At 58.6% G+C, this 461373-nt stretch carries 316 protein-coding genes and 2 tRNA genes (2 of these 318 running past the window's edge); 165 read left to right on the forward strand and 153 right to left on the reverse strand.

Annotation, left to right across the window (positions count from 1 at the left end; genetic code table 11):
* From M9Q49_RS08905 to M9Q49_RS08920, 4 genes are all read right to left on the reverse strand, one after another.
* Window positions 1-2849: the 5' portion of a WD40 repeat domain-containing serine/threonine protein kinase gene (locus M9Q49_RS08905; RefSeq protein WP_254508369.1), read on the reverse strand. It extends 829 nt beyond the left edge of the window; 2849 of the gene's 3678 nt are visible here — the first part of the coding sequence; its start codon is at window positions 2847-2849; its stop codon lies off the left edge, out of view.
* Window positions 2846-3496, reverse strand: coding sequence for an ECF-type sigma factor (locus tag M9Q49_RS08910; RefSeq protein WP_254508370.1), 651 nt, complete (start codon window positions 3494-3496; stop codon window positions 2846-2848). The genes M9Q49_RS08905 and M9Q49_RS08910 overlap by 4 nt, the downstream gene beginning before the upstream one ends.
* Window positions 3497-3645: 149 nt before the next feature.
* Complete coding sequence (locus M9Q49_RS08915; protein WP_254508371.1) at window positions 3646-7482, reverse strand: serine/threonine-protein kinase; 3837 nt, start codon at window positions 7480-7482, stop codon at window positions 3646-3648.
* A 26-nt stretch (window positions 7483-7508) separates the two neighbouring features.
* Complete coding sequence (locus tag M9Q49_RS08920) at window positions 7509-8093, reverse strand: RNA polymerase sigma factor (RefSeq protein WP_254508372.1); 585 nt, start codon at window positions 8091-8093, stop codon at window positions 7509-7511.
* A gap of 157 nt (window positions 8094-8250) precedes the next feature.
* Here M9Q49_RS08920 and M9Q49_RS08925 point away from each other — a divergent pair, with 157 nt between their 5' ends.
* A complete protein-coding gene (locus M9Q49_RS08925; protein ID WP_254508373.1) occupies window positions 8251-11130 on the forward strand; it encodes a beta strand repeat-containing protein in 2880 nt (959 codons plus the stop codon).
* A 406-nt stretch (window positions 11131-11536) separates the two neighbouring features.
* Here M9Q49_RS08925 and M9Q49_RS08930 read toward each other — a convergent pair whose 3' ends face one another.
* A complete protein-coding gene (locus M9Q49_RS08930; RefSeq protein ID WP_254508374.1) occupies window positions 11537-12976 on the reverse strand; it encodes a DUF1501 domain-containing protein in 1440 nt (479 codons plus the stop codon).
* A gap of 17 nt (window positions 12977-12993) precedes the next feature.
* On the reverse strand, window positions 12994-13632 hold the full coding sequence (locus M9Q49_RS08935) for a hypothetical protein (RefSeq protein ID WP_254508375.1): 639 nt from the start codon (window positions 13630-13632) through the stop codon (window positions 12994-12996).
* Between the two features lie 260 nt (window positions 13633-13892).
* Here M9Q49_RS08935 and M9Q49_RS08940 point away from each other — a divergent pair, with 260 nt between their 5' ends.
* From M9Q49_RS08940 to M9Q49_RS08970, 7 genes are all read left to right on the forward strand, one after another.
* Window positions 13893-16058, forward strand: a complete 2166-nt coding sequence (locus tag M9Q49_RS08940) for a serine/threonine-protein kinase (RefSeq protein ID WP_254508376.1) — start codon at window positions 13893-13895, stop codon at window positions 16056-16058.
* The gene (locus tag M9Q49_RS08945; RefSeq protein WP_254508377.1) at window positions 16055-16756 is read left to right on the forward strand and encodes an RNA polymerase sigma factor; all 702 of its coding nucleotides are present in this window, start codon (window positions 16055-16057) and stop codon (window positions 16754-16756) included. Before M9Q49_RS08940 ends, M9Q49_RS08945 begins: the two co-directional genes overlap by 4 nt.
* A 368-nt stretch (window positions 16757-17124) precedes the next feature.
* A complete protein-coding gene (locus M9Q49_RS08950) occupies window positions 17125-21750 on the forward strand; it encodes a Calx-beta domain-containing protein (protein ID WP_254508378.1) in 4626 nt (1541 codons plus the stop codon).
* A 354-nt stretch (window positions 21751-22104) separates the two neighbouring features.
* On the forward strand, window positions 22105-23481 hold the full coding sequence (locus M9Q49_RS08955) for a DUF1501 domain-containing protein (RefSeq protein ID WP_254508379.1): 1377 nt from the start codon (window positions 22105-22107) through the stop codon (window positions 23479-23481).
* A 141-nt stretch (window positions 23482-23622) separates the two neighbouring features.
* Window positions 23623-24252, forward strand: coding sequence for a hypothetical protein (locus tag M9Q49_RS08960; RefSeq protein WP_254508380.1), 630 nt, complete (start codon window positions 23623-23625; stop codon window positions 24250-24252).
* Between the two features lie 196 nt (window positions 24253-24448).
* Entirely contained in the window at window positions 24449-25252 is an 804-nt protein-coding gene (locus M9Q49_RS08965; RefSeq protein WP_254508381.1) for an ABC transporter ATP-binding protein, read from the forward strand.
* 70 nt (window positions 25253-25322) lie between these two features.
* The gene (locus M9Q49_RS08970; RefSeq protein ID WP_254508382.1) at window positions 25323-28472 is read left to right on the forward strand and encodes an ABC transporter permease; all 3150 of its coding nucleotides are present in this window, start codon (window positions 25323-25325) and stop codon (window positions 28470-28472) included.
* Window positions 28473-28726: 254 nt separating this feature from the next.
* On the opposite strand, the gene M9Q49_RS08975 is transcribed toward M9Q49_RS08970, so the two are convergent.
* Window positions 28727-29548: a hypothetical protein gene (locus tag M9Q49_RS08975; RefSeq protein ID WP_254508383.1), complete on the reverse strand. Its 822-nt coding sequence runs from the start codon at window positions 29546-29548 to the stop codon at window positions 28727-28729.
* 248 nt (window positions 29549-29796) lie between these two features.
* On the opposite strand from M9Q49_RS08975, the gene M9Q49_RS08980 reads away from it, so the two are divergent.
* The 3 genes from M9Q49_RS08980 to M9Q49_RS08990 all read left to right on the forward strand — a co-directional run bounded on the left by M9Q49_RS08980 (window position 29797) and on the right by M9Q49_RS08990 (window position 35640).
* Window positions 29797-31200: a WD40 domain-containing protein gene (locus M9Q49_RS08980; RefSeq protein WP_254508384.1), complete on the forward strand. Its 1404-nt coding sequence runs from the start codon at window positions 29797-29799 to the stop codon at window positions 31198-31200.
* A gap of 111 nt (window positions 31201-31311) precedes the next feature.
* Window positions 31312-34623, forward strand: a complete 3312-nt coding sequence (locus tag M9Q49_RS08985) for a DUF1549 and DUF1553 domain-containing protein (RefSeq protein ID WP_254508385.1) — start codon at window positions 31312-31314, stop codon at window positions 34621-34623.
* Window positions 34624-34782: 159 nt separating this feature from the next.
* Window positions 34783-35640, forward strand: coding sequence for a hypothetical protein (locus M9Q49_RS08990; protein WP_254508386.1), 858 nt, complete (start codon window positions 34783-34785; stop codon window positions 35638-35640).
* 15 nt (window positions 35641-35655) lie between these two features.
* Here M9Q49_RS08990 and M9Q49_RS08995 read toward each other — a convergent pair whose 3' ends face one another.
* On the reverse strand, window positions 35656-36024 hold the full coding sequence (locus tag M9Q49_RS08995) for a c-type cytochrome domain-containing protein (protein WP_254508387.1): 369 nt from the start codon (window positions 36022-36024) through the stop codon (window positions 35656-35658).
* A 76-nt stretch (window positions 36025-36100) separates the two neighbouring features.
* Between M9Q49_RS08995 and M9Q49_RS09000 the strand changes: the two genes are divergently transcribed.
* The 4 genes from M9Q49_RS09000 (at window position 36101) to M9Q49_RS09015 (ending at window position 41506) form a co-directional block, all read left to right on the forward strand.
* Window positions 36101-36499: a RidA family protein gene (locus M9Q49_RS09000; protein WP_254508388.1), complete on the forward strand. Its 399-nt coding sequence runs from the start codon at window positions 36101-36103 to the stop codon at window positions 36497-36499.
* A 71-nt stretch (window positions 36500-36570) separates the two neighbouring features.
* Window positions 36571-39330, forward strand: coding sequence for a serine/threonine-protein kinase (locus M9Q49_RS09005; protein WP_254508389.1), 2760 nt, complete (start codon window positions 36571-36573; stop codon window positions 39328-39330).
* 128 nt (window positions 39331-39458) lie between these two features.
* Window positions 39459-40781, forward strand: a complete 1323-nt coding sequence (locus M9Q49_RS09010; RefSeq protein WP_254508390.1) for a hypothetical protein — start codon at window positions 39459-39461, stop codon at window positions 40779-40781.
* Window positions 40782-40945: 164 nt separating this feature from the next.
* The gene (locus M9Q49_RS09015) at window positions 40946-41506 is read left to right on the forward strand and encodes an SMI1/KNR4 family protein (RefSeq protein WP_254508391.1); all 561 of its coding nucleotides are present in this window, start codon (window positions 40946-40948) and stop codon (window positions 41504-41506) included.
* A gap of 62 nt (window positions 41507-41568) precedes the next feature.
* Here M9Q49_RS09015 and M9Q49_RS09020 read toward each other — a convergent pair whose 3' ends face one another.
* A complete protein-coding gene (locus M9Q49_RS09020; RefSeq protein ID WP_254508392.1) occupies window positions 41569-43398 on the reverse strand; it encodes an adenylate/guanylate cyclase domain-containing protein in 1830 nt (609 codons plus the stop codon).
* 171 nt (window positions 43399-43569) lie between these two features.
* Here M9Q49_RS09020 and M9Q49_RS09025 point away from each other — a divergent pair, with 171 nt between their 5' ends.
* Window positions 43570-44943, forward strand: a complete 1374-nt coding sequence (locus tag M9Q49_RS09025) for a multiheme c-type cytochrome (RefSeq protein WP_254508393.1) — start codon at window positions 43570-43572, stop codon at window positions 44941-44943.
* Window positions 44940-46667, forward strand: coding sequence for a multiheme c-type cytochrome (locus M9Q49_RS09030; protein WP_254508394.1), 1728 nt, complete (start codon window positions 44940-44942; stop codon window positions 46665-46667). Before M9Q49_RS09025 ends, M9Q49_RS09030 begins: the two co-directional genes overlap by 4 nt.
* A 73-nt stretch (window positions 46668-46740) precedes the next feature.
* Here the strand turns inward: M9Q49_RS09030 and M9Q49_RS09035 are convergent, their stop codons facing one another.
* Together M9Q49_RS09035 and M9Q49_RS09040 are read right to left on the reverse strand one after the other, a co-directional pair.
* Window positions 46741-50925 (reverse strand): hypothetical protein, encoded by a 4185-nt coding sequence (locus M9Q49_RS09035; protein ID WP_254508395.1) that lies wholly within the window; start codon window positions 50923-50925, stop codon window positions 46741-46743.
* 11 nt (window positions 50926-50936) lie between these two features.
* On the reverse strand, window positions 50937-52667 hold the full coding sequence (locus M9Q49_RS09040) for a hypothetical protein (RefSeq protein WP_254508396.1): 1731 nt from the start codon (window positions 52665-52667) through the stop codon (window positions 50937-50939).
* A gap of 420 nt (window positions 52668-53087) precedes the next feature.
* Between M9Q49_RS09040 and M9Q49_RS09045 the strand changes: the two genes are divergently transcribed.
* Both M9Q49_RS09045 and M9Q49_RS09050 read left to right on the forward strand, forming a co-directional pair.
* Window positions 53088-55316, forward strand: a complete 2229-nt coding sequence (locus M9Q49_RS09045; RefSeq protein ID WP_254508397.1) for a heme-binding protein — start codon at window positions 53088-53090, stop codon at window positions 55314-55316.
* 14 nt (window positions 55317-55330) lie between these two features.
* Entirely contained in the window at window positions 55331-55762 is a 432-nt protein-coding gene (locus M9Q49_RS09050; protein ID WP_254508398.1) for a hypothetical protein, read from the forward strand.
* Window positions 55763-55766: 4 nt separating this feature from the next.
* On the opposite strand, the gene M9Q49_RS09055 is transcribed toward M9Q49_RS09050, so the two are convergent.
* Window positions 55767-57920 carry a DUF4139 domain-containing protein gene (locus M9Q49_RS09055; protein WP_254508399.1) on the reverse strand — a complete coding sequence of 718 codons (2154 nt, stop codon included), beginning with the start codon at window positions 57918-57920 and terminating at the stop codon, window positions 55767-55769.
* A 225-nt stretch (window positions 57921-58145) separates the two neighbouring features.
* Between M9Q49_RS09055 and M9Q49_RS09060 the strand changes: the two genes are divergently transcribed.
* Window positions 58146-58964 (forward strand): hypothetical protein, encoded by an 819-nt coding sequence (locus M9Q49_RS09060; protein WP_254508400.1) that lies wholly within the window; start codon window positions 58146-58148, stop codon window positions 58962-58964.
* 4 nt (window positions 58965-58968) lie between these two features.
* Here M9Q49_RS09060 and M9Q49_RS09065 read toward each other — a convergent pair whose 3' ends face one another.
* The 3 genes from M9Q49_RS09065 to M9Q49_RS09075 all read right to left on the reverse strand — a co-directional run bounded on the left by M9Q49_RS09065 (window position 58969) and on the right by M9Q49_RS09075 (window position 61513).
* Window positions 58969-59739, reverse strand: a complete 771-nt coding sequence (locus M9Q49_RS09065) for an HpcH/HpaI aldolase family protein (RefSeq protein WP_254508401.1) — start codon at window positions 59737-59739, stop codon at window positions 58969-58971.
* Window positions 59736-60251: a hypothetical protein gene (locus M9Q49_RS09070; RefSeq protein ID WP_254508402.1), complete on the reverse strand. Its 516-nt coding sequence runs from the start codon at window positions 60249-60251 to the stop codon at window positions 59736-59738. Before M9Q49_RS09070 ends, M9Q49_RS09065 begins: the two co-directional genes overlap by 4 nt.
* Before the next feature lie 128 nt (window positions 60252-60379).
* Window positions 60380-61513, reverse strand: a complete 1134-nt coding sequence (locus M9Q49_RS09075) for a hypothetical protein (protein ID WP_254508403.1) — start codon at window positions 61511-61513, stop codon at window positions 60380-60382.
* A gap of 448 nt (window positions 61514-61961) precedes the next feature.
* Between M9Q49_RS09075 and M9Q49_RS09080 the strand changes: the two genes are divergently transcribed.
* Window positions 61962-63281 (forward strand): S1 family peptidase, encoded by a 1320-nt coding sequence (locus tag M9Q49_RS09080; protein WP_254508404.1) that lies wholly within the window; start codon window positions 61962-61964, stop codon window positions 63279-63281.
* A 277-nt stretch (window positions 63282-63558) separates the two neighbouring features.
* Here the strand turns inward: M9Q49_RS09080 and M9Q49_RS09085 are convergent, their stop codons facing one another.
* Window positions 63559-64677, reverse strand: a complete 1119-nt coding sequence (locus M9Q49_RS09085; RefSeq protein ID WP_254508405.1) for an acyl-CoA desaturase — start codon at window positions 64675-64677, stop codon at window positions 63559-63561.
* A gap of 324 nt (window positions 64678-65001) precedes the next feature.
* Window positions 65002-65445 carry a low affinity iron permease family protein gene (locus tag M9Q49_RS09090; RefSeq protein ID WP_254508406.1) on the reverse strand — a complete coding sequence of 148 codons (444 nt, stop codon included), beginning with the start codon at window positions 65443-65445 and terminating at the stop codon, window positions 65002-65004.
* A gap of 77 nt (window positions 65446-65522) precedes the next feature.
* Between M9Q49_RS09090 and M9Q49_RS09095 the strand changes: the two genes are divergently transcribed.
* The 5 genes from M9Q49_RS09095 to M9Q49_RS09115 all read left to right on the forward strand — a co-directional run bounded on the left by M9Q49_RS09095 (window position 65523) and on the right by M9Q49_RS09115 (window position 67688).
* Window positions 65523-65813, forward strand: coding sequence for a putative quinol monooxygenase (locus M9Q49_RS09095; protein WP_254508407.1), 291 nt, complete (start codon window positions 65523-65525; stop codon window positions 65811-65813).
* 9 nt (window positions 65814-65822) lie between these two features.
* The gene (locus M9Q49_RS09100) at window positions 65823-66434 is read left to right on the forward strand and encodes a DUF6891 domain-containing protein (protein ID WP_254508408.1); all 612 of its coding nucleotides are present in this window, start codon (window positions 65823-65825) and stop codon (window positions 66432-66434) included.
* Complete coding sequence (locus M9Q49_RS09105) at window positions 66400-66729, forward strand: hypothetical protein (protein WP_254508409.1); 330 nt, start codon at window positions 66400-66402, stop codon at window positions 66727-66729. The genes M9Q49_RS09100 and M9Q49_RS09105 overlap by 35 nt, the downstream gene beginning before the upstream one ends.
* Before the next feature lie 85 nt (window positions 66730-66814).
* Window positions 66815-67291, forward strand: coding sequence for a VOC family protein (locus M9Q49_RS09110; RefSeq protein WP_254508410.1), 477 nt, complete (start codon window positions 66815-66817; stop codon window positions 67289-67291).
* A 16-nt stretch (window positions 67292-67307) separates the two neighbouring features.
* A complete protein-coding gene (locus M9Q49_RS09115; RefSeq protein ID WP_254508411.1) occupies window positions 67308-67688 on the forward strand; it encodes a hypothetical protein in 381 nt (126 codons plus the stop codon).
* A gap of 81 nt (window positions 67689-67769) precedes the next feature.
* On the opposite strand, the gene M9Q49_RS09120 is transcribed toward M9Q49_RS09115, so the two are convergent.
* The 3 genes from M9Q49_RS09120 to M9Q49_RS09130 all read right to left on the reverse strand — a co-directional run bounded on the left by M9Q49_RS09120 (window position 67770) and on the right by M9Q49_RS09130 (window position 71598).
* Window positions 67770-68948 carry a polysaccharide biosynthesis/export family protein gene (locus M9Q49_RS09120; RefSeq protein ID WP_254508412.1) on the reverse strand — a complete coding sequence of 393 codons (1179 nt, stop codon included), beginning with the start codon at window positions 68946-68948 and terminating at the stop codon, window positions 67770-67772.
* Window positions 68949-68953: 5 nt separating this feature from the next.
* Window positions 68954-70411 (reverse strand): hypothetical protein, encoded by a 1458-nt coding sequence (locus M9Q49_RS09125; RefSeq protein ID WP_254508413.1) that lies wholly within the window; start codon window positions 70409-70411, stop codon window positions 68954-68956.
* Between the two features lie 215 nt (window positions 70412-70626).
* Window positions 70627-71598, reverse strand: a complete 972-nt coding sequence (locus M9Q49_RS09130; RefSeq protein WP_254508414.1) for an MBL fold metallo-hydrolase — start codon at window positions 71596-71598, stop codon at window positions 70627-70629.
* Between the two features lie 103 nt (window positions 71599-71701).
* Between M9Q49_RS09130 and M9Q49_RS09135 the strand changes: the two genes are divergently transcribed.
* From M9Q49_RS09135 to M9Q49_RS09145, 3 genes are all read left to right on the forward strand, one after another.
* The gene (locus M9Q49_RS09135; protein WP_254508415.1) at window positions 71702-72496 is read left to right on the forward strand and encodes an undecaprenyl-diphosphate phosphatase; all 795 of its coding nucleotides are present in this window, start codon (window positions 71702-71704) and stop codon (window positions 72494-72496) included.
* A gap of 66 nt (window positions 72497-72562) precedes the next feature.
* Window positions 72563-73159, forward strand: coding sequence for a hypothetical protein (locus tag M9Q49_RS09140; RefSeq protein ID WP_254508416.1), 597 nt, complete (start codon window positions 72563-72565; stop codon window positions 73157-73159).
* A gap of 113 nt (window positions 73160-73272) precedes the next feature.
* Window positions 73273-73788, forward strand: coding sequence for a PH domain-containing protein (locus M9Q49_RS09145; protein ID WP_254508417.1), 516 nt, complete (start codon window positions 73273-73275; stop codon window positions 73786-73788).
* Window positions 73789-73862: 74 nt separating this feature from the next.
* On the opposite strand, the gene M9Q49_RS09150 is transcribed toward M9Q49_RS09145, so the two are convergent.
* The 3 genes from M9Q49_RS09150 to M9Q49_RS09160 all read right to left on the reverse strand — a co-directional run bounded on the left by M9Q49_RS09150 (window position 73863) and on the right by M9Q49_RS09160 (window position 77926).
* Window positions 73863-74339 (reverse strand): cupin domain-containing protein, encoded by a 477-nt coding sequence (locus tag M9Q49_RS09150; RefSeq protein ID WP_254508418.1) that lies wholly within the window; start codon window positions 74337-74339, stop codon window positions 73863-73865.
* Window positions 74336-75589 carry an MFS transporter gene (locus tag M9Q49_RS09155; RefSeq protein ID WP_254508419.1) on the reverse strand — a complete coding sequence of 418 codons (1254 nt, stop codon included), beginning with the start codon at window positions 75587-75589 and terminating at the stop codon, window positions 74336-74338. The genes M9Q49_RS09150 and M9Q49_RS09155 overlap by 4 nt, the downstream gene beginning before the upstream one ends.
* A 303-nt stretch (window positions 75590-75892) precedes the next feature.
* Window positions 75893-77926 carry a hypothetical protein gene (locus M9Q49_RS09160; protein ID WP_254508420.1) on the reverse strand — a complete coding sequence of 678 codons (2034 nt, stop codon included), beginning with the start codon at window positions 77924-77926 and terminating at the stop codon, window positions 75893-75895.
* Between the two features lie 240 nt (window positions 77927-78166).
* Between M9Q49_RS09160 and M9Q49_RS09165 the strand changes: the two genes are divergently transcribed.
* Both M9Q49_RS09165 and M9Q49_RS09170 read left to right on the forward strand, forming a co-directional pair.
* Window positions 78167-79408, forward strand: coding sequence for a hypothetical protein (locus M9Q49_RS09165; RefSeq protein WP_254508421.1), 1242 nt, complete (start codon window positions 78167-78169; stop codon window positions 79406-79408).
* 145 nt (window positions 79409-79553) lie between these two features.
* On the forward strand, window positions 79554-80555 hold the full coding sequence (locus M9Q49_RS09170; protein WP_254508422.1) for a hypothetical protein: 1002 nt from the start codon (window positions 79554-79556) through the stop codon (window positions 80553-80555).
* A 111-nt stretch (window positions 80556-80666) separates the two neighbouring features.
* Here M9Q49_RS09170 and gap read toward each other — a convergent pair whose 3' ends face one another.
* Window positions 80667-81716, reverse strand: a complete 1050-nt coding sequence (gene gap / locus M9Q49_RS09175) for a type I glyceraldehyde-3-phosphate dehydrogenase (protein ID WP_254508423.1) — start codon at window positions 81714-81716, stop codon at window positions 80667-80669.
* Window positions 81717-82193: 477 nt separating this feature from the next.
* On the opposite strand from gap, the gene M9Q49_RS09180 reads away from it, so the two are divergent.
* The 7 genes from M9Q49_RS09180 (at window position 82194) to M9Q49_RS09210 (ending at window position 88975) form a co-directional block, all read left to right on the forward strand.
* Window positions 82194-82961: a phosphoadenylyl-sulfate reductase gene (locus M9Q49_RS09180; protein WP_254508424.1), complete on the forward strand. Its 768-nt coding sequence runs from the start codon at window positions 82194-82196 to the stop codon at window positions 82959-82961.
* Window positions 82958-83386: an RrF2 family transcriptional regulator gene (locus M9Q49_RS09185; protein WP_254508425.1), complete on the forward strand. Its 429-nt coding sequence runs from the start codon at window positions 82958-82960 to the stop codon at window positions 83384-83386. Before M9Q49_RS09180 ends, M9Q49_RS09185 begins: the two co-directional genes overlap by 4 nt.
* Before the next feature lie 106 nt (window positions 83387-83492).
* On the forward strand, window positions 83493-84281 hold the full coding sequence (gene trpC / locus M9Q49_RS09190; protein ID WP_254508426.1) for an indole-3-glycerol phosphate synthase TrpC: 789 nt from the start codon (window positions 83493-83495) through the stop codon (window positions 84279-84281).
* A gap of 3 nt (window positions 84282-84284) precedes the next feature.
* Entirely contained in the window at window positions 84285-85130 is an 846-nt protein-coding gene (locus M9Q49_RS09195) for a hypothetical protein (protein ID WP_254508427.1), read from the forward strand.
* A 104-nt stretch (window positions 85131-85234) separates the two neighbouring features.
* Entirely contained in the window at window positions 85235-87562 is a 2328-nt protein-coding gene (locus tag M9Q49_RS09200; protein ID WP_254508428.1) for a heavy metal translocating P-type ATPase, read from the forward strand.
* Between the two features lie 100 nt (window positions 87563-87662).
* On the forward strand, window positions 87663-88463 hold the full coding sequence (locus M9Q49_RS09205; protein ID WP_254508429.1) for a hypothetical protein: 801 nt from the start codon (window positions 87663-87665) through the stop codon (window positions 88461-88463).
* Between the two features lie 11 nt (window positions 88464-88474).
* The gene (locus M9Q49_RS09210) at window positions 88475-88975 is read left to right on the forward strand and encodes a M50 family metallopeptidase (protein WP_254508430.1); all 501 of its coding nucleotides are present in this window, start codon (window positions 88475-88477) and stop codon (window positions 88973-88975) included.
* Window positions 88976-89087: 112 nt separating this feature from the next.
* Here M9Q49_RS09210 and M9Q49_RS09215 read toward each other — a convergent pair whose 3' ends face one another.
* Window positions 89088-89492, reverse strand: coding sequence for a hypothetical protein (locus tag M9Q49_RS09215; protein ID WP_254508431.1), 405 nt, complete (start codon window positions 89490-89492; stop codon window positions 89088-89090).
* 163 nt (window positions 89493-89655) lie between these two features.
* Complete coding sequence (locus M9Q49_RS09220) at window positions 89656-90018, reverse strand: cupin domain-containing protein (protein ID WP_254508432.1); 363 nt, start codon at window positions 90016-90018, stop codon at window positions 89656-89658.
* Between the two features lie 153 nt (window positions 90019-90171).
* Here M9Q49_RS09220 and M9Q49_RS09225 point away from each other — a divergent pair, with 153 nt between their 5' ends.
* From M9Q49_RS09225 to M9Q49_RS09235, 3 genes are all read left to right on the forward strand, one after another.
* Window positions 90172-91362, forward strand: a complete 1191-nt coding sequence (locus M9Q49_RS09225; protein ID WP_254508433.1) for a DUF3419 family protein — start codon at window positions 90172-90174, stop codon at window positions 91360-91362.
* 42 nt (window positions 91363-91404) lie between these two features.
* Entirely contained in the window at window positions 91405-92133 is a 729-nt protein-coding gene (locus M9Q49_RS09230; protein WP_254508434.1) for a class I SAM-dependent methyltransferase, read from the forward strand.
* Between the two features lie 69 nt (window positions 92134-92202).
* Window positions 92203-92613, forward strand: coding sequence for an SgcJ/EcaC family oxidoreductase (locus M9Q49_RS09235; protein ID WP_254508435.1), 411 nt, complete (start codon window positions 92203-92205; stop codon window positions 92611-92613).
* Here M9Q49_RS09235 and M9Q49_RS09240 read toward each other — a convergent pair.
* From M9Q49_RS09240 to M9Q49_RS09250, 3 genes are all read right to left on the reverse strand, one after another.
* Window positions 92610-93536, reverse strand: a complete 927-nt coding sequence (locus M9Q49_RS09240; RefSeq protein WP_254508436.1) for an NAD-dependent epimerase/dehydratase family protein — start codon at window positions 93534-93536, stop codon at window positions 92610-92612. The genes M9Q49_RS09235 and M9Q49_RS09240 overlap by 4 nt on opposite strands.
* A gap of 6 nt (window positions 93537-93542) precedes the next feature.
* Window positions 93543-94415: a leucine-rich repeat domain-containing protein gene (locus M9Q49_RS09245; RefSeq protein WP_254508437.1), complete on the reverse strand. Its 873-nt coding sequence runs from the start codon at window positions 94413-94415 to the stop codon at window positions 93543-93545.
* A gap of 141 nt (window positions 94416-94556) precedes the next feature.
* Window positions 94557-94877, reverse strand: coding sequence for a hypothetical protein (locus M9Q49_RS09250; RefSeq protein WP_254508438.1), 321 nt, complete (start codon window positions 94875-94877; stop codon window positions 94557-94559).
* A 173-nt stretch (window positions 94878-95050) separates the two neighbouring features.
* Between M9Q49_RS09250 and M9Q49_RS09255 the strand changes: the two genes are divergently transcribed.
* The 4 genes from M9Q49_RS09255 to M9Q49_RS09270 all read left to right on the forward strand — a co-directional run bounded on the left by M9Q49_RS09255 (window position 95051) and on the right by M9Q49_RS09270 (window position 98500).
* Entirely contained in the window at window positions 95051-95854 is an 804-nt protein-coding gene (locus M9Q49_RS09255; protein ID WP_254508439.1) for a TRADD-N-associated membrane domain-containing protein, read from the forward strand.
* A 54-nt stretch (window positions 95855-95908) separates the two neighbouring features.
* Window positions 95909-96466, forward strand: coding sequence for a DUF6939 family protein (locus M9Q49_RS09260; protein WP_254508440.1), 558 nt, complete (start codon window positions 95909-95911; stop codon window positions 96464-96466).
* The gene (locus tag M9Q49_RS09265; RefSeq protein ID WP_254508441.1) at window positions 96463-97065 is read left to right on the forward strand and encodes an HAD family hydrolase; all 603 of its coding nucleotides are present in this window, start codon (window positions 96463-96465) and stop codon (window positions 97063-97065) included. Before M9Q49_RS09260 ends, M9Q49_RS09265 begins: the two co-directional genes overlap by 4 nt.
* Before the next feature lie 130 nt (window positions 97066-97195).
* A complete protein-coding gene (locus M9Q49_RS09270) occupies window positions 97196-98500 on the forward strand; it encodes a beta-ketoacyl-[acyl-carrier-protein] synthase family protein (protein WP_254508442.1) in 1305 nt (434 codons plus the stop codon).
* A 3-nt stretch (window positions 98501-98503) separates the two neighbouring features.
* Here the strand turns inward: M9Q49_RS09270 and M9Q49_RS09275 are convergent, their stop codons facing one another.
* The gene (locus tag M9Q49_RS09275; RefSeq protein WP_254508443.1) at window positions 98504-99361 is read right to left on the reverse strand and encodes a phytoene/squalene synthase family protein; all 858 of its coding nucleotides are present in this window, start codon (window positions 99359-99361) and stop codon (window positions 98504-98506) included.
* A gap of 141 nt (window positions 99362-99502) precedes the next feature.
* Window positions 99503-100600 (reverse strand): prephenate dehydratase, encoded by a 1098-nt coding sequence (gene pheA, locus M9Q49_RS09280; protein ID WP_254508444.1) that lies wholly within the window; start codon window positions 100598-100600, stop codon window positions 99503-99505.
* A 706-nt stretch (window positions 100601-101306) separates the two neighbouring features.
* On the opposite strand from pheA, the gene dnaK reads away from it, so the two are divergent.
* Entirely contained in the window at window positions 101307-103244 is a 1938-nt protein-coding gene (gene dnaK, locus M9Q49_RS09285) for a molecular chaperone DnaK (protein ID WP_254508445.1), read from the forward strand.
* Between the two features lie 117 nt (window positions 103245-103361).
* Here the strand turns inward: dnaK and M9Q49_RS09290 are convergent, their stop codons facing one another.
* Together M9Q49_RS09290 and M9Q49_RS09295 are read right to left on the reverse strand one after the other, a co-directional pair.
* Window positions 103362-103991, reverse strand: a complete 630-nt coding sequence (locus M9Q49_RS09290) for a hypothetical protein (RefSeq protein ID WP_254508446.1) — start codon at window positions 103989-103991, stop codon at window positions 103362-103364.
* Window positions 103992-104439: 448 nt separating this feature from the next.
* On the reverse strand, window positions 104440-105126 hold the full coding sequence (locus tag M9Q49_RS09295; RefSeq protein ID WP_254508447.1) for a glycine zipper domain-containing protein: 687 nt from the start codon (window positions 105124-105126) through the stop codon (window positions 104440-104442).
* 581 nt (window positions 105127-105707) lie between these two features.
* On the opposite strand from M9Q49_RS09295, the gene M9Q49_RS09300 reads away from it, so the two are divergent.
* Window positions 105708-106781: a DUF1207 domain-containing protein gene (locus tag M9Q49_RS09300; RefSeq protein ID WP_254508448.1), complete on the forward strand. Its 1074-nt coding sequence runs from the start codon at window positions 105708-105710 to the stop codon at window positions 106779-106781.
* Here M9Q49_RS09300 and M9Q49_RS09305 read toward each other — a convergent pair.
* Window positions 106778-107899, reverse strand: a complete 1122-nt coding sequence (locus M9Q49_RS09305) for a C2 family cysteine protease (RefSeq protein WP_254508450.1) — start codon at window positions 107897-107899, stop codon at window positions 106778-106780. The two genes, M9Q49_RS09300 and M9Q49_RS09305, sit on opposite strands and share 4 nt — an antisense overlap.
* Window positions 107900-108046: 147 nt before the next feature.
* Here M9Q49_RS09305 and M9Q49_RS09310 point away from each other — a divergent pair, with 147 nt between their 5' ends.
* The gene (locus M9Q49_RS09310; protein ID WP_254508452.1) at window positions 108047-108307 is read left to right on the forward strand and encodes a hypothetical protein; all 261 of its coding nucleotides are present in this window, start codon (window positions 108047-108049) and stop codon (window positions 108305-108307) included.
* A 95-nt stretch (window positions 108308-108402) separates the two neighbouring features.
* Here the strand turns inward: M9Q49_RS09310 and M9Q49_RS09315 are convergent, their stop codons facing one another.
* The 3 genes from M9Q49_RS09315 to M9Q49_RS09325 all read right to left on the reverse strand — a co-directional run bounded on the left by M9Q49_RS09315 (window position 108403) and on the right by M9Q49_RS09325 (window position 114137).
* Window positions 108403-108786 (reverse strand): hypothetical protein, encoded by a 384-nt coding sequence (locus tag M9Q49_RS09315; RefSeq protein ID WP_254508454.1) that lies wholly within the window; start codon window positions 108784-108786, stop codon window positions 108403-108405.
* 261 nt (window positions 108787-109047) lie between these two features.
* The gene (locus tag M9Q49_RS09320; protein WP_254508455.1) at window positions 109048-112875 is read right to left on the reverse strand and encodes a hydantoinase B/oxoprolinase family protein; all 3828 of its coding nucleotides are present in this window, start codon (window positions 112873-112875) and stop codon (window positions 109048-109050) included.
* Entirely contained in the window at window positions 112872-114137 is a 1266-nt protein-coding gene (locus M9Q49_RS09325; RefSeq protein ID WP_254508456.1) for an outer membrane protein assembly factor BamB family protein, read from the reverse strand. Before M9Q49_RS09325 ends, M9Q49_RS09320 begins: the two co-directional genes overlap by 4 nt.
* 542 nt (window positions 114138-114679) lie before the next feature.
* Between M9Q49_RS09325 and M9Q49_RS09330 the strand changes: the two genes are divergently transcribed.
* Window positions 114680-114991, forward strand: coding sequence for a hypothetical protein (locus M9Q49_RS09330; RefSeq protein ID WP_254508457.1), 312 nt, complete (start codon window positions 114680-114682; stop codon window positions 114989-114991).
* Window positions 114992-114993: 2 nt separating this feature from the next.
* Here the strand turns inward: M9Q49_RS09330 and M9Q49_RS09335 are convergent, their stop codons facing one another.
* The 3 genes from M9Q49_RS09335 to M9Q49_RS09345 form a co-directional block, all read right to left on the reverse strand.
* Window positions 114994-115944: an anti-sigma factor family protein gene (locus tag M9Q49_RS09335; RefSeq protein ID WP_254508458.1), complete on the reverse strand. Its 951-nt coding sequence runs from the start codon at window positions 115942-115944 to the stop codon at window positions 114994-114996.
* Window positions 115945-116023: 79 nt separating this feature from the next.
* Window positions 116024-116593: an RNA polymerase sigma factor gene (locus M9Q49_RS09340; protein ID WP_254508459.1), complete on the reverse strand. Its 570-nt coding sequence runs from the start codon at window positions 116591-116593 to the stop codon at window positions 116024-116026.
* A 393-nt stretch (window positions 116594-116986) separates the two neighbouring features.
* Window positions 116987-118699, reverse strand: coding sequence for an SMP-30/gluconolactonase/LRE family protein (locus tag M9Q49_RS09345; protein WP_254508460.1), 1713 nt, complete (start codon window positions 118697-118699; stop codon window positions 116987-116989).
* A 226-nt stretch (window positions 118700-118925) separates the two neighbouring features.
* Here M9Q49_RS09345 and M9Q49_RS09350 point away from each other — a divergent pair, with 226 nt between their 5' ends.
* Window positions 118926-119783: an FAD:protein FMN transferase gene (locus M9Q49_RS09350; protein ID WP_254508461.1), complete on the forward strand. Its 858-nt coding sequence runs from the start codon at window positions 118926-118928 to the stop codon at window positions 119781-119783.
* 323 nt (window positions 119784-120106) lie between these two features.
* Window positions 120107-122641, forward strand: a complete 2535-nt coding sequence (locus tag M9Q49_RS09355; RefSeq protein WP_254508462.1) for a TonB-dependent receptor domain-containing protein — start codon at window positions 120107-120109, stop codon at window positions 122639-122641.
* A gap of 11 nt (window positions 122642-122652) precedes the next feature.
* Here M9Q49_RS09355 and M9Q49_RS09360 read toward each other — a convergent pair whose 3' ends face one another.
* The gene (locus M9Q49_RS09360) at window positions 122653-122979 is read right to left on the reverse strand and encodes a hypothetical protein (RefSeq protein ID WP_254508463.1); all 327 of its coding nucleotides are present in this window, start codon (window positions 122977-122979) and stop codon (window positions 122653-122655) included.
* Window positions 122980-123102: 123 nt separating this feature from the next.
* On the opposite strand from M9Q49_RS09360, the gene M9Q49_RS09365 reads away from it, so the two are divergent.
* Both M9Q49_RS09365 and M9Q49_RS09370 read left to right on the forward strand, forming a co-directional pair.
* A complete protein-coding gene (locus M9Q49_RS09365) occupies window positions 123103-124263 on the forward strand; it encodes a Gfo/Idh/MocA family protein (RefSeq protein WP_254508464.1) in 1161 nt (386 codons plus the stop codon).
* Window positions 124264-124296: 33 nt separating this feature from the next.
* Window positions 124297-125343, forward strand: a complete 1047-nt coding sequence (locus M9Q49_RS09370) for an SDR family NAD(P)-dependent oxidoreductase (protein ID WP_254508465.1) — start codon at window positions 124297-124299, stop codon at window positions 125341-125343.
* Here the strand turns inward: M9Q49_RS09370 and M9Q49_RS09375 are convergent.
* Window positions 125340-125930, reverse strand: coding sequence for a cysteine hydrolase family protein (locus tag M9Q49_RS09375; protein ID WP_254508466.1), 591 nt, complete (start codon window positions 125928-125930; stop codon window positions 125340-125342). The genes M9Q49_RS09370 and M9Q49_RS09375 overlap by 4 nt on opposite strands.
* A 114-nt stretch (window positions 125931-126044) precedes the next feature.
* Between M9Q49_RS09375 and ku the strand changes: the two genes are divergently transcribed.
* The 5 genes from ku to M9Q49_RS09400 all read left to right on the forward strand — a co-directional run bounded on the left by ku (window position 126045) and on the right by M9Q49_RS09400 (window position 135380).
* Window positions 126045-126908 (forward strand): non-homologous end joining protein Ku, encoded by an 864-nt coding sequence (ku, locus tag M9Q49_RS09380; protein ID WP_254508467.1) that lies wholly within the window; start codon window positions 126045-126047, stop codon window positions 126906-126908.
* Between the two features lie 36 nt (window positions 126909-126944).
* Window positions 126945-129524, forward strand: coding sequence for a DNA ligase D (gene ligD, locus M9Q49_RS09385; protein ID WP_254508468.1), 2580 nt, complete (start codon window positions 126945-126947; stop codon window positions 129522-129524).
* A 135-nt stretch (window positions 129525-129659) separates the two neighbouring features.
* Window positions 129660-130625 carry a DNA topoisomerase IB gene (locus M9Q49_RS09390; protein ID WP_254508469.1) on the forward strand — a complete coding sequence of 322 codons (966 nt, stop codon included), beginning with the start codon at window positions 129660-129662 and terminating at the stop codon, window positions 130623-130625.
* A gap of 337 nt (window positions 130626-130962) precedes the next feature.
* Window positions 130963-134688: a beta strand repeat-containing protein gene (locus M9Q49_RS09395; protein ID WP_254508470.1), complete on the forward strand. Its 3726-nt coding sequence runs from the start codon at window positions 130963-130965 to the stop codon at window positions 134686-134688.
* Window positions 134689-134822: 134 nt separating this feature from the next.
* Entirely contained in the window at window positions 134823-135380 is a 558-nt protein-coding gene (locus M9Q49_RS09400) for a hypothetical protein (RefSeq protein ID WP_254508471.1), read from the forward strand.
* 6 nt (window positions 135381-135386) lie between these two features.
* On the opposite strand, the gene M9Q49_RS09405 is transcribed toward M9Q49_RS09400, so the two are convergent.
* Window positions 135387-136679, reverse strand: a complete 1293-nt coding sequence (locus M9Q49_RS09405; protein ID WP_254508472.1) for a sulfatase family protein — start codon at window positions 136677-136679, stop codon at window positions 135387-135389.
* Between the two features lie 632 nt (window positions 136680-137311).
* Here M9Q49_RS09405 and M9Q49_RS09410 point away from each other — a divergent pair.
* Window positions 137312-137512 carry a hypothetical protein gene (locus tag M9Q49_RS09410; RefSeq protein ID WP_254508473.1) on the forward strand — a complete coding sequence of 67 codons (201 nt, stop codon included), beginning with the start codon at window positions 137312-137314 and terminating at the stop codon, window positions 137510-137512.
* Between the two features lie 589 nt (window positions 137513-138101).
* Here M9Q49_RS09410 and M9Q49_RS09415 read toward each other — a convergent pair.
* The 5 genes from M9Q49_RS09415 to M9Q49_RS09435 form a co-directional block, all read right to left on the reverse strand.
* Window positions 138102-172823, reverse strand: coding sequence for a tandem-95 repeat protein (locus tag M9Q49_RS09415; RefSeq protein WP_254511888.1), 34722 nt, complete (start codon window positions 172821-172823; stop codon window positions 138102-138104).
* 1075 nt (window positions 172824-173898) lie between these two features.
* Window positions 173899-175167 (reverse strand): DUF1552 domain-containing protein, encoded by a 1269-nt coding sequence (locus M9Q49_RS09420; RefSeq protein WP_254508474.1) that lies wholly within the window; start codon window positions 175165-175167, stop codon window positions 173899-173901.
* Between the two features lie 46 nt (window positions 175168-175213).
* On the reverse strand, window positions 175214-177550 hold the full coding sequence (locus M9Q49_RS09425; RefSeq protein WP_254508475.1) for a DUF1592 domain-containing protein: 2337 nt from the start codon (window positions 177548-177550) through the stop codon (window positions 175214-175216).
* 291 nt (window positions 177551-177841) lie between these two features.
* Entirely contained in the window at window positions 177842-179623 is a 1782-nt protein-coding gene (locus tag M9Q49_RS09430; protein ID WP_254508476.1) for a PQQ-binding-like beta-propeller repeat protein, read from the reverse strand.
* 138 nt (window positions 179624-179761) lie between these two features.
* Window positions 179762-180694 (reverse strand): MJ1477/TM1410 family putative glycoside hydrolase, encoded by a 933-nt coding sequence (locus M9Q49_RS09435; protein ID WP_254508477.1) that lies wholly within the window; start codon window positions 180692-180694, stop codon window positions 179762-179764.
* Between the two features lie 141 nt (window positions 180695-180835).
* Between M9Q49_RS09435 and M9Q49_RS09440 the strand changes: the two genes are divergently transcribed.
* Window positions 180836-181078 (forward strand): DUF2171 domain-containing protein, encoded by a 243-nt coding sequence (locus tag M9Q49_RS09440; RefSeq protein WP_254508478.1) that lies wholly within the window; start codon window positions 180836-180838, stop codon window positions 181076-181078.
* Window positions 181079-181138: 60 nt separating this feature from the next.
* Here the strand turns inward: M9Q49_RS09440 and M9Q49_RS09445 are convergent, their stop codons facing one another.
* The 5 genes from M9Q49_RS09445 to M9Q49_RS09465 all read right to left on the reverse strand — a co-directional run bounded on the left by M9Q49_RS09445 (window position 181139) and on the right by M9Q49_RS09465 (window position 194746).
* The gene (locus M9Q49_RS09445; protein WP_254508479.1) at window positions 181139-183253 is read right to left on the reverse strand and encodes a tetratricopeptide repeat protein; all 2115 of its coding nucleotides are present in this window, start codon (window positions 183251-183253) and stop codon (window positions 181139-181141) included.
* A 182-nt stretch (window positions 183254-183435) separates the two neighbouring features.
* On the reverse strand, window positions 183436-184596 hold the full coding sequence (locus tag M9Q49_RS09450) for a lactonase family protein (RefSeq protein ID WP_254508480.1): 1161 nt from the start codon (window positions 184594-184596) through the stop codon (window positions 183436-183438).
* A gap of 27 nt (window positions 184597-184623) precedes the next feature.
* On the reverse strand, window positions 184624-185166 hold the full coding sequence (locus M9Q49_RS09455) for a hypothetical protein (protein WP_254508481.1): 543 nt from the start codon (window positions 185164-185166) through the stop codon (window positions 184624-184626).
* A gap of 96 nt (window positions 185167-185262) precedes the next feature.
* Window positions 185263-187248, reverse strand: a complete 1986-nt coding sequence (locus tag M9Q49_RS09460) for a phospholipase D-like domain-containing protein (protein WP_254508482.1) — start codon at window positions 187246-187248, stop codon at window positions 185263-185265.
* Between the two features lie 325 nt (window positions 187249-187573).
* Window positions 187574-194746 carry a lamin tail domain-containing protein gene (locus M9Q49_RS09465; protein WP_254508483.1) on the reverse strand — a complete coding sequence of 2391 codons (7173 nt, stop codon included), beginning with the start codon at window positions 194744-194746 and terminating at the stop codon, window positions 187574-187576.
* Window positions 194747-195030: 284 nt separating this feature from the next.
* Between M9Q49_RS09465 and M9Q49_RS35720 the strand changes: the two genes are divergently transcribed.
* The 5 genes from M9Q49_RS35720 (at window position 195031) to thrS (ending at window position 204256) form a co-directional block, all read left to right on the forward strand.
* Window positions 195031-199050, forward strand: a complete 4020-nt coding sequence (locus M9Q49_RS35720; RefSeq protein WP_315861165.1) for a beta strand repeat-containing protein — start codon at window positions 195031-195033, stop codon at window positions 199048-199050.
* A 441-nt stretch (window positions 199051-199491) separates the two neighbouring features.
* On the forward strand, window positions 199492-200631 hold the full coding sequence (locus M9Q49_RS09480; protein ID WP_254508484.1) for a hypothetical protein: 1140 nt from the start codon (window positions 199492-199494) through the stop codon (window positions 200629-200631).
* Window positions 200632-200762: 131 nt separating this feature from the next.
* Window positions 200763-201098: a hypothetical protein gene (locus tag M9Q49_RS09485; protein ID WP_254508485.1), complete on the forward strand. Its 336-nt coding sequence runs from the start codon at window positions 200763-200765 to the stop codon at window positions 201096-201098.
* On the forward strand, window positions 201095-201394 hold the full coding sequence (locus tag M9Q49_RS09490; protein ID WP_254508486.1) for a hypothetical protein: 300 nt from the start codon (window positions 201095-201097) through the stop codon (window positions 201392-201394). The genes M9Q49_RS09485 and M9Q49_RS09490 overlap by 4 nt, the downstream gene beginning before the upstream one ends.
* 675 nt (window positions 201395-202069) lie before the next feature.
* A complete protein-coding gene (thrS, locus tag M9Q49_RS09495; RefSeq protein WP_254508487.1) occupies window positions 202070-204256 on the forward strand; it encodes a threonine--tRNA ligase in 2187 nt (728 codons plus the stop codon).
* Window positions 204257-204431: 175 nt separating this feature from the next.
* Here thrS and M9Q49_RS09500 read toward each other — a convergent pair whose 3' ends face one another.
* Entirely contained in the window at window positions 204432-204656 is a 225-nt protein-coding gene (locus M9Q49_RS09500; protein ID WP_254508488.1) for a hypothetical protein, read from the reverse strand.
* A 568-nt stretch (window positions 204657-205224) separates the two neighbouring features.
* On the opposite strand from M9Q49_RS09500, the gene M9Q49_RS09505 reads away from it, so the two are divergent.
* The gene (locus M9Q49_RS09505) at window positions 205225-205644 is read left to right on the forward strand and encodes a secondary thiamine-phosphate synthase enzyme YjbQ (RefSeq protein WP_254508489.1); all 420 of its coding nucleotides are present in this window, start codon (window positions 205225-205227) and stop codon (window positions 205642-205644) included.
* On the opposite strand, the gene M9Q49_RS09510 is transcribed toward M9Q49_RS09505, so the two are convergent.
* The 9 genes from M9Q49_RS09510 to M9Q49_RS09550 all read right to left on the reverse strand — a co-directional run bounded on the left by M9Q49_RS09510 (window position 205630) and on the right by M9Q49_RS09550 (window position 214002).
* The gene (locus M9Q49_RS09510; RefSeq protein ID WP_254508490.1) at window positions 205630-206679 is read right to left on the reverse strand and encodes a DNA polymerase III subunit; all 1050 of its coding nucleotides are present in this window, start codon (window positions 206677-206679) and stop codon (window positions 205630-205632) included. The genes M9Q49_RS09505 and M9Q49_RS09510 overlap by 15 nt on opposite strands.
* Window positions 206676-207296 carry a dTMP kinase gene (gene tmk / locus M9Q49_RS09515; protein WP_254508491.1) on the reverse strand — a complete coding sequence of 207 codons (621 nt, stop codon included), beginning with the start codon at window positions 207294-207296 and terminating at the stop codon, window positions 206676-206678. The genes M9Q49_RS09510 and tmk overlap by 4 nt, the downstream gene beginning before the upstream one ends.
* 27 nt (window positions 207297-207323) lie before the next feature.
* Window positions 207324-208454, reverse strand: a complete 1131-nt coding sequence (locus M9Q49_RS09520; RefSeq protein WP_254508492.1) for a sialidase family protein — start codon at window positions 208452-208454, stop codon at window positions 207324-207326.
* Window positions 208455-208468: 14 nt separating this feature from the next.
* Window positions 208469-209119: an SGNH/GDSL hydrolase family protein gene (locus tag M9Q49_RS09525; RefSeq protein ID WP_254508493.1), complete on the reverse strand. Its 651-nt coding sequence runs from the start codon at window positions 209117-209119 to the stop codon at window positions 208469-208471.
* A 12-nt stretch (window positions 209120-209131) separates the two neighbouring features.
* The gene (locus tag M9Q49_RS09530) at window positions 209132-210625 is read right to left on the reverse strand and encodes a rhamnulokinase (protein ID WP_254508494.1); all 1494 of its coding nucleotides are present in this window, start codon (window positions 210623-210625) and stop codon (window positions 209132-209134) included.
* Between the two features lie 273 nt (window positions 210626-210898).
* Window positions 210899-212053 carry an IS607 family transposase gene (locus M9Q49_RS09535; RefSeq protein WP_315861196.1) on the reverse strand — a complete coding sequence of 385 codons (1155 nt, stop codon included), beginning with the start codon at window positions 212051-212053 and terminating at the stop codon, window positions 210899-210901.
* Window positions 212054-212336: 283 nt separating this feature from the next.
* Window positions 212337-213200: a thiazole synthase gene (locus M9Q49_RS09540; protein WP_315861166.1), complete on the reverse strand. Its 864-nt coding sequence runs from the start codon at window positions 213198-213200 to the stop codon at window positions 212337-212339.
* A 14-nt stretch (window positions 213201-213214) separates the two neighbouring features.
* Window positions 213215-213424, reverse strand: coding sequence for a sulfur carrier protein ThiS (gene thiS / locus M9Q49_RS09545; protein ID WP_254508495.1), 210 nt, complete (start codon window positions 213422-213424; stop codon window positions 213215-213217).
* 8 nt (window positions 213425-213432) lie between these two features.
* Entirely contained in the window at window positions 213433-214002 is a 570-nt protein-coding gene (locus tag M9Q49_RS09550; RefSeq protein WP_254508496.1) for a hypothetical protein, read from the reverse strand.
* Window positions 214003-214256: 254 nt separating this feature from the next.
* Here M9Q49_RS09550 and M9Q49_RS09555 point away from each other — a divergent pair, with 254 nt between their 5' ends.
* The 4 genes from M9Q49_RS09555 to M9Q49_RS09570 are packed head-to-tail and all read left to right on the forward strand — an operon-like array spanning window position 214257 to window position 219665.
* Window positions 214257-215534 (forward strand): PQQ-binding-like beta-propeller repeat protein, encoded by a 1278-nt coding sequence (locus M9Q49_RS09555; protein WP_254508497.1) that lies wholly within the window; start codon window positions 214257-214259, stop codon window positions 215532-215534.
* Complete coding sequence (locus tag M9Q49_RS09560) at window positions 215531-217069, forward strand: DUF1549 domain-containing protein (RefSeq protein WP_254508498.1); 1539 nt, start codon at window positions 215531-215533, stop codon at window positions 217067-217069. The genes M9Q49_RS09555 and M9Q49_RS09560 overlap by 4 nt, the downstream gene beginning before the upstream one ends.
* A gap of 11 nt (window positions 217070-217080) precedes the next feature.
* Entirely contained in the window at window positions 217081-218355 is a 1275-nt protein-coding gene (locus M9Q49_RS09565; RefSeq protein ID WP_254508499.1) for a DUF1501 domain-containing protein, read from the forward strand.
* On the forward strand, window positions 218352-219665 hold the full coding sequence (locus tag M9Q49_RS09570; RefSeq protein ID WP_254508500.1) for an EF-hand domain-containing protein: 1314 nt from the start codon (window positions 218352-218354) through the stop codon (window positions 219663-219665). The genes M9Q49_RS09565 and M9Q49_RS09570 overlap by 4 nt, the downstream gene beginning before the upstream one ends.
* Before the next feature lies 1 nt (window position 219666).
* Here M9Q49_RS09570 and M9Q49_RS09575 read toward each other — a convergent pair whose 3' ends face one another.
* From M9Q49_RS09575 to ppk2, 4 genes are read right to left on the reverse strand one after another with little or no spacing between them, the layout of a single operon-like run.
* On the reverse strand, window positions 219667-221133 hold the full coding sequence (locus tag M9Q49_RS09575; RefSeq protein WP_254508501.1) for an alpha-amylase family glycosyl hydrolase: 1467 nt from the start codon (window positions 221131-221133) through the stop codon (window positions 219667-219669).
* A gap of 26 nt (window positions 221134-221159) precedes the next feature.
* Window positions 221160-221930, reverse strand: coding sequence for a bestrophin-like domain (locus tag M9Q49_RS09580; protein WP_254508502.1), 771 nt, complete (start codon window positions 221928-221930; stop codon window positions 221160-221162).
* Between the two features lie 45 nt (window positions 221931-221975).
* Window positions 221976-224735, reverse strand: coding sequence for an MGH1-like glycoside hydrolase domain-containing protein (locus M9Q49_RS09585; protein WP_254508503.1), 2760 nt, complete (start codon window positions 224733-224735; stop codon window positions 221976-221978).
* Window positions 224736-224788: 53 nt separating this feature from the next.
* Window positions 224789-225610: a polyphosphate kinase 2 gene (gene ppk2 / locus M9Q49_RS09590; RefSeq protein ID WP_254508504.1), complete on the reverse strand. Its 822-nt coding sequence runs from the start codon at window positions 225608-225610 to the stop codon at window positions 224789-224791.
* A gap of 189 nt (window positions 225611-225799) precedes the next feature.
* Here ppk2 and M9Q49_RS09595 point away from each other — a divergent pair, with 189 nt between their 5' ends.
* Together M9Q49_RS09595 and M9Q49_RS09600 are read left to right on the forward strand one after the other, a co-directional pair.
* Window positions 225800-226687: an SgcJ/EcaC family oxidoreductase gene (locus tag M9Q49_RS09595; RefSeq protein ID WP_254508505.1), complete on the forward strand. Its 888-nt coding sequence runs from the start codon at window positions 225800-225802 to the stop codon at window positions 226685-226687.
* Window positions 226688-226740: 53 nt separating this feature from the next.
* Window positions 226741-228048, forward strand: coding sequence for a hypothetical protein (locus M9Q49_RS09600; RefSeq protein WP_254508506.1), 1308 nt, complete (start codon window positions 226741-226743; stop codon window positions 228046-228048).
* Window positions 228049-228106: 58 nt separating this feature from the next.
* Here M9Q49_RS09600 and M9Q49_RS09605 read toward each other — a convergent pair whose 3' ends face one another.
* Complete coding sequence (locus M9Q49_RS09605; protein ID WP_254508507.1) at window positions 228107-228904, reverse strand: ThuA domain-containing protein; 798 nt, start codon at window positions 228902-228904, stop codon at window positions 228107-228109.
* 154 nt (window positions 228905-229058) lie between these two features.
* On the reverse strand, window positions 229059-229622 hold the full coding sequence (locus tag M9Q49_RS09610) for a hypothetical protein (RefSeq protein ID WP_254508508.1): 564 nt from the start codon (window positions 229620-229622) through the stop codon (window positions 229059-229061).
* 588 nt (window positions 229623-230210) lie between these two features.
* Here M9Q49_RS09610 and M9Q49_RS09615 point away from each other — a divergent pair.
* The 5 genes from M9Q49_RS09615 to M9Q49_RS09635 all read left to right on the forward strand — a co-directional run bounded on the left by M9Q49_RS09615 (window position 230211) and on the right by M9Q49_RS09635 (window position 238023).
* On the forward strand, window positions 230211-231212 hold the full coding sequence (locus M9Q49_RS09615; protein ID WP_254508509.1) for a diacylglycerol/lipid kinase family protein: 1002 nt from the start codon (window positions 230211-230213) through the stop codon (window positions 231210-231212).
* Window positions 231213-231278: 66 nt separating this feature from the next.
* Window positions 231279-232124, forward strand: a complete 846-nt coding sequence (kdsA, locus tag M9Q49_RS09620; RefSeq protein WP_254508510.1) for a 3-deoxy-8-phosphooctulonate synthase — start codon at window positions 231279-231281, stop codon at window positions 232122-232124.
* Window positions 232121-234121, forward strand: coding sequence for a CDC27 family protein (locus tag M9Q49_RS09625; RefSeq protein ID WP_254508512.1), 2001 nt, complete (start codon window positions 232121-232123; stop codon window positions 234119-234121). Before kdsA ends, M9Q49_RS09625 begins: the two co-directional genes overlap by 4 nt.
* Before the next feature lie 124 nt (window positions 234122-234245).
* Window positions 234246-236708, forward strand: a complete 2463-nt coding sequence (locus M9Q49_RS09630) for a DUF1549 and DUF1553 domain-containing protein (RefSeq protein ID WP_254508513.1) — start codon at window positions 234246-234248, stop codon at window positions 236706-236708.
* Between the two features lie 22 nt (window positions 236709-236730).
* The gene (locus M9Q49_RS09635; RefSeq protein ID WP_254508514.1) at window positions 236731-238023 is read left to right on the forward strand and encodes a DUF1501 domain-containing protein; all 1293 of its coding nucleotides are present in this window, start codon (window positions 236731-236733) and stop codon (window positions 238021-238023) included.
* 22 nt (window positions 238024-238045) lie between these two features.
* On the opposite strand, the gene M9Q49_RS09640 is transcribed toward M9Q49_RS09635, so the two are convergent.
* Window positions 238046-238471: a hypothetical protein gene (locus tag M9Q49_RS09640; protein ID WP_254508515.1), complete on the reverse strand. Its 426-nt coding sequence runs from the start codon at window positions 238469-238471 to the stop codon at window positions 238046-238048.
* 12 nt (window positions 238472-238483) lie between these two features.
* A complete protein-coding gene (locus M9Q49_RS09645) occupies window positions 238484-239515 on the reverse strand; it encodes a DUF1559 domain-containing protein (protein ID WP_254508516.1) in 1032 nt (343 codons plus the stop codon).
* Between the two features lie 142 nt (window positions 239516-239657).
* Here M9Q49_RS09645 and M9Q49_RS09650 point away from each other — a divergent pair, with 142 nt between their 5' ends.
* Window positions 239658-241808 (forward strand): ATP-dependent DNA helicase RecG, encoded by a 2151-nt coding sequence (locus M9Q49_RS09650; protein ID WP_254508517.1) that lies wholly within the window; start codon window positions 239658-239660, stop codon window positions 241806-241808.
* On the opposite strand, the gene M9Q49_RS09655 is transcribed toward M9Q49_RS09650, so the two are convergent.
* Window positions 241805-242470, reverse strand: a complete 666-nt coding sequence (locus tag M9Q49_RS09655; RefSeq protein WP_254508518.1) for a hypothetical protein — start codon at window positions 242468-242470, stop codon at window positions 241805-241807. The two genes, M9Q49_RS09650 and M9Q49_RS09655, sit on opposite strands and share 4 nt — an antisense overlap.
* A gap of 200 nt (window positions 242471-242670) precedes the next feature.
* Between M9Q49_RS09655 and M9Q49_RS09660 the strand changes: the two genes are divergently transcribed.
* Window positions 242671-242756, forward strand: a tRNA-Leu gene (locus M9Q49_RS09660).
* Between the two features lie 6 nt (window positions 242757-242762).
* Here M9Q49_RS09660 and M9Q49_RS09665 read toward each other — a convergent pair.
* Both M9Q49_RS09665 and M9Q49_RS09670 read right to left on the reverse strand, forming a co-directional pair.
* The gene (locus M9Q49_RS09665) at window positions 242763-244805 is read right to left on the reverse strand and encodes an alpha/beta hydrolase domain-containing protein (protein ID WP_254508519.1); all 2043 of its coding nucleotides are present in this window, start codon (window positions 244803-244805) and stop codon (window positions 242763-242765) included.
* Window positions 244806-244844: 39 nt separating this feature from the next.
* Complete coding sequence (locus M9Q49_RS09670; RefSeq protein WP_254508520.1) at window positions 244845-245750, reverse strand: alpha/beta hydrolase; 906 nt, start codon at window positions 245748-245750, stop codon at window positions 244845-244847.
* A 627-nt stretch (window positions 245751-246377) separates the two neighbouring features.
* On the opposite strand from M9Q49_RS09670, the gene M9Q49_RS09675 reads away from it, so the two are divergent.
* Complete coding sequence (locus M9Q49_RS09675; protein WP_254508521.1) at window positions 246378-246842, forward strand: GNAT family N-acetyltransferase; 465 nt, start codon at window positions 246378-246380, stop codon at window positions 246840-246842.
* Here the strand turns inward: M9Q49_RS09675 and M9Q49_RS09680 are convergent.
* The 4 genes from M9Q49_RS09680 to M9Q49_RS09695 form a co-directional block, all read right to left on the reverse strand.
* Complete coding sequence (locus tag M9Q49_RS09680; RefSeq protein ID WP_254508522.1) at window positions 246820-248745, reverse strand: glycosyltransferase family 39 protein; 1926 nt, start codon at window positions 248743-248745, stop codon at window positions 246820-246822. The two genes, M9Q49_RS09675 and M9Q49_RS09680, sit on opposite strands and share 23 nt — an antisense overlap.
* Complete coding sequence (locus M9Q49_RS09685) at window positions 248745-249653, reverse strand: class I SAM-dependent methyltransferase (RefSeq protein WP_254508523.1); 909 nt, start codon at window positions 249651-249653, stop codon at window positions 248745-248747. Before M9Q49_RS09685 ends, M9Q49_RS09680 begins: the two co-directional genes overlap by 1 nt.
* Window positions 249650-250708 carry a glycosyltransferase family 2 protein gene (locus M9Q49_RS09690; protein ID WP_254508524.1) on the reverse strand — a complete coding sequence of 353 codons (1059 nt, stop codon included), beginning with the start codon at window positions 250706-250708 and terminating at the stop codon, window positions 249650-249652. Before M9Q49_RS09690 ends, M9Q49_RS09685 begins: the two co-directional genes overlap by 4 nt.
* 139 nt (window positions 250709-250847) lie before the next feature.
* Complete coding sequence (locus M9Q49_RS09695; RefSeq protein WP_254508525.1) at window positions 250848-251726, reverse strand: alpha/beta hydrolase; 879 nt, start codon at window positions 251724-251726, stop codon at window positions 250848-250850.
* A 158-nt stretch (window positions 251727-251884) separates the two neighbouring features.
* Here M9Q49_RS09695 and M9Q49_RS09700 point away from each other — a divergent pair, with 158 nt between their 5' ends.
* The 3 genes from M9Q49_RS09700 to M9Q49_RS09710 all read left to right on the forward strand — a co-directional run bounded on the left by M9Q49_RS09700 (window position 251885) and on the right by M9Q49_RS09710 (window position 257293).
* Window positions 251885-255001 carry a DUF1549 domain-containing protein gene (locus M9Q49_RS09700; RefSeq protein ID WP_254508526.1) on the forward strand — a complete coding sequence of 1039 codons (3117 nt, stop codon included), beginning with the start codon at window positions 251885-251887 and terminating at the stop codon, window positions 254999-255001.
* Window positions 255002-255004: 3 nt separating this feature from the next.
* Entirely contained in the window at window positions 255005-256507 is a 1503-nt protein-coding gene (locus M9Q49_RS09705; protein WP_254508527.1) for a DUF1501 domain-containing protein, read from the forward strand.
* A gap of 69 nt (window positions 256508-256576) precedes the next feature.
* Entirely contained in the window at window positions 256577-257293 is a 717-nt protein-coding gene (locus tag M9Q49_RS09710; RefSeq protein ID WP_254508528.1) for a hypothetical protein, read from the forward strand.
* Window positions 257294-257642: 349 nt separating this feature from the next.
* Here the strand turns inward: M9Q49_RS09710 and M9Q49_RS09715 are convergent, their stop codons facing one another.
* The 4 genes from M9Q49_RS09715 to M9Q49_RS09730 all read right to left on the reverse strand — a co-directional run bounded on the left by M9Q49_RS09715 (window position 257643) and on the right by M9Q49_RS09730 (window position 263705).
* Window positions 257643-258239, reverse strand: coding sequence for a hypothetical protein (locus M9Q49_RS09715; RefSeq protein ID WP_254508529.1), 597 nt, complete (start codon window positions 258237-258239; stop codon window positions 257643-257645).
* The gene (locus M9Q49_RS09720) at window positions 258224-260491 is read right to left on the reverse strand and encodes a WD40 repeat domain-containing serine/threonine protein kinase (RefSeq protein WP_254508530.1); all 2268 of its coding nucleotides are present in this window, start codon (window positions 260489-260491) and stop codon (window positions 258224-258226) included. The genes M9Q49_RS09715 and M9Q49_RS09720 overlap by 16 nt, the downstream gene beginning before the upstream one ends.
* Before the next feature lies 1 nt (window position 260492).
* Window positions 260493-261101, reverse strand: coding sequence for an RNA polymerase sigma factor (locus M9Q49_RS09725; RefSeq protein ID WP_254508531.1), 609 nt, complete (start codon window positions 261099-261101; stop codon window positions 260493-260495).
* A 786-nt stretch (window positions 261102-261887) separates the two neighbouring features.
* The gene (locus M9Q49_RS09730; RefSeq protein WP_254508532.1) at window positions 261888-263705 is read right to left on the reverse strand and encodes a DUF4139 domain-containing protein; all 1818 of its coding nucleotides are present in this window, start codon (window positions 263703-263705) and stop codon (window positions 261888-261890) included.
* Window positions 263706-263944: 239 nt separating this feature from the next.
* On the opposite strand from M9Q49_RS09730, the gene M9Q49_RS09735 reads away from it, so the two are divergent.
* On the forward strand, window positions 263945-264958 hold the full coding sequence (locus tag M9Q49_RS09735; RefSeq protein ID WP_254508533.1) for a vWA domain-containing protein: 1014 nt from the start codon (window positions 263945-263947) through the stop codon (window positions 264956-264958).
* Window positions 264959-265159: 201 nt separating this feature from the next.
* Here the strand turns inward: M9Q49_RS09735 and M9Q49_RS09740 are convergent, their stop codons facing one another.
* The 6 genes from M9Q49_RS09740 to aroH form a co-directional block, all read right to left on the reverse strand.
* Entirely contained in the window at window positions 265160-265489 is a 330-nt protein-coding gene (locus tag M9Q49_RS09740) for a HesB/IscA family protein (RefSeq protein WP_254508534.1), read from the reverse strand.
* Between the two features lie 137 nt (window positions 265490-265626).
* Window positions 265627-265845, reverse strand: a complete 219-nt coding sequence (locus tag M9Q49_RS09745; RefSeq protein WP_254508535.1) for a hypothetical protein — start codon at window positions 265843-265845, stop codon at window positions 265627-265629.
* Between the two features lie 20 nt (window positions 265846-265865).
* The gene (locus tag M9Q49_RS09750; protein ID WP_254508536.1) at window positions 265866-266591 is read right to left on the reverse strand and encodes a carboxylesterase family protein; all 726 of its coding nucleotides are present in this window, start codon (window positions 266589-266591) and stop codon (window positions 265866-265868) included.
* Window positions 266592-266775: 184 nt separating this feature from the next.
* Window positions 266776-268227, reverse strand: a complete 1452-nt coding sequence (locus M9Q49_RS09755; RefSeq protein WP_254508537.1) for a DUF1501 domain-containing protein — start codon at window positions 268225-268227, stop codon at window positions 266776-266778.
* A gap of 169 nt (window positions 268228-268396) precedes the next feature.
* On the reverse strand, window positions 268397-271927 hold the full coding sequence (locus M9Q49_RS09760) for a PSD1 and planctomycete cytochrome C domain-containing protein (RefSeq protein WP_254508538.1): 3531 nt from the start codon (window positions 271925-271927) through the stop codon (window positions 268397-268399).
* Between the two features lie 125 nt (window positions 271928-272052).
* Window positions 272053-272484: a chorismate mutase gene (aroH, locus tag M9Q49_RS09765; protein WP_254508539.1), complete on the reverse strand. Its 432-nt coding sequence runs from the start codon at window positions 272482-272484 to the stop codon at window positions 272053-272055.
* Window positions 272485-272590: 106 nt separating this feature from the next.
* Here aroH and M9Q49_RS09770 point away from each other — a divergent pair, with 106 nt between their 5' ends.
* A complete protein-coding gene (locus tag M9Q49_RS09770; protein WP_254508540.1) occupies window positions 272591-273157 on the forward strand; it encodes a hypothetical protein in 567 nt (188 codons plus the stop codon).
* 311 nt (window positions 273158-273468) lie between these two features.
* On the opposite strand, the gene M9Q49_RS09775 is transcribed toward M9Q49_RS09770, so the two are convergent.
* On the reverse strand, window positions 273469-274461 hold the full coding sequence (locus M9Q49_RS09775; protein WP_254508541.1) for a ZIP family metal transporter: 993 nt from the start codon (window positions 274459-274461) through the stop codon (window positions 273469-273471).
* 144 nt (window positions 274462-274605) lie between these two features.
* Here M9Q49_RS09775 and M9Q49_RS09780 point away from each other — a divergent pair, with 144 nt between their 5' ends.
* From M9Q49_RS09780 to M9Q49_RS09790, 3 genes are all read left to right on the forward strand, one after another.
* Entirely contained in the window at window positions 274606-275094 is a 489-nt protein-coding gene (locus tag M9Q49_RS09780; protein ID WP_254508542.1) for a DinB family protein, read from the forward strand.
* 157 nt (window positions 275095-275251) lie between these two features.
* Window positions 275252-278827, forward strand: coding sequence for a PVC-type heme-binding CxxCH protein (locus M9Q49_RS09785; protein ID WP_254508543.1), 3576 nt, complete (start codon window positions 275252-275254; stop codon window positions 278825-278827).
* A gap of 44 nt (window positions 278828-278871) precedes the next feature.
* A complete protein-coding gene (locus M9Q49_RS09790) occupies window positions 278872-279783 on the forward strand; it encodes a hypothetical protein (RefSeq protein ID WP_254508544.1) in 912 nt (303 codons plus the stop codon).
* A 32-nt stretch (window positions 279784-279815) separates the two neighbouring features.
* On the opposite strand, the gene M9Q49_RS09795 is transcribed toward M9Q49_RS09790, so the two are convergent.
* From M9Q49_RS09795 to M9Q49_RS09805, 3 genes are all read right to left on the reverse strand, one after another.
* On the reverse strand, window positions 279816-280793 hold the full coding sequence (locus M9Q49_RS09795; RefSeq protein ID WP_254508545.1) for a hypothetical protein: 978 nt from the start codon (window positions 280791-280793) through the stop codon (window positions 279816-279818).
* Window positions 280794-280887: 94 nt separating this feature from the next.
* Window positions 280888-281214 (reverse strand): hypothetical protein, encoded by a 327-nt coding sequence (locus M9Q49_RS09800; protein WP_254508546.1) that lies wholly within the window; start codon window positions 281212-281214, stop codon window positions 280888-280890.
* Window positions 281215-281672: 458 nt separating this feature from the next.
* Window positions 281673-282866 (reverse strand): Gfo/Idh/MocA family protein, encoded by a 1194-nt coding sequence (locus tag M9Q49_RS09805; RefSeq protein WP_254508547.1) that lies wholly within the window; start codon window positions 282864-282866, stop codon window positions 281673-281675.
* A 340-nt stretch (window positions 282867-283206) separates the two neighbouring features.
* On the opposite strand from M9Q49_RS09805, the gene M9Q49_RS09810 reads away from it, so the two are divergent.
* Window positions 283207-283279: transfer RNA gene (locus M9Q49_RS09810), tRNA-Asn, on the forward strand.
* A gap of 369 nt (window positions 283280-283648) precedes the next feature.
* Here the strand turns inward: M9Q49_RS09810 and M9Q49_RS09815 are convergent.
* Window positions 283649-284593: a hypothetical protein gene (locus M9Q49_RS09815; RefSeq protein ID WP_254508548.1), complete on the reverse strand. Its 945-nt coding sequence runs from the start codon at window positions 284591-284593 to the stop codon at window positions 283649-283651.
* Between the two features lie 517 nt (window positions 284594-285110).
* Here M9Q49_RS09815 and M9Q49_RS09820 point away from each other — a divergent pair.
* A complete protein-coding gene (locus M9Q49_RS09820) occupies window positions 285111-286019 on the forward strand; it encodes a peptidoglycan-binding domain-containing protein (protein ID WP_254508549.1) in 909 nt (302 codons plus the stop codon).
* Between the two features lie 250 nt (window positions 286020-286269).
* Here M9Q49_RS09820 and M9Q49_RS09825 read toward each other — a convergent pair whose 3' ends face one another.
* Window positions 286270-286455 (reverse strand): hypothetical protein, encoded by a 186-nt coding sequence (locus M9Q49_RS09825; RefSeq protein WP_254508550.1) that lies wholly within the window; start codon window positions 286453-286455, stop codon window positions 286270-286272.
* 54 nt (window positions 286456-286509) lie between these two features.
* On the opposite strand from M9Q49_RS09825, the gene M9Q49_RS09830 reads away from it, so the two are divergent.
* Window positions 286510-286956: a hypothetical protein gene (locus M9Q49_RS09830; RefSeq protein ID WP_254508551.1), complete on the forward strand. Its 447-nt coding sequence runs from the start codon at window positions 286510-286512 to the stop codon at window positions 286954-286956.
* A 63-nt stretch (window positions 286957-287019) separates the two neighbouring features.
* Entirely contained in the window at window positions 287020-287256 is a 237-nt protein-coding gene (locus tag M9Q49_RS09835) for a hypothetical protein (protein WP_254508552.1), read from the forward strand.
* A gap of 355 nt (window positions 287257-287611) precedes the next feature.
* Here M9Q49_RS09835 and ypfJ read toward each other — a convergent pair whose 3' ends face one another.
* The 3 genes from ypfJ to M9Q49_RS09845 form a co-directional block, all read right to left on the reverse strand.
* On the reverse strand, window positions 287612-288487 hold the full coding sequence (gene ypfJ / locus M9Q49_RS09840) for a KPN_02809 family neutral zinc metallopeptidase (RefSeq protein WP_254508553.1): 876 nt from the start codon (window positions 288485-288487) through the stop codon (window positions 287612-287614).
* A gap of 237 nt (window positions 288488-288724) precedes the next feature.
* Entirely contained in the window at window positions 288725-289009 is a 285-nt protein-coding gene (locus M9Q49_RS35965) for a DUF4326 domain-containing protein (RefSeq protein WP_390843710.1), read from the reverse strand.
* A gap of 60 nt (window positions 289010-289069) precedes the next feature.
* Window positions 289070-289732: a hypothetical protein gene (locus tag M9Q49_RS09845; protein WP_254508554.1), complete on the reverse strand. Its 663-nt coding sequence runs from the start codon at window positions 289730-289732 to the stop codon at window positions 289070-289072.
* Between the two features lie 155 nt (window positions 289733-289887).
* Here M9Q49_RS09845 and M9Q49_RS09850 point away from each other — a divergent pair, with 155 nt between their 5' ends.
* Both M9Q49_RS09850 and M9Q49_RS09855 read left to right on the forward strand, forming a co-directional pair.
* Entirely contained in the window at window positions 289888-290964 is a 1077-nt protein-coding gene (locus tag M9Q49_RS09850) for a YcjF family protein (protein ID WP_254508555.1), read from the forward strand.
* Window positions 290965-291385: 421 nt separating this feature from the next.
* Window positions 291386-291925: a response regulator gene (locus M9Q49_RS09855; RefSeq protein WP_254508556.1), complete on the forward strand. Its 540-nt coding sequence runs from the start codon at window positions 291386-291388 to the stop codon at window positions 291923-291925.
* Window positions 291926-291935: 10 nt separating this feature from the next.
* On the opposite strand, the gene M9Q49_RS09860 is transcribed toward M9Q49_RS09855, so the two are convergent.
* Together M9Q49_RS09860 and M9Q49_RS09865 are read right to left on the reverse strand one after the other, a co-directional pair.
* Window positions 291936-292175, reverse strand: a complete 240-nt coding sequence (locus M9Q49_RS09860; RefSeq protein ID WP_254508557.1) for a hypothetical protein — start codon at window positions 292173-292175, stop codon at window positions 291936-291938.
* A 35-nt stretch (window positions 292176-292210) separates the two neighbouring features.
* The gene (locus tag M9Q49_RS09865) at window positions 292211-294130 is read right to left on the reverse strand and encodes a PAS domain-containing hybrid sensor histidine kinase/response regulator (RefSeq protein WP_254508559.1); all 1920 of its coding nucleotides are present in this window, start codon (window positions 294128-294130) and stop codon (window positions 292211-292213) included.
* A gap of 582 nt (window positions 294131-294712) precedes the next feature.
* Between M9Q49_RS09865 and M9Q49_RS09870 the strand changes: the two genes are divergently transcribed.
* Window positions 294713-294898: a hypothetical protein gene (locus M9Q49_RS09870; protein ID WP_254508560.1), complete on the forward strand. Its 186-nt coding sequence runs from the start codon at window positions 294713-294715 to the stop codon at window positions 294896-294898.
* A 36-nt stretch (window positions 294899-294934) separates the two neighbouring features.
* A complete protein-coding gene (locus M9Q49_RS09875; protein WP_254508561.1) occupies window positions 294935-295150 on the forward strand; it encodes a hypothetical protein in 216 nt (71 codons plus the stop codon).
* Window positions 295151-295809: 659 nt separating this feature from the next.
* On the opposite strand, the gene M9Q49_RS09880 is transcribed toward M9Q49_RS09875, so the two are convergent.
* The 5 genes from M9Q49_RS09880 to M9Q49_RS35395 are packed head-to-tail and all read right to left on the reverse strand — an operon-like array spanning window position 295810 to window position 298952.
* Window positions 295810-296337, reverse strand: coding sequence for an ankyrin repeat domain-containing protein (locus M9Q49_RS09880; RefSeq protein WP_254508563.1), 528 nt, complete (start codon window positions 296335-296337; stop codon window positions 295810-295812).
* 46 nt (window positions 296338-296383) lie between these two features.
* The gene (locus M9Q49_RS09885; RefSeq protein ID WP_254508564.1) at window positions 296384-296743 is read right to left on the reverse strand and encodes a hypothetical protein; all 360 of its coding nucleotides are present in this window, start codon (window positions 296741-296743) and stop codon (window positions 296384-296386) included.
* Window positions 296740-298242, reverse strand: a complete 1503-nt coding sequence (locus tag M9Q49_RS09890; protein ID WP_254508565.1) for a recombinase family protein — start codon at window positions 298240-298242, stop codon at window positions 296740-296742. The genes M9Q49_RS09885 and M9Q49_RS09890 overlap by 4 nt, the downstream gene beginning before the upstream one ends.
* A complete protein-coding gene (locus tag M9Q49_RS09895; RefSeq protein ID WP_315861197.1) occupies window positions 298239-298805 on the reverse strand; it encodes a DUF2924 domain-containing protein in 567 nt (188 codons plus the stop codon). The genes M9Q49_RS09890 and M9Q49_RS09895 overlap by 4 nt, the downstream gene beginning before the upstream one ends.
* An 18-nt stretch (window positions 298806-298823) precedes the next feature.
* Window positions 298824-298952, reverse strand: coding sequence for a hypothetical protein (locus M9Q49_RS35395; protein WP_261365039.1), 129 nt, complete (start codon window positions 298950-298952; stop codon window positions 298824-298826).
* Window positions 298953-299150: 198 nt separating this feature from the next.
* Between M9Q49_RS35395 and M9Q49_RS09900 the strand changes: the two genes are divergently transcribed.
* The 8 genes from M9Q49_RS09900 to M9Q49_RS09925 all read left to right on the forward strand — a co-directional run bounded on the left by M9Q49_RS09900 (window position 299151) and on the right by M9Q49_RS09925 (window position 307011).
* Window positions 299151-299747, forward strand: a complete 597-nt coding sequence (locus M9Q49_RS09900) for a hypothetical protein (protein WP_254508567.1) — start codon at window positions 299151-299153, stop codon at window positions 299745-299747.
* Between the two features lie 93 nt (window positions 299748-299840).
* Entirely contained in the window at window positions 299841-300131 is a 291-nt protein-coding gene (locus tag M9Q49_RS09905; protein WP_254508568.1) for a hypothetical protein, read from the forward strand.
* A gap of 3 nt (window positions 300132-300134) precedes the next feature.
* A complete protein-coding gene (locus tag M9Q49_RS09910; protein WP_254508569.1) occupies window positions 300135-300527 on the forward strand; it encodes a bifunctional DNA primase/polymerase in 393 nt (130 codons plus the stop codon).
* Complete coding sequence (locus tag M9Q49_RS09915; protein ID WP_254508571.1) at window positions 300493-301575, forward strand: DNA primase family protein; 1083 nt, start codon at window positions 300493-300495, stop codon at window positions 301573-301575. Before M9Q49_RS09910 ends, M9Q49_RS09915 begins: the two co-directional genes overlap by 35 nt.
* A 205-nt stretch (window positions 301576-301780) precedes the next feature.
* A complete protein-coding gene (locus tag M9Q49_RS35970) occupies window positions 301781-301969 on the forward strand; it encodes an NrdR family transcriptional regulator (protein WP_390843717.1) in 189 nt (62 codons plus the stop codon).
* A 419-nt stretch (window positions 301970-302388) separates the two neighbouring features.
* Window positions 302389-303105, forward strand: a complete 717-nt coding sequence (locus M9Q49_RS35975; protein ID WP_390844808.1) for a Druantia anti-phage system protein DruA — start codon at window positions 302389-302391, stop codon at window positions 303103-303105.
* Window positions 303102-305903 carry an ORC-CDC6 family AAA ATPase gene (locus M9Q49_RS09920; protein WP_254508572.1) on the forward strand — a complete coding sequence of 934 codons (2802 nt, stop codon included), beginning with the start codon at window positions 303102-303104 and terminating at the stop codon, window positions 305901-305903. The genes M9Q49_RS35975 and M9Q49_RS09920 overlap by 4 nt, the downstream gene beginning before the upstream one ends.
* On the forward strand, window positions 305896-307011 hold the full coding sequence (locus tag M9Q49_RS09925; RefSeq protein WP_254508573.1) for a hypothetical protein: 1116 nt from the start codon (window positions 305896-305898) through the stop codon (window positions 307009-307011). Before M9Q49_RS09920 ends, M9Q49_RS09925 begins: the two co-directional genes overlap by 8 nt.
* A gap of 781 nt (window positions 307012-307792) precedes the next feature.
* Here the strand turns inward: M9Q49_RS09925 and M9Q49_RS09930 are convergent.
* Window positions 307793-308035 (reverse strand): DUF2171 domain-containing protein, encoded by a 243-nt coding sequence (locus M9Q49_RS09930; RefSeq protein ID WP_254508574.1) that lies wholly within the window; start codon window positions 308033-308035, stop codon window positions 307793-307795.
* Window positions 308036-308264: 229 nt separating this feature from the next.
* On the opposite strand from M9Q49_RS09930, the gene M9Q49_RS09935 reads away from it, so the two are divergent.
* The 3 genes from M9Q49_RS09935 (at window position 308265) to M9Q49_RS09945 (ending at window position 311666) form a co-directional block, all read left to right on the forward strand.
* The gene (locus tag M9Q49_RS09935; RefSeq protein ID WP_254508575.1) at window positions 308265-308549 is read left to right on the forward strand and encodes an antibiotic biosynthesis monooxygenase family protein; all 285 of its coding nucleotides are present in this window, start codon (window positions 308265-308267) and stop codon (window positions 308547-308549) included.
* 169 nt (window positions 308550-308718) lie between these two features.
* On the forward strand, window positions 308719-309381 hold the full coding sequence (locus M9Q49_RS09940; protein WP_254508576.1) for a ParB N-terminal domain-containing protein: 663 nt from the start codon (window positions 308719-308721) through the stop codon (window positions 309379-309381).
* Between the two features lie 1124 nt (window positions 309382-310505).
* Window positions 310506-311666 carry a lactonase family protein gene (locus tag M9Q49_RS09945; protein ID WP_254508577.1) on the forward strand — a complete coding sequence of 387 codons (1161 nt, stop codon included), beginning with the start codon at window positions 310506-310508 and terminating at the stop codon, window positions 311664-311666.
* 97 nt (window positions 311667-311763) lie between these two features.
* Here M9Q49_RS09945 and M9Q49_RS09950 read toward each other — a convergent pair whose 3' ends face one another.
* Window positions 311764-312171, reverse strand: coding sequence for a helix-turn-helix transcriptional regulator (locus tag M9Q49_RS09950; protein ID WP_254508578.1), 408 nt, complete (start codon window positions 312169-312171; stop codon window positions 311764-311766).
* A 68-nt stretch (window positions 312172-312239) separates the two neighbouring features.
* Between M9Q49_RS09950 and M9Q49_RS09955 the strand changes: the two genes are divergently transcribed.
* Window positions 312240-312899 (forward strand): carbonic anhydrase, encoded by a 660-nt coding sequence (locus M9Q49_RS09955; protein WP_254508579.1) that lies wholly within the window; start codon window positions 312240-312242, stop codon window positions 312897-312899.
* A gap of 65 nt (window positions 312900-312964) precedes the next feature.
* Complete coding sequence (locus tag M9Q49_RS09960; RefSeq protein ID WP_254508580.1) at window positions 312965-314269, forward strand: WD40/YVTN/BNR-like repeat-containing protein; 1305 nt, start codon at window positions 312965-312967, stop codon at window positions 314267-314269.
* 65 nt (window positions 314270-314334) lie between these two features.
* On the opposite strand, the gene M9Q49_RS09965 is transcribed toward M9Q49_RS09960, so the two are convergent.
* A complete protein-coding gene (locus M9Q49_RS09965) occupies window positions 314335-314691 on the reverse strand; it encodes a 2Fe-2S iron-sulfur cluster-binding protein (RefSeq protein WP_254508581.1) in 357 nt (118 codons plus the stop codon).
* A gap of 352 nt (window positions 314692-315043) precedes the next feature.
* Between M9Q49_RS09965 and M9Q49_RS09970 the strand changes: the two genes are divergently transcribed.
* Window positions 315044-316639 (forward strand): ABC-F family ATP-binding cassette domain-containing protein, encoded by a 1596-nt coding sequence (locus M9Q49_RS09970; RefSeq protein ID WP_254508582.1) that lies wholly within the window; start codon window positions 315044-315046, stop codon window positions 316637-316639.
* Window positions 316640-316664: 25 nt separating this feature from the next.
* Here M9Q49_RS09970 and M9Q49_RS09975 read toward each other — a convergent pair whose 3' ends face one another.
* The 3 genes from M9Q49_RS09975 to M9Q49_RS09985 all read right to left on the reverse strand — a co-directional run bounded on the left by M9Q49_RS09975 (window position 316665) and on the right by M9Q49_RS09985 (window position 320094).
* Entirely contained in the window at window positions 316665-317633 is a 969-nt protein-coding gene (locus M9Q49_RS09975; RefSeq protein WP_254508583.1) for a type II secretion system F family protein, read from the reverse strand.
* 60 nt (window positions 317634-317693) lie between these two features.
* On the reverse strand, window positions 317694-318656 hold the full coding sequence (locus tag M9Q49_RS09980) for a type II secretion system F family protein (RefSeq protein ID WP_254508584.1): 963 nt from the start codon (window positions 318654-318656) through the stop codon (window positions 317694-317696).
* A 121-nt stretch (window positions 318657-318777) separates the two neighbouring features.
* Window positions 318778-320094: a CpaF family protein gene (locus tag M9Q49_RS09985; RefSeq protein ID WP_254511831.1), complete on the reverse strand. Its 1317-nt coding sequence runs from the start codon at window positions 320092-320094 to the stop codon at window positions 318778-318780.
* Window positions 320095-320251: 157 nt separating this feature from the next.
* On the opposite strand from M9Q49_RS09985, the gene mobA reads away from it, so the two are divergent.
* On the forward strand, window positions 320252-320935 hold the full coding sequence (mobA, locus tag M9Q49_RS09990) for a molybdenum cofactor guanylyltransferase (protein ID WP_254508585.1): 684 nt from the start codon (window positions 320252-320254) through the stop codon (window positions 320933-320935).
* 176 nt (window positions 320936-321111) lie between these two features.
* Here the strand turns inward: mobA and M9Q49_RS09995 are convergent, their stop codons facing one another.
* Together M9Q49_RS09995 and M9Q49_RS10000 are read right to left on the reverse strand one after the other, a co-directional pair.
* Complete coding sequence (locus M9Q49_RS09995; RefSeq protein ID WP_254508586.1) at window positions 321112-322371, reverse strand: putative sugar nucleotidyl transferase; 1260 nt, start codon at window positions 322369-322371, stop codon at window positions 321112-321114.
* Window positions 322372-322610: 239 nt separating this feature from the next.
* Window positions 322611-324050 (reverse strand): diguanylate cyclase domain-containing protein, encoded by a 1440-nt coding sequence (locus M9Q49_RS10000; RefSeq protein ID WP_254508587.1) that lies wholly within the window; start codon window positions 324048-324050, stop codon window positions 322611-322613.
* Window positions 324051-324287: 237 nt separating this feature from the next.
* On the opposite strand from M9Q49_RS10000, the gene M9Q49_RS10005 reads away from it, so the two are divergent.
* A complete protein-coding gene (locus M9Q49_RS10005; RefSeq protein ID WP_254508588.1) occupies window positions 324288-325433 on the forward strand; it encodes an EAL domain-containing protein in 1146 nt (381 codons plus the stop codon).
* A gap of 225 nt (window positions 325434-325658) precedes the next feature.
* Here M9Q49_RS10005 and M9Q49_RS10010 read toward each other — a convergent pair whose 3' ends face one another.
* Entirely contained in the window at window positions 325659-327518 is a 1860-nt protein-coding gene (locus tag M9Q49_RS10010; RefSeq protein ID WP_254508589.1) for a SulP family inorganic anion transporter, read from the reverse strand.
* 365 nt (window positions 327519-327883) lie between these two features.
* Here M9Q49_RS10010 and M9Q49_RS10015 point away from each other — a divergent pair, with 365 nt between their 5' ends.
* Genes M9Q49_RS10015 through M9Q49_RS10025 form a run of 3 tightly spaced genes read left to right on the forward strand, consistent with a single transcriptional unit; the run spans window position 327884 to window position 331013 of the window.
* Entirely contained in the window at window positions 327884-328555 is a 672-nt protein-coding gene (locus tag M9Q49_RS10015; protein WP_254508590.1) for a response regulator transcription factor, read from the forward strand.
* Between the two features lie 31 nt (window positions 328556-328586).
* Window positions 328587-330014, forward strand: coding sequence for a sensor histidine kinase (locus M9Q49_RS10020; protein ID WP_254508591.1), 1428 nt, complete (start codon window positions 328587-328589; stop codon window positions 330012-330014).
* Window positions 330015-330059: 45 nt separating this feature from the next.
* Complete coding sequence (locus M9Q49_RS10025; protein WP_254508592.1) at window positions 330060-331013, forward strand: L-lactate dehydrogenase; 954 nt, start codon at window positions 330060-330062, stop codon at window positions 331011-331013.
* Between the two features lie 13 nt (window positions 331014-331026).
* Here the strand turns inward: M9Q49_RS10025 and M9Q49_RS10030 are convergent, their stop codons facing one another.
* Entirely contained in the window at window positions 331027-332010 is a 984-nt protein-coding gene (locus M9Q49_RS10030; protein ID WP_254508594.1) for a cyanophycinase, read from the reverse strand.
* A 175-nt stretch (window positions 332011-332185) separates the two neighbouring features.
* On the opposite strand from M9Q49_RS10030, the gene M9Q49_RS10035 reads away from it, so the two are divergent.
* Window positions 332186-332566, forward strand: coding sequence for a nucleotide pyrophosphohydrolase (locus M9Q49_RS10035; RefSeq protein WP_254508596.1), 381 nt, complete (start codon window positions 332186-332188; stop codon window positions 332564-332566).
* A gap of 70 nt (window positions 332567-332636) precedes the next feature.
* Here the strand turns inward: M9Q49_RS10035 and M9Q49_RS10040 are convergent, their stop codons facing one another.
* Entirely contained in the window at window positions 332637-333224 is a 588-nt protein-coding gene (locus M9Q49_RS10040; RefSeq protein WP_254508597.1) for a phospholipid scramblase family protein, read from the reverse strand.
* Window positions 333225-333431: 207 nt separating this feature from the next.
* On the opposite strand from M9Q49_RS10040, the gene M9Q49_RS10045 reads away from it, so the two are divergent.
* On the forward strand, window positions 333432-333962 hold the full coding sequence (locus tag M9Q49_RS10045; protein WP_254508598.1) for a GlcG/HbpS family heme-binding protein: 531 nt from the start codon (window positions 333432-333434) through the stop codon (window positions 333960-333962).
* Window positions 333963-333999: 37 nt separating this feature from the next.
* On the opposite strand, the gene M9Q49_RS10050 is transcribed toward M9Q49_RS10045, so the two are convergent.
* Window positions 334000-335280, reverse strand: a complete 1281-nt coding sequence (locus tag M9Q49_RS10050) for a hypothetical protein (protein ID WP_254508599.1) — start codon at window positions 335278-335280, stop codon at window positions 334000-334002.
* 134 nt (window positions 335281-335414) lie between these two features.
* On the opposite strand from M9Q49_RS10050, the gene M9Q49_RS10055 reads away from it, so the two are divergent.
* The 9 genes from M9Q49_RS10055 (at window position 335415) to M9Q49_RS10095 (ending at window position 347926) form a co-directional block, all read left to right on the forward strand.
* A complete protein-coding gene (locus M9Q49_RS10055; protein ID WP_254508600.1) occupies window positions 335415-336845 on the forward strand; it encodes a neutral/alkaline non-lysosomal ceramidase N-terminal domain-containing protein in 1431 nt (476 codons plus the stop codon).
* Between the two features lie 13 nt (window positions 336846-336858).
* Window positions 336859-338055, forward strand: coding sequence for an aminotransferase class V-fold PLP-dependent enzyme (locus tag M9Q49_RS10060; RefSeq protein WP_254508601.1), 1197 nt, complete (start codon window positions 336859-336861; stop codon window positions 338053-338055).
* On the forward strand, window positions 338052-340394 hold the full coding sequence (locus M9Q49_RS10065) for a PSD1 and planctomycete cytochrome C domain-containing protein (RefSeq protein WP_254508602.1): 2343 nt from the start codon (window positions 338052-338054) through the stop codon (window positions 340392-340394). Before M9Q49_RS10060 ends, M9Q49_RS10065 begins: the two co-directional genes overlap by 4 nt.
* A gap of 8 nt (window positions 340395-340402) precedes the next feature.
* Entirely contained in the window at window positions 340403-341869 is a 1467-nt protein-coding gene (locus tag M9Q49_RS10070; protein WP_254508604.1) for a DUF1501 domain-containing protein, read from the forward strand.
* A gap of 164 nt (window positions 341870-342033) precedes the next feature.
* A complete protein-coding gene (locus M9Q49_RS10075) occupies window positions 342034-344934 on the forward strand; it encodes a DNA translocase FtsK (RefSeq protein ID WP_254508605.1) in 2901 nt (966 codons plus the stop codon).
* Window positions 344935-345089: 155 nt separating this feature from the next.
* Window positions 345090-345455, forward strand: a complete 366-nt coding sequence (locus M9Q49_RS10080) for a BlaI/MecI/CopY family transcriptional regulator (protein ID WP_254508606.1) — start codon at window positions 345090-345092, stop codon at window positions 345453-345455.
* Complete coding sequence (locus M9Q49_RS10085) at window positions 345452-345928, forward strand: hypothetical protein (protein WP_254508607.1); 477 nt, start codon at window positions 345452-345454, stop codon at window positions 345926-345928. Before M9Q49_RS10080 ends, M9Q49_RS10085 begins: the two co-directional genes overlap by 4 nt.
* Window positions 345849-347417 (forward strand): M56 family metallopeptidase, encoded by a 1569-nt coding sequence (locus M9Q49_RS10090; RefSeq protein WP_254508608.1) that lies wholly within the window; start codon window positions 345849-345851, stop codon window positions 347415-347417. The genes M9Q49_RS10085 and M9Q49_RS10090 overlap by 80 nt, the downstream gene beginning before the upstream one ends.
* A gap of 119 nt (window positions 347418-347536) precedes the next feature.
* On the forward strand, window positions 347537-347926 hold the full coding sequence (locus M9Q49_RS10095) for an acyl-CoA thioesterase (protein WP_254508609.1): 390 nt from the start codon (window positions 347537-347539) through the stop codon (window positions 347924-347926).
* Between the two features lie 29 nt (window positions 347927-347955).
* On the opposite strand, the gene M9Q49_RS10100 is transcribed toward M9Q49_RS10095, so the two are convergent.
* A complete protein-coding gene (locus tag M9Q49_RS10100; protein WP_254508610.1) occupies window positions 347956-349071 on the reverse strand; it encodes a GTPase in 1116 nt (371 codons plus the stop codon).
* Window positions 349072-349192: 121 nt separating this feature from the next.
* On the opposite strand from M9Q49_RS10100, the gene M9Q49_RS10105 reads away from it, so the two are divergent.
* Window positions 349193-350665 carry an FAD-binding domain-containing protein gene (locus M9Q49_RS10105; RefSeq protein ID WP_254508612.1) on the forward strand — a complete coding sequence of 491 codons (1473 nt, stop codon included), beginning with the start codon at window positions 349193-349195 and terminating at the stop codon, window positions 350663-350665.
* A 27-nt stretch (window positions 350666-350692) separates the two neighbouring features.
* Here M9Q49_RS10105 and M9Q49_RS10110 read toward each other — a convergent pair whose 3' ends face one another.
* Together M9Q49_RS10110 and M9Q49_RS10115 are read right to left on the reverse strand one after the other, a co-directional pair.
* Complete coding sequence (locus M9Q49_RS10110; RefSeq protein ID WP_254508613.1) at window positions 350693-354007, reverse strand: DEAD/DEAH box helicase; 3315 nt, start codon at window positions 354005-354007, stop codon at window positions 350693-350695.
* 211 nt (window positions 354008-354218) lie between these two features.
* Window positions 354219-354944 (reverse strand): hypothetical protein, encoded by a 726-nt coding sequence (locus M9Q49_RS10115; protein ID WP_254508614.1) that lies wholly within the window; start codon window positions 354942-354944, stop codon window positions 354219-354221.
* Between the two features lie 773 nt (window positions 354945-355717).
* On the opposite strand from M9Q49_RS10115, the gene M9Q49_RS10120 reads away from it, so the two are divergent.
* Window positions 355718-356776 carry a porin family protein gene (locus M9Q49_RS10120; RefSeq protein ID WP_254508615.1) on the forward strand — a complete coding sequence of 353 codons (1059 nt, stop codon included), beginning with the start codon at window positions 355718-355720 and terminating at the stop codon, window positions 356774-356776.
* A gap of 194 nt (window positions 356777-356970) precedes the next feature.
* On the opposite strand, the gene M9Q49_RS10125 is transcribed toward M9Q49_RS10120, so the two are convergent.
* Complete coding sequence (locus tag M9Q49_RS10125; protein WP_254508616.1) at window positions 356971-357378, reverse strand: hypothetical protein; 408 nt, start codon at window positions 357376-357378, stop codon at window positions 356971-356973.
* Window positions 357379-357697: 319 nt separating this feature from the next.
* A complete protein-coding gene (locus M9Q49_RS10130) occupies window positions 357698-358780 on the reverse strand; it encodes a hypothetical protein (RefSeq protein WP_254508617.1) in 1083 nt (360 codons plus the stop codon).
* 51 nt (window positions 358781-358831) lie between these two features.
* Here M9Q49_RS10130 and M9Q49_RS10135 point away from each other — a divergent pair, with 51 nt between their 5' ends.
* A complete protein-coding gene (locus tag M9Q49_RS10135) occupies window positions 358832-359734 on the forward strand; it encodes a hypothetical protein (RefSeq protein ID WP_254508618.1) in 903 nt (300 codons plus the stop codon).
* A gap of 12 nt (window positions 359735-359746) precedes the next feature.
* Here M9Q49_RS10135 and M9Q49_RS10140 read toward each other — a convergent pair whose 3' ends face one another.
* On the reverse strand, window positions 359747-361012 hold the full coding sequence (locus M9Q49_RS10140; RefSeq protein WP_254508619.1) for a DUF1552 domain-containing protein: 1266 nt from the start codon (window positions 361010-361012) through the stop codon (window positions 359747-359749).
* A 183-nt stretch (window positions 361013-361195) separates the two neighbouring features.
* Window positions 361196-363670, reverse strand: a complete 2475-nt coding sequence (locus tag M9Q49_RS10145; RefSeq protein WP_254508620.1) for a DUF1592 domain-containing protein — start codon at window positions 363668-363670, stop codon at window positions 361196-361198.
* A 248-nt stretch (window positions 363671-363918) separates the two neighbouring features.
* Here M9Q49_RS10145 and hemQ point away from each other — a divergent pair, with 248 nt between their 5' ends.
* Window positions 363919-364782: a hydrogen peroxide-dependent heme synthase gene (gene hemQ, locus M9Q49_RS10150; RefSeq protein ID WP_254508621.1), complete on the forward strand. Its 864-nt coding sequence runs from the start codon at window positions 363919-363921 to the stop codon at window positions 364780-364782.
* A gap of 7 nt (window positions 364783-364789) precedes the next feature.
* Entirely contained in the window at window positions 364790-365287 is a 498-nt protein-coding gene (locus tag M9Q49_RS10155; RefSeq protein ID WP_254508622.1) for a hypothetical protein, read from the forward strand.
* Here the strand turns inward: M9Q49_RS10155 and M9Q49_RS10160 are convergent.
* Window positions 365262-366539, reverse strand: a complete 1278-nt coding sequence (locus M9Q49_RS10160) for a lactonase family protein (protein WP_254508623.1) — start codon at window positions 366537-366539, stop codon at window positions 365262-365264. The genes M9Q49_RS10155 and M9Q49_RS10160 overlap by 26 nt on opposite strands.
* A gap of 244 nt (window positions 366540-366783) precedes the next feature.
* On the opposite strand from M9Q49_RS10160, the gene M9Q49_RS10165 reads away from it, so the two are divergent.
* A complete protein-coding gene (locus tag M9Q49_RS10165) occupies window positions 366784-368952 on the forward strand; it encodes a YgiQ family radical SAM protein (RefSeq protein ID WP_254508625.1) in 2169 nt (722 codons plus the stop codon).
* Window positions 368953-369258: 306 nt separating this feature from the next.
* Here the strand turns inward: M9Q49_RS10165 and mtnC are convergent, their stop codons facing one another.
* The 3 genes from mtnC to mtnB all read right to left on the reverse strand — a co-directional run bounded on the left by mtnC (window position 369259) and on the right by mtnB (window position 371545).
* Window positions 369259-369987, reverse strand: a complete 729-nt coding sequence (gene mtnC / locus M9Q49_RS10170) for an acireductone synthase (RefSeq protein WP_254508626.1) — start codon at window positions 369985-369987, stop codon at window positions 369259-369261.
* Between the two features lie 289 nt (window positions 369988-370276).
* Entirely contained in the window at window positions 370277-370855 is a 579-nt protein-coding gene (locus M9Q49_RS10175) for a 1,2-dihydroxy-3-keto-5-methylthiopentene dioxygenase (protein ID WP_254508627.1), read from the reverse strand.
* Window positions 370856-370894: 39 nt separating this feature from the next.
* Window positions 370895-371545: a methylthioribulose 1-phosphate dehydratase gene (gene mtnB, locus M9Q49_RS10180; protein ID WP_254508628.1), complete on the reverse strand. Its 651-nt coding sequence runs from the start codon at window positions 371543-371545 to the stop codon at window positions 370895-370897.
* A gap of 467 nt (window positions 371546-372012) precedes the next feature.
* Here mtnB and M9Q49_RS10185 point away from each other — a divergent pair, with 467 nt between their 5' ends.
* The 12 genes from M9Q49_RS10185 to M9Q49_RS10240 all read left to right on the forward strand — a co-directional run bounded on the left by M9Q49_RS10185 (window position 372013) and on the right by M9Q49_RS10240 (window position 380535).
* Window positions 372013-372822, forward strand: a complete 810-nt coding sequence (locus tag M9Q49_RS10185) for a DeoR/GlpR family DNA-binding transcription regulator (RefSeq protein ID WP_254508629.1) — start codon at window positions 372013-372015, stop codon at window positions 372820-372822.
* A gap of 19 nt (window positions 372823-372841) precedes the next feature.
* Window positions 372842-373555: a phosphate propanoyltransferase gene (pduL, locus tag M9Q49_RS10190; RefSeq protein ID WP_254508630.1), complete on the forward strand. Its 714-nt coding sequence runs from the start codon at window positions 372842-372844 to the stop codon at window positions 373553-373555.
* 98 nt (window positions 373556-373653) lie between these two features.
* Window positions 373654-373956: a BMC domain-containing protein gene (locus M9Q49_RS10195; protein ID WP_254508631.1), complete on the forward strand. Its 303-nt coding sequence runs from the start codon at window positions 373654-373656 to the stop codon at window positions 373954-373956.
* A gap of 77 nt (window positions 373957-374033) precedes the next feature.
* Complete coding sequence (locus tag M9Q49_RS10200) at window positions 374034-374300, forward strand: BMC domain-containing protein (protein WP_254508632.1); 267 nt, start codon at window positions 374034-374036, stop codon at window positions 374298-374300.
* 115 nt (window positions 374301-374415) lie between these two features.
* Window positions 374416-375603, forward strand: a complete 1188-nt coding sequence (locus M9Q49_RS10205; protein WP_254508633.1) for an acetate/propionate family kinase — start codon at window positions 374416-374418, stop codon at window positions 375601-375603.
* Window positions 375604-375611: 8 nt separating this feature from the next.
* Complete coding sequence (locus M9Q49_RS10210) at window positions 375612-375920, forward strand: EutN/CcmL family microcompartment protein (RefSeq protein ID WP_254508634.1); 309 nt, start codon at window positions 375612-375614, stop codon at window positions 375918-375920.
* A gap of 263 nt (window positions 375921-376183) precedes the next feature.
* A complete protein-coding gene (locus M9Q49_RS10215) occupies window positions 376184-377629 on the forward strand; it encodes an aldehyde dehydrogenase family protein (RefSeq protein ID WP_254508635.1) in 1446 nt (481 codons plus the stop codon).
* A gap of 89 nt (window positions 377630-377718) precedes the next feature.
* Window positions 377719-377979: a EutN/CcmL family microcompartment protein gene (locus M9Q49_RS10220; protein WP_254508636.1), complete on the forward strand. Its 261-nt coding sequence runs from the start codon at window positions 377719-377721 to the stop codon at window positions 377977-377979.
* A gap of 6 nt (window positions 377980-377985) precedes the next feature.
* Entirely contained in the window at window positions 377986-378282 is a 297-nt protein-coding gene (locus M9Q49_RS10225; RefSeq protein WP_254508637.1) for a hypothetical protein, read from the forward strand.
* 3 nt (window positions 378283-378285) lie between these two features.
* Window positions 378286-378582: a EutN/CcmL family microcompartment protein gene (locus tag M9Q49_RS10230; protein WP_254508638.1), complete on the forward strand. Its 297-nt coding sequence runs from the start codon at window positions 378286-378288 to the stop codon at window positions 378580-378582.
* A 12-nt stretch (window positions 378583-378594) separates the two neighbouring features.
* Window positions 378595-379476 (forward strand): class II aldolase/adducin family protein, encoded by an 882-nt coding sequence (locus M9Q49_RS10235; RefSeq protein ID WP_254508639.1) that lies wholly within the window; start codon window positions 378595-378597, stop codon window positions 379474-379476.
* Window positions 379477-379587: 111 nt separating this feature from the next.
* Window positions 379588-380535, forward strand: coding sequence for a lactate/malate dehydrogenase family protein (locus M9Q49_RS10240; protein WP_254508640.1), 948 nt, complete (start codon window positions 379588-379590; stop codon window positions 380533-380535).
* On the opposite strand, the gene M9Q49_RS10245 is transcribed toward M9Q49_RS10240, so the two are convergent.
* Window positions 380507-381175: an alpha/beta fold hydrolase gene (locus M9Q49_RS10245; RefSeq protein WP_254508641.1), complete on the reverse strand. Its 669-nt coding sequence runs from the start codon at window positions 381173-381175 to the stop codon at window positions 380507-380509. The genes M9Q49_RS10240 and M9Q49_RS10245 overlap by 29 nt on opposite strands.
* Before the next feature lie 129 nt (window positions 381176-381304).
* Here M9Q49_RS10245 and M9Q49_RS10250 point away from each other — a divergent pair, with 129 nt between their 5' ends.
* On the forward strand, window positions 381305-382948 hold the full coding sequence (locus M9Q49_RS10250) for an FAD-dependent oxidoreductase (protein ID WP_254508642.1): 1644 nt from the start codon (window positions 381305-381307) through the stop codon (window positions 382946-382948).
* A 103-nt stretch (window positions 382949-383051) separates the two neighbouring features.
* Here M9Q49_RS10250 and M9Q49_RS10255 read toward each other — a convergent pair whose 3' ends face one another.
* The 12 genes from M9Q49_RS10255 to M9Q49_RS10310 form a co-directional block, all read right to left on the reverse strand.
* Window positions 383052-384227, reverse strand: a complete 1176-nt coding sequence (locus M9Q49_RS10255; protein WP_254508643.1) for a helix-turn-helix domain-containing protein — start codon at window positions 384225-384227, stop codon at window positions 383052-383054.
* A 216-nt stretch (window positions 384228-384443) separates the two neighbouring features.
* Entirely contained in the window at window positions 384444-385643 is a 1200-nt protein-coding gene (locus M9Q49_RS10260; protein ID WP_254508644.1) for a leucine-rich repeat domain-containing protein, read from the reverse strand.
* A 66-nt stretch (window positions 385644-385709) separates the two neighbouring features.
* On the reverse strand, window positions 385710-386621 hold the full coding sequence (locus M9Q49_RS10265; protein ID WP_254508645.1) for a DUF58 domain-containing protein: 912 nt from the start codon (window positions 386619-386621) through the stop codon (window positions 385710-385712).
* Between the two features lie 15 nt (window positions 386622-386636).
* Entirely contained in the window at window positions 386637-387056 is a 420-nt protein-coding gene (locus M9Q49_RS10270) for a hypothetical protein (RefSeq protein ID WP_254508646.1), read from the reverse strand.
* A 22-nt stretch (window positions 387057-387078) separates the two neighbouring features.
* Window positions 387079-388104, reverse strand: a complete 1026-nt coding sequence (locus M9Q49_RS10275; protein WP_254508648.1) for an AAA family ATPase — start codon at window positions 388102-388104, stop codon at window positions 387079-387081.
* Window positions 388105-388212: 108 nt separating this feature from the next.
* Window positions 388213-392451, reverse strand: coding sequence for a hypothetical protein (locus M9Q49_RS10280; protein WP_254508650.1), 4239 nt, complete (start codon window positions 392449-392451; stop codon window positions 388213-388215).
* Window positions 392448-394460, reverse strand: coding sequence for a hypothetical protein (locus M9Q49_RS10285; protein ID WP_254508651.1), 2013 nt, complete (start codon window positions 394458-394460; stop codon window positions 392448-392450). Before M9Q49_RS10285 ends, M9Q49_RS10280 begins: the two co-directional genes overlap by 4 nt.
* Before the next feature lie 10 nt (window positions 394461-394470).
* A complete protein-coding gene (locus tag M9Q49_RS10290; RefSeq protein ID WP_254508652.1) occupies window positions 394471-396957 on the reverse strand; it encodes a hypothetical protein in 2487 nt (828 codons plus the stop codon).
* Window positions 396954-399584 (reverse strand): BatA domain-containing protein, encoded by a 2631-nt coding sequence (locus tag M9Q49_RS10295; RefSeq protein WP_254508654.1) that lies wholly within the window; start codon window positions 399582-399584, stop codon window positions 396954-396956. The genes M9Q49_RS10290 and M9Q49_RS10295 overlap by 4 nt, the downstream gene beginning before the upstream one ends.
* Window position 399585: 1 nt before the next feature.
* Window positions 399586-400761, reverse strand: a complete 1176-nt coding sequence (locus M9Q49_RS10300; RefSeq protein ID WP_254508656.1) for a squalene--hopene cyclase — start codon at window positions 400759-400761, stop codon at window positions 399586-399588.
* Window positions 400762-400952: 191 nt separating this feature from the next.
* Window positions 400953-405155, reverse strand: a complete 4203-nt coding sequence (locus M9Q49_RS10305; protein ID WP_254508658.1) for an outer membrane protein assembly factor BamB family protein — start codon at window positions 405153-405155, stop codon at window positions 400953-400955.
* A gap of 31 nt (window positions 405156-405186) precedes the next feature.
* Entirely contained in the window at window positions 405187-405861 is a 675-nt protein-coding gene (locus tag M9Q49_RS10310; protein ID WP_254508659.1) for an RNA polymerase sigma factor, read from the reverse strand.
* Window positions 405862-406025: 164 nt separating this feature from the next.
* Between M9Q49_RS10310 and larE the strand changes: the two genes are divergently transcribed.
* Window positions 406026-406871, forward strand: a complete 846-nt coding sequence (gene larE / locus M9Q49_RS10315) for an ATP-dependent sacrificial sulfur transferase LarE (RefSeq protein WP_254511833.1) — start codon at window positions 406026-406028, stop codon at window positions 406869-406871.
* On the opposite strand, the gene M9Q49_RS10320 is transcribed toward larE, so the two are convergent.
* Window positions 406868-407689: a sugar phosphate isomerase/epimerase family protein gene (locus tag M9Q49_RS10320; RefSeq protein ID WP_254508660.1), complete on the reverse strand. Its 822-nt coding sequence runs from the start codon at window positions 407687-407689 to the stop codon at window positions 406868-406870. The genes larE and M9Q49_RS10320 overlap by 4 nt on opposite strands.
* Before the next feature lie 73 nt (window positions 407690-407762).
* Complete coding sequence (locus tag M9Q49_RS10325; protein WP_254508661.1) at window positions 407763-415460, reverse strand: autotransporter-associated beta strand repeat-containing protein; 7698 nt, start codon at window positions 415458-415460, stop codon at window positions 407763-407765.
* A gap of 296 nt (window positions 415461-415756) precedes the next feature.
* On the opposite strand from M9Q49_RS10325, the gene M9Q49_RS10330 reads away from it, so the two are divergent.
* Window positions 415757-417100 carry a sulfatase family protein gene (locus M9Q49_RS10330; RefSeq protein WP_254508662.1) on the forward strand — a complete coding sequence of 448 codons (1344 nt, stop codon included), beginning with the start codon at window positions 415757-415759 and terminating at the stop codon, window positions 417098-417100.
* The gene (locus tag M9Q49_RS10335; protein WP_254508663.1) at window positions 417100-418437 is read left to right on the forward strand and encodes a sulfatase-like hydrolase/transferase; all 1338 of its coding nucleotides are present in this window, start codon (window positions 417100-417102) and stop codon (window positions 418435-418437) included. Before M9Q49_RS10330 ends, M9Q49_RS10335 begins: the two co-directional genes overlap by 1 nt.
* Window positions 418438-418440: 3 nt before the next feature.
* Here the strand turns inward: M9Q49_RS10335 and M9Q49_RS10340 are convergent, their stop codons facing one another.
* The 4 genes from M9Q49_RS10340 to M9Q49_RS10355 all read right to left on the reverse strand — a co-directional run bounded on the left by M9Q49_RS10340 (window position 418441) and on the right by M9Q49_RS10355 (window position 421854).
* On the reverse strand, window positions 418441-419184 hold the full coding sequence (locus M9Q49_RS10340) for a hypothetical protein (RefSeq protein WP_254508664.1): 744 nt from the start codon (window positions 419182-419184) through the stop codon (window positions 418441-418443).
* Between the two features lie 432 nt (window positions 419185-419616).
* Window positions 419617-420795 (reverse strand): AI-2E family transporter, encoded by a 1179-nt coding sequence (locus tag M9Q49_RS10345; RefSeq protein WP_254508665.1) that lies wholly within the window; start codon window positions 420793-420795, stop codon window positions 419617-419619.
* 63 nt (window positions 420796-420858) lie between these two features.
* Complete coding sequence (locus M9Q49_RS10350; RefSeq protein ID WP_254508666.1) at window positions 420859-421380, reverse strand: general stress protein; 522 nt, start codon at window positions 421378-421380, stop codon at window positions 420859-420861.
* A 63-nt stretch (window positions 421381-421443) separates the two neighbouring features.
* Window positions 421444-421854 carry a BON domain-containing protein gene (locus tag M9Q49_RS10355; RefSeq protein ID WP_254508667.1) on the reverse strand — a complete coding sequence of 137 codons (411 nt, stop codon included), beginning with the start codon at window positions 421852-421854 and terminating at the stop codon, window positions 421444-421446.
* A 327-nt stretch (window positions 421855-422181) separates the two neighbouring features.
* On the opposite strand from M9Q49_RS10355, the gene M9Q49_RS10360 reads away from it, so the two are divergent.
* From M9Q49_RS10360 to M9Q49_RS10375, 4 genes are all read left to right on the forward strand, one after another.
* On the forward strand, window positions 422182-423522 hold the full coding sequence (locus tag M9Q49_RS10360) for a Gfo/Idh/MocA family protein (protein ID WP_254508668.1): 1341 nt from the start codon (window positions 422182-422184) through the stop codon (window positions 423520-423522).
* 88 nt (window positions 423523-423610) lie between these two features.
* Window positions 423611-426985, forward strand: a complete 3375-nt coding sequence (locus M9Q49_RS10365; RefSeq protein WP_254508669.1) for an AAA family ATPase — start codon at window positions 423611-423613, stop codon at window positions 426983-426985.
* A complete protein-coding gene (locus tag M9Q49_RS10370) occupies window positions 426976-430308 on the forward strand; it encodes an AAA family ATPase (protein WP_254508670.1) in 3333 nt (1110 codons plus the stop codon). Before M9Q49_RS10365 ends, M9Q49_RS10370 begins: the two co-directional genes overlap by 10 nt.
* On the forward strand, window positions 430305-432578 hold the full coding sequence (locus M9Q49_RS10375; RefSeq protein ID WP_254508671.1) for an AAA family ATPase: 2274 nt from the start codon (window positions 430305-430307) through the stop codon (window positions 432576-432578). The genes M9Q49_RS10370 and M9Q49_RS10375 overlap by 4 nt, the downstream gene beginning before the upstream one ends.
* Before the next feature lie 110 nt (window positions 432579-432688).
* On the opposite strand, the gene M9Q49_RS10380 is transcribed toward M9Q49_RS10375, so the two are convergent.
* Window positions 432689-435400 (reverse strand): beta-propeller fold lactonase family protein, encoded by a 2712-nt coding sequence (locus tag M9Q49_RS10380; protein WP_254508672.1) that lies wholly within the window; start codon window positions 435398-435400, stop codon window positions 432689-432691.
* Window positions 435401-435661: 261 nt separating this feature from the next.
* Here M9Q49_RS10380 and M9Q49_RS10385 point away from each other — a divergent pair, with 261 nt between their 5' ends.
* The 6 genes from M9Q49_RS10385 (at window position 435662) to M9Q49_RS10410 (ending at window position 442913) form a co-directional block, all read left to right on the forward strand.
* Window positions 435662-437488 (forward strand): polymorphic toxin-type HINT domain-containing protein, encoded by a 1827-nt coding sequence (locus M9Q49_RS10385; protein ID WP_254508673.1) that lies wholly within the window; start codon window positions 435662-435664, stop codon window positions 437486-437488.
* Between the two features lie 77 nt (window positions 437489-437565).
* Window positions 437566-437946: a hypothetical protein gene (locus M9Q49_RS10390; RefSeq protein WP_254508674.1), complete on the forward strand. Its 381-nt coding sequence runs from the start codon at window positions 437566-437568 to the stop codon at window positions 437944-437946.
* Between the two features lie 468 nt (window positions 437947-438414).
* Complete coding sequence (locus tag M9Q49_RS10395; RefSeq protein WP_254508675.1) at window positions 438415-439365, forward strand: polymorphic toxin-type HINT domain-containing protein; 951 nt, start codon at window positions 438415-438417, stop codon at window positions 439363-439365.
* Window positions 439366-439536: 171 nt separating this feature from the next.
* Complete coding sequence (locus M9Q49_RS10400; RefSeq protein WP_254508676.1) at window positions 439537-441369, forward strand: polymorphic toxin-type HINT domain-containing protein; 1833 nt, start codon at window positions 439537-439539, stop codon at window positions 441367-441369.
* A gap of 131 nt (window positions 441370-441500) precedes the next feature.
* Window positions 441501-442211, forward strand: coding sequence for a CPBP family intramembrane glutamic endopeptidase (locus M9Q49_RS10405; protein WP_254508677.1), 711 nt, complete (start codon window positions 441501-441503; stop codon window positions 442209-442211).
* A gap of 192 nt (window positions 442212-442403) precedes the next feature.
* Complete coding sequence (locus M9Q49_RS10410) at window positions 442404-442913, forward strand: DUF2617 family protein (RefSeq protein ID WP_254508678.1); 510 nt, start codon at window positions 442404-442406, stop codon at window positions 442911-442913.
* A 54-nt stretch (window positions 442914-442967) separates the two neighbouring features.
* Here M9Q49_RS10410 and M9Q49_RS10415 read toward each other — a convergent pair whose 3' ends face one another.
* A complete protein-coding gene (locus M9Q49_RS10415) occupies window positions 442968-444341 on the reverse strand; it encodes an SRPBCC family protein (protein WP_254508679.1) in 1374 nt (457 codons plus the stop codon).
* Window positions 444342-444455: 114 nt separating this feature from the next.
* Here M9Q49_RS10415 and M9Q49_RS10420 point away from each other — a divergent pair, with 114 nt between their 5' ends.
* Complete coding sequence (locus tag M9Q49_RS10420) at window positions 444456-444794, forward strand: hypothetical protein (RefSeq protein ID WP_254508680.1); 339 nt, start codon at window positions 444456-444458, stop codon at window positions 444792-444794.
* Here the strand turns inward: M9Q49_RS10420 and M9Q49_RS10425 are convergent.
* From M9Q49_RS10425 to M9Q49_RS10435, 3 genes are read right to left on the reverse strand one after another with little or no spacing between them, the layout of a single operon-like run.
* Window positions 444760-445569 (reverse strand): alpha/beta fold hydrolase, encoded by an 810-nt coding sequence (locus M9Q49_RS10425; RefSeq protein WP_254508681.1) that lies wholly within the window; start codon window positions 445567-445569, stop codon window positions 444760-444762. The two genes, M9Q49_RS10420 and M9Q49_RS10425, sit on opposite strands and share 35 nt — an antisense overlap.
* 26 nt (window positions 445570-445595) lie before the next feature.
* Window positions 445596-446096 carry a DUF2752 domain-containing protein gene (locus M9Q49_RS10430; RefSeq protein WP_254508682.1) on the reverse strand — a complete coding sequence of 167 codons (501 nt, stop codon included), beginning with the start codon at window positions 446094-446096 and terminating at the stop codon, window positions 445596-445598.
* 3 nt (window positions 446097-446099) lie between these two features.
* Window positions 446100-447962, reverse strand: a complete 1863-nt coding sequence (locus M9Q49_RS10435) for a hypothetical protein (protein WP_254508683.1) — start codon at window positions 447960-447962, stop codon at window positions 446100-446102.
* Between the two features lie 145 nt (window positions 447963-448107).
* Between M9Q49_RS10435 and M9Q49_RS10440 the strand changes: the two genes are divergently transcribed.
* The 3 genes from M9Q49_RS10440 to M9Q49_RS10450 all read left to right on the forward strand — a co-directional run bounded on the left by M9Q49_RS10440 (window position 448108) and on the right by M9Q49_RS10450 (window position 453695).
* Window positions 448108-448989, forward strand: a complete 882-nt coding sequence (locus M9Q49_RS10440; protein ID WP_254508684.1) for an alpha/beta hydrolase — start codon at window positions 448108-448110, stop codon at window positions 448987-448989.
* An 86-nt stretch (window positions 448990-449075) separates the two neighbouring features.
* Complete coding sequence (locus M9Q49_RS10445; protein WP_254508685.1) at window positions 449076-452234, forward strand: DUF1553 domain-containing protein; 3159 nt, start codon at window positions 449076-449078, stop codon at window positions 452232-452234.
* A 9-nt stretch (window positions 452235-452243) separates the two neighbouring features.
* Entirely contained in the window at window positions 452244-453695 is a 1452-nt protein-coding gene (locus M9Q49_RS10450) for a DUF1501 domain-containing protein (protein WP_254508686.1), read from the forward strand.
* Window positions 453696-454103: 408 nt separating this feature from the next.
* Here the strand turns inward: M9Q49_RS10450 and M9Q49_RS10455 are convergent, their stop codons facing one another.
* Complete coding sequence (locus tag M9Q49_RS10455; protein WP_254508687.1) at window positions 454104-455585, reverse strand: DMP19 family protein; 1482 nt, start codon at window positions 455583-455585, stop codon at window positions 454104-454106.
* 181 nt (window positions 455586-455766) lie between these two features.
* Here M9Q49_RS10455 and M9Q49_RS10460 point away from each other — a divergent pair, with 181 nt between their 5' ends.
* From M9Q49_RS10460 to M9Q49_RS10470, 3 genes are all read left to right on the forward strand, one after another.
* Window positions 455767-456648, forward strand: coding sequence for an SMI1/KNR4 family protein (locus tag M9Q49_RS10460; RefSeq protein ID WP_254508688.1), 882 nt, complete (start codon window positions 455767-455769; stop codon window positions 456646-456648).
* A 206-nt stretch (window positions 456649-456854) separates the two neighbouring features.
* Window positions 456855-458771, forward strand: a complete 1917-nt coding sequence (locus tag M9Q49_RS10465) for a Piwi domain-containing protein (RefSeq protein ID WP_254508689.1) — start codon at window positions 456855-456857, stop codon at window positions 458769-458771.
* Between the two features lie 10 nt (window positions 458772-458781).
* Entirely contained in the window at window positions 458782-459867 is a 1086-nt protein-coding gene (locus M9Q49_RS10470) for an SIR2 family protein (protein WP_254508690.1), read from the forward strand.
* Between the two features lie 282 nt (window positions 459868-460149).
* Here the strand turns inward: M9Q49_RS10470 and M9Q49_RS10475 are convergent, their stop codons facing one another.
* Window positions 460150-461373 carry the 3' portion of a DUF1501 domain-containing protein gene (locus M9Q49_RS10475; RefSeq protein ID WP_254508691.1) on the reverse strand. The gene runs 156 nt beyond the window's last position, so the window shows 1224 of its 1380 coding nt (coding positions 157-1380); the start codon falls outside the window, past its right edge — the gene reads right to left on this strand; it ends in the stop codon at window positions 460150-460152.

Genomic DNA, 461373 nt, shown 5'->3' on the forward strand with positions numbered 1-461373 from the left:
GAGTAGACATGGCCTGTGTGTACCAGCGGCTCGCCAATCGGTGTGCCATCGGCAGCGTTCCATAAGCGGGCCGTGCGATCGATGCTCGCAGTCACAATGACCTTGCCGTCGGGACTGTATGCCGCGTCGAGCAGCGAATGCTTGTGCACGAGAGGCTGACCGATAATGGCGCCGGTCTTGGTGCTGCGGATCTGTCCCGTCGGATCGGCTGTGCCGCTGACGAGCGATTCGCCATCGGGGCTGATCGCGAGGCAATAGACCAGATGCTTGTGCGGAATCACCAAGCTCTGATCGGCAACATCGGGTTTCTGCCAGATTCGCAAAATCCCATCGGCACTGCCGGTGGCGAGATAACGCTGATCCTTCGTTTGCGCAACCGTATGCACCACGCTTTGATGATGAATGGGCGAGCCCAGCGGAGTCATGATCGCGGCGTCCCACAAGCGCACCTGTCCGTAAGCGCCGCCGGTCCACAATGTTCTGCCGTCGGCGCTGTAACCAACGGTTCGCACGGGACCGCGATGGACGAGCGGAAAGCCGATCGATTTGCCGGTATTGGCTTCCCAAAATTGCACGCTGCCGTTCTCGGTGCCGGTCACAAGCCACCAGCCATCGGGACGATAGGCGGCCGAGAGGACCTCGCCTTGGTGAACCATCGCCTCGCCGAAGGGCTCGCCCGTTTGCACGTTCCACATCTGAGCCCGCCGCATCGCGTTGCCAGTGACAAGCTTGCCACCATCGGGGCTGAAAGCCATGGTGTGGACCGACGCGGCTTGCTTCCACTGCCGAAGTTGCGTACCACTGGGAAGTTCCCAGAGTGTGGTCGTGCCATCGTTGCAGCCTGTCGCGAGCAACTTGTTATCGGAGCTGAGGGCCATCGAGTGCACGGCTTGCGGATGAGCGAGCAATTCGCCGATCGGCACGCGGGTGAGCGTGTCCCAAACGCGCACCGTTTTGTCGGTGCTCGCCGTCACCACGAACGTGCCGTCATGACTGAAGACGACACTCTTCACTTCCCCGCCATGCGGCAGCGGCTCACCGATGGGCTTGCCGGTTTCGACATCCCACAGCTGCGGCCGGCTGTTGCGACCGCCTGCCAGCAGCAGCTTGCCGTTGGGGCTGAAGGCGGCTGCACGAACTTCTCCCTTATGCTCGAGCACGGCGTGCAATTGCAAGGGCATGCGACGATGAATCGCGGCCAGGTTCGCGCGAATGACGTGATGGAGATCTTTGTCCGAGGCCGGCGCAATCTGCAGGCAATGACCGAGCAACAGCATCCCGCGGCCAACGTCGCCTTGGTCGATGAGCGTCAAGCCGCGCTCCATGGCCAGGCTTGTGGAGAGCGCCTCGGCCCGCTGCCGAAAACGTTCGGCATCGACGAGGGCCGATGTGGTCAGTGCTTGCTGCTGAGTGAGCTGTAACGCATTATCCTCGGCGCGAGATTTTTGAATTTCAACATTCCGCAGCGCTTCCTTGGTCAGTTTTTGTTCGGCACGCAGCTGCAATGTCACGGAATGACTCGCGGTGAAGCCAACGGCCAGCAACATTGCGACCAGTCCGAGGACGGTGGTGACGGCAGTGACCGGATTTCGGCGGCACAGACGACGGAAGCGCTCGAATTGTCCCGGCCGTCGCGCCAAGACCGGCTCGCTCATCAGAAAGCGATGTAAATCGTCGGCGAGTGCTTCGGCCGTGGCATAGCGCCGAGTGGGATCTTTTTCGAGGCACTTCAGGCAGATGGTTTCCAAGTCGCGCGGCACGGCGGGATTGATGCGCGAAGGGAAAACCGGTTCATGCGAGCGCACGAGTTCCAGGGCATCGAGCGCCGTCGCTCCCTGAAACGGCGGCCGTCCCGCCACGCCGGTATACAGCATCGCGCCGAGGGCGTAGACGTCGGCGGCCTTCCCCACGTTCTGTCGGCTGCATTTACCGCGGGCCTGTTCAGGCGACATGTAATCGGGCGTGCCGACGATTTCACCCGTCATGGTCAGGTCGGAACTCTCGAGCGGCGTGGCCAGACCGAAGTCGGTGATCTTCGGCCGGTCGGGCGAGAGAAGCACGTTCCCCGGTTTCAGGTCGCGATGGATGATGCCTTGCTCGTGGGCGTAGTGAATTGCCCGCGCGAGTTGCTCGACAATCTCAGCCGCTTCGGCCGGTGAACGCCGCGACTGCTTCCATTGCTCGGCCAGCGTAGGACCGGCGACATATTCGAGCGCGAGAAACGGCTGGCCTTGGAACTCGCCGACCTCAAAGATCTGCACAATATTGGGATGCGTGAGTTTGCCGGTGGCTTCGGCTTCGCGGCGAAATCGCTCGCGGGCAATCGCATCGGCCTGGCTCATGCGGCTGAGCATTTTCAGTGCGACGCGCCGCTGCTCAACTTCGTGCAGCGCTTCATACACCACGCCCATGCCGCCGCGGCCGATAAGGCGGATCAAGCGATATTCGCCGATCCGTTCCGGCAGCAGTTGATCGCTGCCGCTGAGATTGAAAGCTTCACGCCGGGCCGCGGTGATTTGCTCATCGATATCGGTGACGCTCGGAAACCGCATTTCGTATTCGGCGGGCCGAGGCATTTCTCCCGCTCGCCAGCGGTATTCGAGCTCGAGTGGCAATAGTTGCGAGAGCAGGACTTCGTGCAGCCGTGTATTGGCCCGGCGGAGGAACGACTCGAGCTTGGGATGCTGGCCGGCTTTCCAGGCTGCTTCGAATTCGTCGCAGATCTGCTCAATTTGCCAGACTTCGCTGGCCGTCGGCCGGAGATCAGCTTTTTTGCCGGCAGACTGCGCGGCGATATCGCCGGCGGCGCCGATCTTGCTGATGGCTGACTTGGCCAACGTTTCGCTCAAGGGGGTGGTTCCTTGTTCCAAATCGTTCGAATGGCATCGAGCTTGCGGGCGACGGTTCGTCGCGAGCAGGCCAGCAGCGCGGCGATTTCGTCGTTGCCGTAGCCTTCCATTTTCCAGACGGCTACGCGGCGCAGTTTTTCATCCCCTAGTTCGACGAGCAACCGTCGGCATTCTTCGACGATCTGCACGGCAAAATCGGGCGTCGGCTCGGGGTCGATAAAGGTTGCTAGGGCGGCTTCATCGTCGGTGCCTATTGTATCTATCCCGAAAGTTCCCTGCGAAGTGCCATTTTTTTCTTTACCGTTTTTCGCCGCGCCATTTGTCCCCGGACCACCTCGTTTTTGTCGCTGTTCGTGATGCAGCTGCTTAATCGCCTTACGAGCGGTGATCACCACCAGCAACCGCCATAAGCCATCGCGATCGTTCAGCTCCGGGAATCGCCCCTCCGCAATCGCCCGAAAGAAGCTTTGAAAGGCGACCTGAACGACATCTTCCTCGTCGGCGGCGCGGCTGCTCGACGATCGCAACTTTTGGCGCGCCAGCGTGATCAGCTGGCGATAGTACCGCTGCCATAACGGCGCCGCCGCGGCGAGATCCCCATCCTTGAGGGCCACAATCCAGTGCGTAACCGATCCGGGGTCCGACATGGTTCCTCGGCAACATCAAAGAGGTGCAAGCAGCGACATTCTACTGGAGCGGAGACCGCGAAGAATTGTTACGCGCAACTGGCATTCGTAACGTTGGAGCCAGCGAGAGACGGTTCACTCCCGACATTCGCTACCATCCGCACGAAGGTTCAGCCGAGCAGCGCTGCGGCCGCGGCGTGATCGGGCGAATTCACTGGTTCGACAAAGTGCTCGATGATGTGCGCGAGAAGCTCACGGCCATCGCCGCGCACGCCGAGCTGCTGTTGATGCTGAGCCAGACTCAAAACGGCGCGCAGTTCGAGCGATCGTGCTTCCTGGCGGCGAGCAATTTGAATGGCATGGCGGAAGTCGGCTTCGGCTTCTTTCAGTTTCGCTTCGTTCTCGCCGGCGAGTTGCTGACGGATTACTCCGCGGAGGCGATGGAGCTCGGCTTCGATCATCCGTTCGTCGCTGATCTCGACCAGCGCGAGCCCATCTTCGACCGCGCGAAGAGCACTTTCCGCTTCACCCTGCGCCAGTAAGGCTTCGGCATGCAATGCGTGGTAATAGGTCAGATAAGTCACGCTGCTGGTGGCGCGCCAGGCCGTCATGCCTTGCTTGAGTCGATCGAGGCCGACCTGCAGGTCGCCGCTCGCTGCGAGGGCCCAACCGCCGATGACGGTGCTGCCGGCAAGCCAGAAGGAAAAACCATGTTCGCCGGAGATTGCCGCGCAGGCTTCGGCGCATTCGCGTGAGCGTTGCGGGTTGCGACAGAGATGAAACACCATCGCTGCAAACTGATACGCCACGGCCTGGCTATTTGGCGAGAGGTCCTGGCTCATGGCAATCGCTTCTTCGCTTTGCCGCTGAGCCGCGTCGGGAAAGCCGAGTAGCCAGAGCGCGATCGCGCCATACGCTTTGCAAATTACACCGGGATCCTGACCGAAATGAAACGCATGCGCGCGATGGCGCTGCGGATCGTAGAGCGTGGCCACTTGCTCGACGTGCTTCAGCGAATCGGCCGGCCGGCCGCGACAGAGTGCCGTCAAACCTAACGCTTGATGAGCCTGCAAGCCGAGGTCTGGCGCGTTCAGTTGCCGAGCCAAATCAAGCAGTTCGTGCGCGAGTGTTTGCGCGCGATGCAGTTCGTTGCGCACCTTCCGCACCAGCCACAAACCCCAGAGGACGGGGAACGTCCGTTCGGGCGACGAAGCGCAGAGCATGCGCGCTCGCTCATAGGCCACTTCAGCCGAGCGCGCGCCGTAACCTTCGGTCACTTGCAATTGCAGACCGAGGAGTGTCTGCAGCGGAAGCTCGAGCGCATCGCGTTCAGGAGACGCTGCGAGCTCCCCGAGCAAATCGAGTCCGCGGCGAGCGAGCAGCGCCGCCTCGCGATGCGCAAATACCCAGGCGGCATGCTGCGCCGCGAGATGAAACTGCCGAGCCGCCCGCGCTGGTTCGCGGCCCGCTTCGTACAGGCAAGCGAGTTCGGCCGCGTAAGCGCTGGGTTCGTCGCAAAGATGCTTTTCCCAAGCTTCGGCGAGCGCTTTGTTGATGGTTCGGCGACGCGTGGGGAGCAGACTGCCGAAGAGCGACTGTTGATACAGAACATGCACGAACGAATAACGCAACGTCGGCGTACCGTCGGCGAATTCGTCTTCGTGCTGCTGCCTGACCAATCCGTGCACGCGCTCCAGTTGGTGCAGCCGTTGTTCGACGTCAGCGGGATCGAGGCGGGCCGCTTCGGCAATCACGGTCGAGTCGAATTGATGTCCCTGAGCCGCCGCCACCGAAAGCAGCCAATGATCGTTTTCGTTCAAACGCTCCAGCTTCCGCTGAATCATGCTCCGCACCGTCTCGGGCAAGTCATGCCAAATTTCGGGAAGCTCGCTGGCCAGCTGCCATCGGCCTGTGGTTTGCGCGATGACGCCGCGCTCACGCAAATATCGCAGCAAATCGGCGGCGAACAGCGGACTCCCTTCGGTGCGCGAGTGAATCAGCTCTGCGAAATGCGCAGGAAAGTCATGGTCGGGAAAGGTGAGTGAGAGCAGACTTTCGATCTGCGATCGTCCGAGAAAACTGAGCGCCAGTTCGTTGCAAACGCCTTGAGCCTGCAGGTCGAGCTTCACGCGATGAAACGGATGCGGCCCGAGGAGGAGTTCCGTCGGCCGGTAAGTGACGATGATCAGCACCGGCCGTTCGCGGCAATGTCGGCCGACGTAAGCCAGCAGATCGACGGTCGAAACGTCGGACCAATGGACATCGTCGATGAAGAGGACCACGGTGCCGATGCGCGAGATGGCCGTAAGGAGCGTGGCGATTTCGCGGAGCATCGCCTGCTGCGTATGCGCGACGGGAGGAACGGTTCCATAGCGACTGCCGGGCACGAGTTGAGCCGACCAGGTGGGCGCGACCACTTTCAGCAACCGCAGCACGGCATCGCCCGTTTCGCCGCGAATCAAGTCTGCTAGCGCGTCGACAATCGGCAAATAAGCCGAAGCCGAGGCCTGGCGTTCGGAGCAACGGCCGCGGGCGATTTGAATGGTTTTCCGCGACTCCAGCCCTTCCAAAAAGTCTTCGACGAGCGTTGTCTTGCCGATGCCCGGTTCGCCAGTGACGCAGACCATCGAACCACGCGAGGCTTCGGCGGCGGCCAATGATTGACGCAGTGAAGCCAATTCGTGCTCGCGATGAACAACGCGGCGTGACGAAAGCTCGCGAGTGGCTCGCGCACCGCGAATAATGCCAGTGAGCACGTGCTCGACTTCCGTCGCCGTCGGCCGGACGCGGGGATCCTTTTGCAACATTCCTTCGAGCAAACCTTCGAGCGCTGCGGGCACATTCGGAGTGTGCCGCGCGAGCGGCGTCGGTTGGGCGTTGGCAATCGCGTTGAGCGTTTCGAAGGACGTGCCTTGCTGAAACGGATGTTCGCCGGCGACGAGCCAATAGAGGACGATGCCGAGCGAAAAAATATCGGATGCGCCATCGAGCGCCGCGCCGCGGGCTTGCTCGGGGGACATGTACGACACGGTTCCCATGATCGCGCCGGGCCAGGTATCGTGATTGGCGGCGACGGCGTTGGGGGCGATGGTCGGCAGCTTGCGGGCCAGGCCGAAGTCGAGCACCTTCACGTAACCATCGGAGCGAACCATCATGTTTTCGGGCTTGATATCGCGATGAACGATCCCAGCCGCGTGCGCCGCGGCCAGTGCGTTCGCTGCCTGGCGAATCAGACGGCAAGCATCACTAACGGCCAACTTGTTTGCGCCGTGGGCTTTGAGGGTTTGTCCTTCGATGAACTCCAGCACGATGAACGGCACGCCCTCATGCTCGCCCAGGGCGTGAACCGTGCAAATGTGCGGATGATTGAGTCCCGAGGCGGTCTGCGCTTCACGAATGAACCGCTGCATGCGACTGGCATCGCCGGCGAGTTCGGGAGGCACGAACTTGAGCGCCACATGCCGGTCGAGACGCGATTCGAGCGCCTGATAAACGACCCCCATGCCGCCGCGGCCCAGCTTCGACAGAATTTGATAGCCGGGAACTTCGATCGGCTTGGTGTCGCGCGGCGCACCTAGCATGCCGCCGAGTGTTCGATCGGCGAGCTGTAGTCGCTCGGCGATGCGCGCGCCGAAGTCGGGAAAGCGGCGGAGATATTCGCTCTGATCGAGGTTCGATTCATTGCGCCGGCGAAACTCATATTCTGCAGCGATCAGATCGAGCACTTCATTTGGATCGAGGGCGAACTCTGGAAACCGCTCAAGATAAAACTCAACACACGTGCGCTGCCCGGCCTTCACGCGATACTCGAGATCGACGTGCAACAGTTCGCGCAGTACGAGATTGCCTTGCACTTCGCCGCCGATGAGAAAGTCGCTGATCTGCGGCGGCGGTCCATCGCGCCACGCCTTTTCAAACTCGCGGATCAGAGCTTCGCAGCCGCTCCAGGTGTCGTCGCCGAGCGGATCGGGCGCTTCATTGCGCTGCGAATTTCCTGTGGTGTTCACTGCTCGTTTTTCTTCCCACAACGCGACTAAGAATCCAGCTGCGTTTGCTGCCGCTCCAAAAACTTTCGCACCCGCTCGCGCAGCCGGCGAACCGACCGCTCGGCCCGGCCCGTTTGCTCGCTGATCTCTTGCGTCGAGAAGCCCTGCAAACTGAGCTCGATCATCGTCCGCTCGTCGGCTTCCAGTCGGTTGAATAAATCGGCCATCACTTCTGAAAGCATGGCCGCGTGCTCCGGCGTCGGTTCGCGACTGACGGCTGCCATCCAAGGCGAAAAGCCATCGGCCGGCGCTGCCGCTGCTTCGCGCCGCACATCTCGTTTCTCGGCCTGATGATAGCGAGCCCGGTCGGCACATTTGCGAACGGTGATCGTCGTCAGCAGTCCCCACAGCCCTTGCCAGCTCTCGGCGCCAAGGCCCGCATCGCCGTAGCGCAGTAGCAGACTCTTATAGGCCGATTGCACGACATCTTCGGGGTCGACCTTGTTTTCGAGCCGGCCGCCCAGGTGCTTGCGGGCCATGCGAATGAGTTGATCGCTGAACCGCTCGAGCTCCAAACGCCAGGCCAACGGCAGTGGGCCATCTTCGGCGGGCGTAGTGGGTTCAGAAGTCATAGCAGAAAGCGGTGGCCGGAAAGCAATGCGAATTTTCAAAAAATTTCGTGGCCGATTCTGCCGGCCGCCGGGATGGAAGCATTGTAGCCATCAACCTGCAGGCCTGCACGCCAACCCGCTACGCATCCGCTGTCACACCTACCATTGGGAGTCCTCCATGTCTCGCCGTACCTGGTTTGAATACTTTGGGTTTCAAGTTTTCGGTTCGCGTTTGCTTCGCGTTTTCTCCTCTTCGTCCACGGCTAGCAATCGCAAGCCAAGTGGAAAGCAACCAGCGAAGGCCCGCACGATGCGGATGGAACAACTGGGCGAGCGTTTGACCCCTGCCGTGACGGCCACATTCGGCGGCGCGACACTGACGATCTTCGGCGACAATTTGAACAACACGATTGAAGTCAGCCGCAACGCCGCCGGCAATCTGCTGGTGAATGGCGGTGCGATCAATGTGATTGGCGGCGCGCCGACGGTGGCAAACACGCTGCAGATTGTGATCTTTGGCCTGGATGGCAACGACACGCTGACGCTGAATGAAGCCAACGGCGCATTACCGATGGCGCGGATCTTTGGCGGCAATGGTAACGATGTGATTACCGGCGGTTCTGGCGCCGATCAGCTTTTCGGTCAGGCTGGCAACGACACGCTGCTGGGCAAAGGTGGCGCCGACTTCCTCTTCGGCGGCACCGAAAACGACACGCTGACCGGTGGCGATGCCGATGACCAGGTCTTCGGTGAAGCCGGCGACGACCGCATGATTTGGAATCCGGGCGACGACACCGATCTGAACGAAGGTGGCGCTGGAACGGATACCGTCGAAGTGAACGGCGGCAATGGCGCGGAAGTTTTCACCGTTACCGCAAATGGCACGCGCGTCCGTTTCGATCGCCTCGATCCCGCGCCGTTCTCGATCGACATCGGCACGAGTGAAAAACTGGTGCTGAATGCGAATGGCGGCGATGACCGCTTCTCGGCGACCGGCAATCTGGCCGCGCTCATTCAGATTACGGTCGATGGCGGCACGGGCAACGACACGTTGCTCGGCAGCAACGGCAACGACCAACTCAACGGCGGCGATGGCAATGATTTCATCGATGGTCAGCAGGGGAACGATACGATCTTTCTCGGCGCTGGCGACGACACGTTTCAGTGGGATCCGGGTGATGGGAGCGACACCGTCGAAGGGGGCGATGGCAACGACGTGATGCTCTTCAACGGCAGTGCTGCCGCCGAGATCTTCGATGTTTCGGCTAACGGCGAACGAGTTCGCTTCACGCGCAACGTCGGCAACATTGTGATGGACCTGAACGATATCGAGCGACTCGATCTGAATGCGCTCGGCGGCGTCGATTCGCTACTCGTGAATAACCTGGCCGGCACCGATTTGACGACGATCAATGCCAACCTGGCCAGCGCGATCGCTGGAACGGCGGGTGATGCTGCTGCGGATGCGATTGTGATTAACGGCACGAATGGCGACGACATTATCGATGTCTTCGGCGCGGGGTCGTCGGTGTCGGTGCTCGGTCTGCACACGCGAGTGAACATCACGAGCTCGGAAGGAGCCAACGACGCGCTGGTGATCGACGGCCTGGGCGGGAACGACGGCATCACGGCGAGTACGGTGCCGGCCGGCGTGATTAAGTTGACGCTGGATGGCGGCACGGGGAACGACACGCTGCTCGGTTCGCAAGGCAATGACACGATCTATGGCGGCGAGGGGAATGACTTCGTCTTTGGTGACAACGGCAACGACACGGCGTTTCTCGGCGCGGGGAACGATGTGTTTCAGTGGGATCCGGGTGACGGCAACGATACGATCGAAGGGCAGGACGGCAGCGACCGGATGCTCTTCTTTGGCTCGAATGCTGCCGAGAATATCAACATCGTGGCGAATGGCGGCCGAGTGCTGTTTCAGCGCGATGTGGCCAATGTGACGATGGATTTGAACGATGTGGAAGACATTGAGTATCGAGCGCTCGGCGGAGCCGACAACATTGTGGTTGGCGATTTGAGCGGCACCGATGTCACGGGAGTCGAACTTGATCTGCGTGGCCCGAACGGCGGCGGCGATGGTGCCGCTGACAGTGTAACGGTGAACGGCACGAACGGCGCTGACAATTTCCGCGCAGCCGGTGATGCTGGCGGCGTGCATGTGTTTGGATTGCACACGGCCGTCGATGTTTTCTTCAATGAAATCGGCAACGATCGCCTCACGCTGAACGGCCAAGGTGGCAACGACACGATCAATGCTCAGTCGCTAGAAGACGATGCTATTCAGTTGGCGATCAACGGCGGTCTCGGCAATGACACGATGATTGGCAGCGATGGCAGCGACACGATCAACGGCGGCGATGGTGACGACACCGCACTGATGGGCGACGGCGACGATACATTCGTTTGGAATCCGGGCGATGACAACGATGTTGTCGAAGGGCAGTATGGTTTCGACCGCATGGTCTTCAACGGCGCCAACGTCGCTGAGATGATCAACATCAGCGCGAACGGCAACCGAGTGCTCTTCACTCGCAATGTCGCCAATGTGGTGATGGATCTGAATGACGTGGAAGGAATCGATTTCAACGCCCTGGGTGGCGCTGATGTGGTGAACGTCAATGATTTGAGCGGCACCGATGTTGTCGAGGTCAACGTGAACCTTGGCGTGAACGGCGTGGGCGATGGGGCCGCCGATGCAGTCAACATCGCGGGGACGAACGGTGACGATGTCGTGCAACTGTTCGGCAATGCTGCCGGCACTGCAGTGTTCGGGCTGGCCGTGCAGGTGAACATCACCGGCGCCGAAGCGGCCAACGATCGCGTGGGAATCAACACGCTGGCCGGCGACGACGTCATCGATGCGTCTGGCCTGGCCCTCGGCAGCATCGGCCTGATTGCGGACGGCGGAGCCGATGAAGACGTCCTCATCGGCGGCGCTGGAGCCGACACGCTCCGCGGCGGCACCGGCGACGATGTGCTTATCGGTGGACCGGGCCTCGATGTCCTCGATGGCGGAGCCGGGGATAACGTGTTGATTCAGGATTAGGATTTTGGGTTGGCTTCAGCCCACAGCGAAAACGCGTTAGCTGTGGGGCTGAGGACGGCACTTCCGCGAGAGCTTTCATCGCGCCGATTTGTTCTCGCTTCGAGGGCGAATTGGTTGGCTGTGATATCGCCTTTTAGGGAGGTTATATCGGGTGCAATACGGTGTTATACGCGTGCTTAGACAAATAGCGGCTTACGCTCGATCGATTCGCGGCAAAAGCTTGCGGCGGAGTGGCTTAGAGCGAGGGTGAAGTGCGCAACACCTGAAAATGAGACTGTTATCTACTATTATACCAGTAGATGGCTTTTTATCAGTATGTCTTTGCTAGTGTTGCACTTACTGCGAATCGTATTTTCGCGAAAGTGTTATAAAGTACGGGAGCGAAGGAAATTAGCGGTGATTCAACTCAGGCCAAGACTTCTTTGACTGCGTTGCCGTGGACGTCGGTGAGGCGGAAGTTGCGGCCTTGGAATTTGAAGGTTAGTCGCGTGTGGTCGATGCCAAGGAGATGCAGCAGCGTGGCGTGCAGGTCGTGTACGTGGATGCCGCCGCTGGCGATGTTGTAGGAGAAGTCGTCAGTCTCGCCGAACGACAGGCCGGGCCGCACACCGCCGCCGGCGAGCCAGACGGTAAAGCAACGCGGATGATGGTCGCGACCGTAGTCAGCGGCCGTGAGCGGGCCTTGGCAGTAAACCGTGCGGCCGAACTCGCCGCCCCAAACGATGAGCGTGTCTTCGAGCAAGCCACGTTGCTTCAGATCGGCGATGAGGGCCGCCGTGGCCTGGTCGGTGTCCTGGCATTGGGCTTCGATCTGTTTCGGCAATGACACGTGCTGATCCCAGCCGCGGTGGAATAGTTGCACAAACCGCACGCCGCGTTCGACCATTCGCCGCGCGAGCAGGCAATGATAGGCGTAGCTCCCGGGCCGCTCAACACTCGGGCCATAGAGCTCGCGGGTTTGCTTGGTTTCGCCGGAAATATCGACGAGCTCCGGCACGGCCGATTGCATGCGGAAGGCCAGTTCGTATTGCGCGATGCGGGCCAGCGTTTCGGGATCGCCCTGCTGCGATTGGTGCAACTGATTCAGCGCGGCGAGGTCGTCGAGTTCCTGACGGCGAACTTCGCGAGTGACGCCCGGCGGATTCGAGAGGAACAAAACGGGATCGCCGCCGGCGCGGAATTTCACGCCCTGATGTCTCGATGGCAGAAAGCCGCTGCTCCAGAGTCGATCGTACAGCGGCTGATCGGTCGGGTTGCCGGAGCCTTGCGAGACGAGGACGACGAACGCGGGGAGGTCGTTGTTCTCGCTGCCAAGACCATACGACAGCCAACTGCCTATGCTGGGCCGACCGGCGAGCTGAGCGCCGGTTTGCAGGAACGTGATCGCCGGATCGTGATTGATGGCTTCGGTATGAACCGCTTTGAGAAAGCAGATTTCATTGGCCTGCCGCGCGGTGTGCGGCAGCAGATCGCTCAGCCAAGCACCGCTCTGACCGCGCTGCGCAAAGCGATACTTCGAAGCCGCGATCGGAAAGCTCGCCTGGCGGCTGGTCATGCCGGTAAGGCGCTGGCCGCGGCGGATGGAATCGGGAAGTTCCGTTCCCTGCAGTTTGGCTAACTGAGGCTTGTGATCGAAGAGATCGAGCTGCGAAGGCGCGCCCGATTGGAAGAGATAGATGACTCGCTTGGCTCGCGGCGCAAAATGCGGCAGCGAATTGGTCGCTTCCGCAGCCTGCGAGCTTTGATTCAAACTCGCGATCGCGGCAGCCCCGAGCCAGCCAGCCGTCGATTGCAACCAACGTCGCCGGGCTACCTGATAAAGCTCCGCGGCGACGTGGTCCGACATATCTGGCCTCGCGCGACTTACTCGGCTTTTTTCTCGGTCGCTTCGGCGGGCTTTTCCGCTGGCTTGTCTTCGGCCGGCTTTGCCTCAGCGGGTTTTTCTTCCGCAGGCTTTTCGGTCGGCGTTTCAGCCGGCTTTTCCATGGCGGGTTTTTCGGTTTCCGGAGCGCCCTTGGTCGGCGGTGCAGTGGTGCTGCTGCCAGTGTCATTCACGATTGCGCCGGGCAGATCTTCGGCTGGCGGCTTGCCGTTTTTGTAGTGGGTGTTGAAGCGAACCTTGTCGCCGACTTTGTAGTACAGCACCGTGATGTAATTCTGGTGCGGCATGCCATACCACCAGTAGGTCTCGATCACGTGGTCGGGCATGGTGACCGTCGACCAAGGCTGCTTTTTGATCGCTTCTTGCACGTCTTTCGGCTGCACGAGCTTGGCGTCGATTCCGTCAGAACCATCGGCCACGACACCCAGGGCATTCCGTTTGTCGAAGAGGTTTTGAATATCGTCGTAGGCAACATCCGTCGCCGGCTTGGCCACGGTGAAGTGATGGACCAGCATGGCCACCACGATGGCCAGGATGCCGAGCAGGATTCCCATGCGGACGGGATTGGTTTGCGGCGGGGCTTGAACGGGGGCCTTAGCAGGGGCGGGAGCACTCGACATGAGGAGACCTCGGGGACGGAACGCGGGAAGAGATTGCCGGGCGATTGCTGGCAGTTACTGCAGCGGCCATGAGTCTAAGTTGCACGGCGGTGATTTTCCAGCCTTAGATGATGGAAAAGAGTCGGCGGCGAGCAACGAGGAACGCGGTTGCATCGACTCTGCGGCAGTCCGCGGGATTTTTTCGTTACGTTGGCCTCCGATTTTCGCTCTAATCGTATACTACGGACACATTCATCCGTCGCTATCGGAACAGCGAGCGAATGTCCCTCTCTTCTCTTACCAACTCGTTTTCGACGAGCGCCGGCAGTGGCGCACCGTGCACGAGCGCGCAAACACCGCCACCTTCGCCCGGTGATCTGGGCAAGTATGTTGTCCGCCGTGAGATCGGCCGCGGCGGCATGGGCGTGGTCTACGAAGGCGAAGATACGCTGCTGGAGCGATCCGTAGCGATTAAATGGCTCGTGCCGCACAGCGCCGAACCACTGGCCGTTGACCGATTATTGCGCGAGGCGCGGTGGGCGGCTCGACTGCATCATCCCAATGTCGTGGCCGTGTACGACGCGGGAGAGCATCCGAGCGGGGTCTTCATCGCGCTCGAACTGGTGCGTGGGCAGAGTGCCTACGATCATTTGCACCGCCAAGGACCTTTTGCCTGGCAGGATGCAACGCGTATCGCTGCAGAAGTTTGCCAGGGGTTGGCCGCGGCGCACGCGGCGGGTTTGATTCATCGCGACATCAAGCCGGCGAATATCCTGCTGGTAGCGGCGGCTGATCCGGAAAAACATCGGGGCGCGCCGACGAGTGATTCGTTTGCGTCGCAACCGTGGGCCAAACTTTCCGACTTTGGTTTGTCCCGCTCAGTGAATTACACCGCGCCAGCCACTGTCGAAGGGCAAGTCGTCGGCACGCCGCACTACATGAGTCCCGAACAAATCCGTGGCGAACAACTCGATCAACGTACCGATCTCTATTCACTCGGCGCGACTTACTTCACACTGCTGACGGGGCGCTTTCCGTACGAGCGCGACGACGTTATTCAAACGCTCTTTGCCCACTGCAGCGCGGCGCTCCCCGATCCGCGAACCTGTGTGCCGACGTTGCCGGAAGCGTGTGCAACAATCATTGCCCGGTGCCTGGCCAAAGAGCCGCGCAATCGCTATTCATCCGCGGCCGAGTTGCTAATGGATTTGCAGTCGCTGCTCGCGGGTAGTCCGTTGAGCACCTCTGGAAGTTTGCGGATTGTGACCCCGACAGTCGAAGCTAGAAGTGGTCGGAACGCGAATTACGTCGCAGCGGGAATCGCGGCCGTCGCACTGTTGCTGCTGGGGCTGCCGTTTGTCTGGAACTGGAATCGCCATGTACCCTCCGTGCCAGTTGTGGCGGCGCGCGAAATACCGAAGCCCGAGCGACCGGCCTTGCCGCCCGAGGGTATGACCGTCGAAGCGGCTTGGAGTCCGCAGCAAAACGGCACGTTTGTGACCGACGGCGAGTTGGAGTTTCTGCGCCTCGCGCCAGATGGACGCACGCTGGCGTGGGGAATCAGCGAAGGAGAAATGAACACTGGGCGGCTGACGCTCTACGACATTCAGCGGCAAGTGGTTGTCGGCAGCTACACCGATGCTCGCCACTATGCGTCGTTCAGCTCGATCGCTTTTCCCTCGGAACGCTACCTGCTAATGGCGGTTAGCAGCCGAGTGATCGCCCTCGATCGCGATACGAACCAACCAACGACGCTAGTTGAACTAAAGGACGGCAGTGCCCGCTCAATCGATGTTTCGTCGGATGGAAAAACGCTGGCGCTCGGCGTGGTCGAATGGGCCGGCGGCGGCCGTGTGGAACTGTTTGAGTTTGTCGTCGATGAAGATGGGCCGCGGCTGCAGCGTCGTTGCCTGGCGAACAAGGAGCATCGGCATCCGGTCAAATGTGTTGCCATTTCGCCAGATGGCAAGAGTGTGGCCTCGGCCAGCGATGAGGGAAGCGTGCTGCTCGGCAGTTTGCAAACGGGCGTCACCCAATATGAATGGAAGCTGCCTGAAATCAGTGGCGATGGCGCGGAACTGGGTTACGCCTTACAGTTTTCGCCCGATGGCCAGACGGTTGCAGCCGGTGGTCATCGCGGCGTGGTGCTGTGGGATGTCGCGACCGGCGAGCAACGCGTGTTGCCTGCGCGGCATGCACGGGGCATTATGTCGCTGGCCTTTTCGCAGGACGGTAAGTTCATCGCCTCGGCTTCAACCGATGGCATTCGGATTTGGAATTTGAGCGAAGGCTGGCAAGTGGGAAAGAAGTTGGAAGGTCATGAAGGGAACGTCATCACCGGTATGGCCTTCGCCCGCGAAGATTCGCTGTTGATCACTTCGGGCTTTGATCGGAAGATTCACTTCGTCAACCTCGGCCGTTTGAAGCGGAGCGTTTACGAAGAATGAACTTGCCTGCCATCGGCACTGCGCCGGCCCTTGATCAGATCACCACACGCTGGTCGCAGATCTGCGATCCGCTCCGCTTTGTGATGCGCTACAGCCAGGCTATACGCGCCTATTTGAAAGCGATCTTTCGCGATGACGATGCCGCAGAAGAAGCCTGCCAAGAGTTTCTGGCGAAGTTCCTTGAGCGCGGTCTCGACGCGGCTGCACCGGACCGCGGTCGGTTTCGCGACTACCTAAAGATCTCCGTTCGCAACACCGCCGTCGCCATTCTCCGCCGCAAGCACGAACGGCTGATCGATCCGAGCGACCTGGAATCGCTGGCCACCGACTCGGCCGACGATGCCTGGGTGAGCGAATGGCAGCGCGTGATTCTCGATAAGGCCTGGCGACTGTTAGAGCAGCACGAACGAAGTTCGCCACAGGGTTTGCACTTCACCGTGCTCAAGCTGACTGTTGATCACGGCCAGGAAACTTCGGAGCAACTGGCCGCGCGGGCTAGTCAACTCGCGCAGCGTGAGATCAATGCGGTTGCGTTTCGTAAACAACTAAGTCGCGCGCGACAGCACTTTGCGCAGCTGATTGTCGAGGAGGTTTCGCAAACGCTCTCCAGCGATGTGCGCCGCGATCTGGGCGAGGAGCTCGCTGAGCTCGGTTTGTTGCCGTATGTGAAGGGGCAAATGAACGACGAATCCATCTAGTTGAATGCGAGCCGCTGGCTGGAGGGAGATCGATACTCCCTAACCCTTTCCGCGTGACAGATGCGACAAAATTCCGTCTGCACATGAGCAATTTGGGTCACAAATTACCCAACACCGCGTATTGTCGGGTGAACAGGCAGCGTCCCCCGGCGATGTTCTTGTCTTGCACCGCCGTGGCCGCTGCTGGCTGAGTCATTGAGGGCTCAGCGACAATCGTCCTTCTCTTCTCTCAGGCGATGCACATGGCCCAGCGAATCCGGCGCGGTGGTGGTCTTCTCGTTTCTTCTCGCAAAACCACTGAATTGAAACGCCAGCGTACTCAAAGGCGGCGAGCCCAATGGTTCGAACCACTCGAGCCGCGGCTGGCGATGGCAGCGATTCAAGACTGGTTTGAACGTGGAGCCGGTGGTGGTGGCGCACTTTTTTCGCCATCGATCAATCCGCTGAACCCCAACGAGATGTACATCGCCTCCGACATGGGGCAGGTGTTTCACACCACGAACGAAGGCGCCAACTGGGAGTCAGTGGACTTTCGCGAGATCCAAGGTTCGAACAATTCGAAGATGCAGTACACGGTCAATCCGCAGATTATGTACTCGCTCGATTACAGCACCGGTGGTGACTTCATTCGTCCGACGAAGAGCACCGACGGCGGCGCGACTTGGACGCCGATTGCTGCTGATCCGACGAACGCCGAGGCGTATACGGTCGTTGCCGATTACAACAATCCGAATCGGATCATTGTCAGTGATTACAGCACGATCTGGCTTTCGAATGACGGCGGCGCGACGTTTCAGCAGAAGTACTCGACCAATGACGGCAATGGCGCGCACATCGCCGGTGCGTTCTTCGACGGCAACAACATTTACATCGGCACGAATCAAGGCGTGCTGGTGTCTACGAACAACGGCAGCAGTTTCAGCGTGCCCAGTTGGGGCGGCAATCCCTCGGGGCAGCAGATTTTGTCGCTGTCTGGAGCGAAAGAAGGTGGCACGACGCGGTTGTGGATCGTGACGATGAGCGCCGGCGATGTGTATGCCGGCGTGCCGGGGAATGATCACTACGGCTATGCGGGCGTGTATCGCATCGACGTCGGACAATCGGCCTGGCAGTCAATTACGAGCGGCATCACCTCGGGCTCGCATCCATTCTTTGTTTCGTCGACGCTCAACGACATCGACACGGTGTACGTCGGTGGCGGCAGCGAAGCCTCGCGGCCCACGGTCTTCAAGAGCACCAACGGCGGCAGCAATTGGACGAGCGTGCTGAACACGATCAACAACGGCAACGTGCAAACTGGGTGGTCGGGCGATGGTGGCAATCGCGGCTGGTCTTACGGCGAGAATGCGATGGGTTTTACGGTCGATCAGTTTGATTCCAATCGCATCGTGATCACTGACTTCGGCTTTGCTCACCTGAGCGAAGACGGCGGCGCGACCTGGCGTGCTCTCTATGTGAATCCCGCCGATCTGAATCCGGCCAATGCAGCCATTCCGGCGAACAAAAATTACCGCAGCAGCGGCCTGGATAACACGACGGTGTGGGGGCTGACCTGGACGAGTCCCACGCACATGATCGCGGCTAACAGTGACATCCGCGGCGTGCAAAGCTACGACGGTGGCGCGTCGTGGGGATTTAACTATACGGGCCACACGGCGAACTCGCTGTACCGCAGCGTGGTGAATCCGACAACCGGCGTGGTGTACGCGGCGACTGCGTCGGTGCACGACATGTATCAAAGCACGCACCTTTCCGACTCGTCGATCAACGGCGGAACAGGGAGCGTGCTTTTTTCGACGAACGGCGGCACGACCTGGCAGACGATGCACAACTTCGGCCGAGTGGTGACATGGGTCGAAACCGATCCAACGAATCCAAATCGGTTGTATGCCTCGGTCGCGCACAGCACCGATGGCGGGATCTATGTGACGAATAATGCGAACGCTGGCGCGGCGTCGACGTGGACAAAGCTCGCCACGCCGCCGCGCACGCAAGGCCATGCCTTCAACATCGACGTGCTGAATGATGGCACGCTCGTGGTGACTTATTCTGGCCGGCGGACCGACGCTGGATTTACTGCGTCGAGCGGCGTGTTTGTCAGCACCAACGGCGGACAGACCTGGATCGATCGCAGCGCTGCCGGCATGCAGTACTGGACGAAGGACATCATCGTCGATCCCCACGATGCGTCGAAAAACACCTGGTATGCAAGCGTCTTCAGCGGTTGGGGCGGAGCGCCGAACGGCACGGGCGGTTTGTACAAAACGACGAATCGCGGCCAAACTTGGACGCGAATTAATGACCTCGATCGCGTCAACTCAATGACGATCAGCCCGACGAATCCCAACGAAGCCTATCTGACAACAGAAGTCGAAGGGTTGTGGTACACCGATAATCTGAACTCCGCGAATCCGACGTTCACGCAGGTGGCCGGCTATCACTTCATGCAGCCGACGCGGGTGATGTACAACCCGTACAACGCCAACGAAGTGTGGGTCGCCAGCTTCGGCGGCGGCATGCGAGTGGGCTACGTCACGCCGCCTACGGCTTCGCCGGGAAGTGTGTCGATTGCACAGCCGACATATACGGTGAGCGAAACGGGCGGCAGCCTGGTGGTAAGCGTTTCGCGCAGCGGCGGCACTTCCGGTGCGGTGAGTGTTTCCTACGCAACGGCGAATGGAACTGCGATCGCCGGACAGGACTACACAGCGACGACCGGCACGCTCAGCTGGGCCGATGGCGAGACGGGCGCGAAGACGTTCAGCATTCCGCTGATTAATGACACACTGTTTGAAAGCAACGAAACGTTTGCGATCAATCTGAGCAATCCAACCAATGGTTTAGCACTCGGTGCAAACGCAACCTCGACAGTGACGGTCACGAGCGACGATGCCCAGCCGTTGCCGGGCTCGGTCTCGATCGCACAGCCGACGTACACTGTGAGCGAAACTGGCGGCAATTTGGTCGTCAGCGTTACACGCAGCGGCGGCACTTCCGGTGCGGTGAGCGTTTCCTATGCAACGGCGAATGGCACTGCCATCGCGGGCCAGGATTACACGGCGACCAGCGGCACGCTCAGCTGGGCCGATGGCGAGACGGGCGCGAAGACGTTCAGCATTCCGCTGATTAATGACACGCTGTTTGAGAACAACGAGACATTCACGATTGGTTTGAGCAATCCGACCGGTGGATTGACCCTCGGTGCCAATGCGACCTCGACGGTCACAGTGACGAGCGACGATCCACAGCCGTTGCCGGGGTCGGTTGCGCTGGCTCAGGCTGCCTATACGGTGAGCGAGACGGGGGGCAGTTTGGTGGTGAGTGTCTCGCGCGGCGGCGGTAGTGCTGGCGCGGTGAGCGTGGCTTACTCGACGGCCAACGGCAGCGCGACCGCAGGGCAGGATTACACGGCAACGAGCGGCACGCTGAGTTGGGCCGATGGCGAGACCGGCGTGAAGACATTCAGCATTCCGCTGACCGACGATACGCTCGTCGAGAACAACGAAACCTTTACCATCTCGCTGAGTAGTCCGACGGGCGGACTAGCGATCGGTTCACCGGGAACTGCAACGGTGACGCTCACCAGCGACGATGTTCCACCGGCCCCGCCGGGAGTGCTGCAGTTCTCGCAAGCCGTGCAGTCGATCGGCGAAGCCGGCGGCAGTGTGGTGATCAACGTCACGCGTACGGGCGGATCGGCGGGCGCGGCGAGCGTGTCTTATTCGACCGCGAACGGCACGGCAACCGCAGGACAGGACTACACGGCGACTACCAGCGGCACATTGAATTGGGCCGACGGCGATAGCTCGACGAAGAGTTTTTCCGTTGCCATCACGAACGACACGCTCGATGAAGTACTTGAAACGATCAGTTTGTCGCTGACCAGCGCCAACGGGGCGGCGTTGGGAACTCAGGCGACGGCCCTCATTCAGATTTTGGATGACGATGACTCGCCGCCGACCAATACCGATATCGAGTTTGATAGCGCACTTTACGAAACTCGCGAAGACAACGTCTGGCGGTCGATCTACGTGCAGCGCAACGGCGACATCTCGCAGCCGGGGAGCGTGGCGTTTACGACTGTCAACGGAACTGCGATAGCGGGGAGCGACTACGTCGCCCAGAGCGGAGTGGTGCAGTTCGCAGCGGGTGAGCGGTCGAAGAAGATCGATATTCGGATCATGAACGATAACATTCTCGAGCCGACGGAAACGTTCACTGTCGCGTTGTCATCGCCAAATGGTGGAGTGCTTGGTCAGCGAGCGACGACGGCGATTCGGATTACCGACGATGAAGTGAACGCAGCCGGCACGATCCAGTTCGACCGGGCCACTTTCGAGACGCAGGAGAACTGGGGCTATGCGAACATTAATTTGACGCGGACCGGTGGCAGTGTCGGCGCTGTGAGCGTGCGGTTTGCCGTTACACCGGGAACAGCACAGGCAGGGAGCGACTATCAGGCTGTCAGTGGCACCGTGAATTTTGCCGCGGGGCAGAAATCGGCGACGGTGCGCGTCTACTTGGTCGATGACTACGTGCTGGAGTCACTCGAAACGGCGGCGCTGACGATCAGCAATCCGACTGGCGGTGCGACACTCGGCGCGCGAGCGACTGCGACGCTGAGCATTGCCGACGATGAGATCAATTCACCCGGGGCACTCGCGTTCACCTATGCCAGCATGAGCACGCAGGAGAACTGGGGCTACATGCGGGTCTACGTCGAGCGGACCGACGGCTATATCGGCGCCGTGAGCGTCGGTTATAGCACCGGCGGCGGAACGGCGGTTCCGGGCGTCAATTACACCGCGGTCACCGGCACGTTGCAGTTCGCCGATGGTCAGCGAACGGCTTACTTCGATGTGCCGCTGATCAACAACAAGGTCTACGGCGGCACCAAGACGTTCGGAGTGCAACTGTCGAATCCAGGGGGCGGAGCTCGACTCGGCACCGTGGCAAACGGGATTGTTTCGATCTTGGATGATGACAAGCCGTAGATTTGGGAGCTAGTCGTCGATCCGCTCCGCGGTCGATGTATGTAGATGGAATCGTCGCACGCTAAGGATCTCCGCTGGAGCATCCCTTTGCCGAACTGCCGAAAGTCGCGGAGCTCTTTCGGCGTTCTCGGCCAACTAACCTCCATTCATCGACCGCAGAGCGTTCGACGACTTTTCGCCACCAAGTCAATTGACGCCCCCCTTTCTGCCGATCTAAAATTGATAAGTGCAGATTGATGCAGTCGTGCAAGCCGCTGTTGTCAGTTTGCGCCGGCCTGCGGTCCCACCTCATTCCGCAGGCTTGATGTAGTTCGCTCCCCAGGATGGACCTTCCCAGCGAAAAGGCGGAATACCATGTTGCGAATCGATGCTGGTTCGACCGGCAAATATTGCGATGGCCTGTCGCGGCGGAGCTTTGTGCAACTGGGGCTCGCCGGCATGGGAAGCTTGGGGCTCGGCAGTTTGCTGCGGCTGAAAGAAGCTTCGGCAGCGACGGTTGCCAAGAAAGATACGTCGGTCATTCTGCTGTGGATCGACGGCGGTCCGGGGCACATGGATACGTACGACATGAAGCCGGAGGCGCCGCCCGAGTATCGCGGCATCTGGCGGCCGATCAAAACGAACGTGCCGGGGATGGAGGTGACTGAGCTCTTCCCGCTGCATGCCAAGGTTGCCGATAAGTTCAGCGTCATTCGCTCGATGCATCACGACAACGGCGATCACTTCACGGCGGGCCATTGGATGCTCACCGGCCGTGGCGGCACGAGCGGCGTAAATACTCCCGGCAAATTTCCGTTCTTTGGTGCGATTGCCACGAAGCAAGCGGGCCCGCGGCAGGTCGGCATGCCGGCGAACGTGGCAGTTCCGTATGCGATGAGCATCGGCTTGCGGCCTGGTTATTTTGGTGGCAACTACATCGGCCCGCAAGAGAATCCGTTCGAAACCGATGGCGATCCGAATGCCTCGAATTTTGAAGTCAAGAATCTCTCACTCGGCAAGACGATGACCGTCGATCGTTTGAGCGATCGACGCAATCTGCTCGCGAGCATGGACAACCTGCGCCGCGAAATGGATCGCACCGGCCGGCTCGATGCGATGGACAAGTTCGATCGCAATGCTTACGAAATGATCACCGGCGCGAAGGCTCGTGAAGCCTTCAATCTGAGTGCAGAGAAAACCGAGACTCGCGAACTTTACGGCCGGCATCCGTGGGGCCAAAGCACGTTGCTCGCGCGGCGATTGGTCGAAGCGGGAACGACGTTTGTCACGTGCCACTTCGGCGGCTGGGATCATCACTGGGATTTGCAGAAGGGTTACTACAACTACCTGCCGAAGATCGATCAACTGGTGTATGCCCTCTTCACCGACTTGGCCGAACGCGGTCTGTACGACAAGGTCACGGTCGTTCTTTGCGGCGAATTTGGTCGCACGCCGCGCATGAACGATGGCGGCAACGGCGGCGCTGCCGGCAGCATGGGCACTCCCGGCCGCGACCACTGGGGCAATGCCATGTCGGTCCTCATCGGTGGCGGCGGCATCAAGGGTGGCCGCCTCATTGGCAGCACCAACCGCCTCGGCGAAGTGCCGCAAGATCAACCCCTGATGCCCGGTGATCTGCATCACACGCTATTCAAGGTTCTCGGGGTCGATCCGCACGTGCACTATCCGGATCTCACCGGCCGCCCGATCATTGCTGTTGATCATGGGGCCGTGATCGAGAATTTGTTTTGATTCACTCGCGAACCTTCCTTGCAACCATTTGTCCTTCGGAAGAGTACAACGCATTTGTTGCATGGAGACATTCCCCTCGATCCACAATTACTGCAGCGGGCGATTGATATTCGGGACCGCAGTTACGGATTGCTTCTGTGGGTGAGCAAGTCGCTCGATGAAGGAAAAATTGCTCCCTCACGTGCTGCCAACCACTCCGGCGGTCCAGAAGCGGCAAGGGAGTGGCTGCAGAATTATGCCGCGGTAATTCCGGCGGACATTCGTCCCAGCCAAGCCGAGTTGCCCGAGTTTGCGGCCTTCATTAGCACGTTTCTCATTTCCTCGTTCGATATCGTTGCGAAACCTGGGAAACGCGCCGCCGACTACCTGAACACTTGGTGCAATTGTCCGTACTGCCTGCGGATGGTCAACGCGCCGTATCTACAACCCAAGAAACCGACTGCCGGTGACAAACGGAGGGCTGAAATCCTGATGGCGGACTGCTTGATCGAACTCGGCCGGGCGAATGGCATTGAGTTAGACGTCGGCGCGGCAGATCGCTTCGTCGCAGAGCGAAGGTATCGGCGGTCGTGCGCGTATCTCACTTACGGTGAGTCGCTGATTCGGCGTCTACGCGGTGAGTCGGATGGGCCGGCAGTGCTCGTGTTGTGGCGGCAGATTGCCTGGCTGCCAAGCGGCGGCATGATACGCGGCTTCAGATTGGAGCTACCAGACTTTGTCGCTGCGGAAGAGCTTCTGAAGCGTGCGCTGGCAACGAGAGAAGTTGACTGAGTAACTCATCGACGTCGATCAAATCAACTCTCATGTCGGTCCAGCTGACACGCGAGTTATCTGTGCGCTAGCAAAGCCGCTGTTTTTCAGGCATCGCCAGCATTTATTACATCGTTGTTAGCGGGCACGAAAGGTGCGTTAGTCGCGGGATTCGCGCCGTTTCTTTTCGCACGCCTTTTGCTGGATCAACGCCCGCATGTCAACTCTGCTCGAGGCCCAGACCTCGCCCGCCGGTTCTGCTTCCACGGCCAACAAAGCGCCTGTCGCCGTTCGCGGCATTGTCAAAAAGTTCCAGCAGGGGGACTCCACAGTCGAGGCTCTGCGGCAGGTTTCGTTCGCGGTCGAGCAAGGCAAGTTTGTCGCCATCATGGGCGCGAGCGGTTCCGGCAAAAGCACGCTCATGCACGTCGTCGCGGGGCTGACGACACCCAACGCCGGTACCGTTGAGATCGAAGGGGTCGATCTTTCGACGTTGTCGGATGCGGCCCTCACTCGCTTTCGCCGCCGGCGGATCGGCTTGGTGTTTCAAGCGTTCAATCTCATTCCGTCCCTTTCAGCCGAAGACAACATTACGTTGCCGCTTCTTTCCGACGGCAAGCCGAAGGACATGCAGCAACGGCTCGATACGTTGCTCGCGCGACTTGGTCTGACCAGCCGGCGGAAGCATCGGCCCGATGCTTTGAGCGGTGGCGAACAACAACGCGTGGCCATCGCGCGGGCTTTGATCACCGATCCTGCGCTCGTTCTCGCCGATGAACCGACCGGCAGCCTCGACAGCGTCAGCGGTCAGGGAATCTGTAAACTGCTGCGAGAACTGTGTCAGGAGCAGAAGCGGACGATCGTCGTCGTCACCCACGAACCAGCCGTGGCGATCTGGGCCGAAAAAGTCGTGATCATGAAGGACGGCCAGATTGTGAACGAAACCGACACGGCGCCGTTCGGCAATGCTCTCGCGCTGGCCACTCATTACCAAAGCATCGCCTCGGCTCCTGTGAAATAAGGTTGCCGCTGCCCGCTGGTTTGTTGCTCTACCCGCCCAAGCGATCCACCGCCTGCCTTGGAATCTGAACATGACCGTGAACGATATCGGCATCGTTTTTAAACTCCTCAGTGCTTACGCCCGCCAGCACATCGGCCGCACATTTCTCACGCTCCTGTCGACCGTTGCCGCCGCTGCCATCGTGGTGTGGGTGGTCAGCAGCTACGACTCGCTGGTCGAAAAGTTCGACGACTTCGCCGACAAGTACCTCGGCCGCTATTCGCTGATTGTCATTCCTGTGCCGAACGAAGATGCACCGAGCACTCCTTTCGGCGCCACGTTGACGTTGAGCGAAGACGTTGTCGCGGCCCTGCGAAAAGATCCGAGCGTCGCCGCCGTCGATGCCGTCTTTCAAACGCGGGCCAGCGTCACCAATCTCAACGCTCCACCCGAACCGCCGCCAACGCCACCCAAGGCCGAGGAAAAGAAGACGGATGAAAAGGGGAAAGCCGGCGATGCGAAGGGCGCCACGCCGCCAGGGCAAAGTCAGGCCGCGATGAACACCATGATGCGCGGCCGAGCCAATCGCACACCGATGCTCGTGGGCACCGATGCTATCGAACCGCCGTACGAAATGACGGAAGGAAAATGGCTGAATTCGAAAGACAAGGAATCGCTGCAAGCGGTCATCACGTCGTTGTCGGCCGATGCTCTGAAGTTGAAGGTCGGCGACGAGGTGGAGGTCGGCAGCACCTTTGGCCGCGGCGAGCAGATGACCCTTAAGATCGTCGGCATCGTCGAACAACGACAAGCCGCTCCGCAGGCCGGCATCATCATCGGTCTGCCGTCGCGCACGATGAACAGCCAGCCGTTGCAACGAGGTCCGGCCAGCGCGGCGCTCTACGTGCCGGTTGCTCTGGCGGAAAAAATCAGCGGTAACAAGGCCGCAGCCGCGTACGCCGGCGTGGTCCTCAAGCCGAGTGCGAACGCTGCGGCGTTTCAGCAGGCTTGGACCGATAAGTTCGCCGCCGACAAAACCAGCGCCGAGTTGCAAACGCTGGCCAATGTCGAGTCAGAACTCGATCAAAGCAGCACCTCGGAAAACGTCCGAGCTCAAGCCTGGTCGGCCACCGGCATCTCGCTGCTGGCTTCGCTCTTCATCATTTTTACGACGCTCAGCATGGGCGTCGACGAACGCATTCGTCAGTTCGCCGTGCTCCGCGCGGTGACCTGCACGAAGTCGCAAATCGCGCTGCTCATCATGCTCGAAGGGCTCGCGCTCGGTCTGGTCGGTTGGGCCGGCGGCTTGCTTGCCGGTTGGGGGTTGCTGCAGTTGACGATGGATACTCAATCGAGTGCGTTTTTGAGCTACCTCTGGTCGACCTACATCAAGTACTTGCCGCCCGATCCGCGTACTCAAATCTCCGGCGCTGCGTCGCTGGGTTGGTGGTGCGTGATTCTCTCTGGCCTGTGCGCGGTCGGCGGTTCCTTGGCCGCGTCGATTCTTCCCGCTTGGAAGGCAACCCGCGTTCGACCGCTCGATGCCCTCGCGCCGGCGAACCGTGTTCCCGCGTTCCGCTTCCCTTGGCTGGCGACGCTCTGCGGCTTCGGCTTGATCGCCATCAACCCGATCCTCGTCTTCTATGTGCCGATGCCCGATACCTCGCGCTACTTGATCTCGGCTCTGTTTGGCTGCACCGCAATGGGGATTGGATTCATCCTGCTCGCGCCGCTGGCCATCATCGCGACCGAGCGAATTCTCGGACCCGTGTTGGCACTGGTACTCGGCTTGAATCCGCAACTCCTCTCGCAGCAACTCTCGAGCAACTTCTGGCGCACGCTGGGAACTTCCGTCGCCCTCACGCTGGGGCTCGGCTTGTATGTTTCGATGCAGGTCTGGGGCTACTCGATGCTCAATCCTTACATGCCCGGCAAATGGTGGCCGGACATGGTAGCCGGTCTCACTCCCTCGGGCGTGCCCGATGCTGAGATCGCTTCGATCGGCGATGTGCCAGGGATCAAGAAGGGGCAGGTCGTTCCGATTGCCAATCAGCAGGTAAAATTTGTCGATGACATCACCAACTCCAAGAAGGGGGTCGCCACTTCGTCGCGGCAGGACAACTGCGTGATGATGGGGGTCGATGGTGAGTTGGCCTTCGGCGGCGAGAAGCCGATGTTTGATTTCCGCTATGTCGACGGCAAGCGCGAAGACGTCGTCAAGAAGTTCAAGACCGGCGGCCGGTATTGCGTGGTGCCCGACCACTTCGCGCGAGAAACCAATCTGAAGATCGGCGAAAAGTTCGCCGTGCGTCTCCCCGCCGAACCCGACAAGAGCGTCGAATACGAAATCGCTGGCGTTGTGAACATGAACGGCTGGCACTGGATGAGCAAAGGTGGCCTGCGCAACAACGGCGGTGGCCGCTCGGCGGGGCTGATGTTTGCGCCAATCGATACTGTCCGCAAGGATTTCGATATCAAGCAGGTTTCCTTCTTCTGGTTTAACCTCGATGGCACGAAGACCGAAGACGAAGTGAAAGAGTCGCTGCAAGCGATTGCTACTAAGTTCTATAAGCCAACCGGCCGCGGTGGTGGCGGTCGAGGTCGCGGCGGTTTTGGTGGCGGACGTGCTCCTGCTGCCGAAGGGGCTGAGGTTGCCGCGGCAGGCACAGAAGCCGCGGGTGCCGGAGCAGCTGGTGCCGCCGCTGCCACAACACCCAGCCCATCACCGCGCGGATTTGGCCGAGGTGGTGGCGGCGCGAACGTGCAATTCCGCACGGTCGCCAGCGTGCGAGCGGCGATGAGCGATCGCGCGGTCGGCATCTTCCGGATTCTCAGTCGCTTGCCACTGATCACCCTTTACGTCACTTCGCTCGGTGTAATCAATACCGTGCTCGCGTCAATTCGCGCTCGTAAGTGGGACATGGGCATCATGCGTTCGGTCGGCGTCACCCGATTCCAACTCTTCCGCCTGATCCTGGCAGAAGCGCTGCTCATCGGCATCGTCGCCTGCCTCCTCAGCCTCGCCTTCGGCGCGATGGCTGGTTACTGCGGCGTGGGAGTGACGCGTTACGTGAACGTCCGCGGCGGCCAGGTGACGACGCTCATCATTCCCTGGATTCCGATTCTCTACGGCTTTGCGATCACGCTGAGCCTCTGCCTGATCGCCTCGATCTGGCCTGCCATCCGCACAGCGTTCAAAGAGCCGCTTACGCTGCTGCAACAAGGCCGCACCGCGATCTAGCTCGGTGCCCGGACGAATAGACCGATTGCATGTTCGATCGGTCCTCTATGAGTGACTATCGACCACCCGAATTAGTGGCAATAAAGTGTGATATTTGGGCTGCGATATTGCGGTCGTTTCTTGACTCTAAGTCTTTCTAGTAAATGACTTGCGAAAGAAACGACTCCTCTCATCACCTGCAATATTCTGGGGGTATGAAAGGGGGGGCGGCCTCATCGCAGGCAAAAGGCCGGTGCCGAGTATCCGCCGTCAGCTCACGGCGACAAGCGCAGCTCAATCGGCCGGTGATCGCTGGTCGTTTTGTCGTCGGGGAAATCCTTGTCGCGCACGATCACCTTGCAAACCGGCTTCCAATCCTTGGCCGGTCCCGCGACAAACGCAAAATCGAGCATCGAATCGGGATAGTTGTCCTTGCCATCGCCGTCGCGGTCGTCCCAATTGGTGTCGATCAGTTCGACCGGCTTGGCCCACGACCAGATGTTGTCTCGCAAGATCTCCACGAAAGACTGGTTGCCTTTCGCGGTGCGAAAGTCGTAGTCCATGTTGAAGTCGCCGAGGGTGATGCAGGGGAGCGATTGAGCCCGTGCCCATTCGCGGAGCCCAATCGCCTGTTCGTTACGAGCCTTCTCGTTCCCGCGGGCTAGGTGATTGGCGACGACCAGAAAATCCTTCTTCGTTTCGCGTTCTCGTAAATGAGCCATCAACGGCGAACGAAGGTTCCCGCTGTTGAGAACATGGTCCTCGAATCGGTTCATCTCCGCCTTGCGGATGAGTTCAAACCGTTTGCTGTTAAAGACGATCTGCAGCCGGTCGTCTTTGCCGCTCGCTCCATCCACTGCCTCGTAGTCCTCGCCACACGCCAACTTGTACTTGCCCATCGCCGCCGGATCGACTTCCGAGAAGGCATACACGTCATAGCCACGAAGTTTGGTCAGTTGCTCGGCGATGACGACGGGATCGCTACCGCCGGATTCGAGATTCCAGGCCAGGAAGCTGATCTGCTTCGTGGCCGGCTCGGCGGCGTATCCCAGCGAAGCAAGCGAAAGAACGGCCGCCATGAGGATTTGCAAACGCATCAGGTTCCCTTTCCGTTGTTCTGAAGTGCATCAATTAGTCTACTGCTGACCGTTTGCATTTGGTCACCGTGCTGGGAAGTTTTCGGGAATGTCCGGTTGGCGAAAACAACAAGCCCGCTCCGGAAAAAGGTTTGCGGCGTTTTTTCGCGACAGATATAGTAAATGGATTGATTCCCTCACCGGTGTTTCTGCTCTGGGCAGAGCCGGCCCGCCTGCATTGTCCCTTCCCTCCCCCAGCGAGACCTGGCATGGTTCGGAATCTGTTGGTTGCGCTCGCGCTTCCTCTACTGGCGATCGGCGATGCTGCCGCCGCAGAGCCCGCGGCGAGTGGCGAGATCAGCTACTTCAAGCAAGTCCTGCCGATCTTTCGAGCCAAGAACTGTACCGGTTGCCATCAACCGGCGAAGCGCGGCGGCGACTACGTGATGACCGACTTTGCCACGCTGTTGAAGGGAGGCGAGAGCGGCACCGCAGCCGTTGTGGCCGGCAAACCAGCCGAAAGCGAGTTGATCGCGCAGATCACGCCCAAGGACGGCAAAGCCGAGATGCCGAAGGACGGCACGCCGGTAACCGATGCCGAGCTGACGCTAATCAAGAAGTGGATCGAACAAGGAGCCAAGAACGACACGCCGGCCTCGAACGCTCAGCGCTACGATGCCGAACATCCGCCGGAGTATCTCGCCCCGCCCGTACTGAAGGCCGTCAAGTTTTCTCCCTCGGGCGATGTGCTCGCAGTGGCCGGTTATCACGAAGTGCTGCTGCACAAACCCGATGGCAGTGGACTCATCGCGCGGCTCATCGGCGAGTCGGAACGGATCGAAGCCATCGCCTTTTCGCCCGATGGCACGCAGCTCGCTGCCTGCGGCGGTTCGCCGGGCCGGTTCGGCGAAGTACAAATCTGGGACATCGCCAAGCGCGAGCTGAAGCTCTCAAAGATCATCGGCTATGACACAATCTACGGAGTGAGTTGGTCGCCAAACGGCAAGGTCGTCGGCTTTGGCTGTCCCGATAACACGATGCGCGGCATCGATCCCGCGACTGGCGAGCAAGTTCTCTTCAACGGCGCTCACAACGACTGGGTGCTCGACACGGTCTTCTCGGTCAACAGCGATCACATCATCACTGTCAGCCGCGATATGTCGATGAAGCTCGTCGAAGTTGGCACGCAACGGTTCGTCGACAATCTCACCAGCATCACACCCGGAGCGCTGAAGGGTGGCTTGATCGCCATCGACAGGCATCCCACCAAGGACGAACTCGTCTGCGGCGGCGCCGATGGTGAACCGAAAATTTTCAAGATGGTGCGAACCGAGGCTCGCAAGATCGGCGATAACGCCAACCTGCTGAAAGAATTTCCGGCGCAACCCGGCCGTATCTTCGGCGTGGCGTACAACAAGGACGGTAGCCGAATTGCGGCTGGCAGCAGTAAAGATGGCCGCGGCGAAGTGCGAGTTTATGACACGACCAATTTCCAGCAAGTCTGGAAAGTCGAAGTTCCCGAAGGGGGCGTGTACACCGTCGACTTCCGCGCCGACGGCCAGTCGCTAGCGGTCGGTGGTTTCGACGGAGAAGTGCGGCTGCTGAATACTGCCGATGGCAGCCTGATTACGAAATTTCTGCCGGTGACGATCAAGCAAACGGCAGCGAAGTAGAACGACGAAAGTAGCTGAATTCGCCAGAATTCAGTTGCGAGAACATTGAGCCAACTCGAAGAAGCATTTCGGAATTCTGGCGAATTCCGCTACTGTTTGAGGTCAACGGATATGCATACCAAACAAACCTTCTGCTGGTTGTGCTGGCTCACGGCCCTTCCTATTGCTTTGATGCTGCTGATGTCGGCCGCCCGTGGCGAGGAATTGCCGGCTGGGCTGAAGGTCGTCGCCATCGAACTGCGGCCGACTTCGGCGGAGCTGAAGCACCGCTTTGATTACCGACAGATTCTCGTCACCGGCAAATTAGCAACCGGCGAGAGCGTCGATCTCACTCGTATCGCCAAAGCGACACTGCAAGGCGACATCGCCACGATCTCTGCCGACGGCCAACTGCGGCCGACGGCGAATGGCAACGGCGAATTGGTTTACACCTACGGCGAACTGACGGCGAAACTGCCGATTACGTCGAGCGGTTTTGAAACTTCGCAGCCGATCAGTTTTGTGCGCGACGTACAGCCGATCCTCTCGCGCACGGGTTGCAACCAGGGAACTTGTCACGGCGCGAAGGATGGCAAGAACGGTTTCAAGTTGTCACTCCGCGGTTATGACGCGATTTACGATCATCGCGCGCTGACCGATGATCTCGCGGCTCGGCGCTTCAATCGAGCGAATCCCGATCAGAGTCTGATGCTGCTGAAAGCCACCGGCTCGACGCCGCACGTCGGCGGTGTGCGGATGAATGTCGATGATCCCTATTACAGCTTGCTCCGGGAATGGATCACGCAGGGCGTGAAGCTCGATCTAAAGGCCGCTCGGGTCACCAAGATCGATGTCTACCCGCTGAACCCCATCGTGCCGCTGCCGGGAATGAAGCAGCAAGTGACCGTCACCGCGACGTACGCCGATGGTTCGACCCGCGATGTCACTCGCGAAGCCTTCATCGAGAGTGGCGACATTGAACGCCTCGAAGCCGACACCAAGGGAGTGCTCACCACGCTCCGCCGCGGCGAATCACCGGTCCTCATTCGTTACGAAGGAGCCTACGCGGCGACGACGATCATTTGCATGGGCGATCGCAGCGGCTTCGCTTGGCAGCAACCGGGTTCGAACAACTACATCGATGACCTCGTCTACAAAAAGCTGCAGCAGGTAAAAGTCCTGCCAAGCGAACTTTGCAGCGATGACGAGTTCATCCGCCGGCTGTATATCGATATCACCGGCCTGCCGCCAACCTCCGCGCAAGCCAAAGCATTTCTCGATGACAATCGCGATAGCCGTGCGAAACGCGACGCTCTCGTCGATCAACTCGTCGGCAGCAGCGAATACGTCGAGAACTGGACCAACAAATGGGCCGACATGCTGCAGGTGAATCGTAAGTTTCTCGGCGAAGAGGGCTCGGTCGCCCTCCGCAACTGGATCAAGAACGCGATCGCCACCAACAAGCCCTACGATCAATTCGCCCGCGAGGTCCTCACCGCCCAAGGCTCGAATCTGGAGAATCCGCCGGCTGCGTACTTCAAAGTGCTCCGCGACGCCGAGAACGCGATGGAGAACACCACGCACCTCTTCCTGGCCGTCCGCTTTAACTGCAACAAGTGCCACGACCATCCGTTCGAGCGTTGGACGCAGGATCAGTATTACAGCATGGCTGCGTACTTTGCGCAGATTGGCCGCAAGGAAGATCCGCTCTTCAACGGTCAAAAGATCGGTGGCTCGGCCGTCGAGGGGGCCGCTCCGCTAGTGGAAGTAATCTTTGATGCCAAGGGTGGCGACATCAAGCACAATCGTACCGGCGAGATCAGCCCGCCGTCGTTCCCCTACGTGCATGGCGATGTAGCACCCACGACGGCTTCTCGTCGCGCTCAACTCGCGCAGTGGATGACGTCGAAAGAGAATCAGTACTTCGCCAAGAGCTACGCAAACCGTCTGTGGGGCTATCTCTTCGGCGTCGGCATCATCGAGCCGATCGATGATATCCGCGCTGGCAATCCGCCGACTAATCCAGAATTGCTCGATGCGCTCACTACCGAGTTCGTGAAGTCCGGTTTCGATACGCAGCACATGCTCCGCACGATCTGCAAGTCGCGTACGTATCAACTGTCGGTAAAGACCAATAAGTGGAACGAAGACGACGGTATCAACTATTCGCACGCCTTGCCGCGGCGACTGACGGCGGAAACGCTCTTCGATGCGATTCACGTGGCCACCGGCTCGACGCCGCGGCTGCAAGGAGTGCCGGTCGGCTTTCGCGCGGCGCAAATTCCTGACGCCGGCATTTCCGATCCATTCCTCGATGACTTCGGCAAGCCTGTTCGCGAGAGCAGCTGCGAGTGCGAACGCTCGTCGGGCATGGTTCTGGGCCCGATTTTGAAACTTATCAACGGTCCGACGGTTTCCAACGCGCTCGCCGATCCGCGCAGTCAGCTCAACGAGTTTGTGAATAACCAGCCGGACGATGAGAAGCTGATTCGCGAAGTCTTCCTGCGGTTCCTGGCCCGCGAGCCTTCGGCGGCGGAGATCAAGTATTCGATCGAAGCCTTGAAGGCCACTTCGGGCGAAGTCGAGAAGGCTCAAAAAGCCTTGGCGGATTACGAAGCCACACTTCCCGCCAAAGTTGCCGCTTGGGAAGAAACGGCGGGCAAGCCAGCCGTTTGGACAGCGCTCGACATGGCCGAAATGAAGTCTGCCGTCGGTGGCACGTTCAAAAAGAACGAAGACAAGTCGATCAGCGTCACCGGCACGGCGGGTAAGGATACTTACACGCTCACCGCGCCCATCGACGTCGCCGGCATCACCGGCATTCGGCTCGAAGCGCTCGCCGATCCGGCGCTCCCCGCGGGCGGTCCCGGTCGGGCGATGAACGGTAATTTTGTGCTCAACGAATTCAAAGTTGCGATCGCGCCCAAAGACGATCCGACCAAAAACGAAGTAGTCACGCTGCAAAACGCCACGGCTGACTTCAGCCAGGCCTCTTGGGCCGTGGTCGGCGCCATCGATGGCAACGACGCGACCGGTTGGGCGACTTCGCCGCAGTTCGGCAAGGACAACGTCGCGATCTTTGAAACAAAAAACAATGTCGATGGCAGCGGCAAGGTGCTGACCTTCACCATGCTGCAGCAATACACCGATGGCCAGCATTTGCTGGGCAAGTTTCGTTTGAGCGTGACGACCTCACCGCGTCCAATTAGCGGCGGCAAGTTGCCCGACGCGATTGCCGCGATCGTTGCTACTCCCAAAGGCAAGCGAACGGCGGAGCAGAACAGCGCGCTCACGTCGCATGTGCTCGGTCAGGACGGCGAACTTGCTCGCTTGAAGAACGCAGTCGCGCAAGCTCAGGATGCGACCAAAAACGCCCGGCTGATCGGCGTGCAGGATCTGGCTTGGGCCCTGATCAACAGCCCAGCGTTCTTGTTCAACCGCTGAGGTCCGCGGATGGAATCGAATGCCGAGTCACAATCCATCGCGGAATCTCCGCTCACGCCGCTGGGGCAGCAGATTCTGCGCGACCATGGCAAACCCTCGGTCCTAATCGAACCGGTTAGCGACGAACCGGTGGCTAGTTACCTGCCCTCCACGACTATCTTGTGGCTGGCCCTGCCGTTCTGCGTCGTCAATTTTCTAATCGGTCCAATTGCGACACTCAAGAACTATTTTTCATATCCGCTGCGCGGCGTGTGGTTCGCATTATTCGCCAGCTGGATGGGTGTGATTGCGTCTCAGGCCACATTCTGGAATCTTTATTTCAGCCTCAGTTCGGAATCTTTGTACCGGCGAATATCCATCCTCACGCCACTGGTTATCCTGGGCGGCGGTGCCGGACTGCTGGGGTTTGCGTTCGCAGCCTGGTATGAAGAATGGCGAGTCGGCGACCTGGAGTGGTGGGAGAACGGGGCCCGATTTTATTGCCTTTTGCCGATCATCATGGTCACGGGACAGGCCCCGTTTTTTGCTTGTCGCATGTTCGGCTGGTCACTGCGCCCCGTGAACGCATCAAGTGTTCCCACTGCCGATCATTCAAACCAGCCGATGTCGATCGCCGACTTGTTGCTCGCGACCGCTGCCGTGGCCGGCGCGTTTACGGCGATTCGCATCGCGCCGACCAGCACCTTTACCAAGCCCGAAGAATTCTGGCTGATGGCTGCAGTCTTTTGCTGCCTCGCAAGCTGCTGCTCCTTGTTTGGCGGCGTGCCGTTGCTGGTGCTGCTGCACTACGTCCGCCATCCGCTCTTGAGATTCCTTTGGATCGTGGTCGTCCTGCTGGTTGGATTTGTGGTCGCTTGCCTCATCCTCGTCTACTTCAGTGGCTGGGATGAACTTTTCAATGAAGCCCTTTTTAACTCGCTGATGTTCAGTGGAATCTTGCTGTGGTTTGTCGCGGCGCTATACAGCCACTTGTACTTGTTGCGACGGTTCGGCTGGGCAGTGGCGCCACGACCGTAATCCGCGACGCGGACTTTACTTTTCGCTCTTCAGCTTCTTAATCCACTCTTCCACAATCGCGATGTCTTCATCGCTGAGCTTGCCTGATGGCGGCATTTGATAGTCGGCTTCTTCGTAGCGTAGCGCCTTCAAGATAAAGCTGTTCTCCGGTTCGCCGGGTACAACGGCTGGACCGGTGGAGCCCCCCTTGAGAATGTCGGCCAAGGTGTCGAGCTTCAAGCCGCTCTTCACTTCCTCCGCCTTCGCCGAGTGGCAATCGAAACATTTACGGGCAAGCAGCGGCCGCACTTTGCTGGTGAAGATCTTTTCAGCGTCATCGGCGCGCACGCTCGAAAACGAACAAGCAATGGCGATGGCAACGGCGATGTAAGATAGGCGTGACATACGAAAATTAGAACACCAGCCACCCTCGTTTGCTACCGCTACGATTCGCGATTTTTGCGAGATATATTGACCAGCTATGCCAACCGAATACCTCAATCCGAAAACGCTTTGCCCCACCTTCGGCTGGACGCACGTCGCCGTCTCGTCCGGCCAGCGAACGATCTACATCTCGGGTCAGGTCGCCGTTGATGAACAAGGAAAGGTCGTCGGCGTGGGCGACATGAAAGCGCAAACCGAGCAGGCCTTTCGCAATGTGCAACTCGCGCTCGAAGCCGCCGGCGCGACCTTTGCCGATGTGGTGAAGACCAGCCTGTTTGTCGTTGGTCTCAAGCCCGAGCACGTACCGCTGATTCGTGAAGTGCGGGCTCGCTATGTGTCGAAAGAGACGCCGCCCACCAGCACGCTCGTGGGTGTGAGCGCGTTGGTCGGGCCGGAATGGCTGATCGAAATCGAAGCCATTGCGGTGCTTCCCTAGCGATAGCACGCTATATCTTGCGGTATTGCCGCGGGGCCATATGTCGCTCGGTTGCGGTATGATATGGGGCTATGTCCCTTCCCACTGCTTCTACCGTTCAACTCATCGCCGAGGCGCGCGACGGCAATCGTGCCGCGCTCGAAACGTTGCGGGACAGATCGCGCGGACAGTTGCTGGCGAAGCCCGCGAATGACAATGCCAGCGAGCGGGCCGCCGCGATCTTGGCGGTGATCGAGCGGATCGAGCAGAAGTTTCACGAGTTTCGCGGCGATTCGGAGCCGGAACTGCTCGCCTGGCTGGAACGCCTGATTGCGCGCGAGCTCAAAGGCTCGATCGCTTCGGACGCGACGCTCGTTGAGCAACGAGCCCAACGGCCGCGCAAGTTGGAAGATACGACGGATCTGGCGGCGCAAACTATGGTCAAGCCGCCGTCGCGCGGCAGTTCTGACAAGACCGAATCGTCCGACGCCACGCTGGCCCGGCCTGCTGGCGATCGCCCCAATCCGCCAGCGTCGCCGACAATGTCTCCGGCCATGTCGATGCCGCCGACGGCTGGCGCCGCGCGAGCACCGGCCCGGCAATTCGGCAATTACGATCTCGTCGATACCATCGCCAAGGGGGGCATGGGCATCGTCTACAAGGCGAAACATCGCAAGCTCAACCGCATCGTCGCGCTGAAGATGATCCTCTCGGGACAGTTTGCCGATGAACTCGAGGTGCAGCGATTCTACGCCGAAGCCGAAGCAGCGGCTCGGCTGCGGCATCCCAACATTGTCGGCATTCACGACATCGGCGAGTGCGAAGGGCAGCACTATTTCTCGATGGATTACATCGAGGGCAAAAGTCTCTCCGATCTGCTCAAGGATCAGGCTCTGCAACCGCGGCATGCGGCCAAGCTCATGGAAGCGATTGCCTCGGCGATGCACTATGCGCACGTCGAGGGCGTCGTCCATCGCGATTTGAAACCGTCGAATGTGTTGCTCGATGCCAGTGGTTCGCCCCTCATCACCGACTTCGGCCTGGCCAAGCAAGTGCACAGTGGCGGTGGGCAATCGCAAATGACGATGTCTGGCACCGTCGTCGGCACTCCCAGCTATATGCCGCCCGAACAAGCGGCGGGCAAGATCGAGCTGGTGAATATCCGCAGCGATGTCTATTCGCTCGGCGCGATTTTGTATGAGTTGCTCAGTGGCCGACCGCCGTTTCGCGGCGCCGGCGTGATGGAAACGCTGCGGCAGGTTCTGGAGAACGAACCAGTCGCGCTGCGGATTCTCAGCCCGACCATTCCGCGCGACCTCGAAACCATCTGCCACAAGTGCCTGCAAAAGGAGCCCGAAAAACGGTACGCCACGGCCAAGGAACTTGCAGATGAACTCGGCCGGTTTCTGCGCGGTGAACCGATTCTCGCGCAACCGATCAGCCCCGTGGCGCGTGGTTGGCGGTGGTGCAAACGAAATCCCGCCATCGCGGCGGCGTCGGCTGCGGCGCTTTTCGGCCTGATCATCGCGCTCGGCGCGACGACCGTGGGTTACATCCAAACCTCGGCAGCGCTCGCTGAATCCGAGGAAAGTCGTCGTCAGGCGATGGACGCGGTCAACGATTTGTTCACGCAGGTCAGCGAGAACACGCTCCTTAACAAGCCGGGCTTGCAACCGTTGCGGAAGGAGTTACTCGGCCGCGCGCTGAATTATTACCAGCGGTTCCTCACGCAGCGGGCCGGTGATCCGCGGGTGCAGGACGAACTGGCGAGCACGCATTTTCGCATCGGGTTGATTACAGAAGCAGTCGAGTCAACTGAACAGGCTCTGCCGTTGTACGAGACCGCGCGCACGATGCAAGAAAAGCTCGTCGCTGCCGCGCCGAAAAACCCCGCGCGATTAGAAGCTTACAGCAATACGCTGAATGCTCTCGGAACGGCGCTGGCCGCCAAGAAGCAGCACGCCGAAGCCCAGAAGATTTTTCGCACGGCGGCGGAAGTTCGCACGACTCTCGCCGAGTTACAACCGAGCAACAGCGAGTATCAACGACTGCTCGCGAACACGTACATGAATCTGGGTGTCTCCTTTCGCGGCACGGGCGATCGCAAAACGGCCCGCGAGCAATTCGTGCATGCCCAGCAGATTCGCGAAGCCGCGTTTCAATCGGATGCCAAGAACTGGAAGCTGCAGCGCGACATAGGCAAGGGGCACTACGGCCTGGCGAGTCTCGCGCGGCAGGAACAAGACCTCGTACAAGCCAAGGCCGAGTTCGCTAGCGCGGCTGAGGCGTTTGAATTGGTCGAGCAGCGCGACCCGGTCGATCTTGAGAACCGCCGTTTGCTCTCGGTTTGTTATCGCCTGCTCGGCGATCTGGCGAGCATGGAAGATGTCGCCGCGGCCCGGCAGTGGTATGAGAAGGCGCGATCCCGATTGAAACCGCTGGCCGAACAGAATCCGGAAGTCGTCGACTATCAGGTGGAACTCGCCGGACTCGAACTGAATCGGGGTTATCTCGACAGCGACGACGGCCAGCGCGCGGCTGCGATCGCGGCTTTCAGCGAAGCCTGCGCGATCTTGGCGCCGCTCGGTAGTGCGCCTTCTGCACTGCCGCGGCATCGTCGCGATCTGGCCATGGCCTGGCGAGCGCTGGGTTCGGAGCAATCTCAGTTCGGTCAGCGCGAGATGGGACTCGCGAATTTGCGCAAGGCCCGCGATGAACTCAGCAAACTCATCAAGGACTTTCCAGCAGAAGCGGACTACGCGCAGCAACTGCAGGAAGTAAATGAAATCATCGAGATGAACGAAGCTCCGCCGCCGGCTCCCACTCCACCGACGGAATCGCCTCGCAGCTAGCACTGCATCACGACAGTTTGTCGGCAAAATCGTTTCAACCCTCAAGTCTCCCCAGGTTGAGGGCTGATAATCGTTACAACCGGTACATCTACCACTGCGCGCAGAGGTCGGTTCATCACGAGGTTGCCATGAGTGGAAAACCCATCGCGTACATTGCCTCGCTGCTCGGCTGCAGCCTCGTCGCGGCGTGGACCTTGCCCCTAGCTGCTCAGCAACCCACTCCCGCTGCTCGGCAGCTAGCGCGCGAGACAACGGCGGACCTCATCGAAGAAGAAGACGCACCAGAAGACTTCAATGTGTATCCCGCGACCGCAATGCAGCCCGCGCCCGCAGCGCCGGCAATGTCCACTCGCGGCGCTGCCGCCGCTCCGTCTCGTAGCAGCGCTCGGCCGGCGATGAATCGCCTCGCCAGCGCGCCCGATATGTTCGGCGACTTCTTCATGTCGGGGGGCAATCTGAATTTCGGCCGCGCTCAGGGTGTGCCGGGGGCCGAGACCTTTGGCTCGTTCACCGTGCCGTCAGCGGGCGGCAGTCGCCGCGTGAAGATCGCCGAGAACAACAAGGCCATGCCCAGCGACCGCCTCATCTTTTCCTACAGCCATTTTGAAAACGCCCTGCAATACACCGAAACGCCGCTGGCCAATCCCGCCGCGGGAGTAACGAGGTCGGTTCCCATCGATCGCTACACCATCGGTATCGAAAAGATGTTCCTCGACGGATTGTGGTCATGCGAAGTCCGCATGCCCTTTCAAGGGCAGTTCGATTTTCAAAGCGCCGCGGTCGTCGGCGACGGCGGGCAAGTCGGCAACCTGGCCGTCATTCTCAAACGGCTATTGGTGGAAGACGAAGACTTTGCCGTCGTGGTCGGTATGGGCATCGACGTTCCCACCGGCAGCGATTTCAAATTCGACGATCGCAGCACCACGCCTCTCAATCCGACGCGGTTCACCTTTCACAACGATTCGCTCCACCTGCTGCCGTACACCGGCTTTCTCTTCGCCGGTGATGAGCGGCCGTACTTCATCAATGCCTTTGCGCAGGTCGACGTGGCAACCAACGGCAATCGCGTCGAAGCGGGCCGCGTGAATGGCCCGTCGCGAATCCTCGGCACTTACACTGAGCAGAACCTCATGTTTCTCGACCTCGGTTCGGGCTGGTGGTTGTATCGCGACGGCGGCGGCACGCTGACGAACTTAGCCGCGCTCCTCGAGTTCCACTACACCACGTCGCTGCAAGATACCGATGCGATTGCTGCCACCGTTGGTGGTCGGCCGATCGACTACCGCAACAACTTCAACCGCTTCGACATCGTCAACCTCACGACGGGTGTTCAGGCCCGCCTGTGGGACAACACGTCGGTCCGCGTCGCCGGCGTCTTCCCACTCGGCTCGCGCGACGATCAGCGATTCTTCGACAGTGAACTGCAAGTCCAGATCAACCGGCAGTTTTAAAGTCGCCTGTCGCTCCGCAAAAGGACACGCCTTCCAGCGGCAGCAGTTGCAATAATCGGCCACATAAGATTGCGTGCTACGTCTCGCGGTTCTAGGCTACGTCGTCGTAGGGCAACATAATTTTGCCAGTTGAGCGGCAGCGAACGCACCGAATGGATGTAGCCTTGTATATCGCCGATTGGAAGAAGCGACTCACCGCGCTAGCCGATAACCCCGGTTACGTCTTTGTTGATACGCCGCCAGACTTGATCGCGCGTCACTATCTTCGACTGACAAAGTTTTCTGGCTACACGGAGTGGGAGGTCGCGGCTGTGGAGAAAAAGTTGGACGTCGAATTCCCAGAGATGTTCAGACACTATCTCCTGGAAATGGGCAAGTCTCCCGGCGATCTGTTTCGCGGCAGCGATCTGGCCGCTACAAGCGAGTTTGAAAACTTCCATGCCAAGGCGAACGCACTGCTGGCCGAAACCGATCCAGCGCTAAAGCTACCCAGAGATGCGGTCGTGTGGTTGTTTCACCATGACTGCACCTTTGTGTATCTGCACGGCGTGGGCGGCTCGGATGGACCGACAATGCAGTGGACGGAGACCGAGCGCGAACCTCGCGAGGTCGCGGTCACGTTCGCGGCGATGATTGATGCAGAATTGCGTCTCATGGAAGAAAATAACCGTGAGTGGCGTGCGAGAGGTGGCTACTACAAGACGCTGTGCCCAGATGAAGGCTGAACGATGCAATTCCCCAGGCCTCTGACACCGGCCCCACACCTTTGCTTCATTAACTCACCGACTCATTTGCCATCCAACCTAAACGCCGGATCAAACTTCTCCGGCGGGTTTTCCATCGCTTCGAAAGTTAGTTTCTGCAGCATCCTCGTCGGGCCATCGTTACTCAGTCCGGCATCGTCGATGGGCCGGATCAGATCCAGAACTGCGGCAAACTCCCCCGCTTCGTAATTGGTGAGAGCCGGTTCGTACAAAGCTCGTAGCCGTTGCCAGTTGGCGTCGGGAGTGGCTGCGCGCAGTTCGTGCAGCTCCACATTGCTGTCGAGGCCGACGGCGCGCACCTGGCATACGCGCCGTGTGTTGAATTCCTCGCCCAGCAGTCGTTGTGTCGAACCAGCAACCAGAACTGGAATGCCGAGGTACTTCGTAGCCCCTTCGATGCGACTCGATACATTCACCGTGTGACCGCGCGGGCCATATTTCAAACGCATCCGACTACCGGCGTTGCCGACTCGCGCCGGACCGGTGTTCACACCCACCCCGATCTGCAGTGGTTTGCCGAGTCGATCTTGCCACAGTGCGCTGATCAACGGCAGTTCCTGTTGCATCGCTAGCGCAGCCCGGCAAGCTTGCTTCGCATGCTCGGCCTGATCGAGCGGCGCGTTCCACATCGCGGCCAAGCCGTCGCCGTAGTAGTCGATGATAATGCCACCATGCTTCAGCACTTGCTCGGTCAGTTTGTCCATCACATCGCCGACGAGTTGAAATGTATCGCGAGCGCCGAGTTGTTCCGAGATCCGCGAGAAGCCGCGTAGGTCCGAAAACAACACCGTGATCTCGCGCTCGGTTCCTTCCAGCAACTCCGGATTTCGTTCAAGCTCAGCCGCGACCACGGGTGAAGCGAATTGCTCGAAGCGCGCTCGATTGCGAGCCGCTTCGGCTTCTTTCTCCATACGTGCCAGACCGGCGCTCACCGCGCCGGCGAGCAACTGCACCAGGCGCGCTTCCATCGGCAAGATGCCGGGGCGTTTTGCGCCGGGTTGAATGCCGCGAGAACCATACACTACGCCGACGATTTCATCGGTTGCATCGAAGACCGGTGAAGCCACCACCGCATCGACATGCGCCAAGCTCGCCGAAGGGGCCATCTCGGCCAGGCCGCGATAGAAAGTTCGGCGGTCGTTCAGCACTTGATTGAGCACGGCCTGACTGACTCGTGAGAACCGCGAGTTCTCTGCCTCGTGCATGGCCTTCGTTTCCCAACCCGATCCTTGTTGGGGCGCCCCAGCAGTGTTCCGCCGCACGATCACCATGCCCACGTCGAGCCCGACGAGATCCACCACCGCGCGGGCCGTCTCTTGATAAAACTCCGTTGAGCCGGCAGCGGCCTTTTGCACCGAGAGGAGCGTCTCGAACCAGCGCGTCAACGTTTCGGGCGATGGCGATTCGCCGATGTCGGCGAGGTCGACCGCCACCTCGGCTTTTTTCTCCACTCGAATCGGCCGCGAGATGGTCACGTACGCTTCGTTCGCGTCCGGCAACGATGGCGGCACGAGCGTGGCCGCGAGCGCATTCATCGGCTGCGGCGTTTCGGGCAATATTTCAATCTTCGAATAGCCAGCCGTCAGGCGCACGGGCAGCGCCATGACGCGAACTTCTTTGGGCTGCAGCACGCTCCCATCGGCGAACTCAACCACCTGGCCGAGATTCTCCAATCGCACCTGCCCTGGCCCGGCCACTTCGACCCGCAACTGATTGCGCGAGACATAGCTATCTTCGATCACAAATCGTGGCACGGTGCCTGATTCGGCGGGCGCGCGACCCAGCTCGAACGGCCCGGTGCTGTGGGTCCACTTGGCGTTTTGTGATTCATTGGTAATTTGAAAGCGCAGCATGCTAAGAAGTATAGCGAAGTTCCGCCCGCTCTCCCTGGGCACTTCCCGCAAGCTGCTGGGCGAGCTGCGGTGCAATCAGCACAGGCCGTGCAACCGGCAAAATCGTTTATCTACTATCAGGCCGCGGGCGCGCGGGCCGAAACTATCCGGATGGAAGGAGGTCTGTCCCGGATGGCAAACTGGCTGCGCTTCGAAATTGCTCTGCTTACGGCACTGACCGTCGCCATCAGCTCGCGCGCTGCCGCCGGCCAAGAAGCCTTTCGCCCGGTTGGTTCACTCAGTTGCAATAGCACAGCTTGCCACGGCAATGAACCACTCGACATCAAAGTGCCGCGCAAGACGGAGGAGTTTTCCCGCTGGATGTACGCCGATCCGCATCAGAATGCGGCCCGCACGCTGGCCAGTGAAAAGTATCGCGACATCCTGGTTCGTACGAGCAACCGCGACGACAACCAGGCCGATCCGAAAATCCTCGCCCGCTGCGCCAAGTGTCACGATCCGCTCAGCGGCACAGGCGACCACTCGACAGTCAGCGAATTCGGTCACGGCATTGGCTGCGAATCTTGCCACGGCAATGCCGAGAAATGGCTCGCACGCCATTACGAGCGCGACATCAGCCGGCCGGAACTCGCTGAGCTAGGAATGTTCGATACCAAAGACTTGCGAACGCGCGGCCAACAATGTGCCAGTTGCCATGTTGGTTCCGCTGATCGCGATATGGACCACGACATGATCGCGGCCGGTCATCCGCCGCTACGGTTCGAACTCTCGGCCTATCACGATCTCATTCCGAACAAACATTGGAATGACAACCGCGAACGCTTGGAGAAACGTGACTTCCAAGTGCAATTGTGGGCTGCTGGGCAAACCGCTGCTGCCACGGCACGAATGGAACTGCTTGCCGCGCGATCGACTCCCGCGAAGCCGAATTGGCCAGAGCTCGCCGAGTCGAATTGCTTCAGCTGCCACGCCACGATCCGCGGGCAGGGCCAAGGAACGATCAATCGCGTCGGTCGGCCGCAGTGGAGTCCTTGGAATCTCACGTTCGTGGCTGATAACAGCTCGTTAACGTCGCTGCGAGAGTTATTTCGCAACGATTTCGCGCCGGCGCAGATTCAAACAGCAAAACTTAGTAAAGAGGCTAAGCAACAACTGCAGGAATCACTCACCAGTCAGGAAGTCACGTCGAGAGCGGCTTTGACGATGGTCACGAAATCGCTCGACTCAAACACCGCCGATTGGGAATCTCGCTGTCAGCAATATTTGGCTCTCACCGCCGTCGAGCGTGCAGAGCGAGACGAACTGGCCAAGGCCCGCTACTACGCGGTGATCAGCGATGCGGAGTACAATCGCCGTTCAGCCGAACAGCGGGAGTTGATCGCTGGGCTCGCGCAAGTTCGCACTTGGCTCGAATTCGAACCGCAGTCGGCAAAGAAGGTGCTCCTCGACGAGCCGTTGCGGTTTCAGGAAAAGCGTGCAGAAATCGGCGCCGAGTTGCGGCAGATCACGGATCGACTCCACCAGCAAACGCAAAACCGGAAATGAACGTTCGCGGAATCATCATCGCGTTTGTGTCGGTCGCCGCGTTGTTCGGCGAGCAATACTGCCATGCGCAGAACGCAGCCGCCGATCCAGCGAAGCCGCTGCAGCCGCCGCATGATTTCTATGACACGCGGCAGTGTCTCGATTGCCACAAGTCGCGCATTGGCCGGTCGAGCTATTTGGGCGATTCCAGCGCGCTCCCTTGGGACCAAGATGACAAGCATCGCGAAGCGTTCAACCTGCTGAAGAAACAACAGCCGTTAGTTTCGCAGATTCTCGGCTTTGAAATGCAGGCCGCGTTTCAGGATCCAAACCTCAAACGGCTGAAGACCGGCAACCTGACTGCTGTGGAAGCGGCGCAAGTCGCTGCCGTGCGTCAATGTTTGAATTGTCACGCGACCTGGCCGAACGTCGACAATACGCAAGAACCGCAAGTGCCGCACGAGCAAGGCGTATCGTGCCAGGCTTGTCACGGCCCGGGTGATAGTTGGGAGCGTCCGCACGCGAGTCCTTGGTGGCGACTCGTGACGCCGGCCGCAAAAGAGAAGCTCGGCTTTGTCAACGTCCGCGATCCTGCCGTGCGGGCCCGCGTTTGTGCCTCTTGCCACGTCGGCGATTTCGCGGCTGGCAAGTTCATCAAGCACGAATGGTACGCCGCCGGCCATCCGCCGCTGTCGAGCTTCGAGTACTCCACCTACGCCGCCTGGATGCCCGCCCACTGGCAACCGCTGAGCGACAAGCCAGCGTTCGAAGGGAAGGACGGCACCGATGGCGACTTCAATCTGGGGGTCGAAAATCGGGCCCGACTGCGCGATCGCAACATCGATATCCCCGAGGCCGAAGTGCGGATGAGCTTTCGCCAGGCCAATTTTCCCAACTGGAAGCCTGGCGAGCCTGATCCTTTCACGCAACTGCCGCGACTCCGCGATGCGCTGATCTCGAACACGGTCGTGTTGCAAGTGTATGCCGATTTGCTGCGAGATTATTCGGTCGCCGCGCAAGATGAAACGCAGAAAGCGACGACCCCGTGGCCTGAGTTTGCTCTCTACGATTGCGCGGCCTGCCATCACGAACTGCGGAGTGGCGCTGGATATCCGAACCGTCCCTTCGGCAAGAACGCGGTCGGTCGGCCACCGGCGTTTGTCTGGCCCACGGCGCTCGTGAATCTCGCCGTGCAACAAGCCGCGAACTACGATCCAGCCGCCGCCGCCGCTCGCCTCGCGAAGCTACAGCAAAAGCAGACGGCATTCGAGCGATCGCTGACGTCGGCGCTCTTCGGCAAACGCACGGAGATCATCGGTGCCGCCCAGGAACTCGACGCTGAACTCGGGCAGTTGATTCGCGAGTTGCAAGCGAGTCCCTTCGATCAGCGAGCGGCCAATCAGGCGCTGTTGCAGCTGACCGATCCCACACGAGTCGAGACGCGCGATTATCACAGCGCGCGGCAAGTCGCGTGGGCTTTCTGCGAGATCAAAAAGGATGCGCTGGGAATCCGCTACAACAGCCGGCCTGATTCTCCGGAGGTTGCGAGCATTCTGCGCGACTTTGAGTTTGCGATGGGGACTTCTGCCGCAAGCCGCGATGCGCTGCTGCTGCAGTTACCGGCGCAACGACGCAGTGTGATCGAGAACCTGCCACGCTTTTCACAAGCGATGAAAGAGTTCGACCATCTCCGCTTTGCCGAACAGCTACAAAAACTGCACGCTCAACTGTCGAACGGAAAGTAGCTGAATTCGCCAGAATTCAGTGATTGCAGTTGAAAGTCGACCATGTGAATTCTGGCGAATTCAGCTACTGGACTTACCGCCGCTGCGGCCAGGGTCCCTGCATCGGAGGCGGACGGCGAACGAGTCGCAAGCGATCGTCATAATTGTAAATGTTCGAGTCGAACGGATTGTCACTCACCTGCCAAACTTCACCGGCGCGAGTTGCATGCTTCGGCGCCATTCGACGGAACATCCGCGACTGCTCTTCCCAATTGAGCGGCCGAGCGCCGACACGGCCGAAGACGGCGATCTGACTGCCCGACTCATCAACAGCCCGGTCTCGATCGAGGGCTTCGCCGATCGAATGAGCATGTCCTCCCTTCGGCAGCTTATACGTCGCCACCAACCGCGGCGTTGGTCGCGGACTGAAACCGGCGTTCCCCGGCGTGTCGGGCGAGGTGAGTTGCACGACACGCAAACCATTCTTGCCATCGGCTAGATACGCGAATTCGCTGGTGTAGGTAATGCCGAGCTTTACATCTTCGCAATCGTTGATGCAGCCGCCAGCGTCGAACACTTGATCCAGCACCGGCTGTTCCGGCCGCGTGATATCGACGATGTGCAAACCATGCGCGCCAGCGGCGACGTAAGCGTAGGTTCGCGCGACATAGACACTCTTAGCTTCTTCCATGTGCAACAGCGTTTTGTGAACCGGTTTGTGCAAGTCGGTGACGTCGAACACATGCAAGCCGTGATGCTCATCGCAAACGAAGGCATAGCGGAACTGCACCTGAACACTTACCGGATGCTCGAGCACATCGTGACCAATCACGGCAGTCACGCGCGGATTCTTCGGGTCTTCGAGTGCGACCACCACCAAGCCCGCATCGCAGCAGATGTAAGCGAAGTGCCCAGCAATCGTGATGTTCCGCGCGCCGCAGAGAATGCCGTCGGGATTGAAGGTTACGGCTCGTTCCAAAAAGTTATTGAGCGGATTGCCGTCGAGGAGCGTTCCCGCGCCAACCAGGATCAGTCCTTCGTACTTGTCGGTGACGTAGACGTAGGCATACATCGGATGAACCGCTTGCTCGTGGTTCTCGGGCGGTTGCACACGAGTCGGATCCGGCGCGAGCGTCGTCGGCGCGGCGATGGCCGTCGCATACTTCGTCGGCACGTGAAAGCGTTGGCCGAGCGGCGAGACCGGCGCGCTGGTGATTCGTTCCGAAAAAGCCTTGTCGTCGATGAAAGCGATGTCGAACGCGCGGAAACCATCCGGGCCGCAAGCGGCGTAAAGGTATTCGCCGCGTGGTTGAACCATCAAGATTTCTGGCTTGCACAACGGCCGTTTGATTTTGTCGAGAATATCGAGCCCTGGATGCTCGTGGGCGTGATGCAGATTCCAACCTTCTTCGACGTGCTTCTTGTGATGCTCGGGAAATGCAATCTGATGCAGCGTGCTGCCGATCACGGCCTGTGGTTCACTCTGCTCGGTGACGACGGCCGCTTCCAAACCATGTTCGCCCGCGGCGATCCAGCAGTAACGCCCCATGAAGTTGGTGTAGTTCGTGCCATGCATCATCAGCTGGGCCATGATCGCGTTGTTGTCGTTCTGCACGGAGACGTGGCAATCGCTGCACATCTTCGTTTCAGATGCGCCGGCGGGAATGGTGCCGGTGACGTTGGGGTGCGCTCCGCGGACAGTGTGCGGCACGTTCGTGCTGAACGCGATGCCGCTCATGCCGCTGCCAGAGATCGTTTGTTGCTGGTGATAGATCGATTCGCGGTTGTTGTTGTACGACGTGACGTGAATCGCGCACGAGGAGCGGGCAGGATTGATCTTGTTACCAGTTGCCAAGCCATCGCGGGCCAGCATGTAGACATCGTCGCGCAGCGTCTGAAAGTTGTAGGCGACCAGATTGCGCGAGACATCTCCCTCGTTGTGCAAGGCTGGCGTCTTCTTATTCGCCTTCTGCGGCAAGTGGCAGCCGAAGCAACTGGGGTTCCACGACGAGTGACACGTCATGCAGCTCATGTTGCCGCTTTGATGCGCACAGGAGTTTCCCCCGACGGACTCCTTGCCGTCCTGACCTTTGACGAAATCGATCACGCCGCCCCAGGTGAGTTTGCCATCGCCCTGTTCCCAGCGGACGGTCTTGGCCATGTGCGACTTTTGGTTGTAGTAAAAGCGATTTGGGTTCACCGTATCGAACGTCTGTTTCACCTCCCACTCGCGGCCATGCTCGACCATCGCGCGTTGAATGAGTGCGAGTTCCCGCCGACCATCAGGACGTTTCACCGGGCGAACTTCAAACCGCGGCTTGCCGTCAGGCGTTTTCATCGCCAACAGATCGCGACCTTTTTTTCGCGCGCCGGGAACTTCCGGTTCTGCTGCGGGACCGCTGGTTCGCATCCCTTCGCCGACGATGATCTTATCGATCACCGAGCGCTCAGCGCCGCCGTGGCAATCAATACAAGTGATTTCGATCGCGGCCCGCACTTCGCCGTAGAGCTTCGTGTTGCCGTGAACATCCTGCGTGAAGTGGCAATCGACGCAGTGCATGCCGCGTTCCTGGTGGATGTCCATCAAATGCACCGGCATATCGGAGCAACTCTTGCTGCCGGCGAGCGTCGCTTGACGCTGCGGATCGGGCCAGACCTCCTGCAGTTTATTGGCGACAAGTGGAGCCACGTACTGTTCCGTCGGTTGTACGACAGCAGCGCGAAGTTTCTCCGTGGTCACTTGCTGAACCGGCTTGCCCACCGGATCAAGCAGATTTCCTTGACGATCTTTCTTGAATACCGCGCGAAACACCCAGCCGTGCCCATGAAAGTCGGCGAACTGATTGTGACGAGCGACTTGGTTCAGCTCGGGAACGCGTTCGAGAAAATTCGGATCCGACCACAGGCCGCGGGCGGCGGTTTCATCGGGATTCGACATCTGCGACTGCGCGAGCTGTTCGGCAGTTGGATTCTTTTGCTCATGCGGATACATCAACTCGCCGTCGGACTCGTTGTCCCACCACATGAAGCCGATGTACGTGTTGAGCACGTTCGTCCCCGGATGAATGTGGCAGACAATGCACTGGCTCGTCGGAACAGCGGTGGTGAAGCGATGCGCGATCGGATGGCCGCGCTCGTCCTTGGGAATCGTGGGATCGACGCTGGTGACAAACTGCTGCGGCCCGATGGGATCGGGCTCCGAAGCTGCCATCGCGAGATTGCCGAAGCGGGCATATTGCGCTGAATGAACGGGAGAGCGATCGTTGGCATAGACGACGTGACAGGCACTGCAACCGCTGCTGCGATAGTCGCCGGGGTGATCATTCGTGCCGAGGAAATTGAGCGTCGGATCGAGAAGTCGAGTTTTCTGCAAGCCAATGAACACTGGATCGGTGCGGTTCTCGGTTCCCACGCCACGAGTAGAAAGACGCGTGCGCGGCCGACCTGGCTCTTCGCCAAGTTCCGGAATGCCGACTTCCGGCCGAAAGCGGCCACCTTGCTCGAACACGCGAAGAATATTGCCCGGCTGGCTGATTTCAAAACGCGGCAGCGGATCGAGGTACGGCACCATCGCTTTTTCGCGCATGTCGCGGGCGATGTTCGGCACTTCCTCTTGCTTCCAAACGTTTTGAATCCGCTGCGGCGTGCCGTGCATGCTGTAGCTTTCGCCGTAACGCGAAGCTTTGTTCGGCACGGCGCCGTTGTTGTAGAGGGCGGCTCCCCACAGCATGCAGCCGTGGGTCATCATGCTCTTCTTCACCTGCAACACTTCGCGCTCGTGGCAACTGCCGCACGCTAGGTGGGCGATGCGCAGATCACCGGGGTTCATGAAGCGCACGAACTCGGGGCTCTCGTGATTTAGCAGCGTGTACGACCGAACCGGATTGCCGGATGTGCGCCACATATCAGGAAACCGCGGTTTGACGTGCGCCCCTTGTTTCGTCTCGCAGGTCGCATCGCCGCCGTGGCAATCGATGCAGCCGAGCTTCACCGTTGGCTTGGCGTGCATGTCGTGCACGCTGTTGTGGCACTTCACGCAGCTGAAGCTCTTGCGCGCCGCATCGTCAGCCGTTTGATGCATCAGGTCTTGGCCTGCGGGCAACTGCTCAACGTACTGACCATCGGGTTGCAAAATATACTGAGCGGCTGGATGCAAAGGAGCGTGACCAACCGGGCTCAACTCCTTCAGTCCCGACGGTCGCTGCGCAACGGCAGTTGCGGCCAGCAGCAACGTGCTGAGCAAACTTGCAAAGATGATTGGGTACCGCACGCAAGCCATCGTCTATTCCCTTAGTACGTCAAAGCCAGATTGGCAAATCCGGCGACCAGCGTGTTGGCTTCGCCTTCGATCGGGGCGTACAAATCGTTGAAACCGGCGCCCGGAATCAACATTGAGATGCCGCCGACGAAGATGATGTTGTTGTTCAGCAGCGGCCGATACTCGATGCCGGTGCTCAAATCGACGCCGATTTGCGAATGAACGGTTTCTTGAAAAACGTATTGCTCGAGCACTTCGGTCTGATCGAACCAGAGGAAGTTCACGTTGGTGATCGAGCGCAGCTTCGGCGTCAGGTCTGCATCCATGCCGACGTTGTAAAGGTGCAGACCTGGATTAACGAAGTTCTGCTGCCCTTGAAATTTGCTCGACCGCAGATCGGGGACCAGGCTCATGCGGTTCGTCAGGTTCACGCCAAAGAGCTTGATCGTTTGCCGCTGCCAATAGCTGAACTGTCCGCCCGCAAAGTTCGGATTGTCAAAGATGGTTTCAAATCCGGTCGCCTGGCCATCGAAAATATTGTCGTCGCCCGAGGCAAAGAAGTACGACGTGCGAAAGCGAATCCAGTCGCGATCGTAGCTCAGTTCGACAGCGGCCATCTGCGCGTTGATATCCACCGGCCGGCCCGCGAGCGGATTCAAGTCGTCATGACCGAGCGCCCAGTAAAAGGCGTGTGAGATATTGAAACGGTTGATGTGGCCGTCGCCAGCGAAGCCCAAATAATGCGAGTTGACCCGGTGCTCGGCAAATACGCCGACCGGGTCAGGGCGAACCAAAAATCCGTTGTCGTCAAACTTCATGCTGGGGCCATCACGGTTGTAGTGATAGCTCAGCTGCATCGTGTAGCCCGGCCAGATGAAATCCTGCCGATAGTAATTCGCAATCAGCGTGTTCTGATGCCGGTCGGCAAACGTGTTCAGCAGGCTGTTGGTGTTCTTCTCGGTTTGATCGAAGTAGGCGATGTTGAACTGATCGCGATTGGAGAAACGCGTGCCGAAGATTCGAATCGCGCGGTTGGTGTCGGCAAAAATGAAGCCGCGAAAATCACTGGCGAAAAACTGTGAACCGCCGCGTGCCGAGACGAAGTCGTAATCGGTCCCAATGTCGGCGAGCTTCGATTCCAGGAACCATTCTTCGAGCGCATAGTCAGTTCGAAAACGCCCCGTGCCGCTGCGTACATCAGGCTTTACCACGCCGAGTTCGTCGGCGACGAGGTGATTCATGTTGAAAATGTTCGTGAGCTTGATGCGCCAGTCGGCTGGCTTGAAGCCGGCATCGCCGTGGTTCCACTCGGTCGAGAGAACCAGATTGTTGCTCATGAAGTACTGATCGGGATCGCCATAAAACTCCTCACTGCCGGGATGCGACGTGCTTTCGAACGGCGTCGTTGGCGTGGGTACCTGTCGCCCTTCGAGCAGCAGATTCTCTGTCGCGGTGAGAATGAAAAAGTTGTGCTGCCCGAGAATCGGATAGTCGCCCTTCAGCACATTCTGATGATAAGGATCCCACTTGCTCCCCGTGACGTACGGATACTCGTCTTGCGCGGGATGACCTTTATCGTAGCGATCCCAGTTCGGAAAGCCGCTGCGCCAGCGATCGGGAAACGGTACGAAATGGCTGTCGGTTTGCACTTCCGTCGGCGTGATGCCCGTTGGTCCGCTGTAACCCAGCGGCGGATCGACAGGCCATTGCAACAGTTCATCGGGCTCTTCGATGAAATTGCTCAGCGGAACGAAATCGGGCACACTGGGATCAAAGGGCTGTGGCCCTTGCAGCACTCGTGGCCGCACATCCTCGACCGGGGTTGGCAGCTGTGCGTTGACAGGCAAACAGGCAATCAGCGGCAACAAAGATATCGCCCAGCGCGCAGCGTGAAGGCAGCACACGCGAAACCGCGCGCGCCAGCATTCCGTCCACGAACTCACTGAGCATCGTGACAAACCGCGTTCCCACAGAAAAATTGGCGGCCCGAGCGCCGCCGTTGAAGAGAGCCATACCGCGAAGAGGGGTGTTAAACTCTGCGGCTTATAACGTTTGTAATGTGGGGCGATAATATCAATTGACTGGATTGCGATGACGATAGTGGAAATACACTCAACTTTCGAATCGCTCGCCGACTGCTATCGATAGCAAGCTGGCGATGGCAGGGAATGGGATAGCCACGAATGCGGAAGCCTCAGCCAAACGTTCGCCGACCAGTCAATCAACGGCGGTTGGCTCTGGAGCAGCTCGAGCAGCGCGAAATGAATGCCGTGCTGCCAAATTCGCCGGCGATCATTGCTCAACTGGCGCTCGATCAAAACATTCCCAACGTTACCGAGACCGAGGCACAGGTTCTGCTAGCAAGGGCGGCGGCCGCTTCAAACTCCGAGGATGCCATCATCGCTGTGGTTGACCGCGGCGGAAAAATTCTCGGCGTTCGCATGGAGCAGGACGTTCTCGATCACATCACCGACGAAGCCATTCGCGTCTTCGCCATCGATGGCGCTGTATCCAAGGCGCGCACGGCAGCTTTCTTTGCCAACGACCAGGCGCCGCTTACTTCGCGCACGATTCGCAACTTGAGCCAGTCGACCATCACGCAGCGCGAGGTCGAAGCGAATCCAAACGTCCCCGATCCGCTGGTCAACAATCCGTTCAACGATGCCGATCCCACAGCCCGCACGTATGGCCCGGGCTTCGTCGCGCCGATTGGCGACGGCGGGCATTTTCCGCAAGGCATCACGAATGCGCCGCCGGTCGATCTCTTCGGCATTGAGCACCAAAGCCGCGACAGCATCATTCATCCTGGCTTGGACGGCGTGAAGGGAAGCGCCGACGACATCGTGCTCGCCAGTCGCTTCAACGTGGATACAGCCTTCATCCCTGCCGGCAAAGAGATCGACGCGCCCGAGTCCTACGGTTATCAATCCGATCGTCTGCCGTATGCGCAATCGCGCGGCATTGCGACGTTGCCGGGGGGCATCCCTCTGTTCAAGGTGATCGGTGGCAAACCGATTCTGGTGGGTGGCATTGGCGTCTTCTTTCCTGGCGACGATGGCTATGCCACGTTCGAGCAGAATTTTGTGCAAGCTCCGACGGAGACGGCCAAGCCGCAGACCAACGAGGAACGACTCAACGCGCCGAAGGTGCTCGAAGCCGAATGGATGGCCTTTGCCGCAGCTGGCGGCGCGACGGGTTTGAAAACTCTCAAGGGACAATCGGTCAAAGTGGGCGCGATCAATGGCGTGCCGGCGCTGCCGAACTACGACATGCAAGCGATTCCGGGGCGCATCGACCTCGCGGGCATCACGCTGGAAGTGGTCGGGCCGAATCCCACTGCCAAGAACAAACTCCCCGGAGTCGAGACGATTCAGCGCGTCGGCAACATCGTAAGCGCCGGTGGCGATGGAACGAGTGGCGACGATCAAATCGTTTTGCCTGGCGGCGATCTTTATCTGAACGGCGAAACTGTTCCCTCGGGCTGGCTGGTCATGCCCCACGCCTCGCCGAGCGGATCGAGCACGCTCACGGCTGCCGACGTACAGAAGATCATCGATCAAGGCATCGCCGAAGCCAACAAGACCCGCGCCGCGATTCGCCTCGACCTGACCGGCAAAACAGCGAAGGCGGGGCAGCGGACGCAAATGGTTTTTGCCGTCGCCGACCGTGACGGCAACGTCCTCGGTCTGTATCGCATGCCCGATGCCACTGTCTTCTCGATCGACGTCGCCGTCGCCAAGGCCCGCAATACGGCTTACTACGCCGATGCGTCCGCCATTCAGCCTGCCGATCTGGTCGATGACGACATCTTGCTTGCGCGCGGTTCGATCACAGCAGCCGACCTGACAAAAAACAAAGCCAAGACCAACGGCATCGTTGGCGTAGCCGATTTGTACAAAGACAAACTGAGCAAATCGCAAGCGGTGCCGCTGACCGGCAATGCCTTTTCGAATCGAACATTCCGCTTTCTCGCCGAGCCGCGCTACCCGGCGGGCATCAACAGTCCGCCGCCGATCTTCAGTAGCTTGAACGAAGTTGAAATTGCCAGCGGCGTCAACAAAACTCGGATCAACCCCAAGACGGCCGAGAACATCGGTCAGCCGATGCTCGCGTCGCAGTTTCAGACGGTGTATGGCTACGATGCGTTCCATGCCGGCCGCAACTTGCACGACATCGATAACATCGCCAATCAAAATGGCACGGTCTTTTTCCCCGGCAGTTCGCCTCTGTATGTCGGCGCGAATCTGCAAGGCGGCTTCGGTGTGAGCGGCGACGGCGTTGATCAAGACGATGTGGTGACCTTCTACGGGCAAGTTGGTTACGCACCTCCCACCGCGCTCAAAGCCGACCAGGTCTTTTATCGCGAGGTGCGATTGCCATTCCAAAAATTCAATCGCACGCCGTTGCGCTAAGGCGAGAACCTGCCATGAGAATCGGCCTTGCTGCTATCTGCGTCCTTGGCGTGTGTGCCGAACTCCGCGCTCAAGAATTACCGCCTGAGATGAAGCCGGCAGCCAAGCCCGAGGTTCACGAACTCTCGCCCGAACAAGCGGCCGCGATCAACTTCGCTTACGGTGGCCAACTCGACTACCGCTACGCTGACCATTGCCGCGCAGGATTCTCGCAGTACCTGCGGCCTCATTCCATTCCCAGCAACTCGCGCTATTACGGCGGCTACTACCTCGGCGGCGGCGCACCCATCTTCGGCGAAGGCCCAACTCCCGACGAAGGAACTTTCGGCTGGGACTATTTCGGCCTCTTCCCCAAACGCGTCGCGCTCAACTGGACCCACGGCCGCCGCGAGCAAGGCAACGGCGGGACATATAAAACCGATGGGCCGAAGCGCGAGCATAAGTAGACGCTCACTCGACGATCAATTCAGCCTGCACTTTTTCAAGTTCACGATTGGCCGTCGTTTCTTGTTCTGCAATGCCAGTTTGGCTGGTGCGCAAGGTCTCCAGTTCCGTTTCGACGCTGCCGAGCTTTTTGAAGTAGCGTTGCATTAGCTCGTTGGCTGACTTCTTGTTCTCTTCATTGGCCAATTCGCTGGCTTTAAGTAGCGGGATCGCTTGCAGGTTGCTGCGCAGCCGGGCCTGCTCGTCGCCGAGCTTCACGATCTGTTTTTCATTTTCGAAGCGAGCTGCCGAGATTTCAGCAACTTTGGTGCGCGCGGTGAGCAAGGTTGCGAAGGCCTTGTTCAGCGCAGGGGTAGCTGCCTTGAGCTTGAGGAAGTGGTCGATCGCGGCAGGGTCGAGCTTGGTCAGCACAAACACTTCGACGGCTTCGCGCTCTTCGACGACCACCAGCTTCGCCGGCTTGCCAGGAGCTGCCGTGAGTTGAAAGCGGTTGACATCGCGCGATGTTTCGGCGGGAACCGGCGAGACTGCTTTCCAATTGTCCTCCAGCGGTCGTTCGATGAGCATCTTCTTGGCAGCTGTCGCGGAATTCTTCACCGTGTATTCCACTTTGCGCGTGATCTTCGACTTCGCATGCAGGCCGCCCTGGTTCATTTGCAACGAGGTAATCGTTTGCTCCTCTGGTTTGTCTTCGATGGCAACTTCCGTTTCCAGATCGAGCGCGTAACTGATGAGCCGCGTCGAACCGGGCGCGATGTCTTCGATCCGGGCATCGCCGGCATACTCGCCGCCGTCGAAGAGCGTGACGGGACCTTGCAACAAATGGAGTTCGGTCGAGTTGGTCAGACGCAGGCCCGCGAGCGGATGCTTTTCATTCACTTCGGGATTGTAAATGGCGAGCTTCTCACCCTTCACTGCGTTGTTGACGATCGGCAGCATTGCCGATTCATTGCGAGGAAGATTGACCGGCACTTTGATCGCGTAGCGAAACAGCTCCCCCACATCACCACCCGCAGCCGCCGATTCGACGCCTTGTTTCAGGTCCAGGTTTTCAGCGTGCACGCGTTTGCCATCGACAACGGGAATCACGCTGGTAGTAAACGGTCGTGCTTTCTTATCGTCGGCGAGGCCTCCCATTCCGCCGCCACCGAACCCACCTCCTCCGCCAAACCCGCCGCCCGCGAATCCGGCTAGAGCCTTGTCGCGCGCCGCTCGAAACTCCTGCTCTCGGCCAGCGAGATCCTGCTCATAAACTTTCGGCGCGAGCGATGCATGCGCCTCCGGCACCACAATTGGCCGAGTCATGAAAAGGGGTTGAGCGAGATCCATCACAAACGAAATCGGTCTGCCGCTGACGAGCGTCAGCTTGATGTCCTTCCAATCCTGCGTCGTGGTATTTTCGACAATGGCCCAGCCTTGCAGGAACGGCGCTTCGTTGTCGTTCAGCACCAGGCGATAGCTTGTTTTCCACACCGGCGCTTCCTGGATGTAGCCCACCGAAACACGCCGTTCTCCCTTGCCATGAAAATCGAGCTTCACGCGCCGCTGATCACTAGTGTGGGCCGCCGCGAGCAGGTCGAGCGCTTGCTGAAATTCCTTGTCGATCTTGGGACTGACGAACTGCGTGCGCGAGACAGTGTCGAGACGAATGCTGCGCAGCCCTTCGGCAGTTCGCACGTTCAGCACTTCGGCGGGAGCCAGTTTGCCGTCTCCCTGCGGCAACTGGCGAACTTCCACGCCCACGACGACCCCTGTCATTTGTGCAGGAATCTCCAACCGCACCTCCTGACCGCGCAGCTGTTGAAAAATCTCGGCCAGCGTCGGGCTGTTAGTGAGATCGATCGTGAAGGTTCGCAGCGTGCGCGTGAGCGGATCGGGCGAACCGTAATTCACCGCCGTCACAAAGCCGCCGTCGCGATCTTGCACTACCATACTCTTCAGCAAGTCATTGATGTCTTCGGTTTTGAATGCGAACTCGATCTGCTTGTTATCTTTGACCGCGCCCTCGTGCTCAAAGAAGCCCACGCTCGAGCTGAACAGCACGACGCGTTTCAGCGGCAACGGTTGTTCGTCTTCGGCGCGGAGTGGAACAGCCGCCAGCAGCAGCGCTACGGCGGTGAAGGATTGCAGGAACGGGCGCAGCGACAGAACGGAAGGCATCGGAGAACTCCCAAAGTGAATGGCTGGAGTCGAGGCTCAAGCGCAAGAGTTAGCGATCGGAAAAAACGAGCGACGAAAAGATGAGGCAGCATTGAATGCTGCCGACGCGTGTTTTCCAAACACGGATAAAGAGCCCCTGGGAGCCGAATTATAGTTGCCACCCAGGCGCGAAACTAGCTATTGTCAGAGTTGAACGTGGGGCGAATTGAGTTGGTGGAAAAACTTATGACGGTTCATCGCAGCGTAATTTTGGCGGCTTCAGCGGCGACGCTCATCGGACTCGTGCTAGTCGCTACCGCACCGGTGTTTTCACAGACTTCGCTGGCTGCCGAAGCGTCGCATGACGACGGTATCGACCGCCAAGAGGCGGCCTTAGCGCGTCGCGTGTCGCTGACTTTCACCGATGCGCCGCTGCGCGAAGTGATCGAGAAATTTGCGACGCTCACGAGTGTGAACATCCGGCTGTCGAAAAAAATCGAAGACGCCGGCGTGCAGCCCGATCAGCGGGTGACGATTTCCGGGCGTGATATTTCTGCCGACAATCTGCTATCACTGCTACTCCGCGATCTCAACCTGACGGTGATGTGGAAACATGGTGCGCTGCTCGTAACGACGCACGAAGATGCTCAATCGCCGGAGAATATGCTTACGCGTGTTTATCCCGTCGGCGACTTGATTGGCGCGAAGGGAGCAGATTTTGATCCGATGATCGACTTGATTACCTCGACGGTCGAGCCTGATACCTGGCAAGATCTTGGTGGCCCGGGGGCGATCAGTGGTTTCGAAAATTCTCGCTCGCTGGTGGTTGTGACTCGGCGTGATCTGCATCAAAAGGTGGCCGCGCTCCTCGTCACGCTGCGACGTGCCAAGGGCGTGCAAGGGATTCCGGGAGCGGAGGCGGCCATGAGCGGGCCAACGTCAACGCCCGCGAAGCTTTCCAGTTCGCTGCCGGTTCATAATCGCGAGAAAGCACCTGCCGTTCGCAGCCGACCGGCGAGTAATCCGCCGGCGCAAAATGTTCACGGCGGTGGTGGGCTGTTCTAAGTCTTTAGAACAAATCTCCAAACGCTTTCGTGGTTGCTTCCACGCCGCGGCGGAGCAGCACGGCATCGATGCCGAAGCTGAGCATGCGGCAGCCCATGTCGTAGGTTCGCTTGGCAAAGGCGGGATTTACCGCGATGGTGCCCCAGTTCTTGCCGTGCTTTTTGCAGGCGGCGGCGACTTTGGCATAGGCGTTCCAGAGTTTTTCGCTCTCCCACTGGGCGAGCACACCGAGCTCTTGCGACAGATCGCTGGGGCCGACGAAGAGCAGATCGACGCCATCGATGGCGGCGATGGCATCGCATTCCTCGAGCGCACCCAGCGTTTCAATTTGAATGGCGACAAAGGAATCACGGTTGGCATCGTGCGCGAGTTCTGGCAGCGTCTTGCCGCCGTAGTCGGCGTCGAAGCCGCTGGTGTTCAGCCCGCGAATGCCGCGCGGCGCGAACTTGACCCACTGCATGAACTCTTCAGCGTGCTTGGCCGATTCGATGCGAGCCGCCATCAAGCCGCCGGCGCCGGCTTCAAGATTGGCCGTCGCCATGGCGTAGTTGCTCATCGGCATCCGAACGAAATTGTCCATGCTGTTCGCCCGCCCGCAGGCCGACGCGAGGGCGATCTGCTCGTAGCTGACCGAAGCATGCTCCTGATCAAGCCAAAAACCATGAAAGCCGCCGACCATGCCGATGACATCGAACATCACCGGATGAATGATGCGGCCCGAACAAAAAATGCGGCAGAGCGTGCCTTCGGCGAGCAAGGTTTTGAACGACTTCATGGCGAGAGTTTTTTCGGCGCGGGGATTTTGAGCGGAGGGAAATTTCGGTCCGCTGATCGTAACAGCCAGTGATTCACGCCGAAAGAGACGACGCTGCAGACAAACACGGCAAACGCGAGAAGCCACGACAGTGCAATCGCAAACAGCAACGGAGTGCCACCACAATTCATGTAACGACTGCCAGCCGCCTGCGCGCGGAACACCGAGTCAGCCACCAAGGCGTCGCCCAGACAAGCGAAAGTGTTCACCGCGAGCACCAGCAAGGTGAGCGCGACCAGCAACCACAAAATGACTCGCTGCTCGAACACAATCAGCCCAGATACAAGCAATAAGCCGTAGGGGAAGGCGACGAAAGCGAGCAACGTGACCGGTTGGGAAATGGATCGCGGGTTGTTGTTCAGCGGATGAAACGCGACGAAGAGGACCAGGGCGACGACTGGCAGCATCCCGAGAAAACAGCTAACGCCGATGATGCGCAAGGGAAGGTTCGCGAAGAGTGATGCAGGTCGCATGCACTTAGGAGTTGCTACCGCTCTGAATTATTCCCGGGTTTTGCTTGAGTGACGCTTCGTTCTATCGGCGCATAAAAAAGCCCTGCTACAGTTCGCAGGGCTAACCAACATCGATGGAGCCACGGCAACTACTGCTTAGCCGGCGCCGGCACCAGGTTCTGCGTAATGAAGAACAGCTGCGACTGCGACAGCGACAGCCGGAGCTGCTCGAAGACGCGAGCCTGAGCCAAGCCGATGCGGGCTTCGAGTTCACCCATCTGCGAACCAGCGAGGATGAACTTCTTGTCGTTCAGCGTGCTGATCTTTTTCAAGCTGTCGAGCGCGGCGAGAAACTCCAGACGTTTCTTCACATAGTCGCTCGTGTAGGGGCGTTCGGCAGCGAGCAGCTGAATCAAGCGGTCCTGCTGGGCGGGATTCAAGGTCTCGAGATATTGCGAGGTGAGTTCAGGAAACTTTTGACTCGTCTTGCCGAGCAGCGTGCCGGCGCGATGCGGACGGCGGGCTGCGTTTTGCTCGGCGTTGCCACTGAGGAACGAGGTCATCTTGGCGGCCATGTCTTCGGCCTGCACAGCCGACGGTTCTTGCAGCGTGGCCAGCAGTTCACGCGTCTGGATCACCGCGGGCGAATCGAGTTTGAAGGCCTTCGGGTTTTCACGCAGCATCCGCAGATAGTTCTTTTGATCGGCGCTGAGCTTGGCTTCGAACTGAATGAACGCCCAAGCTTGCGAGACTGCGAGCTTGGCTTCGGCTTCGCCCATTTCTTTGCCGAGCTCGACGGTTTCTTTTTCGTGAGTGCGAGCTTCGGCGGCCGTTTCCTTGGTTTCGCGACCTCGCAGCTGACGGAGCTTGGCTACCAACTTCGCCCGCGCGGCCAGATAATTGTCGAGCGGTTCTTTTTGCGATTTGCACAATTCGAGAATCGCCGTGTATTGATCGCGGCCGAGGCCAGAGAGAACCACCAGGCCGCGCTCGTTTTCTTCCGGCGGCGGGGGTGGAGTGGTGCCGGGGGGCACATCATCGTCGTCGACTTCGGGGCGCTGACCGCCGAAAGGGCCGAACAAATCGACGACCGGATCCAAGCCAGGGCCCTCGCGGAGATCACCCACCCAGGCCACGGCCAACTCCGAGAGCAGGCCCACTTCGCGGGCCTGATCGGTCGTCAGCCCTTTGAACTTGGCTGGCAGCGAATTGGCAAATTTGTTTCCGCCGCCGCCACCGCCTGCCTTGGGGCGCTGGCCTTGGGCATTCGCCATCGAGGCCATGAGCAGAACCAGGAGAGAGAACCGAATCGCCGAAGAGAAAGTCATATTGGATCGTCCCACCAAAAACTGCGTTCGCGCACAACCCTGCGCGCACCGCGCCCCACCATTAAACGCACCAACCCCGCAAATGTACCGCTGCCGGGCGGGGAATGGCCAGATGCAATGCACAAAATCCGCGCAATCACCACCGCCCCAGTGTAGTCGCGACGTCAGGCCTGCGGAGCATGGCGGCTGCAAGGATTTTTTCTCTTCTGTGCGTTGTTTCGCGTTCGCGCGTTGTGCCAGCACCGGGGCGTAAACTGCAGCCAGCCATCGAGTAACGTCGATCCCAAAAGATGCGGGCAGAAATAGTCATTCACCGAAGCGTGGCGGACGACCAGGTGGTACTTTGAGCGGCCATGAACTGAGAACGAGCACTCGCGCGGCGCGCCTAGCGGTTTGCTGGGTATTGTTGCTGGGCATTTCGCGCGCAGCGGTCGCCCAATCCTGGCTGCCGGTCGGCAACCAAAACAACGTCGGCGCCGCTGGCAACCTGGGCGGCCTCTTGCCATCGGCCCCGCGCGAACCAGCCGGGCAAGTCGTTTCCCGCACCGCTCATCCTGCCGTGGCCCGCATCGTGGTGCAGGAAAAGACTGGCGTCTCTTACGGCAGCGGCACGCTGATCGATGTCCGCGGCGAATATGGTCTGCTGATCACCAACTGGCACGTCGTCCGCGACTCGGCCGGCGGCTCGATCTACGCCTTCTTCTCGGATGGCTTTCAAACGCCCGCCACGATCGTCAAAGCCGACAAAGATTGGGATCTGGCCGCGCTGACGATTCGCAAACCGCCGGGCGTGCAACCAATTGCCATCTCGCGAACTGCACCCAAGATTGGCGACTGGCTGTGCATCGCCGGTTACGGTTCGGGCGACTATCGCGCTGCCGCAGGTCGCTGCACGCAGTATGTGTCGCCTGCCACGAATTTGCCTTATGAAATGGTCGAGCTCGGCGCCGAGGCTCGCCAGGGTGATTCCGGCGGCCCGATTTTCAATGAACGACTGGAGCTCGCCGGAGTGCTCTTCGGCGCTGCCCGCGGAACAACGTCAGGAAGCTATTGCGGCCGAGTGCTGAACTTTTTGCAGGGCGTGATGCCGGCTGCCGCCGAAGCGCCGGTGGCCATTCCGCCTGCCGGCCAAAGTGATCTGGCCACGCAGTTGCCCGCAGCGCCGCCACCCTCCACGCAACCGCCAGCGGCCGATGCTCATTTGTTTGCCGCCGCTCCGCCGCCGACTCCGCACAACGAAGCGCCGCCACTGGCGATCGACACTGTCGTGCCGGTCACCGATCAGGCCCGCGCCGCGGCTCGCATCCTGGCCAATCAAACGAGTGTCGAAACACCGCCGCGGCAACTCATGCCGTTGCCCGCTCGCTCGGCCGCGCCACTCACGCTCGTGACCGGTGAAGAACCGCTCGACGATCGCACGGCTTTGCGTCCCACGCCGAATCGCAATATCGACTCCCGCGAACTCGCCATCGCGCCGCGGCAAGAAGGTCCCATCGCTGCCGATGCTCTCAATGTCATCCACAGCTTGCCATCGCGTGTGCCGAACGGCGCGCCACTCGAAGCCACGCCCGCCGATCAACTGATTGCCGCGGCCTGGAAACAAATCGGCGGGAGCACGCTCTTCGATCAAGGCAAAACGTTGCTCGCCGTGCTCGGCTTGCTGGGGCTGTTGATTCAGTTCTGGCGTCTCAACAGCCGGCCCGATCCGCATGATGATGATTAAGCGGCGGATGTAAGTGCAACGAAACGCAGTCCGAAGCCATGCTGCGGACGAGTCGCAAATCGTCACATCCGCGGGATCCCAACCCTCATTCGAAGCAGGGCTTCGAACTACGGGATCCTGGCAGCATCGCCGGTAAACGAAATCAGCCGCAGGGCGTGCCCAGCGGCTGAAGATTCGACGGTCAATACTTAACGCGGCTTGTCACCATTTAACGCGGCTTGTCACCGCCATGCCCACGCTTTGGTGAACGTGGCGACAAACCAGTTCGCCATAAAAACTAGGCAGCCACTTTATCCATGTGGCCATCTTTCGGCGCGGTCGACAGATCGACCTTGGTGCCCTTACGTTGATAGTCGACAACGTTCCAGGCCAAGCCCGTCCAACGCATCAGGCGAATGATGCAATAGGTGACATCAAATTCCCACCAGCGATGGCCGTGAGGAGCCATCCGCGGCCAGGCGTGGTGATTGTTGTGCCAACCTTCGCCGTAGGCGATGATCGCGACCCACCAGTTGTTCTTGCTGTCGTCGGTCGTTTCGTAGTTGCGATAGCCCCACATGTGGCTCGCCGAGTTGACGAACCAAGTGGTGTGCAGCACGGCAACCATGCGGACGAACACGCCCCACACGACGAACGAGGTGGCCATCCACCAAGGATTCTTCATATCTTCGAGCACGCCCACGCCGTAACCGGCGGCCAGGAACAAGCCACCGAGAATGAACTGCGACGGCAGAAACATGCGGCCGACCCACACCATGCCGCGATCCTTCACCAGGTCTGGCGCCCAACGCTTGTGATGGCGAACTTGAGCGTCCGAAGGGAAGGTCCAGCACAGCCACCACATGTGGCTCCACCACGAGCCATCGCGGGGCGAGTGGGGATCGTGTTCGTGATCGCTGTGAGCATGGTGCTGACGATGGTTGGCAACCCATTCGATGACGTCGCCTTCGCCGGCGAAACCGCCGACGGTGGCCAGGAAGTAACGAATCGGCTTCCAGGTTTGAAAGCTGCTGTGCGTCAGCAAACGATGGAAACCAAGTGTCACGCCCACGCAACCGGTGACCCAGTGCATGAACAACATCAAGCCGAGGCCTTCCCACGAGAAGTAGAAAGGAGCCGCGAAGCAGCCGATGTGCAAACCGACGATCCAGATGATCGAAGCGTAGTTGATGGCGGTGCGTTCTTCGTTATCGCGCTTGGTAGCGGCTTGATTGATCTTGCCAGCCTTCTGACCATCGCTGAGAAGCGATTCCAGCAGTACGGCATCTTTGTCCGTATGATGATCCGCCGTCGGATGCGACGACTGATGAGCTTTGGGCTCTTTGTGAGCCTGCTTTTTCTTGTCGTGCTTTGCGCGGCGGGCTTTGAGATCTTCCGATCGGGTGCCAAGGGACACAGGGCGAACCTTTGTAAATCGCAGTCGCCACAAATCCTCAGGCGGCCGCTAGTAGTAATCCGTTTGGGAATCTCCCGGCAACGGGAATGCTGAGAGGTTCTTCGCAGGATTGTACAAATCATCGTCCTGAGAGGAGTCTCAAGAGCGGTTCACCTTGGTAAAACCTGTGTAAGCAAAAAATGGCGGTTGCTTAACATTTCCGAAGGTGTTTGCTGCGAACGAGTTACGCCATAACGACGGATCGGCTCGCGAGCCCTAACCGGTGGAATTGCGGTTGTCTGAAACCCTTGACCGTCTCATTTTCGCCGCGTCTGCACAAACTCGTTAAGACTGACTGGCTTCTTTTTGCTCATGTCGATCATCCGCCTCCTCCACCGAGTGGGAGCAGGTCAGGTCACTTTCGTCGGCAGCCAGCTTCGCCAGGCGAGCGTAGTGGAGGTGGAGGATCTTCAATTCCTCCTCCGAAATGTCCTCGATGTTCACCATCCGATTGCTCGCTCCCTGCATGGCCGCGACTAGCTCGTTCAGCTTCAGATGGATCGCCCGCGAGTCCTTGTTCTGCGTTCGCTGAATGAGAAAGACCATCAGAAACGTGACGATCGTCGTGCCGGTGTTAATCACCAGTTGCCACGTTTCGGAATAGCCGAAAAACGGCCCGGAGATCGCCCACACAATGACCGTTCCCAGCGCGAGCACGAAGGCCGTAGTGCTGCCGGTCCAGTCGGTCGTGACGCGAGCAAATTTTTCGGTCCAGGATTCAGTTTTCATCGGAGTTGCCTATTCTGCTGCGAGTTTTCGTCTTATTCTCCGTTCAGCATTTTCTGCGCCAAGTTCGAGGAGCCGCGATGATCGGTGGTTTGAAAGTAATCAGCGTCAAGGAAGGCGAACAACATGAGTTCGAACGACTGTTCGCCGAATTGCGTGAAGTGATGCGCACCGCCGAGCCGGGTTGCCTCCTTTACTCTCTGCTACGTTCGCGGCGCGATGACCGCTGCTATATTGTTCACGAGCAATATAGCGACGCTGCGGCGCTCGCGGCCCATGAATCATCAGCGCATGGCGCGAAGTATTTTCCGCAGATCCGCGCGCTGCTGGAAAGCATTACCGTCGAGTATTTTGACAGCGTTGTGGAGTAAGGCGAGCCGATGAGCGATACCGACGATTACATCCTGCAAAAGATCAAGACCTATGTTTGGTCGGGTTTCTATTCACCGGAAGAAGTCGACTCGATGATCGACGACATCCTGGAGGAAGACGCGAATGAGGCCATGCTGCGGGCCGCCGTTGAACCGGAGTTCGCAGCCAAGGCCGCTGCGGAAGAAGATTGGCCGGAGGAGACCGATTGCGATCGGCTCGATGGCGCCTTTGAGGAACTCAACGACGGCGGCATCATCGCGCTGCATAACGCGGGGTACACGATGTCGGATGGACTTAGCGACGTCAGTGAAGAACTGCACGAGCGCGGCCGCGATCAAGTCCGCGGCTTCTGCTTTTATCATGGCCAAGATCTGGAGCGGGCCGTCGACGGCGGTGGGCTGATGCTGGCCTTTGGCGCGATCCCCGACGAGCCGGCAAAAAACAAAAAGATCGGCGAACTCCTCAAATACACTCTGGAGGAATGGGGCTTCACCGTCGAATGGAGTGGCGATGTCGGAACACGCCTCTCGCTGCCTACGCTCGATTGGAAGCGGTCCCTTGAACAATCCGAAGACGAAGATTTCGATGACGACGATGATTTCGACGAAGACGATGACTAGCGAATCGCCAGGCGAAATCAGCTACGACCTCGTGATGGAAGCAGAGATGCCATTCATCGAAGCCACCTTTCGTCTTCCTGATGGGCCGTGGCAAGTGCTGATCTTTGCTCGCAGTGAAGTAGCCGAGCCGGAAATCGTCAGTGGAAAATGGGACAGCGGCGTGCAAGGCTACTTTGTGAGATTCCCCGAGAATCAGCCGCTCAACGCTGAGATTGCTGAGGCAATTTTGACTTCCGCCACGGGCGTTGAATCGTGGCGAGTTGTCCGCGGCCCAGACTCGATGAAATTGCGCTGACTTGATCCAGCCTGTTTGACTTTCACCCGACGTCGTCCTAATTTGACCCACACTTGTCGACCCCACTTCTTCGCTGGAGCAACTCATGCCCGTTTCGCCCATTCCGCCTGGGATGCACACCATTCAGGCCTATCTCGTTTGCAAGGATGCCGCGGCTGCGATCAAGTTTTATGAAAAGGCTTTCGGCGCGCAGGAAATCTTTCGCATGCCGATGCCGAAGTCGGACGCGATCATGCATGCCGAGTTGAAGATCGGCGATAGTGTGCTGATGCTGAGCGAGGAGAATCCGCAGTGGGGCACGCAATCGCCGCTGGCTCTTGGCAACACGCCAGTCACGCTCATGTGTTATGTGCCCGATGTCGACGCGTCATACAAGCAGGCGGTCGCCGCAGGTTGCACGTCGAAGATGGAGCCCGGCAACATGTTTTGGGGCGATCGGATGGCCGCCGTCATCGATCCCTTCGGCCATAAGTGGTCGCTGGCGACGCACGTCGAGGATGTCTCGCCCGAGGAGATGGAAAAACGGGGCGTGGCGTTCTTCAGCGGCCAAAATTGCTCGTGACGATGCCAGTATGACGATGGCTGATCAATCAACACCACCGGCCGACGATGAGTTCAAGCTGCAGCCCCCCGATGGTCCCGGGCGGGAGCGGATTGAGAAGTTTTTCGACGGTTCGCCGCTCGCGGCCATGCCCGTCGATCCGCCGCCGAAGAGCGACTATCAATTCCGCCTCACCGATCTGCTGATCGTGACGGCGGGCGTGGGCTTGGGACTCGCCGGTGGCAGTTGGATGCCGCGCGATATCTTCGCGGCCATTCTGGGCGTGGTGACCCTTATCGGCCTGATGGCCGTGCACATCTACCCGCCCGAATCGCGCCTGAGCAAAGTGCTGTGGGCGACGCTGGTCATGTCGTATTTGATTTCGGTCGTGGCGGCGATCTTTCGGCCGTTGGCTTAGCACAAAAGCCACCCGTTGGCGGGCGGCGCCCGCACCAGCGTCTGGCGACAGTGCTACGGAAAGCGAATCACAGGCGACCAACTATGGGCTGTTGACGATCGTGCCACCGCCCTGGCCGAACTGGTAGTTGAAGTTCAGCGGCATCACGCCGTAGATACCGCGGGTGAAGACCATGTCGATGATTTCGTCGGCCCGTTGCAGTGACGACTTCGGCACCACGACGATGTCGGAATCACGCAGCCAGATCTCGTCCGAGGGCATCGGCCGTTCGCCGTAAAGAGCGCCACGCAGATCGAGCTTGGTGGCCAGCAGTCGCCAATCATCCGCGCGGCGGAAGACCACAATCGTGCGGAGGTTCGCACCTTGCAGCCAGCCACCACCAAGCGCGATAGCTTGCATGGCGGTCGTGGGCCCATCGAGCGAGTAGCGACCCGGGTTGCGAACTTCGCCGACGACGAACACCGCCCGCGGCGCGCGAGCCGCCAGATTCGGCGTGATCTCGAGCCCTTCGACGATCGTCGCATAGCGGGCGTTGACTTCGCGTTTGACTTCTTCGAGCGACAGGCCTTGCGCGGGAACTTGATCGATACCCGGCAGCGAGACCGTTCCTTCCGGATTCACACGCACGTTGCGGCCCATACCGCCGGAGAAAAACCGGTTGTCGACCGTGGCTTTGAGATCTTCGAGACGCGTATTGGTCTTCACCGGCGTGACGGTGATATCGGGGATCTTGTAGTACTTCTTGTAGCGTTCTTCGAGCGCGCGTTGCACGTCGATCAGCGTCAGCTTTGAGACTTTGATCTGACCCACCAGCGGCAGAATGATCATGCCATCGGTTTGAATCGTCACATCGCGATTGAGCGTGGTGTCGATCAGCGATTCGATTTTCAGCACGTCGCCGGTTTGCAGGCGATAGGGCTTGGCCGAGTCGGAACGTGTGATGCGATAGATGAACTCGACCTGATCGTCGACGCGCAGCCGATACTGCTGAACGTGCGACGTGCGCGAAGGGCCGACGTATTCGCCGTGCTGAAAGGCTTCCCAGGGGATCGGGCCCCAGTCTTTGTGCCACCGTTGTTCGCCGCAGCCATCGCCGTTCGCGCAATCGACACCATTGATGGTGCGATTGCAGGCGTTGCCAGTGCAACCGTTGTTGCACGATTGGCAAGCAGCAGCGTACGCGCCGGTTTGCGCGGAGGCGTGGTGAGCAATGCCGCACACGAGCAGTAGCGCAGCGACGAAAGCAAATTGCATTTTCATGACAGTTATCTCCGGGTGCCGGTCGCGCCGTTTTTCTGCGCGGTAACCGGAGTACTTGGCTGTTCCCAGCTTTGGCCTTTTTCGCCGGTGGCTGCGAAGCTTTTTGGATCCATCCAGTTCACGGCCGGCTTTTGGCTGTTGGCGACGAGCGCATTCTTGCCGCCGATGGCCGCGAGTTCTTGTTGCGCGAGCGTGGCCAACTGTTGTTCGCCGAGGCGCGTGTGCACGATTGCCAGGTTTTGCCAGCCTTCGGCATGCGAGCGAGTGTTCACGCTTTGCTGCAGCAGTGTCTTGGCATCTTGCAATTGACCGTAACGAGCGAGCAACACACCGAGCTCATTCGCGGCCAGATAGTGTTGCGGCGCGACGCTAAGCGCGGCGCGGAAGCAGACCATTGCCTGTGGCCCCTGCAATCGATCGGCCGATTGCGACTGCCGTGCCAGGCTGTTGTGAACCTTGCCGAGCCAGAATAGCGTGTCGGCGGCGGCGGGGAGATCGCCAGCGGAGACGGTCAGACGTTCGCCGGCGAAACCGTAGTAGCGCTGCATGGCGATGACGGGCGATGTTTCTTGCGTGGCAAGTTCCTTCAGCACCGGTGTGCGATGGCCTGCCACGATATCTTCCACGCGCATCGGCAGCGTGGCCGTGGCGTTGTGAATGGCGAAATCTTCGGCTTCGTCCATCGCGATCAAGCCTTGCTCAAAGGCCTGGCTGTAACCGATCGTGGCATCGGCGGCGTCGAGCGATTGCGTGGCGATGCGCATCGACTGCAGGAGGTCTTCGCGTGCGGCGAAGAGTGCGCCGCGGTTCGCCATCGCAACGGCTTGGTGATTGATTGCGTTGATTCGTTCGCTCACGCCGCGAAAGCCGCTGCGATCGCGCGGCGGGCCCATCGCAGGTGCGGGACGCGCGGCGAGATATTGCGGCTGCACCGGCGGTTGGAAAGGAGGAGGCGCTTCGGTCGGCGGCACGAAGCTCGGGCCGTTGAAACTGGGCGCGGCAAATGTCGCGGGCAGCGCGGCTGCTGGAGCCTGGCTTGGTTCTTTGATGCGCTGAATGCCTTCGACGGAGTAAGGACCAGCTTGTCCGGGCGCAATTGGCAGGCCGGGTTGCGGCTTGGAGATCACGCGCGGCGCATCGGGATCAACAGCGACTGGCGATGGAGCCGTTTTCGGCGCGTAAGGATTGGCGGGAGACTGGGGAGCGTTGTTTTGATGACGATCGGACTGGCGGAAATTTGCGTCGGCGCTTTCCATCCAATCGCCGGCGACGGGGCGAACCTCGCCAGGAACGGTGAGGAGGCGCGGTTGCGTCAGGGGCGGCAACGGCTTGGCGATGGCTCGCGGCATTTGCTGCTGCGAGTACGCGGGTGGTTCGCTTGGACCACCGCCGCAGCCCGTCAGCAAAAAGCCCGCCGGTGTGCAACAGGCAAGCAGTAACGCAGTTCGGCTGAGGCGAATCATGGGCACATCCGTGCGACGCGAGAATCCTTGCGGCCGCGCGAGCAAATCCATGCGCAGCCATCACGTGGGTGGAATCGTCGCGCCGTGCTGGCAGACTTGCGAGCAAACCGGCGAAGGTGGGGAGACTGCTGGCAAGGAGAACGCGCTTTCCGCACAGCCGAAACAATGCGAATCCGCGACAGGTTGTTTGTGGCGCAGAATTGCCAGCGCTGTTGTTACACCCGGCAAGGTTGAAACGGATTGCCGCGCAGCGAAGTGAGAGGCCGAGCATCGAGACCGCGGCGGCAAAGGTCATCGACAAATGCGACGGGACCATGCGTGCAGTAGATGATCCGCGGTTGCACGAGGTCGATACACTTTAACAGTTCGGTGTAATCGGCATGATCGGTCAGCGGGATGGCGAAATCGGCGCCGCTTGTTTGCCGGCCGCGTGGTGAATGCGCCCAGCCTGTAACCACGATGCTCGACGTGCGGCCGAGATTGCGGAGCCGCGGCGCTTGTTGCATGAAGGGCGGCGCGATCACGACATGGCCCGGCAGATACTGATCGTCGTAGCGTTTGAAATCGCCCAGTTTGCAGCCAAGTTGCTCATAGACTTGGCTCATCTCAAACGTAAGCGGATGTTGCTGCACGGGAATGCCGCGCTGCGTGAGCAGCTTCGTCACTTCCTGTGATTTGCCCATCACGTAGGCATGAATGAGCGGAGTGCGGCCGCTGTTCAAAATGAGTTGCACGGTGCGGATGAGTTGCTCGATCACTTCTTCGCGCGGCGGCAGTTGATAGCGCGGATCGCCGAAGGTCGATTCCATTACGAGCACATCGGCTTCGGGCGGATCGGCGGGCGCTGCCGTGACCGACGCGCCGAGTTTGAAGTCGCCCGTGTAGAGCATGCTTCCTTCGTCGGTCTCGACATGCAACATCGCGGAGCCGAGGCAATGGCCTGCAGCGTGTGTGGTCAGCCGATGGTCGCGCCACTCGAGCGATTCGCCAAGCGGCATCGGGCGGATGCGGTGATCGCCGAGGCGATGGCGATAAAGGGCGGCTGTTTCCGGCGTGCAGAAGGCCAGTTCGTGCCGCGCCATATGATCGGCGTGGGCGTGCGAAACGAAGCCACGCGGCTGGCGGCGAGTGTAATCGACGGCGAGGTCGAGCGCGGTGATTTTCAGGCCGTGCTGATAATGAAACATGCTTCGAATATACCGCCTGTGACGGTTTTTGGGCTGAGGCATTTCCTCCCGACTGCTAGCAGGCTGCTTCCCGCAGCAGCATCTCTGCGAGCTATTTTTAGGCATGACATTTCCCATTCTCATGCTGCTCGCGGTCGTGCAAGGAATTGCCGAATTCCTGCCCATTAGTTCCAGCGGGCATTTGATCGTGCTCGGCAATTGGTTGGCCGGTAAAGGCGAAGCATTGCCGGACCTCGCCGATGTGAACATCGTGCTGCATCTCGGCACGCTGGGCTCGATCGTCGTGTTTTATTGGCAGCGCTGCTGGAAGCTGCTCACCGACGATCGCCGCGTGATTTGGTTCATGTTCATCGGCACGCTGCCGGCCGTCGTCGTCGGCTTGCCGCTGAAGTTGATGTTCGAACACTTGCTCGAAAGCCCGCTCGTCGCCGGTTGTCTCTTTCCGGTGACCGGCATCATTCTCTTACTGACGCTGCGCCTACCAAAGGGCGTAGTCGATTACCGCCGCATGACCTGGCGCGACGCGCTGTTCGTCGGCTGTTGCCAGGCCGTAGCGATTCTCCCCGGCCTATCGCGCAGCGGCACGACGATCGCGGCAGGGCTTTATCGCGGCCTCGATCGTTCTTCGGCAGCGACGTTTTCCTTTTTGCTCGCCATCCCGGCCATCCTCGGCGCCGGCGTGCTGGAAGGGATCGATTTGATCAAAGACAAACACACGCTCGCCGTGCCGGTGAATGAATTGCTGATCGCCGCCGGCGTGTCGTTCGTCATCGGTCTCGGTTCGATCTGGCTGCTGAATCGTTGGCTGCAGAGTGGCCGAATTCAAATCTTCGCCTGGTACTGCATCGGGCTCGGCGTGGTGGTTGTGAGTTGGTGTTTGCTGCGAGCGTCGACGTAGGCGGAATTCGTCGCGAACGAGCAACGTGCAGTTCCGGCGGATTGTCTACTGTTTAAACTGAAGGGCATGTCGCAGCCCAATCCCTTTGCCGATGAACCGTTGCCAACTGGGCAGCGCTTGCAATCGGCGGCGGATCCGTTGGATCCCTACGCAGCGCCGGCGGGAGGCGCCGAATATGAAGTGCAGCACGCTGGACCCGGCCCGGGTGTTTGGCGGCAGGGCGATTTGGTGGTCGTTCATCAGTCGCTGAATTTGCCCGAGCGGTGTATTTGGACCAATGAGCCGACGAAACGTCGCTTCACGGTGCGGTTCACCTATTACACTTGGCTGGGGCTGCGCGGCTGGCAGCTTGATTTTGCGTACAGTTTTTCGCGGACCGCACTGTGGCGCATGATGAGAAAGGTGCTGACCGGGCTGGCGATGTTCACCGGTTCAGTCGGTGCGAATGCGGGGATCATCACGCTGGAAAGTTACAATTACTTTCAATTCGATTGGCTGGCTCCTTTGTTCGTGATTACCGCGATCGTCGGCTGCATGCTGGCCTATCGGGCGTCCCGCGAGCCGCTGTCGCTTGTGTACCACGAACAAGGCTACTTTTGCCTTCGTGGTGCGAAGGAGCCGTTTTTAGAGTCGTTGCCGAACTGGCCGGGGCTCCACCGCTAGTCGATTCCGCCTCTTTTGAGGTCACGAAGGGGGATTTGGTCCTCTGGTCGCCAGCTGACCGATTTGCTACCGTAACGGCTTCCAAAAAATGTCGCTATTTGCTTGAACCAACCATGACCACTGTCGCTGTTCCCGCTCCCCAAGCGATCGCCGGGGTTACGCCTGCTCAGACGCAAGAAACCACGGTAATGACGGTTTGGCCGTCGGTCGCCGCTTACGGCATTGGCCGCACGCTGGGTCAGCTGTACGACATCCGCATGCCGGACATTTATTTCCTCCGGCTCGGTCGGCTGCTCGCACTGGCCTTTGTCCCGGTCTCGCTGGTGCTCTTCTTTTTCCGCGTTGCTCCTTACATCGGCACGCGGTACACGCTGACCAACCGCCGCTTGATCGTTCACAAGGGTTGGAAGATGGTCGAAGACAAAGCCATCGACCTCGACCGCTTCGACAAGATCGAAGTCGAAGTCCTCCCCGGCCAAAGCTGGTACGAAGCCGGCGACCTGGTCTTCAAGCTCGGCAACGTCGAAACCTTCCGCCTCGACGGCGTCTCGCGCCCCGAAGCGTTTCGCTCGACCGTCTTCAAAGCCCATCAAGTTTACGTGGGTGTGAAGAAGGCCCAGAAGCGCTAATCGCCGACTGATTCGTCAGCAACAAAACACAGCCGCGGGCTAACGCCCAGCGGCTGATTTTTTGCGCTACATTCTTAATGCTCCGGCACTTTGATCGTGATGCCATAGTTTGGCGCCACGGCCAACAGTTTCTCGATCTCGGCCTTGGTTGGCGGCGATGGGATATCGCCCACCTTTGCGGGCACACCAACCTCGAAGAACATGTTTTCCAAGCCCGCCGGCGCGACCGAAATAATCATGCGGGCAGTTTTGTCCGAGGCGTTCTTGAACGAATGCTGGCTGCCGATCGGCATGTTGGCAAACATGCCTGCCGTGGCAACAAGCTGCTTTTCGCCAACCGTGAACGTGATCTCACCATCGAGGATGTAGAACGACTCCTCTTCACGGCTGTGAGTGTGAGGCGGCGGCCCACCGCCAGGCGGCACCGTGGCCTCGAACATGGCGTACTTGCCGTCGGTCTCGTCGCCAGTTGCCAGAAAGCGGTCGAGATCACCAACGACGGCGATGGTGCGTCCTTCGGAGGGCGTGCGGAGAATTGGTTGAGTTTTCAAGGGGTTTGCTCCTTGGTTTTGCTTTGTGCTTCGCTGCTCGCAAAGGCGCGATACAGCAACATGTCGTAAGCGATCTTGAGTCCACCGGCGACGAAGAACGGCAGGCTCATCATCGCGGGGCTGCCGATGAAGATCGTCGCCAAGAGTGGTGAGATCGAGCCTCCAATGGATCGAGCGACTGCCGTGACACCAGCCGCCGCCGAACGTTCATCAGGTTGTACCACCGCCATCGTGTATGCCTGACGCGTCGGCACGTCCATTTGAGAAATGCTGAACCGCAGCAGCAGCACACTAATAGCCCAGTAGACGTTCGGCATCAGGGGAACGAGGATCAACAGCACGTTCGACGGCAAATGAGTGTAGACCATCGTGTTCACCAGCCCTATGCGTCGCGCCAGCCAACCCGCAGCCAGTGCTGACAGGCCGGCGAACAAGTTGGCAAACAAAAAGATCGTGCCGAGCATCGCAGGATCGAGTTGGTAGCGAACGTGAAACCAGTAGGCGATCACGCTCTGAATCACGAAGCCGCCACCGAACGCATCCAGGGAAAACAGCAGCGACAATTTAAACACGGTCCACCGAGATTCATGTAACCCGAGGACCGTCTTTCGCAACGGGTCAGTTTTGGCGCTCGGTTCGATCGCTGACGATAGCAGCGCGAACCCACCCATCATCGCCGCACCGATCGCGGCGTAGGCCCAAAGGATCGGACGATAGACGGCAGCGCCTTGCAGTCCGAAATGGAGTGAGGCTTCGGCGATCAGTCCGCCTGCGAGCGCGCCGAGCGCCATCGAAAACGAGCCGACAAGGTTGTACCAGGCAAAGACATCAGTCCGCCGATCATCGGCGACAATGTGCGAGAGGGCCGCCTGCTCGACCGAAAGGAACGGCCCGATCTCATTGCCGCTGGGACTGATCACGCCAATCGTGGCCGCGATCACCAGCAGAATAAAGTTGCCCGTCGCGAGAAAGATAACACCGGCGAGGGCCATCAACAGTGCACCGACCAGCAATGTGCGACGCCGACCAATTCGATCGGCGTTCGTGGTCAACCACAGAGAAATAGCCGTATCGCCGATCAACGTCAGAGTCAGCATCAGTCCAACTTCCCACTCCTTCAAGCCGACCTCGACCAGGTACAGCATCAACACGACGGACAGCAACCCGTAGGCAAACATCCGCGAGCAGCGAGTGGCAAAGAGCAGCCAGCCATCGCCGATTAAGATGCCAGGGGAGTTTACGCTTGCCATGCCAGAGTTGTAGCAAATTACCGTAGTCACACGAAAAGCGACCGCGGAAACCAACGAAAAAAGCCCGGCAACTTTCGTCGCCGGGCTTTCTTAAATCTGCAATCTGAAATCTGCAATCAAAGCGCCACGCGGAGCGTGGCGGCTACACTACAGACCCTTCTTGGTCATCATGCTCAGCACTGCCACTCACAACATTCGGAAACTCATGATGCATTCTCCACAAGGTGCTTTCGAAAACCACGGTTGCGGGGGATGTTAGTCTTGCGAAAGGAGTGGCGTCAAGTAAATGCCCTGGGAAGTCGTTTAACCGAGACTCTCGAACTTGGCTTGCAACGCCGAAAGTTCAAGAGGAGCAATGCGCTTGTGGTGATTGTTGCTGGAGTGCATCTGTTCCACGGCCTGCAGGAGTTCTGCGCTACGATCAGGATCAAATCTTGCATAGGCAAGCGCCAGATTCGAGTAGAGAAGATTAGGCAAGGTTTGAGAAGCTGCGCGTTTTTTATGCTGCTTGCCAATGCCCAAAAGATCCTCTTCGAGAAAGGCCTGCTCATCTTTGCTGATGCCAGCACGGCGAACCTTGACCCGCGGCTCGCCGTTACGGTTGTCAATGATGCGTGCTGGCTTGAGCGAAACATAGTAACTGCAGCGCATCGCTTCTCGGTACAAGGGATGGGCCTTGCCTCGATAGATTTTACATTTTTCCAGTCGCTGCAAGTGTCCCAGCACTCGGTCGGTTCGTTGCGGAATTCCCCAAACGGCTAAATAAGCGCCAGTTTCGTCATTCCAACCTTCCATCACGCCGCGTTCAATTTGGCGGTCTGGAAATCGAACACCGATCGTGAGCGGTTCGGAGGCGAGGAACGCGCCTTGCCACGAGAGCAGCGCCTGAATCCGGTATTTTCCCGGTTCGGTGAAGACAAATCCATTCGCGCCATAAGTCAGGTTGATGTTTTCGTAGATTGCAGGCCGCGAGGCGTTCAATTCACAACTGCGACTTTCCACGTCACGCCTTACGGCAGGTTGAAATCGCACCACGTGGCCGTTGGGCTTTTCGATCAAGTACGTTGTCGTTCCTAGCGAGGGATTCAAAGCATCGGGTACTGGTTGGCTCTGCGGAGCGGATTTGAATTGCGGGCCTCTGAGTGACAATTTTGCTTCGATGTTGATTGGCTCGCCGAATTCAAAGAGCAACCGCTCGGGTCGCGTGCGCAGCTTCAATTCCAAACCAGTGACCTTAACCGGCTTGAGGTGATTGGCAATATCCTGTGAGCGCCCCGGTGGATCCGTGAAGCGATACCAGCCCATGACGACAGATTCCAGTCGGTTGTGATACAGATGATCGAGTTCTCGATCGGAAAAGCACAACGGAGCGCCTTCATAAGCCGGCCAATAGGCCTGATCTTTGCCTGGATAACGACTGGGGTAATTCATGCAAGAGCGAGAGGAGCAGTCGCTCGAGTCATCGGCTGCAAAAGGATGGACGAGATTAAAGACGTGCCCTAACTCATGTGTCGCCGTCCGGATAAAGTCGCGGCGAAAGTTGTCCAGGCCGCTGGATCGTTCGCGGGCCCGCCAAAAGACGGCTGCCCCGCGGCGCTGAACGCGATCGCGAACATCAAACATAATCCCAGTCGTGTAAGGTCCTGCAGTGGCACGTTCACCCCGAAACCAAGGTGTAGCCAACAGGTACGCTCGCCAGGCGGGTTGCTGCGCTATTTCCGCGTATCGCGAAAAGTTGTCTTCCATCGCGCCCAATAATTCTCCCTCGTCCCATTCGCTCTCCTCGCCACCAGCGACGGCGCCGATTGAGTCCTGACTCGAAGCGTGTTGCAGCGTGACCCCGGCCTTACGATAGTTTTCGGCCACGTCTTGCATGATTCCCCAAATCAAGGTTGCAGTTCCTGGGCTGGCTACTGCGTCAATCTCATAGGTGAGGGCGCGGAGTGCAGTCATCCAAAAATTCAGGTCGCCTTCGTAAGCCTGAGGCGACAAGGTATTCGTTGTCGTTAACTGAATCCGTAATTTGCTTTTCGGCGAATCTCCAGCTTGATGAACCTTAATGCTGATGCTTTGTTCGGGATTGGTTAGCAGCACTCCAGTTCCCACAAAGCCCTTGCCATCGGAGGCGGATTGTAAGGCACCCAGCGAGTAAAAGGAGCCATGAAAGGCTTCCACGTCCGGAAGCATAGGGTTGAAGTTGGCGAGGGAGATTCCTCGGAATATATCGCCGCTGATTCGCTCCGGCCGATTCGTATTGCCATTGCCAAATTCACAGCGCAACAGGAGCAAATCGGTACCAACCTTGCCGATGTAAGTCCCACGAGCTATCTGTAACACGCTTCAGCTCCCAATTCATCGCCAGCATTATCCGAAATTGCAATTGTTAAAGTGTAACGCACAAATCACTCGTTTTAAGGGGATTCATTGCACCTCAAAAGCTGCGTAGCCGATACAAACAACCAATTCAAAATATGCTAATTCGACCAATGTGCCAGGGATTGTCACATGCGTTGGCTACTAATCGTGTGCTTGCTCTTGGGAGGTGGCTGTGCGGGCTTAACGGCTCGCAAAGTACCCTTGCAACATCGCCTCGCTGGTGTGGATAAGCAAAAGGGGTTTCGCTACTACCTCTCGCGCCCCTACATCGTGGTCAGCAAACGAATTCTGGTGCACCAGGATGTTTTGCCAGGAGTCCTACTGCAGAGAGACAAGTCGAAGGACCCCATGCCAATGGCTGGGCAAGTCCCTGCGGATGACGTCACTGCCGATTTTGCGGTGCGACTAATTTTGGCGGATGGCAGTCAACGAACCGTTGACTTGGCAGGTCACGACAATCCGGCTGCGAAGGACTGGGAGCCGGCTAACCTATCTGCTGCAATGGGGATGGCCTCGATCTATGGAGCAGAAATTCCTGTCAGCTTTGCGGCGCAAGGTGATTTGGAATACTTGGAGTTTTACCGCCTGCAGGATTTCCGCGCCGACCGTCAGGCTCTAACCGTTGCGGAGACACTGCAGAAGGAAATCCTGAAGACTGACGGCAAGATTGAAGAGGATCCAGCAATTCCCTCTTTCCAAGTTGCTCATTTGCCTGACTTCGAAGAGCAAATGGCGGTGAAACATCACGCATTCCTATCGACAAATAAATTCTCCATGCTGTTCCGCGACGGCTGGCAGCTCGACTCGCTCAAAAGTAACTCCGACACTACCGAAGTCCCAATTGCGATTCTCAAGACTTTGCAAAAAGCAATCGGTGCAGCCAGTTCTTTTGAACAAGAACGCTTGAAACGAGTTGCGGAGATTCAGGGAAAAGGAGGCGAAAACAAAGATGGCGGATCCAACGGAGCGGCCGCATTGGTTCCGCAGAGGATGGCAGGAGTGGTGCGATACTACATCGAGCCCGGCATGTATCGAGTCAATAAGGAGTCGGAGCGGACACCAGGATTGGACGAAGAAAGCCCCTGCGGTCTGCTGACGTCTTTCGGCCTGCCGATCGCCACCGACACCGAGATTTGGCAAGTCGCGAGTGGTAGTCAATTGGACAAGCTAGCAGCCGACAAGCGTCAGCTCGAACAGGATGTGAAAGATTGCAAGGACGCGAGGCAGAAACTCGAAGATGAACTTAAGAAGAAGAATAAGGGTGGCAACCAAAACCAAGGTGGCAACCAAAGTCCAGCACCTGCGGAACGGACGACTCCTCCGCTGCCTACGGATGGAATGGGTGCCCAAGTCTTACCGCGGCGTCTACCAACCCAACCCAGTCACGGGCAGTTGCAGCACCTGCAATTGCGGCCACCGGACGTGCTTCGGGTTGGCGATTGAACTGTTGCGAGTCTTGTCCCTTTCCTTTGTCACATTATGTCTGACAGGTGCGAACATGTTTCGTTGCGTATTCGCCGGTTTGCTTACGCTCGTCTTGTGCGGTTGCGCAAGTATGCAAGTCAATAAGATCACACAATGTGATCGCGTGACTGGCGCCGACGAACACATCAAGGGTTTTCGCTATTACTTGGCGAGACCCTATGTCGTCGTCAAAAAGCGAATAAAGGTTTCACAGCAAGTTTCGCTGTTGGCCATTAACACGAAGGACACCTCCTGGGCGAAGGCATTCGTAGAGTCCTACGGTCGAAATCCTGCCGAGGCCTTGGCCTTGGTGCCCGCACAGTATGTGCGCCGATGTGAAACGAACAACGACGCGTTTGAGGCAGTTTCCGCTTCTGAATGGGAAGCGATGAAGAACCGGCTGCGGCCTGCCAAAAGTGATGTCCTGCCGGTATCGCATACCGAAAGCCTTGGAGCCATGAACCTGGCCAGCACTCTGCAAGCTGCTGCACCGGCCGCGGCAGTAGCGGCTCCGGTGCAGGGGCAAGTTGCAGCAAGCGCTGCGAAGCAGACCAGTGAGACTCGTCCCTCCGCCCCGCTTGCTGACGCCGAATGTCAAACGCCAGCTGGTCCGTCGGTGGCGTTGTCAGGCGACATTGAGGTGATCTTCCTGCCCGACATGGATGAACAATACGCAGTTCACAATCGTAATTTTCTCGCGAAGAGCAGTTACAACTTGCAATTTAAGGAAGGCTGGCAGTTGGCCGCGGTCAATGGTGAGTTTGATTCGACAGAGGTCGCGATTGAAGTGCTCAATACGATCGACTCCGCAATCGAAGCCGCCAAAAGTGTGGCGACCGCCCGCTTGCCGTTGCGTTATCCAACTCCACCAGCTCCGGGCGGCAACGCCGATAAGACAATTCCTCTAGCCGACTCAAAAGCAGGTCGCGAGATCGTGTTCCTCGAAGCACTCGCCGTCACCTACTTGCGTCCCGGCATCTACCGTGTGAACAAACCCTGGGAGATGGAAAATGGCAAGCCGGACTCGCCGGGGTTGCTGGCTCAAATGGGCTTGCCCACGGTAACTGATTATCGGGTGAAGCCGGCCGATTCACTACCAACGCAGCCGGAACTGGCAACCGAATAGCCGTCGGCTGATCTGAACAAAAAAGCCCGGCAACTTTCGTCGCCGGGCTTTCAGTTTTTAAGATATTCGATCTGCAATCAAAGACGCGCCACGCGGAGCGTGGCGGCTACACTACAGACCCTTCTTGATCATCATGCTCAGCAGGTCGCACACGCGGTTGCTGTAGCCCCATTCGTTGTCGTACCAGCTGACGAGCTTGAAGAAGTTGCCGTTCAGTTCGATGCCCGAACCCTTGTCGTAGATCGACGAGGCCTTGCAGTGAATGAAGTCGCTGCTGACCACTTCGTCTTCGGTGTATTCGAGAATGCCCTTGAGGTAGGTCTCGCTGGCCTTCTTGAAGGCGGCCGAGATCTCGGCGTAGCTGGTGGCCTTCACGGTCTTGAACGTGAGGTCGACGGCCGAGACGGTGGCGGTTGGCACGCGGAAGGCCATGCCGGTGAGCTTGCCCTTCACTTCGGGGCAAACCAGTGCGACCGCGCGAGCAGCGCCGGTCGTGCTGGGGATGATGTTTTGAGCGGCAGCGCGGCCACCCTTCCAGTCCTTCTTGCTCGGACCGTCGACGGTCTTTTGCGTGGCCGTGTACGAGTGAACGGTCGTCATCAGGCCTTCGGCAATGCCGAAGCCTTCCTTCAGCAACACGTGAACGAGCGGCGCGAGGCAGTTCGTCGTGCAGCTGGCGTTGCTGACGATGTTGTGAGCCTTGGCATCGTACTTGTCGCAGTTCACGCCCATCACGATCGTGATGTCTTCGCCCTTGGCGGGAGCGGTGATGATGACTTTCTTGGCGCCAGCGGTGATGTGTCCCTTGGCTTTTTCGGCTTCGGTGAAGAGGCCCGTCGATTCGATCACGACGTCCACATTCATAGCCTTCCACGGCAGTTCGGCAGGGCTCTTGGCGCTGACGACGGCGATGTCCTTGCCGTTCACCACGAGCACATCGTCTTCGGCCTTGTCAGCCGACGACTTCTTCGAGCTGAACTCACCGGCGAAGCGACCTTGGATCGAGTCGTACTTGAGGAGGTAGGCCAGGTTATCGGCAGGAACGATATCGCCCACGGCGACCACTTCCACATCCTTACCCACAATGCCTTGCTCAACCATCGCCCGGAAAACCAGGCGGCCGATACGACCGAAACCATTGATTGCGACGCGAACCGCCATGCGACTCTCCCTCTTAGAAAACGAGCCCTCTTGAACGAACTTCAAAAATCTTTTGGCTCCAAGATTCTATCGGCAGCGAAACCGGCGTCAAAGGCCCCGAAATATGGTCTGACGCGAAGACATCTGCCCTTATTCCCTCCTGGAAACTGCCCTGAAACCCTAGCGGCAGTTGAGTTGCCAGCAAAGGCATTTAAGGGGCATTTGAGAATCCTTATGGGTAGCGAAAATTTTTGGTGCCAACGACCACTAGTGAAGCTGGCCCCAACCTGACAGCTTATCAGTCACAGGTTTGCATTCGCAGGCCAGAAAATGTGCTGGCCGCCTGCAGGACCGGACGACCCGGACCGATGAACATTCACGGCCTACGAATGTTGACTTATTTGAGCAACATTCGTAGGATTTGCCTGCAACGGTAGTTCAGGACTCGAACGCCGGGACCTTTTTATGAGTCGCGCACTGCACCGATCTGCGTTATCTATGTCGCACTCAACGTCGCCGGATTTGCGCGTGGTTTCGCCGCCAGCCGAGACAGCCGAAGGAAAGTTGGTTTACACGCCCGAGTTGCAAGCCGAGCTCGCCGCGGCCAGTCAGCAACTCGAAACGGCGACGCCGCAGGATATTCTGCGCTGGGCCGTCGAGCACTATGCGCCACGGTTTACCATGGCCACGGCTTTCGGCCCCGAAGGGATGATCCTCATCCACATGTTGGCCGAAATCGCGCCGGAAACGCCGATCTTCAACCTCGACACTGGCTATCAGTTCAAAGAAACGCTCGAGCTGCGGGAAGAAGTCAAACGCCGCTACGGCATTGCGGTCGAAATGAAAAAGCCGGCGCTCACGGTCGAGCAGTTCGAACAGGCCAATGGTGGGCCCGTTTATCGGACCGATCCCGATCGCTGCTGCTTCGAGCGGAAGATCAAAGTTCTGCAAGAAGCTTCGGTGGGCATGCATGCCTGGTCGAGCGCGATTCGCCGCGATCAAAGCCCCGATCGCGCCACGGCGCCGATCGTTGGCTGGGACAAAAAGTTTGGCCTCGTGAAGATTAGCCCGCTGGCCAATTGGAATAAGAAGCTCGTCTGGAGTTTCATTTCGAAAAACAACGTGCCGTATAACCCGCTGCACGACGACGGCTATACGAGCATCGGCTGCTGGCCCTGCACGCGAGCGGTGTCGATCGGCGAAGACGAACGGGCGGGCCGCTGGAGCGGTTCGGCCAAGACCGAGTGCGGGCTGCATACTCAGTGATTGTCTCCGCCAAAACCGAATACGCGTGCATTGCCATCCTCGAATTGGCGACCCGGCACGACAGCGGAGAGCCCGTGCGCATTCGCGAAATCGCCGATGCCCATGGCATTCCCTCGCGTTTCCTGGTCCAGATTCTGCTGCAGCTGAAAAGCGCCGGCCTGGTGAACAGCACCCGCGGCGCTGCCGGCGGGTATCAACTGGCCCGCGATCCCAGCGAGATCACGCTGGGCGAAGTCATGTCGGTCGTCGATAGTCAATCAGCCGCCATCCGCTCCTACGCCGAGCATCCGACGCGCACCGCTCAGATCCTCCTCAAAAGCTGGCAAGACGTCGCCCGCCAGGAGCGCGACATGCTCAGCAAAATCTCCTTCGCCGATCTCGTCGGCGCGCTCAAGGAGCAGGGCGAAGAGATGTATTACATTTGAGTAGCCGTTGCGGTTCGGGAGGGCGAGGCTCCCGCCGAGCCGCAGACCTGCCGCGCACATCACCTTCCTTTGCCTAACTCGGCTCCGCAGGAGCGTCGCCCTCCCGATGACCAATGTTCTCGAAAAAATCGTCACTCACAAGCGCGACGAAATCGCCGCGCTCAAGTCAGCGCGCGCTGAATCCGAACTCCGAGCGCAACTAAAAGACGCCCCGCCAACGCGAGACTTCTTCGCCGCCCTCGCCGCCGATGGCCCCATCAAGTTGATTGCGGAAGTCAAAAAAGCGAGCCCCAGCAAGGGCGTAATTCGGGCTGACTTTCACCCGGTCGAAATTGCCAAGGCCTATGAGTCTGCCGGCGCGACTTGCTTGAGCGTTCTCACGGACGTGCACTTTTTTCAGGGCAGTCTCGACTATCTCACACAGATCCGGGCTGCGGTCAATCTGCCGCTGCTGCGGAAGGATTTCATCCTCGACACCTATCAACTTCTCGAAGCTCGCCTCGCCGGCGCCGATGCGGTGCTGCTGATTGCCGAGTGCCTCGACGATTGCAATCTGCGCAAGCTGCACAACGAAGCCGTCGAGCTCGGCCTCACACCACTCGTCGAGTTCTACGACGAAGAAAACCTCGACCGCGTGCTCGCCGCCGGCGCGCAGTTGATCGGCGTGAATAACCGCGATCTGCGGACGTTCGAGATCGATTTGAATCGAACCATCACGATGCGTTCGCGCGTGCCGCTCGATTGCGTATTCGTGGGCGAGAGTGGGATTTTCACCCGGACCGATGCGATCCGTTTGCAGGAAGCCGCCGTCGATGCCATGCTGGTGGGTGAGAGCCTGATGCGCGAAAAGGACATCGCCGCCGCGACGAGACAACTCCTGGGATTAGGGAACTGATCAATGGCATCGACGATGGAGAACATTTCGACGATCAACAGCTTTCTGCGCACTATCCTGGCGACGGTCGTGCTCAGCGCTGCGAGCGTCGCTGGTTGGTTCGGCTACTCGACTTACTACAAGAACGAAATCTCCGCCAAAAAAAGTGCGGAAGAGCTCGCCGCGGCCAACAAGGAACTCGAAATCTCGAAGAAGGACCTCGAAGCCAAGACCGTCGAGATCGCGCAGAAGACGGTCTTGCTCCAAGAGCAGCAGGCGCAGATTTCAAAACTAAGCAAAGACCTTGAACGGCTCGAGACGTCGCTGGCTCTGATGAAAGTCGATCATCGCCTGGCGCGATTGGCGGTCACCGACCAAGGGCTCGATCCGCAAGGCCAGCCGTTCTCGCTCGTCGAATTTGTCGAGCTCAACGACGAAGGCGCCCCAATCGATACTCCGCGCGAGTTTCGCGTCCGCGGCGATCTCGTCTACATCGACAACTTCCTCGTCAAGTTCGAAGACAAGTACGTGGAACAAGCCGACCTCGAGCGCGGCACTTCGCTGATCCTGTTCCACCGCATCTTCGGCGACAAGCAGCAACCCGCCGAAGGCTTTCCGCTCGACGAAAAAGATCAACGGCCGAAGGCGTACGCTCGCGCCGGCAAGATGTCGGACCTCGAGAAAAAGATCTGGGGCGACTTCTGGAATATCGCCAACAACGACCAACTGGCCCACGAAATGGGCATTCGTGCGGCCCACGGCGGCGCGGTCTCGATGAAAGTGCAAAAGGGCAAGAGCTATCGCGTGATCATGCGTTCGACCGGCGATCTTTCGATCGTGCCGGAAGATAAGTCGCCGATGGAACGGTAACGCGAAGTCACGAAGTATGCAGGCCCAGCGCGGCCCGTCGTTGGCTGCGCAGCGAAGTGTATAACGAAGGATTCTCGCTTGCTTCGTTTTTGGCCCTTCGCTTCATGACTGCCGAACCTCGCCGTCCTAGTCTGAATGTGCTGCAGCCCGCCACGGCGATCGATCCGGTGTGCGGCATGACGGTTGACCCTGCCCATCCGGCGGGCACGGCGACGCATGGTGGCAAAACGTATTACTTCTGCAGTCAGCACTGCGTGAAGAAGTTTCAGGCCCATGCAGCTGAATACGCCAGCGGGAAGAAGCCGACAGAGGCGATGCCAACTGCATCGGCCACGGCGAAATATACCTGCCCGATGGATCCCGAGATTGTGCAGATCGGCCCCGGCGTGTGCCCGAAGTGCGGCATGGCCCTTGAGCCGATGGAACCAACGGCAGACGCTGGGCCCGATCCGGAACTGCTCGATATGCAACGGCGATTCTGGATCGCCGGAGTGCTCGCGCTCCCTGTGTTCTTGATCGCGATGGGAGGGCTGGTCCCTTGGCCAACGCTGAGCGGGTTCCTGCATCAGCACATGGCGGCGCTCAGTTGGTTGCAGCTGCTTTTGGCAACTCCCGTGGTCCTCTGGTGCGGTTGGCCGTTTTTTCAAAGGGCCTGGCTGTCGGTGGTGCATCGCAGCCCGAATATGTTCACGCTGATTGCCATCGGCGTCGGCGCGGCGTTTTTGTTCAGCCTGGCAGCGACGATTGCACCGCAGATTTTTCCAGAAAGTATGCGCCATTGTGACGCCGTAGAACCCTATTTCGATAGTGCTGCCGTCATCATCGTGCTCGTGCTGCTCGGACAAGTGATGGAACTGCGAGCGCGAGCGCAAACCGGCGCCGCCGTGCGGGCTTTGCTGGGCCTCGCGCCAAAAACTGCGCGCGTGATTCGCGACAACGGCAACGAAATGGATGTGCAGCTGACGGAAGTGCGCGTCGGCGATCGCTTGCGAATCAGGCCGGGTGAGAAAGTGCCGCTCGATGGCGTGGTGCTGGAGGGAATGAGTTCCGTCGATGAATCGCTGGTGACCGGCGAGCCGATTCCCGTGGAAAAATTTGCGGGGCACACGCTGACCGGCGGCACGCTGAACGGCAACGGTGGGTTGATCATGCGAGCCGAGCGCGTGGGAGACGATACGCTGCTCGCCAGCATTGTGCGGATGGTGACGGCAGCCCAGCGAAGCCGAGCGCCGATTGAAAAGGTCGTCAATCGCGTGGCGATGTTCTTCGTGCCGACGGTCTTGCTGGCGGCAGCGATTACGTTTGTCGGTTGGTATGGTTTCGGAAGTGAGCCGCGACTGCAGCACGCCATTTTGAACTCGGTGGCAGTCTTGATCATCGCCTGTCCGTGTGCACTGGGACTCGCCACGCCAATGGCAGTGCTCGTTGGCACCGGACGCGGCGCACAGGCGGGAGTTCTCTTTCGCGATGCGGCAGCGCTCGAAGAGTTGCAGAAGGTTGATACGCTCGTCCTCGATAAGACTCGCACGTTGACGACCGGTCAGCCGCAACTAGTTTCGATCATTCCCGCGGCCAATGTCACCGAGAACGAACTCTTGTCGCTGGCCGCTGGATTGGAAATCGCCAGCGAACATCCGTTGGCTGCCGCGATTGTTCAAGGTGCAAAAGAGAAGCAAATCGCGCCTGTGAATGTCCAGGCCTTTCAAGCGATCACTGGCAAGGGAGTGATCGGAAACTTCGAGACCAAACGGATCGCACTTGGCAACTCGGCGCTGATGCAAGCGGAGAAGATCGATCTCTTGGATTGGCAGGAGCTTTTGCAGCAACTGCAAACGGCTGGACAGACGGTGATGATCGCGGCTCGTGATGGCCAAGTGATTGGACTGATCGGCGTGGCCGATCCCGTCAAAGCGACCACGCCCGAGGCGCTGAGTCAGCTGCGGGCGATGGGTTTGCGGATCATCATGCTGACTGGCGACAACCGCACGACGGCGGATGCTGTTGCCAAACAGCTCGGCATCGGTGAAGTCATCGCAGATCAACTGCCGCAGGACAAAGGGAATGTCATTGCCCGCCTGAAGCGTGAGGGGAAGAAAGTCGCCATGGCTGGCGACGGTGTGAACGACGCGCCGGCTCTCGCGCTGGCCGACGTCGGCATTGCGATGGGAACCGGGGCCGATATTGCGATGGAAAGTGCCGCCGTCACGCTGGTGCAGGGTGATCTGCGCGGCATTGTGCGGGCCGTTCGCTTGAGTCGCGCGATCACGGCGGGCATCCGCCAAAATCTGTTTCTGGCCTTCGTTTACAATGCCGCGAGCATCCCGCTGGCGGCGCTCGGCTTGGTAAATCCGATGCTGGCATCGGCGGCGATGAGTTTGAGCTCGGTGAGCGTGATTTTGAATTCCCTTCGGCTACGGAAGTTGAAATTGTAGACGAGTACATCGCGGCGGCTGGTTCGTTTTCTCTGGCGAACAAACGCCCGCCGCGTTATCGTGACAGTATCGACATTTTCCCGCCTTCCAGGTGCCTACCATGCTTCGTTCTCTCGCAACCTTTGCCTTCGCCGTGTTGGCGGTCGTTCAAACCGCATCGGCGCAAACTCAACAGCAATGGCAGCAGCAGATGGCCCGCATGCGGCAGCAGGGGCAGCAAATTCAGTGGGAAAACACCGATTTCTCGGGCAACATCAAGGGAACGCAGGGGCCTCTGCTGCAGATCACCGCGAGCACCGGCGAAAACTGGATTGTGCAAGTCGACGCGCGGCCGCAAGACGTTTCGTTCACGGGGAATGCTGATCCCGCCTTTTTGAAGGCCGGCATGCTGGTTGAGTTCAAAGCCAAATTGAATAAGCGGGGCCAAGCGACCGAGCCGGTGCAAAATCTGACGATCATCACCGTTCGTGAAGGCCGCGGCGTGGGTGTCGGCCCGGAAGGTGCTTCGGGTGGACTGGCCGGCGCGAATCTCTTTGGCTCCAAGCCGGAGGAAAGTGAAAAGGAAAAGAAGGGGCCGAAGGTTAAGGAAGAAGACGTTGTGCAAAACATCGCCGGCCAGATCACCAAGGTCGGCCGAACTGGAGATCTGACGATCAACTGCGCGGGCACCACGGTGAAGGCCGATGTGGCCAAGGACGCCAAAATCTCGGTGGATGTGAATCACCTGCAGTTTGCTCAAGTCGGCGACAAGGTCGAAGTGAAGGCCAAATTTCCGATGGGGCAAAAGGCCGCCGGTCAGGCCCTTGCCACGCAGATTACCGTGACCAGCACGGCGCTGCTGGGCGAGCCCAAGAAGCGAACGTTGCCGGGAATGAAGACCGACGACGATAAGAAGGAATAGTCGCGGCTGCGATGGACGAGACACCTCCCGCGGCGAACGAAGCGACCGCAACGAATCTGGCCACCGCCTATCATGAGGCGGGGCATGCGGTGATCGCGCTGGCGCTCGGCCGCAATGTGCAGCGCGTCAGCATTCTGCCGAACCAGCTGCGGCTGGGGCAGTGCGAACTGAAAAAGGGCCGAGCCAAACCGGCGCATGATCCATTGGAAGTGGAAGTTCTGATTCTGCTTGGCGGTGTCGCAGCCGAAGCGGTTTACACCGGCGAGTATGCTTGGGGCGGCGCTCAGCAGGACTTGCGAGCGGTGCGGGCGATGACCATGCAGCGGGCCGGAAATCAAAAGCAAGTCGAGCGACTCGAACGCCGGTTGCTCGACAAGGTCGAGTACTTACTCGCCGATCCAGCCACCTGGCGAGCCACTGAACTCATCGCGGCAGAGTTGCTGCGCTGCACGACTATCAGCGGCCGAGCGGCTAAGCATTTGTTTGAACAAGCGGCGGCGCAAGTGGAGTAGGCCAGAACAAGCGGTACCCCGCACAGTTCCGGCATGAACTGCAGAGTGACGTCACGCCCGCGGTCTGCCGGAACAGCGCGGAGTACCGCTCGTTCCGGCCTACATCTTTCGCCTACTTCGGTTCTGGTTCGTAGAAAATCTCTTTGCCGCGAACGTCGCGAAAGCGGAGACGCAGATCGAGTGTGAACTCGGGCGAAATGTCTTGCGTGCCGCGAAAGAACTGCTCGCGGAGCAACTTCCATTCTTTCTTGGTCTCGTTGAACTCGTAGCTGAAGACGCGGCAAGTTGCTTCACCGGAAGTTGGGCAATACCAGGCCAGAAAGACGCTGCGGCCGGTGCGATTGAACTCCGCGAAGTCGACTGGAATTCGCTCGGGTGAGAGCAGCTTTGGGGAAGTCTCCTGGATTGTCTTTCGCAGTTCAGTGGAAGTTTTCGCCGTGGCAGGTACCGGCGATTTTTCATCAGCGATGGCCACCGCAGTCAGGCAGAAGAACGCGAGCGAGATATAGAAGTGCATGAGTACTTTCTGGGATGGTTTGAAAGTAGCTGAATTCGCCAGAATTCAGATCGTGACCTCGCAACGACGGCCCTGAATTCTGGCGAATTCAGCTACAGATACTCGGGCACTTTACCATCCACGCGCGGATTGGCGTGTCGCTAGTTTGTAACAACGATTCGGCTCACGCATCGCGATGCACCGTCCCTGGTGAAAACGCCGGCAAGCAAACAGCGATGTACTCTGCCCCTTCGGCTCCCGGGGTGCTGTAGCGGATCCATTCGCCCCGGGGGCAAATGATGGCTTGGCCGGCGGCAACTTCGATCACGCCGGTCTTCGATTCCACTCGCAGCTGGCCGCGGAGGACGATGGTGTACTCGTCGAACTCCGGCGTTTGGCCTGGTTCGCTCCAGCCGCTGGGGCTCGTCATCCGGGCGATGCTCAGGGCTGCGGTCTGGGAATTCACCCGGCCGATGAATTCTTCGATCCGCTTGGGAGGGGTGCCGGCGGCTTCGATGAGCGTGGGTTTGGTGATGAGTTGGGGCATGGTTTCCTCGCGTGGTGATGGTTTGCGACGTGATTATTGCCGATGCCGAGGGTTCCAGGTACGAGCGGTCAGCGTCCTTTCGCCCGGCGGGTGACAACTTTACAATGGGCCGTTTGCTGAATTCACGGAAGCAAGCATAGGCGGGGAAGGACGATGGGGCTTTTGGACTGGGTGAGCGGACGGGTTTTCAAGTTCGTCCACGGCAACAACCTTGTTTACAACACCTGCTGGGAGGACCCGCGCCTCGACCGGGTGGCCCTCAATTTGGGGCCGCAGGACAACGTGCTGGTGATCACGTCGGCGGGCTGCAACGCCCTCGACTACGCCATTTGCGGGCCGAACCATGTGCACGCGGTCGACATGAACCCGCGGCAAAACGCCCTGCTCGATCTGAAAAAGTCGGGCATTCAGCACCTAGAATACGAAGACTTTTTCCAGTTCTTCGGTCAGGGCTATCATCCGAACGCCCGCAAGGTCTATCAAGACAAGCTCCGCACCGCCTTGCCGCAGTGGTCGCGCAATTATTGGGACCGCTGGATCAAGTTCTTCTGCGACAAGAACCGCAGCTTTTATTTCCGCGGCACGAGCGGCCAATTTGCCCGTGCCATCAAGATTTACACCGACCGCATCATTCGCGTTCGGCCGTTGATCGACGCCGCCCTCGACGCCACGTCGATTGAGGAACAGCGCGAAATCTACGACAAGCAGTTGAAGGCCAAATTCTGGTCGCGGCCGATGAAATTTGCCATGAACCGCGACACCACGCTGTCGATGGTCGGCGTGCCGAAGGCGCAGCGACGGCAAGTTGAGAAGCAGTACGAAGGTGGCATTCTGAAGTTTGTGCAGGACAGCGTGGAAGCCGTCTTTCGCGATCTGCCGCTGCACGACAATTACTTCTGGCGCGTCTACATGAAGGGGGCCTACACGCCGACCTGCTGCCCGGAATATCTCAAGCCCGACAATTTTCAGAAACTCAAGGGTGGTCTCATCGATCGCGTGACAACGCACACCGACTCGGTGCAAGGCTTCTTGGAACGGCACAACGGCAAGATCTCGCGCTACGTGCTGCTCGATCACATGGACTGGCTCAGCGACAAATTTTTCCCGCTGCTCGAGCTCGAATGGCAGTCGATTTTGGAGCGGGCAGCCCCGAACACGCGCATTCTGTGGCGGAGTGGCGGCTTGCGAACCGACTTCATCGACAAGGTGAATGTGACCGTCGACGGCAAGCAGCGGATGCTGTCGGAGTTCCTCAAGTACCATCCTGATCTAGCCGCCGAACTGCACGCCAAAGACCGCGTTCACACCTACGGCAGCTTCTACATCACTGATTTGGCAGCTTAGTTTTTTGTAGGGTGGCACCCTACGTGGCGAATGAGGGCAACCATGGGCCTGTGGTCCGACTTAAAAATCCTCTACCACCTCGCACTCAAACCGGTGCGCGGCAAGGACCATGCTGCTCGCCTCGAGAATTTTTACTCCGGTCAGGCCGAAGCGTATGACGATTTTCGCAAACGCCTGCTGAAGGGCCGGCGCGAAATGTACACCGGCGTTCCTCTTCCCGAGAACGGCCTGTGGGTCGATATGGGTGGCGGCACCGGCGCGAATCTGGAATACATCGCCGAGAACATTCCGAAGCTGCGGAAGGCGTACATCCTTGATCTGTCGCCATCGCTGCTCACGGTGGCGAACAATCGGATTGCAGCCCGCGAGTGGAAGAACGTCGAAACCGTCGAAGCCGACGCTACGACCTTTCAGCCCGCCGACGGCCCGGCCGATGTCGTCACCTTTTCGTACTCGCTGACGATGATTCCCGATTGGTTCGCCGCCATCGAAAACGCCGCGGCCATGCTCAAGCCGGGCGGCATCCTTGGCGTGGTCGATTTCTACGTCAGCCGCAAATACCCGCGCGACGGCCTGAAGCGTCACGGCTGGTTCACCCGCACCTTCTGGCCCACCTGGTTCGGCATGGATAACGTCTATCCATCCCCCGATCACGTGCCGTTCCTGCATCGACACTTCGAACCGCTGCGCTTCGAAGAAGAAAAGGCGAAGGTCCCCTACGTGCCGCTGGCGCGGATGCCGTACTACGTTTTCGTTGGCAAGAAACGCTAAACAGTCGCCTTTCGCTCCGCGAAAGGACGCGTCTTCTCATCGTGGATTACCAAGGCGAGACACCCCGCGATGAATGTTCCCGAAGACGCCCCTGCTACTTTCCAAGCTGCTTGGAACGCGCACGATATGCAGGCCCTCGGCAGTCTCTTTGAGGAAGACGCCACCTTCGTGAACCGTTTCGGCCATTACGTTCGCGGCGTCGATGCGATTGTGAAAATGCACGTGCCGATTCACGAGACGGTCTATAGCGACTCGACGCAACAGAATGAGCTAATCGACGTCGACCACATCGCCGACGGCGTGGCCGTGATTCATTTTTGGAGCCGCTTGTCGGCCGGCGTCGCACATCCCGCCGGGCCGCATCAAGTCGATACGCTGATTCTCGCTGTGCTCCGAAAACGAAACGACTCTTGGCGCATTCGCTCGCTAGAGAATGTCACGCTAACGAATCCGCGAACGGGCGAAGCCGTCCTGCGCTAGTTTTTGACCGCGCTGAGCCACTCCAGCGGCCGAGGTTGAAAGTTCAGTTCGCGCTTGGCCTTGGCATTTGAGACGCCTCGCATTTGCGTGCCATAGTACACCGCATCAGCGCCGCCTCCTTGAATTGCATCGTCCAACGTAATGCGCGGCGGCGGTGGAGCGCCCAACCATTGAGCGAGCGCCAGCAACCAATCGTGCACGGCGAGCGGTTGATCGTTCGCAATCAGATACTTGCCCGGCTTCCCGATCTCGGCAGCGACAACGGTGGCGATCGCTGCATCTTCGATGTGCAGCCATGACCACACACCAGCGCCATTTCCCACAATCGGAAACTGCTGCTGTCGCACCTGCTGAGCCGCGTCGCCATCGGGATGAAACCAAGTTCCCGGGCCATAGAAAAATCCGTAGCGCAAGACGATTCCTTCGATATTCGCACTCTCCAGCAGTCGCCGTTCGAGTTCGGTAACAATGCCAATGTCGGCTGCAACCGCCGGCGCAGTGGTGTTCGCGAGCGGCGTGTCTTCATCCGCCAATCCAGTGCCCGGACTCGCCCAAAAGGCGATCGACTGTCGCAAGAAACGTCGCACACCAGCCGCCTGGGCCGCCGCGAGTACGTTCGCGCCACCTTCCAGACGAATGCGTTGGTTGAACGCAGCCGCCGCGCGCATCGATTCCGGTGTGTACGTTTTCGGATAGGCCGTGAGTTGTTCAATAACAATCTCCGGCTGAGCGCGACGGATGGCCGACTTCACCGCCTCGGCATCAAACACGTCGGCGATCGCAACTTCGACGCCTTGTGCTTGCAACGCCTGGGCTTTTTCCGGCGAGCGAGTAAGCGCGACGACCTGATGCCCCTTGGCCAGCAATTGCGCGACAAGCGGTCTGCCGACAGCGCCGGTGGCTCCGGCGATGAGAATTTTCATGTGTTCCTATTTCTTCACGGTTTGAAACGAACCCCGGAGTGCCGCCAAAAATGCTTCATCAATGCCGCAGTTTTCGACGGAGAGATGGCGGAGCGTCTTCGAACCACGAAAACCTTCCAGGCCGCGCGCTGTGACTTTGTTGTCGTCGAGATACAGCTGATCGATTGCGGTGAGTCTGGCAAATTGCGCGCCCCCTGCATCGGTCAGTTTGTTCTTTTCCAGATGCAAGATTTGCAGCATGGTGCATTTCGCGAGGGCCGGCGCTGCTTTATCGGACAAGCCGTTTTGACTGAGGTTGAGCCGCCGCAACGATTTGATGGTCGCGAAAACTTCGCATTTTTCGTCGGGAATCTGATTTTCACCCAGCAGCAGATACAGCAGCGACTTGCTCCCCGCGAGTCCATCCAGAAAAGTTCCCTTCAGGTTGGCGCCGGGCACCTCCAGCGATTCGAGTTTCTTCGCTCGGGCAGTGAAGGCCAGATCTGCATCGGTCAAAGGGGTTCGCTCGGACGTGAACGAGGTGAGGTCCGCGAGCCGCGCCGACTTGCCCAGGTTTGTTTTTGGCGACAACTGACAATCAATGAGGTACAGCTCTTTCAACTTCGGGAATGGCTTGAGAATGACGTCGATATCAGCGTCGAGCGTGCATTTCTTCAGCATCAGCCCATTTGTTTTCGGAGCGGCCTGCTGCAGTTCGCGGTTGTCGAATAGAGTCTGACCGGCAAACTTGCCACCTGTGATCGTTGCGTCGAACTCACCATCGACGAAGAGAGATTCCTCGACTTCAATTTTTGGAGCAGGTGGATCTGCGGCTTGCAGTTGGCAGGCGATTGAATTTGCAAGCACAGCCACGAGCAAGAAAAAGAAACGCCTAATCATCGGGTGTTCCTCCGGCAAAAACGCTTAGCGGGGTGATCGCTGTACACGGTGCAAGACAATCAGCGTATCGCCGCGCTGCTCGCCCTGCCAATCCTGCCGATGTAGATCGATCGAACCCGACTTCTCGGTGCTCGCAAAAGACTAGCCCGACAGATCCACATTCAATCCCGCCGTGCCCGTGGGATCTTTTGATTGGCCAGGAGTAGATTCACTGGCTTCTGAGTCGTCTTTTCTCTTCTGTTGGCCGAATTCCCACAAGCGGCGGCCGTCGGCGTCGCGGTCGCCGGCTTTTGATTCTTCTTGCGTTTCGCCGATGCCGGCGGCCCGCTCGGCGTATTCGGCGGCAGCGTCGGCGTGGCTTTTTTCTGTGGTCGCGGTTTGCGTTTTTTCGGTGTCGCTGGTCCGCTGTGTTGTGGGAGAAGCGGCCAAACTGCTAACGTTGCCGAGAGAACCAATGCTCATGTCAGCCCCTCCAGGGTTCTGATTGCTGCTGAAAGAATTAGAACTTAACTCGCTAGTGGCTGGCAACGTGAAAAATGCCTGCTTAGGTGTTTCCAGTCGCGGTTGCTAAATCGTTGGGCTAGAGATAGAAAGGCTGAACTGGTTCAAATCGATTGCCAATTATGAGTGTTGAAATGGCTGAATCTGCCGCCGAAGAAGATCCGACGAGCCAACTAGTGAGGGACCGCTCTCCGGAGCCGGGTTTACGCCGAAAACAGATCATAAATGCTGTTTTGATAGTTTTTACGGCTGCAGTAATCACTGCAACTATTGCGGTAGCCCAAACTGACACGAAGTATTTTGGGTCATTAGCGTTTTTGAAAACACCCATCATAGGATTGCTCGCAGGTGCCTCACTCGGTGCCGCCGCGGCTACGATTCCCGAAATTTACCCAATGAAGAAAGAGCTCGATACGCTTTCGTCATTGCAGGTTCAGCGTGCGACAGAGCGCATGGCATCCGAGCCAGAAAAGGCACAGCCTGCCTGGGAACTTGCGAGAAGTACTCTGCAACTATACTTCAACCGCAATCTATCCCAGGTCAACTCGATATTTTATTTAGCGACAGCGGTTATGGCCGGCGGGTTCATATTGATTGGCTACGGTGTCTGGCTCGCAATGAACTATAAGGAGTCGGCAGCTGGGCCCATCCTCGCAGGTGCAGCAGGAGTTCTTTCACAGTTCATCGGAGCGACATTCCTGTTTATTTACAAGTCGACGTTGCAGCAAGCGGATAAGTTTGTTCAGCAACTCGAACGTATGAATACAATTGGAATGGCAATGCAGATACTCGACACAATGCAAAATGACGCAAGTGAAAGCAACTTGAAAGACAAAACAAAAGCGAAGCTAATTGATCTCTTCGTTCGACACGCGCACTCAGATCAAGGCTCCGTACAGTCGCCGCTGCCGGGGCTTTCAGCAACTTCGGCCCCATGAAAAAGCTTTGGGGTAGTCGGTCTGTTTGTTTGGCGTTCGCGCATAAGAAAAACCATGCCTCGGGCTCGCAAGTTAGTTCGCTGCCGATTTCTCCCTTATTCGCAGGTTCGTACTGGTCAGCCACCAGAAGGTGTGCGGTGGATCGACGTGAGTAGCCGCGGCGAAACACCGCTCGACACGCTCAGTCCGTTCTACGCGCATGGCGGCTTGCCGATTCCCGGCAGGCCCAACGAGCGAGCCGATTCCGTTGAAGGAATCTGGCAAGGGCTGAAGGTGATCCGCGGCAAAATCGCGCCCCGTTTTTTCGAGGGTGGCGGGCAGAAGCGAGTCGGCAAACCGCTCGGGCATCAGTGGGGCGACTCGCCGCGATTGCTCGACATCGTCGAAGCCCGCCGCAAGATCTACATTCCGGCTTATGAGTGGATGCTCGAGCAGCGCGTGGATCCCGCCGTTCTGCAGCAATTCATCGACCAGGCCTTTCGCGGTGTGCCTCAGTACTTCTACGATCGAGAGGACAACGGCTCGATCGGCAAGGATCAACCGCTCGCACATGCGAGCATTTTGGTTGCTTGGCTGAATCGCAAAATCGAGGCGGAACTCGGGGGAGAATGACTGTGGCAATTCGCGGCGTGATTTTTGATCTCGATGGCACGCTGGTCGATTCGCAACTGGACTTCGACCTGATGCGGCAAGAAATGGAGCTGCCGCCGGAGATGGCCATTCTCGAGGCCCTCACCAAATTGCCCGCCGATCATGCGGAGCGCTGCCGGCAGATTTTGCATCGGCACGAGCAGGCCGGGGCCGATCGTTCGCAGTTGTTGCCCGGCGTGCGCGAAGTTTTGGAGAGTGTCACGCGGCAGCGTTGGCATCAAGCGATCGTCACTCGCAATAGTCGGCCTGTGACCGAAGCGACGCTCCGCGGTGTGGCTTTGCATTTTTCGCATGTGATGACGCGCGACGACGGCCCGGTCAAGCCGCATCCTTGGCCGATCGAACGGCTGTGCCACGAGTGGCAAGTGAATCCGGCCGAAGTCGTAATGATCGGCGATTATCGCTTCGATATCGAATGCGGCCGCGCGGCGGGAGCGCGGACGGTGCTTCTGACCGGCACGGATGATCCGAAGTCGTATGAAAATAGCGAACAGGCCGATCTGGTGCTGAGTTCGCTGGCCGATCAAACGGTATTGCTCGATTGGCTCGCAGGTTTGTAATGTCGTCTTGCGACGCCGCTGACAAGGGTGGCGCAGCAGAGCCACCTCGACGCAAACGCGGTAGCATGGTTAAAATGTTCGGTTTGCACAAACTATTCGATCCTCAAGAACCACGGATCTGAGCTGCGATATGACTCGCCGCGTTGTCATCACTGGAATTGGACTTGTTAGCCCGCTGGGAAACTCGGCGGAGGCCCTGTGGGATGCGCTCGCCAATGAGCGGAGCGGCGTGGCCGAGCTGACGAGCATTCCGAGCGATTCGCTCCCTACGCGCTACGGCGCCGAGGCCCGTGGGTTCACTGCGGCCATCGAAGATTTCGGGCCGCTCGAAAAGAAGATGTCGCGCGACATCAAAAAGAATCTCAAGGTGATGTGCCGCGAGATTCAAATGGGCGTAGCCGTGGCCCAACTCTGCATCACGCACGCAGGGCTGAAGCTCGACGCCATCGATCGCGACCGCCTGGGCGTGCTGTACGGCAGCGACTATTTGCTGACGCTGCCAGGTGAGTTCGCCGCCGGCGTGAAGAACTGCGTGAACGACAACGGCGAATTCGATTTCACCCGTTGGGCCGACCAAGGTTTGCCCGCCGTGGAGCCGCTGTGGCTGCTCAAGTATCTGCCGAACCTGCCAGCTGCCCACGTGGCGATTTTCAACGATCTGCGCGGGCCGAATAACTCGCTCACCTGCCGCGAAGCTTCGTCGAACCAAGCGGTGGCCGAGGCATATCACACCATTGAGCGCGGCCATGCCGATCGGATGCTCGCGGGCGCCACTGGCACGCGGATTCATCCTTCGCGGTCGATTCACGTCCAAATTCAAGAGGCGATTGCCTCGGGCGACGATCCGGCCAAGCTCAGCCGTCCCTTCGACGCGGCCCGCAATGGTCAGGTGATCGGCGAAGGGGCCGCGTGCATTTTGCTGGAAGAACTTTCGGCCGCCGAGGCCCGCGGCGCGACGATTATCGCCGAAGTCATCGGCAGCGCGTCGTCGATTGTGGCCGATCGCGACAGCAATCCCGACGAAAAGACGGCCATCGCCAACGTTGTGAAGCAATGCTTGAAGAGCGCGAAGCTGCAACCCAGCGAGGTTGGCCATATTCACGCTCACGGGCTGTCTGACGTGCGGCGCGATAAGCTCGAAGCCCAAGGAATTGCCGCCGCCCTCGGCGCGGCTGCCGACAAGGTGCCGGTCACCGCGGCCAAGAGCTACTTCGGCAATCTTGGTGCCGCCGGTGGCTTGGTCGAACTGATTGCCAGTGCGCTGGCCCTGCAGAATGGCTCGCTGTTCCCGATTCAAACGCTGGAAAATCTCGATCCAGAATGCCCGATTCGGCCCGCCAAGCGCGGCGATTCGGCCGGAGAGACCTGCATTAATCTGAGCGTCACGCCGCAAGGTCAGGCGAGCGGAATCACCATTCGCCGCTGGGCAAAGTAGCGGTTAAATTCCCAGCGTCGCGCGAGTCGCGAGCCAGACTTTGGCTCGCCAACTCAAGCCGACGCGTTTTTCAAAGACAACGTTCGGCTGGCGTTCAATTTTCTGCAGCAGTCCGAAATAGGTCTGGTGCATCAACCAATAAAGTCGCCGCGCGGGTTGCGGAATCAGCGGCATGGCTTGCCAAGCCGATTGATACAGCTCGCGCGCACGGGCCGCTTCGAAGCGAATAAGCTCAGCCGTCTGGGAACTCGCTCGGCAGGCCAGAATGTCTTCTGCCGAGACGCCGAAGCGGGCCATTTCATCGCGCGGCAGGTAGATCCGTCCGAGTTCCGCATCGGCACGAACGTCACGGAGAATGTTCGTCAGCTGCAGAGCCAGGCCGCAATCGATGGCTGGTTGGGTGGCTGCGGGATCATTGCAGCCCCAGATTTTCATGCAGGCGAGGCCAACGCTGGAAGCGACGCGCAAGCAATACTCGCGGAGCTCATCCCAGTTGGCGTAGATGCTCGGCTCGAGGTCCATCGCGCAGCCATCGAGCAGATCGATGAGCGGCTGTGGCGGTATTCTATAACGCTCGATCGTATCCGCGAGCGCAGGAAACACTCCTGTGCTCGTATTTCCTCGCAGCGTTTCTTGTAGCTGTTCGCGAAATGCAACCAGGCCCTGCAAGCGATCGGTCGAGGAAGCTTCGTTATCAACGATATCATCGGCTTCGCGGGCGAAAGCGTAGAGCGCATCCATGCCGCAACGTTGTGGTTCGGGAAGGAGCCAGAAGGCGCGGCCAAGGTTCGATTTGGCGCGAAGAACGATGGCGCGGCAGTGGGCGTAGCTGGCGTCGAAAGAGAGTTGGTCAGGCCGCACGCATCATTCCTGTCCCCTCGCCCCTGTACTCAGGGGAGAGGGTTAGGGTGAGGGGCCGAACTGCAAGTGGACGTCAATCCTGCTTCAGCCCCTCACCCCGGCCCTCTCCCCTGAGTACAGGGGCGAGGGAGTAAATTCCATTTAATCCGCAGCCGCACCCTTCGGATACGAACCGAGCACGCTCAGCTTATCCGTTTTCTTGGCCAGCGCGGCGAGGGCGCTCTTCACTTTCGAATCGGCTTGATGGCCTTCGAGTTCGACGAAGAACAGGTATTCGTTCTTCATGTTCGGCATCGGGAACGATTCGATCCAGGTCATGTTCAAACCACCGCGTTTGAAGACGGCCATGGCGTCGGCTAGAGCGCCGGGCTTGTGCGGGATGGCGAACATCACCGAGGTCTTGTCGCGGCCGCTGCGCTTCGGCGCTTCGCCGCCGATAACGGCAAAGCGGGTGACGTTGTTCTTGTTGTCTTCGATGTTGGCGTCGATCACGTTCAAGCCGTAGTTCAAACCGGCTTCGTAGCTGGCGACGGCGGCGGCGCCCGGTTTATCGACGGCGATTTGAGCGGCAGTGGCGGTGCTGGTGACTTCGACCGTGCGAATGCTCGGCAGGTTCTTGGCCAGCCAATCGCGACACTGCGAGAGAGCCTGCGGCTTGCTGTAGACCTCGGTGATTTGCGAGCGGACGCATTTGCCAAGGAGGCAGTGATGGATTTTGAGTTGCACTTCGCCGGTAATCTGCAGCGGCACGCGGGCGAACATATCGAGCGTGTCGACCACGCGTCCGTCGGTCGAGTTTTCGATCGGCACGATGCCGTAGTTCACTTCGCCGACGCTGACTGCTTCGAAGACGGCCTTGATGGTCGCGAGCGGCAACAGATCGGTGGAATCGCCAAACTTGGCGATGCCGGCCAGGTGGCTGTAGCTGAACTTCGGTCCGAGATAAGCAATCCGCTGCGGCTGCACGAGGGCCCGCGCTTGGCCTTGCAGTTCGCGCCAGATGTTTCGCAGGCCGGCTTCGTTCAACGGCCCTTTGTTCTGCTCGAGCAGCTTTTGAATCGCGCCGTCCTCTTCCGACATATCGTGCAGCTGGCCACCCTCTTGGTGGCGGGCGCGGGCCAGCTTCTGGGTGATCCGCGTGCGATCGCTGATGAGCTTGAGCAGGTCGCGATCGACGCGCTCCAATTCCTTGCGTGCGGCGGCTGCCGACGGTCCCGAGTTGGCGTTCTTTTTGCTCATGATTAGCTGGTGCAGGAGAGAGGTAGCGGTTCGCAGGGTGCCGAGCAGAATCAACCTTGTAATGAGCTAGCGGGAGGGTGTCAACCAACCGAGCGGCCGGCGGTGGATCTGCCACTACGGAAATTGTAATTCAGGGAATGCCATGCGGCTTTGTGCCGGACCCGAGTTGATCTGGCCAAGCGAAGTTGCATCCACCCGATTTAGCTACAATAAATTGCAATATAGATCACCCAATATCACAGCTAAATTTGTCCTTAAGTAGTTTTATTGAAATATCTTACGTCGTTTTTCGTCGTTCGCATTGCTTGCAATATTATGGGGGTATGAAAGTGGGGTGTGACTGGGCGGATTTGCTGCCGATTCGCTCGAGCACCCAGCGGTAGGGCGGCCGGGCAAAGGCAATTGTCAATTTGGCAGCGACAAAGGTGTCTGCCGACTGCCAAAGAGATTTTTCAGATTCCAGCGACTCCGCAAATCTTTGCTAATGCTTGGCTTAGGAAAATCAGCACAGGTGCCAGCAGAGTTCGGCATGGCCTTTGCTTTTTCTGGGCCCCGTCAATCCTGTGCTTCAGACCAGGCATGAGTTGCGTTTGAACTCGTCCCCGGCTGCAGCAACGGATTTTCAAAAACTACTAATTACGCCGCGGAGTTTATCCACGGCTTTTCCAAAACAGTTCCTGCAACATTTAGAAGAGGCATTCAAACTATGGCAGCTGGCGAAAAAATCATTGGCATCGACCTGGGTACGACGAACTCTGTCGTTGCGATCATGGAAGGGTCCGAACCCAAAGTGATCGCTAATGCGGAAGGCAATCGCCTCACGCCCAGCGTCGTCGGTTTTACGGATAAAGGGGAGACGGTCGTTGGCGAACCGGCCAAACGGCAAGCCGTGACCAACCCCACCAAGACCGTGTACTCGGTCAAACGCTTCATGGGCCGTCGTCACTCGGAAGTTGAATCCGAAGAGAAGATGGTTCCCTATAAGGTGACCGGCGGCTCGCAAGAGTACGTGAAGATCAAGGTCGGCGAAAAAGAAATGACGCCGCAAGAGATCTCCGCGCTCGTCCTGCGTAAGCTGAAGGAAGCGGCCGAGGCTTACCTGGGTCACAAGGTGAATAAAGCCGTGATCACTGTTCCGGCTTACTTCAACGATGCCCAACGGCAAGCGACGAAGGACGCTGGTCAGATCGCCGGTCTCGAAGTCGCTCGTATCATCAACGAACCGACCGCGGCCGCGCTGGCTTATGGCCTCGACAAGAAGAAGAACGAAAAGATCGTCGTGTTCGATCTCGGTGGCGGTACGTTCGACGTCTCCGTCCTCGAAGTGGTCGGCAGCGATGAAGATGGCGGCGGCAAGCAACTGTTCCAGGTCATCAGCACCAACGGTGATACGCACCTCGGTGGTGACGACTTCGATGAAGCCCTGATCCACTACGTGGCCGGCGAGTTCCAAAAGGAACAAGGCGTCGACCTGCGTAAGGATCCGATGGCGCTGCAACGTCTGCAGGAAGCCTGCGAAAAGGCGAAGAAGGAACTGAGCTCGTTGCCGTCGACCGACATCAACCTGCCGTTTATCACGATGGCTGGTGGCGTGCCGAAGCACTTGACGATGACCATCACGCGTTCGAAGTTCGAAGAGCTGACCGATTCGCTGATCGAGCGCTGCCGCAAGCCAGTGCTGCAAGCGATGAAGGACGCCAACCTGAAGCCGGGCGACATCGACGAAGTCGTGCTCGTCGGCGGTAGCACGCGTATTCCGAAGGTGCAGAAGCTCGTCAAAGACGTCTTCGGCAAGGATCCGCACAAGGGTGTGAATCCCGACGAAGTGGTCGCGGTAGGCGCTGCCATTCAGGCGAGCGTGCTGGCCGGCGAACGCAAGGACGTGCTGTTGCTCGACGTTACCCCGCTGACTCTCGGCATCGAAACCGAAGGTAGCGTGATGACGGCGATCGTCGAAAAGAACACCACCATTCCGTTCAAGTCCCAGAAGGAATTCAGCACGGCCGCCGACAGCCAGTCGAGCGTGCAAGTGCGTGTGTTCCAAGGCGAACGGAAGATGGCGACTGACAACCGGTTGCTGGGCGAGTTCAATCTCGACGGCATTCCGCCGGCCCCGCGTGGCATGCCGCGCATTCAAGTGACGTTCGACATCGACGCGAACGGCATCTTGGATGTTTCGGCCCGCGAAATGGGAACCGGCAAACAAGCGAACGTGCGGATCGAGCAATCGTCGGGCTTGTCGAAAGACGAGATCGAAAAGATGCGTCGCGACGCCGAAGCGCATGCCGACGAGGACAAGCAACGGCTTGAACTCGCGAACCTGCGGAACCAGGCCGACAACATGTGCTACTCGCTCGAGAAGCTCATGAAGGAAAACGCCGACAAGCTGCAGGACAGCGACAAAGAACCGTTGCAAAAGGCCATCGACAGCACTCGCGAAAAAGCCAAGGGGACCGATGTGGCGGCTATCAAGTCGGCCGTCGAAAGCCTCGAAGCTGCTTCGCATGCCTTCAGCAAGATGCTGTACGAAAAGACCGGCGCTGCTGGCGGCGAAGGCGCCGAAGGCGGTCCTGCCCCCGGCCCGCAAGCCAGCAAGAAGGGTGACGACGACGTCATCGAAGGCGAGTTCGAAGTGAAGAAGTAAGTAGGCGAAGTCACTCCGTGACTCGCAACACTGGTTCGGCCGCTTGAGGCCGAACCTAAAACCAAACCCGCCCGCTCGGCCAAACCGTGGCGGGCGGTTGTGTTTCTTGCCAGTCAACTAATAGATAACCAACTTCCCCGCCGGCCATTCACCAATCCACCCGCAGGGAAAGTGTCCCGCTTCGTAGACTAAAAGCAGTTCGTGGAAGAAGAAGCAGCGGTGTCCGGTGCTGAGGTACGATTCTTCGGTGAGCGCGAGCAGGATATCCCACTTAATGGTGTGCAAGAGTTCGTCCGGCAGATTGCGGGAGTCGAAGCACGGCTTCCAATGCGTGTCGATCAATGACGCCAAGATTACTTTGTGCTGATCGACTCGGTTATTCCATTCCTGAAATTCTTTGCGTGCATGGACGTGTAACCAACCTGAGAGTTGATTCCGGGCTTCAAGTTGGGCGTTCTCCCACTCAGCCTCCTGACACGAGGCAACCGCTTCCTTCCAACTGGCGACTTGCACCACTGGCATCGTCAAATCGAGCACTGCCGGCTTTCCGCAGTTCGCAAACCAATCGATCGCTTTAAGCCGTTCGGCAATGTCCGTCTTGGCGAACTGATGCTTGGAAACGAAGTCATTCGATTGCGGCTCGTAGACGCGTTTGCTTTGCAACGTCAGAAACTCCTCCATCTCCGCAGGAGTGAGCTGCTTCTTCGCGAGCAGTTCGGCCAGTCGTTCATTGGTTGATTGCTTCATCGCTAAACGCCTCTGCTTGCTAAATTTTCCCTGCTCTTCTTCGCCTCGAAGATAGAAGTACGCGACCGATCCTCCGGCCGCGAGCAGTGCAGCAGCAGCGATCAATAGCTTGCGACGAGTCGACATGTAGTCCGGGATTGCATGAGAGTTTTGGATAGTTCTTCGCGACGTGTGACCAAAGTTGTCCGGCGATGGATTTCAATTACTAGTACTTTAACCAGGCCGACGAAGTGTGCTACTCGCTTGAGAAACTTTTGAACGAGAACGCCACAAGGCTCATGACAGCGACGGAGATCAGAAACGCCGAAGCTGCTGTGGCCCTGCTCCTGGCCAGCAAGAAGGCAACTACGACGTCGGCGAAGGGGAGTTTGAAGTCAAGAAATAACGAAGGCGAGTCACTCGGTGACTCGCCACGTTTGAATCTAGCGATAGTCGCAATGCTCGCTGACTAGCGGCCAACCGAGATGCCCCAGTGGACACTGCCCGGCGGCGGACCACGGTGGTAGTGATTGTGGTAATAAGGTCCGCCCCAGTAGTAAGGAGGCGGCGGCGGATAGTACGCCGGGTAGACGTGCTCGACGACCACGGGGCGAGCCACCGGCGGCGGAGGAATCGCGGCCGAGTAAGCCGCGTTGTAGCGGGCTTGCGAGGTCGGAGCTTGCTGCATGGCTTGCAGCACCGAGTCCGACACGCCTTGGTTGCGGAGATAGATGAGGTCGTTGACCTGCAGCTGCTGTGTCACGCCGTTGGCGCGCACGTGGCTGGCGATCACATCTTCGCTGAGACCAGCGCGGGACATGGCGACTACATCTTGCGGAGTGACAGCGCCCTTTACAGCTTGAGCACCAGCACCTTGAGCGTAGCCTTGTTGAGCCGCTTGTTGCGTGGCAACAGCGCGGTCGTTATCGATTCCTTCGCCGACGGCATTGCCGGCAATCGCGCCGATCGCGCCACCGATCAAGCCACCAGCGAGAGCGTTCTGGCTCTTGTTGCCGATGGCGGCGCCGAGGCCAGCGCCACCGAGGCCGCCAAGGATCGTGCCGTTGCGTTGATAGTTCGGCGTTTGGCAACCGCCCGACACTGTGGTGGTGAGGGTCACGCCAATGGCGAGGACAATAATGATGAGCGACTTCATGTCTGCTTCTCGCTTCGAAATCCGTGACAATCGAGAATCGTCTATTACCGACATCCGGCACCTTGTTCGCTAGCAAACCAACGAGCATTTGCAGGGTTGCAAATCGTCGTCTTTGCGGACTGGCGAGTCAAGGTGAAATAGCGGTTCGGCAGTAGCGTTTCAAATTTCTGCTAGCGGCGAACCAGGCGAGCAGGATGCTCCTCCTTATGTATCGACGCGGTCGAACCTCAGAGACCAATCCGGAATGACGGATTTGACGAGGCGCGGTTGCGAAAAGTGGTGGAGTGACAGCAGTAGTATTGCTGGCGCAGAAATAACTTCAGCGGCGATCGCTATGGAGGCGGTTGTGCAGTCTCGGTAGACTCTGCCGGCTCGCGGGTAGTCTGCGGACTCGGCAGTCCGTGCCACGGGTTCGTTTGTTTCCTTAGAAAACGGTTGTAGCTGGTCGAAGGATTATTTCGGGGAGCGGCCTCTTATTCATGTAAGAGTTCACTCAATGCCCGGTACTTGCTCTAGGTTCCACCTCGGGCGGTAGCGGCTTGTGCTCCTTCCCGCCTAATACTCCTCAGGATTGCATTCGCGTGTTTTTCGTTCGGCAAAATTCAGTTCGTTGGCTGCTCGCGATATTGCTATCGTGCGTTGCTCTGCTGGCCGCTCGGCCCGCTGCTGCGCAAGGTGGCGGCTATTTTCAGCCGCAGCAATTTTCGTCGAACGCCAATTCGCCAGACTTCATGCCAGCGTCGCTGCTGCAGGATCCGCTGCCAGCGCCGGGGCCCACGACGTTGCCCGATACGCAAGTGAATGGGCAAACGCCGCAGGTCAATGGCCAGCCGCAACAGTTCTTCGATATGGATGAGTATCTCGACTCCCATCCCGACTTCGTCGCGGGAGGTGAGCAATGGGACTGGGTGCTGTTGCCGACGTCGATCATTTATCGCTCGTACCTGGCTGGCGCCAAAGAGTCGCGCTATGGCGCGCAGATTATTCACGAAACCGATCACTATGCCCTGTGGGATGCCACACTCGGTACTCGCGTGGGTCTGCTCCGCTACGGCAATCAGAGTGTCTTCAATCCTGAAGGTTTTCAGATCGATGCCGAAGGCTCGGCGCAGGTGCGGCTTGATATCCGCAACAACGTCGATGTGCAGGCCGTCGATTTTCGTGGCGGCGTGCCGCTGACGTATGGCATTGGCCCGCACCGCTTCAAGTTTGGTTACTACCACTTGAGCTCGCACTTGGGTGACGAGTTCCTGCTGAAGAATCCGACTTACAACCGCCTGAATTTTGCTCGTGACGTGCTGATCAGCGGCTATTCGTACTTCTGGACCGAGAAGCTCCGCTTCTACGGTGAAGTCGGCTGGGCGTTTTACACCGACGTGACCGAGCCGTGGGAACTGCAGTTCGGCGTCGATTGGGCGCCACAGAAACCCACCGGTTTCCGCGGCGAACCGTTCTTCGCCGTGAACGTGCACCTGCGAGAAGAACTGAACTTCAGCGGCAACTTTACCGCTCAGATCGGCTGGGCTTGGGTCGGCAATCAGAATGCCCACATGCTCCGCATGGGTCTGCACTACTTCAACGGCGGCAGCAGCGAGTTCTCGTTCTACCGCGAAAATGAACAGCAGATCGGCGTCGGCGTTTGGTACGACTTCTAAGGTGATTGAGGAACGACCTCAATCGCGATTCCGCTGAACTGGGCCACGAAGTCCTTCAGCGGAATCTGGCTGATCCCTTCCACGCGCGGATAGCCGTGCTCGGAGTTGGGTTCGCCCTTCGGCGTGAAGGTGTTGCCGAACGGATTCCAAACTTTCACGCGATCGGTCTCGCTGTCGTAGCCGAGCAGTGCATAGGCATGATTGCCGGTGATGCCGGGCATCGTGGCTTTGTCGGTGCCGGTGGTCATGCGGCGTTTCGCTTTGGTGGCGACGACAAGTGCTTCGCGAAACTCTTTCAGCTTGGCCTCTTTCTCTTCTGCCGAAAGCTTGTCGTCCTTGGCAAACTTGCACGAGTGCCGAACGATTTCATTGCCGGTGATGTAGGCCAGAATCGTTCCCGCCGAACCGCCTCTAGCTAGAGCATCGATTGATGAGCCGGCGCGATCGGCTTCTGCTTTGGCATCGTTGCGGAGACTGCCGAGGGCCTTTTCGTAAACGTTGACCCAAATGCCTTGGTCTTCGTTCGTTGCCGTGCGAGCGAGTTCGGTGTCGGTCGGTGGTGTGATGATGACCGTATTCTTGCCGAGCGTGACGCGGATCTTGCCGTCGTCGAGCTTCTTGAACATTGCGACCACATCCTTAGGATCGTGACTCAGCACCGAGCCGAGCGGCGCGAGGCAGAAGCAATTGCCGAGGCGACCTTGATGCAACGTATCCAATCGTGGCTCGCCGCCGACGAACAGCTCTCGGCTGGTGAGCTTTTCGAGCCGGCTCACTCCCTGAGCATACATGCCGGCGATGTCGGGCTTGTCGGCGGCCGGTTTGCCTTTGGCAAACTCGGTGATCTTCTCTTTGTTCAGCGTCGGATCGTTGTACTTCGGACTGCGCGAAACGCGCTTGAGCGCGGCCAGCGCCGCCGCTGCCTTGCCGGTAACCTTCGCATCGTCGGCAGCCAAGTCGATTTCGCCTGCCGATAGAACGCCATCGCTATCGCGATCCCAGCCGGCAAAGTTCTGCTCGATCTGCTGCAGAAACTCATCCGCAGTCGCTGCTTCCAAAGTGGCCGAAACGAACAGGCAGCCGAGCAGGGCCAACACCGCGGCGAGATGAATCTTCATGAGCGTCCTACGCTGGATCGGTAACAATTTCTTCGATGGTCAGGTGACAGAAAAATTGTAACCAGCGATTCGCTTTTCAACGACTGGCAATCGCAGGCCGATCGGCCGATAATTGCCTCATCTCATCGACCCAATTCTGCGGCGCCTATGCATTCCCTTCTCGCGGCCACTGTCCTGATTCTCGCCGAAGAGGCTAAAAAGCCGCTTATTATGCGACTCGATGGCGCGATGCGGGCCAAAGTGCTCGCCGCGCTGGCGGGGTTGGTTATTCTTGGATTCTTAATGATCGCGCTCACTTGGCTCGGCGCGCGCATGACTCGCCGTTACATGGGACCAAAGCTCAAGCCATTGTCATCGGCGCCTGCTCGCGATGATGAATGGACGAGGCCGCCGGAAGAAGAAGATTAGCCGAGCACTAGAAATGCCAACGAAAAAGGCTGAGCCACTTTCGCAGCCCAGCCTGGTTTTTTTGATCTGTTGAACTCTCACGAGTTCCGTCGCGACTAACCTTCCCAAGGACCCTTGCCGGCCTTGATCAGTTCGCCGAAGCTCTTGCCGCTGGCCGACTTTTCGGCTTCGGCCTTTTCCAGACCTTCGACAATGTACTTCTTCGACTTTTCTGGATCGGCCTTCACGGCTTCGAAGTCGGCCTTGGTCAGGTACTTCCCGACGGCCTTGCCGTAGGCATTGCGCATCTTCTTGCTCGTCCCCTCGTGGCAGACGTTGCACTTGGCCGTGCCAGCAGCGTCCTTGAGCGAGGCCGGAGCGCTATCCGGCAAGTACTTGGCCTTCCATTCCTTGTCGAACGGCGGCAGTGCCGAAGCCGAGCTCAGGCCGAGGGCCAGGACAAACGCGCCGAACACCAGCGTCAAACAAACTTTCTTCATCCATTTTCTCCGCAGAATTAGGAACTGCCACTGCAGGCACGATGCCTACCGTCGCGACCGGCGCGACGAAAATTGGTGGGTGGGGACTACGGGCAGCAACCATAGTAAAACTGGCAAAACAGGCAATGTCAACCAAGGCAGCAGGCTGGGCAGCTTTGGATGTAACTTTAACCTGTGTTTCGGCTGAGCAGCGTTTTCACCGTACGCAGCCCACAGTAAATCGGTTGGTACCGATGTAACCTTGAGGCTGAAACGGAGTTGTCATGAAGCAGTTCCCCAACCGCCGCCGCCGGGCGTTTGTACCGTGAGAACATCACCGGTGCGCAGCTGAAACTGAGCTGCATCCGGCAGTTCTTCGCGATCGCCGTTCTCTCGGATCAACTCGTTTTTGCCTGGCTTGCCTGCTTCGCCACCGTGCAATCCAAACGGTGGATAATCGCCGCGTCGCTGCGTGAGGAGTGAGACGGTCATCGGCTGGAGAAACATGATTTCCCGAATCACGCCCGCGCCGCCGCAGTGCTGCCCCTGGCCGCCGCTGCCATGACGAATGGCGAAGCGCTGCAGTCGCACAGGAAAGCGATGCTCGAGCACCTCGGGATCGGTGATGCGCGTGTTGGTCATGTGCGTGTGAACCGCATCGGCACCGTTGCCAGTTGCCGTCGCTCCGCTGCCGCCGCAGATCGTTTCGTAATAACCAAACGTGGCATCGCCGAAGAGGAGGTTGTTCATCGTCCCCTGGCTGGCCGCGGCGAGGCCGAACGCCGCGAGCAGTACGTCAACGACGCGCTGCGATGTCTCGACATTGCCACCGACAATGGCAGGACAATCCTCGGGCCGTTCAGCTGCCGGTGGATTCAACAGGCCGGGCGGAATGATCAACTCAACCGGCGCGAGCACACCTTGATTCAGCGGAATGTCTTCGTCGATCAACAGCCGCAAGGAATAGAGCACGGCCGCAGTGACGATGGCGCGGTTGGCGTTGAGATTGCCCGGATGAACGCCGGCCGTTCCGGTGAAATCAATCCGCAGCGGTTGTTCGCGCGCGGGATCAACGGAAATGGCTACTTGAATCCGCGTGCCGTCGTCGAGGTGATCGACGAACTCTGCCCTTTGAAACTTCAGCCGCGCGATTGCTTGTCGCGTCTTCGCTTCCGCCGCGACGCGAATGTGCTGCATGTAGGCCTGCACCACCGCCAGCGATTGCTGCTGCACAAGCTGCAGCAGTTCGTTTGCGCCTTGCTGATTGGCCGCCAGTTGGGCGCGAATATCGGCCAGGTTGTGATCGACTGCGCGACTGGGATATGGTCCCGAAGTCAGCAGCGCGGCGAGTTCTGCAAACTTCTCGCTTCCCGCATCGACCACTTTAAAATTGCGAATCAGCACACCTTCTTCTGCCAGGCACTTCGAAAACGGCGGCATCGAGCCGGGCGTAATGCCACCGATCTCGGCATGATGAGCGCGACTTGCGGTGAAGAAGAGTAGTTGGTGTTGCGAATCGAACACGGGAGTGACAACAGTAACGTCCGGCAGATGCGAACCGCCGCGATACGGATCGTTTGTCACCACCACATCGCCCGGCCGCAACCGACAATCGCGCAGCACGCTCTTTACCGTCTCGCTCATCGCGCCGAGATGGACGGGAATGTGCGGTGCGTTCACAACTAGTTCACCAGTCGCCGTGAAGATCGCGCAGCTGAAATCGAGCCGCTCCTTCACGTTTACGCTGACCGACGTATTCCGCAGCGTATGCCCCATCTGCGTAGCGATGGCCGTGAACTGCTGATTGAAAATCTCGAGCAGCACCGGATCAGCGATGCTGGGATCGGTCTTCGGCGCCAGCGTTTGTTCGCCGCTGTCCTCGATCAACAATTCGCCGCCGCTGAGCATCTTGGCCCGCCAACCGGCGTCGATGATGGTCGTTGTCAGCGGTTCGACGATAACCGCCGGGCCGTCGACAAACTCGCCTGGCTGCAGCGAATCGCGACGAATGATCAGGGCCGCACCATCTTCACTCCCTCTCCTCGGCACATCAGGGAGAGGGCCGGGGTGAAGGGCCGAACTGCATGAAATCCCTCTACTTTGGTTCTGACTACTCTTCCCCGTCGCCATCACGCGCGCTGCGACCGTCATCAGCCCGCGCCCCGTCTGCACGTACCCATAACGCTGCTGATGCTCTGCCGCAAACGCCTGCACCCAATCGCCATCGCGCGGTTCACGAATCTTCAGCGGCACATCGGTCCCTTGGTAGCGCAAATCAAGCTCACGGCCGAATTCGATTCGTTCCGCTGCAACGCCCTCAGCTGCGAGAGCAACTCGGCCACGTTCTTCTAGCTGTCTAAAGATGGCCGGCAGGCTGCGTTGCAGAGCGTCATCCCACGACAGATAAAGTGGATGCACTTCGTGCTGGATGACATCGGCCAAACCAATGCCTAAGGCGCTGAGCACTCCCGCATCGGGATGACTCAGAATCCGTTTGATTCCCAACTGCCGTGCGACCGCGCAGGCGTGCTGTGCCGCTGCAGCGCCGAAGGCAACGAGCAGATCCTCGCGAACGTCGTAGCCACGAGCGATCGACACCGAACGAATCGTGGCGGCCATGTGGGCGTTGGCGATGCTGATGAACCCCGCCGCGAGCTCAGCGAGCGAATATCCCGCAGGCCGGACCATTGGTCCGGCCGAGTTTTTGGTTGCCATCACATCGAGCACTTCTTGCAACCGCCGCTCCACCGCGGCCCGCTCAAGCGGAAACGGGAAATGCTCCGGCACAATCCGGCCGAGGAAAAAATTGCAATCGGTGATCGTCAGCGGCCCGCCTCGGCCGTAACAAGCTGGGCCTGGATCAGAGCCGGCGCTCGCGGGACCAACCGTTAGTTTCACGCCATCCCAGCGGCAAATCGAACCGCCGCCAGCTGCGACGGTTTCCACGGCAAGCATCGGCGTGACGAGTCGCACGCCTGCCTTCTGCGTTTCGTACTCCACGGCAAAGCGTCCGTCGTAGCGTGCCACATCGGTGCTCGTGCCACCCATATCAAATCCGATCGCGCGCGAATAACCAACCGATTCGGCTGCGCGGGCGAACCCCGTCACGCCGCCGGCTGGCCCCGAGAGGACACTGTCCTTACCGCTGAAGTTCGCCGCTCGCACCAAGGATCCCGCCGACGTCATCAGCCGCAGTTCACTGCCAGGCAACAGCGACTGCAAACGCCCAACGTACTCGCGGAGCACCGGATTCAAATAGGCATCGACGAGCGTCGTATCGCCCCGCGGCACGATTTTCATCCCCGGCGAGATGCGGTGGGAGATGCTGATCTCGCGAAAGCCGATCTCGCGCGCGAGCTGTTTGAGTTGCAGCTCATGTTCCGGGTTCTTCCAAGCGTGCAGCAAGCAAATGGCGAGCGATTCGATGCCGCTGCTGCACAACGCATCCAGTTGAGCTCTCGCCTGCACAAGATCGAGCGGCCGCAGCACCGCGCCATCGGCGGCCAATCGTTCGTCCACTTCTACCGATACTTCATGCAGCGGCTCGATCTTGCGAATGTTGCGCGCGAACAGGTGCGGACGATTCTGATAACCAATCCGCAGCAGATCCGCAAAGCCGGCCGTTGTGATGAACGCCGTCCGCGCTCCCGTGCGCGTCAGCAGTGCGTTCGTGCCCTTTGTCGTGCCGAGTTTCACATCGCTGGGAGGAATCGCTTCGTCGAGGCGCAATCCGAGGAACAGCCGAATGGCGAGGATCGGCGCGGGTTCGGGCGAAATGATTTCGTAGGCCGCGTTCGATCGTTCGCCGTGCTCTAACTCGATGTGCAATCGACCATGCACATCGGAACTGCGAATAAGCGTGGGCTGGAGAGCTTCGCCCTTTTCATCGAGCACGCGCAACTCACAGCCGCGCCAGAAGTCCACAGGTTCGCCGTTTCGCGCGGCGTCGTGTAATACGCCGCCCACAACATCGCCGCGGCCCTTTACGCGAGCCGAACTCAGCACTTTGCGCCGCAGCAGCACACCATCGGGCCGCAAGGCCAGACAGTCGGTGAACGTGCCACCGACATCGAGCCAGAAACTCCAGCGGGGAGTAGACGGCTCGCTCATTCGCTCGCTTTTTCAGCGCCGCCGACGGAGTAGAGTTTCGAAATCGTGCGGATATACATCCGGCCATCCGAAACTGCGGGGGTGCTGCGGCATTCTTCTTTTAGATCGATCTTGGCGAGTTCCTTGAACTCTGCCGAGGCCGCGATGACGACCACCACGCCCGCTTCATCGACGCAGATCACTTTATCGGCCACGCGAATCGGCGAGCCGCTGTTCCCCACGCCGCCGATCCGCTTTTGCCAGACCTTGCTGCCGTCGTCGGCATTGATGCAAGTCACGATCCCTTTGTCGGACCAGAGAAACATCAAGTTGCCGAGCGCCACCGGCGTCGGCACATAGGGCGCTTCCTTGGTAACTTCATAGACGACCTCCGGCTCTGGGCCAGGCCGCAGTGCGACGACCGTGTTGCCGCCGCCGCCCGATCCCGTAGTTCCAAAGATCAAACCACTGACGACCTGCGGACAACTGATCGTCCGCATCTTGAAGACCTTTTGTGACCAATTGGTGTTGCCGGTCGCAGGGTCGACGCCGAACAAGCCTTCGCCTGTCGAAGCCATCACCAACTCATCGGCGCCGTTTTCGTTTTTGCGAACCGTCGGCACCGAGTACGATGCCGTGTCGATCTTGCAATCCTTCCGCCACCGCTTCTTGCCAGTTGCTTTATCGACGGCCAGGACAAAGCTCTCGGTCGGCTCCGGCACACCGGCCTGCTTCGAGTTTTCTTGCGAGCAAGTGATGATCACCATGTCGTTATATACGATCGGGCTCTGGCCGAAGCCGTGCTGACTAACCCAAGCACCGAGATCGAGCGACCACTTCTCATTCCCCGCGTGATCGAAGGCTTTGAAGTAAGTGTGCTGAGGATCGGACCAGGCGAAATAGACTTGCGACTCATCCACGCAAGGAGTGCACGAGGCAAAACTGCTGCGGGCGTGCAAGTGATGCGGCACGCCGGGATAGTCCTTCTGCCAAACGATCTTGCCGTCGACGGTGCTCAGGCAGAGCACATGCCGCATCGCCGTTTTGCCGTCGGCGCTGAGGAGAAAAATCTTGTCCTTCCAAACAACCGGGCTGCTGTGCCCGATGCCTGGCAACTTAGCGACCCAGTTGCAATCTTTTTCAGTCCAGCTGTCGGGAATCGTCTTGGCTTCGCTCACGCCCGTGCCGTTGGGGCCGCGAAAGCGCGTCCATTCCTGAGCCGTCGCCGTCGCCAGTGACAAAAAGCACGCCAATATCGCCAGTACCGTTGCAAAAGCACGCATCGTCGAACCTGTTACCGGTGGGTGGAAGTGGGGGGCAAGGCGGCGGAGAGGGACCGGCTAAACGTTCTGTGATGTTATCCCGCCCGCTGCTCGTTCGCAACGTTTGGGCTCGAAGCACCTTTGAATCTGCAGTAAAGCCGTCGCTGTTCACAACAGTTGTTGATGTTTTCTGAACCTCCGAAGTTGTTACTAACTATCGACTTGCGAAAAACAGGATGCATAAGTCCACAACACTTTGTCTGCTTTTACAACACTTTCACAACAGCCCGACAACGATTTGCTTGCCAGTCGCTGACCACTTTATTGTGAGCTACCAATGCTCGATGTCTCGCGGCGAATCATCGAGCAGTGAGCTACCGCGCAGCAGCGACCATCCACCACAACCAACACTGAGGTGTAGCGGACGGGGCATCGTGGAAGTGAATAAATGTACATATGTAGCGGCAGCTTGTCAAGCCTTGGGGGTGTTCGCCAACTTGTCCGCAGCATGGCTGCGGACTACGTTTCCTTGCCGGTCATCTAAAGTCAGCAGGAAGTGAAAAATGCGATTCGTCGAACGTCGGACCGAGAACGGCCAAGAGATTGTGGTCTTACGCTACGCGGCAATTTTTTATTGGCTCATGTGGCCAACGCTCGCCCTCACCATCTTGGCGTGGGTGGCGCCTTCATCCGTTGTGTCGACGGTGACCGCCGTTGCCTGGGTTGTGTGCTTGGCGACGGCTGCTCCCTATTGGCCGATTGTCTTCGAGTTGAAACGCCGGATGCGAGAATCGTCGATTACGGCGGCGGGCTCGAAGTACTCGTTTTCCAATCCCCTCACTTACCGCTGGGCAGCGGAGGGGACCAAGGAATGAATCTACTTCGCTTGCTCGATCAAGATGAGCACGCGAACTTTGCCCTTGGGGGCGGCGGAGGAGGAAACGCTGGGAGTCGCGTTGCCGGTTGCCTTTGGCAGTTGGAACAGGCTGGGAGTCAGCTCCTGCACGAACTCAGGCTTTTTGCTCGTTTCGGCAGCGATGGCTTGATTGCCTGGGACATCTTCAGCCGCGGGAGTATTCGGAGCAACCGCCGGTTTGACGGGCAGGCTTGCCACGGCCAGGTGCTGCTCAGGCGTCAGCGTCACCGCCGGGCCGGACTTCGCCACGCGATTGAGGGCGAGTTCCAATTCCTCGGGAGAGATCTGTAAGAACAGCGCGTCGGCCGCTGTGGTGGCGTCGCTCGTTCCAAGTTTTTCTTTGTAAGCCTTGCGAACGAGTCCGCTGCCGGTTGTCTGATCGCTGGGACGCTTCTTTTCGATGCCTTGTTCGGCCAGTGCTTCTCGCAACAGGCTGCCCGTGGCAAGGTCCTTCGGCGAAGTGATTCGCACGACGAGAACTTGATCCTCACCAGGCAGTGCAGCGAGCACCGGAGCAACTGCGCTGTTCGTCGTCGGCTTGACGGCGACATCAATTGGTTTGCGGCCGTTGTTCCAAACCATCGTGCCGACCATGATCAGCAGCGAAGCGGCGATCGCAAGGACGCCGATCGTGGCGCGGCGAACGGTTTTGGAAGAGGGAGTGGAGGCCAACGTGATGTTCGCGTTTTCGTTGGCCTTGGCCGAAATGGCAGCCGCGACAACGCGCTGGGCAAAGCCTTCCGTGACCGAGTAGCGAGGGAGCAGCGCGACATCTTGCCGCAACTGCCGCAGCTCAATGACCTGTTGTCGCAACTCCGCATTGTCGAGCAGTTCGGACTCAAACGCCGACCGTTCGCCGGCCGGCATTGCGTCATCCAAGAAACTGCTGATTCGTTCGTCGTGGGCATTCATTTCTGGCGCTCGTCATCATCTGGGGGATTTTTGAATTCCGTTCAGGTCCGCCCTGTTCCGCTGTCCGTACTTGCTCTTCCTACTCGCCGCCACCTGCCTGAAGGATCGCGGAGAGTTCATCTTTCAAAGCCAAACGAGCGCGATGGAGACGACTGCGAACCGTGCCGACTGGGAGATCCAGCACATCGGCAATGTGGTCGTAATCGCAACCTTCCACTTCTCGCAGCACCAGGATCGAGCGGTGTTCGTCAGAAAGTTTGGCCAGTGCTCGTTGCACCTGAACCGCCCGTTCCTGCCGGAGGAGGTTTTCATCCACCTCCTCGCCGTCGTCCTGGGGCTCTTCACCTGTCAGTTCGCGGGTTTGTTCGACCGAGCTTTCGTCTCTCTTTCGTCGCCGCCTGCTGATCGCAGTGTTGAAGGCGATGCGATACAGCCAAGTGTAAAACGCACTGCCGCCGGCAAACGAAGAAAGCTTCAAATAAGCCTGAACAAAGGCGTCCTGCAAGGCATCTTCGGCTTCGTGGCGTGACGAACAAACATGCACCAAGGCCGTGAGCAACCGGTCCTGGTATTTCTGTACCAGTTTGCCATAGGCCTGCGAGTCACCTCGCAGGGTTGCCTGAATCAGCGGTGCATCGTCGTGCGTCACGTTGTCAAAGCCTTGGACGCGGGGCCGGAGTGGAAAGTTCCGAAATTAACTTGAAAATGATGAGTACAACCTACGGGCCGCCGCAGCCACCGAATCATAAAGCTCGATACATCAATGCGTTACGCCACAACCATCGAGCGGGATGAGGCACGTATTCGTGGGGGTTGGGAAGTCAATGGCGGGTTTGGAGAACGCGGTTTGCCGCGGTTCCCGCCTGAAACCGCTGCCCCACAAGCACCTATTCTTACCACCCGGGCGGGAAGTTCAACTCGCCCAGAATGGCACATTGGTCGGAGATCGAATTTTCTGGAGGGTGTAACGACTTATTTGTTTGGAATTCTTTGTTCCCTCTTACTGCCTCTCCTCGGTCCTCAAACCCAGCTATTTAACCCGCTACAGCTTCGGTCCGGCCGGTTTCATCGGTGGCTGCCAGGCGTTGGCCCCGGTCACCTTCACCTTGCGGCTGTAAACCTTGTCGCCGCAGGTCGCCAAGACGGTATCGAACTTCGGCCCGGCAAACGTCAGGTTCGAACACTTGCCGTTCGGCGTCGGGATGATGCAGTTTACTCGCCCTGCTTGATCGCAAACTTGCAGGCCCAGGTTGGTCGCCACCCACAACCGGCCGTTCTGATCGCATCGCATGCCGTCGGCCCGGCTATCTTCGGCCGTGTCGGGCACATGCAGGTGATAGTACTTCTGCTTGTTGGCGAGCGAGCCATCGGGCTGAATCTGATAACTGTAAACCCAGTGCGTGCTGCGGTCGGAGACATTTAACAATGTCTGATCGGGCGACACGGTCACGCCGTTGGCAAAGATCAAGCCGCTGTCGACCACCTGGCGTTCGCCGGCCGGGCTGATGTAAATGATCTCGCTCGGGCTTTTGCCGTCCCAGCCGGGCTTGGTCGAATAGATGCTGCCATTGTGTAGCACGACCAGGTCGTTGCAGCGAAAGCCGCTCTTCACAAGCGACCATTCGCCTTTGTCGTTCATCTGCATGATGTTCTCGGCATCCATGCGAATCGCATAGAGGTTTCCATTCGGGCCCATGGCTTGGCCGTTCGCGCGCTCCGAGCCTTCGAGCAACACGCTGATCTTTCCGTCGGCATCGATCTTATGCGTGCGCTGATTCGGAATGTCATTGAAGAAGACTTCGCCCTTGGCATTCGCGGTCGGTCCTTCGGTGAACTTGTAACCTTCGCCGACGAGCTTCCAATCCTCGCCCGGAATCAAGATCTCCTTCAGCTGCGGCGAACCGAGCCCCGCTTTGATCGGCTGCGGATAATCCTTCCAGAGCCAGCGAATCGCGTCGGGATAAATCTCCGTTGCGTGCTTGCCGTTGTGGCCGCCGTCGCCCCAGCTGTGATTCACTTCGTAGCCGGCAAACACCAGCGAACGCTCGAGCTCTTGATTGGCCATCCACCAATCTCCGGCGTAAATGTTTTGATCCGCGCTGCCATCTTCCAGAAAAATTCGCAACGCCTTCGGCTCGTACTTGCGAACCAACGTGGGATAAACATTGCCCCCGCGTAGCCCGACATAAGTGCCGATCGCGCTGAACACTCGGCGAAACTCATGTGGCCGTTCCCAAGCTGCCGTGAACGCCGCAATCGCGCCGCTGCTCGAACCGGCGATGCAACGATCATTGCCATCCTTCGAAAGTTTGATCTCGCGGCCGTCGCTGGCTTTCTTCGTTTCGACATCCGGCAGCAGTTCTTCCAGCAAAAACCGGGCGTAGCTGTCGCCGAGTCCGTCATACTCAAAGCTACGATTGAATCGATCCAGGCCAATTTTGCCATCGAGCGCCTTCACTCGGCCCGGAGTAATAAAGACGCCGATCGTGATCGGCATTTCTTTCTTCGCGATCAACTCATCAAACACAGCAGGCCCATTGAACTGCACACCATCTTGATTGATATGCACACAGGCCGGCTTGTCGGGCGAGTATTGCTTGGGAATGTAAACGGAATACTCCCGATAGGTCCCGGGAAAAACCTTGCTGTTCTCGAAGCTGAACTTCAGCACTTCCCCTTTGGGAATGTCCTGAGCAGCGGCGAATGAACAAGCAATGTGCGTTGCGAGTACGAACGCAATTGAGCATCGAATCATAAGGCAACCTTGGAAGAGGATGAATTTCGCAATAAAGGTTTGGTGATCATCGTAGCAGCCGGCAGGACGGCAGGTGCGACCCGTTGTCGTCGTTTTGCTCCGCAAACGGTGAATGGAGCCTTCGGCAGTTGGAGGTTGCCTTCAACCACGCTACACTGCGCCCTACTGCGATCGGAATGAACTTGGCAACGACGCCATTTTCCAGTCGCAGTTGGCGGACACAATCATGGTTGCCTCTCCTCAACTAATGATTGACGTAGGAGCGGGCGTAGGCTTGCCTGGCAGCAAAGCCGAGCGTCCGTTGCTCATCAATCGTTCGCGCCCCGCGCTCGGGGCTCTGTTCGAAGTTTGCCTCATCGGCAGCGACGAAGAACATTTGTCTTCGGTGGCCGAGGCGTGTCTGGCCGAAACGCAACGGCTTGATCGCCGTTTGTCCCGTTTCTCGGCCAACAGCGAAACCTCGCGCATCAATCGCGACGCTGCGCGCAATGCCGTGATCGTCGATTACGAACTCGCCGAGCTCCTCACGCTCTGCTATTCGGCCTGGCAGCGGACCGAAGGTTGGTTCGACATCGCCTCGAACCAAAGTTGGTCGATCAAGAACCGGCAAGTCGAGTTTCTCGAGCTCGGCACGCAGTTGGATGTCGGCATCGTCAGCAAAGGCTACACGCTCGATCGCGCCGCCGAGCTCGTCGATGAATTCAACGTAGCCGACGCCATTCTCCATGCCGGCACGCAGACCGTACTGGCGAAGGGAAATTCCCTGACGGGCCGCGGTTGGCAGGTGCGCGTGCGCAATCCAGCCAGCGATGCCCAAGGCGCGGAGTTGCTCGTTGAGTTGTGCGACGAAGCGCTCGCCGTGGTTACCAATCACGATCGGCACCTGCCCGCCGATCAGCAGGCAGCCGTGCTAGTAACCGCGCCGACAGCGTTCGAAGCCGAAGTCTTTGCCGCCGCGCTGTTGCAAATGGGCCGGGCTCGCGCGCTCGATTTTCTTAGCCAGCAAACCCAGCGCGTGTCGGTTGCCTGGCTCGACGAAGTGACATTTCCGCATGAGGGTACTTGGCATTGGCTGACGGAATAGTCGGCCTGAATTGCCCGGCCTCAAACGCATTGGCTTGCGCAGATAACGGCCTCGCAACGTGCTATCGCCCCGCAATCTCGGCGCAGATTCTCCGGGTTCTAACGGATTTATACGCGCTACCGCCCCGGTTGGGTGTTGAACACAACGCCGCTTTTGCGGTTGACGCTAGCCTGCATACACCGTTTCGGGGCAGTTTGGTAATCAAGTATTCCTGCGCGGGCTGCCGACGATGATCGTAGCAGTAGTTGCGTGAAATGCGCGCATGCGAAATCTCACGAAACTGCCGGAAAATGCAGTCGCGGCTAGCAAAGCGATGGCAGCAATTGCTCCTGTTGGAGCGGCTGTCGTCCCAGCGGCCTCGGCGGCAAAAATCGGGCGGCACGGCAGTCATCTCCCGCGATGGCAACTGTGCTGCGATCGGCGACTGGCAGCCAACGTCGGCGATGACCCAAGGGAGTGGGGTTTTCATGCGTCTGGATATTCGCCGTTTCATCGGCGCGATGCTGCTCGGCGGAGCTCTCGTGTGGTCCGCGACTCCCGCGCGCGCCATCGATCCGCGCGAAGAATCCCGCGCCATGTTCCTGCTCGGCGACGGCCTCGAGTTTCAAGCCGATGCGCTTCGACTGGTCGCGATGCAGGAAGAAATGTCGAACCAGCCGTTCGACCCCGGCACCACGCAGCCCTTTGATCCCGGTTCGCAACAACCGTTCGATGCCGGCAGCGGTCTGAATGGCAACCCGTCGTTCGGCGGCAGCGATGCCATCGATAGTTTGATCCAGCGGCTGCAAGCGCCGGGCACGGAAGCAATTTCCGGATCGGAAACACAAACGTCGGTCGCCAGCGACCTAGGTCAGTTGCTGCAAGACAGCGACAACATTCAAACCGTCGGCGCGCAGCGGCGATCGCAGGTGGCCTTCGATCCGCGCGTCCGCGGCTATCACTATTCGCAGGTCTACGCCCAAGCCGAAGGACAATACTTCCTGCCGGTGCGGCTCGATCTCGACTCGATGCTGAATAAGATCGATCCTTCGCTCATCCAGAGCGTCGCGGTTATTCCTGGTCCGTATGGCGTGCGCTATGGGCCGGGATTTGCGTTCATCGATATCGATCTGATTGATACGCCGCGCTACTGCGATTGCCCGCAGCAACATGGCCGAGCCGCCATCGACGCCAAGAGCAACGGCGGTCAGCTCGGCGAATGGATCACTGCGATGGGCGGCGGCAACGACTACGGCTACATTGTGCACTACGGCCAGCGCAAGGGCTCCGACTATCTTGCCGGCAATGGCCAACAAGTGCCGTCGAGCTACCAGTCGCAAAACGTGCTGATGCAGTTCGGCTTCGATTGGTCGCCGAATACGAAGACTGAAATTCGCTACAACTATTTCGGCTTGGGCGACACCGAGTACGCGCTGCAATTCTTCGACGTCAGCTCGCTGAAGACCAACGCGCTGAATGTGATCACGACCAATGTCGATCCCACCGACGGTAGCGTGTGGATCAATCAAATCTGGTTCAACGAAACCGATTTCCGCGGCAACAATGGCGGCGCTGGCAAACGGGGTGTGCGTGGCCGCATCACCGATGCGCTCAATACCGACCTGGCAAATGGCGGCTTTCCTGGCGCTGGTTTCGGCCCCGATGATTTCTCCGCCGCCGTCGATGGCGATCTCGGCAGCCATGGCGCGCGGAGCATGAAGACCTGGGGCGACGATACCTCGGAGCTGCTCCGCGTCGGCACCGACTTCCGCTTCATCGCGCAGTCGACGCAAGAGCGGTTCAACTTCACCGATCAGCCTGGCGACTTTCTCGATCCCGATCAAGAAAACTTCAGCACAAACCAACCTCGCTCGGTGCTGACCGATCCGGGGGCGTTCGTCGAAATCGCGGCGCCGTGGACCGATTACCTGCGCGTGTCGGCTGGTGCGCGTCTCGACTGGGCACACACCTATCGTGCGACGAATCTGCCGCTGCAAAACCAAGGCGTGCTCGGCGATTTTTCGAACGCTCAGAACGACTTGCTCGGCGCTGCGTATCTGGCCGGCGATGTCGATCTGGCTAGCAACTGGCACATGCGACTTGGTGCGGGCTATGCCGAGAAAGCGCCGAATCTGGTCGATCGCTACTCCGACGGCATTTTCATCAGCATGATCCAAAGCGGGTTCAGCCGCGTCATCGGCCGGCCGTCGCTCGACAAGGAGCAGGCCATGCAAATCGATGCCTCGCTCCGTGGCGACTTCGACTACGGCCATGTGCGCATGTCGGCCTATCACAGCTGGATTCACGATTACAACACCTACTTCACCTTCGGTGTCGATCCGCCGACCGGCGCTCGCTTCCTCGCCGCGACCAATACGCCGCTCGCCACGCTCAAGGGTTTTGAACTCTACGGCGATTACCAGGCCAGCGAACAACTAACGTTCTTCGCGACGATGAACTACGTCGAAGGAACCGACCAGACTATTTCGCAACCGCTGCCTGGCATGTATCCGCTCGAGAGCCGCCTCGGCTTGCGAGTGGTCGACGGCAACGGCGGAAACACGTGGGGCTGGGAATGGGGCTGGCGGTTAGTTGACGCTCAGAACCGCATCGGCGTGCTACGGGCCAACGACTTCAACCTGCCGATTTATGAAGCGGTTGAAACCCGCACGGGCGGATTTGCTACGTCGTATCTCAAGAGTTATTACAACTACAGCCAGAACCTGCACTTTATCGCGGGCATCGACAACCTGTTCGACCGCAACTACGTCGAGCACCTCGACCTCCGCTTCAGCGGCACCACGCCCAACTCTGGCCCCCTGCTGGCAGCCTGGGCACCTGGCTTCAACGCCTACGGTGGTGTTGAGGTCAACTGGTAGGAACTGTTTCGCTATTCCACCAGATAGACGTTGCTGTCCTTGTCGCTGAAGACTGCGGGCCGGTAGTCCGCCGCCAGGATCAGTGCCTGCCGGAGTGCTTGCACTCTTTGTGACAGCCGGCCGCGGACTTGTTCGACGCGATCGATCAGTCGCAGCAAGCCGGTCAAATCGTTCTCGGTCAGGTTCACATCGAGAATGTTGATCTGACGCCGAATCGCGTCTGGCGGCAACTCATCGAGTCCCCAGACGGTCTCCCAATGGCCGGAGTCGGGGTCTACCGCGTTGACCCATTCGGCGTCGCGAATTTCTTCATCGTTTATTTCTGCGAGCGTTTTCATAGCGGAAGTAAATCGCAACTTGCGTACGCATCGCGCGCGGAATTAACGAATCGCTCTCCTGCCGGTCCGGCGGTTGCAACGAGCCTTGTGGCGATCAGATTTCGCTACGAAAGAAAGCAGATCATGAGCAAAAATCGACCAGGTGAGTCGTCGCGGCGTCAATTCATGGCCACTTCCGCCATCGGCACGAGCCTCGTGGCGGTTGGTAGCCTGCACGCTGCTGATGTTCCGCTGGCCCCGCCCGACAAACAACCGCCCGATCTGAAACTCCCCAAACCGGTGAAACGCAAAATCGGCTACGCCGTTGTAGGCCTCGGACAGCTTGCCGTCGAAGAAGTGCTCCCCGCCTTCGGTAGTTGCGAATCGTCGAAACTGGTGGCTCTCGTCAGCGGCCATGCGGACAAAGCGAAACAACTGGCCGAAGTTTACGACGTACCGCGGGGGAACATTTTTAACTACGACAACTACGACGAGATGGCGAGCAACCGCGAGATTGATGTCGTTTACAACATCTTGCCGAACAGCATGCATGCCGAGTTCACCATTCGGGCGTTCCAAGCAGGCAAGCACGTGTTGTGCGAAAAGCCGATGGCGTCGAACGTAGCCGAGTGCGAGCAGATGATCGCTGCGGCCGAGCGGGCCAAGCGGAAGCTGATGATCGCTTACCGGCTGCATTACGAACCGTTCAATAAGAAGGCCATCGAGCTGTGTGCGAGCGAGGAAGTCGGTCCGATCAAGCTGATCACGGCCAGCAACTCGCAGAATGTAGAGGCGCCGAATATTCGCTTGAGCGGTGAACTGCGCGGCGGTCCGCTCGGCGATGTCGGGATTTATTGTTTGAACGCGGCCCGCTATCTGACGCAGCGCGAGCCGGTGGAAGTGTTCGGTTATGCCCATCAGCCTGCCGATGATCCTCGCTTTCGCGAAGTTCCAGAAAGTGTGACGTTCGTATTGAAATTTCCCGGCGGGGCCGAAGCGCATTGTTCCTGCAGCTTCGGCGCTGCCGAGAGTCGGTTCTTTCGCGTCGAAGGAAAGAACGGCGTGGTGGAAATGGCCGGCGCCTTCGGCTACTTCGGGCAAGAGCTGCGACTGAGCAATGAAGACGGCAGTCGGCGCTTCAAGCTGAAGCCCGTCGATCATTTCGCGGCCGAGATGGATCACTTCGCCGAGTGCATCCTGAGAGACAAAGAGCCGCGTACGCCGGGCGCCGAAGGTCTGGCCGACATGCAGATCATCGCGGCGATTGAAGAATCGATTCGCACTGGGCGTAGTACGAAGGTGTAGCCGCACAATTGAAATTCACCGAGGAGAGTAGTCATGAAGGTTTCGAATCGCATCTTCTACGCTTTGGGTATCGCCTACGGCGCTTACAAGCTGGCCGAGTTTGCCGTACGCAAATCGCGACAGTTTTCCTGGCAGGATCGCGTGGTGATTGTCAGCGGCGGCTCGCGCGGATTGGGCTTGGTCCTGGCTCGCTCACTCGTCGAGCATGGTGCAAAAGTCATGATTTCGGCCCGCACAGCAGCCGATGTCGCCTCCGCCGTTTCCGAACTGCGGGCGCTCGGCGGTGATGTCGGCGGCCTGGTTTGCGATGTGCGAAATCAGGAGCAAGTGCAACAAGTCGCTGAAGCGACCATCAAGCGCTGGGGCAAGATCGACGTGTTGTTCAACGTCGCGGGCATCATGCAGGTTGGTCCGCTCGATGCGATGACGGTCGCCGATTTTCGTGAAGCGATGGACATCAATTGCTGGGGCGTGCTGCATACCACGCTGGCGGTGCTGCCGACAATGCGTCGTCAACAATGGGGACGCATTGTCAACGTAGCCTCGATCGGCGGTAAGCGGGCAGTGCCTCATATGCTGCCATACGACACGAGTAAATTTGCTGTCGTTGGACTTTCGACCGGACTGCGCGCGGAGCTCGCTCAGGACGGAATTCTGGTTACGACGGTTTGCCCCAGCTTGATGCGCACCGGCAGTCCTCGCAACGCCACGTTCAAAGGCCAGAATGAAGCCGAATATGCCTGGTTTAGTATCGGCGGCTCGTTGCCACTCGCAGCCATTAGCGCCGAGAACGCCGCCGATCAGATCATGACCGCCTGCCAGAACGGCGACGGCGAGGTTTACATCGCCAACACGTTCAGCCCACCGCTGTGGGCCGCGCAACTCGCTCCCACGCTGACGAACGAATTGTTCGGATTCATCAATCGCTTCTTGCCAGGCATGGGCGGCATTGGTCAGCAATCGGCCTATGGATATGAAAGCGAATCGGCGTTGTCTCCGTCGCTGCTCACCACGCTCGGTGATTCAGCTGCTTGTCGCAATAATGAAATGCGGCCGCGGCCTGAGGCAAATGAAGTTTAACGTTGCAGTTTCAGTCGAGCCGAAACGGTGGTGTCTGCCTTCAGCGCCACTTCCATCTGCTCGAGTGCCAGGCGACTTTCCTTCGCCGTATTGGCCGCCACGCAATCGGCTGGCACCACGAGTTCGAAGTCGCGCTGATACGCATCGTTTGCAGTGAACAGGACACAAATGTTGGTCGCAACGCCGGTGATGATTAGCCGACGAACTTCCAAGTAGTCGAGTAGAATATCGAGGCTTGTCGAAAAGAACGCCGAGTGCTTCGGCTTGAGGACGAAGTAATCGCTGTCGGTTGGCTGCAGCAGTTTGGCAATCGGTTCGCCGCGCACACCGTCGTTCAAGCAGTGCTCCACCTGCTTGTTGAAGTCCGACTGCCAACGGCCGAAGTTGTCGTTGACGTAGATAACGGGCACGTCTCCGTCGTTCGCCCGTTGCTTGAGTTCCGCGAGTCGCCGAGCCATCGGCAATGCATGCCGCAGCAGCTTGGATCCCTCGGGAAACTCCAAGTCGTTGACCACATCGATCAGCAGGAGCGCGTCGTGCGATTTATCTGGGGCGTTGCCGTGCAGGTCGCGGTTTTTGCGGGTCATGGGGGCCCGACCATTCAAATCATGTGCCGCCGCCGCAGTTCCCGACCGGCACGATGCTTGCATTGCTAGCGTGCAGCGAGTTGACCAATTACCGCCACTTCGTGAGCCGCACCAATGCCCCGCTCGACCTGGAAAGGCTATCTCAAGCTCAGTTTCGTTTCGGTTCCTGTGAAGGGTTACACCGCGAACACTGGCTCCGATTCGATCAAACTGCACCAACTTCATCAGGAGTGCCATAGCCGAATCAAGTACTCCAAGGTCTGCCCGATTCATGGCAGCGTGCCGAGTAGCGAGATCGTTTCGGCCTATGAGTACGCCGACGATCAGTATGTGGTGATTGACCCGAAGGAGCTGAAAGCCCTGCGGGCCGGCGGCGAACGGGCAGTGAATATCGAAGCCGTCGTGAAGTCGGCCGCCATTGATCCCCTCTACTTCACCGAGAAGACGTATTACCTGCTGCCTGACGGCGCGGTTGGTCAGCGGCCCTATGCGCTGATTCAAAAATCGCTGACCGATGAGGATCGCTGCGCCATCGGCCGTGCCGTGTTATACGGCCGCGAAGAGCTCGTGTTGATTCGACCGGTCGACAATCTGCTGTCGCTCACCGCGCTCAAATATGACGCCGAAGTCGTGCATCCCCAGGCGCTCGCCGACGAATTGGAAACGCCCTCGCTGCAGAAGGCGGAACTTGAGCTGACACACACCTTGTTGAAAGCGTTCGTCAAGCCGAAGTTCGACCTGGCCGCGTACAAGGATGAGTACGTCGAAGCATTGACTGAATTGATCGAAGCCAAGGTGGCCGGAAAAAAGATCGTCGCGTCGCCTGCGGCCGAGGAACCGCCGATCATCAACCTGATGGAGGCGCTCAAGAAAAGTGTCGCTGCCGTTGGTGGCGAAGCGCCGCGGCGGAAGAAGCAAGCGGAGCGCGCGTCGGCAGTGGCGCGGAAGAGCGCGCCGAAACGTCGGAAGAGCGGCTAGCGCGATTGGCCCTGAACGTGCATTGCTGGGCACACTATGAGTCTCGCCGAATATCATCGCAAGCGGCACTTCCGCAAAACGGCGGAGCCCGAAGGGAAGGTTGTTGCTGCAAAGCCGCCGACGAAGTTGAGCTTTGTCGTGCAAAAGCATGCTGCTTCGCATCTGCATTACGACTTCCGCCTCGAGCTCGATGGCGTCCTCAAAAGTTGGGCTGTTCCCAAGGGGCCCAGTCTAAATCCTGCGCAAAAGCGGCTCGCCGTGGCCGTCGAAGATCATCCGCTCGAGTATGCCAAGTTCGAAGGCACCATTCCCGCCGGGGAGTATGGCGGCGGTGAAGTGATTGTTTGGGACCGGGGCCAGTGGATTCCCGATGGCGATCCGCACGAAGGGTTGCAACGAGGAAAACTAGAATTCGAACTGCAAGGCGAACGGCTAACAGGCCGCTGGCGACTCATCCAGCTGCGCGGTCGCGATGGTGGCAAGAATTGGCTGTTGGTGAAACAGCAGGACTCCGCGGCCCGTGAAGAGCAAGAGATTACCGAGATCGAAACGGCTAGTGTCATCAGCGGCCGCACGCTCGAAGGTATCGCGAACGGGAAAACCAAATCGCCTCGCACGCGCACGCCACCGAAGCGTAACCCGCGGGCGAACAAATCGCTGCTTCGGCCTCCTGCTCCGATCGAACCTCAACTGGCTCGCCTCGCTACGCAAGTCCCGACCGGTGAGGAATGGCTGCATGAAATCAAGTACGACGGTTATCGCTTGATCGCCACGATGCACAACGGCGAGGTGAAACTTTACACCCGCAACCAACTCGATTGGACGCACCGCTTTGGTCCCATCGCAACGGCCGCGGCGGAGTTGCCAGTCGGAGCAGCGTTGCTCGACGGCGAAGTAGTGGCGCTCGACGAAAATGGCGTGAGTAACTTTCAAGCCTTGCAGAATTCGCTGCAAGGAATCGAATCACGACCGCTGGTGTACTACGTCTTCGATCTGCTGCAAATCAATGGCGAGGATTTGCGCAAGCTGCCGCTCATCGAACGTAAGTCGCGACTGAAAAAACTCCTCGCCGACGCAAACCGCGGCCGCATTCGCTACAGCGATCACCTGACCGGCGATGGCGCCGAGTTTCTGCAGCAAGGCTGCGAGATGGGGCTGGAAGGAATCATCTCCAAACGCGGCGATCGGCCTTACCATCCGGGCCGGTCGGAAGATTGGCTCAAGATCAAGTGCCATCATGAAGAAGAGCTCGTGATCGTCGGGTACACCATTTCCGAAGCCGATAAGCGTGGCTTTGGCGCGCTGCTGCTCGGCTATTTCTCCGGTCGCAAATTGATTTATGCAGGCCGCGTAGGGACTGGCTTCAACGCCAAGTTGCTACACGCGCTGCGGCAAGAGCTGGACGAACTACAAGTGAGCGATTGCCCGTTCGATCCGATTCCTGCCCGTGAGCGCGGCGCCGAAGTTCGCTGGGTGCGGCCGACTATCGTCGCGCAAATTCAATTTACCGGCTGGACTGAAGAGCGAGTGCTGCGGCATCCGTCGTTCCTGGGTCGGCGCGAAGACAAGACGGCCCGCGCCGTTGGCCAACCTGAGTCGTTGGATTTCGCGAAAGGGATTCACGCCAGGGGAAAGACATCGCCGCACTCGATCGCTCAACCCAAACGACGGGCGTCTAAGAAATCGCCAGCCAAGGCCGTGGCTACCGTCGCGTATCCACTCTCCAGTCCCAATCGTGTGTTGTATCCACAAGAGGGCATCACCAAGCTCGATCTGGCGCAGTACTACCAGCAGATCGCCGAGCGGATGCTCCCGTATCTCGAAGACCGCCCGCTCAGTTTGCTCCGTTGCCCCGAAGGGCAGGCCAAGACTTGCTTCTTTCAAAAGCATGCTGCGGCCGGCACTTCGGAAGCGTTGCGACGGATCGAGATCACCGAAAAAAGTGGCACTGAGACGTATTTGATCGCCGATGACTTGCCTGGATTGTTATCGCTCGCGCAGATGGGGGTTCTCGAGATTCACGTCTGGGGCTCGCGTGCCGATCGGCTCGAGCATCCCGACTGGTTCGTTATCGATCTCGATCCTGCGCCGGAAGTTGCCTGGGAGCGAGTGATAGAAACTGCGCTGCTGATGCGAGATTTTCTCGCGCGGCTTGATCTGCAAACATTCGTCAAGCTCACCGGCGGCAAGGGCCTGCATGTGGTCGCGCCGCTTTCGCCGCGGCGAGCTAGTTGGGATCAAGTGAAAGCCTTCACGCATCAAATTGCCCAAGCATTTGCCGACCAGTTTCCCGATCGTTATCTGGCGAAGACGTCGAAAGCCGCTCGCCGCGGGAAGATTTTTATCGACTACTTGCGCAACGATCGCGGCTCGACGGCGATTGCCCCTTTTTCGACTCGCGCCAAACCCAATGCGTCGATTTCGGTTCCTATCGCGTGGGAAGAATTGACCGTCGATTTGCAGCCCGATGCTTGGACGCTGCGTAACATCCAACAGCTGCTCGCCGCAAAAAAGTGGTCGCCGTGGGTGGGCTTCTTCGAGGTACGGCAAACACTGCCGAAGAAATTTGATCCTGCTGGTTTGTTCCGAACAATCTTAGAATCCCGGGGTGATTAGGTGCAGAAAACAGCCGACCGCGCGAATAGGTTAAACCGAAGCGCTCGCCGCGCCGCGCGGCGGGCGGGGCTACGCTGGGTCGACGATTCAGGACCGGGAATTGAGCGTCGGCGCAAAGGCAAATCGTTTTTCTTTGTGAACTCGCGCGGAGCGAAGATCAAAAACGAGACGACACTGAAGCGAATCAAGTCGCTGGTGATCCCGCCGGCCTGGCAAGAGGTCTGGATCTGCTCTGACTCTCACGGCCATTTGCAGTGCACGGGGCTCGACGCTCGCGGCCGCAAGCAATATCGCTACCATCCGCGTTGGCGAGAAGTTCGCGACGAGAGCAAGTACGAACGCCTGATTGCGTTCGCGCGGGCTCTTCCCAAAATCCGTCGCAAGGTGGCCGCTCATCTGCGGCACAAAGGACTCGACCGCGAACGCGTGCTGGCAACGATCGTAAAGTTGCTGGAGACGACATTGATTCGCGTCGGCAATGAGGAGTACGCCCGCCAGAATCACTCGTTCGGTTTGACGACGATGCTCGATCGGCATGTGAAGGTGAAACGCAACGGCGTGGTCTTCAAATTCGCCGGCAAGAGCGGCGTGGACCATGAGATTTCGGTAGCGACGTCACAGATTACGCGCATCATCCGCGAGTGCCAGGATCTGCCAGGGCAGCAACTCTTTCAGTATCTGAACGAGGCCGATGAGGTTTGCGACATTAGCTCGAGCGACGTCAACGACTATCTGCGCGAGATCAGCGGCAAGGAGTTCACTGCCAAAGATTTTCGCACCTGGGCAGGGACGGTGATCGCCGCGCAGGCGCTGCAGGAGTTCGAAGATTTCGATTCCAAAGCCGCGGCCAAACGTAACATCACCCGGGCCATCGAAGCCGTGGCCGAGCGACTCGGCAATACCGTGGCCGTCTCGCGGAAGTGCTACGTGCATCCTGCCATCATTGATGCTTATCTCGATCGTTCGCTGATCAAGACCTTGAAGAGCCGCACCGAGCATGAGCTCCGGCGGCGAATCTCACAGATCTCTCCCGAAGAGGCTGCCGTGCTGGCGTTGCTGCAACAGCGCATGGAGCGGCAACTCGGGCGTTCCGAGAAATGATCTGCGCCGCTGCCATGCGGACGTCAGCGAGATCGACTTGCGAGTATCTCTGCGGAAACGCCTACTCGCTGTCACAAACATTGGGCTAATTGGGTGGCCCAGCGAACTCAGATGTGCGTAGCAAAGATGAATTCTTATATGTGTGCGAGGTAGACTGCTGAACGTGCGACTGATAGTCGATAGCACATACCTGACACCGAGCCAGTAACCTTCTGCGGGCAGCTGAGGGCACTTCGATGGCAACGCTCTGATGGCAGGGCTCATGTTCTATTCGCTGCCCGCTGCTGGCTGTCACTGGTGACGATTGCACGATCACCCTCATAGGCAAGCCACTTCCATGCTTTCATTCTTCAGCCAGCATCCCCAGCCTCGCAAATCGTCCAACAAGAAGCCAGCACGAACTGCCCTGCGAATTGAGCAGCTCGAGGGGCGGGCGGTGATGAGCGGCTTCTCGGTCATCAATCTGAATGACGCCGGTGCGGGTTCGCTGCGGCAAGCCATTATCGATGCCAACAGCGCGCAAGGCGCTGATACGATCAGCTTCAACGTGGCTGGCACGATTCAACTGAAGTCTGCCTTGCCGATCGTTACCGGCGAGGTCGATATCAACGGCAACACCGCGCCGGGCTTCACGGCGGCGCCGGTCGTGAAGTTGGACTTCAAGAACTTCGCCGGCTTGCGGCTCGCCACTGGCGCGAGCGGTTCGACCATTCGCTCGCTGGCGCTCGACAACTCGAGCACTAACGGCATCACGTTGACGAACACCACCAATGTGCTGGTCGTTGGCAACTACATCGGTCTCGATCTCGATGGCGTGACGGCTGCTGCCAATAAGGGCAACGGCATCGAAGTCGTCAAGGGTTCGGGCAACACGATCGGCGGCGAAACGGCTCTGACGCGGAACGTCATTTCGGGCAACCGTGACAACGGCATTAACCTGAATGGTTCTTCAAGCAACTTCGTGCTGGGCAACTACATCGGCACCGACAAGACCGGCTTGCTCGACAAGGGCAACACCAACAACGGCATCTTGGTGACGGCATCGGCGGCGAGCAACATCATCGGCGGCGCTGCGGCGAATGTCATTTCGGGCAACAACCTGAACGGCATTCTGATCAACGGCAAAGCCAAGCTCAACGAAGTCAGCGGCAACTACATCGGCACTACCGCGACGGGCGCAGCGGCGCTGGGCAACACCAAGGATGGTGTGAAGGTCGAAAACGCGACGGAAAACCTGATTGGCCATTCTGATCCGGTTAGCGGCGTGACCTACAACAACACCGATAACGTCACGGTGCCGGTGAGCGCGTGGCAGGGGATTCGCGCTGCCGATACCGACGGCGAGTATCTGATGGTCGGCACGTCGGGTGACGACGGCTTGCTGTTTGAAGGGACCATCGACGGCGTAGGCGACAGCTACGCGGTCAATTACCCCAACGCGTATACCACGAGCGTGTATGGCCCGGACAACTTGGATGGCGACGATCTGCGTCTGGTCGGCAGTTATAAGAATTCCGACTTTGCCACAGCGCCGGTAACAGTGCACGGCTTCGTGTTTGAAGGTGAAACTGGCGATCTCAGCACGGGTGGCAACTATCGCACGATTGACTATCCCGGCGCCAAGTACAACTACGTCCATAGCACGATGGGTGGCCTGGTTGTCGGCAACTACGACAGCCCGGTGGCTCACGGCACGAACAACCTGCCGCTTGGACCGGGCCATGCGTATATCTATGACCTCGCCACCGACACGTTCATCGAGGACATTGTCTACCCCGGTTCGCTCAGCAACACGGCGTACGGCATTTGGTACAACGGCGACACGAAATACACGATTGTCGGCGGTTACAGCCTGACGCCCGGCGAGAACTTCGCCGACCAGAACCGGCCGATCGGCAATGCGTACATGGTCGATTACGACTCGGTGACCGGCGAGTTCACGAACTGGAAGTCATTCAGCAGCCCGCAGGGGACGAACTACATCACTCATTTCGAAGGCATTAGCAGCGTCGAAAAGGGTGTGTACACACTGAACGCCGATTCGGTGCAGACCGGCACGGGCAACCCGACGCAGGGTTCGTTTGTGACCGTGCGTCGCAACGACGACGGCACGTTCGGCACGGCGACTTGGGTTGATCTCAACTATCCCGATGTTGACCCGGCCACCAACGTATCGAGCTCCAACTCGGTCTATGGCAATCAAGTCGTCGGTCTCGTCGTAGGCGACGATGGCCCGATTTCGTACCAGGCCACCGTCAACAGCGAATTCCAGTTGTCGAACGTGATCAGCGGCAACGGCGACAACGGCATTGGTCTGTACGCCGCCAATGACAATCAGGTCGCGATGAACTTCATCGGTACCGATGTCACGGGTGCGATCGACTTGGGGAACGCCAAGCAAGGCGTTCTGATCACGAATTCTTCGAAGCGGAACTTGATTGGTGGCGAAGCGACCGGCGGCAACGATCCGACGAATGATATCTTCGCTCGCCCGCCGCAAGGAAATCTCATCTCGGGCAACAACGCCAACGGTGTGTTGATCACTGGCAAGGCCTCGGCCAATCAGCTGAGCGGCAACTTTATCGGCACGACGGCCTCGGGCGTCGCGGCGCTCGGCAACACGCTCGACGGCGTGGCCATTGTCGACGCCAGCGGCAACTCGCTGATCGGCTGCAATCTGCTGCAGGATCCGTTTGTCTTCTTCAACGTCATCGGCGGCAACGGCGGTAACGGCCTGCGGGTAAAGGATTCGAACGACACGACGATTCAAGCCAACTTCTTCGGTGTTGGGGCCGACAACGACACCGACGTTGGCAACGCTCTCAACGGCGTCGTGATCGAAGGAACCTCGAAGCGCACAACGATGGGCGGTCCGATTCCGCTCGGCAACGTGGTGGCCGCGAACACGCTCAACGGCATTGTCGTGAAGGATAAGGCCAGCTACTTCACCACGTACAACTCGTTCGTCGGGTTGGCCGCGTTCAGCACCAATACGAACTTGGGCAACGGCCAAGACGGCATGTTGATCACGTCGACCGGCGGCAACATCCTGATTCGCACGAACGTCGTTACCAGCAACGGTGATGACGGCATCGAGATTTCGGGAGCTGCCACCGACGTGCGCGTGACCGGCAACATCATCGGTATGAACACCGACGGCATGTCGGCGATGGGCAACGTCGGCAACGGCGTGGAAGTGGGCGGCACGGCCCATCACCTGATCATTGGCGGCCCGCAGCCGACGTTCAACATCATTCCGCAGAACGTCATTTCGGCGAACGGCGGCAACGGTGTGGCCATCATTGGCAAGGCCAACCACATCACGGTTTCGAACGGCTACATCGGCACGAATGTGTCGGGCGCGGCTGCGTTCGGCAACGGCTTGGCCGGTGTCTACCTGGGAACCGGAACGTCGGCGAACACCATCGGCTCGACCGATCCTGATCTGCCGACGATGATCAGCGGCAACGTCGGCAACGGCATTGAAATGGTGGGTTCGAACAAGAACACTGTGCTCGGAACCTTGATTGGAACCGATGCACTCGGTGTCGCTTCGCTGCCGAACGGCGCTAACGGCATTAAGCTGACCACCAGCAACGACAACGTGATCGGCCGCACGGTGACGAGCAGCGATTCGAGCACTGCCAATATCATTGCCAACAACGGCGACAACGGCGTGCTGATTCAATCGGGCCTGCGAAACACCATCTTCGGCAACTCGATCCACAGCAACGATCTGCTGGGCATCGATCTGGCCACGGGCGCCAATGGCAATCAGGCCGCGCCGGTGCTGATGTCTGCAACCCGCAAGCCGCTCGGCATGCAGGTGAATGGCGTGCTCACGAGCAAGCCTAAGTCGACCTTCACGATCGAAGTCTTTGCCAATGCCACCAGCGGAAATGCTGGCCGCATTTCGCTGGGCAAGATGACCGTGAAGACCAGTGCTGCCGGCACGGTCAGCTTCACCTTCCTCGGACAGCTGCCGCCTGTGGGCTACAGCGCTATTAGCGCCACCGCCACGGACTCCACTGGCAACACTTCGGAATTCGGTCTCCTGCCGTAAGGCGGCCGCTGGCGATTCACCGCCTGCTCCTTTACTTCTCGTGCCCTCAACCGCGAGAATGAAGCAGCAGGCGTGATCGTTCCAGAGATTCAGGGCAGTCCGACGAGCATTGGCCTGCCTACTGGAGTCGTCTGATGATTTTCCGCGCCGGTTCGATTGCGTTACTGATCCTAACCATTGGCTCGCTTGCTTACGGGCAAGGTCGCACGAAGCCAGCGCCTCCGCCATCGCGCTACGGCTACACGCTGAAAATCGACGCGAAGTCGCTTCCCAAGGGGGTGACGATTCGCGAAGTTCGCGACGAGAAAACAACGCGACTCTTCATCGCCAATTCGAGCGATGTGCCGCTCGTGATCCACGAGCGCTATCAAGGCGACACGCTGGCCACAGGCACCAAGTTGGTTTCGGGACAGGTGTATCAGTACTTCCCCAGCGGCGTGCCGATGGAAGGGAAGACGCACTTGAAGGGCTGGCAAGCGCCCTTCGGCGAGATCAAAGAAACACTGCTTTACTTGGACAAGGAGCCGGCGAAGATCTACGAAGGACGCGAGCCCGGGCACTCGAAGGAATTGCCGGCGCCGGAGAAAGTGGCAATTCCTGCCAAGCTGGATGACAATTCGTACGAAATCAAAGGCGTCGTCGAGTATCACTTGAACGACGAGTACGACGCCTTTCACCAGCCGAAGAAGTAACCGAGGCTATTTTGGTGGAGGGCCGGTTAGGCCTTTGTCGCCCATCTGAAGCATCCAGGACTTCACTTCCTCACGCATCTTTGTCACGCGGGCGCTGTGCTCCGGCAAGGTTGCCAGGTTGTGCTCTTCGTACGGGTCAGCCGCCAGATCGTAGAGTTCTTCGGCGGGCCGCGTGTGATATCGCTTCACCAACTCCGCAGCAGTTGCATCTGATTTGGCCTTCTCGACCCAAGTGGCGAAGTAGTCGTTCTTGCCCGGCTGCTTGTCGATGTGCGTCGTGTGCTTAAAATCAGGCCGCAGGTTTTGAATGTACTTCCACTTCTCGTCTCGCACGCTGCGAATGGGATAGACGTTCATTTGCTGATCGCGGTTGTGCGCTGCGAAAACCTGCTCGCGATGCTTCTCCTGCTTGCCGTTGAGTATTGGCAAGAAGGATTGGCCGTCAATTTGATCCGCGGCAAGACCACTCACCGGCGGTGTTCCGCCTGCAGCGTCGGTCATGGTCGGCAGCAGATCGAGCCAACTCACGATGGCCTTCGTCTGCGAATCTGGTTTGATCACGCCGGACCATTTGGCGATCAGCGGAACGCGCAGTCCGGCGTCGTAGCAGTTCCATTTGCCGAACGGGAATTGGGCTCCATGGTCGCTCGTGAAGACGAAGAGGGTATTGGTCCCCAGATGCTTTTCCGCCGCATCGTAGATGACACCGAGATCGGCATCGGCCTTGGTCACGGCGGTCAAGTAGCGAGCAAATGCGTCACGGGTGGCCGGCGTTTCGACCATCGTCGGCGGCAGACGCAACTTCGCGGGATCATAGCCGTTGATCTCATCGGGCCAGGGGACGTGAGGCCAATTGGTTCCAACGAGCAGACAGAGCGGTTTGGCTTGGGCAGGATTGCGTTTCTCCAGAAACTCAACGGCTGCGCCAATGCCGCGATGATCGTGGAAGGTATCAAATGCAAATTCATCGAAGCCGTAATCGACGGTGTGCTTGTAGTGCGAGACCTTACCGAAGGCCGCCAATTCGTAGCCAAGCTCTTGGAAATAGGCGGGCCATTTTTTGATGGCAGGCCGCGGCTTGTCGTGATTATTGACAGCGCCGTGGCGAGCGATGTTCAATCCTGTCAGCAAAGACGCGCGGTTCGGCGCGCAACTCGCCGAGGGAACGAAGGCCTGCGAAAACGTCATCCCTGCTTTGGCCAATCGCTGCATGTTGGGCGTGGTCGCAGGCGTCGGGCCATCCTTCGGCGCGTACGGCGAGCATTCGATCTGTCCTAGATCATCGGCAAGTATTAGCACTAAATTAGGTACATGGCCATTCGGTGCATTTTCTTGCGAATATGCCGCCTGAAATGGCGGGAGGAGAAACGGGGCGGCCAAGATTAGTGTAGCTAATGAGTGTAGTAATCGGCGATAATATCCGTGCTGAGTTCCAGGCGTATTGGATGACATTTGACACCTAGACCATTGAATTTGGGTGACGTGGCGGCGGGCTCAGTATTGATCCGTTGCGAGGCCAGGTCAACAAGTTGAAAACAAAGGAGTAAGCACGGGCAGAAAGCGAATCGTCCGTAGGCAGCAGCATGGCTCGGCGTGGCACTGGAAACAGACGGACGCCTGGTACTACACGCTGCCCGGAACCAAGAAGCGAATGCCGCTGTTTGATGAGAATGGCGAGCGAATTCGCGGACGACAAAACCAATCAGCCGCTCTCCAGGCTATAGCTAAGGTCAAAGTCATATTGGCTGACGATGGGCCCTCGGGATTTCTCTCAGGCGAATGGATCGTGGCACGAGTCTGCTCTGATTATCTCCAGTACTGCGAGCAAGGGCACAATTTCCGCGACACATTGGAAGGCTGCTCATACATGGCTCAACGACCTCTGTGCTTTTTGCGGTGCGTTGCCAGTTGCGCAGCTCAAAAAGGGCCACGTGACGACCTGGATCGAGAAGCACTCGACGTGGAAGAGCACCGAAACGCATCGAGGCGTGATCAGCGTCGTACTCGCGGCTTTCAATCGGGCGGAAGAGATGTTCGGCGTGATGAGCCCACTGAAGGGTCTGAAGAAGCCTGCGCCGAAACCGAAAGGCGGCCGCGATCGCCGAGGAATCTACAGGAAGTCGGCCTGCTGACTCGCAAGATGCTGCATAGCGACAACTCAGCCCAAAAGAATGATCTATTCTGGGAGTCGCCGAAAGGCGGCTCCCAGATGCCGCTTCGTTTCAGCTATTGGGTTCCGTCAGCGACTATTTCAGCCTTTGCCTTCGAATATGAGATTTCGGCGCATTCGCGTAAACTACGCGATGCTAAAGGGATACGAAACCATAACCCTTTTCGCATAGTGTCAGGTACATGGTCATAACTCCGCAGAGAAACGCAATTGTTTTGCCAACCCGTTGTCACGTTCAAGGTTAACCTGATCGCCCCCCGGCGCACCAATTACCTCGAAATTTTTCTTACACGGTCCTGATCCCGCATTTCATCCGTGCCAAGGCGGCGGCGTTGTTCATTGGCAATCACCCAGGTCTGGGGAAGTCGATGCTGTGTCTGCGCACTACTGAAACGCACTTGCTCGGTGAAACGAAATTGGAAACTGGCGGTGATTGCAAGGAGGCCAGCCGATCCATCGAACTAGCACTGGTCCCGTCGATTCGCCGTGAGTCTCGCGCACTTCAAAACGGTCTTTTTGGTGAAAAAGTTCCCACCCAACTGCCCTGAACGCTACAGCGTCGTCTTCACCTCACTAGTCTCCTGATCCCGCAACGTATCGCCCGCGGACTGAAAGAACCAATCGAGTCCTTCGCGGCCGAAGATTTGATCCACGGCCGAGGCGTCGTTGGTCACGGTCGTCGAGTTCAGCGCTGTCGTACCGTTCAGTCCGCCGGGGTTGGCGGCGGGATTCGAAAGGCGAGCGACACGCAACTGGTACTGCTGCAGCGGCGTGCCGGGCAGATCGGTCCGGCTCCACTCGGCGATGATCGCACGCAGCACGGTTAGGTCAACCGCGCGAGTGCTCTCGTTGTAGTAGCTAAGCTGGCCACCAATGAGGATGTCATCGCCGCTGCCATCGGTCCCCGTGGGCGCGGTCGCTTCCAGGTTGTCAGTCCCGGTGCCACCCACCAAGAGATCGCGACCACCTCCACCGAGCAGCGTGTCGACACCGGCGCCGCCCAGCAATACATCGTTCCCCAGTCCACCAAAGATGTTATCGTTGCCAGCATTGCCGACAAGGATGTTGTCATTTGCATCTCCGGTCAACACGTCGTTAGCGCTGCTCCCATACACAACCTGAATGTTCTTCACGCCACCCGTCGTCGCCGTTACAGTGCCTGCTCGAGTGGCAGCGCCGGTTTCCAGATTCACCGTTACAGCAGCAGTCAGATTGCCATAATTGAGAATATTCTGGCCACCACCTCCATCGATTCGGCCAGTCACACTGCCAGCGGTGCTGCCGAAAACGAATTCGTCGGTGACAGCTCCACCGGTCAGATTTTCGATTGCAGCAAAGGCGAGATTATTCAGCTTGCCAGTATCAGCGCCACTGAGCGTCCACACGTTGCTAACGTCGCCGCCGACGAGTTGATCGGCGCCCGTTCCGCCGTTGACCGTTCCGGTCCAGGTTGTCACTGCAGCGCCAACGCGGAAATTGTCAGCCAGCGCGCCGCCGGTCAGGTTTTCGAATTGCGAGAAAGCGATGCCGTTTACGGTGCCGGCCTGGTTTGCCGTCAGTTCCCACGCGTTGGTGACGTCCCCGCCGACCAGCGAATCACTCGTTGCCTTAGACCCAACATAGTTCTGGATATTGGCAATGCCGCCCGTCAGTGACGCCGTGGCAGTCTTCAAGTTAACTGTCACCGCCGCCGTGAGCGCGTTGTAGTTGACCGTGTTCGCACCGCCGCCGCCGTCTACTCTGCCGCTCAGCGCACCGGAGCCGCTGAAGACGAACGTGTCGTTGCCCGCGTTACCCGTCAACGATTCGAAGGCTGCAAAGTTAAGAACGCCATTCCAGTTGCCACCACCGGAAGTAGTGAGGTTCCAACTTGAGTCGGCTGCGGGACCAACCAGCACGTCGGTCCCCGAATTTCCGTTGATCGTTCCAGTCCACGAGGTCAAACCGTTGCTGATATTGAACGTATCGTTGCCGGTGCCGCCCGTTAAATTCTCGAAGCCGGTGAAGCTCGACGTTCCCACGCTACCCGCCTGGCCCGAGGACAAGTTCCAAGTGTTGACCGCGTTCAAGCCTGTGAATGTGTCGGCGGCCGCTGCGCCCCCAGTGAACGACTCCAGGTTAGCAATTCCGGCAGTTCCAGTAGCAGTCGCTCCACCCAAGTTCACCGCGACCGCCGTCGTGTAGGCCGAGTAATTGAGCTGGTCGATCCCGCCACCGCCATCGATCTTGCCACTCACCGACTTGGCAGCAGCAAAAGCAAACGTGTCGCTGTCCGTTCCGCCCGTCAGATTCTCCATCGACTCGAAGCTAAACGCGCCGTTGACTGTCCCCTTGTTCGCGTCGGTGATCTGCCAGTTGTTCGCGCTGTTGGTCCCCGTCAGGAAGTCGGCGCTGCCTGTGCCGATCACCTTATTGATATTTGCAATCCCGCCACTGGTCGGCGTTGCCGCGCCCGTGCCGGTTGCATTGCCAGTGGCTAGGTTGACGGTTATTGCCGAGAATCGCCCCGCATAATTGAGAGTATTCACGCCACCGCTGCCGCCATCGAGCCGCCCCGTCGATGCGCCGCTCGAACCCAGCACAAAGCTGTCGGCTCCCGCGCCACCGGTGAGATTCTCGATTGCAGTAAACGTCAGCGTGTTGAGCTTCCCGGCGTCGGTTCCGCTGTATGTCCAGGTATTCGCACCATCATTGCCGATGAGTTGATCTACTCCCGCTCCGCCCGTGATCGAACCGGTCCAGGTTGTGACAGCTGGCCCGACACGGAAGCTATCGACCGCAGCGCCGCCTGTCAGATTCTCGAACTGCGAGAAGGTGGTGCTGCCATTCACTGTGCCGGCCTGATTCCCAGTCAATTCCCAGTTATTGCCAATGTCATTGCCAATCAGCGTATCGCTGGTTGCCTTCGAGCCGACGATGTTCTGAATGTTTGCAACGCCACCCGTCAGCGAAGCCGTAGCAGCCTTCAGATTGATCGTTACAGCCGACGTGAGCGCAGCGTAATCGAGCGAGTTCGTACCGCCGCCACCGTCGAGTTTCCCGCTGAAGCTACCCGAGCCGCTGAACACGAATGTATCGGCTGCTAAATTTCCTGTGAGAGATTCGAACGCGGTAAAGGTCATCGCGTTGTTCCAATTACCGCCACCGGCTGCATTGATGTTCCAGGTTGAGTTGCTCGCCGGACCGTTCAAGGCATCAGTGCCTGAGTTGCCGGTGATCGCTCCGACCCAAGCCGTCACCGCGCTGCCGATGTTGAACGTATCGTTAGCGGTGCCGCCCGACAGATTTTCAAAGCCGCTGAAGCTGGCCGTTCCCACATTGCCAGCCTGATTCGCCGAGAGATTCCAGGTATTGGCCAGATTCAAGCCTGTGAAGCTATCGGCCACCGTACTGCCGGTGAACGACTCCAAGTTGGCGATGCCGCCCGTTCCGGTCGCCGTAGCGGCGCCCAGATTCACGGCAACGACAGTGGCGTAGGCCGCGTAGCTCAGTTCATCGGCGCCGCCTCCGCCATCGATCTTACCGGTCACTCCCTTGCCAGCCGACAATCGGAAAGTGTCGTCGAGCGAACCCCCGGTTAGAGCTTCTATTGTCTCGAAGCGATAGATCGAATTCAAAACGCCCTTGTTTGCGTCAGTGATCTCCCACACGTTCGATGTGTTGCTGCCGATTAGCACATCATTTCCGGCTCCACCAGCGAGCGTGGTTTGTTCAACGGCCGTCGGAAGAACGCTTACGGTGTTCCAGGCAAACGAGTTGCTGCCGATCGTGAAGGTATCGACTGCTGTTGTACCATTCGCCACGATCGAGTCGGAGCCCGAGCCACCATCAATGCGGATATTTTTCGTTGCGCCATTCAGCGTGATCGTATCGTTACCCGCCAGACCAGCCACGCGAATTTCATTTACCGAGGTTAGCGCGGTGGTGCTGGTCAGCACTACACCATTGCGTGTCACTTTCAGCGACGTCGTCATCGGCTCGATGATAAAGGTGTCGTTATTGGCCGTGCCGCCGATCCAGGCTATGGTTGAGCTAGTTTCGGCAGACGTAATCCTCATCGTGGCCGGTGCACTATTGACTCCATTTGCATCCCGAACTCGGAACGTGAACGACTCGTTCACATTGCCCACTGCGAACGGCAGGTCATACACCAGGTTGGTTGGAATGCCAGAGAATGTTCCCCCTGCGGTAACGGCCACGCCATTATTCAGCAGCGTGCCGCGAGCCGGAAGTGAGTCAATGATGTAGGTCAGGTTTTGGGTGGCAGTTTCTGGATCGCTGCCGGAAAGCTGCAGCCGCGAATCATCTTGGAAAAGCGTCGCAGTGCTGCCAATGGCGGTAGGCGCATCGTTGATGCCTGTCACATTGATCATGACGCGTCCCACATTTCCAACCGCACCCTTCGAGTCAGTCGGTTGATAGGTCAATACGACCGTTGCCGAATTGCCTGCATTCAAATAGTCGAAGGCTGGACTGGGGACGAAGGTGAAGTTGCCGGGTGAAGTCTGCGTGAGGGTGCCTCCCGCGGGAACCGAGAGGATCGCGAAGGTCATCGCGTCGCCATCTGGATCGACGGTGGTAACGCTGAACGACAGCGGCGTGTCTTCGTTGGTGGTAACCGTTTGATTGCTTGCCACCGGCGCGCTGTTGACCGAGATGACCGTAATTGAAACGGTCGCTAGTGCGCTGTCGGCCAAGCCATCGTTGGCTTTAAAAATGAAGCTATCCGGGCCGGAATAACTGCCAACCGGCGTATACGTCAGATTGGGCGCAGTGCCCGTCAACGTACCGTGGGAGGGCGGCGTCACGATGACATAGGTCGGTGGGCCGCCGTCGACGTCGCTGCTGCTGAGCGTGACACCGAGCGACGTCCCTTGGTTCAAGCTGACCGACTGGCCGCTGGCGACCGGCGCGTCGTTCACCGCGGTTACGGTGAGCGAAACAACGGCTGTCGCGCTGTCGAGCGAGCCATCGTTTACTTTGAATGAGAAGCTGTCCGGACCAAAATAGTTGGACGCTGGCGTGTACGTCAGATTTGGCGCCGTGCCGCTCAGCGTGCCATGCTGCGGTTGCGTCAGCAACACATAGGTCAGCGGACTCGCTTCGACATCGCTGCCGGTGAGCGCGATCGCCGTGGCCTGATCCTCATTGGTGGTCTTGCTCTGGGCGTTCGCGACCGGAGCATCGTTGACTGCGTTCACTTGGAACGTCACCGTGGCCGGCGCGCTATCGGCAGTGCCATCGTTGGCCTTGAAAGTGAAGCTGTCCGGCCCAAAGTAGTTGGCGTGCGGCGTGTACGTCAGATTCGGCGCCGTGCCACTTAGCGTACCGTGAGCCGGCGGCGTGACGATGGTATAGGTCGGCGAGCCACCGTCTACGTCGTTGCTGCTGAGAGTGACCGTTCGCTCCTGATCTTCATTGGTCGCGAGAGATTGGCCGTTCGCGATCGGCGCATCGTTCACGGCAGCGACCGCGATCGACACCGTGCCGACCGCGCTGCTGAGCGAGCCGTCGTTTACTTGGTAGGTAAAGCTGTCCGGGCCGAAGTAATCGGCGGCCGGCGTGTAGATCAGGTTCGGCGCGGTTCCCGTCAGCGTTCCATGCTGTGGCAGCGTCAGCAGGTTGTACGTCAGGGCACTTCCTTCGATGTCGCTCGCATTTAAGGTGAATGACTTCGCGGTGTCTTCGATCGCGCTCACGTTCTGATTCGGCGCCAGCGGCGCGTCGTTCACCGCGGTGACGGTGATTGCAACGGTGGCCGGCGCGCTGTCGGCTTGGCCGTCGTTGGCCTTGAAGGTGAAGCTATCCGGCCCGAAGTAATTCGCATCCGGCACGTACGTCAAATTCGGCGCCGTGCCAATCAGCGTGCCGTGAGCCGGCGGCGTAAAGATCGTGTACGTCGGCGCGGCTCCGTCGACATCGTTGCTGGTGAGCGTGATCGACTTGTTCTGATCTTCGGCAGTGCTGACCGACTGGCCATTGGCCGTCGGAGCATCGTTGATCGCGGCGATGGTGAGCGACACCACGGCTGTGTTGCTATTGTAACTACCATCGTTGACGCGATACGAGAAGCTGTCCGTACCGAAGTAGTTCGCCGCGGGCGTGTACGTCAGATTCGGCGCAGTGCCGCTCAGCGTTCCATGCGCCGGCGACGATATGATCGTGTACGTCAGCGAACTCCCTTCCGGATCGCTGGCCGAGAGCATGAAGGCCTGGTCGATGTCCTCGGTAACGCTGACCGACTGCGCATCCGCGTTCGGCGCGTCATTGATCGGATTGACCGTGACGTCGAACGTATCGCGCGACACAGCGCCATCTTCATCCTGAACGAGGATCGTGATCGTGGCGCTGCCCGACTGATTGGCGGCTGGCGTAATCACTAGCGTGCGGCTGGCGCCGGTTCCGCTGAAGACGATGTTGCCGCTGGAAATCAGCGCCGGATTGCTGCTCGTCGCCGAGACAGTCAGCTGCGCGACTAGCGATTCCGGATCGCCGATGGTGAAGGGGATGGCGGGCGTCGACGTGTCTTCGTCCAGCGTCACATCGCCGATATCGCTGATCGTCGGCGGCAGATTGGCGGACTGAATGACGATGTTAAACGTAGCCGAGGTGGACGTATCCACGCCGCCATTGGCAGTCTCGCCGTCGTCTTTCAGCACGGCATGCAATGTCACCGTTCCCGCGGCCAGCGGGTTCGGTTCGTACGATAGATTGCCCGTTCGCGGATCAAGGATCGGTTGGCCCAGGAAGAAGTCGCGGCCGTTCGCATCCTTGCCGTTGTTGTCGACCGTGATCAGGAAGTTCAGCGCCTGACCTGCTTCATCGCGAGGCCCAGCAGAAATGTTCGTCACAAACCCGGTGCGAACACGCGGCCCAGCATTCGCGATCACCGAGAAGGTGTTCGATGGCAAACTGAACGACGGCGCGTCATTTACCGCGGTGGTGACGTTCACCGTCGCGAGGATCACCTCGCCACCGAGACCAGCCGCGGAACTGCTGCGCGAAGCCTGCACATTGAAATGCCCGGCGTCTAGCGAGTTGCTGGTCGGACTAAATCGCAGTCCCGCCGTCCCTTCCGCGAGCGTGATGAACTGGCCGTTCGTGATCGGATGGCCGTTCTGGTTAAAGAGCAGACCACCGGTGATATTCGTCACCTGGTAATGCGTCGCCGAATCGTTCGCGGCGGGCGTGATCACCAGACCGCTGCTGCTCTGCGTGTCTTCAATCGTTTGGGCCGACGTCACGCTCGGCGTATCCGCCGTCGACGTGACGTTGAGCGAGAAGGGCAGAGTGGCGGCTGCACCATTCTCGTTATCAAAAACCTGGATCAAGCCGCTGACGCTGCCGCCAGCCGGTTCATTTTGGTAGACGTGTTCGAAGGCAAAGTTCAAGCGGTGATTGACGGTGTCCTTGGTAATTACGAGCGGTACCACGGTGCCATCGCCCAGGTCCACCGTGCCTCGCCACGTATCGCTGAAGCCTGGATCGACGAATGAACCGGCAAACGTCGCCAGGTCGACGTCCTCGCGCACGGTCGTGGGTTTCTGCGTCAACTGCAAGCTATAGGGCGAAACGTTATTCACCACCACGGTGTTACTGGTCGTACCCGTCGATCCGTCCTGATCGGTTGCGGCGACAGTAACCACATAAGTGCCGTTGTCATCCGGCGTGAACGTGAAATTCTCCGTTGTATTGTTGCTCACGGTATAAGGGCTGCCATTTTTCGTGACCGACCACAAATAAGTGAACGAAGTGTCGCCCGGATCCACCGGCGGATCGAAGAACTGAATCGGACTCCCTTCGACAAAGTTCGATCCTATCACGGTGATCGATGGCACCGGCGTCTTGTTCGAAACCGTCAACGTCGTGATAACGATGCTCGCCACACTGCCGGCATCGTTATCCACAACGCGCAGGCGAAGCGGGTAAGATGTCGCCGTCGGATTGTTGTTGCTCAATCCCAGGAACGCCCAACTCAACGTGGCTGAAGCCGTGGAGGCAATGTTCGTTTCACTCGGTTCGAACGTGCCATTGCCGTTGCGATCGAGATCCCAAGCGTACGTGAAGAGATCGGTCGAACCTACGACCGCCGTGGCCAGGCCATTGATCGTCAGGCTGTCTCCCTCGTAGATCGCATAGGGTCCGCCGGCCGATACCATCGCCGGACCAGCATTGGTCACGTTCACGGCTTGCACCACCGCGGGCGAAGTCACATCGTCGTCGCGCACCGTAACCGTGACGTTGAACACGCCATCGTCTGGATACAGATGCGTGAAGGTGAACGTCGTCTCCGACGTCACCAGCGTCTCCGCCGGCAGCGGACCGCTGCCGTCGAAATCGACACTGACGGTCCACGGCCGCGAGAGTTCCGTCGGGTCATTGATCGTGCCTGTCAAGCGCACGCTGCTCCCTTCGACGATGGCCGTCGTATCGAGCGAGAAGCTAACCGTTGGCGCGACGTTCGCGACGGCTACTTCCATGACGCGCAGCGTGGGTGTCAGGTTCAGCAGGTCATCGTCATTGATGAACACTCGGACCTGGTAACGGAATTGCGGCGCGATAACGCTGTCGGCTGGATAGTTGTGTGAGAGCGTAAACGTCTTATCAACTCCGAGCAGGAGTGGTTGCACGGGTGAACCATCGCCGTAGTCAACGCTTGCGGTCCAGAGATCGTCGCCGTCATCCACAAAGCTGCCAGCAGCCGTAAAGGTCTGTCCTTCGAGAATGCTAACAAGTCCCGGCATGATGATCGTCGGCTTGCCATTGTTCACGGTCAGCGTAATCGGCGCCGAATCGGTCGAGCCTCCTTCAGCGACGAAGGTGTCATTCACCACCTTGCCATCAATCACCCGCACCCGCACGTTGTGACTCGAGAGGCCATCATTAATCCCCAGGGCCTTCAACTCTTCCCAACTGAACGTGACGCTGGCCGATGGCGAGATTTTATCCTCGAAGTTCCCATCGCCGTTGATGTCCCACCAGTATTGGAGCGAATCGGCAGCTACATCGCTGGCCGTCGCTGTGAACGTGACGCTCTGCCCTTCGCTGATTGTTTTATTTGTTCCCGCGGTGACATTGATTGGCGCGCGATTCCCCACGATCACCGTCACGCGGTCGGTGTAGTGGGTGCCGCCATACAGGGCGCTCACAACGGCTTGGTAGATGCCGTCGTCGGGATAAGTAAAGGTGGCAGGCCAGCTGTCGGTGGAATAATGATCCGTATACCCATCACCATCGAAGTCCCACTGATAGTAGGAAAACGGCACCAGATCGCTCGGTATCGGGTCGCTAACGGCTGCCTCAAATGACGTTGACTCCCCTTCCGTCGCGTAGATCAAGTTCGCAGCGTTGTTGACTGCGGCATCCGCAATGCGCACGTTGCCAATATCGAATGAGGTGGCCCGTGGACCCGCCAGGAAGACATTCCAGCTGATGCCAGCGTCATTCGGCGTTAGATTTCTCGCGTTGCTTTCAAACGCAATGACGCTGCCATCCGCGCTTATTCGTGGATTCCACGAATTGCTACGATATTCCACTTCGCCATCACGAGGAAAGCTAACCAGCGAAGTGGTGCGAGCAGTCACGTCGCGCACGTACACGTCGTAATTGCTGGATCTGTCCACACCCGTTGGATCGAGATCCCACGCATAGGTGTAGAAAGTAACGATGTTGCCGTTGGCGCTTATCGATGGCAGATCAGACGAATAATTGTTCTTCGCGCCATCACCTTGCTTCTGAGTGACAAGAGTCGTGCTCCCAGTCGAAGTGAAGTTGCGCACATAAATATCGCTGGACGAATCAAGGTCGTAGTTTTGCGAATCCAGGTTTGTCGCGACCGTGCTGAACGCGATGATGTTGCCGTTGGCATTGATGGCTGGAGTGGTGGAATTGCCGTTGGCAGCCACCGGTGAGGCAGCCGTTCCCGTCGCGCTCACCAGCCTGGTGTCACCCGTGCCGGAGGTGTTGCGGGCATAGATGTAGCTCCTCCCGGCTACGTTGGCGGCGGTCACCAGGTTGGTGGCTTGGCTCACCCACGCGACGACGGTGCCGTCGTCACTCATCACCATCGCCGTGACGGCCTGATTTCCCTTCACCGTTCCAGCGCTATTCACGGACATCAATCGGGTGGCATTCGCGGTGATGTCTCGGACATAAACGTCGGTAAGCGCGTCGGTATCGAGCGTATGACTGGGGCGGTTGGTTGTGAAAGCGACTATGTTCCCATTGGCGCTGACCGTGACGTTGCCCAAGTCACTGCCGGCGATGTTGTCGCTGCCGTCGCTCTTGAGGCTGACCAGCGTTGTGGTCCGGTTTACGATGTTGCGGGCATAGATATCGATGGTCGAATCGGTGTCCTTGCCCGAAGCGTCAAGATTGGAGGCATTTGTGCGGAAGACGACCACTCGGCCGTCCGCACTGATTACGGGATCAAACGATGCCGCATTCCCCTTGGCTGCCTGATCGCTGGTGATGCTCACGAGCGTCGTGGTTCCCCCCGCCACATTGCGGACATAGACGTCCGTGGCAGTGTCCGTATCCAGTGCATGCAAGCTCGTGCCATCGTTGACAAACGCCACATAGTTGCCGTCCGCACTGATCACAGGGTCGGTGGAATTTCCATTGCTGCCGGTGCTGATCCACGTCAGCGTGTTCAACACGCGATCTCGTAGGTAAACATCGATCTTGTCATTGCCGTCCAATGAATCAAGCTGATCCCGCGTCGTGAATACAAAATAACGCCCGTCAGCGCTTAATTGCCGCTTTCGTTGCTCGGTCGAAAAATCCTCGCCCTGGTAGGGCAAGAGTGGTAAGACCGTGTTCAACGACATTTGGGTGAAGGGGATTGCCCGCGTCGTGTTGGTCGAAGAAGTAGAACTCAGGCCGGAAGGCGTCATATCCCGCACGATGGCCGCCTTGATTCCCGTGCCGACCGCGGGCGAGCGCAGATTTCCCGCTTCGCTCGTGAAGCCGATCACGAGCCCGCTGCCGCTCATCACCGGGTAATCCGAGTTATCGGAGCCACTCGCCGACTCGTTGTCCGTCACGCTCACGAGCGTCGTGGATTGATCGCTGATCCGCCGAACATAAATATCGAGCTTGGTGGTCGTATCGCGCGCGTCCCCATTGGTTGCGGAGCTGGAAAACGCCACGAGATTTCCATCCGCACTAATAGCTGGCCGCTGCTCAGCCCCCGTCAGTCGGGTCGAATCATCGTCGCGGATACTGACCAGTTGCGTCTTGCCCGTCGACGACTGCCACAGATAGACATCCGAGTCAGTGCTAGTGTCTTTCGCCGACAGGTTCGAGGCCGTGCTGGAGAATGCGATCGACGATCCGTCATTGCTCATCACGGGCTCGCTGGCCTGACTGCTCGCATCATCGGTCCCGGTTTCGTTGATGCTCACCAATCGCGTCGTGCCAGCAGACACATTGCGCACAAAGACATCGGTAGCGGTGTCAGTATCGAAACTGTGCAAGTTCGTTGCGGCCGATACGAAAGCGATGATGTTGCCATCCGCGCTCAGCACCGGATCATTGGACAACCCGTTTCCTTTCACGCCTCCGCTGCTAATGCTGACGAGCGTAGTCGTATTGGTTATCAGGTTGCGTACGTAGACGTCGCGAATCGAGTCCGTGTCGGCCGTGTCCAGATTGGTCGCCGTGCTCTCGAACGCGATCACTTTTCCGTTCTCGCTAATGACAGGATTTTGAGCTTCTCCGTTTGCGTCTCCGCCGTCATTGCGAACACTCACCAGTGAGGTCGTATTGTTGACCAGGTCGCGCACATAGACGTCGTAATCGGTACTCGTGTCGCGCAAATCAAGATTCGTTGACGTTGACTCAAACGCCACCGCCGTACCATCAGCGCTAATCACCGGGTTGGTGGAATAGCCGTTTGCGGCCACGTTGCTTGCGTTCACACTGACCAGGGTTGTGGTATTTGCAGAGATATTCTTGACATAGATGTGGTAGCCGCCATACGGAGCCCGCGATTCAAGGGAGGAGTAGCTGGAGAAGGCCACCAGGTTGCCGTCAGCACTGATCGACGGCACCCCCAAGCTGCCATCGGCAGAGACGCCGCCACCCTGCGGGACCGAGACCATTCTTAGCTGACTGGTCTGCCGGTCGTACCAATAGATGTCCTCGGCCGCATTCGTATCGACCGCCGAGAGCAGCTTGTCCTTGGAGACGAACACGGCATACCTGCCGTCGTTGGCATTCCCCGGGTTGCGGTTGAGCACGATCGAAGTGGCGCTCACCAGCGGATCACTAATTGGAGTTGCCGCGGCGGTGATGGTACCCACCGGAGTGATGGTGGAAGTGGTGGTCACCCAGGGATTGGATGTTGTCGACACTTCACGCACAAACTGGTCGAACGGCAGCTGAGGTGACAGATTCGCGAATTGATACTCGCCGTTAGCGTCAGTCCAGGTCCGCGGCTCACCTTCATCCCAAATTCCGTTGGCGTTGTAGTCGACGATGAGCATCCGGCCTTCAATGCCGGGCTCGGCACTGTTCCGCACCCGATTCCAATTCAGGTCATTATAGTTCACTCCGGTGACCGACTCCTGGCCGAAGTCGACATTGATGTAGCGCGAGGCGCTGCGGCCGGCGGAATCCGTCGCAGTCACTTGCAGATTGGCGGAGCCGATATAGCCATTGAGTGGATAGACAGTCAACGCATTATTGAGGATCGAGGTCGCAATTCCCTTGCTGTCCGAGAGCGGCGGAACGGCAGTCGAAACGGTCGGTTGACCACGCTTGTAATCGTTTGTGGTGCCTGTAGTGTCTCCCAACGTCGCCGTCCGGCCGAACGAGCTTTGATCGGCGACGCTCGTTCCCGAGATCGTATTGGCTTCGAACGTATAGTACGCGCGCAACGTTGAATCGGGGGTCACTCGCTTGTTGCGGTTGTCGCTTAGCTGCTGCAGTGTGCGGGCCGCGCTCCAAACCCGGAATTCATCGAGCTCACCGGCGAATGACGCAGTGTTGCTGTAGATGTAAGCGGCGGCGGTGCTGTTGTAGCTGTGATCCTGTCCCACGACGAAGTCGCCCAGGTTGAGAGTGCCTCCCGTCAACGCGCCGAGGTCCGAAGGTAGAGAAACTCCATCCAAAACGATCTGGTATTCGCCAGCGCTGCCAGTTTCCTTGCGCACCACCGCGATGTGGTGCCATTGTCCGTCCGCGATGACCTTGCCTGGGTAGAACTTGCGGATGCCGCCGCCGACATTCAGATTGATGGTGGGCGCATTGTCGGGCCAGGAGAGCGTGAAATAGTTGGCGCCAGTCGTGGTCGAGCCATCGAAGATGGTCTGGGCAGCGCTCGAGCTGGTGCGGAAGAATGTCTCGACCGTCAGATCGGTCCAATTCACCGCAGCGGTCGGAATCGTCAGCACCTGACTCGTGAACTTCAGCGACTGTCTCTGATCCTCCAGTAGCGGAGCTGTCTGGTCGCTGGTGACGGTGTACTGCTGGTTCAGATCGTAGGTATAAACAACTCCGTTATTCTCATACTTCGACTCATAGTCCGCTTCACCGGTCGACCGTTGCTCGGAGACATATTTCAGAGGCGATCCGATCGCCATGAAACCGTCGGCAAGCACAACTCCCTCGCCAAAATAATCCGGGTAAGCCGGATCGGGGTTCTCGATCGACTGCAGAATCGCTGGCGAACTGGCACTCAGGTCGTAAAGATAGGCGCGCCCCCCCTCGTTCGCGCCCATGTCGCTGCGCGGTGCGCCGATGAGCAGTTGATCTCCTGACACGGACAAACTCTCGCCAAAATAATCGCCAGCGGCCGGAGCGGGGTTCGCAATGGAGAACTTCGGCGTCGTGGGAGTTGTCGACAGCAGGTCATAAACGTGCACGCTACCAGCTGACGACAAACCGTTGACGGTAGCAGTCCGATCACCCACGACCAGATAGCGCTCCGACATGTCCAGGGCCTGACCGAAAGCGGACGTGCTGGTCCCGGCAATGGTTGTCAAGGGCGTCGCAAGCGGGGTGTTGGTGTCATAAAGGTAGACCGCTCCTCGCACGCTTCCGATCGTCACGTTCGGTGACGAGATTGCGATCCTCGAGCCTTCCATGGCGATGGCGATCGCAAAGTTAGTGCCGCTAGGAGTGGGGTTATTGAATGTGCGGATGGGGATCGACGGCGTCGTCGACTGGAGATCGTACAGATAGGCGAGGCCTGCGTTCGTGCCCAGCGTGTCGTCGTAGGGAGATCCCACGACAACATAACGCCCATTGGTGGCCACGCTAGTGGCGAATTGCTCGCCCTCGACGGGGCTCGGATTCGGGATGGTGAGTTGGAGAGTGGGGGTGGTTGTAGCCAAGTTATAGACAAATGCCTGTCCGGCTCCGCTCACACCGTTCGGATCATCCTCGGGCGCGCCGATCACTAGTTGATCGTCGACTAGCGCAATGGCCCGGCCAAACCTGTCCGAGAAATCCGGAGTCGGACTATTGATAGCCCTCGGCACATTTGGCGTGGCCGACAGACGGTCATACACGTAAACGATGCCAGCATTCCAATTCCATTCGGCCACGACCAGGTACTTGTCGTTGGCCGCCAGGATATCGCCGAAATTGGCGTAATTACCCTTGTTGGGCGCGTTGATCACACCGGTTACGAGCGGCAGAAGCGTTGACGAATCCTTATCTCGCAAATAATCGACCCGCGGCGTCCCAGTCGCGGCAGCGGTTACCTGCAAATCACTGAGATGACCGGCGAACTCCGCAGCCAGGCTGCCACTCGCGAAGACCTTGCGGGCATCGTTGTTCAACGGGTTATCGCGCAGATCGAGCGCCGCCAAACCGGTCGCCGGCTCGCCCGAGACGCGCACCAGTCGCACGCCATCCGCGGCAACGATGCCGTCGGCATTGTTGCCGAGCTTGACGGTCAGTTGTCCCAATGTCTGACCGACCGTGATGGCCGGCGTGTAAGCGCCGAGCTTTTCCCACTTCACACCGCCGAGCGTGCCGCCGCTTGGAGCGAATCGCTGGTTTTTAGCGATCGTCGCCGAGGCCGCAGCCGACCAACCGCCGGTGGAGTTTTGCGCCTGCGAAATGCTCTCCACTACATAGGAAGCGTTGTAGGCGCGCGTCTCATGCTCCGGCCAGGTCACCCAGACTTCGTAATTGCCGGCCAGCAGATCGTTGAATGTCCACTCCGCCACCGCCGTGACAGCGTTGCCCGCGCCCACGCCACCCGTGAAGCGATAGTCCTCGTGGAACGTCGTGTTGACCGGATTGACGTTGCTTTGCCACGGATTGGCCGCGGCAGCTAGTTCAGTACCGGACGCATTCGTTTCCCGATAACTGCTCTTTGTGAATTCATCGTTCGCATAGCCCGGCCGATCGTCATCGGCCAAACGCATGCCGGCCAGAGATTCGAGCTCGCTAATGCGGTTGCCCGACAGGTCGAGGTACTGCAGTTGAACCAGCGTCTCCAGCGGATGCAGATCGGAGATCAACTGGTTCTCGAGGCTGAGCGACTGTAGATTGACGAAGGTTGTGAGCGAACCGAGGGAGCTGATGCGATTTGCGGTGGTGCCAGCCGTGGCCGCGTCGATGCTTAGCTGCTGAAGCTTGTTCAGATTTTCGAGTGCAGCGACCGAGTTGATGGGATTCCCATCGGCTGACAGCGAGCGCAGCTCGGTCAGCAGACTGAGGGGGCTGAGATCAATGATATTGTTGCCATCGAGCGCCAGGTAGCGGAGCTTGCCCATTCCCAGCGGCGCGCCAGCGTCTTTGGTGCGCGTACTGGTTTTCTTCGTCAGTGCGTCAATCGACGGGAGGTTGTTGTTGGCGAGGTTCAAGCTCACGAGATTGATGGCGTTTTCCAGGCCCGCGAGGCTCGCAATGCCGCGGTTGCTGGCATCCAAGTGTGTGAGGCTGGCGATTTCGCTAGCGCGGATCTCGCGCGCGAGTTTCGGCTTGTTGTCAAACCGCATCGTCATCGGAATACCGAGCGCCTTCGCAACCACCAGACGGAGCGCGAAGTCGTCAATCACGATTTCGCGGTCGAGCTCCTTCGTCTTGAAGTTGCCCACCTCATCAGCCGTCGGAGGTTCGATGATCGAATCTGTCGCACGGTAGTCGCGGATCTCCGGTCCGCGCAGTTTCGTGCTCGGCATGGTGACCAGGATCATGTCGGAAACGAATGTATCGGTGCTGGTGTCGCCCGCATCTTGCTTGCCGAAGAGGGCGTCCAGGTCGCCGTTACCCACCAGTACGTCGCTGCCGCTCCCGCCGCGAATCGTATCGCGATCGGGATCGGAAAATGTCGAACGAGTCTGACCGGCCGACGGCGGGGTGAACGAGAACGTAAAGCTCCGCGCGTCGAGCTGCGCGGGATTGCCGTCGCGATAGACTCGCACGTGGTAAGTGCCGGCGTCGAGATGACGCATGTCGTACTGCGAAACGTTCTGGCGGATCAATCCGCCGTCTGCATCGTAAAGATCAAACGCGACAGCAGTGACGGCTGGCGGAATGACGTAGATCCTGGTCTGCCCGGTCAGCGTCAGCAGATCGGCCGGCGCGGTAACACCGAGCTCGCTGCCGCCCTTTGCCAGGTCGTTGGCGACGTCGATACGCAGCTGCCGCTGCGACGAATTGTCGGCGCGGGTCGCGGGGAGATCCAGCTTGAGCGTCAGCCGCATGTGACCTTGCTTCAGCGCCGCCAGCACGGCTGTCCGCAGGGCCGCATTCAGATTGCTATCGCTGAGCAGCCCGGTTGCGGTTTGAATTCGCCCGCTGCGAACTTGCGTGGAGTAGCCGCCGGCGGTCAAATCGTCAGCAGTCACGATTCCGTCCGCTTCCTCGCTGCGGAACGAAGCCAGCAGTTCCGCGCCAATGTCGGCAGCGCCGGCTAGGTTGGTGACGCGATAACTCAGCTGCAGCTGGAATTGCGTCACCGCATTTTCCAGGATGGAACTCACCGTCTGAGAATTCGGATCGGCTGCGAGCAGATGCTTCAGCGAAGACAGATCGAACTCGAGAATGCCGGGAGAGTTGACAGCTATTGATGTGGTTGGAGATGACGCAGCGGTTGTGGTGTCCAGGCTACCATCAGGATTGTAGCGCGCAAGGCTGAGAGCGACATTGGTTGGCGTGGCAGGTTGACCTGTCCAGCCCGCGGCGACGATCTTTCCATCCGGCTGAACCAGTAGGGACCTGATGTTTTCGTTGTAGTCGTTGGGCGTCGCAAAGAAGGTGGTCACCACGCCCGCGGTGCCAAAGGTTGAGTCGGAGGTCCCGTCCGTGTTCAAACGCGCGAGGGCAAAGTCATAGTTGGTGCCCGTGATAATTGCGGCGCCACCGAGCAGGATTTTTCCGTCAGGTTGGAGGGCAATCGTGTCGATCGCTTCGAGTCCAGCGGCAGCCGTATAGATGTTCTTGCGTCCGTTTGCGCTGAAGCCGTTGGCGGCTCCGCTATTGAAGATTGCCCCGCTGGGTTCAAAGGCGACTACAAACGAATCATTCTGCGCGTTGGCAACACCCGTATTCGTATATCCTGCGGCATAGATTCGTCCGCTGGTTGGATCGATTGCGATGCCAGTGGCGTGGTCATTTAAAGAACCGCTCGCAGAAGCGCGTGCCTGTCCGTTTACCCCAAAGTTGGTTATGTCCAGCACACCGCTGTCGGAAAAGCGTGCGACGACGAGGTCGTTGTTGACTGCATTGCTCAGGTTGTTAACGTCGACCGCGCCGGCGATATAGATCTTGTCGTTGTAGATCGCGATGGAGGAGGCATAGTCGTACTGATTGATTCCGGCAGTAGAACCAGTTCCGGCAACGCTATTCCCGCTCAGATTTTGACGCACCTTGCCGCCACTACCGAATGACTGATCCAGCGTGCCATCGCTCAAATAACGCAACAGCATGACATCGGATTGGTTCGAATCCGAACTTGCTGTCGCATAGCCGGCAACCACCATTCTCCGCTGCGAATCAATGGCGATGCCCATCGCAACTTCGTTGTTGGTATCGTTGGCGGGCGTGAGCTGTGTGGCAATTTGGCCATTCGTGCCGAAGGACGTGTCAGGTGAACCGTCCGCGTTGTAACGAAAGATAAACGAGTCATAGTCGGTGCCGTTGAGGACTTGCCCCACGACTACAATCTTGCCGTCATCCTGAATGGCGACGCCGCTCGCCGACTCGGCTCCGTTGTTGGCCCGCAGGAAATCGGTAAAACGACCTGTCTCGGCAAAACTCGTATCAAGAGATCCATCGAAATTAAATCGCGCAACAAGAATGTTTCTAGCAACGTCGTTGGCCTCTCCTGAGTACCCAACGACGACAATCTTGCCGTCGGATTGCAATGCGGAAGCACGGATGACGTCGTGGCCCTTATTCAATAACGACGTGTAGGCCAGTACCTTGCCACCCGTTCCAAACGCCACGCCGTCACCCGCCGCTTGGGGCGAGACCGCGATCGGTTGCGTGCCGGCCGGCGAAGGAGTGATGCTCATCACATTGCCGGGCAAGGCGTCGCCGAGCGTGCTGAATTGGAACCAGGCCTCCGGCTGTTCGGCGGGCAAGGTGCGGACGAACTCTTCAGGCCGGCCGGTAGCGTGATCGATCAGATAATCTCCACTGCCGGAAACGGTGTAGTTGGCGAGCGGATCGCCGAATGGAATCTGCTCCAATCGTTGCCGGCTTCCTTCCACCACATAAACCCGTCCGCTGCCGATGGCACCGGTCACCTGCGGCGCGCCGAGGATCAGGTCGTCGAGACCGTCGCCGTTGAAGTCGTTGCCATTCGTCGTCGAGATGTTTGCCAGAATTCCCGCATTGCTGGGATTTCCATCAATAACTGCGTCGGCGGAATCCAGGTAGATAATGTGGGTACCGAGTTCCGCTGGGAAATCGGCAAAATTATGAAATATATAAACCTTGCTGGAGATAAGCGCTCCAGGTGAAAGAGGATTGCCCGCCTCGCGAATTACTTTCATTACGGCGAGGTCGGCGCGGCCATCACCGTCAAAATCGCCAGTCGTTGGATATAGCCGAACGTCCTTACCGGACAATCCGCTCGTTTGATGCCGGATAAATCGATCGGAGCTTGTGGGGCCGCCAAATTTGATCACCAGTTCCCAATCGACGCCATTGGTATCGGCAAAAGAGCTCCGGTAGTTCACGAAGATAGCGTCGTCATACCCGTCTTTGGTACTGCCGGAGGGACTGCCAATGTCTCCCAAGGGACGATACGCAGAATAGAACGAATTCTGCGTGAATTCTGAGGGGTTGTTTTGCGTTTCAAACACATACCCAAAGCTGCTTGCCGGCTTGCTGGTGTAAAAGTACACCTTGCGATTGGGCGCACTGCTGAATGCGATGTCGTCGCGGCCATCACCATCAAAGTCACCCGCGACCGTGGCATACTGTCCGACGAACTGCGATGCAGTTCCTGCCGGTGGAGTGATCAGCTGCGTTACTGTGGTGAAATCGCCACCAGAATAAATACGAGCACGGCCTGCCAGTATGGCGCCACCTTGTGCGTCCTCGGCAATCATCACGTCCGCGTTGGCGTTACCATCCCAATTCAAGATGGAGACGGACAATGGATTGGCCGACAACGATGAAGCGGTGTAAACGGTGACGGTCGAAGCTGCCAGCCGGCGTGGCTGTGAGGTCGTGGCAGCAGCATCCGTCGTCAACGATCCCAGCTCGCGCGGCAAGGCGTTCTTGCCGAAGATTTTGGTGAGCGTGATGGTCGTTGCATTCGTACGCTGATAGAAGACCAGGTCGTCGATGCCGTCACCGTTCAGATCACCATAGTTGTCGGCTAGTCGACCGAGAATTGTGCTCGCATTCGTCGTGTCCGAGATATTGACGATCAGATCAGCCTGATGGCTGACGCTGGTGATACCTTCGAGTGAAATGGGGCCGAAGAAGATGTACCCATAGTCGGCGTTATTCGCATTCTTCGTCTCAAAATAGAAATCATCAAACCCGTCGCCGTTGATATCGCCGATCTTGCGGCCCGACTGCAGCACCTCGGCCGCGTTGCGGCCTTCGATCGCAGCGACATCTGTGGTAGCGCCGGTGGTAGTGGTTAACGTCAGCGATTGGCGCGGCTGGCCAGAGTACGGAAGGTCAACCAAAGGGATCTTCGCAGAAGTCACAGGCGGCGCCTGGCTCACCTGCAGCGGTTGTGTCAGGATTGCCCGCGCCAGGTTAGCCGCAGAGGTTGCGGGTGCGCTGGCCAGTTGCTGCTTGAAGGTGAGTTGATAGTTACCGCCATTCGTCGCGAAGGCCGCAGGACGATCGACTTGCACCAGGATGTATTGGAAGGGGCTATTGGCAGGCGCCTGTAGATAGCCATTGTCATCATCTCGGCTTGCCGCGGATACCGAATAAATCCAGTTGATCGCAGTGCCCGCCAGAACCTCTGGATCAGTGGCGGCGGGAATGATCCAGGACTTGATCTGCGTCATCAACGCGCTGGAGTTCAGCGCAGCCGGCGCTGGATTTGCGAACACGTAATAGTCGACCGAATCCAACTGACTGAAAGTCAAGCCTTTCACCACCGTATCGGTCGCGGGAGTTTGTCGTAGCGAAGTCAGGTCGACATCGAGGGCAGCCGCCCGCGCAGAAGAGTTGTTAGCCAGTCCATCCGGAGGAGCCTTTTTATTGGAAATCTTTACATAGCCCGCGAAATCGAAGCGATCCGGCATCAGTTGATACGCGCCGCCAGCTAGCCAGTCGTTACCGCTATTGCCTTCGATCTGATCGTTACCGCCACCACCACGGATGACATCGACTCCGTTGTCACCATAGATCCGATCGTCGCCGGCGCCGCCGAACAGCCGATCGTCACCGATGCCACCACGAATGGTCAGATCGATACTGGCCCGCTGCGGACCGTCTTGCGCGGCCAGGCCCCATTCGCTCCCTTGGATCAAGTAACCCGGATCTGCATGGATTTCATCGTTGCCATCACCGCCATCCAGCACCATGTTCTCGACGCCGGCCGTCGTGACGTAGGCTACGTCCTGACGACGAATACGCCCGTTGTCGCTGCCGGTGAAGGCCGTCGTTGTAGCGACGAGTCCAAACTGCAGCGCCTCGGAATTGGGTTGCGAAATGCGCAGCGACGCACTACTTCCCACGGACAATGTCGTAAAGGTCAGACGGCCACCCTGCACGCTGGCGACGACCTGGTCGCGAACGTCCAGATTGCGGAAGATGCCGTTGAGTTGCTCTGCCAGTTGATCGAGACTGCTGTTGTTCAGCGTGCTGGCTTGGGCCAAGGCGACGGACTTAGCGACGCCGTTGATTTCCAGCGTGAATGACAGATCGTTCGTCAATTGTCCGAGCGCAACCGTATGAGCATTCACCGCTAGCGCTGCCGCGACCGGACCGCCGACGAATTGCGCGGGAGTCGAGAACTGCTCCTCCACCCAGACTTCATTGTCGTAATCCCAGACCTGGGCCGTGAACTCATACCGGTGCAACAGGCTGTTCCAACGAATGGCCATGTTGTCGGGCACGGCGACTTGCGACGCATCGTAATCGCCTACAAACAGCACTTGGTCGATTCCACCCTGCCCATCAAAGCGGTCGCTGTACGTCGGCACGATGGTCGCGTTCGCCGCTGCGCCCACTCGCCGCGCAGCCGCAGTCGTTTGCGGCAGGCGATCGATCAGGACTTGATAGATGTCGTCTCCTTCGCCGCCCCAAGCCAGATCGCCGGCCTGGCGATCGTAGCCGCCTGAGATCACGTCGTTCCCCATGCCGCCGAAGATCCAGTCTTCGCCCGATCCACCTTGCAGCCGATCGTTGCCGCTGCCGCCGATGATGATGTCGCGGCGATCGACAATCAGCGGATTCCCCAGGTCGACAATGCGCGCAGCGCCCGTCGCAGGCAGAGTCAACGTGCTCACGCCGCGGAGTTCATAACTGCCAGGCCCATTGCCCGTCACTCGCACGTAGTAGTCGCCAGCAGGAAGACCGGCCAGCGACACCTGAGCTGGCGAACTGGATGAATACGCAGTCGCCGCATCCAAAACTTTGCCGGCGCTGGTCGCCAGCACGCCGGATGAATCAGTGAGCGACAGTGTGAGCGCTGACGTCGCTTCAAAGGACTGCAGCGAGATCACCTGATCGGCAGTGCCCGTTTCCGTCAGTGTGATTTTATAGAACTGTGTGTTCGCTCCCGCCGGCAGGCCCGCGCGCACGACCTGATGCGAATCACTCGTAGAAGCATCGGGGGCTGCCCAACTGAGGCCCAACGCAAGCTGCCGATTGGTGTTGCTGTTGTTCAGCGTGCTAATCAGATTGAATTCGATTTCATAGTTCGTCTCGATAAGGTCCGTAGAGACACGCAGGTAGTAGTCCTGACCGGTTTGCAAGCTGCTAAGGCCACTGATCACGCCGTTGGTCGCGGTCTTGAGGACCGTACCTGCGGAATTGACCAGCTGGGTAGTCATTCGATCGCTGGTCGAATTGCTGGTGATTCGAATGGAATCGGTCAACGATGGAATCGCGCTGAATTGGAACTTGTACCAGTCTTCATCGTTCGGGCTATCGATCGTCAGACCCGTGAAAGTGGTCCAGCCGCTGATCGATTCCAACGGCCAGGCGGATGCGCGCGAACCATTGCCGCCGCTGCCAGCAGTCTGCCTCGCATCGGTAATGTCGGTCAGCAGTGGCTTACCCGAGGCGTAGATGATGTGGTCGTTGCCTTCGCCACCATCGGTCCACACGCTCTTCGTTACCGAGGCATCGACGGTGACCGTATCGTTGCCATCCAACGCGTCGATGATGATCGCGTAGAAATCACCTTCTGGCGGCAACAGGCTCGTCAGGCCCTTGGAATCGAAGTTGCCGATGACGGCTGCGTGGCCCGCTGCACCCTCGGTTTGTGACAGCCCCAACTGATTGCGAGCTGCCAGGTTCGCCGAAGTAACCACGAGCGCCGAAGAACTGGTCAACTGCTGACTCAACCGCGTGAGGAGCAGCTTGTCGCCACTCACGCCGACCAACTTGGCGCCAACGAGCCCTTCCAGCCCAGCCGTCTTGAGCGCGGCCACAATGTCATCAACCAGGTCCAGCCGGTCCTGATTGTCAGCCGTGGCTTGCTGCGGAATGGTGACCGTAACTGGCGAAGCCCCATCCAGTATGAGTGAAAACTCGCTGCCCAGTGTCAGCTTGCCATCGGCTGGCAACGAAGCAGTGCCTTCCAAGGCCATTCCAAAGAAACGGTCGGTGGAACTCCAGTTACCATAGTCCAGGTTCAAGGCTGCTTCGGTCACACCTCCCGTTGTGCGCTTGATGAGGTGATGCCCCTGCAACACTCCTGGCAACGTGACGTAGCTGACGTTAATCGTGTCCGCAGCATTCGTTCCGCTGTAATACCAGACTGCATCCGAACTCTTCGCGTATTCCTTCCACTCATCCCCTGCGATGCCGCCGTCGCGGCCAATGAACAAGCTGCCGTCACGGCCATAAAGTTCATCCGGCGAACTGCTCGACGAGCCGTTGCCCATCATGAAGTCGAGGCCGTTGCCACCGTACAAACGGTCGAACCGACCAGCAGCCACGAGTACGCTGCCGAGCATACGGTTGAGGCCGGTGCTTTCGAGCGGCCACAGCGTGGCGGTTGGGTTATTGGGTGTGGGATTGAGCGGTGAGTACGAGTACAGCATCCCGTTCGGATTCGAAGTATCTGCATTGAACACGCCAAACGTGCTTCGTTCGATTTTGACAGCGTTACCAGGCGCGCTGAACGTCAGCTTGCCCGCATTCAGACCTACAACCAAACCCGATGAAGCGAGCGATGTGGCGTTGATCGTCGTTTGCACCAACGAGACTAACTGTGCGGCAGTATCAAAGGTCGAGGAAGCAGCGGCAGGGACACGCACGTTCACCACGGGCCCATTGCCGACCGTGATGTTGAACAGCAGATCGTCCCACAAACGAATCTGATCATTCCGCAGCGCGTACGTGGCAGTTAATGTCGAGCCAGCTGCCGCCGATTGACCGTTTAAGAAACCAAGTCGCCGGGCGGAATCGGGTTCGTACGACCAAGCATAGAGCTCGTTCGTTCCCTGGCCACCCAAGACATCGTCGTTGCCGAGACCACCGAGAATGATGTCGTGATCGGCGGCAGAATTGCCGAGCCCGGGGCCGCCATCACCCCACAACTGATCGTTCCCCGCAAAGCCGTAGAGCACGTCACTGCCGCTGCCGCCATCGATTCGATCGCGCCCGCTCGTACCGCGCAAGATGTCATTGCCAGCGCCGCCATCGAGCACGCCGACCCAGTCCGTGCCGGCCAGATCATCCACGTTCAGCGGATACATCCAGTTGTTGCCGTCGAGCGCGAAGTAGAGTTGCGAAACGAACTGCAGTTCGTCGTTGCCACCCAAACCAGCAACTCGGATTTGCTCAACCAGCGGAGTTCCGTCCAGATCGCCCGCTGCTGCATTACTTCGCCACCGTGCGGTGATCACCCGCTCGGCGCTTGCGCCCGAGCGCATAAAGACCTTCAGCCGCGGCACCGCATCGCCTGATTGACCGATGAAGATTGCATCGGAGGCATCCGTGCCGTTGACGAGCAGGATGTCGATGGGATTACCGACTTGAGCAGGAGGCGCGGTCTCACCCGTCAGCAGACCGTTGTCACCATCGCCATCCAGGATTTCATCACCGGCGACGGAGGTGTAGAGCGACGACGTATCCAGAACGAGCTGGTCGATGCCATAACCGCCATAGAGCGTGTCGATACCATTCTGCCCTTCCAACCAGTCGGAATCGACACCGCCATAAATCAGGTCGTTGCCGCCGCCGCCGTACAAGCGATCTTCGCCGCTGCCACCCTTGATGAGGTCGTTGCCGCCGATATCGAAACCGTCGCCGATCACGCCGTCTTTGAAACTGCTGTCGGCGTAATTCGGGCCGACGACGCCATCGCCTTGAATGGTGTCCTTGCCCCCTTCGCCATACAGCTTGTCGCTGCGGATGTTGCCGTACAGCCAGTCGCCGTCGGCGCCACCGTGTAGTTCATCGCCCACCAACAGTTGTTCCACGCGAATTTGCGAGGCCAGCGTGCTCTCGGCGTAGGCATAGAGATAGTCGATGCCGGCGCCACCGAAGAGCCGCTGGTTTTCCTGACTCCAGGTATTGCGGGGATTTGCCGACTCGAGCCCGGCCCCCGCGAACAGATAGTCGCTACCGGCATCGCCGAACAACTGATCGATGCCGTCGTCGCCGCGGACCACGTCATCGCCGCTGCCGCCGCGGACCACGTCGTTGCCGCCGCCGCCCGAGAGGCTGTCTTGCCCAGCACCGCCGTCGACGTAATCCTCGCCGTCGGTGGCCGCCTTCTTGTTGCTATCGCCGGCCAGGTCGTCATCGCCACTGCCGCCAAACAGCCAGTCGTTACCCCCATCGCCGCGGATGTAGTCGCTGCCGTCGGCGGGGTCGCCTTCGTACCCTTCACTCGGCAAACCGTTGGGCACCACCTGGGCCATGCCTGTGGACGTCGTCCAAACTGCTCCCAGGAAACCGGTCGGGAGGACCATATTGCTCCGGTTGAACAAGCCGAACGCGAGCGGCGCAAAAACCCCGTCGCCCCACAGCACATCCATCCCCAGGCCGCCGGCGATCGTGTCATCGCCCAAGCCACCGATGACGTAGTCGTTCCCCGCGCCCACTGAGATATTGTCGTTGCCGAGATTGCCGTCGACGAAGTCCGCGCCGGAACCAGTCACTACGGTATCGTTCCCGAATCCTGCATAGACGATGTTATCGCCGTCGCCGGCATCGATTGTGTCATCACCTTCGCCGGAGTTGATGGTGTCGCTGCCTGAACCGGTGCGAATCACGTCGCGACCAGCGCCCGACTCGATCACATTCGTGCCGCTGCCGAGCGCGGTGATGCGGTTGTCCCCCGCGCCGGCAAACACCGTGTTGCTACCGTCCCCCGCATCGATCGTGTCGTTGCCCAACCCCGCATAGATGGTGTCACTGCCGGCAAACGTGGTGATCGTGTCATTCCCGGGCCCGGTATAAATCAGGTCGACCCCCGCATCGCCGTACACAACGTCGCTGTGCGACTTCGTATTTGGCGCCGCCTGATTCGCGGTTGCGGCCGTCACCGGATCGGCGTAGATCGTGTTGGTGTCGATCAAGCTGCCACCACCACTGCTGCTTACTCCGCCATAGATCGTGTCCGCGCCCCAGCCTGCATGAATCACATCGGAGCCCTTGCCGGCCACGATGTAGTCGTCGCCGTCGTTGACGCTGCCGTTGCCGCTGACATCGATGAAATCATCGCCGTCGAACGTATACACCGTGTCTGAGCCCGCGCCGGCGTAAACGGTGTCGGTACCGAAATCGCCGTAGATCGTGTTATTGCCACCACCGGCATACACGCGGTTGATGACGTTCTCGCCGGTGGTTGCTTGCGAACTACCGATCAACCCCGCTTCGATGTAGTCATTTCCTTCATCGGCGGCAGCCACGAGATAGCTGCTGTTGCCGTCAATGCCCGCGACCGCGTAATAGCCATCACCGAAGATCGTATCGAGTCCCTGCCGGCCGTAGATCTTGTCATTTCCCGCGCCACCGTATCCGAAGTCCGCGCCAGCGCCGAGATCGAGAACGTCGTCCCCTTCGTCGCCGTAGATGGTGTCGTTACCACCTTCGCCCTTGATCCGATCCTTCCCCTTGCCGCCGCGGGCCACGTCGTTGCCGCCGCCCAGTTCGATCTCGTCGTCGCCATCTTCGCCGAGGACCGTGTCGTTGCCCGCATCGCCGTGAATGATATCGTTGCCGCTGCCGCCGCGGATATCCATGTGCTCGGCCTCGGTATCGGGCGCCAGGTTCGGCGCGCCGGCGTAGATCACGTCATCGCCATCGCCGCCCCACAGCTTGGGATCGTTGCCGGGACCGCCGTAAATCACGTCGTTGCCAGCGCCGCCCACGACTTCATCATTGAATGCACCGGCATCGAGGTAATCGTCGCCGTCGCCGCCATCGAGATTGTCGTTGCCGAGATTGCCAAAGGCCCGGTCATTGCCGGCCTGGCCCAGGATCGTATCGCTGCCGTCGCCGCCGGTCAGGTGATCGTCGCCGCTGCCACCTTCCAGTCGATCGTTGTTGAAGCCGCCGTCGAGAACATCGTTGCCGGCATTGCCGTAGAGCAAGTCGTTGTCCGCACCGCCGGTCAGGCGGTCCGGACCACTGCCGCCATGGAGAATGTCGTTGCCGGATCCGCCAGTAAAGTACACCGGAATATTCTGCAGACCGGAGGCATTGAGCGTGTCGTTCCCTACGCCGCCTTCGCCGCGCACTTCGCGCACGTTGGCATACGTTTTTGAGACGTTATCGGTATTTCGCACCACGTGCACGCCGCCGCTCACGGTGGTGACCGTGAAGTTGTCATCGGTCATGCCGTTGAAATTCGTCGTGAGCGTCAACACGCCGTTTTGCAGCACGGCGGGTTCGAGCGGATCGGGAGCAATCGGGTCTTCCGCCGGCGCTGGAGAAGAGGAAGAGCTGAACTCGAACAGCGTGATATCGAGCAGATCCTTGTATTCGTCGACGATGGTGACCGACTTCTCGATTTTCTTACCGAGAATCTTGTAGCTGGCCGTCGCCTCGATTTGGGCCCACACAAACAACTTGGCGGCCACACGCCCATCGATATCGAAGATGTTATTCGGGCCACGGGCAAAGTTGCTCGCTAGTTCGTTGAAATAAACCTTGCCGTTGCCGTCAGGATCGTTGAGGTTGAAATTGATCGTCGCAAACACCCCACCGCCCGCGCCGACCGAGGCTTCGATCGAAGCGCCGGGAATCGGCAGCGGGATATCCGGAATGCGCGGCGGTTCGACGGTTACTGTAATGGCGCCATCGAGCACAAACTCCGGCACATCCGTGCCGTCGCGCGTATCGTCGAGATAGAAACCGGTGAACACGTCGTTCGGATTGTGCGAAGCCGCAGCCCGCAACAGGCCCGACGTATCGAAGCCGAACTTGAAGTCGGCCGTGGCGCCGAAATGGCCGTTCAAATAGACCATGATGAACGGAACCGGCGTGGGGAATCCCTGCGAATAATCGAACGCGAACTCCAGCCGCGGCATGTCATACGTGACCAGGGTCACATCCTTCTTGCCCAGCAGCATGTTGAAAATCGACATCGGATCTTCGAAGATCGGGAACTCAAAACCGGCTTCATCGGCCGGCAGTCCAGAACCTCCGCTACGGCCATGCGTGTTGACCGCCTTCGCTTTATTGATGAAGCCCGTGAATTGCGACGGCACAGTGAAGACCGTGCTGCCAAACGGCGACGGAGTGCGCGTGGAGAGATTGCCACCCGACCGCAAGTCGGGAACGGCGAAGCTGCCGACATTGACCAGCGTCGAACCCGCGCTGCCAGCTTCGACTGAAAGATCGGCAATCACGGCGATGGCTTCGATGAAGCTTTTGGTTTCGGGCGAGATCTTGCCATAGAACTCGGCCAGGTCGAGCAGCGTGACCGGCGAACCGGCTAGATCGCTGATGACCGGCAGTGGCGCCGTGACGATATCGAGAATCGGCTTCACCGGTTCCACGATGTCGCCGATCTTGTCCAGAATCGGACCGACCAGCTTTGAGATCGCTTGCCCCACGTCGAGCTTCACGTTTTCGAACGTGATGACCGGTGCCGCGCCCATTTTGTCGATGCTCGCCAGCGGGTTCGCGCCCGCCAGCGACCAATCGATGTGCAGTTCTGCCTGTAGCGAAGGGAAGTTCGCATTTTCGCCATAGCTGGCAACGAACTGCACATTGACATCCGCGCCTGCCGACGGGCTGAGCTGCGCTTTGACGACCGAGGCCAGGTTGCCCCCCGAAAGCTCGCTCATCGTCAACCGGCGATCACCATTCAGATCCGAAAGGTTGATCTGAATGTCGGCATTCAGCGAACTACCCAGATTGGTCGCCGTGATCTGGAAGACGCCCAGCGTGCCGCTCGCATCGAGCGTGGCGATACTCGCCTCAGCATAGATTTCAATTTCCGGATCGCTCGCCGAGGCATTCGTCGTCAAAAACAAGCCATGCCGTTTGCTGAAACCGAAACCAAAGTCCCAGTCCATTCCTACGTTGAGTTGCAGCGTGCCACCGAGTTCGAGCCCCAGATTGTCCAGCCCGAGATCGAACATCAGCGGGTCGCCGACGAAAATTTCCGTATTCTGGTGCAACTTCATCTTGAACGTGACTTCATCCGTCGAGGCCGTGGGATTGATCGGCGTGACGATGATATCGGCCGCGGTGATGCCACCGCCGTTGCCGCTGTCCTGCAGCCAGTTCAAACCGCCGGGACCAACGGCTTGAAAGACTCGATCTCGGATGACGGCAACGGTCAACTGCCCGCCACCTTCCAGCGAGTCGCGCACGCTATCGCGCAAGTCGCCGACGAACCGCAGACCGTCCTGCAATTGATCGCCGATCACCGGCAACTTGCCCACGAGAGCCTGCTTCTCGATGGCAGCGTCGAGTACGCTGAACAAACCATCCCAGCCGTCGGCAATCCCTTCGAGACTGCTGCCGAAATCGACCGTATTGAACGCCGCCGAAAAGTTCGGCACTTGCTGCGGCGACGGCGGGTTCGACAGCTGATTGAGCCCGAATTGCCAGGCGAAGTTCGGCGTGTCGCTATCTAGCGAAGTCGTGCCATTCGCACGGTACACCGGCAGCGCGGCCTTGAATTGCCCATTGAGCGGCCCGGACGTAATCAAGTTGGGAGTGAACCGGTCGAGATAAACGCGGCCATCGGAATCGCCGTCGTCTGCGAGCGTCACCGACCAAGTGGCCAGATCATTCGTGGCCGGATTTCCATCGGCATCGAACACGGCATAGCTGCTCGCCGCGCCGTTGCCGACGACAATGCCCAGCGGTCCTGCCGTCGTCGAGAACTTGACATTCTTCGCCGTGAACGACGCGCCGAAGTTCGCTTGCGTGCCATTGGCGCCATTTGCGGTATACAAGAACGGCCGCGGCGCCGCCGGATTCGTCAGATCGATGCCCAGATCGATCTGCATCGTAGTATTAGCATTCGCGGTGACAGTGCTGGCGCCCTTGAGGTCGGTCAGATTGCTCAGCCCTGCCAGTCCCAAGCTCTCGAGATCGAGATTGAATTTCTTGTTCTGCGGCGTCAGCGTTTGATTGACAGTGATATCGAGCTTGAGAGCGTTGCCGTCCATCGTCACACTGACGTCGACATTCGTCACTCCACCTGCCTGCAACGTGTCCTTCATCGCCTTCTGGAGCATACTGGCTAGCGTGCTCAGCGTTTGCGCGGGATTCTTCTCGAAATTCTGAATCGCTTTCTCGAGCTTGCTTCCCACCGCGAGCAGATCGGCGATCGATTGATTCAGAACCGGCAGCTTCTCTTCCAGGAAAGGAAAATCCTGCAACGACGCGACGTACTTCAAGCCTTGCTGCAGCGCGGAGACGATGTTCGCCGGTTTGAGCTGACTGAGTTTCGACAGCGAGCCATTCTGCAACACCGCCGTGGATTGAGTCGGATTGGCGCAGTTTGGCACCGTGACGATCAGCGTATCGCTGCCGCTGCCGCCACCGGGCAACGAAGCCTGCAGCGGAAGATTCAGGCTGCCGCTGCAACTGGAGTTCGCCAACGATACGGTGAACATATCCGTCAGATTGCCGTTCGCAATCGCATCGGCCGTGACGAAATTCGCGCCGCTCGTGCTGGGATCCTTCAGCAGCGTGCGCACCTTCATCTTGCCCACGCCCGTGCCGTTCACGACGGAGACTTCCGACATTCCGAGTCGCGCAGCCGCGTCGATGTCTGTCAGATTGATGTCGATCTCGGTATCGAACCAGGTGGCCCCATCATCAGGCACCAGCGAGACATGCTTGGCCAACGTGTCGTCATGCAACGGCGCGCCGACCAGTTTGAAGTTGCCCGATTTGTCGGGAGTGGTCGTCGAACCCAGAATGCCCAAGCCGGTTCCAGCCGCCGGCCCTTTCGAGCCACCGAGAGCTTCGATCTTGAAGGCGCCGCTCCCTTGCGACTTATCGGTAATGACGATCCGCTGCTGCGAATCGAGCGTGGCCGAGAGTTTCGCCGGTGAAAGTTGGTTGATCTTGGTGATCACATTGCCGACGGTGTTGCCGACGGTATCCAGGTCGACGGACATTGCCGTTCCGTCGCTGAGCGTGATCTTGAAGTCGTTGCCGGCGACGGTGCTGTACTTCGGTGTGCCGTCCTGCTTATTGCCGTGCAACGAAGCGAGCAACGTGTTCGAATTGATCGTCGGCGCGTTGGTCGTGAGTCCAAGCGCCGTAAAGTCGATGCCGACTTTCAGATTCCCCTGCACCGTGGTGGTTTGCGTCCCAGTGCTGCTCGTCTTGATGTTCGTGAGTGGTCCCAGTTGCGCGCCGACGTTGATGCTGACGGGGCTCGTCGCCGTGCCGCTGAAGGGAATGTTGAACGTCAGGCCACACGTGAGCGCATTGAAGTTCACATTCGTAGCGCCCAGCATTTTCAAAAAGCCTTCGAGGTCCTCCGCGAGCGCGCCGCCGGCAATCGTTTGCCGCTTGGTCAGCCAATCGTTGAAAACTGCCCGCAGCGAAACCAGGTCCGAAACCGTTTTTCCACCTGTGAACGGCACTTCTACATCCGACGGAATCTCCAGAATATTGCCGATCGCAGTCAGCATGCTGCCCAGCGATGAGGGCGTGTAATTCACCATCGTCGCCAGACACCCCGAACCCAGACTGACCGTCGGATCCGGATCGCCGCCAAAGATATCGGTCGACGTGAGCTGGATCGGCTGCACGCCCGGGATATTGACCAGCCCCTGCACCGTGACGGGAATGTTTCCCGTGAGCGTTTGCAGCGCACCGCCGGTGTAGGTCACCGGATTCAGCACCGTCAACTGATTCGCGGCCGACAGCGGAGCAACATTCAGCCAGGCGCTGGACGGCGCATTGCTCTGCAGGAACGGAATCGTCAGGCGATTGTTGGCGACATTCTGCATCTGGCCATTGATGGCTGCCTGCATCGCGAACGACGCGTTCTGATTGGTCTCGTGCCCCTCGAGCCGCAACAAGCCCTGATTGAAATCCAGATTGTCATGATCGGCATCGGCCACCTTCGTGGCAGCTTCGAGCTTTTGCAACTGGGCATAGAACTTGTTCGACGCATCCAACCCAAACGCCACCTTCAAGCCGAGCTGCGTGAGAATGTCGATGTTGCGCGCATCGTCAGGGCTGAGAAACGAGAGCCCCAGTTCGGCTGCATGCGTGCCGAAATTCAGCTCGCGCTCGGTGACGGCCGTCGCCAACCCCGTGAGGGTGAACTGAGCATCGCCGGTCGAAGTTCCTTGGGCCTGCACATTCGCACTACCCACGGTCATGCCGAGGCCCGCATTGGCCAGCACGTTCTGCAAGCCGGTCAGCGCGGGCTGCTGCGCTTGCTTCAAGTAGGTGACCGCATAGGCGAAAACATTGCTGTCGCCTTCGAAGACCTTGTCGAGCCCCAGCGCACTGCCGATCGACAGGGACTGCCCCTCTTCGGCATTCGCCGATGTGACACCGACGAGCGGCAGCGGCTTGCCGAATTCATCGAAGGTCGACAGCTGACCGAGCGTCAAAGCCAGCTGATGCATCCCCGCCGCGAGCTCGTTCGACTCCGCCTTGCTCAGCACATCGAGCAGCGGCGGCAGAATGCGGAACGTGTGGAGATTGCCCGCGGCCTGGTCCAACTTAATCGGAATGCCTTGCGAAGTGGCCGCATTGCGAAACAGTGTCGCCGCGTTCGGATTTGCCGTGAGGTTGAGCACCACCTCCATCCCGGTACGGAAATCGGAGCCGGTAGGCGCAAACGGATTGGCCATGCTCAGCTTCGAAATCGCCGAGCCGTCCAAACCCGCGAGCGTCAACACGGCAGACAACCAGCTGGAACCATACCCAGAGCCGATCGGTTTCCAGAACGGAGCATTCTCCGCATTCAACCAGCGCACGGTGCGCTCATCGAGCGTGCCGTCTTCCTCGTTAGGATTCGCCGTTCCGCCTGCTTGATTGACGACCGTCTTGAAGAGCTTGAGTGCAGCTTCGGTCTGCACGCCCACAATGCCATCGATCACCAACGGCACGCCGTCGCTACCGACGAAGCCCAAATAGTTCAGCCGTTGCTGCAAGCGAATGGTCGCTGCTTCATTCCGGCCGGCGGGGTTCGTTAGATCGGCCGTCGAAAATGCATACTTCGGAATCGAATTCACGCCACCGGTCGAATAGCCGGGCGTGATCGTGATCGTCGCGGTGTGAATCGTATCCGTGCCGTTGCTCTTGAACTTGACCTGAATCTTCCCCTGAAAACCGGCTTCGCCACTGTTGCTATCGAACGAAGTCGCCGTCGTCGCAGTCGCGAGATACAACCGGCCGTTCGTGGCGAAGGGCACATTCTGAGCGTCGATTCGATCCGACTTGAGCAAGTAACCGACGAGCTCCGACGTTGCCTGGCCGGAGGCATTCTTCTTGTAGAGAAAGATGTCCTGCCGCGGATTCGATTCATTGCGGGCCAACGACTCATAAGCTTGAGTAGCTGGGTTCTGCGCGAGGACATCCTGCAGGATGAAATCGCTACCACCGCCCATGATTCCCTTCAGATCGATCTCCAGAATGTCACCTGCTTGGCCAGTGGTCGCGGCCGCCTGCAGAGCGGGCTTGGCCTGGTCGTACAGCAGTTGACCAATGGCAGCGTGACCTAGTTGATTGGGGTGCGCGGTCCCCTTGGTTTTGTGCGGGTCGACATTCTTGGGACCCTGGGTCGTGCGCGAATCATCGGCGGTGACATACCACCGCTCTTGTGCTGCCTGCGCTGCGGTTGGATTGGCAATCGGGGTCGTGCCGTTGTAGTCGTGGCCCGTGAATGCTTCGTCGATTCCCGCCACATAGTTCCAGCCAAAGATCTCGGCCGCGAGCTTGATCTTGGCATTGAGGGGCGCCACGACATTCGTCGCAGTCCAAGCCATTTCCTCCGGTGAAACTTCGAGCGGCGTCTTGAAGAACAACGGCCCTTCCAGTACCGAGCCCTTCAGCACGTCGGCCAGAATAGCCGCCTGATCGAAAATGCCGGTCCCGGGATACTCCGTGATGTAGACGTTGGCCGGCTTCTGGCTACCAAGCGAGTTCAGCGCATTGTTCAACTGTGCGTAGCGATCGAGCAAATCATCCAGACCAGCCGTCGTCTGATCTTCCATCAGAAAGCTGCTGGCGATCGAGCCGATATTGGGAAAGACCTTTGTCAAAAAGTCCGTCCAGGCGTTTGTCTCCTGAGCCACACCACCAACCATCTCCGTGTCGCCGAGTTGAACCGCCTTCAGCAGCGCATCGCGGGCCGCTTCGTACTTTCCCGCTCCCGCCTGATCAGGATCATTCCGGTCCAAGAACAACGAACCCGCAATCACATTCGCAAAGCCGATGTCATTGCCGCCGAGCGAGATCGTCAGCGTATCGATCTGGCGATTGCCGATGATCTGTTTGAGCTGATCGAACTGCGACGCCATCTTGTTGTTTTTGTCGTAACCCTCTTCGTTATCGATGCCCGCGTAGGGCCCCAGCACGCCCGTGTCGGTCTCCGCGCCCGATTGCGACAAGAAGACGTAAGTCACCGACGTATGCGGATCCGATTTCTCGAGTTTCTTCGCCAGTACCGACGAAGCCGCAAAGGAGGAACGATGCGCAACGGTGTGCTGTCGTTGACGCTCTGTTTTCGACAGGTCCCCCTTGCTAGGATCACCACTCGTCGTGCCAGCCGAGATCCATTCGGCCAGCGCGGTTGGCGACATTTTGACGTCGGGATTTCCTTCGCCCGATGAAAAAGAGTCGCCGATCGCTACGACAAGAATATCCTTGACGTTGATTGCTTCGGTGACAGTTTCTGACGTGGGCAAACCTGCGAGTGTCTTCACGACCCGAACTTCGACAGTCCCACTCTTGAGCTGCGCAGTCACCGCTTCATTCACGAGCGACTGAGTTGTCCACTCCGTGGCGCCGGCCTCTTTCGTCTCCAGCACGATCGTTGTCGGATCCTGACCGTTGGCCATCCTGGTTCCGCTCAGATCGAACGTCACCTGAAAAGTGTCCGGCGCCGCATACTGCTGAGTATTGGGAACAATGATCCGCCCCGTGGAACCAATTTCCACGACGCGGTCGACCATCTTCCAATCGAAGCTGCCCGTGATTGCCAGCAATTCGCGTCGCTCGAGTGCCTCCAAAAACAGCCGCCGTTTTTTGGTTTTCACTCGCTGCGCGCGCAAGGGATTAATGGACGTCGGGCGTTGGGGAAGAGACGGCGACATTAGCCACTCACAGAAAGCGATGAAGGCGGGCGGGTGCAGGCAGGACAAGAATCCCACCTAAGTCGGGTGAGATCCTACCGCTACGTTGGAATAAACGCAATGTTTCTGCCTTCGATTGTACTCCGCTAGCAACAGGTCCCTAGGGAAGTCATGCCTCCCTTAGGCGTAAAAAATTTTCTTGGAAAAACGCGAATTTGGGAGGGCTAGACGGGATTTGACTGTGACATTCTGTCGCGAACTCGTTACTCGCACTGTGGTTGCCTCACCGAACGCCGAGTGGCAAACTGCCTGGCCAACGTCGCTCCCCTAGAAGTTACGCAAGATTGAAAGCACTTCCGAGGTTTCCTCTGTGACTAATTTCTTCGACCACTTTTCGTTCTTCACCGTCGCGCTGATTCTGCAGGAACCACTTCGCTGCGAGCGCAGGTCCCTGCTATGAACGAGCTACGTGGCGCGTATCACACCAAAGTCAGGCCGCTCCGGGTTCGTTATTGTCAGGAGTGTCACTCCGCCAAACGTAGCGAAGCCGATCTCGATCTAAGCGTCTTCAACACACTCGCCGATTTGCAGAAGCAGCCCCACACCTGGCAGCGCGTCGGCTGGATGCTCGATAGCCTGCGAATACCTCCAGCCGATGGTTGGCCGCGTCACACGCAGTGTGGTCGTCGCCCTACACGAGACAGGCGACGTAGCGATCGGGGAGCACGCGCGCGGAGGCTATCTGGTAACTGAACGTTCCTCAGTTTCACGGCGTGGCGCTGCAACTCTCGATCCCGAACCAAACGTGTAGCAACGTGTAGTTAATTTCACGAAATTGACTGCAATTAGCTTTGGCTGAGGCGAGGAGGGTGTGATCAGCAGATTTGCCGCAAAATCGTGGCCGAAAAGCGTACCGCCATTCGAAGTTGCTACTTGTCATCGGCGATAAACAAAACCAGATTGGGCTCGTCTGCTGCGGATAGTGAACCGGCCGCCACCAGTAGAGAAATCGCCAGCGGGAATATCAAATGAGGTTGCATCATGCTTGTTCCAGCCCCGCGATCGTACCCGAACCAGACGCAAAGCGATCCACTTCTTGTCCGCAGCCCTGTAGGATCGAAACAAACAGCTTGGCCAGCGGCGAGTTTTGTTTGGCATCGAAGGCCAGATGTTGGCCATGCTTGAAGCGCCCGCCGGCATGAATGATCGGCAAGTTGGTGGTGGAATGGCTGTTGGCGTTTCCCAAGTTGCTACCGAAGAGGACCTGTGTGTTACGCAGCAGGTTGGAGTCGCCATCGGGCGTCGACCGCAACGCCGTGAGGAAGTCGGCCCAGATCTTGATCGTTTCGCGATCGATGATGCGCAGTTCTTCGATCAGCGTCGTATCGAGACCGTGGTGCGAGAGCGTGTGATAGGCCTGGCTGATGCCCTTCAGTGGCGAGACCGGACTGCCCGCATCGCCGCCGAACGCGACCACGCGAGTCGAATCGGTCTGAATGGCCAGACGAACCACATCGAGAAACGAACGAAAATTGCCGGTGAAGTCCATCCAGGGAATGACCGCCGGTGGCTTCTCTTCGATCTGCGGCTTGGGCTTGTTCAGCCAGGCCTGCGACTTCGCCAGCCGCTGCTCGGTTTCGCGCACGGCGGTGAAGTACTGATCGAGCTTGGCACGATCGGTGGTGCTGATGCGCGGCTGCATCGCCCGCGCATCGGCGAGCACAGCATCCATGATGCTCTGGCCGTCTTGCAGCTGGGCTTGTTGTTGCGCGAGATCCTTTTCGCTTCCTTTCAGAAACAAGGCCGAGAAAAGTTTCGTCGGCGACGTCTCGGTAGGAATGACGACGCCGTTGGCCGACCACGAGAGGCTATGCGAGCCCAGCGTGAGCGAAGCAAACCGTGTCTGATCGCCGATCCGTTTGGCGAGGAACTGATCGAGTGAAATCGTGTTGGTGAAACTGGGAGCGCCGGGATGCGGAGCGGCGGTGAGGAACGACTTCTCCGCCGAGTGACCACCGTCAACATCCGGATGGCTGAGACCAGAAAACACTGTGAATTCGTCGCGCAGGTCTTTGGCCACTTCCAAGTATGGACTGAGCGCGTAGTCGCGGCCCGATTCTTTGGGAAAGAAGTCGGTCGGGTGAAAGCCGAGCGGAATGTTGATCGCCACGAACCGCTGTGGCGATTTTGTCTGCTCGGCAGCTTTTGCATTCGCCAGGGACGGACACATCGATTCGAGCAGCGGCAATGCCAAGGCTACTCCCGCTCCGCGTAGCATCGTTCGTCTGCTGATGGATCGTTGGAACATGGAACTTACTCGCTGCTGGCGGAGTGATTTTGGAGAGGGAGACACATTATGGAGTGGAAAACGCCGGGCTGGCCACAATCGTATGAATCAAAGTTCGCAAACCGTTCCCTTGGGCGGCGGCTTGTTGTTGAATTTCGGCGATCGGTTTGCGGTCGGAGAATCCCATTTCTCGCCCGAGAGCAAAGGTCATGAGTTTCACGGTCAGGCAGTGCGCGAATCGATCTTCTTGCTGGACCAGCAGGCGTTTCAACTCGCGCAGGTCGGCGAACTTCTCGCCGGTCGAGAGTTGACCGCTCGGATCGACCTTGCCGGCCGTCACGATTTTGCCCCAGCCTTTGTCGCGATTCTGCGGTTCCACATGATAGCGCAGATACTGTTCGCGAAATTTACCGGTGGGATCAAAACTCTCGAGCGCGAAGCCGGGAGGATCGATGTGACGATGGCAGGTGTTGCATGACTCATTGTCGCGGTGCTTGCTCAGTTGATCGCGAATCGTGACCGCGCCACGAATGTCTGGTTCGATGGCAGAAATATTCGGCGGGGGCGGCGGCACGGCTTGTCCCAAAATGTTCTCCAGCACCCAGACGCCGCGGACGACTGGCGAAGTATTCGTGCCATTGGCCGTTACCTTCAGCACGGCGGCTTGGGTCAGCACTCCGCCGCGCACGCTCTCCTTTGGCAACGGCACCTTGTGGACCTGAACTCCCTGCACGTCTTCGATTCCATAGTGCCGAGCCAGGCGGCGATTGAGCAGAGCAAAATCCGAGTCGAGAAAATTGCGGATGCTCAGGTTCTCGGTTAGCAACGTACGGAAAAAGCCGCGGCTTTCTTCGACCATGCTCCATTTGAGAAAGTCGTCGAAGTCGGTGTAGACCTTGGGATCGGGAACCGTGGCTTCGATCTGCCGCAGCTTCAGCCATTGGCCAGTGAAATCGTTGATGAAACGTTCATGCCGTGGATCATCCAGCAGCCGTTCGACCTGACCTCGCAGAACTTCCGGCTGATGCAACGTGCCCCGCTCTGCGGCGGCGAGCAATTCAGCATCGGGTGCCGTGCTGACGAGAAAATAGGACAGGCGCGACGCCAATTCGTAGTCGGAAATGCGCTGGCTGTCGCTGCGAACATCTTCGCGCAGGTAGAGAAAATTAGGCGAGCAGAGAATCGCGACGAAACCCGACTTCAAGCCGGTTTCGAACGAGCGGCCAGCTTCCAAGCGACCTTGGACGAGCGCGAGATAACCTTGCACTTCAGCATCCGTTGCCGGTCGGCGAAAAGCACGCGCAATAAATCGTCGCAACACGGGCTCGGCGTCTGCGAGCTTCCCTTTGGCCAGATCCAGATCACCGAGCAACTGCTGGTGACCTTTAGGCGGCCATGTGTCGAAGAGTGGGCCCGTGATTTCAACGGGACCAATTTCCACACCGGCAAATTCACCCGAAGAGGTGTCCTTAAGCCAGCGCGGCAAGTCGAGCGCAAAGAACTGAATCGCCGATCGTGCACCGACCGTGGCTTCAAGTTCAAAGACTTTTGGCTCGGCTCCCACTTCGTAATAACCCAGATCGATGTTGGTCGCCGCGAGCCCATGGAAATCGGAGACGCGTGCGTTGAACACGACTGGCTGTTTGCTGAAGTGACTGGCAGCTTCGAACTTGAATCGATACCTGCCCGCGACAGGAACTCGCTTCTCGCGCGTGGCGATCTTGCTGTAGTTGCCGGTATCGGTGGTGTAGAGCACGCTCCGACCATCGACCAGGCCAAACTGCTTGGGAATGAGCGGCTTGATTTCCTTGGCGGGGTCGACCGTAAACGTCGTCGTCTTCGGCTGCGGGCCATGCACAATCGCGGCATCAATTGCAGCCTCGGCGGCCTTCAAATATTGCCCCATGAGTTCTGCCGAGATCGACAGGGCCTCGCCGTTGTTATCGAAACCTCCGGCCTGCTGATCCTCGGGCAGAAGCTGCTTGACATCGATTTCGATCGCCAATAAATCGCGAATCGTATTTTGATATTCTTCGCGATTCAGTCGCCGCTGCACCACCTCGCGCAATTTGCGATCGGCAATTTCCAAACGCGACTCGATCGACTTGAGAAACGCCTTTCGATCCTTTTCCGCAGGACGCGTTTCGCCGGCGGGCGGCATCTGGCCGAGATTGACTTGATCGTAAATTCGCGTCCAGAGCGCAGCTTGCGACCGCTCCGACATCTCACCGGACAAGGCCTGCAGATCCACCTTGGCTTCTTTGACGTCGGTGGCGTGGCAACTGAGGCAATGCTGTTTGAGAAAACCTTTAACTTCCGGAGGCAAGTCTCCCGGCGCGGCATGCGTTGGCAATGCCTGACTAAGCAACAGCAGGCAAGCAATGACAGGCAGAAATCGGAACATAGGCAAACACAGCGAGAAAATGGACGCTAGGGATACGCGGCCCGCCGAGTTGCCAGATTTGCCACTACGGCGGTGCAGCCATTGTAACTGGGCACAGCCGCCTAGAAGAAGAAGGAGCCGCTCGATCAACTAGATAGAAGGCAGCGGCCAGCATCCGTCCCACAAGAAACAAGAACAAACTTTGTGCGTCGATTCCATTCCAGCATCATGCCGAATGGCGACGTAGCTAATGCAATTAGCGTCAAAATCAGATAAGGACGCATATTTCTTTCGAAGGTCGCGACTGCCTGCTTACTCGGCAGCCTTCACGTCGAAGCAGGCCATCTCTTCGCCGTTGCGCACGAAAAGCTTGCCGTGCGCGACAACCGGATGGTTCCACGTTTTGCCGTGGATCGCGGGAAACTTTGCGAGTTCCACGTTTTTGTCGGGATTCACTTCCAGCAAAACAACATCGCCTTGCTCAGAAAGCACGAGCAGTTTCTGTTGCTTCTCGAGCAACAGGACTTGCCCGCAGCCGTAGCGGCCACCCTTCCAGTTTCGCTCGCCCGTGGCGAGGTCGATGCAGCAAAAGATGTTGTTGTCGAATCCGTAGGCGTGACCGCCGGAGACGACCATGTCGTTGTAATAAGGCTTGATGCCCTTCGATTCCCAAACCAATTTGTCTTCCCAAGCATCGCCCGTCTTCGTCAGCTGCACCTTGCGGGCGCCCATGCCGAAATAGGTCGAGATGACGACGGTGTCACCCTCTACATAGGGCTGAACGCAGCGAGCGTAACCAGATGCCGGCCACTTGTGCGTCCACAGCACATTGCCGTTGTCAGGTGTGATTCCCATCAGGCCCGCGCTCGTGAAGGCCAGTACCTGGCGGACGCCGCAAATCGTTGCCACCTGTGCCGAAGTGTAAGAATGCTCGCCGTCAGCAGCGGTCCAAAGGGGCTTGCCCGTGTTGACATCGAAGGCCGTAACGGCAGCGCTGTTCGGCTTTCCCGGCATCGTAATGACAGCGTCGCCCACGATGATTGGCGAGCAGGAGTATCCCCACTGCGGCAACTCAACCTCTTTTCCGCCACCCACAATCGACGCGTTCCAGATCTTCTTTCCCGTCGCCGCATCCAGGCAGTTCAAGCTTCCCTTCGCTCCTACGGTAAAAAGTTTTCCGTCATGAAACAGCGGCGTGGAGCGCGGTCCGGCTCCCGCGATCGCTTCTTCAAAGCGAGCATTTTCAGCGAACTCCCAAACCGGCTCGCCCGTTTCGACGGCGTAAGCAGTGACGATTTCCTGCTCGCCACGCTGCTCTTGAGTAAAGAACAGATTGCCAACGATGATGAAAGAACCCCAGCCTGGGCCGACCGGCCGCTTCCAAATTTGCTTCGGTGGATCGGGAGACCATTTTTCGGAAATCGGCGGCCCACTGTAGACCGAGTTTCCATCTTTACCTCGGAAAGCGATCCAGTCGTCGTCGGTCGCCGTGAGCGCCGGTTTCTCGGCTTCGCTTGTCACTTTGGGGGCATCGTCCGTCTTCGCCGGCACTGGGCGCGAAGCCAAATATTTTTGCTCCGCGGTCTTCTCCCACCGAAAAGACATTTTTGAAGCAAACTCGCCCGTTACTCCTTCAAATCGGAACAGCGTGAAGTAAGCGCAAGTGCAGAGAATTGCGATCAGCAAGCCGATGCGCCGAGTGGGCCAAGGCAAAATCATCGACATGATTAGCCAGGACACGCCCACGAGAATGAGTCGTGGGAGGGCCGACAGCAGCAACGGCATCGCCATGCTCGAATCGGCGACAAAAAAGGTGCCGACGTAGACCGCAATCGCAAACCCCAGAACTCCAAACCCTTCCAACCACGAGACGCGGCTAAAGAAGAGCCACCAGATTCCCAGCGCCAACGTTGCCGCCATCGGCGCATAGAACTGCGCCATGAAGGCAATGAGCGGGTTGTCGAATTGCAGCAGCGGTGGAATATAGAGCGCTGCCAGCATGAGAACCGTGATTACCACTGCCGGCCAAAGTCGCAATTGGAATGGCTCTTTGACAGCAATTGGCTTCACGCCCGGGTTGGCAATGTCACTCATGACGCGGAACTCCTGAAATCCTAGATCAAACGGCCGCATCATTGTTTCATGTTCGCACTTTCAGGCAAGAGCAACACCATCGCCAGCTGCATGGTCCGCAACTGCTTTGAGGCACCAGCATGCCCCAAAAGTAAGAGCTCAGTTCCCGGATTCGCCGAGTGTTTTGAGCGCACGATCTGTCAGCAGCCAAACGAAGCCATTCGCGACCGCCAATTTCTTGGCCATCGTCTGCCGCTCTGCAGACTTTGGATACTCAATTAGCAGCACTGGCTTGTTGGCGGTCGCCAGTTTTTTTAAATGGCTCAGCACTTCGTTCGTGTGGGCTTTGGGCTGAAGTTTGTTTCCGTTGGTGAACAGGTCTTCGATGCCGATGGCGCTGATGACTTCGAGCAAATCCGAGTGCGCGCTGAGTTGCGAACCATTCTGCGGAATAACGAGCGCTGTCGGATTTTTCGCGCGAGCGCGGGCGGCAATCGTCTTCACCCAATCCACCATGTCGCGGCGATAACTCTGTTTTGTTTCTGGGTTGATGCGGTCGTCGATGAAATCCGCTCCCTCTTTTTCAAAGGTTTCGAATCCATCCACGATGTCGAGATACACACCGTCAAAGCCACGTGACAACGCATCGTCGATCGAGGTGAGGATGATCTTTTGCCATTCCGCGTGCCAGTACTTCACTCGGAAGTTGCCCTTCCAATCGGGATTTTCCTGGCCCAGCCAGGCCGGCGCCGAAGTGCTGAGTTTTCCATTGTTTATCCACTCGTTGCGCCAATACTTTCGATAATCCTCCGCTTCGCCGATGGAGGTATAGGCGATCACTTTTCGGTCGGCTTGTCCGCCACGGATCGCTCTGATGTCGGCGAGTTCCCAAGGCGTGTCACCGCTGAAATCCGCGTCGAGCACGATCCAGTCGCGCTGGCAGCCGCTGAGCAGTTTGACGGCCTCGCTCTTTGTCTTGGCTAACGCATCGGCTTGAAGCACATACGCGAACGATCGAGGTGGCGACTCGGCGAGCCCTGCCATCGGCAATAGTGAAGCGAAGAGCAAAGCAAATAATTTCGCGATTCTCATATGGCAACTCGGCGAAGTGGCGACCGACGTCTTGGTTGTGGCGGATGAGCTGCCCTCAATCATTACAAAGAAGCGTGCGGCATGTGAACTGCACGACTTTGCGGAAGTTCCTAATCTTGAAAGATCACAAGGAGTTTAACCATGTCAAATACCTCTGAAATCCGCGAACACATGGAGGTTATCGCTTCGTGTGGCAAGCATGTCGGCGAAGTGGATCACGTAGAAGGAAGTTCGATCAAGATGACCAAGAATGATCCGGCTGCCGGTGGCATGCACCACTTCATCCCGGTGGAATGGGTGGAGCGAGTCGACGCGCACGTCCATCTGACCAAAAACTCGGAAGAGGTTTTCAAGAACTGGAAAACGTCGGCCACAGTTGCGTAGCGGCGACAGTTCGTGACAAATAACGCGCCGTTGTGATCCTGAACAAGCACAACGGCTGCGCTATTTCTTCAGCGGCGGCGGTCCGCGTCGACCGGGGGGAATGTTGTTATCCTGCTTGAACTTGTCGCGAGCCTCTTGCATCTCGCGGGCCTTGGCTTGGCCTGCTTTTACCTGATCGAGGCGACTGAGCATGAACTTGGCTTCGGTTGCGCCTGGTTGATCGGGAAAGTCGCGAATGACTTTCTCCAGAGCCGCCTTCGCCTCTTCGAATTTTCCTGCCTCGATAAGTGGCCGCACAGCTTTAGCAGCGGTACTCGATTTCTCTTCAGGGCTGTCTGCCGTGGGAACTTGTCCCGCCGGTACGAAGTCGCGGAGACCGAAGCTGCTGAAACGGATCTGCCATTTTCGCGGCATGACATTCCAGCGGCCTTGCAGCTTTAGTTCCAGCTTCTCGTTGCCCGCGGTAGCCTTGATGAGCAGCGTTTCATCTTCGTCTTTTTGAACGTAGCCGAATTTGCTGGTTTCGATGGCATGTAGCACCTGCCCTTCTCTGCCGAGCTTGACGGGCGGAAGCGTCAGTGTGCCGTGATAGCGCGTGGCACGGTCATTGTTCTCGTGATCGATCATGTCAAACTCGGTGGCGAATCCCGTTGTGCTGGGCGACACGCGCCGAAAGATCAGCTCGAACCGACGCTTGGCTTCCTTCTTTCCATCGCGACTCCCGCCGAGCGAGACATACGACAGTCCAGGTTGAACCGACTGCAGCCAGATGTCGGTCACCATTTGTTCGGTCGAGAGCTTGGTGAGTTCTTGGCTGGTTGCCTGAAATTGATTGCACCACGCGGCGTAGCGAATCTTGGCAATATTCGGCTGACCACCAAGATTGCCGAGTTGGTCGCTGAGCGCTGCCTTCGACAGCGTTACCGGCTGAAAGCGGCCGCTAGCGCCGGGGGGCAAGCTCGGAATGAAATAGGTTGCGTAGCGTGTTCCAAGATCCGATTCAATTTTGACGAGCACCGTGAGCTGCGTGAGCTCGCGCGCGGAACGCGAGCGAATGACGGCATACAACATGGGTTCATCCGGAAACCTCGCCAAGCCGCGCGGAACCACTGCGTACTTCACGTCGAGCTCGGCCTGATCGATTCGAGCCCCAGCCCGTGCACCGAGAGCTGGCACCAGCGTTTCGACCGCGGCCTGATGTCGCCGCACGTCGGCGCGGGCATAGCGGTACTGCATCATGGCCAGTGCCGCATCCATCGCCGGATAGCCTGCCGCGATTCTTTCGCCGAACGACAGGAAAGTTTCGTACATGGCTGCTTCTTGCTTGGCCTGGTACTCACGAGCGCGAATGCTAGTCTGGCCTCCTTGGGCTTCCAGCATTTGCAGGTCGTTCCCACTGGCCCCGTACAGTGGATCGTCGCGCAATTGCTCGGCGGCGGCAAAACGCGGCGGTACTTTGCCTGCGGCCTCGCTCGACTTTTTGACGGCTTGCTGATAGCCGTCGGTCGCGGCTTGCACATCTTCGATCGCTGGCTTGAGCTTGCGAGCCGCTTCGCCGGCTGCGCCGCCGGCCGCTTGCAATGCCTCGACTTTTTTCTTCCACGATATGCCTGTCACATCATCGAAATCGGCATTGCTGGTCGGCAGATACTCGCTGTTGACCACTCCCCCTTGGCTGATCAACTGCAGCACCCGGTCGAGGTCCGTGAGCGGAATCTCAGGACGACGCACCGGGTTCTGCGTCGTCTTACTTAATGAGGGATCGACCGACGCCACGCGGGCAATGTCGTTCTTCAAGTTGTCTTTGAGCCGCTGGTTGTGCTCTGTGACGCGCGCCTTCACAAACGCCATCACCTTGGGCGACTTGACTGTCCCGCCGACGGCGAGAAACAAGTCCGAGGCCGGTGGCGGCATTTCGGGGTGGTTACCACTTGGCCGTCCGAGCGGCTTATTCGAAAGTCGTAGCACATCCAGGCCGAGCTGATTGACGGTTACATAGGCATGGCAATCTTCATGTGCCTCCAAATTCCTGACCGCCCATTGAGCGATGAATTGCTCGCCCGCATCGAAGCCAGAGAAATCGAACTTATCAGCCGCGAACGCTTGCGACGTTAACAGCAGCGCCGCCAGCAATGTGACCAAGGACCGCGAGAGGTAGTTCGGCTGTACCTGCATGCTCGTCTGCTTTCACGATTCGTTTTTGCGTTGCCGTCGGAACGATGTCGGCACATTATAGAACGTCGCGAGATTGACGATTGCGCGAAGCGATGAATTTTTGATGTGAAAGTGAAGACCGAAGCCGTGGCGACAAAAAGGCCGCCGGCTCGCAGCAAGGACCGCTAGGCGCAGCGACTCGCTTACTTCCTGAACCGTTCATCTAGCTTATAGATTGTCAGCTTGTTCGCGGTTGATTTCGCAAACAACCTCGTACCATCCGGTGAAATGGCAACGTCGAGCATTTTCGCGCCGGCCTTCGCATCAATGATGTTTCCGTACGGCTTGAGCTCATCTTTCGTGATTTCGAGCACCTGAATATTCGCTTCGTGTTTTGATGCGAGGAACAAGTACTTTTCATTTTGCGACACGGTCAGCGAGGTTACATCATCCAGAAACGGCATTTCAACCCGACCATGCCCGGGATGCTTGCCATCGTCCACCCACCAGTTCTTGCTCTGCAGTTTTTGGCCATCAAAACCAAACCAGGCCAGACGGCGGATGCCGCCCACAATCACTCCGTCGCTTAGAGGCGTCAGAGCACGGCACATCATCAAGCCCATGGTGTGGTGACCACGGAGATTGTCTTCGGTGGAGTCGAGCAGTCCCCATTTTCCCTTCGAATCACGCCCAAAGACCAACAGCGAATTGGTGTAACAAACAACATAGAGATGCTTGCTGTCTGGAGTGACTGAAAGCGATTCGGCGATGCTGAAGCTAGGTACTCGTAACGCATCTTTCTCGATACGAATTTTGACCGCTGCGGGATTCGCTTGAGCACTGCTGCGCGCGAGAGCCAAGCTGCTTTCATCGCTCTGAAAAACCTGCTGCAGGTCCAACTTCCCAGTTGCTGCATCACGCTGAAACACAAACAGCGACGCAGGAGCAAATCGCCTCAACGCAAAAATCGTCGTGCCATCTGGTGTGGCCTGCACTCGCAGGGCTTCCGACAGGCCCGGCGCCGAAACCGTTTGAACCTCCTTCCAGGTGTCCGTATCGATCACCTTCAAACCATCAAGACGGCTCAGCAAATAGAGATGGCGCCCCGCAAAGACGGCGCTAGCGATGGTGGGAATCCGCAAGTCGTGCTGCAGCTTGCCTTCGAAATCAAATATTTTTGGCTGACCACCGTCATCAGCAGGAATCACCGTGACGAATCCATCGCTGACTGCCAATTGCCCGCTATCCACCGCCGGATCCTTGACCGGCTGCGGATCGCGATACAGCAACGAAATCCCATTGCCTTGCCCAGACGCCTGCCCTGCCAATAGCAGGGCAAGCAGAAGTCCAAGTGCTCTGGTCATTCAAACTCCCTTTCTGAAAGGCCCCATTCATTCGAACGACTGGTGACGACTCTCAGTAAGCTTTGCGCTGTAGATCATCTCCGAATAGACTGGCCTGACTAGCTTTGCTCGCTCGTTTTCACGTAAGGCCGCCTTACCAGATCGAATGGCAAAGTAAGTTTCGTCGGCCAACAGCAGCACGGAAACTTCAGTTTGGGGAGTTCTGAGATTGCTACCCCGCGCCGGGTAAATCCAAAAACCTACCATTGACTCTGACCCATCGGACAACTGCACTTTTGCAAAAATCACATCCGTGATCGTGGTTCGCCTCATGTTGTCAAATGCCATGCCGAACTTTCGTTGATACACGAAAAGTTCTTGGTCAGTCACTGAATGGTTGGGCAGCTTGTTTACTTCTTCTCTCAGGTAACTCGCGACATCGATTGGCGAAACTCCGTCCAATCTCGTGTTGAATCCGTGACGATAGCGATCACCATCAAAGACTCTCGCAAAATATGCAGCGCAGACACCGGCGACGGTGATCATTGCCAAAGCAGTTCGTAGGCCAAACTGGGTGAAACTACGCGCCATAGGTTCTCTCCGGTCGCCACCGAACTAGAGCGCTCCTCAGATGCTCGCAGCGACGAGGGCTATCGTCTGCGAATACGGCGCAACCGGGTCGCAGGGTTATGCCTTTTTCGCTTTCTTCGCACTCTTGGCCTTTGGAACTGACTTCGCCGCGGCCACTTTTTTCTTTGGCGGACTTTTTCCAGCAGAAGCTTTGCTCTTTTGCTTTTCCTTCTGTTCTTTCCGATCTGCAGCCGCCTTCTTGCGAGCTGCGTCATCAGCTTCCGCGCGTTCCAGGCGGAAATCACCGTGCGGGCTGGGCGTTAGCGGCGGCAAAGGCTTACCTGCCGAAATCCAAAACAGTCGCTCCGCGAACGCCGGTCGGTAATCATCAAAGTAGCGTTTTTGCCAATTCGGATCCTGATTCGGATTGTAGTCCTGCTTCTTTCTGCTGCCCGAAATCCAGCGTGACCGGTAGTGCTCAAACACGTCCATCACGTGCGTGGCGTAGGCAGTCGCCAAGCCGCGATTCCCGCGAATGATCAGCATATTCTCGTCGTTGTTGGACGAGGCCCGAAATCCAAGGTTGTGGCTGCCGGTGATGACCACGGGCTTCTTACCCAGCGGGTCGATCACGATCAGTTTGTCATGAATAATCGCGTGGCCGTACTTGTAGATTTCTTGTCGCCATTGATCGAAGTTCTTGAAGACATTGAAGGGGGAGGAGATCATGTAGTTCTCGTTCCCTTCGTTGCGCAGCATGCCGAGATCGAACTCGCGCGTCAACTCAGGATCGCTAACAGCGCCACGCACGAATAGCTCCGGTCGCTTGGACGAGATCTTTCCCAGCTGTTTCAGAAAATGAAAGCTATTGGCACTTTCGGCTTTGCCCGGCATGAAGGCCAGAAACAGGACCGATTGTTCCGCGTTCTCCATCAGCTGATAGACTTCTGCCAGATCGAGCGGAGGATCGGGTGATTCCACTCCTTTCTTGGGCGGCCGTGCGAGACCACTCGCGTTTGGCGAAAACCAGACTTGGATGGTCGAACCTCCATCGAACTTCACCGTTTTTCGCTTTGTCGCGCAGTCGGTGCGCAGCGTTTTGCCTTGAATTCCTTTCATTGCCGCTGGCGGCTCGGGGATTTTTGCCGCGAGTGCGTCGGCCTTCAGTGCTTCCCAATATTCCAGATAGATGCGAGCCAAGGCCTCACTTTCGATGATGATCGCGTTGTTGCTCTGAGTGCACATTCCCGACGCGGTCCAGTTCGTGCTGCCCGTAAGCACGGCCCGCGGCTTCCCTTTCTTGTCCTTGTAGACCATGAACTTGTTGTGACCAATTTGGCCGGTCGGCATGTATCGACGAACGAGCTCTTGGCAAGTCGGCTCCAAGGCAACAGCGGCAGCGTTATTCTTGCCGTCGTACACCATTGGCTTGGTCTCGGTTTTCTCAGTGTTGTTGTTCGACAGGATGAGATGCAGATCTTTGCAGGCCGCGAGCTTGTCGATCAGAGCTTTGTCAGTCAACTCGAACAAGGCAGCCCAACAAGATCCCCCTTCTGATTCTGCACGATCGAGTAGTTGCGTGAGGGCGGAGAAATGTTCGCCCATGAGCGACTTGCGAAAGGGGCTCTTGGGGTCGTTGATCAAGGCTTCGATTTTGGCGAAATCTGGCTTTTGCTTCGCCGGATCCCACAGAGCGTCGGCCGATTTTTGCGTGGCCAGCAGTCCGCGATTGAAAAATGCCTGTGCATTCTCATTGTTTTGCGAAACGCTCACCCATTCGGTTTCCAGAGGTTCAATGTCTGCGAGTGGCTGGTGAGGCCCCGACATCGGCACGATTCGATACTTGTATGTCTGATCGCGCTGCGCAAACACATCACGCCAGCTGTACTTGCGGATGGGCAAGTCTTCGCAGGTTTTCTCCAGCCGATTGCCATCCTTATCACGATCGAAGGCCTTTAACGGCTGCGCTCCAGAGCCGCCTTTCTTAATTCGATAAATTGCGAATCCACCACAATTGTCGAGAGGCTTGTCACCGAAATTCCACGCGATGTGGACATAGTCGTTGTTGGCGAGGGCGACGGCAGTTTTTGGCAGGCTTGGCATTCGTCGAACCTTTGCGAATGAAGAATCAATCGAGAAAGTTCGGACATGATACCGCTGGACATCCGGTGCTTACAAGAATTGAACTAGCAACAAGTAATGTGGCTAGTTCGCTTGGCCAAAGACGATTGTTGAAGAACTGCAGACGCCCAGCGCTCACACCGCAATGGGCAGGCCGCTCAGTTGCTATTGGTAGTCTCGCAGGTCAACTGCTGCGAGTCGGAAGACATTCCATATACCTTTATAACTCTGCCGGATGATCGGGAACAGCGATTGATGTTATCTCGAGTCAATCGCTCAGGTAGGTGCTATAGCGATTTCAGTCTTGTTAGAGGTTAACGACTCTGTCGATCCCCATACCATTGCCATTGAGGTCGGGGGTGAGATCGCCGGTGTTCACGTAGAAATCGTCATCGCCGGTGTAACCGCTGAGCGTATCGATCGAGTTGTCGTTACCAGCGAGCAACGGAGTGGCGAGCCCCGCGGGTCGGGTTGCATTCCAACTCGTCAACATGGCCAGCAGCGCGACGTCGTTGGCGTCGCCGGCGGTCGAACTGCCGCTGTTGGTCGTATCGCCGCCGATCAGCAAGTCGGCGCCTTCGTCGCCGTTCATTTGATCTGCTCCCAAGCCCCCGATCAAAATGTCGTTGCCGGTGCGACCGATCAAGGTGTCGTTGCCGCTACCGCCGACGATGATGTCGTCGCCTTCATCGCCGTAGAGACCGTCGTTACCCTGACCACCAAAGATCCGATCGTTGCCAGCTCCCGCCGAGACCAGGTCGTTTCCTTGGCCAGCATGCACATAATCATTTCCGCCGCCGGAATAGAGCTGGTCATTGCCGCCGCCGCCGTACATCACATCATTGCCATCCAGGCTGCTCAGGACATCGTCGCCGCCGGCTGCCAGATTCTGCTCGCCGACGTTGTCGCCCCAAACGATATTTTCACCACCGCTGGCGTTGATCTGGTCCGCGCCGTCACCGCCGATGATCGTATCGTTGGCCATGCTTCCCGATGCGTAGTCGTTGCCGGCCGCCAAATCGATCGTGGTCGGGTTCGTGAGCGAGCTGACGGTGACCGTGTCATTCCCTTCACGGGCGTTGATGAACAGCTGGTTCGTGAGCGGATAGTAGCCGGCTCCGAACTGCGTGCGCACAATTACCTGATTCGTTGCCGATTTCGAAACGATGATCATGTCATCGCCTGGCGTACCAGTCACGAACAAATCCCCACCCACGGCAGATACGCTCGTGCCCGGTTCCTGAACCGCGAACCGGACTGTACCAGTGGCCGTGCTCAGGCCATCGGTCACGCTGAACATCACAACGTCGAGGCCGGTAGTGCCGGCGTTGGGGGTGTAAGTGTATGCCCCCGTCGCGGTATTGAAGCCGCTGATCGTGCCAAAGGAAGGCAGCATGACGATGGCAAAGGTCAGCACCGGACCATCGGGATCGTTGGCCGGAAACACCCGCGAAATCGGCGTGTTGAAAGTGACTTGCTCGGTGCTGTCGTGCGTAACCGGCGGATAGTTGTTCGGCGCCACTGTCACCGTGAAGGTGGTCGAGGTCACGCCGTCATCCGCTGTATTGAAGCTGCCGTCGTAGCCCGCGTCACGAACGGTCACGGTGATTGTCGCCGCGCCGGTTTGATTGGCCTGCGGAGCAAACGATAGAGAGCCAGTTGCATTCGGCGACGTGTAAGTGATCGACGGATTCGCAATCAGCCCCGTGTTGTTGCTCACAGCAGAAACCTGCAGCGCCTGAGACTCACCACCGGCGGTGATGCCGCTGAGGTTAACGACTTGCGTACCGACATTCTCGCTGATGAGTCGATTGCCGATGGCGTTGATGGTGGGCAACGAATTCACCGGCGCGGGGCTGACCGTGATGGTGAAGGATTGCGTGCCGCTAACATTCACGCCGCCGCTGTCCGTGCCGCCGTCGTCCTGAACTGCCACGGTGATGGTCGCCGTGCCCGAGACGCCTGTCGCTGGCGTGAAGCTCAGCGTGCCGGTGGGGCTAATCGTGATCGGTCCTGAAAACAGCCCCGGCAAAGAGTTACCCGCGATGCTGAAGCTGGGCTGTTGCGCGACTTCATTTGCTGGGCCGACCGAGATGCTCGCGGCCCAGTTTGGGAATGTCTGCAATCCGGCATTGTAAGGAACCGTAATGTTGGCCCCCTTCACAAAGCTCGGCGGATCGTTGACGGGACTCACTGCGATCGTCACCGTTTGCGGCGCGCTGGTATCGACACCGCCATTCGCCGTGCCGCCGCTGTCGCGCACTCGCAAGTCGAACGTGGAACTACCAAAAGCATTGGCTGCCAGGGTGTAGGTAAGCGTTCCATTCACATCCACAGCCGGAAGCACGGCAAACAGCGAAGGATTCGAGACATTCTGCACCAGATAGGCGACTAACGTTTGCGCCGCTTCACTGGTCGGACCCGGCACAAAGCCGCTCGCGATACCAGGTACCGTTTGCGAACCACTATCCTCACTTACTTCCGGCGGCGTACCAACGACAAACGTCGGCGCGATGTTGGCTTCGGCGACATCGGTTACTTGAATCGTAAAGGCCTTTTCTACGAACAGACCGCCGGCGTCAGTCGCGCGCGCAGTGATACTGTAGGAAGACTGCGTTTCATAATCGAGCAGCACACCACTGGCGAGCACGATATTCGCGCCCACCACGACGAACCGTCCCCCGGCGTCATTCACCAGGCTGTAGGTCAGCGTATCGGCAGCATTTGGATCAGTCGCTGAAAGTGTGCCGGCTACGGCGCTCGCGACGTTCTCGGCAACCGAGCCACCGGTCATCGTCAGATTTACCGGGTAATCGTTTTCTTCATAACCGGGCGTGCCATTGGTCAGATAGCTGGCTCGCCAGTTCGAGCCCAAGTTGTAATTGCCGGTTACGCTGCGAACCGTCAACGAAGGGCCATTGCCATCGGGCGATGTCACCCACGGCGGAGTCGATGCCGGATCGTCATCGAAAGTGAAGTCCTGGATGGTTGCGCCAGCAGCATCGACCAATCGAAGTTGCTCGCCGCCGTTATCGAGGCTGCCGGTATACACGCCAGCGACCAAGACGCCCGTACCATAACGGGCTTCGAACGACAGCCGGTCCTTGATCACGACCACGTGCTGTCCCGGCGCGAGGAACGTCACATCACCGCCGGTGAAGTTGAACGTGATGCCGGCGTTAAATTGCACGCCCGTGAGATCGATCGTCGAAGAGCCGATATTCCGCAACTCGACGAACTCGAAGTTTTGTTTATCGTTGAGCGGCGCGGTCGTCGCGCCCGGAAACGCCGCCGGATTGTAGTGCACCTCGGTAACGGCCAGGTTTCCGGCAGCCGCTTTGGTGGCCGTGCTGAAAGTGGCGTCGGTCAGGGCAGACCATACTCCGCCGCTCAGCACGCGGGCGTTGATGGTCGCCGAGGTGTTCAATGGCAGGCCTGGATTGGTTTGCACGCGCGCAATCAGGCTAGCATCGAACGAAACATCACTGCTATTGGCGACCGATTGATGAACTTCCACGGCAATCACATTCGTGCCAGCATGCAGCAGAGCGGGATTGAGATCCACTTCATAAAAGGTCTGCTCGTCGGTGCCACCAACGTTGCTGCTGGCTAGCGTCGAATTCAGAATCGCCCCGCTCGGCATGTTGCTGCGGGTCGCTTCCACACCATTGATATAGACCACAGCGCCATCATCGCGCTTCAATCGCAACTTCAGGCCAGTCAGATTACTGACGCTGGCCACCGTGAAGCTTTTGCGGAAGTAAGTTGTGATGTATCGCGCATTCACGTCCGGGCCGTAGCTCACCACGGTTGCTTCGTCGCCGTCGCCGTAGCCCAACTCCGCATTACCAGCCGACCACGCGGTGTCGTTGAAACTCTCGGCCCGCCACCCGGTTCCGAGATCGGTTCCCTTGTCGGAATATTTCCACTGCGAATTGGTTGCGACCAGCGTCGAATCGGTACCACTAGGATCGTAAGCGACTGCGGCAGGATTGAGCGCGCCGCCAACGAGCCGAGGATCGCTGCCGTTGGTGGTGTAATAAACTGTCCCCGCAGCTGCCGCCATGCGCAGCACGCTACCTGGCAAAATCTCTCCCGAGCTGCGCGGAACGCCGTTGATCAAAAACGAAGCAGCGCCGACCGTAGGGAACAAACTGTTCGGCGTGATGGCTTGAAATTGGGAGATTAAAACCGGATTGCGATTGGCGACAAACCCTGCCATGGTCGCCACGGCAGACAGCCAATCGGTCTTGCCGAGCGGACTCGTCTGCCGCTTGGCATCGCCCCAGCGCGCACTCTCGGCCACGATGGCGGGATCGAGCAGCGCGACGTCTTTTTGAAATCTCGCTCCGGCGACCTCCGTCGACATCGGCCCGCCGTTAAAAAAGTTTTCCTGCACCAGATCGGCGAAGCGGATCCGATATTCCGCATTGGCCATCAGCTGCTGATGCAAAAACTGCGGATTGAACCGATCGAAATTTTGTCCCGCGGTGAAAGGACCGTTGCGGTTTTCATTCACATTGTGCAGCGTGTGTTCGGCATCGTGCTGAATGAACTTGAAGCCCTCGCGCCCCGTCCGATCGCGAATCGCAAAGTAATTATTGATGCCGTTATTGCCGAGGAACGCCGAGATCGGCGCATCGAGATTGCCGCCGTGCAAGATGCCGAACATGTAGACAACGAGATTGTCGACATCGAGCAGCACGTCTTCGCTGGGGATTGATGGATCATCAACGCCGAGTGCGTTCTTGCCTTGGATGTGGTAGTAGTTCGCGTTGTTCGCCAGGTCTTGCGTCGTTACGAACTGCCACAGGCGCTGATACGCATCGAAGTTGCCGTCGGTCGCGCTGTTGGTGTAAACACCCGCTTCAGGTTTGATGACGTCATAGTCTTCGGCCGAGCCGCCGAAATAAGTGGCGGCAAACTCTGCTTCGGGGCGCTCCTCGATCTGATAGATGCCCCAGTATTGACCATCGATATAGAGATGCACCCACCGGCTGTGCGTGCCAGGCTCTCCCATATCGAGTTGCGATTGCCGGGCGAAACCATCTTGAATCATGGTGTTGCTGGCGTCGCCGGCAAAGCTCCAGGAATAATTCTGCGCGGTGCGCAAATCGAACTTCTTGAACGAATCGGCAGCGTCGGGGCCGAACAGCGGATACTCGAGCGAAGAATCGCCATACTCACCGCGCATGAAGACGCGGAACGCATGCTTGGGGTTGTCGTTGCTGCGGCTATAACCGCCGCGAATGCGCAAGCCGGCGTTGACTTGAAAACCCGCCGAGCCGTCGGGATTGAGCATTTCGATCGAGGCGGGGCGCTCCCAATCGCGGCCATCCTGACTGGCGTTGGCATAGATGCCGGTCGACGCATTGAACAGATTCGACAAATCGGTCGTGATCGAAATGCTCGACAGCGACAGCAATGCCGACTTCACCGCCGCAGCGCCGGCCTGATTGACAATGGTTTGATCCATGCCGTAATCCACGACATTGCCGCCCCAAGTCGTGGGCCAGCCTGCCGGCGCGGCGCCGACATCGGGATAGACTCCGCCGGCCACATCGTCGCTCGGCGATTGACGAATCACGTCGTCGAGAAAAATGTACGAGCGCGTGATCGTCGGCAGCGAGAGGTAGTCGGTTCGAAATGCTCCCGCGCGCAGCGTCGTCGTTGCCGAGATGGAAACGGGGGTGTTGTAAATCAAACCATTCGTAGCCGTCGGCGTGCTGCCGTCGATCGTGTAGCGAATCGTCGCTCCCGCCGAAGGAGTTGAGAGCGTAACCGAGATGGGGCTGTTGTAAAAACCGGCCGCCACATTGGCGCTAACGCGATCGATCACGCCCAAGGCTGGATCGACATTGAATGTGCCCGGTGTTGAAGTGTGGAAGTACCGGAGTTGCTCGGGATGCGCCGCCGAGGCGATGAGTCGCGGCAGAACCAAAAAGCTATCGTCGCCGGCGGACGAATTCAGCCCCTGAATGGCCAGCACGTTATTGCCGACCTGCAAGTTGCTCAAGAACGGCGTCAGATTAATGCTCTCTGCCGTCGTCGCGTCGGCGAGCGAACGATCGACCGTGGCTGCTGAGTTGAAAGCGAGCGACGTCGGTGCATTTCGCCGGGCAACTTCCACCCCATTGAGATACGCCACAAAGCCATCGTCGTATTGCATGCTCAGCTGCAACGAATCGTAGGTCGACGGATTCGTCACCGTGAATGGAATTCGCACATAGGCCGACGCGTTCACATTCTGCATGGCAGCGCGCACGTCGGTTCCGACGGCTACGCCGGTGCCAACGCCAATCGGCGCATAAGTCGTCAAACCGCCGTTGGCCGTGTCGCCGATCAAGTCGAAGGCAGTCGCATTCCAGCTCGATAAGCTTCCCGGCGCAGCGAACAATTCAAAGCTCGCGCCGCCGGCGCGCTCATACATCATTGCCGAAATGTTCCAATCGCCGGCCGTTGGAATGTTGAACGTGGCGAGCGTATCCGATGCTCCGCGCGTGGCAAAGTATTCCGACGAAAACGTCACGCCGTTGCGCTCAAGCTTCAATTCAAAACCGTCGTCGCTGTTGACGGCAAACGTCCAATTCCCCGCAGTCGGAATCTTTACGACGCCATTCGCCTGCACGACAAAGTCGTTGATGTCATCGCCGATGGCTTGATTGGGAAACGCCGAATCACTTCCATAGTGCCCGCCGCCGCCGGTTCCCATGTAATTGACCACCGCCGCCGTCGTATTCAACGTCAGCGAACGCATCGAGGGCGTGGTGATTACATTGCGCGCGACGCCTAGATCACTCACTTCCACGTTTGCGCGGGCATAGACAATGTTGAAGCCCGGATGGACCACGCCATAACCCACGCCGGTCGTCCCCGTCGTCCAGCCGGTGGCATCGAATCCCGTCGTTGTCCAAGTGTTGCCCAGTGAACCGTTGGTCGGAATGCGCACCTGAGTCGCAGCGCCCGACTGAATCAGCTCAGCCGTATCAAACGCAATGCCGTAGGAAACATTGTCGATCTGCGGCGGATAGGTCGGCGTGTACTCGCTGACAACAACACCGCCGGCATTCACTAGCGCCAAGTAATCGCCGCCAGCCGACAGCTTGAAATTGGTGTGCAGTTCGGGACCTGTCGTGCGATCTTTGTCCGAGGCGAACACCGTCAAGAAAGCGTTCGGCCCGATCGTGACCGCGGGAAACACCCACTCGTTCAAATCGCCCGGATCATCGGTCAGCGACCAACCTTGCAAGTTAATCGGAGCGGCGGTGGGGTTATAGATTTCGATCCAATCGCTCTCATCTCCATCGGCGTCCTTCAGGCCGCTGCTGTTGGCGGCCATCACCTCACTGATGATCGGCAGACTGGCCATCACCTGACGTGGCTCCAATTGTTCGAGCCAGGCGCGTCGTCGCGACTTGTTGCCGAGATGGCGACCAAAGACACGACGCCACAAACGATCGCGACGCGATCCCCGTTTCATAATTCCGCCTTTTATGAAGATTTGGCGAAGAATTTCGCCAGCGGGGGGCATTCTGTCCTCCCGAATAGGCAGAGTCAATACACTTTGATCGGCTGGTCGCCGGACTTACCGCTGCGGCTCTGGTCCGGCTAGGCCCACGCTTCTTAGTGGTTTTTTAACGACGGTCGCAGTATGAAACCGCCGGGCTGGCAATTAAGCTGCTGGAACCGCGCATATCCGCAGCTGCTTCCAGTTGAGGCAGCATCCCCGCTCCCTTCCCCTGCCAATCGGAGTTTTGCTCACCGATGTCGTTGTCTTTAAATGGTCTTTGGAATCGTCTCACTGCATCCTCACGCCGGCAACGCCCCGCGGTAAAGAAGCAAACGCGCCGCTCGTTTTTGGAGTCGCTCGAAAAGCGCGAGGTGCTGACGATCGTCACCATTCCCGGCGGCGGCGGTTCGAGCTGGAGCTTTTCGGACGATGTCACGACGACCAACGGTCTCCCCACGGGCGGCAGTTCTAGCATCGGCGTGCCCGGCGATGGTGCTTCGATCGAAGACGCGACCATCGGCGTCCAAAATGACGCCTTCGATTTTGCAGCCAAGGTCTGGGTGAATGACTCAGTCGTCGGCGGCTCGCTCACGGACAACGCGCCGAACATCAACTTTGCCCCGTCGGTGAAATCGGTACTGAACGTCAATTACAGCTATTACCTGGCAGCCGATAGCGCCACGTTGCGCGCGCTGCTGACCTTGAGCAATCCCACGGCGAGCGACATCACGGTTCCGGTCGATTACGCGGGCAACTTTGGTTCCGATGCTTCGACGACCGTCGCCGCGACCAGCAGTGGCGACACGACGTTTGCTGCCAACGATCGTTGGCTGGTGACCGACGACGGCAATTCCATTGATCCGGCGAACACAACCGTCTTGGCAGGTCCCTTCTCGCCGGACGTCCTACCCTCCACTGTGTCGCCAGTGGTATTCAGCGCCAACGTCGACAGTGGGCAGGGAGTGCTCGCTCGCTACAGCGTGACTGTCCCCGCGGGCCAAAGTCGCTCGCTGATGTTCTTTCAGAAAATCAACACCACCTCCGCCTTAGCAACGAGCGAAGCGCCGACGTTCTTCAACACGAATCCAGCGCAAGATAGCGATCTGGTCGCCGGACTCTCTGCAGCTCAGTTGGCGAGAATCGTCAACTGGGATTTTGGTGGCCTCATCGTTGCTCCGACCGCTGACGCGGGCAAACTCTATTCGGTGAACGAAGGTGGCAGCGTGATTCTATCGGCGGCCAATTCGGACGATGCCGATGGAAACATCACGGCCTACGAGTGGGATCTCGATAACAACGGCAGTTACGAAACGAGCGGCGTATCGCCGACGTTCTCAGCCGCGGGCATCGATGGTCCGACCACGCGCACGGTCGGTTTGCGCGTGACCAGCGATGACGGCGAATTTGCCTTTGATACGGCGACCATTCATATCAACAACGTCGCTCCCACCTTGCTGATGAGTTTGAGCAATGGCGGGGTCGTGAATGAAAACAGCACTCTGACGCTGACCGGAACCGTGACCGATCCAGCGTCAGCCGACACCTTCACCTTGAAATTGAACTGGGGCGACTCACTCTCGCCGAACAATACGCAGACCTTCAGCCTGGGCACTGCGGCCCTCACCGTGGCCGAGAATGGCATCAATTGGAATCCAGCCACCCGCGTCTTCTCGCTGCCACATCAGTACCTGGACGACAATCCCAGCGACACCAGCAACGATTTTTATCCGGTGTCGGCCACACTGACCGATGACGACAGCCTGCCGCGCGTGCTGTTTGTTTCCGACTCTTTCACCGACCTGACGATTCCCGCGGCACTCGGCGCGGCTTACGACGTCACGGTGGTGGCCAACGACTTCGCCAATGGCAACGCAGCCCTGTTGGCCGATCTGTCGGGTTACGCTGCCGTGGTGTGGAGTTCGACGGGGGGTGGCTTTGGCGACATCGCACCGGCTGCGGTCATCGCGAATTTGACGACGTACGTCACTGCCGGCGGCAAGGTCTTTGTCACGGGTTATGATTCGGCCGGTTCTCCAGTTGATTCCAACCTGGCTGCGTTTGTCGGCGGGGCAGGTGTCGTGGACACGGACGCCGTCCCCGACGCAATCATCGATCTGGCCAGCAGCCTGACAACAGGCGTGGTGGATATTCGCAACGTCGTTCCCGTCAATTCGTATGTCGACCTGGATGCGATTACCGACCTGGATGCAGATACCATCGGCGTCGTTTCTTCTGCCGAAGGTTTTCAATGGACGCTGCGCACGTTGGGCACTGGCGAAATTGCCTACGTCAGCAATGGCGCGTTCTTGGGCGACACATTCGACAACTGGCTCGTCACCGCCCCCATCGGTAACTCAACCTACAACGCCGCGGTACGCAATTTTGTGTTCGCTGCGGTAGCCAACGCACCACCGGCTGTGCCGGAAACGCTCACCGTCAACGTGAAGAACGTGAAGCCCGTCGCGGCCGATCAGACAGTGACCACCGCCGAAGACGCCGCCAGCGCGCCGATCAATGTACTGACGGGGCTGACCGACGCCGGCACGCTCGATACGCACACTGCCGTTGCCGTGGATGCTTTCACGCCCGCGGGAGCCTTCTATTCGCTCGCCGCCGATGGCACGTTTGTCTACGATCCCTCCGGCGCGTTCAATTCGCTTTCGGCAGGCGCTACGGCGACCGAAACCATCTCGTTCACGATTGTCGACGACGACGGCGGCACGGCGACCGGTTCGATCGTCGTCACCATCACGGGCGATAACGACGCGCCGTTCGCTCAAAGCATGGTCTACTCGACCGCGGAAGACACGCCGCTGGTGGTGCCAGCGCCGGGCGCGCTGACAAACGCCAGCGACAACGACACGGGCGACGTGTTGACCGCGATACTGGTCGAGGCGCCCGAACATGCCGCTTCGTTCGCGCTCAATCCCGATGGCTCGTTCCATTACACGCCGACTGCCGATTACAACGGCACGGACAGCTTCACCTACAAGGCCAACGACGGCTTGGCCGATTCGAACACCGTCACGATCGTTCTCAATACGACTCCGGTCGCGGATTACGACTTCGGCGATGCGCCGGCCTCTTACGGCGTGGCCCAGCATTCGGAAGGTTTGAACTACATCGGTGGCGATTTCCAAACCGGGCCGCTGCTCGGCACGCGCGATTTTGAAACCGCGAATCAGGCCTCGGCCAATGCCAACGGCGATGATCTGGCCGGCAGCGATGACGAAGGAGGAATCACCTTCGGTTCGGCAACGCTAGTCCCTGGCGTGGTCAGCACGGTCACGGCCAACGCGAGCGCTCCGGGCAAGCTCGATGCCTGGATCGATTTCAATCGCAACGGAGTGTTCGATGCCGCAGAAAAGATTGCCAGCGGTTTAGACGTTGTTGCGGGCGCCAATGTCGTGACCTTCACCGTGCCGAGCACTGCCGTCGTCGGCGGCAGCTTTGCCCGCTTCCGCATCAGCACCAGCGGCAGCGCGCTGCCCACCGGCCTGGCCGATGACGGCGAAGTGGAAGATTACGCAGTGACGATCGCCGCCGCCCCTTCAGTGGCCGACGGCACCTCGCAACTCGTGGGACGTACGCTCGTCATCAACGGCACGAACTCGTACGACGCCATCTTGGTTCGCCAAACGAGCTCGAATCCGCTAACCGGCCGCGTGATTGTGATCATCGCCCCCTACGGCAGATCGGCCATCTATCCGTTGTCGTCCTTCGATGACATCGTCATCCACGGTTTCGCCGGCAGCGACGCGATCACGGTCTTTCAGCCCCTCAGCAAGCCGACTGCGATTTATGGCGATGCCGGGAACGACGTGATCTTCGGCGGCAGCGGCAATGATTACCTCGACGGCGGCGCTGGCATCGATACGATTTACGGCGGCGCCGGCAACGACATTCTGTATGGCGGAACGGGAGCCGACACCGACGTCCTGTCGGGAGATGCAGGCCGCGATTTGATCCTGGGTGGTGGCGGCTTTGACAACATCAACGCCGGCACGGATGACGATATCGTGATCGGCGGCAGTCTGACGAACATGACCCGCGCGAACCTGCAAAACATTCTCGCGCTCTGGACCGCCAACACGCCGTTTGCCACGCGGATTACCTCGCTGAACGGCTTGATCAACAACACGACCGTGGTCGACGACGGCATCTTCGACTATGTGTTCGGTTCGACGGGCCGCGATTGGCTCGTCGACTACAGCCTGCGCGATCTCTTCCTGGATTACTCCGCGAACGCGCTGACCGGGGATAAGAAGAACTAGGCGGTTCTTTGGCGACATCGGTAGCCACTGCAATCCGGTCAGATTGCAGGGGCTCGCTCCAACTGCAGGTCGCCGCAGTCCGCGAGGAAGCGAACTTTATCGATCAGCTGGCAGCGACAGCAGAGCTTCGTTGCAGCTGCCGATACGCTTTGCCCCAGCGGCAAACTCGAATTGAGGACGATCCGTATGCGCCGGCGGTAGTAGTTACACGTAGTTGGCGCTGATGATTGCAACGAATCTCGGATGCTGACTGCGCTGGAATCGCCCCCACTCACACCAGTTGGCGCAACTGCGGCAACAGAATTTCTCGCCGCGGGAAGCGACTGTGCGTGATATCGCAGCTTGGCTAGCAATGCTGCGGTTTCGCGCGGGGATTTTCGATGGAGCTTGCAGGAGTTGTTCCGCGCGAAAATGGATTTCGCGCTTCTCAGGACCACTCCCATGCTCGAAAAGGATGCTCCAATGCGGACCAATGGATTGGTCGGCAACGCCGGCCTGGCGTTGCTGTTGTGCTTACTGAGTTCGGCCGCCGCTCAAGATGTGCCGCCGGTGCCTGAGCCTGCGACCGATTACACCTCTGGCGCATTCGAAGTGGCTGCAGAAGGTTGCGACGAGTGCTGCCTTTGCTGCCAGGTGCCGCATTGGTTCGGCGGCGTGGAAGCGACCTTCCTGAAGCTCATCGTCGACAACGATGCATTGATCACCTTGTCGCTCGACGAAGCCGGGACGCCGGGGACGGATGCTTCGTTTCGAACCGGCCAGGGCATCAGTACATTTACCACGGCGCCGCGCATCTTCTTGGGGCGAAAATTTGGCGACAATTGGGGTGTGCAGGCCCGCTATTTCGAGATGAACGAGCAACTCGAACGTCGCCCCACCACGACCCCAGGGATCGTGGAACAGGCGAACTTTGGGACCTATCGCGAGGTCGATCGCGCGGGACTGTATGCGCTCGACCTGGAAGTGCTGCGGACGTTTCGGCCAGGTTTGTGGACCGTCGACGGCACACTTGGTGCTCGCCATGCGGAGTTGAGTGGCGCAGCCGATTTGAGCGTGTACGGTGTGTTCACGACAGGCAACTTCGTCAACCTGCAGTACGGAAACTTCTTTAAGTTTGATGGCACGGGTGTGACCGGCAGTTTAACGGGCAAGCGGGCCATTCCCTGGCAGTATGCCAATTTGTATTTGGGGGCGCGAGCTTCATCTCTGTGGGGCAGAAGCGACAGCCGGGCGTACGCCGCTGGCACGGTGGCCTCCAGTCCATCTGCGCCACTCGTTGGGGCCGCCACGGTGTCGAGAAACGATGCGCTTGCCACGATGACGATTGGTGAAATTCAAGTCGGCATCGAGTGGGACATTCCGCTGCAGAATCTGCCGTTTAATTTCTTCTTCAAAGCGGGGCTGGAGTACCAGCATTGGCAAGTCGACGCGCCACCGACCGGCGGCGCTGGCTTTGGCGGAACGATCGGGACTCTGACCACCAACAGTTTTTCCTCCGCCGCCAGCGGCCCGCCAGCCAACCGACTGAACCCCGACGCGCAACTTTACGGCTTGGTGCTGTCGATGGGGCTGACATGGTAGCGAGTTGTAGTAGGTGATCTACGTCGCGTTAGCGAACAACAGTCGCCCTCGTGAATACACTCTGGCGTATTGCGAGAATCAGGTTGCGATTGGCGCTTGGAAAGAATTGGAGCAAAGGGAAGTTTCGCCCCGTGACCATGACCCGCGAATCCCGCGCACCCCTTATCGTGGCCATCGTGCTATTGCTTCTGCCGGTCTTGTATGTGGGGAGTTATTTCGCACTGGTGGTGCGGAAGCCGCACTTTATTCCCAATCCAGATGGCAATTGGATCTGCAGCCTGGATGGCTATCCGACGATCTCCGGACAAGTCGATCACTACCGAATTTTTGCCAACCACTGCAGCACGCTGTATTGGCCGCTGGAAGAATTCGATCGAAAGCTCTGGCCAGATGCGTGGGAAGTTCGAATGCCCGACCGGGAGAGCGTTACCGGTGTAAGTGAACGACCGGAAGCATTAACGCCATGACCCGCGAATCGCGCACACCGTTGATCGTCGCCATCGTGCTGCTGCTCCTGCCGGTGCTGAACGTGGGGAGTTATTTCGCCCTGGTGGTGCCGCAAGGATTTGTCCGACCATATCCGGCGGGGAAAATAGGACAGCAGTTCTCCGAACAGTATCGCTATGGTGACATGCTGTCAGAGCGTTTTTTCTGGCCCCTGGAATCAATTGACCGGAAGCTTCGGCCAGGAGCTTGGAAGGACTCTGGAAGTTTTCGAGAACTCCGAGCCAGTTACCGACAATCGCGAACAGCTTCCCCTTAGGCACAGCCTGTGCCAATCGAAAACAGCACCACTTAGTCGCCCATAATCGACTTGACGGATGGTGGTCAGATGTATACATTTGGTCGTCCGAAAACACCCGCAAGCGTCAACTGAGTCTCGGTTGTCGCTTGTTGGCTATTTCTTGGGGCCACTGCGGAACGGTGGGGCGTTGTGAAGATGTTGTAAAACGGCAGAAACTGTTGTGCGGTTTTCGGGGGTGTTTTACCTAAGAGGTTGGCTGGAGAGCGCTTGCGGCGAATCAAGATTCGAAACAACTGTTGTGAGAATAGTTGTGCGGAATCGGTGGCGAATCGGGAGGTGAGCGTGAATGGGAACCGAGGAACTCACACGCTCGCCGGACGTTTGGGCCGTTATTGAGCCGCGACGAGGTGTTATAAAAGGTTATACTCCACAGATGCTGTTTTGTCGCAAGTGTTTTCTGGTAAGGCATTTGTGTCAATTCGAAAATAACATGACCTGTTATATAACCATCACTGCGAATGGGGGTTTTCTCGAGTGGTGATTCAGAACGAGCGAGCGATTGTTGGCGGCGAACCTCGCATGCCCAGATCGCGTCCTTTCCGCTAGAGTACGCGTAGGCCGAGGCCGGAGCGGGCACACCCTTTGTAGCGGCGTGCGACGGCAGCGGTTCCTCTTCAGGAAATTGAGCGCACGATGCTTCAAGTTCATTTGCCCGACGGCAGCGTTAAGGAATTCTCTTCTCCCACCACTCCTCGCGGCATCGCCGAGACGATCGGTGCCCGCCTGGCCAAGGCTACCCTGGCCGCCGAGGTCGACGGCAAGGTAGTCGGCGCCGACTACGCGTTGCCCGCCGAGGGCTCCGTCAAGTTAAAGCTCCTCACGCGGAAGGATCCCGAGGCCCTCGCCGTGATGCGGCACTCTTGTGCCCACATCATGGCCCGCGCGGTGATGCGGATTAAGAAAGGCGTGCAGCTGGCGTTTGGTCCGACCGTCGAAGGTGGTTTCTATTACGACTTTCAACTTCCCACGCCGCTGACCGATGATGATTTTCCCGCCATCGAAGCGGAGATGAAAAAGATCATCGCCCTCGATGAAGCCTTCGAGCGTATCGAAGTGCCGCGGGCCAAAGCCCTCGACATCGTGCAAGGGCTCGACCAGAAGTACAAGGTCGAACACATCGAAACCGGCCTGGCGACTCATCCGGAGTTGTCGTTCTATCGCCAAGGCGAGTTCATCGATCTCTGCCGCGGCCCGCACGTGCCGACCGCCGGCGCGATCGGCGCCTACAAGCTGTTGTCGCTGGCCGGCGCTTATTGGAAAGGTGATTCCGATAACGCGCAGCTGCAGCGGTTGTATGCCACCGCGTTCTTCACTCAGGAAGAGCTCGACGAGCATCTGAAGAAGATCGAAGAAGCCAAGCGTCGCGATCATCGCGTGCTCGGCAAGCAGTTGCAGCTGTTCACGCTCAGCAACGATGTCGGTCCGGGCTTGTGCCTGTGGCTGCCGAAGGGAGCGATGATTCGCTCGCAGCTCGAGGAGTTCATCAAGCAGGAGCTGACTCAGCGGGCTTATCTGCCGGTTTACACGCCGCACATCGGCCGGATTCAGATGTATCAGACCAGCGGCCACTTTCCGTATTACATGGAAAGCCAGTTCCCGCCGTTCTACTTCGATCCCTTTATGCAGAGCGTGCAACAGCTGTTTGCCCTGCAATTTCAAGGGAAGTTTACCGATGCGAAGTTCATCGGCCATTTCGAAGAGGCCGTGAAGAACAACCTCGACGGCTTGGTGCCGATGTCGTTCGGTGGTTTCGGAAAAGCGACGACCGATACCGACAAAATGCAGGTGATCAAGGATTGGTTCAACGAGCAGGAAGCGTATTTGCTCAAGCCGATGAACTGCCCGCATCACATTCAGATCTACAAGGCGCAGAAGCGGAGCTACAAAGAGCTGCCGCTGCGACTGGCTGAGTTCGGCTCGGTGTATCGCTTTGAAAAGACCGGTCAGCTGAACGGCATGACGCGCGTCCGCGGGTTCACGCAGGACGACGCGCATCTCTTCTGCATGGAAGACCAGGTGCCGGCGGAGTTCGAGGGCTGCATCGCGATGACGCAGTTCGTGCTGAAGTCGCTGGGGCTCGATAACTATCGCGTACGGCTCGGCTTTCGCGATCCGAAGAGCGACAAGTACGTCGGCAGCGAGCAGGTTTGGACGCGTGCGCAGAACGCGCTTGAAGACGTCTGCACTCGCCTCGGCATTGCCTACACGGCGGAGCCCGGCGAAGCGGCGTTTTATGGCCCGAAGGCGGACTTCGTCGTGACCGATTGCATCGGCCGCGAATGGCAGCTCGGCACCGTGCAGCTCGACTACAACCTGCCCGCGCGGTTCGGTCTGGAATACACGGCCAACGACAACAAGGCGCATCAGCCGGTGATGATTCACCGCGCGCCGCTGGGTTCGATGGAACGCTTCATCGGTGTGCTCATCGAACACTTTGCCGGCGCGTTCCCGCTGTGGCTTGCTCCCGAACAAGTTCGCGTGATTACCGTCAGCGAAAAGAGCGAAGACTACGGCCGCGACATCGAACGGAAACTGCGGATGCAGGGCCTGCGCGTTACCGGCGATTTCCGCCCGGAAAAACTCGGCGCGAAGATCCGCGATGGTCAGCTGGAACTGATTCCCTACATGCTGGTCGTCGGCCCGCGCGATGCCGAGCAAGGAACCGTTTCGCTCCGCGATCGCCTCGAAGGTGATCTCGGCGCGATGTCGCTCGATGCGGCGATCACTCGGTTGCAGGAAGAAATCCGCGAACGCCGCGTGCGGAAGACGTTCAGCGGCAGCGCTGGGCTCGTCGAGAAGGCAGGGGCCAACGAGTATTAATAGGTAACTGGATTCGTAGGGTGGGTCGAGCGGTACTCCGCGAGGCCCACCGAATGCCGCGTCACACTTGGTGGGCCTCGGGAGTACCCTCGACCCACCCTACACGCGGCAAGAAATGAACAAGGGACGCAAATTTGCGTCCCTTGTGTGTGTTTTTCGACTCGCAGTCGCGAACTTACTCGCGGGGGCGGATCGCGCCGGTCAAACCGCTGTAGTCGCAGCGATCGCTGTCGTGCCACAGGGGCAAGCCGAGTTCGATGCGGCGGCGGAGGATTTCGATCTTCTCTTCCGATCCAGCGGGGGCATCTGTCGAGGAGAAGGTGTCCGGAGCTTCGGGATAGAAATCTTCGTCGTGGCCGTACTTGAGAATGGCTTCGAAAACGTTGCGAACTTTGTCCATGGCTTTCTCCTTCAGATATTCGGGCAGTAACACAGCAGCCAGGACTCGTGTGAAATCGACTGGCTGAGAAATAGGCGGTTGCTTGAGCTAGTCAACCATCCGTGGCCGAAGGTGACCGGCCGCTGGTGGCCGATCGTCTGAAAGCAATTCCTTTGCTGACGGACGCATTATCAGGAGCGACAGGGGCTGCGTCAAGATTTTTGCGGTTTTTACGAAGAGTTTTCCGCCACTAGCCCTCACGACAGATTGTCTTGAGCGGTATCACTCGCAGGGTTTATCTGGCTTAACAATTTCCATAAGTCCATATCCGGCAATCACTAATGCGTGGCGTAAACGCGCATTGTTCCGTTTGCAGGGCAACATTACGAAATGGTCAATAAGGCGTCTTAGGGGAATCTAATGTCCGCTAATGCCAACATAACGGATTTGGGGACCACACCACCCCTTGACGGCATTTTTGCAAATCCTTCATACAGGGACCGAGGTGGTGTGGTGCAGGTTCGCGAATCTGCCAAACTTGCCCGGATCGCCATAAGCGAACTGGACACTTGGGAGGATGGTAAAAACGATGCCTTGGACACAGAAGAATATTACTTTGCCGGCCGTTCGCCGTGGATTCCATCTCGTTACGGACAAAGTACTTGCGGCAATTCCTGAGGTCCGCAACGTGAAAGCCGGCTTGCTGCACGTCTTCATCCAGCACACGTCGGCGTCGCTCACGATCAACGAGAACGCCGATCGGGATGTACGGCATGACCTGGAACGGGTCTTTTCCACGATTGCCCCCGAAGACTTCCCCTATGTGCACACCATGGAAGGGCCCGACGACATGCCAGCCCATGTGAAGGCCGCGCTCCTCGGCAGCAGCGTGAGCATTCCGGTGAAGGATGGTCGGCTGCTGCTTGGCACGTGGCAGGGAATCTATCTGTGCGAGCATCGCGACGTCGGCGGGCCGCGGTCCCTGGTCCTCACGCTAATGGGAGAGTAGCGTCGCCGTGCCGGTCCGCTGCAGCGTGGCCAGTTCGTCGGCCCACCACTCCAGCACATTCAGAACAGCCGCATTCGAATCAGCGGCCGATGTTGCCTCCAGGCAAAGCTCCACGCCGCGGCTCCCCATCTCGGCTGGATCGAGCCAGGCCCGCGAAGCGGCCGTCGGTTGCGCGAGGCCGCTGCCGATGAGCATGAGCTGCCGAAAATACGAACTGCTGAAACCAAACGCATCGCGCAGCCGCAGCTTCTTGGCCGCCGATTCCTTGCCGGCCGCATCGACGTAGGTTTGCACCAGTTTCATGAGAACTGCAGGTTGCAGCGGCGACTGAGCCAGCGATTGCAGCAACTCCGCACGGAACTCACTCAGTTCGCTTTCCAGCAAGCGAACCGCCGCCGAGACACTTCCCTCAGCAAGGGCAGCTGCTTGGTGGGCCGCGTTGCGGTCGGCAGTGAGCTGTTGTTCGACGAGGATCTCTGCCACATCATTGGTATCGAGCGGCTGAAACCGCACGACTTGGCAGCGGGAGCGAATCGTCGGCAATTGTCGTTGTTCGCTGGTACCCAGCAGAATGAGCACCGACCGCGGCGGCGGCTCTTCGAGCGTCTTCAGCAGGCAGTTGGCCGCTTCGTTGAACAGATAGTCGGCATCGTCGATGATCGCGATTTTTCGCTTACCCGAGAACGGTTTGAGCGAGATGCGAAAGCACAGCCCTTCGCGCATCCGCTTCTCGTCGGAGCCGATCAGGAGCTCGATCGGGATGCTCGACTTGTCTTCGGGCTTGGCGACGTAATCGATATCGGGATGCGTCCCCGCGAGACACTGCTTGCAGGCCGGGCATTCACCACAGGGGGCCAGCTGTTCTTCACTGACTCGCTCGCAGAGCAAGGCTTGCGCGAGCTTCAAAGCGAACGTTCGCTTGCCGGTACCCGGCGGACCGACAAACAGAAAGGTGCTCGCCAGGCGATGCAATCCGAGTGCGGTGCGAAACCGCTCGACGACGGCGTCATGGCCACGAATCCCTTGCCAGGTCATCGTGCGGCTCCGCGAGCGAGCAGTGGTTCGATGTGGCGCAGCACTTGAGCATGCACTTCCTCTGGCGATTGTGCGGCGGAAACAACCACAATCGGAATTCGCGCAGCCGCAGCTTCTTTCAAGAAGCCCTGCCGGACTCGCTCCATGTATTCGAGGCCCTGCGCTTCCATCCGATCGGGCGGCCGACCTTGGCGTTCCTTCGCTGCAGCGGCGGGCATGTCGAGAACGATCGTTAGATCGGGCATCAAGCCGCCCGTGGCAACGCGACCCGTTTGCCAGACTTGCTCGCAGTCCTGCCCGCCGGCGTGCGCTTGATAGACGACATTGGCCAGCAAATAGCGATCGGAAATCACGCACTCGCCGCGTTCGAGCGCAGGGCGGATGACTTCTTCGACTAGCTGCGAACGAGCGGCCATGTAGAGCAGCATTTCGCTGCGGCGGTGAATGGGAACATCGTGATGCGAGAGCAACACGTCTCGCAGTTTTTCACCGAGGCTGGTGCTGCCTGGATCGCGGCAGGTGACCACTTGCTTGCCACGCGCGGCCAGCCATTCGCGCAGCAGGCGTACCTGTGTCGATTTTCCCGCGCCGTCGACTCCGTCAAAGCTAATGAACATGGCGTCCGATTCTAGCCGCAGAGAGCACTATTTGCCCAGCGCCCAGGTTCGTTCAAAACGGGCAAAGGTCAGCGTATTTTCCACTTCGTACAGCACGCCGAGGCGACCGTCGCGCAGGATCGTCAGGCACGAGTACATGCAGCCGCGCGGATCGAGCAATCGGCCGTCGCTCCAGGTTTTTCCCTCGTCGGTGCTGTGGCGAATCGTTAGCGCGATGCGCTTCGTCGGGCTATTCGGATTCGTGAAAAATAACTCGCCATCCGGATGCCGGATTAAACTGGCCATGCATGTCGGATCTGGAACGGTGAACCAAGGCTCAGACCATTTGCCACCGGCTTTTTCTTCCTTGCTCCATTCCCACTTCGCCCAGGCGCGTTTGCCGCTACGCGATTCATCGCGCATGGTCAGCAACAGCGAGCCATCGCCGAGTTCCGCAATCTGTGCTTCGCTGGTCGGCGGTTTTTGCGGAATCGCTGGCGGCGAGATCTGCCATTTCTCTCCAGCATTGCGGCTGTAGATGAAACACGAATGCGGCGTGCCATCGGCGGCGCGAAACTGCGCCGGGAAAATCAGCGTGCCGTCTTTTGCTTGAATGCCCGCGCCAGGCCCCTGAAAGCAGAGTCGCCAGGCCGTGTCTTTTACTTGCTCGGTGATGTTGATGGGTGGCGACCAGGTCAGGCCATCGTCGGTGCTTTTCGTTAGCACGAACTGTCCGGTCTCGCTCGGCTTCAAACCTGGCCCAGAACCGTGCCACGCGCGATTGCCTTGCGACCAAAGGGCAGCGACCCAAATCGTGCCAGTCTGGCGATCAACCAGAATCGTTGGATCACCCACACCGTTACCTTTTGACCCTTCGACTTTGGAATCGTAGTCGAGAATCGTCTGCATCTTGCCCCAAGTCTCGCCGCCGTCGGTGCTCCGCAGCAAACCAACATCGATATCCGCCGGCAGATCAGTGGCGCCGTTGTAGCGAATGTCGAAAACGGCCAGCAGCGTCCCTTTCGTCGATGTCGCCAAGCCGGGAATGCGATACGGCTTCACGCCGTCGTCGCCCGCGGTCCGCAGCAATTTGCGAAAGATCGGTTCGTCCGCAGAGACTCGCTGCAGCAGGCTCAAAACGCCGACGATGCCAAGCGCAATCCAACGAAGTCTGTTCATCGGCAATCCAGGATTTACTTCTTTGCGGCCAACTGCTTCTCAAGAAACTCCGCCACGGCCAGGCCCAATTTTTTGCGACCTTCATCAGTGAAGTGCACCCCATCAGCGGTAATCAGTTTGGCAGCATCCTTTTCCACTGCAGCCCGCACGTCGTCGACGGGCACCTCGAGTTCCTTCATTACCCGCCGCGCGATTTCGTTGTATTGCACCGTGCTCGCATCGAGCAGTTCGTAAGTCGCCTTCTCACGCTGTTTCGCGGCCCGGTCGTCGACGATCGGTGTCGTCGTGGCGAAGATCACCTTGGCCTTTGTTTCCTTCCGAATTGTCTCCACAATCTTCCGCAGATTGGCTTCGTACTTTTCCGGTGGCGTTTGGAAAGTACCTTTCTCCTTGTCCTTCTTCGTGTCGTGAATGCCGCAGTTGAAATGGACGATGTCAGGCTGTTCGCTGATTGCCAATTCCTTCAGCTTGGCGACCAAATTTGCACTGTCGCCGCCGTTGCTTTTCGATTCGACGATGACGGCTTTCCCCTCGAGCTGCTTCGCCACGATCGGCGCGTAACTCATGCGGATGGAGTCGCCGATGAGGACGACTTTGGGGAGTTTTTCTTGAGCGGATGCTGCGGCTGAGAGGCAGAGAACCAAGAGTAGTGAACGCAATCTCATCATTTCACTCCTTTACTTCCCAACCAACTTCGTGAACCGCTCGTACGCTTGGTTCCACGGCCAAGTGTTTTGCGGCAGGTATTGTTGCACGCTAAAGCTGGTGCGGATCACTTCGCGGGCTTCGGCGATCGAGCCAACCGCGCCGTCGGTGACGGCTTGCAGCATGACGTTGCCGATGGCGGTGGCTTCAACCGGCCCGGCGACCACGCGGCGGTTGCAGCAGTCCGCAGTCATTTGGCAGAGAAGCCTGTTGAGCGAACCGCCGCCGACGATGTGAATCGTTTTCAGTTCGCCGCCGACCAGTTCCTCGAGCAGGCCGAGGACCATGCGGTAGCGGAGTGCGAGACTTTCCAGCGCACAGCGGATGACGGCGCCTTCGCTGCTCGGCACTGGCTGGCCGGTTTGCTGACAGTATTCGCGAATCGCAGCCGGCATATCGCGCGGGGCGACGAAGGCAGGGGCATCGGGATCGACAAGAGATAACAAAGGCTGCGTTTCGCCGGCGCGGCGGGTCAGTTCTTCCCAACCGAACTCATGGCCCTGCTGTTTCCACAGGCCGCGGCATTGCTGGACGAGCCACAAGCCGGCGATGTTCTTCAGCACGCGCGTTGTGCCGCCGACGCCACCTTCGTTCGTGAAGTTCAGTTCGTACATCCGGTCGTTGATGATCGGCCGCGGCGTTTCGACACCCATCAGCGACCACGTGCCGCTGCTGATGTAGCACCAATCGGGTTTCGCGCCGGGAACACTCGCCGCCGGCACGGCCATCACGGCGCTCGCGGTGTCATGCGTGCCGGGGAGAACGACATTCACGCCCTTCAGGCCGGTTTCCTCGGCAACGCTCGTTTGCAACGGCCCGAGTTTCGTGCCGGGCTGGGCAAGTGGGCCGAGAATGTGCGTCGGCAGGCCGAACTCTTCCAGCAGCGGCCGAGCGAAATCACCGGTCTGCGGATTGTAGAACTGCGAGGTCGAAACGTCGGTGTATTCGTTCGCCTTTTCGCCGGTCAGCAACCAGTGAAACAGATCGGGAATCATCAGCAGTCGCTGGGCGTTCTCGAGCAGTGGAGAATTGCTGAGCTTCATGGCGAGCAGCTGATAGAGCGAGTTGAACTCCATAAACTGCAGGCCGGTCTGGGCAAAGATTTTTTGCCGCGGCACGATGCTGAAGGCCTTTTCCATCACGCCTACGGTGCGGGTATCGCGGTAGTGATAGGGATTGCCGAGCAACTCGTCATTGCGGCCGAGCAAGCCGAAGTCGACGCCCCAGGTATCGACGCCGACGCTGCGAACGTTGGTGTGTTTGGCAGCTGCGGCACGTAGCCCTTTCACGACGTGCGTCCACTGATTCAGCAAATCCCAATAGAGCTTGCCGTTGGCGGCGACCCCGCCGTTTTCGAAGCGATAGGCTTCTTCGAGCGTGACTTGCTTGCCGTCAAAAAGTCCGGCGACGACGCGCCCGCTCGAAGCACCGAGATCCACCGCCAAATACGCCTTGCTGTCCGCCATCGCTCAACCCTGTTGCCGGAATTCAATATTGGAGAGCCGTACACTGTAGCAAGGAACGGCGCCCTTTGTCGCCGGATACTCTGTATCCGGTGGGTTGACGCAAAACCCCCACATGCCGAGGAATGAGCTCCGCGAAATTCCGGACTTGGCGAGCGGAGGTGGAAGCGGCGAATCTTCCGTTGGAAGGCAAACGAACTTCGCTGCGGGGCGAACTCGCCGAACTTGCTGGAATATCGCTGCGAGAGAGAACCTAACATCGGCTCACATGACCAGTTAAGCCGTTGTGACGCTGTGCGGGATGAGGTTGAGTCCTGTGTACAGGACCGAATCGCCGTTTTCCGTCACCGAGACATTTAGTTTTCGAACATGCTCACTCAGTTTTTCCAGGCATAGCTTCCGGCTTACGCGTCGTTCGCCATTCGCTTCGCAGTAGTCGGCGTACGCTTTGAGAATGCGGGACCGCTTCACCTTTGAACCTGGCCCGCCTGCTCTGAGCTTGGCCCGTAAGAATGTGTCGAAGCTCCCGGCCCCGCGTTGCGGTTTAGCAAGAGAGTTGGTGTTCACACTTTTTGCAATTCGCCGCACCACCTGAATGCTGAACGTCTTGCCGTCTGAACACACGTTGGCCTTGGCTTGTTCAAGTTGCCGGTGAATGCCGCGCACGCTCACGCCCTTGGCTCTCAGGTTACAGATTAAGTCGAATGTGGCCTGAGGAACTTCGCTAAACCTCGCCCGGTTTTTGTTGCCGCGTTGGCCGTAGATGCTCATGTTCGCCACTTGGCTCAGCGAGAGAATGTCGGCAACCAGCTCATCTATCAGGCTCTTAGGTTCTTCCGATTCGATTTGAACAATCTGGATTCCCTTCGTCTCGCAGATTGCCTTGAGCAGGTTGAACCCGAACCTAATCAGCCGGTCGCGGTGAGTGATGACCAGGAACGCGTTGTTCAGCTTGCCGTTCAGAATGTCGTTAACCAACGAGAGCAGACCAGGAGCGTTGTAATTCAGCCCTGATGCTATACGTACGTACTTATGAACGGTGCAACCGTCCTCGCCCCATCGTTCATTCGCGTACGCCTCTAACCGTTGAACCTGCCTAGCCAAGTCCTCTTTCTGGCCACTGCTCGACACCCGGGCGCAGAGAACCACCGTTGGCTTTGAATCGTTGCCTGAACAACTCCCTTGCTCTACAGCCGTCAGGCCAAGCCATTCGTGAACGTCTTCGAGTTTGAAACGGCGATGCGATTTGCCGTCGAAGCTGGCCGCGTTCAGCCGGTAACTTCGCAGCCTGCCCGCGTTGGCCGCGTTCCTCGCCGTGTTCACATGCACTTTGAATCTCCTGCTGAGTTCCCCGATTGATAGCCACTCAGACGACGTTGCAGGTGCGCAGCTTCGCCCCATAGAATCGACGACAGACATTGCTTGCTCCATACGCAAGTGATGTTCAGGCGGGGGTGAACGCGTCAACGTTCACTCTCGCCGTTTTCATTTCGGGCCAGCGACAGAACGCCGAACCCAGCGAAGGAAACACCCCTCGCCGCTGAGATTATGGGGACTGAAGCAAGGGAAGATGCCTCAAAAAATCTGACATCGGCTCACAACGGCTACCCTCGCCTACTCTGTATTCCTCGCTGACGCTTATTCCAGCGGTTTGTAGCGTGTCACCGCCACCACCGAATATGGAATATTCGGCGACGATATTTCGGTGGATTCACTAGGTTGACGGATATGGCCGCAAACTAATCACGCCCTCTTCGGGGCTGCTGGCCTGAGCGTAGAGACGACGTGGAATGCGGCCGGCGAGATGGGCCCAGCGGCCAGCATCGCAGGCGGCGCGCATGGCACGGGCCATAAGGAGCGGATCGCGAGCGTGCGCGATCGCAGTGTTGAGCAACACACCATCCACGCCGAGCTCCATCGCCTCGGCAACATCGCTGGCCGTCCCCACGCCGGCGTCGATGATCACCGGATAGGTGGGATCATCGGCTTTGAGATATTCGAGAATGATCCGAATGTTGTTGGCGTTCAGCACGCCCTGGCCGGAGCCGATCGGGCTGCCGGCAGGCATGACCGCCGTTGCGCCCGCCGCTTTGAGCTTGCGGGCGAGAACTGGATCATCGCTGGTGTAGACAAGAACTTGAAAACCATCGGCGACGAGTCTTTCCGTAGCTCGTAGCGTTTCAATCGGATCCGGCAGCAGCGTCTTAGGATCGCCCAGGCATTCGAGCTTCACCCAATCGGCGCCGGCGTTTTCGAGCGAACGGAGAATCTCGCGGCCCATCCGGGCGACGCGAACTGCATCGTCGGCGTTGTAGCAGCCGGCTGTGTTCGGCAGCAGCGTGTAACGCTGGAGATCGAGAAAATCCAGAATGTTCTGGCCCTGGCCGTCGTACAGTCGTTCGCGGCGAACGGCGACGGTCAAGCAATCAGCGCCGCTCAGATCGAGCGCTAGCTGCATTTGGGCAAACGTCTCGTACTTGCCGGTGCCAACGATCAGACGGCTACGCAGTGTGTGCGAACCGATTACCAGCGGCTGTTCAGCAAGATTCGAAACAGGCGAATCCGAAGGAGGGAGCACGGCAGTCATTTCGCTTAACCGCCCCCTACGAGCGAGACGATTTCCAAGCGGTCGCCTTCCGACAACTGGTGCTGTTCGTGCAAGCTGCGCGGCACGATTTCCATGTTCACTTCCACGGCCACGCCGCGCGCGGGCATTTGCAGCGTGGTTAGGAGCTCGGCCACTGTCAGCCGAGCGGGCAACTCTCGTGGTTGCCCGTTGAGCACAATCTTCACTGTCGACACGAGACCTACTATTCAGCGCGAAGGGTAATGTTGCGAGCCTTGCCACCATCGAGCGGCAGCATCGGCGTCGATTGGGTGATGCCCGTCGAAGCGGCGCCCTTGATCCACGGGAAAGTGTATGCGTAGAACATGCCCGTGTTGGCATCGGCGACATACACTACGCAGCCTGCGGGACGTTGCTGGCTGCTAAAGCCCACCGGTTCCCACGAGCCCGTGCTTAACAGGTAAGCCGGCTTCTTGCTCTTGTCGACGGGTAATTGCGTGGTGACGTTGGTCTTGAACCAACCAACCAACTTGCCGGTGCGGGGATTCATCACAAAGGTTTGCAGGTCGCCGGTGATGAAGTCGAGCGTCACCAAGCCTTCGACCTGATCGTCAACGCGGCCCGTAGCGATTGCCATCGTTTCGCTCGAGGTTGCCGTCGAAGCACTCAGCGGCACACCTTGTGGCCAGCTGAATTGCGAGCTTGCAGCGGGACGAGTTGCGAACATGATTGCAGCGGCCGATCCCACGCCCGCCAGCAAACCCAAGGCCAATCCAGCCAGCAGCCATGCGCTGCGGCCACGAAATCGTTTCATCGCCATCGTCTGTTCCCTTGCTCGAATAAGTAATCGGAACCGGTTCGCCCCAGAACGGGAAAAATAAGTCGCCCGCCAACAATCCGTATCGTAGCCCAAAGTTGAGCGTTCTTACAAGCTTGCGATTTTTCAATCATTTTCAAATCCGGGAAGCCCTTGCCTGGGATCGAAACATCACACTGTTTTCCTGCGACTCGGTTTCCTGCTAGTCTGACAGACACTTTGACACGAGTCAGAATGTCCTGGAGTCGGTTATGGGCTCACCCTGGTCGCGAATGATTTTCATCCTGCCGCTTCTCGCGTTTGCCCCGCAGGTTCTGGCAGACGATTGGAACCAATGGCTGGGCCCCAAGCGGGACGGCAGTACGACCGAAAAGGTCGCTCCTTGGAAGGGAGAGACTGCGCCGAAGGAATGTTGGCGGCTGGAAGTGGGAAACGGCTTTGCGATGCCGGTGATCGCCCAGGGGCGGGTCTTCGTGCATGCCCGTGGTTCTGATCCGGCCAAGGAAGAAGAGCAAGTCACCGCGATTGATCTCGCCACTGGCAAGGAACTGTGGAAAGACATTTACGAGCGGCCCAAGTTCTCCAGCGTGCTCGGCACCGGTCCGCGAGCGGCGCCGACGGTTGCTGGCAAAAAACTGTTCACCATCGGCATCAACGGCGTGATGAGTTGCTACGACATCGAGCAAGGGAAGCGGCTGTGGCAAGTCGATGTTTATGAGCGATTCAATGCCACGCTGCCAAACTTCGCTGTCTGCTGCTCGCCGCTAGTGATCGGTAACCGGGTGATCCTCAGCGTTGGTGGCAAAGGGCATTCTCTCGTCGCCCTGCATACCGAGACGGGCGAAACGGTTTGGGAAATGCTCGATGATGAAGCGAGCACTTCCTCGCCGATTCTCTTTACGGGTGGCGAGCGACTGCCGGGCACATCGCCGGATGTCGTCTTCATGACGCCGCTGCGAATGATCGGCGTCGATCCGATCAATGGCTCGGTGCGTTGGGACCATCCGATGGTGTTTCAACAAGCCGGCACTTCGCCGACGCCGCTGGCTTTCAAAAATCGAGTTGTCGCCAGCACACAAGCGCACGGCGCGGTCGCCGTTCACATCAAAAAGGATGGCGATGGTCAGGACGACGCGTTAGCCGCGCAAGCTTCCTGGCATGTCCCTGAAGCCAAGAGCTACTTTTCCTCCGGTGTCGTCGCCAACAACCGCCTGGTGCTGGTGACGAACGTCGTCGAGATCCTGCCGAATACTTCTCTCACTTATCTCGATGGGGAAACCGGCAAGCAGCTTTGGAAAAAGAGTAACGTCGGCTATTTTCACGCCGGCATCATGCGGCTGGGCGACCAAAAACTGCTGATGCTGAATGACTCCGGCCGGCTGTCGCTCGTCGAACTGAGCGATGACGGCATGAAAGAATTGGCCTCGCATCAAGCCTGCGGCGGCACGCTGGTTTCGCCGGCACTTTCCGCAGGTCGCCTGGTAGTGCGGGATGCGAAAGAACTGGTTTGCTGGGAGTTTGCCAAGTGAAGTTTTCGTTGCTGTTGATGGTTCTTTTCACGTTCGCGGCGGAATTTGCCTTCGCCGCAGAACGTGATGCCGCCGCGCTTGCGCAGCGGATCGATCGTCAACTCGATGCTCACTTTGCCGCGGCGGGAATCGAAGTTGCGCCGCGCGCTGACGATGCGGAGTTCTTTCGCCGTTTGTCACTCGATCTGATCGGCCGAGTGCCGCGCGTTGCCGAGGTTCGCGAGTTCCTCGCCGATCCCGCGCCCGACAAACGGCAGCGGATGATTCGGACGTTATTGCAACATCCGCGACATGCCATTCATCAAGCCAATCTCTGGCGAGCTGAGTTGCTCCCGGAAGCCAATTCTGATCGCACGGCGGCGCTGCTGCAGCGAGGTTTCGAGAACTGGCTTGCCGAGCAGTTCCGCCAGCGAGCGCGCTACGACCAAATCGTGCGACAACTCATCACCGTACCGCTGCCGCCGCTCGATCAACCTGCCGAGCCGATCCTCCGCGATCCCGAGCGGGCCAATCCTCTCGCCTTCATCGCTGCCAAAGGGAAGCCGGAAAACGTCGCGGCGGCCGTGACGCGAACTTTCCTCGGCATTCGCCTCGAATGTGCCGAATGCCACAACCATCCGTTCGCCAGTTGGTCGCAGGAGCAATTCTGGAATCAGGCCGCGTTCTTCGGCGGGCTGAAGAAGAGCGGCGCTGGTTTGCTTGAGCCACTACGTGAAGATCGCACGAGTCGAACGGTCATCTACGAACAAGACAAAAAGACCTACTCCGCTCGGCTGCTCGATCGGACCACCGACGCAGTTGCCGATGAGCGCTCCGGCCGCGAAGTCCTCGCCGATTGGCTAATCGCGCCGGCGAATCCATTTTTCGCGCGAGCTGGCGCAAATCGCGTGTGGGGACAACTCTTCGGAGTCGGCCTGGTTGAGCCTGTCGACGATTTTCATGACGAGAATCCCGCCAGTCATCCGGCGCTGCTCGCCGAAATTGGTCAGGGGTTCGCGACCAGCGGTTTTGATCTCGATTATTTAACGGAAGCAATCTGTCTGACCAATGCTTATCAGCGCACGAGTGCCCGCACGCACGCGAGTCAGGACAATACAAAGCTCCCTGCGCGAATGACGGCCAAGGGCCTGACCGGTGAACAGTTTTTCGATAGTCTCGCATTGGTCGTCGGTTATCGCGACGAACCCGACCAAGGCCGAGCTCGCCGCGAATATCTCAGCCGGTTTGCCCGCCTCACCGCGCCGAGCGAACCCGAGACTTCCGTGCAGCAAGCTCTGACGCTGTTGAACGGTCGCTTCATCGCGGCTGCGACCAATCCGCGGACCAACGCGACCCTCATTGCAGTGCTGCAAACCCCCGGTTTGAGCGACAGCGACCGGATCGAAACGCTCTACCTCGCGACGCTTGGCCGCTTGCCGACCGCGGAAGAAGTAACGAAGCTGAAGGGGGCTCGGAAGGATGTGGAGACCGACACCTTTCATGCCGATGTATTTTGGCTGCTGCTCAACACCGCCGAATTTCGGCTGAACCATTAAGCGAGGCACACATGACACAATCATTTTCGCGACGCACATTGCTGCAAGGTTCAGCCGTTGGTTTGTCGGCGGCTTCGCTGCCCATTTTGAATGTTGCCGCACGAGCAGCGACTGAGCCCGCGCGGAAGCGCTCCTGCATTCTGCTGTGGATGGCCGGTGGGCCGAGCCAACTCGATACGTTCGATCCCAAGCCGAAGACCGACAACGGCGGGCCGTTTCAAGCAATCTCGACAAACGTGCCAGGGCTGCAAATCTGCGAACACCTGCCGAAGCTGTCGCGACATGCCGATCGCCTGGCCCTCATTCGTTCGATGCAGACGAAAGAAGGTGACCACGGCCGCGCGACCACGCACTTGCAAACTGGTTACACGCCGCAAGGGCCGATCCGTTTTCCGGCGCTCGGCTCGCTCGTGTCGAAAGAACTCGCTCGCGAACAGGCCGATCTCCCTGCCTTCGCCAGCGTCACGCCGCAGGGCAACTTTGCCCAGCCGGCAGTCGCGGCCGGTTTTCTCGGACCGAATCACGCGCCGCTGGTTGTTTCTGGTTCTGGCGGCAACTTGAAAGTCGAAGACTTGCAATCGGCTGAAATCGACGAAATTCGGCAGCGAGCACGGATGCAGATGTTGCGCGAACTGCAACAGCCGTTCGTCGCGAGTCGGCCGGGCCCCGGAACTGCTAGTCACGTCACAGCCTACGATCGCGCCGAACGACTCGGCAAAACCGCCGCAGCCGATGCTTTCGATCTGACTCGCGAAGAAGCAAAACTTCGCGATGAGTACGGCCGCGGCCTGTTCGGTCAGGGATGTTTGCTGGCCCGCCGATTGGTCGAGCGCGAAGTGCCGCTGGTGCAAGTCACGCTCAACGGCTGGGACACGCACGACAACAACTTCGAGCAAGTGAAGAACCTCTGCGGCACGCTCGATAACGGCTGGGCCACGCTGATGCGCGACCTCAGCGACCACGGCTTGCTCGATTCCACGCTCGTCGTCTGCATGGGTGAATTCGGCCGCACGCCGGGGATCAATCCGCGTGTCGGCCGCGACCATTTTCCATCTGCTTGGAGCGTTGTGCTCGGCGGCGGTGGCGTTCAAGGGGGCAGCATCATCGGCCGCACGAGTGCTGATGGCTTGGCCGTGGAAGATCGTCCCGTCCGCGTGCCGGATTTGATGGCCACAATTTTTCTGGCCCTCGGCCTCAATCCCGAAAAGCAAAATATGTCGAACGTCGGCCGGCCGATCCGCCTGGCTGATCCCGATGCGAAGCCGATTCGCGAGGTTCTGGCATGAGAGGCTGGGCGATTGTTTTCGCCTCTGTCTGCTCCGCTGCGATCGCCGCCGCGGAGCCGAGCCCCGTGCCGTTGCAGTTGGAGGTAACGAAGAACGGCGAATCGCTGCAGGTTGCCTTCGACGCTTTTCTCGCCAAAGTGATTGCGCACTTCGACGCTGATGGTGACGGCCAGCTCTCAGTACGCGAAGTGGAACGCGTGTTTCCGTTTCCGCTGGCGACAGGAAAGTTCGCAGCGCTGCAACTTGCGACGGCCGACACTTCCGCCGATGGCCAGGTTGATCTGAAAGAACTACAGGCCTGGTGCGCGAAGGCCCAGATCACACCACTCACGCAGGCCACTGCCGCGGCAACCGCCGACGATCAGCGTTTGGCGACCATCTTCGTCACGGCGCTTGATGCTGATGGCAACGGCAAGATCAAGCCGAAAGAGTGGCAAACCGCCGCGAGGCGGTTACAGCAGTTCGATTTGAATGATGATGAAACGCTCGAGTTGAAAGAACTGCTCTCTGGCTCGCGCGTTTCAGTTGATTTAAAAAGAACAGCGAAAGACGAGCCGATCAGGTACAAGTTGCGATTGAATCTTGGCGACGTTCCATCGGCCTCGCTTGAAATTGAAAACGAGAAGCAATCGCTGCCAATTGAGATTCAGCGTTTCCATTACGCGAACAATACGAAGTCGGTTATCCTCAGCGGCCGGTTGTCGCGGGAGTTGCCGAATATCGCCAACGTGGCCGAATTTCTCGTGGCTCAACTAGAAGGAGCCAGCAGCGGCGGCGGCTTGAAAAAATCGGCCGTCATGAGTGACGAGTCTCTCGCCGGGCTCCGCGATCTCTTCGACTACGCCGATCGCAATCAAGATGGGTTGCTGATGGCGGCCGAACTGCGCAGTTACTGCGAGCTGATCGCCGAAGGCCTGGCCGTGCGGTATTACGTGGTGTTGCAAGACCGCGGCGGGAATTGGTTTTCATTTCTCGATATCGACGGTGACCAACGGTTGTCAGCGAAAGAACTGACGCAGTTGCGAAGCTTGCCACGAACGGAAAGTGGTGAACTCGCGCGACTGCAGGAGTTAGAGTTTCGTCCACTGCCGATCAATGCCTGGGGCGGCGTACCGATTCCGCCGCTGGCGCGCAAGAAGGCGGTTCCGGCAAAGCCGAAAGCAACATCACCGGCCTGGTTCGTCTCACAAGATCGCAACGGCGATTTCTATCTTTCCCGCCGGGAGTTTCTCGGACCAGTCGCGCTGTTTGAGTCGCTTGACGCGAACGATGATGATCTGATCGATGCTGCCGAAGCGGCGGCGAAGTGAACTACTCCTGCAGTACGTAAATCGCCGCTTGCCACGGTTGCATGTCGAGAAAGAAACTGCGGGCCATATCGTCGCCGTTCCAGGTGAAAACAGCGTCGCTCAGTTGATCGCACAGTCGCCAGGTGTGCCCCGCCAGATCGCCGTAGGGAAGCTGCGCGTGGCATTGACTTTGATGATCTGAAAAGTTCACGGCGACGATCAACCGCGAGTGGCCGGCGCCTTGCCAGGCAAACACAACGAAGCTGTCGTGCGTGCCGTTTTCTTCCCAAGCCGGCGTGCACTCGACGAGTTGCCAGTTGCCATTGTGCAGCGATGGCACGTGCAAGGCAGCCAGCAGTCGTTGATAGAAAGCCGCAATCCGTTCGTCGGTCGGTTCGTTCGGTCCACGTCCGAGGTGCGGCGAAATTCGTTTCTTAAAACCTTCAAATTGCCCCTGATGGAAGAACCGCAATCCAGGAGAGCAGTAACTAATGACGGCTGCTGCTTCATGCACGCCTGGCGGAAAAGTGGCCGCAGCCCGTGGTTCATCGTGGTTCTCGACAAACCGCGCGAGCTTGTCTTGATAGTCGAGACCAGCCCATAAGTGCTCGCGCACCGGCTTGGCCGCTCCCGCATGCAAGCGATCGTACAGTCGTTTGTCGTAGCAGTAGTCGAAGCCCTGCTGCTGCAAATCCCATTCGCGATCCCAGTAGACTTCGGCCATGAACGTGAAATCTGCCTCTAGCTGTCGAACCGCGTGTATCGCTCGCGGCCAGAACGATTCCGCGGCAAGTCCCCATGTTGCGGCAAAGATGTCGGGCAGCACGAGCATCGCCATATCGCAGCGCAGGCCATCGCACTGGCCAGAGATACGGCGCAGCTCTTCAATCAGGGCGGCCTGCGTTGCCGGATTGCCGTAATTCAGCTGCAGCGTATCGGGCCAGCCATCGAAATAGGGATCGCGGCCGTGCGCAAGAAGTTTGTCGCCGCCGGCGCGTTTCACCCACAAGTAATTCTGCGGCGCACGAGCGAGATCCTCTTCAGTTCCCGGAACATAATACTCCGGATGCTCCTCCACCCAATGATGATCGATAGCAGTGTGGTTCGGCACGAAGTCGAGCATCAACTTCATATCGCGCGCCTGCAGCCGAGCACGAAAGCGCGCGAGCGCCGCATCGCCGCCCAGATCCTCGTGAACTCGATAAGCTGAGATCGCAAAGCCGGAGCCGATGATGTCATCTTCGGTCAGGTCCGGTAGTGTTTCGCGAAACTCCGCCAGCCAGGCAGGATTGCTGCGCGAAATCTGCCGGCCGATGAGTCCGGTTTGCCAGACGCTCAGCAACCAGATCCAGTCAAAGCCCGCAGCCTGCCAGTTGTCGAGCACGGAGTCGGGAACATCGTCCAAGGTCGCCGCGCGATTTAATCGCTGCGAGTGCTTTTGCAGCCAGACTCGCGTGTTCACCTGATAAAGGAGCGGATAACGCGACATGGATCAACTCTTAAAAGCAGTAAGGTTTACGGTTGGCCGGCGGCGATCATCGTTTGCACATTGACCATCGCATCCTGACTGACGCGAAGCAACCCTTCTTGACCGCGGTCGAGATCGGCGATCATCAGCAGCACTATCGTAAACGAGATAGTCAGCACCAGCATTGCCGGTGAGCGACGCGTGGTCGAGAGCCCGCACATGTAACCCACGGCGGCAAAGCTCATCACAGCCAGACTGTTGAGACCAAACCAGAGTTCGGCGGGGATGCGGCTGCGCAGGGCGACTTGCAACCGCACTTCATGCTGATCGATTAGACCGTTGAGAGCCGCGATATACAGCCCCACGGTTTCGGCCTGCGGGCTCGCATTGCCAGCGCTGGTTGCTTCCTTCCAGAGCAAGCCCTGGATTTCGCCGGAACGCACGATCGCAGCCTCGAGCTTTCGATCCTTCACTGCCTGCAGGCGAATCGTCACGTATTCCTGCAGTAGCTTCTGAGAAGAAGATTGCTCCTCCCGTGGCAGAAAACTCGTGCGCAAATAAGTGGTGCCGATAGCGTTGGCTTCTTCAAGCACGGCCCGGCGGCGGGCTTCGAAGCGCGATGCGGCGAAATTAAACGTGAAGCCGAGTACGAGGGCCAGCAAACCGAGAATGGCCGCGACCATCGCGCCGACCGGCTGTTCGCGCTCGTCGGGCGTGCGCTCATGACGCCAATGCCCCGCGCGATAGCCGGCTTCGAGCGCCAGCGAAAGCAACGCCAGCGTGGTAAGCACAATCACCCACAACGGCAGCGAGTCCATAAGTCAAGCGAACCTAAAGGCAGGAATGAAATAGCGACAGGGCGATCAAGCGCCAACGGGTGTTGTCTGCAGAGGCTCGCTCGACGCGCTGCCATTCTGCGTGGCAAAGTACGCCGCGCCGCCTTCTCCCGCAACCATTTCGGGCGTGAGAGTGGCGAACAAATGGAGGATGCGGGCAATGATGCCGGTCCAACCCGTTTGATGACTCGCGCCGAGGCCAGCGCCGTTGTCGCCGTGGAAATATTCGTAGAACAGCAAATAATCACGCCACTCGGGATCGTGCTGAAATTTCTCGTTGCCGCCGAAGACCGGTCGAATCCCCGCCTCGTCCTTCGTAAAGATGCTGCCCAATCGGCGCCCCAGTTCTTCGGCGACTTGGTAAAGATTCATCATCTGGCCGGAGCCCGTGGGGCATTCGACCTGAAACGCATCACCGTAGAAGGAGTAGTACTGCAGCAGCGCGCGAATGACGAGCGCATTCACCGGCATCCAAATCGGCCCGCGCCAGTTACTATTGCCGCCGAACATGCCCGTGTCGGACTCGGCTGGCAAATAGCCGACGCTATAGGTTTGCCCGTGCACATCCATCGAATAGGGATGTTGCTCGTGAAACTTCGATAGCGATCGCAAACCGAACTCGCTGAGGAACTCGTTCTCGTCGAGCATCTTGGCCAGCACACGGCGGAGTCGCGTTTCGTCGAGAATCGACGCCAGTCGCCGACCATTCACGCCGATCAATCCGGGGTCATGAATCGAGGCCACAATTTCAGGACGGGCTTCCAAAAAGTATTTCAACTTCTTGGCGATATTGGGGCGCAACGTCAAAAGTTCGCCCGAATAGGTGGTCGCCGCGCAAAGCGGCAACAAGCCGACCATCGAGCGCACCTTCAGCCGCTGCGAATGTCCATTGGGCAATCGCAAAACGTCGTAATAAAAGCCATCCTCCTCGTCCCACATGCCTCCTTCGCCGACCTGGCCCATTGAGGAAGCAATCCAGAGAAAGTGCTGCGTAAACTTGAGGGCCATATCCTCGTAATCGGAATCAGTGAGCGCGAGCTCGCAGGTGATGTCGAGCATGTTCTGACAGAACAGGGCCATCCACGCAGTTCCATCTGCTTGTTCCAGGTAACCGCCGGTCGGCAATGGTGCACTCCGGTCGAAGACGCCGATGTTATCGAGTCCCAGAAAGCCACCCTCGAAAACATTCCTGCCGGAGCGGTCCTTGCGATTGACCCACCAGGTGAAATTGAGGAGCAGCTTTTGAAAGCAGCTCTTCAGCCATTCCTTGTCTCCTTCGCCGTTCACGCCTTTGTCGAGACGATAGGTAAAGATGGTCGCCCAGGCATGCACCGGCGGATTCACGTCGCCGAAGTTCCATTCATAGGCGGGGATCTGCCCGTTCGGATGGATGTAGCGCTCGCGGAGCATCAGCTTGAGTTGCTCCTTGCCAAAGTCGGGATCGACGAGCGTGAGTGCGGTCACATGAAAGGCGAGATCCCAAGCCGCGTACCAGGGATACTCCCATTTGTCGGGCATCGAGATGACATCGCCGTTGTACATGTGATGCCACTGGCCATTGCGCGGCGCGGCTTTCCGATTGGCTTGAAATGGATCGCAGCCCCGTTCTTCCAGCCACTTGTTGATGTCGTAGTGATAAAACTGCTTGCTCCAGAGCATTCCCGACAGCGCCTGCCGCATGACACTGGCTTGGTCGGCGGAAAGCTTTTTCGGCGTGATGGCTGCGTAGAACTCATCGGCTTCGCGCCGCAATTGGGCCACTTGTTCGGTGAGATTAGCTGCCTGGTGATTGCTGCTGGTTGGCGGTAGATCGCTCAGTCGCAACTGCACCACGCGCTGTTCGCCGGCCGGGATATTCAAGCGGAAGTGGGCCGCGACCTTGGTGCCGACCTGCGCGGGATTCACCGCGCTCGCTTCGCCGTTCACCACGCAACGATGAATGCCATCTTTCACGTAGGGAGACTGGTTGGCAGTATTGAATAGTCGTTCGTTGTTCGTCTCATTTTCCGTAAACAGCAGCGCCGCATCGCCGCAGTAGAGATAGCGATCTCCCAGCACTTCGTGAGTCGCTTTGATGACGTTCTGCGACGAACCGGCCACTTGCTGCAGCGACGGCCTGGCGAAATCGGTTTGCCAAGTCCATTCGTTACGAAACCAGAGCGTGGGAAGCAGATGTAAGTCGGCGGCTTCCGGACCGCGATTGCAAGCCGTGATTTGAATGATGATTTCTTCGGGAGTCGTCTTCGCATATTCGACGAATACGTCGAAGTAGCGATCGTCGTTGAACACACCAGTGTCGATCAACTCGTATTCGAACTCCGTGCGACTGCGTGTCCGACTCTTTTCGAGCAAATCGGCGTAGGGAAACGCGGCCTGCGGATACTTGTACAAGTACTTCATGTACGAGTGGGTCGGCGTGGAGTCGAGATAGTAGTAATACTCCTTCACATCCTCGCCGTGATTGCTCTCGCAGTTGGTCAAACCGAACAGCCGCTCCTTGAGGATCGCATCCTGACCATTCCACAGTGCGACAGCAAAGCACAACCGCTGGCCGTCGTCCGAGATTCCAGCCAAACCATCTTCACCCCAGCGATAAGCGCGCGATCGGGCCTGGTCGTGCGTAAAGTAATTCCAAGCATCGCCCCCTTCGCTGTAATCCTCGCGCACGGTTCCCCATTGCCGTTCGCTCAAGTAGGGGCCCCACTTTTTCCACGGAGAGTGAGCATTACGCGCGGCAAGCAGCCGCACGTGTTCCGCAGAAGCGGAGTGATCGGATTCGGCAGGCATCGGTGTCTTCTCAAGTTGTCGGACAATGAAGGTGAGCTTCGCGCGCAGGAGACTTAAAATCGCTCCTTGACATAGCGAAACGGATAATCGGGCTCTTTGTAGTCGCCGGGCTTCTGCCGTTTGGGGAGCACGATCTTTTCGTGAGTCAGTTCCTTGTATGGAATCTGGTCGAGCAAGTGCGTGATCAGATTGAGGCGAGCTTTTTTCTTGTCGTCGGAACGAACGACGTACCAGGGTGCCCAGGAAGTGTCGGTCGCGAGGAACATCTCGTCGCGAGCGCGCGAGTATTCGTACCAACGGCTGTACGACTTGAGATCCATGGGCGAAAGTTTCCAGGTCTTGCGCCCGTCGTGGATTCGCCCTTCGAGCCTGCGAGTTTGTTCCTCGGGACTCACTTCCAGCCAATACTTGATGAGCACGATGCCCGACTCAACCATGGCCTTTTCGACGGCGGGTGTAGCTTCCAGGAACTTGCGGGCCTGTTCGTCGCTGCAGAATCCCATGACTCGCTCGACGCCGGCGCGGTTGTACCAGCTGCGGTCGAAGATCACGACCTCGCCAGCCGCAGGAAAGTGCGGCAGGTATCGCTGCAAATACATCTGCGATTTTTCGCGCTCCGTGGGCGCAGGTAACGCCAAGACGCGAAACACGCGCGGGCTGACGCGCTCGGTGATGGCTTTGATCGTTCCTCCCTTGCCAGCGCCGTCGCGGCCTTCGAAGACGATGCAGATTTTCAAGCCCTGATGCTTGACCCACTCCTGCAGTTTGACGAGTTCGACGTGGAGCTTCTTTAGCTCACGGTCGTAATCTTTGCGAGAAAGCTTTTCGGTGGTGGTGACTTCGGCTTCTTGCCTGCTCTTTTTGTCGCGTTTCATGAATGACAGAAAAGTGATCCGAGGGGCAGACGTCGGACAAGTACACAAGGTCGTAATAGTTTACAGTGCGCGTGGGTTGAGCACGAATGCTTGCCGATTTTTTACTCTCTCAGCAGCTGTTCCTTGACAATCTTGGGGAATCGTCTGTAATTCGTGATCTGCATCCTTCATCTGCATAAAGGGAATGATATGTCTCGGACCTACCAGTGGTTGTTGTTGTGTTTGCTGCCGTGCGCAGTAGCGAACGCGGCCGATCAAGCCGCGGAAGAAGCGAAAATTCGCCAAGCCGTCGCCACCTATGTCACGGCGTACAACGCCGGCGATGCCAAGGCGCTCGCGGCGCTCTGGTCGCCTGAAGCCGTTTACACAAATCCCGTGACTGGCGCCGAAGCCGCAGGCCGCGAAGCGATCGAAAAGCAATTCGCGACCAACTTTGCCATGGCGAAAGGTTCGAAGCTCGAAGCCAAGACCGAGAGCATTCGCTTTGTTTCTCCCGGCGTGGCCATCGAACAAGGAACGGCGAAAGTAACAGCGCCGAATCAGTCGCCCGACGAGACCGAATATTCTGCGGTGTACGTCAAGCGCGACGGACAATGGCTACTCGATCGCGTTACCGAGGAAGAGCCGTTCAAACCGCATTCGAATTACGAGCGGCTGAAGGAACTCGAGTGGATGGTCGGTAACTGGATCGATCAGGATGACAACGGCAAGATCGAAACGCAGGTGCAGTGGGCCAAGAATCAGAACTTTCTGATTCGCTCGTTCACGATTTCGGTCGGTGAGCGGATCAATCAATCGGGTATGCAGATCGTGGGTTGGGATGCGGCGAACAAGAAGATTCGCTCGTGGGTCTTTGATTCCGAAGGAGGGTTCGGCGAAGGAGTGTGGAGCAAGAAGGGAAATGCCTGGCATGTGCAAACTACCGGCACGGCGAACGACGGACGAAAGGCATCGTCGGTGAACATCATCACGCTGGTGAACAACGATCAGTTCACCTGGCAGATTGTGAACGGCCAGATCGGCGATGAACTGTTGCCGAACACCGACGCGGTGCTGGTGGTGCGTCAAAAGGAATAAGTAGGCCGTTCGAAATAATTCTCCCACATTCAACGACGATTCAGGTAATTCCCATGAAACGATTTTTGCTACTCGCAGCGATACTTGGCGTTTGCGCTTTGCCATTCACTTCTGAACTGATGGCCCGCGGCGGCGGAGGCGGCGGTCGCGGTGGTGGTGGCTTTAGTGGAGGTGGCGGAGCCCGCATGGGCGGCGGCGCGAGCATGTCGCGCGCACCTTCGGTGAGCCGACCTGCGCCGCGACCAGCAGCACCGGCTGCCCGACCGGCAACTCGTCCGAGCACTCCCAATGTTTCGCGGCCTTCGCCGCCAAAGGTTTCGCAGCCGATCGCTGGTCGTCCTGGAACAGGCACGGGCGCGACTCGTCCTGGCGCTGGCGTGGCGACGCGGCCTACTCAAGGGCAGCTGCAAAACTTCTTGGATATCAAGCCAGGCGCCGGCGCGAGCCAGCTTCCTGCGAATCGTCCGGGCAACATTGCTGGCGGTGTGGCCGGCGGAATCGCCGGCGGGGCTGCCGCCGATTTTCTGCGTGATGGCGGCCGCCCGAGCCAACTCCCTGCCAATCGGCCGGGCATCGATAACCGGCCTGGCATTGATAATCGCCCGGGGATCGACAATCGCCCAGGCATTGCAAATCGTCCGAGCCAGCTGCCCAGCAATCGTCCCGATCGCATCAACAACTGGCAGGATCGCCACGACAACCGCGTCGAACGCCGCGATGAGATTCGCGACCAGATTCGTGAGAATCATCCGCGTCTCGATTTCTGGGCCGATCATCCCAACTGGGCTGCTTGGCGAATCAATCGCCCCTATCGCTGGGCCACCTGGGCCGCGCTCACCGGCTGGGTCGGCTACGGCTGGACCGACCCGGTTGGCTACGGCTATGGCGAGAACGTTTACTACGACGATGGGCAGGTCTATTACGGTGATCAACCGGTCGCCACGGAAGAAGCCTATGCCCAACAGGCAGAGGACATCGCCACCAGTGCTCCCGACTTCAAACCCGATCAACAAGAATGGCTGCCGCTGGGTGTGTTTGCACTCACGCAGGATGGCCAGAAGTCGGGGCCAAGTCCCACGATGTTTCTGCAACTCGCCATCAGCAAACAAGGGATCATCACCGGTTTGCTGAACAACACGGCGACCAATTCGACGCAGGAAATCGAAGGGATGGCCGACAAAAGCTGTCAGCGCGCCGCCTGGACCGTGAAAGGCAAGACTCGGCCGATCATGGAAACCGGCATTTCGAATTTGACGCAGGATACGGCTCCCGCGCTCGTGCATTTTGCCGACGGCACGACGCAACAATGGCTGCTCGTGCGATTGGAAGAACCGATGGCGACGCCGATGCCGATGAAGTAATTGGCGATTTCGGAGTAACTGCAGAATCCGGTGAACCACCGCCGCGGGGCGGTGGCGGTTATTTCGCGCGATGCAGGTTTTCATCGACCACGTGCGTCGCGCTGATCGGGCTGAGGGACGGCACGATGTTGCGGCCCTGGCCGAGGTACATGCCCCCTGTCGGCGCAGCGTAGCGAACGGCATTCGCAATCAGCAACTGCATGTTGGGGTTGTGATAAATCGGAAAGGTCTCATGGCCGGGGCTGAGATAGACCACGCGACCTTTGCCGCGCCGCCAAGCACAGCCGCTGCGGAAAACTTCGCCACCCTCGAACCAACTAACGAGGAAGAGTTCCTCGGGCGCGGGAATGTCGAAGTGCTCGCCGTACATTTCACTGTTGGGTAACTCAAACCATTCGTCACGCAGGCCGCTGACGATGGGATGCCCGGGATCGATGACCCAAACCCGCTCTTTCTCGGCAGCCTCGCGCCAACGCAGCATGCAACTCGTTCCCATCAAGCGGCGAAAGATTTTTGACGCATGTGCGGAGTGAAGTGCAACGAAGCCCATTCCCTGCAAGACGCGTTCGTGAACTCGCTGCACGATATCATCTTCAACTCGATCGTGCGCCGCGTGGCCCCACCAGAGCAACACATCGGTCTCGGCGAGAACCGCATAGGTCAATCCATGTTCCGGCTCGGCCAGCGTCGCAATGCGAACGCACACCTCGGTTCCGAATTTTGCCTCGAGAGCCGCGGCAATCACGGCATGTATCCCACTAGGATAAATCTGGCGAACCTGATCGACGGTTTGCTCGTGAATGAACTCGTTCCAGATCGTTACGCGCAATGTCTCGGGCGGAAGCGCACTTGCCATCCATGTCTCCTCGCAAAGATGAGAGCAAACCAGTCGCTGAATGTAGCGAGTGCGCGAGGCAGTGCCAATACTTTTGGCGACATGAAACAACCTCGAGTCGCTAGCTGAACGCCAGCGACCGAGGTGTTGATGGATCGCGATAGAGATCAAATGCTTACTTAGCCGAGCGAGGCAATGGGCGGTCGTCGATTTCCGGCGAGTCGTCGCTCATCTTGGCGTGCATTTCGACCTTTTCGGCGTCGGTCGTGTTCAACGTTCCATACGCCTTGGCCACTTCCGCGGCATCGCCTTGAACGACCACCAAGCAACGACCGTGCTTGATCATCTCTTCGTAGTTTTGCAAATGATCTTCGTGAATTCCCCAGCCTTGCATCGCACCGAGCAGACCACCGACGATCGCGCCAGTCAGTCCCGCCGCGAGAGCACCCGCGGCAATGACCGGTCCAATTCCAGTCATGGTGAGCGCGGTAGCACCAGCGATTGCTCCAAGTGTACCGCCCACGCCAGCGCCGTTCAGGGCTTGAGTTTCGGTCTGGTCGCCCGCTTCGGCAGCCCCGCGTAGTTCGGGATGCGTCGCGGGATCGCGACCCACCAGCGAGAACTGCAGGCTGCTAAAGCCCTCTTCCTGTAGTCGCTGGATGCCTTCCTGCGCGGCAGCGAAGTCGTGGTAGATGGCAACGACTGAGTCTTGAAAGACCATCGGTTCTTGAGCTTGCATGATTGATTCCTCCTCGTTGGAACGAAAGTTGTCGAGGAAGGTAACAAGCAAAGACCGTACCTTTTCGCGAAGCGAACGGTAGCGCAAGACTGCGAATTGCGAGCGACTGGAAACGAAAATTCGTAACGACTTTTCGCTGCCCGGCAATATAATTTGTAAGCTGGCCCGAAAAAGAAAGTGGGGGCTCTGACGTCTCCAATGAACGTATGGAAAACGAAAGCGACCAGGGGCTAACTGCCGCTTCCGTAAATTCCGTCAGAGCCCCCAACGGGCCACTTGCACAAAATCTCACCCACTGCGGGTGATGTTCAGACCTTTAAGCATGCGGTGTGCCATTTCGCTGCAGCCGTTTGTTTTGTGTCGCAAGCCGTTGGCTGAAAGAGGGTTGCGATTTTTCGGATTCTGGAAATCGTATTTTCAGCAACTTCTGAAGAGAAACGGCTTCGCGCCGGTGTTCAAAAACGATGCGTTTGGCAGTTTGGAGCAGTATCGTTTCTGCTCAGGTGTATGATTTTGCGCAGCAGCGTTTTGGGGCACCCGTCCAGGCGTGCCGTTTGTTTCGATTGGCCGGTTTGCTAAGTTGCAAGAATGCAAACTGGCGATTCACAGCAACAAACTCTGCCGCAGCGGCAAACACTGGCGGCTAGTCGACGGACTGTTCTCGTTTCGGTCAATCCGCGGGCCGGATATCGTGACCGCAGTGCCGCCGCGGAGCACCTTTCGGAAGCGCTCGCCGGACACGGCTTCACCACTGAGCAATTCACCGATATCGCGCTGCTGAAAGCCCGCGCTGAGGAGCTGCACGCCGCAGACCAACTGCGAGCCGCGGTCGCAGCCGGTGGCGATGGCACGATTGCTTTGCTCGCCAATATCACGCCCCATGGTGCGCCGCTGGCCATCATGCCCCTCGGCACCGAGAACCTGCTGGCCCGGCACTTGGGCCTGTCGGCCGAGCCGGCTGCCGTGGCGCAGGTGATTGCCGACGGAATCACACACTCATTTGACATGGGTGACGCCGGCGGCCGGCTCTTTTCGCTGATGGCGGGTTGCGGTTTTGACGCCGAAGTCGTCCGCCGCCTCCACACCGAGCGAAAAGGAAATATTCATCATCTGTCGTATATCAAACCAATCTTCGAGGCGATCCGTACGTACGAATATCCGGAACTGCGCGTGCGGTACGCGCCGACGGATGCCGCTGCGGGAACCGAATTAACGGAAGAGCTCACCGCTCGCTGGGTATTTGTGGTCAACATTCCGCGTTACGCTGGCGGCCTCAATCTGGCCCTTGGTGCTGCGGGCGACGACGGCTTGCTCGACGTGTGTACGTTTCGCGAGGGCTCGCTCTGGAACGGTCTGCTCTACCTTGGCGGCATCATGCTGGGGCAGCAGCAATCGATGACAGACTTCACGCACATTCGCACCAGGCAATTGAGGATCGAAGCGTCGACCGATGTACCCTTCCAGCTCGATGGCGATCCCGGCGGCACGCTGCCGGTGGAGATTTGCGTGCGGCCGGGACGGTTGAACCTGCTGGTTGCACGCGAGTGGGCCGAGAAGCAGGCGGCCAGCCAGATCGCCGCAAATCAGTAGAATGCGTCTACCAAAAACAACTCAGCGAAAGAATCGCTGGAGTACAGTTTCAGGGACCGAGGAATCATGACGAGAATCACCACCACCAATCATCCCGCCCGCGTCGGCCCTTATGCCTGCGGCCGCGGCGAACGGCTGCTATTGATCGCCGGCCCCTGCGTCATCGAGTCCGCAGAGCTCACGCTGCGAATCGCTGGCGAACTGCAACAAATCGCCAGCACGAGGCCGGTCAATCTTGTATTCAAAGCTTCGTTCGACAAAGCCAATCGAACTAGCGGCGGCGCCTTTCGCGGCGCGGGGATCGAGCGCGGTCTGGAGATTCTCGCCAAAGTGAAACAACAATTCGGCTTGCCTGTGACGACCGACATTCATGAGTCGCAGCAAGCCGCCGTTGCCGCGCAAGTTTGCGACGTCCTGCAGATTCCCGCCTTTCTCGCGCGGCAGACCGATCTGCTGATTGCTGCGGCCGAAACTGGCCGCGCGGTGAACGTGAAAAAGGGGCAGTTCATGGCCCCTTGGGATATGAAACACGTCGTCACCAAGCTCAACGCTGCCGGTTGCCCGAATGTGCTGCTGTGCGAACGCGGCACATTCTTCGGCTATGGCACGCTGGTGAACGACATGCGTTCGCTGCCGATCATGCGAGCTCTCGGGCCGCCGGTGATTTATGACGCGACGCACAGCGTGCAAGAACCAGGCGGTCTTGGTAACGCGACCGGCGGCAATCGCGCTATGGTCGAACCGTTGGCCCGCGCTGCCGTCGCCGTGGGTGTCGATGGCCTGTTCTTTGAAACGCATCCTCAGCCCGATCAATCACCCAGCGATGGGCCCAACATGATTCCTCTCGATCAATTCGCCGCGGTGCTCGATCGCGTCCTCAAGGTTCGCGCCGCGGTGGAGGACTTCGCATGAAAGACTACAAAGCCATCGACAGAGATCAGCCGTCGCCAGAGGTAAATCGAGAGCAGTCCAGCCTGCTGATTCGCTATTGGCCCCTCATCGCCTTCCTCGTGCTGCTGGCCGGTTTCATCAGCTTCAATTCCGTCGGTTGTGTGCCGCGCGCTCAGAGTGTGATGGAAGTCGACGATACGAAGCAGGCCGCTTCGCCCGTCGATGAATTGACGCTGGCCTTTGAAGCGCTGCGCGGCATGAACAATCCATCCTCTCTGGAACGAGATCAGTTTCGGCGCGTGACCGGCAATCGGTCGGTCACCAACTCGCTCTTTTACCTCAAGCAATGGTTGGCTCGGCAGGATGTCGACGCGGTGAAGTGGGAGCTAGATCCGCTCTTTCGTAACTTGCCGCGAGCCCTCCGCGAACATCCGGCGTTTCGCGGCATCGATTATCTCGATTTCTCGCAATCGGATTTGGATTATTTGCAACAGTGTTTGTGGCTGAATGACATTGCGCAGCGCGTCTCGCAAGACAGCGCACCGCCAGAACTCACTGCCTGGCTCGAAGCAATGGATAAGAGTGGCCAGATTGATGGTGCGCGGCAACTGCGCCAAGCCGAACGACTGTTTGATTGGACGGTTCGCAACATTCAACTGCAGCTGTTGCTGCCGCAGCCGAAGGGGCCGGAGCTGAAGGTAGAAGAAGGCAAGCAAATCGATCAACGGCCTCCGTACGAGCGCGGTGTGCCCGGCCCCGGTTATCAACAGCTGACGAAGCATGCGCTGCAGTTCGCGCAAGGCGACGCCTGGGAACGAGGACGGATCTTTGTACAGCTTTGCCGTCAGGCCGGCATTCCGGCCGTGATGCTTGGCATTATTCACGAAAACGAATTGGGCGGTCCTCAGGCCTGGGCAGCAGCCGTGTATGTGAACGAAGAGTTCTACCTGTTCGATCCGCAGCTCGGCTTGGCAATTCCTGGGCCCGATCGCAAGAGCATTGCCACGCTCTCGCAATTTATCGCCGATGAATCGCTGCGAGCTGCGCTGCAACCGCCTGGTGGCGAAGTGTATCCGATCACGGCCGAGAATCTAAAGAACATTGCCGTGCTCATCGAGAGTCAGCCGGAGTCTTTGTCGCGGCGGATGAAACTGCTCGAAGAACCGCTAAACAATGCCCGCGCGCAGTCGCGCACCGAGCCGAAACCTGTTGCGGGGGGCGCCGCCGTTACGCGCTTCGATCTGGTTCTGACAGCGCAGCCCAATGAATGGGACAAGAAATTCCGTCGAGTCAAGCACATCAGCAGCGTGGGGCTGTGGCGAGTTCCTTACGAAGCAATCTTGTACGCGATTGCGATCCCGGAAGCCAGCAAGTTGGATCCCAAGATCAGCGAAAAATGGCGGTTCCGCGAAGCGATGATGACGAACGAGCAAATGATCTACCTGGGCGATTCGCAAACCGTCGATCGCTCCTTGGTCGAGGGCCAACAGCAACGGCAACGTCAGCCGCGGAATGTAACGCTCAATCAGGGACGCGACTACCTGCTCCGCGGCCGCTTCGAAGATCTGGAAACGGCGCCGGGTGCGCGGAGTGTCTATCTCTCCTTCCGACCCTCCGCGCAGAAGATCAAGTTGTATGAGTCGTCGCCCGATTTTCTCCGCGAGATGCTCTCCGAACAGGAATACAAATTCCTCGGCGAAAATCCCGAGCAGCGGGCCCGCTACATGGATGAAATCGGCAAAGCGATGCGCTACTCGAAGAATACCGCCACCTTCTGGCTGGGGCTGAGCTATTTCGAGACAGGCAAATTCGAAAACGCGATTCAATGGCTCGAGCCGATCGCCCGCGGCGAGTCGGGCGAAAGCGAATGGCAGGCCGGCGCGCGCTATGTCACGGCGCGTAGCTATGAAGCGTTGGGGAAGAACGACATCGCGGCCCGTTGGTACCTGGCCGATGATTCGCCGCAAGCTGCGGGGAACAAACTCCGCGCGGAGTGGTTGAAGGGGCGCGGCGAGTGAGCGATTGGGTATTGCCGGCACATTAAACTCGCGCCGAAATTCCTAGCGACAGCAAACTTGGATCAATATATGCTGATCCAAGTGTGGCAGTGGCGAGATGTTGTAGGGCGGAATGAGGCCGGCGATGCGCTACATTACTCAATTGGTCATCGTGGCTGCGTTGGCCGTGATCGGCAAGACATTGGTTGCAGCGGATATTTTGCCGCCAGCGTCGCAACGATTTGCGGCAGCGACCGGTGACGAAGAGCCGAGCCTCCGGCGACATGTATTGCCGTTGCTCGGTCGACTTGGTTGCAACGGCCGGGCCTGTCATGGTTCGTTTCAAGGCCAGGGCGGTTTTCGGCTGTCGCTGTTTGGGTACGACTTCGCTGCCGATCATGCGGCGCTGCTGGGCGGCGAAACGCCGCGCACCGATCTGAAAAATCCCGCGGCGAGTTTGATCCTGCAAAAGCCGACGCTTGGCACGGATCACGAGGGTGGCGAGCGCCTCAAGAAGAACACCTGGCAGCATCACCTGCTGCAGCGCTGGATTGCTGCTGGTGCAAAACCGGTGGCAGAAAACGAAGCCGAGATTCTCGGGTTGATCGTTGAGCCACGCGAGATTGTCTTCCGCAAAAAGGGAGAGCAGGCCAGGTTGCGCGTGATTGCTGAATGGACCGATGGGAGTCAGGAAGACGTCACTTCCCTCTGCCGTTTTCGGAGCAACGACGAATCGCTGGCCGAGATCGACGAAAACGGCGTGGTCACGGCGCTCGGACCAGGCGATACCGCCGTCGTCGCTTTCTATGACAACGGCGTAACGCCGATTCCCGTACTGCTGCCAGTCAGTGATCTGGTTGGTGCGAAGTATCCGCCGGTTGCCACGCCGACGAAGGTCGATGAGCTCGTCGTTGCCAAGTTAAGCAAGCTGGGGATCGTTCCTGCGGATTTGTGCAGCGATGCTGATTTCCTCCGTCGCGCGAGTCTCGATATCACCGGGACGCTGCCATCGCCTGCAGAGATTACCTCCTTTCTTGCCGACACGACGTCAGACAAACGGAATCGCAAGATCGACGAGTTGCTCGAACGACCCGCCTATGCGACGTGGTGGGCCACGAAGATGTGCGATTGGCAAGGAAACACCAGCGCGCTCGGTCCACAGGGTTGCGAACAGAATCTGAACGGCGCGAAGGCCCGTCAGTGGCACGCCTGGATTGAGCGGCGTCTCGTGCGCAATGATCCCTACGACAAGCTCGTCGCAGGCATCGTCCTCGCGACCGGCAAACAGCCGGAGCAATCGTTCGATGACTACAGCGCCGAGATGAGCGGCTATTTCCGCAGCGACAAGCCAGCCGATTTCGCCGCCCGCGAAACGATGCCCTACTATTGGTCGCGGCGGCAACTGGGCAGTTCCTCAGGCAAGGCCCTCGCCTTCGCTTATTCGTTTCTCGGCGTAAGTCTGCAGTGTGCCGAGTGCCACAAGCATCCCTACGATCAATGGACGAAGCAGGATTTCGATCAATTCGCGATGTTCTTCGACGGCGTGCGTTACGGGGGCGGCGATCGCAATCGAACCAAGGAAATGAAAGAGGCCCTTGGTCTGACGGGGGATGAAGACAGCGGTGACTTCAAGCGAAAGTTTGTCGCGCTGCTGGGCGAAGGGAACACTCTGCCGTTCAAGGACCTCAGCGTGCCGCGGCCGAATCCGAATGCCAAAAACAACAAGCCGCGGCCAAACAAAGCTGGCCGAGTGATCACGCCGCGACTCCTCGGCGGCGAAGAGGTCGTCACCAATGAATATCCCGATCCGCGCCAACCGCTGATGGATTGGATGCGGCAGGCTGACAACCCTTACTTTGCGCGGGCGCTCGTCAATCGCGTGTGGGCCAGCTATTTCCACGTCGGGCTGATCGATCCACCCGATGATCTCAACCTGGCTAACCCGCCGAGCAATCCCGCGCTGCTCGACTATCTTTCGGCGGCGTTCATCGAGCACCAATACGATTTGAAATGGCTGCACCGCGAAATTACCCGCAGTTATACCTATCAACTCAGTTGCCGACCGAATGCAACGAATCTGCACGACGAACGCAACTTTAGTCGCGCGGTCATTCGTCGCTTGCCCGCCGAAGTGACTTACGATGCTCTCGTTTACGCAACGGCGACGGAGGAAGCGCGAAAGACTCTCGATGAGAAGCCAGCCGCGCTTCGTGCGATCGGCGTGGTCAGTGGACTCACTGGCCGCGATGCCGGCGCGAGTAACTATGCGGTGAATCTCTTCGGCAAGCCGCCGCGGGCGATCAACTGCGATTGCGAACGCTCGGCCGAGCCGAATTTGCTGCAGCGGGTTTTTCTGCGGAATGATCAGGAATTGGAGCAGTTACTCGACCGCAAGGATGGCTGGCTGAAGGAACTGTCGGGCAACAAGAATCTGAAAATCGACGACGCGATCATTCGTGAAGCTTACTTGCGCACGCTGAGTCGCCCGCCGAATGAAAAAGAGCTGACGATTGCTCGCGAACATGCGGCGGCGGCAGATCAGCACGCAGGGTTGCGAGATTTGCTGTGGGCGCTATTGAATACCAAAGAGTTCGTCGTCATCCATTAATTGTTTCGGACAGGGACGCTCTATGACACACCGCTATTGCGACGGCGTTACTCGCCGCGATTTTTTCCAGATCGGCGCGCTCGGATCCGCGGGTCTCACGCTCAGCAGCTATTTGCAACTCGCGAGCGCCGGCGAGGTTCAACCGGCAAAAGGTAAGTCGGCGATCTTCATCTATCTCGGTGGCGGGCCGCCGCACATGGATACCTTTGATCTGAAGCCAGATGCTCCTGCCGAGTTCCGCGGCGAGTTTAATCCGATCGACACAAACGTCGCGGGCTTGCAGATTTGCGAGCACCTGCCGCGATTGGCGAAGTGCGCCGATAAATTTGCAGTGCTGCGCGGCATTAGCCATACGCTGGCCGGCCATGAATTGGGCACCAGTTACGTTAACACCGGCAGCCGTCCAGTGCCGTCGCTCATCTACCCGGGCTATGGCTCGGTGATCAGCCGCGAATTGACCGGCGCCTCTGATTTGCCGCATTTCGTCGCCATTCCCAATACGCCGCAGCGGGCCGGTTATCTGGGTGTGCGATATGCGCCGTTGCAAACCGGCAGCGTTCCGTCGGCAGGGCAACCATACAGCGTCCGCGGCATCTCGCTGGGCAAAGATCAAACCCCCGAAAAGTTTGCCGCGCGAAATCAATTGCTTGGCAAGCTCGACACCGGGCTCGATGAATTCCGCAACAGCAGCAAACTTGTCGAAGGGCTAGATCGCTTTGGTCAGCAAGCCTTTGATCTTATCAGTTCACCTCGAGCTCGCGAGGCCTTTGACATCAGTCGCGAAGATCCCCAGATCGCGGAGCCGTTCGGCACGACAAAGTTTGCGCAGAGCTGTTTGCTGGCGACGCGACTGATCGAAGCGGGCGTCAAGTTCGCCACCGTCAGTTTTGGCGGCTGGGACACGCACAGCGGCAACTTCAAGAAGTGCAAAGAGAGCCTGCTACCGGAACTCGATCAAGGACTGGCCGGACTGTTCAACACGCTCGACCTGAAGGGACTGCTGCCATCGACTACTGTCTTCGTCATCGGCGAATTCGGCCGCACGCCGAAGATCAACCCCAGCGCGGGCCGCGACCACTGGCCGCGGGCGATGTTCGCCCTGCTCGCGGGCGGCGGCATTCGTGGTGGCCAGGTGATTGGGGCCAGCGACGACAAAGGTCAAGGCCCGGCAGGCGAGCCGATTACGCCCGATCAGGTCGCGGCCTCGTTCTACCACAGCCTGGGAATCGACTTCCGCAAGGAATACCACACGAGCACCGGCCGGCCAGTGACGATCGTGCGCGAGGGCTCGGTAATTCCAACGCTGTTTGGTTAGACAGGCTGGCTTAACGGCTGAGCTAAGATGAACGCTTCTTGGGCCTGTGGGTCATGGTCGCTTCTTCATCGGCCTGCATCTTGTCGAGCGCGACGCGGACAATCCCGCAGGCAGAGATCACTACGCCGGTCAGGATGATGCCGTACTTGATCCAGATCTGGCGGTTCGCGGCGCGATCGAGTTCGCTCTTCGCGCGGTCAAAGGCTTCTTTGGCTTTGAGATACTCGGGCGAGCTGCGATCCGGTTCGTTGTGCGCGTGTTCCTTGGAATGGTCATGCCCTTTGCCGTAGCTGGCTCCGTGGAGCTCGCCCGACGCCTTTTGATATGCGGCTGCTTGCTCGTCGTTCCAGACAGTCTTGCCAGGAATGACCGCCTCGGAAAAATAGCCGAGCAGCATGAGCAGCAACCCGACAATCATGGCGCCTGCGGCAACAGGTGATTGATTCATAGTTGGCTGCGTCTAAGGAGGCGTGACCTGCTGGCCGTCTTCGATGCTGATGAGTCTGGCCATCACGAACTCGTCGATGCCATCGGTGAGTGTCGAAATGTGCCCGTCGGCATAAGCGACGTTCACGCAACCGGGATGCAAACTGCGCGGCGGCGAGGAGAGATAATTGTACGGTGAAGGGCCGTAGGCGCTACAGGGCATGCGTTTCAGTTGGGCGTCTACAGGATCGGGACAACCATAAACCATGTCGAGATTGGCGGTCCGTATGTTATTCGGTGGCTGCGTCAATCCCAGGCTAGACGCGGAAGGCGTGTAACCCACGGCAGCCGTCGTAAATGAGTTGATCGTATCGTGCATATCAAAGGCCAGCTGCGACGTCGCGCTCCAAGGAAGCGCCCACGCCCCGCGCGGATCGGTTGCCTGCTGCCGCGTGCGGACTTCCGAAAGCATGACCGAGTTCGAAGCGCCATCGGTCGCCACATCTTTGTGGGCATGAGGCTGGTGCGAGGTCAGCACACCCCGAAAACGGTTTTGATCTTCGAGATGCATGGGGCCGACGAACGCGGCATAATTTCCCTTGCCGAAGATCTTATTGTTCGTGAAGGTTGGATCTTGATACAGCCGCCCCTTGGCCGAATCGCTGGGGCAGAGGAGCACGGCTGGCTGTGCCTGTTGCGGTTCGTTCGGCTGGTTCAGTACCGAGACATTGAAATCAAACTGAGTATGCAGCGATGCCTGCTCAATGTACGGCAAGGTGAGGACGATCCAGCTGAACATCTTGCCCGAGCGAGATTCGTACTTCGCGATGCTCGTATCGACAATGCCGGAGGCGGGAAAGGTCCGCAGCGAACTCTCGTAGTTCTCGACACCCAGTGCGAGCTGTTTTAGTTGATTCTGGCACTTGATCCGTCGCGAAGCTTCGCGGGCGGCTTGCACGGCGGGAAGGAGCAGCGAAACTAGGGTGCCAATGATGGCGATAACGACCAGCAATTCGACCAGGGTAAACCCGCGGCGCGGTCGATCCTGGGAACCATGTGGCGACATCGCGCCTCTCCTGGAGAGAGTGATTGGAGTGGCTTCAGCTGCGAAAAAATAACCCGTACCGCAGTTGAATCGGTGGCACCGAAAAATGCAAGTCGCGCAAAGAGAAAACGGCACCTATGTTACTTTTTCGTATAATACGTCGATGAATGTTCCGTCTGTTACGACCGACCCGCTCCTCACGCCATCCCAGTTCTTGAAAGGGATCGGGCCGGTGAAGGCGGAGTTGCTCGCGAAACTCGACTTGCATTACGCCCGCGACTTCATTTTCAATTTTCCGCGCGCCTATCAAGACATGAGCGAGCTGCGGACGGTCGACCAGCTGGAAGAAGGGAAGCTGGCGAGCGTTGCGGGAGTGATTGAGGAGGTCGATCTGCGCAACGTCGGCACCGGCAAGTCGCTGTTGGGAGTGCTCATCAAGCAAGGAGCTAGTTATCTGCGCTGCCTGTGGTTCAATCAGCCGTACCTGCGCGGGAAGTTTCAAAGTGGGCGGCGGATTCTGATTTCGGGCGAACCGAAGCAGCAGGGCATTCGCTGGGAAATGGTCCATCCCAAGTACGAGCTATTGGCCGACGATGACGATGTTCCCGCCGGTCGCATCTTGCCGGTCTATTCGCTCACCGAGGGGCTGAACCAAACGCAGATGCGGCGGATCATGGCGGGTGTTGTCGAAGCTTATGCACCGCTGGTGGAAGATGTTTTTCCGGATGAGTTTCTCGATACTCACCAACTGTGGCCGATCCGGGCTGCGTTGCCGCAGATGCATCTGCCGCGCGATCAGGCCAGCCTGGAGCAAGCGCGACGGCGCTTCATTTATCAGGAGTTGTTCATCCTGCAATTGGCGCTGGCAATTCGCAAATGGCGGTTGACGCATCATCGACGCGCGCCGGCGCTGCCGACATCGGCGCGGATCGACGCCCGCATCACGCGACTATTTCCGTTTGAACTGACGACAGAGCAGCGCATTGCCATCGATCAGATCGCTGCCGACATGGGACGCGAAGTGCCGATGAACCGGCTGCTGCAAGGAGACGTCGGCAGCGGCAAAACGGTTGTCGCCATGTACGCGATGTTGCTCGCCGTTGCTCATGGCAAGCAGGCCGCTCTAATGGCGCCGACGGAAGTTCTCGCGCGGCAGCATGTGCAGACGCTGACCACCGCGCTCGAAGCCAGCAAAGTGCGAATCGGTTTGCTTGTGGGTTCGCTCACGCCGGCCGAGCGAAAGAAGACGCTCGATGCGCTCGCGGCTGGCGAACTCGATATTCTGGTCGGCACACACGCGGTCACCCACGCGCTGAATCAGTCAGGAGCGGCCAAGGATCAAAAGCCGCTTGATGGCTTGAGCGACGCCCTCGAGGGAGGCCGCTTTGCTCGCTTAGGGCTCGTGGTGATCGATGAACAGCACAAGTTCGGCGTGAATCAACGGGCCGCGCTCAAGCGCGCCGGCATCGATCCGCACTATCTCGTGATGACGGCTACGCCGATTCCACGGACCATGACGATGACGATGTTTGGCGATCTCGATGTTTCGACGATCCGCTCAGCTCCGCCGGGCCGGCAGAAGATTCATACCTATCTCGCGGAAGACGGCCAGCGCAGTCGCTGGTGGAATTTCTTCCGGCAGAAAATCGCCGAAGGGCGACAGGGTTACGTTATCGTGCCGCTCGTCGAAGAAACCGAGGCCGTCGAAGCCGCCAGCGTGCAACAGACGCTGGAAGTGCTGCAGCGCGGCGAACTGATGGGACACCGCCTGGCCGCGCTGCATGGCCGCATGACGCCGATCGAAAAAGAATCGGCCATGGAAGCATTCCGCCGGGGCCGCGTGCAGGTGCTGGTCAGCACGAGCGTCGTCGAAGTCGGCGTCGACGTGCCGAACGCCACGCTGATGACGATCGAGGGCGGCGAACGCTTCGGCTTGGCCCAACTACATCAATTGCGAGGTCGCATCAGCCGCGGCAGTCATCCGGGCTATTTATGCGTCTATGCCAATCCCAGCACCGACGAAGCTCAGCGACGACTGGATGCCTTTACACGCTCGAACGATGGCTTCGAACTCGCGGAACTCGACTTCCAGTTGCGCGGACCGGGAGATCTCTTCGGCACTCGTCAGCATGGCTTGCCGCCGCTGCGAATTGCCGATCTCTCACGCGATGTGGAGATCGTCGAAGAAGCCCGCAGCGACGCTCAAACTTCGATCGCCGCGGATCCTGATTTGAAAGATCCCGCCTACGCCCGCCTGAAGCGGATGGTTCTCATCCGCTACGGCGAAGCGCTCGAACTCGGCGACGTCGGCTAATCAGCTTGCACGATGACCTGGCTGGCTTCGAATTGCACCAGCTCACCGTCGGCTAGCCGCAACAACAGCGCGCCATACATTCGTTGGCCGGCGCGAACCGGATCAACGACGCGGACGACAACTCGCGATTCAGTGTTCGCCGGGAATGTCAGATCGCTGACCAGTCGACCCCAGCGATGAGCGCCAGCGTCGTAGTCCTTCGGCTCGAATCGAATCTCATACGCGGCCACGCCTACGCCGTTGATCAATGGCCGCCCTGCGTTCTTCTCTACGAAGTACGCTTCTTTCACAACCTGATCGCGCGTGCTGCGATTAAAGAACGGCATCACTTGGCCGCCGGGACCAACTGGGTACACCGGAAAGTTGCCGATCGCCGTTGCGGGATAGTTGAGCGTTCTGCCATTCAGCAGCGGATCGCTCGTTCGCGGCGGAATGTCGGTACGCAAAGGCACATCCGAGCGGAGTGGAACAGTTGCCCGCAGCGGATAGCGCTGCAATGGCGTTACGTACGCAGGTCGACTCCAGCGCTGAACGGCGAGAATCAAAACCACCGCCAGCAACACGCCGACGAACAGCTGCCACTTTCGTTCGCGGCCTTGTTGCCACAGCCAGTCGCGACGTTCACGCGGCAGCCAAGTTTCCGAAACAGATGGAGTATTCATGATGCGACCTCAGAGATGAGTAAATCGTGTGGATTCAACCGTACCGAGGTGAAGAGCAAACGCGATGCCGAAATGCCACTAGGTTTGTGGCCAATAAAGCCGCTGATTGCTCAAGAAGTTGCGTTGCCAGCGGCCACGCTGCACAAAACGGGGCCATTCGAGCGAACCAATTCGCGCTTTGGCAGTCCTTGTAATTGCAGAGCTGGATGGCGTAATCGGTAGACGCGCGGGATTTAAAATCCTGAGGTGAAATCCACCATTGCGGGTTCGAGTCCCGCTCCAGCTAGTCGCGCTATTTATCAGACTTGAACCAAGGCTTGAACTTTTCGCACAGCGTTTTTAAACGCGGCAAATCTTCTTCTAGCAGATAGCGCTGCTTCACCAAGTTGTCCGCCGCGGCCAGATACTTGGTTTCGTAGTCCTCGTAGCTGGTGTAGAGCTGCGCAAGAGCAGGCCGAGGATCCTTCGCCGTTTCGCGTTCTTCGGCAGTTTTGCAAAACGGAATGAAGCCACCCTGCAGCGACCAGAGTTCGCCCGCGGCGCCGATCGAAGCATCGCGCGTGTTCCAACTCGTATACGTGCCGACCGGCACGGCAACGGCTGGCACATTGAGCGTGCCTCGTTCATTGCCGCTAACCGTCATCGCCGGAACGCGGACGCCGTAACTTTCACGCACTTCAGGCGGCTCGAGCGTTGCGATTCTTTTCGATTCCCACCATGGGCCGCGATACAAATTTGCGGGCTGCTGAATCAGCTGCGGATAGGAGACACCAGGAATCTTTGGCCAACCACTTTGCTCCGCCTGCCAGCCGACGAGCGACTTCTCGCTTAGCAGCGGATAAACACTTGGCGGCGGCGCGACATTGTCTTTCACCCAGGCATCGAGCGCGACCACGAGCGCCCTCAGCAACGGCCGATAGTCGGCCGGGCTCGATGGGAGTTGACCGTTGCTCTTTGCACCGGGAGTGCCGCCGCCCGGGCCGTGATTCGAACCGCCGAAGGTGTAGAGTCGCACTTCGGCAGGAATTTCCGCATCGGTTTTGCCGAGCGGGTCGGTGTGGACGAGCGAGCCGCTGCGGTGCCAGTATTCGCTCGACGACTGCGCATGAAATACCTTCGGCACGGATTTCATCTCGCGACATTTGCGGAGAATGCCATCGATCTGGCCGGTGTGCGGATCCTGCTGATCGCCGTATGCGAACGGAAAATAATCGGCGGGAAACAAGTGCTCGTCATGCTGACTATTCGTCCGCGTCGGCGAAGCAAACCGATGATTGAACGAACCCAGACCGCCGCCTGCGACGTGAGCAATCACGCCGTCAAAAACCTGGCGGCCTTGTTCATCGGTATTGAAACCTTCCCACAGAAACTGCCGCAGTAGTCGGCCGCTCTGCGAAGTGCCAAAGCCATGTGCTCGATTGATCAATGACTTTTTCTCGTCGTCGACGAGCGGATTCGTAGCCGTCGTCTCGCCAAACTTGAGTGCGGAAACGATGTCGCGAATCCCCGCCATGCCGCAGCCTTGCACTGGTGCGTCTTCGGCTTCATAGACGACTTCGTAAATGAGTCCCGGTTGCAAACCACCGGTGAGTTCGATCTCCACGGTCGGCAGTTGTCCGGTTTCCATACCACCAGTCACGCCTTCGCCGGTGACGTTCGTAACGATGAACTTCCAGTCGCCGCGCGGGACGACTTTTCGTGGCTCGGCTTCCTTTTCGCGGAACGACAAGATTGCATTTCGCGTGAGATCCTCGGCAGGCTTGAAACTCCCTGTATTTCCCCGGTGAGCAATCGACGCTCGTGCGGCCGGCTTGTCGAGAATGAACTCACTCCGCACCAATCCGCGCAACGGCTTGCCATCTTCCGTGGCAAACGGCGTTTGCAATCGCCAGCGCCCCGCGCCCGGTTGTACTTCTGCGATCCAGCCCGACCAGAGGATGACAAAGCCTTGCCGGCAAAGAAAATCCTCAGCACCGCCGTCGATCAAATTCTTCGCCGTACTACCGCCGCGGTTATTCACTTCATAAAAGAGAGCACCGTTGGCCTGGCTGCGGTCGTTCGGCACGAGCATTTCGAAATCGGCGGAGAACTCGACTCGCTTTTTGTCATTCTGCGGCGCAAGAGCCAGATCAATGATCTGCTGATTGTGCTCGTTCTTGGGGTCGATCGCGAAGTGTACTTTGCCGCGCAGCCGTTCATAGAGTCCGCGCTCGCCAAAGGACTTGCCGTTTTGGTAAGGCTCGCGGTGAGCGATTTCCCAACGGACGACTTCCGCCCGAGCTGCAGATGCGCAGGCAGCCACGACGACCAGAATCAACAGACAAAATCGCCGCATTACCAAACTCCGCTTCACTGAGTGTTCGGCCGCTGAGTGTTACTTGACCGGCTTGGGTTTCAAGTGATTCCCAAAGAACTTCAGACTCTGTTCCCAAGTGCGAAGGTATTCCTCACCGCCCCAGTTGCCGCCGTGATCGCCACCGAGCAAGAGTTCGACGCGACCCGGCACGCCGACTTTCGTCATCGCATCGGCCATGATCGTGGCTTGCGTGTGCGGCACGAGCGGATCTTTCGTTCCTTGAAACAGCAACATCGGCGCATCGCCCTGATCGAGATACGTGATCGGCGATGCGCGCTTCCGTTCACCCTTATCCTCCTCGGGGGTGCTTCCCAAAAAGTTGCTCACCAGGCCGACGCTGAGAGCAGGGATATCGGTACGGGTGAGATCGGTCGGACCAAAGAATGCGACGACGGTTTGCACCTGGCTCGATTGATCGGCATTGCCGCCGCTACCTTCAAGGCCGTCGTCCTTGCCCATCGTGCCGAGCATCATCGATAGATGTCCGCCCGCAGAAAAACCGATTGCGCCGAAGAGTGCCGGGTTGATCTTGTACTCGGCGGCATTCGCTCGCAGATAACGAACGGCGCACTTCACGTCTTCGACCTGCGCGGGAAAGCGATGCTTCGGGCAGAAGCGATATTGAACCGTCGCCGCAACATATCCCTGTTGCGCGAACTTGTAGACTAGATCGGTGTGAGCCCGCTTGTCACCTTGCGTCCAAGCGCCGCCGTGAATGACGATGATGCAGGGAGCGGCCTTGTCGAGCTTTTCAGGTCGGGCGAGATCGAGTCGCAGTTTCTCGCCCGCACCGGTGCCGTATTCGATGTCGGGAAGGTAAGTCACGCCGGCCGGCGGCGCAGGCCCCGCCTTCTTATCTTGCGCTTGAGCGATCAAGCCACAGCCGACGAGTAATACGAGTGATAGGCGTAGCGACCAATTCATACAGCACCTGAACGGAACGAAACGGAAAGGAGCCGCCAGCGTAACACATCTTTCTGTTCGGCGGCAAACTCCGCTACGATGCGGTAGTGGGTCAGTTTGAAATTCGGAATTCCGCAACTATTCAGTCGCGTTTAGAATGTAGGAATGCTGGTACCAGAGACAGACATTCGCGAAGCCTGTCCAAGCTGCGGCCTGAAGGTGGCTCGGTGCGGCGACATCTTGACTTCCATTGGAATGTCCTATGCCGAACCGGCAAACTACATTGGCGATGTAATTGACGAGTCGATTCCATGCGATCGCTGTGGAACTGAACTCATCTATCAGGTTGAACGCGAGTGGGATGATCGATGCTACGTGTGCGGATGCAGATATGACGAATGGAAAACCGCTTCAGCGGAATGGCAGAAGAATCGGGGCAGATATCGGTGGTGGTGCTTGTTTTGCGAATTCAACTTCTTGGCATCGCTGTTGGCTGAATGGTCACCTATCCTCGCTAGGGCCCTGTGGTTTCCCCTTCTGATTCTGACGCCCGTGTTTTTGCTTTTGATGCTGGCTTGGTTTGGGGCGAGGGATTGGCTAAGAATTTCAAACTGACCCACTACCTACGATGCAGCCACGGAACCTACGATGACTGAATTGCACTACCTCGCCGAGCGCTCCGGGCATATCCCCACGCTGGCTGCGTGGCATTACGCGCAGTGGGGCGAACTGAATCCCGCCAACGACGTTGCCGCGCGCATCGCTCGGCTGCAAACACATTTGCAGCAGCAAGCCATTCCCACTACCTTCGTGGCCTGCGACGGCGAGGAGTTACTCGGCTCGGCAGCGCTCGTAGCAAGTGACCTCGACATTCGCCCGGAGTTGACTCCCTGGCTGGCGAGCGTCTTCGTCGCGCCGGCAGTTCGGCAGCGCGGCGTCGGGACATTGCTCGTGCAACGCGTGATGCAAGAAGCCCGCACATTAGGCGTGCCGCGCCTTTACTTATTCACGCTCGATCGCGAGAAGTTTTACGCCAGCCTGGGTTGGCGGTTGATGGAGCGAGCCATCTATCGCGACAAAGAGATTGCGATCATGGCGTTTGAGTTTCAGTAGTGAATCGCTCGGGACCAAGTCGCCACGGCTTTCCTTGCTGATAGCTGGCGAGGCGCACGGCCAGTTGAGCCTGCAACGCGGCCGGACGTTGTTGTTCCTCCGCACGCGAGCAAGCGACTTGCATCGTTTGGGCAGCGGCGGTGAAATCACCTTGTTCTGCCTGGGCAGCGGCCAATACATCCAGTCGCCACACGTCCTGCTGATGGATGTCCGGCGGCAGTTGTTGGAGAAGCTTGAGCGCCCGCTGTCCGTCGCGCAAATCATCTTCGCGCGCGGTGCTTAGTAGCCAGGCGAGCGTGCGAAGCGCGACGGGATTTGCCGGGGCGAGTTGCAGACTTTTTTCCAGCAGCGGTTTCGCGGCGCTGCTATCGGCGAGTTCGAGCAAAGCTCGCCCTTGTTGCATATAACCGGCTGGATTGTGCGGCTCGGCCAGGTTGACTTGCGCGAAGCAGTCGGCGGCCTGCGCAAATTCCGCTTGCCGGAAATACCAACCGCCCAGATTGAGCAAGCCTTTGACGTAGTTCGGTTTCGCGGCAACTGCGGCCCGATATTCCGATCCAGCATCGGCAAATCGGCCGGCGCTGTCGTAGAGCATCGCGAGCAGCAAATGAGGCCGAGCATGCTCGGGCCGCGCGGCAACGTTCTTTTCCCACAAGCGAATCGGGTTCGCGTAATCGGCGTTACGTTGCACGGTGCGATAACCAAGCGCAGCCGTCGCCAGCATCAAGCAACCAATCGCTAGAGGCAGCTTCTTTTCGTTGTCGGCGAGTTTCGTGAGCAATACGTATCCGCCGAAAACGGCGAGCGTGGCCAGGCACATCAGCGGCAGATACATCCGGTGCTCGAAGCACAAATCGGCAATCGGCATGATGCTGGAACTCGGCGCCAGAATCAGAAATGCCGCGACCGCGACGAATCCCAGCGGCGGATTCTTCCACAGAGCGATCAATGCTCCGAAAAACAGCGAGACAATGATTGCGCCCGGTAAGTAGATGCGAAGTGGGTTGCTTTCCACCGGCCAGCCGTAGTCGAGCAGCAGTTGATCGGGCCAGAACGTCAGTCGCAAATAATGGAGCAACACAAGAGGTTGCGTGCGGAGATATTCCCAGGGCGTAACGCCGCGAAAGCCAAAGCCTGCGTTGTATTCCTCGGCGTTGGTCATGCGCATGGTGATGAACGTCCACGCCAGCGGCAGGGCCAGCAGCGCGTAGAAAGCTTTTCGCTGCCACACACCACTCCAGCTGCGGCTGACGAAGGCCCGATCAAACAAGATCGCCACCGGCAAGCAGGTGATCATCACTTCCTTCGTCAGCACGCCCAGCGTCATCGCGACGATCGCGGCCAACTGCCAGCGAAGTGGTTGTTTGGAATCCGCACTCCGCAGCAAGGCATACAAGCAACTCAGAAAGCACAACGCCATCAGCGATTCGAGCCGCTGCACGGTGTAGGTCACTGCAGTTGTCGTCAGCGGATGCACCAGCCAAACCGCCGCAATCGCAAAGGCGAGATACTTCGCTCGCGAGCGCAATGTTTCATCCGTCGCAACGCTTTCGATGCACCGCCGCGCGAGATCAAACAACAGCACGCCATTGGCGACGTGAATTAGCAGATTGACAAAGTGGTAACCCCACGGCTGCAGACCGCCAAACGCGTAATTGAGCTGAAACGTGAAATATCCGAGCGGCCGTTGCCAATCGGCGAGCGGCCAGAGTTGGCGAATGTTTGGATTGTCGGTGAGCTGCAGGATATCGTCGAAAACAAATTGACCCGCAAAGCTGTTCCAAAACACGATGCAAGTCAAACCAACGAGTGCTACGCACAAATCGCGCACGCTGAGCGAAACAGCAGCGGTCGGCGTTCTCTCGTGAATGGCCTGTTCGGTTGGCAATTCCAAAGTACTCATTAGTCGCCCCGCGCGATCATGGTGAGCAAACCTCCGTAACCCGTCAGGCCATCGACTACTTGAATTCCCGCCACCGCCAGCGCAACGCAACGATCCTTCAGCTGAATCGGCCCGGCGCTGGCATATGCCACGCGATCGAGCGATTCACGCGGGCTGCCGACTGGGCTGCGGAAAGTTTTTTCGACCTTCAGGCCAGCAGTTGCCATCGCGGCAGCCAGCGTCTTGCGGGTGAAGTAGTACAGGTGCGGAAAATCAAAACCTACAAGCCACAAGCGACGCAACGCGAACGACGAGCGGCCGCCCGTCGCGCGGCAGAGTGCTTCCGCAACTTGATAGAGACAGCAAGCCTGATCGGGAACCTGCACTACGACGACACCGCCGGGTGCGAGCTGGTCTTTTGCGGCACGCAGCGCCGCGACAGGATCGGGCAAGTGTTCGAGCACATCCATGAAGCTGATGACATTTGGGCGGATATCGGCCGGCACGTCGGCAGGGAAGAAACCTTCGATGACATTTAACCCGCTAGTGCGAGCCTCGGCGGCAGCAGCGGACGAAGGTTCGAGTCCGATCGGTTGATATCCAGCTACGCCGACTCGTTCGAGCAACCAACCATAGGAACAGCCGACATCCAGCCACGTTCCTGAAGAGACCAGCGGTTGAACTTCGGCGAGCAGTTTGTCGTAGGAACGAAGTCGCGTAGCGCCAACCGATCGCAGGTAGCGATCTGCATCGAGTCCGCGAAAATGATCGGCTGCATCGGCCATTGCCGGGCGATGCTCACCGCGGGCCAATCCGCAGCGATGGCAGCGGGCGATGGCAGCTTCGGCGGCGAGCTGCGCGACGGGGCGCATCGTGCCGGCGCGACACAGCGGGCACTCGGTTGCTGGTTGCGGAGGAGCAGCAATCATGAGCGACTCGCTGCGAGCTGTTCGAGGTCGTCTTCCGCCGGCAACGGTCCGCCGCAAAGCGTACGGGTCGGCACATTGCGCACATCTTCGCCGAGCGCAGAGAGCAACAGCTGAAAACCCAGAATGATCATCATGGCGGGGATGACCACCGTGCCCGTCGGCGCACCTACGCCGAGCCATGCATAACGGAGCCAGTTCAAGCCGCCATACAAGCCGCCGCCAAGCAGCAGCGGCGCTGCTGCGAGCAGGTAGAGGCTTTCCATGGAGAAGTCGTAGATGAAATTCTTTAGCACCAATCGCCGCAGCAAACAGCCCAGCAACTTCGGCGGAAACTCGAGCAGGATGCGGCCGATGCGAAGCTTCGATTGCTCTTGGCCATAGCGGGCCGGCATTGGCACATCGCGGATCACTGCGCCGAGCAGAAAGAGTTGCGCGAGGAGCGAAGTCTCGAAAAAGAAACTCCGCTGCAGCGACTGCAGCGGCAGCGCTTGCAGCACTTCACCACGAATCGCCACGTAGCCGTTGCACGGATCGGCGATGTTCCAATAACCAACGGCGGCCTTCGTCAAAAAGCTGAGCGCCATATTTCCCGCCCGGCGTAGCGGCGGCATGCTGGCGAGTGCGAGGAAATCGTGAAGACGATTCCCCTTCGCAAAGTCGGCCTGACCGTTGACGAGTGGTCGCAGCAGCGCCGGTAAATCGGTCGGCGACATCTGGCCATCGCCATCCATTTTGACCGCGATTTGAGCATGCAATTCGCGGGCTCGCGTCAGACCAGAGATCATCGCGCCACCGACGCCTTGGTTCTTCTCGTGGCGGACGAGTTCGATGCGCGGATCGTTTTCGGCGAGCGAGCGGACAACGTCGCTCGTGGCATCGCGGCTACAATCGTCAACGACAATGATGTGCCGCACATATTCCGGCATGCTGTTCAGCGTCTGCGTGATCCGTGCAGCTTCGTTGTACGCTGGCAGAATCACGGCAATGCGATACGCGGCCAGCGGGTGCGGCTTGCGAATCGGTTCGCGTTCAATCAGCAGCGGCGTCGCAATCATGGGGCCCGGCCTGGTTTGAAAGTGATTTCTCTACTTTCAAGCTAGGTTCGTTCTCCGTTGATTCAACTCGATCGCTTTGATCGACCAGCATTCACGCAAATGTCGCTGGCGCATCCCGCACAATCAACATAAAGCGATACTACTGCGAAGCCGTTTCGCTCTCTGCGGCAGCGCCAGGCTCAGACATTGGCGGCAGGGATTTCAAAAATAGCCCTAGCAATTCGCGATACTCCTTAGGATCGCCATCGTTGTGCCCGAGGCCTTTGTTCACAAAAAACTGCTTCGGGCCCACAGCAGCGGCGTGCAACTTCTTTCCCAGCTCAAATGGCACCACGGAATCGTTGTCACCGTGACTTTGCAGCAGCGGACCTTGGTACTGCGTGATTCGTGCGACCGAGTTGTATCGATTGCGCATCAGCCAGCGGACAGGGAAAATCGGATAGTGAAAGGCCGCCGCATCGGGCAGCGAGGTGAAGGTGTTTTGCAGAATGAGGCCGCGGGCGCCATTTCGCGCAGCGAGATCCACCGCCACGCCGCCGCCGAGCGAACGCCCCATGAGCACGACTTCGTTCGGTTTGATCTTCGCTCGTTTCGCCAACCACTGCTGAGCCGCATCCCCATCGGCGAGGATCCCTTTTTCATGCGGCGAGCCTTGGCTCCGGCCATAGCCGCGGTAGTCGAAGGCAAAAATGTTGATCTGGTAGCGATCGCTAAGGCCGGCCAAATATTCGCCGAGGTAAGACACGTTTTCGCCGTTGCCGTGGCAATACAGCAGATAGGCCTGCGGTTGCTGAACCTCGTGATACCAGCCGTTGAGCTGCGTGCCGTCTGCCGATTGAAAGTCGACATTCTCCCAACCGTGCGCTTTCGCTGATTTCCAATCGCCGACGGGATATTGCGGCGCGGGATAAATCAGTTGCGTTTCCATCCAAAGCAACATCAGGATTACCGTCAGATAAGCGACAGCGAAGAATCGCACCATGACCCATGCGACTCGCCAGTTAGATACTTTTGCCATGGTTGCATCTTCCTCTGTGGTGCTCTGCGAGACAACGACCGACGTTGCCGGTCGCGGGCGCAGCAAGTTAGACTGGCGAGATTCCCACCTGTGTTTTTGCCGGTAGTGCCCGCGTTTGTCGGGAGTAGCCGGTTCGCTCTCCGGCCCGAGGCTTGTCGATGATTCGCCCGTCGCATGCTCTGTCTCTTGCTCTCGCAATCTTTGCCAGCGTTAGCGCGGCTGCGGAGGAAAAACCGGCTCAGCCAGAGTTCGATCCGGCCCATGCCGAAAAGATGCAGGAAGGCCTGTCCCTCTTCAAACAAGTTGTTCGTCCGATCCTCATTAAATATTGCATCGATTGTCACGGCGGCGACGAGGTGCAGTCGGGCTTTGACCTGGCCACGCGAAAAGGTCTGCTGCGCGGCGGTGCAAAAGGACCAGCCGTTGCCATCGGCAAGGCGGTCGACAGCAATCTCGTCCGCTTTATCAGCCGTAAGGAAAAGCCGTTCATGCCCGAAGGCGGCGATCAACTGCCGGCTGCGGAGATCGACGCCATCGCCAAATGGATCGACCTGGGCGCTCCTTACGACAAGCCGCTCGTCGACAAACCGCGCGATCCCGATTCGTGGACGGCGACCGTCGTTCCCGACAAGGCCCGCGAGTTCTGGTCGTTTCAGCCGCTGAAACGCGTAGCACCGCCGGCTGTGAAAAACACTGCCTGGCCGCGGAACGATGTCGATCGCTTCGTCCTCGCTCGTGCCGAGGAAAAAGGACTGACTCCGAGTGCCCCAGCGAAAAAGTATGTGTTGCTGCGCCGCGCTTACTTCGATCTCATCGGTCTGCCACCGACGCCGGAGGAAGTGGATGCGTTCTTGAAAGATGAAAGTCCACAGGCCTTTGAAAAAATGATCGATCGTTTGCTCGACAGTCCGCACTACGGTGAACGTTGGGGCCGCCATTGGCTCGACACGGCGCGGTTCGCCGAAAGTCACGGCTTCGAACAAGACTACGATCGGCCCTTCGCGTTTCATTATCGCGACTTTGTGATCAAGGCGCTGAATCAAGACTTGCCCTACGACCAGTTCGTCCGCTGGCAACTCGCCGGTGATGAAATCGCGCCCGACGAACCCCTCGCGCAAATGGCGACCGGTTTTCTCGGCGCTGGTGTATTTCCCACGCAGATCACGGCCAACGAAGTCGAAAAATCGCGCTACGACGCGCTCGACGACATGGCAGCCACCACGGGCAGCGCGCTCCTCGGTCTTTCGATCGGCTGCGCTCGTTGCCACGATCACAAATTCGATCCGATTCCGGCGGCCGACTATTACCGCTTCGTTGCCACATTCGCTACAACGGTTCGCAGCAACGTCGATATCAATCTCAAACCCGCAGAATACGAAGCCGCGAAAAAGGCCTTCGATGCCGAGCACGCGCCGTTCATCGCCGCGCGGGAGAGGTTTGAAAAGGAACAGCTTCCGGCCCGCTTCGAACAATGGGAACAAACGGCTGGCAAGAAAATCAACACCACGGAGAAGTGGCAGATCCTGAGCGTGAAAGAAGCCAAGTCGAAAGGCAAAGCCACACTCACGCCGCAGCCCGATGGCTCGCTGCTCGCGAGTGGCACGAACCCTGATTTCGATGCTTACACGATCGAAGTGGAACTGCCGGTCGGCACCTATCACGGTTTGCGCGTCGAAGGACTCGCCGATCCATCGCTGAAAAAGAACGGCCCGGGCCGAGCAGATAACGGCAACTTCGCTCTCACCAATTTGACGGTCGTTTGCAAAACGCCGGACGCGGCCGATAGATCGCTGACGTTGCAAAATCCGCAAGCCACGTTCGAACAGAAACCCAGCTTGTTGGTGAAGTACACGATCGACGCCGACAAAAAATCGGCCTGGGCCGTCGATCCCGAATTCGGCAAGGATCACGCTGCCGTGTACGAACTGAGCGAACCGCTGGTCGTCGAGAAATCTGCGTCGCTCGTCTTCACGCTCGAGTTCAACAATAACAACAAGCACAGCCTCGGCCGGCCGCGATTTGCCGCGACCACGTTGCCGCCGCCGCTCACGCTCGATAAAGGTGGACTGCCAGCCGGCATTGGCGCAGCGTTAACGACGGCCCCTAAGGATCGTAGCGACAAGCAACAGCAACAACTGCTCGCCTGGTATCGCCCGCAAGACGCCGCATGGAACAAGCTCAACCAAGCCGAAAAGGAACATGCCAAGAAAACGCCACAGCCTAATGTTGTGAAGGTGATGGTCTGCAGCGAAGGAGTCACGCCGATTCGGCATCACACGCAAGGAGCGGATTTTTTCAACGAGACATACTTTCTTAAACGCGGTGACAACGAACAAAAGATGGGCGTCGCTTCGCCTAGCTTTTTGCAAGTGCTGATGACATCGCCCGACCGCGAAAAGCATTGGCAACAAGCACCGCCGGCCGGCGCGAAGACATCTTACCGCCGCACCGCCCTCGCCCATTGGATCACCGATACCAACCAAGGCGCCGGCCATCTGCTCGCCCGCGTCATGGTCAATCGCCTCTGGCACCACCATTTCGGCCGTGGCCTGGTTTCGACGCCTAATGACTTCGGCGTGCAAGGACAAAAACCGACTCATCCCGAACTGCTCGATTGGCTCGCCACGGAACTGCAGGCCCGCGGCTGGAAACTGAAGTCGATGCACAAACTCATCATGACGAGCTCGGCCTACCAGCAGGCCAGCACGTTCGACGCTGCCGATGCTAAGCTTGACCCGGAAAATCAATTCCTCTGGCGATTCTCGCCGCATCGGATGGAAGCCGAAATCGTCCGCGACAATCTGCTCGCGGTGAGCGGCCGCCTCGACCGCACGCAGTTCGGCGCCGGCACGCTTGACGAGTCGCATCTCCGCCGCAGCGTTTATTTCATGATCAAGCGCAGCAAGCTCGTGCCGATGATGCAGCTCTTTGATCAGCCCGAACCGCTGGTGAGTGTCGGCGGTCGCCCCAGCACCACGATCGCGCCGCAAGCGCTGATGTTTATCAACAATCCACAAGTTCGGGCCTCCGCCCACGCGTTAGCCAAACAGCTGATCGCCCAAGAGGACAATACGCCCGCTGCCCAGGTTCGCCGTGCTTATCTGCAATCGATCGGCCGCACGCCGGACGAAGGAGAGCTCACCGAAGCGACTGCGTTTCTCACCGAACAAGCGAAGTCGTACACGACTGACAACAAACCCAACGCCGCGGAGTTGGCCCTCGCTGATCTGTGCCAAGTGCTGTTTGGGTTGAATGAGTTTGTGTATGTAGAGTAAGGAATGCCCGATCACACGCGCAACATTCGGGGATACAAGATGAAGCCAAATCCGATCTTCTCCCGTCGTCACTTCCTCGCTAGCGCAGGCGGTGGCGCTGGCATGCTCGCGCTCGCCTCACTCCTCGCCAGCGAAGGCTTGCTGAGCCGCGTTTCGGCCGCTGAGTCTGCAACCAATCCGCCCAGTGGCAGTTTGAATCCCCTCGCCGCCCATCCAGGCCATTTCGCCGCGAAGGCCAAGAGCGTCATTTGGCTGTTTATGAACGGCGGGCCGAGTCAGGTCGATACCTGGGACTACAAGCCTGAGCTGGAAAAGCGCGACGGGCAGGAGCTGAAGGGGTTTGATAAGAACACCGGCTTTTTCACGGGGCAGGTCGGGCCGGTGATGAAGTCGCCGTTCAAGTTTGCTCAGCATGGCGACAGCGGCGCGTGGGTCAGCGAGATCTTCCCCGGCATGGCCAAGCATGTCGACGACATGGCCTTCATCCACTCGTGCTACACCGGCTCGAACAATCACAGCCCCGCGCTGTTCATGATCAACACGGGCCTGGCCAAGATGGGCTATCCCTGCGTCGGCTCGTGGGCGACGTACGGCCTTGGCAGCGAGAGCCAAAGCTTGCCGGCGTTCGTCGCGATGACCGATCCGCTGGGCCGCGGCTTGCCGAAGGGTTATTCGCAAAACTGGGGCGCGGGTTTTTTGCCGAGCGTCTTTCAAGGAACCTGGCTCAAGCCCAGCGGCGATGCGATCGACAATCTCAACCGGCCTGCTGATCAGGGTGACAAGCAGCAGCGAGCCGCGCTTGATTTGCTCGCGAAGCTGAATAAGAAAGCTCTCGCCGAACGGCCACACGAAGCCGAGCTCGCCGCGCGGATTGAGAGCTTTGAGCTCGCCTATCGCATGCAGCTTGCGGCGCCCGAAGCCATCGATGTGAATCTTGAATCGGCCGACACGCAGAAGATGTACGGCATCGGCGACAAGCGCTGCGACCACTTCGCCAAGCAATGCCTCATGGCTCGCCGCCTCGTCGAGCGCGGCGTGCGGTTCGTGCAGATCTATTCCGGCGGCATGGAGAACGAGCGGAGCTGGGACGGCCATCAAAACATCAAGGACAACCATTCGCAGTTCGCCGGCGAAACCGACACGCCGATCGCGGCCCTCCTCGCCGACCTGAAGCAGCGCGGCCTGCTCGACAGCACGCTCGTCATTTGGGGCGGCGAGTTCGGCCGCTTGCCCATCGTGCAAACCGGCGGCACGGGCCGCGACCACAACCCGCACGCCTTCACCTACTGGCTCGCCGGCGGCGGTGCGAAAGGCGGCGTGCATTACGGCAGCACCGACGAAATCGGCCACAAAGCCGTCGAAAATCGCGTACAAGTGAACGACCTGCACGCGACCATCCTTCACCTCCTCGGCCTCGACCACACTCGCCTCACCTTCCGCATGAACGGCCGCGACTTCCGCCTGACGGACGTGGCGGGGCATGTGGTTAAGGAAGTCTTGGGGTGATGCGTTTCTTATAAACGCCCTCGGCCCTATGCCGGGGGCTTGCTGGCTTTTGCACTACACTGCCGCCATATGGCCAACCCCAACGAATGGCTGTTTTTCGCTTACCGCAGTCCCTACGGCAACCAGTTCCTGCTGAGCACCGTAGGGCGTGCCGATCGCGAACCGAACCAGAAGGGCTATCTCCTCGCCACCGGTCAGCAGGTGGAATGGCGCTGGCCGTTCTCGATCGGTTCGACCAGAGAAACCTGGACCGAGCGCGAGGAAAGACGGGCTCGTGAAATCGCGATCTGGTTTCAAGAATGCGAATTCAACGTGCCGATTCGCGAGAAAGAATTCCTAATCTCCACCGTTCCGGGCCAGCAATATCAGCAGGGCGTGCGAGGCGTTTTCACGTCACTGTCGGTCGCACAACTGGCTTCGTTTCATTTCCGCCTGCTGGAAGAGCGAGTCGATTTAGAGTTGCGGCAATCTCTTGTCGATTTGCAACGCGCAACCAATTCTCCAAATACCGACCTGTTGACGCCCGATGCCACCATCGAACTCGCCCACAGCGTCGAGCTTCGGGCGGGAGACTACGTGCCTGTCACCTTGGGACCGAATGCTCCGCCAGCCTGCCTCGCGATTCGCAAGTTGGAGGCGAATGGAGAATTTGAAGGCGAACTCTTTTCCACGTACGAAACGCCGGTCGGCGAAAGTGAGTTGTGTTCCGAAGAAGCCGGCAAAATCAACGGCGTCTTCTCCAGGATCTCGGCGGTCATCGGCCATATCGAGGTCCTGGCTCGCTAATGGACCTTTCCACCAAAATGAGAAACAACACTATACCATTAGATGCGCCGCTCTGGACAACTTAGGTCCGAGTGCGCAAGAACTTTTGCAACCGCACGCCGAATCGACAGGTAGCCCGACGCGTGAGCGGAAGGGAACTGCGAGTGATCTCTTCCGTTGGCAACGTGCGGCAGCACCGAAACGGTCGAGTCGCGAGAGCATGAAGAGCCAGGTCAAACTCGCTTCTTCTTGTGCTGTCGCACGTTCGTGAACCTCAAGTCTATGCGCACTGCCCCGTCGCCTTACGGCTCGGGCTATCTGGATTACTTCACCGGCCAAACTCGCGCAGAGCCGTCGCGACTGCCGGAGATTAGCAGAGTGCCGTCGGCGTACATAAGTTTGCCAAGGTCTTCATAGTGACTAAGAGTTCGCGGGGAGTAGTGCAATTCCAGAGATCGACATCATGATCACCGAGAACTTCAGCAATGGTTTCGTCCGATTGCTTCTCAAGTTCACTGAGTTCAAGAATCAGTGCTCGCTTCTCTGCATGTTTGACTGCTGCGTGAATGGCGTCCGCGACAGAATTAAATTCAAAGTCAAAGTCTTGGTGCAAGAAGCCACCTAACGCACGGCGGATAGTTGGATACGTTCGCAGATCCGCAAAAGCATCACTTTTCTCGGCCGGCCCAAGTTCTGACTCCATGCATTGGAAGTAGGGCGCACCTTTACTATCAGCTGCAACTATATATTCCCAACGTTGGTTGGGGCTTTGATGGATTGCAATAATGCCAACTTGCTTACCAGCAATGGCGGCTAACTCTGGCCGCGGGGAATTGCATTTCACTGTACCGTAGAGCTTGTATTTTGATTTGCTCATCTGGCGCAGTGAATTTGAATAGTGCAAAAGCCAGTAAACCCCTGCCGCAGGGACAGGGGCGTTTTGATCGAACGTTACTTCACTGGCCAAACCCGCGCCGAGCCATCTCTGCTGCCGCTGATCAGCAGCGTGCCGTCGGCGTTGAAGTTTACGCCGTGGACGCTGTTGGTATGACCGAGGTAGGTCGCCAGCAACTTGCCGGTCGCGGCATCCCACAGTTTCGCTGATCGGTCGCCGCCGGCGGTGGCCAGCTTCGTGCCGTCGGGCGAGAAGGCGATGTCCCACAGGTCGTCACTTTCGCCGGCCCATTCTTTTTCGACGAGGCCGGTGCCGACGTTCCACAGGCGAATGGTTTTGTCCCAGCCTGCCGAGGCCAGCAGGTGGCCATCCTTGTGAAAGGCCAGACCGTAGATCTGGCCAGCGTGCTTCTCCAGCTTCAGCTTCGGCTGAAACGTGTCGGCGTCGAGCAAGAAAATCGTTTTGCCGCTGCCAGCGACGGCGAGCGTCTTGCCATCGGGGGAAAGCGCGACGGTGAAGATCGAGCCTTCGAGCTTCTCCGTGGCGAGGGGTTCGGAGGCATCGGGCGAGAACTTGTACACGCTGCCATCGCGACCGCCGGCGAAGATGATGCTGCCGTCTTGCGAAATGGCCAAGCCGCGAATCGCGTTGGTCGCCGCGAATGTTTGCAGCGGCTTGGCTTCGCCGACCTTCCAGATCTTCAACTTGCTGTCGTCGCCGGTTGTCGCCAGGTAGCGACCATCGGGAGCAAATTGCACGTGCCAAACGAGGCCGCTGTGCGCTTCGAGTGTCGACTTCACCGACTTCGTTTTGAGGTCCCACAAACGAACCGAGCCGTCTTCGATACCCGTTGCGATCGTTTCGCTCTTGGGATCGAACGACGCCGACCAAACGGTGCCGGCATTCGCGCTGAGCACGGCAATGGGTTCCGCCGAACTCTTGGCAGCAACGGGCACAGCAGGATTCGACTTGCCGACACCACCGTTGAACATTGAACCGACGATCAAACCCACGGCCAGCAGGGCCGCACCCACGGCGCTGATGACAACGGTGTTGCGCGTGCGCCGCCGTTTGAGTTCGATCTGGCAAACCGAGGGCAGATCCTCCGAAGATGTTTTTAAGTGAGCCCAGTGATATTCCAAAACTTCGGCCAAGTCGTTGGCCGTGTCGTAGCGATCGGCGGGCTTCTTGGCCAGCAAGTCGTCGACGATTTCGGCAAACCATTCGGGGACGTTCGGATTCACTTCCTTCAACGGCCGATGTTTCACCTCGGTGATCTGCTTCAAGATCGCCAGCGCACTGCTGCCGGTGAACGGCGGCTGACCAGCGGCCATTTCGTACATAATCGCGCCGAGGCTGAAGAGATCGGAGCGCGGATCGGGCTCGGCCCCCATCGCTTGTTCAGGCGCCATGTACAAAGGCGTGCCGCTGACAAAACCGGTGCGCGTCAATTTCACATCTTCGGCAATGCGGGCGAGACCAAAGTCGGTCAGCTTCACGCGCTGCGTCGGCGGTTCGAGCAGAATGTTGCCGGGCTTGATGTCGCGATGAATCAAGCCCTGCGAGTGCGCAGCAGCCAAGCCACGAGAAGCTTCCATGCTGATGCGGACGATCTCGGCGAGCGGCAGCTTTGTTTCGCGCTGCAGACGCTGTTCGAGCGTTTCACCGCTGATGAGCTGCATGACGAGAAAAGCGATTCCCTTTTCGGGAACCTTCTCGACCTGGTGTACCGCCACGACGTTTTCGTGCGTGACCGACGCAGCCGAACGGGCTTCGCGGCAAAAGCGCTGTTTGCTCAGTTCTTCTTCGGCGAGTTCCGGATCGAGAACTTTGATTGCCACATGCCGTTGCAGTTTGGAATCAAAAGCTTCGAGGACCACGCCCATACCGCCGCGGCCGAGGATTCGCATCACGTCGAAGTGCGCGAGCCGGCCGAGATAGCTCGGGTCCGTCGGCGGATCGAGAAAATCGAGCGTCGCATCTTTCTTGCGTGGCTTGCGCTCGACGGGCGGTGGCGTGACGACGGCGTTCTTGTTCATGCCGGCCATGTTGCCAGCAGCTTGCGCGATGGCTGCATCGATCTCACGAATCGCCGGCCAATAGGCCGACGTCGCTACCGGATCTGCTTGATTCAAATGCTCGACGACGCTCGAGAGATTCGTCCCTTCGGTCGCGAGCTCTTCCAGTTTGTTCTGGCAGCAAGGGCAGCGGTCGAGGTGATCGGTGTATTCCTGCTGACGTTCGCCACTGAGTTGGGTGCCGAGCAGTTGCCGCAGTTCTTCGGTCGGTGGGCAAGCCGTGATGTCTTTGATGTTGTTTGTCATGTTATGCGTCCTCCTGCTTTCGCAGGATGTCGACTTCTTCCTTCAGCCGGGCCAGCACGCGACTCTTGGCGACATAGATCGCCCCGGCCGACATGCTGAGTTCCTTCGACACTTCGCCGACGCCAACTCCTTCCACGGCGGTTCGCCAAAATGCCTGCCAGCTTTTTGCTTGAAATTCGCTTTTGATCTTTTCCATCGCGATCGCCGCGATCCGTCGCTGATACTCGATCTCCCAAGTATCTTCGCCGTCGTTTTCACCGGGCTGCTGATCGAGCAACTTATTGGTCGTCGTATCGCCCGAACCCTGCGGCCGAATCTTGCGGGCCGAGAGGAAATTGAAAATCTTGTTGCGCGTGATGGTGAATAGCCAACCGCGAAACGTGCCGCGCTGCCGATCGTAATCGAGCGTGCCAATCGCGCCCGAAACGCTCCGCAGAACGTCCTGCATCATGTCGGCCGCATCGGCATCTTGCAGCCCGCGTTTGCGAGCAAAGCCGTAAATCACCGGCCCATAGAGCCGGGCAAATTCCTGCCACGCCACGTTGTTGCCGGGCTCGCGCAACTGCAAGACCAGGCTGGTGCGGGTCAGGGGTGAATCGTCCACTGCCATCGGTGCTGAGTTCCCCGCGCGTCCTGTGGACCTGCAACCAGGAGTTCCCGGCAGACAACCGGGCTTCGCGGTGCAGGTGGGTTGTTCCTTATGATAAGCGTGCGGGGCCGACAGGACGATGGCGGGCCCTGTTTGGGGAGGTCGGGGAGGGGTGAATAAAAGGGACATCGGAAACTCGTGAGGGTTGATTCATCCAGGAATCCTCTGGGTTTACCGGTGCCAAGTTAGAACCTTACAGGAGTCAGGAGAATCGCTTTGTGGAGATCCGTTTTCCCTTGCCTGAACAAGGCTAAGTATCGCTGAACAGCCTCGAATAGGGGGTGGCAATATTGTAGGTGATGCAAATCTAGTTTCTATGCAAACGTCTTTGCTTAAAACGCTTTACGCACTTTTCACCAGGTTTCGATATTGCACCATATTGCAACTCTTTCGGGTGGTTTTACTGCGAGCTGAGTAGTTCCCATACTGCGTCACGCGCGCGGGCAAGGGAAAGGCTTTGAAATCAATAGCCACAAAATGCAGTTTGTCTTCGGCCCAGCCCACGCCGTTGGCTGCCCAGGATTCGCCAAATGCAAAGGACACGCACGCTAGACAACTCTGGTCCAGCGTCGACACTCCGCACAGTCGTGCACGCTGGCGTCGAAGTCCCCGGGAGGGCGAGGCGGGCGAGGCTCCCGCCGAGCCGCGCCGGTCGAAAGCAGTCGCCAACGGCCTTCGCAATTCCACCTCGGCGGCTCGGCGGGAGCCTCGCCCTCCCGAGCCTGCAAAGATGGTATTGCGCAGCGGTTAGTGCCGCGCGTAGTGCTGGTAAGTCACTTCCGGCTCAAAGTTCTCGCCGGGCTTGAGCGTCACTTTCCAGACCACTGTCGAGCTGTTGTTCACGGCGGGATGGCCGGTGTACTGAATCCAGTCAGACGCGTTGTATGGGCCGATGGTCACGTCGCCGTCGGTCGAAGCCTTCGTTACTTTGCCGCCGATGCGGAGGGTGATTTCGGCTTTGATGTCGACCGGCTTGTTGTTGCACAGGTGCAACTTCATTTGCCGTTCGATGCGGGCGTAGTTGTAGCCGGCCCATTCCATGGCTCGCAGGTCGCGGGCGGTTTCCTTTTCGGTGATGCTGCCGCGAGTATCGACCGAAACCGTCACCGGAATGCGCACTTCATCTTTAGGCGCCGTGTAAGTGAGCAGCTCTTGCGCGAGAGGCTGTTGACCTTGCATGATCATCACTGCGCCGGTCGTCCACGGTAGGTTCGTCGCATTGCTGAGCGTGATTTGGTGCCAGACTTCGTTCTTCGACAGCGTGAGCGGCGAGTTCTTGCCCGCGTCGGTGGCCGCCACGGCAACGTCGTGCTTCTGAGCATGGACGTCCCAAGTGTAAATGTCGCGATAGGTCGTCTCTGCCGTGAAGATCGGCACGGCGATGCGATCGCTCTTGCCGAGCGAAAGTTTCGGTAGGTTGTAGACGAACAAATCCTGCGCGCCGGCCGCGGTCAGTTCGCCCGGCAGATTCACGGTGCCTTGCGCGCCGGCATTGGCACGCTCTTGGCGAACGCTGGCAACTTGCTGCGAGTACATCGCGTTCGACAAGCTGTTGCCGCCGTTGCTCATCAGGTCGGGCGCGGCTTCGGCGAGCGCGTTGCGAAGCGTGGCTTCGAGTGTCAGCGGGCTCGGCGTGCCGCGAAAACGAAAGTTCGGCACACCGACTACGATGTCGACCGGCACGTCTTCAAAATCTTCGGCTTCGTTGAGCAACTCGGCTTGCAATTCGATCGAGGCTTTCTTGCTGCCGTTTTCGGCGGGTTTCTTATCGCTTAGCGCCGCGCGATAGGTGGGAATCCAGCGAATGCCCGGGCGAAAATACATGATCGAGATCGACTGCTTCTTTTCGGCACCTTCGAGTTTGAAACTGAGCCGCTTGGTTCGTTTGCTGGTGGTGAGCGTCTTGCTCAAGCTGGTGTTCATGTCTTTGACCTGGATCGAGCGGATCTGTGGCACTTGCAGCAGCACATCGCCGTCGTCGGTGCGAAGCACAAAGTTGGAACCGGCCACCGAAGTGAGCGTGTGTTCGCTTGTCGTTTCGGCAGGCCGAAGTCGCGAGACTTTGCTCGAGACCGGCAGCGGCGCTTTTGGTTTCGCCGCTGCGAGCTCGAGAAATTCCATCTGGGCCGGCGCGAGCGGAGCCTCGGTTCGATCGACGAGCACTTCGCGAATCACGCCGTTGTAGATCGTCTTGTCGTGCAACTCGATCTTGGCTTGCTTCCCTTTGTTCGCCAGCAGGATTTCGAGCGGCTGCGTGCAAGGGATTTGCTTCTCCTCGCTGTTCTTCGTCGCCTTCCAACCTGCGACCATCGAGATCAATCGGCCTTGCTCCGGCGTCGCCCAGAACGAACCGAGCACGGCAGCTTCGGGAACTTCATCGGTGAAGACCTCCCCCTCCTTATCGCTCGTCGCCGTACCTTTCTTGATGATTAGCGAGTAGCCATCCTTGAAGATGATGACTCGCTGCGTCGTCAGTTCGAGCTCTTGAGGATTTCGCTCGGCCGCCGAGGCGAGCGCCGCCGTGACGCCAAAAATCAGGCACAAAGATAATGTCAGTCGCCGCATCATAGTCTCCGATCGCGAAGAGGAATTTGCCCGCCGACATAGTAACCGCAAATCGCGCAGAACTCCGTAACACCTTGGTAACGAAGAGACTTGCAAGGTCACGTGTAGCTGAATTCGCCAGAATTCAGTCTGTCACCTCGAACTGCTCGGTCTGAATTCTGGCGAATTCAGCTACTTTTCGTTCCTTGCTTTGCAACTGATCCGATTTGATAATGCTCGCAGGGGCAAAAGCACGATCCATGATCAGTAAAGATGACTCAGCAAAGGATGCGCAGCCGTCGTGGTTTCGGCTCTCGATCCTTATCCCCGTGCTCCTGACGATCTGCTTGCTGCAAGTGACGGCGATCGGCATTCTCTGGTGGAGAAGCGCGAACAAGCCACGACCGGCGCCCGTTGCTGAGATGTCCACCGCGCCGGAAGCTGAGTCGCCAGCACCCGTCGTGGAGCCGAGCGAGCCGGTTGAGGATCCAGTTGCAGTCATTCCGCCGCCAACAGAGCTGCCAACCACAGATCATCTTCCGAAGGAAGTCCTGCTAAAATTCCCATCGAATTTCCAGCTGCCGGCCACGGAAGATTCGTTCGCTGCCGCCGATGGCATGCTGGCCAACACCACCGGCGGCAGTGCGCGGCGGAACATGCTCGGCGGCGAACAGGCCGGACATTACTATCCCGACGATGCGATGACGCGCGGCTCGGGTGGCGAGCCGCAGGGGCAGCCCGGCAACTTGCAACTCTACGGCACGGCGGCCCGCGGCCGAACGTTCGCCATGGTCATCGATCGCTCGGCGAGCATGGGCGAGCAAGGCCTCGGCGCCATTCGCGCTGCCGCCGATGAGCTGGCGCATCAACTCGATTCGCTCGACGAACAGCAACGAGTGCAAGTGGTCGCTTATCACCAGGTGCCCACGTTGCTCGATCCGCAGTGGCTCACCGCAACGAAAGAAAACAAGGAACGGCTCCTCGCCTTCCTCCGCAAGTTGCCCGCCTTCGGCAGCACCAATCACACGGCTGCCTTGACGGCCGCGCTCAAGCTGCGACCGGAAGTCATCTTCCTGCTGACCGACGGCGACGAACCGGGCATGGATCCCGGTCAGCTGCGGATCATCCGCGAGCTCGCCAAAGGAAGAACGACGATTCACACGATCCACTTCGCCCGCGGCAGCGAAGGCTCGCCGAAGAATCACTTCCTCCGCAAAGTCGCCGCCGAGAACGGCGGCAGCTATGTGTTCGTGAATCTGGATCGCCTGCCGTAGGCGTGTCACTCCGTGACTCGCAACACTCTTTTTGCTTGTATGAGTCGGCAGCTCACAAGCATTTCTCGGAGCCCAAACGCGAGGATCGGGATCAACTTGCCAAACAGCTGTTGCGAGTCACGGAGTGACTCGCCTACGAAAAAAGCTCGCCCTTTTCAGGACGAGCTCTCATCTGGTTCAATTGCTAACTGCGCTCAGTTCTTAGAACTGATACGAGCTACCGCAACCGCAGCTCTTCTTGGCCATCGGGATGTCGACCTTGAAGCCGCTCTGTTCGAGACCTTCGACGAAGTCGATGGTGGCGTCTTCGAGATAGAGTTCGCTCTTCTTGTCGACGACCAGGTCCACGCCGTGGAACGTGTACTTGCTGTCGGCCTTGTCATCAAACTTGCTGTCGAGGTCCAGCTTCGGCGAGTGGCCGCTGCAACCGCCGGCCATCAAGCGGATGCGGAGGAAATCTTCGGTCGGGGCCTGCACGGAGGACTTGTAGTTTTGAACTTCCTTCGCGGCCCGCTCGGTCAACGTAATCATGGAAATCTGCTCCCGCAAAACCAGAATACTGGCAATCAATTTGTCTGAAAGGGCGATAGCGTCCTGGCTACTGCCTACCAGAAGTATAGCTCTCCCCGAGGCTGAGAAAAGGGCAAATCGGGCCCCTTCCCGAGTTGTCAGGTACCCAGGGCGACGTAGGCCAGGAAGCAAAACCAGGCCAAAAACAGGATCGCGCTGAGAATCAGCAGCTTCAGGTTCCGCTGCGGCGGATCGGCGGGAAAAGCCCGCAAAGGGTCGGTCGAATCCCCCGGCGCAGGGTCGACCGCGGGTTCCGGCTTTCCCTGCGGCGCGGCGGCTTTGGGGCCTTTGCCGCGCGATTGTTTGGACTTGGCCATGGCTTCCTTACGAATGCTTTTTACGAGCGCTTCTGGGCGAACAGCCAGGCGTAGAACTCGGGGTTGCGGTAAGTCGCACTCCAGGAATCGTGACCGACGCCCGGGTACTCGGTGTACTTCGGCTCGCCACCGGCTTCCTTGATGGCGGCGATCATGTCGCGGGTCCGTTCGACCTTCACCGCCCCGTCCTTGTCGCCATGGAAAGCCCAGATCGGCAGCTTGGCGAGTTTCTTCGCATTGCCGACGTCGCCGCCACCGCAAATCGGGGCCGCCGCGGCAAAGTAGTCAGGCCGGCGCTCGGCGGCATCCCACGAACCGTAACCACCCATCGACAGGCCGGTGACGTAGATCCGCGAGTCATCGATGCTGAATTCCTTTTGCAGGGCAGCCATGGCATCGAACGTGAGCTGCAGCGAGATCGACGGCTTGTCGGGAGCGGTGTGCTTGGCGGCGCTCCAATCGACCTCGACCCACTTCTTGCCGTTGGGGCATTGCGGGGCGATGACGAAGGCTGGGTACTTGGCCATCACTTCATCGGAGGCGAAGTCGCTCATGCCGTGTTGCAGCTGGGCCTTGTTGTTGTCGCCGCGCTCACCAGCGCCGTGCAGAAAGAGGACGAGCGGATACTTCTTGTTCGGGTCGTAATCCTTGGGCTTGAGCAAACGATAGTTGAGCTTCTCGCCGCTGTTCTCGAAGGTGCGGGCTTCGAAACGATCGCGATTGTCGGCGGCAGTTGCGAGAGTCATCGTGAACAAAACCAGACAGAGAGAGGAAAGAATGCGAGCAATCATGGTTTGTCTCGGCAAGGGAAAGGTGAGGAATGCCCCAACGATAGCCTCCGAGCGCAGCGAGGAAAAGGTAGCCCGACGCGTGAGCGAGGAATTTGGCGCGCGTAGGTGGATGCCGCAACTGAGTCGATGACGGAACTTGCTACGCCAGCATTTCTTTCACCGCATGGCCATGCACATCGGTCAGCCGAAAATCCCGCCCGGCGTAATGATAAGTCAGCCGTTCGTGATCGAGCCCGAGGCAATGGAGGATTGTCGCTTGCAAATCGTGCACGTGGCACGGCTTGTCGACGACGTGAAAACCGAGCTCATCGGTCGCGCCGATCGTTTGACCCGGTTTGATCCCGCCGCCGGCGAACCACATGGTGTAAGCCTGTGGATGATGATCGCGCCCCAGGCTGCGGCCGAGCGCGGTATTGGTTTCCACCATTGGCGTGCGGCCGAATTCACCGCCCCAGACGACGAGCGTGCTGTCGAGCAAGCCGCGCTGCTGCAGATCGGCGACGAGGGCCGCCGAACCTTGATCGGTCGCGCCGCAGTTCTTTTTCAGATTGCCGCTGACGTCGCTGTGAGCATCCCAACCTTCGTTGTAGATATTGATGAATCGCACGCCGCGCTCCACCATTCGCCGCGCGAGCAAGCAGGCCCGCGCGAACGATGGCTTGTCGGGATCGCAGCCGTACATATCGAGCGTTCTCTTATCTTCGCTCTTCAGATTTAAGAGATCCGGCGCGGAGGTTTGCAGCCGATTGGCCATTTCGTAGGACTGAATCCGTGTGGCAATCTCGGGATCGTTGAGCGTAGCCAGGCGTTGGCGGTTGAGGCTGCCGACCAGATCGAGCGTGTCGCGCTGCGCCTGCGCATCAATGCCGGCGGGATTGCTGACGTTGAGAATGGCATCGCCTTGATTGCGCAACCGCACGCCGGTGTAACCGGTCGGCATGAAGCCGCTGTTCCAGTTCGCCGCGCCGCCGCTAATGCCAGCGCCGGTTGACATCACCACGAACGCCGGCAGATCGGCGCTCTCCGCGCCGAGACCATACAGCGCCCACGAGCCAAGGCTCGGCCGGCCTGGTTGCGAGAAACCGGTGTTAAAAAAGAGCTGCGCCGGCGCGTGATTGAATTGATCGGTCTTGCACGACTTCACAATGCAAACCTGATCGGCAATTTTCGCCAGGTGCGGCAACATGGTGGAAAGCTCGGCGCCACTCTGGCCATGTTTCGCAAACTTGAACTGCGGTCCCAGGCAGGCCGCATCGGCGCGAATGAACGCGTACCGCTGCCCCTGGATCACTTCGGGCGGAATCGATTTCCCTTCGTACTCGGCGAGCTTCGGCTTGTAATCGAACAGATCAAGCTGGCTCGGCGCACCTGCCATGAAGAGATGAATCACCGCCTTGGCCTTGGCGGCGAAGTGCGGCTTCTTCGGCGGGAACGGATTGACGAGCGTTTGCTCCGCCGCGTTCGCGTTCCTCGCCATGCTGCTCGCGAGCAACGAACCGAGCGCGATCTTGCCGAGGCCGATGCCGCAGTCGTGAAGGAATTGGCGACGAGCGGTTTGTGTTGCGGTCGTGTTGAATGACAGTTGGTTCATTTTTCAATCCGGTCTTCTTAGCCACCGGCTTCAGCCGGTGGTAGAGATCAATCAATTGCTCCGGCTTTAGCTATCGACAATCGAGGTCGACTGTTGGATGGCTAAAGCCGGACAGTTTTATATCGCTGTCACCACCGCCTAAAGGCGGTGGCTAAAGGACTCAATTCACTCAGTTTTTCGTAATCGTCTCATCCAGGTTCAAAAGCGCTCGCGCCGTTAGCGTCCACGCAGCCCGATCAATCTTGTCTGCTTCGTCGGTCCCGGCGATTTTCGCTGCATCGAGTTCTTTGCTTTCTAGGCGCGACCGCTGCTGTTCGAAAAACTTCGCCAACAGTTGCGACTCTTCCTCACTCGGCGGCCGAGTGAGGCAACGGCGGAATAGGTCCTTTGCTTTCTCGGCCACACTACCCGGTTGCGTCGTGAGTTGCTTCCCCATCGTTTGGGCCGCTTCCAGAAACACTTGATCATTCAGCAGCGTGAGCGCCTGCAGCGGCGAATTGCTCAACTCGCGCCGCGGCACGCAGGCTTCCCCGCTCGGTGCATCAAACGTAAGGAGCATCGCGTAAGGAGCCGTTCGTTTGGTGAACGTGTAGAGCGCACGGCGGTAACGATCTTCACCTTGGCTCACATTCCAAGCGAGCGGACCGTAGGTCCCCTCCGAAGTAACGCCGGCGGGTTGCGGCGGATAAACACTCGGGCCGCCAAGCTTCGGCGAGAGTTGGCCGGAAGTTTTCAGCACCACATCGCGAATGAGTTCCGCTTCGACACGATGCCGCGGGAAACGGCCGAGGAGCAGATTCTCTGGATCCGCTGTGGACATTTCGGGAACAACGCGCGAGGACTGCTGATACGTCGCGCTCATCAAGATGAGCTTGTGCAACTGCTTGATCGACCAACCGCGCTGCGGCAGTTCGAGCGCGAGCCAATCGAGCAACTCGGGATGGGTGGGCGGCGAACCTTGATAACCAAAGTCATCGGTCGTACGGACCAAGCCGCGGCCGAAGAGGGCAGCCCAGTGGCGGTTGACGGTCACTCGCGCGGTGAGTGAGTTCTTGCCGCTCACCAGCCAGCGAGCAAACTCCAAGCGATTCGCCGGTTGTGCTTGTTTGTCGGCGCCGATCAGCGACAACAGCTGCGGATGGACTTCGTCCTTCGGCTGCAGGTATTCACCGCGGTGATGCAAATGCGTCGAGCGCGGATGGTCCACGGCTCGCTCGTTCATCACCAGCGTGGTCGTGTAGCCGGGCAGTTGCTTGCGGAGTGCTTCGACCTGAGGTTTGGCCTGCAACGAGAGGAAGTGCTTGAACAGCCGTTGCTCGTCGTTGGCCGTGCGGCTGGCGGCGGACATTTTCAGAATGGCTTCGATCGTCGCTGGCAGGTCGCTCGCCTTCGGCAGTTCTTGATCGGTGGCCCACACGCGGAACCGGCCGAGGCCGGCAGCGTAGTATTTTTCAAAGAGCAACTGTAGGTGAATCGCGTCGCTCACAGTCAGCGGTTCCGCGAGGACGAACACCGCGCTGTGCTCGCGACCCTGACCGTTGTTGATCGACCAGCCGGTTTGTGGATCGCTGTCGATGGCAGCGGCTGCGTTGTTCTTGCCGCTGGAAAAACTCTGCGAGGCGTCCTTCCACTTCAGCTTCTGATCGTTAGCCAGGAGCGAAACTTCGCTTAACCAGAAATCGCCGGCGGGACCTTCGTAGGCAACTCGGCCCGGACCATTCTTCGGCAGCCGCGCGTCGGGGAGCACTTCGAGTTTGATCGCGGTGACTTTGGTGAGCTGTGTTTTGAACTGCAGATCGTAGATGTCGCGCTTACTGAAGTCTCCGCTGGCAAAAATCGTGTTCTCTGGTTCGATTGTGAGGCTCGGCAACTCGCTCGTTGCGGTCAGCGGTTGTAGTACTTCCCATTGCACGGCCTTCGCGGTGTTTTGCTCTTTCCACTTTGCGAACTCCGCGGCGCGGACCTCGGCCGTCGAAAGCTTTTGCGCGGCAGCCGCCGTTTTAGCACCGAGGCCGATCCGCAGTTTGCCGAGCATGTGTTGCATGCCATAGTCCTGCCGCAGCGTGACGACCCAGCGAGCCTTTTCGGGGAGCTTGATGGTTTCGGCAAAGTGAATCGTCGCCGTGCGGTTCACATTCCAGTTGCCGGGGCCATGAATGGCCCAGCCGGTGTTGGCTTTGCCATCGAGCATGTCGCTGGCGGGGAAATTCTCTTGCGAAAAATCTGCCGTTGCCGAAGCGAGCTTCACGGGCTTCGGCTCTTTGCCTTCCTCGGCGATTTGCAGTTCGATCTCGGTCACGACGAAGTTGCCATGCGGCGTGCGACCGGGGCCTTGGCTGGGCAGCGTCTTGTCGGTGAGGGCTTCGAGGCGGAGCGCGCCGATGGCGCGCGTGTCGGCGGCGAGGGTCAGTGTGTACGTATCTTTTTGCGGTGTCTCGCCGGTGAAGATGACGTCGTTCTCGGCTTGGATTTCACCTTTCGCGCCGCTGGTGCTCTTGGCTTCGATGATGGCCGGTGTGCGGAACTCGAATTCTCCCGGCACCTCGGCGAGCGGCGGATCGGCTTCGAGCGCGGCGATCTGGCGTTCGATCTCTGCGCGTCTCTCTGCGGTCGCGGCATTCGGCACATCGAACTCGGGCTCATCCGCGTTGTTGAAATACGCGAGCGTGCGGTAATAGTCGTGATGCGGAATCGGATCGAATTTGTGGGTGTGGCACTGAGCACAGCCGAGCGTCAGGCCCAGCCAGACGGTCGCGGTGGTGTTGGTGCGATCGACAGTCGAGTAAAAGCGGAACTCCTGCGGATCGATGCCCCCTTCTTCGTTGAGCATCGTATTGCGATGAAAGCCCGTGGCGATACGTTGCTGCGGCGTGGCGCTGGGCAGCATGTCGCCAGCGAGTTGCTCGATCGTGAATTGATCGAAGGGCATGTCGGCGTTGAGTGCGTTGATGACCCAATCGCGATAGGGCCAGATCGAGCGCGGGCGATCTTTTTCATAACCGTTCGTATCGGCGTAGCGCGCGAGGTCGAGCCAACGACGAGCCCAGCGTTCACCGTAGTGGGGCGATTCGAGCAGATGATCGATGAGCTTTTCATAAGCTTTCGGATCGGTGTCGTTCACAAAAGCATCGGCTTCGGCGGGAGTCGGCGGCAGGCCGATCAGGTCGAGATAGACGCGGCGGACGAGCGTGTACTTGTCAGCCTGTGGCGCAGGTTGCAGGCCAACCGCTTCGAGCTTGGCCAGGATGAAGTTGTCGATCTCATTCTTCGGCCAGGTCTTTGTTTTGACGACAGGGACCGCAGGACGTTGCGGCGGCACGAAAGCCCAGTGCGGCGCGTACTTGGCTCCTTGCTCGATCCAGATTTGCAGCAGTTTCTTTTGCTCGGCCGACAGCGGTTTATTGGCCGAAGCGGGGGGCATGAGTTCGTCGGCGTCGGTTGTCAGGATGCGGCGAACTAGTTCGCTGGCCGTGGGTTTGCCCGGAACTACGGCAACTTTTTCGGAATCGAGCTTCCGCGTTGCTTCGGCCTGCGAATCGAGTCGCAGGCCTGCTTCGCGCGTCCCTTCATCCGGGCCGTGGCATTTGAAGCAATGCGCCGAGAGGATCGGGCGGATCTGGCGATTGAAATCAATCGGATCGGCCGCCGTGGCGCAGGCAGCGAGGACAACAAGTAAAGCGAGAGAGGCACACCAGCGCATCGAACATCTCCGGGCGAAAGCGAGAACCTGCATTCTAACTTCCAGAGACGACTCGCACACAAGCCTGACGCGCCAGCGAAGGAATCGTGTGTTCCTTCGCTGGCGCGTCAGGCTTGTGGGACGGCCTAGGGCTTTTTGATCTCTTTCATTTGCTCGGCGATCCAGCGCTCGAGCTCTTCGAAATCGACCGGCGGCAGCTTCGACAGATCGGGCCGGAGTCGTGTCGCTTCCTTGATATAGACATGCCGGATTTCGTGCTGCGGCATTTCGGTGTTCCAGTGAATCATGATGCGGATGCAGCGCCGCAAACTGCCGGGGACATCGACTTCATACGTACACAGCAGCGGCACGTCGAGCCAACCGAGTTGCCGGGCCGCGAGGGCGGGAAACTCGGCGTTTAGGTCCGAGGTGACGCTGAACATCGCGCTGGCCACTTCCTCGGGCTCGATACCGTTGGCGCGGATCATCAGCGCGAGCAACTGACGCGTGTTCTGCAGAATCTCGTCGCGCGTGTTTGCCTCAACCGTCGTCGCTCCACGCACACCCCGGCATCGCATGAAAAACTGCTCCGCAAATAGGAAACTTCATTAGTAGTGCTTAGCATAGCGTTGCCCCGCCAAAGTGGCTAGGTTGTGGGCAGGTCTGTGGAGCGAGGCGCGACGCATGCGAGATGACAATTCCGACGTTCCGAACGCGACCGGCGGAACGCCCAAACCAATCAATGAATCGGCGGCCGAAGAAACGGAAGCCGAACGCGAGGCCCGCTATCAGCGCGCCATCGCCGAAGCCCTCGCGGTTACCGAAAACTCAGTGTTCTCGCAGCCCAAAGTGGTGGCCGATGATGCAGCGGCAATCGCTCCGGCCAAATTCTCGCTGCGCGAAATGTTGATTTTGACCACAGCGCTGGCGGTTGTGCTGGGTTTGCTTCGGAGCTTTGACCTCTGGGGCGGACTCGTTACTTTTATCGCCGCGATTGCTTGGGGAAATTGCATTTACCCCTGTTGGCATCCCAAAGAGCCGCGGCGGCAAGCGACGATGTTCGATTCGATCTGGGGCTTGCTCATGCCGCTGATCTGCCTGGCCTGCGATCCGCTGGTCTTTCGCGATACCGATCTGCGAATCGAACTCGGCGGTCACTCGCTGCACGATATCCAGTTTGGAATCGCCGCGAAACAATGGCTGCTTACTGCTTCATCGTTTGGCAGGTGGTGGTCCTCGCCATCTGGCTGATAGGACGAGGACGGCTCGCGCGCCTCGCGGGCTTCTTTTTGGGGAGCTTCGCGGCAGCCGTCGTTTTCACCGCCCTGCTGGGAGTGTTTTTGCTCATCCCTGCGTTCCTAGGAATGATTTATTACGGAATTGGCTTGATGGGTTTCACGCCGCTCTTTACTTGTCGTGTATTCGGTCAGCGGGCGCGCGAGACGCTTCAAGTTCGCGACCCGTTAGTCCCAGTTTGGATGTTCTGGCTGTTTGTTTTGGTCGGCTTTTTGTTTTCGCTGTTAGTCCCGTTGCAGATCGCAACGCTACTGCGAATCGCCGGCCTATCGCCCGTTGCCGTCGCTATCTTTTGAGTGCGAATGATCGTGCTGCTCGATCTTCGGCGGTGGTTGCTGCAAGCTGTGCGTATGGGCCGGTTCAAACTTGCCGATGACCCATGCCAGCGCGACACCGATCAGCAGCACCACGGTGAGCGGCAGGCGATCGTGCGCGTGAAACGCCAGTTCCGGCAGCAGATCGGCCAGCGAGATGCAGAGAAACACGCCAGCCGAAAACGCCAAGGCACAACCGACGACCAACGTTTGATATCCACCCAGTCCACCGCTACCCGCCACAAAGGCAAACGCGCCGATCGGGCACATCAGGGCAAAGAGAATGTTCGCCAGCCAGGCCTGTCGTCTGGTCCAACCGCCGGCCGCCATCAGCGAAGTAATGCTCAACGCATCGAGCGGTTTGTGCAGCGCCACGGCGAGGAACGTTCCCAGCCCTGCCAGCCAATGCGCGTGCAACATCTCCGCCTGCACTGCGGCGCCGAGGGCCAGGCCATCGATGAGCGTGTGCAACGACAAACCAATCGCCAGGCCGACCCAACTAAAACGATGCGCCGAATCGCCAGCCGCTTCCTTCGCGCCGAGATGCAATAGCGGCTCGTGACCATGCCCATGATGATGATGGCCCACGCCGTGGTCGTGATCGTGTTCGCAGTGTGGGCCGTGGCCGACGTCACTCGTATCGCCATGCTCGTGCGCGTGGACATGAAAAACGCGAATCAGCATGAACATGCAGAGCAAACCAGCGAGCAACCAGATAGCCGACAGGTCGAGCGGCTGCGCGATCGTCTTGATGCGGCCCAATTCGTACACGCCGTGCGGAAAGAGATGGAGCACCGCCACGCCGAGCATCAGTCCGCCGACAAAGCTCATCAGCAATTGCATTTGCCGGTGCGTAAAACGGACCAGCCACGGCAACGCTCCGCCCGAGAGCGAGGCCAGCACGATGAAGATGCAATAGAATGTCAAGAGCAGATACGTTGCCATTCGCAAATCATAGTCAAAAGGGCCCCGCACGGGCAGGGGGCATTGTCAATTCACCGTCAGTTTTCACGCCGCTCAACCGTGCTAACATAATCGCCGCGGAGGATGTTCCGCAGCCGAGTCTGGACAACGATCGCAAAGGATTTTATGAGCACTCTCCACTCCATCATCGCCGCCCTGCAATTCAATCGCCCGCGCACGCTCGCCTTGCTCGACAAGATCGAGCAAGACCCCAATCCGCAAGCCGCGCTCGGTTATCGCCCCGGCCCAGGCCGGGCTCACATCGCCTGGCAACTGATGCACATCGGCATCACCGAAGAGCTCTTTGCCACCGAACGGCTGACCGACAAAAAACCGGCCTATGCCGAGCTCGTGCCGCGCTTCAAAGGTGGCAGCACGCCCGACGACGATATTCCGACCGCGGCCACCATTCGTCAGGTCCTCACCGAAAGCCGTCAGCATTTGCTCGCCACGCTCAGCACCTTTGGCGATGCCCAACTCGGCTGGATGCCGCCAGCCCTCGCCGAACGGAAGCTCTCGTTCCTCGACGTGCTGCACATTCTGGCCTGGCACGAAGGCCACCATCAGGGGCAAGCTCACATTACGTTTAACCTCTACAAGAACCGCCCCGCCTAATTATGATGCTGTTTCCCCGCCAGTCTTCGCCCACAGTCGTCGATCGCTCCCGCGATCGATGATTGGACTCAACGCTTCAATCCACCGCCAAAGTTTTCAAAAATCCCACCCGCATTCATCGATCGCGGAGCGATCGATGACTCTCCCTTGAGGTTCTATGGCCCGGTCTCTCCTTGGCATCGCGCTGCTACTCGTTTCTCTGTTGCCCAGCGTCGCCTCCGCGCAAAAGTGTCTCGCTCCCGACTTTCAAGTCGACCTGATCTATTCGCCACCGGACATCGAGCATCCCTCGGTGGTCACGTGCGACGACGCCGGCAACTTGTACGTCGGCGAAGATCCGATGGACATGCGCGGGCCGACGACGAAGCACATCGACCGGATCATTTTCATTCGCTGGGACAAGGAAACGGGCAAGCCGATTCGCACCGTCTTTGCCGAAAATCTCGCTGCCGTGTTCGGCATGGCCTGGCACGATGGCGCGCTGTATGTGATGCACGCTCCGCTCTACTCGGTGTTTCGCGACACCAACGGCGACGGCGTGGCCGATGAACGAAAAGACCTGGCGAGCGGCTTTGGTCCGCCGGCGGGTGTGTTTGGTTTCAACGATCACATTGTGACCGGCACGCGACTGGGCATGGATGGCTACGTTTACATTTCGGTCGGCGACAAAGGCATTCCGAAAGCGACCGGCGCCGACGGCAGCACCATTACGCTCGAAGGTGGCGGCGTGGCCCGCATGCGACTCGATGGCACGCGGCTCGAAGTGGTGACCAGCGGCACGCGGAACCATCTCGATGTGGCGATGGACTCGCTCGACAATATCTTTACCTACGACAACACCGACGACGGCCTCGGTTGGTGGACGCGGTTCACGCACCACGTGCCGAGCGGTTACTACGGCTATCCCTACGATTATTTGAAGCACGCCGAACGTCACTTGCCGCGGATCAGCGAGCACGGCGGCGGTTCGCCCGTCGGCGCCGCCTGCTATCGCGAAGCGGCCTGGCCCGCAAAATTTCAAGACGCTGCCTTCCATTGCGAATGGGGCAAAGGCAAGGTGCAGGTCTTCTTCCCGAAGCGGAAGGGCGCGACCTTCGAAGCCACGATGGAAGATTTCCTCGTCAAAGACCCGGCCAGCAAGGAAGATTTCCGCCCGCAGGATTTGTGCTTCAGCCCCGACGGCAAGCACATGTACGTCGGCGATTGGAATTTTGGCGGCTGGACGAATCCCAAAGTCTGCGGCCGTTTGTGGCGCGTGACTTACACGGGTAAAGAAGGCGGCAATCCCGCCGCACTCGATGCCGATCCGTTCAAGTCGCTCAGCAATCCGAACCATGCGATCCGGATGCAGGCGCAGTGGAAAGCCTCGAAGCAACCCGGCGCTGCCGACAAAACTCTGGCCATTTTGAATGACGTCGGTGCTGACAAGTTTGCGAAGATCCACGCCCTGTGGATTGCCAACGACATCGCCGAAGCCAACGCTTCTTACGATCCACTGCCGGCTTTCCAAAAAGGTCTCGTCGATAAAAATGCTGACGTCCGCGCGCAAGCCGCGCGAGCCATCGGCAATCGCAAGCTCAATGCCGGGGCCGAGTCGCTCGTGAAGGAGCTGAGCGACGAAGACGCCGCGGTCCGTTTGAATTCCGCCATCGCGCTCGGTCGCATCGCCGCTCCCGCCGCGGCCAAGCCGTTGTTCGCCGAACTCGCCGATGAAGACGCCACCGTTCGTCACATTGCCATGCAATCGCTTCGGCAGATCAACGATTGGAAACCGGCCAAGGAAATTCTCGATAGCGACAATACCACGCAGCGCAACGCGCTTCTGGTCACGCTCACCGGCGTCTACTCCGACGATGCTGTCGCCGCGCTCGCTTGGGCTGCCGAAAACGCCAAGCATCCAGAAGTTCGCGCTGCCGCTGTCGAAGCGATCGCCGAAGCCCACCACAAAGCCGATCCTTACGAAAAAGGCTGGTGGGGCACACAACCCGCCAAGGGCAAACCGGCCCGCAGCAAGATTCATGATTGGTCGGGCACTTCGCAAGTCCTCGCCACTGTCCGCACTGCGTTGACCAGCAAGGACGAAGGCGTTCGCCGCGCTGCCTTCAAAGTCGTTGGCGAAGTTCGCGATCCCGCCGCGCTGCCGATCGTGGCTGGTTTTGCTGCCGATACGAAGCTCCCTGCCGATCTGCGTCGTGAAGCGCTGCAAACGCTCCTCACCAACAAAGCACCCCAAACCGTCGACACCGCGAAAGCCATCGTCGGCGATGACAACAGCCCCGCGCCGCTCCTGGCCGATGCCTTGACCGCGCTCGCGACTCTCAAGGCCAAAGAGGCTCTCCCCTCGGTGCAAAAGCTCCTCGTCAGCAAGGACGTGGAAGTTCGCGCCAAAGCCATCGACGCGGTCGCTCGCATGGCGGGCTCGGCTGCCGTCGAATCGATTCAGCAAGCGCTGAAAGACGAATCGGCCGACGTTCGCAAAGTCGCCATCCGTGCGGCTGGCGAAGCGCAGATCAAGGAAGCCATTCCCGCGCTGATCGAAATTTCGACACAAGCCGATCTGGAACAAGACGTCGCCGCGTCCCTCGCGCTCATGCCCGACAAGCGCGCGGTCGGCCAATACCTGCAAGGCCTGAGCAGCAAGAACAACACCCTCCGCGATGCTTGCCGCACGGCCCTCACCGCGCTGAAGATCGACATCAAGGACGAGATCATCGCTCGCCACAAGGCGAACGAACTGACTCCCGCGATGCGCCGCGAACTGCAAGGCGTGTTCGCCGGCCCGACGCCGATCAGCACCTGGTACTTGCTCGGCAGTTTTCCCAAAGACAAGGGCGAGCCGAAGGTCGATCTGACCAAGGCCCCCGATATGTCGCATCCCGTCGTGCTCGGCGAGAAGTCGCTCCAGTGGAAAAAAGTCGAGACCAAAGATCCCGTCGGCCGCGTGCAACCCGGCCAACATGTGAAGCCGAGCGATAATGTGTGGGTGCTCGCTTACACCACGATCGAAGCCGACGAAGACAAGTCGCTGGAGTTCCTCATCGGCAGCGACGATCAGGCCAAGCTCTACGTCAACGGCGAGAAGGTCTATGAGTTCAACAACAACCGCGGCTGGAACGGCAACAGCCTCGACAAAGGCCGACTGACGCTAAAGAAAGGCAAGAACGACGTCTTCTTTCTCTGCGGCAACGATGGCGGCCCGTGGGATATGGGGTTGTCGCTCCGGTTGCCGAACAAAGAGTTTGCGTTCCTCTACGAGAACACGCCGAAGCAACTCGATCCTGAGGTCTATCGCGACTTCGCCGCCAAGAACAAAGGTGACGCTGCCCACGGCAAGACACTGTTTTTCGACATGAAGGGCGTCGGCTGCGTGAAGTGTCACGCGATCGCTGGCCAAGGCTCGAAGGTCGGCCCCGAGCTTTCCAACATTGGCGCCAAGTATCCGCGCGAAGAACTGATCCGCAGCGTGCTCGAACCCTCGAACCGCGTCGCCGAAGCCTTCCGCGTGACGACGGCGTTGCTCGCCGATGGTTCGGTCAAGCAAGGGATCATCAAGACCGACAATGACCAGGTCCTCGAGCTGATCGACGTCGAAGGGAAGACCATCAGCATTCCGAAAGCCGACATCGACGAGCACAAGACCAGCAACCTCAGCCTCATGCCGAACGGCTTGAAGGATGGGCTGTCGCTGCAGGACTTTGCCGATGTGATCGGTTATTTGGAGAGCTTGAAATAAATGCAGAAGGTAAAACGCAGAATGCAGAACAATGATCAACGCTCATGCACGACGAACTGAAGGTTGAGAACTTCCTGTTTAGTGAAACCCATTTTGCGATGCCCGATTGGGATCGCATCGGTGAATGGGTGGAACTCTACGTCGAGAAAGAAGATCAGTTCAAGGCCTGGACCGAACTCGCCCTGCAGTGGTTGCATTTAATCAACGAGCAATTTGGCGATCGGTATCAGATTTTGGAGACGAAGCACTTCCTGCTCTTCGGCTTTCCCGGAGAAGTGCGTCTCAGTTCACTCGGCTCGCATGCCGAAGATTGTCGTCGCGGCCTGCAACAGAATCTGCCCGGTTTGGCGAAATTCACTACGCCGGGAAAGACACCGATCCTGATCTTTGCCGGCAACGATGCATACTACGCGCACGTCGCCGACTATCACGGCGATGGTGAGTACGGCGGCTCGTCGGGCATGCACATCCGCAACAGCTACAGCCATGTGGCGATGTTGCAGATCCTTGGGAACGACCTCTTTCAGACGTCTGCCCATGAATTGACGCATGCGGCGCTCGCGCATTTGACGTTGCCGCTGTGGATTGAAGAAGGACTAGCACAACTCTTCGAACACGACCTAGGCAACAAGCAGTTCTATCTCAATCCCAAGGACGTCGGCGAGCAAAAGGCATTCTGGCGGGCCGAAGGCCTGGAAAAGTTCTGGTCGGGCGATGGCTTTAGCAGCCCCGGCGACATGCAGAAACACTCCTACCAACTCGCCGAGATTCTGTTGCGGTTGCTGCTCACCGACTATCAACCGCGCTGGTTCGGCTTCGATCAATCGCCGCTCCGCAAGCTGATGAATTTTCTGAAGTACGCCAATCGCGACGATGCTGGAGAATCGGCAGCGCAGATGCAACTCGGTCTCTCGCTCGAGGACATCGCAGCGAAATCGCTGGGACGTCAGTCGTAAGCGTGTTGCGACAACGGTAGCCGCCGAAGACTTCACGTATCCAAACCATTCCGCTGATCGATGAGTCGCCGCGCTTCCTGCTTCAGTGCAGCATATCGCGCCACATATTCGCGGCACCTCGTCTCTGCCGTGGCGGAGTTTAACTTTACCGCACGTTCACCCTTACCCGTGAATTCAATCCACCGCGAATCGGGATCCTCGATCTCGCGCTTCCCATCGAAGCGCACCGTCACCTCCGGGTACTTGGCACGAATAACGTCGGCCGGAAGATGCGCCCGAATGTCCGTTGGCGGCAGAGCAATGTACCGGTAGGCGACCGTGTGGTGCGGGCCCCATTCGGCCCCTTCTACTCCGCGTAGCCCTTCTTCGAGCAGCGCGTATTCCGCGGTCGCTAAGTAGGAGCTGTGCAATTTCAATTTCTTCAGTTTCTTGAGACTCAAGGCAGGGAGCAACGCTGGGTACGCTTGCTTGGTAATCATCTGCCACAGGCAGAGCACTTCCAGCATCGGCAAGCCGCGGAGAAATTTGAAGTTGTCAATCGGTTGCTTCCAGTCGAGCGTTCCATTAATCGCGAGGTAGCGCAGATTTTCCACCCCCGACAAGCCGCTAAAATCAACGACCCGCCGCAGATTCTCGATGTGCAGCGCCCGCAATCGCGGCAAGCTTTGCAGGGGCGACAGATCCGTAAAACCAGAAACGTACTCGAGGACCAACTCTTCCACGGCAGTCAGCCCGCGGATGAACTCGATCGTCTTCACCTTCGCGTGCGTGACTCGCAACCGCTTGACCGAACGCAACTCGCCGATGGCAGCGAGCTGTTCGTGAGTCGGCTCGTGCAGCGTTAGCTCAACCAGACTCGGCAGCGTCAGTGCTCGCGACCAATGCTGGTCTTCCTTGCCGATGGTGACCGTCGTTACTTCCCGGCTCCCCATCGGCACGTCGCCGATGCGATAGGCATGCCGCTCCCGATTCGGCACGATCGTCCAATAGTCGCCATCACGATCCAGCATGTCTCCGAAATGGTGCAGCACGCCAAGCCTGCCTTTTTCGAATCGCGTGAGGTTGCGTAAGAGCGCCCGTGGAAGTTTCGCGAGCGACATCATCCTACGATTCGTCTTCCTCGCCTGTCCACGCATGAAACTCGCCGAATTGCACCTCACCGAGTTTCCGCGCCGCCTCGACGAGCTCGAGCCCTTCCGAATTCGCCGGGTTTTCCCATTCGACCTCGGCGTCGTCAACGCACCACTCAATATCGACCACCTCGTATCGCAACGTCGCGAGCGCCGCTCGAATGGCCTTCACGGCGAGACGTTCGTTCTTGGCGCTGACATAGCAACGGACACAAGCGCCGGCAATTTTCTGCGGGTCGAGCTCGCAGCCAGCCAGCGGCTTCACTTCCGCGAGCGCGACAAAAACGGGTTTGTCACTCATGGCCGGTGGCTCTCAAAATGTCCGGCGTAGGCGTATCCCGAGTCGCAGATTGCGTCGGACCTGAGTTGTCAATCCTACCGCCCACAATCGCTCAAGTGCTTTCCGCTCTTTGGCAATTTACCGACCAGTAATTTGACTCACCGACCGGCTTTGTGAGAGGCGATGACCGGGATGGGGAGATGCTGCGCGCGTTGCGAATAACAGCTCAATGCTGCCGCTCTGCAGTAACTGGGAATAAAGATCTGCCAAGACCACGAGGAAGTCGGCATGAGTCGTTATGCTAGCGTTGTATAGAGGTTATAAAACGCTCGAAAAGGGTTATAAAAGGTTATAGAAAATGGCATCTATAACCCCTCAATAATTGCGCAAGTCATTTTTCAGGAAAGACTTGCGGCGTCATTGAAAAAAAATCGCAGGGGTTATATAACCTTCGCCCGAAGACACCCCCAAACGAGTGTCTAGCGGCGAGCCAGCTTGTGCTTCAGCGGCAGCCAAGCCCCGCCTTGCTTGCTCGATTCGACGGCTTGCTGAATGAAGTACATCCCTTCCACACCATCGTTGATGTTCGGGTAGATCGTGTTGACGGCTTCGAACGGCTTGCCGGCGGCGCGGAGGATCATGTCGTCGTAGGCGCTGCGATATACGTTGGCAAAGGCCTCAAAGAAGGCTTCGGGGTGACCGCTGGGCAGACGGCTCGCGGCACCGGATTGGGCACCGATGTACGGGCCGCCGTTGCGGGTGTAGAGCTTGTGCGGCTGGCCGTTTTGGCGGAAGACTAGCGTGTTGGGCTCTTCCTGCCGCCATTGGATGGCACCCTTCGTGCCGTCGATTTCGATCGACAGGTCGTTCTCGCGGCCATGGCTGATCTGCGAGGCGGTCACGCAGCCGAAGCCACCGTTTTCGTACTTGATGAGGGCCGTGCCGTAGTCATCGAGGGCGCGGCCTTGTTCGAAGGTTTTCAGATGGCAGCTGATCTCGGCTGGGAGCAGGCCGGTCATGTAACGGCCCAGGTTGTAAGCGTGCGTGGCAATGTCGCCGAAGCAGCCAGCAGCGCCGCTCTTCGTGGGGTCGGTCCGCCAGGCGGCTTGCTTTTGATCGCTCGATTCCAGACGCGTCCGCAACCAACCTTGAATGTAGTTGCTACGGACGGCGTTGATTTCGCCGAGTTCGCCAGCGAGGATCATCTCGCGAGCCTGCCGCACCATAGGATAGCCCGTGTAATTGTGCGAGACGGCAAAGACCACGCCGCTCTTGGCGACGATGGCAGCTAGGTCTTCGGCTTGCTTGAGATCAAAGGTCATCGGCTTATCGCAGATGACATTGAAGCCGGCCTCTGCGGCTGTCTTGGCGATTTCGAAGTGCGTGTGGTTCGGCGTGGCGACCGAAACAAAATCGATGCGCTGCTCAGCAGGGAGAGCCTTTTCCTTTTGCACGAGCTCATTGATCGAAGTGTATGCCCGGTCTTCGGCAATGTCGTAATCCGGCGCCGAAGCCTTGGCCCGAGCCGGATCACTGCTGAGGGCGCCAGCCACAAGCGCCGCGCGATTGTCGAGCACGGCTGCCGTCGCATGCACGCGGCCGATGAACGATCCCTGACCGCCACCCACCAGTGCCATGCGAAGTTTGCGATTCAGGGAAGCATTGGTAGCCATGGAGAGAGTTCCTGCGGGTGGACTTGTTCAATGGGTAAGAGCGGTTCGATTTGAAAGATCGATTTTTGTAGCAGAAGCCGCTGCGGTTGTCAGCCAGCGAGGCGACCGCGTGACTACCAGCGTGAACTGACCCTGCCGACACCAACTGCCGCCCGCACGGCGAACTTTTTCCGGTCGCCGGTGTCCATCCAGAAGGCGCAATCGGAAAAACAGGGCCCTGTTGCAGCGATTTTTCGGGTTGTTCGCGATGCGCGGTCAAACTGCACCGTCGGAGTCGAAAAAAGACCGCACACCAGCCTTGCCGAGAAGCGGTCGGTCAAGTAACTTAGTGGGTCTATCTTCCCCTCTAGCTCAGTTGGTAGAGCAGGCGGCTGTTAACCGCCGGGTCGCAGGTTCGAGTCCTGCGGGGGGAGCTTCTCCAAAATCCCTAACCCGTGGCTACCCACGGGTTAACGCACCACGCCGGCCAGAGAGTTTCTCTGGCCGTTCGCGTTTACTAGCGTATCTGCAAGGGTTTACGGCAACCGCAGCGATCTCTCGACGTCGCCGTTCTGCGCACCCTATTTTAGTCTGGCGGCGATCCTGCCACCACTCTCGCGAAAACTCTCTGCGCTCTCTGTTGTCCCTTGGAATTTGGTTAACGGGTTTGTCCAGTTCGGGGTACTGGTCGGGACGCATTTACTAACCGAGAGCGCCGACACCAGGAATGGTTCGAAGCGTTGGTGTAAGCAGGGAAGCTTGTTTAGTGCGGCACCATTCCATTTAGTGCCGAGTTTCCCAACTTATCGCTGGCCCGCGTCAAATTCTGCGATGAGTGTGACCAGGGACTTCTTTACTTCGCCTAGCTTTCCGACCACGACGAACATCTGGAAGCGGCGCTGGCCCGCGCCGATCCCCTGCCGGTCTCGCTCACGGAAAACACAGTTCCATTTCACAACCTTTTCCGCCTTGAAACGAAAGCGACCGTAGCCAGCTTTCTCGTATCCGCGAGAGGGCTGCGCGGGCGAAAATATTCCCATTGCATGGGACCCGTTCTCGGTGGCGAATACTACAGGGAACTCCTGCTCGCCCGGCCCATCGTCTAATTCCTCCAACGTGCCGGAAGTCGGTCGGAACTTCCAGAACTGATTGAACTCGGGAGGCATGTAACCGGTCAAAGCCTCAAACTGTGCGTAGTTGTGGCGTTCGTTTTTGGGAACTGTAAACGTGACCTCGTAGTCGATGACATTATCCAGCTTCTTATACCCGATGCGAACTCGCTTCGAGACGAGATGCTCCGAAACGACCTGATCATTGAGTGCCGGACGATCGAAAGACCTCTCGCCAGGCGCTAACCAGAACGCCATTCTCGTGGTTGTGAGCAATTCTGGACCGGCGGCAGTGATCTGGACGAGTTTGCTCGACGACGTTTCGCCAACTCCGTCCGCTCTTGAACCGGCTTCGGTAGGATTGAAGCACTCCGCCCAATACTCTTTCGCCAAAGCACAGTCGAAGCTGGCGGCGGACTGGAGTTGCCGGCCGTGGTCGTGGCTGTCGATAAACTCCTTGCCGTCCCACGTCAGCGAGTGGATCGCCCCAGCAAGGCGCTCGGTCGTTGTGATGGAGATCTCGGATGAGCCAGATCGATTCTGAATGGAGGCATTCCCATTGGGAGGCTGATGCGGTTCAGCCGCCAGCACACCCCAGCCAACCAAGCTCAACACTCCAAAGACAACACTTCTTAACATCACTGACCCTATTACCGAACCGAGGTCGAAGACACAGTTTTTAAGGCAAGAAACTGAACGATCGTCCCGTTTTGATCCAGATTAAATATTGCAAGGCCGGCATCAATTTTCCAAAGCGCGCTGTACGGTTACTCGAGCGAACCATCCTTCAATGGCCAGCAGCGCGCCGACTGGGATCCATTTTATCTGAGACAGCGGTTGTTGCGTTCGGAGTGCTGGTCGGGACGCATTTACTAACCAGAGCGCGCAAGCCAAACCAATCGCAACTTCGTATCCGACCGCTCTGGGTGGTCGGTCGTTGGTTAGCTGCTGATGACGCGACGAGCAACCTATTCATCGCGCGTTCTCCTCGAGCCATCCGTCATTGACCCCCGGCTAACTGCCGACGCACTCTGACCCCTCATTATCCTTGGCCAACGGGGATTTTCCTCTTTTTTGGTCAACTTTTCGGTTGTTCGCTCGACAATCAGAAGTAGGGGCACGCTCAGTCACTGACCACTACAAGAAAAGGATCATTATGGCTCTCAGCTCACCGCGCTTCGCCGGCAACCGCCGGCTTGAAAAGGCTGCCTCGAACAAACCTGCGATGGGCTGGGGCGAGAAGGGTGAACCGGTCCGGGTCATCCAGCAGGCGCTCATTGACCTGGGCCACTTTATGGACATCTCGACCAAGAAATTCGGCTCGCCCGACGGTATCTTCGGCAACGAAACTTTTGAAAGAGTAAAGTCGTTCCAACGCTCCAAAGGTCTTTTCCCAGACGGCATCGTCGGCCAGCTCACCATGAAGGAGCTTGATAAGGCGCTGCCCGGGGCCGGACCCGTGCTGCCACCGTTGCCAGCGACGCCGGCGTTCAAACATAGCGTCCGTATTCACCTCCGTTCGCTGGTGCCCGATACCACCGAACCCATCTCCCGGCAAGAAAATAACGCCCGGATGGTCTTTGCCCAGTATGGCATCCAGCTGGTTACCGTCAGCGGCCAATCGCTGGGGCTGACCGCGGCCGAGCAAACGATGTTCGAAGACGTCAACGTCGGCGAGTGCAATCTGAACAAGTCGGGTCTGAGCTCGGAAATGACGGCGCTGCTCGACAAGGGGCTCCAGGGTGTCGGGGCCAACGAAATCGTCGTCTTTATCGCCAAGAAGATCACCGACAACAACGGCAAGGAAATCAACGGCTGTGCCGAGCAAGACGCATCGAAGCGGGCGATCGCGGTCGTCAGCTCGACAGGCAGCCAGTGGACCATGGGGCACGAGATCACGCACGTGCTGCTCGAGGGATTCGACGTCGGCAACGGAGGGCATGAATTAACGGACAACGGCAATCTGATGTTTACTCCAACGTCGAGCATTACTGCCAACCCTGCGAGTCTCAGCACGGCGCAGTTGACCGCGATCCGTTCGAGCCGGTACTGCCCGGCCAACTAAGCACGATGAACCGCCAGAATGGCGGGCACCTCTGCGCTCTCAGTTGTCGCCAGGAATTTGGTTAACGGCTTTGTCCAGTCCGGGTTGTTGGTCGGGATGCATTTACTAACCAGAAAGCGCGTGGGCTGGGCAGAGCGACCGTGCCGGCCGCTTGCCAAGCAATGGTTGACGCCTCAAGTGGAGAATGGCGCTTCTTTCCCTAGCAAGTAAACTATTTGTGGTGTCGTAACCTACAGTAAGGAAACTGCCATCAGTCTTTCTCTACGGACGGTGCTGCCGCATCAACTAATCGTACCATCCGCACGATCTCGTCGATGTCTGCCACGATCCGCTCGACGATCACAGGCGTCTCGTCTATCCTCACTTGCTGAAATAGTTCTGTGAGCGCCGCCTTGGCTTTGTGCTGAACTTCGACCGGTGGGGATGCAAGAGTCATTATTGTAAAGGCATGGCTATAATGCTTCAGTTTAGCATGCGAGCAGTGCTTGGAATGACTGCACTTGCGTGTGTTATCGCATTTTTCGTGGCAGCGGCGCTGGCTCCCCGTCCCCAGCGCTGTTATTTGAGTGCCGTGGCGATTGTGCAGGACGATATTCGTGATGTGCGGATCTACACTGTGGCGATTCCTGGCTCTCAAAACGAAGAAAAGAGAGCGTATTACGATTTTCCGCCCCTTGGTAGCCTAGATCAGATGCTAGTGATGACCTCAACAGGATCGCGTAACCATGTTAGCAAGGCCAGGAATTTCAGCGGCCGCGCTCAGCAGTTTACGGCAGATGATGAAGCCGACTTTTTGGAAATCTCTAGATTCGTAGAAAGGCGGCTACAAGGGCGGCCCTGGGTGTTGCGTCAGCCCATGTCTTTTATGTTTGAGAAAAAGCGAGGGGGCGATGAAAAACAATCAAGGGTTTCCGATGTCTTTCGAGGTCAGCCATAGAATTTCCCCGTAACAAAAAGACCCGTTACCGACCGTGACCGTTGCGCAAGAGAATAAGTAGTTATGCCCCTCGACTCATTCGACAAACATCCGCGTGCCACGGAACAGATGACGCTTGCCGAGGCATACCGGGCGATGCTCCGCGTCTTGGAGTATTACCACGGCATGGGGACGGACTACGCGGTAGGCGCGATTTTGGGCGACCTCTGCACGGGCGTCTGGGCCGATGGCTCGCCCGGTGATCCCGCCGCTTGGTCACTTTGGCTCGACTCTGTCGATGGCAAGTTGCCCGGGGCATAACCAAACACTGCACTGGACCGGCACATGACGGTCCTTGTGATTCGATCGCTCCCGCCGGTGCAGTAGACCGAGTCGGCGAGTAAACTTCCATTGCTTCGAGAGCCGGTGCGGCCACTGATCGGCAATACGTTTTCCGTCAAACTACCCTTGTCGCTCAACGTTCTCTTCATCTGTACGCAGAACCGTCTCCGCAGCCCGACTGCCGGTTGCCGAACTCGTTACGGCAGGGCGTTCCCTTCGCAGCACGCGTGCAGTTCGCCGAGGCAACAAGCCGCTGGACACTAGTGGATCAGCGAAATTAAACAGCCCACAATTACCGCGTCGAATCCAACTTCTGGGTCATGGTGCGGTCTTGTCACAGATCCTCATACGGCATCTCAAAAATCTGCTTCAGCCTGCCGAGATCGCCGGAGCGGAGGCCCATCGTGAACCATTTGGCGCGTTGCGCAGAAGTGCCGTGGGTGAAACGCTCCGGCGAGACGAAGCCTCTCGAGCGACGCTGCAGGCGATCATCGCCGATCGCATTGGCAGAACGAATCGCCGATTCGACGTCCCCTGGCTCAATGAAATTGAACTTCTTTTGACCGTAATGAGCCCAGACGCCGGCCAAGTAGTCCGCCTGCAGTTCAAGCCGCACCGACCATTGATTGTATTCCTCGTCATTGACGACGCGGCGCTTGCTGTGCACGAGGTCGCTATAGCCCAGCAGGTTCTGCACATGATGCCCGATCTCGTGGGCGATGACGTAGGCCTGTGAGAACTCGGCTTTCGAGCCGCCAAGCTTGCGTTCGAGCTCCTCGAAGAAGGTGGGGTCGAGATAGACCGTGCGGTCGCGCGGGCAGTAGAACGGGCCGACTTCTGACGGCGCCGAGCCGCAGCCGGTGTTCACGCCGCGCGAAAACAGGACCATCTTTGGCGGTTCATATTCGGAACCTGTCTGCCGGAACTGCTCGCCCCAGACGTCTTCGGTGAAGCCCAGAATTGTGGCAGCAAACTCGCGGCTGCGGGTTTCTTCCGGCGTTTCCGGCCGCTCCTCCGCGTCGGGAGCCCCAACCGGCCGCTGGACCTCGACCTGCTGCACGACCTGCATGATCTGCCGCGGGTCAGCACCCATGCAGAGCATGAACAGTACGACGAGAATCGTTCCTACGCCCCCCAGGGCCATGCCGCCCGCTCCCATCCGCCGCCGGTCTTCCAAATTGCCACTCTGTCTGCCACCCGCCCAACGCATGGTACTTCTCCTTCAGGGAAGTCGCGGATTTGCCCGCGTTTCAAGCTTTCATCCGCACGAGGGTCGCCTGAGCAGCAATCCTCATGCCGGGCTCTCACAGCCACAAAACGGCAACGAGACCACGCGATCCGTCTCTAGCCCTGCGAAACCCGCACCGAAGTGAAATGCCAGAACGAGCGCAGCCAGCATCAAAATCGCGCCTTCGTTTGGAATCAGCGCCGGGCGACTCGCTAAGAGTCACCTATTTGCCAGTTCCAGCAAGACATCGCCATGGCAAGGCCCGGGCAGCGGGCAGAAGCAAAGCAGATCTTTGCCGCGAAGTTCATCCAGTTGCAACCGAAGTGAAATTGCCTTTGCATCATTCCCATTGATCCACTCCCGATACTTCGCGACGACGGATGCGCGATCGTGTTTGTCATCAATTGGGAAGGGATTACCCCACTTGGACGGTCGTGAGACGACTACAGCGTTCGGTGGCTTCCGCCAGCCTTTCGTTCGCTTTTGCTGAAGTCGCTTGGGCACGGCTAACTGAGATTCTCGTGGCGGCGCGATGAAGAATCATTTACTGGTCGAGAGCAGTAGCTACTTCATCTTCTCGATCTTGACTTTAAAGACTCGAAAATCTTCCGCGACGACCTTTTCGACCTTCTCTGTCGGGTAATCGGTCCTGGATTTTGATTTCTTCGCATCCCAATCGAGGTTCTTCCAATCGACGTTCAACTGCTGACTTCCCACCTTTACTTTGGCATCAGACGTGGTCGCGTAGGGTAGCCATTTCTCCAGCGGCGTCTTTCCATTCACCTTCAGCTCGCGTGCTTCGATCACATCGATGGCGTCAATCTCTTTCCACGACTCGATCTCATACCCGTCAAGCTGAAGTGAGCCCTTCCCTGGCAAACGAAACGCCCTAAACCCTTCGCCTCCGTACATGAGTACTTCGACGGCCGAGCCGCCTTCGCCCACGAAGCCCTTGCCGCCAAACCCTGGACCATCATGCTCATCGAGCGGAAAAATGCCTTTTGCAGGCAACGATCGCTCGCCCCAGTAAGGCAGCACGATCCAGGTCGGCCTCTCTTGTTTGTTCTCGATAGTCAGCCGGACACCGTGGAATTTTAAGGGCGGCTTACCATCTCGCACGTCAACCAAACTCGCCTTAACTGAAGAGTCCTCCGCCCGAGCCGCGATGATCGCGCTCAGACAAACGATCGCAAAGATCAAAACCCTGCTCGTTGATTTTCGCCGCATGTGAGTGCTCCTGTCTGACTCAGTTCGACCACTTTTCAGTTTAGCTGAGCGAGTGGCCACTGCGCTCCGGATCCTCGGCGCAGTCCTGGTGCTTTTTTCGGGGCCGGCGAGTGTAATGAAGTCTGGCCTCAATTTCGTTTCACTGGATTACGACGATGGACATGATCAACTTTGGCGGGCTCGCTAAAAATGCGCTCGAAGAAGCGCTGCGGGAGCGAGGGCATGCCAACGTGCTCATCGCCGGTCGAACGGGAGTTGGCAAGAGTACGCTGATCAACAGTGTTTTTCAGGGGAATCTCGCCACCACGGGCCAAGGGCGACCCGTTACTCAGGATACGCGAGAGATTACGAAGGAAGGCATTCCACTCTCGATCTTCGATACTCGCGGTCTCGAGCTTTCCAACTTCGCGAGTACGAAATCGCTCAGAGCTTTTCTTGAAGAACGAAATCGAGATCGCGACGAGAAGAAACAAATTCATGTCGCGTGGATCTGTATCGTCGAAGATTTGCGCCGCGTCGAGCAAGCAGAGACCGACCTGGCGGCGATGCTGGCCGAGTTCATGCCGGTCATTGCGGTCATCACTAAAGCTCGTGCGGACCAAGGCTTTCGCGCCGAGGTTCAGCGCCTGCTGCCCGCAGCGAAGAACGTGGTTCGCACTCGCTCCATTGCAGAGGAGTTCGACGACGGTCACACCTTACAGCCGATGGGGCTCGTCGAGCTGGTGCAACTCACGATGGAATTGTTCCCCGAGGGGCAAAAGCGGGCCTTCGTCGCCGCACAAAAAGCCGACTTGGCACTCAAGCGGCAGCGGTCTCACTTGATCGTGGCCACGACCGCATCGTCCGCAGCCGGAATAGGCGCCATGCCCGTGCCGTTCGCGGATGCAGCGATGCTGGTGCCGATGCAGATCGCCATGGTGGCCGGAATCACAGCGACTTATGGACTGGCGTTTTCGGATGGGTTCCTAACCACACTTGTGGCGAGCATGGTGGGCGGAACGGCAGCCACTCTCACTGGTCGCGCGATCGTCGGCAGTTTGCTCAAGCTCATTCCGGGCGTGGGGTCGGTTGTCGGCGGAGCCATCTCCGCAACAACTGCTGCTGCCGTAACGAGTGCCTTCGGTGAGGCGTATATTGCCGCACTCGACGCTCTATTTGCGAAGCATCTGGGGGAACCGCCCAGCCAACAGGAGGTTCTGGAGGAGATCCGGCGGCGACTCACTGGCAATTGAATTTGCTGGTCTGTGTAGCGGTATCCGAAACCGCGGAAATTAACCGCTGGTGCGTTGAACCCGCTCTAAGAAATTTGCCTCGACCGCCTGTCACAACTTCGGGTTGGATTTCACTGCTGCACTTCGCGCATAGCGCGGTCTGAGATACCACTGCTGCCGTCCTTGCTGGTAAGAATCTGGCGGGGAGAGCGTTCAGGGCCTATCGAATGTAACGCCTTCGCACTCGAACACCACGGCAAATCCATTACAAATCGGTTTGAATCAACTGCCGTCGGCTGGCAACAATTCCAAGGCGGGCGCAACGATTGCAGTTGAGTTGATCGACGTGTTTGAAGTACAGGTTTTGCGTTGCCTTTGCGTCATAACTGCACGAAGCGCTTGCAGTGAGACTCGGTTCAGAGCAGTCAGTGGAATGGGAACAATGTCACCTGAGGGCAGCCATGTACTTGTCATCGACGACAATCAGGATGCAGCGAGAGTTATGGCATTGCTTCTGAAAACGTTCGGATACGAGACGCGAGTTGCGTTTTCTGCAGAACAGGGGCTAAGTTCTGCGCGGTCGAGCAAACCTAAATTCATCGTGTCGGACATTGGCATGCCAGGAATGACCGGCTACGATTTAGCGAGGATTATCCGCCTGGACGAGAACTTGCGGTTCATCCCGTTAGTCGCATTCACTGCCTATTCAGAGCCAGAAGAAGCGTTTGCTGCGGGGTTTGACGAACACATCCTCAAGACAACGGAGCCCCTACTTATTAAAGAGATATTGGCAAAGATTGTCACGATGGACAAACGGCTTGAGCAATCCGAAGGGCTGATTCAGAAGCAAGTGGAAGTCATTTCCGAAGCCAGGGACGTGATGAAAGAAGTTCGGAAAGACGTCCAGGAAATGCGAGAAGAGCTAAAGGAGGTCAAGGAAGACGTCAGCCAGATCAAGAACGAAATCAAAGCAAAGGACTGAGTCGAATCCGCTAATCTGGGATTCCCTTTAATACGGCCATCTTCGCTCGTAGCAAAGTAGATTCTTCCCCATTTGCTGGCGGCGCGCCGTGAAGCAACGCGCTAGTTTTTCGAGTCCATTGGTAGTGCTGGCCGTCACCAGTTATCAAAGCAACTTGTCGATTCGTGCCGGTGTCGAACAATTCCAGATGCCCAGCATCGCCGCTCAAGGTGCGCCAAACGAAACGGTTCGCAGTAACAGACTCGCTCATCCATTCAACTCCGCACTAGGGGCAAGTAGGGGCAATTAGTTCAAAGTTTCAGCGTTCGGCGATGCAATCAGCGCGGCTAGTGTCGTAGGGTCTGGCGGCTTCACCAGATGGTGATTGAATCCGGCTTCCTTCGAGCGTAGGCGGTCCTCTGTTTGACCGTAGCCAGTGAGCGCGGCTATCACCATCCCTTCAAATTCGGGCACTGAACGCATTGCCTTTGCGACGTCGTAACCGTTCATACCCGGCATCCCGATGTCTAGCAGGACGATCTGTGGTTGAAAGTGCTTGGCCTTCTCAATTGCACTGGGACCATTGAAGGCAGATTGAACATCGTGCCCCCACGCTCTCAGCAAATGCTCAACGCTGGTCGCGGCATCCACGTTGTCATCGACAATTAGGACACGTCGTCGCGGCCCACCATTCGCAGCGCAGCGTGTGCTCAACGCTGCTTGCGTGGCAGGGGCGTTCTTCGCTAATGGCAAATGAACGGTAAGTTCACTACCTATTCCCAATCCCTCACTGGTTGCAGTTACCGAGCCGCCGTGCATTTCGACGATCCGTTTGACAAGCGTTAACCCAATCCCCAAACCGCCGCGAGCGCGTGCGATACTGGTATCAGCCTGCTCGAAGAGATTGAAAATCCTAGTGAGTTCATCGCCCGTCATTCCCACGCCATTGTCCCGAACACGAATGGCGACTTCGTCTTTGCCGGGTTCAATCGTTAGCCAAATCTGGCTGGGTTTGTCAGTGTACTTTGAGGCATTGGACAACAGGTTGCTGACAACTTGCGAGAGTCTCACCAAGTCGCCATCGACAAAAATTGGCCGAGCAGGACGCGTGAGCATTAGCTCATGTCCGCGTGCATCAATCGCAGGCTGAATTTCTTCAATCGCCCGCTCGACGAAGGCCCCCACGTCAATCGGCTGACTGACCAGATGAATCTTGCCCGTTACAATGCGCGAGACATCTAGCAGGTCATCGACCAGCCGCATCAGATGCACAATTTGTCGCTCCATCATCACGGTGGTTTGCTGGATTGCTGGCTCATCCCTGCTGGCTATTTTAAGTAGTTCGACCCCGTTACGAATGGGCGCGAGCGGGTTGCGAAGCTCATGCGCTAACATCGCTAGAAACTCGTTTTTATGTCTGTCAGCAAGTTGCAGTTGCTCGACGTGGCGTTTATGGGTTAAGTCGCGGGTGATCTTGGCAAAGCCGTGTAATTCGCCTTTCGTGTCGTACAACGCGGTGATGACAACGTTTGCCCAGAATTGGGTTCGATCTTTGCGGACACGCCAGCCTTCATCTTCGATGCGGCCATCGCGTTTTACCACTTCAAGCTCATTCGCAGGCTTACCGTTGGCAACGTCCTCTGATGAATAGAACTCAGAGAAGTGCCGCCCGATGATTTCAGTCGCTGTGTACCCTTTGATCCGCTCCGCACCCAGATTCCAAGTTGCCACACGTCCGTCCGGTTCGAGCATGAAGATCGCGTAATCCTGTACGCTTTCAACCATCAGACGCAAACGCTCTTCGCTTTGCCGCAGCCTCTCTTCCGCTTCCTTGCGTTCGGTCAAATCTCGGGTAATTTTGAGAAACCCGCGAAGTTTTCCATCTGTGTTTCTTAACGAAGTGATAACCACATTCGCCCAAATCTGCGAGCCATCTTTGCGAACTCGCCATCCTTCATCTTGAATCCTGCCGCCAGACGCGGCGCGTCTCAGTTCCTCCTGCGGCCATCCAGAGTCAATTGCATCTTGCGTGTAGAATCGCGTGAAAGACAACCCGATGATTTCATTCGGTTTGTAGCCTTTGATACGCTCTGCCCCGGCGTTCCAGCTACGGATGATTCCGTTCTCATCTAGCAGAAAAATGGCGTGATCTTCCACACCAGCGACAAGTTCCGTGAAGTGCTGCTCTATTTCATGCAGTGAAAAATCTGGCGATGGCGGCATCATGTTCTTTCGTGGACGGCTGCACATGGAAGATCCATGGTGCCAACTCATTGTCTGCGATACCGCCGAAAGTAGCCAGCCACAAAAGAATACGCGGTGTCGCGCATGAAAAAGCCCAGCGCGGGGCAAACGGGCTGGGCTGGGCACATTGGCCGATGAAGACCGGCAGGGTGCCCACTGACAACTATCGTCGCTATCTCACTGAAAGGTTGGGCAATCGAACGGCGTCTGAACGGTTTCCGATAAATGCCCATGCCCTAACTCGCGCAGCGACGACTTACTTCGGCTGATGCGGATCGCCGATTAAACTTAGGCAATGTTCAGCGATTACAACTTGTTTCTTTGTCAGGCGAAGCAAAGGATAGAAGTACGACTCGCTTCTTTAACGCGAATCATCCTTGTTCGCAGCGGCACAGATTTGGCCCTATGCGGCTGACTGTCCCACCCCCTGACGCTCCACAATTGGGGAAAACCAGATGGCCGTTAGGCTGGTGGGACAGCGGAACTTGCCGCCATCTTGACGCTGACGACAGTTGGTTCAGGAGCCGAGTGCGTAAAATGTAGACATACGAAAGCGAGGTCTTTATGACCCGAACGGAACGCGAGCGGGAATTGCAGCTATCTCTGGTTTATGATCGCTATTTACTGATTCATGATTATCGTGCCGCGATGCACCTATATGGTGATCCTGCTGATTCGGAAAACGAATCGGAAGATGTGATGATTCAAGCAATCGCAAATCGGAAACAACCAAAGAAGCCGCCGAAGTAACAAACCTCGCCGACTGACAACCGATACAATCAAACCATGAAACGCGAAGCCCGCGCGCCGCTGATCGTCGCTATCATCGCGCTGGCTCTGCCGCTGCTGTACGTGGCGAGTTATTTCGCGATGGTCACACCAGCGTCCGTGACGGTCAGCAGCGCAGGAACCCATGTAGTCAACAACTACAGGTTCGGCGAAGTTCGGGCACAGCGATTCTTCTGGCCTTTAGAACAGATCGACATAAGGCTGCTTTGTTGACATAGTTGGCAATCGAATTACAGCAAATCCAACCACAGCGGAATGTGTTCGGGTCTCAGAAGACCCAAATACTCTTCATCAGCAGGCCATGACTGAATGAACGCCGTTGGGAATGCAATCCCCAGGTAGGCTGCGCCGTGAGCCGGCCAAGTATAGTCTTGAACTTCGTCTGACGAGCTTAGGCACCAAGCGTGATGCGCTGGGCAGTGGTCACCGTCCACAAAAGCCAAGCCTTCGCAATAGGTGTGCTGGTCGCGACCGATTCAACCATTCACAATATTCCGATTCACGTTGCACTAGCTAATTCTCGCATGATGGACCTGCGTTGCGAATTGTAATGGGAAGACGAAATTGGTGGGATTGGACTTTCTGTCGTGACCCTGATTCCCCTCTCTTGCCGCCCTTGGAAGAACGCGGGCGTGGCGAAGGTCGAACGAGCATCGCAGGCGAAACCGCCATCACCCACATTTTCGATTAACACCGCGAAAGTTCGGCGATTTCAACTCCTCCAATTCTCCGCCAAATTCCTGGAAACGGGCAAAAGCGGGCGGACGGCAGCAGATTGCAACCCATTCACAATAAACGACTTCGGACGTCGACGGACACGGGCGGGTAGCCTATTTTCGTCCTGGAAAATCGCTCGGTAATCCGGCTACGCATTAGAGCTCGTTCGCCTGCTTAGCTCCATTCGAGCGAAGAAACTGGACTACTTCGTCGCTGCCGCTATCGATCGCATGGTCGAGAGGCGTCATTTCGGCCCAACATGAGTTGATCGCCGCACCTTTCTCCAAGAGAAATTGAACCATCGGCAGATTTCCCTCTCGCGCTGCATGAATCAGTGCGTAGCAGCGTGTTTGGCCACGGACATCGAAGTTGATCTTTGCCCCATGAGCAAGCATCCACTTCACAACTTCAAGATGTCCGTCGCTTGCCGCGCGATAGACCACACCTTCTGGGCTCGCCACCGAATCGCTATTGGCTGGCTCGTTGATGTCGACGCCGGTACTAATCAGAAACTTGATGACGTCCAGATTCCCGGCAGAAGCAGCGTCGGAGAACCACATGCTTCGGCCATCAGGAAACTGGCGCTGGTCGGGGTGCTGTTCGAACAAGGACTTGAACGTTCGCGAGTCGCCTTCTTGAATCGCGTTGTACATCCGCTCAGGAACTGGCGTTTCATCGGTCATGGCATTGCTCCTTTCGGCGGCTTCGGCTGCAAAGACGATGCCGAAGTTAGGTTGAGATTAGGCGTAACCACAATCGTTGCTGTTCTTTCCAGCAAGATATTGCGGCGAGGGGTCGAAGTTGCCGCTCATTGATAGCGCCGGGCTTTGTGAGTATTTGTTCTTGGAGGTTTGGCGCAAGCGCCAACAGGTTCATGATCTGAGTGAGACGAGGCCTGCTCACGTGTCCCAGCTCCGCGATCTCCGCTTGGTCCCGGACCTTCCCCTCGCGTATTAACTCGTCGAAGTGAATCGCCAACGCCATCAGCTTGGCGATGCGGGGAACACGAACGACCGGCTTGGACTCCTGCGCAGGCGCAAGCTTCTTCTTCCCCTTCGCTACCCGTTTGAACTGCACTTTCACCTTCATGCCATCGCCTCCTCGTTGATGCCAACGGACCGAAATGAAATCGCCAATGTGCCGTCACGCCCGTCGTGTGCGACCGTTTCGACCAAGAGCTCGATCACACGCACTTGCTCGCGAGTGGATAGGGCGTGCCATAGGCGGCAAAAGTCAGCCAGACCCGCTCGCACCCGGGGTTCGTCGATTGTGGCCGCCGTGGCGCGCGACAGGGCGGTTTCTGTCGCTCGGATCGAGTCCTTGATCCCGGCTAGTTTCTCGGCGAGTGCTCCGTCACCGGGGGAACGACGGACCGCTTGCTCGACTGATACCCGCTGGCGATTGAGTTTTTGGAGTTCGCCACCCAGACTGTCGACTTCGACGGTCTGTTGCGCACGGGCCTGGGCCAACGTCGCCGCCAGCAACTCCGGCGATTCCGCCAGCGCCTTCAGCTGCTCGACGATGAAGGCTTCGATCTCGCCAGCTGGTATAGACGGTGCCGCGCACGTGTCCCAGCCATCCCGCTGCGCTTTCGCACAAACGTAGTACCGGTACTGCTTCGGTCCTTTCTTCGTGTACACGTGGTGCATCGGCGAGTCGCAGCAACTGCAGCGGAGTAGGCCACGCAGCAGCGCGCCGTGGCGGTTTCGGTTCCCAGCACCGCCGTCTTGCTTACCCCGCGTCAGCGCCGCCTGCACTTTCAGGAACAGCACTTCGTCGACGATCCCTTTGTGCTCGCCGGGATGGACCTCGTCCTTGTACTTCACCTTGCCGATGTAAGCGGGGTTCGTCAGCAACTGCCACAATCGCCCTTTCGTGAACGGGAGGCCGCCGATCGTGCGCCCCTTCTTCGTGGTCCAGGACTTCGTGCGCCAGCCGCGCTCGTTCAATTGGCGAGCTACCTTCGTCATCGCTTGTTGCTCAGCGTACAGGCCGAAGATCTCACGGATCATTTCGACTTCGGCGGGATTCGGCACAAGCTTCGAGTTCTCGACATCGAATCCGAGTAGCGGCATTCCACCAACCCATTTCCCCTTCCGTCGCGCCGCAGCAATCTTGTCACGCGTCCGTTCCGAGATCATCTCGCGCTCGAACTGGGCGAAGGAGAGAAGCACGTTTAACACGAGTCGACCCATCGAGGTTGCGGTGTTGAACTGCTGGGTGACGGAAACAAAGGCCACGTTGTGCTTGTCGAAAACTTCCATCATGCGGGCAAAGTCGAGCAAGCTGCGACTCAACCGGTCGACTTTGTAAACGCACACGCAGTTAATCTTCCCTGATTCGATGTCTGCCATCAGCTTCTTAAGCGCGGGGCGGTCCATGTTGCCGCCAGTGAATCCGCCGTCGTCATATCGCTCGGGCGAGCAGACCCAGCCTTCGTGCTGCTGGCTCTTGATAAACGCTTCGCCACCTTCACGTTGGGCATCGAGCGTGTTGAACTCCTGTTCGAGCCCTTCCTCGGTGCTCTTGCGGGTGTAGATGCCGCAGATGATGGTCGGTGGTTTGGTTCTGGTTTGTACCTTCTTCATTTCTTCGCTCCCTTACCCAGGCCAAAGAAGACGACGCCGTTCCAATGCTGCCCGGTTACGACCTTGGCGATTGCTGAGAGCGAGGTGTACTTCTGACTTTCATATTCGAATCCGTCGCCTAGCACCGTGACCAGCAACACCTTGTCCTTGTACTTCCGCGTGATGACCGATCCCGGTGGCGGGATACGGTTGTCGCCGTTCAGCTTCACGATCTTAGTCGTCGTGCCGGGTGACGGCTTCGATTGCTTCGGCGCCATGATCCGCAGGTCGGCTTCGTTGGCGAGTTCCTTCGCCCGAGCCAGCGCACGTTCCGACAAACCGCCGAATGCGTTCGCTTGGATCCGCCATGCGATTCTCTTCACCAACCAATCTTTGTGCCGGCTGTTTGTCGGTTCCCCGAACACCTCGACGAACCGCTCTCTCAGCTGGCCGACCGTAAGCAGCGGTAGTGCCGCGAGCTCGGCTCGATTCCACGCACCATATAAGTAGTCTCCTTCTGAATTCAGGCCCGGCGGAACCTCTCCGACCGTTAACCGATGACACAGTGACGCTCTGCCGGGCACATCAATCAAGCGGTCCGGTCAGGATTCTTCCGGATTGTCGATGAGATCGAGTTCGGGGAGGCGCAGGACGCCGCGGGCTAAGATGGCGGCGATGATTTGCAGACGCTGATCGGGCGTCAGTTCGTGGGGTAGGTCGAGGAAGAGCATGAGGCCTCCGTGTGAAAATCGCTTAACTCAGGAGGTTGCGATGCACCTCCGTTTACCCACTACCCGGATCGTCTTCGAATTGACGGAGGATTTTTCGGAATCTCACAGATAGGCGCAAATCCGCATTCTGAGTGACTCGCCAAATGTGTCTGCTATAATCCGTGCAAGTAAGACGGATTCACTGGGGAGAGGGTTAGGATGACCGTGCTGAATGATCTTTACGACACATCCCTGGCGGCTATCGATTCTGCTGACACCCTCTGCGACTTAGCTCGACCTTTCATTCAGATGAAGGCCCGGCGGCTGGTGGGCACCGCCGGTTTCAAGTGCAGCGACCAGCCTGATATCGAGCAGGAAGCGTACATCCGACTCATCGAGCGTTTCGAAAAAGCTCGCGATGTGGGCGAATTGCCTGTCCTCTTTTTCATCAAGCAGATTGTCGATCAGTCCATCGCCAATCAAGTGCGCGCCCGAAAATCGCAGTGCCGTAATCGCAGGACCTTGTCGATTCATTCGCCCAGTTCAGAGTTGGACGGTGCAGAACTTTCGCATTCGTTGCGTGACGATACGGTCCACGGCCAATCGCAGAATTGGTGGCACTGGCAGAAAACGATCGACATTAAGGACACGATCGCCAACCTGAGGCCCGAAGAACAGGAGTTGTGCGTACAGCTTGGCATCATTTCGATTGCCGAGATCGTTCGTAACGCAAAGTTGCCTCGCTCGACACTTCAGGACCGAGTAAGCCGTTTACGTTCCAAGATGCGGGAACATCAGCTGAATACAGGGGCCTGACAGTTTTTCAGAAATTCTTCCGTCATCTTTTCGCCTGACCGGGTAGTGGAAACTTAGACAGAGTTTTCATTCACCATTTCAGCAGGGCGTTCGATGAGCGGAAATGCGTTCCGGTATGATTTCGGCAATGATGTGCCGATGGAAGAGGTCCAGGCCTCAATTCTTCTCGCGGTTCTGGGCTGCGAGAGTTTGCACGGCGAAACGGGCGTGCATCTCAACGCGACATATTCGCTGGATGTAGCCGGCCGTACGTGCGTGGTCGATGTCAGCAATGACGTTGGCAGCGATCTGAATCGGCTTTTCGCGGGCTTCGTCCGGAGGGAATTCGGACGTGGGAAGTTCAGTGTGAAGCGGATCGAAGGACTTTCTGCGATCAAGAGGTGAGCCATGTCACCTCTTGATGCAGCGACAGGCTACTTGCGCCGCGGCTACGCCGTAATTCCGGTCCCGTATCGCGGCAAGAATCCGGGCCTCGACGGTTGGCAACAATTGCGGATCACGCTCGATACGGCCGACCAGCATTTCAATGGTGCACCGCAGAATATTGGTGCGTTACTCGGCGAACCGTCTGGCTGGATCATCGATGTCGATCTCGATCATAAGCGGGCCGTCGAGCTGGCTGCAGACTTCTTGCCACCAACGCCGGCAGTGTTTGGCAGGGAGAGTAAGCTCCGTTCGCATTTTGTCTATCGGGTGACCAGCCCGGTCGCTACCAAGAAATTTCGCAGCAAATCTGCGGGCATGATTGTCGAGCTTCGGTCACCTTCCAATTTCAGTTGAATCGCCGTCGTGGATCCACAGCGCACCATCTGGTGTCGACGCTAAAGACATCTTGCCTTGCCGTTCAACGCTGCTGCATCTGCCCACGGGCATACATTACCCGGCGACGCCAAAGTTCTTTACGGTTAATGCACTCGAGTTCGATCCGGTTCCCAATGCGCCTCCGCCGGCAGCCTGGCACCAATTCCTTCACGAGTTGTTCGATGGTGACATTGAATCGCTCGATCTGCTGCAGGAATGGTTTGGTTATTGTCTGACGGGTGATACGTCGCAGCAGAAAATGATGCTGATGGTCGGCCCGAAGCGGAGTGGTAAAGGCACGCTGGCGCGGGTTCTTCGGCAGCTTATCGGCGCGGGAAACGTCTGTGGGCCTACTACTTCGAGTCTCGCCGAGCAGTTCGGACTACAGCCGCTGGTCGGCAAGACTTTGGCCATCGTCAGTGACGCACGCTTTCACGGCGACAAGATAGCCACGGTGGCAGAACGGCTGCTGTGCATCAGCGGCGAGGATCCGATCTCGATTCCACGGAAGCATTTGACCAACGTGGAGATGAAGCTGCCGACAAGGTTCATGTTTCTTACGAATGAACTTCCGCGGTTCACGGATGCCAGTAACGCTCTGGTCGGTCGTTTCCTGATCTTACGGCTGACCCAGAGCTTCTTCGGCAAAGAAGATGTCGGGCTCACCGGTAAGTTGCTCGGGGAGCTTCCCGGCATTCTGAACTGGTCAATCGAAGGCTGGCACCGCCTGCACAGCCGTGGCTACTTCGTGTTGCCGCGCAGTGCCCAGGAACTCGTGCAGGAGATGGAGGACCTTTCGTCGCCAGTTTCAGCGTTTGTCCGCGAGGAATGTCTGCTTGGGCACGGCCGTCGAGAGACGATCGATTGCCTTTACATCGCCTGGAAGGACTGGTGCGAGGGCCAGGGACGCCAGCACATCGGGACGAAGCAGTCGTTTTGCAAAGATCTTACCGCTGCGTTCTCTGGAATCAAATTGCGGCGAGGAACCGATGATCGACGCTTTTACGATGGGATCGTACTAAAATGACCGCCAAACCAACAATTTGCGAAGCCTGCAAAAGATGGGGGCACGTGGTCAAAAAACAACCGCCGCGAACCGCCGCGGAGGTTAGCACTGCAATCGCGCGCGCTCGGGCGCGCGCCTGCGCGGGAAGGAGTTTGGTTGCATGGGAGCCTCCGCGGCGGTTCGCGGAGGTTGGTCGTTTGTCGCCTACATAAGGGATTATGCTCAAATGAATCTCAAACGAAAGAACACGAAGGTGGCTACTGATCGAGGCCTCAAGTGTCATCAATGCGACAGTCGAAAATTCCGCGTTGTCTACACTCGTGCGGCTCGCGGGGGGAAGCTAGTCCGCCGGCGCCAGTGTCTGAAGTGCGGTGAACGATTGACAACCTGGGAGCGAGCCATCGGCGTGCAATAGGCTACGACGATTGTTCTGATTCTATGGGCAAAATTACTCAAACTTGTCCGCTAATGGACTCACACGTCGCTCGCACGACTTGTAGACGGGAAGTGATGGCGCTAGGATTCAATGAATTACAAGTGATGGATGGTGCTCACAGGGACAAGGACTGGTCCGCTCGCTTCCGCCCTCATTCTTCGCAACCAAATGCCGTGGTCCATGATTCGCTTCAGCCTAAGAAGCTGACTAAAAGCAAGTCTCTCGCCAACCGCGTTCGCACTCAGGGCTTTCGCGCACGTGGACGTTTCTTCACGCCGAAGCAAATTGAAAATATTGTCGGAATAGTCAATCGCTACTCCGTTGAAGGTCGAACTCGAATCTCGGAGCGAGTGTGCCGTAATCTTCGATGGAGACAGCGTAACGGCCTGCTCAAGGACATGGCTTGTCGAGAAGTTCTGCGGAAGCTTGATTCGCTGGGCGTGATCTCTTTGCCGGCCCAGAAGTGGGGCGGCGCTAAATGGCTGCAATATTCGCTTGAGACCACTGGAGCAACCTCGAATGACGTAATCACTACTGTCACATTCAGCAAAATCACAATCGTTCGAGTAGACTCAAAAGGGCACCCACTTGCTCCAACGTGGAATTCCCTCGTCGACGAGCACCACTATCTACACTCGTCACGAATTGTTGGGCGACAACTCAAGTACATCGCAACATACGAAGGGGCTCCGATCGCATGCTTAGGATGGGGCGACTGTGCGTGGGCTCAAAGTTCGAGAGATTCGTGGATCGGATGGAACGCAAGCCAGCGAATGCGAAATCGTCACTTAGTGATCAATAATTCCCGCTTTCTGATTCTTCCCTGGATAAAAGTTCCGAATCTCGCATCTTGGGTAATCGCAGCTTGCAGTAACCTCGCTGTTCGCGACTGGGCCGAACAGTACGCCATCACGCCAGCGCTCCTTGAGACCTTCGTCGACTCAGAACGTTTTCTGGGAACTTGTTATCGCGCCGCAAATTGGCAGCAAATTGGCGTGACTGCAGGCTATGCAAAGGTCGGTAACTCGCACCATAATTCTCAATCCCCGAAACTCGTCTTCGCATATCCGACGACACGCCGGTTCCGGGATCTCCTTAGGGGGCGACGAAAGTGACTTCTGAGCAATTCTACGAAAGCCAAGTTGGGCAGAAGTTTGCTGGCTATACGTTGGATTGCATTCTAGATAACGACGAAGGATCGCACTGGTACGACTCACACGCGGACAATGGCGAGCGAGTGATCGTATATATATCTGCAGACAATGCAGCAAGGGATCGGCGTCGCGCGGGCCTCCACGGATTTCGAACAAGCATCGACGGTCGCCATCCCCTGAATGATTCACCAGTTTTCGCATCAATCGGGGACCATCGCCGAATGATGCCGAAGCAGCTTCGAGAAACGCTACGGAATCCGGACACGCGACCACCAAACATCGCAGGATACGAAATTGAATGCGTGTTGGGCCACGGTTACAAGGGCATCACCTTTCGAGTTCGTCAAACGCACGGACCAAAAACTCCGTACGCGCTAAAATTGACAATTGCAGAAGAATACACTGATAAGACGTTTCTTCCTGAAGTCGACTCGATGGCTGAGTTAGCGCTCGCGGATCGAGACCATTTTCCGCAAATCCACCATTGCGATTACTTTGACTTTGTCTGCGATGGAGTACTTCATCGGCTCGTCTACTTTATAGAAGAATTTGTGAAAGGAAGCACACTTGAGGGCATTCTCAGAACCTCTCCGGAGTCCTTGAACGCGACGTTTCTGTATAACTACACCAGCGAGATGTTGTCAGCCCTTGCCACAATGCAAGCGTGCAAACTTATGCACGATGACTTGCACGCTGGAAACGTCATCCTAATTGACCGCAGCCCAAGGCGCCCGATACTCATTGACTTCGGATCGGTAAAGGCGCGCGGTGTCACGAAAAAGTCGAGAGACGACATTAGGAATTTGGCGTCGCACATTGCCGCAATTGCGAATGCGATTCAGCAATACACGCCAGTGCGTACATCCCAGGAGGACCGCATCCTTCTTGCGTGTGAATCACTTCTTGCGTTTATGTCGGACGATGATCCGATGCGGCGTCCAGACGATGCACACGACCTTGAAGAGAGATTCGCTAGTTTTTTTAGCCTCGGCAGTCTCCAGCAAGTGCTGAAACACCCTTTCGACTTTGGGAATGCCGAGGAGGTCATGGACAACAGCCTTCTCTACAGCCTATCGGCCAAGTCGTTTCCTTGGCGAGCTCAAATGGAGGCAAGCTCGCATTTGCTCGTAATCGGCCCCCGGGGTTCAGGCAAGACGACTGTGTTTAGGTCGATGTCATTCAAATGCTTATCGGACGCGAAGCTGTTTGAAGACGCAATTAGTCGGACATATGTCGGTCTCTACATTTCATGTAACAGGGAGTTTCGGCAACGCTTCAGCGCAATTGATCCAGAACTGTTGACCCGTCGACAGGATGACATCCGGCACTATTTACACTTGGTCATTCTGAGAGAATTTGTAACAACACTGGGTGTGTGCAATATCAATGGAAACCTCCTCGAAGCCGAAACGTCCGCGCTCCGCGAGTTCATCAGATCGCATACTATGCTGCTTAATGCAGTCCCGCCCGACGCTTCTCCAGAAATCGGCGCGATCGAAGCAATAGTTACGAGAGAGGTCAGTCGATGCCGGATGGCGCTGTGGAATGACCAAGATATCGAGGGCTTAACTTCCCAAGGTTTTATAGCTGACTTAGCTGCATTTGCCACAAAGAGTATCGGCGCTTTCCTCGGAAAGACTCTCTATTTGTTTGTCGATGACTACACGGAAGGAAAGGTTCCAAAGGAGGCGCAACGCGCTCTAAACCACATTCTCTTCGTGCCGAATTCTTCCTACAAGTGCAAGATTTCATCCGAAGTATTCGGAGTGGCGCTCGACGAAACTTACGGCAATTTTCTCACTCAGGATCGTGATTATAAAGAATGGAATCTTGGCACAGAGTACTGTGTAAACCTTCCGACAATCGACCAAAAGTCGTTCCTGAAAGAAATCGTCGATAATCGATTGCGGCTTTGTAACTATTCCGGCCGCGTCGACACAGTGATCGGCAATTCAAAATATGCTGGTGGAACGCTTGCGCGAACTTTGAAACGCGAAGCGGAAATCCGCAGGGAGAAGAAGCGAGCCAAGAAACCAGGACCGCAGGAACTCGTGGACCGGATGGTTCAGCGAGAAGTGGAAGATGAGGGCTTCGTGGCTGAATATCACGGCTGGGATACCATCTGCGATCTCTGCACAGGCGACGTAAGCAACATTCTAGAGTTGCTTAACCGTATGTATGAAGAATGTGGTGTTAAGTCTGATACGGAAGGCCGTATCACACCACAGCAGCAAAGTTCAGTCATTGAGGGATATTCGCGACAGTACATCTCGAAGATAAAAGGAATCCCTGTATTTGGCGAGCGACTGTTCGCGATTGTTGACGCTTTTGGAAATATGGCGCGGCAGCTTCTTCAGGAACACCCAGGTATCGACCGCGGTCCAAATCGCAAAGATCCTTATCAAGTGCTTCGGATCGAGCTGGATGAGGCGGGTAATGTCGATCCTGAAAGTGACAGCGGCAGGATCTGGAAATTATTGCAACGATATTGCATCTTTATCGACGCCGAAGAAGGTCGGTCGAGGAGAAATACTCTCTCAAGCAGAGTGCTCTTGCGGCGGATTTTTTGTCCTGTGTTTCGAATGTCGTTAACCAACAGTGAGAGCTGGACAATTTCTCGGCAAAAGTGGGAAGCCTTCTGCAACGACCCTAAGCGTCGTGCCGAGGCTTTCGTGGGCGGTGTTTTGGAAAGCACTTCAACTTCAGATCGCCCACAGCAAACATTCGGCTTTTTGAGTCAAGGTCTAACCAATGACTGACCAATTTGAGAAGTCGTTCCCTCAATTGATTCGAACACTGCCCCAGCCGCAGCGTCTCAACGAGTGTCCACCTAGCAAGGCAATTAGCTGTTTGGTTGCCATAGCTGGTTTTGAGCCGCGATGCTACGCTGCCACTGAGGTCCTGGCCAACGGAAATTGGCGTGCATCAAAGGGGGTGTGTGTCTGCTACTGCAACAGTAAGACGCGGTTGCCAAATGGTAAGTACAAGGACAGGCTGCTTGGCCATATGCGGACGGTGTTAGGTGGAAACGAACCATCCATTCTTGAGCATGACGATCACCTTTTAGAGAGAGATTTCGGAACTGCGATCTTGAATGAACTGCTTTCTCAAGGCATTGATGTCCGTGATCCTGCTACGCATATAGTTGTTGACATTACAGTTGGAAGTTCACGGCTGCTACTCGAAGGTTTGCACGCGTTATTTTCAAGCTCCGCATCGGTGACTGTCGTTTACAGCGAAGCTTCCCAATATCGTCCTTATTTTAACGAGTATTTGGAGAATGCTGAAGAGCGTCGTTTGCACACACTTGAACCCCCCGAATTCCTAACTCTTGGAGTTGAAAGTGTGGAGGTGTTAAGGCGAATACCAGGGCAGAATGCAGATGCGAGGCCTGCGTATCTGATTATGTTTCCGTCATTTGCTTACACGAGATCGAGCGCTGTACTTCAGGAGCTTGCCCCAAGTCGAGTGCAGTGGATTTTCGGTATTCCTCACCTTGTGGAGAACCGCTGGAGGCTTGATGCGCAGCGTGAGTACCACCATGGATTAATGGAGAGGGCCCATCGGCAGTGTTTGGTGAGTACTTTCGATTATCGGGAGACACTAGAGGTGCTCGAGAACATATTTCGAAAGCGACGCTTAGACTACGGTGTTTTTGTCGCATCGCTCGGGAGCAAGATGCAAAAGGTCGGGCAGGTTCTGTTTCACTTGCTGAGGCCAGAGGCCGCCGCAGTGGTCTCCATTCCGAGAACTTGGGATCCCGAGCGATTCAGCAGCGATGAGTCGAAGGAGGTGTATTCTGTTAGCTTCGGACAGTGCTCCGCTATACGTGAATCGCTATGGAAAACAAGACAGCTGCGGCTTTGAGCGAATTCGGTTTCAAGTTCTAGTTGCGTAATAATTCGCTGCCATTTCTCGAATGTCACTTGCTACTCGAGTTCCGTCGCATACAGAATGGGTACTGCCGTCCATAGCGACTGCCGGTTTCTCGACACCGCTGCGGACACCAAGAATATAGCCGGTCCGGCGCGGCGAAATTGATAACAGCGTTTGGCCATGATTTTCCGAAGCGATGATCCGGCAATCGCGCTGCGTATCGAAATCCTGCTAATGAATGCTTGAACGGGACCACACACGCACATGGAACCGAAACCCGAAGCGCCAGCCAAACAACCGACTTGTCAGATCATCGACTGGTACTCGGAAGGAGAAACTCGTGTCCTAAGCGTCGATGGCGTCGAAGTTCGAATTCGGTTTGTCGGGCGTAAGGGACGACGCGGGCGTATCCTGGTAGAGGCACCTGCGGGTGCATTGTTTGACGTGGTAGTTCAGGCACGCGATGCAGCAGAGCACCTAGCCTAGCAAAATAGCTGCTCAGGGAGCGAACCGTCGTCGGCCATGAGCTGATTGCAGTACGGATAGAGGAATCCACCGCGCGATCGACTCTTCGGTAGGAATGACAATAGCTTCAGATAGGTAATACCATAAAAGGTCAGCGCAATGGTCGACGAGTTCTCTGGTCCGTCAATCCACCGCCTGGGCTTTCCGGGCCGCACTCCGCATCATTAGCTCTCAGAAAACGGAAGTTCCCGTATCCAGTTGACCGGCACGGGCACGACCATCTTGCGGCTGTCGCTGCGTGAACGGACTAAGAAATCACTGGTTCGTGCTGCCAGTTCTCAAAGACATCTTCCGAGTTCTTAGTTAAATGAACTTGGCGATCTACTCGCCCCACCCATCCGACCGGAATGTAGTGGTGTTCTTTGCTGGCTTCCGGATCGTTTTTAGTCAACTTGATCCTGTCTCCATCAACTTGATCGACTACGCCAACATGTTTTCCGCATGAGGCAATCACTTCCATGTGCTCGCGGATTTCCGATGTTTTCGCCATGACTGGTTCTCTTTCTCCGGTTGTTCTTAAATCGCGTCACGCACCGATAGTGCAGCTGTCGCGCCGTTTCGGGCACAACAACCGTCAGAGCAGCAGGACGGCGGCGATTTAAGGGGTGCGTCAGTGTGCTCGTGGTCATCGGCACCAGCGATGTGCGAGCCCAGTAGGAAAAGCAAACTGCTACGATGCACACTCTTAACACGAATCACCCAGAACTCAGGAACAGAAAATGATCACCGTTGGCATGAACTACCACGTGCTCCCCGGCAAGCAATCGGACTTCGAGAATAAGTTCGCCGCCGTGCTCGACGCGTTGCGAAAGGCAGAGGGGCACACGAACTCCACGCTGTGGAAAGATGTTAGCGACGACGCCTCTTACCTCATCACGAGCGAATGGTCGGATGAGCAGGCGTTCGTGACCTTCATCCATAGCGCGGCATTTAAGGAAGTGACGACCTGGGGAAAAGAACAGATTCTATCGGGCCGTCCGCAGCACAAGATCTACAAGCACTAACCCGACCTACCGAGAGCTAAATTCATTTTCAGTTCGAGGGCGATTCGCTATAATCTCAACATCACAGCGATAGGCTAGTTTTCTGGTCAGCCTATCCGCCGCCTGGGCTACCCGGGCCGCACTCCGCATCTCGGAGCAACCAGCACAGTAACTGTGCGGATGCTCCGTCATGCAAATCGAAACCTGGCCCATCGACCGGGTCAAACCGTACCCAAACAACCCACGCGTCAACAAAGACGCCGTCGCCGCAGTCGCTGTCTCGCTGAAGGAGTTCGGCTGGCGACAGCCCATCGTTGTCGATTCGGACGGTGTGATCATCGTCGGGCACACGCGCTGGAAGGCAGCGAAACAACTCGGGTTCGACCAGGTGCCGATTCACGTCGCCACTGATCTTACGCCCGAGCAGATCAAGGCCTACCGCATCGCTGATAATCAGACAGCGACCATCGCCGAGTGGGACAAGCAACTGCTCCCGATCGAACTCGCCGATCTCAAGGCGATGAACTACGACCTCGGTCTGCTCGGGTTCGAACCAGACGAGTTACAGAAGTGGATGGGCGCCGAAGCAGCTGAAGGTCTCTGCGATCCGGACGAAGTGCCCGCGCCGCCTGACGCGGCGGTGACGCAGGCTGGTAATCTCTGGACCCTTGGCAATCATCGCCTCTTGTGTGGCGACAGTAGTCAGCCCGATCAGCTTGACCGGCTGATCAACGGTGCGGAGATGCGTTGCGGCAACCTCGAACGTAGGATCTCGTTCTCGACCTTCAGGTACTTCACCTGGCGGGCCAGCTCTTTCTGCGTAGCGCCGGCGATCACGAGCCAGAGAGACTGAAAAACGTTGACCATCGTGTTAAACTAGGAAAGCCGCTGTGTATCCAAGAAATCTCATCTTTTTTGCACAGCGCAGGTGAGCGGTGGCCATCTAAAACATAGCTCGACTTCGAATCTCGATTCGATCTTTCCTAGCTTCTCTAGCTAGTTATCAAAATCCCTTCGCGCAAGGGGATGACCCGGCGGTTAACAGCAGAAGTTGCGTGCCAAAAAATCGGCCAAGAAGAGAGCGCGGTTAGTAGGAGAGTTCCGACCAGGGAGGATTTTTGCAAAAGTACAGTTGTCAGATGGGTCAGAATCTCAAGTAGGTTTTTGGGTTTATCCCACACCGACTATCAAGCCCCAAAATCGAAAAACTCCCAGCACCACAGTTTCCTTGGTATTGCTGGCCGACGAATCTTTTTTTGCTATCCGATCTGGTAAGGCAGCCGTACGTGAGCAGTCGCGAGCGAGGCTCGTCAGGCCTATCTACTCTGAGATGATCTTCAGTGCAAAGCCTCCAGACCCGATGGATACGGCTTGCCCCTGAGCAACTCGCTCCCGCGCGGCCGCTCAGGAAGAAGTCGCTGCGGGATGGGAAAGAAGGATCGTTGTATGCTAACGTAATTGCTGATGCGGCTAGTCGTTGGACATACTGCTAACGGTGCCTCGGTGCCCTCGAACTTTGCACGTTCAAGGGGCAGATTCGGCTGCAGTAGAGTGATTGGATTCTCCTGAGGGTGACTCCGTATGCTTCCTGTATGTCTACTTCTGTGTGCGGTGATGATGTGCGCAGACCCCAACACGGCGACATTGACTGCCGCGTTGGCTTCTGCCAAAGAGATTCGTTGCAACCTGATTAGCACTGATGCTCCGCACGCTTGCGTGCTGAAAACGGCGGAGGAAGTTGGCGAGTTCGTCAAGCTGCTGGATCTTAGCGAGCGGGCTGTTGAACGTTCTGGGGAATCGGGAGCGGCGAGCTTTTGGCATCTGCAAATCGCGACCAAAGAAGGTGCCAGCGTCGACTTGGTGCTGATCGGCGATACGCAGGTGCTCTTCGGACCTGGCGGCAAATGGGTTACCAGCCTGCGCTCGAAGCGAGCGTATGAATGGCTCACGAAGAAAGTGACGCCGCCTGCTCCGCCAGTGAGCGACGAACTGCAGCCTCGCTTGTTGAAGGTCTACGACAATCATCGAGTCACCGAGACAGTCAAAAACTTAGGACGGCATCAGATTCTGTTTGGCAGCAAGCAGACAGAGCTGTTTGTTCTGGAGGACGGGACCAGCACGCTGTCGTTTTTCAATCGCTCGCAGCGCGGAGGCATCGTCAAGAGATATCAAACGTACCAAGACGAACAGGCCGAACCCAAATTGGCCGGAGCGAAGGCAGTCGCTGGACTGTCTGCTCCCTTGGCCATGGCCTTGAGTGGCAACGGCAACTTTCTCTACGTGGTGAGTTCCAAGAGCGGCAGCATCGTTTGCTTTAAGCAGAACTTGAGAGTGGGGGGCTGGAAGCCGGATTCGCTATCCAATGGGCAGTTTGAGGAATTGCGCGAAACTCAAGCGTTGGTGGTTGGCGGCGATGGTAGCGAAATCTTGGTGGTGACACGTTCCGGTGTCTTACTGGAGCTGCGGCGTGATCTGGATACTGGCAAGATTTCGGTGCTGGACCGAATTCGTCTCAGCGATCACCTTCCTAAGCAAGCCGATCTGCGCGATGTGAAGTGGGATTTAACCGGTGATCGCGAGGCAGGGCATATCTATGTCGTTTCAAGTGCTGGGTTGCTGGTAGTGCTAAAGCGCGACCGCAACGCAAAGCTGGCCGTCGCCCAAGTCACCCGCGATCGCGAGCTGCGCGGTAGCGAACCTTCCCATCCTGAGCATGGGTTGAGTGGTGCGACCGACTTGACAATTCAGCCTGATGGAAAGCTCCTGTTCGTCGTTTCTGCGCGCGGTTCAGTGGGAGTGTGGAAGCGCGACCGTGATTCGGGGGAACTGAGTTTCGAGCGAATTCTGGCAGATGACAGGTTGAAGGGGGCGATGCAAGTGACCTGCTGCAGCAAAAGCGAGCGGCTGCTTGTGGTTAGCGAATCGGGACACTCGCTTGCTGAAATCTGTCGAAAACCGAGTGGCGAACTCGCGGTGTTGCAGGTGCTGGTTTCAACCCCCGCTGTTTCTTTGGGCTTTGCCTCTCCCACTGCGGCTGCTGCAAGTTCCGACGATCGGTTCATCTACGTCGCGTCCGGCGAAAACACCCTGAGTGTGTTGATGCTGGTTCATGACGACGAACTGCCGGGGTTGCATTAGCAACAGTTTCCTAGCGTCAACTTCGAGTGGCCGCGTGATCCCCTGAGAAAGCGGTCGTTACTCTGGTTCGCGAATTCGAAAGCACGGCAAACCGACGCTAAGTTCGCGCGCGCCGCTTGGAACGATGTAGCAATTCGAGGATCTGGCCCACCGTACAATGCGACTCGAGCGCGTGGCGAAGAGGTTGGTCGACCTGCAATTGGTACACATTTCTCCGCCCGTTTTTTTCAATTCGCAGGTATCCACAGAGCACCAGTTCGGCCACGATTTTTTGGACCATGCGCTCTGTGATTCCCACACGTTCCGCCACATCTCGCAGGCGGATTTCTGGTTCCTGATAGATGCACCAAAGCACATGCGTGTGTTTGGTCAGAAACGTCCATGGTGGCGCCGCTGCTGGAAGTGAAGCAGTATTTAGCGCATTTCGCCTGGTCTTCTTCATGCCTGTCCTTGTCAATTCCGAGACGGCCGAATACAAAATAACGAAATACAATTCGTGAATCATAGTGCACAATCCGTGTAATCTCAATCCGTTGCCGCCAGCACTCGATCCCGGTTGACAGTCGAAACATCATGAAGCCTAAGCAGCCCAATACTCGCCCGAACTTTGAAACTGCCGTAGCCGACATGTGCATTCCGCCGGCGCATTCTTGTCCAGAGTCTCCCCTGGCCGCGCTCGAACGAATTTACGAAGGCAACCGACGCTTCGCTGCCGAGAGGGCACTCGCCGGGAACCGCGACATATTGCGAGTGCGGGAAGTGGCGACGCGGCAATCGCCGTTCGCTGCGTTTTTAGGCTGCGCTGATTCGCGCGTGCCGATTGAAATCATTTTTGATCAGGGCTTTGGCGACTTGTTCGTCACTCGCATCGCGGGCAATGTCGCTAGCAGCGAAATCATCGGGAGCTTGGAGTTCGCTACGCACATCCTCGGCGCGCAGGTGCTCTATGTGCTTGGACACACGAACTGTGGCGCGGTAACGGCCACCATTCAAGGCGAGGAAGTTCCTGGCCAAATTAGCGGCCTGTTTCAGCACATCCGGCCTGCGGTCAAGGTCGCGAAGAACGACTTGTCGAGGGCGATTGAAGAGAATGTCCGCAATCAGGCGATACTGATTGCCGAGTCTTCACCAGTAATTCGAAGATTGGTGCGCCATCAGCAGTTGCATGTGGCTGGTGGGGTTTATGACTTAGCGAGCGGCATTGTCACGCCAGTCTCGATCGAGCTAAGTTAGGCTTAACAGTTATTCCCAAACTTTTGGCATCGTCCAATGATTTGATGTGCGGCTAAGATTGTGCCATGTGCCAGATCATACGGACGCAAATCGCCAAAGTCTCCTTCTTCCTGTTGCTGGTCAGCACGTCGAGCGTGCTTGCCGAACCACCGAAAGTGGACGAACTCGATGTTCGCTTGGATGAAGTCCTGCGCCGCAAAACAGACGTGCTGGTCACCAGCAGCGCAGGAATCTTTTGGAGCAATTTAGAAGAGAAAAAGTGGCAGAAGCGAACACTGCCCGCACAGATGCCGATTGGCGGGAAGTTTGGAGTAGTTCCAACGGACTCGGAGCAGATTCTTTATTACTCTCCTCGCTGGCATAAGCTGACTGAGGGACAACGTGCAGGCATCTATGGTTCGACGGATGCGGGGCAGACATGGCAACTCCTTTCCGAGGGTGGCGAATATGGTCCGGTGGCAATGCTTGAGAATGGATCGCTGTTCGCGGTGACGAACGCCGAGCAGATAAATCGCCAGCCCAGCATCGCGGTTTCGCGCGATCTTGGAAAAACCTGGCGCGACATCAGCGGCAACCTCTCTGGTCGGGTTCACGGATTATTTCCCGACCCGGATCATCCTGGACTGATTTGTGTCGAAACCCATTGCATTCGCGGCTACGTTGAGCAGGCAGACGATGAGAATTACGAATGGAAGTCAACGATTTCGTGGCATTGGCACCCCGAGCGCCGAGAAAAAGTTTCATTCGGTCGCCCCTACTCGACAAGTAGTTCTAATAACCCTCTTTATATTTTCTGTGCAACCCTGCGCAACTATTTCGATTACGACTTCATTTATGGGGCATCCACTCCAGCGATTGATCTGAGCACCGGCGCGGAGCGATTTACGTTTCGCACTGGCGAGGTGTTAGCTGTTCCAATCACCATTCGCTTTCTGCAGGACCTACGAAACGACAAAATGCCAATCGTCGAAAAGCTCATTGACCATCCGGCGAATTTGGCTGCCTGGGGCTTGCGCTGGGAGTTTCAAGGTGAGCGGTCCTACAAGTCACCGGGGATTGTCGCGGCCATGAGCCGGATTCGCGACGAAGACTCCGCGGCCAGGAGCAAAGGGCTGCCCGGCTTTCGAGAAGAAAAGCAAAACGCGTTGATCGCCGGACTCAAAGGAGATCGCGCATGGAAGACGGTGGAGTTCAGCGCGATGGCGCCTTATCGCCGGATGCTGGAGATCGGGAAACTGGGCGACTTTGCCAAGCCCGGTGAGTACCGCGTGCAGTTAGACTATCAAAGCACATACCTAGCCGACCGCAAAGATGGGCCTTGGATAGGAAGTTTTTCGAGTCCAGTGTTCACCGTTGTAATCGAGCCGTGAGCCTCAGATGACGCGGCTGATATCGCAGCACATCCGAGGCTTCAACTCACACGAGAACGCGGAAGTTATTTGGTCGTCCAATCAGGCGGCGGCTGGATTTCGGCAGCCGGAATGTGCCCCGCATCCTTTCGCCCGCTTCCTGCCAAACGGCTGATGACGCGTACCGTCATGTCCTCATCGCAATTGATCTGACAACTCAGCCGGATTCCCGAAAGCCCGCGCGCCTTGAGCAAGTCGCGCTCAGCAACAGTCATCCGATCCGGCTCGCCTTGGACGAACTCAATGCGGCAGGTCGTACACCGTGCATTTCCGCCGCAAGCATGCAGTTGATCGACTCCCGCATCCTGCGCAATCGCCAAAACCAACCGCTTACCGTGCGGCACTTCGAACTCGCCAACATTTTCCACCATCAATTTCGGCATGACCTCGTCCTTCGAGCAAAACGTGATGGCCGGCACCACGCCAACCGAATTTCAGTTTAACTGCGCCAGTTTGCTGCGTGTGTGCTGGCAGACTAACTCTCGCTCTTTGGCGGGACAACGATGACTTCGCCATCTTCATTCGCATTTCCGCAGTCGGCCGTAGACGATTTTGCTGAAACTTCAATTGACCCATCGAAATGAACCGCGGCATTATTTCTCGCGAACCTTCTGACGATTGGCGTGTCACTAGCTCAGGCCCACCTTTTTGGCACCGGAGGCGATCGCTCGCAATGGCAATCCAAACTCGACACCGTGTTCTGCAATTCACACTGTCGCGTGAGGAAATTCCAGCATGGCCGCTTCCATTCAACTGTTTGATCTCGCCTGGTCCACGCCTGCCGGTCAGCCGCTGCTTGCTGATCTGAACCTGCGTTTCGCCGCGCGAAAAACGGGACTCGTCGGCCGCAATGGCGTGGGGAAGACTACGCTGCTCAAACTGATCGCCGGCGAACTCACGCCCACTCGCGGTCGAGTCGCCGTCGCTGGCACGCTTGGCGTGTTGCGGCAGGTCGTGCAGGTTGACCCTGCGAAAACGATCGCCGATTTATTTGGTTTGACAGCAGGTTTGCGGCTTCTCGATTGCGTCGAAAGTGGCGAGGCCAGTGAACAAGAACTCGCCGATGCCGATTGGACGCTCGAAGCTCGCCTGGCCGAAGCACTGAATCGCGTCGGCCTGCAGACGACTCCGCAAACTCGACTGGCGACATTGTCAGGCGGGCAACGAACTCGTGCGAGTCTCGCCGCGCTGCTGTTTGCAGATACTGACTTTCTGTTGCTCGATGAACCGACGAATAATCTCGATCGCGAAGGGCGTCGCGCGGTGATCGACATGCTGGCCGCGTGGCGGGGCGGCGCCATCGTCGTCAGTCACGATCGTGAGTTGCTGGAAACGATGGAGTCGATCGTTGAACTCACTTCGCTCGGCGCGAAGGAGTACGGCGGAAACTGGAGCACCTATCGAGAGCAGAAGCAACTCGAACTAGCCGCGGCCGAGCGCGACCTGGCCGATGCGGAGAAGAAAATGGCCGCCGTGGCTCGCGACACGCAGGCGACTCGCGAACGCCAATCGCGCCGCGCCGCCACCGGCCGCAAAGCAGGAAAGCGCGGTGGAATTCCAAAGATCATGATCGGCGGTTTGAAACAAAACGCCGAAAAAACGGCGGCGGGGAACGAACGACTGGGCGAAAAACTGCGCGAGCAGGCCGCCAATGCTGCTGCGACGGCCCGTAGCCGAATCGAAATCCTGCAGCCCTTTGCAGTGGAGCTGCCGCCCACGAATTTGCCTGCCAGCAAGATCATTCTCAAGTTGGAATCGCTTTCGGCCGGTTATGATCCGGAGCAGCCGATCCTGCAAAACCTGTCGTTTGAAGTGATCGGCCCCGAGCGAGTTGCCATCGCCGGCCCAAACGGTTGCGGCAAGACCACGCTCCTCAATGTCATTACGAAGAAACTCGAACCCAGCGCCGGCCTGATTCGTGTCGCGACTGATTTCGCATTGCTCGATCAGCAGGTAAGTCTGCTTGATCCCCAGCAATCGATCCGCGACAACTTCCGCCGCTTGAATCCCGTTGCCGATGAAAATGCCTGCCGCGCGTCTCTCGCGCGATTCATGTTTCGCGCCGATGCTGCTCTGCAAATCGCCGGCACACTCAGTGGCGGCCAACTACTGCGGGCCGGTTTGGCTTGCGTGCTCGGCCGCGAAACGCCGCCGCCGTTATTGCTACTCGATGAGCCGACGAACCACCTCGATATCGATTCGATCGAAGTTGTCGAAGCGGGCCTGAGAGCATACGACGGCGCGCTGGTTGTCGTCAGCCATGACGAATCGTTCTTGCAAGCCATCGGCATTACACGCCGGTTGACGCTGCCGATGGTTGCGAGCAGTTAAGCAGCTGTGAGGCAGGCTAGATCGTTTACGACCCGCCGCCGTTCATCGCCGGGAACATTTCGCGGACCATCGTGATCGCGGCCGGGCCGACGAGGATCACAAAGATGCCCGGGAAGATGAAGAGCACCAGCGGGAAGATCAATTTTACCGCCGTCTTGGCGGCTTTTTCTTCGGCGATTTGAGCGCGGCGAGTACGCATCGCTTCGGATTGCACGCGAAGAGCTTGGGCGATGCTACTGCCGAACTTGTCGGCTTGGATCAGAATCGAGGCGAGCGATTTCAGATCGTCGACACCGCTGCGCGAACCGAGTTCTTGCAGCACTTGCGAGCGAACGCGGCCCATCTGCAACTGCATGTTGCACAGGCCGAATTCGTTGGCGATGTTGCGATAGCACTTCTTCATTTCTTCAGCGACTTTACGCATTGCCTGGTCGAGACCGAGGCCGGCTTCGACGCACACCACCATCAGGTCGAGCGCATCGGGCAAGCCGAGGAAGATCGATTCTTTTCGTTTCTTGGCCATGTACATGATGACCAGCTCCGGCAAGTAGAAGCTGAGGCCGGCGATCATCACAATGCGAAACAGCGCGGCTTGCGTCAGGCCGTAAACAAAAATCGATGCACCGCCGCCGATGAACAACCCGATCAGCAGCAGTAGGAATTTCGAGGCTTGAAAAACCATCGGCGCGCCTTCACTACGAAAGCCGGCGTACGAGAGTTTTTCTTTCAGTTTATTTCGTTCGGCTTCAGTCTTCGGCGCCAGCGGTTTGGCGAGCGCCGGCGACGCGGCTTCGAGCATCCGCGAGAGATTGTCTCCCTTGGTAATGCCGTCGGCCCGCTTCTTTCGCCCAGCCGGATCACGAAAGTCCTCGAGCCGTTGCTCGGCCCGGCTGTTGCTCCCCGAAAGCCATTCGATGGCCAGCCAGGTGATGCAAGCGATCAGACCGAACGCAGCGAGCTGGACGAGCCAATGATTGGTGAGAATAGCGTTCATCGTAGTACCGAGTGAGTTTGTGGCTGCGGGTACGCAGTGTTGGTGGCAAGTGAGCCGTGCTTAAACTTTGATATTGATAATCTTACGGATGACGAGCGCGCCGAGGATCTGCAGCACGACGCCGGCCGCCAGCATTTGATGGCCCATCGGGTCGGTGAAGAGCATCGACAAGTAACCGGGATTGAGCCGCCACATGACGATGGCGAGCACCGGCGGCAAGCCGAGCAACACCGCGCCCGACAACCGGCCTTCGCCCGTGAGGGACTGAATCATGCCGTAAATCTTGTAGCGTTCGCGAACAAGGTGGCCGATCTTGTCGAGAATTTCGGCGAGGTCACCACCCGTTTGCCGTTGCAGAATCACCGCGGTTGCAAAGAACCGCAAGTCGAGGTTCGGCACGCGATCGGTCATTTCCTCGATAGCATCTTCGAGCGGTTGACCAAGGTTTTGTGCTTCGTAGCAGCGATTGAATTCGTCGCCGATCGGCGAACCCATTTCGTCAGCGCACAGCTTGAAACCGGCAGCGAGCGAGTGACCGGCGCGGAGGGCGCGGGAGATCAATTCAAGTGCTTCCGGCAATTGCTTGGCAAACTTTCCGAGCCGCCGACCGCGCTTCATATAAAAGTACAGGAACGGGATTGGTCCGAGCAGCAAACCGAGCGGCGCGAAGACCATCGGCAGGCGAGCCATGATGGGCAGCAGTACGCCGGCGCCGGCGAGACCGGCACACATCAGCGCGAGCTTCGCCGGCGAGACCTTGGTATCGGCTTGTTGCAAGAACAGTCGCAGATTAAAGCTTTTCGCCAGCCATTCTTCGAACGGGTTGGTCTCTCCCAGCGGGTTCGTGAGGAGATTGATCTCGTCCTTTTTCTTGGCTTGCGCGGGATTCGAAAGTCCCGCGAGCATATCCAAGCGATCTTCGACCGCGCTGCCCCCTTCGGAGCGGAACGCGATGCTCGCGACGCCGCCCACAAGGCAAGCCACGCCGATAAAGGACGCGCCGATGATGAGAAGCGTTAGCATGGGTTTGCTTGCGTGTCGGGATCAGTCGAAATGGAAAGGGAACGGGCGATTCGGATGCAGAATGCAGAGGTCAGAATGCAGAACGTTTTTTCATTCTGCATTCTGCGTTCTCAGTTCTGCATTAGTCTGGCAGCATCACGCGTTGACGGAATGCGCTCGATGGCAGGCGGATGCCGGCCGATTCGAGTTTGTGCATGAAGGTGGGACGAATGCCGGTTGCCTCGAAGCGACCGCGGGCGCGGCCCGTTTCGTCGATGCCTTCTTGCACGTAACGGTAAATGTCTTGCATGACGATCGTGTCTTGTTCCATACCCACCACTTCGGTGATGCTCGTCACGCGGCGGATACCACCTTGCAAGCGGTTGGCCTGGATGAGCAAGTGCACGGCCGAGGCAATTTGTTGACGCATGGCTTTGATGGGGAGCTCGAAGCCCGACATCATGATCATCGTTTCCAGACGAGCCAAAGCATCGCGCGGTGTATTGGCGTGGAGCGTGGTAAGCGAGCCATCGTGGCCCGTATTCATGGCTTGCAGCATGTCCAGAGTTTCCGGACCGCGGCATTCGCCGATGATGATTCGCTCTGGACGCATACGCAGGGCATTCTTCACCAGGTCGGTTGCCGTGATGGCGCCCTTCCCTTCGATGTTTGGTGGCCGCGTTTCCAGACGCACTACGTGTTCTTGTTGCAGCCGAAGTTCCGCCGCGTCTTCGATGGTGATCACGCGTTCGTGATTCGGAATGAAGCTGCTGAGCGTATTGAGCAGCGTCGTTTTACCGGAACCAGTACCGCCGGCGACGACGATGTTGAGTCGCGCCTTCATCGCTCCTTCGAGGAGCATGACCATTTCGGGCGTGAGGGCTTTGTAGTTCAGCAGGTCTTCGAGCTTCAGCGGCGACGAACCGAAACGACGAATGGAAACCGCAGCACCGTCGAGAGCGAGCGGCGGAATGATGGCATTCACGCGGGAGCCGTCCGTCAAACGGGCGTCGACCATTGGGCAGACTTCGTCGACGCGGCGACCGACCTTCGACACGATGCGGTCGATGATCTGCAGCAAGTGGCCGTTATCGCGGAATTCGACGTTGGTCTTTTCGAGCTTGCCGCGGCGTTCGACAAAGATGCTCTTCGGGCCGTTGATCAAAATATCGGAGATCGTGTGATCCTTGAGGAGCATTTCCAAAGGACCAAGGCCGAACGTTTCATCGAGCACTTCTTCGATGAGGCGTTCGCGTTCGGTGCGGTTGAGGAAGGTTTCTTCCGTATCGCACAAGTGTTCGACGACGAGGCGAATTTCGCGGCGGAGTACATCGCCTTGCAATTCGCCGACGCGGTTGAGGTCGAGCTTATCGACGAGCTTGTTGTGGATCTTGCGTTTCAGCAGATCGAATTCTTCGGCCTTGGAGGCGTCAGCGGCCGAACGAGCAGCAGCGGGCATCGGTTTCATCGTGGGGTTCCGAACCGGCGGGGGTTGACTGGCATGTTGAGTGGCAACTGCACAAATCGCGCAATCCGCCGACTCTCTGTCGAAACCATAGCTCACGAGTTTTCAGCGTGTTGCCAACAGGCCGCTGTGGAAGTGGCAAATTGTCAACATGACGAAAGAGCTGGCGATTATGCTGAAAGTGCGGGTGGCACAATCGCTACCATCCGCACGACGCGTCGAAGAGCACATCATGCAGGCTGGCGGCATCATTCTTTGTGGCGGGCAGAGCAGCCGGATGGGCGCGCCGAAGGCGGCGTTGCCGTTCGGGCCGGAGTTGATGTTGCAGCGGGTTTATCGCCTGTTAAGTGAGGTCGTGCAGCCGATCGTGGTTGTTTCTGCCGCCGATCAAGTTTTGCCGGAATTGCCGGCAGATGCTTTGTTTGCCCAGGACGAGCAGCCTAGCCGCGGTCCGCTCGAAGGTTTGCGCGCGGGGATGAAGGTCATGCAGCCGCTGTGCGATCTGGTCTATGTCACCAGTTGCGATGTGCCGTTGCTACAGCCTGGTTTTGTGCGACGGATGCTGGAACTCGCCGAAGGGTATGAAGCAGCGGCAACGGTTGACGGCGAGTTCGTTCATCCGCTATCGGCCGCATATCGAACGAGCCTGGTAGGAAAGATCGAGCAGCTCTTAAATGCAGATCAACTGCGGCCAAATGCGTTGCTGAAGCAGATCAACACGCGATTTGTGACGGTAGAGGAAATGCGCACTGTGGATCCGCAGCTATCCACACTGCGGAATTTGAATCGGCCTGAAGAGTATCTGGCGGCGTTGCGGGAAGCCGGGTTCGAATAGTCGTCGAACGCTCCGCGGTCGATGAATAGACGCCAACCAACGGAGCCCCGCTATTCGGCAGCCAAAGATACGAACTAGCAACAACCCTCCACTAGCTTGCGCCGGAATTATGCTGCGCTGATTCCTGCGCCTGCGGCTCCGTAACATCCATTCATCGAACGCGGAGCGTTCGACGACTAGAGTTGCAACGGTTCGCCGGCCAATTGCCGTTCATTGCGAGTCAGCTCATACATGTCGTTAATCAACTGCGCATCGCAGGCACGTTGCTGCACGTTACGGCGGGCGAACATCCGTTGCTGCGTGGCGATCATCACATCCGGCGGCAGTTCGGTCACCTGGCCGAAGAGGCGGGCGTAGTTCACAAAGCTCGCGACGTTGGTCGTCACATATCCGTAGAGCATGCTGCAGCAACCGACCGTTTTTCCCGTAAAAATGCCGGTGTTAATCGCAGATTTTGAGTAGTCGCCCATCATGCAGCCGACGAACTGCATGCCAGTGGGGACCGACTCGCCCCGGTAATCCATCTTCACGCTGCCGTAGGTGTTTTTGAGATCGCTGTTGCACGTGCCGGCGCCTAGATTGATCCAGCTGCCGAGATAGCTGTGCCCGAGAAAGCCGTGATGCTGCTTGTTGGTGTAGGGCTCGACGATGCTGGCTTCCACTTCGCCGCCGATCTTCGTGGTGTGGCCCAGCGACACGGCATCTTTGATCGCCGAGTGCTCAATTACTTTCGCTTTCGGCCCCAAGTAGGCCGGGCCACGCAAGAACGAATACGGACCGACGGTCGCGTTTTCATCGAGCAACACCGGGCCTTTGCTGGTATCGGTCGTGCAATACTGACCGAGCACGGCACCTTCGGCGGCGAACACGCCAGTCGCGATTTCCCGATATTTGCCGCTCGCGATTCGATGAGCGAGGCTCGCCGAAATGATCTCCAGGTTGTAGCGCACGAGGTCATGCGGCCAGGAAAGGAGTGGCAACTGCCGCTCGATCACCGGCAATTTCCAAAGTCCGGGATTGTGCAAAAACTCCAGGAATTTATGCACATCGGCGTGCGCCGGCGGCTGGGGACTCTCGCGCGAAAGAAACGCCGCGGCGATTGATTCGCCGACGCGAACTGTTCCCGATCGGCCTTCGGCAACAAGTTGTTTCAGCGTTTCGTAAGTGCCAACCGACGGGACCAGCCGCGCGTTGACCAGCAGCGTATTGCCATCGCCGAGCGCAGGAACGGCGGTGAATTGCGGATAGTCGACCTGCTGAATCGTCATCAGGTGCGGACGAACAATGCCGCGCAGCGAGCAGCTCAATTCGGTATTCAGTACTGCGAGCCAATCGATCAATCGATAGCTGCCGCAGGTCATTGCATACGCGGGCCGACCGACAGTGATGGGGAACAGACGATTGATCTGTTCGTCTTCGAAAACGATGATTTGCATAAGACGATCTTCGCGCGCAAGGGATCGAGATATCCCGCAATTATAGGGCGCTCTGGCATGCGCAGTTCATAACCCGCGGCGTCAGCCAGGAGTTGCGCGTTCGCGTCGGTGCGAGAAAAGAAGCAACCGACGGCGGTGGCTGTGCTGGTCAAATCCGTCGATTTGCAGGCATTTTCGAGACATTTACAAACTGCCCAAACCCCGGCTGACGCCGCGGGTTGTGACAGCGAGCAGCCGAGCTATTCCGTATCGCTGGAGAAAATCTCCGGCACGAGTAGGTATTCACTACCATCACTCACGCCGGCCGGTTGAAACGCCGTGACTTGCAGGCGTTCGTTCAAAGCAGCCAGGCCTTGGCAATAGATCAGGCCGAGCGGCCTTTGATCTCGCACGACAACGGCATAGTCGTGTTCGCTTTCGGCGAAGTGCTCCATCATTTCATTGAGCGGCGCCACTTCATCGAACTTCTTGTATTCTGTTTCCATCACATGCCGCACCAATCGCACCGAAGGTTGTCGCGGCCGATTGCCCGGTGTGCGAGCGCTTTGCAAACGAGCTTCGGTCACCAGACCCAGCATGCGACCTTCGGCATCGACGACCGGCAACAATTCGAGTTGCGTTTGAGCGAGCAGCGCCAACCCTTGATCGACCGTTTCATCGGCGCCGATCGTGAGTGGGCAAGAGATCATCACATCGCGGGCTGTGGTCGTGGCAAAGAGCTGACCTTCGGCGGCGATCTCGGTCCACGTTTGTTGTTCGTCGTCAACTTCGTCGCTATGCACCGCGCAGTCGCGGCCCGAGACCTTCGCTAGCTGCAGAGCATTGCCGGCTCGTTGCAGCGCGACATCGGCTGGTTCGCCGGCTTGCACCGCGGTGTAGCCAATGCTGGCGGTTACTTTCACTTCGGCCGTGCCGAGGCGGAAAGTCGAGGTGCGCAGCGATTTTAGCCATGTTTCCGCGGTCTTTTCGGCTGCGGAATCATCGGCAGCGGTGAAGAGAATAGCCAGCCGTTCGTTGTGGAGCGAGCCCGCCAAGGCATTCGCCGGCAGGGCTCGTTGAATGGTGTTCGCGGTCGATTTCAGCAGTTCGCGATAGGTCAGCAAACCATATACACGCGAAAACCGGCCGAAGGAATCGAAGTCGAGCACGGCCAAATAGGGAACGGCGCGAATCGTTTTGTCGGCTTCGACCGCTTGTTGCCACTTGGTCCAATCGCGGAACCAGAGGCTCCGTTCGATCAAACCCGTGATCGGATCGAGGCCGCTTTGTTCGGCCAGGCGGCGTTCGTATTCGAGCACGCGGGCGCCGGCTCGCAGCCGCGCGAGCAGTTCGCCATAGACCACATCAGCAGAGAGAAAATCGTCGAAGCCCGCTTCGAGTGATTCCGTGAGCGCGGATACTTCGGCGTTATCGATAAACAGAATGCAGTAAGTGAAAACGAGCGAATCCAGCCGCCGGACTTGCCGACAAAGCTGCTTGCTGTTGATGGCCGAGCTGTTTTTGTCGGTGCCATCGACCAGCAGAAAATCCGGCGGATTGGCCTCCGCGGCGGCAATTGCAGCCGCATCATTCGAGGCCTGCCGTACCTCATAGCCAAAGATCTCGAGGAATTTCGACACCCGCCGTAGCAACGTGCGGTTGACCGAGACGATCAAGATCGAGAATGGTCGGGCAGACATTGTGGAGCAACCGTGGGTTTGCAGGCCAATTTGCAAGTTCTTCTTGCGCAGCCGCGCGCTGCGGAATATCGGCCTATGGCAGAAACTTAGGTCACAAACCGCGAACGCGTGTTCACTGTGACATTTTTTCTGAACAGAATTCCGCCGCCGGTCGTTTCTTGACCTAGATTTCTGATGGCCCGTGCTGACGGAATGAACTGCCAGCGATCCAACGCTGCAACGACAAGCGGAGTCGCGATGCGTACGAAAATCTTATTGCCCGAAACGAAACAAGCCCCGTACCTCGAACGGATGAACGGTTCGCATGAACCGATCATCATCGAGAAGTTTCCCTTCACGCTGGGGCGCAACGAGTCGTGCGACTACCAGGTCCCCTCGACCCGCGTCTCGCGTGAACATGCTGCCATTCAAAAGGACGGCAAGCATTTTCGCATCAAAGATCTCGGCAGCACCAACGGCACGCTGGTGAACGGCAAGAAGATCGGCGAAGCGCTGCTCAACGACGGCGACTTACTGACCTTTGCCGATGCAGAGTTCTGCTTTCGCACGCCCTGCACCGAAGCCTCGCGAGTGACCGTCACGCATGTGATGAACGGCGGGCAGGTTGCTGCGGCCGAACCCGATTCCTCTGGCGAAGATCGCGCAGCTCGCGACTTCATTCATGCGATTCGCTCGCTGCACGAAGGTTTGTTGCATCGTGCTCTCCGCACTCGCTTTCAGCCGGTCGTCGAGCTCTCGACCGGTCAGGCCATTGGCTATGAAGCCATCCGCCGAACCGAAGCAGTGCACGGCGAGTTGCCGACGACGGAGCGCTTGCTGCAAACCGTCGACTGCCGATTGACCGAGCGCTGGCAGCAGTTGCATCGGCTGCTGGCCACTGAGCAAGCGGCCGAGGAAGGGAACGGCAACTTGTTGCTTGTGAATTTGCAGCCAGCCGAAGTAGGCGCCGATGGCTTGCCGGAGACGCTCGCCGCGCTGCAAGGCAAACTTTCCCGAAAACGTCTGATCGCCGAGATTCCACACTCGGCCGTAGTCGACATCCCGTTCTTTCGGGAGTTTCTCAGTCGACTGCGCGAACTGAATGTCGGCGTGTGTTACGCCGGCTTCAGCAGTGGCCAGAATCAGGTGCGAGCGCATGAGCAGTTCGCCCCCGATTATCTGCAACTGGCCTCGTCGCTCGTTCGCGGCGTCGATCGGAGTACGCAACGACAGCAGCAGATTAAAGCGCTGGTCGATGCAGCGGTGGCGGCCGGTTCGCAAATCATTGCGACCGGCGTGCATAGTGAGAATGAAGCCCAGACTTGTCGCGAGTTGGGTTGCCAACTTGCTCAAGGGGATCATTATGGTCGGCCGCAGACCATGCAGTGGGGTGCGCTAGCGTAGTTCGTTGCGGAGCAACGAAAAAGTAGCCCGACGCGTGAGCGAGGAAATGCCGCGAGCGAATTCAAGCGTCAGTAACGTGCGGTAGCACAAAGAGAAGCGGAGTCGTACGTGGATTCGAGTCGTACCCGCTACTTTTTGTGCTGCCGCACGTCGGTGGACCATTAGTCCACGCGCAGGCCTCCCTCGCTCACGCGTCGGGCTACCTTTTCTACGCGTCGAATGAGTTTAGACCGCAACCAAGCGCTGACGAGCGCCTTCGGCGTGAGTCGAGAGTGCGCGGTGTTGTTCCAGACCAATGACCTTCAGCTCAAGGCCCTTGTCTCGGAACGTGCGGCTTAGATCTTTGAGCTTTTCCATCACGGTGTGATCGACGAGTTCTGTCTTGCTCAGATCGACCACGATGTTCTTGCTCTGCTTCAAGCCGAGTTCGTCGATCCGGCTGCGAACTGGCAGCCAGTTGCTGAACGTGACGGCATGTTGCGGCGTGATCACCCAGGCGTTCCCTTCCTGCCGCGGTTCTTCAAAACCAGGCGAGAAAGTGGCCGAGAACGGCAAGCCGCGGACGTAGTTGATCACGAACTCGAGCGCCATGCCGATGAGCACGCCGACGAGCAAGTCGGTGAGAACAATCGCGACAATCGTGGTGACAAAGACCAGAAACTGCTCCTTGCCGATCACCCACATCGAGCCGAATTCGCGCGGATGAGCCAGCCGGAAGCCGGTGAAGACCAGCATCGCAGCCAGGGCCGACGTGGGAATGTAATTGACGACGAAGGGGAGGAACGACACGAACAGCAGCAGGAAGCAGCCGTGAAACACGTTGCTGAAGCGCGACTTCGCGCCGGCATCGACGTTAGCCCGGCTCCGAACAATTTCAGAAATCATCGGCAGACCACCGATGAACGAGGCGATCAGGTTTGCCACGCCGCAACCGAGCAAATCGCGGTTCAAGTCGGTGCTGCGTTTGACAGGATCGATGAAGTCGACGGCTTTGGCACTGAGGAGCGATTCCAAGCTGGCGACGATGGCAAACATCATCACCCATTTCCAGAAGGTCAGCCCCAATTCCTTGCTGAACATAAAGCTGAAATCGGTTTTGCCCGTGTATTCGTACGCGGCCAGCGTTGCCTTGTCATTCGTTTGAAAAAACGCGGGCAAGACAAAGGCCTTGCGAAAATCGAGCGGCACGGTGATCAGCAGTTTGCTTGGATCGCGCGTGTATTGCTTGCCGCTCAGTTCGTAGGGATTCACCAGCGGCGCCGGAGCAGGCGCGGCATCTTTTTTCGGCTCGGCTGGTTTCGCGTCTGTGGTTGCCGTCGCCTCTGCGGGCGGCTTCGCGGGAGCCGCCGCCACGGCGGGTTCAGTGGGCTTGGGAATGTCGCGAGTAATGCCAAAGAACATCGCCAGCGGCACCGCGATGGTGAGCACGATGATCTGGACTGGAACCGCTTTGAACGCCCTGATCTTGATCAAGGGATAGAGCGCCATCAGCATCAGACTGATCACGCCGATGGCGGCGACATAGGGATTGAGCTGCATGATGAAGTGCGGATACTTCTGGAGCAATTCAATGTTTTCCGGGGGCAGCTTGGCCGTGACGCCCAGCATCGTCAAGAACTGCTTCACCATGATGATCACACCGATCGAAGCGAGCAGCCCATGCACCGCCGCCGTCGGAAAGAAGTCGCCGAGTTTGCCGGCCTTGAAGATGCCGAACAAAATCTGAAAAACCGCGGCAACCACGCCAACCGCGAGCGCCAATCGATAAGCATTGAAATCCGCCGGCGCCGAGCCACCAACCGAACCACCGAAGGCCGAGACCGCGCCGAAGATAATCGCGATGAGGCCCGCCGCGGGACCTTTGATTGTCAGTTCCGAATTGCTGATGAGCGATGCCACAATGCCGCCGACGATCGCGGTGATCACACCACCAATGGCCGGAAAGCCGCTCGCCCGACCAATCGCCAGACACAACGGCAACGCGATGAGAAACACCAAGAAGCCCGACAGCGCGTCGTAACGCAAACAAGCCGGAAAGGGGACCGGAGACGCTGGTCCCAAGGACTTCTGTACGGGAGTTTCCATCGATTGCTCCAAAGGACGAACAGGAGACAATGCGCAGAATCTCAGCGGGCGAGATTACAATAGCGCAACGGGTCTGCAAACCAAAATCAAGGAGGGTTGGATCGCCGCGTATCGCCCGCTGCATCCAAAAGTAATAATCAGCTGGTGCCGAATTTGCAGGCCGGCTGAGTAGCATCGGCAAGTTTATTCCCTTTCGAAAAGGAGGGAAGGAGCTAAACGGTTACGAATCAGTTAGAGTGCACATTGCCGCAAGTCCTGATTTGATCGCAGGTTACTAAACAGCAATGTTCTTCACGCGTCCCTAGTCCAACCGCCGTTTTCAAGCCAATAATGGACAGGCGTTATCAATCTTTGGGAGGCCTCGAATGAACCTGCTGGTAGTGGAAGATGACCCTGTGTTGGGCAAAGCTCTGCAACGGGGCCTGAACGAAGCAGGGCATGCCTGCGAATGGGTCCGCAATGGTCGTAAGGGGCTGGAAGAGGCTAGGTCGCAACGTTTCGACGCCGTCGTGCTCGACCTGATGCTGCCGGATCTGGATGGCGTGGCGATTATGAAGTCGCTGCGGGGGGATGGCATTCGCACTCCGGTGCTGATGCTGACCGCCATGGGATCGGTCGAAGACCGGGTCAACGGCCTGAAATCGGGTGCCGACGATTATCTCGTTAAACCCTTTGCCTTCCCCGAGTTAATGGCCCGGCTCGAGGCCATCGGCCGCCGCGTGGCCGATCGTCCTAGCTCGACGATGACAGCCGGCCCTGTGACGCTCGACCTGACGAATCGCCGGGTTCTGCGTGGGACCACGGAAATCACCCTCACGCCGACCGAGTTCAGCCTGCTGGAATACCTCATCCGGTTTCAGGGTCAGGTGGTGACGCGCAAAATGCTCTGCGAACACCTCTGGGAGTCGGACTGGGAAGGTGTCACCAATGTTGTGGAAGTGCATATCAATCGCCTGCGCGGTAAGATCGATCGCGGCTTTGAAGAGCCGCTGATTCAGACCGTGCGGGGTAGAGGATATGTCCTTCGAGCGTCTTAAGTCGAACTTCCGCACCCTGCGGTTTCGCTTAATGTTTTGGAATGCCTTGGCCGTGATTGTCACGGGCCTGGCAATCTTGATCACTGTCCGGCAAGGCGTGGGATATCGCCTGCTGTACGATCTCGACCACGTGCTGGCCGAGGATCTCGACGAAATCTCGCTCAATCTGCGCGAGGAACGGGGCCTGGACTTCGAGCGGTTGCACCGCGAACTCGACCGTAAGGCCCGCGGTCACGCCTACCACCAGTGGTTCGTCCTCTTCATCGATCGCAAAGGGGACGCGGTTTGGTCGAGCACAGGCGCGCCGGTCTTGCCGCGTGTCATTACTCCGGGGCGTGAAACCGAAACTCTGACGACCAGCGGATATCGCCTCGCATATCGCGAGTTGGCTGGAGCCCGCGAGCGGGCGCCGATTGTCTGTGTCGGTTCTTCGGTCAAATTCATCCAGCGCGACATGGCCAGCATCGATCGCATGGTGATCCTGGTCGCAGCCGTCATTATCGTCGGCTCGCCACTGTGCGGATACATTCTCGCCGGTCGTGCCACAGCGCCGCTGGCCAACATGATGGCGACCACGGCCCGGCTGCGGCCATCGGAAATGGATGAACGGCTCAAGGTGCGCGGCACTGGCGATGAGCTCGATCAATTGGCCATGACGGTCAACGGCTTACTCGATCGCTTGGCGGAATATCTCAAGCAGAAGCACGACTTTCTCGCTAATGCAGCGCACGAACTCCGCACGCCGCTGTCGGCCATTCGCAGCAGCGTGGAAGTTGCCCTCAGCGGCGATCGCACTGTCGATGAATACAACGAATTGCTGGCTGAAGTAATCGATGAATGCAGCTCGCTCGAGACGCTGGTCAATCAATTGCTGCTGCTCGCCGAAACCGATGCCGACCGGCAGGAAGTGGTCGGCGATCCGATCCCGCTGCACCTGGTCGTCGGCCGCGCGGCAGAAATGTTTCAGGGAGTCGCTGAGTTCAACGGCGTGCGGCTGAAAGTCGAACACTTGCCCGAAGTGGTCGTCCCCGGCAACCGCCATTACCTGCGGCAAGTCTTGAGCAATCTGCTCGACAACGCCATCAAGTTCACCGCCTCGCGCTATGTGCATCACGCGGGCCCAATTTCCGCGAACAATGGCCATGGCACACGCGGTGAAATCAAGATTTCGCTACAGCCCGATTGGGAGCAGCGCGTGGTGCGGTTGTTGATCGAGGACAACGGCCCGGGCATTCCCAAGGAAGACCTGCCACTGATTTTCGATCGCTTTTATCGCGTCGATCGCGCCCGCGTCCGCGGCATTGCCACCGGCGGCACCGGCCTGGGTTTAAGCATCTGCCAGGCCATCATCCATGCCCATCGCGGCACGATCGAAGTGATGAGCAAAGTGGACGAAGGGACGACGTTTGTCATCACTCTCCCGCTGGTGACCGCTGATAATCCCGCTGCGTTGGTTTAGATCGACATCTTGCGTGAACGTCCGTGCTGCTGAAAGGATTTCAAAATGCCGTTGAAAGTTGGAGTCGTAGGCTGCGGTTTTGTAGGCTCGACCGCTGCCTATGCGATGGTGCAGCAAGGCGTCGGCCGCGAGATTGTCTTGGTCGATATGAAGCGCGAGCGCTCACTCGCCGAGGCACAGGACATTTCGCATGCGATTCCTTTTTCGCGTCCGCTCAAAGTGCGGGCGGGAGAATATAGCGACCTGCAAGGCTGCCGCGTGGTGGTGATTGCCGCCGGCGTGGGACAAAAGCCGGGCGAGACTCGCCTGCAACTGCTCGAGCGAAACGCCAATGTCTTTCGGGCCGTGGTGCCCGCCGTGGTGCAAGCGGCTCCGGATGCTGTGCTGCTGATTGCCACGAATCCGGTCGACATCATGACCCACATCGCGGCCCACTTTGCCGCTCAACTGGGCGTGCCGCGCCATCGCGTGCTGGGGAGCGGCACGACGCTCGATACCGCCCGCTTTCGCACGCTGCTGAGTGATCATTTCGGCGTCGATTCGCACCACGTGCATGGCTACGTGATCGGCGAGCATGGCGACTCCGAGGTTCTCACCTGGTCGCAAGCGACCATCGGCGGCATGCATCTCGCAGACTTCGCGCGGCTGCGCGGAATTCCGTACGACGAAGCCTGGCGGCAGCAAGTCGATCAAGGCGTGCGCCGCGCGGCATACACGATCATCGAAGGCAAAGGGGCGACGTACTACGGTATCGGCGCAGCGCTGGCGCGGATCGTCGATGTCATCCTGCACGACCAGCGGGCCATTTTGACGGTCAGTACTTTCGTCAACGAGTTCCCCGGCGTGACACCAGCGACGTTCGCGCTGCCACATCTCGTCGGCGGCGATGGCGTGCTCGGGTGCATTCCATTGCAACTGAGCGATGAGGAATCGACCGCGTTGCAACGTTCGGCCCAGATCATCGCCGACGCGACAGAGTCGGTGATCAAGCACATTTGACCGCGAAGATTGGCTAGCGCGCGACGGCCACTTCCTCATACACAATATTCGTCGCATTGCGAGCATTGCGCGTCAGCCAGGCCGTTTCACCTGGTGTCAATTCAGTCCAGCTGGTGGTGCGACCTAGACGTGATTTCACAAACACGTGCGCCGAGCCGGAGCCCAGAACTTGCAACTGATTGCCGCGGGCTACGAGCGCGGTTCGTTCTTCCACGGCGAGGCCGATCATTTGTTCGCCAGCGCCACGACGGCCCGTGAGTTCATCGAGCTGCGCGTTGTTTCGCAGCAGACCAGTGAATCGCTCCAGACGACCCGACTTGGCGTCGAAGTGTTGTTCCACGATCGCTTTCGTCAGCAGTCCTAGCCCGTGGGCCGCGCGGGCGGTAGCGGGCGCGTCGGCTGTTTCGCGCTCATCCCACATCGTGATGACTTCAGGAACCGCTGCCATTCCTGCCGAAGTGCCGCCGACCACGCCGCCGCGCTCGAGTACATTGCGCAACAACTTTTGAAACCGCGTTTGCTGCGGATAGTTGCCGACAAACCGATAGTTCAGCCGCGACTGCCACCCGCCAGAGAACCACACCGCTGTCGCCGTTTCCAGCGGTTTGCAAAACGCCACGTCGTCCGCATCCGCTGGATCGTCGGTATAGAGAAACTGAAAACTCCTCGCCCAGCCTTGCTTAACGAGCGCCGGCCAGGAGCTGTAGCGACTATTGAGCGCGGCGAGAAACTCTTCGTCTGTGTCGTAGGCTTCGCGTCGGAAGCCTGCGCAGGGAATGAACACGATCCGCGCATTCCGGCCGCCGGCGAGTTCCACAAAACGGTTGAACACATCGCCGGTGATCGCACCACCACCGTGCAGCACGACGGATCCCGGCTGCTGCGCATCAATCGGCGTGGGCATGCCGAGCAAATCCTGCGCTCGCGACTCCGAGCCACTGATTGCGCGAATCAACAACACCACGACCAGCCCAGCACGATTTAGCAGGTTCGTCACGTTCATTGCCTCCCGCGATTTTGCGTTGCTCCCGTCGGCGATATTAGAGCGATTTCCCGCGAACGAATGAAGCGAAGTTTGTCCGACTGCCGCTGGCAATGCTGTGAATGCGCAGCCGCCGGAGTCGAGTAAAATGCGACCTTTCACAACCAAGGCTGCTATCAGAAGTGCTTCCATGCCCGACGTCACGACGCCGATTCAGCATCTCAAGGACACCATGCGTAGGTTCGTCGACGAGCGTGACTGGCGGCAGTTTCATGCGCCGAAGAATCTCAGCATGTCGCTGGCGATTGAAGCCGCGGAGCTGATGGAGCATTTCCAGTGGATCGACGTGGCCGAGTCGCGCCAAGTAAAAGATGACCCCGCCAAGCTCACCGCGATCGGCGAAGAATTGGCCGATGTGCTCTGCTATGCCTGCGCGCTGGCCAATGAACTGGGGCTGGATATCAGCGATATCGTGGAACGCAAAATGCTGAAAAACGCCGCGAAATACCCCGCCCAGGAGTTTCGCGGTCGGTATGGTAAAGATGACCAGCGGCCGACTTCCGCGTCGTAAGCCACACTGGCCGCGTGTCCCGCCAATAAAAGCAGGACATGCCGAGACTCTGCGATTATTCCCGCAGCTCTTATTCCTTCAAAACCAGGTCGATGCACATCACCGCACCGACGATCAACATCCGGACCGGATTATCAAACGGCACCTGGTCGGAGATTTGCAGAATGTAGTTGTCTGCGCTCGTGAAGAGTTCCTTGCCGAGGCCAGCCCACTTCTTGCTGACCTTGGCCAGTTCGGTGTTGCCCGACATGAAGGTGAACTCCCAACCGGTCCATTTGCCCTTTAGTTCGCACACCGGCTGATCATTGCTGCCGAGCACAGTGAAGGCGCCGCCGATCGAAAACAGCTTTTGCTGAAAGCCACCCACGCGCTGCTGCGTTTCGTTGAGCACGTCGACCTTCGACAGAAAGAAGGTCACACCGCGCTTGACCGACAACACCGGCGTGCCGTCGGGCGTGCGAATCTGAATGTCGAACGGCGTTTTGTTTTTGTGCTTGGTGAACCGGAGCATCTTGGTGATGAAGCCCAGCCGCTCTTCGCGGCAGTTCATGATGATCTGGTTTGTGCTCGGATCAAGGATGTCATAGTTGCTGGCCGCTTTGAACATGCCGGCATGTTCCTTGACGAAAAACAAATTGCGGTTGAGCACTGGATGCATAGTCATAGACTCCAACAGGTTGATATGCGGGACTGGCGAACGAGTTGCCGGATTATCGAGGCTGGCGACAAACGTTGCAAGCAATGGGGGCTGGAACGAACGTGCAGACAGCGATTGAATAATTCAATCCTCGCAAGTGGGACCAGTAGTCCGACTTTCGTTGCAAGTTTGTAAGTGTTACGAACCCTTAGGGCGGAGTGCTTGAAAATGAACTGCAAAGTGGCTGGCTTGATCATAGCGATCTGCTGTTTGGCCGCACCGGTTTTGGCCGAAGAGGCGTTGGTGACGCGCGAGCGGGTCAGGCTGAATCTCGCGGGCGCGGAACTGATCGTCGCGGCGGCCAAAACTCAGGCGGCGAGCATGAAGCTCAATGTGAACATCGCCATCGTCGATGACGGTGGTCACCTGCTGGCCTTTGCTCGCATGGACAACGCTCGACCTGCGAGCGCGGGCACAGCCCTCACCAAAGCCGTGGCTGCAGCGACCACGCGCGTCGCCACTGGCCCGGTTCGTCGCGGCGATGCCGAGCCCGATTTGCTGCTGAACTTGAGCCTGCAAAATGCCGCAGCGGCCGGCGGCACGAAAATGACGAGCCTGCTCGGAGGGGTGCCGATCGTGGTCGATGGCCAGGTGATCGGTGCGGTCGGAGTGGGAGGTGGCACGGGCGAACAAGATGCCGAAGTGGCCAAGGCGGGAATCGACAAACTACTCACCGAACTGGCGCGACAAAAACAATAAGCCTGCCGCACGCGAAGTAATCCATCGCTGAGGGGCTTCACGTCCGCAGGAACTGCGATTCCTGCGGCGCTCGATAAGCAAAAGACAAATGCGGAGTCTCCAGCCGTTGCTGCTCTTTGCCGAGCGAACGAACACCGGCTTCGACGAGCCCGGTAGTTAGCAAAGTCCGTTCGATCGGCGTTGGTGACTTACCGGTCAAGAATGTCGCCTCGGCTTGTGCCATCAGGCCAGCCGAATAAGTCACGTTCGGCGTGGGCGGCAGATAGAATAACGTCGACAACGGCTCGGCCTGATCTTTCAAGCGCGCGGCAAAGGTAAAGTCGGTGACCAGGCCGTTCAGCAGAAGCATGGTCGCGTGCGTGCCGTCACGGTACTCGATCCGATACGCGACGGGATCTTTCACGAGCGCGCGAATCTGCTCCGCCGTCGGATAGCGATGGCTGTTGTTTTCGAGCTGCGCAAGCGTCTGGCAACGTGAGAGGCACGCTTCGAACAATCGCGAATCAAAGCCTCCATTCTTCCAACCTTCAGCCGCAAAAGCCTTCCAGACCGCATCGCCGCGCAAACCTTGCACTGCGGCGACGCCGGTTTCGCCGCCGCGACGGCGCTCGGCCATGCATTGAATGACTTCGAGGGCATGAAAGTCATAACTGTCGACGCCGCCAAACGCGACGCAGAGCATCTCTTCGACCGCGGCATCGTGCGGCATCTCGATCGATGGCATCCGCCAGGTTACGGGCAAAGACGAGCCAGCGCAGAAAGGAATCTTCAGCTCCCGTGCCGTATCATACATTTCGCGAGCCCAATCCCAATTCCACGACAGATGCTTGTCGTTGAACACCGGCAACGATCGCTTCTCCTCACGGAAGACCTGTGCCACCTGCTTGAAGAATTCATAGCGAGGATATTTCGTCTGACCGAACTCACTCTTCTCATAGTCGCCATGCTCGCCGATGATCAGCACCGCATCGACGGCCATTTCCTTGCCGCCACAGCGCAGAGTTTCGGCGATCGTCGGATAGAGCGGGAACTTGAACTCCTCGCTCCGTTTCTTGCTCAGATCACCATCAGGCCGCTGATCGACATACGCAGCAACCACATCCAGCGGCGGCCGGTGCCATTTCCCTTCTTTGGGATATCCCACTAGAAATCTCTCAGCCATGTGCCAGGCGTGTGAGCGATTTCGCCAAACCGTGGTGACGACGGCGAGTTTCTTGCGCGGTGGTTCTTGAGCGAGCAGTGAACCGCCACTCGCCAGGCAGGCCACCGCACTCGTCGCAAAAAAGTCACGCCGCGTAAAGGAGAATTTGTTTGCCATGCGAATCGCTCGCGGTGCAGGGAAAAGTACTTGGCGGGGCGCATCGTATCAGTCACATTAGCGAGAGGCAAACCGACCAAAGAGCCACGCCCGCAGCAAGTGAGAGGCGGTTGGCATTCGACGGAATCCAATCCATGAAATTCGCTTCTTTGCTTCTCGCTCTCCTCTTCACCACTCCCGCGTTCGCTGCCGACACTTTTCAAGCCGGCGCCGCAACGAGCAACATCACGCCGCCGCTGGGGCTTGAGATCGTCGGTGGCTTTGTGCCCTATCCGTCCGAGCAGATCCATGACGAGCTGCACGCCCGCTGCCTGGTTCTCGACGACGGCAAAACGAAGCTCGCGATTGTTGTCTGCGATTTGCTCGGCATTCACCGCGTGGTTAGCGACGAAGCTCGGAAGATGATCGAGCAAAAATCAAAGATCCCAGCGGCGAATGTCCTCATCAGCGCGACGCACACGCACTCGGCGAGCAGCGTGCTGGGACAGAAGAGATTTCAACCGGACCAAACGCCTGATGACTATCAAAAGTTCGTCGCGCAGCGAATTGCCGACGGCGTGGCGCGCGCGATTCACAATCTCAGGCCAGCACAAATTGCTTTCGGCAAAGTAGACGTCCCCGAGCATGTCTTCAATCGCCGTTGGCACATGAAACCCGGCACCGCGCCGGTGAATCCCTTCGGCGAGGTCGATCAAGTGAAGATGAACCCGCCGACTGGCAACGCCAATCTGGTCGAACCCGCCGGGCCGACCGATCCGACGATTTCTTTTTTCTCGGTGAAGGATGCCGAAGGGCGGCACCTGTCCTTGTTTGCGACCTATTCGCTCCATTACGTCGGTGGCGTCGGCAAGGCTGATATTTCGGCCGATTATTACGGCGTTTGTTGCGAACAGCTAAAGCAACTGCTGACCAAGGATGAACCCGCCGACATTGCCGTCGATCGGCCGCCGTTTGTCGCTCTCCTCGCCAATGGGACGAGTGGCGACATCAACAACATCAACTTCCGCACTCCGCGACCGGCGAAGAAGCCGTATGAGCAAATGAAGTACGTCGCTCACGACGTCGCTGCCAAGATCGAAGGCGCTCTCGCCAATCTCAAATATCGAAATGACATTTCTCTTGCCGCTGCTTATCGCGAGTTGCCAATCGCCTGGCGCAAGCCCACGGCAGAGCAACTGAAGTGGGCTACGGAAACTACAGCGGCCGGCCCAAAGAGCAAGCAGGATTTGTCGTTCATCTACGCCGAGCGAACGCAGCGGCTCGCCGAAATTAAAGAAGAAAAGACCAACCTGCCGCTGCAAGTCCTGCGCATCGGCGATGTGGTGATCGGCACCATGCCCTGCGAAGTCTTCTGCGAGATCGGTCTGGAATTCAAAAGCCGCAGCGAGCAGCAACCGGCCTTCATGGTCTCGCTCGCCCACGGCTACTTCGGCTATCTGCCATCGCCGCGGCATTTCCGTCTCGGCGGCTACGAAACCTGGATCGGCACGAATCGGTTGGAACCCACGGCGTCGGACAAGATGCTCAGCGCGCTTTTGGAGATGTCGAAGGAACTGAAGAAGTAACCCCGACCGCTCCATGAAACCAAACCAACTCAAGCGCGCCCGCAGCGAGACTCCCGGCTGCAACCAGGTCTTGCATTTCAACAATGCCGGCTCGTCGTTGATGCCCGAGCCCGTAATCGAGGCCATGCTCGATCATCTGGAACTTGAAGCCCGCATCGGCGGCTATGAAGCTGCCGCTCAGGAAGACGCTCGCCTCGAGCGTTTCTACGATGTGACCGCGCAGCTGCTCAACTGCGGCCGTGACGAAATTGCCTTCGTCGAAAACGCGACGCGAGCCTGGGACATGGCGTTCTATGCCATTCCCTTTCAGCCCGGCGACCGCATTCTCACCGCGCAGGCGGAGTATGCGAGTAATTACATTGCTTACTTACAAGTCGCACGCAAAACGGGCGCGAAAGTCGACGTCATTCCCAACGACGATCACGGCCAGATTTGCGTTGAGCAATTGAAAGCGATGCTCGATGAGCGCGTGAAACTGATCGCGATCACGCATGTGCCGACGAATGGTGGCTTGGTGAATCCCGCAGCCGAGATCGGCGCGATTGCCCGTTCGGCAGGGATTCTTTATCTGCTCGATGCCTGTCAGTCCGTCGGTCAATTGCCCGTCGATGTGCAAAAGATTGGCTGTGATTTTCTCTCGGCGACGGGGAGAAAGTTCCTGCGCGGGCCGCGCGGCACAGGCATTCTCTACGTACGTCGCGAAGTCTGTCAGCAACTCGAGCCGCCGTTTCTCGATTTGCATTCCGCAACTTGGACAGCGCACGATCAGTACGTCATTCGTCCCGATGCCCGACGTTTTGAGAACTGGGAAATGAATCTCGCCGGCAAACTCGGCTTGGCCGCGGCGGTCGAATATGCACTGGCTTGGGGACTCGAAACCATTGCGGAACGCATTCAGCTACTGGCCACGAAGCTGCGCGACGGCTTGAAGCAAGTCGCCGGCGCAACGGTTCTCGACCTCGGCCGGCAGCGCTGCGGCATTGTCAGTTTTTGTTTGGCCGGCGTGAGCGGGAACGATGTGAAGAAGCGTCTCGCCCGCCAGCAGATCAACGTCAGCGTCTCGCCACAGAGGTTCACACTGCTCGATATGCAGCAGCGGCAACTCGAACATGTCGTACGAGCCTCGGTCCACTATTACAATACCGAGCAAGAGATCGAACGCTTCCTCCAAGTTTTGCGGACGATTGCCGTCGAGGTCGAACCCACGTGACGCTGCTTCGGTCGATCATCACGTTTCTACTTATCGTCACGCCTGCCGCGCCGCTGTTCGCCGCCGATGCTCCCGATTTTGAACGCGATGTCGCGCCGATTCTGGTAAACCATTGCCTGGAGTGTCATCAGCCGAACAAGAAAAGTGGTGGCTTGAATCTGGTGACAGCCGCTGGGTTGCTTGCTGGCGGTGAACAAGGGGCCGCAGTTGTTGCTGGTGATCCATCCAAGAGTCTGCTGCTCGAGCGAATTACCAGCGGAGAAATGCCGCCGCGCGAATCGAAAGAATCCAAGCCCTTATCTGCCGAGCAAATCGCGACACTTCGCACTTGGATCAACGCCGGCGCTACATGGCCCAAAGATCGCGAACTCGGTGTTCACGAAAAGAGCGTTGATCTGACGAAAGCCCGGCAATTCTGGTCGTTTCAGCCGATCACACGCTATCCGTTGCCTACTTCACCCGATGTTCGTGCGGCAACTTTTCTTGATCACTTCGTCGCTGAGAAGTTGGCGGCGAATCAACTGGCCATATCGCCGCCAGCCGCACCACGTGATTTGCTGCGACGTGTTTCGCTCGATTTGCGCGGACTACCCCCGACGTTGATCGAGCAGGAAGAGTTTCTGAACGATCGCGCGCCAGATGCTTACGAGCAATTGCTCGATCGCCTCCTCAGCGATCCCGCTTACGGCGAGCGAACCGCGCGGCCGTGGCTCGATCTCGTGCGCTACGCAGATTCAAACGGTTACGAGCGCGACGGTAGCAAGCCAAGCGTCTGGAAGTATCGCGATTACATCATTGATGCGTTCAATCGCGACAAGCCATACGACCGCTTCGTGCTGGAGCAACTAGCCGGCGATGAACTAGCGGATCCAACTCTCGAAACCCACATCGCACTGGGCTTTCACGCCCTCGGTACCTGGCAGGATGAAGTCGATCCGCTCGAGTTGCCGCAGTACCGTGCCGATGAAATGGACGACATGCTGCGAACGACGTCGCAAACATTTCTCGGGTTGACGCTCGGTTGTGCCCGCTGCCACAACCACAAGTTTGATCCGCTCACGATGGTCGACTACTACAGCTTGGCCGCAATCCTCGCACCATTGAAGCGGCCTAATCAAGGACGGGACGATCGTGACCGTCCCGAAGGGACGCCCGAGCAGATCACCGCAGAAAAATCCCGCAATGCAGCAATCACCGAGTTGCAGAAGCAAATCGACAAGCTGCAGCGCGAGAAGCCAGTAGATTTCGCACGACAAGTCGCTCAGCGGCAGGCAACGCAACAGGAACTTCGAGCGCAGACGCTTGATTTGCCACGGATCTATCGCCTCTTTGAAGATGGCTCGCCGCTGCCGACGACGCATTTGCTTCTCTCTGGCCGGGCGAGCAATCCTGGCCCGGTGATGCAGCCGCGCGTCCCCGCCGTGCTCACCGGACAGCGGCCACTCTTTCCACAAACATCCCAACCGACATCTGGGCGACGACTCGCGCTCACCAACTGGCTCATCGCGCACGACAATCCGCTGACATCGCGCGTCTACGTCAATCGCATCTGGCAACAACACTTCGGCCGCGGCTTGGTTGCCACGGCCAGCGACTTCGGCGAGAAAGGCGCGCGGCCAACACATCCTGAGTTGCTCGATTCACTCGCTCATTGGTTTCAACACGATGGCCAGTGGTCGACGAAAGATCTGCGTCGCCTGATCCTTACGAGTCAAACGTATCGCCAATCCTCCGCGCCGCGCGAAGCAGCCGAAGGGGCCGATCCTGAAAATCAGCTTCTTTGGCGATATCCCTACCGTCGACTCGATGTCGAAGCCATTCGCGATTCGATGCTCGCGACGGCAGGCAATCTCAACCGACAGATGCACGGCCCGGCTGTCTTTCTGCCGATTCCCGCCTCGGCGATCGAAGCCCACACCGACAAACAGTCGGCCTGGAAAGCCGACACCGAGCCGAAGATTGACCGTCGCACGGTTTATGGCTACGTGAAGCGTACACTCCTGGTGCCGATGCTTGAGACGCTCGATTTTTGCGATACGACGCAATCCACCGAGCGCCGCGCGATCACCAGCGTCGCGCCGCAGGCGCTCACGCTCTTCAATGGTGAGTTCACCAATCGACAGGCGGAACAATTCGCGGATCGTTTGATTCGCGAAGGTGGTGACGATGCGAACCAACAAATCACGCTTGCGTTTCGCTTGGCAGTCGGCCGCGATCCAACCAAACAAGAAATGAACTCGTTGAAGGACTTTCTTCAAAGCGATCGTCCGTTGCGCGAGCACCTCGTCCAAATGTGTCGCGTCATCCTGAACCTCAACGAGTTTGTTTACCCCAACTGAGTGCCCGCATGACCGCTTCTCTCCAGCGAGTGATTGCGAATCCGACTTCCTGTGGCCGATCGCGCCGTGGGTTTTTGTGGGAACTCGGAGGCGGCTTTCTCGCGTTGCCACTCGTGGATTTGCTCGGCCGTGAAGGCTTCTTTGGAAAATCTGCCGCGGCGAGTGAGCATTCGTATGTACCGGGACAAACGCACTTCAAAACAAAGGCCAAGCATTGTGTCTTCCTGTTCATGAACGGTGCGCCGAGTCAGGTCGATACGTTTGATCCCAAAGCTGCGCTCGACAAGTACGACGGCACCGCGTACGCCGGCAAGACCAAAGTTGGCTCAAACGGCCGCGCTGTCGGCAAATTGATGAAGAGTCCGTTCCGCTTTAGAAAGCACGGCGAGAGTGGTCTCGAGATCAGCGACCTGTTTCCGCACACGGCGAAGCATGCCGATGAGTTGTGTGTGCTGCGGGCGATGTACACCGACACAGCCGCTCATTCCTCCGGCTGCTTGCAACTCAACAGCGGCAGTCCGCTCACCGGTCGGCCAAGCCTCGGTTCGTGGCTGAGCTACGGGCTCGGCTCGCTCAACGACAGCTTACCGAGCTTTGTTGTCATGACCGATCCGCGCGGCGGGCCGATCGGCGGCGCTCCCAATTGGGGTGCCGGGTACATGCCGGCGCGCTTTCAGGGAACACTCTTCCGCAGCGGTGAATCGCCGCTTCTCGATCTCGCCACTCCCGCTGGAGTTTCGCCCGAAGGGCAGAGAAAGTCGCTCGATCTGTTGAAAGAGCTGAATTCGCAACAAGCTGCGACGCGACCGCAAGACTCCGAACTCGCGGCCCGCATTCTGTCGTATGAACTGGCCTATCGCATGCAAACCGAAGCAGCCGAGGCCGTCGATTTGAACAAAGAGGATCGGCAGACGCTCGAGATGTACGGCATGAACAATCCGGTCACCGCCGATTTTGGCCGCAAATGCCTGATCACACGGCGGTTGATCGAAAAAGGTGTGCGGTTCATTCAACTGTATTCCGGTGGTGGACACATCGAAGCGACTTGGGACGGCCACAACGATTGCATCACGAATCATAAGACGCACGCCGGCGAAACCGATCAGCCGATTGCCGCACTGATGACCGATCTGAAACGTCGCGGCTTGTGGGATGAAACGCTGCTCATCTGGGGCGGCGAATTTGGTCGCACGCCGACCAGCGAAGGTGTCGGCAAACCAGGCCGCGATCACAACTGGCTTGGCTTTTCGATGTGGCTCGCCGGCGCCGGTGTGCGCGGCGGCCAAGCCGTGGGCGCGACCGATGAACTCGGCTTTGAGGGCGTGAGCGATCGTTGTCACGTCTCCGATTTGCACGCGACGATTCTCCGACTGATGGGTTTCGATCACGAGCGACTCTCCTATCTCTACAACGGTCTCGATCAGCGATTGACCGGCGTGACCGAGCACCACGTGATGCAGCAGGTGCTGAAGTAAGCCGCACGGTCGTCATATCCGTTACCACCAGCGCGCGAAGCCCTGCCAGCAATGCTGCTTGTTCAGCGACGGGGGCGAATCTTGAATGCGGCTGCGGTGTTGCGTCGATGTAATCAGAGACACCCTAAACCTGCGCACTAGCAGCGAAAACAGGTGTCGTGGGCATGGACGCGCCCAAGCACTTCGTTGGCCACCGCACGCAGCCGAAGATGGTTGCGACCCCGCGCGTCATGCTTGAGCAGCGAAATCTTCGATTGGATCTGGCCGCGCTCGCGCTGGTGGCGGCGATCATTTTCTTGACGTGCGCGCTGCTGACGTATCATCCCCACGATCCCGTTGGGCCGCTGCCGCCGCCGGTCAACTTGCTCGTCAACGCCGATCCGCTCGCGCTGCCGCCGAGCAGTACGATTCACAACGCCTGCGGCTTTTGGGGCGCGCTGGCGTCGAACTTGCTGTTTACGACGTTCGGCTACGGCTCGTATTACCTGGTCGCCACGCTCGGACTGATCGATTATCAAATGCTGCGGCGGCAACAAATCGACCGGCCGTTACTGCGTGCCATCGGTTGGTTTCTTTCCCTGGCGGGCGCGACGACGCTCATCGCGTTGCTGCTCCCGGGCGTATCGCCGGGACCAGTGATCGGCGCCGGCGGTTATGTCGGCGCGCTTGGCAAAGCGATTGTGGAAGCGCACTTCGCCATGGCTGGCGGTGTGATTCTGATGACCAGCATCACCATCGGCGGTCTGATTCTCTGCACCGATGATGCCGTGGTGCAAGTCGCTCGCGGTGTAGCCGAAGTCGCACAGCAGCGCAACCGCTGGATCTTCGGCAATGCGGAGTCTGGAGAAATCGATGCCGCGACCGGCAAGGCGAAGCGGACCCGCAGCGACCTGGATTCGTCGGTTCCTGAAAATGCTCCTTCGCCGCTCAAGGTGAAGGGGAAGAACAAGATCGTTCTCGAAGAGGAACCGCAGGAATTTGCCAAGCCCGCCGCGACGAAGGCAAATTCGAAGAAGGTTGCCGCTGAAGTTTCCGAAGACGAAGAGGATGCTCCGCTTCCCATCAAGCTGCCCAGCAAACCGGCCGCTGCGCCAGCGGCGGCAGTTGCTCCTACGCCGGCTGCTGCCGATCTGAAGGTGCGAAATTCCGCAGACAAGCGGAAGGAGCAGAGTGAGCGCGAGAAACTGAACATCAATGAAGCGAATCCGCTCGGTGACGAAGAGTATCAACTTCCCAGCATTGAATTGCTGCAATACGGCCAAGACATCGACTACGACAAGCAAGCGACGGAAGTCCGCCGCATTGCGAAAATTCTGGAACGGACATTCGCCGATTTCGGCTTCAATGTGAAGGTCGTCGAAATCGAGACTGGTCCCGTGATCGCCCAGTTCGAGGTCGAACTGGAGGCTGGCCTGCGTCTCTCGAAGATCACGAATCTGGCCGACGACCTGGCGATCGCGCTCCGCGTACCAAGTGTGCGCATCGTTGCCCCCATTCCTGGCAAAAACTCCGTCGGCATTGAGGTTCCCAACGCGGACGACCAGCGACAAGTGGTGTGTCTGCGCGACGTCATCGAAGAGTCTGCTGCGCTGCCGAAGGTCAAGAAGATGGCAATCCCGCTGTACCTCGGCAAGGATGTGAGCGGCAACGCGCTAGTCGCCGATCTCGCGGCGTTGCCGCACTTGCTCATCGCGGGTCGTACCGGTACCGGTAAGTCGGTTTGCTTGAATACGATCATCACATCGATTCTCATGACCCGCGCTCCCGACGAAGTGCGAATGCTGATGATCGACCCGAAGATGGTCGAACTCAGCGGTTACGGTCGGTTGCCGCACTTGATGCATCCCGTCGTCACCGACATGCGCAAAGCCGAAGCAATCCTGGCTTGGGCAGTAGAGAAGATGGAAGAGCGCTACACGCTGCTGGCTCGCGCAGGTGTGCGTCACCTCAGCAGCTACAACCAGCTCGGCGAAGAAGAGTTGATGGATCGTCTACAGCCCGAGAACGACGAAGAACGCCAAAGCATTCCCTTGCAGCTGCCATCGATCGTGATTGTCGCCGACGAGTTTGCCGAACTGATGATGACCGCGGGCAAGGAAGTCGAGACACACATCATTCGTCTCGCGCAAAAATCCCGCGCGGTCGGTATTCACCTGATCCTCGCCACGCAACGTCCGACGGTCGACGTCATCACCGGTCTCATCAAATCGAACTTGCCGTCTCGCATCGCGTTTCAAGTGACCAGCCGTACCGATAGCCGCGTCATTCTCGACGAAATGGGAGCCGACAAACTCCTCGGCAAGGGTGACATGCTCTTCCTCGGACCAGGCACGAGCACGTTGCTCCGTGGTCAGGGTACGTGGGCTTCGGACGACGAAATCAACTCCGTCGTCGCCCACTGCAGCAAGACCAAGCAGAACTTCGTGCATGAACTCGTCAATATCAAGGTCAAGGAAGAAGAAGGCGCTGAGCCCACCAAGCCCGGCCAACTTAAGAAACGCGACGAGCTGTACGAATCGGCAGTCGACCTCGTCGTGCGTGAACAACGCGGCAGCGTCTCGCTGTTGCAACGAGCCTTGGGAATCGGTTACGGCCGCGCGGCGCGCTTGATCGACTTCATGGCCGAGGATGGCATTGTCGGCCAATACAACGGCAGCCAGGCCCGCGAGATTCTAATGACTGTCGCCGATTGGGAAGCGATGCAAGCCGGCGGCGGCGAGGAAGAAGCACCCGCGCCACGCAAGAAGGCAGAAGGGAAACGCTCGAATAAAGTTCTCCCCGCTGCTTCCGCGGGAGAAGATGCGAAACCAAAGCCCCCAGCCTCGAAGAAGCGCGTCGTTTCCGTTGTGCATGAAGAGAAGGAAGAAGCCGAGGAAGAGGAATCGCTCGACGATGAAACTGCCGAGGAATCGGATACGCTCGACATGAATGGCGGCGACGAGGAAGATGCCTTCGCCGAAGAGGAAGAGGCCGACTCGGAATTCGACGAAGTTTCTGAAGACGAAGACGCCGAGTTGGAGGAAGATGAAGACGATACTCAGCACTTCCGGGCCGAAAGCGCCTAGCAAGCATCGCGAAAAATAGTTCTGCGGCTCGCTCTTGACGGTTTACTACACCAGTCGTAACATGCCTTACGACAGCTGTAGTAAACCGTTTTTCTTTTTGCATCCGCACCAAAATGGCACGGCCGAAACCGACTGAACACTTCGCTTCTGGTGAAATGAGCATCCTCCGCCTGCTTTGGGACCTCGGGGCCAGCACGCTCGCCGAAGCCCATGCCGAGATCGTGCGTCGCGGCGAAAAGATCGGCTACACCACGGTGCAGACGCGACTCGAACGTCTCGTCATGAAAGAGGTCGTCACCAAGACAACGGACCGCCCGGCGAAATACCAGGCAGCCATCGCGCCGGAGGAAGTAAGCGGGCCACTACTCGATTTGCTCTTGGAAAAGGTCAGCGGGGCCGTACCGTTGTTCGCGCAGTTGATCCAGGATCCCACGCTGACCAGCGAAGACCTCGCCGAAATGAAACGGCTGATCGCTGCCGCGGAAAAGGCAAAACGAAATCCACCGGAGGGGAAGAAATGAACATCCTCTCGGAAACACTTCTTCCTACTCTGTTTCGCACTGCGGTAATGGTCGCCGGCATGATGCTGGTGATGCGCGCCGCGCTCTGGTTGCTGAATATCCGTCATCCCGTATTTCATCGCTGGGCCTGTGTGCTGATTCTGCTGCAAGGCTGGCTGATCGCGCCGCTGGTGATTGCAATTCCTTGGTACGATCCGCCGATCGTTACGAAGACAACCCAACTAACAGCAGGTTCGCCGGATTTCTCGCTGCCAGGAAAATCGTCGATCGCGCTGCCGGCTGCAACCGATCATTCGCCGCAATCGGGTGTTGGCTGCCGCCGCACGCTGGTTCACGTTTTCTCGATTGAAAATCGTGGCGGTCGCTACTGTTGGTTGTTTGTGGTTTATGGGAATGCTCGCCAGCTTCGTCGTCTTCGCCGCCAATTACCTGCGTTACTGGCGCATCGCTCGCTCCCAGCCCCCGCTCACTGACGACGAGCGAGCAACATGGCAATCGCTGCTTCGGCAAACATCCGGACCGCAGTCACTGCCGCTCAAGCTGACCACTGTGCTCGGCCCGATGCTCTGCTTGTTGCCCCGCGGTTATGAACTATGGATTCCACGACGATTTTGGTCGGCGTGTTCGCTCGCCGAGCAAGAAGCCATCGTTCGCCATGAGTTGTCGCACTATCGTCGTGGCGATGTTTGGAAGAACTGGCTGATGTATCTGCTCGCTTTGCCGCAGTGGTTCAATCCAGCGGCCTGGTGGGCGGTCTCGCACTTTCAGCAAGCGGGCGAATGGCTCTGCGATCTCGATGCCGCGGCCGCTTCGCCGCAGCGGCGGACTGAGTATTTGCAGGCCTTGCTCCGGCTCGTCGAGCTTCAACCTCCTTCTTGGACACATTCAGCGGTTGGGCAATGCGCGCACGCTCATCCGCTGCTGGTGCGTGTACGTCGTTTAGTTTCTCCTCAACTTCGGGATTCGTTTATGAACAAGCTCGTGTTTGCCGCGGTCATCGCGGGTGCGGCTGTGTTGCCGCTGGTGCGGATCGAATTGGTCGCGCGTGCCGCCGATCCGCCGGCTGCGCTCCTTGCCGTGAAAGATCGCATTGCCGTGCTCGACGGCCGGCTCGGTGAAATCAAAGACAGCCTCGCCGATTTGAAGAAGCGGGGCGAAGAACTCAAGAGCTCGATTGAGACGAAAGTTGCCGACCTGAATAAACTGGCGGAAGATCCAACGCAGCTCAGCGATGACCTAAAAGAAAAAGCCAAGATCTTCCTCGGCAACGATGAAAAAGCGCAGCTCGAAATCGTTAAGGACCTCGGCAAGTTGGCCAGCCAGGACGAGCAGCTCCTCGCACTCGGCCGTATCGCAAAGGACTCCCCGCACGAAGCAGTCCGCCGACTTGCGTTGCAGCAAGTCCTTGCCAAGGGCGAAGCCGGTTATCCAGCCATAGCGTTGAGTTTCGAATCGCTGAATAACAAAGATCGCGGCTTCCTCGCACTGGAACTCAACAAGCTTGCGAATAACGACAAGCTAATCCTCTTTCTCGCCATGGCAAAGAACGCCGACGATGAGTTGCTGGGAACGCTAATCGGCCTCGATCTGACGTTCCAGCAGCGGATGATGCTCCTGGCAACACTCGCCGATTCCCACAAGGATGACGAGAAGTTCGCTGAGCGGGTTCTCGATCTTGGCGACAAGACCGCCGGCGACGATGGCTTGTTGATTCTGTATGCTGCCGCCAAATCGGCTTCGGGCAAAAACGCGGCCACGGCGGTGAAGCATGCGACCAAGCGCAAAGCCGACGCCTGGCCGGTGATCGCGGTGGCTTACAAGAAGGAAGACAAGGATTGTCGCGCTGCGGTTGTTCGCGCGGCAAAAGAACTCGGCGGCGAAGGGGCCGACTTCTTGATCAAGCATGCGTTCGAGGATTCCAACGCGGAACTGCGGGCGGCGGCGGAAGAAGCGGTGAAGTAAGCTACGGCTGACTTCGCTTCCCAAGCCCTGGCTTACGCCGTGGGCTATGACAGGAACGCCCTGGAAGCTGAAGCTTCCGGGGCGTTTTCGTTTTGCCGATCAGTGCTAAAATCCGGGCAATGATTACGCAGCACACCACCGAAATCCGCGTTCGCTATCAAGAAACCGACGGCCAGGGACGCGTCCATCACGCCAATTATCTCAAGTGGTTCGAGCTTGGCCGCGTCGAACTCCTCCGCGCGATGGGGCACAGCTACAAAGAGCTCGAAGCGTCCGGCGTGTTGCTCGTCGTCGCCGAAGTTCACATCGAATATTTCCTCGGCGCCGAATTCGATGATTTGCTGCAGCTCACCACCTTCACCGAGCGCGCCAAGGGTGCGCGGATCCAGCATCGCTACGAAATCCGCCGCGGCGAAGCACTCATTGCAAAGGGACGCACGACGGTTGCCTGCGTGGATCGCAGCGGCAAAGTATCGCGCTTGCCAGCGTGGCTGATCATCAAAGAGTGATTTTGTCCGAGCCCCGTTCTTCGCTTCGATCAGCGAATTTCGTTCAGGCTGAATAAGACCAATTGCGGCGATCCCGCGTCGAGAGCATCCCGCGCGTTCGTCAGCGCAGCTGCATGTTCTGGCAGGAAGGGAACTGCCTCGTCGGGTTGGGGCGGAGCACCAATCAAGCGGTGTACGATCGCGGCGGCAAGTTCCGCCAAGCCGACTCCTGAGACTGCGGAAACCGCGATTGCATTTCCAATTGGAGTTTGCGTGGGCAGATCGCTCTTCGTGCTAACCACGATCAGCGGCCGATCACCACGAAGTTCGCGAATGGTCTGCAACTGTACGGCAGCTTCAGAAAAAGAGTCAGTCGACGGGATCAGGAAGAGAACCAAATCAGCCGCCCTGAGTTCACGCTCGGCGAGTTCCACGCCGGCGACTTCGATCGCGTCGGTTGTTGTTCGCAAGCCTGCCGTGTCGCGCAGTTCTACCGGCCAGCCGTCGAATGCGGTGCGGGCCGTGACGACATCGCGTGTGGTACCCGGTTCAGGACTCGTGATGGATCGCTGAAAGCCGAGCAGAGCGTTCAGCAAATTGCTTTTGCCGGCGTTCGGTCGGCCGGCAAGGACAACCTGCCAGGGTTGGGTCAGATGTTGGCCGAGTGGCACTCGCGAGAGTAAGGCTTCGACGCGGGCACGAGCGTCTGTGTGCTCTGATCGCTGAATCAGGTCGATGATGGTTTGAATTTCTTTGCCCCAGGCTCCCTGGAGTTGATCGAGCAGGATCAGGGCTGTTTTTTCGCTAAGTGCGCCGGCCAGCGCGTTTCGCGCATCCGCATTCGGCTCGGCAAGAGTTCCTTGTTCCCGCTGCGCGCCTTGTTCTTCCAAAGCTTTCAGCACGGCCTCGCACGCCGCGGTGCCACCGTGACAGTGAATGCGGGCTTCGCATTCGCTCGAAAAACAAACAACCAGTTCCTCGCCTGCGCCCTGAGCGCTACGGAATTCGCGCAGCCACGGCCGCATCACTGCAGAGTCGGCCAATTCGATCGGCTTAGTCAGACAAGCGTTGGTGATTTGCCAGGCTTGTGGTCCGCGAACTCTGATTGTTGCGAGCGCGCCGCGGCCGGGAGGGGTGAGAAGAGTGGCGGTGGTTTCAGATTCCATCGTGATGAACCGGTGAGGTGCGAGTACCGGTATACTTTAGCTGAATTCGCCAGAATTCAGGACGCAGTTGGGCGTCACCATCTGAATTCTGGTGAATTCAGCTACTTTTAATCGACCTCTCATGCATCACGTTCCCGCCATTCGTATTCGCTCCGTCAACGATCAGCCGATTCACGGCGACGGCGACTTTGTGCTGTATTGGATGACTGCGTTCCGCCGCGTGCGGTTCAATTTCAGTTTGCAGCGAGCCATCGAGCACTGTCGTACTCTCGGCAAACCGCTGGTCATTCTCGAAGCGGTTCGCACGCGATATCCCTGGGCTAGCGATCGCCTGCATCACTTCATCATTCAAGGGATGGCCGACAACGACGCCGCGGTCGAGAAGACGAAAAATCCGGGCGTCATTTACTATCCCTACGTCGAGCCTGATCACGGCAAAGGAAGCGGCCTGCTCGCGGCACTCGCAAAGCGGGCCTGCCTAGTGGTGACCGATGACTTTCCGTGTTTCTTTCTGCCGCAACTCGTGAAACTGGCGGGAAGACAATTGCCGTTGCTCGTAGAAGCTGTCGATTCGAACGGACTCGTGCCGTTGCGCGGGACCGATCATGTCTTCACGATGGCGTTTCACTTCCGTCGCTGGTTGCAGAAGAACCTATCGCCTTGGCTCGAGAAAAGTGAGTTCCCGGTTGCTGATCCACTCCGGAACGAACTGCCGCAGATTGAACCCTTGCCGAAGTCGATTACTAATCGCTGGAAGCCGGCTGACCTCACCGCCCTCCTGAGTGAAAGCGGCCTCGCCAAGTTGCCCATCGATCACGAGGTGAAACCCACCAAAACCAACGGCGGCACGGTTGCTGCAGAAAAGGTGCTCAAGGAGTTTTTGAAGCACCGCTTGTCGCGCTACAAGGAGGAACGAAATCAGCCCGAGCAGGAAGTGGCCAGCGGCGTTTCGCCCTATCTGCATTTCGGCCATCTGTCGGTGCATGAAATCTTCCACGCTGCCGCGAAACTGGAAGATTGGTCGCTCGATTGTCTCGCCAAAAAAGCGACTGGCAAAAATGAAGGCTGGTGGGGAACGTCGCCGCAGCTTGAATCTTATCTCGACGAGTTGATCACGTGGCGGGAGATTGGATTTAACTTCTGCACGCATCGGCAGGACTATGACAAGTACGATTCGCTACCGGATTGGTGCCAGAAGACGCTGGAAAAACACGCTCGCGACAAGCGGCCGAATCTCTATGAGCTGCCGGAGTTCGAAGCAGCGAAGACTTACGATCCACTCTGGAATGCGGCTCAACGGCAGTTGGTGCGTGAAGGGCGCATTCACAATTACCTGCGGATGCTGTGGGGTAAAAAAGTGCTGGAGTGGTCGGCGTCGCCGCAGGAAGCGTTGCAGACGCTGATTCATCTCAACAACAAATACGCCCTCGATGGCCGCAACCCAAATTCGTACAGCGGCATCTTTTGGTGCCTCGGCCGTTACGATCGACCGTGGGCACCCGAACGGCCGATCTTCGGCATGATTCGCTGGATGAGCAGCGACAACACCGCCCGCAAGGTGCGCGTGAAAAACTACCTGCGGCAGTACGCGTAGTCTTTGCCTTCCAGCCCAATACCACAACTACCGTTTGGCCGTCTTGCGTTTAGCGGTCTTGGTATTCTTCGGCGGTTCAGCGGCTTCACTAGTTATCGCCGCTTTTCCCTCGGTGCGGATCAGATCGACGAGTTCGCGCGTACTGAGCTTGCCTGCCTGGTCGGTTCCTTCGAGGATGTCCGCCACAAGATTCCGCTTGCCGGCGTGCATCGCCAGGATCTGCTCTTCGATGGTGTCCTTCGTTACCAGGCGATACACGGTCACCGGGCGCGTTTGGCCAATGCGATGCGCTCGGTCGGTCGCCTGATCTTCAACGGCAGGGTTCCACCAAGGATCCATGTGAATCACGTAATCCGCCGCGGTCAGATTCAAGCCCGTGCCGCCGGCCTTCAGCGAGATGAGGAACATTTCTCCTTCGCCGCGCTGGAAAGCATCGACTCGCTTCTCGCGTTCCTTGGCGGGCGTTTGCCCGTCGAGATACTGATAGGTAATGCCCGCTGCATCGAGCGCGGCGCGGATCAGTTCGAGGTGTTGCACGAACTGACTGAAGACCAGCGCGCGGTGGTTTCCTTCACGCAGCTCTTCGACGATTTCCATGAAGAGCTCGAGCTTCGCGGAATCACCGGGCCAAGCGGCATCGACGAGCTTGGGATGACACGCGAGCTGCCGCAAGCGGGTGAGCGCGGCCAGCACTTCGAACCGCCGATCGGCAACTCCATCTTTTTCCGACTCACCCGCGCCAGCCAAGTTGGCAATCGCATCGAGCCGGGCAGCGTGATAGCGCTGCGTCTCTTCCTTGGTCATTTCCGCGGTGCGGATGATTTCGGTGCGGGCGGGAAGTTCTTCAAGGACTTCGCTTTTGGTCCGGCGCAGAATGAAAGGCCGCATCAACCGCGACAGTGCTCGCCGTCGCACGGGATCCTTTTGCTTCTCAATAGAATCGGCAAACTTCGTACGAAAACGCTCCCAGCTGCCGAGCAGCCCGGGACAAACTGCGCGGAAGATGCTCCATAGTTCGCCGAGATGATTCTCGACCGGCGTGCCGGTGAGGGCGAGTCGCCAATTGGCTTCGATCTGCCGGACGGCCTGCGCGGTCTTGGTGACGGCGTTCTTCACCCGCTGGGCTTCGTCGAGCACGAGCGTGTTCCACTTCACCTTGGCGAGCCGTTCGACATCGCGCTGCAGCAAACCGTAGCTCACCACCAGCACGTCGCCAGCTGCCAGGTTTTGCAGAATTTCGTCGCGATCGGTTTCACGATAGAGAACGGCCCGCAACGTCGGCGCAAAGCGCTGCGTTTCGCGTATCCAATTGAAACCCACGCTCGTCGGCGCGATCACTAGTGCCGGGCCCTCTTCAGCCCGCGTGATGAGCAGCGCCAAAGTCTGCACCGTTTTGCCCAGACCCATGTCATCGGCGAGGCAGCCACCCATGCCCCAAGCCGCCAGTCGCGACAGCCATTGAAAGCCTTCGAGTTGATAGTCGCGCAGTTCGGCCGCGAGTGTCACGGGCAACTCAGGCCGAAGTTCTTCGGCGGTGCGCAGTTTCGTGAGCGACTCTTCCCAGGCGAGGCATGTTTTCAGTTCAACGCTGGGATCGCACATCTTCTGCAGCACCGGCGCTGCGGTGATGTCGAACTCCAGCTTACCCGACTTGGTTTCGTGAGCCACTTCGTCCAGAGCTTCGAGCGATTGCCGCAGCGTTTGCGCAAAGCGCACGAACTGATTCGGACTCACTTCGACGTAGCGACTGCCCTTGCGCATCGCGTGCAGAATCTTCGCCAGCTCGACTTCTTCGCCTTCGATCTGCACGGTGCCGTTCAAGCCGAACCAATCGTGTTGCGATTCGATTTGCACTCGCAGCGCGCTGGCCTGCAGCGTGGCGCTCACTTTCCGCTCGGCGCCGGCGGGCCATTGCACCACCAGATCTTCGCGCGGCCGATCGGCGAGCAGCGCGAGCAGATCTAGCGCGTCATCATGTGAGGGGAGTTGCCATTGCCACGGCCTCGGTGAAACGTGCATGCCAAGCCGCAAACTTTCGACGCATTCTGCCGCTCGCCGGCGTTCTTCCGGCAGCTTTCGTTCGAAGCAAAACTGCTTACCTTCTTTGAGTTGCGTTAGCGCAGCGGGCCCTTCGCCGGGGAAGTACGCCTGCCGTTCGGCCACGGGAATCACGACCATCTCGGCCAGCACTCCACCTTGGTGCGGTGTGAGGCGCAGGACCAGTCGATCATCGGCGGCTTCGGTTCCACCGACGTAACCCGCCGGCAAGGTGACGGGCATGCGGTTCTGCAGCAGCGTCAGCCGCGCAAGCAACTGCGATTGGCCTTCTGCCGGAATCGCCTGCGGAACCATGGCTAGCCGTGCCGCCAACGTCACCGCTTTCGTATCGCCGGCGCCGAGCACAATGCGATTGGCGTCGCGGTCGATCCACATGGGCTTTTCAAAGTTCTGGCCTTCCTTGCCCCAAACTGCATCGCCGGCGGGTGTCGCGCCGTTGATCGATGGAATGATCTTCCAGCCCCCCTCGACTTCTTGCACGGCCAAGCCGAAGTCGCCGCGGACAATTTCCACGACTTGCTGCGGCGCATCCGACCACGTAAGCAGCGGATGGCCCATCAGCGCTTCGAGCAAGTCGTAAGGCTTGATGGTCGGGCCGCTGTAATAACTGTAGGCCGATCGCCGCGAGGTATAGAGCTGTGAATAAAAATTTGCCACCTGCCGATCAGCGGCTTGCGACCACGCTTCTTCCATCTGGGCAAAATCTTCGAGCCGGATCCGCCGTCCTTTGGTCCAGTTGCCACCCTTGCCGACGCGCTGCTCATAGGGATCGATCGACAGTTGCGGGCCGTAGTTGAGCGACTTGCTGAATTCCACCCGCCAGGCGATTCGCGTATCGGGCTCGCTGGCGGTCTCCACCGTCTGCTGCACCGCGAGATAATCATCAACCAGCAACAGAGCGTTCTTCCAAGCTTCTTTGGGATTGGGAACAGCCCCCAGTCCATAAAGCTTCTTTCGCAGCGGACTATTGACCTCTTTCAAAGTGCGCGAGAGTTCGCGAATGGCGGCCAGCGAGTGTACGCAGGCCTGGTGGCGACGATGCTGTTGGCAGGTTCCACCCAGGCGATCGATGCGGGCCGGCACCAGATCGTCGTCGATGTTTTCGCTCGTGAAATAGATCGCAATCCGGCAGGTGTGGCCACCAGCGCTGCAGCTGAGCAGGCCCCAATTTTCATTGAAATGAAAGGGAGTTAGCAGAACACCCGCGGTCGGGCCAAACACGCCGGACTCGGCATGCTCAATTTCCAAGTCGCGCAGATCCTCCAGCATTTCGGCCAGCAACATTTCGCGGCTGACTATGCTCTCCGGACTCGGCGAACTCGAATTGCTAGGCCGGAATCCATCTCTGTACGAACCCATGCGCACTCCTCAGCAGGCAGACGCCTCCGCGCGTCCGCAATCGACATTTCGGGGACCTCAGTTTATCCCCAATACGCCTGCTGGCCCATGCTGCATCGACAGCTTTTCAACCGCTGTGGGCAGTGTGAAACCGCCGTTACAGAATGCGCATATCGGGCAGCTTGCCCTCGACGCCGTAATACAGATAGGGGCGGTTGCGCGGCGGCGAGATCTTCAGGCTCGGGCTTTTGTAATTGAAGATCGCTTCGCGAAAACTGAAATCCCCTTCGACGCCCCAGATGAAGAGCTTGTCGCCGTCGCGCGAGATCTCGAGCTTCGTCGTGGATACCGTGGCGATGATCTTGTAATCAAGGCGCGATTCGAGTTCAAACGCTGCCCGCTTGCCGTCGAGGAAATCTTGCATGGCATCTGCCGGAGCAGCGACTCGCACGGCATTGAACTCTCCCTGCAGTTCAATGTCGTAGCCTTCGAGCTTTCCCGTCGCGTCTTTCCGCTCGTGAAAACGGAGCCCCGATAAAACAACAGGCAGTCCGGGATTCTCGTTCGACTCGGGCATCAGCTTCGATTTGCCGCGAAACGACTCCAGCCGACCGATCGGGCCGGTGGCGTCCTTGTCCTCGTTCGTCTTGCCGCCAGGAAACATCACGATCAGCGGCGGCAATTTCTCGCCCGGTTTGAGCGTGGCGTTCTTGATGTTGTCGGGATCGACAATCTTGTACGACAACGGAAACGTCTGCGCCCCGGCTACCGCGGCCTTCCTGGCAACCTGCTGCCCCTCAACTTCGCCGCAGCCCATGGCCCCGAATGTGAACAGGGCCAGCGCGAGACAAACTTTGCGGATTGGGAAATTCTGAGCAGCCATGGGCGGACCCCCGGATTGTGGGATGCGAGTGAGTTCATATTTTTGCCCACCAAGGTGAAATTCGCAACGCCAGTGTGGGACCGGCTGGTCCGTTGTAACGCTGACTTGGAGCCTGGGGTCAGGGATCAGGGGGATTCGTGAACAGTTCTCGATTCATCAAGTTTGCGTCAGTTCAGCAAACCACGCGAATCCTTAACCGATTTCCATCCATACACTTGTGCGCACTCCGCAGAACAACTCTGCACCGTAAAGTCACTGTTCACCTCCAAAACTGAACAGCCGTCAAACAGGGGGCGAGGAGCCGATTTGAATTGGATGCTTATCCGATTCGCCACCGTAGTAGTTTTGAGTCCGTGAGGTGGAATATATAACGGGTTATCAAATTTGCTGCGATTCTGGCAATGTCCTGGTAATTAACGACTTGCGGCAAAATCGCACGGTTATATCGGGCCCGGGCTATAACCTTTTTATAACCAGCGCCGATCCTTCGAACACAAATCGATCACTTCCCCGGCGGCGCTCCATTCGACATCCGTCGGCCACTCTAAGCGCGCACCGGTAGCGCCGCGACGACTGTCATTTTCAAAAACATCAACCGAATTGAGAAAGATCATTTGCTAATTAAATGCAAATGTGGTGACAACTTAGGTCAAAGGCGCATTCAAGTTGTTACCGTTCACGCCAGTGACGCTGTAAGCGGCCTTTTCTCTCTCCCCTCTCCCCGAAGCGGGGCGAGGGGAGCAGGACAGGATGCTGCCTGCCGAGCGCTCACGATGCATGCATTGCCTTGGCAGCTAGCGGCGGCGGGCGTTTCCATTCACTCTGGCCGAAGTTGGGCGATCATGTTATTCACGGCTGATATGCGATCACAGGTTTTCCTAAACCTCAACTGCTGGCATCGGATCTGCGCAAGCTGGCTGCAATTTTTCGTCTTCGGCTGCGCACTAGCGTTCTCGACGTCAGCTATCTCCAAGGCAGAGGACTCCAGTTCCTTGGCGGCCTCCGCTACGTTCATGTTTCGAGAGGGGCAGTTGGTTGACCAGGTTGCACCGGCGCAGATGCCTTTCTTCGAAGAGGTTCCCGTCAGGCTACCCGCTCCGTCCGATGCGAATCCGCCGGAGCAGAACACATCTTGCATCGTCCCATTTAACGGACACTTAACGCCTAATCCAACGGCCGCCATCAGTAACGCCACGGCGGCACTTCCCCAATATTTGCCGGAGGGCATGCTGCCAGCCATCACGGGCCCCACGGGTGAGAATCATCGTGCGTATGCCATTGGCAAGCCGCTGGAAGGAACCAGCTGGCTCGCGGCGCCGTATAGCGCAGGCTTCTTCGTCGGCGGCATTGGCGGGGCGATGCTGGTCGACAACCAGCTCGAGCAGTCGATCGGCGGGACTTTTGGTTTGCGGTTCGGTGTCGACTACGACCATCGCTGGGGACTGGAAAAACGCTTTGGTTTCGCCGAGATGGGTGTGTTCGATGTGCTGGAGCACCAGCGACAAATCGTCAACCTCGAAATGGGCGACATCGATCTGCTCTTTTATCCTTGGGGCGACACGAGGTGGCGACCCTACATGTCAGGTGGCGCAGGACTGTCACACTTCAACTACGAAAGCGACTCGGGTCGCCGCATCGACCGGCTCCTGTTCGGGCTACCATTTGGCATGGGTGTTAAATACTTTTGGAGCGAGGGAATCTCCATTCGTGCCGAGCTAATCGACAACCTCATGTTGGGTGCCCACGAGCTGAGCACGATGAACAACATCAGCGTCGCAGCGGGAATTGAGTTTCGCTACAGCGGACTGCATCTAGGACGCGCCAAGGGTTAACGCGATGATCGCATCGCAGCGTGGTCAAGCCAAGAGTTCCGGCTAGCAGCCCTCACCGGACAGGCAATCTTGAGCACTATCCCACCGAGAAAGCGAAGTCAGCGATTCCGCTTCGAAAAATTGACGCTCGAAGCAATTGCGAGGTCTGCCGAAAACAGCGGAAGAAGTGCGGACCCGTACTGAGCAAGTCCACATCACTTGAACGCACGTATCTTTCGAATCCTTTCGAGCACAGCTTGCACTCTTGCTTCTGCCGCAGCCTTGTCACTCCGTTCGCCAGGCCGCTCAAGAATCGAAACTCCGCAAACGCTTTCGTTTCCCGCAGCACGAACATACCCAATCCGCAACAGATAATCGCCGTGGTCCGGTTTTTTTACACGTTCGTCATCGGTAATCGCCTTCAGTCGGTCGTAGCACAACACCAGAACTTTATCACCAACTTGCGGAATGCTATGCGGGGTAATGACTGAGTCGGCAAACCCGACCTGTATAATAGCCTTCGATGCCGGGTCGAGAGAGCCACTAATCAATCCGGTTGGCTCTAGCTCCATCACTACCCAAGCATTGCCCTTTGGCCGCATCTTCTTCACTATGCCGGTCAAAACAACTGACTCATCCCAAATCGCCTTATGAAAGGCGTCAGGTGAGTCTATGTCCGCAGGTCCGATGGCAACTGCGCGCTGTAGAGCGCAACACGTTAGCAGAAACCCCAGAATAACATTTCGACACATCGACCCTATCTCCTTGTTGATCCAAGAATGGTCCCAAACGGAGCCCACTAACTTGATTATTTCAGGCGACCTGCGTTCGGCACGGCAGCGCATAAGTTTAAATGATCTCGTCCCCACGCGACGCAAGTGGCGATGATGAGGACAATCCAGAAGAGGTCTCGAAGTGAGAGTTTCATGAGCTACGTACCAATTACAGTAAACGCATCGTCCAACTCGAAGCCGCGTTGGACTGCTGCTGGTCGAGTGTTTGCTTCAGCAGAAAGATATCGATCCCCCAGGCAGCCGTCAGCAACACGATTAGCACCAGGGCCAGCCAATCGCGGACTTTCAATCGTCGCGCTGAATTTCTGCGGAATGTCTGTTGGACGAAGAGAACGAGTGAGATAAGCAGAGTGATGAGGAAGAGGCTGAGCGGCAGTACGATCAGTTGCCATTTCGAGGTAAGCGCCAGGTTCTCGACGATGACCGGTATGGGCTTTGACTTCCAGGAGATGCGGCCGACAAGATCGTCTTCATTAGTGATTGCGCGACTCGCGTGGAAGAGAACGAGCGTGTAGCGGCCTGGCGGCGGCGATTTGACATACTCGCGCGCGTCGAGCAGGACATCGCAAACCCGGCTTTGGTGGTCGAGCAGCATTTCGCCGCCAATCGGTCCGGCTGTCGGTTTGAAAGCGCCGATGTCCACGCCGGGTACGCGCTGGCCCTGAGCATCGAACAGTTGCACTCGCCAGCAGGCGGCTGCCGGGATCACGCCCTTCGTTTCCAAGTAGAACGGCTCTCCTTCGGCGTCCACGTTTTTGATGCGGGGCAAGATGACGGGCCCTGCGACCGGCCTCCCTTTCCGATCTCTGCCGATCGAGGCGACCTCGATCTCAATTGGGTCCGGCATTCCTGCCGACCGGCGCCACGCCGTCAGCATGTGGCGGTTATCCCAAACCGGCGCCGCGTTGGGCGCAGCGCGATTGCGGCGCGCATGTTTGCGCAAGTGGTCGTACATTTCCTGCAATTCGCCGCTCATCCGCCGCCGAACCATTTCATGCTGATAGTAGGGCACGCGGGCAATCAATTCGCTCTCGCGCAGCGTTTCGAGCGCAGCCAGTTCCCGCTGGCGATCATCAATATCTGAGAGCGATGGCTCAAAGTCCGCCGACTGCAACGCACCAAAGAATTTGCCTGCAAAAGCCGCAACAATTCGCGAATGCTGCAACCGCCACGACAGCCCGATGGCGACGATCAGCGTCAGCCAGAAGAGATCTCGAAGAGAGAGTTTCATGGGTGATGTAGCTGGCTCGCAACCGCGCTGGGCATGTCGCTTGTTCACGTCATGGCCAGCTTCGAGCTGCGGGCAGGTTCGAACGGCATGCAACTTGCCACCGTGCGGCGGGGGTTACGAACCATTCTAGGGAGTCCGCAGATGGCCGGTAAATCGGAATGGCGAAGTGCAGTGGGTTGGCTCGTGGCTTTTTTGACGACCAACTTGCTGGGGTGCATTGCGATCGCCTTTGGCAAACCGCTGGAGATCGGCATGATGCTGATCATCTATCCGCTGCAGGCGTGGCTGGCGGCGCAGGCGTTTCTAGGAGCAGCCTGGCTGGTGTTCGGCCACGGTGTGCTGTGGCAGCGAGTTGCCGCGGTCGCCGGTTTCACGGCGGTTACGGCTGCGATGATCGCTGCGTTCGACAACGGCGCTGGCGTTCGCTCCCTGATTGTGTATGCGCCGCTGAGCGCGTTTGTGGTGGGGCTGCTCGTAGGCGGACTGCTGCGACTGGCCGGCATTGAGTTGCGACAGACCACCGACGTCACCACTGTTTCGCCAGCGATTGCGGTCGCCGACCTCGTACGCTGGCTGGCGATTGTTGGCGGCAGCATTTATCTCAATGAGTTTTTCAATCAGCTGTCGCACCTGCACGGACAGAACGGCTTTCAAAGTCCGGCCTTGATTACCGGCGGACTAGTCGTCGGCTTTGGGATTTATCTAGGTGCCACTGCGCTCCGGCGGCAGCGCGGCCGGCTGAGTTTTGCGGTCGAGCTGTTTGTGATGGCGCCGCTGATTTGTTTCGCGCTGGATCGGCGTCTCGGCATCCTGAGCTTGTTGCCCGCCTGGTTTGCGATTGCAGGGCCGATCTCTCAAGCGCTGCGTCACAATGTTCGTTACGTCGCTACATTCGGTCGTGCTGCAGCCGCGAATGAAGGCATCGGAAAACTTCAGCCTGCACGTCACGCTTAGAGGCCGCGTAATTTACACCTCGCTCAGCACGCCGTCGCTGTTGCCGAACTTGTCCGTCTCAAACTGCAGTTGCTGCAGCAGGCGGACGTAGACGTTGGAGAGTTGGTAATTCTCTTTGCGATTGAAGCCGAGGTGGCCGGCGTGCTGGAAGCCGCCGCCGGCGAGGATGACGGGCAAGTTGTCGACCGTGTGGGCCGAGGCGTTGCCGAGGCTGCTGGCGTAGACGATCGACGTGCGGTCGAGCAGCGTGCGGTCGTTTTCGGCCGTGCCCTTTAGCTTGGCGAGCAGGCCGCCGAAGAGTTTGATTTCGGCCTCTTCGATTTTTGCCAGCTCGTTGATCTTGGCTTCGTCCTGGCCGTGGTGCGAGGCATCGTGATGGGCCATCGTCAGCCCTGGCAGATCGTTGAGGGCTTCGTGCGACCAGACAGAAAAGCTGATGACCCGCGTCGAATCGGTCTGCAGCGCGAGATGGATGAGATCGAACCACTGCTGGGTGCGCGTGAGCATTCGGCCGCCAGTGATGTAGTCGTCGGTGAACGGCTTGGTCTCGACGACGGGCTTGGCGCGGTCGATCCACGCTTTGTCCTGCGCCAAGCGAGCTTCGGCTTCGCGAATGGAGGACAGCAGCAGATCGAGGCGATCGCGGTCAGCGGAGTTCAGACTTTGCGACAACGTTTTGGCCTGGTCGCGCACGCCGTCGAGAATGCTTTGGCCGGCGGCGAGCTTCTTCATTTCCTTGGCAACTTCGGCAGGAGTTCCTTGCACGAAGAGAGCTTTAAACACTTGCGTGGCGCGATCTTCGGCGGGGATTTTTACACCTTTGGCATTCCACGAAAGTTCACCGCCGCCGAGGGCCAGGCTGGCGAAACGCGTTTCGTTACCAGCGCGGGCGGCTACGAGTTGATCAAGCGAAATGGTGTTGCGCAGATCGCCGGGGCGAACACCTTCGGGCCGCACGCCGGTGAAGAGCGCCGGATGCGTGCCATGGCCGCCGGGATAACCACGATGCGAAATGCCAGAGAAAACGGTGAAGTGGTCGCGGTGCTCGTCGATCAGTTTGGTGTAACGCGACGGCGTGTAGTCGCCGCCGGGCTTCTCGGGAAAAAAGAACGGCGCGTGAAAACCGAGCGGCCTGCCGATGAGGACGAGTCGTTGCGGCGACATCTTCTCGGCTTTGGTCTCGGCCCGTAAACCGACTGGAAGCATGGCATCGAGCAGTGGCAGGCTGATGGAGACACCGGCTGCGCGGAGCAACGTGCGACGAGAGAGGCGGGGCATGGGAGGCTCCTATTGTCGTCGTTCGCTCCCGCGAACGACCAATAGCGTTGGGGTCGGCTTGAAACGGTCAACTCACGTTAGCGGTCACTTGCCAAACGCCGAATCTCGCTGGACGCTCGTTTCGGCGGGATTACTGCTTGTTATGCTCGATCAGTCGTTCGCGGAGCGAACGACGACAATGGATCACTTATTCAAAAATATCCGGCTTTGCACGAGGGAATGCAACAAACTGCGGAAGCCGAAATTCGTTTTTCGATTGTCAGCCAAAATCTGATCGACGACTTCACGATCGGCGAACTGCAGATCGGCGCCGGTGCTGTAGACGATCAGTTTGTGCACGACATTGCGGGCCAGTTGATCTTTATCGGCGAGCAGCAGCTGTTTGTATTCGTCGATGTCGGCGAACTTGCGGCCATCGGGCACTTCGCCGCCGAGTTCCACCGGCAAACCGACGGCGACCGTGCGGCCGGGATAATTTGCCAGCGGCTTGCGCTTGTTGCCGCGCGGCACGCGGTATTCATCGCGCCAACCGCCGATCACATCGAACGATTCGAGCGCGAAGCCGGGCGGGTCGATCTGTTTGTGGCAACTGTTACAAGCCGCCGTGTCGCGATGCTTGGCGAGCAACTGACGAATCGTGGTCGCGCCGCGAATGTCGGGTTCCACGGCAGGAATATCGGGCGGTGGCGGCGCCGGCGGTGTGCCCAGGATTCGCTCGAGCACCCATTTGCCGCGCATCACCGGCGAAGTCTTCGTACCGTCGGCAGTCACTTTCAGAATGCTGGCCTGCGTCAGGATGCCGCCGCGGTGCGAACCCTCGGGGAGTTGCACTTTGCGCATTTCATAGCCTGTCACATCGGCGATGCCGTAGTGCTGGGCGAGACGCTCGTTGAGAAACGTCCAGTCAGAGTGCGTAAACTCGGTCACGCTCCGGTCGTGCTTTAGCAGTTCTTCGAAAAAGAGCTCCGTCTCGCGCGGCATGGCCCAGAAGAGGTGCGAGTCGAACTCGGCATACATTTGCGGATCGGGCGAAGTGGCGTTGATGTTCCGCAGGTCGAGCCATTGCCCGGCAAAGTGCTTGGTAAAACGTTCGGCGCGCGGATCGTTGAGGAGACGCTCGGTCTGAGCGCGGAGGACGCCGGGTTTTGCTAGTTCGCCTTTGGCAGCGAGGTCCAGCAATTCGTCGTCCGGCAGCGTCGACCACAGGAAATAAGAGAGCCGAGTCGCGAGGGCGAAATCATCGAGCTTGCTGCCGTCAGTCGTCGCCGGCGTGAGAAACAAGAAGTGCGGCGAGCAGAGAATCGTCTTGTAAGTCTTGATCATCGCTTCGGCGAACGACTCGTTCTGATCGAGCGCGGCGTGCGCGATTTTCACGAAGCGGGCGACTTGCTCTTCGGTGGCCGGTCGGCGGAAAGCGCGCGGCAGGAAGTGGCGAATGAGGCGCTCGGCGTCCGCTTTCGGATTCTCCGGCGCGATGACGTACGGATCGTAAATCCATTGCCCCGGGTCGCGCCCTTCGACCTTCGGCGGACGCTGACCAGCGGCTTCGGCCTTCACCACCGAGGCAGCCTTCAGCGGCACATCGCCAAAGAGTTGCACGTAACCGGGGAGCGGCCAGGGATCGAGCGGGCCGGAGACCTCGACCCAATCGAGCACAATGGCCGGGCCGTTGTAATCGGCGAGCGACTGACCTTTGATTTTGGTAGCGAGGCTGCGCACATCGGGGAGCGACCACGGCGTGAAGATGATCATCTCGCGGCGGTTCAGTTCCATCTCGGCGTCGAACTCGAGGGGCTTTCCTTCGGTGACGTCGATCACGCGACGAATATCGTCTTCGCTCCGGCCATACTCTTCGTGACAGTAGAGCATTACCGGGAGAGGCTTATCCGGCGAGTTGATGGCCCGCACTTGGGCACGCACACGATATCGGCCGTTCTGCGGAACCACTGCGGTGCAAACGGGAAGATGATTGTAAGTGCGGCCATACATGACAAGCGAATCGCCATCGAGTTTGACCACCTTGCCGATCATGTCGATGAACGAGCGAACTTTCTCGGTGATCTGCCGGCCGGTGCGGCGGTCGTTGATCTTGATCGGCGGCCGAGTGGGAATCACCGCGCGGCAGGCGCGCTCGGCTGCTTCTTGATAGCGCAGCAAGTGCGCGGCGGAAACATCGAGGACGGAACTCACGTTGTCGAAGCCGGCGGCGCTGTTGTCGTCGGGCAACAGATCGCGGGTCTTCACCTCGATTCCCAGCAAGTCGCTGAGCGTCGTTTCATACTCCGTGCGATTCAAACGCCGAATCAGCACGCGGCCGTTCTGCTGCTGGGTTGCCAGCGAAGCTTTGTGCAATTCCGTGCGCAGCCAATTGGTGATTTCGGCACGCTCTTTCGCCGGCGGTTGGGCCGCATCGGCTGGCGGCATTTCGCCAGTCGAAATGTGATCGAGGACTTTAATCCACCTGGCGGCTGACTCTGATTCGCCAAACTTCAGCGGCAGTTGATCGAGTCGCAAACCGCGCTGAGCTTCACTTGGGCCGTGGCAGTCGACGCAGTATTTTTTCACGAACGCCGGCAATGGCCCTTCGGCAGTTTGGCCGAGTCTGGCGACGAGCGCCAAGGTGATGAGAAGCAGATAGCGGCAGGGGGAGCAACGCATGCGAGAGGAACTCCTGGCGGTTGCTCGATTGTAGTAGGAGTTTGCCGGCGCGATCAAATACAACGTCGATTGATGTAGTAAATTCGCCAGAATTCAGCTGGTGACCGCTCATTGCCACCTCTGAATTCTGGCGAATTCAGCTACTTTGGACGCGTGCTTCGCCCGCGTGCTCGGTGGTTCGCTGGAGGCTACGTTGATACAATCACCTACTTCCAGATTGTCATCTCTCAACAGTTATCAGCACCAATATGTCCCAAGGTCACGGTCGTCCTCCAGGCGCGCACGGTCCGCCGCCGAATATTCCTATCAGCCTCGAACCGACGCAGGGTTGGCACTGCACGCATCTGTATTACCGGTTCGACCGTGGCGTGCTCGCGGGCATGTCGGCCGAGGCACGGGCGCGCGGCCGGGAAGAGTTGACCGCGGCGCTCGATCCGGCTGGGCCGAGTGCTTCGACGCGGCTGCAGACGAGCATCGTTAGCGGCCACAAATCCGATTTCGGCTTGATGCTGATGGATCCGAATCCGCTGAAGATCGATTCGGTACAGCAAGGCCTGCTCGCCACTTCGCTGGGGCCGGCCCTCATCCCGACTTATTCGTTTGTTTCGATCACCGAAATCTCGGAATACGTTTCGACCGTCGAACAGTACGGCCAACGGTTGATCGCCGAAGGGGATGCCGAGGGAAGCCCCGTTTATCAAGCCAAGCTGAAGGCCTATGGCGATCGCTTGCCGATGATGAACAAGCAACGGCTGACGCCGGAGTTTCCGCCCTACCCGGCAACCTGTTTTTATCCGATGAATAAAAAGCGGAAAGTTGGCGAGAACTGGTTCCTGCTGCCGTTCGCCGAACGCAACCGGCAGATGGCCGAGCACGCTCGTAGCGGCATGGAGTTCGCCGGCAAGGTCTCGCAGCTCATCACCGTCGGCCTCGGCCTCGACGATTGGGAGTGGGGCGTCACGCTGTGGGCAAAGAACCCGCAGTACCTCACCGAGATCGTCTATCGGATGCGCTTTGATGAAGCGAGCGCCCGGTATGCCGAGTTCGGGCCGTTCTATACCAGCTATGTCGCGACGCCGGCGGAGATGCTCGATCACTGTCGCGTGAAGTAGTTCAGAGATGTCCAATCCCCTCCTCACTCCTGATGATCGCTTTCGCCCCAAACGGGTTGAAGACTTGCGCGATAATCCGTTTCAGGAGGGGGAAGCCATTATCGAAGCGTCCGACGCGGCAGCTGCGGCGCGGCAGCAGAACACGTTTGCACCCGGCGCGGCCGATTCCAGTCGGCCGTTCCTGCCGCGGTACGAAACTACGGTGGAACATCGGGGCGTATTGCTCCTCGCACTCGACGGCGTGAGTTTGCTGGCCGGTTGCTTGGGTATTTTTGCGTCCTGGTTGGGCTATGTGTTGCCGCTGCTCGGCATCGTGCCGGCTGTGGTGGTGCTCTTCCTGGCCGCCGATGACTTGCGCTCGATGCGAACGGGCGCTCGCAATCCGGAGGGGCGAACAATGACGATTTTCGCCCTCCTCTTCGCGGTCATTTTGATAGTGGCGATCTCGGCGATGTGCGGCTTGTTCGCCTATTGGCGGGTCAAGATTTTGCCGGACTGGATGTAGCCAGATCCAGGAACACGATGCACGAGGGATTGCCGACCGGCACGTACTGGCCGGTGAATTTCAAGCTGCCCGTTTTGCGATCGACGCTGAAGACGGCAACGTTGTCGCCGCGTTGATTGCAGCAGTAGAAGAACTCGCCGGTGGGATCGAAGTTGAAACTGCGCGGATAGTTGCCGCGCGTCCATTCTTCGCCTTGATACTTCAGCGTGCCGTCGTCCGCGATGGCAAAAATCGCCACGCTGTCGTGCAATCGATTGCCGGCATACAAAAATCGGCCATCGGCGGAAACCAGAATCTCCGAGCAGAAGTTGCTCCCCACAAAGCCCGGCGGCAACGTCGATAGGGTCTGCCGCGCCGTGAGTTTGCCAGTCGCGGCTTCATAGTCGAACAGCACGACGGTCGAGCCTTCTTCTTGGATCGAATAAGACCATTTGTCGTTCGGATGAAAATGAAAATGCCGCGGCCCATCGCCGGGCGGCAACGTCACCACATGAAATTCGCCCGGCGACAACTTGCCGGTTTGCGCGTCGAACTTCCAGACATAGATCTGATCCAACCCCAGATCGATATGCAGCACAAAGCGGCCGGCTGGATCGGTGCCGATTTGGTGGGCATGCGTCCGATCATGGCCGCTGAAAGCAAAGCTTCCCGGCGGCGCGTGCTCGGCGCGGGTCGGACCAATCTTGCCGGCGTCACGTTGCACATCGGTGGCTTCTCCCAAGCGGCCGTCGGCGAGGATCGGGAGTACCGCAATCGAACCGCCGAAGTAATTGGCCACGAGAAGAAACTTGCCGGTCGGATGAACGCTGACGTACGTCGGCCCCGCGCCACCGGAACGAACGGTATTGAGCAGTTCCAGTTTGCCGGTCGCGCGATCGATGGCAAACGCGCTGACCGAACCTTCTTTCTCGGCGCCGTGGCGATCGGTTTCGTTCGCCGAATAGAGTCGCGTCCCCGCGCTGTTCACGGCCAGGCTGCTGGGGCTGACGCCGGACTCGAAAACATCGACCGCCTTCAGCGCGCCAGTCTGCCGATCGACTTGAAACAGATGAATCCCGCGGCCGTTGCCCGGCGGCAGGTCGACCTGCGTCGGCAACACATCCTTTAGCGGCGAACTGAACGTGCCGATGTAGGCCAGCAGCGGTTTGCTCGCCTCTTGGGCTGTCAACATATTCGGCAGCAGTTGCGTGGCTCCGGCGACAGCGAGCGAAGTTTGCAGGAACGAGCGACGGGATGCGGAATTTGTTGACATGGTGAACCGAATAGTTGCAAAAGCGAGTTTTCGAGCCATTTGCCGCAGTTGGCGGCACTTTGCGATTTGGACCGGCAGTGTTAGGATGATAAGCACCAGTGCCTTCCAGAGCGAGTCAGGCCACGGCCGGCCGACGGATTCTGCGTAGGATTTTAGATCGTCTTGATTGATTGCGGTCAGGGTTCAGGGACGCATCGTTTCGTCGATGCAGCGAACCAACGACGCGCGGAAACATTGATTTTCCATGTCTGCTGTTTGTCGCCCGTCCCCCGGTGAAATGGGGACGCTGCTCGAATCGCTCGCGCCTGCCATGTTGCCTCCCGCCACGAGCGGCGGTTTGCTGCAACTCTCTTCGGCCAAGAATCAGCCGCAGAATCCTCCCAAAAAACAACCGCCGCCGTTCTTGCCGCTGCCCATGACGGCCGAGGAAGCGAAGAAGCGCGGTTGGGACGAAGTCGATGTCGTGATTATCTCCGGCGACGCCTACATCGATCACCCGAGCTTCGCGACGGCCATTCTCGGCCGCGTGCTCGAAGCGGCCGGCTTTCGCGTCGGCATCGTCAGTCAGCCCGATTGGCGCAAGGTCGATGATTGGCGGCGGTTCGGTAAGCCGCGGCTGTTCTACGCGATCAGCGCCGGCAACATGGACTCGATGATCAATCACTACACGGCAAACAAAAAGGTCCGCAACGCCGATGCGTATTCGCCCGGCGGCCGGATCGGTCTGCGGCCCGATCGCGCGACACTTGCTTATTGCCAGCGCGCTCGCGAAGCATTCCCCGGCGTGCCCGTGATCGCGGGCAGTGTGGAAGCTTCGCTACGGCGACTTGCGCACTACGACTATTGGTCCGACAAGGTCCGCCGCTCGATCATTCTCGACTGCAAAGCCGATCTGCTGGTCTACGGCATGGGCGAAGAAGCGATTGTCGAAATCGCCCGCGGTCTGGCTGCCGGAAAGACCACGAAAGAAATGCGCGACATGCGCGGCGTGACCTATTGCCTCGGCGCGAGTGAAACGCCGCCCGAGGATTGCCTCAAGCTGCCGACGTACGAAGAGGTCGCTTCCGACAAACCGAAGTTTGCCGAAGCCACACGGATCATTCACAACGAGCAGAATCCTTACAACGGTCGCCGCCTCGTGCAGTATCACGATCGTCAGGCCGTCGTGTGCAATCCGCCGCGGCTACCGATTTCGCAGCGCTCGATGGATGTTGTTTACAGCCTGCCTTACACTCGGCGGCCGCATCCATCGTATTCGGAAGCCATCCCCGCGATGGACATGATCAAGGACAGCGTCACGATCATGCGCGGCTGCTTCGGCGGCTGCACCTTTTGCAGCATTACGACGCACCAAGGCCGCATCATTCAAAGTCGCAGCGGCGAAAGCGTGCAAGCCGAGATCGAACGAATGGCTGCCGATCCGCAGTTCAAAGGGACGATCAGCGACATCGGCGGGCCGACGGCGAACATGTATGAAATGAAGTGCACCGAGCCGGAAGTGGAAGCCGTCTGCCGCCGCCAGTCGTGTGTGCATCCGACGATCTGCAAGTTGCTCGGCACCGACCACGGCCCGCTCGTCGACATGATGAAAAAGGCCCGCGAAACGCCGGGGATCAAAAAAGTCCTCGTGGCCAGCGGCATTCGGATGGACCTCGCTCGCCGCAGTCCCGAATACATGCGCGACCTCGCGCGGCATCACGTCGGTGGCCACTTGAAGGTCGCTCCTGAACACGTCGATCCCGGCGTGCTGGGCCTGATGCGCAAGCCGGCGACCGATGACTTTGAAATGTTCTCGGAAGAGTTCAACAAGGAATCGAAGAAGGCCGGCAAGAAGCAGTTCATCATTCCGTACTTCATCGCGAGTCATCCCGGCAGCGGCCTCGATGAAATGATTCACCTCGCGGTGTTCCTAAAACAACAAGGCTACAAACCCGATCAGGTGCAGGACTTCATCCCCGCGCCGTTCGACGTGGCCACGGCCATGTATTACACGGGGATAGATCCCTTTACGAAGAAGCCAGTGCACATTGCGAAGGCCCTGCGCGATCGCAAGATGCAGCGGGCCCTGCTGCAATTCTTCAAACCCGAAAACTACTTCGAAGTCCGCGAAGCCCTCCGCCAAGCCGGCCGCATGGACCTCATCGGCGACGGCTGTGATTCTCTAATTCCTTCGAAGCCGCCCAAAGAAGCAATGGCCAAACGCCGCCAAGACGCCAACGACCGCTTCCCCGGCAACTACGTCCACCAACCCGCCGGCAGCGGCGCTCGCAACGAAGGAACCAAGCCGGGCCGCAAGCAGCCATCGCCCGCAGCCAAACAAGCACAGCCCAACGCGTCGCGCCCGCTGCGTAAGAAGGACAAGACTTCGCGCTATCAGCCGGGGAAGGGGTATCGGCCGGATATTAAACGATAATCTACTCCGCCAGCGACATCGTCCAGTCCGCGTTCGCATCCCCACTAATCGACTCGATCTGGCTTTGAAGGCGATCTACACCCAGCGTCCATCCGGCCGACAACACAGCGATGATCCCCAAGGCGAGCCAGTCTTTCCGTTGCACGCGGTTCGCCGTTGGATTCGATTTTCAGCGTAGGCGAGTCACTCCGTGCCTCGCAACAGGCAAATTGGCGAGTTCAGGCGGTTGTTGATAATGACGAACTTCCGGGATGAACTTCCGCCTCCACTCGCCAAACACGTGTTGCGAGTCACGGAGTGACTCGCCTACGAGATCTCTTCAAACGACTTAATCGCCGGATGTTTTTGCTCGTTGCTTTGCGGCGCGTTGCCGGGGCGGAGTAAGAGGCCGGTGCGCAGGCCGGCGGTTTTGGCGGCGTCTAGTTCAGCGGTAATGTCGCTGAGGAATAGGACGTCTGCCGGTGAGCAGCCGATGTCGGCGATGATGTTGGCGTAGCTTTGGCTTTCGCGCTTCGAGCCGATGGTGGTGTCGTAGTGGCCGGAGAGGAGCGGCAGCAAGTTGCCGGCGATGGTGTGGCCGAAGAAAAGGATCTGGGCTTGGACGCTGCCGGAGGAATAGATGCGGAGTTCGCGGCCGGCGTCTTTCCATTTGCGCAGGGATGGCGGCACGTCGTCGTAAACGTGGGCGAGGAGTTCGCCGGATTTAAAGCCGGATTCCCAGACCTGACCTTGCAGGTCTTTGAGGCCGGTGGCCTTGAGGTCGGAATCCATCTGGCGGATGACTTCGGCCGTCAGGCGTTGCTGGGCTGCGTCGGATTTCAGATCTTCGCAGCCGGTGAGTTCGAGCAGCGTCTTGCCGCCGTCGAGGGCGATTTGCTTGGCTGCGGCGAGGACGTTGGGGTCGTTCGCATGGTGATCGAGAAACTCGGCGAGCTCACGGCGGACATAGGGGAACATCTCGTCGTAGACGAAACGGACCGACGAGGTGGTCCCTTCGATGTCGAGCAAAATCACGCGGCCGGTGAAGTCGATCACGGTGTTACCCCAAGGAAAGGTAGCCCGTAGCGTTAGCGAGGGCGTGATGTTGAGGGCGAGGGAAATTCGTCGTGAATTCGTATCGAGTTCGGCTAGTGCTTTTTCGGCAGTCTCGCTTAGCCACCAGCTTTAGCTGGTGGTGCAAGTTCAAAAAGTCGCCGGCTTTAGCCATTCCCTTGGCTCGCGAATCAATGGCTAAAGCCGGGAACTCTTGGGATCCAAACCACCAGCTAAAGCTGGTGGCTAAGGGAGCAGAAATAATCTCTTAGGGATCGATCGATAGAAGAAGCTAAATCTTGACCGCACCGCCCATACCAACCGGATTCAAGTACGCCGGGCCCATGCAGAGCGCTTCGTAGCGAGCATTAACCGGATTATCGACGTACGCCGGGCTCCAGCCGCTCATGTCTTGGAACAGGCGGATGCAGCGAATGTTGCGGTCCTTGCAGAGGTCGAACCAGTGCTGCGTGCCCTTCGGCACGTTGATCAGATCGCCCGACTCGACCTGCACGGCGAACACCGGGCCGTTTTCGGGATGGATATGAAACACGCCGCCGCCTTTGACGGTGAAGCGGACTTCGTCTTCGCTGTGGGTGTGTTCCTTGGCGAACTTCTGCAGCATCGCGTCGAGGTTCGGCGTTTCTGGTTTGACGTTGATGACGTCGGCAGTGACGAAACCGCCGCGGGCCTTGAGGCGTTCGACCTCAGGAGCGTAGGCGGTGAGAATCTCGGCGTCGGTGGCGTCGCGATCGATCCGGCCATCGACATCCCACTTCTCATACCAAATGCCGAACGGCGCGAGGAACTCGCTGATCTGCTGCGGGTCGGTGATTTCGCGGTTCTCGTCCTGAATGCGGATGCGGGCCATTTTCAAATCGCCTATGTGAGGAGGAAGTATTTCGTTGGTTTAGCCGAGCATGCGTCGTCGATAGGTGCACTCGAGCAGGAACTCAATAATCTCGATGTGCCGCCGGGCTTCGGCCAGATCGACACCCCAAGTGTACAGTCCGTGCTTCCGAATTAAATAGCCATGCGTGAGCGGTTTCGTGGGATCATTCAGCCGTTGGCGAACCTTCGCGGCCAGCTGTGAAATGTCCTGGGTGTTTTCGAAAATCTCCATCCGCCAGGTGTGCTCGTGCGTGGTCACGCCGGCGAGTCCCTTCAGCATTTCGTAGCCGCTGATCTCGACATAGCCCTGCTCGAAAAACAGGTCGGAGAGAATCGTCGAGTAAACCGAGTGCGTGTGCAAAATCGCGCCGACGCCCGGTTGCTCGGCGGCGACCGTGTGCAGCAGCGTCTCGGCCGAGGATTTTGGCTGACCGGGTGAGGTCGGCTTGCCTTGGTCATCGACAACGACGAAATCGCTGCGAGTCAGATGACCTTTATCTTTGCCGCTGGCGGTGAGGAGTAATTGCAGCGGATTGCGGTTCACCACCACGCTGTAGTTGCTGCTGGTCCCTAGCGAAAAACCGCGCTGCCACAGCCAATGGCCGGTTTCGCACAGGGCATCGATCTGCGACGTGTAAGGGGCGAGGGGCGAGGCGACGTCGGTTGTCATGGCAAAAATCGAAAGGCGCCGAAGAGGAAAGTCGCATCGTAGCAAATCGCCCCGCTTCGGCACATCCGCTAGCAAACCTATAACCTTATAACAGGTTATGAAGTTGTTGAATGATTCCTAAGGCAAGCAGTGGCAACATGTTACCGCTGGTTTGTCTCATAACCCTATAACCTTTTATAACACGGCGGACTCCCGGCACGGAATAACTGCTTTCTACCACATTGCGACTGATTTCAATCACGTATTCACTCGGCGGAAAATTTCTCTGACCGGCAATCTCACCTTAATTTCGCCATTTTCAATCGCAAAGTCAGCTAGAATTGCCGAAATTACCAGTTCAAGCCACCGAAAACTTCCATATTCGGTGATAATCCGTCAATAGAATGCTTGCTTTCTGTCACAGCATCCGACAAGATAGAGTGATCGGCAGTCTAGGCAGACTTTGACAGGCATCCGAAGGGAACGCAGTGATTAAGCAGGCGGTGGCGGACGAACGGCGAGGCCGATTGTCGGAGTTGATCCGACAACGCGGGTTCGCGTCGTTGCCCGAGCTCGTCACTCAGCTGGCCGTCTCCGAATCAACGGTCCGTCGCGACCTAGATTATCTGGAAGAGTCGGGCGTTGCGCGACGAACGCATGGCGGTGTCTTTTACACCGGCCCTTCGCCGAAGCTGGCCCACTTCGATCATGGCCAGTCGTCGAACTGGGACAAGAAGCGGCGGATTGCGAACGCAGCTGCCCGCCTGATTGAAGACAACGATACGGTTCTGCTCGACGGTGGCAGCACGACTTATGAGCTCGCGCAGCTCCTCGTCGGTCGTCCGTTGCAGGTCGTGACCAACTCCCTTCCGGTGGCCAATTTGTTCAGCTCGAGCGATCTCACGAAACTCGTTCTCATCGGCGGCAAGGTCGATAGCCGGGCTGGCGTTACGATCGGGCCCTACGCAAATCAAATGCTCGAGACGCTGAATGTGCGTCGCGCCGTGCTGAGCGTGGCCGGCATCAATGAGCGAGGCGCTTACAACAGCGAATCGCTGCTCGTCGAAACCGAACGGGTGATGATGTCGCGTGCCGAGGAAGTGATTGTCGTCGCCGACAGCACGAAGTTCGGCCGCACGAGCCTTGCCTTGATGTGCCCTCTGGCCGAGATCGACACGCTCGTCAGCGATCACGAGCTGTCGCCGGAATGGATCAAACGCCTGCAAGATGCCGGCGTGCAGGTCCGCCTCGCGGCTGAAGCGGGCGACTCCGAAATTCAAACTACAACCCATAGCTAACCACCATCGAGTTTTTGAAATGGCATCCTCTCCCGCACTCGACCGCAGCGTCGTCGAACAAATCGTTCGCCAGATTGTGCTTGGCAATGCTGCCGCGCCGGCGAACAAGCCAACCGAAAGCGGCGACAAGCCTGCCGAGCTGATGGTTAGCATTTCGGCCCGTCACTGCCACTTGAGCGATGCCGATGTCGAGACCCTCTTCGGACCGGGCGCCAAACTGACGCCGGAAAAAGATCTCTACCAAGATGGTTTCTTTGCGGCCGCCGAAACGGTGATGATCGTGGGCCCCCGCAAGCGGATGCTGCCGAATGTGCGCGTCCTCGGCCCGACGCGGCCTTACAGCCAGGTCGAGCTCGCCTTTACCGACAGCATTTCGCTGGGCATCGACGCGCCGGTTCGCCACAGCGGCAATATCAAGGGCACGCCCGGTTGCGTCCTTGTCGGCCCCAAGGGGGTTGTCGAATTGCAGGAAGGCGTGATTCGCGCTGCTCGCCACGTTCACATGAGCAACAAAGACGCCGAACGCTACGGCGTGAAGAACGGCGACTTCATGAAGCTGCGAATCGAATCGCCGCAATGCACCGTGGTGTTCGAAGACCTGCTCGTGCGGGCCGATGCCACCAGCAAGCTCGAAGTGCACATCGACACCGATGAAGGGAACGCCTGCTTCCTCGACGGCGCCACGAAGGTGGAACTGCAGAAGCAAGAAGGCGACTGCAAGTGCAAACACTAGTCGTAGGATAGGCTTCCAGCCTGTCTTACAGCGTTTAATTACTGATTTGTTTCTGGTTTTTACGGACAGGCTAGCAGCCTATCCTACGGGAGATTGCAATGGCTAAGAATCTGGAAGCGCTCGGCATGATCGAGACGAAGGGCTTCATCGCCCTGCTCGAAGCGACCGATGCGATGTTGAAAGCCGCCAACGTGACGTTGGTTGGTTGGGACAAGGTTGGTAGCGGTCTGGTTTCGGCTTTCGTCGTCGGCGATGTCGCCGCAGTGAAGAGCGCGACCGATGCGGGCGCTGCTGCCGCTGGCCGCGTGGGCGAAGTCGTCAGCGTACACGTCATTCCGCGTCCGCACGAAGACCTCAGCATCGTGCTGCCGCCGAGCATCAAGTACGCCACCAAGGCCTAGTTGAAATCATCAGCCGCCGGGCGCTAGCCCCCGGCTTTCCTCGCAAATCTAATAACAATTCACAGGTAATAGTTCAGATGAACACAGCAATTGGTTTGATTGAAACGAAGGGCCTGATCGGCCTGGTCGAAGCGACCGACGCGATGGCGAAAGCCGCCAACGTGCAAATCGTCAAGCGGATCGGCATCGGTGGCGCTTATGTCACCACGATCGTTCAAGGCGATGTCGGCAGCGTGCGCGCTGCAGTCGAAGCGGGCGCTCAAGCCGCTCAGCAAGTCGGCGAACTCGTCGGCAGCCACATCATTCCTCGCCCCGCCGAAGGTTTGATCGAAGCGTTCGTTTAAAGCGTCTTGCGCATCCTGTAACTGAATTCGCCAGAATTCAGACGGATGCGCAGTACGACGTCGCTCACTGAATTCTGTCGAATTCAGCTACTGGTCAAGGATGAAGGACTAAACGATGAAAATCCTAGTCGCCAATCTCGGCTCGACGAGCTTCAAGTATCGGCTATACGACATGGCCGACGAACGGCAGCTCGCGCGCGGTGGGGTCGAACGCATCGGTTCGGCTGAAAGCCCGTGCTTTGTCGAGATTGCAGGCAAGAAGCAGGAACTGAAGGTTCCCGTTCCGGATCACGCCGTCGCGGTGCGTCAGTGCCTCGCGCAGCTCACCGATCCGCAGAACGGTTGCCTGCAGAGCGAACAGGAAGTGGCTGCCATCGGTTTCAAAGCCGTGCATGGTGGTCGCGTAAGTGGCGTGCAGCGGATCACTCCCGATGTGCTCGCCGCCATGGAAGAGATGAACCTGCTCGCTCCGGCGCACAATCCTCCTTACATTCGCGCGATGCGACTGCTGGGGGAAAAGCTGCCGCAGATTCCGCTGGTGGCTGCGTTTGAAACGGGTTTTCACAACACGATTGCCGACAAGCTTCGCTACTATCCCGCGCCGCATGAATGGGCCGAGAAGTGGCAGATCAAACGCTGGGGTTTTCACGGCGCGAGTCATCGCTACATCGCCCAGCGGACGAGCCAACTGTTGGAACGATACGATCTGCGGATCATTTCGTGCCATCTCGGCGGCTCGAACAGTCTGTGTGCGATTCGGGGTCAACAAAGCATCTCGACCACGATGGGCATGAGTCCGCAAACCGGTTTGCCGCAGAACAACCGTGTCGGCGATTTCGATCCGTTTGCGATTCCACTCATCATGGAGCGCGAAGGAAAGAGCCTGCAGGAAGTTCTGAATACACTCGCCGAAAAAAGCGGCTTGCTCGGACTCAGCGGCATTAGTGGTGACGTGCGCGATCTCGATGAAGCCGCCGCCAATGGCAACGGCCGGGCTCGGCTGGCGCTCGATGTGTTCATCGCCGAAATTCGGCGGCACCTCGGCGGCATGCTGGTGGAACTCGGTGGCGCCGACGCGATCGTGTTCACCGGCGGCATCGGCGAAAACGGCGTGAACATTCGCGCGGGAGTTTGCGAAAACCTGCAAGGCCTCGGCATCGAACTCGATGCAGGGCTCAACAGCTCAAAGGGCAACTCCGAGCGCTGCGTGAGCAAGGCCGGCAGCCCAACGCAGATCTGGATCATTCCGACGAACGAGGAACTGATCGTGGCCCGTCAAACCAAACATGCAATTGAAGGGTAGCGCACCACATGTTCGTCGCCAAAGTCACCGGCAGTCTGGTTTCGACGCAAAAAGTCGATTCGATGAAGGGCTTTAAACTCTTGATCGTCGAACCCTATCGCATCGAAGCCAAGGATCGGAAGTCGATCGTCACGACAGGCCGGACGTTTGTCGCGGTCGATACGCTCGGCGCGGGGATCGGCGATTTTGTGATCCTCACGCAAGGCTCTTCGGCGCGATTGACACCCGAAACCAAGACGCTCCCCATCGACGCCGTCGTCGTGGGCATCGTCGACAAAGTGCAAGTGGATGAGGGAACGGTCTACTCGCGGGATTAAGGACCAAACAACTTACAGACCCCACCGAGCTTGCTCGGTGGTGAAATGATTATGCACCAGTTCAACCACCTCGCGAAGCCAGCCCCCACCGACCTTGTGTCGGTGGAGCAAATGATTTTCGCGGCGGTTCAATCATCCGCTCCACCGACCAAGGCCGGCGGGGGCGAGACGAGTAGCGATCAGGACTAGTGCAGAATCAGGGCTCCACCGAGCAATCTCGGTGGGGGCCAGAGAACAAGAAACTCCAACTAACGATTAACCATATGCAAATCAACGAAGCTCTCATCCGCAGTGTCGTCGCTCAGGTCCTCTCCGAAGTGGCCCGGGGTGGCGCACACGTCAGCAGCGGTCCCAAGTTCGCCGGCCGGCATGGCATCTTCACTTGCGTGAACGAAGCCGTCGCTGCTGCTCGCGATGCGTTCGAGCAATTGAGCGAGCGGACCATGGAAGACCGCAAGCGGATCATCAGCCATATTCGCCGCATCTCGATCGACAACTGCGTCGAGCTCGGCACGATGGAAATGAACGAGACCAAGGTTGGCCGTCTCAATCACAAGATCGAAAAGCTGAAGACCCTCGGCGAAAAAACGCCGGGCGTGGAATTCATGCGAAGCGAAGTATTCAGCGGCGACCACGGCTTGGCCGTGATCGAACACGCGCCATTCGGCGTGATCGGCGCGATCACTCCGGTTACGCACTCGCTGCCGACCATCACCGGCAACGCAGTGAGCATGATCGCTTCGGGCAACTCGGTCGTGGTGAATCCGCACCCGAGCGGCAAGAAGGTGGCTGCCGAAGGTGTGCGTCGTTTCAACGAAGCCATCTACAAAGACCTCGGCATCGACAACCTGATTTGCGTGATCACCGAACCGACGCTGGAAACGGCCAATCAACTGTTCGGTCATCGCAATGTCAATCTGATCTGCGTCACCGGCGGCCCTGCTGTCGGTCGCGCAGCGCTTCGCAGCGGCAAGCGGGCCGTGGTCGCTGGCCCAGGCAATCCGCCGGTCGTCGTCGACGAAACGGCGGACCTCGACAACGCCGCCCGCTGCATCATTCAAGGTGCGGCTTACGACAACAACCTGCTCTGCATCGCCGAGAAGGAAGTGTTTGTCGTCTCAAGCGTCTTCGACAAGATGATGGACGCCATGGATCGCGCCGGCGCGACGCGGCTGAATGCTCGCGAAGTCGACGAGTTCACCAAGAAGGCGATTGTTCAAGTCGGCGAAGGGGAACACAAGCACGACGCCCCTTCGAAGGAATTCCTCGGCCAGGATGCCAAAGTCCTCGCCCGTGCGATCGGCAAATCGATTCCGGAAAAGAGCGACCTGCTGTTCGGCGAAGCCGACGAAAGCAATCCGTTTGTTCCGGTCGAACAGATGATGCCCTTCGTGCCGTTCGTCCGCGTGAAGAATGTCGACGAAGCCATCCAAAAGGCTCAGCACTACGAACACGGTTTCCGGCACACGAGCATCATTCACAGCCAGAACGTAAAGAACATGACGAAGATGGGCCGCATCCTCGACACGACGCTGTTCGTGAAGAACGGCCCGTGCATGGCCGCCCTCGGTCTCGGCGGCGAAGGCTACTTGTCGTTCTCGATCGCTGGCCCGACCGGCGAAGGTGTGACGACGCCGTTGACCTTCACCCGCGAACGCCGCTGCTCGCTCATCGAAGATCTGTGCGTCCTCGGCAAACCCAAGTCGTAAATCTGTAGCTGAATTCGCCAGAATTCAGACTCCTGATTTTTTCGAAACCCCTCTGAATTCTGGCGAATTCAGCTACTCAAAAGACAACCATGCAACTCGGCCTCGTCATCGGCACCGCCATCGCTACCGCGCGGCATCCGTCCTTCAAAGGACAAAAGATGCTCGTCGTGCAGCCGTTGATGGCCGATGGCAAAACTCCCGACGCCGATCCGGTGATTGCCGCCGATGTCGTGGGCGCCGGCCGAGGCGAACTGGTGATGATCACGAGCGACGGCAAGTACGTTCGCGAAATTACCGGCGACGAATCGACCCCCATCCGCTACTCGATCGTCGGCATTGCAGACAACTAACAAACCATGAACCTGACTCCCGCTGATATCGATCGAATTGTCGCCGAAGTGGTGCGCCGCGTGCGCGCCCTCGTCGCGACTTCGACACCAGCGCCGATTCAGCAAACCGAATCCACCAGCAGTTTGAACTTGAACGACAAAGTCATCACGCTCGCGACGATCAAGGGCCGGCTCCAGGGAATCACCACGGTGGTTGTCTCGGAGCGGGCCATCGTCACGCACGCGGTGAGGGACGAACTGCGCGACAAGAAGATCAGCTGGCAACGCGTTGCGTCCAACACGGCCACCAAGGCGAGGAGCTAACCAATGCGAATCGCCAAAGTGCTCGGCACGGTCACGATGAACAGTCAGCATCCCACGATGCAAGGCGCACGGCTGCGGCTCATCGTGCCGCTGTCGCTCGCCGAACTGCGCGATGGCGTGGCTCCGCAAGCCGACGAAATTGTCGCTTGGGACGACCTCGGCGCCGGCATCGGCGATCTGGTCGCCATCAGCGAAGGGGCCGAAGCGGCTCAGCCGTTCCGACCCAATTACAAACCAATCGACGTTTACATTTCCGCCATTCTCGATCAACTCGACCTCGATCAAAACCTCCTTCGTTAAAGGCATCAACCCATGGTCAATCATCACAAAATCAAGCAGGACATCTGCGAGATCGGCCGCCGCTTGTACAACAAGGGCTTCGCCGCCGCCAACGACGGCAACATCACGGTGCGCGTCGGCGAGAACGAAGTTCTCTGCACCCCTACGATGCACAGCAAGGGCTTTCTCAAGCCCGACGATATCAGCCTCGTCGACATGACCGGCAAGCAACTGAGCGGCCGCAAAAAGCGTTCGAGCGAAGCGTTGCTGCACCTCGAAATCTATAAGCAACGGCCCGACGTGAAGAGCGTCGTGCACTGCCACCCGCCGCACGCCACGGCCTTCGCGATCGCTCGCGAACCGATTCCGCAGTGCGTGCTCCCCGAAGTCGAAGTGTTCCTCGGCGATGTTCCGATCACCACCTACGAAACTCCCGGCGGCCAAGCCTTTGCCGATACGGTGCTGCCGTTCGTGAGCAAGACAAACATCATCATCCTCGCCAACCACGGCACGGTGAGCTACGGCACGGATGTGGAACAAGCTTATTGGTGGACGGAAATTCTCGACGCGTATTGCCGCATGCTGATGCTCGCCAAGAGCCTCGGCAAAGTGAACTACTTCGATGAGAAGAAGGAACGCGAACTGCTCGACCTGAAGCAGAAATGGGGCTGGGCCGATCCGCGCAACACCGAGGAATACAAGAACTGTGACGTGTGCGCGAACGACATCTTCCGCGACAGCTGGAAGCAATCGGGCGTGGAACGGCGTGCGTTCGACGCTCCCCCCGCCATGGGCCCTGCCGTGGCTGCCGCGGTGAAAAAAGAAGTCGCCGCCGCGCCCGCCGGCGGTGATCAAGAAGCGCTGATCAAGATGATCACCGAACGAGTGATGGAAGCTTTGGCAACGCAGAAGTAAGAACGCAGAATGCAGAATGAGGCAGGCAAATGCCTTTCGTTCTGCATTCTGACTTCTACGTTCTGCATTCAATCTGCAATCTGACATCTGCAATCTGCAATAAGTGATCCCATGAAAGTCAGCATCATCGGCGGCGGCGGTTTGGTCGGTTCCAGCGCAGGCTTTGCCCTGCAATGCGGCGGCGTGGTGAGCGAGATCGCGCTCCTCGACGTCAACGCCGACTTGGCCAGCGGCCAGGCACTCGACATGCTCCACGGCGCTCCGAGCGTGGCCGATCAGGTCATCACCTCGGGCGGTTACGAGCACATTCCGAGCTCCGACATCATCTGCATCACGGCTGGTTTGCGGCGCAAGCCCGATGAAAGCCGGCTCGATCTCATCAATCGCAACACCGACCTCTTCCTCGGCATTCTCGGCGAAGTGACGAAGGCCGGCGTGAAGAAAGACGCGATCGTCCTCGTCGTGTCGAACCCCGTCGACATTCTCACCTACGTCGCCGCCGATCGCCTCGGTCTGCCACTGAGCCAGGTCATCGGCCTCGGCACGCAGCTCGATACGATCCGCTTCCGCAGCCTCATCGCTCAGCAAGTGAAAGCCGCGCCGACGCAAGTTCAGGCCCTCATCCTCGGCGAACACGGCGACAGCATGGTGCCGATTTGGTCGAGCGCTTGCATCGCCAATCTGCCGCTCGAAAAATTCCCGGGCTGGAATACCAAGCTCGCCGATGAACTCTTCACGCGGACCAAAGGTTCGGGCGCAGAAGTCATCAAGAAGAAGACCGGCGCTGGTTTTGCCGTCGGCATTGCGATTCGCGACGTGATTCACTCGATCGTTCTCGATCAACGCCGCATCCTGCCGGTGAGCAGCGTGCAAGAAGGTTGCTACGACATTCGCGACGTCGCACTGAGCGTGCCGACCGTCGTCGGCCGCAAGGGCGTGGTCGCTCGCCACCAGATCGAACTCTGGCCGAAGGAAGTTCAGCTCCTCCGCAAGAGCGGCCTCGTGCTGCGGCAAACGCTGGAACAAGTCCTCAGCCGCATCGGCCGCGGGAAGAAGTAAGCACTTGTTGCAAATACTCATTCACGCTTTCCGCGTGAGTGAGTGTCAATAAATGCCCGGCCTCGGGAATTACGCAATCAGCTCCGGAGATCACCGCCGGGAATGTTGAGTCTAAAGCCCCGTGGATTTGGTGAAGCTGGCAATTTGGAAACTCTGGTTGCCATTTCAGCAACACTTGAAGAGCCCAAATGCGAAAGCTTTGATCACGCGGCGAAAGTTGGTGAAAATTCTTGACTGCTGAAGTTTCGATCGATGTCAGGAAATGTGCAGAGCGTGCAAGCTGAACGATAGATCTGCTGGACGCTAAAGCAGACACCGGCCGCAGTAAGCGAAGCATGGCCGGCAACGCTTCAATGCTACGGCAACTAGCAATGAGCACGCAGGCCTTCGCTTGCAGGTGCTTCGCGACTTCGAGCGAGACAATCCCACCGAAGGATGCGCCGCCAATAATACAAGGCACGCCCGGATCGATCTTCGCCGCCAATCGCTGCGCGTAGTGGGTTAGCGGCTCTTCATCGCTCAGCGGCTGCTCCCACTTCGGCACGTCGAGGTCTGGAAACGCTTTCAGCTGCGGCGCGAAGACGCGCGGATCACCGTTCATACCGGGCAAGAGAATCAGCGGCAGGTCTGTTTCGCTCATTCCCGTATCTTATTCGACCTTGTTGTCCTCGCCGACAAGGCCAGCGTTTCCGACGTGCAATTGCCATCGTCTTGGCACCGCCGTTCGCGATATAGTGAAGATTCACTGTAGCGAAAAACGGAGTGTGTCATGAAATTGCTGATCGTAGGAGGCGTGGCCGGAGGAGCGTCGGCGGCTACGCGAGCGAGGCGGATGAGCGAAGAAGCGCAGATCATCCTCTTCGAGCGCGGCCCGGATGTGTCGTTCGCCAATTGCGGGCTCCCTTATCACATCGGCAATACGATCGCCGATCGCAACAAGCTGCTCGTCACCACGCCGGCCAAGTTGCGGGCCCGGTTCAATCTTGATGTGCGGACGCAATCGTCTGTCGAAGCCATCGATCGCGCGCGAAAAACGATTCGCGTTCGCGAACTAGCCACCGGCCGCGAATACGAAGAGAGTTACGACAAGCTGATCCTCGCGCCCGGCGCTGCGCCACTCAAGCCGCCATTGCCGGGGATCGATCTGCCGGGCATTCACACGCTTCGCAACTTGCAGGACATGGATCACATCAAAGCGATTGTCGATCAAGGGGCCAAGCAAGCGATTGTCATCGGCGCGGGGTTCATCGGCCTCGAGATGGTCGAGAATCTAGTGCATCGCGGCGTGCAGACCACCGTTGTTGAACTGCAGGATCAGCTCCTGCCGCCTCTCGATCGCGAAATGACCACGCCCATCGCGCAAGAGTTGAAAGCGAAGGGCGTGACGCTGTTGCTTAGCGACTCGGCGGAGAGTTTTACCGCCGTCGACGGCGGTGTGCGAGTGCAATTGAAATCGGGCAAGGAACTCACCGCACCGCTGGTGATTATGGGCATTGGTGTGCGGCCCGAAAACAAGCTCGCCGTTGAAGCAGGATTGGACGTCGGGCCGCGCGGCGGCATTCGGGTGAACGATCAACTGCAAACGAACGATCCGGACATTTACGCGGTCGGCGATGCGATCGAAGTGCAAGACGTTGTTTCGCACCAGCCGACGCAAGTGCCGCTGGCCGGTCCGGCGAATCGGCAGGGACGACTTGCCGCCGATCACATCTTCGGCCGGCCGGTGAAATTTCGCGGCACGCAAGGCACCGCCATCGTCGGTTGCTTCGGCAAGGTCGCTGCCCTGACCGGCGCTTCCGAGAAAACGCTGCGTCGCAGCGGCCAGCCGTTTCGCATGGTTTATGTCCATCCCGCGCAGCACGCTGGCTACTATCCGGGTGCGCAAGGGATGGCGATCAAGCTGCTCTTCGAGCCCGAGCAAGGCAAGATCCTCGGCGCGCAAGCGGTCGGCGGCGAGGGTGTCGACAAGCGTATCGACGTGATCGCCGTGGCGATTCAAGCAGGACTGACGGTCTTCGATCTCGAAGAAGTCGAGCTCTGTTACTCACCGCAGTTCGGCTCGGCGAAAGATCCTGTCAACATGGTGGGCTTCGTGGCGGCCAATTGGCTCCGCGGCGACCATCCGCAAATCGACGTTGCCGCGCTCTACGCCATGCCGGAAGAACAACGGCCGCTGCTGCTCGACGTTCGCACTCCCGAAGAATTCGCAGCTGGAAAGTTTCCAGGCGCGATCAACATTCCTGTCGATGACTTGCGATCGCGCTTAAGTGAGTTGCCCCGCGATCGGGAGATCGCCGCTTACTGCCAGGTCGGCCAGCGCGGCTACATCGCCACGCGAATCCTGCAGCAAGCCGGTTTTCAAGTGAAGAACGTCAGCGGCGGTTACAAAACGTATATGCTGTGGCATCCATAGTCGTCTTTCGCTCCGCGAAAGCACGCGTCTTTGAATGGTGGAATGCCGCGCGCCGCAACGAGTGAAAGACGCGTCCTTTCGCGGAGCGAAAGGCGACAGTAGCCTACATCTCTTCGTCACCGGCCACCTGCATCCGCCGCTCGATCACGTCGGGCGCGAGGCGGATGATTTCGCTCTCCGCGGCCAAGTCGGTGAGAAGCGATTTCGCATCGCTGTCTTGCTGATTCTGCAGCTTGAACTTCACCACGAACGCGCCGATCTGAATGCCGTGGCCGGAATAGACTGGCGGCCAGAATTCTTCGCCGCGGCGGGAAAGCATTCGCGCGAGCAACCGCGTGGCCCGGCCCGAATAACCGCCGAGCATCATCTCGAGCCGGCCCTGCGACTCGCGATGGATATAGAAGACCATCGCCGCGTCTTTTTTGTTGGCTTCCCACGGGCAGACATCCCAAGTGCCGTCGGACGTTTCGTAGTAAATGCCCGGGACGTTGGCCTTCTCCGATTTCGACAGATCGTTGCCGCCGCAGCACGAGGGCGTTTGCGGATCATGGCTGCGATAACGAATAAAGATGGGGCAGTTACGCTTGCTGGCCACGGGAAGCGAATCTTGCGACTCGAACGGAGTCGCGCCGAAGGCTTCGGCGAGGAGAATCTCCACGACCGGGTTGCTCTTGTTGCTGCCGAGGCAGATCAGCGCTTTGTCGCCAGCCGCCGAACAAAAGCCGTCGTACACGCTCCGCGCGAGCTCGACATAATCCGCAAACGAAGACTGCCCCGGGCTAAAGACGAGCGATTGATGCAACTGCTCGGGATGCGGATCATCGGCGGGCACTGCCGCGGGAGCGTTCGGATCGGCGAGCCGCTTGAAGCGGGCCGTGCCGCCGAGCGACGTTACGCCGTTGAGCAGTTCGCCGAGCAGCACCGAGTCGCTCGCCACGACCCAGGCATCGTCGAGCGTGTCGCCCGGTTCGCCGCGACGCACACCCAGGCACAGTTCTAACCGCCGCCGCCGGGCGAGCAGTTCCCAGAAGTGCTCGGGCTCCACCGCGAACAACCGGCCGGGCAGTTCCTCCGCCGTGGCAAAACCCTTTTCGATCAGGTAATCGCACAGCTTCGACAGGGCGTCGAGCGGAATGTATTTGACTTCGTTTTTCAGGAACGCCGCGACCTGATGGCGGTCGAGCGTCGTGTAATCGCAAATGGCTTTGATGGTGCCTGGACGCTTGCGCGGATCGGGCACGTGCCCCACGACTTCCGCGAGCCGAAACGAATAACGCATCGCCTGTTACCTATCGCCGTTAGCGGCAGGATGACCGCCGCAGAAGCAGGCCGCTAGCGGCTGTTTCGCGGCATCTTCACTGCCTTAATCGCCCGAATTGACCACGCGAAGGGAGTTGCTGTTCCCCACCGCTGGTTTCGATTTTAGCCGCTTAGGCAAGATTAGCAACCATTAAGCCGCGAGAAGGGTGGTTGCGGAACACTTATTTGCGTCTAGCTAGTTTGGCTCGTCCGGAGATGGTTGCGGCGCAGGAAGTTCATAACTGCCAGCAACGTCGCTGCCGCTAATGGTGCAGTGCGGCAGATCGGATTGTAGTCGAACCGCAGCCGCTTTCGAGATGGCTTTCGAGTTGAGGTAAAGCGAGCGCAAGTTGCGCAGAGAGCTCAGGTGCGTTAGCGCCTCTTCGGTAATTCCGTTCGTCGAGATGGACAGGTTGCGCAATTCGGTGAGCTTCGCCAGCGGAGCCAGGTCCGAGTTCGTGAGCGGCGAATTTCTGCCGCCAAGATCGAGCCTGCGTAGCGATCTCATCTTTGCAATCTGCGGCAAGCTTTGCGAGCCGACCGCGGTGCCGAAGACGGTTAACTCGGCCAGCTGCGATTCCGCCAGGTTTTCGAATCCCGAATCAGTGAGCGGCGTATGGCTGAGGTCCAGCGTGCGCAACTCTTTCATGTCACCAATATGCTCTAGCGCTGCGCTGGTCGTAGACGTGCCAACCAAACTGAGCGTGCGCAGATTCTTCAACGGCTTGAGTTCACCAATTGCACGATCGTCGATCGTTTTGCTGGCGGAGACGTACAAACGTTGCAGGTGCTCGAGCTCGGCCACTCGTCGCAGGCCTTGTGATGTCAGATTGGTACCGTCGAGCATCAGCGTCTTAAGTTGATGAAGCAACGCCAAACTCTCCAATGCCTCATCGTCGACTTCATTCCCCGTCAAGCTGAGCGTGTTGAGATGCTGTAGTCGTTGCAAAAGTTCAAAGCGAGCGCGGTTCAGGCGAAAATGTTGCAGGTCTAGCGACTCCAGTTTCCGGTTGCGCACCAACTGCTCGAGACAATCATCAGGCGGTTGCTTCAGTAAGAGCCCCTTCAGCTGCGGCAAGTTTATGAAGAGCTCGAAGTCACCGGGTTTGCTGTCTTTGAGCCACACAGTATCGATGTGGGCAAAGGCATCCTCGCCAAACAACATTCTGCCCGCGACTCGGGACAGCGGCTGCCCAGGCGAGTTTTTTTGGTTGGGAGCAGGCAACTTGGGATCGTAGGCGACATATCCGCCGCGCGATTGAAACTGAGTAGCAATCGCGCGCTGACGTCGAAGCCGGTCCCATTCCCTGCCGTACCAACCGAGAAATAATCCCAGCACCAGCATCGCCAGCAGCAGCATGCGCAGGCTGAAACGGAATCGCAGTTGGCGGTTCATGCCGGCTGGCCTCGCAGGGAAGTGGCAGATCCGACCAATGTACTGTTGCGCGGCCAAACAGTGAACTTACCGTCCGCGGTTCAGCATGCTGCGCTGATTGAGATAGTCGATAAATAGCTCGCTCATCGGTCGGCGAGTATCGACGAGGATCCGTTCGCAGCCGTTGCGCTGGGCGATTTCCTGAAACTCGTCGTTGAATCGCTGCAGGGCGGCGAGGTAACCGCGGCGGAGATCTTCGGTCTGCGCGAGCAACTCATCGGCTACTTCCAAACCGACGAACTTGACCATGCCGTCGAGATCGAAGGTGATCTCTTCGTGATGCAGCACTTGAAAGAGGACGACTTCGTGCCGGTTGTAGCGCAGCCGCTGCAGCACCGACTCGAGCTCTTTTAGATCCGTGCCGAAGAAGTCGCTGAAGACCATCACGATTTCGCGGCGGCCCATGCGGCGGGCCACTTCGTTCAGACACTCCGCGATCGAAGTTTTTTCCTTCGGCTCGATCAGGTCGAGATGCTGCGTCATCCGCACCACCTGGTCCATCGAATTGCTCGCCGGCACGACGCCGCGCACTTGCTCGTCGAACGTGGCCAGCGAAACCTTATCGCTCTGGCGCACGATCGAATAACCGAGCATGGTGGCCATCTGACCGGCGTACAGCAATTTTTGCTCGCGGCCTTCGCCGTAACGCATCGAGGCGCTGACGTCGAGAACCAGATGGCAGACGAAGTTGGTCTCGAGCTCGTACTGCTTGATGAACAGTTTTTCGCGGGTGAAATACACGCGCCAGTCGATGTGCTTGGGGTCGTCGCCGGGTGTGTATTCGCGATGGCCCGCGAACTCGACCGCAAACCCGTTCAGCGGCGACTTGTGCGCGCCGGCGAGGTTGCCAATCACGAGGCCCCGCGGCTCCAAATGCCGGTCGGCAACGTGGGCGAGGACTTCGGGATCGAGATAGCGATGGAGAACGGTGTTGGACATCGGCGGAGGACTAGCTTAGCGAATGGACCGTGATTCCGGCGAGAAATAGAGCTTCCATGCCGGATGCAAACGTTGAAACTCGGTGGCGGCAATTGTGGATACTTGGGTGTTAGTCAAATTGATAGAACACGGCCTGCGAGCACTGTCGAACAACTCCAGGTCTGCGTCACTGAATTGCCTCGCATCGCCGGATGGACGGTAAGTCCGAATTACACCCATGGCGCAACCCAACATCGGTTGTTTAGGCGCCGCGACGAATTCGACATGACTATTGTTTGAATACACAATGACCCATCCGCCTTTGTTGGCAATCTCTCGGTAAGCTCGATCTTCCGCGCCAAGGGCTCGACGATAGTTCCCGTACGTTGCCGCGAAAACGCACACTACAGCGACGAGAACAATCAACGAGATCAGGCGGAAGCGAAAGCGGACCATGGGTCACCTCGCAATCAATTCATTAGGCCGCGGGCTTTTCGTACTTGCGATCGGCAGGGATCGCTTGCAGCAGCATGTCAACCAGCTTTTCGCTGTTCAGACCGTTGGCCTGAGCCGCGTAATTGCCGGCGATACGATGCCGCATGGCGGGCTTCAAAATGGCTTGCACGTCCTGCACGGTGGCGTGGTAGCGGCCGTAGAGAATGGCGCGGGCCTTGGCACAAGTGACAAGCGTGAGCACACCGCGGGGACCAGCGCCCCAGTTGATCCACTTGTTGACGAACTCCGGCGCTTCCGTGGTGCCGGGGCGAGTCGCCCGCACGAGCGCCCAGCAGTAACCGAGCACCTGATCGCTGACCGGCACGCGCATGACGAGCTTTTGAAACTCGATGATCTCTTCGCCGCTGAGGACGGCATTGATGTCGCCCATCTGGCCGCTGGTGACGCGGCGGGCGACTTCCCATTCCTCGGCAGGGCTGGGATAGTCGACCTTGATGTGGAGCAGAAAGCGGTCGAGTTGAGCTTCGGGCAGCGGGTAGGTACCTTCTTGCTCGAGCGGGTTCTGCGTGGCGAGTACGAAGAACGGCGCCGGTAGGCCGTGGATTTTGCCGCCCGCCGAGACCTGGCGTTCTTGCATGGCTTCGAGCATGGCCGCCTGCGTCTTCGGCGGCGTGCGGTTGATTTCGTCCGCCAGCAGCATGTTCGTGAACAGCGGCCCGGCGAGGAATTTATAAGACCGCTGATGGGTTTCCGGATCTTCCTGAATCACCTCGGTGCCGGTGATATCGCTGGGCATCAAGTCGGGCGTGAATTGAATCCGCTTGAACGACAAGTGCAGCGACTTGGCGAGCGAGCTGATGAGCAACGTCTTGGCGAGACCGGGCACACCTTCGAGCAGCGCGTGACCGCGGGCAAACATCGCCACCAACACCTGCTCGATGACGTCGCTCTGACCGACGATCACTTTCGAAAGTTCGTCGCGCAGACGGTTGTAGGCTTTTTCGCACCGCTGGACGGCGGCGACGTCGTTCTTCTCTTGCTCACTCATCGGATTCACTCAACTGGAGGGTTTTCTATTGCAGATGTCAGATCTCAGATTGCAGATTGAATACAAGACAATTTTCTCAATCTGCAATCTGCCATATACGATCTGCAATCAATCGACACTTTCAAAATAACGGCGAAGGCGTTCTTCGTAGCCGCGCGGGGCCTTGCCGCGGGCTTTGGCTTGGATGGCGTTTTGCAGGGAGGGCGGGAGCTTGGCGAACCAAGGTTCCTTCGCAAACTTCTGGGCCTTGGCGTCGGAGTCTTGATCGGCTTTTTCGCCGCGGCTGTCGCCTTGCTCGGTCGCTTCGTTTTTCAGCTCGCCTTTTTCCATGTCTGGGTTGTTCTTGGCGTCGCCACCCATGGGTGAACCACCCTTGGTCGCTTGTTCGCCGGGTTGGCCGGGCATCGGCTGACCCTCGCCAGGTTGACCCGGCATGGGTTGTCCCTGACCGGGCATCGGCGGGCCCTGGCCTGGCATGGGTTGCCCTTGGCCTGGCATGGGTTGCCCTTGGCCTGGTTGTCCCGGCATGGGCTGGCCTTGGCCTGGTTGGCCAGGCATCGGTTGCCCCTGCCCCGGTTCGCCCATGGCGAGTTGATTGAGAATTGCTTCGGCAGCCGCTTGCAGTGCGGCTTCGGCCTGGGCGACTGCATCGGCGCCGGCGATTTGCTGGGCAGTTGCTTCCGCGGAATTGGGTACGAGGCCGGTGCCGAGATCGGAAGGTTTGACCGCGGCGGCCTGACCCATTGGTTGACCAGCGGGTTTGCCCATGGGCTTACCGGCGGCAGCTTGACCCATTGGTTTGCCGGTCGCAGGTTGTCCCATCGGCGTCTGGCCGGGTTGAGCTTCGCCAGGCTGGCCCATCGGTTGGCCGGCTGCTTCGCCCATGGCGACTTCAGCGCCAGCCATCGGTTCGGCCAAACGCGAGGCGGCTTCGAGACCTTCGCGGACTCCTTCGTTGGCGACTTCGTCCTGACCGGAGATTTCGGCAGCGCCGACGCCGGTGGCCTTTTGCGCTTCGGCAAAGTCTTGCGTGGCTCGCTGGAGAGCTTCGGCAGCGGCGAGCTTCTTGGCAGACGGTTGCTTGCCCATCGGCTTACCGGCTTGACCCATTGGTTTGCCAGCCTCACCCATCGGCTTGCCTGCTTCTCCTGCCATGGGTTTGCCGGCTTGACCCATTGGTTCACCGGTTTCGCCGGCCATGGGCGCATCGCCTTGGGCGAGTTGCTTGGCTGCTTCGCCGATGGCGTCGCGGGCGGCCTGTTGATCTTTGGCGAGTTCGGCGATGGCTTCGGCGAGGTCCCGATCGCGACGGAGTTGTTGTTCGCGAGCTGCGAGATTGGCGGCGGCGCGATCGAGACGTTGTTGAACTTCCTTGCGAGCTTCGGCGGCTTTGGCTGGATCGGGTTTGCCCGCGTCAGGCTTACCAGCTTCACCGGCCATGGGTTTGCCAGCTTCACCCGCTTCGGCGGCAGCTTGCTTGGCGGCCTTGGCTGCTTGTTGCAGAGCAGCTTGAGCGCCCGGATCCACTTCGCCGGCCTTGTCGGCGAGTTCGCCGGCGGCCTTCCCTTCTTCGGCCAGACCTTCGGCTTCTTTCTTGCCGAGTTCCTTCAAAGCTTCGCCGATCTTTTCACCGGCTTTGGCGAGAGCTTCGCCAGTCTTCTTTTGAGCTTCGGCAGCACCTTCGGTGTTGCCCTTGTCGAGTTGTTCTTTGGCGGCCTGGGCTTCGGTGGCTGCCTTGGCGGCGGCTTTGCCGGCTTCTTGAGCGGCCTTCGCGGCAGGATCGCCCATGTCGCCGCCGGCTTCGGCAGCGGCTTTGTCGGCGAGAGCTTCGGCTGCTTCGGCTTTTTCGCCGGCTGCTTTTTGAGCCATGGCATCGGGCTTGCCAGCCGGTTGTGCTTCAGCGGCGGCCGCTTGCATTTCGGCAGCGGCGGCTGCTTTGGCAATGGCTTCGCGAGCTTGTTCGCGGGCTGCTTCGGCCTTAGCAGGATCGCCGCCGAGAGTTTCCTTGGCGGCGGTGGCGGCGGCCTTGGCTGCTTCTTTCAAGGCTTCGGCGACGTCGCCCTTGGCCGACTTCGCGGCTTCGGCGGCTTTTTCGGCGGCCTCTTGTTGTTCACCGGCGGCTTCGAGCGGTGTGTTGGCCTTGCCCTGGGCGAGATCGTTCGCTGCCTTGTCGGCCTGGTTTTGTTCCTTCTTTACTTCCGCGACTTTTTCGGCCTGAGTCTTCGCTTCGGCGGCGGCAGCTTTGCCTTCGGCCTTGGCTTGCTCAGTTTGAGCGGCGCGAATTTGATCTTCGGCCTTCTGCAGATTGGCGATGGCTTCGGCCTTCGACGGCATTGGTTTGGCTGCCGCTTGTTCAACGGCTTCACGGGCCGCTTCGGCCTTATCGAGTTGTTCGCCAGCGATCTGTGCGAGCTTCTCGGCTGCCTCTCCTGCTTCCTTGCGAAGTTCAGCGGCGGCTTGCGTCAATTTCTCGGCAGCTTTGTCGGCCGCCTTCGCAGCGTCCTTGGCCGCTTGCTTTGCTTCGGGCTTGGCGGGCTGACCGGCCATTGGTTTGGCTTCGGCGATTTTCTTGGTCGCTTCTTCGACGGGCTTCTTCGCTTCCGCGACTTGCTTCGAGGCTTCGGGCGCGGTGTTCTTTACACCTTCGGCGATTTTCTCGGCGACCTGTTTGACATCGGCTTGCTTGGCGGCGAGCGCTTCGGCTTTTTCTGGCACGAGCCCCTCTGGCTTTTCCGCGGCGGCCGCGGCTTCTTTGGCGACTTCTTTTTCGGCGGCAGCGGCTCGTTCGAGCGCCTCGGCAGCGCGGGCCAGTTCGCCGACCTTGACGGCTTGCTCTTGACGCATGGCGTCGGCCAATTGCTGATCGACTTCGGCCTTGGCTTGCGCGATGGCATCCTTGGCGGCTTCGGCAGCTTCTTTGCGAGCGGCGGCCTTCTCGGGGGTGACGTCCTTATCGGCAACGGCGGCAGCGACGACGGCCTCTTCGGCGGACTTCACCTTGTTTTCGATGGCGGCGTTGAGTTCGGTTTTGTCGTCGGCTTTCTTCAGAGTATCGAAGACCTTCGCTTCTTTCTGCTGCGCTTCGGCCGGAGCTTGTTCGGCTTGCTTGGTGGCTTCGGCTTGTTCCTTCATCGCCTTGCCGAGCTCTTTGCTTAGGTCAGAGAGTTCCTTGACCTTTTCTGCAAGTTGGTCGGCGCTTTTGCCGGCCTGCTCCAGATCGGCGCCTTGCTCGATTTGCTTTTCGATCTGGGCGAGATCGCCGATGACCTGGTTTTGCTTTTCGAGAGCATCGGCTTTGTCGGTTTCGAACAGTTCGCGACGAGCTTCGAGAGCCGCGGCCTTGGCATCGTCGAGCAGCGGCTCGGTCGTGGGGAAGGCACTCTGCAAGGCTTGGGCGAGTTTGCCGATTTCCTTGTGCAGCTCGGTTTGTTTTTCGGAGAGCTTGTCGGCTTCCTTTTCATCGAGCGGCGACTTCTTGGTTTCGTCGCGCAGCTGCTCCTGCTTCTTCATCATCTCGCGGACCATCTTCAGGGCCGCTTCGCGGTCGCTGTCGATCAAGCCTTGCGTTTCTTCGAGCTTTTCGAGCAGAGAACGGAGGCCGCGAATGACCGCCATTTGTGCTTTGCTCGCGCCAGTGAACTCGGCCTTGGCGAGTTGTTGGCTTGCCGACTTCAGTTCTTGGTCGACTTGCGCCGCGCGGAGGATTCGCAAGCCACCTTCGGCCCCCGCTGCCACCTGGCCGCCCCAAGTCTTTACGTCTTCGAGCGAGACAACGAGTTGATAGAACAGTCGTTGCACGTCGGATTGATCTTCGATGGCGCCGAGGGCGAGCGTATCGCGCTGCGTGGGCGTTTGGGCCGGCAGCGAGACCGTTAGTGTTTGCGTCTTAGTCTGCATGTTGATCAGCTCGCGAACCTGGGCCGAGAGCTTGGCAACTTGCATGCGGCGGAAGAGCTTTTGCCGCTCGGCCATCAATTGCACGACGACTTCGCGGATGCGGCCGCGGGCTTTGTTGAAATTTTCGAGTCGCTCTTGCTGGGTACCGGATTGGGCTTTCACCAGCAGGGCCACGATCTCTTCCATGTCGCCGGCAGTCAGGACGCCGATATTGCCCTTCATGGCAACGATGTCTTTGTAGATCGGCAGGCCCTTGAGGCCGTTTTCTTCGAGCTGACGGATTTGAATATCGAGCACACCGGACACGAGCTCACTGGCCAGGGCGCGGGCCTTCTCTTGCGCCTGCTGCTTCTTCTTGAACGAGTCTCCTTCGGCGCCGCTGGCGACGTTGACGATGAGCAGCGCTGCCGCCGCCAGGCCGACAACCAATTTCCCTGTAGTCATTGTCATGGAGATTCTCCAATCCCAAGTTGACGTTTGATAATGTCCGAGAGCTGCTTTTCCGAGCGATCATCGGCCGCAGAGATGGCCGCCAGCACACCACTTTCGTCCGACACTTCCAGTACCACCGGATCAGACTGATAGCGTTCGCCGGTCGGCTTGCCGGCCTCATTCTCGCCCCTGTAATCGCAAACTTCCAGCGTAATCCGCAGCCGATCACCCTTGGTCAATTGCAGAGGCGACAGGCTCAACGCAAAGGTCTTATCCAGCGGCAAGTCGCTGCCGACCAGCGGATCGTGTTTCATCGGAATCACGAATTCCTGCTTCTCAAGTGCTTTCCCCGCAGCGCCGGTGGTTCCCGAGGCAGCGCTCTCTTCCGGAGTGGCCGCGGCGACCGGTTGATCGGAGTGGCGTTCCACTTCGGCGATGAGCTTGATCGACGACAGGCCGTAGTCATCGGCTGCGCGATAATGAATGACCGGTTCGGCGGAAGGGAGCACCACTTTATGAACGACATCGATCGAGGCGCCCGGCGGTCGATCGGTCTTGATGCGCACCGCGCCGCGGATGGGCACCTCGAGGCTCAAGCCGTCGCTATCGACGACTTGCACCTCATAGCGAAACTCATCGCGAATGTTCGTCAGCGGCGTGTTGCCTTGCTGATCGACCAGGGCCCACTTGCTGCCATCGGCGTTAATCTTCGACAGGTCGAATCGCTCGGTCTGATCACGGCGGCGGAGATTGACCCAGGCCGATTCCAATTGCTTGCCGTTGGTGCAAGTGATGGCGAAATCAAGCGCCGAGCCTTGCAGCAGATCGACTTGCCGCTGACCTGGTTCGGCCGAAGGCGACTTGCCGGCGTAGACGGGATACTTGGGCGTGAGCAGAGGCTCGACCGCTGGGAGCGGAATCATGCTGATCGTGGCCGTTTCGGTCCAGGCGTTGCCGATCGTGAGCGAATAGCGGACGCTCTCCAGCAAGCGCGGCAATTGAGCGGTGAGGAGCGATTTCTGCTCGTTGATCGGCGCGGCCGAGGTCAACTGCGTCGAGATCTGATCGGCGACAGACTGCAGGCTCGAGCGGGGAGCTTCCTTCGACAGCAGGGCCGCGGTCTCTGGCGAGTCAAAGGCAAGCAGTGTGCGCACCTGATCGCGCCACGGCACGGAGATATCGATCTGTTCGTCCTTCGCGGCAGCTTGAAGCATTTCGGCAGCGCGGCGAAGACGATTCTTGCGATCTTCGGGCGTTGCGGCGACCAATTCCAGTTTGGTGCGCGTGCGAGTCGGACCGATCGCGATCAACGAAACGGTGCGAGACTCTGGCACCTGGCCACGGATCAGCGCGGCGAACTCCAGCGGGCGAGCCTGAGCGGCCGTGATGCTGAGGGGTTGGCTGTAGTGCAACTGTTCCTCGAGCACCGTCTTTTGATTGACGATAACCCGTTCGATGGTCGGATCGGTGGGATAGTGCATCGAGCCGAGAAACAGTCGGTTCACAAATCGTCCCGCGTGCAGCGGATAGATGATCGCGGCGACTATTAATAGCATTACGGTCACGCCAAGGATGGTTCCTCGGCGAATCATCTGAGCGCGGGAGAAGCCTTCGAAAACATTCAACTGCGAGCCGACGTTGGCGACATAGTCGATGACCGCGCCGCGGAGTTGGTGCGAGCCCCAATCTTCGGAGCCGGGCTTTTCGAACTGCAGCGCGGCGATCAAATCGCTATCGAGTTTTTGTTGACGTTCGACCAACAACGCCATGTCTTCGACGGTTTCGCGAACTTGCAGCAGCGGCCAGGTAAAGCGAATACCAGCCCACGCGACGACGCCCAGGGCGATGACGATGACGACGACCCGTTGTGGCGGCGGCAATTCGAATAGCAGATCGAGAACTAGTATGCCGACGAGCGCCCAGAGCGCGGCGATGACGAGCGCCGCGACAGCCACCGCGGCGCGCACCAGCCAGCGCGCCTGTTGGAGGGCGGTGAGTTGAGCGCGAAGTGTCGACAAACGGGTCATGTCAGTGCGATTACGAAAGTTTGATCATCTTGCGGAAGAACCATTCACCCAGCATCAAGCCCACGACGAGCGTGAACCATAAGGGCGTGGACCAAAGAGCGCGGTTGCGAGTCAGTTTCTCGACGCGCGGCTCGACCTGCAGATCGTTCGCCAGGTTGTGAACGGTCGTCAGGTCGTACGCTTTGCCGCCGGAGGTTTCGGCGATTTGATTCTGCAGTTTTTCATTCCGCACGCCGCTGCGTCGCTCGGCGGAAAGCGACGTGACTTCGAAGCGTTGCTCCGAATACTTGCTGGTGACCGGATCCTTCACGCGGAGCACGTATTCACCGACCGCGAGGACAGGAATGCGGGCTTCGAACACACCTTTGCGAAGCATGGGAACACGAATGGGCCGCAAGTCGCCGCCACCTAGACCGGGAATGACGAGTTCGGCTTCGAGCGTGCGTTCGGTGAACGTCTCTTCATCGAGCGGCTCGAAGTTGGCATCGTAGGCTTCGACCGTGAGCGTGACTTTGTCTTCCACACGATACTGCGGTTGATCGACGCGAGCTACAAACCGTTTGTCGCTGCCGAGGGCGTGACTCATGCCGAGCGAATAGATGAGCTGCGACCAGAACTGGCGGTAGAACTTTTCGCCATACTTGCGTCGCAAACGCCAGGTCTCATTGAAGCTGAGCATCACGACCTTGCCTTTGCCAAACTCGCGAATGGTGATCAGCGGTTGCGGCGTTTTGCCGTCGCGGCATTTGTCGGTGGGATGCTCGGCCAGGACCTGCGCCTGATCGTGTAGCGCGGCAACCGGCTGGTACCAGGGCAACTTACCCATGTTGTCCCAGACTTTAGCGTTGTCGAGTTCGTTGGCACTCAGCTGCATGAAAGGATGCTGCGCGGCGTAGGGAGTCAATCGCAAGCGAAACTCCGGATACTCCGGCGCGTCGCGCATTTCGGCTTGCGGATCGACGATCACCGGCAACAAATCGGCGAGCGGAGTTTGTTGCAATTCCTTGGGACCAAACCGCGGGCCGCAGATCACCACCAAGCCGCCGCCGAGCTTGCCGACGAATTCTTTGGTCATTTCGCAGAAGCGGTCCTTGAGTTCGCCGCGGGGCATGTCGTCGAGAAACAGCACGTCGTTGGCAAAGAACTCGCTTCGCTTCGGCGTAATGGTCGGCAGGAAGAGCACGTTCGATTCACGGACGCGAGGATCCGACGAAGCCAGGAACGTACGAAAGCCATCCATGCCGACCAGCTTGTCACGATGGAAGACTTCTTTGATGAACCGCCATTCCCAGGTCGGCTCGTGAGCGACATACATCAGGCGGAGATAATCGTCGATGATGTTGACTTCGCGAACCGCGTGGTTGTTTTGATCGACGATTTCTCCTTCGAGTTTGTCGACGGTTGCTGCGAACTGAAAACTGCCAGACTCTTCGGGCGTGAAGTCGATTTCGGCGGTCGTCACGTTCCCTTCGAGCGTGACCGTCCGCTGACCGATTTGAAACTCAGGGCTGGTGAGCGAATCGCCGCCGATCTTTCGACCAGTGACGCGGACCGTGACGCTTTGGCCCTGCAGGCCACTCTGCCGCAACTTGGCGACAACCTTGCTGCGCTCGGCCTTCTTCATCTTGGGATCGATTTGTAAATCGACCGCGAGATCGATCGCTTCCGTTGAACCGACACCTACGGCATAGACCGGCGCACCCAGTTTGGCGATCGGCGAGTTACCGGCCAAACCAATCGGCGATGAACCGCTGTTGTGAGCAAAGTCGCTGACGAAGACGACACCGGCGAGTCGACCGGAGCCGAACTGCTGACTCGTCTCTTGCAGCACCGCACCGAGGGCGGTGACCTGACCGGTGTGCGTGAGTTGGTCGGCCAGATCGGAGGTGGAAAGCTTTTGATCGAGTCGATGACTGCCGTCGCTAAGCTTGCGCAATTGGCTGGTCGTATTGCCGTCGAAAAGGAAGGCTTCGATCTCGATGTCTTTCGCCTGCAGCTTTTGCAGTGTGTTGTCGTCGGCTTTCTTCAGCCAGGCCTGCACGTAGTCGAGCCGCGTTGGTTGCAGATTAGCGGCAACCGGCGTTTCATTGATCTTCGCTGGCGTGTCCGTTTTCAATCCTGTAGCCGAGACAAGCGCGGCGCGCTGCGCTTCCGGAAGTTGATCGGCAATGGCCATGCTGTCGGTGCCGTCGAAAACGACATACAGCTGCGGCTTGTGCAGGCGGGTGACATGCGCTCGGAGAATTGGATCGGCCAGCGTGATGAGAAGCAGCGCGAGCAGCAAGCCGCGACAAATGGCCAGGCCCCAGCGTGAGAGACCTTTGGGGCCGGGTTGAAACCGCAGATAGAAAACGATGGCCAGCACGAACAACGCGACCGCGGCGAGGAAGACCCAGAACGGTCCTTCCTGAGCCCAGGGCGCAGCGAGTTCCGGCGCGATCTCATCGATCGAGGTCACTCCCTCCAAGCCCACGAGCCATCCCCACCAACGAATCATGCTGCAACCTTCTCCGTTCCTGCTGGCGAAGAACGGAGCGCCGGCCAGGCCAGCACCACCATTTCGAGCAGCAGCAAAATCAATGCGGCTAACGCCAGATACCACCAACTTGCCTGACCGCGAATCGCGGCGCCGGCGAGGCTGATGTCTTCGCTGGCTTCGACCCAACGCAGCGTCGTGCCAGCGGTTTTTTCTTCGAACTCGGCCCGCGTGAGGGGGAGTAATTCTGATTCCGACGCGGCGCCGTTGACGACGACCGGCACTTCCCAAACAGGCTTGTCTGCGAGCTTCTCATCGACCTTCGCGACCGCTGTCAGATTGTTCGCATTCGGATCGTGCCGCACACCGGCCACCCGATACACGCCTCGCTGATACAAGCCGTGCAACGTCACGCCCTGGCGATCGCCGCCGATAAAGCCGATGTCGAGAGGTTCCGGATCGAGCTGCTGCGGCCGCGTGACCGAAACAGTCAGGTCGTGCTGATGGGCGGGCACTGGCAGCGTGAGTTGCTCGACGGGCTCGTAGTTTCGTTGCGGCAACGTCGAACGCGTCATGGTCCGCAGCAATCGATCGAACATCAAAATCGCGTTCGTCTTGGGCAGCGTGTTCCACGAAGACAGCAAGCCAGTGGCGACGAACAACACTTCGCCCTGTCCTTGCTTGCGAGCAATCAGAAATGGCGTTTGGGCGCGATCATCAAAGCGGGCCAGGATGCTGGGCAGTTGTTGCTGCACGAGGAGTTCAATTTGCGAAGTGCGAGCGGCTTCAGCCTCTGCGGACGTGGCCGATTTTGCGGCAGCCTTCGCGTCGGGAGCATTTCCTTTGTCATCGGACCAGGTCAACCAATGCGGCGCGAGCACGGCGAGGCTGGCTTCGTCCTTGCGGATCTGTTCCTGATCGGCAGCGCTGATCTCGCCGGTCGTTTGCTTGGCTGTGAGTGTCTCGCGGCGCTTAGCGATTTCCTCGCGGAGCTTCAGTTCTTCCGTCAGTCGTTCGCGAGCCGCATTTCGGAGCGCTTCGCGCGTTTCGGCGGTGATATCGGTCGCCACGGCTTTGAAGAAGTAAGGCTCTTCGTACAGATCTTGCAATTCCTGCGAACCGGTCGAGGGCAATTCGAAGAGGGCATTGCCGTTCATGCTGGCAAACGACAGCGAGAATGGTTTCGTGTTCGCGCCGGCGACTTCCGGCACTTCGCCGACGTTTTCTTTGAGAGGCAGCGGTAAGATGCCGTCGCCCTCGCGCCAGGCAAGTTCCTGCCAGCGGGCCGGATCAAAATCAGCGCCGGCAGCGATGACCAGGCGGCCCCCCTGACGGACATAATCGCGCAAGAGCGAGACAGTCTCTTCCGACTGCGGTTCTTTCAAACCGGCGAGGACAACCAGCCGTGCGTCTTGCAGCACTTCCTGGTCGAGTTCGCCCTGCGTGATGTGGCGAATCTTGACAAGTTGCCGCGGAGCATCGGTGCGCGAAGTTTTCGGTGCGAGGAGTTTTCGCAGATGGCGAGTCTCGCCCAGGTGATTGCGAGCCGCGTCTTCACCAGAACCATACTGATCGACAAAGACGACCGGCAGGCCGGCGACAACCGGCAGCGCGAGATAACGGACATTGTCGGCCGCCAGCGAATCGTCGCTGATGATCTCCGCCTTCAGCGGAACGAAGATCGGATGATCGGGCTCGGGGACATCGGTGAGTGTATTGAAGACGTATTCGAACTCGACTTGCTTGCTGCTCGCGCCGGCTTCGAGCGAAATGGCCCGCTCGCCGATGACGGTGTCGCCGTAGGAGAGCTTGACTTGCATGTCGGACCGCTCGCTGCCGCCACCTTGGTGCTGCAGCTTGACGATGATCGTCGTCGGCGTTTCGATGTCCGCGAGACCATCGGCCACTTCGATATCGGCGACCCAGCTGTTTTCCCAGGCGGCTGAGGCGCCGGCGGGAGCAACGGCCACGAGTTGCCAGTCCTGCAACTTCTTCAGCACTTCGGCATCGGCGTCGCGCCAGTTGGTGGCTTGTTGATCGCTGAAGACCACGACGCGCTTCGAAAGTTCAGCGCCGTTCTCAATCGCACGCTGCATCAGATTCACGGCCTGCGCGAGACTCGTGCTGCGGTCGACGAGTTCGATCTTGCCGATGGCGTCGAGCGCGCCGTCTTTGGTGTCGTACGGATCAAAGCTCGTGCCATCGCGCGAGCCGCAGGCCGGCAGCACGGTGATCTTGCTGCCGCTTGGCAACTGATCGATCAGGCGGCGGGCGCGATCCTTGGCTTTGTCGAGCAGCGTGCCGTCGAGCGCTTCGTAGCCCATGCTCAAGCTGTTGTCGATCACGACAATGGCGTGCAATGGCTGGCGTTCATCGACGGCTTGATTGCAGCCGCGAGTGAAAAACGGTTGAGCAAGCGCGAGACCGAAGAGGAGCACCGCGAGCGTGCGCATCGCGAGCAGCACCATGTCGCGCAGATGCAGGATGCGGCGGTTCCGCTGCATGGCTTCCTTGAGGAAGTCCATCGCGGCCCACTGCACCGTACGATAGCGCCGGCGGTTGAGCAGATGAATGATGATCGGGCCGCAGGCGCAGGCCACGGCTGCAAAGGCGAACGACCAGACTGCGAATGACGGAAACCACCACATGCTACTTCCCCGCCTTCGCTTTCTGGCGGAAGCTTTCGATCTTCCCTTCTTGCAGGATGGGGAGATAACGATTGGGAATCGCGAGAATAAAGCAAGCGACGCTCGTCGCGTAGAGCTGCCCCTCGCGGCCGCCGACGTGACCATGCGTCTTCGCGCCCTGATCGTGCCAACAGCCGTTGTTCGCCGAAGTCTTGTCTTCTTGAACCTGCGCCGCGACGAGATAATCGCGCAGCCGCGGATAACAATCCTGCCACGGTTCGCCGTTCACTTGATAGAGAGCCTGGCCGACGTAATACAGCGTGTAAGCATCGAAGGGCATGTTTCCTTTGCGCTCGGTCGCCTTTGGCAGTTCTTTCACCGCGGCCGAGATCACTTCCATATTCTTGCCGATCCGCCAGTCTTCGTATTCGCCGAACTCCTGCATGCAAACGACGCCGGCCGCGGCCATCGCAATCGTGCCGCCACCACCGCCACGGCTGTAAGTGAACTGCCCCGGCAACTTCATTTGCTCGGCTTCCGACAAACGGCGGTCACCCTTGCAGGCGTAGTGATCGCGGACGCTCTTGATGGCGAGCTGAATCACTTCCGGCGGCACTTCGAGACCGCTATCGACGGCCGAACGGAGCGCCTTGGCCTGCATCACGGCGAGGCTCAGATCGTGACCATTCTTTTGTTGATGGGCTTTGTAATCCCAGCCGCCATCCTCGCACTGCACATTGGCAATCAGCTTCAAAGCGCCGTCGAGAACGCGATTTAATCGGCGGTCGCGATTGGCCGTCATCCCGTGTGCCTGGCCGAGGACGAACGTCGCCAGGCCGTGGTTGTACATGTCGCGCTGGCCATCGCTGATGTTGAGCAGGCCCGAGGGCTTGGCTCGGCTGACGACGAACTCGAGCGCCTTGTCTACTTCGCGGCCATATTTGCCCCGGCCTGGAGCATGCCCGGCCGAAAGAAACGCCAGAGCACCCATGCCGACCAAGCCTAGGTCGTTCGAGCCCCAGTTTCCTTCGTTCCCCTGATTTCGAGCGAGCCAATCGAGGCCGCGATCGAGCGACAGTTCGCTTTCGGGGGTGATTTCGTCGAAATCGAGCCGCAAGGACTGAGCTTGGGCCGGCGGCTGTGTCGGTACAACCAACACGGCGACGAGCAAACCAAAGATCAGCGAGCGCTGCAACATCGTTGCCTTTCGGTTGGTTGAGGGTGTGTGGGAGGGAAGGCGGGTAGGAAAACAGGCGAGAACAGCCATTTTCCTTGGCCGGTCAGTACATTGCTATGGCCGAATAGCGAAAAACGTTACAGATGTGTCGAAATTAACGACAGAAAGTCGGCTTCGCCCAGACTTCGTTCCAGACGGACCAATGGTCCGTCCTATTGAATGGGGCCGCTTGGCACCAGTTCGACGACATCCCGATTGGGATCGTGCTGTCCGCGACCAAAGAAGGTGAAGACACGGTCCTTGTAAGGCACCAACACGCCAAGCCGCGGCGCCAAATCTTGTAATGCGGTCAGCCGCGTTGCCGACCGCTCTGCGCCAGTCGCTGGATCCAGCCAAGTGAGTTGGATGGTCCATTCTCGCTTGTCAGGCTGCGAAACTTTGCGAGCACAGAGAATCGACTGCTGATCGACAAGCGCATGCGGCTGCATGTCGGCTATTGGCGTGAACCATTTCCGTTTGCCGGTTGCAGCGTCGAGCGCTTGCACGCCAGACTCCGTTCGCAGGACGACATTCACTTGCGCAACTCCCCAACAACCCAAGACATCGGGGATCAGTGTTTCCCATTTTTCAAATCCAGTGGCTGGATCGATGCAAGCCACACTGCGCGTCCCCGGCTGCGCGATGATCAGATCATTGCCTGCCACAATCGGCCGCTGAAAAGACTGCAGCACCCAGCGCGGATCCTCTTCGCTCGGCAACGTGACTTGCTTCCGCACCCACGCCACCTGGCCGCGAGCATCGAGCCCGAGCGTGATGCCACCGAGGGCAACTACCAGACGGTGATCGAGCGGCAGCACCTCGCAGCACGCGCGACTTCCCCAGGTGTTTCGCAGGCGGATTAGGTCGCGCTGCACTTGCAGTTCGCCGGTTGCGGGATCGAGCACATTCCAGCGAAGTTGGCCTTCTTGATTCTCTTGCAAGGCGACGCTGAGCGCGACGATTTGGCCGTGCAGATAAACCGGATCGGAGGCAAAGAACTCGCGCTCGCCCCGCTCTGAAGACCAAAGCAAATCGCCGTTCGATTTATTCCAGCAGGAAATTTGCGGATTGCGCCCGTACAACTGTCGCGCGAGAACTTGATCGCGCAGAACGAGGGGCCGCATGGCGATGAGCGCAAAATCCTGAGCCTTCTGCATCGTTCCGGATGGCGTTTTACTTTGCCACATTCGTTGGCCGTTGGTCAGATTGTAGGCAGCCAGTTGAAAACGATTCGTGACCAGCAGCGTGTCTCCTTCGACCGTTGCCGATAGTTGCATGTCGGGCCAAGCCACTGAATTCTGATTCGTCTTGCGGCCCACTTCTTCCTGCGGACGGTCGCCAACCGGGCCATCGAGGCGGCTACGGTTGTTGGCCGCAAACGCCGCTGGCTGCGGCACGGCCAGCGAACTTCCGGGAATGATATGAACCGCCGGACTGACGGCGGCACTCGTGCCGCGGCCGCGCATTTCCGCAACTAGCGCTTCGAACTGCTGCGGATCGAGCTTCAAATTGTTGAATTGCACTACGCTCGTCGCTGGCGAACCCACATCGCGGCCGAGCATCGCCGCGGCGAGGCGAATGCGCGGTGCGAGATCACCGGTCAGCAACGGATGTCGTTCGATGGCCAGTTGATAATGGGCCAAGGCTTCTTCAAACCAACCGTTCGACAGCGCGCGATCGCCGAGCCAGCGCGAAGCTTCGGCCGACTCCGAAGTAGCGCCGAATTGCACCGTGGCGAGTTCCACCGCCGCCGCATCCGCCGCCGCCACGGCCTGGCCGATGCGCAGCTTTGCGAGCGGACCATAGCGTTGACCGAGCGCGTCTTTGAGTTGCGGATAGTCACGCAATAGCAACTGCACGGCAACTGGCAGCGACGTGAGGAGTTGCCGATCTTTCACATAGGGTGAAACGCCGGGCGCTGCTTCTGGATCGACGCAGGTGATCAATCGCGCCGCATCTTCCCAGGCCTCGCTGTCGAGCACCGACTGCAGTTCGCTGGTCAGGTTGTACGTTTCCTTGCTGACTTCTTCGACGAGGAGCGGCCGCCAGGTTTCTTTGATCACGACCGGACCCGTCGCCGCCCGCGTGGCGGTTTCGCGGCGAGCGTGCGCCTCGGCCCAGGCGATCAGCGGAATCGTTTCCTCCAGATGATAGAACCGCAACTGCTCACAGAGTTCCAAAAGTTCGCGAGGTTGCTGCGCGTAGGCACGCTGCATGAGCTCGGTGCGGATCAAACCCTCGAGCAGCTGCAGTGGCGGACCATAATTGCGATTCGCCGTGTGAATCGGCGTGCTGACGTACGTGCGGCGAATCGTCGACCACGGCGGCAGGTTGCGATCTTGGAAAGCTTGCTGGCCGACATTGACCAGACGTTTTTCCAAGCCGATCTTCATCGACTGGCCGTCCTTCAGATCGCTGACCAGCACAAACGCATCGCCATGGATTTTGAGCTGCTCGTCGACGGGCAACTGCCGTGTGTATGGATCGTCGAGCAACAACTCCAGCACTGGATGCGACAGCTCTTTCGTCGCGCCAGCAGCGAGCGTCTTGATTGCGCAAGCCCGTCGCCATTCGTCGGCGTTCACTTCACCCGGCTTGCCTTTGCTGACCGCTTCCTGCCATTCAGCGAAGGCCGCCGCCGGCAGTGACAAGGCCTGATCGATAAGTTCCGCTTTCGCGAGGTTCGTCAGCGCAGACAGCTCACGGATTTCCAATCGCACGAGCGTGGCCTCCGTTTTCGGTCGTTTGCCCACGAGGAACAGGCCGAGCGAATCGATCTTCGGCCGCATCCCTTCGCGCATGTAATCGGGCTGAGCCCAATTGCGGCCGTCCGACGACATCCAGCAGCGGAACGTTCCGCAACCGAACTGCAACTGAAGCCAACAATTTTCGGCACTAATGCAAGGTTCTACGGCTTCGTTGTGAGGCCCGAAATCCATTTCGTGATCGTTATCGACGCCGCGCGAACGCGCAATCAACCGGCCGTCGCGGCGGTTCTTGAAAAACCGCAGGCACTCATCAGGTTTTCCTTCCTCGCGCCCCAAATACACAGCGACGCCAGGCGTGACGTTCTTCAGCTGAAAGATAACTTGCTGCAACCCTTGCTTCGGCAGCGGCGTCCAGCACCAGGCATATTTCTCGGCGTTGTCGTTGCGAAACGTCAGTGAGCCGTCGTCGTTCTTGATCGGCGGCGCAACTTCCGGAACGGAAGATTTCCAAGGGAGATCGGCGGGGCGATCGGTTTCGAAGGTCAGTTTCCGCGGCGGATCGCTCTGCGGAGCATCCTTCGCGCGGACGAACTGCAAACCATAAAAAGTTGCCCGGCCATCGAAATAAACATCATCGGGCGGCCCGGACAAAGGCGCGCTCACGAGCACGATGTCGCCGCGACTGAGCACCACCTGGCCATCAGCATAGCGCAGATCGAGCGGACCTCCCTGCCGGATCTCGGTGCGGTAGTTTCGATAATCGTCCGTCGCCGTAATCGCCAGCGTGTCAGGCCGGGCGGTTTTGGGTTTGCGCGTCGTGGTGTACGCCGCCCAGCAGCATTGATTGTCTTGGTGATAGACGAGCGTCACTCCTTCGTTCTTATGAAAGAAGTGAATCTGCAGTTTGTTGTAATTCTCGAGCGACAATCGCAACAGCGAATCGTTAAGCCAAGGCGATTTCAGCCGGGCGATTCCTTCCAGCGCGCCGCAGCGGCCAAACTGGGTGTCGACTTCGTGAAAGCGATGGTTTTGTCCCGCGGCGCCTTCGAACCATTGCTGCAGCGCATCGCGACGAACCACTTCTTTGGTCAGATCGAAGGTTTGATAGGCAATCTCGGCAAACGGCTGCGGCTCGAGCTTCGATTCCGCAACTGCCTGCCACGGCAGCGGCACGGGGCCGGGCTTGGGAATCTTGTTGGTTCCCGGCAGTTTATTGTCGGTCGCTTGTTCGGGCTTCACCGCCACATTCGGCCCGATTTCGGTCGGCTCTTCAGGCTTAGGTTCCTCGATTTCTGGCTTTTCCTCTTTCTTCTTATCGCCGTTTTTTTCCTCTTTTTGCTGGGCAATTTCCGGAGTGCTGAACGCGTTGAACGCGAGCACGCCGACGACCGCGATGGCCGGCACAACAATCATCAGGGCGATGGCGAGCAGGCTGAGCCCACCGCGCTTGGTTTGCTGGGCGCGGGCCTTGGCGGCAATCTCGGCGGCCGAGACTTTCAGCCGGGCGAGCGCACTTTGCAAATAACTTTCGAAATGCACTTGGCCGGCGAGCGCATCGCGCAGCGCCGGCGACTCGGCGAGCCGTTTGCGGAGGAGTTCGATTTCCTCCAGCGACAGCTCCTCCGGCATTTTTTCGTCAAGCAGTTGCAGCAATTCCTGATCAGTCATTCGGCCCGTCTTTCAGCGAGTCATTGAACATTTAACTCGGCTCGCTCATCGTTAGTCGACTTTCCAAACACTGCTTCAGCGCCAACCGAGCCCGGTGCACCAGCAGTCGCACTGCTCCTTCGCTGCGGCGAAGCAGACCAGCGATCTCCGTCATCCGCATCTGCGCCCGGTACCGCAGATCGATCGCTTGCTTCGCACTCGGCCCTAGCGCCTCCAGGCAATGCGGCAGTGTTTGCAACACATCGCCCGCCGGGGCATGGCGATCCTGCACGAGCTGATCGAGTTCCAGACACAGCTCGGTCCAAGCCACTTCTTTTCGTCGGCTGATTCGCTTCACATGCTCGCGAAGTAAGTTCCGCGCGATGCCGATTAGCCAAGGACCGACTTGCGTTGCCCGCGACAGTTTCTCGCGCCCCTGATAACAGCGGAGAAACGTCTCCTGCGTAAGATCTTCCGCATCGGTCGAATCAAATAGCCGGGCTCGCAAATAGCCGTAAATCGTTTGCTGATAAAACTCAACCAGCGCCGTGAACGCCTTTTGATCACCCCGCTGAGCGGCCAGGACCAGGCCCTGATGTGGTTCCGCCGTTGCGGCGTTGAGGGCCGACTGATTCACCGCCAGGCTGGTTTCTTCCTCGGGAAGCGCAGTCTCAGCCGCGAGCGCCACGGCGTCGATGCTTTGCGCGGGTCGAGGGGCCGAATCCATAGCGTGGTCAGGCAGCGAAGAGGTGGGAGGAATTGGGCAGGCGGGAATTCTTCATCATAGTCGCGAACCCCGCCGATCCGCAATCAAGTGGTTCGCAACGACAGCACTGTTACAATATGGGTGACCGCGAATGTTTGATGAAGAAAGGGTACGTCTTGAACGCTGTGGAAATCGGATCGGAAATATCAGCTCGCACGCTCGCCCAGCGCGACGCGCTCCTCGCGTATCTACAGCCGCTGGCGAGCGCCGCCGTCGCATTTTCGGGGGGCGTCGATTCGGCTGTTGTCGCGCAGGCTGCGTTTCTCGCACTGGGCGAACGAGCCGTGGCCGTTACCGGCGTGAGCGCTAGCCTCGCTTCCGGCGAACTGGAACAAGCCCGCGCGATCGCCCAGCAGATCGGCATCCGTCATCAGATCGTTTCGACCGATGAACTAACGCGAGCCGGATATGTGCAGAACTCTCCCGACCGCTGCTACCACTGCAAAACCGAGCTCTACACCAAACTGACCGAGATCGCTCCCAGCTTGGGAGTCGAAGTGTTGCTGAACGGCGCCAACACCGACGACCTGGGCGACTATCGCCCAGGCATGCGGGCCGCGAGTGAGTTTCGCGTGCTGAGTCCGCTCGCCGATTGCGGCCTGAACAAAGCCGACGTCCGTGAGCTCGCGAGATTGTGGAATCTCCCCTGTGCCGACAAACCGGCCACGCCTTGCCTATCGAGTCGCATCGCTTACGGCGAACAAGTCACTCCCGAACGCCTGGCCCGCATCGATCAAGCCGAAGTCTTTTTGAAAGAGCTAGGCCTCGGCGAGATTCGTGTTCGCTTGCATGCTGGTGAATTGGCCCGCATCGAAGTCCCCGTCGCCATCCTGCCACGACTCACCGAGCCTGCACTTCGCGAGCAAATCGCCGAGCGGTTTCGGTCTCTCGGCTTTCGTTTTGTTACGCTCGACCTGCAGGGCTTTCGCTCGGGAAGTCTCAATTCGCTGTTGAGTATTTCGAAGTCTTAAGCCCGCAGTCCCGCACTTTGCATCAGCCGATCGGTCGCTTGATAGGCTTCGGCGACCCACTCGGTAATCTTCTCCGGCTCGGGTGAATACTCGAGCTCGATGCTGATCGCCCCGTCGATACCGAGTGCTTTGATCTCGCGCAGATAGGGCTCGAACGGCACGACGCCGCGACCCGGCGGCAGGTCGCCATGCTTCACGCCATCGCAATCGCTGATGTGCACGTGGATCGCTTTCCCTTTTAGTCGCCGCAATTCTTCCGGCGCGACCTTGGCGAGAACCAGGTGCGAGATATCGATATTGGCTTGCACGGCGGGATGATTGCAGTCGTCGATAAACCGCACCATGTTGTCGACATTATTCAGCAGCGACAAATGAAACGGCTCGAGCTCGAGTGCGATCTGCAATCCGAGCCTGGCTGCGTAATCGCCTAGCTCGCGGCAACAAGCGATGCCCGTCTTCCACTGCTCGGCCGGCGGAATGACTTCCTGATTCCAGATGTATTCGCCAAGGACCAGCAGCACGTTGCGGGCTTCGTATTCATAGGCGAGCTCGAGATACTTTTTCACTCGCTCGACATGAAAGCGCTGCACGCTCGGATTGAAATCGATCAGCCCGACCGCGACGCAGGCGATCGATACAATCGGCAACTGCAGTCGATCGCATTCGCGCTTGATCAGCCGCCGCTCGCGAATCTCAAGATCAAGCGGATCGGCAAAAATGTCGACCGTGTCGAAGCCGAGTTCCTTGGTCTTTTGCAGTCCATATTCCGTCGGCTGATTGGCCTGCACCCACGCCGAGTTGATCAAACCAAGTTTCATGTTCCGCCTGCACCGCTTACATGGTCGAGGAATCTAAAGCTCGACCATGATAGCAATGTTCGCGGCCATGGTCTTAGCTATTCGGCGGGATCCGTTGATCTGCTCCCATGCCCACCGCATTAAAGTCCGTCGGGGCGAGGCCTGAGTCGACGACGTCGGCGGCTTCCCAGCAGAAGTCGTCGTCGCCGAGGCCGCCGAAGAGGTCGTCGTTGGCGCCGTCGTGGGTGATCGGCGCCAGGCCGGTGCTGTTGCTGCCCGTGCTGCCCCACAGGACCAGCAGCGTGAGCAGGGCGTCGTCGTTGTCGCTGCCGTTGGTGTAGGTCGCGGGGCTGAACGTCGTGGTGTTCGCGACGCTCGTCCAAGTGCTGGACTCGTTCAGCACGCTGCCGCTGATCAGCAGGTCGTTGCCCACGCCGCCATCGAGCAGATCGGCTCCCGTGCCGCCAAAGATCACATCGTTGCCGGCTTCGCCGTAGAGTCTGTCGTTGCCAGTGCCGCCGCTGAGCAAGTCGTTGCCGCCAGCGCCGCTCAGCGTGTCATTGCCATCGCCGCCGTACAGACGATCGTCGCCGTCGCTACCGTCGAGAATGTCATTTCCCGCGCCGCCGTTGGCGTAATCATTGCCGCCGCCAGCCGAGATCTGGTCGTTGCCGCCGCCGCCATAGAAGACATCGTTGCCACCGAGACCGCTGAGAATGTCGTCGCCGCCGGTCGCGCTATTTTGCGGCGTGGGATCGCCGCTGGTCGGGCTGTTGTCGCCCCAGATCACGTTGTCGCCGCCGCTGCCGTTGATGCGGTCGTTGCCGTCGCCGCCCACCAGCCAGTCGTTGTTCATCGCGCCGCTGAGCACATCATCGCCACCCTCGCCGTAGAACTCGGCGGGGATCGTGAGATTGCTTTGCGTGATATTATCATTCTGCGCGCCACCATAAATAATAGTCTTATTACTGGCGCTATAATTGCCGCTTCCCGCCGTGATCCGCAACCGAACCTGGTTCGGATTGAGAGTCGTGGAGTTCTTCGTCAACTGCACGATGTCGGAACCGGGAGTTGTGCGGGCAAACAGATCTCCCATCTGCACGTTGGTCAGCTTCCCTTGGTCGACGACATTGATATCTTCAATCTGCGTCCACGTCAAAGGTTGAATGCCAGTCGCTACTACGGTTCCAGGCGAGAAGGTCGAAACAATCACCGAGTTGGCATTCGGCAGGGCGCTGATATCAATATTATTACGATCGCCCGTCTCATCGCCGAGCGGCGCGGCGAGTCCCGTCGGTTGACCGCCGTCGATGGCGATCGCCGTGCTGGTGCTCGGACGAATCGAACGCACCGTGCTCGCCACGGCGAGGCCGACGTTCGTCGCACCGGTGCCGCTGATGCCCGGCGGTTGTTCGCCGAAGGTATCGTTGCCGTCGCCGGCGTGCGGATTTCCCGGCGAATCGCCGTACAAATTGATGTTCGTCACACCACTGGCCGTCGCATTCGGCGTGAACAGTCCGGTCCCGCCAATTTGATCCGAAGTGAACAGCAGGAACTGATCGCTGCCGGTCCAGCCGCTGAGATTAACGGTATTGAGATCGTGCGCCGGCATCGTGTTCACAAACCGACCGTCGATCGAATCATTAAAGGTCGTGCCGGTATAATCTAATACGTCGATATTACGAAAGACGACGTCACTACTAACCGTGCTGGTAATGCCATCAATGAAATAGTCCGCCGAGACGCCGGCATTCACCGCACCGATCACTACCGTATCACCATTGAGAGTATCGCCGGTATCTATGATCGTCAGCGTATCGGTGTTTCCTAGCAGATTGCCATCGCTGCCATCAACAACCACCGGCCCTTGAATATTATCAACGGTGTTCGTGCCATCATACAACTGAAACGAATCACTGCCGGCATTGCCTTGTAAGAGTGCGCTCACGCTGGCGGGTAACGAGCGCAGACGAATGGTATCGGCCGAGCTGTCGCCGCCAGGAAGTGTTAGTAGATCATTGGTATTGCCGGCCACCACTTGCAGGCTGGTGAGCGTGGCATTGTCGACGCTCACGACATCGATCAGTTCCGCGCCACCGCCGCCGACAACCACCGCGCTGGCGAAACCGCCGAAGGTCGTGGTCGCCACGCCGCCGTCGGCGACAAGTTGCGTCGTCGGGCCGATGTCAGTCAGCGTGATGTTGCTCGTCGCTGCCGTGCCGGTTGCGTCGACGAGCAGCGTGCCACCACCGCCATTGAGATTGAGTGGCTCGATGTTCGCGACCGAAATCAACAACGTCGGTGCGCCGATCGTGGGGAAAGTTCCCGGCGCGGCGAGCACGTTCCCGCTGTTACCAGCATCGCTCGTATCGCTGAAGTAAACCGTGTTCTGCGCGGTGAGATAGTTGATCGTGAGCGAATCGGTGCCGCCTACGCCGCCGTCGAAGTGAATCGAAACATCGTTGGCATCCCAAGGCGTTTGCACACCGCGGAGCGTTTCGAGCACGAGATCGGCACTGCTATTCAGATGCGAACCAGCACTCACACCACCGCCGATGCCGCTGTTGTTGACGGCAGGAGCGCCGCTGTTGAACCGCGGCAAGCCACCCGCCGTTTCGGTGATCATCAACGCATCGTTGTCGGTCGAACCGATGATCGTCAGCGATTCGATGTTGGCATCAGCGCCGCTGAAAACCGGCAAGCTGTTGACCAGCAACTGCAGCGTATCGCCGGCATTGTTGAGCCGAGCGTCGATGGTATCGGCGACGCCGTTTTGATAGCCCGAGAACTTCATATCGAGCACCAGATGAAACGCCGAGCCCGGCGGATCGCTGCTGACATCTTCGATATCGTTGTAGGTGAGCGACGCGGCTTGCGTGCCAAAGCTGAACGAGCCGTTGCGATCGCCCGGGCCGAGCGTGAGCGTCGGCACGCCGAGGCCAGCCGTATCGACAATCAGTTGATCGCCGGCAGGAAACACACCACTCGTCGGCGCGAAACCAAAGATCCGAATCGGCGTGAGCACATCGCCGACATCTTGATCGGGCCGTACGTTGAACGAGTTGCCGGGCGAACCCGCACCGACATCGGCCGAGCCGTTGAAGACCGCCAGCGGCGCATCGACATCGGCATCCCACACCAGCGAACCACCAACCCCCGGATCGGCATCGCCCGCATCAATATTGATCGTCACGGTCCCCGCGGCCACTAGCACCGCCGTCGCCGGCACCGTCGCATTATCACCGGCCGACAACGTGATCACGCCACCAGCATTCAACGTCACCCCCGCGCTCACCGCGATGTTCTGCCCCGTCGTCGCCGCATCGGTCGCCGTCAGCAACACATCGCTACCAACGCCACTCGCCGTCGCATTCTCCGTGACGCTGATGCCGCCAGCCGTCGTGATCACCAGATCATTGCCACCCGACAAACCAACGACGGCGGACAACCCACCAATCGTGAGATTGCCGGTGTTATTCACAAACACGCCGCCGGTGCCGCCCACCGCTTCAAGCGCCGAAATGGTCGCTTCGAGCGGATCGGCACTACTCCCCAGACCAGTCGTCGCCGTAAGCACGATGCCCGTGCCGGTGATATTCATCGCCGCCGCATTGTTATCGCTAATCGCGCCAGCAACTGCATTGATCCGGCCATTCGCCGTCGTCACATTGCCCACCGCTACATTGCCAGTGTTCACCGTCAACGCATTCCCACCGAGCGCGAGCGTACTCGTCGCCGCCCCCGTGAACGCCGACACCGTCTCATCACTGAGCAACTGCAACGTCGCGCCATTGGCCACACTCACCGCCCCAGCACCATCGGCAATCGCATTCCCCCCCTGCACCTGCAACGTTCCAGCGCTGACCGCCGTCGTGCCGGTGTAGGAATTAGTCCCAGACAACAACAACGTACCGGGCCCGTTCTTGGTGAGATTGCCAACACCCGAAAGCACACCGCTCAATGTTTTCGTGGCTGCCGCCGTTGTTACATCAATCACACCGCCACCAGCGTTGATCGTGAAAGGCTTGGCGTAAGTAATCGCACCAGCGCCGTCCAATTGCAACGTTCCGGTCGTCGACGCAGTTCCCAAGCTGCCATTTCCAGTCGCAATGATGGCAGCGTTCGTCGCCAGTACTCCATCCTGGATGTTCAGAGCGCCTGTGCTATTGAGGGGCACTCCCGTCACGGTCACCGTACCCGCTGTCGATTTGACGATGGAACCCGCCCCATTGATTGCGGTTGTGCCGGAGAGGGCGACCACGCTACCCGATTGCCATTGGCTCGTGCTGACGAGCGTGACCTTCACGCCGTCGAGTTGCAGCGTGCCGCCCATGAGATGCACGCCGCCGAACTGCTCGCCGACTTCAAATTTGGCGACGCCGCCCGTGTTGATCGTGATGAAGGTCGCATCGGGCAAGTTCGGATTGCCAGCGCCACCCGCGCCAAACTCGAATCGGCCGCCATTGTTCACCACGATGCTGACGGCGTTGAAGTTGTGCGTGCCGGACGGATTTTCGACGCGGAATGTGCCGCCGTTGATCGTCGTCGTGCCGGTGTAAGTGCTGTTGCTGCGATGCACGATCGTGCCGCTGGTGACGACGATGGCACCCGTGCCGGTGAGCACATTGTCGACGTTGTAGGTGTTCGAGCGGTTGAACTCCAACGTCGTCGAGGCCGCGATCGCGACGTTCCCCGAGCCGAGCGTTCCCGTCGTTCCGCCGTTGCCAATCGTCAAGCGGCCGGCGCTCAGCGTCGTCGCGGCGTAGGTATTGGTGCCGGTCAGCGTGAGCGAACCAGCGCCCGCTTTCGTCAGACCGCCAGCGCCGATGATGTTGCCGTCGAGTTGACTGGCGGTGCCGGTGTTCGTGATCGAGAGACCGGTGCCGGTTGAAATCGTTGCCGCTGCCGCGGAGTTGATATTCACGGTCGTGACGTTGAGCGCGCCGGCCACCGTCGTCGCGCCGTTGAAGTTCACTACGTCGGTGCCAGTGCCCGTATTGATCGTGAGATTGGTGTTCGCGTGAGCATTGCCCGCCGAGGCGACCGTGACGGTATCGTTGCCGTTCACCGTGGTCGTGTTGATGACCAAGTTGGTGTTATTCCAAAACGCCGCCGATTCGATGGCCACGGCATTGCTGGTGCCAGAAACGCGAAGGGCTTGATTCGTGCCGCCGGAAAGGAAGTCGACGCCGCTTTGCACGGTCAGCACATCGTCGGCGCCAGGCAGCGTCAACGTTGCTGTGGCCATGCCGGCGATATCGACCGGAGTTAGCGCCACGAAGTTAATAGTACCGACGGAGGTTACCACGGTGCCATCGCCGGTGGTCGTCGCGCTCGGCGTGTACGTCGCCGTTTCGGTACCGCTGCCGATCACAGCCAAGCCATCGGCGCCAGCGCCGCCGTCGTATTCAATGCCGCCGGCGGGAATCGAATCGCCAGCGAGATTTACCGTCAACGCGTCAGTACCATCCATCAAGTTGACGAAGATTTTTCCCGTCACGCTGGCAAAGGGTACTTCGATCGTGTTGGCATTAATTTGGATCGCACCCACGCCAGCCGTCAGCGGCTGCAACGAGTCGTTGACTCGAATGTTCGCCCCAACGCGTGAGATGGTGACATTATTATTCGCGCTCCCCAGAGTGTCTTGAATCAACAGATTGCCGAGGCCGTCGACGCCGACTTCGGGCTTAGGAATGAAGATGAACGAGACGACGCCCTCGGTGGCCAGCGGATCTTCCAGCGTGGAGCCGGGGACGTCACGCGTTTGAATTTCCCAGCCAGTTCCGTTGGCCTGGTAGCTGACGATATTGTCAACGTTGTTCGTCTCGCCACCTTCCGGCGAGATGATCAAGATGCCGGTCGAGGGCGTTTCGCCAGGAATGGTGAGTTGATAAGTGCCGACTCCAGTCTTCGCGACACTCGTCGTACCCGAACGAGTGGCGGCCGTGATCGAGCCGTTGCCCAGGATGCGGCCGGATACATAGCGAGGATCGCCAGCGGGGATGTAAACGAAAGAAGCGGGATCGGCTTCTGTGCCGGCGCCGTTGGTGCCGTTGTCACGCGAGAGAATCGTCCACGTACCATCGGCGTTGGGACGCGACAGCGAGTAATTGTCTTCGTTGTTGGGTTGCGTCACGAGCAGCACGCCGCTCGATTGCGAGTTAATGCCCATCGAGGTGAGATTGACGGTGGTCAAACCGCCGCCGGCATCGATCACGTGTGTTCCCACGGCCAAACCCGGCGAAGAACTCACGAGCGTGTCGTTCACCGCGCCATTGGCATCGGCCGCATTCTTAAACACCGCGCCAATCCAATTATTGGCGTAGTCGAAATAGGCTCCCGAAAAATTCACGTTCCATTCGCCGCCGGCCGGGGCATCGGAGATCGGCACGAAGTAATCACCGGCAGCAACTTCCGTCGCAGGCGTGGCGTAAATCGTCCCCAGCGTATCGCCGAAGGCGTTGTTGTTGCGGCCGTTCTCCGAGATGCTCGTCATCAGCACACCGCCGGCGACGTTCGTGCCGATCGGTTTCGTCTGCACGTTGAAGTCGCCGCGATTCGAGCCGGCGAAAACCACGAAATCGCCCGTCGCCTGCGAGACCGTGGCATCGACCGAAGTGACTGCGTTGCCGGTGTCGTTTTGCACAACGGCGACATCGGCCGCTGAAATAACTCCCTTCGGCGGCAGCGGTGCAGCCAGCGGCAGGAACGCAAACGAAGCCAGCGGTATGGCGCCAATGTCTTGCAAACCAGCGCTCGGCAAGTCGCGCGTTTGAATGATCCAGCCGTTACCGCTGGCTTGATACGTCACGATATTGTCGACATTGCCGCCGGTGCCGCCCTCAGGCGACATCAGCAACACACCCGAGGTCGGACTTTGACCGGCGATATCGAGACGATATTGTCCGCCGCCGATTTCACGCAGCGTGTAACCGCCGCTGTTCAGCAAACCTTGTCCGTCGCCATTGAACTTTCCAGACACCACTCCTGTACTGCGCGGAATAAACACAAACGAAACGGAATCGGCTTCGTACGCGGCTGCATCGGCGCCGTTGTCGTGGTCATAGATGGTCCAGGTCCCGTCAAGGTTCGCTTGCACGAGCGCAAAATTGTCTTCATCCTTTGCGCTCGATACCAGCAACACGCCATCCGTTTGCGAGTTGATTCCGAGGCTCGTCAAGTTGACCGTATATTGTCCGCCGCCGGCATCGACAAAGTGCGTGCCGAGAGCCAGGCCGGGGCTGCCGATCAGCGAAGTGATTACGCCGCCGTTCGTGCTGTTGAGGGCCGTGCCGCCGATCCAACCATTCGCGAAGGGAAAGTATCCCGCTGCCACGTTGGTGTTGTATTCCGCGCCGGTCGTGGCCAGCGGACCTGCCTCCGACACAGAGATCGACAGGCCAGCAGCGAGACTCGTCGTGGCGCTGGTGGCATAGCGCAAGCCCCCAACTTCGCCGTTGTCGCGACCATTTTCGCGAATGCTCGAAATCAACACACCGCCGGCTAGGTCATCGGCTGCGCTGCTGCCGATCTGCACGTTGTAATCGCCGCGGGTCGAGCCTGCGCGAATGGCAAAGTCGGCAGTGGCCTGCGCGAGCGATAGCGTTACCGAGGCTGCCGTATCGGCCGTGTCGTTTTGCACGACGGTGATGTTCGCCGCTGAGTAAGGGAGCGTGGCCATCAGATTGCGTGGTTCGAGCGTCTCGAAAAACGCCCGCCGCCGCTGGTTCTCGAGATTCCTGTTTTGCTTCGGGCGGTGCGCAGTGGTAGCCATGATTTTGGGACGATTCATATCGGTGTGAATGCTCGAGCAGGGAACGAGCCGCGCTCCGCCAATCGTTTCATCCGCAGGAGAGAGTTGGATGAAAAGGAGCGCGAAATTGGGAGGGCATCGTGCCCTTTTTTGAATTGCCTTCATGGTACTAGCCGTTGAATCTGCCACAATCCTTATGGCGTTAAGCTTCCATGAAGATTCCACGTAGGCCGCGTCAGATTGTCGCGGCGCTGCTCGGCTTGCTTGTCGCGATCGCCTGCATCGCTTGTTAGACTCGACGCCTCGCTCCCTCTTTTCCCGTGGAGTTTTCCTCGATGCGATTCTTACTGCTGTTGATTGGCTGCCTCGCGGTTTCGCTGAACTGCACGGCGTCGGCTGCCGACCGGCCGCCGAATGTCGTCCTCATTTTCATCGACGATATGGGCTACGCCGACATCGGGCCGTTCGGCAATACCGAGGTAAAGACACCGCACCTCGATAAGTTCGCCACGCAGGGGATGAAGTTCACTAGCTTCTATGCCACACCAGTTTGTTCGATGTCGCGGGCCTGCCTGATGACGGGCTGCTACAACGCGCGGGTCTCGATCCCCGGCGTCCTGTTTCCCGAGAGCAAGATCGGACTCCATCCCGACGAAGTCACGCTCGCCGAAATCGCCAAGCAAAAGGGATACGCCACGACCATCATTGGCAAATGGCATCTGGGTTTTCAGCCGGAGTTTTTGCCGACGCGGCAAGGCTTTGATTCGTACTTCGGCATTCCTTATAGCAACGACATGGGAACCAAACCGGCCCGGCCGAACTTTCCGCCGCTGCCGCTCATGCGGAATGAAGAGACGATCGAGAAGGAGCCCGATCAATCGCAACTCACTCGGCGCTACACCGAGGAAGCGATCAAGTTCATCCGCGCGAATCATGACAAGCCGTTCTTCTTGTATCTGCCTCATAGCATGATCCACTTCCCGCTCGCCGCGTCGGCCGATTTCAAAGGGAAGAGCAAAGCGGGCTTCATTGGCGACACGATCGAAGAGATCGATTGGTCCGTGGGCGAAATCACGAAGACTCTCGCCGAACTCAAGCTCGACGAAAACACGCTGGTGATCTTTACTTCCGACAACGGGCCCGCGGGGCGAGCCGCGCCGCCGTTTCGCGGCAACAAAGGGACGGTGTTCGAGGGCGGCGTGCGCGAGCCGTGCATCATGCGTTGGACCGGCAAGATTCCCGCCGGCACGACCTGCAATCGCATCGCGGGAAATATCGACGTACTCCCCACGATGACGAAGTTGATCGGCGCAGAGCCGCCGAAAGATCGCCAGCTCGATGGCCGAGACATCAGCTCGCTGCTGCTAGATCCGCAAGCACCCGCCGTGCGCGAGTCGCATCTGTACTTCAACGCCGCGATGAACCTCGTCGCCATTCGCAACGGCGACTGGAAACTCTTCCTCAACGGCCTGCCTGTAGCCGCGAACGCCAAGCAAGAAGCGAAAAAGAAGAACGCCGATACGACGCCCGTTCTCTTCAATCTGACAAACGACATCGCGGAGAAGACCAACGTCGCCGAGGCCAATCCCGAAGTCGTGAAGCGGCTGCAAGAGATCGCCGAAAAAATGCACGCCGAAATCCAAACCAACAAGCGTCCCGCCGGAAAGGCCAAAGAATAATGAAGCTGGCTCCACTCTTCTGCTTCCTGATCCTCGCGCTCAGCGCCACGGCATTTGCCGCGGAGTCGCGGCCTCACATCGTGCTCGTTCTGGCCGACGATCTGGGCCTCGGCGATCTCAGTTGCTACGGCGGTGAGGTCGTGAAGACGCCGCACCTCGATCAACTCGCGAAGGAAGGGACGCGCTTCACGAAGTATTATTCCCCCGCACCGATCTGCTCGCCCGCTCGCTGCGGTCTCATCACCGGGCAGTTTCCCGCGCAGTGGAATATCACCAGTTTTCTGCAGGACAAAAAGGGCAACCGCGGCTGCGAACAAGCCGATTTTCTCGATGCCAAAGCGCCTTCGCTGCCGCGCATCCTCAAGTCGGCCGGTTACGCCACGGCCCACTTCGGCAAGTGGCATCTCGGCGGCGGTCGCGACGTGACCGAAGCGCCGAAGTTCGCCGCCTATGGTTACGACGAATCGGCCGGCACTTGGGAAAGTCCTGAACCACATCCCGACATCACAGCCACCAACTGGATCTGGTCCGATCAAGACAAAGTCAAACGTTGGGACCGTTCGGCCTTCTTCGTCGATCGCACGCTGCAGTTCATCAAGGACCATGCTGACCAGCCTTGCTTCGTCAACGTCTGGCTCGATGATCCCCACACGCCGTGGATCCCCGAGGACAAAAAGAAGGAAGATCAAAAGCCGCAGTCGCTAGACAACCTCCGCAAAGTCATGACCGAAGTCGACAAGCAAGTCGGCCGCCTCGCGAAAGAGTTGCCGCCGAATACGCTCCTCATCTTTATCTCCGACAACGGTCCCCTCCCTACTTTTCAAGGCAAACGCGCCACCGGTCATCGGGGCAGCAAGCTCAGCCTGTATGAAGGTGGCATCAACTTGCCCTTCATCGCACGCTGGCCTGGCAAGGTCCCCGCTGAACAAGTGAACGACACCGCGCTCGTCGCCGGCGTCGACTTCCTGCCAACTTTCGCCAGCATCGCCGGAGCCAAACTCCCTGCCGATTATGTTCCCGATGGCGAAGATCTAACTCCAGCGCTCCTTGGCAAAACGTTCGAGCGTTCGAAACCGATCTATTGGGAATATGGCCGCAACGAAACCGTCTTCAAGTATCCTGGAATCGCCGCGGATCGCAGTCCGCAACTCGCGCTGCGCGAAGGGGACTGGAAAGTGCTCGTCAACAGCGACAGCTCTGGCCTCGAACTCTTCAATATCGCCAGCGATGCTCGCGAAACCAAAAACGTCGCCAACGAGAACGCCGTCCTTGCCGCCAAGATGCGCGACAAGCTCCTCGCCTGGAAACGCTCGCTGCCGAAACTAGCCGATCGCTAGTCGCTAACCACTCAAAAATTCAGCCCGCGCACGCTCTCGCCGGGCCGCGGTTGAGTTGGGTTGCTTGTGAGGCTGAACAGTCGCGTGAACAGCGGGTTGAACAGTGCGCCGCGCATCCTTCGCAGCCTCTTGCGAAGCCAAGTGCGACTCCATGCAAGACCTCATTTCCAGAGCAGTTGCGGCAAATTCCTGAGCCTCGACCGAATGCGCGAGCGGCGACTCAGCCGACTTGGTTGAACAGTCCTCTTTCGGTGGGTTCGCCGCCAGTTCAGCCGTGTTGTCGCGGACGATCTCTTCCATCAGCGGGTCGTGCAGCGACTGCGCAGAAAGCTTGATCAACATCTGCGCCAATTTGCCCGCGGCCTGCACCCAGCGTTGATCGCCCGCGCTCGTGCGAGTGGTCGTGACCGGCTTGTCGTTGCCCACTCGTCGCGTGACAGTCACATCATTCATCGAACGCCGATGGGCCTGGATCGCCAGGTTGAACAGCCAGGTCAACCGCTCGACGGCCACCTGCTCGCTGAGATATTTTCGCCGGCGAGCTGCAACTGGGTCTTCATCGATCGGCGCCGCAGCGAGCAGGCGTTTGGTGACTCGGTCAACCGCCTGCTGGATTTCGAAATAGTTCGTTTCGAGCATGTCGGCAACGACCTCGACCGACTTCATTTTGACCCGCACCAGGTAAAAGATGTCGAGATCGTGCAATTCCTTGGTGGTGCTTTCGGAAATACATTGCTGCGCAACCATGGCCTGACTCCGCAATAAGTAGAGAATGATCCTCAACCTATTGGACAACGGCTGCTGACAACTTAGGTCCGCGAATTTTCCCGGATGTAGCCGTTCACGCCAGCGACGCTGGCGCGGCAAGCGACGGGAGGGCGAGGCTCCCGCCGAGCCGCCGAGGTGGAATTGCGAAGGCCGTTGGCGACTGCTTTCGACCGGCGCGGCTCGGCGGGAGCCTCGCCCTCCCGAAATCAGCACCAGCGTGAACAGCTACTCCGAATGCCGAAGCGTAAGCGAGGTAAAAGGTAGCCCGACGCGTGAGCGAGGGATTGGGCAACTGGAGTCAGCCACACTACCAACGTGCGGCAGCACCACCGTTTTTGTGCTCTCGCACGTTGCCACACCACGTGTCCTCGCGCCCAAACCCTCGCTCACGCGTCGGGCTGCCTTTTCAGTTCACACTGCGAGCTTCTTTTTCTCTTCACCCGACTTCTCTCCTTCGCCTCCCAGCAGCGCCGCCAAACCCTGCAGCGAGTCAAACTGATCGCAGGTGATCTTGAGCATGGCCAGCAGCGGCGCTGCCATCAGGCCGCCAGCGATTCCCCACAGCCAACCCCAGAAGAGAATCGACAAGATGATCGCCAGCGGCGAAAGTTGCAGCGAACGGCTAAGCACGAGCGGCGTGATGAGATAACTCTCGAGCGAGGTGAGGACGGCGAACATGCTCGCGATGGCCAGGCCATACCAGAGTGACTCGTGAGTCACCGCGCCGACGAGGAAGAGCACGCCCATGCAAATGAACGCGCCGACGTGCGGCACGTAATTCAGCGTCGTGACGAGCACGCCCCATAGAATCGGATTGGGAACATTCATCAGCCACAGCAGAATGCTGGTCGCCAAACCCAGGCAGCAGTTGATGATGGTCACGGTGAATAGATAACGCGAAATGCCGTTCTCGATGTTCTTCAGTAATTGCACGATGCTCCGTTTTTCCGAAAACGTCTCGCGACTCTCGACGGCTTGGTTGAGGAGTTGCGAATTGAACGCGAGTAGAAAGAACGCCAGTACGAACACGATGACGGCCGCGGCGACGAAGTGCGTGCTCACGCCCAGCGCGGTGAGCATTCCATCGTGCGAAGAGACCTCAACGGCGAGCGGCTTGGCATCGCCCGTGCCGCGCGTCAGTTGTTGCACGGCCGCAGTCGCTTGTTTCAGATTCTTAAGAGGACCACTCTCGGTCGGCAAGAGTTGGCTGGCGCGATTCAGCACCCGCGGCGCATCGGCGAGCCAATGCTGCGCCTGGCCTGCAAGCGTGAGAACTCCCACGGCAAACAACGAAACCACGGCTGCCACCAGCACAAATGCCGAGGCAATGTCGGGCACTCGCCAACTGCGCAGTTGCCGCATCAGGGGCATAAGCAGGAACGCGAGCAGCAGAGCGAGTACGATCGGAATCAGCAAATCGCGGGCAAAGTAGAGTGCCGCGACGATGCTAAGTGTCGCCAACACCACCATCGGCCAGGCCGGCGCGGGTTGTGACTGCGGCTCGATCTCGGCTGTTTTCGCAGCTTCACTCGGCGGGGATGCATGCGGCGGCGAGATCGATCGTGTCGGGCTGGCGGGCAAGTGCTTCACAGCTTCTCCAGCGCAAAAAAAAGCGGGAGCCGAATCGCTCGGCTCCCGCGACGAAGTTTCATTCTAGTGGTGGGCGACGGCGACTTCAGCGCCCGTCGAAATATCTTCGGCCTTTTCTTCGCTGAAAATCTGGCGGACGCGCGCGGTCTGAGCGCTCGTTTCGGTGTGGACCGACAGCAGGATATGGCCATCCTTTAGCTTTCCTTCGTAGCGTTGGGCTTCATACTCGGGGACACCGAGCCCGATCAGCGCACCGGAGATGCCGCCGACGGTTCCGCCAGCCGCAGCGCCAGAGAGAGCAGCCATGATCGGGCCGGCCGCGATGAATGGTCCCAAACCCGGAATGGCAAGCATCCCGATTCCCGCGAGCCAGCCGAGCGTGCCGCCGATGACAGCGCCCGTGCCGGCGCCGATCGCGGTCCCCTCCGGGGCCTTCGTCGAGTTGTCGATCGCGAAGTCGCGCGTGCTGTCGCAATCGGGACAGAGAACTGAGATGTCGTTCGAATTGAAACCGGCAGCACGCAGACGATCGGCGATGCGGACGGCTTGACCATTGGTTTTCGCTAAGCAGTAGACGCTAGACATGATTATTTTCCTTGAGTGGAGAGCTAAATTGTGATTTGGAGAGAATGCTTCGAGGGAAGAGAACTAAGGAGCAACTTCGAGTTCGCTGTTGACCTTGTCGTTGGTGGCGACATCCTTGGCGAACTTCTCGATCGTGTTCTTTTCGTCCTGCGAATTGACCGGACCGCGTAAGGTCACCATGCCGCCAGCCGTGATGATCTTCACGTTGCGAGCATTGATGCTCATCCCTTCGTGATTGACGATCTTCTGGCGAATTTCGGAGGTGATCCGGATATCTTCCTTGTTGTTCCCTTGGTCAAAGGGCGTCTTATCGCCCGAGTTCTGGTCGCGCTCGTTCACGGCGGTGTTGTCACGCCGCGTCTGCATCAGATCGTCTGGTTTGGTGGTCGGATCTTTGCTCACCGGCTTGTTTACCGTGTGAGTTCCATCCGGATTGGCCGGCGCATTGGCTGCTGGGTTGGAATCCGAATTCATGCAGCCTGCGAATAGGCCCAGCAACAAAATTCCATAGCAACATCGCATAACAACCTCTTTTCAATGATTCAGGTGGTGCTGCGAAATCGCCCGCAGCTGTTGAGTAAGCCTGGGGCATATAACATGCCACCGCGGAGGTGCCGATTTTGATAGCAAAGCGGCGAGTTGTGCCCGAATCGACAGCTTGTCGTGCTCGGTGAGTGACCAGCATGCCTGATTGCCCGTCATTGGCGTGCGTTTCAGCATGTCCGCCGCGCTGATTCTCATCGTGGTGTGCGGCTGTTACGATTGCGGCTTCTTAAACACCGCTAGCGAGGAGGATCGAAGATGGTTCGCGATCGTGCTCTGTCCCGCCGCCAGTTTCTGCAGACGACGGCGGCTGCGAGTCTTCTCTCTGGTGCGCCCGCATTTCTGCGCGGCCAAAATCTCAACAGCAAACTCAACATCGCGATCGTCGGCTGCGGCGGGCGCGGCGGCAGCAATCTGTCTTCGGTGCAGTCGGAAAATATCGTCGGCCTGTGCGATGTGAATAGCTCGCATGTCGACCGCGAAGGGGAGAAATTTCAACAGGCCCGTCGCACGACTGATTTCCGCCGCCTGTTTGATAAGGACAAAGAGTTCGATGCCGTCGTCGTCAGCTGTTGCGAACACACACATGCCTTTGCGACATTGCCGGCGCTGCAACTCGGCAAGCATGTGTATTGCGAAAAGCCGCTAACCCACAGCATTTGGGAAGCTCGCATCATTCGCGAAGCCGCGGCGAAAGCCAAAGTTGCGACTCAGATGGGAACTCAGATTCACGCCGGCGATAACTATCGGCGCGTGGTCGAGTTGATTCAAGCCGGCGCGATTGGGCCGGTCCGCGAATGTCACGTGTGGGTCTCGCGCGCTTGGGGACGGCAGTCGCCGGAAGACGCCAAAAAATTCGGCGACATCGTGAATCTGCAAGAACGGCCTGCGGAGACTTCACCGATTCCAGCCAACCTCGATTGGGATTTGTGGCTCGGGCCGGCGCCGGAACGGCCGTTTCATGAAGTCTATTTTCCCGGGCCGAAGTGGTATCGCTGGTGGGATTTTGGCAGCGGCACGATGTCCGACCTCGGTAGTCATTGGAACGACTTGCCGTTCTGGGCGCTCAAGCTGCAAACGCCGCGCGTCATCACAGCCGAGGGGCCGCCGCCGCACGCCGAGCTCGCGCCGGCTTCGATGCAGGCCACTTATGAATACGACGCCCGCGGCGACATGCCCGCGGTGAAAATGATCTGGTATCAGGGCGTGAACAAGCCGCAGATCTGGCAGGACAAAGGCATTCCGCAATGGGACAGCGGCTGCCTCTTCATCGGCGACAAGGGAATGCTCCTCTCCGACTATGGCAAGCATGTGTTGCTCCCCGAAGATGATTTCAAGGATTTCGCACGCCCCGAGCCGTTCATTCCCAAATCAATCGGCCATCACGCCGAATGGCTGCACGCCTGCAAAACCGGTGCGCCGACGACTTGCAACTTTGAATATGCCGGGCTGCTAACGGAAGCCAATCACTTGGGGAACGTGGCGTATCGCACCGGCAAGAAGATCGAATGGGACGCCACGAACCTGAAGGCCAAGGGGGTTCCCGAAGCCGATCCGATCATCCGCCGTGAGTATCGGGCCGGGTGGAAGCTGGTTTAGTGCCGTCCTCACGATAACACCGTGAACCACGACGCCGCTTTCGTTGTCGCTTGATGAAATGACTCGCTCGACGATATCGAAAAACCACATGCCCAAATTCACCTGGCGGCTCGCGGCCCTTGTGCAAACGCTGGCCGATGAAACGCTCCTCGCCGAGTCACTCCTGTTTCCCGGCGTGTCGCTACTGCAAACCGATCTCGGCCGCTTGCGCAAAACGCTCGGCAAGCGGCTGCGCGCGCAAATCAAAAAACTACCGCCCGAAGAAGCCTGGCGCTGCCGCCTCGGTGAATTGCCGGAGGTAAAAGAGATCGCCATCGAAGTGCCTCCGATCCGCGGCGATCGTTATCGAACAAATCCGGTTACGCTCAAATTGCACTACGTCCAGTGGCAACACGGTCCCTTAACGGGCGTACCCGCCGCGGACGCGGTGATCGCGTTTTTTCCCGCGCTGCAGATCGAGATTCTGGCGCCGAACGAAAAGGAACTCGCTGCGCAGCTCGAACCACAAATTCGCTCGGCCCTCTCGCGACAGGCCACGGCTTCGCACCTGCAGCGACTCGTACTGCTCGATCATCGGCGTTCACTGCAGCTGCGGCCGTTAAGCTTGCAAGTGAAACTGCCCACGCTCAAGCAAGCTGCCGTGGAAAAAGAGAAAGCCGCCGCAAAGGAAATCTCCATTCTCAAGCAGGTCGCCTTCGACCTCACGCAGACTTGGACCAAGCGCGAACGCGAGAAAACCTACGAACGAACTAGCGAAGTGCAGCGATTGGCTGAAACGCTGGCCGGGCCGCTGCCGCGCAGCGTGCTCCTGGTTGGCAAGTCAGGAGTTGGAAAGACTGCCGTGGTCCGCGAGCTCGCGCGGCTCCGCGGTTCCCTGGGCCTCGCCGACCGGCAACTGTGGTCAACCAGCGGTTCGCGCATCGTCGCCGGCATGACCGGCTTCGGCATGTGGCAGGAACGTTGTCAGAAGCTACTCAAGGAAGCCGCCCGCACGCGGGCCGTCGTTCATCTCGATCATCTCGCTGAGTTGATCGAGGTCGGCAAGGGTGGCGGCAATCAGCAAGGCATTGCTTCGCTCCTCTGTCCTGCGATCGCGCGCGGCACGCTGCTCGCAATCGCTGAATGTACGCCGCAGCAAATCGCTGCCATCGAGCGTGAAGATCCGCAGCTCCTCGAAGCCTTTGTGCAAATCGAAATCGCCGAGAGCACGCCGGAGCAGACCCGCAGCATCTTGCAACAAGTCGCCGGCAGTGGCTTGGAATCGGCAGCGCAAGTGATCGAGCCTGCTGCGCTCGGTGTGCTTGATCGCTTGCATCGACGCTACGCGGCTTACAGCGCTGCGCCGGGTCGGCCACTCCGCTTCCTGCGCAACATGCTGGAAGATCGCGACGAAAAACACACGATCACCGCTTCGGAAGTGACAAAGGAGTTTTCGCAAGAAACGGGCCTGCCGCTGTTCATGCTCGACGACGCCGTGCCGCTCGATGTCGAAGCAACTCGCCGCTGGTTTCAGCAGCGCGTGATCGGTCAGCCGCAGCCGGTCGATCTCGTCGTCGATCTCATCGCTGCCGTCAAAGCGGGCCTCGCCCGCGGCGGCAAACCGATCGCGTCAGTCCTCTTCATCGGCCCGACCGGCGTCGGCAAAACCGAGATGGCCAAGTCGCTGGCGGAGTTTCTCTATCAAGATCCGCACCGCATGATTCGCTTCGACATGAGCGAATATGCCCACGCACACGCCATCGAACGACTCATCGGCGGCACCTTTACGACGCAAGGTTTGCTCACGCAAAAGGTCCGCGATCAGCCATTCATGGTCGTGCTGCTCGACGAATTCGAGAAAGCTCATCCGCTGTTTTTCGATGTGTTACTGCAAGTCCTCGGCGAGGGACGTTTGACCGACGGCGCGGGCCGCGTCGCCGATTTCACGAGTACCGTTGTCATCATGACGTCGAATCTCGGCGCCGAATCGTTCCGCCAGGCCAACGTCGGCTTCGGCGGCGAGCGAGCGCTCGAACAACACGCCGAACGGCACTTCGAGCAGGAGGTGAAAAACTATCTGCGGCCTGAAATGTTCAACCGGCTCGATCGAATCGTCCCCTTCGCGCCGCTCGATCAGCGCACGATCAACAGCATCGCCCAACGTGAGATCGAACGAGTCACAGCCCGTGATGGCATTCGCCTGCGCAATTTGAATCTCACCATCGAGCCGGGCGTCGTCGATCAGCTCGCCGCCAACGGATTTGACCCACGCTACGGCGCGCGGCCGCTCAAGCGCGCGATCGAACGGCAACTGGTTGCGCCACTGGCGGAACAGCTCACTCGTTACGCCGGCGATGTCATTATCGACAGCACGGTTAAAACCGGCGACGGCCAGCTGACGATCGAATCGGCAGCGCGGCCAGCCTTGAGTAAAGGTGCCTTCGGCGGAACTGCTGATAACAACACGCTGGCCATCGTGAACGACGTGGTCGATCTCCGCCGCAAGCTGCAACAGCTGCGGCAGAGCGGTTCGCTTTTGCAGGCCCGCAACGAGATCCACCGTCTGCGACAGGTTCAGAAGCAAGAGCGAAAGAAGGCTCGCAAGCGCGGCCACGAGCCGAAGTTCCAGTTCTCGCCGCAAGACGCCAAGGCACTGCGGCAAGAAAAATTGCTGCAGCGCGTCGATAGCCTGACAGCCGATGTCTTTGCGCTGGAAGAAATGGCGTTGCAGGATTTGTACGCCGCTCGTCCGCTCTCAGCCGTGACGACCAGCGACACCCAGCAGGGCCTGGCCAAAGATCTGCGCGAACTGCTCTTTGATCTATATCTGCAGCAGGATGATCGGCCGTCGACGTTGACGCTGGTAATCACGGGCGAAGACATTTCGCACGTCTGCGAGCTTGGCCAGATCTATGCCAACCTGATCGAGTTGCGTGGGCCGCGGCCAGAACTCCATTGGCTGCGACTGCACAGCGCGCAGTTCACCGGCGAGCGCCGCAGCAAGATTTGGCCCGCCATGCAATTGCCGCACATCGTCGACACGCTCACCGAGAAGGGCGTGGTGGAGAAGCGTCCGGTACTTCTCGATGTGTGGGAGCCGACCCTGGCGGGAATTGCCGATCCACCGGACGAATGTATTGGGCTGGCGCTCGAAACGAAGCATGCTCACTCGATCTCGCTGCTGCAATCTGAAGGCGGCGCGCATCTTTTTGAAATGTCCGCGAACCGCCGACTGGTTTGCAATGTCGAAGCTATACCGATGCCGTTGATTGGTTTCGAACCGCCACCCAACATCGGCCGCGTCGGCTCCTATGCCAATCTCCGCTGTCGTCGCCGGTATGCAAAGTACGACAAAGTCGTGATCGATCCGTATTTGAATCAGACTTTTCCCATCGTCGACAAACAGCTCGAGCCTGCGGTTGCCGCCGCGGCCGAAGCACACCTTGCCAATCGCATTTGGGCCTTGCTCGATCAATGGAACTGACACTGCCGATTTACATCGAGGTCCGCCGCGAAGGGGGCCGCCCGATCCATCACGTTCGCACGTTGTTCATGCACGGGCCGCAGGCAGCCGATGCGCATCTGGGCCTGGCGATGGGCAAATTCAACAAACGGCTGAAAGAACAACTCGACGGCCTTGGTCGGCAGGATCGGCACGAAGACCTGATGCAAGCCGCGTTCTCGCCGCCGCTGCAATCGCGAGTGATCAAGCTCACCATCGAGTTGAAGCATCGCCAGGCGCGCGTCCGTTTCTTGTTCGCCACATTTGCCGCCCTCGAACGCCGCGTCGCCTTCACGCCATCGCTCCCAATGGTCTGGTTCGAATACGAAACCGACGCGCAGCTCGAAGCCGAAGCCACGCGAGCGATCCAGCATCACTATCGCGAATTGGAAAAGGTGCTCGGTCACGATGCCGAGGTTCGCCCCGAGGACGAAGCCATCCCCGGCCAAGCCTGGATTAGCACGGTCGACATCGAGGTAAACACACGCCCCTTCGATGAAAAGAAAATGGCTCGCGCCTTCGCCGCACTCCTCGACGACACGCGCGTCGATGGCGGCGTCGAACTGCAACGCGTCGGCCGTTGTCTCGATTGGCTCTATCCGGCTGAACTGCACCAGGCCGTTGGCCGCGATCGCGAGGTTTCTCAGCTGTACCATTTGCTCGATGGTCAGGACTGCCGACCAATCGTGCTCGTCGGCCCGCGGCTCGCCGGCAAAACCACCGTGCTGCACGAAACGGTTCGTCGACGCGTCGCGCGCCGCGGCAAACCCTACTCCGCCAAGCTCAACGTCTGGCTGTTATCGCCGCAGCGGCTCATCAGCGGCATGATGTATGTCGGCCAGTGGGAAGGTCGGCTGCAGGCGATTCTCAAAGTCGCTCGCAAGCAACGCCATGTGCTTTACTTCGACGATTTCCTCGGCTTGTATCGAGCAGGGATCAGTCGCGACGCCAGTCTGTGCGCAGCCGACGTCATCAAGCCATTCATCCAACGCCGCGAAGTGCGCGTGCTCGCCGAAATGACGCCCGAAGCCTGGCAAACGTTTTGTGAACGCGATCGCGGCCTGGCCGATCAGTTTCATGTGATACGCGTCGATGCGATGGGCGAGGAAGCGACGCGTCGCGTGATGATTCAAGTGCTGCGCAACTTAGAAGCGGAACATCATCTCAAGTTCAACCTCGATGCGCTGCCGTCAATGCTGCAGCTGCAGCAAGGCTACATTCGCGACGCCGCTTTCCCGGGCAAGAGCGCCGCCTTTGCGCGGCAACTCGCGCTGAAGATGCCCTCGCGCACGATTGCCCGCCGCGAAGTGTATGACGAGTTTCATCGCAAAACCGGCTTAGCTTTGTCGATTCTTGATGAACAGATTCAGCTCAATCGCAGCGAAGTGCTGAAGAACCTGCAACAACGCATGATCGGCCAGGAAGCAGCCGTTTCCGCTGCCGCCGACGTGGTGACCATCGCCAAGGCGCGCCTCGCCGATCGATCTCATCCGCTCGCGGTACTCCTCTTTCTCGGCCCGACCGGAGTGGGCAAGACGCAATGCGCCAAGGTTCTCGCCGAGGTCATGTACAGCGATCCGGCCCGGCTGTTGCGATTCGATATGAATGAATACGCCTCGCCGTCGGCTGCGGCACAGTTGCTCGGCACACCGGGAGAGCCCGATGGTCTGCTGACATCGGCCGTTCGCCGTCAACCGTTTTCGATCGTGCTGCTCGATGAAATTGAAAAGGCGCATCCAGATGTCTTCGACCTGCTGCTGCAAGTGACCGGCGAAGGGCGGCTGACCGATGCTTTGGGCCGGACTGCCGATTTTTCGAACACCGTGGTGGTGATGACCTCGAATCTGGGAACGGCCCACGGCGGCCAAATCGGTCTCGCGAATAACCCGGCTTCGCGGCAGCACGTGTTCGTCAAAGCGGCCGAAAGCTTTTTCCGGCCGGAGTTTTTCAACCGCATCGATCGAGTGATTCCGTTCGAATCATTATCGCGCGACCAGATGCGGAACATCGCGCAGCTGTTGCTCGAAGATATTTTCCGCCGCGACGGCCTGGTGCGTCGCCGCTGCGCGCTCTGCGTGCATGAAGCCGCGATGGAGAGCATCGTCGATGCCGGCTATCACCCTCAGTTCGGCGCGCGAGCACTGAAGCGAGCCATCGAACAACAGCTGATGCATCCCGTCGCGGCGAGCCTGTCGGGGGTGAACCCTGAGCTCCCCGCGGTCATCACCGTTTATCCCGCCCCCGAGGGTGTGACGGCTGCAGTGCAACCGCTGGGCAGCGTGCAAGCCAACGATTGTCATGCGTTCGATGATGCCGAGCCAGCCGAGAAGATCCGCCGCATCGCCGGGTTTCTCGATCGCGTGGAAGATGAACTCGAATCGCATCGCCCCGCCAGCAGCGGCGGTGGCCGAGGGCTTTCGGCGGAGCAGATTCGTTACTACGCCCTCAAGGAGCAACTGCAACAACTGCGCGAGATGCACCGCGACGTCAGCGAACTGGTTGCGAAAGCAGCCTCGGCTGGTCCGGTTTCGGCGACGACGCCACGCATTGTTGGGCCCACCAAAGAGCTGACTCGCAATTACATGCGCCGCGTGCCGATCGGCAGTTTGTTGCGCGACTTCGCTTCAGCGCAGGATGTTCACGATTATCTCACCGAAGCTGCCCAAAAACCAAAGCCTGAAGCAACTGCGGCCCGGTTGCTCGATCTGCGTTATGAAGCGGCCCATCTGCAAACCATGCTCGCGTCAGCCAGCGAGCCGCAGGATGTGCTGTTCTGGCTGAAGCCGCTGGTACGCATCAGCCGTCCTGCCTTGGTGCTGAAACTGCAAACTATTTTGAGTGTTTTCAAAGATGAGTTCGGATTCTCCGCGCGGATCGTTAGCGACAACCGCGCGGAAGGATTTGTAGCGCACCTGTCCGGTTCCGGAATCGGGCCGCTCGCCCGCGCCGAAGCTGGCATCCATATGTTCTGCGAACAAAAAGAAAACCTGATTCCCGTGCAGGTCTGGGTGCTGGCTTTCAGCGGCGACGCTGCCACGGCTGCCAAAGAGTTGCGTCAGCAACATGATGACGGGCTCGTCCAATTGCGGAGCGGTCAGGCAACGGCTGCCGATGATCCATTCCCGCTCGGCAACATCCTGCGCTTCTACGACGAAGCTGGGTCGACGATCGATCTGCGCAGCGGTCTGACGCAGCCGACGTTTCCGACCACGAAGGAATGGAAAACACTCCTGCTTGCCGGTTTGCCGCTACCGCCGGAACTCGCCGTACGGGCGGATGATCAAGAAGCGGAGGTGCAATCATGACGCAACCTTTTCCCGTTGTTGTCTGGCAAGACTCGCAGGGCGCTTTCACGGCCAGCGTGCTCGATGGTGCGCGGGCCGCTGCCGTCGACGTCAACGTGCCAGCCGCGCTGCTGCAGCTCAAGCGTTATCTGATCTGGAACTTTCGCCAAACGGGTGGCATGGGTTCGGCCGATTTCGCCGACCTGTCGCTGCGCGATCATCGCGTCCGCATCCGCGCCGAGTACAACACGGGGGACTACGTTTATCCCGTCAGCCCGCCGCTGGAACTCCGAATCACTTGCGTTCACGGCAAGCGCGGCGACGGCGCGCTGCATTGCGTCATTCCGACACTCGGCATTCGCTTGACCTATCAGCCGCAAGATCCGATCGAGGATCTCGTGAAAGAGGCGGTGCAGCAAGCTCTCGGCAAGCTCACGCCGCGCGATCTGTCGCGGCATCTGATGCCCGGCGCATTCAGCTTGCACGCCGTCCACGTTCCCAATCAGCGCCAATCGATTCGCGAGAAACCCGAGCAATATGCCGCGCTCAGCAGCGTCGCCGAACGACTGGGTCAACGCGGCCGGGCCGGTCGTTGGCCACGGGCGTTGCTGCGCGATAAAGAAGTCCGGCAGGTCGCCGGACATTTGAAGGATGAGCGTGCGAGCCTGCTACTCGTCGGCGAGCGCGGCGGCGGCAAGTCGACCGTCCTCGTCGAAGCCATTCGTCTGTTGCAGCGGACGAATGTGAAAAAGCCCAGCGAAGAGCAAACCGAAGAAGAAGAGAAGAAGTCGACAGCCCTCCGCAACTTTTGGCTGACCAGCGGCGCGCGAATCATCGCCGGCATGAAGTACCTCGGCCAATGGGAGCAGCGTTGCGAACAAATGATCGCCGAGCTGGGCGAAAAGGGCGGACTGCTCTGCGTGGAAGACCTGCTCGAATTGGCGACAGTCGGCGGCGGTAAAGAAGGCGCAAACGTCGCGAACTTTCTGCATCCTTACGTCGAGCGCGGCGAACTGCGACTTGTAGCCGAAACGACGCCCGCCGAGCTCGACGCCTGCCGGCAGTTGCTGCCGGGGCTCGTCGATCAATTTCAGGTTATTCACATTCCCGAGTTTTCGCCCACTGACGGCCGCGCGCTGCTCGACGAGTTGCTGCGAACCGGCGCTCGGCATCAGAAGTTGGAACTCGACGAAGGGTTGGCCGGGCTTGTTTATCGACTGTTCAAGCGGTTTCAACCGTATGCGGCGTTTCCCGGCCGGAGTGCCGCGTTCGTGCGGCACTTGCTGGACGACTCTGCCAAGGAACAGCGGACGAAGCTCACTCAGCACCACGTGCTCGCGCGGTTTCAGCGTGACACTGGTTTGCCGGAAGTGCTGCTGCGCGATGATCTGCCATTGCCGCACGAGGAAGTTCTCACGCGTTTCCGCGGCGAGGTTCTCGGCCAGGAAGCGGCTTGCGCCGCTGCTGCCGGAGTCGTCACCGCGCTCAAGAGTGGCTTGAATGACCCGAATCGTCCGCTCGGCGTGCTCCTCCTCTGCGGCCCGACCGGCGTCGGCAAAACCGAAATGGCCAAGGCCCTGTCGCGCTTCATTTTCGGCGCCGGCAACATGAAAGACCGGCTCGTTCGCCTCGATATGAGCGAATATGCCGGTTACGGCGCGGCCCAGCGGCTGTTTCAGAATGCCGATGGCCAGTTGAGCGAGTTCATCCAGCGGATTCGTCGTCAGCCGTTTGTCGTGGTCCTCTTCGACGAAATCGAAAAAGCCGCGCCGGAAGTTCTCGATGCATTGCTCGGTGTACTCGACGAAGGCCGCCTGACCGATCGCTTCGGCCGGACGACGACATTTCGCAGCGCGGTGATTGTGATGACGAGCAATATCGGCGCAGAACGGAGCGCCGCGGTCGGTTTCGATTCGACCGTCCAACCAGCCTTCGAGCGGATTGCCATGGGAACGTTTCGCCCGGAGTTCTACAACCGGATCGATTCGGTCATCGCCTTCCAGCCACTCTCGCGCGAGACGATCCGTTCCCTCGCCCGTCGCGAATTGGCTGCCATCGCCCAGCGCGAAGGGTTGGCCAAGAACGATCTCCGCCTCGAATGGAGCGACTCCCTCGTCGATCATCTCGCGGCCGCTGGTTACGACGCCCGCTATGGCGCCCGGCCGCTACATCGCGCGGTTGAACAGCTCATCATCGCGCCGCTCGCCAAGTGGCTCCTTGCCAATCCGACCGCGCGAGAACGGATCGTGCATGTCGATCTGGCTGAGAACAATGAGATCGTGGTGTGGTAGTAATGCGCTAGGGTCACGTAGTCCGAAGCCATGCTTCGGACCAGTGGCTCGACGTTAATGCTCGAACGAACCATGGCCTCGTTCTACGCGACCTTACTGACGTGAATGCTCTAATTCTTCCCCTGTCGCTCACGGGCTTCTTCCTCTTCATCTTCTTCTACAGCAGTCACCGCCCATTCGGGGAACGGCACTTTGCTTCCTTTCACGCTGCGCCAAATGATGCGATTGAGAACGTCTTCCGGCGCGCGGTCGATCTCGGCGAAGTTGAGCGTCGCCGAGACGAGGGCGTCTTCCCGCAGGATCGGGTCGAGGATTGACTTGGGATCGGGGTTCATCGTGTCGATCGGGATATTCGTCGGCACCGAATCGAACGGCTTGAAGTTTGGCTCGTCGGTGAAGCAATCGAACATCGGCACAGCCGAGGCGTCGAACTGATTCATCGGCTTCATGCCGAGGATTTGTTCCATCGTGCGGATCAAGCTCGTCGTGTTGTACTGCGTGCTGATGAGTTCCCCGCGTTTGGCAAACGGGCTCAGCACATAGGCGGTTGTGCGATAGCCGCTGACGTGATCCCAGCCATTTTGCGGATCGTCTTCAATCGCAAAGATGGCCATATCCTTCCAGAATTTCGAGTGACTCAGCGCGTCGGCAATGCGTCCGAAGGCCAGATCGTTGTCGGCAACGCAGGCCGACGGCGTAGGGCAGCCGACCTTCGTGCCACTGCCGTGATCCTGCGGCAGGCAGATGATCACGAGGTTCGGGAACTCGCCCTTGGCTTCGTATTCCTTCAGCTCGTTGATGATGAAATCGGCGCGGAACTGATCGGGCACCGACATGTTCCAGCCGACATACGCCGTCGGCGAAAAGGGCTTGAGGCTTTCGACCGACGGCGACGAAGCGAAAACCACTTCCTTCGATTCGCCTCTCCAAGTGCGATAGCAGGCTAGGAAACTCGGGTTACCCTTCTTGGCCGGATCGGCGTACTTCACTTCCGGGCCCATGAATTCGCCGTAGTTGCGAATCGTCTTTTTGTGGAGCAACGCGTTATCCCAAATAAAACCGGCCGGCGAATAGGCGATGGCATCGCTTTCGTCGGGGCCCATGCCGTCGGGATAGCTCCGCGGAAAACCGGCGAAGCTCTTCTCCATGTAATCGGTGCTGAAGGCCGTGGTGCTCCACTGATGCCCGTCGGCGCTGAGGATGCCGGCGCAGTAAGTGTTGTCGAGCAGCACAAAGTCATTGACCATCTTGTGCTGATTGGGCGTGACGTTTTCGCCGAAGATGCACAGATCGGCGTGGCCGCGGCCGCGTTTGAGCGCACCGAAGACCTGATCGTAGGTGCGGTTCTCCTTGAGAATGTAAACGACGTGCTTGATCTTGCTCGGCTCACCGATCCGTTCAGGAATGGCCCGCGGCGGCTGATCTGGGCGCGGCGGTTGCCCTGCCTGGGCGATGCGGCCGCGCCGCATGTTTACCGCGGCCCGCTGCGAAAGCTTGGCCAGCGTCGGAGCATCGGCCGGCAATGGCACGAGCGAAACCGAACCGGAGTAATGATGCGAGTTGAACCCTTCTGCGCCCGAGCCTGGCTGCTTCTTCGGCGCAAGTGGAATGCCTTTGATATTCGCCGCGTAAATATGCTTTCGCTCGGCATCGAAGGCCAGCGCGCCGGGAAACCAACCAACGGGGATCAAGCCTTGCAGAACCGATTCCCCTTTGTCTTCAGGATCGAACTTGATCACCGCGATGGCATTTTGCGAACCATTGGCGACGTACAGACGTTTGCCGTTCGGTGCAAAGGCGAGGGCGTTGGGCGAAGCGCCGAAGAGGTCGGAAGGTTTTTGTTTACACCAGATCGTATCGATCACTTGCTCCTTGGCGACATCGATCAGGCTGATGTTATCGCTGCCCGCGTTCGCGCAGACGACGTATTCTTTGTCTGGCGAAACCGCGAGAGCACAGGCGTGCAGACCCGTGAGTAGTTCGACGGTCTTCTGCTTTCCCTCGAGATCAACAATGCTCACCGAGCCTTCGCTGGCGATGAAGCGAACGGGATCGACGCGCACTTCGGTGCCCCGGCCAGCGGGGCCGACAAGATCGCCAGCGCCAGGACGACGGCCGGCCCAGTTGCTGACGTAGGCTTTGTGGCCGACGAGCACCACATCGTAGGGCGCCGCGCCGACGTCGAAGGTGCGGAGCGTCTTGCCGGTGGCGGTTTCGATTTCGAGCAGTTTGTTCGAGAGGTTGCCGCAGACATACAGCAGCTTGCCATCGGCGGTGAGGGCCAGGCCGCTGGGAATCTCGGGTTTTCGCCGCGGCGCGTTGGCGAGCGGCAGATGAATCGTATGCGAAGGAGCGATTTTTCCATCGGTGACGACAAAGACTTTGATCGAGCCATTCACGTTGCTCAGATAAAGCTTCTGGCCATCGGCGGAAAAGATCAGACCAGTAAAACTGACGATGCCCTTCGTATCGGGCATGAGGATGTTCGTCGACGGCGCTTCCGGTGGCTCGGTTTTGTCGTCAGCGGGAAGTTTGACGCGCTGCAGAATCTCACCTTTGGCCGGTTCGATGACGACGAGCTCACTCGTCTTGCCCGAGGTCACCAGCATTTTGCCATCGGGCGAAAGAGCCAGCGCCTGCGGCCGCAAACCGGGCAGTTCGACCAACCGACCAAACGGAGTGAGGAGTTGATTCACCGGAGTGACGATGAATTCCTCGCGCGACCGGCCGACGAGATCGGTTTTGGCATCCTCCACCGGTTCCTGGGCAGCGGCGAAACAAGTCAACGACAACAGCGTGACGACGCACCAGACTCGAAACATGGCAGAATCACTTTCGGGAAAAGCCGAACGGCCAATAACACGAGAAAGAATCGTAACCCATCGAGCCGGCAGTGAAACAGTCGGCGCAGGGCGGAAAGCAAGGCTGTTTGTCACAGGCAACGTGTTCGCAGTTGGCATTTCGCAGCAAGCCGCAAATTGTTTGCGTCGCTTGGTTTGCTTCCGCTATGCTGACCACGTCGCGGCTCGGATTGGGGCATCCCGTCGCGATCTTTTCTTTTGGAACAGGCGGGAGGCGGTCGTATGAACGCTGGGACAGGATGGTCGCGCGAATACTTTTCTTTGCTTTCGTTGGCAGTGTTGCCGGCGCTCTCGCTGGCGGTCGAGAAAGTTGACAAAGCCAGCGCTATCGCCAACGACGCAGTACGCGAGGCGCTGCAGCGCGAAGTGTATGGCCTCGACGTTGATCGCGAGCAGCTCCTTTCGGCAGCACTCGAACAAGCCCCCGACAATGCCGCGGCGCGCTGGCAGCATGGGTATGTTCGTTCGACAACGGGCGAATGGGTAAAGCTCGATGACCGCTCGGACAAGAAGCGGCAATCGCTGCTGAAGGGATACGAAAATCAGCGGGCGAATAGCAAAGACACAGTCGTCGATCAGTTGGAACTGGCTGACTGGTGTGGCAAGCATTTTCTCCGCGAGCAGGAACGCGTTCACTTGCTGCGCGTATGCGAGTTGAGTCCCGATCACACCGCGGCTCGACAGCGACTGGGTTTTGTCCACATCGGCAACGATTGGGTTTTGCGCGACGAGATCAACAAACAGCAAGCTCAAGACGCAGCCGCGAAAAAGGCGATTGCTTACTGGACTCCACATCTCACCAAGCTGGCCGCTCAGTTGTCGGCCAGCGATGCCGCAAAACGAGAAGCCGCTGCTGCCCAGTTGAAGCAGATTCATGATCCAGCTGCGCTGCCTGCAATGCAGCAAGTCCTCGGTACGCGCGGCGAAGAGATGGAGCTGCTAGTCGTCGAAGCGACCGCGCAAATGACCGATCCAGCCGCCATTGCCGCGCTGGCCCGGCATGCCGTCTTTTCGCCATCGCTGTTTGTGCGGCATACCGCGGCCACGAAGTTGCAGGCCTGCGATCGTGACAGCTATGTGCCGATGCTGGTTTCTTCGATGTTCACCCCCGTGGTTTCGCAGATCGCAGAAGTGGCTCTGCCGAACGGCAGAATCGGTTACCGGCAGATGTTTTTGCGTGAAGGCGCCGATCGGCAAGAGTTGTTGATTCTCGATACGACGTATCAGCGAGTCGCTGCGCCCGGCGGCGACAGTCAGCAGACGTTTGGCGTTGCGGCTCGCGATGCTCGCCTGACTGCGCGGCGCTTGGAACAAGCGGCAGCCGCTCAAAATCGAGCGACCGAGGCACTCAACGATCGGATCGCCTGGGTGCTGAACACAGCGACGCAGGAAAAGCTGCCAGCCGTGCCCGACGAATGGTGGACGTGGTGGAACGAACAGAATGAAGTCTTCGCCACGGGGAGCAAGGCCGTTGCCACGATTCAACACTCGCGCACCGTAGCCGTGGTCGAGCAGGGTCCAAATTCGCTCGGCAGCGGCAACGGCACGGGACAGGCCGGGAGTGGCTCTCGCTCGATCAGCGCGAGTGGTGGCCGCATGGATTGCCTGGCTGCAGGCACGCCGGTGTGGACCGAGCGGGGCGAAGTGGCCATCGAAAAAATTCTGGCCGGTGACCTGGTGTTGTCGCGCGATATCGACTCGGGCGAACTGGCCTTCAAGCCGGTGCTGCGCACTACGGTTCGTCCTCCCGGCAGGCTCGTGAAGATTCAGGCGGGCAACGAAACCTTCGAAACCAGCGGCGGTCACTTGTTCTGGGTTTCGGGCCAAGGTTGGGTGAAGTCGCGGCAGTTGGAGTCCGGCATGGTGCTGCACACGGCGACCGGGCCGACGCGAGTGGCGGAGGTCAGCGAATCGCCGGTCGCGCCGACTTACAATCTGGTCGTCGCCGATTTCAACAACTACTTTGTGGGCAAGCAGAAAGTGTTGTCGCACGACAACACCGTCCGTCGCCCAACCAATGTTGCAGTTCCTGGCTTGAAGCCGGAGTAAGCGGCACGGTACGATCAATAGTAACTACCTGCCGGTGAGTTAATGAGTGGGGCTGCTCAATCGCACCGGAGCCAAAAATGGACCTACGCTTCATTCCTCGCGTGTTCGTGGCCGGAACTCTATTCCTGCTGGCCGCAGACGCCACGCTTCGCGGCGTCGAGCCGCCACCGGCCAATCGGGGTTCCAAGCTCACTCAGGAAAGAGTTCGCGAGGCGCTGCAGCGAGAAGTCTATGGCTTGAGTGAGGATCGCGAGAAACTGCTGCAGGCTGCGGCCAATGATGAAGCTGGCGCACAACTGCCGCAGTGGTATCTGGGTCGCGTGCAAGGTGCCGATGGCAATTGGAAAGCGGCCGACGCCAAGCCAACGGCGCGCGAGGGGCAACTCTATCGCGAGTACGCCGCGCTCCGCAGCACGAAAGCCGACGACGCGGCGAGTCACAAGTTGCTCGCCGATTAGTGTGATAAGAACGGCTTGAAGCAGCAGGAGCGAGCGCATTTGCTCCGTTCCTTGGCCCTCAATGCTAACCAAGCTGGATTACGACAACGGCTCGATCAGGTGCGAGTTGGCAATCAGTGGGTTGAGCGTCAAGCGGTCGCTCGCGAACAAGCGCGGAGGCGAGAACTCAAGGCAAACTATGAGCGTTGGTCTCCGATCATCGCGAAGATCGCACCTCAGTTGACCTCGCTCACGGAAGAAAAGCGTCAGGCTGCCGTCAACCAGATTTTGGCGATTAACGACACGAGTGCGCTGCCTGCTTTGTTCGATGCGTTGGGCTCACGCGGTGAAGACGAGCAGTTACTGATTCTTGCTGTGTGCAAGAAACTGCCCGATGTCTCGTCGACGGAACTATTGGCCTGGTTGGCGGCCGAGTCGACTTCACTCAAAGTGCGCGAGACGGCAGCCGAACTTCTGCAGCCGCGCGAGATGACCGATTACGTGCCCCTGATGATTTCGGCGATGTATTCGCCGATCTCCACGCAGTTTGAGGCCCAGGTATTACCGAACGGGCAGACGGTAATGCGCAAGGCTTATTGGCGCGAAGGTATGGATCATCACGAACTGCTGGTTACTGATACTTCGTTCAGAATGAATATCCCGGCGGGGCAGTACTTAGGACCTTCACGCAACCTCGCTCCGGTGTTCTTCAATCAGCATCGCATGGAAAATTTAATCGAAGTTGATAACGCGCGCACCGAGGTCGCTGTCGCTGAAAAGAACCGCCTGACTGACGAAAGAAACCGCCGTATCGCGGATGCGCTCACCAAGTCCACCGGCGAAAAGTTCGCTGCGCAGCCGGACGTATGGTGGAAGTGGTGGCTCGATCTGAATGAATGGACCTTGCCGGACGGAAAGGGCATGTATTCGTATTACCAGTACAATCGGCGGGAAGATTGGACCGATTTTAAGTGGCCGCGTAAGACTTCTTGCCTCAATGCCGGCACGCCGATTTGGACCGATCAAGGGCCGGTTGCTGTCGAACGTTTGAAAATTGGCGACTTAGTGCTGTCACGCGATGTCGAGAGTGGTGAGCTTGCATACAAGCCGGTGCTCCTCACCACCGTGCGTGAAAAACGACAGCTTACGGAACTAATGGTTGGCGCGGAAAAGATTCAAGCGACCGGCGGTCACTTGTTTTGGGTTTCAGGCACAGGCTGGGTGCGTACAAAAGAATTGCAGGCGAGTGATGTGCTCCACACAGCGACGAACCCCGTGAACTTGACTGCTGCCCAGCCGGGCATTGTGGCCGAAACATACAACTTGGTGGTCGCAGATTTTCACACGTACTTCGTCGGCGAGCACAAGTTGCTGTCGCACGACAACACCGTGCGCCGGCCTACCAATGTTGTCGTGCCGGGCTTGAAGCCAGAGCAATAGCGGCAGCGATTACTTCACGAACACATGCGATTGTTTTGATCTGATTAAAAGCAGATTGCAGTCGATACTAGATAGCGTATGCTGACCGTTGCTGCGGCCAAGGTGAGGCCACTACCTTTCATCCGCTGCAGCAGACTCTTGGGACAGGGGCTTGTGATCAGGAGGCGGGTGATGAAGACACGCTTAGGGCAGCTGGGCGGGTTAGTTCCAATTTTGTTTCTTGCTTCGTCAGTCTTCGTAGCAGGCGAAGTACGGGCGGCTGAAGCCGTTGGCGCGAGCAAAGCCGAAGAAGCGGTTCGCGAAGCATTGCAGCGCGAAGTCTACGGTTTGCTCGCAGATCGCGATTCGCTGTTGAGTTCGGCCATCGATGCCGCGCCGGATAACTCGGCAGCGCGCTGGCACCAGGGCTATCTGCGCGGCACGAATGGAGAGTGGGTTGTCGGTGGTGAACCAACCGACAAAGAGCATCAGGAATTGCTCGCGCTGTATGGAAAGCTGCGAGCCGCGGCGGCCAACACGGCGGCAGGCCAGATCGAAATGGCCGATTGGTGCGCACGCAAAGGCTTGAAGGAGCGCGAACGCATCCACCTGATGCGTGTCTGCGAGTTGTCTCCCGACAACATCACGGCTCGGCAACGCCTAGGCTTTGTCCGCGTCGGTCGCGATTGGGTCAGCAAGGCCGACATTGCTTTCGCGCAGAACCGCGAGGCAGCTCAGCAAAAGGCGGCCACTCATTGGAATCCGATCGTCACTAAGCTCGCGGCTCAGCTTGCGTCACCCGATGCTCAAAAACGGGTCGCAGCGGTTCTGCAAATCAAAGAAATTCGCGACGCCAGCGCGCTGCCAACGTTGCAGCAACTGGTAGGACGCCGCGGCGAGGATGAAGAATTGCTCGTCGTTGAAGTTGCTTCGAAGATCGATGAAACCGACGCGACGGTTGCCCTGGCTCGGCATGCGGTGATGTCGCCATCGCTGCTCGTGCGACAGACGGCAGCCAAGTTGCTGACGTCGCGCGATCGCGAAGACTTCGTGCCGCTGCTCCTCTCGGCGATGTACTCGCCGGTCGTTTCGCGAATCTCCGAGTTCGCTCTGCCGAATGGTCAAATCGGTTATCGCCACGCCTTCATGCGTGAAGGGGCCGATCACAACGAAGTGCTGGTGCTTAATACGTCGTATCGCCGGATCGGTCCCAACAACACGGCGCCGAACGGCAATCAATTGCTGTCGCTCAATCGAGCCGCGCGCGATGCGCAGATGGAAGAAGGTGTGGCCGCTCAAAATCAGTACACAGCGGAGTTGAATGACCGGCTCTCCTGGGTGCTGAACACTGCCACCGATGCCAAGTTGCCCGCTGAGCCAGACAAGTGGTGGAAATGGTGGGCCGACGAAAATGAAGTCTTCATGCCAGGCTCGAAGCAGAATTACACGGTGAGCCGGTCCCGCAGCGTGGATATCGTCGAGATCGATCCGAAGACTCTGATCCCGCCGAAGCCAAGCAATATGGTGCTCCTCAGCGTGGAAGTTCTGCGGCCGAGCATTTACACTCCCGCCCCCAGCGATTGCCTGGTTGCTGGTACACCAGTTTGGACCGATCGCGGTACGGTTGCGATCGAGAGCATGCTCGCTGGCGATATGGTTTTGTCGCGCGATATTGAGACCGGCGAACTCTCCTACAAAGCGGTGGTGCGCACGACCACTCGTCCTCCAGGGCCGATCATCCGGATCAAAGCGGGCGACGAATTCATCGAATGCAGCAGCGGGCATCCTTTGTGGGTTTCCGGCAACGGCTGGGTGAAGTCGCGCAATCTGCAGACCGGCATGGTGCTGCATGCGGCCAGCGGCCCGGTGCGTGTGTCGGAGGTGAGCGAAGTAAAAGCCGCGCCGACATTCAATCTGATTGTGGCAGACAACAACACGTACTTCGTCGGCAATCAGAAGGTGCTTTCGCACGACAACACGCTGCGGCGGCCCACCAATGCCATTGTGCCTGGGCTGAAGCCGTAAGTGCAAAACGAATGACTCGAACGGATTCCGAGCAACGAGTTGGTGCGGATGCGACTTTAAAGACGCACCGCACCTCGCCAGAACCGGCGTCGCGACCAGAAAGCTACTGGGAGCTTTCGCGCCGGCCGCTTATGTCGCTGGTGTTCATCGCGCCGATTCTGCTGACGTATGAACTCGGTGTGCTGACGCTCGGTCCCGATTCGTTACGCAACGCAGCCGATGTCTGGGGCCGGCAGTTCTTGCGACTGCTCGGTTTCGGTCAGTATTTTTTGTTGCCGCTGCTCGTCTGCGGCGTGTTGCTCGCGTGGCATCACCTGCGTCACGATCCCTGGACCATTCGCCGCCGCGTGCTGGGCGTGATGTGGCTCGAAGCGCTCACGTTTGGCGTGGCGCTGCTGGTTCTCGCGCGGCTGATGGGGAGATTTTTCGAAGCGAGCGCGCAGGATGTTCTCGCTGCGGTCGCGACGAACACTGAGCGCTCGACGTGGTCGAAGTTCATCGGCTATCTCGGCGCTGGATTTTACGAAGAGCTGCTCTTCCGCTTGATTCTGCTTTCCGGCCTGGCGATTGCGGCGAAACAAGCGGGCCTGAATCGCCGCGGCAGCTTGCTCACCGCCGTCGGCATTTCGAGCGTGCTATTCGCCGCGGTGCATTACCGCTTTGAACTAAGTTTGTTCGGCTGGACGATCGGGCCGCAATATGGCGACACATTCGGCTGGTTCAGTTGTTTATTTCGTATCGCCGCTGGTTTGTTTTTTGGTTGCTTGTTCGTGCTGCGCGGTTTTGGAATCGTGGTTGGCGCGCACGCGATCTACGACATCTTAGTGCTGCTGACGTCGTGATGGAGGCGAACGGAAGTAGCTGAAGTAGAACTGTCAAGAGACATTTCGCGGACGACCGCGAACGTTTAGAAAGTGGCTTTGTGAGGCCGCGAACTCGAACGTATAATGCCACACGTCGCGACTCACACCGAGCCGCGATCCAAGTTGCAGGAAACGCACACCGTGCTCTCCGTAAGACCCAAAGTCGCCGAATTGTCCTTTCAACTTTTCGGCCGCGCGCTCCATCCCGAGCTCTTCAAAGTGTTCGCGACGAAGACCGTCGAACGCGGCGATTATCGCGCGCAGATCGACATCACCAGCGCAGGACACGTCATCACCTGGCGTTACCGGGGACTTACGCTCACCGAAGTGGCCTGCTCGGCGCAGCATCCGCTGCCGGAAAAGCGGCGGCTCCTTTCCTATCGCCTGAAGGGCGAGCGGAACGATCGCGTCGAATGCCGCGGCGGCATTGTCTATCAGATGAACTATCAGCTCGAGCCGGTTGCACCGGAAGTTTTCTGGTCGTTCCAATCCGAGCTCAACGGCGAAACCAAGCACAACGGCTTGCTGCACGTCTTCGATTCCAGCGGCCGCATGGCTTTGGGTGCGGTTAGCTTCATCCACGCCGAAACGCGCAGCCGCAGCCTGATGGTGCAGGCCTTTCACACGTTCCCCGACGACTACGCAATTGTGAAAACGCAAAGCGTCTTCGAACTGCCGTAGTTGTCTGTTACCAATCGCCCCTGCTCCTGCAGCAGGGATTCACCGGCTTTGGCATTACTCCGTCGCCAGCGGCGTATGGTCCAGTTCAGCATGTCGCTTCACATGCTCAAGCACCCGCAGATGGATCCGGTGAATTAAATCGTTCGACCACAGCGTCCAATACGATTGCGGCAGCATGTCGATCTGATACCAGGTGCTCCCCTCGAGTCGAGTTCTGCCATTCGGTAGTTCGATTAGGCGAAACTCGCCGCGGTTGCTTCGCAAGGCGCCTTCGAGGTGCGGTGGATGAACGTGCCGGTAAGGCGTGAGTTCGAACATCGGTTCGGGCTGCTCGACGACATCGAATGCCAGCCGCCGGCCGGGCTCCCAAACGGTGATCGGTTCGACGAACGCGCCAGTCGTGAACTCGCAATGCCGAACCGCGCCGACTCCTTCGCCGACGATGCGGGCTCGCTGCGGACAGGCGATGCCGGCGCGAAAGTACCACTCGGTGGGCGGCGGCAGCTCGGGAAATTCAATGACGTGTCGCCAAACAACGTCAGGCGGCGCGTCGATCTCGACGGCAGAGCGAACTTCGAATTCCGGTGACGGCGCCAGACGCGATTCGATCCAAGCCAGTCCTGGCAGGATCAGCACGACGCACATCAGCTCACGTACTGGCCGGCGCGTGGTATCGGCGATCATTTTTCCGAGTAATCCGCCAAGCAAACCGAGCGGCGCGAGAATCGGCAGCGCCATGGCGATGCAAATCAGTCCTTCGAGTGCAAAGAGGAGCATCGCCAGCGCGCCGCAACATACGGCAGCGAGGCCGATTCCGATCGAGGGCCAATAGCCGCGCGGCTGACGCTGGTTGAACAAGAACGCGGCCAACATGCCCATCAGCAGCGGCGTGCCGATGAAGAGCGATCCGCCATAAGAAGCGAGGCCGTAAGCGCTGATCGCCAGCATGCTGCCGCCGGCGATCAGGCTGGCCGCGAGCGCGATTACTGCATCCTTGGCCTGGCCTGTTTGATTCTCCGCCTCGCGTGTCGGCTTCCATTCGGCCAGCTTTGAGTGCGGCACGAAACACATCACCACCATCCAGACCAGGTTCACCAGCGGCAGGATCACCGTCAGGCCGAACCACGGTGAAAGATGAGCATCGGCTGCGCGGCGGACGCTCATCGAAATGGCGATCCACAAAAACGGCAATGACCAGGCGAACAAAAACCAACCAACCCATGGCGGGCTGCCCACCAGCAGTTGCGTGCGCATGCTCAGGACTGGATTCAGAAAGTCATGCGGCAGGAAAACGTGGCCGACCATGATCCAGATCAGTGCTGCTTCGACGACGTACTTGAAGATCGCCAGCCCAAAGCCGGAAACAGCGTACGCGGCTTGTCCGACGGGTTCGCGAACGCCAAACCAGAGACGCAGCGGGTAAATCATGAGGGCCATTCCGAGGAGAGCGAGGTTTCGAGAGCTGAAACCGCAGCCATTCCTAACAGATCACTGGCGGAAAATAAATTGTTAAACGGAGACTCCGGCTACGGTTCCTTTTCTATGAATGCTCCTGCCGCCACCATCGCTGCCCCGCAAATCCGCTACACCGTCAGCGATTTGCTCAAGTACACGACCGTTTGCGGAGTACTGTTGGCCGCGCATCCGCTAACCGGCGTAGGCGCGGCAGTTTTACTGATTGCGATGGCGCTCGCGCTGGGAGCGCGGGTGGGGTTGCTGGCGGCGGCGCTACTGATGGCCGCTTTTCTCGCGGCCGCGAGCGCGGATGGCTCGCGAGAGTTTTGCACGCTGCTGCTCGGGTGCAGCGTGCTGGGGTGGTATCGATTCGAGCGTTGGCGGACCGATCTTAAGACTTCAGAAACGACCGAATCGCCGCGTTGAACTCGGCGGGCTTCTCGAGCGGCGACATGTGACCGGCGCCGGCGATGTTCACGAACTTGCCGCCAGGAATGGCTTCGGCGATACCTTTCATTTCTGCAGCCGGGGCGATGGCGTCTTCCTCGCCGCAGATGATGAGCGTGGGGATATCGATCTTGGGCAGCTCACTGGTGAAATCGGGCCGTGCTGCCATTCCGCGGAGCGCGGCAGCCACCCCCGCCGGCGGCGAGGCCAGCATTACGGCTTCGGTGGCTTTGACGAAAGCGGCACCGCGTTCGATTTCCCGCGCCGGGAACAATTTGGGCAACATGGCATCGGCAACGACTTTGGTACCTTCTTTCTCCACTTTGTCAGCTGTCTCCTTGCGCCCCGCTGCCGCTTTTTCAGCGTCGGCTACAGCCCGCGAATCGGCGACAATCAGGGCCGCGAGCTTTGCGCGGTGGCGAGCTACGAACTGCCAAGCGATATAGCCACCCATCGACAGCCCGCAGAAGATCACTGGCTCTTTCACGTCGAGCGCCGTGAGCAGTTCGGCCAGGTCATCGGCATAGCGCTGCATCGTCACGGTGCCGGTGGTGACTTCGCTCAGGCCCAGGCCGCGCAGGTCGGGCGCGATCACGCGGAAATCGCTCGACAGCTCACTGATCTGCCCCGCCCACATCGAGTGATCGAGCGGAAAGCCATGCACCAAGAGCAGCGGCCGACCTTTCCCTTGTTCGATGACATTCAAATGGGTGTCGGCGACGGCGACTTTTTTGCCAGCAGGAGGATTACTCATGATTTCACTTGCTCGGGGATTCGACACTATGACAGAAATTTGGCCACCCACTGCACAAACAGCGTGAGAAGCAGCCCGGCAAACATGCCGTAAGCGACATTGCCGAGATTCCAGGATGGCAAGCCACGCCTGATACGCAAGAGCTGCGCCGCGCGGTAAGGAATCTGAAAAACCACCACCGGAAAGAAGAGAGCGCCGGCAGGATTGTAGAGCCAAGAGCGCAGCAACCGCCCATGAGCGAACGCGATGAAGCTGCGGGTCAAACCGCAGCCGGGACAATCGATGCCCGTGCCAGCACGAAAGTAGCACAACTCCGGCAGCGACACGGCCAGCCCCGGAAGTCGAACTTCCTTAGCCTCGTGAATAGTCATCGTGGCAGCGAGCGCGACTACGGCAGCTGACGATATCAGCAGAAAAACATGCAGCTGCAGGTCTCGCCGCTGTTTGGCTTCGAAGGTGTCGTAAGGAATCGGCGCAACAACGAATTCTGCTGCGGCAATTTCAGACTCAGGAACGGCAGCGCTCATCGGTTACGGTTTGGCTGCTTTGGAATCGGCCAGCGCTTTTTCAAAGAACGTGAGTTGCCGGCGAATCTGGCCGGAGTGGGGCTGCAGCTTCACCGCGTTGGTCTGAGTCTTGACGGCATTCTCCAAATCACCCTTGGCGTAGTAGCAGCGCCCGAGCGTATCCCAGTAGCCGCCTTCCTCGGTGCGGATCTCGACCGATCGCAGGCTCCACTTGAGTGACTCGTCGAAGTCGCCGCGAGTGTTGCTCACCAACCACGCGTACTGATTGCAGGCGATGGCCAGTTGATAGTTAAAGCTGGCCCGCTCTTGCTCATCGGTGGCTTCTTCGACTGCTTCGCGGCATTCGTTCACTTCCTCACGGAACTTGGCCGCGGTGTCGTCGATTTGTTGATTGATCTCGGTGCGCTCATCAGCGTTCAGATTCGTCAACCGGAACCGGGCAATCAGCACATCGGCGTCGCTCGGATCGGCAGCCAGCGCCTCGCCGAGCGATTTCTTTTCCTTGACGATGTCTTTCTGCTGGTTGTAGTGACGCGAATAGAAATAGTGCATCCGCGAACGAGCCCCTTCGGGGAGTCGCAGCGCTCGGCGGGCTGTTTCACGGGCGATTTCACCCTTTTCTTCGTCGCCATCGGGAAACATCAAATCAATCGCCGGCTTCAAGCAATCGGCGGCCGCCAGTTCCTCGTCGCGATCGTGCAACTGTTCGGAGAGTTCAAAACGGGCCTTGAAATCGGCATAGGAACCAGCGGCGGCTTTCTTCATCACCGCGCGATACTCGGGCTCTGAATAATTCGACAGCCCCCAATTATCGAAGAGCTTGCGGGCCACAAGCAGATGCTCTTCCAGATTGTCGGCGCGAAGCTCCAGCGCAGCCGCGGCCAGTTCCTTGGCCTGTTGCGATTGCTTCAGCGATTCGTGGGCGTAAGCCTGCAGGTACAACAGCACTGGATCTTCGCGCACGAGGTGCGGAAACTTGCTGCCGACTTCGATCACCACCTGCCAAGCCTGGCGATGGACTAGCCAATCGACGAATTCAGTGACCGCTGGCGTTTCGCCTTCCAACAGATCGATCGACTGCCGCATGAGCGCGATAACTTCGGTCTCGCGATTGAGTTGCTGCAGCGATTTTACCTGCCAGCGATACAAATCGCGCACGACCTGTTTCTCGGTCAGCTCGGGATAGAGTGCGAGCAACTCGCGCTCGGCACGGAGCATGGCATTCCATTCGTCGCTGGTCGCCGCACGATCATACAACGTGCGAGAATAAAGCTGCAGCCAGGCAATGGCGGGGCGTTTGCTGTCCTTGATTGCCTTCCGGATCAACTCGGCGAGTTGCTCACGCAGCTTGGCCGTTTTTGGTTCATCGCGCTGCATGATCGAGAGCGCGGCATGCTTCGAGAGAACCGGATTCACTTCGTAGCGGGCCAAACGGCAAAGAGCTTTGACGCTCGGATCGTCGGTCATGTTGGCCAAGCGGTCGATTCGGCTGCGGCGTTCCTTATCGTCCTGCGAGCCATACGACTTGAGAAGCCGGGCCACTTCGGGCGGATCAGATTCGTCGAACCAACGGACCGTCATGCCGCGAACCAGATAGCCGGCTCGCATTTTCACTTCGACGATGCCGTGATGTTGCGATGCCGCGACCAGCGCGTCAAAGGCTTCGAGACCCATCCGGCTAAGCTGCGTCTGCGCCTTTTGCCGAACGGCGAAGTCGTCGTTGCCCAGTTGTTCGATGAGAGACGCGATTTGCGCTTCGGAATTTTGCGGCGTGGTCGCTGGAGGATCGGCGGCGGTGGCCAGCTGGATCGAGACAGCGAGAACACCCGCGAACGCGAGCGTTCCAAGTAGACGGCGAAAACTCATCATGTGGTCCTTCTCTCGCCTGGCTCTGAGCGAATAATCGGCGGCAACGTCCCTTGTTCCGCGTCCCTCCAGAATACCTTAGGCTGGCGAACCGCGGCAAGCGCAGCACCCACTCTCCCTTCGCCTTTTGCCCAGGAAAATGCCGATGTTTCGCAGCCTTTTTATCCTTGGTTTGGCGTTATTGGTTGCCGCGGGCCGAATCGCCGCAGCAGTTGAGCCGCTCGACGTCTGGCCCGATCTTGCGCCCGGAGAGACAACGCGATTGACCGGCGAAACTCTGCCAGCTCGGCCTGGCGAAAACCCGCCGATCACGCGCGTGAGCAATGTGACTCGACCCACGATGACGGTTCACAAAGCGGCAAAGCCGAATGGCACGGGCGTGGTCATTCTTCCCGGCGGCGGTTTCAGCCGCGTCGTTCCCGATCTCGAAGGAACCGAAGCAGCCGATTGGCTCAACCAGCACGGCGTCACCGCGTTTGTGCTGAGCTATCGCACAACGGCTGATCCGAAAACGCCGGGCTGGCCCAAGCCGCTCCAAGATGCCGAGCGAGCGCTATCGCTGATTCGAGCGCAGGCCGAGCAATATGGTCTGCAGCCGAACCGCATCGGCCTGGTTGGCTTTTCTGCCGGCGGCCAGGTGGCTGCGCGATTACTGACGAACGACGGCAAAAAGCGATCGTACGAACGGATCGATATCGTCGATGATACGTCGTGCCGTCCCGACTTCAGCATTCTCATTTATCCCTGGAATATGTACGACGCCAAGACCGATGCGCTGGTCGAAGGCATCGAACCGCCGAAGAGTTGCCCGCCGACCTACATCGTGCATACGGACGACGACCGCTCGTCGTCGCTCGGTGCCGTGCTGTTTTACGCGGGCTTGAAGAAGCACGGCATTCCCGCCGAACTGCATGTCTACGGCAACGGTGGCCATGGTTATGGTCTGCGGCCGCAAAAGGATTCGCAGATTTCCAGCTGGCCCGATCACGCGGCGCATTGGTTGGGGACGCGGGGATTCTTGAAATAAGTTGAAATTTGTCTTTCGCCGCAAATCGCATTATTCTGAGCAATCCTGCCAAACTTCTCGCCGTTTGCCATTTCACGAGGTCCATGATGCGTCGCCAGGCATCTCTCCTATTCCTGTTCGCGCTCGCAGCGAATGCGTTCGCCGCTGAACCGACCAAGGTCGAGTTCAACCGCGACATCCGTCCGATCCTGGCCGACGTTTGCTTTCAATGTCACGGCCCCGATCCCGGTAGTCGGCAAGCCGATCTGCGGATCGATCGTGAGGAAGACGTATTTAAGAAAGACGGCCCGCTGGTAGTGCGCGGCAAGCCGGAAATGAGCCCGCTTTACCAGCGGATTACGTCGACCGATCCCGAAATGGTGATGCCGCCGCCGAAGGCGCACAAGCAGCTAAAGCCCGAGCAAAAGGAACTCCTCAAACGCTGGATCGCCGAAGGGGCCGCTTGGCAGGCGCACTGGGCTTTCATCGCGCCGCAGCGGCCCGCGTTGCCGGAAGTGAAGGATGAAAAATGGAATAAAAATCCGATCGATAGGTTCATCTATGCGAAGCTCACTGCGGCTGGACTCGCGCCCACCAAGGAAGTCGATCCCGACGCACTGTGCCGGCGGATTTATCTCGATGTGATCGGCCTGCCCCCTTCGCCGGACCAGCGAAAGGAGTTTGTTGCTGCCTACCTCGAGAGAAAGGCGGATCAACCTGATCCGGTCGGGGCGCTCGTCGACAAGTTGATGCAACTGCCGCAGTACGGCGAGCATCGTGCGCGCTATTGGCTCGATGCGGCCCGCTACGGCGATACGCATGGTTTGCACTTCGACAACTATCGCGAGATGTGGCCGTACCGCGACTGGGTCATTCAGTCGTATCAGCGCAATCAACCCTTCGATCAATTCACGGTCGAGCAACTCGCCGGCGATTTGTTGCCGAATCCGACCCTCGAGCAAAAAGTCGCGACCGGCTTTCATCGCTGCAACATCACCACCAACGAAGGTGGCACCATCGCCGATGAGAATCTGGCGTACTATGCCCGCGAGCGAGTCGAGACAACATCGTGGGTCTGGCTCGGCCTGACAGCGAACTGCTGCGTCTGCCACGATCACAAGTTCGATCCAATCACGACGAAGGAGTTCTATTCCCTCAGCGCGTTCTTCCGCAACACCACGCAAGGCTCGCACGACGGCAACATCAAAGACACCAAGCCGATTCTCTACCTGCCGAAGCCCGACGACGCGCCGCGGTTTAAGCAGATCGACGCCGAGTTGCCGGCCCTGCGAGAACAACTCACGACGCGTAAGCAAGACGCGCTGTCTGCCAGCGATGCCTGGCAAGCAAAAGTGCAATCGAGCGAGATCGATATCGAGGCCAAGGAGCTCGCATTGCATCTGCCGCTGAACGAAGGCGAAGGCGTGCCGAAATCCGCCCACGAAATCAACGTTAAAGGTGACTTCGGCTGGCTCAAGGAAGGCAAGCTCGGGCCGGCCGCGATTCTCGCTGCCGAGACATCGCTGAGCGCTGACAAAATCGGCGACTTTGCGAAAGATCAGCCCTTCACGATCGGCGTGTGGGTTCGTCCGCATGCCAAGCTTAACGACGGCGTGCTCGCCGCGAAGATGAATGCGAAAGGCCCGCCTCAAGGTTGGGAGTTTTTGCTGCAGCAAGGTGGCAAACTGACGTTTGCGATTCATTCTGCCGAGCCGAAGCAGAACATCCGCGTCACGACGCGGGGCTCCGTTGCCAAGCCCGATCAATGGGTTCACCTGGCCGCGAAGTATGACGGCAGTGGCAAGCTCGATGGCTTGGCGATTTACGTCAACGGCAATCCAGCTGATTTCAACAAGCAAGGCAACGTCGCCATCGATGGCTCGACGACCGGAGATGGCCCGCTCACGATCGGCCAGCGCGCGAACAAAGCAAATCACTTCACCGATGGCGCGCTGCAGGACTTTCGCTTGTATCGGCGAGTGCTCGACGTGCTGGAGATTCGCACGCTGGCCCAACTGCCTGACCTGCGAGCCGACGCGGCCACGCCGCTGGAGAAGCGAAAGAAAGATCGCCTCAACGCATTCTTCTTCGACGTACTCGATGTCCCCTATCGCGACATCAATCAGAAGATTGTGCAGCTCGATGCCGAACGCAAAGCCATCGAAGCTCGCGCAACAATCACGCACGTGCAAGAGGAGAAAATGAACTCGCCCGCCATGGCGAACATCCTGGTGCGCGGCGCCTACGACAAGCTGGGTGAGAAGGTTCAACCCGCTGTCTTCAGCGCGCTCAATCCACTCCCGGCCGATGCGCCGCCGAATCGTCTCGGCCTGGCCAAATGGCTTGTCGATCCCGCCAATCCGCTGACGGCCCGCGTGACCGTCAACCGCTTCTGGCAGGAGATCTTCGGCACGGGCATTGTGAAAACCGCCGAGGACTTTGGCGTGATGGGCGACGCGCCCAGTCATCCCGAGCTGCTCGACTGGCTGGCCGTCGAGTTTCGCGAAAGCGGGTGGAATGTGCAGCACATGCTCAGGCTGATGCTCACTTCGCAGGCTTATCGCCAAGCGGCCATCACCACGCCGGAGAAGCTCACGAAGGACCGCGACAACCGCCTCCTCTCACGCGGCCCGCGGTTCCGCATGGATGCCGAGATGATCCGCGACTACGCCCTGTCGACCAGCGGCACGTTGTCGCCGAAGATCGGCGGTGCGAGCGTGCGGCCGTATCAGCCCGAGGGCATTTGGGACGTCGTCGGTCTCCCCGGCGGCAACACCCGCGACTACAAGCAAGACAAAGGCGAGGACCTTTATCGCCGCAGCATGTATACGTTTCTGAAGCGGATGGCGCCGCCGCCGAACATGGAAACCTTCAACGCGCCGTCGCGAGAGTTCAGCTGCCTGCGGCGCGAACGGACGAACACGCCATTGCAAGCCCTCGTCACGCTCAACGATCCGCAGTTCGTCGAAGCGGCCCGCAATCTCGCACAGGTCGTTCTCAAAAACTCATCCGCCGAAGTTCCCGCCCGCTTGAACGCCGCGGCCGATCGCATTCTCTGCCGATCGCTGCGCGAGGATGAATTGAAAGTCCTGCAGCCCGCTGTTGCCGAACTCGTAAAGTACTACGGCGAGAACAAACCAAAGGCCGAAGCGCTGATCAAGACCGGCGAGAGCAAGCCCGATGACAAGCTCGATCCAATCGAGCTTGCCGTGTGGACGAACCTTTGCAATGCGCTACTGAACCTTGACGAAGCGCTCAATAAATAGGTGATTGCCATGTTTCCACTCAACCAAGCCGAAGCTCTCTCGCGCCGGCACTTTTTCACCCAAGGCCGCAACATCCTAGGTTGCGCAGCGCTCGGGTCGTTGCTCGCCGGAGACATATCTTCGGCGACTGCTGCCGGCATTCCTGGCGCGGTGAAGCCGCATCATGCGCCGAAGGCGAAGAACGTCATCTATTTGCACATGGTCGGCGGGCCGGCGCAGATGGATGTTTACGACTACAAGCCGGCGATGAAGGATTACTTCGACAAGGACCTGCCCGATTCGATTCGCCAAGGTCAACGCCTCACCACGATGACCAGCGGCCAGGCCCGCTTTCCAATCGCGCCGTCGAAGTTCAAGTTTGCGCAGCACGGCGAGTGCGGCATGTGGGTCACCGAGCTGCTGCCCGAAACGGCGAAGTGCGTCGACGACATCTGCTTCATCCGTTCGCTCAACACCGAAGCCATCAATCACGAGCCCGCCATCGTCGCGATGCAAACCGGCAGCCAGGTCACCGGGCGGCCCTGCCTCGGTTCGTGGTCGGCTTACGGCCTGGGTTCGCTCAACGACAACCTGCCGACGTTCGTGGTGCTCGTCGCCGTGCCGACGAATCGCGAGCAGGAGCAAGCCATCTCGGCCCGGCTGTGGAATAGCGGTTTTTTGCCCGGGCACTTCACCGGCGTGTCGTTCCGCAGCAAGGGCGATCCGATTCTCTACATCAACAACCCCGACGGCGTGCCGAATGAAGTTCGCCGCACGATGCTCGATAGTTTGAAGTCCCTCAACGAGCAGACTTTCCGCACGCAGGGCGATCCCGAAACCAACACGCGGATCGAACAATATGAAATGGCCTACCGCATGCAAGCCTCGGTGCCCGAACTCACCGACATCGCCAGCGAACCGGCCAGCACGTTCGAGCTCTACGGCGAGGAAGCCAAAAAGCCCGGCACGTTTGCGAACAACGTGCTGATGGCCCGCCGCCTGGTCGAGCGCGGCGTGCGGTTTGTGCAGATCTATCTCAACAATTGGGACCACCACGCCAACGTCAGCGGCCGCATGCCGAGCCAGTGCAAGGATGTCGACCGCGCGACCTACGGCCTGATCAACGATCTGAAAAAGCGGGGCATGTTCGACGAGACCCTCATCATCTGGGGCGGCGAATTCGGCCGCACGATCTATTCGCAAGGCGGCCTGACCAAGGAAAACTACGGCCGCGATCATCACCCCCGCTGTTTCACCATGTGGATGGCCGGCGGCGGTGCGAAGGGTGGCACGATCTACGGCGAGACCGACGATTTTTCCTACAACATCGTCAAAGACCCCGTCCACATCCGCGACTTCCACGCCACCATCATGCACCTGCTCGGCTACGACCACGAGCGTTTCACCTATCGCTACCAGGGCCTCGATTTCAAACTCACCGGCGTCGAGCCAGCGCGGGTCATCAAAGATCTGATCGCTTGATCGCTTTCGCCGCGGTCTTCCCTTAGCAATCCTTCGCACGCGAGTTTACAACAGCGCCAACTACTTTCTGAACCCTCCAAAGCCCAGACTATTTCAGCACTTGCGTAGAAATCACCAAAAATCTCCACAACACTTTTGCAACAGTGGTTTTGTGAAGTCTTGCACAACTCAGCATCTCCGCAAACCTCTGCAAGCCAATCATTTGCCGCGAAGGCTCCGATCGCAAACCCTTAATGGTCTGTGCACCGCCACAACAGTTTCACAAAAAACCGCACAACACTTCAAACCGACCACTTGGCTCGCCAGCGAATCAATCAGCGCACGATCCCCCAGCATCTCTTCCGAGTTCCGCCAAGCTGTCAAAGAACGCGGCGCAGCTTGCACCAGCGGAAAATACACAAGTGTCCACTAATCCGGGCAAGCGGTTTTTTGGCGACCGGCCAAGTGGGCCAAGTTGTATTTGAACAGCAACCGGCCGAGATTTTCCTCTTTCGATCCGTACCACATCGCGTCTTGGTCGCGGAAGGGATTCTCTTGCCGGCGGACGAGCTGAGATAGCTGCCGTTGTCGCGTTTGGCGTACCACTGCCGGTTTCTCGGCAAACATTTCGACAGTTGCGAGCATGACTCGATAGCGTTTCTCGGCGCCGATCGCTTTTAGTCCTGCGAGCGCTTCCGGCCAGTGGTCTCCGGACGGATTGAAATAGTACTGGGCAAATCCCCCGTTATTGACCTCCGCGTCCAATTGACCGATCGCGCAAATGTATTTTTCGACGGCGGTCAGCGGCCCCCAGCCTTCTTCCTTGACCACATCCCAGGGATCACGAATCGTGTCGTAGTACCGATGATAGATATACAACGCTTGGATGGCGCCCTGCGCCGCCTCTTCGTTCTGGTAATCCAAAAATCGCTCGAACGTCGCCGAGTCATCGGCGTGCCGATGAGATCCGAGCATTGGCAACGCCTGCCGCAGGACGTTTTCGAGCGGATACTTTAGTGGCTCTTGATCGGCCGTCGCGATGATGCTCAGCAGTCGCTCGCGCGGAACTGCGATCGACTCCTGCCGCAACGCCCGCAGAACTTGCCAGGTCCCACGCACGTTCCCCGTCAAGATTTCTTCGCTGAGCAAGAATTGCGTGGCTCGTTCACGATCGAGCTTCAAAAGAATTTGTGCAATGTCGTCGCTGTTGAGAAATCTGGTATCGCGAGCCCACATGCTGGCCACGGCGTCGTAGTAATCTCCTTTCGCCGACTCCGCGATGCGTTCACCCTTGATGGCCCGTTGCAGACCCCTGAGGACGTAACTCCGCACGCTTTCATCCTCATCGGCCATCGCCCCGCATAACACAGGAAGCGAGGCCGCGGAGCCGATCGAGCCGACGATCAAGGCTGCGCTCTGCCGGATTCGACTGTTCTCGGCTCGAAGAAAGGGAGTGAGGAGTTCGGCGGCTTCTGGTGGTGGAGGCTCTTGGTCAATTATTTTGCACAGGCGGCAGAGTGGCGCGTCGGGGAGCCTATTCTTCACTTCCTCCAGCTGGCACAGACGTTCATGCAATTTATTATCTCTTAAGATCTCGAGGGCGCGCGGATAAACCTCCTCGCCCAAAGCCGCCAGCGCCTGCTCATCGGCACTGCGTTCGCTCGGCGTCCTCTGCTCGAACACGAATTGATCTACCAACTGCCCGATCTTCTGCTGCGACCCGCTCAGTGAGCTACGTGTTTTCTCCACTTCCTGCAGGCGCGCGTCGCTACTCGGCATCAATTCGGGATTGCGAACTACATCCCAAAACGAATTGATCTGGAACGCCTTCTTTCTTGACCAAAAGACCAGCGCCACGGCAGATACGACCATCACCAGCGCGACCAAAACAATAATGGCAGTTGCCTTCATCGGAGCGAGATTGCTTGTAGGGGAGAATGATGAGCAGGAGCAGCGATCGCCGGCAAAGACCGATTCTGTCGCCTGGCCGAGAGAAGTCAATTGCGAGTGAGAACTTCCTGGCAACCCAGTCCAGGTCTCCGCACCATGTTATAACCGTCGCATGAACTCACAACCGGCTGGAGTCCAGTTCATGGATCGTTCGCACTTGCATTTTGCGTTGGTCGCGCTGGCGAGTTGTATTGCCGGTTGCGGTTCGCGGCCTGCCGCTACTGGCAATCCGGCGGGTTCCGCAAACAACGCGGTAACGATCGCGTCCATCGCGGGCGTGCCAGCCGTGACCGAGGCTGCGCTGCAAACGCTCGAGAAGGAGTGCGGCGGCCGGTTGCCGGACGATTACCGGCGGTTCCTGCTGGCGAGTAACGGCGGGTTTCCGACGCCCGATTGCGTGATGTTCACCGAGGCGGAGCACCAGACGGCCACCGATGTCTTTTGCTTTCTCGCCTTCGACGACCAGCAGGCCTGGGCCAGCGTGAAGTGGCATCTGCAGACCTTCGCCGGCCGTCTGCCGGCGGGCACGCTCCCCGTCGCCCGCGATTCCTGCGGCAACCTCTGGCTACTCAGCGTCACGGGCCCCACGACGGGCAGCGTCTACTTCTGGGATCACGGCTCGTACGCCACCTTCGACGAAACCAGCCTCGCCAACTGGCCCCGCGTCGCCACCAGCTTCGACGACTTCCGCGGCCAACTAAAAGTCTACGACCCCGCCACCACCAACAAGGCCATCATCAGCCGCTACGGCATGGTGCAACAAGCCGCCGAAGGCATGGCTAAGAGAGACGCCAGCTTCACCACTCGCGGCAAACCCGCCTTCGCCTGGCATTGCTCCTGCGATGACGACGGCAAAGTAGCAGTGGAATTTGTAAAATACGAAGTTCATGCGATGGCAACGCACACGGATGGATATAACCGGTTGCTGGCGCAGAAGGGGGTGATTAAGGGTGGGCAACCGCGGTTGCCGAAGTGGTCGTCACGGTTATGTTACAAGAGACTTATGAGCTTGATGCGAACTTGAACAAAACGTTTCTGCAATTAGGTCGCGACCTAGCTCGCCAGCACAAAGTTCCGAGATGCGGCCAAGTTGTGGCGGCTAGTAAGAATCGCATGAGCTCCACCGGCACATGATGTGTCGTGGCCACGGGGTATAGTGCCCACTTGGCAATTTAAGGAATCAGGAACATAATGAACGAATGTTCCACATCGTGGTCGTAGGAAGCAACGATGGACGACGATTATAAAATTCATTTGAATTTTCTAGCGATCGACGAATTACCGACATTTCGCGTATTTCGCAAACACCGACTAGAAGGGGAACCCCGACCAAGTCCAGACACTGCATCTTATTCTTTTGCGATCGAAGGCAATTCGGAGCAGCGATCAACTTATTGGGTGCGCTGGGATGCGACAGTTGGATATGCAGAGTATTGGGCCGAACCGTCCGAAAATAATGATCTGACCCGCGCAGCACTCTTTCAATCGCTGGCCTCCGCCGCTGCGGCATCACTGGCACCGACAGAGTACGTTAGATCGAGTGGGTTCATCGACGAATTGTCGTTCATAATGCGTCGGCACAAGGAAGGAAACGAGGTGCTGGTCGTCCAGCCGTATTTTTTAAGAGAGGCACAGCAATTCGGCCTCTTGGCCGGATTTCACTTCCGCAAAGCGGATGACTGCGCCTTTTCAAGGCGTGTTCAGCAATTGAGCCTGAGCCTTGATCGGCAATATCGTCGCAATATCGATTTCTATTTTGATTGGGCGTCCCGTGTTCAGGCCTTTCTAAACGAGCGCGAGCAAGTATTTTCCACGTTAAAATTGCCAGGAAACACTAGAAGTATATCTCTGACTCTTGACTTCAAGCCATTGCCTGCACGCCGCCTTCGCTCGCGCCTGTACGTATTTGCCAATGATCGTGAATCCAAGAGCCAGTTCTCAGGACTTCGAGATTTTGGGCCATTAAAGCCGCTAGATCAGCCTCCTAACCTCCTGTTCGTATTTCGAGAACAAGATCGACCGGCCGCGAGAACACTAGCTGCCGGATTGAAGGGATCCAAGACGCGGGAGCGATTTAGCTTCCCTGGCTTCCAGTCACTTTTCAAATCGGCCCTAAATATCGATTCGAAACCAGTGATTTTGCCCGACGTTTCGCAAGAGTCGATGGTTTCGGCATTGAGCGAAGTGCGATCTAGGCGGGCATTGGACCCATCAATACTACCTGTCGTTGTCCTTCCAGATGGTGACGACAACGGGTATCTGGCGCACAAGGCGGGATTTACTAACGCCGGAATTGCAACGCAGGTTTGCACACTTCCGATAATCCTCGACGACAACGCGCTGAAGTGGGCGATTGCCAACATCGCTCTGCAGGTATTTTGCAAGGCGGGAGGATTGCCATGGAAAGTTCGGCCATCATCAGAACCTACGTTAATCGTAGGGATTAGTCAGTCGCACAAGATTCGGAAAAGCGACGACGGAAGAAGCATTGTTGACAAATATTTCGCGTTCACGGTGATGACCGATAACAGCGGATTATTTCAAAACATTCAAGTTCTGGGCGAAGCTGGCGACAAGACGGATTATTTGGCTCAGCTTAATCAGAACCTCTCCACTATTCTCGCGACAGAATCACAACGGTTCTCGCGTGTTGTCGTTCACACGTCATTTAAGCTTAAGCGCGAAGAGATTAACGCAATTCAAACTACAGTTGCAAAGGCAAGCCAAAAATCGGTCGGAGATTGTCGCTTTGCAGTTGTGAAAGTAAATCACAAATGTCGCTTCTTTGGTACAAACCGACGGGTGAATAGTCTCGTCCCCTACGAAGGCACTATCGTTCGGCTTGGAGGCGGCGAATATCTGTCGTGGTTCGAAGGAATATTTCCTGACAAGCCGACTGTGAATCGGCGGTACTCAGGGCCGTCTCACCTTCAGTTTTTGCGTGTTTCCGATGACAAATCGCTTTCTGACAATGAATTGCTTCAGGACCTCGTGAATCTGTCGGGTGCCAATTGGAGAGGGTTCAATGCCAAGAGCGCGCCTGTTTCAGTATTCTATTGCCACCTTGTTGCCGATGTTGTTCATAATTTTCACGACTTAGGACTGCCGCTTCCAGAAGTCCAAGTGTTTCGCCCGTGGTTTCTATGATCGTCTTACCATGAGTCGTTCGTCCGACATAATATTGCTACTGGGAGCCGGCGCCAGCGTTGAGGCCGGGATCCCGGCTTCCGCCACGATGATCGATAAAATCGAGTCCTTGCTGGCAGTCAATGATGAATGGCAGGAGTATCGTGAACTGTATCATCATGTGAAGAGCGCTCTTTATTTTTCGGCAGGAATCAAGGGAAGATTCAATCTCGACGTGTCGTACAACATTGAAGTGATGGTAAACGCGCTGTACGAGTTGGAAAGGAACGAAGAGCATCCACTATACCCATTCATTGCATCATGGAACTCTCGTTTTGTAGGTCTTGCGGGGCCGGCTTTCGAGCGAATCAAGAAATTCCGAAAGGTCATTTTGCGCGAACTTAAGAAATGGATGTGCCCGGAGAATACTGCCCAAGGAGACTACTTCCGCGGACTCTCGCATCTTCAGTCAGTACTGACTTATCCGCTACGAATCTTCTCGTTAAATTATGATCTTTGTGTAGAACGCCTTGAGCGCGAAGGCACTAAGATCGAGGCCGGATTCCCCGGCCATGGGCCAGACGCTGCTTGGGATTGGGAGCGATTTGAAGGGGGAGACTCCGGATCAAACCAACCGCCACAGATTTTGCTGTATAAACTGCACGGCTCAATCGACTGGAAACGGGATACGAATCAGAATCTCTATCGTGTGGAGCAGATTGAGAATGTCGAACCAAATAGGATGGAAATAATCTTCGGCCGTGATTTTAAGCTCGAAGCTGCTGATCCGTACTTATTCTATGCTTACGAGTTCCGGCGACATTCGTTGCTCGCGCGCCTGATAGTAACTATTGGCTACAGCTTTGGGGATTGGCATATTAACAAAATGCTCGTTCAGGCGATGCGCGAGGATGGCACTCGCAAGATTATGGTTGTGTCGCGAGTTCAAAACGCACAAGATGCCGAAACCAAGAAGAAAGAGATCGCGGATCGCCTTAAGTTGACAGACGAAAGAATCATTGTCGTCGAAGGCTCCGCGAAAACTTTTCTCGAGTCTGCTGATCTTGGGAAAGTAGTCGTTGGAAGTGTGCCGCAAGGCGCAGACGAGCCGTTTTAACGTGTCGAAAGTAGCTTGCTCAGCGAGAGAAAGCTGCACACATTTCGAGGAGGCTTGTTCGATGGCTAAAGATTCGTTGCTAGAGGCGACTTGAATTAAGTGCGCGCAAGTTGGGGTACATCAATTTTGCGGCAAACGTTCTCCCCACTTCGGCCCCTCACCCCGGCCCTCTCCCCTGAGTACAGGGGCGAGGGAGATTTGAACTCGCGGGCGCGAGGCGAATGAAAGCGAGGAGGACTCGGTTAGCGCAGCGAGTTAATAGCGAGAGTGAATTCAGCGACGTTAAATCAATTCCCGCATCGGCTGGGCCTGGTCTTGGACCAAGTATTGTGGCCGGCCGCTGAGGTCGTTGACGGTGGCGTGGGGGCTGATGCCGAGGTGGTGGTAGAGGGTCGCGAAGATTTCGCCGAAGCGGGTTGGGCGGCTGGTGGCTTCGCCGGCGTGTTTGTCGGTGCTGCCGATGATTTGGCCCGTGCGGAAGCCGCCGCCGGCGAGCAGGCAGCTGTTTACGTTTGGCCAGTGGTCGCGGCCGTTGATCTTGCTGATGATCGGCGTGCGGCCGAATTCGCCCCAGACGACGACGGCGACCTCTTTTTCGAGGCCGCGATCTTTCAGATCGTCGAGCAGGCAGGCCAGCGCGTTGTCGAAGACCGGAAAATCTTCTTTCTCGCGGAGGAAGATGTTGTTGTCGGCGCGGCCTTCGGCGTTTTTGCCGCCGTGCCAGTCCCACTTGCTGTAGTTGACGGTGACGACGCGGCAGCCGGCTTCAACCAGGCGGCGGGCGAGCAAAAAGCTTTGCGGCACGCGCGGGGCGCCGTTGACGTCGATCATGATGTTCGCATTGCCGGTCCCGTAACGCTCGACGATCTTGGGATCTTCCTTCGACAGGTCGAGGGCGGCGGCGAGCTTGGACGACGTGAGGATATTGAAGGCTTGTTGGCCGATGCTATCCATGCCGTCGAACAGGCCGTTGCTGTCGACGTCGCGGCGGAGTCGGTCGAAGCTGCCGAGCAGGTTGCGGCGGTCGCCGAGTCGCTCGGGCGTCACGCCGTGCAGCGTCATGTTTTTGCGAATGTCGCCCAGGGCGGTGAAGCCCGATTGGGCCACGCCGAGGAAGCCCGGGCCGGGCTCGTTGTACGGGCCGTGCGTCGTGGTGTAGCAGAGGCTGGCAAAGGGCGGGATGCCGGGGTCGGTGGGGCCCTGAACTTTCGCGACGGTCGAGGCAAACTGCGGCCAGCCACCGGTGGGAGCATTCTGCCGCGACTTTCGGCCGGTGAAGCACTGATGAGCATCGTGCTCGGCCTGGCTGTCGACGATCGAGCGGACGACGACGAGCTTGTCGGCCCGCTCGTTCATCCGCGGCAGCAGATCGCAAAACTCCATGCCGGGAACATTCGACGGCGCGGGACGCATCGGCCCGGCGATTTCGGCCGGCGCGTCGGGCTTCATATCCCACATATCTTGATGGGGCGGCCCGCCGACGAGGTAGATCATGATGACCGACTT

The sequence above is a fragment of the Anatilimnocola floriformis genome, assembly GCF_024256385.1.
Lineage (GTDB): Bacteria > Planctomycetota > Planctomycetia > Pirellulales > Pirellulaceae > Anatilimnocola > Anatilimnocola floriformis.

Excerpts from the sequence above, each read along its gene's own strand:
- M9Q49_RS09865 (WP_254508559.1), bottom strand. The coding sequence starts at position 294,130 with ATGATGCCGCCATCGCCAGATTTTTCACTGCATGAAATAGAGCAGCAC.
- M9Q49_RS10280 (WP_254508650.1), bottom strand. The coding sequence starts at position 392,451 with ATGACAATGACTACAGGGAAATTGGTTGTCGGCCTGGCGGCGGCAGCG.
- M9Q49_RS09030 (WP_254508394.1), top strand. The coding sequence starts at position 44,940 with ATGAACGTTCGCGGAATCATCATCGCGTTTGTGTCGGTCGCCGCGTTG.
- M9Q49_RS09105 (WP_254508409.1), top strand. The coding sequence starts at position 66,400 with ATGACGACGATGATTTCGACGAAGACGATGACTAGCGAATCGCCAGGC.
- M9Q49_RS09820 (WP_254508549.1), top strand. The coding sequence starts at position 285,111 with ATGGCTCTCAGCTCACCGCGCTTCGCCGGCAACCGCCGGCTTGAAAAG.
- M9Q49_RS09970 (WP_254508582.1), top strand. The coding sequence starts at position 315,044 with ATGGCCGCTTCCATTCAACTGTTTGATCTCGCCTGGTCCACGCCTGCC.
- M9Q49_RS09835 (WP_254508552.1), top strand. The coding sequence starts at position 287,020 with ATGCCCCTCGACTCATTCGACAAACATCCGCGTGCCACGGAACAGATG.
- M9Q49_RS09025 (WP_254508393.1), top strand. The coding sequence starts at position 43,570 with ATGGCAAACTGGCTGCGCTTCGAAATTGCTCTGCTTACGGCACTGACC.
- M9Q49_RS09335 (WP_254508458.1), bottom strand. The coding sequence starts at position 115,944 with ATGAATGCCCACGACGAACGAATCAGCAGTTTCTTGGATGACGCAATG.
- M9Q49_RS09580 (WP_254508502.1), bottom strand. The coding sequence starts at position 221,930 with ATGGACTCGCTGCCGTTGTGGGTGATTGTGCTTACCACGCTGGCGTTG.
- M9Q49_RS09215 (WP_254508431.1), bottom strand. The coding sequence starts at position 89,492 with ATGCACTTCTATATCTCGCTCGCGTTCTTCTGCCTGACTGCGGTGGCC.
- M9Q49_RS09260 (WP_254508440.1), top strand. The coding sequence starts at position 95,909 with ATGCCTCGGGCTCGCAAGTTAGTTCGCTGCCGATTTCTCCCTTATTCG.
- M9Q49_RS09805 (WP_254508547.1), bottom strand. The coding sequence starts at position 282,866 with ATGGCTACCAATGCTTCCCTGAATCGCAAACTTCGCATGGCACTGGTG.
- M9Q49_RS09930 (WP_254508574.1), bottom strand. The coding sequence starts at position 308,035 with ATGGCGAAAACATCGGAAATCCGCGAGCACATGGAAGTGATTGCCTCA.
- M9Q49_RS09125 (WP_254508413.1), bottom strand. The coding sequence starts at position 70,411 with ATGATTCGCCTCAGCCGAACTGCGTTACTGCTTGCCTGTTGCACACCG.
- M9Q49_RS09455 (WP_254508481.1), bottom strand. The coding sequence starts at position 185,166 with ATGGCGCGTAGTTTCACCCAGTTTGGCCTACGAACTGCTTTGGCAATG.
- M9Q49_RS10175 (WP_254508627.1), bottom strand. The coding sequence starts at position 370,855 with ATGGCCCGCATCCGCATTCAGGACGAGAACCGCGAAATCACCGACCCG.
- M9Q49_RS09140 (WP_254508416.1), top strand. The coding sequence starts at position 72,563 with ATGTCGCAGCCCAATCCCTTTGCCGATGAACCGTTGCCAACTGGGCAG.
- M9Q49_RS09845 (WP_254508554.1), bottom strand. The coding sequence starts at position 289,732 with ATGCGGCGAAAATCAACGAGCAGGGTTTTGATCTTTGCGATCGTTTGT.
- M9Q49_RS09205 (WP_254508429.1), top strand. The coding sequence starts at position 87,663 with ATGCTTCGTTCTCTCGCAACCTTTGCCTTCGCCGTGTTGGCGGTCGTT.
- M9Q49_RS10070 (WP_254508604.1), top strand. The coding sequence starts at position 340,403 with ATGACCGCTTCTCTCCAGCGAGTGATTGCGAATCCGACTTCCTGTGGC.
- M9Q49_RS10205 (WP_254508633.1), top strand. The coding sequence starts at position 374,416 with ATGAAAATCCTAGTCGCCAATCTCGGCTCGACGAGCTTCAAGTATCGG.
- M9Q49_RS10120 (WP_254508615.1), top strand. The coding sequence starts at position 355,718 with ATGCATGCATTGCCTTGGCAGCTAGCGGCGGCGGGCGTTTCCATTCAC.
- M9Q49_RS10200 (WP_254508632.1), top strand. The coding sequence starts at position 374,034 with ATGAACACAGCAATTGGTTTGATTGAAACGAAGGGCCTGATCGGCCTG.
- M9Q49_RS09640 (WP_254508515.1), bottom strand. The coding sequence starts at position 238,471 with ATGAATCAATCACCTGTTGCCGCAGGCGCCATGATTGTCGGGTTGCTG.
- M9Q49_RS10450 (WP_254508686.1), top strand. The coding sequence starts at position 452,244 with ATGTTTCCACTCAACCAAGCCGAAGCTCTCTCGCGCCGGCACTTTTTC.
- M9Q49_RS09695 (WP_254508525.1), bottom strand. The coding sequence starts at position 251,726 with ATGGCAAAAGTATCTAACTGGCGAGTCGCATGGGTCATGGTGCGATTC.
- M9Q49_RS09460 (WP_254508482.1), bottom strand. The coding sequence starts at position 187,248 with ATGCCAAGCCTGCCAAAAACTGCCGTCGCCCTCGCCAACAACGACTAT.
- M9Q49_RS09120 (WP_254508412.1), bottom strand. The coding sequence starts at position 68,948 with ATGAAAATGCAATTTGCTTTCGTCGCTGCGCTACTGCTCGTGTGCGGC.
- M9Q49_RS09115 (WP_254508411.1), top strand. The coding sequence starts at position 67,308 with ATGGCTGATCAATCAACACCACCGGCCGACGATGAGTTCAAGCTGCAG.
- M9Q49_RS09235 (WP_254508435.1), top strand. The coding sequence starts at position 92,203 with ATGAATGTTCCCGAAGACGCCCCTGCTACTTTCCAAGCTGCTTGGAAC.
- M9Q49_RS09000 (WP_254508388.1), top strand. The coding sequence starts at position 36,101 with ATGCCAACCGAATACCTCAATCCGAAAACGCTTTGCCCCACCTTCGGC.
- M9Q49_RS10245 (WP_254508641.1), bottom strand. The coding sequence starts at position 381,175 with ATGAGCGAAACAGACCTGCCGCTGATTCTCTTGCCCGGTATGAACGGT.
- M9Q49_RS35720 (WP_315861165.1), top strand. The coding sequence starts at position 195,031 with ATGTCGTTGTCTTTAAATGGTCTTTGGAATCGTCTCACTGCATCCTCA.
- dnaK (WP_254508445.1), top strand. The coding sequence starts at position 101,307 with ATGGCAGCTGGCGAAAAAATCATTGGCATCGACCTGGGTACGACGAAC.
- aroH (WP_254508539.1), bottom strand. The coding sequence starts at position 272,484 with ATGCGATGCCGGGGTGTGCGTGGAGCGACGACGGTTGAGGCAAACACG.
- M9Q49_RS10250 (WP_254508642.1), top strand. The coding sequence starts at position 381,305 with ATGAAATTGCTGATCGTAGGAGGCGTGGCCGGAGGAGCGTCGGCGGCT.
- M9Q49_RS09145 (WP_254508417.1), top strand. The coding sequence starts at position 73,273 with ATGACCACTGTCGCTGTTCCCGCTCCCCAAGCGATCGCCGGGGTTACG.
- M9Q49_RS09195 (WP_254508427.1), top strand. The coding sequence starts at position 84,285 with ATGGCATCGACGATGGAGAACATTTCGACGATCAACAGCTTTCTGCGC.
- M9Q49_RS09290 (WP_254508446.1), bottom strand. The coding sequence starts at position 103,991 with ATGAAGCAATCAACCAATGAACGACTGGCCGAACTGCTCGCGAAGAAG.
- M9Q49_RS10060 (WP_254508601.1), top strand. The coding sequence starts at position 336,859 with ATGAAACCAAACCAACTCAAGCGCGCCCGCAGCGAGACTCCCGGCTGC.
- M9Q49_RS09265 (WP_254508441.1), top strand. The coding sequence starts at position 96,463 with ATGACTGTGGCAATTCGCGGCGTGATTTTTGATCTCGATGGCACGCTG.
- M9Q49_RS09245 (WP_254508437.1), bottom strand. The coding sequence starts at position 94,415 with ATGATTAGGCGTTTCTTTTTCTTGCTCGTGGCTGTGCTTGCAAATTCA.
- M9Q49_RS10255 (WP_254508643.1), bottom strand. The coding sequence starts at position 384,227 with ATGCGTTATTCGTTTCGGCTCGCGGAAGTCGTGGGGCACGTGCCCGAT.
- M9Q49_RS10310 (WP_254508659.1), bottom strand. The coding sequence starts at position 405,861 with ATGGATTCGGCCCCTCGACCCGCGCAAAGCATCGACGCCGTGGCGCTC.
- M9Q49_RS09375 (WP_254508466.1), bottom strand. The coding sequence starts at position 125,930 with ATGACCCGCAAAAACCGCGACCTGCACGGCAACGCCCCAGATAAATCG.
- kdsA (WP_254508510.1), top strand. The coding sequence starts at position 231,279 with ATGACGAGAATCACCACCACCAATCATCCCGCCCGCGTCGGCCCTTAT.
- M9Q49_RS10270 (WP_254508646.1), bottom strand. The coding sequence starts at position 387,056 with ATGGTCCGCTTTCGCTTCCGCCTGATCTCGTTGATTGTTCTCGTCGCT.
- M9Q49_RS09220 (WP_254508432.1), bottom strand. The coding sequence starts at position 90,018 with ATGCCCCAACTCATCACCAAACCCACGCTCATCGAAGCCGCCGGCACC.
- M9Q49_RS09430 (WP_254508476.1), bottom strand. The coding sequence starts at position 179,623 with ATGAGTGACATTGCCAACCCGGGCGTGAAGCCAATTGCTGTCAAAGAG.
- M9Q49_RS10115 (WP_254508614.1), bottom strand. The coding sequence starts at position 354,944 with ATGGCTGCTCAGAATTTCCCAATCCGCAAAGTTTGTCTCGCGCTGGCC.
- M9Q49_RS10045 (WP_254508598.1), top strand. The coding sequence starts at position 333,432 with ATGAACTGCAAAGTGGCTGGCTTGATCATAGCGATCTGCTGTTTGGCC.
- M9Q49_RS09775 (WP_254508541.1), bottom strand. The coding sequence starts at position 274,461 with ATGGCAACGTATCTGCTCTTGACATTCTATTGCATCTTCATCGTGCTG.
- M9Q49_RS10350 (WP_254508666.1), bottom strand. The coding sequence starts at position 421,380 with ATGTCTAGCGTCTACTGCTTAGCGAAAACCAATGGTCAAGCCGTCCGC.
- M9Q49_RS09965 (WP_254508581.1), bottom strand. The coding sequence starts at position 314,691 with ATGCCGAAATTGATGGTGGAAAATGTTGGCGAGTTCGAAGTGCCGCAC.
- M9Q49_RS08975 (WP_254508383.1), bottom strand. The coding sequence starts at position 29,548 with ATGCGTTTGCAAATCCTCATGGCGGCCGTTCTTTCGCTTGCTTCGCTG.
- M9Q49_RS09605 (WP_254508507.1), bottom strand. The coding sequence starts at position 228,904 with ATGGCAAGTGCGCTTCCGCCCGAGACATTGCGCGTAACGATCTGGAAC.
- M9Q49_RS10420 (WP_254508680.1), top strand. The coding sequence starts at position 444,456 with ATGAATGCTCCTGCCGCCACCATCGCTGCCCCGCAAATCCGCTACACC.
- M9Q49_RS10025 (WP_254508592.1), top strand. The coding sequence starts at position 330,060 with ATGCCGTTGAAAGTTGGAGTCGTAGGCTGCGGTTTTGTAGGCTCGACC.
- M9Q49_RS10145 (WP_254508620.1), bottom strand. The coding sequence starts at position 363,670 with ATGCGTTGCTCCCCCTGCCGCTATCTGCTTCTCATCACCTTGGCGCTC.
- M9Q49_RS10100 (WP_254508610.1), bottom strand. The coding sequence starts at position 349,071 with ATGGAATCTGAAACCACCGCCACTCTTCTCACCCCTCCCGGCCGCGGC.
- M9Q49_RS10390 (WP_254508674.1), top strand. The coding sequence starts at position 437,566 with ATGGACCTACGCTTCATTCCTCGCGTGTTCGTGGCCGGAACTCTATTC.
- M9Q49_RS10035 (WP_254508596.1), top strand. The coding sequence starts at position 332,186 with ATGCCCGACGTCACGACGCCGATTCAGCATCTCAAGGACACCATGCGT.
- M9Q49_RS09670 (WP_254508520.1), bottom strand. The coding sequence starts at position 245,750 with ATGAATTGGTCGCTACGCCTATCACTCGTATTACTCGTCGGCTGTGGC.
- M9Q49_RS09645 (WP_254508516.1), bottom strand. The coding sequence starts at position 239,515 with ATGTCGCCACATGGTTCCCAGGATCGACCGCGCCGCGGGTTTACCCTG.
- M9Q49_RS09675 (WP_254508521.1), top strand. The coding sequence starts at position 246,378 with ATGACTGAATTGCACTACCTCGCCGAGCGCTCCGGGCATATCCCCACG.
- M9Q49_RS08980 (WP_254508384.1), top strand. The coding sequence starts at position 29,797 with ATGGTTCGGAATCTGTTGGTTGCGCTCGCGCTTCCTCTACTGGCGATC.
- M9Q49_RS09925 (WP_254508573.1), top strand. The coding sequence starts at position 305,896 with ATGACTGACCAATTTGAGAAGTCGTTCCCTCAATTGATTCGAACACTG.
- M9Q49_RS09745 (WP_254508535.1), bottom strand. The coding sequence starts at position 265,845 with ATGGCCAAGTCCAAACAATCGCGCGGCAAAGGCCCCAAAGCCGCCGCG.
- M9Q49_RS09685 (WP_254508523.1), bottom strand. The coding sequence starts at position 249,653 with ATGATTGCTGCTCCTCCGCAACCAGCAACCGAGTGCCCGCTGTGTCGC.
- M9Q49_RS09395 (WP_254508470.1), top strand. The coding sequence starts at position 130,963 with ATGCTTTCATTCTTCAGCCAGCATCCCCAGCCTCGCAAATCGTCCAAC.
- M9Q49_RS10155 (WP_254508622.1), top strand. The coding sequence starts at position 364,790 with ATGTCCAATCCCCTCCTCACTCCTGATGATCGCTTTCGCCCCAAACGG.
- M9Q49_RS09135 (WP_254508415.1), top strand. The coding sequence starts at position 71,702 with ATGACATTTCCCATTCTCATGCTGCTCGCGGTCGTGCAAGGAATTGCC.
- M9Q49_RS10405 (WP_254508677.1), top strand. The coding sequence starts at position 441,501 with ATGTCGCTGGTGTTCATCGCGCCGATTCTGCTGACGTATGAACTCGGT.
- M9Q49_RS09010 (WP_254508390.1), top strand. The coding sequence starts at position 39,459 with ATGAGTGGAAAACCCATCGCGTACATTGCCTCGCTGCTCGGCTGCAGC.
- M9Q49_RS09870 (WP_254508560.1), top strand. The coding sequence starts at position 294,713 with ATGACCCGAACGGAACGCGAGCGGGAATTGCAGCTATCTCTGGTTTAT.
- M9Q49_RS10355 (WP_254508667.1), bottom strand. The coding sequence starts at position 421,854 with ATGAATTCGGATTCCAACCCAGCAGCCAATGCGCCGGCCAATCCGGAT.
- M9Q49_RS09520 (WP_254508492.1), bottom strand. The coding sequence starts at position 208,454 with ATGAACAGACTTCGTTGGATTGCGCTTGGCATCGTCGGCGTTTTGAGC.
- M9Q49_RS09255 (WP_254508439.1), top strand. The coding sequence starts at position 95,051 with ATGGCTGAATCTGCCGCCGAAGAAGATCCGACGAGCCAACTAGTGAGG.
- M9Q49_RS10335 (WP_254508663.1), top strand. The coding sequence starts at position 417,100 with ATGAAGCTGGCTCCACTCTTCTGCTTCCTGATCCTCGCGCTCAGCGCC.
- M9Q49_RS09200 (WP_254508428.1), top strand. The coding sequence starts at position 85,235 with ATGACTGCCGAACCTCGCCGTCCTAGTCTGAATGTGCTGCAGCCCGCC.
- M9Q49_RS09525 (WP_254508493.1), bottom strand. The coding sequence starts at position 209,119 with ATGAGATTGCGTTCACTACTCTTGGTTCTCTGCCTCTCAGCCGCAGCA.
- M9Q49_RS10295 (WP_254508654.1), bottom strand. The coding sequence starts at position 399,584 with ATGTGGTGGTTTCCGTCATTCGCAGTCTGGTCGTTCGCCTTTGCAGCC.
- M9Q49_RS09725 (WP_254508531.1), bottom strand. The coding sequence starts at position 261,101 with ATGGCAGTGGACGATTCACCCCTGACCCGCACCAGCCTGGTCTTGCAG.
- M9Q49_RS09555 (WP_254508497.1), top strand. The coding sequence starts at position 214,257 with ATGGGCTCACCCTGGTCGCGAATGATTTTCATCCTGCCGCTTCTCGCG.
- M9Q49_RS09735 (WP_254508533.1), top strand. The coding sequence starts at position 263,945 with ATGATCAGTAAAGATGACTCAGCAAAGGATGCGCAGCCGTCGTGGTTT.
- M9Q49_RS10130 (WP_254508617.1), bottom strand. The coding sequence starts at position 358,780 with ATGAAACTCTCTCTTCGAGATCTCTTCTGGCTGACGCTGATCGTCGCC.
- M9Q49_RS10380 (WP_254508672.1), bottom strand. The coding sequence starts at position 435,400 with ATGTTTCGAGTCTGGTGCGTCGTCACGCTGTTGTCGTTGACTTGTTTC.
- M9Q49_RS09440 (WP_254508478.1), top strand. The coding sequence starts at position 180,836 with ATGTCAAATACCTCTGAAATCCGCGAACACATGGAGGTTATCGCTTCG.
- M9Q49_RS10370 (WP_254508670.1), top strand. The coding sequence starts at position 426,976 with ATGGAACTGACACTGCCGATTTACATCGAGGTCCGCCGCGAAGGGGGC.
- M9Q49_RS10235 (WP_254508639.1), top strand. The coding sequence starts at position 378,595 with ATGGTCAATCATCACAAAATCAAGCAGGACATCTGCGAGATCGGCCGC.
- M9Q49_RS09095 (WP_254508407.1), top strand. The coding sequence starts at position 65,523 with ATGATCGGTGGTTTGAAAGTAATCAGCGTCAAGGAAGGCGAACAACAT.
- M9Q49_RS09055 (WP_254508399.1), bottom strand. The coding sequence starts at position 57,920 with ATGCCTTCCGTTCTGTCGCTGCGCCCGTTCCTGCAATCCTTCACCGCC.
- M9Q49_RS09100 (WP_254508408.1), top strand. The coding sequence starts at position 65,823 with ATGAGCGATACCGACGATTACATCCTGCAAAAGATCAAGACCTATGTT.
- M9Q49_RS10430 (WP_254508682.1), bottom strand. The coding sequence starts at position 446,096 with ATGAGCGCTGCCGTTCCTGAGTCTGAAATTGCCGCAGCAGAATTCGTT.
- M9Q49_RS08940 (WP_254508376.1), top strand. The coding sequence starts at position 13,893 with ATGTCCCTCTCTTCTCTTACCAACTCGTTTTCGACGAGCGCCGGCAGT.
- M9Q49_RS10000 (WP_254508587.1), bottom strand. The coding sequence starts at position 324,050 with ATGTCTGCCCGACCATTCTCGATCTTGATCGTCTCGGTCAACCGCACG.
- M9Q49_RS09110 (WP_254508410.1), top strand. The coding sequence starts at position 66,815 with ATGCCCGTTTCGCCCATTCCGCCTGGGATGCACACCATTCAGGCCTAT.
- M9Q49_RS09585 (WP_254508503.1), bottom strand. The coding sequence starts at position 224,735 with ATGCCTGCCGAATCCGATCACTCCGCTTCTGCGGAACACGTGCGGCTG.
- M9Q49_RS09780 (WP_254508542.1), top strand. The coding sequence starts at position 274,606 with ATGAGCACTCTCCACTCCATCATCGCCGCCCTGCAATTCAATCGCCCG.
- M9Q49_RS09770 (WP_254508540.1), top strand. The coding sequence starts at position 272,591 with ATGCGAGATGACAATTCCGACGTTCCGAACGCGACCGGCGGAACGCCC.
- M9Q49_RS09935 (WP_254508575.1), top strand. The coding sequence starts at position 308,265 with ATGATCACCGTTGGCATGAACTACCACGTGCTCCCCGGCAAGCAATCG.
- M9Q49_RS09350 (WP_254508461.1), top strand. The coding sequence starts at position 118,926 with ATGGTTGCCTCTCCTCAACTAATGATTGACGTAGGAGCGGGCGTAGGC.
- M9Q49_RS10220 (WP_254508636.1), top strand. The coding sequence starts at position 377,719 with ATGCAACTCGGCCTCGTCATCGGCACCGCCATCGCTACCGCGCGGCAT.
- M9Q49_RS09310 (WP_254508452.1), top strand. The coding sequence starts at position 108,047 with ATGCATTCCCTTCTCGCGGCCACTGTCCTGATTCTCGCCGAAGAGGCT.
- M9Q49_RS09595 (WP_254508505.1), top strand. The coding sequence starts at position 225,800 with ATGTCTCGGACCTACCAGTGGTTGTTGTTGTGTTTGCTGCCGTGCGCA.
- M9Q49_RS10215 (WP_254508635.1), top strand. The coding sequence starts at position 376,184 with ATGCAAATCAACGAAGCTCTCATCCGCAGTGTCGTCGCTCAGGTCCTC.
- M9Q49_RS10140 (WP_254508619.1), bottom strand. The coding sequence starts at position 361,012 with ATGCCCCGCCTCTCTCGTCGCACGTTGCTCCGCGCAGCCGGTGTCTCC.
- M9Q49_RS09320 (WP_254508455.1), bottom strand. The coding sequence starts at position 112,875 with ATGAGCGAGCCGTCTACTCCCCGCTGGAGTTTCTGGCTCGATGTCGGT.
- M9Q49_RS09325 (WP_254508456.1), bottom strand. The coding sequence starts at position 114,137 with ATGCGTGCTTTTGCAACGGTACTGGCGATATTGGCGTGCTTTTTGTCA.
- M9Q49_RS09800 (WP_254508546.1), bottom strand. The coding sequence starts at position 281,214 with ATGAGTGACAAACCCGTTTTTGTCGCGCTCGCGGAAGTGAAGCCGCTG.
- M9Q49_RS09180 (WP_254508424.1), top strand. The coding sequence starts at position 82,194 with ATGTCGCACTCAACGTCGCCGGATTTGCGCGTGGTTTCGCCGCCAGCC.
- M9Q49_RS35970 (WP_390843717.1), top strand. The coding sequence starts at position 301,781 with ATGAATCTCAAACGAAAGAACACGAAGGTGGCTACTGATCGAGGCCTC.
- M9Q49_RS10165 (WP_254508625.1), top strand. The coding sequence starts at position 366,784 with ATGTCTGCTGTTTGTCGCCCGTCCCCCGGTGAAATGGGGACGCTGCTC.
- M9Q49_RS09565 (WP_254508499.1), top strand. The coding sequence starts at position 217,081 with ATGACACAATCATTTTCGCGACGCACATTGCTGCAAGGTTCAGCCGTT.
- M9Q49_RS09575 (WP_254508501.1), bottom strand. The coding sequence starts at position 221,133 with ATGTCGCGTTATCCGCTCCTTTATCAGGTGAACACGCGAGTCTGGCTG.
- M9Q49_RS09550 (WP_254508496.1), bottom strand. The coding sequence starts at position 214,002 with ATGAAACGATTTCGTGGCCGCAGCGCATGGCTGCTGGCTGGATTGGCC.
- M9Q49_RS10050 (WP_254508599.1), bottom strand. The coding sequence starts at position 335,280 with ATGGCAAACAAATTCTCCTTTACGCGGCGTGACTTTTTTGCGACGAGT.
- M9Q49_RS09785 (WP_254508543.1), top strand. The coding sequence starts at position 275,252 with ATGGCCCGGTCTCTCCTTGGCATCGCGCTGCTACTCGTTTCTCTGTTG.
- M9Q49_RS09830 (WP_254508551.1), top strand. The coding sequence starts at position 286,510 with ATGACTGCACTTGCGTGTGTTATCGCATTTTTCGTGGCAGCGGCGCTG.
- M9Q49_RS09720 (WP_254508530.1), bottom strand. The coding sequence starts at position 260,491 with ATGACAAACAACATCAAAGACATCACGGCTTGCCCACCGACCGAAGAA.
- M9Q49_RS09075 (WP_254508403.1), bottom strand. The coding sequence starts at position 61,513 with ATGGCCTCGATGGCGAATGCCCAAGGCCAGCGCCCCAAGGCAGGCGGT.
- M9Q49_RS08925 (WP_254508373.1), top strand. The coding sequence starts at position 8,251 with ATGTCTCGCCGTACCTGGTTTGAATACTTTGGGTTTCAAGTTTTCGGT.
- M9Q49_RS09700 (WP_254508526.1), top strand. The coding sequence starts at position 251,885 with ATGATTCGCCCGTCGCATGCTCTGTCTCTTGCTCTCGCAATCTTTGCC.
- M9Q49_RS09860 (WP_254508557.1), bottom strand. The coding sequence starts at position 292,175 with ATGAGCGAGTCTGTTACTGCGAACCGTTTCGTTTGGCGCACCTTGAGC.
- M9Q49_RS10460 (WP_254508688.1), top strand. The coding sequence starts at position 455,767 with ATGGATCGTTCGCACTTGCATTTTGCGTTGGTCGCGCTGGCGAGTTGT.
- M9Q49_RS10305 (WP_254508658.1), bottom strand. The coding sequence starts at position 405,155 with ATGACTGATCAGGAATTGCTGCAACTGCTTGACGAAAAAATGCCGGAG.
- mobA (WP_254508585.1), top strand. The coding sequence starts at position 320,252 with ATGACGAAAGAGCTGGCGATTATGCTGAAAGTGCGGGTGGCACAATCG.
- M9Q49_RS09825 (WP_254508550.1), bottom strand. The coding sequence starts at position 286,455 with ATGACTCTTGCATCCCCACCGGTCGAAGTTCAGCACAAAGCCAAGGCG.
- ypfJ (WP_254508553.1), bottom strand. The coding sequence starts at position 288,487 with ATGCGTTGGGCGGGTGGCAGACAGAGTGGCAATTTGGAAGACCGGCGG.
- M9Q49_RS09535 (WP_315861196.1), bottom strand. The coding sequence starts at position 212,053 with ATGGAGCAAGCAATGTCTGTCGTCGATTCTATGGGGCGAAGCTGCGCA.
- M9Q49_RS08945 (WP_254508377.1), top strand. The coding sequence starts at position 16,055 with ATGAACTTGCCTGCCATCGGCACTGCGCCGGCCCTTGATCAGATCACC.
- M9Q49_RS09690 (WP_254508524.1), bottom strand. The coding sequence starts at position 250,708 with ATGATTGCGACGCCGCTGCTGATTGAACGCGAACCGATTCGCAAGCCG.
- M9Q49_RS09815 (WP_254508548.1), bottom strand. The coding sequence starts at position 284,593 with ATGTTAAGAAGTGTTGTCTTTGGAGTGTTGAGCTTGGTTGGCTGGGGT.
- M9Q49_RS09680 (WP_254508522.1), bottom strand. The coding sequence starts at position 248,745 with ATGAGTACTTTGGAATTGCCAACCGAACAGGCCATTCACGAGAGAACG.
- M9Q49_RS10320 (WP_254508660.1), bottom strand. The coding sequence starts at position 407,689 with ATGAAACTTGGTTTGATCAACTCGGCGTGGGTGCAGGCCAATCAGCCG.
- M9Q49_RS09020 (WP_254508392.1), bottom strand. The coding sequence starts at position 43,398 with ATGCTGCGCTTTCAAATTACCAATGAATCACAAAACGCCAAGTGGACC.
- M9Q49_RS09740 (WP_254508534.1), bottom strand. The coding sequence starts at position 265,489 with ATGATTACGTTGACCGAGCGGGCCGCGAAGGAAGTTCAAAACTACAAG.
- M9Q49_RS09900 (WP_254508567.1), top strand. The coding sequence starts at position 299,151 with ATGACCGTGCTGAATGATCTTTACGACACATCCCTGGCGGCTATCGAT.
- M9Q49_RS08930 (WP_254508374.1), bottom strand. The coding sequence starts at position 12,976 with ATGTCGGACCACGTCGCCGCGGAGCTTTATCAGGTAGCCCGGCGACGT.
- M9Q49_RS08970 (WP_254508382.1), top strand. The coding sequence starts at position 25,323 with ATGACCGTGAACGATATCGGCATCGTTTTTAAACTCCTCAGTGCTTAC.
- M9Q49_RS09890 (WP_254508565.1), bottom strand. The coding sequence starts at position 298,242 with ATGAAGAAGGTACAAACCAGAACCAAACCACCGACCATCATCTGCGGC.
- M9Q49_RS08985 (WP_254508385.1), top strand. The coding sequence starts at position 31,312 with ATGCATACCAAACAAACCTTCTGCTGGTTGTGCTGGCTCACGGCCCTT.
- M9Q49_RS10015 (WP_254508590.1), top strand. The coding sequence starts at position 327,884 with ATGAACCTGCTGGTAGTGGAAGATGACCCTGTGTTGGGCAAAGCTCTG.
- M9Q49_RS09360 (WP_254508463.1), bottom strand. The coding sequence starts at position 122,979 with ATGAAAACGCTCGCAGAAATAAACGATGAAGAAATTCGCGACGCCGAA.
- M9Q49_RS10440 (WP_254508684.1), top strand. The coding sequence starts at position 448,108 with ATGTTTCGCAGCCTTTTTATCCTTGGTTTGGCGTTATTGGTTGCCGCG.
- M9Q49_RS09950 (WP_254508578.1), bottom strand. The coding sequence starts at position 312,171 with ATGATTCACGAATTGTATTTCGTTATTTTGTATTCGGCCGTCTCGGAA.
- trpC (WP_254508426.1), top strand. The coding sequence starts at position 83,493 with ATGACCAATGTTCTCGAAAAAATCGTCACTCACAAGCGCGACGAAATC.
- M9Q49_RS10325 (WP_254508661.1), bottom strand. The coding sequence starts at position 415,460 with ATGAATCGTCCCAAAATCATGGCTACCACTGCGCACCGCCCGAAGCAA.
- mtnB (WP_254508628.1), bottom strand. The coding sequence starts at position 371,545 with ATGACAACCGACGTCGCCTCGCCCCTCGCCCCTTACACGTCGCAGATC.
- M9Q49_RS09330 (WP_254508457.1), top strand. The coding sequence starts at position 114,680 with ATGCGATTCGTCGAACGTCGGACCGAGAACGGCCAAGAGATTGTGGTC.
- M9Q49_RS09050 (WP_254508398.1), top strand. The coding sequence starts at position 55,331 with ATGAGAATCGGCCTTGCTGCTATCTGCGTCCTTGGCGTGTGTGCCGAA.
- M9Q49_RS09655 (WP_254508518.1), bottom strand. The coding sequence starts at position 242,470 with ATGAATACTCCATCTGTTTCGGAAACTTGGCTGCCGCGTGAACGTCGC.
- M9Q49_RS09450 (WP_254508480.1), bottom strand. The coding sequence starts at position 184,596 with ATGACCAGAGCACTTGGACTTCTGCTTGCCCTGCTATTGGCAGGGCAG.
- M9Q49_RS09045 (WP_254508397.1), top strand. The coding sequence starts at position 53,088 with ATGCGGAAGCCTCAGCCAAACGTTCGCCGACCAGTCAATCAACGGCGG.
- M9Q49_RS10395 (WP_254508675.1), top strand. The coding sequence starts at position 438,415 with ATGACCGATTACGTGCCCCTGATGATTTCGGCGATGTATTCGCCGATC.
- M9Q49_RS09630 (WP_254508513.1), top strand. The coding sequence starts at position 234,246 with ATGCGCTACATTACTCAATTGGTCATCGTGGCTGCGTTGGCCGTGATC.
- M9Q49_RS09530 (WP_254508494.1), bottom strand. The coding sequence starts at position 210,625 with ATGGCGGACAGCAAGGCGTATTTGGCGGTGGATCTCGGTGCTTCGAGC.
- ligD (WP_254508468.1), top strand. The coding sequence starts at position 126,945 with ATGAGTCTCGCCGAATATCATCGCAAGCGGCACTTCCGCAAAACGGCG.
- M9Q49_RS10160 (WP_254508623.1), bottom strand. The coding sequence starts at position 366,539 with ATGTCAACAAATTCCGCATCCCGTCGCTCGTTCCTGCAAACTTCGCTC.
- M9Q49_RS10090 (WP_254508608.1), top strand. The coding sequence starts at position 345,849 with ATGCTCGCCAGCTTCGTCGTCTTCGCCGCCAATTACCTGCGTTACTGG.
- M9Q49_RS09270 (WP_254508442.1), top strand. The coding sequence starts at position 97,196 with ATGACTCGCCGCGTTGTCATCACTGGAATTGGACTTGTTAGCCCGCTG.
- M9Q49_RS09610 (WP_254508508.1), bottom strand. The coding sequence starts at position 229,622 with ATGCAAGCTCAAGAACCGATGGTCTTTCAAGACTCAGTCGTTGCCATC.
- M9Q49_RS09880 (WP_254508563.1), bottom strand. The coding sequence starts at position 296,337 with ATGACCGATGAAACGCCAGTTCCTGAGCGGATGTACAACGCGATTCAA.
- M9Q49_RS09665 (WP_254508519.1), bottom strand. The coding sequence starts at position 244,805 with ATGCGGCGATTTTGTCTGTTGATTCTGGTCGTCGTGGCTGCCTGCGCA.
- M9Q49_RS08955 (WP_254508379.1), top strand. The coding sequence starts at position 22,105 with ATGTTGCGAATCGATGCTGGTTCGACCGGCAAATATTGCGATGGCCTG.
- M9Q49_RS09790 (WP_254508544.1), top strand. The coding sequence starts at position 278,872 with ATGCACGACGAACTGAAGGTTGAGAACTTCCTGTTTAGTGAAACCCAT.
- M9Q49_RS09975 (WP_254508583.1), bottom strand. The coding sequence starts at position 317,633 with ATGAACGCTATTCTCACCAATCATTGGCTCGTCCAGCTCGCTGCGTTC.
- M9Q49_RS10240 (WP_254508640.1), top strand. The coding sequence starts at position 379,588 with ATGAAAGTCAGCATCATCGGCGGCGGCGGTTTGGTCGGTTCCAGCGCA.
- M9Q49_RS10105 (WP_254508612.1), top strand. The coding sequence starts at position 349,193 with ATGCATCACGTTCCCGCCATTCGTATTCGCTCCGTCAACGATCAGCCG.
- M9Q49_RS09250 (WP_254508438.1), bottom strand. The coding sequence starts at position 94,877 with ATGAGCATTGGTTCTCTCGGCAACGTTAGCAGTTTGGCCGCTTCTCCC.
- M9Q49_RS10445 (WP_254508685.1), top strand. The coding sequence starts at position 449,076 with ATGCGTCGCCAGGCATCTCTCCTATTCCTGTTCGCGCTCGCAGCGAAT.
- M9Q49_RS09435 (WP_254508477.1), bottom strand. The coding sequence starts at position 180,694 with ATGAGAATCGCGAAATTATTTGCTTTGCTCTTCGCTTCACTATTGCCG.
- M9Q49_RS09035 (WP_254508395.1), bottom strand. The coding sequence starts at position 50,925 with ATGGCTTGCGTGCGGTACCCAATCATCTTTGCAAGTTTGCTCAGCACG.
- M9Q49_RS08995 (WP_254508387.1), bottom strand. The coding sequence starts at position 36,024 with ATGTCACGCCTATCTTACATCGCCGTTGCCATCGCCATTGCTTGTTCG.
- M9Q49_RS10275 (WP_254508648.1), bottom strand. The coding sequence starts at position 388,104 with ATGAGTGAGCAAGAGAAGAACGACGTCGCCGCCGTCCAGCGGTGCGAA.
- M9Q49_RS10085 (WP_254508607.1), top strand. The coding sequence starts at position 345,452 with ATGAACATCCTCTCGGAAACACTTCTTCCTACTCTGTTTCGCACTGCG.
- M9Q49_RS10400 (WP_254508676.1), top strand. The coding sequence starts at position 439,537 with ATGAAGACACGCTTAGGGCAGCTGGGCGGGTTAGTTCCAATTTTGTTT.
- M9Q49_RS09635 (WP_254508514.1), top strand. The coding sequence starts at position 236,731 with ATGACACACCGCTATTGCGACGGCGTTACTCGCCGCGATTTTTTCCAG.
- M9Q49_RS09420 (WP_254508474.1), bottom strand. The coding sequence starts at position 175,167 with ATGTTCCAACGATCCATCAGCAGACGAACGATGCTACGCGGAGCGGGA.
- M9Q49_RS08920 (WP_254508372.1), bottom strand. The coding sequence starts at position 8,093 with ATGACTTCTGAACCCACTACGCCCGCCGAAGATGGCCCACTGCCGTTG.
- M9Q49_RS09850 (WP_254508555.1), top strand. The coding sequence starts at position 289,888 with ATGGACATGATCAACTTTGGCGGGCTCGCTAAAAATGCGCTCGAAGAA.
- M9Q49_RS08965 (WP_254508381.1), top strand. The coding sequence starts at position 24,449 with ATGTCAACTCTGCTCGAGGCCCAGACCTCGCCCGCCGGTTCTGCTTCC.
- M9Q49_RS09875 (WP_254508561.1), top strand. The coding sequence starts at position 294,935 with ATGAAACGCGAAGCCCGCGCGCCGCTGATCGTCGCTATCATCGCGCTG.
- M9Q49_RS10210 (WP_254508634.1), top strand. The coding sequence starts at position 375,612 with ATGTTCGTCGCCAAAGTCACCGGCAGTCTGGTTTCGACGCAAAAAGTC.
- M9Q49_RS09005 (WP_254508389.1), top strand. The coding sequence starts at position 36,571 with ATGTCCCTTCCCACTGCTTCTACCGTTCAACTCATCGCCGAGGCGCGC.
- M9Q49_RS09960 (WP_254508580.1), top strand. The coding sequence starts at position 312,965 with ATGTGCCAGATCATACGGACGCAAATCGCCAAAGTCTCCTTCTTCCTG.
- M9Q49_RS10135 (WP_254508618.1), top strand. The coding sequence starts at position 358,832 with ATGGCCAGCTTCGAGCTGCGGGCAGGTTCGAACGGCATGCAACTTGCC.
- M9Q49_RS35395 (WP_261365039.1), bottom strand. The coding sequence starts at position 298,952 with ATGCTCTTCCTCGACCTACCCCACGAACTGACGCCCGATCAGCGTCTG.
- M9Q49_RS09155 (WP_254508419.1), bottom strand. The coding sequence starts at position 75,589 with ATGGCAAGCGTAAACTCCCCTGGCATCTTAATCGGCGATGGCTGGCTG.
- M9Q49_RS09225 (WP_254508433.1), top strand. The coding sequence starts at position 90,172 with ATGGGGCTTTTGGACTGGGTGAGCGGACGGGTTTTCAAGTTCGTCCAC.
- M9Q49_RS09445 (WP_254508479.1), bottom strand. The coding sequence starts at position 183,253 with ATGCAGGTACAGCCGAACTACCTCTCGCGGTCCTTGGTCACATTGCTG.
- M9Q49_RS09490 (WP_254508486.1), top strand. The coding sequence starts at position 201,095 with ATGACCCGCGAATCGCGCACACCGTTGATCGTCGCCATCGTGCTGCTG.
- M9Q49_RS09400 (WP_254508471.1), top strand. The coding sequence starts at position 134,823 with ATGATTTTCCGCGCCGGTTCGATTGCGTTACTGATCCTAACCATTGGC.
- pduL (WP_254508630.1), top strand. The coding sequence starts at position 372,842 with ATGGCATCCTCTCCCGCACTCGACCGCAGCGTCGTCGAACAAATCGTT.
- M9Q49_RS10300 (WP_254508656.1), bottom strand. The coding sequence starts at position 400,761 with ATGTTGCAGCGCTCGCTGATCTTTGGTTTGCTCGTCGCCGTGTTGGTT.
- M9Q49_RS10415 (WP_254508679.1), bottom strand. The coding sequence starts at position 444,341 with ATGATTTACCCGCTGCGTCTCTGGTTTGGCGTTCGCGAACCCGTCGGA.
- M9Q49_RS09600 (WP_254508506.1), top strand. The coding sequence starts at position 226,741 with ATGAAACGATTTTTGCTACTCGCAGCGATACTTGGCGTTTGCGCTTTG.
- M9Q49_RS10290 (WP_254508652.1), bottom strand. The coding sequence starts at position 396,957 with ATGATTCGTTGGTGGGGATGGCTCGTGGGCTTGGAGGGAGTGACCTCG.
- ku (WP_254508467.1), top strand. The coding sequence starts at position 126,045 with ATGCCCCGCTCGACCTGGAAAGGCTATCTCAAGCTCAGTTTCGTTTCG.
- M9Q49_RS09625 (WP_254508512.1), top strand. The coding sequence starts at position 232,121 with ATGAAAGACTACAAAGCCATCGACAGAGATCAGCCGTCGCCAGAGGTA.
- M9Q49_RS10225 (WP_254508637.1), top strand. The coding sequence starts at position 377,986 with ATGAACCTGACTCCCGCTGATATCGATCGAATTGTCGCCGAAGTGGTG.
- M9Q49_RS10425 (WP_254508681.1), bottom strand. The coding sequence starts at position 445,569 with ATGAGTAATCCTCCTGCTGGCAAAAAAGTCGCCGTCGCCGACACCCAT.
- M9Q49_RS08910 (WP_254508370.1), bottom strand. The coding sequence starts at position 3,496 with ATGTCGGACCCCGGATCGGTTACGCACTGGATTGTGGCCCTCAAGGAT.
- M9Q49_RS09615 (WP_254508509.1), top strand. The coding sequence starts at position 230,211 with ATGCAAACTGGCGATTCACAGCAACAAACTCTGCCGCAGCGGCAAACA.
- M9Q49_RS09500 (WP_254508488.1), bottom strand. The coding sequence starts at position 204,656 with ATGGACAAAGTTCGCAACGTTTTCGAAGCCATTCTCAAGTACGGCCAC.
- M9Q49_RS09465 (WP_254508483.1), bottom strand. The coding sequence starts at position 194,746 with ATGAAACGGGGATCGCGTCGCGATCGTTTGTGGCGTCGTGTCTTTGGT.
- M9Q49_RS09940 (WP_254508576.1), top strand. The coding sequence starts at position 308,719 with ATGCAAATCGAAACCTGGCCCATCGACCGGGTCAAACCGTACCCAAAC.
- M9Q49_RS35975 (WP_390844808.1), top strand. The coding sequence starts at position 302,389 with ATGGCTTGTCGAGAAGTTCTGCGGAAGCTTGATTCGCTGGGCGTGATC.
- M9Q49_RS10055 (WP_254508600.1), top strand. The coding sequence starts at position 335,415 with ATGAAATTCGCTTCTTTGCTTCTCGCTCTCCTCTTCACCACTCCCGCG.
- thrS (WP_254508487.1), top strand. The coding sequence starts at position 202,070 with ATGCTTCAAGTTCATTTGCCCGACGGCAGCGTTAAGGAATTCTCTTCT.
- M9Q49_RS09295 (WP_254508447.1), bottom strand. The coding sequence starts at position 105,126 with ATGAAGTCGCTCATCATTATTGTCCTCGCCATTGGCGTGACCCTCACC.
- M9Q49_RS10040 (WP_254508597.1), bottom strand. The coding sequence starts at position 333,224 with ATGCATCCAGTGCTCAACCGCAATTTGTTTTTCGTCAAGGAACATGCC.
- M9Q49_RS10330 (WP_254508662.1), top strand. The coding sequence starts at position 415,757 with ATGCGATTCTTACTGCTGTTGATTGGCTGCCTCGCGGTTTCGCTGAAC.
- M9Q49_RS10195 (WP_254508631.1), top strand. The coding sequence starts at position 373,654 with ATGGCTAAGAATCTGGAAGCGCTCGGCATGATCGAGACGAAGGGCTTC.
- M9Q49_RS10075 (WP_254508605.1), top strand. The coding sequence starts at position 342,034 with ATGGACGCGCCCAAGCACTTCGTTGGCCACCGCACGCAGCCGAAGATG.
- tmk (WP_254508491.1), bottom strand. The coding sequence starts at position 207,296 with ATGTTCATTAGCTTTGACGGAGTCGACGGCGCGGGAAAATCGACACAG.
- M9Q49_RS10455 (WP_254508687.1), bottom strand. The coding sequence starts at position 455,585 with ATGAAGGCAACTGCCATTATTGTTTTGGTCGCGCTGGTGATGGTCGTA.
- M9Q49_RS10340 (WP_254508664.1), bottom strand. The coding sequence starts at position 419,184 with ATGGTTGCGCAGCAATGTATTTCCGAAAGCACCACCAAGGAATTGCAC.
- M9Q49_RS09710 (WP_254508528.1), top strand. The coding sequence starts at position 256,577 with ATGGCCAACCCCAACGAATGGCTGTTTTTCGCTTACCGCAGTCCCTAC.
- M9Q49_RS09480 (WP_254508484.1), top strand. The coding sequence starts at position 199,492 with ATGCTCGAAAAGGATGCTCCAATGCGGACCAATGGATTGGTCGGCAAC.
- M9Q49_RS10470 (WP_254508690.1), top strand. The coding sequence starts at position 458,782 with ATGAGTCGTTCGTCCGACATAATATTGCTACTGGGAGCCGGCGCCAGC.
- M9Q49_RS10435 (WP_254508683.1), bottom strand. The coding sequence starts at position 447,962 with ATGAGTTTTCGCCGTCTACTTGGAACGCTCGCGTTCGCGGGTGTTCTC.
- pheA (WP_254508444.1), bottom strand. The coding sequence starts at position 100,600 with ATGAGCAAAAAGAACGCCAACTCGGGACCGTCGGCAGCCGCCGCACGC.
- M9Q49_RS09855 (WP_254508556.1), top strand. The coding sequence starts at position 291,386 with ATGTCACCTGAGGGCAGCCATGTACTTGTCATCGACGACAATCAGGAT.
- M9Q49_RS09650 (WP_254508517.1), top strand. The coding sequence starts at position 239,658 with ATGAATGTTCCGTCTGTTACGACCGACCCGCTCCTCACGCCATCCCAG.
- M9Q49_RS09060 (WP_254508400.1), top strand. The coding sequence starts at position 58,146 with ATGACGGTTCATCGCAGCGTAATTTTGGCGGCTTCAGCGGCGACGCTC.
- M9Q49_RS09365 (WP_254508464.1), top strand. The coding sequence starts at position 123,103 with ATGAGCAAAAATCGACCAGGTGAGTCGTCGCGGCGTCAATTCATGGCC.
- M9Q49_RS09795 (WP_254508545.1), bottom strand. The coding sequence starts at position 280,793 with ATGCTGGATCGTGATGGCGACTATTGGACGATCGTGCCGAATCGGGAG.
- M9Q49_RS10260 (WP_254508644.1), bottom strand. The coding sequence starts at position 385,643 with ATGAACCGCCAACTGCGATTCCGTTTCAGCCTGCGCATGCTGCTGCTG.
- M9Q49_RS10360 (WP_254508668.1), top strand. The coding sequence starts at position 422,182 with ATGGTTCGCGATCGTGCTCTGTCCCGCCGCCAGTTTCTGCAGACGACG.
- M9Q49_RS09985 (WP_254511831.1), bottom strand. The coding sequence starts at position 320,094 with ATGCCCGCTGCTGCTCGTTCGGCCGCTGACGCCTCCAAGGCCGAAGAA.
- M9Q49_RS10265 (WP_254508645.1), bottom strand. The coding sequence starts at position 386,621 with ATGTCCAACACCGTTCTCCATCGCTATCTCGATCCCGAAGTCCTCGCC.
- M9Q49_RS09425 (WP_254508475.1), bottom strand. The coding sequence starts at position 177,550 with ATGTTCCGATTTCTGCCTGTCATTGCTTGCCTGCTGTTGCTTAGTCAG.
- M9Q49_RS09905 (WP_254508568.1), top strand. The coding sequence starts at position 299,841 with ATGAGCGGAAATGCGTTCCGGTATGATTTCGGCAATGATGTGCCGATG.
- M9Q49_RS10385 (WP_254508673.1), top strand. The coding sequence starts at position 435,662 with ATGAACGCTGGGACAGGATGGTCGCGCGAATACTTTTCTTTGCTTTCG.
- M9Q49_RS10110 (WP_254508613.1), bottom strand. The coding sequence starts at position 354,007 with ATGTTGCTGGCCGAAATGCTGGAGGATCTGCGCGACTTGGAAATTGAG.
- M9Q49_RS10010 (WP_254508589.1), bottom strand. The coding sequence starts at position 327,518 with ATGGAAACTCCCGTACAGAAGTCCTTGGGACCAGCGTCTCCGGTCCCC.
- M9Q49_RS10080 (WP_254508606.1), top strand. The coding sequence starts at position 345,090 with ATGAGCATCCTCCGCCTGCTTTGGGACCTCGGGGCCAGCACGCTCGCC.
- hemQ (WP_254508621.1), top strand. The coding sequence starts at position 363,919 with ATGTCCCAAGGTCACGGTCGTCCTCCAGGCGCGCACGGTCCGCCGCCG.
- M9Q49_RS09570 (WP_254508500.1), top strand. The coding sequence starts at position 218,352 with ATGAGAGGCTGGGCGATTGTTTTCGCCTCTGTCTGCTCCGCTGCGATC.
- M9Q49_RS09955 (WP_254508579.1), top strand. The coding sequence starts at position 312,240 with ATGAAGCCTAAGCAGCCCAATACTCGCCCGAACTTTGAAACTGCCGTA.
- M9Q49_RS09130 (WP_254508414.1), bottom strand. The coding sequence starts at position 71,598 with ATGTTTCATTATCAGCACGGCCTGAAAATCACCGCGCTCGACCTCGCC.
- M9Q49_RS09755 (WP_254508537.1), bottom strand. The coding sequence starts at position 268,227 with ATGAACCAACTGTCATTCAACACGACCGCAACACAAACCGCTCGTCGC.
- M9Q49_RS10365 (WP_254508669.1), top strand. The coding sequence starts at position 423,611 with ATGCCCAAATTCACCTGGCGGCTCGCGGCCCTTGTGCAAACGCTGGCC.
- M9Q49_RS09070 (WP_254508402.1), bottom strand. The coding sequence starts at position 60,251 with ATGCGACCTGCATCACTCTTCGCGAACCTTCCCTTGCGCATCATCGGC.
- M9Q49_RS08935 (WP_254508375.1), bottom strand. The coding sequence starts at position 13,632 with ATGTCGAGTGCTCCCGCCCCTGCTAAGGCCCCCGTTCAAGCCCCGCCG.
- M9Q49_RS09510 (WP_254508490.1), bottom strand. The coding sequence starts at position 206,679 with ATGACCTGGCAAGGGATTCGTGGCCATGACGCCGTCGTCGAGCGGTTT.
- M9Q49_RS09210 (WP_254508430.1), top strand. The coding sequence starts at position 88,475 with ATGGACGAGACACCTCCCGCGGCGAACGAAGCGACCGCAACGAATCTG.
- M9Q49_RS09505 (WP_254508489.1), top strand. The coding sequence starts at position 205,225 with ATGCCTTGGACACAGAAGAATATTACTTTGCCGGCCGTTCGCCGTGGA.
- M9Q49_RS09995 (WP_254508586.1), bottom strand. The coding sequence starts at position 322,371 with ATGCAAATCATCGTTTTCGAAGACGAACAGATCAATCGTCTGTTCCCC.
- M9Q49_RS09240 (WP_254508436.1), bottom strand. The coding sequence starts at position 93,536 with ATGAAAATTCTCATCGCCGGAGCCACCGGCGCTGTCGGCAGACCGCTT.
- M9Q49_RS09230 (WP_254508434.1), top strand. The coding sequence starts at position 91,405 with ATGGGCCTGTGGTCCGACTTAAAAATCCTCTACCACCTCGCACTCAAA.
- M9Q49_RS10285 (WP_254508651.1), bottom strand. The coding sequence starts at position 394,460 with ATGACCCGTTTGTCGACACTTCGCGCTCAACTCACCGCCCTCCAACAG.
- M9Q49_RS09315 (WP_254508454.1), bottom strand. The coding sequence starts at position 108,786 with ATGAAGAAAGTTTGTTTGACGCTGGTGTTCGGCGCGTTTGTCCTGGCC.
- M9Q49_RS10375 (WP_254508671.1), top strand. The coding sequence starts at position 430,305 with ATGACGCAACCTTTTCCCGTTGTTGTCTGGCAAGACTCGCAGGGCGCT.
- M9Q49_RS10095 (WP_254508609.1), top strand. The coding sequence starts at position 347,537 with ATGATTACGCAGCACACCACCGAAATCCGCGTTCGCTATCAAGAAACC.
- M9Q49_RS09090 (WP_254508406.1), bottom strand. The coding sequence starts at position 65,445 with ATGAAAACTGAATCCTGGACCGAAAAATTTGCTCGCGTCACGACCGAC.
- M9Q49_RS10020 (WP_254508591.1), top strand. The coding sequence starts at position 328,587 with ATGTTTTGGAATGCCTTGGCCGTGATTGTCACGGGCCTGGCAATCTTG.
- gap (WP_254508423.1), bottom strand. The coding sequence starts at position 81,716 with ATGGCGGTTCGCGTCGCAATCAATGGTTTCGGTCGTATCGGCCGCCTG.
- M9Q49_RS08950 (WP_254508378.1), top strand. The coding sequence starts at position 17,125 with ATGGCAGCGATTCAAGACTGGTTTGAACGTGGAGCCGGTGGTGGTGGC.
- M9Q49_RS10230 (WP_254508638.1), top strand. The coding sequence starts at position 378,286 with ATGCGAATCGCCAAAGTGCTCGGCACGGTCACGATGAACAGTCAGCAT.
- M9Q49_RS09065 (WP_254508401.1), bottom strand. The coding sequence starts at position 59,739 with ATGAAGTCGTTCAAAACCTTGCTCGCCGAAGGCACGCTCTGCCGCATT.
- M9Q49_RS09750 (WP_254508536.1), bottom strand. The coding sequence starts at position 266,591 with ATGACTCTCGCAACTGCCGCCGACAATCGCGATCGTTTCGAAGCCCGC.
- M9Q49_RS09760 (WP_254508538.1), bottom strand. The coding sequence starts at position 271,927 with ATGCGCTGGTGTGCCTCTCTCGCTTTACTTGTTGTCCTCGCTGCCTGC.
- M9Q49_RS09730 (WP_254508532.1), bottom strand. The coding sequence starts at position 263,705 with ATGCGGCGACTGACATTATCTTTGTGCCTGATTTTTGGCGTCACGGCG.
- M9Q49_RS09305 (WP_254508450.1), bottom strand. The coding sequence starts at position 107,899 with ATGAAGATTCATCTCGCCGCGGTGTTGGCCCTGCTCGGCTGCCTGTTC.
- M9Q49_RS09370 (WP_254508465.1), top strand. The coding sequence starts at position 124,297 with ATGAAGGTTTCGAATCGCATCTTCTACGCTTTGGGTATCGCCTACGGC.
- M9Q49_RS09980 (WP_254508584.1), bottom strand. The coding sequence starts at position 318,656 with ATGCTAACGCTTCTCATCATCGGCGCGTCCTTTATCGGCGTGGCTTGC.
- M9Q49_RS09705 (WP_254508527.1), top strand. The coding sequence starts at position 255,005 with ATGCCCGATCACACGCGCAACATTCGGGGATACAAGATGAAGCCAAAT.
- M9Q49_RS10005 (WP_254508588.1), top strand. The coding sequence starts at position 324,288 with ATGCGTACGAAAATCTTATTGCCCGAAACGAAACAAGCCCCGTACCTC.
- ppk2 (WP_254508504.1), bottom strand. The coding sequence starts at position 225,610 with ATGAAACGCGACAAAAAGAGCAGGCAAGAAGCCGAAGTCACCACCACC.
- M9Q49_RS09910 (WP_254508569.1), top strand. The coding sequence starts at position 300,135 with ATGTCACCTCTTGATGCAGCGACAGGCTACTTGCGCCGCGGCTACGCC.
- M9Q49_RS09885 (WP_254508564.1), bottom strand. The coding sequence starts at position 296,743 with ATGAAGGTGAAAGTGCAGTTCAAACGGGTAGCGAAGGGGAAGAAGAAG.
- M9Q49_RS10465 (WP_254508689.1), top strand. The coding sequence starts at position 456,855 with ATGGACGACGATTATAAAATTCATTTGAATTTTCTAGCGATCGACGAA.
- M9Q49_RS09345 (WP_254508460.1), bottom strand. The coding sequence starts at position 118,699 with ATGATTCGATGCTCAATTGCGTTCGTACTCGCAACGCACATTGCTTGT.